General features: G+C 72.9%; 386 protein-coding genes and 4 pseudogenes (1 of these 390 running past the window's edge). 192 read left to right on the plus strand and 198 right to left on the minus strand.

The features are described from left to right. The 4 genes and pseudogenes from ACF07V_RS17140 to ACF07V_RS17155 form a co-directional block, all read left to right on the plus strand. On the plus strand, window positions 1-5,565 hold a 5,565-nt coding region (locus ACF07V_RS17140), incomplete at its 5' end, for an RHS repeat-associated core domain-containing protein (RefSeq protein ID WP_392154937.1). A gap of 194 nt (window positions 5,566-5,759) precedes the next feature. After that, window positions 5,760-6,248 (plus strand): DUF1877 family protein, encoded by a 489-nt coding sequence (locus tag ACF07V_RS17145; protein WP_392154939.1) that lies wholly within the window; start codon window positions 5,760-5,762, stop codon window positions 6,246-6,248. A gap of 91 nt (window positions 6,249-6,339) precedes the next feature. Next, window positions 6,340-6,521 (plus strand): annotated as a pseudogene (locus ACF07V_RS17150) (transposase family protein); the annotation flags it as partial. A 280-nt stretch (window positions 6,522-6,801) separates the two neighbouring features. Continuing rightward, the gene (locus tag ACF07V_RS17155) at window positions 6,802-8,334 is read left to right on the plus strand and encodes a hypothetical protein (protein WP_392154940.1); all 1,533 of its coding nucleotides are present in this window, start codon (window positions 6,802-6,804) and stop codon (window positions 8,332-8,334) included. Between the two features lie 81 nt (window positions 8,335-8,415). On the opposite strand, the gene ACF07V_RS17160 is transcribed toward ACF07V_RS17155, so the two are convergent. Beyond that, on the minus strand, window positions 8,416-8,595 hold the full coding sequence (locus ACF07V_RS17160; RefSeq protein ID WP_392154942.1) for a hypothetical protein: 180 nt from the start codon (window positions 8,593-8,595) through the stop codon (window positions 8,416-8,418). A gap of 245 nt (window positions 8,596-8,840) precedes the next feature. Between ACF07V_RS17160 and ACF07V_RS17165 the strand changes: the two genes are divergently transcribed. Together ACF07V_RS17165 and ACF07V_RS17170 are read left to right on the plus strand one after the other, a co-directional pair. Continuing rightward, window positions 8,841-9,602 carry a peptidoglycan-binding protein gene (locus ACF07V_RS17165; protein WP_392154943.1) on the plus strand — a complete coding sequence of 254 codons (762 nt, stop codon included), beginning with the start codon at window positions 8,841-8,843 and terminating at the stop codon, window positions 9,600-9,602. Between the two features lie 16 nt (window positions 9,603-9,618). Continuing rightward, window positions 9,619-10,377 (plus strand): D-Ala-D-Ala carboxypeptidase family metallohydrolase, encoded by a 759-nt coding sequence (locus tag ACF07V_RS17170; protein WP_392154944.1) that lies wholly within the window; start codon window positions 9,619-9,621, stop codon window positions 10,375-10,377. A 316-nt stretch (window positions 10,378-10,693) separates the two neighbouring features. Here the strand turns inward: ACF07V_RS17170 and ACF07V_RS17175 are convergent, their stop codons facing one another. Both ACF07V_RS17175 and ACF07V_RS17180 read right to left on the minus strand, forming a co-directional pair. Further along, window positions 10,694-11,095: a hypothetical protein gene (locus tag ACF07V_RS17175; RefSeq protein ID WP_392154946.1), complete on the minus strand. Its 402-nt coding sequence runs from the start codon at window positions 11,093-11,095 to the stop codon at window positions 10,694-10,696. A 136-nt stretch (window positions 11,096-11,231) separates the two neighbouring features. Further along, window positions 11,232-12,017 (minus strand): SDR family oxidoreductase, encoded by a 786-nt coding sequence (locus ACF07V_RS17180; protein ID WP_392154947.1) that lies wholly within the window; start codon window positions 12,015-12,017, stop codon window positions 11,232-11,234. A gap of 202 nt (window positions 12,018-12,219) precedes the next feature. Here ACF07V_RS17180 and ACF07V_RS17185 point away from each other — a divergent pair, with 202 nt between their 5' ends. Beyond that, window positions 12,220-13,080, plus strand: coding sequence for a helix-turn-helix domain-containing protein (locus ACF07V_RS17185; protein WP_392154949.1), 861 nt, complete (start codon window positions 12,220-12,222; stop codon window positions 13,078-13,080). Here ACF07V_RS17185 and ACF07V_RS17190 read toward each other — a convergent pair. The 3 genes from ACF07V_RS17190 to ACF07V_RS17200 form a co-directional block, all read right to left on the minus strand. After that, the gene (locus ACF07V_RS17190) at window positions 13,039-14,979 is read right to left on the minus strand and encodes a helix-turn-helix domain-containing protein (protein WP_392154951.1); all 1,941 of its coding nucleotides are present in this window, start codon (window positions 14,977-14,979) and stop codon (window positions 13,039-13,041) included. The genes ACF07V_RS17185 and ACF07V_RS17190 overlap by 42 nt on opposite strands. 228 nt (window positions 14,980-15,207) lie before the next feature. After that, window positions 15,208-16,572: an MFS transporter gene (locus ACF07V_RS17195; RefSeq protein WP_392154952.1), complete on the minus strand. Its 1,365-nt coding sequence runs from the start codon at window positions 16,570-16,572 to the stop codon at window positions 15,208-15,210. Between the two features lie 79 nt (window positions 16,573-16,651). Continuing rightward, entirely contained in the window at window positions 16,652-17,446 is a 795-nt protein-coding gene (locus ACF07V_RS17200) for a 3-hydroxybutyrate dehydrogenase (protein WP_392154953.1), read from the minus strand. A gap of 318 nt (window positions 17,447-17,764) precedes the next feature. Here ACF07V_RS17200 and ACF07V_RS17205 point away from each other — a divergent pair, with 318 nt between their 5' ends. The 8 genes from ACF07V_RS17205 (at window position 17,765) to ACF07V_RS17240 (ending at window position 27,323) form a co-directional block, all read left to right on the plus strand. After that, on the plus strand, window positions 17,765-19,261 hold the full coding sequence (locus tag ACF07V_RS17205; protein WP_392154955.1) for a PHB depolymerase family esterase: 1,497 nt from the start codon (window positions 17,765-17,767) through the stop codon (window positions 19,259-19,261). Window positions 19,262-19,432: 171 nt separating this feature from the next. Further along, entirely contained in the window at window positions 19,433-20,209 is a 777-nt protein-coding gene (locus ACF07V_RS17210) for a CoA transferase subunit A (RefSeq protein ID WP_392154956.1), read from the plus strand. Beyond that, window positions 20,209-20,868, plus strand: coding sequence for a CoA transferase subunit B (locus ACF07V_RS17215; protein ID WP_392154957.1), 660 nt, complete (start codon window positions 20,209-20,211; stop codon window positions 20,866-20,868). The genes ACF07V_RS17210 and ACF07V_RS17215 overlap by 1 nt, the downstream gene beginning before the upstream one ends. A gap of 172 nt (window positions 20,869-21,040) precedes the next feature. Next, window positions 21,041-23,740 carry a class IV lanthionine synthetase LanL gene (lanL, locus tag ACF07V_RS17220; RefSeq protein WP_392154959.1) on the plus strand — a complete coding sequence of 900 codons (2,700 nt, stop codon included), beginning with the start codon at window positions 21,041-21,043 and terminating at the stop codon, window positions 23,738-23,740. Between the two features lie 197 nt (window positions 23,741-23,937). Beyond that, window positions 23,938-24,093 (plus strand): VenA family class IV lanthipeptide, encoded by a 156-nt coding sequence (locus ACF07V_RS17225; RefSeq protein WP_167352188.1) that lies wholly within the window; start codon window positions 23,938-23,940, stop codon window positions 24,091-24,093. Between the two features lie 123 nt (window positions 24,094-24,216). Next, entirely contained in the window at window positions 24,217-25,326 is a 1,110-nt protein-coding gene (locus tag ACF07V_RS17230) for an ATP-binding cassette domain-containing protein (protein ID WP_392154961.1), read from the plus strand. After that, window positions 25,323-26,180 (plus strand): ABC transporter permease, encoded by an 858-nt coding sequence (locus ACF07V_RS17235; protein ID WP_392154963.1) that lies wholly within the window; start codon window positions 25,323-25,325, stop codon window positions 26,178-26,180. The genes ACF07V_RS17230 and ACF07V_RS17235 overlap by 4 nt, the downstream gene beginning before the upstream one ends. 102 nt (window positions 26,181-26,282) lie before the next feature. Continuing rightward, window positions 26,283-27,323 carry a vWA domain-containing protein gene (locus ACF07V_RS17240; RefSeq protein ID WP_392155619.1) on the plus strand — a complete coding sequence of 347 codons (1,041 nt, stop codon included), beginning with the start codon at window positions 26,283-26,285 and terminating at the stop codon, window positions 27,321-27,323. A gap of 25 nt (window positions 27,324-27,348) precedes the next feature. Here ACF07V_RS17240 and ACF07V_RS17245 read toward each other — a convergent pair whose 3' ends face one another. Continuing rightward, entirely contained in the window at window positions 27,349-27,993 is a 645-nt protein-coding gene (locus tag ACF07V_RS17245; RefSeq protein ID WP_392154965.1) for an HAD family hydrolase, read from the minus strand. Between the two features lie 106 nt (window positions 27,994-28,099). Here ACF07V_RS17245 and ACF07V_RS17250 point away from each other — a divergent pair, with 106 nt between their 5' ends. Together ACF07V_RS17250 and ACF07V_RS17255 are read left to right on the plus strand one after the other, a co-directional pair. Then, on the plus strand, window positions 28,100-29,002 hold the full coding sequence (locus ACF07V_RS17250) for an NAD-dependent protein deacetylase (protein ID WP_392154966.1): 903 nt from the start codon (window positions 28,100-28,102) through the stop codon (window positions 29,000-29,002). 250 nt (window positions 29,003-29,252) lie between these two features. Next, window positions 29,253-29,801: a GNAT family N-acetyltransferase gene (locus ACF07V_RS17255; protein WP_392154967.1), complete on the plus strand. Its 549-nt coding sequence runs from the start codon at window positions 29,253-29,255 to the stop codon at window positions 29,799-29,801. Window positions 29,802-29,847: 46 nt separating this feature from the next. Here the strand turns inward: ACF07V_RS17255 and ACF07V_RS17260 are convergent, their stop codons facing one another. After that, on the minus strand, window positions 29,848-30,657 hold the full coding sequence (locus ACF07V_RS17260) for an alpha/beta fold hydrolase (protein WP_392154968.1): 810 nt from the start codon (window positions 30,655-30,657) through the stop codon (window positions 29,848-29,850). An 80-nt stretch (window positions 30,658-30,737) separates the two neighbouring features. Beyond that, a complete protein-coding gene (locus ACF07V_RS17265) occupies window positions 30,738-31,631 on the minus strand; it encodes an RNA polymerase sigma-70 factor (protein ID WP_392154969.1) in 894 nt (297 codons plus the stop codon). A 181-nt stretch (window positions 31,632-31,812) separates the two neighbouring features. Here ACF07V_RS17265 and ACF07V_RS17270 point away from each other — a divergent pair, with 181 nt between their 5' ends. Beyond that, on the plus strand, window positions 31,813-32,292 hold the full coding sequence (locus ACF07V_RS17270; RefSeq protein ID WP_392154971.1) for a carboxymuconolactone decarboxylase family protein: 480 nt from the start codon (window positions 31,813-31,815) through the stop codon (window positions 32,290-32,292). Between the two features lie 64 nt (window positions 32,293-32,356). Here ACF07V_RS17270 and ACF07V_RS17275 read toward each other — a convergent pair whose 3' ends face one another. Genes ACF07V_RS17275 through ACF07V_RS17295 form a run of 5 tightly spaced genes read right to left on the minus strand, consistent with a single transcriptional unit; the run spans window position 32,357 to window position 37,048 of the window. Continuing rightward, window positions 32,357-33,040: an HAD family hydrolase gene (locus ACF07V_RS17275; RefSeq protein WP_392154972.1), complete on the minus strand. Its 684-nt coding sequence runs from the start codon at window positions 33,038-33,040 to the stop codon at window positions 32,357-32,359. Further along, the gene (locus ACF07V_RS17280; RefSeq protein ID WP_392154973.1) at window positions 33,037-34,122 is read right to left on the minus strand and encodes an ABC transporter ATP-binding protein; all 1,086 of its coding nucleotides are present in this window, start codon (window positions 34,120-34,122) and stop codon (window positions 33,037-33,039) included. Before ACF07V_RS17280 ends, ACF07V_RS17275 begins: the two co-directional genes overlap by 4 nt. Before the next feature lie 3 nt (window positions 34,123-34,125). Continuing rightward, the gene (locus ACF07V_RS17285) at window positions 34,126-35,049 is read right to left on the minus strand and encodes an ABC transporter permease (protein WP_392154974.1); all 924 of its coding nucleotides are present in this window, start codon (window positions 35,047-35,049) and stop codon (window positions 34,126-34,128) included. Beyond that, entirely contained in the window at window positions 35,037-35,930 is an 894-nt protein-coding gene (locus ACF07V_RS17290) for an ABC transporter permease (RefSeq protein WP_392154976.1), read from the minus strand. The genes ACF07V_RS17285 and ACF07V_RS17290 overlap by 13 nt, the downstream gene beginning before the upstream one ends. Beyond that, window positions 35,930-37,048 carry an ABC transporter substrate-binding protein gene (locus ACF07V_RS17295; RefSeq protein WP_392155621.1) on the minus strand — a complete coding sequence of 373 codons (1,119 nt, stop codon included), beginning with the start codon at window positions 37,046-37,048 and terminating at the stop codon, window positions 35,930-35,932. The genes ACF07V_RS17290 and ACF07V_RS17295 overlap by 1 nt, the downstream gene beginning before the upstream one ends. 295 nt (window positions 37,049-37,343) lie before the next feature. Between ACF07V_RS17295 and ACF07V_RS17300 the strand changes: the two genes are divergently transcribed. From ACF07V_RS17300 to ACF07V_RS17320, 5 genes are all read left to right on the plus strand, one after another. Further along, entirely contained in the window at window positions 37,344-38,093 is a 750-nt protein-coding gene (locus tag ACF07V_RS17300) for a GntR family transcriptional regulator (RefSeq protein ID WP_392154977.1), read from the plus strand. Window positions 38,094-38,232: 139 nt separating this feature from the next. Next, the gene (locus ACF07V_RS17305; protein WP_392154979.1) at window positions 38,233-38,616 is read left to right on the plus strand and encodes a VOC family protein; all 384 of its coding nucleotides are present in this window, start codon (window positions 38,233-38,235) and stop codon (window positions 38,614-38,616) included. 111 nt (window positions 38,617-38,727) lie between these two features. Continuing rightward, the gene (locus ACF07V_RS17310; RefSeq protein WP_392155623.1) at window positions 38,728-39,255 is read left to right on the plus strand and encodes an NUDIX hydrolase family protein; all 528 of its coding nucleotides are present in this window, start codon (window positions 38,728-38,730) and stop codon (window positions 39,253-39,255) included. 88 nt (window positions 39,256-39,343) lie between these two features. Next, on the plus strand, window positions 39,344-40,012 hold the full coding sequence (locus ACF07V_RS17315) for a HEAT repeat domain-containing protein (RefSeq protein WP_392154980.1): 669 nt from the start codon (window positions 39,344-39,346) through the stop codon (window positions 40,010-40,012). A gap of 6 nt (window positions 40,013-40,018) precedes the next feature. Then, entirely contained in the window at window positions 40,019-41,023 is a 1,005-nt protein-coding gene (locus ACF07V_RS17320; protein ID WP_392154982.1) for a HEAT repeat domain-containing protein, read from the plus strand. 59 nt (window positions 41,024-41,082) lie between these two features. Here ACF07V_RS17320 and ACF07V_RS17325 read toward each other — a convergent pair whose 3' ends face one another. The 3 genes from ACF07V_RS17325 to ACF07V_RS17335 all read right to left on the minus strand — a co-directional run bounded on the left by ACF07V_RS17325 (window position 41,083) and on the right by ACF07V_RS17335 (window position 43,486). Then, window positions 41,083-41,589 (minus strand): dihydrofolate reductase, encoded by a 507-nt coding sequence (locus ACF07V_RS17325; RefSeq protein WP_392155625.1) that lies wholly within the window; start codon window positions 41,587-41,589, stop codon window positions 41,083-41,085. A gap of 89 nt (window positions 41,590-41,678) precedes the next feature. Beyond that, window positions 41,679-42,476 (minus strand): thymidylate synthase, encoded by a 798-nt coding sequence (locus ACF07V_RS17330; RefSeq protein ID WP_392154984.1) that lies wholly within the window; start codon window positions 42,474-42,476, stop codon window positions 41,679-41,681. Window positions 42,477-42,538: 62 nt separating this feature from the next. Beyond that, the gene (locus ACF07V_RS17335) at window positions 42,539-43,486 is read right to left on the minus strand and encodes a nitrilase-related carbon-nitrogen hydrolase (RefSeq protein WP_392154986.1); all 948 of its coding nucleotides are present in this window, start codon (window positions 43,484-43,486) and stop codon (window positions 42,539-42,541) included. Window positions 43,487-43,624: 138 nt separating this feature from the next. Here ACF07V_RS17335 and ACF07V_RS17340 point away from each other — a divergent pair, with 138 nt between their 5' ends. Next, window positions 43,625-45,175: a serine hydrolase gene (locus tag ACF07V_RS17340; protein ID WP_392154987.1), complete on the plus strand. Its 1,551-nt coding sequence runs from the start codon at window positions 43,625-43,627 to the stop codon at window positions 45,173-45,175. Window positions 45,176-45,204: 29 nt separating this feature from the next. On the opposite strand, the gene ACF07V_RS17345 is transcribed toward ACF07V_RS17340, so the two are convergent. Then, window positions 45,205-46,815, minus strand: coding sequence for a TROVE domain-containing protein (locus ACF07V_RS17345; RefSeq protein WP_392154989.1), 1,611 nt, complete (start codon window positions 46,813-46,815; stop codon window positions 45,205-45,207). Between the two features lie 267 nt (window positions 46,816-47,082). Continuing rightward, complete coding sequence (locus ACF07V_RS17350; protein WP_392154991.1) at window positions 47,083-48,624, minus strand: hypothetical protein; 1,542 nt, start codon at window positions 48,622-48,624, stop codon at window positions 47,083-47,085. Window positions 48,625-48,782: 158 nt separating this feature from the next. Here ACF07V_RS17350 and ACF07V_RS17355 point away from each other — a divergent pair, with 158 nt between their 5' ends. Continuing rightward, the gene (locus ACF07V_RS17355) at window positions 48,783-49,928 is read left to right on the plus strand and encodes a sensor histidine kinase (RefSeq protein ID WP_392154992.1); all 1,146 of its coding nucleotides are present in this window, start codon (window positions 48,783-48,785) and stop codon (window positions 49,926-49,928) included. Next, window positions 49,925-50,599 (plus strand): response regulator transcription factor, encoded by a 675-nt coding sequence (locus ACF07V_RS17360; protein WP_392154994.1) that lies wholly within the window; start codon window positions 49,925-49,927, stop codon window positions 50,597-50,599. The genes ACF07V_RS17355 and ACF07V_RS17360 overlap by 4 nt, the downstream gene beginning before the upstream one ends. Window positions 50,600-50,601: 2 nt before the next feature. Here the strand turns inward: ACF07V_RS17360 and ACF07V_RS17365 are convergent, their stop codons facing one another. Then, window positions 50,602-51,102 carry a MarR family winged helix-turn-helix transcriptional regulator gene (locus ACF07V_RS17365; RefSeq protein WP_392154996.1) on the minus strand — a complete coding sequence of 167 codons (501 nt, stop codon included), beginning with the start codon at window positions 51,100-51,102 and terminating at the stop codon, window positions 50,602-50,604. Window positions 51,103-51,141: 39 nt separating this feature from the next. Between ACF07V_RS17365 and ACF07V_RS17370 the strand changes: the two genes are divergently transcribed. From ACF07V_RS17370 to ACF07V_RS17380, 3 genes are read left to right on the plus strand one after another with little or no spacing between them, the layout of a single operon-like run. Then, window positions 51,142-52,410 (plus strand): MFS transporter, encoded by a 1,269-nt coding sequence (locus ACF07V_RS17370; protein WP_392154997.1) that lies wholly within the window; start codon window positions 51,142-51,144, stop codon window positions 52,408-52,410. Between the two features lie 54 nt (window positions 52,411-52,464). Further along, window positions 52,465-53,328, plus strand: coding sequence for a hypothetical protein (locus ACF07V_RS17375; RefSeq protein WP_392154999.1), 864 nt, complete (start codon window positions 52,465-52,467; stop codon window positions 53,326-53,328). Beyond that, window positions 53,325-54,062, plus strand: coding sequence for a Type 1 glutamine amidotransferase-like domain-containing protein (locus ACF07V_RS17380; RefSeq protein WP_392155001.1), 738 nt, complete (start codon window positions 53,325-53,327; stop codon window positions 54,060-54,062). The genes ACF07V_RS17375 and ACF07V_RS17380 overlap by 4 nt, the downstream gene beginning before the upstream one ends. Here ACF07V_RS17380 and ACF07V_RS17385 read toward each other — a convergent pair. The 7 genes from ACF07V_RS17385 to ACF07V_RS17415 all read right to left on the minus strand — a co-directional run bounded on the left by ACF07V_RS17385 (window position 54,043) and on the right by ACF07V_RS17415 (window position 61,595). Beyond that, window positions 54,043-54,648: a hypothetical protein gene (locus tag ACF07V_RS17385; RefSeq protein ID WP_392155003.1), complete on the minus strand. Its 606-nt coding sequence runs from the start codon at window positions 54,646-54,648 to the stop codon at window positions 54,043-54,045. The two genes, ACF07V_RS17380 and ACF07V_RS17385, sit on opposite strands and share 20 nt — an antisense overlap. Then, complete coding sequence (locus tag ACF07V_RS17390; RefSeq protein ID WP_392155004.1) at window positions 54,645-56,276, minus strand: protein kinase; 1,632 nt, start codon at window positions 56,274-56,276, stop codon at window positions 54,645-54,647. The genes ACF07V_RS17385 and ACF07V_RS17390 overlap by 4 nt, the downstream gene beginning before the upstream one ends. A gap of 273 nt (window positions 56,277-56,549) precedes the next feature. Then, the gene (locus ACF07V_RS17395) at window positions 56,550-57,749 is read right to left on the minus strand and encodes a S8 family serine peptidase (RefSeq protein ID WP_392155006.1); all 1,200 of its coding nucleotides are present in this window, start codon (window positions 57,747-57,749) and stop codon (window positions 56,550-56,552) included. A 222-nt stretch (window positions 57,750-57,971) separates the two neighbouring features. Beyond that, window positions 57,972-59,117, minus strand: a complete 1,146-nt coding sequence (locus ACF07V_RS17400) for an RNA polymerase sigma factor (protein ID WP_392155627.1) — start codon at window positions 59,115-59,117, stop codon at window positions 57,972-57,974. A gap of 8 nt (window positions 59,118-59,125) precedes the next feature. Beyond that, a complete protein-coding gene (locus tag ACF07V_RS17405) occupies window positions 59,126-59,533 on the minus strand; it encodes a YciI family protein (protein WP_392155629.1) in 408 nt (135 codons plus the stop codon). 41 nt (window positions 59,534-59,574) lie between these two features. Then, a complete protein-coding gene (locus ACF07V_RS17410) occupies window positions 59,575-60,249 on the minus strand; it encodes a GNAT family N-acetyltransferase (RefSeq protein ID WP_392155008.1) in 675 nt (224 codons plus the stop codon). After that, a complete protein-coding gene (locus ACF07V_RS17415) occupies window positions 60,246-61,595 on the minus strand; it encodes an MFS transporter (RefSeq protein ID WP_392155009.1) in 1,350 nt (449 codons plus the stop codon). Before ACF07V_RS17415 ends, ACF07V_RS17410 begins: the two co-directional genes overlap by 4 nt. Window positions 61,596-61,686: 91 nt before the next feature. Here ACF07V_RS17415 and ACF07V_RS17420 point away from each other — a divergent pair, with 91 nt between their 5' ends. Both ACF07V_RS17420 and ACF07V_RS17425 read left to right on the plus strand, forming a co-directional pair. Further along, window positions 61,687-62,655 carry a DUF5937 family protein gene (locus ACF07V_RS17420; RefSeq protein WP_392155010.1) on the plus strand — a complete coding sequence of 323 codons (969 nt, stop codon included), beginning with the start codon at window positions 61,687-61,689 and terminating at the stop codon, window positions 62,653-62,655. Between the two features lie 102 nt (window positions 62,656-62,757). Next, window positions 62,758-63,525, plus strand: coding sequence for a MerR family transcriptional regulator (locus tag ACF07V_RS17425; RefSeq protein ID WP_392155011.1), 768 nt, complete (start codon window positions 62,758-62,760; stop codon window positions 63,523-63,525). Window positions 63,526-63,728: 203 nt separating this feature from the next. Here the strand turns inward: ACF07V_RS17425 and ACF07V_RS17430 are convergent, their stop codons facing one another. Next, window positions 63,729-66,143: an AAA family ATPase gene (locus ACF07V_RS17430; protein ID WP_392155630.1), complete on the minus strand. Its 2,415-nt coding sequence runs from the start codon at window positions 66,141-66,143 to the stop codon at window positions 63,729-63,731. 434 nt (window positions 66,144-66,577) lie between these two features. On the opposite strand from ACF07V_RS17430, the gene ACF07V_RS17435 reads away from it, so the two are divergent. Continuing rightward, window positions 66,578-67,468, plus strand: a complete 891-nt coding sequence (locus ACF07V_RS17435; RefSeq protein ID WP_392155012.1) for a terpene cyclase — start codon at window positions 66,578-66,580, stop codon at window positions 67,466-67,468. A gap of 30 nt (window positions 67,469-67,498) precedes the next feature. Here the strand turns inward: ACF07V_RS17435 and ACF07V_RS17440 are convergent, their stop codons facing one another. Then, window positions 67,499-68,422 (minus strand): zinc-binding alcohol dehydrogenase family protein, encoded by a 924-nt coding sequence (locus ACF07V_RS17440; RefSeq protein ID WP_392155632.1) that lies wholly within the window; start codon window positions 68,420-68,422, stop codon window positions 67,499-67,501. Between the two features lie 109 nt (window positions 68,423-68,531). On the opposite strand from ACF07V_RS17440, the gene ACF07V_RS17445 reads away from it, so the two are divergent. Continuing rightward, window positions 68,532-68,975: a MarR family winged helix-turn-helix transcriptional regulator gene (locus tag ACF07V_RS17445; RefSeq protein WP_392155014.1), complete on the plus strand. Its 444-nt coding sequence runs from the start codon at window positions 68,532-68,534 to the stop codon at window positions 68,973-68,975. Between the two features lie 66 nt (window positions 68,976-69,041). Then, complete coding sequence (locus ACF07V_RS17450; RefSeq protein WP_392155015.1) at window positions 69,042-69,563, plus strand: GNAT family N-acetyltransferase; 522 nt, start codon at window positions 69,042-69,044, stop codon at window positions 69,561-69,563. Between the two features lie 21 nt (window positions 69,564-69,584). Here ACF07V_RS17450 and ACF07V_RS17455 read toward each other — a convergent pair whose 3' ends face one another. The 3 genes from ACF07V_RS17455 to ACF07V_RS17465 all read right to left on the minus strand — a co-directional run bounded on the left by ACF07V_RS17455 (window position 69,585) and on the right by ACF07V_RS17465 (window position 71,436). Further along, window positions 69,585-70,121, minus strand: coding sequence for a GNAT family N-acetyltransferase (locus ACF07V_RS17455; protein ID WP_392155017.1), 537 nt, complete (start codon window positions 70,119-70,121; stop codon window positions 69,585-69,587). A gap of 59 nt (window positions 70,122-70,180) precedes the next feature. Continuing rightward, window positions 70,181-70,768, minus strand: a complete 588-nt coding sequence (locus ACF07V_RS17460) for a histidine phosphatase family protein (protein ID WP_392155018.1) — start codon at window positions 70,766-70,768, stop codon at window positions 70,181-70,183. A 95-nt stretch (window positions 70,769-70,863) separates the two neighbouring features. Continuing rightward, complete coding sequence (locus ACF07V_RS17465) at window positions 70,864-71,436, minus strand: TetR/AcrR family transcriptional regulator (protein WP_392155020.1); 573 nt, start codon at window positions 71,434-71,436, stop codon at window positions 70,864-70,866. A 92-nt stretch (window positions 71,437-71,528) separates the two neighbouring features. Here ACF07V_RS17465 and ACF07V_RS17470 point away from each other — a divergent pair, with 92 nt between their 5' ends. Next, window positions 71,529-71,924, plus strand: coding sequence for a nuclear transport factor 2 family protein (locus ACF07V_RS17470; RefSeq protein ID WP_392155022.1), 396 nt, complete (start codon window positions 71,529-71,531; stop codon window positions 71,922-71,924). 56 nt (window positions 71,925-71,980) lie between these two features. Beyond that, window positions 71,981-72,991: an NAD(P)-dependent alcohol dehydrogenase gene (locus ACF07V_RS17475; protein WP_392155023.1), complete on the plus strand. Its 1,011-nt coding sequence runs from the start codon at window positions 71,981-71,983 to the stop codon at window positions 72,989-72,991. Window positions 72,992-72,995: 4 nt separating this feature from the next. Here the strand turns inward: ACF07V_RS17475 and ACF07V_RS17480 are convergent, their stop codons facing one another. Further along, window positions 72,996-73,787, minus strand: coding sequence for a hypothetical protein (locus ACF07V_RS17480; RefSeq protein ID WP_392155024.1), 792 nt, complete (start codon window positions 73,785-73,787; stop codon window positions 72,996-72,998). Window positions 73,788-74,105: 318 nt separating this feature from the next. Here ACF07V_RS17480 and ACF07V_RS17485 point away from each other — a divergent pair, with 318 nt between their 5' ends. Further along, on the plus strand, window positions 74,106-75,680 hold the full coding sequence (locus ACF07V_RS17485; RefSeq protein WP_392155026.1) for a carbohydrate-binding protein: 1,575 nt from the start codon (window positions 74,106-74,108) through the stop codon (window positions 75,678-75,680). A 73-nt stretch (window positions 75,681-75,753) separates the two neighbouring features. Here ACF07V_RS17485 and ACF07V_RS17490 read toward each other — a convergent pair whose 3' ends face one another. The 9 genes from ACF07V_RS17490 to ACF07V_RS17530 form a co-directional block, all read right to left on the minus strand. Next, window positions 75,754-76,497 carry a 4'-phosphopantetheinyl transferase family protein gene (locus ACF07V_RS17490; protein WP_392155027.1) on the minus strand — a complete coding sequence of 248 codons (744 nt, stop codon included), beginning with the start codon at window positions 76,495-76,497 and terminating at the stop codon, window positions 75,754-75,756. Window positions 76,498-76,504: 7 nt separating this feature from the next. Continuing rightward, window positions 76,505-77,797: an MFS transporter gene (locus ACF07V_RS17495; RefSeq protein WP_392155029.1), complete on the minus strand. Its 1,293-nt coding sequence runs from the start codon at window positions 77,795-77,797 to the stop codon at window positions 76,505-76,507. 197 nt (window positions 77,798-77,994) lie between these two features. Beyond that, on the minus strand, window positions 77,995-78,348 hold the full coding sequence (locus ACF07V_RS17500; RefSeq protein ID WP_392155031.1) for a hypothetical protein: 354 nt from the start codon (window positions 78,346-78,348) through the stop codon (window positions 77,995-77,997). Continuing rightward, window positions 78,345-79,640, minus strand: coding sequence for a glutamate synthase-related protein (locus ACF07V_RS17505; protein WP_392155032.1), 1,296 nt, complete (start codon window positions 79,638-79,640; stop codon window positions 78,345-78,347). The genes ACF07V_RS17500 and ACF07V_RS17505 overlap by 4 nt, the downstream gene beginning before the upstream one ends. Continuing rightward, window positions 79,637-80,641: an asparagine synthetase A gene (locus ACF07V_RS17510; protein WP_392155034.1), complete on the minus strand. Its 1,005-nt coding sequence runs from the start codon at window positions 80,639-80,641 to the stop codon at window positions 79,637-79,639. Before ACF07V_RS17510 ends, ACF07V_RS17505 begins: the two co-directional genes overlap by 4 nt. A 154-nt stretch (window positions 80,642-80,795) precedes the next feature. Then, window positions 80,796-82,127, minus strand: a complete 1,332-nt coding sequence (locus tag ACF07V_RS17515) for a methylaspartate mutase (protein WP_392155035.1) — start codon at window positions 82,125-82,127, stop codon at window positions 80,796-80,798. Continuing rightward, window positions 82,124-82,534, minus strand: coding sequence for a cobalamin B12-binding domain-containing protein (locus ACF07V_RS17520; protein WP_392155036.1), 411 nt, complete (start codon window positions 82,532-82,534; stop codon window positions 82,124-82,126). The genes ACF07V_RS17515 and ACF07V_RS17520 overlap by 4 nt, the downstream gene beginning before the upstream one ends. 164 nt (window positions 82,535-82,698) lie before the next feature. Next, a complete protein-coding gene (locus tag ACF07V_RS17525) occupies window positions 82,699-82,914 on the minus strand; it encodes an MbtH family protein (protein ID WP_225801301.1) in 216 nt (71 codons plus the stop codon). Then, complete coding sequence (locus tag ACF07V_RS17530) at window positions 82,911-90,326, minus strand: condensation domain-containing protein (protein ID WP_392155039.1); 7,416 nt, start codon at window positions 90,324-90,326, stop codon at window positions 82,911-82,913. Before ACF07V_RS17530 ends, ACF07V_RS17525 begins: the two co-directional genes overlap by 4 nt. Window positions 90,327-90,600: 274 nt before the next feature. On the opposite strand from ACF07V_RS17530, the gene ACF07V_RS17535 reads away from it, so the two are divergent. Beyond that, window positions 90,601-90,831 carry a hypothetical protein gene (locus ACF07V_RS17535; RefSeq protein ID WP_392155041.1) on the plus strand — a complete coding sequence of 77 codons (231 nt, stop codon included), beginning with the start codon at window positions 90,601-90,603 and terminating at the stop codon, window positions 90,829-90,831. 220 nt (window positions 90,832-91,051) lie between these two features. Here the strand turns inward: ACF07V_RS17535 and ACF07V_RS17540 are convergent, their stop codons facing one another. The 6 genes from ACF07V_RS17540 to ACF07V_RS17565 form a co-directional block, all read right to left on the minus strand. Beyond that, window positions 91,052-96,520 carry a condensation domain-containing protein gene (locus ACF07V_RS17540; RefSeq protein WP_392155042.1) on the minus strand — a complete coding sequence of 1,823 codons (5,469 nt, stop codon included), beginning with the start codon at window positions 96,518-96,520 and terminating at the stop codon, window positions 91,052-91,054. A 95-nt stretch (window positions 96,521-96,615) separates the two neighbouring features. Next, on the minus strand, window positions 96,616-98,541 hold the full coding sequence (locus tag ACF07V_RS17545) for an amino acid adenylation domain-containing protein (RefSeq protein ID WP_392155044.1): 1,926 nt from the start codon (window positions 98,539-98,541) through the stop codon (window positions 96,616-96,618). 8 nt (window positions 98,542-98,549) lie between these two features. After that, window positions 98,550-99,584: a TauD/TfdA family dioxygenase gene (locus ACF07V_RS17550; RefSeq protein WP_392155045.1), complete on the minus strand. Its 1,035-nt coding sequence runs from the start codon at window positions 99,582-99,584 to the stop codon at window positions 98,550-98,552. A 33-nt stretch (window positions 99,585-99,617) separates the two neighbouring features. Continuing rightward, window positions 99,618-100,403: a thioesterase II family protein gene (locus ACF07V_RS17555; protein ID WP_392155047.1), complete on the minus strand. Its 786-nt coding sequence runs from the start codon at window positions 100,401-100,403 to the stop codon at window positions 99,618-99,620. After that, on the minus strand, window positions 100,400-109,897 hold the full coding sequence (locus tag ACF07V_RS17560) for an amino acid adenylation domain-containing protein (protein ID WP_392155049.1): 9,498 nt from the start codon (window positions 109,895-109,897) through the stop codon (window positions 100,400-100,402). The genes ACF07V_RS17555 and ACF07V_RS17560 overlap by 4 nt, the downstream gene beginning before the upstream one ends. A 208-nt stretch (window positions 109,898-110,105) precedes the next feature. Further along, a complete protein-coding gene (locus ACF07V_RS17565; protein WP_392155051.1) occupies window positions 110,106-111,458 on the minus strand; it encodes a helix-turn-helix domain-containing protein in 1,353 nt (450 codons plus the stop codon). A gap of 305 nt (window positions 111,459-111,763) precedes the next feature. Between ACF07V_RS17565 and ACF07V_RS17570 the strand changes: the two genes are divergently transcribed. Continuing rightward, complete coding sequence (locus ACF07V_RS17570) at window positions 111,764-112,033, plus strand: hypothetical protein (protein ID WP_392155052.1); 270 nt, start codon at window positions 111,764-111,766, stop codon at window positions 112,031-112,033. Between the two features lie 17 nt (window positions 112,034-112,050). Here the strand turns inward: ACF07V_RS17570 and ACF07V_RS17575 are convergent, their stop codons facing one another. Then, entirely contained in the window at window positions 112,051-115,068 is a 3,018-nt protein-coding gene (locus ACF07V_RS17575; RefSeq protein ID WP_392155634.1) for a BTAD domain-containing putative transcriptional regulator, read from the minus strand. A 215-nt stretch (window positions 115,069-115,283) separates the two neighbouring features. Here ACF07V_RS17575 and ACF07V_RS17580 point away from each other — a divergent pair, with 215 nt between their 5' ends. Further along, window positions 115,284-115,682, plus strand: a complete 399-nt coding sequence (locus tag ACF07V_RS17580; RefSeq protein WP_392155054.1) for a nuclear transport factor 2 family protein — start codon at window positions 115,284-115,286, stop codon at window positions 115,680-115,682. A 79-nt stretch (window positions 115,683-115,761) separates the two neighbouring features. Here ACF07V_RS17580 and ACF07V_RS17585 read toward each other — a convergent pair whose 3' ends face one another. From ACF07V_RS17585 to ACF07V_RS17595, 3 genes are all read right to left on the minus strand, one after another. Continuing rightward, window positions 115,762-117,270, minus strand: coding sequence for a right-handed parallel beta-helix repeat-containing protein (locus ACF07V_RS17585; protein WP_392155056.1), 1,509 nt, complete (start codon window positions 117,268-117,270; stop codon window positions 115,762-115,764). Window positions 117,271-117,530: 260 nt separating this feature from the next. Next, window positions 117,531-117,938 carry a hypothetical protein gene (locus ACF07V_RS17590; RefSeq protein WP_392155058.1) on the minus strand — a complete coding sequence of 136 codons (408 nt, stop codon included), beginning with the start codon at window positions 117,936-117,938 and terminating at the stop codon, window positions 117,531-117,533. Between the two features lie 170 nt (window positions 117,939-118,108). Next, window positions 118,109-119,506 carry an APC family permease gene (locus ACF07V_RS17595; protein WP_392155059.1) on the minus strand — a complete coding sequence of 466 codons (1,398 nt, stop codon included), beginning with the start codon at window positions 119,504-119,506 and terminating at the stop codon, window positions 118,109-118,111. Between the two features lie 386 nt (window positions 119,507-119,892). Between ACF07V_RS17595 and ACF07V_RS17600 the strand changes: the two genes are divergently transcribed. From ACF07V_RS17600 to ACF07V_RS17625, 6 genes are all read left to right on the plus strand, one after another. Further along, window positions 119,893-120,327, plus strand: coding sequence for an ester cyclase (locus tag ACF07V_RS17600; protein ID WP_392155060.1), 435 nt, complete (start codon window positions 119,893-119,895; stop codon window positions 120,325-120,327). A gap of 122 nt (window positions 120,328-120,449) precedes the next feature. Then, window positions 120,450-121,124, plus strand: a complete 675-nt coding sequence (locus ACF07V_RS17605) for a hypothetical protein (protein WP_392155062.1) — start codon at window positions 120,450-120,452, stop codon at window positions 121,122-121,124. 121 nt (window positions 121,125-121,245) lie between these two features. After that, the gene (locus ACF07V_RS17610) at window positions 121,246-121,728 is read left to right on the plus strand and encodes a MarR family winged helix-turn-helix transcriptional regulator (RefSeq protein WP_392155064.1); all 483 of its coding nucleotides are present in this window, start codon (window positions 121,246-121,248) and stop codon (window positions 121,726-121,728) included. After that, a complete protein-coding gene (locus ACF07V_RS17615) occupies window positions 121,725-122,174 on the plus strand; it encodes a MarR family transcriptional regulator (RefSeq protein WP_392155066.1) in 450 nt (149 codons plus the stop codon). The genes ACF07V_RS17610 and ACF07V_RS17615 overlap by 4 nt, the downstream gene beginning before the upstream one ends. A gap of 90 nt (window positions 122,175-122,264) precedes the next feature. Then, window positions 122,265-122,654, plus strand: a complete 390-nt coding sequence (locus tag ACF07V_RS17620) for an SSI family serine proteinase inhibitor (protein WP_392155067.1) — start codon at window positions 122,265-122,267, stop codon at window positions 122,652-122,654. A 261-nt stretch (window positions 122,655-122,915) separates the two neighbouring features. Continuing rightward, complete coding sequence (locus ACF07V_RS17625) at window positions 122,916-124,919, plus strand: ATP-binding cassette domain-containing protein (protein ID WP_392155069.1); 2,004 nt, start codon at window positions 122,916-122,918, stop codon at window positions 124,917-124,919. Between the two features lie 107 nt (window positions 124,920-125,026). Here ACF07V_RS17625 and ACF07V_RS17630 read toward each other — a convergent pair whose 3' ends face one another. The 4 genes from ACF07V_RS17630 to ACF07V_RS17645 all read right to left on the minus strand — a co-directional run bounded on the left by ACF07V_RS17630 (window position 125,027) and on the right by ACF07V_RS17645 (window position 129,062). After that, complete coding sequence (locus ACF07V_RS17630; protein WP_392155070.1) at window positions 125,027-126,232, minus strand: HTTM domain-containing protein; 1,206 nt, start codon at window positions 126,230-126,232, stop codon at window positions 125,027-125,029. A 1-nt stretch (window position 126,233) separates the two neighbouring features. Further along, the gene (locus ACF07V_RS17635; RefSeq protein WP_392155072.1) at window positions 126,234-126,971 is read right to left on the minus strand and encodes a DUF5819 family protein; all 738 of its coding nucleotides are present in this window, start codon (window positions 126,969-126,971) and stop codon (window positions 126,234-126,236) included. 137 nt (window positions 126,972-127,108) lie between these two features. After that, entirely contained in the window at window positions 127,109-127,879 is a 771-nt protein-coding gene (locus ACF07V_RS17640; protein ID WP_392155074.1) for a hypothetical protein, read from the minus strand. Window positions 127,880-128,162: 283 nt separating this feature from the next. After that, entirely contained in the window at window positions 128,163-129,062 is a 900-nt protein-coding gene (locus ACF07V_RS17645) for a hypothetical protein (protein WP_392155076.1), read from the minus strand. Between the two features lie 125 nt (window positions 129,063-129,187). On the opposite strand from ACF07V_RS17645, the gene ACF07V_RS17650 reads away from it, so the two are divergent. The 5 genes from ACF07V_RS17650 to ACF07V_RS17670 all read left to right on the plus strand — a co-directional run bounded on the left by ACF07V_RS17650 (window position 129,188) and on the right by ACF07V_RS17670 (window position 135,931). Next, entirely contained in the window at window positions 129,188-130,354 is a 1,167-nt protein-coding gene (locus ACF07V_RS17650; protein WP_392155636.1) for a CapA family protein, read from the plus strand. 169 nt (window positions 130,355-130,523) lie between these two features. Then, window positions 130,524-132,767, plus strand: a complete 2,244-nt coding sequence (locus ACF07V_RS17655) for a HAMP domain-containing protein (RefSeq protein WP_392155638.1) — start codon at window positions 130,524-130,526, stop codon at window positions 132,765-132,767. Between the two features lie 7 nt (window positions 132,768-132,774). Further along, the gene (gene pgsB / locus ACF07V_RS17660; RefSeq protein ID WP_392155078.1) at window positions 132,775-134,289 is read left to right on the plus strand and encodes a poly-gamma-glutamate synthase PgsB; all 1,515 of its coding nucleotides are present in this window, start codon (window positions 132,775-132,777) and stop codon (window positions 134,287-134,289) included. A gap of 60 nt (window positions 134,290-134,349) precedes the next feature. Beyond that, on the plus strand, window positions 134,350-134,835 hold the full coding sequence (locus tag ACF07V_RS17665; protein WP_351182053.1) for a poly-gamma-glutamate biosynthesis protein PgsC/CapC: 486 nt from the start codon (window positions 134,350-134,352) through the stop codon (window positions 134,833-134,835). A 16-nt stretch (window positions 134,836-134,851) separates the two neighbouring features. Further along, window positions 134,852-135,931 carry a C40 family peptidase gene (locus ACF07V_RS17670; protein WP_392155080.1) on the plus strand — a complete coding sequence of 360 codons (1,080 nt, stop codon included), beginning with the start codon at window positions 134,852-134,854 and terminating at the stop codon, window positions 135,929-135,931. Window positions 135,932-135,944: 13 nt separating this feature from the next. On the opposite strand, the gene ACF07V_RS17675 is transcribed toward ACF07V_RS17670, so the two are convergent. The 10 genes from ACF07V_RS17675 to ACF07V_RS17720 form a co-directional block, all read right to left on the minus strand. After that, window positions 135,945-137,192 (minus strand): serine hydrolase domain-containing protein, encoded by a 1,248-nt coding sequence (locus ACF07V_RS17675; RefSeq protein WP_392155082.1) that lies wholly within the window; start codon window positions 137,190-137,192, stop codon window positions 135,945-135,947. Between the two features lie 250 nt (window positions 137,193-137,442). Beyond that, complete coding sequence (locus ACF07V_RS17680) at window positions 137,443-138,180, minus strand: hypothetical protein (protein ID WP_392155084.1); 738 nt, start codon at window positions 138,178-138,180, stop codon at window positions 137,443-137,445. After that, window positions 138,177-138,866 (minus strand): HAD family hydrolase, encoded by a 690-nt coding sequence (locus tag ACF07V_RS17685; RefSeq protein ID WP_392155085.1) that lies wholly within the window; start codon window positions 138,864-138,866, stop codon window positions 138,177-138,179. Before ACF07V_RS17685 ends, ACF07V_RS17680 begins: the two co-directional genes overlap by 4 nt. A gap of 87 nt (window positions 138,867-138,953) precedes the next feature. Beyond that, complete coding sequence (locus tag ACF07V_RS17690) at window positions 138,954-139,982, minus strand: PucR family transcriptional regulator (RefSeq protein ID WP_392155087.1); 1,029 nt, start codon at window positions 139,980-139,982, stop codon at window positions 138,954-138,956. Window positions 139,983-140,141: 159 nt separating this feature from the next. Then, window positions 140,142-141,407 (minus strand): alpha/beta fold hydrolase, encoded by a 1,266-nt coding sequence (locus ACF07V_RS17695; RefSeq protein WP_392155089.1) that lies wholly within the window; start codon window positions 141,405-141,407, stop codon window positions 140,142-140,144. 84 nt (window positions 141,408-141,491) lie between these two features. Continuing rightward, entirely contained in the window at window positions 141,492-142,877 is a 1,386-nt protein-coding gene (locus ACF07V_RS17700) for an aldehyde dehydrogenase family protein (protein WP_392155091.1), read from the minus strand. 191 nt (window positions 142,878-143,068) lie between these two features. Then, entirely contained in the window at window positions 143,069-143,977 is a 909-nt protein-coding gene (locus ACF07V_RS17705; RefSeq protein ID WP_392155093.1) for a dihydrodipicolinate synthase family protein, read from the minus strand. Between the two features lie 85 nt (window positions 143,978-144,062). Then, window positions 144,063-145,565: an FAD-dependent oxidoreductase gene (locus ACF07V_RS17710; RefSeq protein ID WP_392155094.1), complete on the minus strand. Its 1,503-nt coding sequence runs from the start codon at window positions 145,563-145,565 to the stop codon at window positions 144,063-144,065. After that, window positions 145,546-145,860 (minus strand): (2Fe-2S)-binding protein, encoded by a 315-nt coding sequence (locus ACF07V_RS17715; RefSeq protein WP_184930662.1) that lies wholly within the window; start codon window positions 145,858-145,860, stop codon window positions 145,546-145,548. The genes ACF07V_RS17710 and ACF07V_RS17715 overlap by 20 nt, the downstream gene beginning before the upstream one ends. Window positions 145,861-146,030: 170 nt before the next feature. Continuing rightward, the gene (locus tag ACF07V_RS17720) at window positions 146,031-147,188 is read right to left on the minus strand and encodes an NAD(P)/FAD-dependent oxidoreductase (protein ID WP_392155095.1); all 1,158 of its coding nucleotides are present in this window, start codon (window positions 147,186-147,188) and stop codon (window positions 146,031-146,033) included. A 217-nt stretch (window positions 147,189-147,405) separates the two neighbouring features. Between ACF07V_RS17720 and ACF07V_RS17725 the strand changes: the two genes are divergently transcribed. From ACF07V_RS17725 to ACF07V_RS17750, 6 genes are all read left to right on the plus strand, one after another. Then, window positions 147,406-149,148, plus strand: coding sequence for an ABC transporter substrate-binding protein (locus ACF07V_RS17725; protein ID WP_392155097.1), 1,743 nt, complete (start codon window positions 147,406-147,408; stop codon window positions 149,146-149,148). An 8-nt stretch (window positions 149,149-149,156) separates the two neighbouring features. After that, window positions 149,157-150,089, plus strand: a complete 933-nt coding sequence (locus tag ACF07V_RS17730) for an ABC transporter permease (protein ID WP_392155099.1) — start codon at window positions 149,157-149,159, stop codon at window positions 150,087-150,089. Next, entirely contained in the window at window positions 150,086-151,072 is a 987-nt protein-coding gene (locus tag ACF07V_RS17735) for an ABC transporter permease (protein ID WP_392155100.1), read from the plus strand. Before ACF07V_RS17730 ends, ACF07V_RS17735 begins: the two co-directional genes overlap by 4 nt. Further along, entirely contained in the window at window positions 151,072-152,076 is a 1,005-nt protein-coding gene (locus tag ACF07V_RS17740) for an ABC transporter ATP-binding protein (RefSeq protein ID WP_392155101.1), read from the plus strand. Before ACF07V_RS17735 ends, ACF07V_RS17740 begins: the two co-directional genes overlap by 1 nt. After that, complete coding sequence (locus ACF07V_RS17745; RefSeq protein WP_392155103.1) at window positions 152,073-153,062, plus strand: ABC transporter ATP-binding protein; 990 nt, start codon at window positions 152,073-152,075, stop codon at window positions 153,060-153,062. Before ACF07V_RS17740 ends, ACF07V_RS17745 begins: the two co-directional genes overlap by 4 nt. Window positions 153,063-153,152: 90 nt before the next feature. After that, a complete protein-coding gene (locus ACF07V_RS17750; RefSeq protein ID WP_392155105.1) occupies window positions 153,153-154,397 on the plus strand; it encodes an NAD(P)/FAD-dependent oxidoreductase in 1,245 nt (414 codons plus the stop codon). Window positions 154,398-154,464: 67 nt separating this feature from the next. On the opposite strand, the gene ACF07V_RS17755 is transcribed toward ACF07V_RS17750, so the two are convergent. From ACF07V_RS17755 to ACF07V_RS17765, 3 genes are all read right to left on the minus strand, one after another. Then, window positions 154,465-155,364 carry an ornithine cyclodeaminase family protein gene (locus ACF07V_RS17755; protein WP_392155640.1) on the minus strand — a complete coding sequence of 300 codons (900 nt, stop codon included), beginning with the start codon at window positions 155,362-155,364 and terminating at the stop codon, window positions 154,465-154,467. Between the two features lie 65 nt (window positions 155,365-155,429). Further along, on the minus strand, window positions 155,430-156,389 hold the full coding sequence (locus tag ACF07V_RS17760) for a proline racemase family protein (protein WP_392155106.1): 960 nt from the start codon (window positions 156,387-156,389) through the stop codon (window positions 155,430-155,432). A gap of 86 nt (window positions 156,390-156,475) precedes the next feature. Beyond that, on the minus strand, window positions 156,476-158,830 hold the full coding sequence (locus ACF07V_RS17765; protein WP_392155108.1) for a collagenase: 2,355 nt from the start codon (window positions 158,828-158,830) through the stop codon (window positions 156,476-156,478). Between the two features lie 332 nt (window positions 158,831-159,162). On the opposite strand from ACF07V_RS17765, the gene ACF07V_RS17770 reads away from it, so the two are divergent. Both ACF07V_RS17770 and ACF07V_RS17775 read left to right on the plus strand, forming a co-directional pair. Then, a complete protein-coding gene (locus ACF07V_RS17770) occupies window positions 159,163-159,867 on the plus strand; it encodes an esterase/lipase family protein (protein ID WP_392155110.1) in 705 nt (234 codons plus the stop codon). 77 nt (window positions 159,868-159,944) lie between these two features. Beyond that, a complete protein-coding gene (locus ACF07V_RS17775) occupies window positions 159,945-160,256 on the plus strand; it encodes a hypothetical protein (protein ID WP_392155112.1) in 312 nt (103 codons plus the stop codon). 72 nt (window positions 160,257-160,328) lie between these two features. Here the strand turns inward: ACF07V_RS17775 and ACF07V_RS17780 are convergent, their stop codons facing one another. Next, the gene (locus tag ACF07V_RS17780; protein WP_392155113.1) at window positions 160,329-161,393 is read right to left on the minus strand and encodes a C45 family autoproteolytic acyltransferase/hydolase; all 1,065 of its coding nucleotides are present in this window, start codon (window positions 161,391-161,393) and stop codon (window positions 160,329-160,331) included. A gap of 129 nt (window positions 161,394-161,522) precedes the next feature. Here ACF07V_RS17780 and ACF07V_RS17785 point away from each other — a divergent pair, with 129 nt between their 5' ends. After that, window positions 161,523-162,536 carry a LacI family DNA-binding transcriptional regulator gene (locus ACF07V_RS17785; protein ID WP_392155114.1) on the plus strand — a complete coding sequence of 338 codons (1,014 nt, stop codon included), beginning with the start codon at window positions 161,523-161,525 and terminating at the stop codon, window positions 162,534-162,536. Here the strand turns inward: ACF07V_RS17785 and ACF07V_RS17790 are convergent. The 3 genes from ACF07V_RS17790 to ACF07V_RS17800 are packed head-to-tail and all read right to left on the minus strand — an operon-like array spanning window position 162,493 to window position 166,676. Further along, window positions 162,493-164,205, minus strand: coding sequence for an FAD-dependent oxidoreductase (locus ACF07V_RS17790; RefSeq protein ID WP_392155116.1), 1,713 nt, complete (start codon window positions 164,203-164,205; stop codon window positions 162,493-162,495). The genes ACF07V_RS17785 and ACF07V_RS17790 overlap by 44 nt on opposite strands. Window positions 164,206-164,235: 30 nt before the next feature. Beyond that, window positions 164,236-165,195, minus strand: coding sequence for a diiron oxygenase (locus ACF07V_RS17795; protein ID WP_392155118.1), 960 nt, complete (start codon window positions 165,193-165,195; stop codon window positions 164,236-164,238). After that, window positions 165,192-166,676, minus strand: coding sequence for a flavin-containing monooxygenase (locus ACF07V_RS17800; protein ID WP_392155119.1), 1,485 nt, complete (start codon window positions 166,674-166,676; stop codon window positions 165,192-165,194). Before ACF07V_RS17800 ends, ACF07V_RS17795 begins: the two co-directional genes overlap by 4 nt. Window positions 166,677-166,826: 150 nt before the next feature. Between ACF07V_RS17800 and ACF07V_RS17805 the strand changes: the two genes are divergently transcribed. Together ACF07V_RS17805 and ACF07V_RS17810 are read left to right on the plus strand one after the other, a co-directional pair. After that, window positions 166,827-167,510 (plus strand): TetR/AcrR family transcriptional regulator, encoded by a 684-nt coding sequence (locus ACF07V_RS17805; RefSeq protein ID WP_392155120.1) that lies wholly within the window; start codon window positions 166,827-166,829, stop codon window positions 167,508-167,510. 96 nt (window positions 167,511-167,606) lie between these two features. Beyond that, window positions 167,607-167,795: pseudogene (locus ACF07V_RS17810) on the plus strand (hypothetical protein); the annotation flags it as partial. A gap of 4 nt (window positions 167,796-167,799) precedes the next feature. On the opposite strand, the gene ACF07V_RS17815 reads toward ACF07V_RS17810, so the two are convergent. The 6 genes from ACF07V_RS17815 to ACF07V_RS17840 form a co-directional block, all read right to left on the minus strand. After that, window positions 167,800-169,404, minus strand: a complete 1,605-nt coding sequence (locus ACF07V_RS17815) for an FAD-dependent oxidoreductase (protein WP_392155122.1) — start codon at window positions 169,402-169,404, stop codon at window positions 167,800-167,802. Between the two features lie 105 nt (window positions 169,405-169,509). After that, the gene (locus ACF07V_RS17820) at window positions 169,510-170,922 is read right to left on the minus strand and encodes an amidase (protein ID WP_392155124.1); all 1,413 of its coding nucleotides are present in this window, start codon (window positions 170,920-170,922) and stop codon (window positions 169,510-169,512) included. 53 nt (window positions 170,923-170,975) lie between these two features. Continuing rightward, window positions 170,976-171,659 carry an ABC transporter ATP-binding protein gene (locus ACF07V_RS17825; protein WP_392155126.1) on the minus strand — a complete coding sequence of 228 codons (684 nt, stop codon included), beginning with the start codon at window positions 171,657-171,659 and terminating at the stop codon, window positions 170,976-170,978. Continuing rightward, window positions 171,659-173,398, minus strand: coding sequence for an ATP-binding cassette domain-containing protein (locus ACF07V_RS17830; RefSeq protein WP_392155127.1), 1,740 nt, complete (start codon window positions 173,396-173,398; stop codon window positions 171,659-171,661). The genes ACF07V_RS17825 and ACF07V_RS17830 overlap by 1 nt, the downstream gene beginning before the upstream one ends. Continuing rightward, window positions 173,395-174,633 (minus strand): ABC transporter substrate-binding protein, encoded by a 1,239-nt coding sequence (locus tag ACF07V_RS17835; protein ID WP_392155129.1) that lies wholly within the window; start codon window positions 174,631-174,633, stop codon window positions 173,395-173,397. Before ACF07V_RS17835 ends, ACF07V_RS17830 begins: the two co-directional genes overlap by 4 nt. After that, window positions 174,594-175,469, minus strand: a complete 876-nt coding sequence (locus tag ACF07V_RS17840) for a branched-chain amino acid ABC transporter permease (RefSeq protein WP_392155131.1) — start codon at window positions 175,467-175,469, stop codon at window positions 174,594-174,596. Before ACF07V_RS17840 ends, ACF07V_RS17835 begins: the two co-directional genes overlap by 40 nt. Window positions 175,470-175,633: 164 nt before the next feature. On the opposite strand from ACF07V_RS17840, the gene ACF07V_RS17845 reads away from it, so the two are divergent. Continuing rightward, window positions 175,634-176,593, plus strand: coding sequence for a helix-turn-helix domain-containing protein (locus tag ACF07V_RS17845; protein ID WP_392155132.1), 960 nt, complete (start codon window positions 175,634-175,636; stop codon window positions 176,591-176,593). Window positions 176,594-176,711: 118 nt separating this feature from the next. Here the strand turns inward: ACF07V_RS17845 and ACF07V_RS17850 are convergent, their stop codons facing one another. Continuing rightward, complete coding sequence (locus ACF07V_RS17850; RefSeq protein WP_392155134.1) at window positions 176,712-178,745, minus strand: calcium-binding protein; 2,034 nt, start codon at window positions 178,743-178,745, stop codon at window positions 176,712-176,714. Between the two features lie 236 nt (window positions 178,746-178,981). Between ACF07V_RS17850 and thpR the strand changes: the two genes are divergently transcribed. Further along, window positions 178,982-179,599, plus strand: a complete 618-nt coding sequence (thpR, locus tag ACF07V_RS17855) for an RNA 2',3'-cyclic phosphodiesterase (protein WP_392155135.1) — start codon at window positions 178,982-178,984, stop codon at window positions 179,597-179,599. Here the strand turns inward: thpR and ACF07V_RS17860 are convergent. Beyond that, window positions 179,560-180,480 (minus strand): GNAT family N-acetyltransferase, encoded by a 921-nt coding sequence (locus ACF07V_RS17860; protein ID WP_392155136.1) that lies wholly within the window; start codon window positions 180,478-180,480, stop codon window positions 179,560-179,562. The two genes, thpR and ACF07V_RS17860, sit on opposite strands and share 40 nt — an antisense overlap. Window positions 180,481-180,551: 71 nt before the next feature. Beyond that, a complete protein-coding gene (locus ACF07V_RS17865; RefSeq protein ID WP_392155138.1) occupies window positions 180,552-181,139 on the minus strand; it encodes a hypothetical protein in 588 nt (195 codons plus the stop codon). Window positions 181,140-181,285: 146 nt separating this feature from the next. Here ACF07V_RS17865 and ACF07V_RS17870 point away from each other — a divergent pair, with 146 nt between their 5' ends. Both ACF07V_RS17870 and ACF07V_RS17875 read left to right on the plus strand, forming a co-directional pair. Further along, entirely contained in the window at window positions 181,286-181,465 is a 180-nt protein-coding gene (locus tag ACF07V_RS17870) for a hypothetical protein (RefSeq protein ID WP_392155139.1), read from the plus strand. Window positions 181,466-181,576: 111 nt separating this feature from the next. Further along, entirely contained in the window at window positions 181,577-182,131 is a 555-nt protein-coding gene (locus ACF07V_RS17875; RefSeq protein WP_392155141.1) for a DinB family protein, read from the plus strand. A 15-nt stretch (window positions 182,132-182,146) separates the two neighbouring features. Here ACF07V_RS17875 and ACF07V_RS17880 read toward each other — a convergent pair whose 3' ends face one another. The 6 genes from ACF07V_RS17880 to ACF07V_RS17905 form a co-directional block, all read right to left on the minus strand. Continuing rightward, window positions 182,147-184,927: a hypothetical protein gene (locus tag ACF07V_RS17880; protein WP_392155143.1), complete on the minus strand. Its 2,781-nt coding sequence runs from the start codon at window positions 184,925-184,927 to the stop codon at window positions 182,147-182,149. After that, window positions 184,924-186,045, minus strand: coding sequence for an AAA family ATPase (locus ACF07V_RS17885; protein ID WP_392155145.1), 1,122 nt, complete (start codon window positions 186,043-186,045; stop codon window positions 184,924-184,926). Before ACF07V_RS17885 ends, ACF07V_RS17880 begins: the two co-directional genes overlap by 4 nt. A gap of 18 nt (window positions 186,046-186,063) precedes the next feature. Then, the gene (locus ACF07V_RS17890; protein ID WP_392155147.1) at window positions 186,064-187,728 is read right to left on the minus strand and encodes a VWA domain-containing protein; all 1,665 of its coding nucleotides are present in this window, start codon (window positions 187,726-187,728) and stop codon (window positions 186,064-186,066) included. Continuing rightward, on the minus strand, window positions 187,725-189,149 hold the full coding sequence (locus ACF07V_RS17895; protein WP_392155148.1) for a hypothetical protein: 1,425 nt from the start codon (window positions 189,147-189,149) through the stop codon (window positions 187,725-187,727). The genes ACF07V_RS17890 and ACF07V_RS17895 overlap by 4 nt, the downstream gene beginning before the upstream one ends. Continuing rightward, on the minus strand, window positions 189,119-189,622 hold the full coding sequence (locus ACF07V_RS17900) for a hypothetical protein (RefSeq protein ID WP_392155149.1): 504 nt from the start codon (window positions 189,620-189,622) through the stop codon (window positions 189,119-189,121). The genes ACF07V_RS17895 and ACF07V_RS17900 overlap by 31 nt, the downstream gene beginning before the upstream one ends. 155 nt (window positions 189,623-189,777) lie before the next feature. Then, window positions 189,778-190,911, minus strand: coding sequence for an FAD-dependent monooxygenase (locus ACF07V_RS17905; protein WP_392155150.1), 1,134 nt, complete (start codon window positions 190,909-190,911; stop codon window positions 189,778-189,780). A 555-nt stretch (window positions 190,912-191,466) separates the two neighbouring features. On the opposite strand from ACF07V_RS17905, the gene ACF07V_RS17910 reads away from it, so the two are divergent. The 21 genes from ACF07V_RS17910 to ACF07V_RS18010 all read left to right on the plus strand — a co-directional run bounded on the left by ACF07V_RS17910 (window position 191,467) and on the right by ACF07V_RS18010 (window position 219,293). After that, window positions 191,467-192,945 carry a sugar transferase gene (locus ACF07V_RS17910; RefSeq protein WP_392155152.1) on the plus strand — a complete coding sequence of 493 codons (1,479 nt, stop codon included), beginning with the start codon at window positions 191,467-191,469 and terminating at the stop codon, window positions 192,943-192,945. Between the two features lie 73 nt (window positions 192,946-193,018). Then, window positions 193,019-194,335, plus strand: a complete 1,317-nt coding sequence (locus tag ACF07V_RS17915; protein ID WP_392155153.1) for a nucleotide sugar dehydrogenase — start codon at window positions 193,019-193,021, stop codon at window positions 194,333-194,335. Beyond that, a complete protein-coding gene (locus tag ACF07V_RS17920; protein ID WP_392155154.1) occupies window positions 194,325-195,590 on the plus strand; it encodes a glycosyltransferase family 4 protein in 1,266 nt (421 codons plus the stop codon). Before ACF07V_RS17915 ends, ACF07V_RS17920 begins: the two co-directional genes overlap by 11 nt. Next, window positions 195,587-196,954 (plus strand): polysaccharide biosynthesis protein, encoded by a 1,368-nt coding sequence (locus ACF07V_RS17925; protein ID WP_392155155.1) that lies wholly within the window; start codon window positions 195,587-195,589, stop codon window positions 196,952-196,954. Before ACF07V_RS17920 ends, ACF07V_RS17925 begins: the two co-directional genes overlap by 4 nt. After that, entirely contained in the window at window positions 196,951-198,471 is a 1,521-nt protein-coding gene (locus ACF07V_RS17930) for a Wzz/FepE/Etk N-terminal domain-containing protein (RefSeq protein WP_392155157.1), read from the plus strand. Before ACF07V_RS17925 ends, ACF07V_RS17930 begins: the two co-directional genes overlap by 4 nt. Before the next feature lie 3 nt (window positions 198,472-198,474). After that, window positions 198,475-200,409: an asparagine synthase (glutamine-hydrolyzing) gene (asnB, locus tag ACF07V_RS17935; RefSeq protein ID WP_392155159.1), complete on the plus strand. Its 1,935-nt coding sequence runs from the start codon at window positions 198,475-198,477 to the stop codon at window positions 200,407-200,409. A gap of 17 nt (window positions 200,410-200,426) precedes the next feature. Beyond that, window positions 200,427-202,613, plus strand: a complete 2,187-nt coding sequence (locus ACF07V_RS17940; RefSeq protein ID WP_392155160.1) for a bi-domain-containing oxidoreductase — start codon at window positions 200,427-200,429, stop codon at window positions 202,611-202,613. Next, window positions 202,610-204,568, plus strand: coding sequence for an alginate lyase family protein (locus ACF07V_RS17945; RefSeq protein ID WP_392155161.1), 1,959 nt, complete (start codon window positions 202,610-202,612; stop codon window positions 204,566-204,568). Before ACF07V_RS17940 ends, ACF07V_RS17945 begins: the two co-directional genes overlap by 4 nt. Window positions 204,569-204,831: 263 nt before the next feature. Next, window positions 204,832-206,388, plus strand: coding sequence for a right-handed parallel beta-helix repeat-containing protein (locus tag ACF07V_RS17950; protein WP_392155163.1), 1,557 nt, complete (start codon window positions 204,832-204,834; stop codon window positions 206,386-206,388). A 1-nt stretch (window position 206,389) separates the two neighbouring features. Then, window positions 206,390-207,676, plus strand: a complete 1,287-nt coding sequence (locus ACF07V_RS17955; RefSeq protein ID WP_392155165.1) for an O-antigen ligase domain-containing protein — start codon at window positions 206,390-206,392, stop codon at window positions 207,674-207,676. Window positions 207,677-207,683: 7 nt separating this feature from the next. Then, window positions 207,684-208,958 (plus strand): glycosyltransferase family 4 protein, encoded by a 1,275-nt coding sequence (locus tag ACF07V_RS17960; RefSeq protein ID WP_392155167.1) that lies wholly within the window; start codon window positions 207,684-207,686, stop codon window positions 208,956-208,958. Beyond that, window positions 208,959-210,194: a class I SAM-dependent methyltransferase gene (locus ACF07V_RS17965; RefSeq protein WP_392155168.1), complete on the plus strand. Its 1,236-nt coding sequence runs from the start codon at window positions 208,959-208,961 to the stop codon at window positions 210,192-210,194. Then, a complete protein-coding gene (locus tag ACF07V_RS17970; protein ID WP_392155170.1) occupies window positions 210,191-210,985 on the plus strand; it encodes a glucose-1-phosphate cytidylyltransferase in 795 nt (264 codons plus the stop codon). Before ACF07V_RS17965 ends, ACF07V_RS17970 begins: the two co-directional genes overlap by 4 nt. Then, window positions 210,982-211,644 carry a PIG-L deacetylase family protein gene (locus ACF07V_RS17975; protein ID WP_392155171.1) on the plus strand — a complete coding sequence of 221 codons (663 nt, stop codon included), beginning with the start codon at window positions 210,982-210,984 and terminating at the stop codon, window positions 211,642-211,644. The genes ACF07V_RS17970 and ACF07V_RS17975 overlap by 4 nt, the downstream gene beginning before the upstream one ends. Window positions 211,645-211,647: 3 nt before the next feature. Next, window positions 211,648-212,673: an NAD-dependent epimerase/dehydratase family protein gene (locus ACF07V_RS17980; protein ID WP_392155173.1), complete on the plus strand. Its 1,026-nt coding sequence runs from the start codon at window positions 211,648-211,650 to the stop codon at window positions 212,671-212,673. Further along, on the plus strand, window positions 212,670-213,962 hold the full coding sequence (locus ACF07V_RS17985) for a DUF4910 domain-containing protein (RefSeq protein WP_392155174.1): 1,293 nt from the start codon (window positions 212,670-212,672) through the stop codon (window positions 213,960-213,962). The genes ACF07V_RS17980 and ACF07V_RS17985 overlap by 4 nt, the downstream gene beginning before the upstream one ends. Window positions 213,963-213,967: 5 nt before the next feature. Further along, on the plus strand, window positions 213,968-215,257 hold the full coding sequence (locus tag ACF07V_RS17990) for a hypothetical protein (protein WP_392155642.1): 1,290 nt from the start codon (window positions 213,968-213,970) through the stop codon (window positions 215,255-215,257). Beyond that, a complete protein-coding gene (locus ACF07V_RS17995) occupies window positions 215,254-216,201 on the plus strand; it encodes a glycosyltransferase family 2 protein (protein WP_392155175.1) in 948 nt (315 codons plus the stop codon). The genes ACF07V_RS17990 and ACF07V_RS17995 overlap by 4 nt, the downstream gene beginning before the upstream one ends. Further along, window positions 216,198-217,412, plus strand: coding sequence for a polysaccharide pyruvyl transferase family protein (locus ACF07V_RS18000; RefSeq protein ID WP_392155176.1), 1,215 nt, complete (start codon window positions 216,198-216,200; stop codon window positions 217,410-217,412). The genes ACF07V_RS17995 and ACF07V_RS18000 overlap by 4 nt, the downstream gene beginning before the upstream one ends. Continuing rightward, window positions 217,409-217,960 (plus strand): dTDP-4-dehydrorhamnose 3,5-epimerase, encoded by a 552-nt coding sequence (gene rfbC, locus ACF07V_RS18005; RefSeq protein WP_392155177.1) that lies wholly within the window; start codon window positions 217,409-217,411, stop codon window positions 217,958-217,960. Before ACF07V_RS18000 ends, rfbC begins: the two co-directional genes overlap by 4 nt. A 7-nt stretch (window positions 217,961-217,967) precedes the next feature. Then, complete coding sequence (locus ACF07V_RS18010) at window positions 217,968-219,293, plus strand: glutamate-1-semialdehyde 2,1-aminomutase (RefSeq protein WP_392155179.1); 1,326 nt, start codon at window positions 217,968-217,970, stop codon at window positions 219,291-219,293. 33 nt (window positions 219,294-219,326) lie between these two features. On the opposite strand, the gene ACF07V_RS18015 is transcribed toward ACF07V_RS18010, so the two are convergent. Next, window positions 219,327-219,950, minus strand: coding sequence for a phosphatase PAP2 family protein (locus tag ACF07V_RS18015; protein ID WP_392155181.1), 624 nt, complete (start codon window positions 219,948-219,950; stop codon window positions 219,327-219,329). 541 nt (window positions 219,951-220,491) lie between these two features. Here ACF07V_RS18015 and ACF07V_RS18020 point away from each other — a divergent pair. From ACF07V_RS18020 to ACF07V_RS18050, 7 genes are all read left to right on the plus strand, one after another. After that, a complete protein-coding gene (locus tag ACF07V_RS18020; RefSeq protein WP_392155182.1) occupies window positions 220,492-224,163 on the plus strand; it encodes an efflux RND transporter permease subunit in 3,672 nt (1,223 codons plus the stop codon). Beyond that, on the plus strand, window positions 224,160-227,327 hold the full coding sequence (locus ACF07V_RS18025; RefSeq protein ID WP_392155183.1) for an efflux RND transporter permease subunit: 3,168 nt from the start codon (window positions 224,160-224,162) through the stop codon (window positions 227,325-227,327). The genes ACF07V_RS18020 and ACF07V_RS18025 overlap by 4 nt, the downstream gene beginning before the upstream one ends. A gap of 71 nt (window positions 227,328-227,398) precedes the next feature. Continuing rightward, complete coding sequence (locus ACF07V_RS18030; protein WP_392155185.1) at window positions 227,399-228,328, plus strand: hypothetical protein; 930 nt, start codon at window positions 227,399-227,401, stop codon at window positions 228,326-228,328. 92 nt (window positions 228,329-228,420) lie between these two features. After that, window positions 228,421-229,098, plus strand: a complete 678-nt coding sequence (locus ACF07V_RS18035) for a response regulator transcription factor (protein WP_351182238.1) — start codon at window positions 228,421-228,423, stop codon at window positions 229,096-229,098. Between the two features lie 6 nt (window positions 229,099-229,104). Next, window positions 229,105-230,502 (plus strand): sensor histidine kinase, encoded by a 1,398-nt coding sequence (locus ACF07V_RS18040; RefSeq protein WP_392155186.1) that lies wholly within the window; start codon window positions 229,105-229,107, stop codon window positions 230,500-230,502. Window positions 230,503-230,576: 74 nt separating this feature from the next. Beyond that, on the plus strand, window positions 230,577-231,938 hold the full coding sequence (locus ACF07V_RS18045; RefSeq protein WP_392155188.1) for a hypothetical protein: 1,362 nt from the start codon (window positions 230,577-230,579) through the stop codon (window positions 231,936-231,938). Between the two features lie 226 nt (window positions 231,939-232,164). Next, window positions 232,165-233,361 (plus strand): aromatic acid exporter family protein, encoded by a 1,197-nt coding sequence (locus ACF07V_RS18050; RefSeq protein WP_392155643.1) that lies wholly within the window; start codon window positions 232,165-232,167, stop codon window positions 233,359-233,361. Here the strand turns inward: ACF07V_RS18050 and ACF07V_RS18055 are convergent. The 3 genes from ACF07V_RS18055 to ACF07V_RS18065 all read right to left on the minus strand — a co-directional run bounded on the left by ACF07V_RS18055 (window position 233,324) and on the right by ACF07V_RS18065 (window position 236,192). Further along, a complete protein-coding gene (locus ACF07V_RS18055; protein ID WP_392155190.1) occupies window positions 233,324-234,523 on the minus strand; it encodes a lactate 2-monooxygenase in 1,200 nt (399 codons plus the stop codon). The genes ACF07V_RS18050 and ACF07V_RS18055 overlap by 38 nt on opposite strands. A gap of 104 nt (window positions 234,524-234,627) precedes the next feature. After that, window positions 234,628-235,338: an NPP1 family protein gene (locus tag ACF07V_RS18060; RefSeq protein WP_392155645.1), complete on the minus strand. Its 711-nt coding sequence runs from the start codon at window positions 235,336-235,338 to the stop codon at window positions 234,628-234,630. A 287-nt stretch (window positions 235,339-235,625) separates the two neighbouring features. Then, window positions 235,626-236,192 carry a TetR/AcrR family transcriptional regulator gene (locus ACF07V_RS18065; RefSeq protein WP_392155192.1) on the minus strand — a complete coding sequence of 189 codons (567 nt, stop codon included), beginning with the start codon at window positions 236,190-236,192 and terminating at the stop codon, window positions 235,626-235,628. Between the two features lie 79 nt (window positions 236,193-236,271). Between ACF07V_RS18065 and ACF07V_RS18070 the strand changes: the two genes are divergently transcribed. The 3 genes from ACF07V_RS18070 to ACF07V_RS18080 are packed head-to-tail and all read left to right on the plus strand — an operon-like array spanning window position 236,272 to window position 239,117. Beyond that, window positions 236,272-237,444: an FAD-dependent monooxygenase gene (locus tag ACF07V_RS18070; protein ID WP_392155194.1), complete on the plus strand. Its 1,173-nt coding sequence runs from the start codon at window positions 236,272-236,274 to the stop codon at window positions 237,442-237,444. Between the two features lie 33 nt (window positions 237,445-237,477). After that, on the plus strand, window positions 237,478-238,668 hold the full coding sequence (mgt, locus tag ACF07V_RS18075; RefSeq protein ID WP_392155196.1) for a macrolide-inactivating glycosyltransferase: 1,191 nt from the start codon (window positions 237,478-237,480) through the stop codon (window positions 238,666-238,668). 50 nt (window positions 238,669-238,718) lie between these two features. Then, on the plus strand, window positions 238,719-239,117 hold the full coding sequence (locus tag ACF07V_RS18080; protein ID WP_392155197.1) for a DUF4440 domain-containing protein: 399 nt from the start codon (window positions 238,719-238,721) through the stop codon (window positions 239,115-239,117). 54 nt (window positions 239,118-239,171) lie between these two features. Here ACF07V_RS18080 and secD read toward each other — a convergent pair whose 3' ends face one another. Then, the gene (gene secD / locus ACF07V_RS18085) at window positions 239,172-241,454 is read right to left on the minus strand and encodes a protein translocase subunit SecD (protein ID WP_392155198.1); all 2,283 of its coding nucleotides are present in this window, start codon (window positions 241,452-241,454) and stop codon (window positions 239,172-239,174) included. 143 nt (window positions 241,455-241,597) lie between these two features. Continuing rightward, window positions 241,598-242,014 carry a hypothetical protein gene (locus tag ACF07V_RS18090; protein ID WP_392155199.1) on the minus strand — a complete coding sequence of 139 codons (417 nt, stop codon included), beginning with the start codon at window positions 242,012-242,014 and terminating at the stop codon, window positions 241,598-241,600. Window positions 242,015-242,187: 173 nt separating this feature from the next. On the opposite strand from ACF07V_RS18090, the gene ACF07V_RS18095 reads away from it, so the two are divergent. Then, on the plus strand, window positions 242,188-242,868 hold the full coding sequence (locus ACF07V_RS18095) for a lysophospholipid acyltransferase family protein (RefSeq protein WP_392155201.1): 681 nt from the start codon (window positions 242,188-242,190) through the stop codon (window positions 242,866-242,868). A gap of 14 nt (window positions 242,869-242,882) precedes the next feature. Here the strand turns inward: ACF07V_RS18095 and ACF07V_RS18100 are convergent, their stop codons facing one another. Continuing rightward, window positions 242,883-243,275: a DUF4345 domain-containing protein gene (locus ACF07V_RS18100; RefSeq protein ID WP_392155202.1), complete on the minus strand. Its 393-nt coding sequence runs from the start codon at window positions 243,273-243,275 to the stop codon at window positions 242,883-242,885. Between the two features lie 94 nt (window positions 243,276-243,369). Here ACF07V_RS18100 and ACF07V_RS18105 point away from each other — a divergent pair, with 94 nt between their 5' ends. Then, complete coding sequence (locus tag ACF07V_RS18105) at window positions 243,370-243,978, plus strand: TetR/AcrR family transcriptional regulator (protein ID WP_392155203.1); 609 nt, start codon at window positions 243,370-243,372, stop codon at window positions 243,976-243,978. Window positions 243,979-244,011: 33 nt separating this feature from the next. Here the strand turns inward: ACF07V_RS18105 and ACF07V_RS18110 are convergent, their stop codons facing one another. The 6 genes from ACF07V_RS18110 to ACF07V_RS18135 all read right to left on the minus strand — a co-directional run bounded on the left by ACF07V_RS18110 (window position 244,012) and on the right by ACF07V_RS18135 (window position 250,448). Next, window positions 244,012-244,935 carry a glutaminase gene (locus ACF07V_RS18110; RefSeq protein WP_392155205.1) on the minus strand — a complete coding sequence of 308 codons (924 nt, stop codon included), beginning with the start codon at window positions 244,933-244,935 and terminating at the stop codon, window positions 244,012-244,014. After that, window positions 244,932-246,011: an enoyl-CoA hydratase/isomerase family protein gene (locus tag ACF07V_RS18115; protein ID WP_392155207.1), complete on the minus strand. Its 1,080-nt coding sequence runs from the start codon at window positions 246,009-246,011 to the stop codon at window positions 244,932-244,934. The genes ACF07V_RS18110 and ACF07V_RS18115 overlap by 4 nt, the downstream gene beginning before the upstream one ends. Before the next feature lie 534 nt (window positions 246,012-246,545). Beyond that, the gene (locus ACF07V_RS18120) at window positions 246,546-247,229 is read right to left on the minus strand and encodes a GNAT family N-acetyltransferase (protein ID WP_392155209.1); all 684 of its coding nucleotides are present in this window, start codon (window positions 247,227-247,229) and stop codon (window positions 246,546-246,548) included. A 287-nt stretch (window positions 247,230-247,516) separates the two neighbouring features. Then, window positions 247,517-248,218, minus strand: coding sequence for a ribonuclease H (locus ACF07V_RS18125; RefSeq protein WP_392155210.1), 702 nt, complete (start codon window positions 248,216-248,218; stop codon window positions 247,517-247,519). 99 nt (window positions 248,219-248,317) lie between these two features. Further along, the gene (locus ACF07V_RS18130) at window positions 248,318-249,235 is read right to left on the minus strand and encodes an AAA family ATPase (protein ID WP_392155212.1); all 918 of its coding nucleotides are present in this window, start codon (window positions 249,233-249,235) and stop codon (window positions 248,318-248,320) included. 4 nt (window positions 249,236-249,239) lie between these two features. Next, window positions 249,240-250,448, minus strand: coding sequence for an RNA ligase (locus ACF07V_RS18135; RefSeq protein ID WP_392155214.1), 1,209 nt, complete (start codon window positions 250,446-250,448; stop codon window positions 249,240-249,242). A gap of 188 nt (window positions 250,449-250,636) precedes the next feature. Between ACF07V_RS18135 and ACF07V_RS18140 the strand changes: the two genes are divergently transcribed. From ACF07V_RS18140 to ACF07V_RS18150, 3 genes are all read left to right on the plus strand, one after another. Then, window positions 250,637-250,933 (plus strand): hypothetical protein, encoded by a 297-nt coding sequence (locus ACF07V_RS18140; protein ID WP_392155216.1) that lies wholly within the window; start codon window positions 250,637-250,639, stop codon window positions 250,931-250,933. Between the two features lie 90 nt (window positions 250,934-251,023). Then, window positions 251,024-251,605 (plus strand): dienelactone hydrolase family protein, encoded by a 582-nt coding sequence (locus ACF07V_RS18145; RefSeq protein WP_392155217.1) that lies wholly within the window; start codon window positions 251,024-251,026, stop codon window positions 251,603-251,605. Window positions 251,606-251,774: 169 nt separating this feature from the next. Then, window positions 251,775-252,953, plus strand: coding sequence for a hypothetical protein (locus tag ACF07V_RS18150; RefSeq protein WP_392155219.1), 1,179 nt, complete (start codon window positions 251,775-251,777; stop codon window positions 252,951-252,953). Between the two features lie 11 nt (window positions 252,954-252,964). Here the strand turns inward: ACF07V_RS18150 and ACF07V_RS18155 are convergent, their stop codons facing one another. Continuing rightward, window positions 252,965-253,537 (minus strand): NADPH-dependent FMN reductase, encoded by a 573-nt coding sequence (locus tag ACF07V_RS18155; protein ID WP_392155221.1) that lies wholly within the window; start codon window positions 253,535-253,537, stop codon window positions 252,965-252,967. Between the two features lie 123 nt (window positions 253,538-253,660). On the opposite strand from ACF07V_RS18155, the gene ACF07V_RS18160 reads away from it, so the two are divergent. After that, the gene (locus tag ACF07V_RS18160) at window positions 253,661-255,043 is read left to right on the plus strand and encodes an NAD(P)/FAD-dependent oxidoreductase (protein WP_392155223.1); all 1,383 of its coding nucleotides are present in this window, start codon (window positions 253,661-253,663) and stop codon (window positions 255,041-255,043) included. A 51-nt stretch (window positions 255,044-255,094) separates the two neighbouring features. Here ACF07V_RS18160 and ACF07V_RS18165 read toward each other — a convergent pair whose 3' ends face one another. Next, the gene (locus tag ACF07V_RS18165; protein WP_392155224.1) at window positions 255,095-255,892 is read right to left on the minus strand and encodes a hypothetical protein; all 798 of its coding nucleotides are present in this window, start codon (window positions 255,890-255,892) and stop codon (window positions 255,095-255,097) included. 151 nt (window positions 255,893-256,043) lie between these two features. Between ACF07V_RS18165 and ACF07V_RS18170 the strand changes: the two genes are divergently transcribed. The 3 genes from ACF07V_RS18170 to ACF07V_RS18180 all read left to right on the plus strand — a co-directional run bounded on the left by ACF07V_RS18170 (window position 256,044) and on the right by ACF07V_RS18180 (window position 258,130). Then, window positions 256,044-256,484, plus strand: coding sequence for a GNAT family N-acetyltransferase (locus ACF07V_RS18170; RefSeq protein ID WP_392155226.1), 441 nt, complete (start codon window positions 256,044-256,046; stop codon window positions 256,482-256,484). A gap of 81 nt (window positions 256,485-256,565) precedes the next feature. Continuing rightward, the gene (locus ACF07V_RS18175) at window positions 256,566-257,645 is read left to right on the plus strand and encodes a dihydrodipicolinate reductase (RefSeq protein WP_392155228.1); all 1,080 of its coding nucleotides are present in this window, start codon (window positions 256,566-256,568) and stop codon (window positions 257,643-257,645) included. Next, window positions 257,642-258,130 carry a carboxymuconolactone decarboxylase family protein gene (locus tag ACF07V_RS18180; RefSeq protein ID WP_351182333.1) on the plus strand — a complete coding sequence of 163 codons (489 nt, stop codon included), beginning with the start codon at window positions 257,642-257,644 and terminating at the stop codon, window positions 258,128-258,130. The genes ACF07V_RS18175 and ACF07V_RS18180 overlap by 4 nt, the downstream gene beginning before the upstream one ends. 54 nt (window positions 258,131-258,184) lie before the next feature. Here the strand turns inward: ACF07V_RS18180 and ACF07V_RS18185 are convergent, their stop codons facing one another. The 4 genes from ACF07V_RS18185 to ACF07V_RS18200 all read right to left on the minus strand — a co-directional run bounded on the left by ACF07V_RS18185 (window position 258,185) and on the right by ACF07V_RS18200 (window position 263,220). Then, entirely contained in the window at window positions 258,185-259,834 is a 1,650-nt protein-coding gene (locus ACF07V_RS18185; protein ID WP_392155230.1) for a GMC oxidoreductase, read from the minus strand. Between the two features lie 81 nt (window positions 259,835-259,915). Beyond that, window positions 259,916-260,203 carry a nucleotidyltransferase domain-containing protein gene (locus tag ACF07V_RS18190; protein ID WP_392155232.1) on the minus strand — a complete coding sequence of 96 codons (288 nt, stop codon included), beginning with the start codon at window positions 260,201-260,203 and terminating at the stop codon, window positions 259,916-259,918. Between the two features lie 69 nt (window positions 260,204-260,272). Beyond that, on the minus strand, window positions 260,273-261,706 hold the full coding sequence (gene aspA / locus ACF07V_RS18195; RefSeq protein ID WP_392155234.1) for an aspartate ammonia-lyase: 1,434 nt from the start codon (window positions 261,704-261,706) through the stop codon (window positions 260,273-260,275). A gap of 392 nt (window positions 261,707-262,098) precedes the next feature. Next, complete coding sequence (locus ACF07V_RS18200; RefSeq protein WP_392155236.1) at window positions 262,099-263,220, minus strand: asparaginase; 1,122 nt, start codon at window positions 263,218-263,220, stop codon at window positions 262,099-262,101. Between the two features lie 118 nt (window positions 263,221-263,338). Here ACF07V_RS18200 and ACF07V_RS18205 point away from each other — a divergent pair, with 118 nt between their 5' ends. The 10 genes from ACF07V_RS18205 (at window position 263,339) to ehuA (ending at window position 271,735) form a co-directional block, all read left to right on the plus strand. Continuing rightward, the gene (locus ACF07V_RS18205; protein WP_390490843.1) at window positions 263,339-263,803 is read left to right on the plus strand and encodes an Lrp/AsnC family transcriptional regulator; all 465 of its coding nucleotides are present in this window, start codon (window positions 263,339-263,341) and stop codon (window positions 263,801-263,803) included. Between the two features lie 196 nt (window positions 263,804-263,999). After that, window positions 264,000-264,803, plus strand: coding sequence for an endonuclease I family protein (locus ACF07V_RS18210; RefSeq protein WP_392155238.1), 804 nt, complete (start codon window positions 264,000-264,002; stop codon window positions 264,801-264,803). A 331-nt stretch (window positions 264,804-265,134) separates the two neighbouring features. Next, the gene (gene ectA, locus ACF07V_RS18215) at window positions 265,135-265,728 is read left to right on the plus strand and encodes a diaminobutyrate acetyltransferase (RefSeq protein ID WP_392155240.1); all 594 of its coding nucleotides are present in this window, start codon (window positions 265,135-265,137) and stop codon (window positions 265,726-265,728) included. A 163-nt stretch (window positions 265,729-265,891) separates the two neighbouring features. Then, window positions 265,892-267,157, plus strand: a complete 1,266-nt coding sequence (gene ectB, locus ACF07V_RS18220) for a diaminobutyrate--2-oxoglutarate transaminase (protein ID WP_392155646.1) — start codon at window positions 265,892-265,894, stop codon at window positions 267,155-267,157. A 37-nt stretch (window positions 267,158-267,194) separates the two neighbouring features. Next, complete coding sequence (locus tag ACF07V_RS18225; RefSeq protein WP_369142378.1) at window positions 267,195-267,611, plus strand: ectoine synthase; 417 nt, start codon at window positions 267,195-267,197, stop codon at window positions 267,609-267,611. A 141-nt stretch (window positions 267,612-267,752) separates the two neighbouring features. Beyond that, on the plus strand, window positions 267,753-268,649 hold the full coding sequence (thpD, locus tag ACF07V_RS18230) for an ectoine hydroxylase (protein ID WP_392155241.1): 897 nt from the start codon (window positions 267,753-267,755) through the stop codon (window positions 268,647-268,649). Beyond that, entirely contained in the window at window positions 268,646-269,563 is a 918-nt protein-coding gene (ehuB, locus tag ACF07V_RS18235; RefSeq protein WP_392155243.1) for an ectoine/hydroxyectoine ABC transporter substrate-binding protein EhuB, read from the plus strand. Before thpD ends, ehuB begins: the two co-directional genes overlap by 4 nt. 66 nt (window positions 269,564-269,629) lie before the next feature. Beyond that, window positions 269,630-270,313 carry an ectoine/hydroxyectoine ABC transporter permease subunit EhuC gene (gene ehuC, locus ACF07V_RS18240; protein ID WP_392155648.1) on the plus strand — a complete coding sequence of 228 codons (684 nt, stop codon included), beginning with the start codon at window positions 269,630-269,632 and terminating at the stop codon, window positions 270,311-270,313. Continuing rightward, on the plus strand, window positions 270,313-270,948 hold the full coding sequence (gene ehuD, locus ACF07V_RS18245) for an ectoine/hydroxyectoine ABC transporter permease subunit EhuD (protein ID WP_392155244.1): 636 nt from the start codon (window positions 270,313-270,315) through the stop codon (window positions 270,946-270,948). The genes ehuC and ehuD overlap by 1 nt, the downstream gene beginning before the upstream one ends. Next, a complete protein-coding gene (gene ehuA, locus ACF07V_RS18250; RefSeq protein WP_392155246.1) occupies window positions 270,938-271,735 on the plus strand; it encodes an ectoine/hydroxyectoine ABC transporter ATP-binding protein EhuA in 798 nt (265 codons plus the stop codon). The genes ehuD and ehuA overlap by 11 nt, the downstream gene beginning before the upstream one ends. A 67-nt stretch (window positions 271,736-271,802) precedes the next feature. Here the strand turns inward: ehuA and ACF07V_RS18255 are convergent, their stop codons facing one another. Then, a complete protein-coding gene (locus tag ACF07V_RS18255) occupies window positions 271,803-272,669 on the minus strand; it encodes a SigB/SigF/SigG family RNA polymerase sigma factor (RefSeq protein WP_392155248.1) in 867 nt (288 codons plus the stop codon). 177 nt (window positions 272,670-272,846) lie between these two features. Between ACF07V_RS18255 and ACF07V_RS18260 the strand changes: the two genes are divergently transcribed. Continuing rightward, window positions 272,847-273,275 (plus strand): ATP-binding protein, encoded by a 429-nt coding sequence (locus ACF07V_RS18260; RefSeq protein WP_392155249.1) that lies wholly within the window; start codon window positions 272,847-272,849, stop codon window positions 273,273-273,275. A gap of 7 nt (window positions 273,276-273,282) precedes the next feature. On the opposite strand, the gene ACF07V_RS18265 is transcribed toward ACF07V_RS18260, so the two are convergent. Both ACF07V_RS18265 and ACF07V_RS18270 read right to left on the minus strand, forming a co-directional pair. Then, complete coding sequence (locus ACF07V_RS18265) at window positions 273,283-274,776, minus strand: SulP family inorganic anion transporter (protein WP_392155251.1); 1,494 nt, start codon at window positions 274,774-274,776, stop codon at window positions 273,283-273,285. 230 nt (window positions 274,777-275,006) lie between these two features. Beyond that, on the minus strand, window positions 275,007-275,567 hold the full coding sequence (locus ACF07V_RS18270) for an HPP family protein (protein WP_392155253.1): 561 nt from the start codon (window positions 275,565-275,567) through the stop codon (window positions 275,007-275,009). Between the two features lie 171 nt (window positions 275,568-275,738). On the opposite strand from ACF07V_RS18270, the gene ACF07V_RS18275 reads away from it, so the two are divergent. The 6 genes from ACF07V_RS18275 (at window position 275,739) to ACF07V_RS18300 (ending at window position 280,912) form a co-directional block, all read left to right on the plus strand. After that, on the plus strand, window positions 275,739-276,548 hold the full coding sequence (locus tag ACF07V_RS18275; protein ID WP_392155254.1) for an N-formylglutamate amidohydrolase: 810 nt from the start codon (window positions 275,739-275,741) through the stop codon (window positions 276,546-276,548). A gap of 297 nt (window positions 276,549-276,845) precedes the next feature. After that, complete coding sequence (locus ACF07V_RS18280; protein WP_392155256.1) at window positions 276,846-277,094, plus strand: DUF6296 family protein; 249 nt, start codon at window positions 276,846-276,848, stop codon at window positions 277,092-277,094. A gap of 225 nt (window positions 277,095-277,319) precedes the next feature. Further along, on the plus strand, window positions 277,320-278,051 hold the full coding sequence (locus tag ACF07V_RS18285; protein ID WP_392155258.1) for a flavodoxin family protein: 732 nt from the start codon (window positions 277,320-277,322) through the stop codon (window positions 278,049-278,051). A 185-nt stretch (window positions 278,052-278,236) separates the two neighbouring features. Further along, entirely contained in the window at window positions 278,237-278,773 is a 537-nt protein-coding gene (locus ACF07V_RS18290; protein WP_392155260.1) for a hypothetical protein, read from the plus strand. A gap of 37 nt (window positions 278,774-278,810) precedes the next feature. Further along, window positions 278,811-280,085, plus strand: a complete 1,275-nt coding sequence (locus tag ACF07V_RS18295) for a VWA domain-containing protein (protein ID WP_392155261.1) — start codon at window positions 278,811-278,813, stop codon at window positions 280,083-280,085. Continuing rightward, window positions 280,085-280,912 (plus strand): hypothetical protein, encoded by an 828-nt coding sequence (locus ACF07V_RS18300; protein ID WP_392155263.1) that lies wholly within the window; start codon window positions 280,085-280,087, stop codon window positions 280,910-280,912. The genes ACF07V_RS18295 and ACF07V_RS18300 overlap by 1 nt, the downstream gene beginning before the upstream one ends. Before the next feature lie 75 nt (window positions 280,913-280,987). Here the strand turns inward: ACF07V_RS18300 and ACF07V_RS18305 are convergent, their stop codons facing one another. Beyond that, window positions 280,988-282,220, minus strand: a complete 1,233-nt coding sequence (locus ACF07V_RS18305) for an MFS transporter (RefSeq protein WP_392155265.1) — start codon at window positions 282,218-282,220, stop codon at window positions 280,988-280,990. A 63-nt stretch (window positions 282,221-282,283) separates the two neighbouring features. Between ACF07V_RS18305 and ACF07V_RS18310 the strand changes: the two genes are divergently transcribed. Continuing rightward, window positions 282,284-282,664, plus strand: coding sequence for a MerR family transcriptional regulator (locus ACF07V_RS18310; protein WP_392155267.1), 381 nt, complete (start codon window positions 282,284-282,286; stop codon window positions 282,662-282,664). Between the two features lie 138 nt (window positions 282,665-282,802). Here ACF07V_RS18310 and leuA read toward each other — a convergent pair whose 3' ends face one another. Further along, the gene (gene leuA / locus ACF07V_RS18315) at window positions 282,803-284,542 is read right to left on the minus strand and encodes a 2-isopropylmalate synthase (RefSeq protein WP_392155269.1); all 1,740 of its coding nucleotides are present in this window, start codon (window positions 284,540-284,542) and stop codon (window positions 282,803-282,805) included. 173 nt (window positions 284,543-284,715) lie between these two features. Here leuA and ACF07V_RS18320 point away from each other — a divergent pair, with 173 nt between their 5' ends. Beyond that, window positions 284,716-285,408 (plus strand): FadR/GntR family transcriptional regulator, encoded by a 693-nt coding sequence (locus ACF07V_RS18320; RefSeq protein WP_392155271.1) that lies wholly within the window; start codon window positions 284,716-284,718, stop codon window positions 285,406-285,408. A 120-nt stretch (window positions 285,409-285,528) separates the two neighbouring features. On the opposite strand, the gene ACF07V_RS18325 is transcribed toward ACF07V_RS18320, so the two are convergent. From ACF07V_RS18325 to ACF07V_RS18335, 3 genes are read right to left on the minus strand one after another with little or no spacing between them, the layout of a single operon-like run. Further along, window positions 285,529-285,960, minus strand: coding sequence for a MarR family winged helix-turn-helix transcriptional regulator (locus ACF07V_RS18325; protein WP_392155650.1), 432 nt, complete (start codon window positions 285,958-285,960; stop codon window positions 285,529-285,531). Window positions 285,961-286,018: 58 nt separating this feature from the next. Next, window positions 286,019-286,498: a (2Fe-2S)-binding protein gene (locus tag ACF07V_RS18330; protein ID WP_030689026.1), complete on the minus strand. Its 480-nt coding sequence runs from the start codon at window positions 286,496-286,498 to the stop codon at window positions 286,019-286,021. Between the two features lie 16 nt (window positions 286,499-286,514). Then, entirely contained in the window at window positions 286,515-288,890 is a 2,376-nt protein-coding gene (locus ACF07V_RS18335) for a molybdopterin cofactor-binding domain-containing protein (protein WP_392155272.1), read from the minus strand. 165 nt (window positions 288,891-289,055) lie between these two features. Between ACF07V_RS18335 and ACF07V_RS18340 the strand changes: the two genes are divergently transcribed. After that, complete coding sequence (locus ACF07V_RS18340; protein ID WP_392155273.1) at window positions 289,056-289,709, plus strand: class I SAM-dependent methyltransferase; 654 nt, start codon at window positions 289,056-289,058, stop codon at window positions 289,707-289,709. Window positions 289,710-290,304: 595 nt separating this feature from the next. Next, a complete protein-coding gene (locus tag ACF07V_RS18345; protein WP_369142413.1) occupies window positions 290,305-290,742 on the plus strand; it encodes an OsmC family protein in 438 nt (145 codons plus the stop codon). Window positions 290,743-290,757: 15 nt separating this feature from the next. On the opposite strand, the gene ACF07V_RS18350 is transcribed toward ACF07V_RS18345, so the two are convergent. Then, window positions 290,758-291,450 (minus strand): RraA family protein, encoded by a 693-nt coding sequence (locus ACF07V_RS18350; RefSeq protein ID WP_392155274.1) that lies wholly within the window; start codon window positions 291,448-291,450, stop codon window positions 290,758-290,760. A gap of 236 nt (window positions 291,451-291,686) precedes the next feature. On the opposite strand from ACF07V_RS18350, the gene ACF07V_RS18355 reads away from it, so the two are divergent. After that, complete coding sequence (locus tag ACF07V_RS18355) at window positions 291,687-292,193, plus strand: DinB family protein (RefSeq protein WP_392155276.1); 507 nt, start codon at window positions 291,687-291,689, stop codon at window positions 292,191-292,193. Between the two features lie 30 nt (window positions 292,194-292,223). On the opposite strand, the gene ACF07V_RS18360 is transcribed toward ACF07V_RS18355, so the two are convergent. Further along, a complete protein-coding gene (locus ACF07V_RS18360) occupies window positions 292,224-293,666 on the minus strand; it encodes a carboxylesterase/lipase family protein (protein ID WP_392155278.1) in 1,443 nt (480 codons plus the stop codon). A gap of 176 nt (window positions 293,667-293,842) precedes the next feature. Continuing rightward, window positions 293,843-294,214 carry a cupin domain-containing protein gene (locus ACF07V_RS18365; protein ID WP_392155280.1) on the minus strand — a complete coding sequence of 124 codons (372 nt, stop codon included), beginning with the start codon at window positions 294,212-294,214 and terminating at the stop codon, window positions 293,843-293,845. Window positions 294,215-294,608: 394 nt separating this feature from the next. On the opposite strand from ACF07V_RS18365, the gene ACF07V_RS18370 reads away from it, so the two are divergent. The 3 genes from ACF07V_RS18370 to ACF07V_RS18380 all read left to right on the plus strand — a co-directional run bounded on the left by ACF07V_RS18370 (window position 294,609) and on the right by ACF07V_RS18380 (window position 297,042). Further along, window positions 294,609-294,968, plus strand: a complete 360-nt coding sequence (locus ACF07V_RS18370) for an SPW repeat protein (protein ID WP_392155282.1) — start codon at window positions 294,609-294,611, stop codon at window positions 294,966-294,968. A gap of 234 nt (window positions 294,969-295,202) precedes the next feature. After that, window positions 295,203-295,559, plus strand: a complete 357-nt coding sequence (locus ACF07V_RS18375) for a DUF805 domain-containing protein (RefSeq protein WP_392155284.1) — start codon at window positions 295,203-295,205, stop codon at window positions 295,557-295,559. A gap of 193 nt (window positions 295,560-295,752) precedes the next feature. Beyond that, window positions 295,753-297,042 (plus strand): ATP-binding protein, encoded by a 1,290-nt coding sequence (locus tag ACF07V_RS18380; protein WP_392155286.1) that lies wholly within the window; start codon window positions 295,753-295,755, stop codon window positions 297,040-297,042. Here the strand turns inward: ACF07V_RS18380 and ACF07V_RS18385 are convergent. The 9 genes from ACF07V_RS18385 to ACF07V_RS18425 form a co-directional block, all read right to left on the minus strand. Beyond that, complete coding sequence (locus tag ACF07V_RS18385) at window positions 297,020-297,943, minus strand: carbohydrate kinase (protein ID WP_392155287.1); 924 nt, start codon at window positions 297,941-297,943, stop codon at window positions 297,020-297,022. The two genes, ACF07V_RS18380 and ACF07V_RS18385, sit on opposite strands and share 23 nt — an antisense overlap. 3 nt (window positions 297,944-297,946) lie before the next feature. After that, window positions 297,947-301,540 carry a glycoside hydrolase family 32 protein gene (locus ACF07V_RS18390; protein ID WP_392155288.1) on the minus strand — a complete coding sequence of 1,198 codons (3,594 nt, stop codon included), beginning with the start codon at window positions 301,538-301,540 and terminating at the stop codon, window positions 297,947-297,949. A gap of 82 nt (window positions 301,541-301,622) precedes the next feature. Then, entirely contained in the window at window positions 301,623-303,119 is a 1,497-nt protein-coding gene (locus ACF07V_RS18395) for a glycoside hydrolase family 32 protein (RefSeq protein WP_392155290.1), read from the minus strand. Next, on the minus strand, window positions 303,116-304,132 hold the full coding sequence (locus ACF07V_RS18400) for an ABC transporter ATP-binding protein (protein WP_392155291.1): 1,017 nt from the start codon (window positions 304,130-304,132) through the stop codon (window positions 303,116-303,118). Before ACF07V_RS18400 ends, ACF07V_RS18395 begins: the two co-directional genes overlap by 4 nt. After that, window positions 304,129-305,085 carry an ABC transporter ATP-binding protein gene (locus ACF07V_RS18405; RefSeq protein ID WP_392155292.1) on the minus strand — a complete coding sequence of 319 codons (957 nt, stop codon included), beginning with the start codon at window positions 305,083-305,085 and terminating at the stop codon, window positions 304,129-304,131. Before ACF07V_RS18405 ends, ACF07V_RS18400 begins: the two co-directional genes overlap by 4 nt. Next, window positions 305,082-306,017: an ABC transporter permease gene (locus ACF07V_RS18410; protein ID WP_392155294.1), complete on the minus strand. Its 936-nt coding sequence runs from the start codon at window positions 306,015-306,017 to the stop codon at window positions 305,082-305,084. Before ACF07V_RS18410 ends, ACF07V_RS18405 begins: the two co-directional genes overlap by 4 nt. Window positions 306,018-306,032: 15 nt before the next feature. Next, window positions 306,033-307,010 carry an ABC transporter permease gene (locus tag ACF07V_RS18415; protein ID WP_392155295.1) on the minus strand — a complete coding sequence of 326 codons (978 nt, stop codon included), beginning with the start codon at window positions 307,008-307,010 and terminating at the stop codon, window positions 306,033-306,035. Window positions 307,011-307,076: 66 nt separating this feature from the next. Then, window positions 307,077-308,765 (minus strand): ABC transporter substrate-binding protein, encoded by a 1,689-nt coding sequence (locus ACF07V_RS18420; RefSeq protein WP_392155296.1) that lies wholly within the window; start codon window positions 308,763-308,765, stop codon window positions 307,077-307,079. A 74-nt stretch (window positions 308,766-308,839) separates the two neighbouring features. Next, the gene (locus ACF07V_RS18425) at window positions 308,840-309,826 is read right to left on the minus strand and encodes a LacI family DNA-binding transcriptional regulator (protein ID WP_392155297.1); all 987 of its coding nucleotides are present in this window, start codon (window positions 309,824-309,826) and stop codon (window positions 308,840-308,842) included. A 204-nt stretch (window positions 309,827-310,030) separates the two neighbouring features. Between ACF07V_RS18425 and ACF07V_RS18430 the strand changes: the two genes are divergently transcribed. Further along, window positions 310,031-310,582 (plus strand): YdeI family protein, encoded by a 552-nt coding sequence (locus ACF07V_RS18430; RefSeq protein ID WP_392155651.1) that lies wholly within the window; start codon window positions 310,031-310,033, stop codon window positions 310,580-310,582. A 385-nt stretch (window positions 310,583-310,967) separates the two neighbouring features. Here the strand turns inward: ACF07V_RS18430 and ACF07V_RS18435 are convergent, their stop codons facing one another. The 4 genes from ACF07V_RS18435 to ACF07V_RS18450 all read right to left on the minus strand — a co-directional run bounded on the left by ACF07V_RS18435 (window position 310,968) and on the right by ACF07V_RS18450 (window position 315,895). After that, on the minus strand, window positions 310,968-311,489 hold the full coding sequence (locus ACF07V_RS18435; RefSeq protein ID WP_392155298.1) for a GNAT family N-acetyltransferase: 522 nt from the start codon (window positions 311,487-311,489) through the stop codon (window positions 310,968-310,970). A 13-nt stretch (window positions 311,490-311,502) separates the two neighbouring features. After that, complete coding sequence (locus ACF07V_RS18440; RefSeq protein WP_392155300.1) at window positions 311,503-312,114, minus strand: hypothetical protein; 612 nt, start codon at window positions 312,112-312,114, stop codon at window positions 311,503-311,505. A 150-nt stretch (window positions 312,115-312,264) separates the two neighbouring features. Continuing rightward, complete coding sequence (locus ACF07V_RS18445) at window positions 312,265-313,476, minus strand: pyridoxal-phosphate dependent enzyme (RefSeq protein ID WP_392155301.1); 1,212 nt, start codon at window positions 313,474-313,476, stop codon at window positions 312,265-312,267. 46 nt (window positions 313,477-313,522) lie between these two features. After that, window positions 313,523-315,895 (minus strand): hypothetical protein, encoded by a 2,373-nt coding sequence (locus tag ACF07V_RS18450; RefSeq protein ID WP_392155302.1) that lies wholly within the window; start codon window positions 315,893-315,895, stop codon window positions 313,523-313,525. A gap of 176 nt (window positions 315,896-316,071) precedes the next feature. Here ACF07V_RS18450 and ACF07V_RS18455 point away from each other — a divergent pair, with 176 nt between their 5' ends. Next, entirely contained in the window at window positions 316,072-317,550 is a 1,479-nt protein-coding gene (locus tag ACF07V_RS18455; protein WP_392155304.1) for a PP2C family protein-serine/threonine phosphatase, read from the plus strand. Between the two features lie 239 nt (window positions 317,551-317,789). On the opposite strand, the gene ACF07V_RS18460 is transcribed toward ACF07V_RS18455, so the two are convergent. Then, window positions 317,790-319,280 carry a hypothetical protein gene (locus tag ACF07V_RS18460; protein WP_392155306.1) on the minus strand — a complete coding sequence of 497 codons (1,491 nt, stop codon included), beginning with the start codon at window positions 319,278-319,280 and terminating at the stop codon, window positions 317,790-317,792. 234 nt (window positions 319,281-319,514) lie between these two features. Between ACF07V_RS18460 and ACF07V_RS18465 the strand changes: the two genes are divergently transcribed. From ACF07V_RS18465 to ACF07V_RS18475, 3 genes are all read left to right on the plus strand, one after another. After that, window positions 319,515-320,642 carry an aminoglycoside phosphotransferase family protein gene (locus tag ACF07V_RS18465; protein ID WP_392155308.1) on the plus strand — a complete coding sequence of 376 codons (1,128 nt, stop codon included), beginning with the start codon at window positions 319,515-319,517 and terminating at the stop codon, window positions 320,640-320,642. Window positions 320,643-321,015: 373 nt separating this feature from the next. After that, entirely contained in the window at window positions 321,016-322,935 is a 1,920-nt protein-coding gene (locus tag ACF07V_RS18470) for an N-acetylmuramoyl-L-alanine amidase (protein ID WP_392155309.1), read from the plus strand. A gap of 160 nt (window positions 322,936-323,095) precedes the next feature. After that, complete coding sequence (locus tag ACF07V_RS18475; RefSeq protein ID WP_392155311.1) at window positions 323,096-325,294, plus strand: germacradienol/geosmin synthase; 2,199 nt, start codon at window positions 323,096-323,098, stop codon at window positions 325,292-325,294. A 54-nt stretch (window positions 325,295-325,348) separates the two neighbouring features. On the opposite strand, the gene ACF07V_RS18480 is transcribed toward ACF07V_RS18475, so the two are convergent. The 7 genes from ACF07V_RS18480 to ACF07V_RS18510 form a co-directional block, all read right to left on the minus strand. Next, window positions 325,349-325,714 carry an RNA-binding S4 domain-containing protein gene (locus tag ACF07V_RS18480; protein WP_392155312.1) on the minus strand — a complete coding sequence of 122 codons (366 nt, stop codon included), beginning with the start codon at window positions 325,712-325,714 and terminating at the stop codon, window positions 325,349-325,351. 17 nt (window positions 325,715-325,731) lie between these two features. Continuing rightward, on the minus strand, window positions 325,732-326,232 hold the full coding sequence (locus ACF07V_RS18485) for a hypothetical protein (protein ID WP_024757478.1): 501 nt from the start codon (window positions 326,230-326,232) through the stop codon (window positions 325,732-325,734). A gap of 354 nt (window positions 326,233-326,586) precedes the next feature. Continuing rightward, the gene (locus ACF07V_RS18490) at window positions 326,587-326,997 is read right to left on the minus strand and encodes an ACT domain-containing protein (protein WP_392155314.1); all 411 of its coding nucleotides are present in this window, start codon (window positions 326,995-326,997) and stop codon (window positions 326,587-326,589) included. 33 nt (window positions 326,998-327,030) lie between these two features. Next, entirely contained in the window at window positions 327,031-328,212 is a 1,182-nt protein-coding gene (locus ACF07V_RS18495) for a thiolase domain-containing protein (protein ID WP_392155316.1), read from the minus strand. Next, window positions 328,205-329,263 carry a thiolase domain-containing protein gene (locus tag ACF07V_RS18500; protein ID WP_392155318.1) on the minus strand — a complete coding sequence of 353 codons (1,059 nt, stop codon included), beginning with the start codon at window positions 329,261-329,263 and terminating at the stop codon, window positions 328,205-328,207. Before ACF07V_RS18500 ends, ACF07V_RS18495 begins: the two co-directional genes overlap by 8 nt. Continuing rightward, window positions 329,260-330,219: a Zn-ribbon domain-containing OB-fold protein gene (locus ACF07V_RS18505; RefSeq protein ID WP_392155320.1), complete on the minus strand. Its 960-nt coding sequence runs from the start codon at window positions 330,217-330,219 to the stop codon at window positions 329,260-329,262. Before ACF07V_RS18505 ends, ACF07V_RS18500 begins: the two co-directional genes overlap by 4 nt. A gap of 256 nt (window positions 330,220-330,475) precedes the next feature. Further along, window positions 330,476-331,276, minus strand: coding sequence for a crotonase/enoyl-CoA hydratase family protein (locus ACF07V_RS18510; protein WP_392155322.1), 801 nt, complete (start codon window positions 331,274-331,276; stop codon window positions 330,476-330,478). A gap of 174 nt (window positions 331,277-331,450) precedes the next feature. Between ACF07V_RS18510 and ACF07V_RS18515 the strand changes: the two genes are divergently transcribed. Then, a complete protein-coding gene (locus ACF07V_RS18515; protein ID WP_392155323.1) occupies window positions 331,451-333,130 on the plus strand; it encodes an acyl-CoA synthetase in 1,680 nt (559 codons plus the stop codon). Between the two features lie 21 nt (window positions 333,131-333,151). Here the strand turns inward: ACF07V_RS18515 and ACF07V_RS18520 are convergent, their stop codons facing one another. After that, window positions 333,152-334,672 carry an alpha/beta fold hydrolase gene (locus ACF07V_RS18520; protein ID WP_392155324.1) on the minus strand — a complete coding sequence of 507 codons (1,521 nt, stop codon included), beginning with the start codon at window positions 334,670-334,672 and terminating at the stop codon, window positions 333,152-333,154. A gap of 129 nt (window positions 334,673-334,801) precedes the next feature. Here ACF07V_RS18520 and ACF07V_RS18525 point away from each other — a divergent pair, with 129 nt between their 5' ends. After that, complete coding sequence (locus tag ACF07V_RS18525; protein ID WP_392155326.1) at window positions 334,802-335,617, plus strand: pentapeptide repeat-containing protein; 816 nt, start codon at window positions 334,802-334,804, stop codon at window positions 335,615-335,617. A gap of 15 nt (window positions 335,618-335,632) precedes the next feature. On the opposite strand, the gene ACF07V_RS18530 is transcribed toward ACF07V_RS18525, so the two are convergent. After that, complete coding sequence (locus ACF07V_RS18530; protein WP_392155327.1) at window positions 335,633-336,637, minus strand: zinc-dependent alcohol dehydrogenase family protein; 1,005 nt, start codon at window positions 336,635-336,637, stop codon at window positions 335,633-335,635. A 149-nt stretch (window positions 336,638-336,786) separates the two neighbouring features. Between ACF07V_RS18530 and ACF07V_RS18535 the strand changes: the two genes are divergently transcribed. Further along, window positions 336,787-337,137: an ArsR/SmtB family transcription factor gene (locus tag ACF07V_RS18535; protein WP_392155329.1), complete on the plus strand. Its 351-nt coding sequence runs from the start codon at window positions 336,787-336,789 to the stop codon at window positions 337,135-337,137. A gap of 31 nt (window positions 337,138-337,168) precedes the next feature. Here ACF07V_RS18535 and ACF07V_RS18540 read toward each other — a convergent pair whose 3' ends face one another. After that, window positions 337,169-337,945 carry a GNAT family N-acetyltransferase gene (locus tag ACF07V_RS18540; RefSeq protein ID WP_392155330.1) on the minus strand — a complete coding sequence of 259 codons (777 nt, stop codon included), beginning with the start codon at window positions 337,943-337,945 and terminating at the stop codon, window positions 337,169-337,171. A gap of 58 nt (window positions 337,946-338,003) precedes the next feature. Continuing rightward, on the minus strand, window positions 338,004-339,431 hold the full coding sequence (locus ACF07V_RS18545) for a family 2B encapsulin nanocompartment shell protein (RefSeq protein WP_392155332.1): 1,428 nt from the start codon (window positions 339,429-339,431) through the stop codon (window positions 338,004-338,006). Between the two features lie 295 nt (window positions 339,432-339,726). On the opposite strand from ACF07V_RS18545, the gene paaK reads away from it, so the two are divergent. Beyond that, a complete protein-coding gene (gene paaK, locus ACF07V_RS18550; RefSeq protein ID WP_392155333.1) occupies window positions 339,727-341,013 on the plus strand; it encodes a phenylacetate--CoA ligase PaaK in 1,287 nt (428 codons plus the stop codon). A 23-nt stretch (window positions 341,014-341,036) separates the two neighbouring features. After that, entirely contained in the window at window positions 341,037-341,420 is a 384-nt protein-coding gene (locus ACF07V_RS18555) for a VOC family protein (RefSeq protein ID WP_392155335.1), read from the plus strand. Here ACF07V_RS18555 and ACF07V_RS18560 read toward each other — a convergent pair. Then, complete coding sequence (locus ACF07V_RS18560) at window positions 341,411-342,922, minus strand: fatty acyl-CoA synthetase (protein WP_392155337.1); 1,512 nt, start codon at window positions 342,920-342,922, stop codon at window positions 341,411-341,413. The two genes, ACF07V_RS18555 and ACF07V_RS18560, sit on opposite strands and share 10 nt — an antisense overlap. A 114-nt stretch (window positions 342,923-343,036) precedes the next feature. Between ACF07V_RS18560 and ACF07V_RS18565 the strand changes: the two are divergent. Continuing rightward, window positions 343,037-345,485 (plus strand): annotated as a pseudogene (locus ACF07V_RS18565) (penicillin acylase family protein). Here the strand turns inward: ACF07V_RS18565 and ACF07V_RS18570 are convergent. Further along, the gene (locus ACF07V_RS18570) at window positions 345,475-346,581 is read right to left on the minus strand and encodes a calcium:proton antiporter (RefSeq protein ID WP_392155338.1); all 1,107 of its coding nucleotides are present in this window, start codon (window positions 346,579-346,581) and stop codon (window positions 345,475-345,477) included. The pseudogene ACF07V_RS18565 and the gene ACF07V_RS18570 overlap by 11 nt on opposite strands. A gap of 42 nt (window positions 346,582-346,623) precedes the next feature. Beyond that, window positions 346,624-347,028: a MarR family winged helix-turn-helix transcriptional regulator gene (locus ACF07V_RS18575; protein ID WP_392155653.1), complete on the minus strand. Its 405-nt coding sequence runs from the start codon at window positions 347,026-347,028 to the stop codon at window positions 346,624-346,626. 153 nt (window positions 347,029-347,181) lie between these two features. On the opposite strand from ACF07V_RS18575, the gene ACF07V_RS18580 reads away from it, so the two are divergent. Next, on the plus strand, window positions 347,182-348,015 hold the full coding sequence (locus ACF07V_RS18580; RefSeq protein ID WP_392155340.1) for a nitroreductase/quinone reductase family protein: 834 nt from the start codon (window positions 347,182-347,184) through the stop codon (window positions 348,013-348,015). 6 nt (window positions 348,016-348,021) lie between these two features. Here the strand turns inward: ACF07V_RS18580 and ACF07V_RS18585 are convergent, their stop codons facing one another. Then, entirely contained in the window at window positions 348,022-348,678 is a 657-nt protein-coding gene (locus ACF07V_RS18585; protein WP_392155341.1) for a hypothetical protein, read from the minus strand. 128 nt (window positions 348,679-348,806) lie between these two features. Here ACF07V_RS18585 and ACF07V_RS18590 point away from each other — a divergent pair, with 128 nt between their 5' ends. Beyond that, window positions 348,807-349,454, plus strand: coding sequence for a DNA alkylation repair protein (locus ACF07V_RS18590; protein ID WP_392155655.1), 648 nt, complete (start codon window positions 348,807-348,809; stop codon window positions 349,452-349,454). Window positions 349,455-349,460: 6 nt separating this feature from the next. On the opposite strand, the gene ACF07V_RS18595 is transcribed toward ACF07V_RS18590, so the two are convergent. Continuing rightward, window positions 349,461-351,119, minus strand: a complete 1,659-nt coding sequence (locus tag ACF07V_RS18595; RefSeq protein WP_392155343.1) for an acyl-CoA synthetase — start codon at window positions 351,117-351,119, stop codon at window positions 349,461-349,463. Next, the gene (locus tag ACF07V_RS18600) at window positions 351,116-352,228 is read right to left on the minus strand and encodes an NAD(P)H-dependent flavin oxidoreductase (RefSeq protein ID WP_392155344.1); all 1,113 of its coding nucleotides are present in this window, start codon (window positions 352,226-352,228) and stop codon (window positions 351,116-351,118) included. The genes ACF07V_RS18595 and ACF07V_RS18600 overlap by 4 nt, the downstream gene beginning before the upstream one ends. 198 nt (window positions 352,229-352,426) lie before the next feature. Between ACF07V_RS18600 and ACF07V_RS18605 the strand changes: the two genes are divergently transcribed. Further along, complete coding sequence (locus tag ACF07V_RS18605; protein WP_392155346.1) at window positions 352,427-354,142, plus strand: serine hydrolase domain-containing protein; 1,716 nt, start codon at window positions 352,427-352,429, stop codon at window positions 354,140-354,142. Window positions 354,143-354,180: 38 nt separating this feature from the next. Here ACF07V_RS18605 and ACF07V_RS18610 read toward each other — a convergent pair whose 3' ends face one another. The 10 genes from ACF07V_RS18610 to ACF07V_RS18655 form a co-directional block, all read right to left on the minus strand. Beyond that, window positions 354,181-355,083, minus strand: a complete 903-nt coding sequence (locus tag ACF07V_RS18610; protein ID WP_392155347.1) for a proline iminopeptidase-family hydrolase — start codon at window positions 355,081-355,083, stop codon at window positions 354,181-354,183. Window positions 355,084-355,156: 73 nt separating this feature from the next. Continuing rightward, a complete protein-coding gene (locus tag ACF07V_RS18615) occupies window positions 355,157-356,065 on the minus strand; it encodes a LysR family transcriptional regulator (RefSeq protein WP_392155349.1) in 909 nt (302 codons plus the stop codon). A gap of 56 nt (window positions 356,066-356,121) precedes the next feature. Beyond that, window positions 356,122-357,321: a glycine C-acetyltransferase gene (locus ACF07V_RS18620; RefSeq protein ID WP_392155351.1), complete on the minus strand. Its 1,200-nt coding sequence runs from the start codon at window positions 357,319-357,321 to the stop codon at window positions 356,122-356,124. Between the two features lie 3 nt (window positions 357,322-357,324). Then, entirely contained in the window at window positions 357,325-358,359 is a 1,035-nt protein-coding gene (gene tdh / locus ACF07V_RS18625) for an L-threonine 3-dehydrogenase (RefSeq protein WP_392155353.1), read from the minus strand. A 199-nt stretch (window positions 358,360-358,558) separates the two neighbouring features. Next, window positions 358,559-360,127, minus strand: a complete 1,569-nt coding sequence (locus tag ACF07V_RS18630) for a phytoene desaturase family protein (RefSeq protein ID WP_392155354.1) — start codon at window positions 360,125-360,127, stop codon at window positions 358,559-358,561. Between the two features lie 85 nt (window positions 360,128-360,212). Continuing rightward, window positions 360,213-360,488, minus strand: a complete 276-nt coding sequence (locus ACF07V_RS18635; RefSeq protein WP_392155356.1) for a hypothetical protein — start codon at window positions 360,486-360,488, stop codon at window positions 360,213-360,215. 34 nt (window positions 360,489-360,522) lie between these two features. Further along, window positions 360,523-360,849 carry a peptidoglycan-binding protein gene (locus tag ACF07V_RS18640; RefSeq protein ID WP_392155358.1) on the minus strand — a complete coding sequence of 109 codons (327 nt, stop codon included), beginning with the start codon at window positions 360,847-360,849 and terminating at the stop codon, window positions 360,523-360,525. A 189-nt stretch (window positions 360,850-361,038) separates the two neighbouring features. Continuing rightward, window positions 361,039-363,261, minus strand: coding sequence for a tetratricopeptide repeat protein (locus ACF07V_RS18645; protein WP_392155359.1), 2,223 nt, complete (start codon window positions 363,259-363,261; stop codon window positions 361,039-361,041). After that, window positions 363,243-364,157: an oxygenase MpaB family protein gene (locus ACF07V_RS18650; protein WP_392155361.1), complete on the minus strand. Its 915-nt coding sequence runs from the start codon at window positions 364,155-364,157 to the stop codon at window positions 363,243-363,245. Before ACF07V_RS18650 ends, ACF07V_RS18645 begins: the two co-directional genes overlap by 19 nt. A 90-nt stretch (window positions 364,158-364,247) precedes the next feature. Continuing rightward, the gene (locus ACF07V_RS18655; RefSeq protein ID WP_392155362.1) at window positions 364,248-364,664 is read right to left on the minus strand and encodes an arsenate reductase ArsC; all 417 of its coding nucleotides are present in this window, start codon (window positions 364,662-364,664) and stop codon (window positions 364,248-364,250) included. Between the two features lie 83 nt (window positions 364,665-364,747). Here ACF07V_RS18655 and ACF07V_RS18660 point away from each other — a divergent pair, with 83 nt between their 5' ends. From ACF07V_RS18660 to ACF07V_RS18680, 5 genes are all read left to right on the plus strand, one after another. Beyond that, the gene (locus ACF07V_RS18660) at window positions 364,748-365,056 is read left to right on the plus strand and encodes an ArsR/SmtB family transcription factor (protein WP_392155363.1); all 309 of its coding nucleotides are present in this window, start codon (window positions 364,748-364,750) and stop codon (window positions 365,054-365,056) included. Further along, on the plus strand, window positions 365,053-365,811 hold the full coding sequence (locus tag ACF07V_RS18665; RefSeq protein ID WP_392155364.1) for an aquaporin: 759 nt from the start codon (window positions 365,053-365,055) through the stop codon (window positions 365,809-365,811). The genes ACF07V_RS18660 and ACF07V_RS18665 overlap by 4 nt, the downstream gene beginning before the upstream one ends. A 101-nt stretch (window positions 365,812-365,912) precedes the next feature. Then, the gene (locus ACF07V_RS18670) at window positions 365,913-366,821 is read left to right on the plus strand and encodes a potassium channel family protein (RefSeq protein WP_392155365.1); all 909 of its coding nucleotides are present in this window, start codon (window positions 365,913-365,915) and stop codon (window positions 366,819-366,821) included. Between the two features lie 26 nt (window positions 366,822-366,847). Beyond that, window positions 366,848-367,417, plus strand: a complete 570-nt coding sequence (locus ACF07V_RS18675; protein ID WP_392155366.1) for a YciI family protein — start codon at window positions 366,848-366,850, stop codon at window positions 367,415-367,417. Between the two features lie 135 nt (window positions 367,418-367,552). Next, window positions 367,553-367,834, plus strand: coding sequence for a pyrimidine/purine nucleoside phosphorylase (locus tag ACF07V_RS18680; RefSeq protein WP_392155368.1), 282 nt, complete (start codon window positions 367,553-367,555; stop codon window positions 367,832-367,834). Between the two features lie 60 nt (window positions 367,835-367,894). On the opposite strand, the gene ACF07V_RS18685 is transcribed toward ACF07V_RS18680, so the two are convergent. After that, window positions 367,895-369,073 (minus strand): acyl-CoA dehydrogenase family protein, encoded by a 1,179-nt coding sequence (locus tag ACF07V_RS18685; RefSeq protein ID WP_392155370.1) that lies wholly within the window; start codon window positions 369,071-369,073, stop codon window positions 367,895-367,897. 175 nt (window positions 369,074-369,248) lie between these two features. Beyond that, window positions 369,249-369,449, minus strand: a complete 201-nt coding sequence (locus tag ACF07V_RS18690; RefSeq protein WP_392155371.1) for a hypothetical protein — start codon at window positions 369,447-369,449, stop codon at window positions 369,249-369,251. A gap of 158 nt (window positions 369,450-369,607) precedes the next feature. Here ACF07V_RS18690 and ACF07V_RS18695 point away from each other — a divergent pair, with 158 nt between their 5' ends. Continuing rightward, window positions 369,608-370,471, plus strand: coding sequence for a siderophore-interacting protein (locus ACF07V_RS18695; RefSeq protein WP_392155373.1), 864 nt, complete (start codon window positions 369,608-369,610; stop codon window positions 370,469-370,471). Here the strand turns inward: ACF07V_RS18695 and ACF07V_RS18700 are convergent. After that, window positions 370,468-373,893, minus strand: a complete 3,426-nt coding sequence (locus ACF07V_RS18700; protein ID WP_392155375.1) for a BTAD domain-containing putative transcriptional regulator — start codon at window positions 373,891-373,893, stop codon at window positions 370,468-370,470. The genes ACF07V_RS18695 and ACF07V_RS18700 overlap by 4 nt on opposite strands. A gap of 735 nt (window positions 373,894-374,628) precedes the next feature. Here ACF07V_RS18700 and ACF07V_RS18705 point away from each other — a divergent pair. Both ACF07V_RS18705 and ACF07V_RS18710 read left to right on the plus strand, forming a co-directional pair. After that, window positions 374,629-376,713 (plus strand): SpoIIE family protein phosphatase, encoded by a 2,085-nt coding sequence (locus tag ACF07V_RS18705; RefSeq protein WP_392155376.1) that lies wholly within the window; start codon window positions 374,629-374,631, stop codon window positions 376,711-376,713. A 10-nt stretch (window positions 376,714-376,723) separates the two neighbouring features. Next, on the plus strand, window positions 376,724-377,752 hold the full coding sequence (locus ACF07V_RS18710) for a PHP domain-containing protein (RefSeq protein WP_392155377.1): 1,029 nt from the start codon (window positions 376,724-376,726) through the stop codon (window positions 377,750-377,752). A gap of 125 nt (window positions 377,753-377,877) precedes the next feature. Here the strand turns inward: ACF07V_RS18710 and ACF07V_RS18715 are convergent, their stop codons facing one another. Next, window positions 377,878-379,275 carry an NADP-dependent succinic semialdehyde dehydrogenase gene (locus tag ACF07V_RS18715; RefSeq protein WP_392155378.1) on the minus strand — a complete coding sequence of 466 codons (1,398 nt, stop codon included), beginning with the start codon at window positions 379,273-379,275 and terminating at the stop codon, window positions 377,878-377,880. A 114-nt stretch (window positions 379,276-379,389) separates the two neighbouring features. Beyond that, complete coding sequence (locus ACF07V_RS18720) at window positions 379,390-380,049, minus strand: ThuA domain-containing protein (RefSeq protein WP_392155379.1); 660 nt, start codon at window positions 380,047-380,049, stop codon at window positions 379,390-379,392. Window positions 380,050-380,222: 173 nt separating this feature from the next. On the opposite strand from ACF07V_RS18720, the gene ACF07V_RS18725 reads away from it, so the two are divergent. Continuing rightward, complete coding sequence (locus ACF07V_RS18725) at window positions 380,223-381,038, plus strand: DUF3626 domain-containing protein (RefSeq protein ID WP_392155381.1); 816 nt, start codon at window positions 380,223-380,225, stop codon at window positions 381,036-381,038. A gap of 99 nt (window positions 381,039-381,137) precedes the next feature. On the opposite strand, the gene ACF07V_RS18730 is transcribed toward ACF07V_RS18725, so the two are convergent. Together ACF07V_RS18730 and ACF07V_RS18735 are read right to left on the minus strand one after the other, a co-directional pair. After that, window positions 381,138-381,491 carry a winged helix-turn-helix domain-containing protein gene (locus ACF07V_RS18730; protein WP_392155382.1) on the minus strand — a complete coding sequence of 118 codons (354 nt, stop codon included), beginning with the start codon at window positions 381,489-381,491 and terminating at the stop codon, window positions 381,138-381,140. After that, entirely contained in the window at window positions 381,488-382,234 is a 747-nt protein-coding gene (locus ACF07V_RS18735) for a hypothetical protein (RefSeq protein ID WP_392155384.1), read from the minus strand. The genes ACF07V_RS18730 and ACF07V_RS18735 overlap by 4 nt, the downstream gene beginning before the upstream one ends. A gap of 162 nt (window positions 382,235-382,396) precedes the next feature. Between ACF07V_RS18735 and ACF07V_RS18740 the strand changes: the two genes are divergently transcribed. Then, window positions 382,397-383,203, plus strand: coding sequence for a class II aldolase/adducin family protein (locus ACF07V_RS18740; RefSeq protein ID WP_392155385.1), 807 nt, complete (start codon window positions 382,397-382,399; stop codon window positions 383,201-383,203). Between the two features lie 8 nt (window positions 383,204-383,211). Here ACF07V_RS18740 and ACF07V_RS18745 read toward each other — a convergent pair whose 3' ends face one another. After that, window positions 383,212-383,892, minus strand: coding sequence for a TetR/AcrR family transcriptional regulator (locus ACF07V_RS18745; RefSeq protein ID WP_392155386.1), 681 nt, complete (start codon window positions 383,890-383,892; stop codon window positions 383,212-383,214). Between the two features lie 56 nt (window positions 383,893-383,948). Between ACF07V_RS18745 and ACF07V_RS18750 the strand changes: the two genes are divergently transcribed. The 6 genes from ACF07V_RS18750 to ACF07V_RS18775 all read left to right on the plus strand — a co-directional run bounded on the left by ACF07V_RS18750 (window position 383,949) and on the right by ACF07V_RS18775 (window position 391,868). Beyond that, window positions 383,949-386,624 (plus strand): FHA domain-containing protein, encoded by a 2,676-nt coding sequence (locus ACF07V_RS18750; protein WP_392155388.1) that lies wholly within the window; start codon window positions 383,949-383,951, stop codon window positions 386,622-386,624. A 34-nt stretch (window positions 386,625-386,658) separates the two neighbouring features. Further along, window positions 386,659-386,793, plus strand: a complete 135-nt coding sequence (locus ACF07V_RS18755; protein WP_392155390.1) for a hypothetical protein — start codon at window positions 386,659-386,661, stop codon at window positions 386,791-386,793. After that, window positions 386,790-387,446, plus strand: a complete 657-nt coding sequence (locus ACF07V_RS18760) for a hypothetical protein (RefSeq protein WP_392155392.1) — start codon at window positions 386,790-386,792, stop codon at window positions 387,444-387,446. The genes ACF07V_RS18755 and ACF07V_RS18760 overlap by 4 nt, the downstream gene beginning before the upstream one ends. After that, the gene (locus ACF07V_RS18765; protein ID WP_392155393.1) at window positions 387,443-388,435 is read left to right on the plus strand and encodes a serine/threonine-protein kinase; all 993 of its coding nucleotides are present in this window, start codon (window positions 387,443-387,445) and stop codon (window positions 388,433-388,435) included. Before ACF07V_RS18760 ends, ACF07V_RS18765 begins: the two co-directional genes overlap by 4 nt. 96 nt (window positions 388,436-388,531) lie before the next feature. Further along, entirely contained in the window at window positions 388,532-390,604 is a 2,073-nt protein-coding gene (locus ACF07V_RS18770; protein ID WP_392155394.1) for a hypothetical protein, read from the plus strand. 154 nt (window positions 390,605-390,758) lie between these two features. After that, on the plus strand, window positions 390,759-391,868 hold the full coding sequence (locus tag ACF07V_RS18775; RefSeq protein ID WP_392155396.1) for a hypothetical protein: 1,110 nt from the start codon (window positions 390,759-390,761) through the stop codon (window positions 391,866-391,868). 89 nt (window positions 391,869-391,957) lie between these two features. On the opposite strand, the gene ACF07V_RS18780 is transcribed toward ACF07V_RS18775, so the two are convergent. Then, the gene (locus ACF07V_RS18780) at window positions 391,958-393,271 is read right to left on the minus strand and encodes a streptophobe family protein (protein ID WP_392155397.1); all 1,314 of its coding nucleotides are present in this window, start codon (window positions 393,269-393,271) and stop codon (window positions 391,958-391,960) included. Window positions 393,272-393,334: 63 nt separating this feature from the next. Here ACF07V_RS18780 and ACF07V_RS18785 point away from each other — a divergent pair. Then, window positions 393,335-394,672, plus strand: a pseudogene (locus tag ACF07V_RS18785) (DUF6777 domain-containing protein); the annotation flags it as partial. Window positions 394,673-394,879: 207 nt separating this feature from the next. Here ACF07V_RS18785 and ACF07V_RS18790 read toward each other — a convergent pair. Next, a complete protein-coding gene (locus ACF07V_RS18790; protein ID WP_392155399.1) occupies window positions 394,880-395,467 on the minus strand; it encodes a universal stress protein in 588 nt (195 codons plus the stop codon). Then, window positions 395,464-395,646, minus strand: a complete 183-nt coding sequence (locus ACF07V_RS18795) for a hypothetical protein (protein WP_392155401.1) — start codon at window positions 395,644-395,646, stop codon at window positions 395,464-395,466. The genes ACF07V_RS18790 and ACF07V_RS18795 overlap by 4 nt, the downstream gene beginning before the upstream one ends. A gap of 110 nt (window positions 395,647-395,756) precedes the next feature. Here ACF07V_RS18795 and ACF07V_RS18800 point away from each other — a divergent pair, with 110 nt between their 5' ends. Both ACF07V_RS18800 and ACF07V_RS18805 read left to right on the plus strand, forming a co-directional pair. Next, window positions 395,757-397,226, plus strand: coding sequence for a PLP-dependent aminotransferase family protein (locus ACF07V_RS18800; RefSeq protein WP_392155402.1), 1,470 nt, complete (start codon window positions 395,757-395,759; stop codon window positions 397,224-397,226). Window positions 397,227-397,271: 45 nt separating this feature from the next. Continuing rightward, window positions 397,272-397,811, plus strand: a complete 540-nt coding sequence (locus ACF07V_RS18805; RefSeq protein ID WP_392155404.1) for an FBP domain-containing protein — start codon at window positions 397,272-397,274, stop codon at window positions 397,809-397,811. Window positions 397,812-397,833: 22 nt separating this feature from the next. On the opposite strand, the gene ACF07V_RS18810 is transcribed toward ACF07V_RS18805, so the two are convergent. After that, complete coding sequence (locus tag ACF07V_RS18810; RefSeq protein WP_392155406.1) at window positions 397,834-399,015, minus strand: acyl-CoA dehydrogenase family protein; 1,182 nt, start codon at window positions 399,013-399,015, stop codon at window positions 397,834-397,836. A gap of 304 nt (window positions 399,016-399,319) precedes the next feature. Between ACF07V_RS18810 and ACF07V_RS18815 the strand changes: the two genes are divergently transcribed. Together ACF07V_RS18815 and ACF07V_RS18820 are read left to right on the plus strand one after the other, a co-directional pair. Next, window positions 399,320-400,528, plus strand: coding sequence for a CaiB/BaiF CoA transferase family protein (locus ACF07V_RS18815; protein WP_392155408.1), 1,209 nt, complete (start codon window positions 399,320-399,322; stop codon window positions 400,526-400,528). A gap of 66 nt (window positions 400,529-400,594) precedes the next feature. Next, window positions 400,595-401,275 carry a GntR family transcriptional regulator gene (locus tag ACF07V_RS18820; protein WP_392155410.1) on the plus strand — a complete coding sequence of 227 codons (681 nt, stop codon included), beginning with the start codon at window positions 400,595-400,597 and terminating at the stop codon, window positions 401,273-401,275. Between the two features lie 86 nt (window positions 401,276-401,361). Here the strand turns inward: ACF07V_RS18820 and ACF07V_RS18825 are convergent, their stop codons facing one another. Then, window positions 401,362-402,828 (minus strand): hypothetical protein, encoded by a 1,467-nt coding sequence (locus ACF07V_RS18825; protein WP_392155412.1) that lies wholly within the window; start codon window positions 402,826-402,828, stop codon window positions 401,362-401,364. A 238-nt stretch (window positions 402,829-403,066) separates the two neighbouring features. Here ACF07V_RS18825 and ACF07V_RS18830 point away from each other — a divergent pair, with 238 nt between their 5' ends. The 3 genes from ACF07V_RS18830 (at window position 403,067) to ACF07V_RS18840 (ending at window position 406,632) form a co-directional block, all read left to right on the plus strand. Continuing rightward, a complete protein-coding gene (locus tag ACF07V_RS18830; RefSeq protein ID WP_392155413.1) occupies window positions 403,067-403,753 on the plus strand; it encodes a hypothetical protein in 687 nt (228 codons plus the stop codon). A 93-nt stretch (window positions 403,754-403,846) separates the two neighbouring features. Next, window positions 403,847-404,440, plus strand: a complete 594-nt coding sequence (locus tag ACF07V_RS18835) for a TetR/AcrR family transcriptional regulator (RefSeq protein WP_392155415.1) — start codon at window positions 403,847-403,849, stop codon at window positions 404,438-404,440. Window positions 404,441-404,562: 122 nt separating this feature from the next. Beyond that, window positions 404,563-406,632, plus strand: coding sequence for a discoidin domain-containing protein (locus tag ACF07V_RS18840; RefSeq protein WP_392155417.1), 2,070 nt, complete (start codon window positions 404,563-404,565; stop codon window positions 406,630-406,632). Window positions 406,633-406,704: 72 nt separating this feature from the next. Here ACF07V_RS18840 and ACF07V_RS18845 read toward each other — a convergent pair whose 3' ends face one another. After that, entirely contained in the window at window positions 406,705-407,955 is a 1,251-nt protein-coding gene (locus ACF07V_RS18845; RefSeq protein WP_392155418.1) for a YncE family protein, read from the minus strand. Window positions 407,956-408,108: 153 nt separating this feature from the next. Here ACF07V_RS18845 and ACF07V_RS18850 point away from each other — a divergent pair, with 153 nt between their 5' ends. Beyond that, window positions 408,109-408,726, plus strand: coding sequence for a CBS domain-containing protein (locus ACF07V_RS18850; protein WP_392155420.1), 618 nt, complete (start codon window positions 408,109-408,111; stop codon window positions 408,724-408,726). A gap of 133 nt (window positions 408,727-408,859) precedes the next feature. On the opposite strand, the gene ACF07V_RS18855 is transcribed toward ACF07V_RS18850, so the two are convergent. From ACF07V_RS18855 to ACF07V_RS18865, 3 genes are all read right to left on the minus strand, one after another. After that, window positions 408,860-409,159, minus strand: a complete 300-nt coding sequence (locus tag ACF07V_RS18855) for a DUF1876 domain-containing protein (protein WP_392155421.1) — start codon at window positions 409,157-409,159, stop codon at window positions 408,860-408,862. A gap of 101 nt (window positions 409,160-409,260) precedes the next feature. Further along, window positions 409,261-410,088, minus strand: coding sequence for a maleylpyruvate isomerase family mycothiol-dependent enzyme (locus tag ACF07V_RS18860; protein ID WP_392155423.1), 828 nt, complete (start codon window positions 410,086-410,088; stop codon window positions 409,261-409,263). A 51-nt stretch (window positions 410,089-410,139) separates the two neighbouring features. Then, window positions 410,140-410,574, minus strand: a complete 435-nt coding sequence (locus ACF07V_RS18865; RefSeq protein WP_392155425.1) for a MerR family transcriptional regulator — start codon at window positions 410,572-410,574, stop codon at window positions 410,140-410,142. A 64-nt stretch (window positions 410,575-410,638) separates the two neighbouring features. Here ACF07V_RS18865 and ACF07V_RS18870 point away from each other — a divergent pair, with 64 nt between their 5' ends. Next, a complete protein-coding gene (locus tag ACF07V_RS18870) occupies window positions 410,639-411,412 on the plus strand; it encodes a methyltransferase domain-containing protein (RefSeq protein WP_392155427.1) in 774 nt (257 codons plus the stop codon). Window positions 411,413-411,471: 59 nt separating this feature from the next. Here the strand turns inward: ACF07V_RS18870 and ACF07V_RS18875 are convergent, their stop codons facing one another. Next, window positions 411,472-412,434, minus strand: coding sequence for an NADP-dependent oxidoreductase (locus ACF07V_RS18875; protein ID WP_392155657.1), 963 nt, complete (start codon window positions 412,432-412,434; stop codon window positions 411,472-411,474). An 89-nt stretch (window positions 412,435-412,523) separates the two neighbouring features. Between ACF07V_RS18875 and ACF07V_RS18880 the strand changes: the two genes are divergently transcribed. From ACF07V_RS18880 to ACF07V_RS18890, 3 genes are read left to right on the plus strand one after another with little or no spacing between them, the layout of a single operon-like run. Beyond that, window positions 412,524-413,495, plus strand: coding sequence for a GlxA family transcriptional regulator (locus tag ACF07V_RS18880; protein WP_392155429.1), 972 nt, complete (start codon window positions 412,524-412,526; stop codon window positions 413,493-413,495). A gap of 47 nt (window positions 413,496-413,542) precedes the next feature. Continuing rightward, window positions 413,543-414,484: a LysR family transcriptional regulator gene (locus tag ACF07V_RS18885; protein WP_392155430.1), complete on the plus strand. Its 942-nt coding sequence runs from the start codon at window positions 413,543-413,545 to the stop codon at window positions 414,482-414,484. Between the two features lie 39 nt (window positions 414,485-414,523). Further along, complete coding sequence (locus tag ACF07V_RS18890; protein ID WP_392155432.1) at window positions 414,524-414,886, plus strand: DUF952 domain-containing protein; 363 nt, start codon at window positions 414,524-414,526, stop codon at window positions 414,884-414,886. Window positions 414,887-414,893: 7 nt separating this feature from the next. Here the strand turns inward: ACF07V_RS18890 and ACF07V_RS18895 are convergent, their stop codons facing one another. Together ACF07V_RS18895 and ACF07V_RS18900 are read right to left on the minus strand one after the other, a co-directional pair. Continuing rightward, window positions 414,894-415,541 carry a response regulator gene (locus tag ACF07V_RS18895; protein ID WP_392155433.1) on the minus strand — a complete coding sequence of 216 codons (648 nt, stop codon included), beginning with the start codon at window positions 415,539-415,541 and terminating at the stop codon, window positions 414,894-414,896. After that, the gene (locus ACF07V_RS18900; protein ID WP_392155435.1) at window positions 415,526-416,803 is read right to left on the minus strand and encodes a sensor histidine kinase; all 1,278 of its coding nucleotides are present in this window, start codon (window positions 416,801-416,803) and stop codon (window positions 415,526-415,528) included. Before ACF07V_RS18900 ends, ACF07V_RS18895 begins: the two co-directional genes overlap by 16 nt. Window positions 416,804-416,953: 150 nt before the next feature. Here ACF07V_RS18900 and ACF07V_RS18905 point away from each other — a divergent pair, with 150 nt between their 5' ends. The 4 genes from ACF07V_RS18905 to ACF07V_RS18920 all read left to right on the plus strand — a co-directional run bounded on the left by ACF07V_RS18905 (window position 416,954) and on the right by ACF07V_RS18920 (window position 421,482). Further along, window positions 416,954-417,388 carry a hypothetical protein gene (locus ACF07V_RS18905; protein ID WP_392155437.1) on the plus strand — a complete coding sequence of 145 codons (435 nt, stop codon included), beginning with the start codon at window positions 416,954-416,956 and terminating at the stop codon, window positions 417,386-417,388. A gap of 227 nt (window positions 417,389-417,615) precedes the next feature. Continuing rightward, window positions 417,616-419,085 carry a multicopper oxidase family protein gene (locus ACF07V_RS18910; protein WP_392155439.1) on the plus strand — a complete coding sequence of 490 codons (1,470 nt, stop codon included), beginning with the start codon at window positions 417,616-417,618 and terminating at the stop codon, window positions 419,083-419,085. A gap of 79 nt (window positions 419,086-419,164) precedes the next feature. Then, complete coding sequence (locus ACF07V_RS18915; protein WP_392155440.1) at window positions 419,165-420,553, plus strand: FAD-binding oxidoreductase; 1,389 nt, start codon at window positions 419,165-419,167, stop codon at window positions 420,551-420,553. A gap of 89 nt (window positions 420,554-420,642) precedes the next feature. Beyond that, complete coding sequence (locus ACF07V_RS18920; protein WP_392155442.1) at window positions 420,643-421,482, plus strand: slipin family protein; 840 nt, start codon at window positions 420,643-420,645, stop codon at window positions 421,480-421,482. Between the two features lie 78 nt (window positions 421,483-421,560). Here the strand turns inward: ACF07V_RS18920 and ACF07V_RS18925 are convergent, their stop codons facing one another. Continuing rightward, window positions 421,561-422,031 (minus strand): VOC family protein, encoded by a 471-nt coding sequence (locus tag ACF07V_RS18925; protein ID WP_392155444.1) that lies wholly within the window; start codon window positions 422,029-422,031, stop codon window positions 421,561-421,563. A 336-nt stretch (window positions 422,032-422,367) separates the two neighbouring features. Between ACF07V_RS18925 and ACF07V_RS18930 the strand changes: the two genes are divergently transcribed. The 3 genes from ACF07V_RS18930 (at window position 422,368) to ACF07V_RS18940 (ending at window position 424,700) form a co-directional block, all read left to right on the plus strand. Then, window positions 422,368-422,886: a GtrA family protein gene (locus ACF07V_RS18930; protein WP_392155446.1), complete on the plus strand. Its 519-nt coding sequence runs from the start codon at window positions 422,368-422,370 to the stop codon at window positions 422,884-422,886. A gap of 62 nt (window positions 422,887-422,948) precedes the next feature. Further along, window positions 422,949-423,521, plus strand: a complete 573-nt coding sequence (locus ACF07V_RS18935) for an antibiotic biosynthesis monooxygenase (RefSeq protein WP_392155447.1) — start codon at window positions 422,949-422,951, stop codon at window positions 423,519-423,521. A 48-nt stretch (window positions 423,522-423,569) separates the two neighbouring features. After that, window positions 423,570-424,700 (plus strand): PP2C family protein-serine/threonine phosphatase, encoded by a 1,131-nt coding sequence (locus tag ACF07V_RS18940; RefSeq protein WP_392155449.1) that lies wholly within the window; start codon window positions 423,570-423,572, stop codon window positions 424,698-424,700. 70 nt (window positions 424,701-424,770) lie between these two features. Here ACF07V_RS18940 and ACF07V_RS18945 read toward each other — a convergent pair whose 3' ends face one another. Further along, complete coding sequence (locus ACF07V_RS18945; RefSeq protein ID WP_392155451.1) at window positions 424,771-426,168, minus strand: FAD-dependent oxidoreductase; 1,398 nt, start codon at window positions 426,166-426,168, stop codon at window positions 424,771-424,773. Window positions 426,169-426,229: 61 nt separating this feature from the next. Continuing rightward, window positions 426,230-426,964, minus strand: a complete 735-nt coding sequence (locus ACF07V_RS18950) for an SOS response-associated peptidase (RefSeq protein WP_392155453.1) — start codon at window positions 426,962-426,964, stop codon at window positions 426,230-426,232. Window positions 426,965-427,197: 233 nt separating this feature from the next. Here ACF07V_RS18950 and ACF07V_RS18955 point away from each other — a divergent pair, with 233 nt between their 5' ends. After that, a complete protein-coding gene (locus tag ACF07V_RS18955; RefSeq protein ID WP_392155454.1) occupies window positions 427,198-427,776 on the plus strand; it encodes an SRPBCC family protein in 579 nt (192 codons plus the stop codon). A gap of 97 nt (window positions 427,777-427,873) precedes the next feature. Here ACF07V_RS18955 and ACF07V_RS18960 read toward each other — a convergent pair whose 3' ends face one another. From ACF07V_RS18960 to ACF07V_RS18970, 3 genes are all read right to left on the minus strand, one after another. Further along, entirely contained in the window at window positions 427,874-430,300 is a 2,427-nt protein-coding gene (locus tag ACF07V_RS18960; protein WP_392155456.1) for a SpoIIE family protein phosphatase, read from the minus strand. Between the two features lie 120 nt (window positions 430,301-430,420). After that, entirely contained in the window at window positions 430,421-430,603 is a 183-nt protein-coding gene (locus ACF07V_RS18965; RefSeq protein WP_392155458.1) for a CsbD family protein, read from the minus strand. 58 nt (window positions 430,604-430,661) lie between these two features. Beyond that, on the minus strand, window positions 430,662-431,744 hold the full coding sequence (locus tag ACF07V_RS18970; RefSeq protein ID WP_392155460.1) for a magnesium and cobalt transport protein CorA: 1,083 nt from the start codon (window positions 431,742-431,744) through the stop codon (window positions 430,662-430,664). A gap of 356 nt (window positions 431,745-432,100) precedes the next feature. Between ACF07V_RS18970 and ACF07V_RS18975 the strand changes: the two genes are divergently transcribed. Further along, window positions 432,101-433,057 (plus strand): DUF4436 family protein, encoded by a 957-nt coding sequence (locus ACF07V_RS18975; RefSeq protein ID WP_392155461.1) that lies wholly within the window; start codon window positions 432,101-432,103, stop codon window positions 433,055-433,057. A gap of 5 nt (window positions 433,058-433,062) precedes the next feature. Here the strand turns inward: ACF07V_RS18975 and ACF07V_RS18980 are convergent, their stop codons facing one another. Continuing rightward, window positions 433,063-433,572, minus strand: coding sequence for an ArsI/CadI family heavy metal resistance metalloenzyme (locus ACF07V_RS18980; RefSeq protein ID WP_392155463.1), 510 nt, complete (start codon window positions 433,570-433,572; stop codon window positions 433,063-433,065). Window positions 433,573-433,609: 37 nt separating this feature from the next. After that, window positions 433,610-434,992, minus strand: a complete 1,383-nt coding sequence (locus ACF07V_RS18985) for an NAD(P)-binding domain-containing protein (protein ID WP_392155464.1) — start codon at window positions 434,990-434,992, stop codon at window positions 433,610-433,612. Window positions 434,993-435,181: 189 nt separating this feature from the next. Here ACF07V_RS18985 and ACF07V_RS18990 point away from each other — a divergent pair, with 189 nt between their 5' ends. Beyond that, entirely contained in the window at window positions 435,182-435,544 is a 363-nt protein-coding gene (locus ACF07V_RS18990; protein WP_392155466.1) for an ArsR/SmtB family transcription factor, read from the plus strand. Continuing rightward, window positions 435,541-436,032 carry a GNAT family N-acetyltransferase gene (locus ACF07V_RS18995; protein ID WP_392155468.1) on the plus strand — a complete coding sequence of 164 codons (492 nt, stop codon included), beginning with the start codon at window positions 435,541-435,543 and terminating at the stop codon, window positions 436,030-436,032. The genes ACF07V_RS18990 and ACF07V_RS18995 overlap by 4 nt, the downstream gene beginning before the upstream one ends. A gap of 6 nt (window positions 436,033-436,038) precedes the next feature. Here the strand turns inward: ACF07V_RS18995 and ACF07V_RS19000 are convergent, their stop codons facing one another. Together ACF07V_RS19000 and ACF07V_RS19005 are read right to left on the minus strand one after the other, a co-directional pair. After that, window positions 436,039-436,560: a DinB family protein gene (locus ACF07V_RS19000; protein ID WP_392155470.1), complete on the minus strand. Its 522-nt coding sequence runs from the start codon at window positions 436,558-436,560 to the stop codon at window positions 436,039-436,041. Between the two features lie 36 nt (window positions 436,561-436,596). Further along, on the minus strand, window positions 436,597-437,028 hold the full coding sequence (locus ACF07V_RS19005; RefSeq protein ID WP_392155472.1) for a heavy metal-responsive transcriptional regulator: 432 nt from the start codon (window positions 437,026-437,028) through the stop codon (window positions 436,597-436,599). An 83-nt stretch (window positions 437,029-437,111) separates the two neighbouring features. Between ACF07V_RS19005 and merB the strand changes: the two genes are divergently transcribed. Beyond that, window positions 437,112-438,086, plus strand: a complete 975-nt coding sequence (gene merB, locus ACF07V_RS19010; protein ID WP_392155474.1) for an organomercurial lyase — start codon at window positions 437,112-437,114, stop codon at window positions 438,084-438,086. A gap of 21 nt (window positions 438,087-438,107) precedes the next feature. Here the strand turns inward: merB and ACF07V_RS19015 are convergent, their stop codons facing one another. Next, a complete protein-coding gene (locus ACF07V_RS19015; RefSeq protein ID WP_392155476.1) occupies window positions 438,108-438,572 on the minus strand; it encodes a DUF5990 family protein in 465 nt (154 codons plus the stop codon). 50 nt (window positions 438,573-438,622) lie between these two features. Beyond that, window positions 438,623-439,174, minus strand: coding sequence for a DJ-1/PfpI family protein (locus tag ACF07V_RS19020; RefSeq protein ID WP_392155478.1), 552 nt, complete (start codon window positions 439,172-439,174; stop codon window positions 438,623-438,625). Between the two features lie 135 nt (window positions 439,175-439,309). Here ACF07V_RS19020 and ACF07V_RS19025 point away from each other — a divergent pair, with 135 nt between their 5' ends. From ACF07V_RS19025 to ACF07V_RS19035, 3 genes are read left to right on the plus strand one after another with little or no spacing between them, the layout of a single operon-like run. After that, the gene (locus ACF07V_RS19025) at window positions 439,310-439,945 is read left to right on the plus strand and encodes an ATP-binding cassette domain-containing protein (protein WP_392155480.1); all 636 of its coding nucleotides are present in this window, start codon (window positions 439,310-439,312) and stop codon (window positions 439,943-439,945) included. Continuing rightward, entirely contained in the window at window positions 439,942-440,829 is an 888-nt protein-coding gene (locus ACF07V_RS19030) for a metal ABC transporter permease (RefSeq protein ID WP_392155482.1), read from the plus strand. Before ACF07V_RS19025 ends, ACF07V_RS19030 begins: the two co-directional genes overlap by 4 nt. Further along, entirely contained in the window at window positions 440,769-441,593 is an 825-nt protein-coding gene (locus ACF07V_RS19035; protein WP_392155483.1) for a metal ABC transporter solute-binding protein, Zn/Mn family, read from the plus strand. Before ACF07V_RS19030 ends, ACF07V_RS19035 begins: the two co-directional genes overlap by 61 nt. 82 nt (window positions 441,594-441,675) lie before the next feature. On the opposite strand, the gene ACF07V_RS19040 is transcribed toward ACF07V_RS19035, so the two are convergent. Both ACF07V_RS19040 and ACF07V_RS19045 read right to left on the minus strand, forming a co-directional pair. Continuing rightward, window positions 441,676-443,334: a class I adenylate-forming enzyme family protein gene (locus ACF07V_RS19040; RefSeq protein ID WP_392155485.1), complete on the minus strand. Its 1,659-nt coding sequence runs from the start codon at window positions 443,332-443,334 to the stop codon at window positions 441,676-441,678. Further along, a complete protein-coding gene (locus ACF07V_RS19045; RefSeq protein WP_392155487.1) occupies window positions 443,331-445,163 on the minus strand; it encodes a CoA transferase in 1,833 nt (610 codons plus the stop codon). The genes ACF07V_RS19040 and ACF07V_RS19045 overlap by 4 nt, the downstream gene beginning before the upstream one ends. A gap of 143 nt (window positions 445,164-445,306) precedes the next feature. Between ACF07V_RS19045 and ACF07V_RS19050 the strand changes: the two genes are divergently transcribed. Further along, window positions 445,307-446,485, plus strand: coding sequence for an acyl-CoA dehydrogenase family protein (locus tag ACF07V_RS19050; RefSeq protein WP_392155489.1), 1,179 nt, complete (start codon window positions 445,307-445,309; stop codon window positions 446,483-446,485). On the opposite strand, the gene ACF07V_RS19055 is transcribed toward ACF07V_RS19050, so the two are convergent. Both ACF07V_RS19055 and ACF07V_RS19060 read right to left on the minus strand, forming a co-directional pair. Further along, a complete protein-coding gene (locus tag ACF07V_RS19055) occupies window positions 446,472-447,572 on the minus strand; it encodes a sugar ABC transporter permease (RefSeq protein ID WP_392155490.1) in 1,101 nt (366 codons plus the stop codon). The genes ACF07V_RS19050 and ACF07V_RS19055 overlap by 14 nt on opposite strands. Next, window positions 447,569-448,786, minus strand: a complete 1,218-nt coding sequence (locus tag ACF07V_RS19060) for an MFS transporter (RefSeq protein WP_392155492.1) — start codon at window positions 448,784-448,786, stop codon at window positions 447,569-447,571. The genes ACF07V_RS19055 and ACF07V_RS19060 overlap by 4 nt, the downstream gene beginning before the upstream one ends. A 228-nt stretch (window positions 448,787-449,014) precedes the next feature. Here ACF07V_RS19060 and ACF07V_RS19065 point away from each other — a divergent pair, with 228 nt between their 5' ends. Further along, a complete protein-coding gene (locus ACF07V_RS19065) occupies window positions 449,015-449,797 on the plus strand; it encodes a hypothetical protein (protein WP_392155494.1) in 783 nt (260 codons plus the stop codon). A gap of 137 nt (window positions 449,798-449,934) precedes the next feature. After that, on the plus strand, window positions 449,935-450,624 hold the full coding sequence (locus tag ACF07V_RS19070; RefSeq protein ID WP_392155496.1) for a sigma-70 family RNA polymerase sigma factor: 690 nt from the start codon (window positions 449,935-449,937) through the stop codon (window positions 450,622-450,624). A 120-nt stretch (window positions 450,625-450,744) separates the two neighbouring features. Here the strand turns inward: ACF07V_RS19070 and ACF07V_RS19075 are convergent, their stop codons facing one another. From ACF07V_RS19075 to ACF07V_RS19085, 3 genes are all read right to left on the minus strand, one after another. Next, a complete protein-coding gene (locus ACF07V_RS19075; protein WP_392155497.1) occupies window positions 450,745-452,235 on the minus strand; it encodes a CocE/NonD family hydrolase in 1,491 nt (496 codons plus the stop codon). Between the two features lie 621 nt (window positions 452,236-452,856). Beyond that, on the minus strand, window positions 452,857-453,513 hold the full coding sequence (locus tag ACF07V_RS19080; RefSeq protein WP_392155499.1) for a response regulator: 657 nt from the start codon (window positions 453,511-453,513) through the stop codon (window positions 452,857-452,859). Beyond that, on the minus strand, window positions 453,510-454,508 hold the 3' portion of the coding sequence (locus tag ACF07V_RS19085) for a sensor histidine kinase (RefSeq protein WP_392155501.1). 144 nt of this gene lie beyond the right edge of the window; the window shows 999 of its 1,143 coding nt (coding positions 145-1,143); its start codon lies beyond the right edge, outside the window — the gene reads right to left on this strand; it ends in the stop codon at window positions 453,510-453,512. Before ACF07V_RS19085 ends, ACF07V_RS19080 begins: the two co-directional genes overlap by 4 nt.

The following is a 454,508-nucleotide window of genomic DNA, read 5'->3' on the forward strand; positions in this document are numbered from 1 at the left end:
CAGGTCAAGACCCCGATCAACTCGGACAACGGCAACAAGCGCACCGACTACGTCCTGACCTGGGACGTCTACAACAAGACCACCGGCACCTGGATTTCCGGCACCTCCGGCATCCCGGGTCTCGCGCAGAACGTGGCGGTGGAGGACCCGACCTCCAACCAGCTCGGCATGGAGAAGTTCTACTCCTACACGGGCAAGAACACCGGCGCCGGCTCCACGGTCATGAACAACCTGGCCTCGGGCAACAGCGTCTGGTCGTACAACGCGTTCACCAACCCGGGCCGCGGTCTTACCACGTTCACCCGGTTTGCCTACAACAGCCTGGACACCTCCGACACCGTCTCCGGCTACGGCTGGTCCATGCAGGCCGCCGGTCCGGTCCGGCTCGGTGCGCCGCTGGAGTTCCAGCCCAAGCCCAACCCGACCGAGATCCGTCTCCCCGACGGTGACGGCACCACGCACGTCTTCCGCTGGGACTCGGCGACGAGCTCGTGGAAGGCGCCGGCCGGTGTGCACTACAAGCTGGCCGCCAAGGCGGGCCTGGACTGCACCCCGCTGAAGGACCCGATCCCGGACGCCTGGACGATGACCCGTCCCGACGGCACGCGGTTCGTGTTCGGCTGCGACGGCTACATGACGTCGACGGTGGACAAGAACGGCAACACGCAGACGTACACCTACGAGGAACGGAAGTCGAACAACAAGCCGACCAAGTTCCTCAAGTACATCACCGACCCGGCGGGTCGCCAGTCGCTCACGGTCGAGTACTTCAAGAAGGGTGACAACTCCTACGAGTACATCAACGACTCGGGCGCCAAGGTCACCGGCTCGAACCTGAACAACTCCAAGATCTACGACCACGTGAAGTCCATGACGGACGTCTCGGGCCGCAAGATCGCCTTCTACTACACCGACAAGGGTCTGCTCGGCCAGTTCACCGACGGCGCGGGGTCCTCCCAGCCGAAGGACTTCAAGTTCACCTACGACGCCACGCAGGGGAACAAGAACGTCAAGCTGGTCAAGGCCACCGACCCGCGCGGCAATGCCACCACCATGGCGTACTACGCCCCGCAGACGGGCGACGACCCGAAGTACCACTGGTGGACCAAGACGATCACCGACCGTCTCGGCGGTGGGACCGGCTTCGCGTACAAGGCTGACACGGCGAACACCAAGTTCACCGACGCCACCGTGACGGACGCCGAGAACCATGCCACGCAGTACGTGACCGACGACTTCGGCCGCCCGCTGCAGACGACCAACGCCAAGTCCCAGACCAGCAAGATGAGCTGGGACGCGGACAACAACGTCACGTACCTGGAAGAGGCCAACGGCGCCAAGACCACGTACTGCTACGACGCCAGGACCGGCTACCCGCTCTGGCAGCGCGACGCGGAGAACAACAAGGCGGGCGTTCCGCCCTCCAGCGACTGCGCACCGGGCGTCTACCCGGCCAATGCGCAGAAGTACGAGTACCAGACCCGTCTGGACGGCTACTCCGCCGACCTGTACCGCAAGACGTCACCGGAGGGCCGCACCTGGCAGTTCGGCTATGACGCCTTCGGCAACCTGAAGACGGTCACCGACCCCAAGGGCGTCGCCACCACCACGGCCGGTGACTACACGACGTCGTACGAGTACGACGCCTACGGCCAGCTGACCAAAGCCACCGACGCCAACGGCAACCCGACCACCAACAGCGACTTCGGTCCGACCGGCTATCCGGCCACGATCAACGACGCACTGGGCAAGTCGACCCGGTTCGTCTACGACGAGCGCGGTCAGGTCACCGAGGTCACCGACGCGTTGGGCAAGAAGACCACGCAGACGTACGACACGTTCGGCCGTCCGCTGGTCAAGACGGTGCCGAAGAACCAGGCCGCAGGCGACCTGATCACCGCACCCGCCCCGGTCTACGACGCCAACAACAACATCACCACCGTCACCGCTCCCAACGGCGCCGTGTCCACGGCGGTGTACGACGCCACCGACCAGATCACCTCGGCGACCGCTCCGAAGGACACCCCTACGGGACCGGATCGCACGTCCACCTTCACCTACGACAAGGTCGGCAACGTCAGGACGACGACGGAGCCGAAGGGCACCGCGAGCACCGCGGACCCGAACGACTACGTCACCACCAACACCTACGACGAGATCTACGAGCTCACTTCGGCGGTCAACGCCGCCGGTGACAAGGTCTCCTACGAGTACGACAACGTCGGCAACCCGGTCACGGTCATCGACCCGAAGAAGAACGCGACCGCCGACACCACCGACTACAGCACCAAGACCGCCTACGACCTGAACCACCGGGTCACCCAGGTCACCGACGCCGCGGGCAAGACCACCAAGAAGTCCTACGACAAGGACTCGCTGGTCGTCTCCGCCACGGACGCCGAGAACAACACCACCGAGGTCACCTACGACGAGCGGGGCAAGCAGACCCAGGTCAAGGCGCCCTACTCCGGGACGACGTTCCGTACCACCAAGTACGAGTACGACCAGGTCGGCAACACCACCAAGGTGATCACCCCGCGCGGTGTGGACACGGCCACGGCGGACGACTTCACCGCCCGTACCGAGTACGACGCGCTGAACCGCCCGGTCAAGAAGTTCCAGCCCTACAACCCGGCGGACACCCGTTACAACAAGGCCGACGTCTACACCCAGACCTCGTACGACGACGTGGGCCGGGTCTCCAAGACCTCGGCGCCGCCGTCGGAGGGCCAGACGGTCCGCAACGACACCACCTACGGCTACTTCGACAACGGCTGGGCCAAGTCGTCCACCGACCCGTGGGACATCGTCACCACGTACGACTACGACGAGCTCGGCAAGCAGACCGCCCGTACGATCTCCTCGGCCGGCGGTTCCTCGAACCGCACCATGAGCTGGTCGTACTTCCCGGACGGCAAGCTGAAGTCGAAGTCGGACGACGGCGTGCCGGTCGGCAGCGCGGTGACGCTGGTCGACAACTCCGACGTCCAGAACATCTCTTCCACGGGGACCTGGACCAAGGGCAGCGTCTCCGGTCAGCAGGGCTACGACAACCAGGTCCACGCCGCCGGCGCCGGAACCGACGCGTTCACCTGGACCCTGAACATCCCCAAGGACGGCACCTACACCGCCTACGTCAAGTACCCGCAGGTCACCGGAGCCGCCACAGCCGCGAAGTACACGGTCACGCACTCCACCGGCACCACTGACGTCACCAAGGACCAGAACGCCGGCACCGGCACCTGGGTCAGCCTCGGATCGTTCTCCTTCAAGCAGGGGAACACGGCCAAGCTGCAGCTGTTCCAGAACAGCGCGGGCGCGGTCGTCGCCGACGGCGTCAAGCTCGTCCGCAACAACTCGGGCGACACCGACACCGAGAAGCGCACCTTCTCCTACGGCTACGACGTCAACGGCAACCTGACGTCGATCGGCGACACCTCCTCCGGTGCCGGGGTCGATGCCTACACGATCGCCTACACCGGCCTCAACCAGGTCCAGAAGGTCACCGAGGCGCTCGCCGGGCAGGAGAAGAAGTCCACCTCCTACACCTACGACGCCAACGGCCAGCCGGTCACGGTCACGCACCCCGACCAGTTCTCCACGTACACGTACGACCTGCGGGGACTGGTCCAGACGGTCTCGGTGGGCAAGTCCGCCACCGACGCGTCGCCGAAGGTGACCTCGTACACCTACACCGACCGCGGCCAGAGGCTGAAGGAGACCAAGGCCAACGGCAACACGGTCGACTACGTCTACTACCTGAACGCGGCGCTCAAGACCCAGAGCGAGAAGAAGCCCAACGGCACCCTGGTGTCGTCGCACACCTACGCCTATGACGCCAACGGCAACAAGGCGCAGGACGTGGCGAAGAAGATGAACGCCGACAACAACGCGGCGTACCTCGACTCCACCACCGACTACACCTACGACCCGGTCAACCGGCTCACCAAGTCGGTCAAGACCGGCAACGGTGCGGGCACCGAGACCTACGTCCACGACGACAACGCCAACGTCGTCAGCCAGACGGTGGACAACACCACCACCACGTTCAACTACGACCGCAACCGGCTGCTGACGGCGACGACCTCCGGCGGCACGGCGAGCTACAACTACGACCCGTTCGGCCGTCAGGAGTCCGTCACCGCGGGCGGCCAGGTCATCGAGCGCAGCGTGTACGACGGCTTCGACCACGTCGTCGAGTCCCAGAAGATGGACTCGACGGGTGCGATGAAGTCCACGGCGTACACCTTCGACCCGCTCGACCGCACCGTGTCGAAGACGGCGGACGGCAAGAAGACGGACTTCGAGTACCTGGGCCTGTCCAAGGAGGTCCTGGACGAGAAGGTCGCCGGCACGCTGTCCAAGTCGTACCAGTACAGCCCGTGGGGCGAGCGCCTGTCCCAGGTCAAGCACAACACGGACGGCACGGTCGAGGACGGCTACTACGGCTACAACAGCCACACCGACGTCGAGACCCTCACCGACAAGAACGGCGACACGAAGTCGACGTACGGCTACACCGCCTACGGCAAGGACGACAAGTCCGAGTTCACCGGCATCGACAAGCCGGACCCGGCCGATCCGACCAAGGAGGCGTACAACCCGTACCGCTACAACGGCAAGCGCTGGGACGCCCAGTCCGGTACGTACGACATGGGCTTCCGCGACTACAGCCCGGGCCTGAACCGCTTCACCACCCGGGACATGTACAACGGGGCGCTCGCGGACATGAGCCTCGGCGCGGACCCGTTCACCGGGAACCGGTACGCGTTCACCGGCGGAAACCCCACGACGAATGTCGAACTCGACGGCCACCGTATCGACGACGGCTGCGGGGGTTGCGGGAGGACCGAGACCAACCTCTTCGCTCCGAACGATCTCTGCGGTTCGTGCCACTTCGACCAGTACAACTCGGCACACGACTCGGCCATTCTGTTCGTCGCAATGTACCTGACGGAATTCCAGCCGATGGGTGGAGGCGAGGTGAGCATGGACCTGTCCGCTTCCGCCGGCAACACCTTCAGGGACAGCAAGACCAAGATCAAGGGCGGATCTGCCGCAAACCCGGGCCTTGAGGACGGCTATGCGGACCTCCTCTACTGGACCGACGACGCCGTCTACGTCTGGGATGCCAAGCATGCGGGCGGCTCGGCCGAGCGCGATGGCAAGAAGGACGTCGAAAACAAGGTGAAGTATCTCCAGGAGCAGCTCAAAGCCGCCGGTGACAACCGTGTGGTGCAAGCCGGCTTCGCCTTCCCGCCAGGCGTCGTTCCCAACTACGCGAAGCCGAACGAGATGGTCAAGGTCTGGCCTTCGACCATATCGCCGGGCGTGATCGCCTACCAGACGCAGGAACCGGAGCGTAAGGCCGCCCAGAGCAAGGGCGATGGCCATTCCTTCTTGGACATCGCCACGGGAGTGGGACTGGGACTCGCGGGGGTGGGCCTCGCCATCGGAACGGTCGTCGAGGACGTGGGCACCGGAGGTGTCGGCATCCTGGACGACCCGGTCAGCTTCGCGGCGTCGGGCGCACTGATACGGGAGGCGTTCGCGCTGGCAGCATGAACCATGCATAGGTCGGGCCCATCGATATTCGCAAGTCGGGTTTGACCGGCAAGAAAAACGCAGGGGCCGCATCGCAGAATGTCATGAGATTTCGCGATGCGGCCCCTGCCGTTCTGTGTGCCAGGTCTGGGTTGGTATAAGCTGTCGCCGATAGCATTCGAACCGGACGACAACGATCACGTAATGGAGTACTGATGGGAAATTCGATGCGAATGCGCCGGGTCCCGGCCGATGAACTGCAGCGCGGAGTCCCCCTCCTGGAAGAGGGTTTTTCCGCGACCCGGAACAATGAGGTTTTCGCAAGTGAAATTCAGTCCGGGACCCTGTGCAGCCTCGGAGAGGAATGGCGCACGGTGAACCTCCTGCTCACGGGCGAGGAGTTCCCGGCGACCGGCCCCGCATCTCTTCCGGTTCTCGGCGGCGTCCACGTGGGGAGTTTTGCAACTCCTGTCGACGTGATGGTCTGGTTGGATGCCGACGGCGTCCACGTCGCCCACGAGTACCTGGCGAGCATCGAATTTGATGCACTGTTCGACCTTCACCGGAAGAAACTGGGCGCAGTCGGTGACGATGCGGCGGAGATCGAACAGGACCTGCGCCGCCGGCTCCAGGATCTGCAACGTTTCTATGGACTCGCAGACGCCGGTCACGAGGCTGTGGTGAAGCGCGTGTATTCCCGCTGAGCCCTGATCCACCGGCTTGATTCCCGGGCCGAACAGGATCGCCCCGTCGATCGCGTGATCGACGGGGCGAAGTCGTCTGCGGATCAGGGCCGGGACCTTCGCCGAGCGCGACCGCGTCGGCGACAGCCGGGCGGACTACTCGGCCAAGCACCGCCGGCACGGCGTGAACGTCCAGGTCCTCACCGATCCGGCCGGCGAGCTGCTGTGGATCCTGCCCACCTGCCGGGCCACACGCATGACCTCACGGCAGCCCGCACCCGCCGGATCCTCCGGCGAGGGCACCGGTCGAACCCGGCATGGCACGGCTGAACCAGACCGTCTTCCACGGCCCGTAACTCCGAGGCCGATGCCCGTACTGGGCGTGTGTCGTCGAGTGCGAGCGGATGGAGCGATCCGGCCGCGAGAATGGCGTCCACCGGCAGGGTACGTGGACGCCGTTCCGTGGGACCATCGGCGGGCGCGACACCGTGTCGCCGATCCTCCGGTCACCGCCCACCGACGCACCGCCCACGTCGTTCAGAACCGCGCCCTTCGCACCGCAGCGAGGTCCGAGATGGCACGAGTCGCCCCCACCTTCTTCGCCCTGCCGTACGAGGTCACCGACCACTCGATCACGCTCGGCTGGCGGATCGATGGTGACACCCCGATGAAGTGCATCGTGGCGGCACGCCCCGACACCGTGTCCCCCACCGTCGACGTACAGCTGCCGCAGACCGTCCACACCTGGTCGGACCTGCCCTCGGGTACGCTCCTGCGCTTCTCGGCCGCCTGCGTCTACCCCGACGGTGACATCCGCTGGTCCTCGGCCGACCACAGCACGACCGGCGTGCCGCCCGCGTCGGGCGGCGCGCCGTCGAGCCCGGTCACCGGACTGCGGGTCACCGCGAACGACGCGAACGGCGGCCGGCCCCGCGTCCGGCTGGAGTGGGACCGGATCGACTCCCGGGCCGACGGGCTGATCCTCCAGCGCTTCGGCCTCGCCGACGGGAACTTCGTGAACGTCTTCGACGTGACCGGAGAAGCGGCACGGTCCATGACCGCGTACGAGGACACCTCGGGCCTTCAGCTCGTGACGCCGTACCGATACGGCCTTCGCACCTATCGCGGTACTCCCGGCGATGCCCGATTGTCCGCGTACGCCACCGCGGTGGTGACCACCGCGGCTCCACCTCCCGCGCCGATGGTCTCCCGCTGGCAACAGCCCGAACGGATCGCCCTGCTCGGCCAGTTCGGAGCCCACCCCGTCTCCGCTGTCGTCGCCCGCGGGACGCAGCGCGTGGACGCCTTTGTCATGGACGGCGACGCCCGTCACACGATCCAGCACTTCTTCGAAAGCGGCGGCTGGCGGACGGCGGACCTGGGCGCGTTCGAGGCCCGTTCCCGCCTCGCCGCCGCCTCCTGGGGCCTGGACCGGGTCGACCTCTTCTACCGGGGCGCGGACGACCGGCTGAAGCAGCGTCTGGAGGCCCCCTGGGCGGGCGGCTGGACCGGGGAGGTCGACCTGGGCGGGCGGATGACCAGCGCCGCCGCGGCCGTGTCATGGGGTCCGAACCGGCTCGACGTCTTCTACCGGGGCCAGGACGGCCACCTGATCCAGCGTTACGAGCGCCCTGGCGTCGGCTGGAGCGGCGAAGTGGACCTCGGCGGGCGCATCGCAGCGGACGGCGACAGCGGCCAGGGCTCCGCCCCGGCCGTCGCCAGCCGGGGCCCCGACCTGCTCGATGTCTTCTACCGGAGCCCCGAACAGCACCTGATCCACCGCTTCTTCATCGGCGCGTCCGGCTGGAGCGGCGAGGTGGACCTCGGGACGATGAACGTGGCTCGCCCCACGTTCGTCACCGACCTCACCGCCACGGCAGCCGGTCGGGACCGCCTCGACGTGTTCTACCTCGGCAACGACGCCCAGTACCGCCTCCTCCAGCACTCCTGGCACGCACAGGGGAACACGTGGACCCCCGCGACCACGCACGACGGCACCCACGGCACTCCCATGGTCGCCTCACGCGGCCCTGGCACGCTCGACCTCCTCTACGGCTCGGGGGTGGCGCCCAACTTCCTCATGCGGCGCAGGTACGCCCCTCAATGACAGCCGCGGTCAGTTCATGCGAAACAGTTCCCGCATCGCCGCCACCACGGGCCAATCGGCCAGGCGGCCACCCTGTGCCGATCAAGACTGGGTGGGCGGCCGTGCGGTGGGCGGCCGTGCGGTGGGCGGCCGTGCGGTGCCCGATGGCCACAGGCTGCGGATGGTTCCGTAGTTGATGCGGCCGTGCGCGTAGGTGCGGACGGCGGGGCAGAACCACTTCCCGGGGGCGAGTTCGGACGTCCCGGCAAAGTTCACCAGCACCTTCCCGCACCCTGCCGGGCAGGACTTCGTCTCACCCGCACACCGGCGATACGGGACGGGCTCGGGACGTGCGGGACGCTCGGTGCGTGGGACGGGAAAGTGTGGGACGGACACCCGCAACAGTCGTCGCCTGTGGGGCGGCACCATCGACTCCGTCACCAAGTCGCCTGTACACATGCGACTTGGCCATCTCGGCGTGCATGCGCCGAGACATCGGCATCGACCCGCGAAGACAAGGACTCGGAGTGATACCCATCGGTACGGCCCTTCCGGCCCACCAGGTGCCGGCCCCCCGGCTGCCCGTCGCCCGCGCCGCACTCGTGCTGTTCGTCACCCTGCTCGCCATGCTGGTGCCCTCCGCCCCCGCACACGCCCTGGACTCCACCACCTGGCTCCAGCGCAATCTCGCGGGGATCGGATACCTGCCGTACAGCGGCATCGACGGCGTCTACGGCTCGCAGACCAGCACCGCGGTCCGTTCCTTCCAGCACGACAACGGGCTGGCCGAGGACGGCGACTACGGCAGTCGCACCGAACTCGCCCTGCACAACAAGGTGATGGAGGTACAGCGCAAGGTAGGCACCACCGCCGATGGCGCCTACGGCGACGGCACCAAGTCCAAGGTGACGGCCTGGCAGCAGGCGAACGGCCTGTCCGCCGACGGCGTCACAGGCCCCGCGACCATGAACGCGATGCGCATCGCCCGCACCGTGAAGATCACCGCTCAGTGGAAGACCACCGAGCACGGCTGGTCCGTGAGCAGCCAGTTCGACTGCCTGGACAACATCTGGATCCGCGAGAGCAGCTGGAAGGTGTACGCGACGAACCCCTCGTCCGGTGCGTACGGCATCCCGCAGGCCCTGCCCGGCGACAAGATGTCCGTAGCGGGCGCGGACTGGCAGACCAACCCCGCCACCCAGATCGAGTGGGGCCTCGACTACATCAAGTCGCGGTACGGCAGCCCTTGCGCGGCGTGGTCCTTCTGGCAGTCCCACAACTGGTACTAGAAAAGAGGACTCGACCATGACATCCGACCTCTCGCGACGCTCGCTGCTGCGCTACGGCGCCGGCGCGGTGGCCGCCACCGGTCTGGCCGTCGGCACCGGCCTGGTCCTCGCCGGCCCGGCCGCCGCCTACAGCTGGCCCTCACAGCTCTCCCAGGGCTCCAGCGGTGCGGCCGTCACGGAGCTCCAGATCCGGATCGCCGGCTGGGCCGCCGGCTCGGCCCAGCAGACCTACGTCTCCGTGGACGGCGACTTCGGTCCCGGCACCGAGGCGGCGCTCCGTCGGTTCCAGGCCGCGTACGGACTCACCGTGGACGGTGTGGCGGGGTCACAGACGTTCAGCCGGCTCAACGCTCTGGAGAGCTCGGACGGATCGACCGCGCACTTCGACTTCTCCGAGTTCGAGAGCAAGGACGGCTCGGGCTTCTCGGGTGGCAAGGTGAGCGCCACGACCGTCAAGGAGAACGTGCGCCGCAACATGTACAAGCTGGAGGCGCTTCGCAAGAAGTGCGGCGACCTGGCCGTCACGGTCAACTCCGGCTTCCGCAGCATCTCCCACAACGCGTCGGTGGGTGGTGCCGCCAACTCGATGCACCTGTACGGAATCGCCGCGGATGTCGCCATCTCCGGCCTGTCCACGAAGACCATTTACCAGAAGGCCGAGACCTGCGGCTACTCGGGTCTGGAGACGTACACGGTCTCGTGGCAGCACGTCGACTCCCGGGTCGAGTACCCCTACGGGTCGCAGTCCTGGTGGTGGCAGGACGGCGTGGCCTGACCCTCCCGCTCCGTACCTGTTCTCTGCACGGCATCGCGGAACTCGGCCGGGGCCCCCGTGGGGCCGACCGGGTCGTCCCGCCGCCACCGGTCACGCACGTTCTCGCCGAGAGCTCAGCACAGGCGGAGCGGCTTCAGGTGGCAGGGGCGATCCGGTCGCGCCAGGTACTCCACGGGTACCAGTGTCGGCGATGGCCGCGCGAAATCGCCCTCGGTATCGGTGAGTTCATGACGTCGCATCACTCGATGACGATCACGATCCACCAACCGAGATTGCACGGGCGACAGAACCTGGCAACTCGCCTCGGCGCCGCTGTTCACGTACGAGTCGATGCTGACGGAGTAGCCGGCCCCGGTGGTGAGGTCGGGGCGGCTTCGGGGACCGGAGTCCATCCGTCCCGTACGACCGCCGTCCGATAAGGCGCGGTCACTTCGGCCCGTGTGCCGGGGAAGGCGTACGTCCGGCCGGCGTACACCACGACATCGCCGCTGTCCGCCCAGCAGCCGGCGTCCACCTCCTCGAACCCCCGGGCGATGGTGGCCCCGTCGGGCCGGGAGTCGAGGATGTCGAGCGCCGCCATCTCCTTCACCCGGTCGTCGGTCCCCTCGCAGCCTCCGGCCAGTTCCAGCAGCGCGCAGCCTGTGAGCGTTGTGGCCGCGAGCGCGGTCGACAGAAGCAGGGATATCGGGCCGGTGGCACAACCTGTCCGCAGGGGCAAGGAGGGCTCCAGTGTGAAGGTCGGGGCGGAGGGAGGAAGGGCCGCCGGCCAAGTGTGCCGGAGCGTCATGGGAGCGGCGTCCGCAGGGTCCGGGGGCAGGCTGGGCCCCCGGACCCCCTCCTTTTCTCCGTGCGCGTCAGCTGGGCTGGGCCGTCGGCATGAGGGTGACCTGCTGAAGGTTGGCCCGCGCCGGGAGGCTCACGACGAAGCCGACGGTCAGTGCGACGTCCTCGGGCGTGAGCCACTCCATGGCCTTCTTGGAGCCCTCCAGCCACGCGAGGGCGCCCTCGTCGGTGACGTGGCTCTGCAGCTCGGTGCCGACGATGCCCGGCTCGATCGCCGAGACCCGGACGTTCTTCGCGCCCAGCTCGGCCCTCAGGTGCCGGGAGAGGTGGGTGACGTACGCCTTCGTCGCGGAGTAGACGGCGAAGTTGGGGAAGATGTTCTGCGCCGCGATCGACGAGGTGTTGACGAGATCCGCGACGCCGCGCTCTCCGGCCGCCTCGACCAGTTGCGGGGTGAACGCTCCGATCACGTTCATCAGGCCGGTGATGTTGAGGTCGATCTGTCGCTGCCACTGCTCGGTGGCCAGCTCCTCGACGGGGGCCGGCAGCATCACGCCCGCGTTGTTGAACAGCAGGTCGGCGCCGCCGCATTCGGAGGCCACCCGCTCCGCGGCGGCCCGCACGGCCGCCGCGTCGGTCACATCGGCGGGCAGAGCCAGCGCTCGGCCGCCGTTCTTCTCGATCCGGGCGACCAGCTCCTCCAGGCGGTCCGCTCGGCGTGCCAGGACGACGACCCGGGCTCCGAGCGCGGCGAGGTGTTCGGCCGTCGCCTCACCGATGCCGCTGGAGGCACCGGTGACCACGGCGACGCGGCCGGAGAGGGGACGGACGGACGTGTGCGGGGTGCGCGTGGTCATGGGACACACCTTTCGGGGTGGGTGGGGTGAAGGGGTTCGGGACCGCGGCCTCGCGCCGTCGGCCCCCGAACAAGAACACCACCCCGAGGGGTCCCCCGGGACGCCGGAAAGTGCCCTGACCAGGCAGGTACCGCCGAGGCAGGTACCGGCAGTACTACCCGCGACCGGGGTGTGACCCGCGCGCGCCCGGCACACTGGGGGCATGGATGACCGTGGTCGCGAACTCGCCGATTTCCTCCGCACGCGCCGTTCCCGGGTGACACCCGACCGGGCGGGACTGCCCGAGGACGGCCGGGTGCGCCGCGTGCCCGGCCTGCGCCGCGACGAGGTGGCCCGGCTCGCCGGAGTCAGTACGGAGTACTACACACGCCTCGAACAGGGCAGGGCCCAGAACCCCTCCCCCGAGGTCGTCGAAGCCCTTGCCGGTGCCCTGCGCCTCGACCCGTCCGAGCGGGAGCACCTCGCCGACCTCCTGGCCCGGCCCGCATCCGCTCGCCGTGCCCCGGCCGGCCCCCAGCGGGTGCGCCCCGGCCTGTATCTGATGCTGCAGACCCTGGACCATGTGCCGGCGTTCATCCTGGGCCGGCGCACCGATGTCCTGGCCTCCAACCGGCTCGCCCGTGACGTCCTCACCGACTTCGACGCCCTGCCCGCGCCCCACCGCAACCTCGCCCGCTACTACCTCCTCGACCCCGAGGCCCGCGAGCGTGTCGGCGACTGGGAGCGGATCGCCGCGGAGACCGTCGCCATCCTCCGGCTCGAAGCCGGACGCAACTCCCACGACCGTCGACTCGCCGACCTCATCGGTGAACTCACCGTGAAGTCACCGGAGTTCACCAGGTGGTGGAACGACCACCGGGTGCTGCGCCGCACCCACGGCGCCAAGCACTACCTCCACCCGCACGCCGGTGAGCTGCACTTCTCCTACGAGTCCTTCCAGGTCCCCGGTGACACCGAACAGACCCTGTGCGTCTACAACGTCGAGCCGGGCTCCGCCACCGCCCGGGCATTGAGGGGGCTCTCAGGTCTCGCCGCCGGTGCGGGTGAGCTGGTGGAGACGTAGGGCCAGGTGGGTCTCCAGGGCGCGGGACGGGGTGTTCCAGTCGGGGCCGAGGAGCTGGGCGACGCGGTCGAGGCGCTGGACGACCGTGTTGACGTGGACGTGGAGGGCGTCCTTGGCGCGGGAGAGGCTGGCCCCCTGGTCGTAGTAGGCGCGGAGGGTGCGCAGCAGGTCGGTGCCGCGTTCGGTGTCGTACGCGAGGACGGGGCCGAGGACGCGCTCGACGTAGGCGCCGACGTCGGCGCGGTCGCCCAGCAGGACGCCGATGAAGCCCAGTTCGGCGATGTCGGCGCCTTCTCCGGAGCGGTCGAGGGCGTGGAGCGCCGTGACGCAGCGCAGGGCTTCGGCGTGGAGGGCCGCGAGGCGCTCGGGTCCGTGCCCGGGGCCCGCGGCGCCGGCGGTGACGGGTGCGCCGAGGACCCGGGTGAGGTCTGCCGAGAGGCTGCGGGCGAGTGTCCCCGGTCGGTCGGTCGGGGCCAGCAGGACCACGTGGCCGTGCCGGGTGCCGGCCAGGCCGCCGAGCGCGCGGGCCTTGCGGGCGGCCTCGGCGGCCAGCCGCGGGCGCAGGGCCGGTTCGCTGTCGAGGACGGCGACGGCGTGGGGCCGGGCCAGGTCGACGCCGAGCCGGCGGGCCCGCAGGGTGAGGCTTCCGCCGTCCCAGCGTGCCGAGGCGGCGGGGTCGGCGAGCAGGTCGTCGAGGAGCTCGCCCCGTACCCGGTCCTCGGTCTCGGCGACGGACCGGCGCATGAGGAGCAGCATCGCGGTGACCAGTGCGGCGCGTTCGTAGAGGCGCCGGTCCGCCTCGGGGAGGTCGGCCCGTCCCGTCAGCACGACGCTCCCGAGCGATTCTGTGCCGGCCAGGACGGCGCAGGTCCAGACGCCGTCGGCGTGGATCGCGCGGCCGTCGGTACGCGAGGACGCCAGGGTGTCGGCGGAGGGCGTGACCGGTCCGGTGCCGGAGCGGGCCAGTTCGCTGCCGTCGGTGTCGTGGACGGCCACTCCCCCGCCGAGCAACGCCGCGATCTCGGCCGCCACGTCGTCGATGCCGGCGCCGCGCAGGACCAGTCGGGTGAGGCGGTCGTGGGCGTCGGACGCCTGGTGCAGTGCCTCGCCGTGGGCGCGGGCGGTGGCGTTGGCGGCTTCGAGCCGGGCGAGGGCGCTGCGCGTCTCCTCCAGGAGGCGGGCGCTGTCGATGGCGACGGCCGCGTGGTCGGCGAGCGAGCCGAGGAGGGCGATGGCGTCGGGGGTGAACTCGCGCGGGGTGCGGTCCGCGGCGAAGAGGACGCCGATGATCTCCTCCCCGAGGCGCAGGGGGACTCCGAGGATCCCGCGCAGACCTTCCTCGGCGACGCCGTCGTCGATGGTTCCGGTGTGGCGGTAGCGTCGGTCGGTGCGGTAGTCCGTGCTGGCGTAGGGGCGGGCGGTCTGGGCGACGAGGCCGCCCAGACCTTCTCCCATGCCCAGGCGGAGTTGCTGGAAGGCGGCGGAGACCGAGCCGTCGGTGACGCGCATGAACGTGTCGTGGGCGAGCGGGTCGTTGAGGGTGAGGTAGGCGACGTCGGAGCCGAGCAGGGTTCTGGCACGCCGGACGATGGCGCGGAGCACGGAGTCGAGGTCCCGCAGGGCTGCCAGGTCGCCGGCGGTGTCGAACAGTGCCACGAGCTCCGTCTCCCGGCGGCGGTACTGGTCGAGTACGCGCCGCACGGCCAGGGCGGTCTCGGTGGTCTCCTCGATCCGCGCGATGTCCGGCGCGGCGGCACCGGCCGCGCGTGAGCGGGCGGGCTGGGCGGCGAGTTCCTCGGCGGGGGCGTCGGCGGCGAGGAGGTCGAGGAGGCGCCGGGCAGCCGTCTCCGCGGTGGCGGTTCCCTCCGCGTGTGCGGGCGTCCGGCTGTCGGCGGTCATGGGGCCTCCTCGCGGCCGGGTGCTGTCTTCGGGTGGGGTGGGGTCGGGTGGGGTGGGGTCGGGTGGGGTGGCTGGGGCCCGTCCGGCGGATCAGGGCTGGACACGACCTGGGCACGTGCCGGGCGCCGTGGGTGCCGTGCGGGGTTCTCCGGGCACCGCCCGGAGCCCGGTCCGCCGCGTTCGCCGTCCTGGCGGCGGACCGGGCTGCTCATGGGCGGCGCGGCGGTGCTACGCGCGGTCGCCGGCGGGGACCGCGGCGGCGGTGGCCGGCTCCTCCTCCCGCGAGCTGCCCAGGTCGCGGCCCCGGGTCTCCCGGGTGACCGCCACGGTGATCGTGGTGATCACGGCGGCCAGGCAGAGGTAGAGGCTGACGGGGGTGGAGGAGCCGTAGTCCTTGAGGAGTTCCACGGCGATGATCGGGGCGAGCGCCCCGGCGACGATCGACGCGAGCTGGGAGCCCATGGAGGCGCCGGAGTAGCGGACCTTGGTGTCGAACATCTCGGAGATGAACGCCGCCTGCGGCCCGTACATGGCGCCGTGCAGGAGCAGTCCGGCGGTGACGGCCAGGGCGATCACGGGGAAGGACTCGGTGTCGAGGAGGCCGAAGAAGACGAACGCCCACACGGCCATGCCCACGGACCCGATCAGCGTGACCGGCCGGCGCCCGACGCGGTCGGACAGCGCGCCCCACAGGGGGATCGTGACGAAGTGGACGGCGGAGCCGATGAGGACGGCGTTCAGGGCGGTGCTCTTGGGCAGCTCCAGGTGGACGGTGACGTACACGAGGAGGAAGGAGGTCAGGATGTAGTACGAGATGTTCTCGCCGAACCGGGTGCCGATGGCGGACAGCACCTCGCGCCAGCTGCGGCGGAACACCTCGACGACGGGGGCCTTCTCCTTCACGCCCTGCGCGGCGGCGGCCTCCGCCTTGGCCTGGGCGGCGAGGAAGACCGGGGACTCGGAGACCGAGACGCGGATCCACAGGCCGATCACCACGAGGACGCCGGAGAGCAGGAAGGGGACGCGCCAGCCCCAGGACTGGAAGGCCTCCTCCGACTGGAACGCGGCGAGGAGGGCGAGGACGCCGGTGGCGAGGAGGTTGCCGCCGGGGGCGCCGGCCTGCGGCCAGGAGGCCCAGAAGCCGCGGTGCTTGTCGCCGCCGTGCTCGGAGACGATCAGGACGGCCCCGCCCCATTCGCCGCCCAGCGCGAAGCCCTGGACGAGGCGCAGCACGGTCAGCAGGACCGGTGCTCCCGCGCCGAGGGTCTCGTACGTGGGCAGCAGGCCCATCGCGAAGGTCGCGCCGCCCATCATGAGGAGGCTGACCACCAGGAGCTTCTTGCGGCCGATCTTGTCGCCGAAGTGGCCGAAGACGATGCCGCCGAGCGGTCGGGCGGCGAAGCCGATGGCGTACGTGATGAACGCGATCAGGGTGCCCACGAGCGGGTCGGCGCTGGGGAAGAAGAGCATGTTGAAGACCAGGGCGGCGGCCGACCCGTACAGGAAGAAGTCGTACCACTCGATGGTCGTGCCGATCAGACTCGCGGCAACGATGCGGCCGATGCCGCCTCTCGGCGGGGTGGTGTCAGACATGGGTTCACCGGGTTTTCGCAAGGGGGGACGGGACGGGGTGGTGCGGGTGGCCCGTGAAGGGGCCGTTCAGGGCGGTGGTTCAGCCGGCGGTCCAGCCGCCGTCGAGCGGCAGGGAGGTTCCGGTGAGGTAGCCGGAGTGGGGGCCGCAGAGCCACAGGACGGCGGCGGCCACCTCCTCCGACTCCAGGAGCCGTTTGACGGGCGAGCGGGCCAGCATGACGTTCGAGAGGACATCGCCCTCGCTGATGCCGTGGGCGGCGGCCTGGTCCCGCACCTGGCCCTCGACCAGGGGAGTACGGACGTAGCCGGGGTTGACGCAGTTGCTGGTGACTCCGTGCGGGGCGCCTTCGATCGCGGCGACCTTGCTCAGCCCCTCCAGGGCGTGCTTGGCGGCGACGTAGGCGGATTTGTAGGCGCTGGCGCGCAGTCCGTGGACGCTGGAGATGTTGACGATCCGACCCCAGCCCTGCCCGTACATGTGCGGCAGCGTCCTGCGCATGAGCAGGAACGGGGCGGTGACCATCACCTTCTGGATGAGTTCGAAGCGCTCCGGGGGGAAGTCCGTGAGCGGGGCGACGTGCTGGAGGCCGGCGTTGTTGACGAGGATGTCGACCTCGGCCGGCAGGAGGTCGACGGCGGCGGCGTCCGCGAGGTCGGCCACGTGGGCCTGACCGCCGGCGATCTCCGCGCTCGCCTTGGCGGCCTCGGCGTCCCGGTCGACGACGTGGACGGTGGCCCCCGCCTGTGCCAGGGCGAGCACACAGGCCCGGCCGATGCCGCTGCCGCCGCCGGTCACGAGGGCCGTGCGACCGCTCAGGTCGAGCGCCGCGGCGGGCGGCGGCAGCGGAACCGGAGGGGGAAATGTGTTCGTCATGGCCGGAAACAGTAGGGAGGGCCTGGGGCCCGTCCCATGTCATCGGCCCCTACAAACCACTGGCCATGAGTGGTGGCTTCCGCCATAGCGAGAAGCGGAACCACAGCCGGACGACAGCGGGACCGAGACGACCGGTACCCGGGTCGCCGCACGGACGGCCATGGATCGCGATCACACAGGGCCCTGTCCAAGGCTGGGTGTCCCGCCCATGTCTGCGCCGGCGCGGCCGCGCCCATGATGCACGCCACACCGACCGCCCGGCCTCACACCGGCATCGGCCGGTGCTCCCCACGTTCACCACCACAGGAGGCAGTCGTCATGGGACAGCCGCACCCTCCGTTCCGCTTCGCGAGGAGCCGCCGCCTCGTCGGAGGCATCCGCCGCTGGGCCACCGCCGCCGCGGGGGCCCTGGCCCTGACCGGTGGCCTGGTCGCCGTGGGCCCGCAGGCCTCGGCCGCGGGCCTGACCCAGGTCACCGGTTTCGGCTCCAACCCGGGCAATCTGTCCATGTACGCCTACGCCCCCGACGCGCTGCCGGCCGGCGCGCCGCTCGTGGTCGCCCTGCACGGCTGCACGCAGAGCGCGAGCGACTACTACGCCAACTCCGGCTGGCCGAAGTTCGCCGACCAGTACAAGTTCGCCCTCGTCCTCCCCCAGACGACCAGCGCGAACAACCAGAACTCCTGTTTCAACTGGTTCGACTCGGGCGACAGCACGCGCGGTCAGGGCGAGGCCCTGTCGATCAAGCAGATGGTCGACAAGGCCGTCTCCCAGTACGGCAGCGACAGCCGACGGGTGTACATCACCGGTCTGTCGGCGGGCGCCGGCATGACGGCGAACATGCTCGCCGCCTACCCCGACGTCTTCGCGGGCGGCTCCATCGACTCCGGACTGCCCGCCTCCTGCGCGACCAGCGTGTCCGCCGCGTACACCTGCATGTACAGCCCGCCGAACAGGACGCCCGCGCAGTGGGGCGACCTGGTGCGCTCCGCCGCACCCGCCGGCACCACCACCTGGCCCCGGGTGGCCATCTGGCAGGGGACCGCCGACACCACCGTCGTACCGGCCAACGCCACCGAGCTGCGCGACCAGTGGACGAACGTGTGGGGCATCGGCCAGACGCCCACCCGCACCGAGAGCCTCTCCGGCGGGACCACTCTCAGCGAGTACGACGACGTCTCCGGCAAGCCCGCCGTGCGGGTCTACTCGATCTCCGGCATGAAGCACGGCCTCGCGGTCGACCCGGGCGCCGGCCCGGAGCAGTGCGGCACCACCGGCACGTACTACCTCGACACCATCTGCTCCAGCTACCACACCGCCCGTTTCTGGGGTCTCGACGGCGACGCCGGGCAGGAACCCGGCCCCGGATCCCTGCCCGCCCCCACCGGACTCGCGGTCACCTCGGCCACCGACACCACCGTGTCCCTGAGCTGGACCGCGGTGGCCGGAGCGACCTCGTACGAGGTCTACCGTGCCGGCACGAAGGTGGGCACCGCCTCCTCGACGGCCTACACCGACACCGGTCTCGCCACCGGCACCTCGTACGGGTACACCGTCGCGGCCGTCGACGCCTCGGGGGCGACGGGCGCGGTCTCGGCGGCCGTGACCGCGACCACCACCGGCTTCACGCCCACCTGCCACACGGCCGGCAACTACGACCACGTGGCCGCCGGGCGCGCCACACAGAGCGGCGGCTACACCTACGCCACGGGCTCGGGTCAGGCCATGGGGCTGTGGAACACCTTCACCACACACACCCTCAAGCAGACCGCGCCCGGCTACTACGTCGTGGCGGATTCCGGCTGCTCGGCCTGAGCCTGGCCCGCCCCGGGGGAGGTGGTCACCACCACCTCCCCCGGGGTCGATGTGTGGACGACAGCCATGGTCCCGCCTCTGCGGCCTGCCTAGGCTCGCTGCCCGTCGGTTGTACTGGCACCCGCTCTGACCAGCAAGGTCGGCCCGGCTGCCCGAGGGAAAGGGACCTGTATGGGTCTGGACAAGACAGTCGCGAGTGCCGCGGAGGCGGTGGCCGACCTCTCCGACGGCAGCTCGCTCGCGGTGGGCGGCTTCGGGCTGTGCGGCATACCCGGCACACTCATCGACGCCCTGTGGCAGCGCCAGGTGCGCGACCTCAGGATCGTGTCGAACAACTGCGGCGTCGACGACTGGGGCCTCGGCCTCCTGCTCGCCGCCGGACAGATCTCCCGCATGACGAGCTCCTACGTCGGCGAGAACAAGGAGTTCGCCCGCCAGTACCTCAGCGGAGAGCTGGAGGTGGAACTCGTCCCCCAGGGCACGCTCGCGGAGCGGCTGCGGGCCGGCGGCGCCGGCATTCCCGCCTTCTACACCCCCGCCGGCACCGGCACCCAGGTCGGCGAGGGCGGACTGCCCTGGCGATACGCCTCCGACGGCACGGTCGCGGTGGCCTCACCGGCCAAGGAGACGAGGGACTTCGACGGCCGCCCGCACCTGCTGGAGCACGGCATCACCACCGACTTCGCGCTGGTCCGCGCCACCATCGGCGACCGCCACGGCAACCTCGTCTTCCGCTCCTCGGCCCGCAACTTCAACCCGCTGGCCGCCATGGCCGGACGGATCACCGTCGCCGAGGTCGACCACCTCGTCGAGCCGGGCGAACTCGACCCCGACGAGGTCCACCTCCCCGGCGTCTTCGTCCAGCGCGTCGTCCGGGTCACCCCCGGCGACCCCGCCGCCGAACGGCGCATCGAGCGCCGCACCGTCCGACAGGAAGGCGACGCCTGATGGCCCTCACCCGCGAGCAGATGGCGGCCCGCGCCGCCCGGGAACTGACCGACGGCTCCTACGTCAACCTCGGCATCGGACTCCCCACCCTCGTCCCCAACCACCTGCCGCCCGGCATCGAGGTCGTGCTCCAGTCCGAGAACGGCATCCTCGGGGTGGGCCCCTACCCGACCGAGGACGAACTCGACGCCGACCTCATCAACGCGGGCAAGGAGACCGTCACCACCCTGCCCGGCGCCTCGTTCTTCGACTCCGCCCTGTCCTTCGGGATGATCCGCGGCGGCCACATCGACGCCGCGATCCTCGGCGCCATGCAGGTCTCCTCCGCCGGCGACCTCGCCAACTGGATGATCCCCGGGAAGATGGTCAAGGGCATGGGCGGGGCCATGGACCTCGTCCACGGCGCCGGACGCGTCATCGTCCTCATGGAACACACCGCCAAGGACGGCACCCCCAAGCTCGTCGACACCTGCACCCTGCCGCTCACCGGCCGGGCCGTCGTCCAGCGCGTCATCACCGACCTCGCCGTCCTCGACATCACCCCCGACGGCTTCGCCCTCGTCGAACTCGCGCCCGGCGTCACGGTCGAGGAGGTCCGGGCCGCGACGGACGCGGGCCTGAAGGTGCCCGCCGGCCTCGGAGCCGTACGGGCGTCGTGAAGCCGGTGGGATTCGCATGCGTGCGCCGCTCGCTGCGCCGGGCGCGCCTCTTGGCGGCGCTACCACGTCGCGCGCTCGCTGAATGAAGTGAATCCGGGTGTCCGCGTGTTGGTCTGTTTATGTCATCGGGCACCTTCCCGTCAGCGGTTCTCACCGTTGAGAGGGACACGCAATGACGAGCCACGCTACCGAAGTCGAGCTGGAAGACCTCCTCCGCCGAGCGCTGCACGCCACGGGTACGGGTGCGCGCTGGGCGGTCGAGGCGGACGAGATGTGGTGCAGGGTCGCGCCCGTGGCCGGGACGCGGCGTGCGCAGGGATGGAAGCTGCACGTCTCGGCCACGACCGCCTCCGCTCCGGCGGTCCTCACCCGGGCCCTGGGCGTGCTGCTGCGGGAGAGGTCGGGGTTCAAGTTCGTCCGCTCCCTGGAGCAGGTCGGTGCTCTCAACTCCCGTGCGACGCCGCGGGGGAGCTCGGGCAAGTTCATCACCGTCTACCCGCGTTCGGACGCGGAGGCGGCCGCGCTCGCCCAGGAGCTGCACGGCGCCACGGCGGGCCTCGCCGGCCCCCGGATCCTGTCCGACCAGCCGTACGCCGTGCGCAGCCTGGTGCACTACCGCTACGGGTCGTTCGTCGGCCGGCGGCGGCTTTCGGACTACGGGCTGCTGGTGTGGTTCATCGAGGACCCGGACGGCAACCCCGTGGAGGACAGGCGCACCGGCCAGTACTCCCCGCCGCCCTGGGCCGAGTGTCCGTTCCCCGCCGTGGTGCCGGTGGCGCCGCGCGGCGGGGACGCGACGAACCGTCCGGTGGTGCTCGGTGGCCGCTTCGCGGTGCGGGAGGCGATCCGGCAGACGAACAAGGGCGGTGTGTACCGGGGCAGCGATGCCCGTACGGGCGCCGGCGTGGTGATCAAGGAGGCACGGCCGCACGTGGAGGGCGATGCCTCCGGCGCCGACGTACGGGACTGGCTGCGTGCCGAGGCGAGGACGCTGGAGAAGCTGAGGGGCACGGGGCTCGCCCCGGAGGCCGTGGCGCTGTTCGAGCACGGCGGGCATCTGTTCCTGGCCCAGGACGAGGTGCCGGGCGTGACGCTGCGCACCTGGGTGGCCGAGCACTTCCGCGACGCGGGAGGCGAGCGCTACCGCGCCGACGCCCTCGCGCAGGTCGCTCGCCTGGTGGACCTGGTGGCGGAGGCACACGCCCGCGGCCTGGTCCTGCGGGACTTCACACCGGGCAATGTCATGGTCCGTCCGGACGGTGAACTGCGCCTCATCGACCTGGAGCTCGCCGTCCTGGAGGACGAGACCGCGCTGCCGACCCGCGTGGGAACGCCCGGGTTCAGCGCGCCCGAGCGCCTGGCCGACGCGCCCGTCTCCCCGACGGCCGACTACTACAGTCTCGGTGCCACCATCTGCTTCGTCCTGGCGGGGAAGGTGCCGAACCTCCTGCCCGAGGAGCCCGGCGGCCGGCCTGCCGAGGAGCGGCTCGCCGCCTGGCTGAAGGCCTGCACCGGCCCGCTCCGACTCCGGTACGGCTTGGTGGAGATGATCCTCGGGCTGATGCGCGACGATCCCGCCGAGCGATGGGATCCGGCCGCGGCCCGCGCGGTCCTGCGGACGGCGGGTCCGACGGGCCCGGTGGCACGAGGCATGGCCGTGCGGTCGGCGCACGACGGCGTGGTGCACGACGACGTGGTGCACGACGAGGTGGTGCACGACGAGGTGGTGGCCGGGCTCGTGAACCACCTCGTCGACTCGATGACTCCCGCCGACGACCGGCGGCTGTGGCCCGTGTCGACCCAGGCCGGGGAGAGCGACCCCTGCACCGTGCAGCAGGGCGCCGCCGGTGTCCTGGCCGTACTGACGCGCGCCTTCGAACTCACCGGCGACCCGCGCCTGCCCGGCCTGCTCTCCACCGCGGGTCACTGGATCGCGGACCGCACCGACCTCCGCTCCCCGCGCCCCGGCCTGCACTTCGGCGGCCGTGGCACGGCCTGGGCGCTGTACGACGCCGGACGCGCCGTCGACGACCGCCGGCTCGTCGACCACGCGGTGGCCCTGGCCCTGGCCCCACAACAGGTGACACCCCATCACGACATCACCCACGGCACCGCGGGCAGCGGCCTCGCCGCCCTCCACCTGTGGCAGCGCACCGGGGACACGCGCTTCGCCGAACTGGCCGTCGACGCGGCCGACCGACTGACCGCCGCCGTCACGCGTGAGCCCGCGGGAGTGGGCTGGGCCGTGCCCGGGGAGGCCGACGCCCCGGAGGGCGGCAAACGCTACCTCGGCTTCGCGCACGGAACGGCCGGCATCGGGTGCTTCCTGCTCGCTGCCGCGGACCTCTCCCGACATCCCGAACACCGGGAACTGGCACTGGAGATCGGCGAGGACCTCCTGGCCGCCGCCGTACGCACCGGGGATGCGGCCCAGTGGCCCGCCCAGGCCGGTGACGTGCCCACGGCCCCCTACTGGTGCCACGGCTCGGCAGGCATCGGGACCTTCCTCGTCCGGCTGTGGCGGGCCACCGGCGACGACAGGTTCGGCGAGCTCGCCCGCCGCAGCGCCCACGCCGTCACGGAACGCGCCTCCCGCGCCGCACTCACCCAGTGCCACGGGCTCGCGGGCAACGGCGACTTCCTCCTCGACATGGCGGACGCCACGCGAGAGCGCGTCCACGAGGACATGGCCGAGGATCTGGCCGGCCTCCTCCTGGCCGAAAGAGCCCGCCGCCGGGAGCAGGTGGTGTTCCCCAACGAGTACGGGGACGTCTCGACCAGCTGGAGCGACGGATCCGCCGGGATCCTCGCCTTCCTCCTGCGGGTCCGTCGCAGGAGCCCCCGGCACTGGATCGTCGAGCAGTCGGATTGAGCGCCCGGGAGAGCCTGCCGCATCGGTCACAGGTCTCCCGCCCGGGAGAGCCTGCCGCATCGGTCACAGGTCTCTCCGCGCCTCTCCGTGCCTCGCCCCCGTCTCACCTCCCCACAGACTCCCGGCGTCGGCTCGACCGGACGCCGGGTCGAGCGGCAGAGCAGTGCTGCCGCCATCACAGAAAGAAGGAAGATCCCATGGAGAACCAGGACCTCGAACTGCTGGCCCGTCTGCACGCCCTTCCGGAGACCGACCCCGTCGGCGTCGACGGAGCGCCGTTCGCCGCGACGTGTGAGTGCGTCGGCCTGCTGACCCTCCTCAACACGGTCTGCATCGGCGTCAGCTGCGCGTAGGACGGCCGGCACCATCCGGCCGGCGGCTGTCCCGGGCAGCCGCCGGCCGGAGCACCGAGAGGAAGAGCGGCACGCACCAGTGGCCGCGGACGCGGCGAACGCGGAGACGAGGACCCAGACCCCATGCAGCGACACGCCGGTGATGACGAGCTCGCCCCGGCGGCCCTCAGGACGGCCGCGCCCGCGAGCCCGCACGCCCCACACCCCCCGTCCGGCCCCGCGTACGCCATCCGCACGCGCGGTCTGGTCAAGAGCTACCCGGGACCGGACGGCACGACCACCCACGCCGTACGCGGCCTGGACCTGGATGTGACACAGGGCGAGACGTTCGCCTTCCTCGGTCCGAACGGCGCGGGGAAGTCCACCACCATCGCCATGCTGTGCGCCCTCGCCCGCCCCACCTCCGGTCACGCCACCGTGGCCGGTGCCGACGTCCTCACCCAGCCCCACGAGGTACGGCGCCGGGTCGGCATGCTGTTCCAGCACAGCGCCGTGGACCCGGACCTGACGGCCGAACAGAACCTCCACATCCACGCCCGCCTCTACGGTCTGTCCCGCCGCGAAGCCCGCGGACGCACCGCCGACGTACTCGAGACCGCGGGTCTCGCCGACCGGCGCCGCTCCCCCGTACGCACCCTGTCCGGCGGCATGCGCCGCCGCCTGGAGATCGCCCGCCAGCTGCTGCACGCCCCCGGTGTGCTGTTCCTGGACGAGCCGACCACCGGGCTCGACCCGCACGCCCGGGCCCAGGTCTGGGAGCACCTGCGCGCCCTGCGGGAGAGGCACGGCAGCACCCTGTTCGTCACCACCCACTACCTGGAGGAGGCGGAGAACTGCGATCGCCTCGCCATCATCGACCGCGGCCGGCTGGTGGCACAGGGCGCTCCTCTCGCGCTCAAGTCCGCGATCGGGGACGACCGGGTCGTTCTGCGCACCGGCGACGACCCGGTGGCCGAGCACGTCGTGCGCAGGATCGTGCCGCCCGACCGTGCCGTCACCGTGGACGCGGACGGCATCTGCCTGCGGGTTCCGGGCGGCAGCGGCTGGATCCCCCGGCTGTGCGCGGCCCTGGAGGCCGGCGGCATCGCGGTGCACGCGGCTTCGGCGACCCCGCCCACGCTCGACGACGTCTTCTTCCACCACACCGGGCGCAGCCTGGACGCCGCACGCCCCGTTCGGCGGGCCGCCACCCCCGTGGCCGGGGCCGCGGCGGAGACCGGCGGCGGCCGATGACCACCCTGGTACGGAAGGCGTCGGAGACCCCCGCCGCGGAGCAGGCCACCCCTCGTCTGCGGCACGAACTGCGCGCGGTCCACGCCCTGGTCCACCGCGATCTGCTGCGTCTGGCCGGCCAGCGCACCCACACGGCGCTGATGCTGCTCCACCCCGTGCTCTACCTCTTCATCCTGGGAGGCGGACTGGCCGCCCTCATCCCCCAGTCCTCCCTGGGGGTCGGCTACCAGACGTACCTCTTCCCCGGCATGCTGATGATGACGGTGCAGACGCCCGCCATCATGGTCGGGATCCGGCTGATCACCGACCGGGAGAGCGGCTATCTGCGCGAGCTCCTCATGGCACCGGTGCGCCGCTCCACCCTGCTCCTGGGAAGCTGCGCCGGCGGTACTCTGACCGCCACCGTGCAGGGGGCCGTCCTGCTCGGCCTGGCGGGCGTGGCGGGCCTGCCGTACGACCCTCTCCTCCTGGTGCTGCTGCTGTCCGGCATGGTCCTGGCGTCCTTCACCATCACCGCCCTGGCGCTGGCACTGGCCGTGGGGCTGCGCAGGGCCGAGACGTTCCACACGCTGCTCGGTCTGGTGATGATGCCGCTGCTGTTCCTCTCGGGCGGCTTCTTCCCCCTCACGGCTCTGCCCGGCTGGGTCCGCGCGCTGTCCGACGTCAACCCCCTCGCGTACGCGGTCGACCTCCTCCGCCGCACGATCGCCCTCCGGGTACCGGACCGGGCGGCCGCCGCCGGCATCGAGTGGGCCGGCGGGCCACCACCCCTTCTCCTCGAAGCGGTTCTCCTCCTGGCCGGCGGCGTCCTCGCCCTGCTGTGGGCCGCGCACCGCTTCAACCGTCCCGAATGACCGTCGGCGCCATGGGTTTTCCCCCGCCTCGGCGCCCGAGGTCGATTGTCAGTGGTGGATGAGAGGGTGGAACCACCACGACGGAATGAGGGGGAACCTGTCTTGTCCGGAAAGCAGAATTACATCAACCACGTCGCCCTTGTGCTGGACGCCAGTTCGTCCATGTCGCATCTGAGCCGGAAGGTCGTGGAAGTCGCCGATCAGCAGATCGCCTATCTTGCCCGCCGGTCGAGGGAACTCGACCAGGAAACGCGAGTCACGGTGTACGTCTTCGCGGACAAGGTGGAGTGCGTCATCTACGACAAGGACGTGCTGCGCATGCCGTCGCTGAAGGAGATGTACCGGACCGGCGGAATGACGGCCCTTCTGGCGGCCGCGCTGAAATCGCAGCGGGAGCTGGCGCAGACGGCTCAGCTGTACGGCGACCACAGCTTCCTGACCTTCGTCCTGACGGACGGCCAGGAGAACGCCAGTCACCGCTGCCCCGGCACCCCGAGCCGCAATGCGCGTCAACTGGTGGATGCCGTGGCCGAGATGATCCAGGGCCAGGAGGACAACTGGACCCTCGCCGTGCTCGTACCGGACCAGATGGGCAAGCGCGAGGCGATGAACTGCGGTTTCCCCAAGGAGAACATCGCCATCTGGGACGCCACGAGCACCCAGGGCCTGGAGGAGGCCGGGCAGGTCATCCAGGAGGCCACCGAGAAGTTCATGGTGGGACGCACCAAGGGAATCCGTGGATCGCGGGCGGTGTTCTCCACGGGCGCGGACGCGGTCAACAAGGACACCATCGAGGCGGCCGGTCTCACCCCGGCGGATCCGTCGGCGTACCAGCTGATTCCGGTGGCCCGTGACGCGGCGATCCGGGAATGGGTCGTCGAATCCGGGCACACCTATCGCACGGGCTGTGCGTACTACCAGCTGAGCAAGCCGGAGAAGATTCAGGCGCGAAAGCAGATCGCGGTACTGGAGAAGAAGACGGACCGGGTGTACACGGGCCCCCAGGCCCGTTCCCTGCTCGGTCTTCCGAATGTGGAGACGCGCGTCAAGCCGGACCACAATGACGACTTCACCATCTTCGTGCAGAGCACCAGCGTGAATCGGAAGCTGGTCGCCCAGACACGACTTCTCCTCATGGTCTGACGCATCGCCATTCGGCGGAGACGCGTCATTCGGCGAGGGCTCGTGATGCGCGGTCGCGTCGCCCTTCGCCGTCGAGATGCGCTGCGATGCGGGAGATGGTCCGGGCGTTGTCCTCGAACAGATGGGCTTGCATGCCCACCGCCCGGGCCGCTTCCACGTTGACCGCGACATCATCGATGAAGAGGCAGTTCTCCGGCCGCACGTCCAAGCCGGCGCAGGCCGCCTCGAAGGCGAGCGGGTCGGGCTTCTCGACACCGATCTCGTGCGAGTAGACGATCCGCTCGACCAGTTCGTCGAAGCGATACAGCGCCGTCTCCCGCTCACGGGCGCCGACGAAGCTGTTGCTGAGGATGCCGAGCCTGCACCGGCCGCGCAGTCCTCGGACGTGCTCGATGAGCTCGTTGTTCGGGGTCCCCAGATACTCCGCCCAGAGATCGGCCATGAAGGCCTCGGCGTGCGGGCCGTCGAGACCCAGACGTGACGCCACCGCCGCGTGCACATCGTGCTCACCGATGGTCCCGACGCTGCCGGCCACCCACACGTCCCGCATCCGCTCGTTCACCGTCCCGAACGGCAGTTCCAGCCGCTCCTCCCACCGTTTGATCCATCCCGTTTCCGGCGTGAACTCCAGCACGCCGCCGATATCGAAGATCACACAGGTCTCGGACATCCGAACACTCTGGCCTTCCGCTCCCGGTGGCGGTCAAGCGATCTCCGCAGCCTGTGACACCCCTGTCGCAATCGCGGACCAGGTGGCGGTTCCGTACCCTGGCGGCATGCGCATGCGCCCCACTCTGAGCTGGATCCCCGACGAGGACCTGCCACCGGGTACGACGGACCTGGGGCCGGTCGCGGAGGCGCTGGGGGCCGGCGGTGTGCTGGTGCTCAGCGGCGCGGGGATCTCCACGGAGTCCGGCATCCCCGACTACCGGGGCGAGGGCGGAAGCCTCAGCCGGCACACCCCGATGACCTACCAGGACTTCACCGGCAGCGCACAGGCCCGGCGCCGGTACTGGGCGCGCAGCCACCTCGGCTGGCGCACCTTCGGGCGCGCGCGGCCCAATGCGGGGCACCGGGCCGTCGCCGCCTTCGCACGCGGCGGCCTGCTCTCCGGCGTGATCACCCAGAACGTCGACGGACTGCACCAGGCCGCCGGCAGCGGAGAGGTCGTGGAGCTGCACGGCAGCCTGGCCCGGGTCGTCTGTCTGTCCTGCGGCACGTACAGTCCGCGCCGCGAGCTCGCCCGGCGGCTGGAAGAGGCGAACGCGGGCTTCGAGCCGGTGGCGGCCGGACTCAATCCGGACGGTGACGCCGACCTCACCGACGCACAGGTCGCGGACTTCCGCGTGCTGCCCTGCGCGCACTGCGGCGGCATCCTCAAGCCCGACGTGGTGTTCTTCGGCGAGGCCGTCCCGCCCCAGCGGGTCGAGCACTGCCGCAGGCTGGTCGGCGAGGCCGCGTCGCTGCTGGTCCTCGGATCCTCACTCACGGTGATGTCCGGTCTGCGGTTCGTCCGCCAGGCGGCGCAGGCCGGGACCCCGGTGCTGATCATCAACCGGGACCCGACCCGCGGCGACCGGCACGCCCTCACCCGGATCGCGCTCCCCCTCGGGGCGGCCCTCACCACCCTCGCCGAGCGGCTGGGCGCGCCCGTCGGCGAGCAGGCCGGGCTCGACTGAGGCCCCGGTCGCGGCGGGGCGGCGCTGTCGGCCACCTCGTCGCGTGTCGCGACCCACGTTGCCCGGCGGAGTGGCGGAACGGCGGAACGGGGGCCTGCGGTGTTGCCACTGTGGCAACACCCGTGCCAGGAAGCGTCCTTGGCGCACGGCGTGTACCGCGGGCATGCCGGAAGGTCTTCTCCCGCACCTTCTGGAGGAATGGCCCCACCGCGAGGAGCGACCGGATGCGCGCGAGCCCTAACGTTGGCCCATGCTCACTCCGACGCCACGGGTCGAACTCCACCCGCTCACCCTCTCCGACCAGGACGAGTTCTGCGCGCTCGTGCGGGCCAGCGCCGAGCTGCACCATCCGTGGATGCAGCTGCCCGCGACCGCGGAGGACTTCCGGGCGTGGATGCGCCGCTTCGACGACGGGAGCAACCTGGGCTTCCTGATCCGTGTCCGGGAGACCGGCGAGGTGGCCGGTACGGTCAACATCAACTCGATCATCCGGGGCCGCTACCAGGGCGCGTCCATCGGCTACGCGGCCTTCGCCCCGTCCGCGGGGTCCGGCTACATGACCGAAGGAATCGCCCTCGCCCTGCGGTACGCCTTCACCGACCTCCGGCTCCACCGGGTGGAGGCCTGCATCCAGCCCGCGAACAAGGCGTCCTTGGCCCTGGTGCAGCGGCTGGGCTTCCGTTTCGAAGGGGTGTCGCCGGCCTACCTCTTCATCGACGGGGACTGGCGGGACCACGAACGCTGGGCCGCCACCGCCCCCGCCCCGTGGACCCCCGACCCGTCCCTGCCCGAGGTCTGACGGGACGTCCGGTCGATCCCGGCCCGCGCGGACCGGTGGCCCTTCCTCAGGTCCGGTCGGCCACGAAGGCCGTCAGGTCGCGGAGTACGCGTTCCGGGTCCTCCCAGTACGCGATGTGGCCCACGCCTTCGTAGACGAGGAGCCGGGAGTCGGGGATCGCGTCGAGGATCGTCTGCTGGTCCTCGCGGGTCAGGATGGGGTCCTGGTCGCCCCAGACGAGCAGGGTGGGGACGAGGATGCCCGACAAGGTGGCCCGGAGGTCGGTCTCCAGGAGGCCGCGCAGGGTCTCGCGCCAGACGTGGGCCGGGGCCTTGAGGGTTTCGTCGACGACGGTCTGCATGAAGCCGCGTCCCATGGGGGTTGCTGTCAGGCCGTCCAGGAGGCTCTCCGCGACCGCCGGGTCCACGGGATCCTTCACCCCCCTCACGGCTTCCCAGAATTCGGCCGCCTTCGGCTTGTCCGCGAGGGTGGCCGGGACGCCGAGCAGGACGAGGCCCGCCACGCGGTCCGGCCGGCGGCCCGCGACGATCCGGGCGGCCACCCCACCGCTCGATCCGCCGGCCAGGACCGCACGCTCCAGGCCCACGCAGTCCATGAACGCGATCAGGTCCTCGGCGAAGTCCTCCGGCAGGTAGCCCTCGGGCGGTTTGTCGGCGTCGCCGTGGCCGCGCTGGGTGGGAGCGTACGCGTGCAGGCCGGCGGGCATGCGGCGCAGCAGCGGTTCGAACGTCCACCAGGAGTCCAGGTAGCCGTGCACCAGGACGAGCGGTACGCGCCCAGGACGGCCTGCCTCCGCGTACGGAAGCGTCGGGCGCCCCTCCCCCAGGTCGGCGCTGTGCACGGCGACGGCGGCCATCGCGGCCCTCCTCACCTCTCCTTCCTCCAGCATAGGAAGGAGAGGTACGGGGGGACAGTCGGGGCGGGCCGGGGCGGGGCTCAGCGGGTGAGCGTGGTCTCCCGCTCCAGGTACGACAGCTTCTCCGGGTTGCGTACGGCGTACAGACCGGTGACCAGGCCCTCGTCGATCCGCAGCGCCATGACCGTGTCGATCTCGCCGCCGATTCGGACGATCAGCGCCGGGTCGCCGTTGACCCGCGCCGGCTGGAGCGCCGTCGTGGCCGCGATCCGGCTCAGGACGCCCGCCACCCGCTCGGCCCCCACGACGGGCTCCAGCGCGGCCCGTACGACTCCGCCGCCGTCGGTCAACAGGACGACGTCCGGCGCCAGGACGTCGAGGAGCCGCTGCAGGTCGCCCGTCTCGACCGCCCGGCGGAACGCGTCGACCGTGCGGCGGGTCTCCGCGGCGGAGGCGACCCCGCGCGGCCGGCGCGCGGCGACGTGGGCCCGCGCCCGGTGGGCGATCTGGCGGACCGCCGCCGGGGTCCTGTCGACGGCCTCGGCGATCTCCTCGTACGCCAGCTCGAAGACCTCGCGCAGGACGAACACGGCCCGCTCGGCCGGGCCGAGGGTCTCCAGGACGAGCAGCATCGCCATCGAGACGCTGTCGGCCAGCTCGGCGTCCTCCGCCACGTCCGGCGCGGTGAGCAGCGGCTCGGGCAGCCAGGGGCCGAGGTAGGACTCCTTGCGGCGGCCGAGGGTGCGCAGATGGGTCAGCGCCTGGCGCGTGGTGATCCGGACCAGGTAGGCGCGCCGGTCCCGTACGGTGCCGGGATCGACGCGCGCCCACCGCAGCCAGGTCTCCTGGAGGACGTCCTCGGCGTCGGCGGCCGAGCCGAGCAGCTCGTAGGCGACGGTGAAGAGCAGATTGCGGTGGGCGACGAACGCCCCGGTGCCCTCGCGCATCGCGTCGTTCTCGGTCGGGTCGTTCATCTCCGGCTCCTGCCCGTTCGCTGTCCCGTGCGTCGTGCACGAGACGCCGGCCGCCGCCGTTCTGTGACACCCGGGGCCGGTGACCCAGGCCACAGCACGGGGTCGTCACAGGGGCCGGGGCGCCGGCGTCTCGTGTTCGCCCGAGGGGGCGGCAATCGACACCACGAGTGAGGACGACGTCATGGAACCCCGTTTCAACCTCTTCGACAGCCCGACCGCCGCGAAGGTCGCCAAACGCTTCTCCACCACCTCGCTGGCCCTGGAGGAGTCGACTCTGCCGAGGTCCCTGCGGGAGCTGGTGCAGATGCGGGTGAGCCAGATCAATGGCTGCGGATTCTGCCTGGACGCCCACGCCAAGGAGGCCGCGGCCGAGGGCGAGTCCGCGGTCCGGCTCAGCCTGGTCGCCACCTGGCGGCACAGCACCGTGTTCACCGGGGCGGAGCGGGCCGCGCTGGCGCTCGCCGAGGAAGGAACCCGGCTCGGTGACCACGGCGTGTCCGACGAGACCTGGGCCGCGGTGCGCAAGCACTACGACGACGACCAGATCGGCGCCCTGGTCTGCCTGGTCTCGCTGATCAACGCGGCCACCCGGATGAACGTGATCGTGCACAACCCGGGCGGCTCGTACGAGCCCGGGATGTTCGCCCGTACGTCCGCCTGACCGGCGGGAAGGAGCGCGGGCCCGTCCCTTCCGGAGACGGGCCCGGGCTGTACGGAGGAGCGGTTCAGGCCCGGGCCGCAGCCCGGTCCCGGACGTGGCGGCGCAGGCCGTCGAGGGACACGTCCTCCAGGCTGTCCGCGAAGATCCGGCCGGGGCCCGGGGGCACCGGCAGCATGGAGGGGACCACCAGGACGGTGCAGCCGGCGGCATCGGCCGAGGCCGCTCCGTCCGGAGAGTCCTCGACGGCCACACACGCCTCCGTCGGGACGCCGAGCCGCTGGGCGGCCGCGCGGTACGGGTCGGGGTGCGGCTTGGTGCGGGCGGTGTCGTCGGCGGAGAGCGTGAGGGCGAAGGGGACGTGCGCGAGCGCGCCGCCGACGACCGAGTCGACCACCGAGCGGGGTGACGCGCTGACCAGCGCGAACGGCATCCCCGCCTGCTCCAGCGCGGCGAGGAGCCGGTCCGCTCCGGGGCGCATCGGCGCGCCCTCGTCGACGCGCTTCTGGAAGGCGGTGGTCAGGGCCGTCACGACGCCGTGCGGATCGGGCGCGGCGGTGGCTCGTACGAGGTGGGCGGCGGTGTCCTCGACGGCGCGTCCGACGACCTCGGGCGCGTCGGCGTCCGTGAGCCGGTGTCCGAGCCGCGCGGCGACCTCCTCCGTCGCCTGCCACCAGAGGACCTCGGTGTCGACGAGCGTGCCGTCCATGTCGAAGAGGACGGCGGCGAGGTCGGTGGAGCCTCCGCTCACCGCTCCGCCCTCGGGACGACGAGGACGGGGTGCGGGGCGAGACCGACGGTGGCGCGGGTTCCCGGGGTCAGTTCGCCGGCGTCGCGTGACGGGAGGTCCGCCTTGACGGTCGTACCGCGATGGTCGAGGTGGACCCGGGTGACGGAGCCGAAGAAGGAGGTGGAGACGATGACGGCCTCGCCGTCGGTGTCGGCGGTCACGGTGACGTTCTCGGGGCGGACGAGCACCTCGACGTCGCGGCTGTCGGGGACGTCCCCGTCGACGGGGAGCCGGCTGCCCGCGGCCTCGACGAGGCCGGAGTCCGTGAGGTGGCCGGGCAGGCGGTTCATGGTGCCGACGAACTCGGCGACGAAGGCGGTCGCCGGTCGGCGGTACAGCTCGGCCGGGGCGGCGCACTGCTCCAGCTTCCCGGCGTTGAGGACGGCGACGCGGTCCGCCATGGACAGCGCCTCCTCCTGGTCGTGGGTGACGAACACGGTGGTGATGCCGAGGGAGAGCTGGAGCCGGCGGATCTCCTCGCGCAGGCTGAGCCGGACCTTGGCGTCGAGGGCCGAGAGGGGTTCGTCCAGGAGCAGGACGCGGGGGCGCAGGGCGAGGGCCCGTGCGAGGGCCACGCGCTGCTGCTGGCCGCCGGACATCTGGTGCGGGTAGCGGTCGCCGTGCTCGGGCAGGCCGACGAGGTCGAGGAGTTCGGCGGCGCGGGCGTGGCGCTCGGCCGCCTTGGTCTTGCGGACGCGGAGGCCGAAGGCGACGTTGTCGCGGGCGGTGAGGTTGGGGAAGAGGCTGTACGACTGGAAGACCATGCCGGCGTCGCGGCGGTTGGCCGGGACGTGGGTGATGTCCTGCCCGTCCACGAGGACCTCGCCGGAGTCGGGGCGTTCGAAGCCGGCGAGGACGCGCAGGGCGGTGGTCTTGCCGCAGCCCGACGGGCCGAGGAGCGCGAGGAGTTCGCCGGGCTCGACGGTGAGGTCGAGGCCGTCGAGGGCGACGGTGGTGCCGAAGGCGCGGCGCAGGCCGCGGAATTCGACGCGGGCCCCGGTGGCGGCGGTGGACTCCGTCCGTTCCGCTGTGGCAGAGGTCATGGGTCAGGACTCCTTGCGGGAGGTGCGGGGGGCTCCGGGCGTGCCGGTCGGGGCGGTTCCGGCCCGGGACAGGACGAGGAGCAGTGCCCAGGTGATGAGGAGGCTCAGGAGGGAGACGGCCACCGACATGCGGGCCTGGGCGCCGGAGATGGAGACGATCCAGACGGCGAAGGGCCGGAAGCCGAGGATCGAGGCGGTGGTGAACTCGCCGAGGACCAGGGCCAGGGTGAGGAAGGCGGCGCCGGCGAGCGAGGAGCGCAGGTTGGGCAGGATCACCCGGAGCATGACGTACGGCCAGGAGGCCCCGCAGTTGCGGGCGGCCTCGACGAGGGTCGGGACGTCGACGGCGCGCAGTCCCGCGTCGAGGGAGCGGTACACGAACGGCAGGGCCATGACGGTGTACGCGAGGACCAGGACGAAGGGGAAGTCCTCGTTCTGGACGGCGAGGAACGTCTGGTAGAGCGGGGTCCGCGACAGGTGGTCCGGGCCCCAGCGCAGTACGGTGCTGATGCCGGTGACGAGTGCGATCGGCGGCACGACGAGCGGCAGCATGCACATCACCTCGACGACCGGGCGCAGGCGCGGCGCGCCGAGCCGGACGGCCACCAGGGCGGGCACGGCGAGCAGCAGGGCGAGTGCGATGGTGGCGGCGGCGAGCCCGAGGGAGAGCAGCAGGCTCTCGGTGAATCCGTCGGCGGAGAGCAGCGCGGTGTAGGCCTCGAAGGAGACGCCCTGGCCGGGGGTGTGCACGGTGAAGACGAACGAGGCGATCAGCGGGACGAGGAAGTACGCGCCGCCGAGGCCGAGGACGAGGCCGCGCCACAGGCGGGGGCGGCGCCTCGTCCGTACGGGCGTGGTGGGCCGGGCCGCCGCGCGCGCCCCGGACTCCGGGGTGACGTCCGGGGCGGTGGGGGTCATCGCAGCCATCGGGCGCTCCTGCGCTGGAGGGGGAGGTAGACCGCCATGACCAGGCCGGCGATCAGGATCATGTCGAGACCGAGGGCGAGGGCCACGTTCTCCTGGCCGACGAGGACGTTGCCGGAGAGGGCGTCCGCGATCTTCAGGGTGACCAGCGGCACGGAGCCGCCGACGAGGGCCGCGGCGGTGGCGTGGGCGGCGAAGGCGCTGCCGAAGAGCAGCACGAACCCGCCGAGCAGCGAGGGCGCGAGGACGGGGATGCCGACGTGGCGCCAGTACTGCCATCCGCCGGCGCCCGCGTTCTGCGCGGCCTCCCGCCACTGGGGGCGCAGGCCGTCGAGGGCGGGCAGGATCACGAGGACCATGAGGGGGATGAGGAAGTACAGGTAGACGACGGCGAGGCCGCCGAAGGAGTACAGGTTCCAGCCGAGGCTGGTCAGGTCGGCGAGCTGGGTGACCACGCCGGAGATGCCGACGGTCGCGATGAACGCGAACGCGAGGGGGACGCCGCCGAAGTTGGCGAGGACCCCCGAGGCGGTGAGGACGGCGCCGCGCAGGGCCTGGGACCGGGAGGTGACGACGGCCTGGGCGATGAGGACACCGAGGACCGAGCCGATCAGGGCGGTGAGCGCGGAGAGCTGCAGGCTGCCGAGGAGGGAGCCCAGGTAGGGGCCCTGGAGCGAGCGGCTCAGGTGCTCGCCGGTGAGGGCGGTCGCGCCGGTCGCCGGATCGGTGCGGGTGACGGCGCCGAACAGGAGGGCGCCGAGGGGCAGTCCGAAGGCGAGGGCCGTGAAGGCGATCAGGGGGAGGGCGGCGAGCCAGGTGCGCGGGCCGCGCCGCCGGCGGCGGGTGCCGCCGGCGGTTCCCGTGGTGGGGGTGGCTGAGGACATCAGGAGAGGGCCTTGTCCCACTTCTCGGCGAGGGTGGCCTTGGCCTTGTCGAGCTCGGCGGAGGCCGGGAAGGCGGGGGCGCCCTGGACCGCGGGGAGCTTGGCGACGAAGGTCTTGTCGGCGGTGCCGTCGGCGGTCATGGCCGGAAGGAGGACGGGGCGGGCGTACCCCTTGAGCCAGAGGTTCTGGCCCTCGGTGCTGTAGAGGAACTCCATCCACAGACGGGCGGCGGCGGGGTGCGGGGCGTCCTTGCTGACCGCCTGGGAGTAGAACTGCGCGTACACGCCGTCGGTGGGGACGGCGACCTGCCAGTCGACGCCCTTGCCCTTGAACTGGTCGGCGTAGCCGGCGTTGAGGTAGTCCCAGTCGATGCTGATGGGCGTCTCGCCCTTCTCGACCGTGGCCGGGGTGGACTCGACGGGGATGAAGTTGCCGCTCTTCTTCAGCGTGCCGAAGAAGTCGATGCCGGGCTGGATGTCGGCGAAGGATCCCTTGTTGGCGAGGGCGGCCGCGTACACGCCGCCGAAGGCGGAGCCGGACTTGGTCGGGTTGCCGTTGAGGGCGACCTTGCCCTTGTACTCGGGCTTGAGGAGGTCGGCGAAGGTCTTCGGGCAGTTCGGGATCCGCTTGGCGTCGCAGCCGATGGAGACGTAGCCGCCGTAGTCGTTGTACCAGCGGCCGTCCGCGTCCTTCTGGGCGCCGGGGATCTTGTCCCAGGCCTCGACCTTGTACGGGGCGAACAGGCCCTCCTCGGCGCCGCTGCGGGCGAAGGCGATGCCCAGGTCGAGGACGTCGGGGGCGCGCTTCTGGCCCTTGCGGGACTTGACGGCGGCGATCTCGTCGGCGCTGGAGGCGTCCGGGTTCTCGCTCTCGACCTTGATGCCGTACTTCGTCTCGAACGCCTTGATCAGCTCGCCGTAGTTGGCCCAGTCCGGCGGCAGCGCGATGACGTGCAGCGCGCCCTCCTGCTTCGCCGCCTTGACGAGGGCGTCCATGCCTCCGAAGTCCTTGGCCGACGCCGCCTTGGCCGACTTCGCGCCCTCGCCGGCGGCGCCGGCGGCGCCCTCGGGAGCGGCACCACAGGCGGTGACGGTGGTCAGGACGACGGCGCCGAGCAGGACTGCGGCGCCGCTGAGGGGGGTTCTGCGCACGGGTTCTCCCAGAAGCGAGTGACGGAACTTGTCTGAACAAGCCGCCCCTAGTTCGCCCGCGCCTCCTGTCTGGAAAGTGAACGGGACATGGCGAAATCCAGACGCCTCCCGGAAGAGCCGGTTGTGGCGAACCACAGGTGAACCAGGTGGACTTGAGAGGAAGCAACAGGACCTCCGGACGTCGGCTCGCCGGGTTAGGGTGACCACCGGGACAGCACACCCCGTGACCGGGTGCGCACAGTCGAGGACGAGTGGGGGCAATGTGACGGCGCTGTACGTGGAGATCGCGGAGGAACTCCGCCGCTCGATCCTCAACGGCGAGTACGCCGTCGGCGCCCGACTGCCGTCCGAGAGCGACCTCGCCGACCGCTGGTCCGCGTCACGCGGCACCGTGCGCCAGGCCGTCGCCCTGCTCACCTCGGAAGGCATCATCGGCTCCCGCCAGGGCGCCCGCCGCATCGTGCTCCGCAGGGAGCGCCGGCACAGCTTCGCCGAGCTCCACAGCTTCGCCCAGTGGGCACGGACGATGGGCTATCGGTCGGCGAGCCGCTTCCTGCACCGCGAGCGGCGCCGGGCCACCCCGGAGGAGGCGCGCCGGCTGGCCCTCCCGGACGGGGCCGGGGTCCTCGACGTCCTTCGCCTGCGCTGCCTGGACGACGAACCGGTGATGGTGGAACGCACGGCGTACGCGGAGTGGGTCGCGCCCACCGTCGAGTCCCTGCCCGTCGACTGCGACTCGATCATGGACAGCATGGCCGAGGACGCGGGGATCGTCGCCCACTACGGCGAGCACCTCATCGACGCGGTCCCCGCCGGGAGCGACGACGCCCGTCTGCTCCGCGTCCGCCGGGGCAGTCCGCTCCTGCGCCAGCGGCACCTCACGAGCAACCAGGACGGCCGCCCCATCGAGTGGACCGAGGACCGCTACCGCGCGGGGAGCGTCACGTTCAACGTGAGCAACTCGGTGGGCACGGCCCCGCTGGTCCGTGACCCCGGCTCCCTGCTGATGTGAGGATCGACGCGGTCGAACGGCCGTTCCTCCGGCGGACACCTGACAGGTGCGCCGCGAGGAGCCTCCCGACAGTCAACCGGCATCCGGGTGTGGCCATATGACGGTGCGTCACAGCGGGTCGGCACGTACACTCGCCGGCATGGCATCCCGCATCACTGAGCTGGTCCTCGACTGCGCCGACCCCGAGCGGCTCGCCGTCTTCTGGAGCGAGGTCCTCGACTACGTCGAGGTCGGCCGCGAGGACGACGGAAGCATCGAGATCGGGCCGGCCGGCATCGGGTTCGGCGGCGCGCAGCCCACGCTCATCCTCAGCCCCAGCAGCGAACCGCGGACCGGGAAGCTCCGTCTGCACATCGACGTCAACGCCACCGACCGCGACCAGGACGCCGAGCTGGAACGGCTGCTCGCACTCGGCGCCAAGCCCGTCGACGTCGGCCAGAGCGGCGCCGAGAACTGGCACGTCCTGGCCGATCCGGAAGGCAACGAATTCTGTCTCCTGCACCAGCGGCTCAAGCCGCTCTGACCGCCCCACGGCAGCGACCGACAGCACTCCCGCCCGAACTCCCACCCGGCCGGCGGACACGCGGCCTGGGCCGAAGCTCCGCCCGGAAAGTATGATCAAGCGATGTCCGACATGACTGAGACCACGCCCGGCTGGCTGACCACGGACGAACTGGACACCGCCAGGTCCCGGATGCCGATCCTGTACGTCGAGGCCGTCCCCGTACGCGTGGACGACAGCGGCGAAGTCACCAGCATCGGGCTGCTCCTGCGGATCGGTGCCGAGGGAACGATCAGCCGCACCCTGGTGTCCGGCCGCGTCATGCACCACGAGCGGGTCCGTGACGCACTGCTGCGCCACCTGGAGAAGGACCTCGGACCCGTGGCCCTGCCGCGCGTCCCCGCCTCCCTGCAGCCCTTCACGGTCGCCGAGTACTTCCCCACGGCCGGCATCACGCCCTTCCACGACCCGCGCCAGCACGCCGTGTCCCTCGCGTACATCGTCCCGGTCGCCGGCGACTGCCGCCCGCGGCAGGACGCCCTCGACCTGGTGTGGTTCAGCCCTCAGGAAGCGGCCTCCCCGGCCGTGCAGAACGAGATGCCCGGCGGCCAGGGACACCTCCTCAAGCAGGCCCTCGCCCACGTCGGACACACCTACTGAACCCCGCTCCCCCGCAGGGCCGCCCGCACGGCTCCGGTTGACCTTGACACGGTGACAAGGTCTTCACTGTGGCCCAGGAGGTGGTCCCATGACCATGGCGAACGAGGCCACGAACGTGATGAGGGCCCTGCGGGGGCTCGGGAGCGACAGCTCGTCGGTGCGGCTGCGGGCCGCCCTCGCGGTGGGCACGGCACCGGACCCGCGGTGCGTCGACGAGCTCGTCGGGCGCTGCGCGATCGAGCCGGACTTCCAGGTGCGCGAAATGCTCACGTGGGCGCTGACCCGCCACGCGTCGGCGCAGACACTCCCCCGGCTCCTCGGCGAGCTCCGCTCGGAGCTGGCCCAGGCGCGGAGCCAGGCCCTCCACACCCTGTCCAAGATCGGGGACCGGAGCGCCTGGCCGGCGATCACACGGGAGCTCATGACCGACCCGGACGACGAGGTGGCGCGGAGCGCCTGGCGGGCGGCGGTCGTGCTCGTGCCCGAGGGCGCGGAGTCCGAGCCGGCCGGAGTGCTCGCGACCCAGCTCGGGCGGGGTAGGCGCGAGACGCAGCTGAGCCTCAGCCGGGCGCTGATCGCGCTCGGCGAGGCGATGACGCCGGTCCTGCGCGCCGCGGCGTCGGATCCCCGCCCCCATGTACGTCGGCACGCGATCGCCACGGAGAAGCTGTCGCGCGACCCGGATGCCGGGTTCGACTTCGCCGTCGAGGAGGCGAAGCGGATCGTGCTGCTCGGCCCGTCCGGCCAGGAGGAGTGACCGTCGGTGTTGATCGGTGATGTGGCGAAGCACTCCGGGGTCAGTGCCCGCATGCTCCGGCATTACGAGGCGCTGGGCCTGGTGCGGCCGACCGGCCGTACGAGCGGCGGCTACCGGGAGTACTCCGAAGCGGACATCCGGCGCATCTTCCACATCGAGAGCCTGCGGTCCCTGGGGCTTTCGCTGCGCGAGGTCGGGCGCGCGCTCGACGATCCCGGCTTCGCGCCCACGGAGCTCGTCGACGACCTGATCCGCCGGACGCGCGAGCGGATCGCGGCCGAGACGGAGCTGCTCACGCGGCTGCGCCGGATCGGTTCCGCGGAGCCCGCCGGCTGGCAGGACGTCCTCCAGGTCGTCGCCCTCCTCCATGCGCTGGGCTCGAAGAGCCCGGAGACGCGCCAGCGCGCCGCCCTGTCCTCGACGGAGGAGGCCCCCGTGCCGGTGGAAGCGCTGGTCGAGGCGGCGCTGGGCGAGGCGGACCCGGTCGTCGCGGGAGCCCTCCGCTGGGCCCTCGCCCGCTCCGGCGGGGGCGGGCTGCCGCTCCTCGCGCGCGGCCTCCGCTCGCCGGCGGCCGAGGTCCGGAGGCGCGCCGTCCAGTCCGTCGCCGAGATCCCGGGCGACGAGGCGACCGCCCTGCTGCGGGAGGCCCTCGCGGACCCCGACGTCGCGGTGCGGAGGCACGCCGCCCTGGAGCTGGGGGCACGCGGTGTGGCCGACGCGGTCCCCACGCTCGTCGACATGATCGCCGAGGAGGTGAACGACGTCGACGCGGCCGACGCGCTGAGCGGGCTCGCGAGCCGTCCCGCGCTCGCGGACCGGATCACCGGCCTGCTCGTCGAGCGCCTCGCCCACGGCACCACGCAGGCGTCCGAGCGCCGGCGCCTCGCGCAGGCCCTCGCGGACATCCCTGGAGACGCGGCGTCACGGGCGCTGACCGAGCTGTCCCGGGACGAGGACCGCGCGGTCGCGCTGACCGCGACGTACGTCCTGGGGGTGCGCGAGGCGCGCTGACGGACGCGACCGGCCGGTTACGGGCTACGGGCTACGGGCTACGGGCTACGGGCTACGGGCTACGGGCGGGTGTACCGGCGGATGCGGTAGCGCAGGCCGGTCGTGGAGTCCTGCCAGCCGGAGTCGTCCGCTACCTCCCAGTCGGCTTCGACGGCCGGGGCGTAGGTGTCGCCGTCGATCGCCGTGTCCACTTCGGTCACCGAGAGTGTCCGGGCGTGGGGCAGGGCGGCGCGGTAGATCTCACCACCGCCCATGACCCAGGCGACGGCCTCGTCGGCCGGCTCCGCCGACCCCGCTGCCAGGGCGAGGGCGGCTTCGATGGATCCGGCGCGCTCCGCGCCCTCGGCCGCCCACTGGGCGTCCCGGGTCACCACGATGTTCCGGCGGCCCACCAGGGGGCGGAAGCGGGCGGGCAGCGAGTCCCAGGTCTTGCGTCCCATGATCACGGGATGACCCAGGGTGGTCGCCTTGAAGTGCGCCATGTCCTCGGGAAGCCGCCACGGGATCGTGTTGCCGGCGCCGATCACGCCGTCGGGGGTCTGCGCCCAGATGAGACCGATGTGCACAGCCGTACTCGTCCTGCTCGTGCCGCTCGTGCCGCTCGTGCCGCTCGTGCCGCTCGTGCCGCTCGTGCCGCTCGTGCCGCTCATCGTGCTCATACGGCGACCGGAGCCTTGATCGCCGGGTGGTGCTGATAGCCCACGATCTCGACGTCGGAGTACGCGTAGTCGAACAGCGAGTCGGCCTTGTGCAGCTTCAGCTCGGGGAACGCGTACGGTGTACGGCTGAGCTGCTCCGTCACCTGCTCCACGTGGTTGTCGTAGATGTGGCAGTCGCCGCCGGTCCAGATGAAGTCGCCCGGCTCCAGGCCCGTCTGCTGCGCCACCATGTGGGTGAGCAGGGCGTAGCTGGCGATGTTGAACGGCACGCCGAGGAACAGGTCCGCGCTGCGCTGGTACAGCTGGCAGGAGAGCTTGCCGTCGGCGACGTAGAACTGGAAGAAGGCGTGGCAGGGGGCCAGCGCCATCCGGTCGAGTTCGGCGACGTTCCACGCGGAGACGATCATCCGGCGGGAGTCCGGGTCCTGCCTGAGCGTGTCGAGAACCTGGCTGATCTGATCGATGTGGCTCCCGTCGGGCGTGGGCCAGGAGCGCCACTGCACGCCGTAGACGGGCCCGAGCTCGCCCTTGTCGTCGGCCCACTCGTCCCAGATGGAGACGCCGTTCTCCTGGAGCCAGCCGACGTTCGAGTCGCCGCGGAGGAACCACAGCAGCTCGTACACGATCGACTTGAGGTGCACCTTCTTGGTGGTGACCAGCGGGAATCCCTGCGAGAGGTCGTAGCGGAGCTGGTGCCCGAAGATGCTCCGGGTGCCTGTGCCCGTCCGGTCGGCCTTGGCCGTTCCCGAGGTGAGCACCGTCTTCAACAAGTCTTCGTACTGGGTATCCGCCACGGTCCCGGATTCTACCGCCGGCCACGGGCCGACCTCGACGGCGGTCGGGCGCGCCGCGCCCCCTACCCGCTGGTCACGGTGGTGCGGGCGGTCTCGTCGACGTGGAGGGTGAAGACGTCGGGGCGGGCGTAGTGGCCGGTGGTGTCGAGGTCGAAACGGGCGCGCGCGAGCTCGTCGAGGTCGAGGTCGGCGGTCAGGATGCCCTCGCCGTCGCGCAGCGGCCCGGCGAGGACCTCGCCCAGCGGGGAGACGATGACGGAGCCGCCGCCGATCAGTACGGTGCCGGGCTCGTCGCCCTGGACGGGGTGGAGGTCGTCCGGCAGGCCGTCGCGGCGCAGGTACTGGCAGGCGGCGAGGACGAAGCAGCGGCCCTCCAGGGCGATGTGCCGCATGGTGGCCTGCCAGGCGTCGCGGTCGTCGACGGTCGGCGCGCACCACAGGTCGACGCCCTTGGCGTACATCGCGGTGCGCAGGAGCGGCATGTAGTTCTCCCAGCAGATGGCCGCACCGAGGCGGGCGGCGCCGGTGTCGACGACGGGCAGGGTGGAACCGTCTCCCTGGCCCCACAGGAAGCGTTCGGCGGCGGTGGGCATGAGCTTGCGGTGAAGGCCGAGGTAGCCGTCGGGGCCGAAGAAGAGCGCGACGCAGTACAGGGTGCCGCCCTGGCGTTCGACCGCGCCGATCACGGCGTGGCAGCCGAGTTCCCTGGTGACGGCGGCGAGCGTCTCGGTCTCCGGGCCGGGGATCTCGACGGCGGCGGCATGGTAGCGGCGGAAGAGGTCACGGCCCGCGGGGCTGCGGCTGCCGACCGTGATGCCGAAGTCGAGGCCCTTGGGGTAGCCGCCGATGAACGCCTCGGGGAGGACGACGACTTCGGCGCCCCGGGCGGCGGCCTCGCGGACGAGTTCCTCGGCCCGGGCCACCGCGGCCGGAGTGTCGAAGAGCGGGGCCGCGGCCTGGGCGACGGCGACGGTCACGGTGCGGCGGGGCTCGGCAGAGGTCGGAGTCATGCTCCGACGCTAGGAACACCGCCGCTGATCGGCAAGCACGCCACGACGGGGCTCGGGCCTGCTGACGCGCACGGCCGGACAGGACCTGGGGGTTCGGCAGCGCGCGACAGACGCCGGAGGAGGACCTTGAATGGAGTGATGAGCACCGTTCGATGGCTTGCCGCGGCAGGACTGGCGGCGGCGCTTATAGGCGCCGCAGCACCCAGCCCCACGCCGCCTCCCCCGCAACCCCCGCCCCAGCTCGACGACGCAGATGTGCAGCGCGCCGTCGACCAGCTCGACGGAGTCGTCAAGGACGCCATGAAACGCACCGGCGTGCCGGGCGTGGCCGTCGGCGTCGTCCACGACGGCAAGGTGATCCACCTGAAGGGGTACGGCGTACGGAAGGTCGGCGAGAGTGCCGCCGTCGATGCCGACACCGTGTTCCAGCTGGCCTCCGTGTCGAAGCCGGTCGCCTCCACCGTGATGGCCGGCGCCATCGGCGTCGACGGCTGGGCCGAGCCGGTCTCCCCGAACCTGCCGGGCTTCGCGCTCAAAGACCCGTGGGTCACCTCCCATGTGACGGCCGCCGACCTGTTCGCGCACCGCAGCGGCCTCCCCGACCACGCGGGTGACCTGCTCGAAGACCTCGGCTACGACCGCGCGTACATCCTGTCCCATCTGCGGTACGAGCCGCTCACCCCCTTCCGTGCCAGCTACGCGTACACCAACTTCGGCCTCACGGCCGCCGCTCAGGCGGTCGCCAACGAGAAGGGCGTGTCCTGGGAGAAGCTCTCCGACGACACGCTCTACAAGCCGGCCGGCATGAACTCCACCAGTTCTCGCTTCGACGACTTCGCGAAGGCCACGGACCGGGCCTGGGGCCATGCCAAGGTGGACGGCGTCTGGAAGGCGGAGTACGTGCGGGATCCGGACGCCCAGTCGCCCGCCGGCGGAGTCAGCTCCACCGCCCGTGACATGTCGACGTGGCTGAAGCTTCAGCTCGCCAACGGCAAGCTGGACGGCAGGCAGATCATCGACGCCGACGCCCTGGAGCGCACCCACTGGCCCGAGTCGGTCTCGAACCCGCCGCACGCCCCGGCCGGCCGGACCGGCTTCTACGGCCTGGGCTGGAACGTGAGTTACGACGACGAGGGCCGGCTCAGGCTCTCGCACACCGGAGGGTTCGAGCTGGGAGCGCACACCAACGTGACGATGCTGCCCGGCGAGCAGCTCGGCATCGTCGTCCTGACCAATGCCTCACCGGTCGGCGTCGCCGACGCCGTCGCGCTCGCCTTCTTCGACATCGCGCAGACCGGCAAGGTCAGCCGTGACTGGATCCCGCTCGTGGACTCGGTGTACCAGCAGCAGACGGACGCCCTCCGGTCGAGGACCGACTACGCCCACCCGCCGTCCGGCGCCGCGCCCGCACAGGCCGCCGACACGTACGCGGGCACGTTCGGGAACGCCTACTACGGGAGTGCGAAGGTCGTGGCGGGCACGGACGGCACCCTGATGCTCCAACTGGGCCCGAAGCCCCAGACGTACCGGCTCACGCACTACGACGGCGACACGTTCAGCTTCCCGACGGCCGGCGAGAACGCCGTGGGCCTCACGGGCGTCACCTTCGCCCCGGACGGAAAGTCGTTCACCGTCGAGTACTTGAACCACGAGGGCCTGGGCACGTTCACCCGTACCGGCGGCTCGTAGGGCCTGTCGGGCCCTGATCCGCCGGGGCCCTAGGTGACCTCGGGCGGTGTCCACGGCCAGGATGCGCCGCGGCCCGCCTCGATGAGGCCGACCATGCGGAACGCGGCGTCCGTGAGGCCGCCGAAGGTGTGTCGGTGGGGGCCCGTGGGGCCGTGGGCCGGCTGGTATCCCGCCAGGTTCCAGGTGTAGACGGGGATGTCGGCCGGGACCGTTTCGGCCGGCACGGCGGGCTCGTACGGGGCGGTCTGTTCGTCGGTGACGATCAGGACCCGGTCGTGGCCCCGGTAGTGCTTCCGTACCGCCTTCGCGGTGTAGGTGCCCCCCATACCGCGGAAGCGTTTCAGCACCTCGAGGACCGGCTCGCCCTTCGCGTACGGCACTGCCGCGCTCCCCCAGCCGAACTCCACCAGGTCCGCCTGCTCGGCCCGCATGGCCAGCGCGGTGCCGAACACGGCGGCCGCGTCGGCACGGGTCAGCTTGGACCGCTCGGAGACGGTGTCCCAGAACATGGAGTCGGACCGGTCCACGAGGATCAGGGTCCGGCCGGGCAGGGTCGGCACGTTGGCCAGGGAGTGGCCGAGCGCCGATTCCAGCGGGGCCGCCCAGCGCGGCGACGGCGCGTGCTGATGGGCGGCCAGGTAGCGGAAGGGGAACTGGCGGGACCGGGCGACCTCCACGGGGTCCGAGAGGCGTCCGGCGACCTGGGCCGCGACCTCGTCCGAGACCCCGGCCTCGTCGAAGTTCCGGAGGTTCCGCAGGAGTGCCATCGGCCCCATCGTGGGGATCAGGGCCTCCCAGACGGCGGCGTCCATCGGCCCGTGGAGCCAGCCCGCCACGGCCTCCCACGTCATGCCGGCCGCGGCGAGCCGTTCGGAGCCGCCCGGCGCGGTCACCAGCGGCCGCCGTTCGTCCGCCGCCGTTCCGAGGAGCGCCCGGTGGGCGGTCAGCAGCGGGTCGGAGGCCGGCGGAACCGCCCGCTCGGGGTGGTGGCGGCGATCCAGTGCGTGCCGGAAGAGCGCGCCCTGCCAGGGCTTGTCCGGGTCGGGGGTGGCATGCACGAGGTTGAGGACGTCGCCGAAGCGGAAGGCCCTGGACGCCGTGTCGTACTTGAGCAGGGACCGGGACGTGTACAGCCGGCGTACGCCGTCGGCGAGGCCCCGCTTCACGGGCTGCGGCACCTTCCGCCCGTACGCCGAGATCCAGTGGGCGAGCAGCTCGCCGGGCTCGTCGGCGCGCTGGAGCACGGAGTCGATCACGGACCGGTTGGACGGGCCTTCGGTCGCTCCGGCCTCGAGCCGGGCCCGTACGTACGCGGCGGCGCCCACCAGGGACGCCGTGCGCATGTTGCCCTCGCCCCGCAGCCAGCGCAGCAGGCCGGCCGTCCACGCGGGGTCCTCGACGGCGAGTTCGCCGACGAGCCGGACGTACCGCGCGTCCCGGTCCTCGCCGCTCTCGTAGAACGTGCCCTGGGAGACGAAGTTGCCGACGGCGAGGAGGAACAGCTCGTCGCGGGGCTCCCGGACGAAGGCCGGACCGCCGGGGTAGGTCCGGAACCCAGGCCCGAGGGGCGGGTGGTGGATCCGTGGTGGTGACGCGGGCATGGCGCGGGCGGCCGCCAGGACGTGTGGGGCGACGAGCATGTCGGACCACATCTTGGAGACACGTGGGGTGTGACGAGGCAGTGAATCCCCCCGGATTCAAAGGATCGGACGGCCCCGGGCACGACGTCCGGCGGGGCGGGCCCCCGGGGCACCTTGCCCTACGGGGGCGAACACGCCCGCGCCTGCCGAGATCAGAAGAGGCGGCGGCGTCACTTTGGTTTCGGAAGGAAGTAGCCGCAGCCGGGCGCATCGGGAGGCGCGGTCGCGAAGCCAACGTACAAGCCCCAGCGGCCCGCGCGCCAACGATTAACGCGGGTCCGGGCTCCGCTCGCCGCTCCCGGGCAGTCGCCTCAGGGCGAGGCCCAGCAGAATCACCGTGTACACGCCCAGGACACCTACTCCGGCCCACCAGGGAAGGGGGAAGTAGCCGGTGGAGGGCGCGTAGTGGGCGACCACCTGCGGGTGGGCGACGAGGGACTGCTGGACGGCGAACCCGGCGGCCGGGGTGAGGCGCAGGAGCCACTGTGACAGGCCGTCGGCGAGCAGCGGGAACGAGGTCACCACGTACGGGACCGCGATCGCCAGGACGGCGACGGGAATCGCCACCCGGGCGCGGCGCAGCAGGGCGCCGACCGCGAGGGCGAGCACGGCGGCGAGGGCGAGGGCGGCGGCCGTGCCGAGGACGACCCGCACTCCGGTGAGCACGGACACGCCGAGGACGGGGATGCCGTTGCCCTTCAGGATCGTCACGCCGACGGGCATCACGATGCCGATGGCGAGGAGTCCGGTCACGAGGGTGACTCCGGCGACGACGATCGCCTTCGCCCCCAGTTCCGCGCGGGTGACCGGAGCGCCGCCCGCGGCTTCGCGGCGGTACGCGGACGTGGCGAACCGCACCGCGACCACGAGCACGATCAGCAGGGCGAGGGCCAGGCCCACGAGGGTGCGCTCGACGGGCCGTGCGCCGTCCTCGGCGCCCGAAGGACCGATGTCGCCGGATCCGGTGACGGTGATCGTCCCGTTCTTCTCCACCGCGCCGGAGGCCGTGAAGTACTTCTCCCAGTCGGTCCGGTTGGCCTCGCCGACGGTGTCGCTGTTCCAGCGGGCGGCCGCGGCCGTGCCCTTGAGGCCGACGTGGTCGAAGACGCCGCCGGCCTGGGTCCAGCGCACCTGTTCCGTGGCGGCGCCGAGGCCGGCGCGCACCAGGGTCAGGTCGCCGGGAGAGGTGGCGAACAGGCCGACCTGCATGGTGTCGGGGAGCCCCGGCAGCCGTACCGTCCCGACCTCCTCCCACCGTTCGCCGTCGGCGGACTCGTGGCCGGTGACGGTGTCGCCCGACCGGGTCAGCCGCAGCCAGCGCGGTGCCTGGGCGGAGACCCCGCCGCCGCTGACGGCGCTGCCCGCGATGTCGTGGCGGTAGTCGTACTGCATGCGCACGCCGTGGCTGCCGGTGACCATCAGCGCGGCGTACGAGGCTCCCTGGCGGACACCGTCCTTGATGATGATCCCGGCCTTCGCCCACGGCACGAGGCCGGGGACGAGCTTGTCGTGGTGCGGCGGCGGGTAGGTGATCGTGCCGGTCATGGACGTCATCCGGACGGTGATGCTGCCGTTCTCGCCCAGGTCCTGGTGCATGAAGGAGAACTGGTCGTTGACGAGGGAGCCGTCCGGCCCGGTCGGGTCGGCGGGGCACGGACCGTCGCAGGACGCGTGGTTGCCGAAGGCGTAGAGCAGGCCGAGGACGATGACGGCCAGCGCGGCGGTCGCCATGGCGATCAGCCGGGCGGGACGCCGGAAGCCGGTCCACTCGCGGCGGACCGCGTGGAGTGTCGCGTGGGTCGAAGACATGACAACAGTTCTACGGAGGTCGCCCTGACGTGGTCCGAACCGCGTCTGTCACCTCGCTGTTAGGTGCGGCGGGGCATGCTGAGGTCCGGCCGGACACACGCGGGAAGAGGAGCACGGGCATGCTGCGGGGCGGGACTGTCGGACGACGCTTCACGATCTTGTACGCCGCGGGGTTCCTCGGCTCCGGGATCGTGCTGCTCGTCCTGATCTACGTGATGTCCGGCGTCCGGCAGTCCAAGCCCGCGCCGGGAAACGTCCCCGAGCCCCCTCCGAGCGGCTCCTCCGACCTCGCCGCCGCACAGGAGCAGATCCGGGGGCTGCAGCGGCAGCTCGCGGAGGTGCACGCCCAGCAGGAACACCGGCTGCTCGTCGCCTCGCTCCTCGCGCTGGCGGTGACGGCGGGCCTCTCCCTGCTGCTCGGCCGCCTCCTGGCCCGGCGGGTGCTGCGCCCGCTGCGGCTCATCACGGCGGCGACCCGGCGGATCTCCGCGGAGAACCTGCACGAGCGGCTCGCCGTGACCGGTCCCGACGACGAGGTCAAGGAGCTCGCCGACACCGTCGACGGTCTCCTCGAACGGCTGGAGGCCTCGTTCGTCGCGCAGCGCCGCTTCGTCGGCAACGCCTCGCACGAGCTGCGGACCCCGCTGGCGACGATCCGGGCGTCGCTGGACGTGGCCGTCGCCAAACCGGAGCCCGCGGCCCAGACCCTCGCGCTCGCCGGACGGGTGCGCACCGAGCTGGACCGCGTGGACCATCTGCTGGACGGCTTCCTCCTTCTCGCCCGCGCCCAGCACGGCGGCTTCACCGACCGCACCCTCGTCTCGCTGGGCGGGCTGGCGCGGGAGGCGCTGGAGGCCCGCGGCCCCGACGTCGCCGCGAAGGCGCTGGCGGTCGACGCCGACGTACGGCCGGCTGCCTGGACGCGGGGCAGCGCGGCGTTGCTGTCCCGGATGGTGCAGAACCTCGTCGACAACGCGATCGCGCACAACGAGGAGAGCGGCTGGATCCGGGTCACCGCCGGCGGCGACGGCTCCGGGACGCGGCTGGTCGTCGAGACCGGCGGACGCGTCCTTGACCAGGCCGAAGTCGACCTGTTGGGTAAGCCGTTCGAACGGCTCGGCGCCACCCGTACCGGATCGGAGGCGAGTACGGGCCTCGGCCTGTCGATCGTGGCCGCGATCGTCGCCGCGCACGGCGGAAGCCTGGTACTCCTGGCCCGTCCGGAGGGTGGTCTGCGCGTCGCGGTGACGCTGCCGGCGGCCGCCCCGGAGAATGAGGCGGTGCGAACGGGGGTGCGGGCATGAGGGTTCTGGTCGTGGAGGACGCGCGGTCGCTGGCCGAGGTCGTCGCCGAGGGGCTGCGGGATCAGGGGATGGCCGTCGACCTCGCGCACGACGGCCTCGCGGCCGCCGCCAAGCTCGATGTGAACGCGTACGAGGTCGTGGTCCTCGACCGGGATCTGCCCGGCATCCACGGTGATGCGCTCTGCCAGATGATCACCGGGCGGGACGACCGTCCGATGGTGCTGATGCTGACCGCGGCCGGGGCGCCGGGCGACCGGGTCAGCGGGCTCACGCTCGGCGCCGACGACTACCTCGCCAAGCCGTTCCACTTCCCCGAACTGGTCCTGCGCGTCCGGGCCCTGGCCCGCCGCAGGCCGGCCGCCCGCGCCCGGACACTGCGCGCCGCCGGTCTCGAACTCGACCCGGTACGCCGCACCGCCGTCCGGGACGGCCGCCCGCTCGCCCTCTCGGTCAAGGAGTTCGCCGTCCTGGAGGCGCTCCTGCACGCCAGTCCGGGGTTCCTGAGCGCGGAGGACCTGCTGGAGCAGGTGTGGGACGAGAACGCCGATCCGTTCACCAACACGGTGACGGTCACCGTCGGCCGCCTGCGCCGGAAGCTGGGCAGCCCGCCGGTCATCACGACGACGACCGGGGTGGGCTACCGCATCGCCGACGACGCTCCGGACGGCTGAGCTCACTCCTCGCTGGTCGGCTGTGTGACGGTGAGCCGCGCCAGCAGATCCGCGAGTTGCTCCCGCTCGTCCCCGTCGAGCCCGGCGAGGAGCCGACGCTGGTTGTCCAGGTGGACGGCGATGAGTTCGTCGGTGAGAGCGACGCCCTCGGGGGTGAGGGTGATGAGGCGCCCGCGCGAATCGGCCTCGTCGACGGTCCTGGCGACCAGACCGCGGGCTTCGAGCCGGTCGACGCGCTTGGTGATGGCGCCGGTGGTGACGAGGACGGTGCGGCTCAGCTCGCCCGCGGACAGGGCGTAGGGCGCGCCGGTCCGCCGGAGCGCGGCGAGCAGGTCGAAGTCCCCGCTGCCCAGGCCCGCGTCGGCGAAGGGCGGGCGCAGCTGCTGATCGAGCATCTGCGTGAGCCGGAAGAGGCGGCCGATGACGAGCATCGGGGAGGCATCCAGATCGGGGCGCTCTCGTTTCCACTGGTCGACGATGGCTGCGATGGCGTCGGGCTGCATCTCTTCACCTTATCTTCCACGGATGATAAATTATCTTCCGTGGAAGATACTCGCGTGCCCGAGGCCGCCGCACCCCCCGTCCACCCCTCCGTCAGCTCCTCCCCCGCGCGCCGCCGACTCATCGCCTCAAGCCTGGCCACCTCCATGGGCGACGGCATGTACGTGCCGCTGACCATGCTGTTCATCCACGGACTCACCGGCCTGTCCCTCACCTCGATCGGGACGGGGCTCACGATCGCCGGGCTCAGCGCACTGGCCTTCATGCCCGCCGCGGGCATCCTCATCGACCGCTTCGGCGGCCGGCGCGTGCTCATCGCCGTGCTCGCTCTGCGGGCGATCGGCTTCGCCGCCTACCCGTTCGCCGACTCCTACCCCGCCTTCCTGACGATCGCCCTGGTGGTGGCGGTCGGGATGTGGGCGTCCTCACCGAGCCAGCAGTCGCTCATCGGCGACCTCGCGCAGGGCGCCGAGCGCGACCGGCTCCTGGCCTGGGACCGCAGCCTGCGCAACGCCGGAATGGGCTGCGGCAGCCTGGCGGCGGCCGGCATGCTCGCGTGGAACGGCACCACCGGCTTCATCGTCGCCGCCGAGGTCCTGGCCGCGGTCTTCGCCGTCGCCGCCGTCCTGGTCGCCCGGATCCCCCAGGTCCGCGGCACCACCAAGCACCGGGAAGAGCGGGGCGGTTACCGCCAGGTGCTCGCCGACCGCCCCTACCTCCTCCTCACGACGGCCAACTTCCTCATCGCCTTCGGCTACACCACCCAGGCCATGGCACTGCCCGTCTTCCTCACCCGCGACGTCGCCATGCCGGACGCCATGGCCGGGGCGGTGTTCGCGGTCAACACCGTTCTGGTCGCCGCACTCGGCGTGCCCGCCGCCCGCCTGACCTCGCGCGGCCGACGCACCCGCACGGCCGCCCTCGGCGCGGTCACCTTCGCGCTCTCGTTCGCCGCCTTCGCCGCCCTCCCCGGGCTGGTCCACGGCGCGGACGCCCTGATCGCCGTCCTGGCGGTCGCCGCGCTCTACACCGCCGGCGAACTCATCCACTCCGCCCCCGCACAGAGCCTCTCCGTCCAGGCCGCCCCCGACCACCTCCGAGGCCGCTACCTGTCGGTCCACCAACTGTCCTGGTCGGTCTGCCGCACCGTCGCGCCGATGCTCCTGGGATTCCTGCTCGACACGGGACCGTGGCACCTGTGGACGGTGCTGGCCCTCCTCGTCCTCACCGGCGCGGCGATCCTGCTGTGCGCGGAGCGCTCGCTCCCGGCCCACACGAACATCACCGGGGCTCGCACGTCCCCGATATGAGGTGGACTCAGGGGGCTCACCTCCTGTTCCATCGGCTCCGACGAGGGGATCGTGTTGAGAGACGCACTGCTGCAGGGGCCGGCCGAGAACCCGGCGCTGCCCGCCGACCTGTTCGCCCGGCCGGCGGCGCTCGGCGACGAGGACGTCCTGTACGCACTGGCCGCGCGCGAGCAGCTGACCCGTGCCCAGACCGGAACCCTGCTCGCCGCCGGCGACCCGACGGTCACCACGTATCTGGTACGGACCGGGCGGATGCCGTGGTCCGACATTCCCGAAGCCCATCCCGGACGGGCACTGGACGCGGTGGTCGGCGGGGTGGCTCCGCCCGCGGTCTGGTGGGAAGCCGCCACGGATCCCGATGCCGGGGTACGGCAGGAGGTCGCCCACGAGTTCGACGCGCCGAGCGAGGTCGTCGCCGCCCTCGCCCAGGACGCGGACCCGAGGGTCGTGGCGGGCGCCGCCGGAAACCCCCGCCTCCCGCCGGAACTGCTCCCCGGTCTCGCCCGCCACTCCAGCACGGTCGTACGCGTGGCCGTCGCCGACAACGAGAACGCGCCCGCTGCCGTGCTCGCCGCCCTTCTCGCCGACGGTGGCCACCCGGCCCCGACCCGCTGCGGCGCGTGCCACCGACGCGCAACGGCCTGCCCCGACCACGCGCCCGGCGTCCGACGCGTCCGACTCGCGGCCGCCGCTCATCCGGCCGCGCCACCGGCGGGACTCGCCGCGTTCCTGGACGCGCCCGAGGTCTTCCCGGTCACGACGTCCGCGGCCCGCACCGACCTCCCGACCGGCTTCCTCGACCGGCTCGCCGAGCACCCCGCCGCAGACGTCCACGGCCCGGACGAGACGCTCGCCCGGGCCGCAGCGGAGAACCCGGCGCTGCCCGAGACACTGATGAAACGGATCGCCACCTCATGAACCAGCACTCAGGCGGCCGGCGTCGGCTGGCTCTTCTCGGGGGTGGCTTCTCCACCGACGGTGACGGGCTTCTCGACGACTGGGTACTCGGTCAGGCGCGCGTCGCCCGGCCGAAGGTCTGCTTCGTTCCCACGGCCAGTGGTGACGCCCCCGGCTACGTCGAGCAGTTTCGGGCGGCGTACCGGTCACGCAGCTGTGAACCCAGCGTCCTCCCCCTGTTCCGGCGCGAACTCGATGACGACGCCCTGCGGACCTTCCTGCTCGCTCAGGACGTCGTGTACGTGGGCGGGGGCAATACCGCGAACCTGCTCGCGGTGTGGCGGGTGCACGGCGTGGACCGCCTGCTGCGCGAGGCCTACGACGGGGGGACCCTGCTGTGCGGGATCAGCGCCGGCGCCAACTGCTGGGCCGACGGCTCGCACACCGACTCCTTCGGGCCGCTGACTCATCTCTCCGACGGGCTCGGCCTGCTGCGCGGCTCGGTGTGCCCCCACTACGACACCGAGCCCGGCCGACGCGCGTCCTATCGGGCGGCCGTGGCGAGCGGTGCGCTTGCCGCCGGGTGGGCCGTGGAGGACGGTGTCGGCGCGCTCTTCACGGATGGCCTGCTGACCGATGCCGTGCGCCGAGTCCCGCATGCGCGGTTGTACCGCGTGGAGCCGGACGGGAACGGCGGAGCCAGGGAGCAGGCCCCGTCCTGTCGCCCGCTGGGAGTCATGCGCAGCGGTACGTGAAGGTGCTCTCCGCCCTGTGGGGGGTGGGGGACGTGATCACCAGGCGTGCCACGGCCCGGTGGGTGCCCCGGCCCTCGAAGGTCCACAGGAGGTGGAGCCGGGCTTCCTTCTGGCCTCGGGGCACGGTTTCGCGCAGGGGTGCGGAGCGGGTGCCGTCGCTGCGTTCCCAGTGGTACGTGAGGGTGCCCGGGCGGCCGTCCGTGCGTACGACGGCCAGGACGTTCGCCGTGCCGTCGCAGCCGAGCGTCCCCGCGGGGGCGGTGACCGTGACGTCCCGTACCGAGACCCGGGGGCCGTACTCGCGCCACGCGAGCAGTGCCAGAACGGCGAGGAGGATCACGGCCGCCGGCGCGTACCGGAGGGGCCACCGGGAGCGGGGGCGGCGGGGTGGTGGAGTGCCGGGCAGGGTGCCGTGCCAGATCTGGGCCGCCGTGGGGGTGTTCTGGACGCGCCGGGCCGCGGCCGCGGTCACCCCGGGGCCGAAGCGGAGGACTTCGCCCTCCACGCGGTCGGGCGTCGGGTCCGGAGTCGGGCCCTGGAACCAGTGGCTGCCCAGTTCGGTGGCGCTGTAGTCGTCGTCGTTCACGTGATCACACACCGCCTGATGAAGATCTGCTGGAGGGAGCCGCCGTTCGCGGCGGCCGGGTCCGTCGTCGCACGCACGCCCCAGTAGCAGCCGCCGCCCTGGACCACGTGCGGGAGCGTCAGGGTGTAGTGGTCCGCGCCTTCTCGCCGGATGGTCTCGGTGCCGTCCGGCGTGCCCGGCACGTCCTTCTCGTCGCTGGTGAACCACTCGGCGAGGAGTGTCACCGGGCCCGTTCCGTCCGTCGTGATCTCGACGGTGGCCTCGGCCGTCGTCGGCCCGGTCTGGCGCAGGCTCGTGACGGAGACGGACGTGACCGTGACCGGCGGCTGCGTCGGGGGTGTCGTCGGTGGGGTGGTGGGCGGAGTCGTGGGTGGGGTGGTGGGGGGCGTCGTGGGTGGGGTGGTGGGCGGGGGTGTCGGTTCCGTGGTGGTGGGTGTGGGTGGTGCTGTCGAGGTCGGCGGTGGTGATGTCGTGGGGGTTTCCGGCGCGGCCGTGGGCTCCTCGGTCGTCGGCGACGTACTCGGGGTCGCTGGACTCGTGCTCGGGCTCGGTGACGTGCTCGTCGTGGCGAAGGCCTGCGCGGCCTGGTCGCCGTCCGGCTCCTCTCCCCCGGCCCGCGCGGCGAGCGCGAGCAGCAGCGCCAGGACCAGGGCGGCCGCGCCCGCGGGCAGCCCGTGCGGGAGCCACCGGCGCAGGCGCCGCACGGGAGGCGTCGGCAGGGTCGTCGTGGCGAGCGCCGTCGTGCCCTGGGCCGTACCGCCGGAGGAGGGGAAGAGCAGCGGCAGGAGTGCCGCGAGGGCCGCCAGGCGGCCCCGGCCCCGTTCCTCCCAGTCCGGTCCGTACGCGGCCGTGGCCACCGACTCCAGTTCGCTCACGAACGCCTCGGCGTTCTCCGGCCGTTCGTGCGGGGCCTTGGCGAGACCCCGGCGGATGAGCGGGCGCAGCGGTTCCGGCGCCTGTCCGTCGGGGACGGGTGCCTCCAGGTGCTGGAGGGCGAGTTCGGCGAAGTTGTCGCCCGCGAAGGGCTTGCGTCCGGTCAGGCACTCGAAGAAGGTCGCGGTCGCCGCGTAGACGTCCGCCGCGGGCGAGGCGGGTGCGCCGTTCCACTGTTCGGGTGCCATGTAGGCGGGCGTCCCGGCGACGCCGGGGCTGCTGTCCCGTCCGGCCGCGATCCCGAAGTCGACGAGCTTGGAGGACCCGTCGGCGGCGACGAGGACGTTCTCGGGTTTGTAGTCGCGATGGACGACGCCCGCCCGGTGGGCGGCGGCGAGGCCGAGGAGCGAGCCCTTGAGGACCGCGAGCGCGGCCTCGGGGCCGGTCGCGCCCTCCCGGGCGAGGAGGGCGCGCAGCGCGACGCCGTCGACCAGCTCCATGACGATGGCCGCGCCCCGCGGCGACTCGACGTACTCGTAGAACCCCACGACGTACGGCGTGTCGAGGGTGCCGAGGAGCCGGGCCTCGGAACGGAATCCACGGACGAACGACTCGTCGGAACGCAGCCGTTCGCCGAGGTACTTCACGGCCACCGGCAGGCCGGTCGCCTCATGGACGGCCAGCACCACCCGTCCGCTGCCGCCCGCGCCCAGCTCCCGGGACTCGGCGTAGCCCGGGACCACCCATGCGCTCATTCCCGTACCCCCTCGGCGCCGTGGCGGGACCTTGGTGCGGCCGCCCAGCCTTCCTCCACAGGGACAGATTCTCGCCACGGCCGGTTCCCGGCGAAAGTGCGCCGCCGTGGTTGCCGACCGCGGCTGCCCGGGCCGGGGTCGCGGTCGGCCGCCGGGGGCGCGGTCGGCGGGCGGCGGGCGGCGGGCGGCGGGCGGCGGGCGGCGGGCGCGCAACGGGGGACGGCCCCCCACCGTGGTGGAGGGCCGTCCGATGTGCCGCGTGGTGCGGTGTGGTTACGGAGCCACCTTCAGGAGCTTGTTCGCCGTGCCGGCCGAGGGGTTCTTGATGGCGTCCGGTGTCGCCGCCCCGGTCAGCGCGGCGGCCGTGTCCGCGGGTGTCGCCGACGGGTGGGCGGCCAGGTAGAGGGCCGCGGCACCCGTCACATGCGGCGTGGCCATGGAGGTCCCGGAGATCGTCTTGACGCCGGTGTCGCTGTCGTTCCAGTCCGAGGTGATCTCCGAGCCGGGGGCGTAGAGGTCCACCACCGCACCGAAGTTCGAGAAGTCCGACTGCTCGTCGTCCTTGGTGCTGGACGCGACGGTGAGGGCCTCGGGCACCCGGGCCGGGGAGCCCTGGCCCGCGTCCGAGGACTCGTTGCCGGCCGCGACCGCGAAGGTCACGCCGGAGGCGATGGCCCGCTGGACCGCGGCGTCGAGCGCCTCGTCGGCGCCACCGCCGAGGCTCATGTTCGCGACGGAGGGGCCGGAGTGGTTCTTCGTCACCCAGTCGATGCCCGCCACGACCTGCTCGGTGGTGCCGGAGCCGTTGTCGTCGAGCACCCGCACGGCGACGATCTTCGCCTTCTTGGCCACGCCGTGGGAGGTACCGGCGATGGTGCCCGCGACGTGGGTGCCGTGGCCGTTGCCGTCGTCGGCCGTGTCGTCGTTGTCCACCGCGTCGAAGCCGTGGGTGGCCCGGCCGCCGAAGTCCTGGTGGGTGATCCGTACGCCGGTGTCGATGACGTACGCGGTGACGCCCTCGCCCCCGCCGTCCGGGTAGGTGTACTTGTCGTCGCCTGCCGTCTCGGCCTGGTCGATCCGGTCCAGGCCCCAGGACGGGGGCTTCTCCTGCGTCTCCTTGATGCTGAAGCGCTTGTTCTGCACGACCGTCTCGACGGCGGGGTCGGCGGCGAGCCGCTTGGCCTCGTCGACGGTCAGGCCCGATGCCGAGAAGCCGTTGACCTCGGAGCCGTAGGAGCGCTGGAGGGTGCCGCCGTACTTCTTCGCGAGCTCCGCCTTGTTCGCGGATGCGTCGAGGATGACGACGAAGCTGCCGGCGACGGCGCCCGGGGCGCCGAGTCCGTGCACGGTGCCCTCGGCCGGGGTGGCCGCACCGGCGAAGTTGCCCGCGAGCAGCGCCGCGGTGGCGGCGCCTGCTACTCCTGCGGCTATGGCCGCGTTGCGAAGTCCGCGGGATCGCTTGTGAGTTGCCATGAAAAAGGGTCTCTCCTCGTGTTGACGTGTGGGGCGTCAAACGTTCGAGAGAAACCCTGTGCGGGTTGGCAGGAGCAAATCAAGTGCGAACCAGGGGTAAGGGGTTATTCAACAAGCTTTCTTAATAAGCCCTCCGCACCGCCTCCACGTCGCACACGTCCTGTCGCGAACTCCTCCGTGAAATGGGCACGTTCGAGGCGGGGCTCCGCGACGGACGGGCAGTCAGTGACCCAAGTGGGTGTTGATGCGGGCGGCCCGGCGCGTCAGATGGTCGCGTTCCAGGACGTCGGTCGCCTTCTTCGCCGCCTCCGCGTACAGCCGCGCCGCCGTCGTGAGATCGCCGGCGCGTTCGTGGAGGTACGCCGCCACGGCCACGTACCGGGGCAGGGAGACGTCGAGCTCCCCCAGCGCCGCGAGGCCGGCGCGCGGTCCGTCGGCCTCGCCGACGGCGACCGCGCGGTTGAGCCGGACGACCGGACTGTCGGTCAGACGGGTGAGCTCGTCGTACCACTCGACGATCTGCACCCAGTCGGTCTCCTCCGCCGTGGGCGCGTCGGCGTGGAGCGCCGCGATGGCGGCCTGCGCCTGGAACTCGCCGAGGCGGTCGCGGGCGAGCGCCGTCTGCAGGATCTCGACGCCCTCGGCGATCGCCGCGGTGTCCCATCGGCCGCGGTCCTGCTCGGCGAGCGGCACGAGGCTGCCGTCGGGCGCGGTCCGGGCGGCGCGGCGGGCGTGGTGGAGGAGCATGAGGGCGAGGAGCCCCGCCACCTCGGGGTGGTCGATCGCGGCCGCGAGCTGCCGGGTGAGCCGGATGGCCTCGGCGGCGAGGTCGACATCACCGGAGTAGCCCTCGTTGAAGACCAGGTAGAGGACGCGCAGCACGGTGGCGACGTCGCCGGGGCGGTCGAGCGGGACGCCGGAGACCGTGCGCTTGGCCCGGCTGATGCGCTGGGCCATGGTCGCCTCGGGCACCAGGTAGGCGCGGGCGATCTGGCGGGTGGTCAGCCCTCCCACGGCGCGCAGCGTGAGCGCGACCGCGGACGAGGGCGTCAGGGAGGGGTGGGCGCACAGGAAGTAGAGCTGGAGCGTGTCGTCCACCGCGGGCGCGGGTCCGGGCGCGGGCTCCTCGTCGACGCGGTCCTCGCGACGGCGGCGGGCGGTGTCCGCGCGGGTCGCGTCCAGGAACTTGCGCCAGGCGACGGTGACGAGCCAGCCCTTGGCGTCGCGGGGAGGGTCGTCCGGCCAGACGCGGACCGCCTCGACGAGGGCGTCCTGGACGGCGTCCTCGGCCGCCGCGAAGTCGGCTCCGCGGCGGACGAGGACGGCGAGGACGGCGGGTGTGAGGTTCCGGAGCAGGGCCTCGTCCATGAAGGAGGTCACTCCGTGATGGTGGGCGGCTCGGTCAGGAACGGGCGCAGCTCCAGCCACTCGTGGATCGGCTTCCCGCCGGCCCCGGGGGCGGCCGAGAGCTCCCCGGCGAGCTCGACGGCGCGCTCGTGGCTGTCGACGTCGACCACCATCCAGCCGGCGATGAGGTCCTTGGTCTCGGCGAACGGGCCGTCGGTGACCGGCGGGCGGCCCTCTCCGTCGTACCGGACGAACGTGCCCTCGGGCGAGAGCGCCTGCCCGTCGACGTACTCGCCGGTCTTCTCCAGCCGGGCCGCGAAGTCCTGCATGTACCGCACGTGGGCCGAGATCTCCTCCGGCGTCCAGTGCTCCATGGGGACGTCGTTGACCGGTGCGGGGGCGCCGCGGTAGTGCTTCAGGAGCAGGTACTTGGCCATGGTGTTCTCCTCGGTGCGGATGCGGCCCATTCTGGTCGCTCTCACACCGGGGACGGAGCGGCCCACGGGTTCTCGACATCGTCGCCGGAACTTTCTTCCGGCTTCGTCGACCTGCCCAGGTACCAGACCGGGCCGGGGTCGTCCACACGCAGCAGCCGGAAGCCGAGACGGTCGTAGAACGCCCGGGCCGGGCTGTTCGTCCGGGCCATGCAGAGGTGTACGGCGGGGACGCCGTGGCGGTGCAGGGCTTCCAGGAGGGTCGACATCAGGGCGCGGCCGTACCCCCGGCCCTGCCATGCGGGCAGCAGGTCGATGTGGAGGTGGGCGGGGAAGCCGGTGAGTTCCTCGCGGACCATCCGTTCCGGCGTGTGCAGCAGTCCGGTCATCTCCTCGGCCGGAGTGCGGGCCGTTCCCGTGACAGGCGGGTACAGGCCCGTCATCCCCGGCAGCCACTCGGCGCGGAACCGTCGGGCGAACGCGACCGTGTCCGGAACGCCCAGGACGTAGCCGACGGCGCTGCCGGAACCGTCGTCCAGGACGAAGGCGAAGTCGGGTTCGAGGTCCGCGTACGGGTAGGCGAAGATCGACGGCAGCAGTTCGGGGTCGGGGTACAGGAGCGAAGCGTCCCCGCCGTCGTGCGCCGTCCTGACGCAGATGTCGCCGAGCGCGGCGCGGTCCGAGGGCCGGTACGGGCGGATGTGCGGTTCGGTCGTCACCCGGTGCACCCTGCCACCTTGGGAGCGCTCCCGCAGGGCTTTTCGTCGACCGGGAGGGCACGGCGCCCGCGCAGCGGAGAGAGGAGCGTCGGAAGGAAGCTCAGACAGAGGAAGGCTCCTCCCACCCAGAGGGCCGCGCGCGGCGAGGCGTGCGCGCCGATGGCACCGGCGAGCGCGGCGGCGAGGGCCATCGCGCCGGTGAGAAGGAACCGGAAGGTGGCGTTCATGCGGCCGAGCAGCCCGGCCGGGGTCAGACGCTGACGGAGGCTCACGCCGAGGACGTTGGCCGTCCCCGTCCGCACGGAGCAAGCGAACCATCCGGCGCCCGCGACCCACAGCCACCCGCCCCGGTCCAGCAGGGGCACCAGGAGGCCCGCCGGGGCCAGGCACAGGTGGGTCAGGACCAGCCCCCGACCGTGTCCGAACCGGTCGGCGACCGGGCGGGCGCAGCGGGCACCGAAGAACATCCCGGCGCCTCCGACCGCCCAGAACAGACCGAGCGCGCCCGCCGACAGACCCAGCTCACGGGCGAACACCAGGGGGAGCATCGTGTTCACCATGACCGATCCGAGGTTCCCCACCGCGCCGGTGAGCGCCAGGGCGCGGAGTTCCGCATGGCGCAGGACATGGCGCAGGCCCTCGGCGATCTGGGCGCGCAGGTTCGGCCCCGGGCCGGCGACCCGTGCGACGGGGGTGACGGGCGCGGCCTCGCGTGCCATCCACATCAGCTGGATCCCCGACCCGAGGTGGCCCACCGCCGCGCACACCACGGCGAGCGGTGCGCCCAGGAGCTGCACCAGCGCGCCGCCCGCTCCGCGCCCGGCCACGTTGCCGGCGGCCGCCAGCGTCACCAGGGCCGAGTTCGCCGGGATGAGGGCCGCGGGCTCGACGAGCCGGGGCAGCGCGCTCTGTCCGGCGACGTCGAAGAGGACCGTGGCCACCCCGCTCAGGAACACCACCGCGCACAGACCTCCGAAGGTCAGGAGGTCGCCCCACCACGCCAGCGGGATCCAGGCGAGGAGCGCCGCGCGCACCAGGTCCGCCGCGATCAGGACCGTGCGATGCCGCATCCGGTCGACCCACGCGCCCGCGGGAAGACCGATGAGCAGGAACGCCGCCGTACTCAGGAAGCCGAGCAGGCCGACCTGGCCGGGCCCGGAGTCGAGTGCGAGGACGGCGATCAGCGGGAGGGCTACGTCCGAGACGTTCGTCCCGAGCGCGCACAGGACGGAGGCGGAGAACAGGACGCGGAAGTCCCCCGTACGCCACGGGGACCGGGCGTCGAGAGGGCGCTGCGAGCGCAGGGGAGACCGCATGCGCCGCGAGGCGGGGAGGAAGGTGGGCATGCCCTGTACGGTGGCCCGTTGTCACAGCCAGGGGCCAATGTTTTAGCCTCACGTAAATCCAAGGAACGCCGGACCGTCAGGAGGGGCACCCGTGCTGGAGATCGAGTTCTCGGCCGAGGACGTCGCGCGCACCCGCTTCGCCATCTCGCCGCTCTGGGAGGTCGTGGCCGGCGCACGGGTGCTCCTGGGAGCCGACGAGCAGGCCCTGCACCGCCGCTGGGCCGCGCAGGTACGCGCCCGGATCGCGGCCGCGCGGCTCGATCTGACGCCGCTGACCTCGCTGGTGCCGGTGCCCACGCCCTCCATCCCCGGTTTCCTCTGTCCGCCGCCCAGCACGTCCGGCCCGTCGCTCGCCGTGGAGCTGGCCGCGCTGCTGGCCACCCCGCCCGAGCGGATCCGGGCCTCCGCGCCCGAGGCACAGCCCGGCGTCGACGCGCTGCGGGCCGATCCGGAGCGCGGGCTCGGGCGGCTCGCCGATCTCATCGCCGCGTTCTGGGAGCTCGCGATGGCTCCGTACTGGCCGCGAATCCAGACGCACCTGGAGGCCGACATCCAGTACCGGGCCCGCCGCTTCGCCGAGGGCGGGACGCGGACCCTCTTCGAGGACCTCGAACCCCGACTGGCCTGGAACTCGGGCACCTTGAGCGTCCAGCACCGCTTCGCCCACGGCGTGCGCAGGCTGGACGGGCGCGGGCTGCTCCTCGTTCCGTCGGCGTTCGTCTGGCCCCGCGTCTTCTCGACGACGGACCCCCTGTACCAGCCGGCCCTGCGCTACCCCCCGCGCGGCATCGGCACCCTGTGGGAAGCCCCGCCCGAATCGGCCTCCCAGGCCCTCTCCGGGGTCCTAGGCCGGTCGCGCGCGCACCTGCTCGCGGAGCTCACCGCACCGGCGTCGACGACGGAACTCGCCGGGCGCACGGGCCTCACTCCCGGTGGGGTGTCCCAGCACCTGGGCGCCCTGCGCGCGGCCGGTCTCGTCTCGGCCCACCGGGCCGGGCGGGCCGTGCTGTACGCACGCACGCGCGTGGCGGAGGAACTCGTCGCGGGGGCGGGCCGGTGACGGCCCGGACCGAAGGGTTGAAGTTACCGTTGCGGCAGCTTCTACCGTCCTGACCAGGGCCGGAAAGACCGGCCCCGTGACGCACTCGTGCGGGAGGCGGCAATGGACTGGCCGATCGCGGAGGTCGCCCGGATGTCGGGCGTGACCGCCCGGACCCTGCGGCACTACGACGAGATCGGCCTGCTGCCACCGGCCCGGATCGGCGCCAGTGGCCACCGCCACTACGGGGAGCAGCAGCTCTTGCGGTTGCAGCAGATCCTCGTCCTGCGGGCGCTGGGAGTGGGGCTGCCCGAGATCGGCCGGATCCTCGCCGAGCAGGTCGACGAGGTGGAGGCCCTGCGCGGCCACCACCGGCGGCTGCTCGCGGAGCGGGACCGGCTCGACGCGCTGGCCGCCACCGTCTCCCGCACGATCGGCGAACTGGAACTGTCCAGGAAGGACGGCACATCCATGACCGCGATCAACCGGCCCGAGAACCTCTTCGAGGGCGTCCGGCCTGCTCAGTACGAGGAGAGTCTGCGCGACTTCCCCGAGCACTCCGAGGCGGTCGCCCGCCGGGTCACCGAAATGACTCCGCAGGACATCGAGGCCGGGCAGCGCGAGCGCACGGCGCAGATGGTGCGGCTCGCCGAGCTGATGGCCGCCGGCCTGCCGGCCGCCGCCGAGCCCGTACAGGCCGAGACGGAGGCCCAGTACCGGGCCCTGACGGAACTGCGGGGCGGCTCCGTCTCGGTCGAGGAGTTCCGCGCCCTCGGGCGCTCCTGCGTGGAGAACGAGCAGTGGCGCGCGGCGTACGAGGCGATCGCTCCGGGCCTCGCCGCGTACCAGCGGGACGCCATCGAGGCGTACGCGACCTCCGGGCTGGGCTGAACCGGAGGGTGCGTTCTGGATGATGGCGCGCTGTCATGCAGAACGCACCCTGGTTGACGGCGTGCTGTCACCCAGAACGCACCCTGGATGATGGCGCGCTGTCACCCAGACCTCACCCTGGATGATGGCGCGCTGTCACCCAGCACGCACCCTGGATGATGGCGCGCTGTCACCCAGAACGCACCCTGGTTGACGGCGTGCTGTCACCGCGGGGCCAGGCCGGCCGTCGCCGGCGGGCTCTCCGCCCCGTCCCGGGGCCCGGGGAGGTGCGGGCGCGGATGCGGCGTCGGCGCGCCGGTCGCCGTCGCGGCCAGGTTCAGGGCGGCGAGGAGAAGAAGCAGGGCGCGGCGGGCCTGCGGGGCGTCCAGCTGGGCTTCGAGGGCCACGAGCGCGCGCCGGGCACGGTACCGCGCGCGCCCCGTGCGCCCGGCACGGTGGTCGGCGAAGGCGCGGGCGTAGTGGGCGAGCGCCGTGGCCCAGGCGTCGTTCGCGCAGCTCGGCTGCGCGAGGGCCCGGCAGGCGGTGCGGGCCGCCGCCGTGGGGGTGCGGTGGGCCTCGATCACGGCCAGGGCGGCCAGACTCACGCTGGGTGGCGGGCCTCCCGGGGCGCCGCTCGGCGTGGTGTCCGCCGCCTGCCGGTAGTACTCGGCAGCCGCCTCCGGGTCCTGCCGCTGCCACGCCAGCGTCCCGTGCACATGGGCGATCCGGCCGAGGAGGGCCTCGTCGCCGGCGAGCACGGCCGCCGGCCAGGCGAGGGACAGCAGGTGGTGCGCCGTGCGCGGGTCCCACGCGGCGCTGAGCCAGGCCAAGAGCCATCGGCCCCGCGCCACGAGCGGGCCGGCGGCGGGCAGCCGGGGCAGCAGGACGTGCAGGTGGTCGCTGCCTTCCCGGGCGTGGCCGTGGACCGCCCACCAGAACCACAGGTGCAGCACGGTCTCCAGGGCCGTCTCGGCGGGACCGGTCCCGTCCCCTCCGCGGTGCACGAGGGCCATCAGGTCGTCGTGTTCGTCGCGGACGGTCTGGAGCGCCTGGCGCTGAAGGCCGGTGTTCCACAGGGACTCGGCGACAGCCGCCACCCCACGGAAGTGGACGGCGTGCCGGTCCCGTGTGACCGGCCTTTCCCCCGACGCCGCGAGCCTCTCCGTACCGAACTCCCGGGCGGCCCGCGCCATGCGGTAGCGGGGCGGGCACACCGCGCCCGCGTCCCCCAGCGCCTGGAGCACGCCCATGGCGCTCAGCATCGCCAGGGCGGGGGGCACTTCGTGCGGCGCGAGGTCGGAGCCCAAGCACACGAACACCGCCGCCGCCTCCGTGAAGGGGCCTGCGAACACGCTCAGCCGACGCCAGACACTGCGCTGTGCCGGTTCGCACAGGGCGTGGACGGCCCCGATGGAGGTGCGCAGCGTGCGGTGCCGCAGCAGGAGCGGGGCCGGGTCGGCCAGCCGGCACTGGCCGCCTTCGAGGTGCGCGGCCAGCTCCTCCAACGTCCACTCCCCCAGTCGTCCCGCGGCCAGTTCGAGGGCCAGGGGAACGCCCTCGAGCAGGCCACAGACCCGGGCGACGGCCGCCGGATCGGCCTCCTCGCTCCAGCCGCGCTCCCGGGCGAGGGAGACCAGGAGCTCCGCGGCGGGCGACGGACCCGCCCGGCCCGGTGCCGCCTCCACCGGCAGCGGCGCCAGTCTGATCACCTTCTCGTCGCCGAGCCCGAGCGGCCGCCGCGCGGTCACCAGGACCCGTACGGCGGGCTGGTCCATGAGCAACGCCTGGACCAGGCCGACGCATTCGGTGTGGACGGGATCGACATCGTCCAGGAGGAGCAGCACACCACCGGGCGGCGGCACGAGGTCCGGGGCCGTGAGGTCCGAGCGTGTGAGGTCCGAGACCGCGGGGTCCGGCACAGCGCGCCCCGGCACCGCGGGCCCCGACGCTGCGGAGTCCTGCACGGCGAGGCCCGGCACCGCAGGATCCGACACCCCGAGCTCCGCCACGGCGGGGCCCGGCACCGCGTCGTCCAGCCCACCAGGATCCGGCACCCCGAGGTCCGCCACGGCGAGGCCCGGCACCGCGGGGCCCGGCACCGCGTCGTCCGGCCCGCCAGGATCCGACACCGCGAGGTCCGCCACGGCGGGGCCCGGCACCGCGTCGTCCAGCCCACCAGGATCCGACACCCCGAGGTCCGCCACGGCGAGGCCCGGCACCGCGGGCCCCGGCACCGCGGGGCCCGGCACCGCGGGGCCCGGCACCGCGGGGCCCGGCACCGCGTCGTCCGGCCCGCCAGGATCCGGCACCGCGAGGTCCGTTCGCGCCGGATCCCAGGCCGGGCCCGCGTCCCTGAGAGCCCGGGCGACCCGCGCCGTCAACGCCCGGCGTCCCACGGGGATCCCGTCGTGCCATCGCACCCGCACCACGGTCCGCCAGGGTCCGTCGAGGGGTGGCGTTACGGCGGCCAGCGCCAGTCTGCTCTTCCCCGTCCCGGCCGCGCCGGTCACGGTGACCATCCGGTGCCCGGACAGGGCGGCCCGGAGCGCGGCGAGCTCCTCGTCGCGTCCGACCAGGGCGGGACCGTCCCGGAGGCAGTCCACGAACCGGGCATCGCGTCCCTCGTCCCGCGTCCACATCTCCGGCACCGCGCACCCTCCAGATCTTCGCTCTCGCCGTCGACCCACCAAGATCGGCAGTCGAGACAGAACCCGCAGGTCCCGGTTGCAGAACCGTCACTGCACCGGCATCACGGCAACACCAACGCGCTCCCCCGGCCACGAGTGGCGCGTACGGGGGACGAACCACCCGCCGCAACGAACGGTGGAACGCGTGACCGACACGGACGCCCACGTGTCTCGACGCCCTCACCGGCCCATCCGGACCCGGCACTTCCGTTGGCTTGAAAGCGATCTGCTTGACGTTCCTGGCAGTTGATGATCAATTCAAGTACTCTTCGAACGCGCCGGGGGCGTCTTGGGATCACCCGGGATCAGAACCTGGGGGGCCAGTGTCCAACGCCACCACGCTCGACCTGCCGTTTCCGCCTCGCGCCAATCCGCACCAGGCATCCGTGGCGCCACGCCACCGGGACTGGCTCCTCCATCACGAGGGCCTCACCGCCTCCACGGCCCTGCCGTCGTACGAGAAGTGGGACGTGCCCCGCCTCGCCGCGTTCACCAGCCCGGATTCCGCCCCCGACGACCTCGTCCTCGCCGCGGACCTGCTCGGCTTCTACTTCCTCTTCGACGACGGCTTCGACTCGGACCTCGGTCGGGCACCGGCGCAAGTGGCCGAGATATGCACCCGCCTGACGGCCCTTCTGTACGGGAAGGGTCCCGCCCCCGAGGTCCGCACCCCCGTCGAGAAGGCCTTCGCGGACCTCTGGGAGCGCAGCGCACGCGGTATGTCCGACCGGTGGCGGGCGCGGTCCGCGTACAACTGGGAGTGGTACTTCGCCTGTCACCCCGCAGAGGCCGCCGGCCGGCTCTCCGGGCGGCTCCCGGACCGGGAGAGCTATCTGGCGCTGCGCCGGGGAACGGCGGCCATGGAGACCCTCTTCGACATGGTCGAGCGGCTCAACGGCTTCGAACTGCCGCAGGAGATGCTGCACCACCCGACCCTCCGCCGGATGCGTCAACTGGCCGCGGACATACCGTCGTTCACCAATGATGTGCATTCGTACACCCAGGAGCTCGCCCGTGGGGACGTCGCCAACATGGTGATGATCGTCCGCGACGAACGCGGCGGCACCCCTGCCGAGGCGGCGCTGCAGGTGATGCGCGAGGCCCAGGCGATGGTCGACCGCTTCGTGGAGCTGTCCTCCGAAGTCCCGGAGATCTGCGCGCTCTTCGGCCTCACGCCGGACGCGCGCGAGGCTGCCCGCCGTTACGTCGACGGTCTCGCCGCCTGGATCGCCGGCTATCACCGCTGGGAGATCGACACCGGCCGCTACGACCACTGAGCCCGCGCGCCCGGTCACCCCTTCCGGGCCTCAGGGAATGAGGACGACCTTGCCGAGGTTGCGCCGGGACGCGACGAGTTCATGGGCGCGCGCCGCTTCGGCGAGCGGGATCTCGGCGGCGACCCGGGGGCGGAGCACCTTGTCGCGGTGGAGCTCCCACAGCTCGTCGCGCCAGCGCGCGTACACCTCCGGCTTGCCCCGGGCGATGGCCGCCATCTGGAAGCCGATCACCGACGCGCCCCGGACCAGCAGCTCGTACGCGTCGATCGTGCCGCCGCCCGAGCTGAAGGCGACCAGCCGGCCACCGGGGGCGAGCACTCGCACGGCGGGTCCGAGGAGTTCCCCGCCCACCCCGTCGATGACGAGGTCGACCGGATCGCCCCAGGACTCGTCCCCGTAGAGCACGACCTCGTCGGCGCCGAGGGCGCGCACGAACTCCGCCTTGTCCGCGCTGCCGACGGCCGCGACGACGCGGGAGGCGCCGCCTGCCCTGGCGTACTGGAGGGCGAGGGTGCCGACCGCACTGGCCGCAGCGGTGACCATGACGGCGTCGCCGGGGCGGGGGTGGCCGGCCTCGTAGGCACCGCGCGCCACCAGGCCGCTGCGGACCAGGGCCACGGCGTCGACGGCGGTCGCCCGGTCGGGGATGCGGGAGGCCATCGCCTCGTGGACGACGGCCAGTTCGGCGTAGGCATGGGAGAAGCAGAGACCGGTGACGCGGTCGCCCACCGCGAACCCGGTGACGCCTTCGCCGACAGCGGCCACGGTGCCCGCCACCTCACCTCCGAGCGGGCCGGGCTCGGGCCCCTCACGCACCTTCCGCACGGCGGGCAGGGTGACCCCGACCGCTTCGGATCGGACGAGCAGCTCACCCGGACCGGGCTCCGGCACCGGGACTTCCTCCACGAAGAGGACTTCGGGACCGCCGGTCACCTCGTGGCGCACACGACGCATGGACACCTCCAGATGCAGAACGTTCACGGAATCATGGGGATCCCCAATGAATTCCACCGTAGAGGCATACCGTTGGGAAGTCCAATGAATTCGGGATAGTCTGCTGCCCATGACTCCCGCGGAAGGCCCGAACGCCCTGGCGCACATCCAGTCCTTGCCGAGCTGGCTGGTCGGCCGCGTGGCTGCGCGCGGGCGGAGTCTGGTCGCCGAGGCGATCGCCGAGGAAGGGCTGAAGCTCCCGCAGCACGCCGTGCTCGCGGCGGTCTCCGAGTACGGTCCCGTTGCCCAGGCCGATCTGGTGCGCCGACTGGGCTTCGACGCCAAGGACGTGGTCCTCCTGCTCAACCACCTGGAGGACGCCGGGCTCGCGCGACGGCAGCCCGATCCGCGCGACCGGCGCAAGAACGCGGTGACGGTGACACCGGCGGGGGCGCGGCTCCTGGAACGGTGTGCGGAGCTGGCCGAGCGGGCCAACGCCGCGCTCCTGGCGCCGCTCAGCGAGACGGAGGCCCGCCGGTTGATGGAACTGCTGACCCGCGTGCACGAGGGATAGCACCGGGCCCACGCGAGGCGGTCGCCGGTCGGAAGAAAGCCGTTGCCGTGCCGTCCCTCCGCTCGCATGCTTCAACGCGTGAACAACGAAGACGACTCCACTCGGACCGCCGTCACCTTGCCTCTCCGCGTGCGCGATCTCCTGCCCCGGGATCTGCCGGCGTGCACCTGGTCGGGCTCGGGCGCCCATCTGCGCCAGGTGGAAAGGGAATTGGCGCGCGCCGCCCTGGGTGAGGTGGACTACCTGGCCGTCTGCACTCCCGTCGATCTGCCGGTGGCGATCGGCGGCATCGACTACCGGGTCTCCGCGGGAGCCGGGACCCTGTGGCAGCTCTCCGTGCTGCCGGCGCTGCAGTCCTGCGGCCTGGGAACGCTGCTCGTCCGCGCGGCCGAGCAGCGGATCCGGGACCGCGGGCTGCGCACGGCCGCACTCGCCGTGGAGGAGGACAATCCCCGGGCGCGCGCCCTGTACGAGCGCCTGGGGTACGTCGCGTACGGCCGCGAGCCGGACGCCTGGGACGAGGAAGGGCCCGACGGGTCCATCCGTCGCCACGAGGCGATGTGTGTCCTCATGCGGAAGAGCCTCTGAAGCCGCCGGGGCGGCGCTCCCTCAACAGGCGTGGTCAGGAGGATTTTCGCGCAGGTCCCCTACGTACCGGTCGAGGCGTGCGGCGTCGCCGTGCGCTCGCCTGCCGGGGGTGAATCCCGCGCGAAGCGCGACCGCGGCGGACGCGGGATTCTCGGGATCGACCTGGATGACCGCCTCCCGCGCGCCCTCGGCAGCCGCGTACCGGGATGCCAGGAGGACCGCGCGGGTGGCCAGGCCATGGCCCCTCCAGGAGGGATAGAGGCCGTAGGCGACGTTCACCTGGCCGGGGGCCAGGCCCTCTCCCGTGAACCGCAGGTCGACCGTCCCCGCCAGCACCTTGTCGTCGCCCGCCCGGATGCCGAAGGCGCGGAGCGGCCCCGCGGTGGCCCATTGCTCCCGGCAGTGCCGGAAGTACGCCTCGACACCCTCGCGCGTACCGGGGCCTCCGTTGAGCCAGCGGACCAGGAGCTCGTCCTCCCCCTTGAGATGTGCGTCCACGTCCTCCAGGCGCAGCGGTGACAGCGTGATGATCCCGTCGGACAGCTCTGTCTCATGCATCCGCCCATTCTTGACGGCGACGCGGCCCCGCGTCCTCGGAAGCTCGGCGTTGTGCCGCCCTACGGGACGTTCCAGGCGGAGACGACGGGTTGCCCGTCCTCGATGGCCAGGAAGCCGAGCGTGCCCGGATGCGGGTGGCCGAGCAGTCGGCTCGCGGAGGCGTCGAGGCCGAGCCAGCGCACGGTGAGCACGCGCGCCAGGTGGCCGTGCGCGACCACGGCGACATCACCCTCCCGGAGCAGCGGACGGATGCGGTCGAGCACCGCGTCCGTGCGTGCGGCCACCTGCGCGAGCTCCTCGCCGGGGTGGTCGGCGTCACCGGGAACGACGCCGTCGCGCCACAGGTCCCAGCCCGGCCGCGTCGCGCGGATCTGCTCGGCGGTCAGGCCCTCGTAGCCGCCGTAGTCCCACTCCAACAGGTCGGGATCGGGCTTGGCGCCGGTCAGTCCTGCGAGCTCGGCCGTCCGCATGGCCCGGCTCAGCGGGCTACTGAACACGGCAACCGGTCGGCGGAGCGCCAGCCTTGGAGCCAGGACACTGGCCGCGGCCTCGCCCGCCGCGGTCAGCGCGACGTCGGTCCGTCCGGCGTGCCGGCCCGACAGGCTCCATTCGGTCTGGCCATGCCTGATCACTATCAGCTCACCCATAGCCGCGCACGCTATCCGATCCCCCGGCCCTGCGCGGTGGGATCACCCCATGAGATGAGCTCCCGGGCATGGCGGGCGCGGGCCAAGGCGCCCCCTTACGGGCGACCCGCGTCGATGAGGTACTCGGCGAGGTCGCGGGCCGCCGCCGCGGGCTCGCTGCCGGGGCGGGTCGCACCGGCGGCGAGGAGGCCGTCGACGAGGAGGAGGAGCTGGTCGGCGGCGAAGTCGGGACGGGCGTGCCCGAGGGCGACGAACTCGTCCGCGAACAGGCCGTGGAGGGTGCGCCGGTAGGCCCTGGTGACCTCGTGGCCGGGGTGTTCCGGGTCCGTGAGCGTGAGGTCGGCGGCGAGGTAGCGGCACCCGCGGAAGTCCGGGTCGGCGGCGATGCGGCCGAGCCGGTCGACGACCGCGAGGAGCCGGGCGCGGGGGTCGTCCCCCGCCTCGTCCATGGTGGAGCGGTACCGCTCGACGTCCTCGGCGGTGCTGCGGCGCAGTACCTGGGCGATGAGACCGTCCTTGCCGCCGAAGTGCTCGTAGAGGGAACGGCGGGCGACGCCGGCGCCCTTGAGCAGGGCGTCCACTCCGACGCCGACACCCTGGGTGTACGTCAACTCCTGGGCGGTGAGCAGGAGTCGCTCACGGGGGCCGGGCTTCACGGAAGTGCTCATGACTCGATTCTGCAGTACTTGACACGGTAGATCAATCGGTCTATCTATTTCTCTCGTAGACCGAACGGTCTATCTCTTCCGAGGAGGCGTCCATGCCCGTACGCACCACCGCCGAAGTCATCGACCGTTTCAACCGCGCGTTCACCGACCGCGAGGCCGGCCTGCTGGCCGACCTGATCGCGGAGGACTGCGTCATGGAGAGCGTCCAGCCCGCGCCGCGCGGGGAGCGGGTCTCCGGGCGCGAGGCCTGTACGCAGTGGTGGACGGCCCTGGTCGACGACCTCGGCGCGCAGTTCACCCCGCAGGAGGTGATCGTGGCGGGGGACCGCGCGACGATCGTGTGGACCTACCGCTTCGGCGACGGCCCCGACCAGTGGGTGCAGGGCGTCAACGTCATGCGGGTGACGGACGGCCGGATCGTCGAGGCGCTCGGCTTCAGCAAGACCGCCGGCGAGGTCCCGCTGGCCGCCGAGTCCGAGGGCGAGTGACACCCGAAGCGGGACACCCCACAGCCACCATCCCTCTCACACGAAGGGCACGACCGATGCGGAGCTACCACCTGTCGCACAGCGGGGCCGGGCTGCACGGCCTCTCCGTCCGTGAGCACGACGTCCCGACGCCCGGCCCCGGTCAGGCCCTGGTGGCGGTGCGGGCGACGTCCCTGAGCTTCCGTGAACTCATGGTGCTCGACGGGACCTACGTCCTGCCGGTCAAGCCGGACCTCGTCCCCGTCTCGGACGGGGCCGGTGAGGTGGTCGCGGTCGGTCCCGGAGCCGACTCCGTGCGCGTCGGTGACCGCGTCGCCGCCACACTGTTCCCCTCGTGGCAGGACGGGCCCTTCGCCGTCGAGCACGCCGCGCAGCGCGGCGGCTCGCTGGACGGCATGCTCACCGAGTTCGCCCTGGTCGACGCCGACGCGCTCGTGACCGTACCCGCGCACCTGACGTACGCGGAGGCCGCCACCCTTCCCTGCGTGGCGGTCACCGCGTGGAACGCGCTGACCGGCGACGGCGGCGGGGTCCGCCCCGGCGACACCGTGGTCGTGCAGGGCTCCGGCGGCGTCTCCCTCTTCGCGCTCCAGTTCGCGAAGGCACTCGGCGCCCGCGTGATCGCGACGACCAGCAGTTCCGCCAAGGCCACGCGCCTGCGCGAACTCGGCGCCGACGAGGTCGTCGACTACACGGCCACCCCCGACTGGGCCGCCGAGGTCCGCGCCCTCACCGGCGGCCGGGGCGCCGACCGCGTCGTCGACGTCGCGGGACTCCTCCACGAGTCCGTCCGCGCCATCACCCTGGCCGGCACCATCGTGTGCGTCGGGTTCACCGGCAGGACCGCGCCGCCGCTCGACCCGTACGCCCTCTTCACCTCCGGTGCCACCGTCCGCAGCGTGGCGGTCGGCAGCCGCGCCCAGTTCACCGCCATGAACGCCTTCATCGAGAAGCACGGACTGCGGCCGGTCGTCGACCGCGTCTTCCCCTTCGACGAGGCCGTCGACGCCTACCGCCACTACGCCGGCGGAGCCCCCTTCGGCAAGGTCGTCATCGACCACGCCTGAGCGCTCACCGAACCCAGTACTGGGCGAGTGCTCCCTCCCGGTACGGAGCGGGGCTCACGCTCAGTTCGCCGGCGAAGGGACGGTCGAGGACGAAGACGAGGAGCAGGCTGAAGCCGATGAGGCCGGCGACCGAGGCGACGAAGAGGAGCTGGATCCGGAGCTTGCGCATGCCGTAGAGGAAGGTCAGCGGGACGAGGACGATCGCGCCGCCGAAGGCCAGGACCTGGAGCAGGGGCGGCAGTTCCTGCTGGGCCATGGTCAGGCGGGCGCGGCGCTGGGCGGCGACGTCGTTGAGGTGGTTGACGGCCTCCTCGTAGAAGACCTCCTCGCGCGGGGACTTCGGGTCGTACGCCTGCAGGACGTCGAAGGCGGACCGGAGGTGCACCTCGGTGGCACCGTAGCTCGGCTGTCCGGCGCGCATACGGGGCCACTGGTCCTCGACGACCGCGTGGACGTAGCCGCTGAGGGCGGTGTCGAGGTCGGCACGGACGGCGGGCGGGAAGGCGGCGGCGTCGCGGGCGATGAGCGCGGCGTCGGTGGCCTCGCTGGCGACGATGGTCTGCGTGCTGTCCAGCTGGGTCCAGAGGGTGACGATGACGAAGGCGAGGATGATCCCGTAGATCGCGCCGAACATCCCCAGGGTCACCCCGACCATGTCGTTGTGCTCTCCCCGGGCCAGCGACGGATACCTGCGGCGGAGCAGCACACTGCCGGCGACGGCGAGCACGACCGTCCCACCGACGGTGACCACGGCCAGAGTGAAGGTGCTGAAGTGATTGAGGAGCCAGAGCGACATGTGCGGGGAGTCTAGGTGCGGCGCGGGACCCTTCCCGGCCCACGGCGGCGATCACGATGAATCATCACCCACCCGTGTCGGCGATGGAACACGCTGCCGCCCCGAGGCACCCGTGACCTTGCCGCGGTAGCGGCACGACAGGCGCATCGCGACGCGATCGCCGTCCCTCGGGTCCCTCAACCCCCGTAAATGTTCAGCCATATGAACGCCAGTCACATACACAACCATTGACGCGTCCACGACGACACCTCTAGCTTCCGGAGAAAGCGCTTTCCCGTCCAGTCCCGGAACGCTGTCCATTCCCTCCTGGAGCCCCCCATGCATCTGCGATCCGTCACGGCCCGCGTCAGCCTCGTCGCGGGCACGCTCGTCGCCCTGTCCGTGAACACCGCGCACGCCGCGTCCACCCTGTACGAGGCCGAGTCCTCCCCCGCCGTGTGCAGCGGCACCGTGGACTCCGACTGGGCCGGCTACACCGGCGGAGGCTTCTGCAACGGCACCAACGCCGTCGGCGCCTACGCCCAGTTCACCGTGAACGCCCCCTCCGCCGGAACGGCGACGCTCGCCGTACGGTTCGCCAACGGGACCACCACGGCGCGGCCCGCCGGCCTCCTCGTCAACGGGTCCACCGTGCAGACACCGTCGTTCGAGTCCACCGGCACCTGGACCGCCTGGACCACCAAGACCCTGACCGTCTCGCTGAACGCCGGCAGCAACACCATCCGGCTCAACCCCACCACCGCCGCCGGCCTGCCCAACATCGACTCCCTGAACGTCACCTCCGCCGACACCCCGCCGCCGACGAGCGGCGCACTGTACGTCGCCCCGAACGGCACGGACGGCGCCTCGGGAACACAGTCCGACCCCACGACACTCACCTCGGCCATCGGGCGCGTCTCCGCCGGCGGGACCGTCTACCTCCGCGGCGGCACCTACCGTCACTCCACGACGATCACCATCCCGCCGGGAAACAACGGCACGTCCGCCGCCCTCAAGACCCTGTCCGCCTACCCCGGCGAGACCCCGGTGCTGAACTTCTCCGCCATGACCGAGGACCCGGCCAACCGCGGCCTCGCCGTCAACGGCTCGTACTGGCACGTCAACGGCGTCGTCGTCGAGCGCGCCGGCGACAACGGCATCTACGTCGGCGGCAGCCACAACGTCATCGAGCGCACGGTCACCCGCTTCAACCGCGACACCGGCCTCCAGCTCGGCCGCATCGCCTCCACCACGCCCCGCGAGCAGTGGCCGTCCGACAACCTGATCCTGAGCGCGGAGTCGCACGACAACGCCGACTCCGACGGCGAGGACGCCGACGGGTTCGCCGCGAAGCTCACCGTCGGCACGGGCAACGTGTTCCGGTACGCCGTGTCCCACCACAACATCGACGACGGCTGGGACCTCTACACCAAGACCGACACCGGACCCATCGGGCCCGTCACCATCGAGGACTCCCTCGCGTACGACAACGGCACCCTCAGCGACGGCTCCCAGGCCGGCGCCGGCGACCGCAACGGCTTCAAGCTCGGCGGTGAGGACATCGCCGTCGACCACGTGGTGCGGCGCACGATCGCCTTCCACAACGGCAAGCACGGGTTCACGTACAACAGCAACCCGGGCTCGATCACGGTCTCGAACAACGTCTCCGTCGACAACGCCCAGCGGAACTTCTCCTTCGACGCGGGCACTTCGGTCTTCCGGAACAACACCTCGTGCCGCAGCACGAGCAGCGGCACGAACGACCGGACCATCGGTGACGCCGACGGCTCCAACCAGTTCTGGTCCGGCTCGAACGGCTCCCGCTGCTCCTCCTACAGCGGGGCGCTGACCTGGTCGTACGCCACGGACGGCCGTCTCGTCGTGGCCTTCGGCGGCCGTACGGTGGCCTGGTAGGCCTCACACGGCGCAGGCATGGTCGTCGGCCTCGGGGTGCGCCCCGGGGCCGACGACCGCGTTCCGGCGCTCCTCACTGCCGGAGTGCCACGGCGGCGTGGTGTCCGTCCGGGACGGTGACGTCGGCGAGGAGCCAGCCGGTCGGCGCGGCGGGCACGGCCCCAGAGCCGACGTAGTCCGCCGACGGATCCGCGCCCAGGCCGACGCCGAGTCCCTTCAGATAGGCCTCCTTTCTCGTCCACACCCGTGCGAACGCGGCGGGGCGGAGTGCGGGCGTGAGGGCGGCGAGTTCCGCCGCCTCGGCCGGGTGGAGGACCTCCGAGGCCTCCGCGACGGTGTGCGGCGCCGGCACCCGCTCGATGTCCACGCCGACGGGGCTGGTCGCGACGGCGATCAGGCTCAGTCCCTCGCAGTGGGAGAGCGAGAAGTGCAGTCGTCCGTCGGGCAGTACGGGGCGTCCGTGCGGCTCGCCGCAGCAGGGGCACGGCGCCCGCGCCACGGACACGGCGCGGGGCGCGATGTCCAGGTGGGCGCCGAGCAGGCGGCGCAGCCCGACGTGCGCGCAGAGGTAGGTGGCGCGGTCGCCGGAGCGGCGGAACTCCTCGGCGCGGGCCAGTTCCTCGGTGGCCAGGACGAGGGGGGCGTATCGGCTGACGGTGTCCTGATGGGCTTCGGTGGCCACCAGCCACAACTGCGGCCGTACGGGGCGGAGCCCGGGCAGCCGTGGCAGGGCCGTGGTCAGGGGCGGGAGCGTGGTCGGGACGAGCGGGCCGGCCGGCGGAGCCGCCGGCGGTGGCGGGGGAACCAGCGAGATCATGTCTGCCTCACACGGACGTGGCGGTGGGCTCCGGTGCGGTACGGGTACGGGCGTCGGCGCGCGGTGTGGCGATGGCCGTCCCGCCGCGCAGGGCGACGGCCGCGGCGACCGGGGACAGCAGGGCGAGGCCCGCGCACAGCAGCCAGGTCCCGGTCACCCCGAGGTAGAGCGAGACGGGGCTGAACACGGCGAGGGACAGCGGTGCCGCGCCGATGCCGGAGAGCGCGAACGTGGACATCGCGGCACCCATCCGGCCCTCGGGAACGGCCTGCTGATAGGCCGTCACCAGGGCGGGCCCGTTGAGGCCGGAGAGCAGGCCGACGGCGCCGGCCGTGGCGGCCAGGACGACGGGTGAGGGGACGAGCGCCATGGCGGCCATGCCGGCGGCGAGACCGACACCGGTCACCACCAGTTTGGTGTGCGCGGGGATGCGGTGGGCGAGGGCCGCGCCCAGGGCCGCCGACGCGAGCGCGCCGGCGCCGAAGACGGCGAGGACCATGGCCACGGCACCTACGCCCCAGCCCTCGTCGGCGGCCCGCAGGGGCAGCGCGACCTCGGCCGGCCAGAGGAACGCCAGGTCCATGCAGAAGCAGGCGACGAACATCCATCGCAGGCGCGGGTGCGCGGCGAGGAGCCGGAAGCCGTCTCCGGAGCGGCGCAGCAGGGAGGGCCCTTGCGGGGCGCGCTCGGGCCGTGTCATGCCCTGGGTGACGTGGGTGGCGCAGGCCAGCCAGACGGCGCAGCCGACGGCGGCGGCGGTCATGGCCACGGGCAGTCCGCCGACGACGACCAGCCAGGCGCCGAGGGGCGATCCGGCGATGGGGGCGAGGCGCAGCACCATGGAGAAGAGGGAGTTGGCGCGGCCGAGCTGGTCCTGGGGGGCGAGGCGGGGCAGCAGGACCCCGGAGGCGGGCCCGGTGAGACCGAGCAGGACGCCGTCGACGAGGGCGACGGCGATCAGCGGCCACAGCGTCTCGGTCGTGGCGGTCACGACGACGCCGGCCCCGAGGACGAGGACGCGGACGCCGGTCGCGCGGAGCAGGACGGCGCGGGGGCCGAGCGCGTCGGCGAGCGCTCCGCCGAAGAGCAGCAGCAGGGCCCGGGGCAGGGTGGCGGAGAGGGTGACGTACGTGACGGCTTCCCGGCCGCCGAGCTGGACGGCCGTCCAGCTCATGGCGATCAGGAGGGCGAAGCTGCCCGCCTGCACGGCGGCCTGACCGATGACGAGACTGCTGACGCGGCGCCAGTCGACGGCGGGCGCTGCGCCCGCCGGTGCGCCGGTTTCGGGGGTCGTTCCCATGGGGTCGGCTTTCTGTGGTCGAGGGGCGAGGTGAGGGAGGGCGGCGCCGTTCGAGCGGGCGGCCCGGTTCGAGGGGACGGTGCCGTTCAAGGGGCGGCGGTCGGGTGGAGGGGACGGTGGCGTTCGAGCGGGCGGCCCGGTTCAAGCGGGCGGCCGGGTTCGTGCGGTGGCTCCCGGTTCAGGCGGTGGCTCCGCGTTCAGAGGGGCGGGCGGATATGGACCCGTACCCCGGCGGCTTCGCCGCGGAGCGTGGCGGCGACCGCCTGGGCGACGGCGCGGTCGGCGGCCCTGCGGACGGCGCGTCGGCGGCGCGGGGCATGGGCACTGGGCCGGGACGTGACCCGGTCGGGCGGACGGGGGGTACGGAGTTCGACGCGGCCGCCGAGGTAGCCGCGGCCCGCCTCGGCGAGGGCGCGCTGCGCCGTGTGCCGGGCCGCGGTGACGAGGCCGGCGCCGTCGTGGGAGACGGCCACGGTGATGCCGGGGGCCTCCCGGACGGAGAAGCAGGCGTGGACGGCGGGGGCCGTGCCGCGTCGCCGGTGGGCGGTCATGGCGTCACGCCCAGGGGCGGCAGTGCGTCGGCGGCGCGATCGGGGTGGGACGGCCGGCCGTCGGGCCACCACAGGTCCTCGGGGCCCAGGGCGGTGACGGTGTACTTGCCCAGCGCGCTGATGAGCAGCCTCAGTTCGAGGGCGATGCCGTCGACGAGGCGCTCCAGGCCGTGTTCCGGATCCTCGTCGACGGCCACGAGGGCCGCCCGGCCGAGGCCGACGGCGGTGGCGCCGAGGGCGAGGGCGCGTACGACGCGGCCGCCCTCCCACATGCCGCCGGCGGCGAGGAGGCAGCCGTCGGGGCGGCCGATGCGGCGCAGGGATTCGACGAGGGGCAGGCCGACGTGGTCGAGGAAGACGCGCGGGGCCCAGCCGGTGCCGCCTTCGGCGCCGTCGACGGTGACGGCGTCCGCTCCGGCGGTCCAGGCCGTGCGGGCGGCGTGGGCGATGTCGCGGCCCGGGTGGAACTTCACCCAGGTGCGGGCCTTCGGGAAGTTGTTCCGCATGAAGCGCAGCTGCTGGCGGAGGATCTCGTCGGTGAAGGTTCCGGGGGTGGCGCAGCGCAGCCGGTGCTCGCCGGCGGGGTCGAGGACCTGGAGGACGGTGAAGCGGCGGGCGAGCTGCTCGCCCTCGGCGCGGTCGACGACGGTCATGCCGCCGAGGCCGGGCTTGGCGCCCTGACCGGTCTTCAGCTCGAAGGCGAGCCGGCCGGTCTCCAGGAGGGGCCGGAAGGCGGGGTCGCTGTAGAGGAGGTTCCAGACCTCGGAGTCGGCGTCCTCGGTGGACTGCTGGACGACGATGCCGCCGGTGCCTTCGGGGGCGGCGTCGAGGTAGGCCTCGACGCGGGCGAGGAGGGCCGAGCGGGTGGCGTCGCCGGCGCGGCGATAGCCGTGCACGGGGATCACGTTCTCGCCGATGACCATGGGGATGCCCAGGCGGGCGGCCTGCCGGCTCGCGTGGACGGCCAGGTCGCCGCTGCCGGCGCGGGTGGAGCCGAAGGCGGACAGGTAGAGGGGCAGCCGTGCGGTGAAGCCGCCGACGCGGGAGCTGAGGTCGACGTCGCCGAACTCCGGTTCCCGGGCGAGGTCGATGAGCTTCTCCAGCCGCTGGGGCATGAAGACGGGCGGGACGATGCGGGCCCGGTCGAGCTCGTCGGCGAGGCCGCTCCCCGTGCCCGGTCCGTACAGCTGTGTGCCGTACGAGGTGGGGTCGGGGAAGACCTCGGCGGTGCCGTTGCGGGCGCGGGCGCGGACGGCCCGCTCGGGGAAGCCGGGGGCGCCGAGGGCGGTCACGGGGCCACCACCCCGGGGAGCTTGGGGTAGGCGCTGACCTGCCAGAGGGCGTCGAGGCCGGTGAGGAAGCGGACGAGGCGCTGGAGGCCCATGCCGAATCCGGCGCTGGCGGGCATGCCGTCGCGGGCCTCCTGCAGGTACCAGGCGTACTTGGCGGGGTTCTCCCCGCTCTCCCGCATGCGGGTGACGATGGTGGCGTAGTCGGCCTCGCGCTCGCTCCCGGAGACGAGTTCGCCGTATCCGTGGGGGGCGATGAGGTCGAAGTTCCGCAGGACACCGGGGCGTTCGGGGTCCTCCCGGTCGTAGAAGCCGCGGGAGCCCTTGGGGTAGTCGTTGACGAAGAAGGGGCGGTCGCTCTCCAGGGAGAGGAGCCGCTCGCCGGCCCAGTCGATCTCGCCGTCGGGGTTCTGCGGGTGGCCGGCGGCGAGGAGGCGGGACACGGCGTCGTCGTGGGTGCAGACGTCGTACTTGCCGGCGCGGATGTCCGCGAAGTCGCCCTCGACCCGGCCGAGTTCGCCCAGGATCTCGGGGACGGCGGTCCACACGTGCTCGGTGACGTGGGTGAGCAGGCCGGCGGCGATCTCCTGGGCGTCCTCGCGGGTGCCGTCGGCGATCTCCACGTCGATCTGGTGGAACTCGACGAGGTGACGGCCGGTGCCGGCGGTCTCCTCGGGCTCGACGCGCACGTTGGGGGCGATGTAGAAGAGCCGGGGGAAGCCGCGGAGGGAGGCCTGCTTGTAGAGGATGGCGCTGGTCATCAGCTTGTACGGGTGGCCGTAGTAGTCGACGTCGAGGGCCTTGGCGCCTCGGCCGCCGGGGTCGGTGACGGGGCCGACGAGCGGGGGCAGCAGCTCGGTGAAGCCCTCGCCGCGCAGGAAGGCGCGGGCGGCGTGGAGGGCCTCCTGCTGGACGAGCATGGCGGCGCGCAGCCGGGGCGAGCGGAGGTGTTCGCCGAGCGGGGGCGGGGTGGCCGGTACGCCGGCGGGGTGGGGCTTGTCCATGGCGGGGCTCCTGTTCGGTGGCGTGGGTGGTCGGGGCTCTGTCGAGTGGTCGGCGGGTGGTTGAGACGGTGAGCGGGGTGTCGGCGCGTGGTTCAGACGGTGAGCGGGGTGTCGGCGCGTGGTTCAGACGGTGAGCGGGGTGTCGGCGGGTGGTTCAGACGGTGAGCGGGGTGGCCTGCGGTCGGTCGTGGCCGTCGCCGCCGTCGCGGTGCCGGGGGCTGTCGTACCGGTCGGCGACGTGGTGGAGGGCGGCGAGGAGGCCGGCCGAGGTGAGGGGGGCCGCGTCGGCCGCCGTGTCGGGCCGGATCGGCATGGCGCCGGTCCGGGCCCAGCGGAGCCGGCCCTCGGGGTCGACGAACCCCAGGGAGCGGCCGGCGTTGTCGGGGTGGAGGCAGAAGGGCACGTCCAGGAGCCCTCGTTCGAAGGCGGCCGGAAGGGCCCGGGACAGGTCGGGGTGGAGGCCGAGGACGGTCTCGACGAGGGTGCGGGCCTCCTCGTACACCTCGCCGTCCGCGTCGGCCGTGGCGCCGGGCTCCGGGGGGCCGGCGAGCGCGGCGGCCGCGGCGGCGGTCTCCAGGGCGCGGACGTTCTCCTCGACGGTCGGGATGCGATGGGCTTCCGCGGTGGTCTTGACGATGAGGCGGCCGGCGCCGGAGCGTACGGCGAGCCGGGCGGAGGCCTCCAGGAGGCGGGTGGCGCCCTGCTCGGTGCGGGGGTAGACGCCCATGTAGGTGTAGAGGACGACGTGGTGGTCGATGCCCTCGGGCAGGAACTCGGCGGCGAGCCGGTGCAGGGCGCGCAGGGCCTCCTCGTCCTGGGACGGGTCGGTCTGCTGGGCGTAGCTCAGCGAGACGCTGCGCAGCCCGAACTGCGCGAAGAACAGGCACTCCAGGACGCTCGTGGCCACCAGGAGGCCGGGCGGGCAGAGCTGGCCGAGGAGGCAGCCGCCGAAGCTCTCCAGATGGGGTGTGGTGCCGGGGCGGGCCCCGGTGGCGAGCAGGTCGCAGGCACGGGCCCAGGCGGTGACGGACTCCCGCAGGGGGGTGCGGCCGTAGGGCAGGCAGTAGGAGACGGGGCCGCCTTCCGTGGCGTCGAGTCCGGCGGCGGTGAGCGCCCGGACGATGGCCAGGGGGCGGGCGGAGCCGTGCCGGACCTGAACGGGGAAGGCGGCGTCGTGGAGGCCGTCGAGGACGGCGCGGGTGGTGGCCGGGGAGTGCGCGGCGATCGGGTAGCCGTTGAGGCGGCTGCCCTCGGTCACGGCGGCGCGGGCGGCGGCGAGGTCACCGACGCGGGTGTAGCTGTCGACGGTCAGGGTGCCGGCGGTCTGCGCCGTGGCGGCCCTGGTGCGGGCGAGCCCGGCCCGCATGCGGCCGGGGTCGCCGAAGCCCATGCGGGGCTGGACGACGAGCCGGCCGGCTGCCGCGGACGCCGCGACGAAGCCGCCGAAGTCGGAGAGAGGGGCCGGTGCGGGGGCCGGGGCGGTCAAGCCGGCACCTCCCTGCGGGCGCGGGCGGCGAGGAACTCCCGCAGGGCGTCGAGGTCTTCGCCGAGGACGGCGTCGCAGCCGGCCTCGGTGAGGCGGGCGACGTCCTCCTCCTGGCGGTGTCCGGCGACGCCGAGCTTGCCCCCGAGCACCACGGGGAGGCCGGCCAGGGCGGGTTCCGCGCGCAGCCGGCGCACGGCGGCGAGTCCGTCGCGGTATCCGTGCCCGTTGACACTGCTGAGCACCACCGCGTCGGGCGCGTGCCGCAGACAGCCGGCGACCAGCAGCTCGGCAGGGGCGCAGGGACCGAGCCCGACGACCTCGTGGCCCTGTTCCTCGAGGAAGAGACGGAGATACACGAGATTCCAGGTGTGGGAATCCGATGCGGTTCCGCTCAGGAGTATCTTCATGTGTCGAGGATAGATTTCCGGGGATTCCGGAAGGGGAAGTACGACCGGCAGCAAGGACCGGCACTTTCGCTCCGGAATTCCCCTTCCACGCCTGGCCGGCGGGAATACGGAAAGCGCCGTGCCCCGCATCGGCTGCGGGGCACGGCGCTTCGGTCGCGCGGGGGTCAGGCGTACTGGGCGACGAGGCTGCGCGGGCGGATGTCGGTCCAGTTGGCGGTGATGTACTCCAGGGCCTCGGCGCGGTCACCGGCGCCCCAGACGCTCGTCCAGCCCGCCGGGACGTCCGCGAAGGCGGGCCACAGGGAGTGCTGGCCCTCGTCGTTCACGACGACGTGGAAGGTGCCCTCGGCGTTGTCGAACGGGTTGACGGACTCGCTCATGACTGACTCCTCGTTTCTTCCTTCTGAAGCGCGGAGAGTTTCTCCGCGACTATTCTTCCGATCGTTTCGAGAGGTTCCGGTTCGGCCATCTGAAGATGGCCGCATTCGACGGTGTGGTTGTCGACGACGCCTTCGGTGAAGGGAATCCAGGTGGCGGCGAGAGCGCCTTCCCGCTCCCCCGGCCGGCGGGCGGTGAAGAACACCGTGTCCGCGTCCGCGACGCCCGGCACGTGCCGGGCCATGAGTGCGGCATGGGTGTCGGAGGCGCGGAGCACCGCCCGGAGTTCGGCGTCGGAGAATCCGGCGAGGACGGGGTCCTCACGGCGGATCTCCGCCATGGCCGCGGCGAGGTCCAAGGCGGCAGCCGGCCCGGGTGCCGCGGTCCGCTCCTCGGGCGGGAGTACGGAGACGCTGCCGGGTCCGGTCTGGTGGACGTCCATCAGCGCGAGCAGGTCGACCCGTTCGCCGGCCTCGCGGAGCCGTACCGCCATCGCGTGGGCGACGAGACCGCCGTACGACCAGCCGAGCAGCCGGTACGGGCCCCAGGGCTGGACCTGCCGGATCTGCTCCAGGTAGTCCTCGGCCATCGCCTCGACGCTGCGCGGCCGGTGCCCGGGCTCGCTCAGCGCGCGGGCCTGGAGCGCGTACAGCGGCTGGTCGTCGCCCAGGTGGCGGGCGAGGCCGGCGTAGGCCCAGCCGACGCCCGTACCGGGATGGACGCAGAACAGCGGGCGGCGGGTGCCGCGGGTGCTGAGCGGCAGCAGGACGCCCAGGGCGGCGGCCGTGCCGTCGTCCTCGGGCGAGCCGAGCAGCCCGGCCGGGGTGGGCAGGCGGAACAGGTCGCGGACGGTGCGCTCGATGCCGAGGACGCCGCGGACGCGGTTGACCAGGCGGACGCCGAGCAGCGAGTGGCCGCCCAGGGCGAAGAAGTTGTCGTCGATGCCGACGCGGGGCACGTCGAGGATCTCGGCGAACAGGGCGCAGAGCACCTCCTCGCGGGCGTTGCGCGGCTGCCGTCCGCCCTCGGCGGCGGCGGGACGGTGCGGCGCGGGGAGCGCCGTGCGGTCGGGTTTGCCGTTGACGGTGAGCGGCAGGGCGTCGAGGACGACGACGGCGGAGGGCACGAGGTGTTCGGGGAGCGTGGCTCGCGCCTCGGCGGACAGCTCGGCGATCAGTTCGGCCTCGGTGACCGCCGTGTCCGCGCGGGGGACGACGTAGCCGACGAGGGTCTTGTCGCCGGGCCGGTCCTCGCGGACCACGACGAGCACCTGGCCGACCGAGGGATGCGCGGCCAGGACCCGTTCGACCTCGCCGGGTTCGATCCGTACGCCGCGCAGTTTGATCTGGCCGTCCGCCCGTCCGAGGAAGCGGAGTTCGCCGGCGGGGGTCCACAGCACACGGTCGCCCGTGCGGTACATGCGGCTGCCGTCGCGCTCGAACGGGTCGGGGACGAACCGCTCGGCGGTCAGCCCGGCCCGGCCGACGTATCCGCGTGCCACGTGCGCGCCGGCGATGTACAGCTCGCCGGGGACGCCCGGCGGGACGGGGCGCAGCGCCGCGTCGAGGACGTGGCTGCGGGTGTTGTCCATCGGCCGGCCGAGGTGGAGGCCGGTGCCGCGCAGGGCGCGCTCGCGGGTGCCGAACCACTGGTTGTGGGAGGCGAAGGTGGTCTCCGTGGGGCCGTAGGAGTGGACGAGGACGGTGTCCGGGCAGTGGGCGAGGACCCGTTGGACGGCGGCCGGGCCGGCGACGTCGCCGCCGGTCCACACCTCGCGCAGGAGGCGCAGGGTGTCCAGGCCCTCGTCGGCCATGACGTGGAAGAGACCGACGGTGAAGTAGGCGGTGGTGACGCCGTGTTCGCGGACGGCGCGGGCGGTCTCGGCGAGGTCCGTGCCGTCGCCGCGGGTGAGGACGAGGCTGCCGCCGTTCAGGAGCGGCACCCAGATCTCGAAGACGGAGGCGTCGAAACCGGTCGCCGAGTGGACCAGCATCCGGTGCGGGCCGCCGGAGCGGACGTCGCGGTCGGCGGCGAGTTCCACCACGTTGCGGTGGGTGACGCCGACGCCCTTCGGCCGGCCCGTCGAGCCGGACGTGAACATCACGTACACCAGGTCGTCACCGGTGGCGCGGACGTCCTCGGTGAGGGGCTCCCCGGCATCGGGCACGTCCACGAGCAGGACCGTGGGGGCGACGGCGTCGGAAGCACGCTCCTCGCCGTCCGCCCCCGGCCGGAACCGGGCGTGGTCCTCGTCGGTCGCGGCAGGCGCGAACGCCGCGTGGTCCTCGTCGGTCGCCACGGGCCTGAACCCGGCATCGTCCTCGTCGGTCGCCCCCGGCGCGAACGCCGCATGGTCCTCGTCGGTCGTCACGGGCCTGAAGCCGGCATCGTCCTCGTGGGTCGCCCCCGGCGCGAACGCGGCATGGTCCTCGTCGGTCGCCACGGGCCTGAACCCGGCATCGTCCTCGTCGGTCGCCCCCGGCGCGAACGCCGCATGGTCCTCGTCGGTCGCCACCAGGCGCACCCCGGCGTCCGCCAGCATCAGGCGGAGGCGGGCTTCCGGCAGTCGCGGGTCCAGGGGCAGGTAGGCGGCACCGCACTTGAGGACCGCGAGGGCCGTCACCACCAGGGACACGCCGCGTTCGAGGAGGACTCCGACGGTGTCGCCGCGGCGCACCCCGGCGGTCCGGAGGCGGGCGGCCAGCGCGCCGGCCCGGGCGTCGAGCCCTCCGTAGCCGACGGTCTCCTCGTCCGTGATCAGCGCGGGCGCGTCGGGCGTCCGCGCGGCCCGGCGGGCGATCAGCTCGTGGATCGTCTCCGGTGCTCCGGGATCCACCACGGTGGCGGTGTCGTTGTACTCGTCGACGAGCCGGAACCGGTCGGCCGCGGTGAACAGGTCCACGTCCCCGATCCGTACGCCGGGGTCGGCCGCCGCGGCCCGCAGGGTCGCCTCCAGATGGGCGGCGAGCAGCGCGGCGGTGGGGGCGTCGAACAGGTCCGTGGCGTACTCGAGGCCGCCGGCCAGGCCGGCCGGCAGCCCTTCGGCGTCCCGCCGCTCGCCGAGGGCGAAGGTCAGGTCGAACTTGGTGGAGACGGTGTCGAGGAGCGCCGGTCCGCCTTCCTCGAAGAGGCGCTTCGCGGCGGTCGCTCCGGGGGCGTCGCTCGTGTAGTCGTGGTGGAGCTGGACGACGATCTGGGCGAGCGGGTGGTGGGCGGTGGTGCGGGGCGGGTTGAGGTGCTCGACGACCCGGTCGAAGGGGAGTTCCTGGTGCCCGTAGGCGGCGAGGTCGGTCTGCCGGACCCGTTCGAGGAGTTCGGCGAAGGTGGGGTCTCCGGAGGTGTCGGTGCGCAGGACCAGGGTGTTGACGAAGAAGCCGATCAGGCCGCCGAGGGCCTCGTCGTCGCGTCCGGCGGTCATGGTGGCGAGCGGCAGGTCGGTGCCCGCGCCGTGCCGGGTGAGGACGGCGGCGAGGGCGGCCTGGAGGACCATGAACAGGGTGGCGCCGCTGCGCCGGGCCATGGCTTCGAGGGCCTGGTGGGTGGTGGCGTCGACGGTGACGGGGGCGCGTCCGCCGCGGTGGGTCGCTTCGGCGGGGCGGGGGCGGGCGGAGGGGAGTTCGAGTACGGCGGGGGCTCCGGCGAGGGTCTTCTCCCAGAACTCCGCGTGGGCGTCGGCGGCGGGACCGTCGATCAGGTCGCGCTGCCAGAGGGTGTAGTCGGCGTACTGGACGGGCAGCGGCGTCCTGTCGGGTTCCCGGCCTTCGACCCGGGCCCGGTAGGCGGTGGCGAGGTCGGCGAGGAGGGGGCCGGTGGACCAGCCGTCGGCGGCGATGTGGTGGACGAGCAGGACCAGGACCTGTCGCCCGGCGTCGTCGGGGGTGACGAGGGTGGCGCGCAGGGGCGTCTCCTCGGCCAGGTCGAAGACGTGTCCGGCGGCTTCGGCGACGGCGTCCTGTAGCCGCTCGGCGGGCACGGACCGCAGGTCGAGCGGGGGCCGGACGGTGGGCAGGATCTCCTGGTGGGGTTCGCCGTCGACGGTCCGGTAGCGGGTGCGCAGCACCTCGTGCCGGTCGGAGAGGTCGGTGAGGGCCTCGGCGAGCGCGCCGGCGTCGAGGGGTTCTACCGGCCTGAGGACGAGGGGGATGTTGTAGGAGGCGCTGGGGCCTTCGAGGGTGTCGATGAACCACAGCCTGCGCTGGGCGTACGACAGCGGGATCCGGGCGGGCCGGTCGGCGCGCGGGACGGGGCGGGGACGCGAGGGGACGGCCGCCGCCTCGGTGGGGGCGCGGTCGGCGATGCGGCGGGCGAGGGCGTCGGGGGTGGGCGCGAGGAGCAGGTCGCGGACCTGGACGTCGGCGCCGAGCCTGGCGCGGATCCGGTTGGCGAGGCGTACGCCGCTCATGGAGTGGCCGCCGATGGTGAAGAAGCCTTCGTGGGGGCCGACCCGGTCGAGGCCGAGGACCTCGGCGAAGAGTTCCCGCAGGGTGTCGGTGTGTGCGGCGGGCGGCTCCGTGCTGGGACGCACGGTCGCCTCGGCGGCGGGCGCGGCGCTGCGGGCGCGTCGGGCGTCGAGGGCGTGCCGGGTCGCGGGGTCGACGAGGCCGGTGTCCGGGACGGGGGTGCCGGGGTGCTCGGCGGCGGCACGCAGGGCGCGCTCCAGGGCGGTGAGCAGGATACGGGCGGTCTCCTCGTCGAGGACGTCGCGCGCGTACTCCAGGCCGAGCCGCAGTCCGGCGGGAGCGCCGTCGGCGTCCCGGAGCTCCTCGAAGGCGGCGGTGAGGTCGAACTTGGTGGTGGCCGGTCCTTCGCCGGCGAAGCGGCCCTCGATGGTGCCGAGGGGGAAGGGCCCGCCGTCGGGGCCTGTGGTCCGCAGGGTCAGCATCACCTGGAAGAGCGGGTGGACGCCGGGGGTGCGGGGCGGGTTGAGGTGCTCGACGAGGAGGTCGAAGGGGAGCCGCTGGTGGGCGAAGGCGGCGAGGTCGGTGTCGCGGACCCGGTGCAGGAGGTCGGTGAAGGCGGGGTCGCCGGAGGTGTCGGTGGGCAGGACGAGGGTGTTGACGAAGAAGCCGACCAGTTCGTCGAGGGCCTCGTCGTCGCGTCCGGCGACCGGGGTGCCGAGGACGGTGCGCTCTCCGGCGCCGGCCGCGCGCAGGGTGAGGGCGAGTGCGGCCTGCGCCACCATGAGGAGGGTGGCGTCGTGCTCCTCGGCGAGGCGGACGAGCCGTGCGTGGACGGCGGGTTCGACGGTGGCGGTCACCAGACCGCCGTCGTGGTCGCGGACTGCGGGCCGGGGCCGGTCGAGGGGCAGGTCGGTCGTGGCGGGCAGGCCGTCCAGGGCCGTACGCCAGTGGGCGAGGCCCCCGGCCACGACGGAGTCGGGGTCGTCGGCGTCGCCGAGGAGGTCGTTCTGCCAGAGCGTGTAGTCGGCGTACTGGACGGGCAGCGGCTCGCGGTCGGGTGCGCGGCCCTCGGCGCGGGCGGCGTAGGCGTGGGCGAGGTCGGTCATCAGCGGTTCGAGTGACCAGCCGTCGCCGGCGACGTGGTGGAGCAGCACGGCCAGGGTGGCGCCGGAGCCGTCGTCCGGCAGGAACAGGGCGACCCGCAGGGGGAGTTCGCGGGACAGGTCGAAGGTCTCGGCGGTGAACCGGGCGAGCCGCTCGGCGCGTTCCCCGGCCGGGTACTCGACGGTGCGCAGCCGGACGGCCGTGGGGGCGAGGACGTGCTGGTACGGCTCGTCCTCTGGGGCGAGGAAGACGGTGCGCAGCACCTCGTGCCGTTCGGCGACGTCGGTCACGGCGGCGGCGAGCGCGGCCGTGTCGGGGGTGGTCTCCAGGTCGAGGACGATCGGCATGTTGTAGGCGGCGGACGGTCCGTCGAGCTGGCCGACCAGCCACAGCCTGCGCTGGGCGTGGGAGAGCGGGACCCGGTCCTCGGCGGGCAGGGGTTCCTCGTCGACGACGGGCAGGCGCGGGTCGGCGGTGCGCAGCGCCTTGCGGTTGATCTTGCCGGAGCTGGTACGGGGCAGGGCGACGACGACGGAGACGGCGGGGACCGCGGCGGCGGGCATGCGTGCGCGGACCCAGTCGCGCAGCTCCTCCGCGCCGGTGCCGCCCCCGGTCACCACGAAGGCGACGAGCCGCTTGACGCCGTCGCCGTCCTGCTGGGCGACGACGGCGGCTTCCCGGACCCCGGGGTGGCCGGCGAGGACGGAGTCGACGGCGGCGGGGTCGATGCGCTGGCCGCCGATCTTCACCTCGTCGTCGAGGCGGCCGTGGTACAGGATCTGCCGGTCCTCGCCGATGGTGACGAGGTCGCCGGTGCGGTAGGCGCGTTCGCCGTCGAGCTCGGTGAAGCGGCGGGCGTTCAGTTCGTGCCGGTGGAGGTAGCCGCGGGTCAGGCCGCCGCCGAGCAGCCAGAGTTCGCCGCCGACGACGGCGGCGCGGACGCCGGGCAGCGGCCGGCCGATGGGGATGGGCCCGGAGTCGTGCCGGCTGAGGTCGGCCACGGTGGCCACGACGGTGGTCTCGGTGGGGCCGTAGCCGTTGAGGAGCCGGATCCGGTCGCCGACCAGGCCGCGCCACTGGGCGACGCGCTCGGGCAGGGCGGCCTCGCCGTAGATCATCACGGTGCGCAGGCCGTCGGGGAGGCGGACGGAGCCGGTGGTGAGGACGTACACGAGCTCGTGCCAGTAGGCGGCGGGCAGGTCGAGGTAGGTGACGCCGTGCCGGGCGCAGCCCGCGAGGAGTTCGGCCACGTCGAGCATGTCGTCGGTGCGCAGGAGGAGCGTGCCGCCGGCGCCGAGGGTCGCGAAGATCTCCTGGATGCTGGCGTCGAAGTGCAGCGGGCTGAACTGGAGGACGACGTCGTCGGAGCCGATGCCGTACGCGGGGATCGCGCCCGCGATGAAGTGCGCGAGCGAGTCGTGGGCGACGACGACGCCGTTGGGGGTGCCGGTGGAGCCGGAGGTGTAGATGACGTACGCCGCGCCCTCGCCGGCGCCGGGGCCTTCGAGGACGAGTTCGCCGTGCCGGGCGACGTCCGCGGGTGCAGGTGCCCGGTCGCCGCAGGCGTCCTTGAGGATGGCCTCGTTGCGGGCGTCGGGGGCCTGGACGTCGAGGGGCAGATAGGCGGCGCCGGTGGTGAGGACGGCGAGGAGGCCCACGATCGCGTCGATGCCGCGGGGCCGGTGGAGGGCGACGAGCCGCCCGGGCCCCGCGCCCCGCGCGGCGAGCTCCCGGGCCCGGTGCCGTACGGCGGCGTCGAGCTCGGCGTAGGTGAGACGGGCGTCGGCGTGGACCAGGGCGGGGGCGTCGGGGCGGGTACGCGTCTGATGGGCGATCAGGTCGAGCACGGGCGGGGCGGGGGCGGGAGAGGGTCCGCCGTCGAGCAGGTCTTCCGTTCTGCTGGGGGGCATGCTGAGTTCCTCCGGTAAAGGGCCGAGAGACCGGGGCGAACGGTTCCTCTCGCCTCCGTGCCCTTCACGCTAGGCGCGTGGCGCCCTTCCCCTGGGCAGTCGGCCCGGCAGCTCGCATCGGCAGAAGCCGCGCGCCGGGAGCTGCCGGTGCCGGGCCGGCGCACGCCCGCGAGCTACCGGTCTCCGGCACCATCCTCACCGGACTCACGCCGGCGGGCCCGGTGGTGGCGCTACCGGCAACCCTGTCCGTCCTGCGGCCGCACCTCGGCAACGCGTGCTCAGCGGCGCCGACGAGAGCGGGCACGCCGAGGCGCGCCTCAGCATCATCGGGGAACAGGCGTGCTCATGGGCGTTCGCCAACGCGGTGCGGAACGGGGCTCTGGACGCGATCGTGCGCGTGATCGACTTGATCGAGAGTGACGGGGTGACCGTGAACCTCGCGGCCATGGCACGCATGACCGGCGTCTCGCGTCGGACCCTGCATGCGCGACTGCGGGCCGAGTGAATCGCGTCTTTCGCCGTTGTTCCGGTCGCGACGGTCGGCCAAGAGCCGCCCCTGAGCTGCCGAACTCGTCGGGGAGGTCGCGCAACCGCCTGACGACTGAGGAGCACGCCCGGTGAGCCTGTGCGGGTGAACACCCCCGCCGAGCCCCCTGACGACCGGCTCCCCGACCAGCGCGGGTGGCCGCGGGCCGCGGTGCCCGCGCCGGTCGGTCCCCCGACGCTCAGTGGGGGCGGCGGGAGCCCGCTGCTGTGCGGCGGCGGAGGGTCGGGGCTGTGGTCGGCGCACCTGCCCCGCCTGCGGCGGACTCCGCCAGGCGGCGGGCCAGGGTCGCCGCCGTCGGGTTGCGGAAGACGTCCCGCAGCGTGAGGTCCTGGCCGAACTCGGCGCGGATCCGGTTGAGCAGCCGCACCGCGAGCAGCGAATGCCCGCCCGACTTGAAGAAGTTGTCGTCGCGGCCGGTCTCGCGGCCGCCGAGGACGTCCCTGAAGAGCCGCAGGAGACGCTCCTCACGGCCACCGTCCGGGGCGCCCGCCGTCACCGCCTCCGTCGGCGCGTCCGCGTGCTCGCCGGGTGCCGGCAGCCGCGGCACCGGGACGACGCGCGCGGGGATCAGGTACTCGGGCAGTCGTGCGGCGGCCCAGCCGCTGAGCGTCGCCTCGTCGGCTCCCCCGGTGACGTACGCGTACAGCCGGTCCTCGCGGACCGCGACGACCGCTCCGGTCACGTCGGGGTGCCGGCCGAGCACCTCCTCGACCCGTCCCGGCTCGACCGGGTAGCCGCCCACGGTGAGCGTGGCCACGGGTCGCAGTGCCCCGTCGGCCCCGGCGTAGGCCCTGCGGCCGGTGGCGCGCAGGCCGCCGCCGGGGGTCCGCTCGTGGACCTCGCCGGGGACTCGTGCGGGCACGGGCAACCCCCGCTCGTCGAGGACGACTTCACGGCCGCCGGGGACCGCAGGCCCGTACGGCGTCGCGGAGATCGCGGTGCCCGGGTCGGCGGCGAGCGCGTCGAGGGTCTCGGTCAGGCGCCGGGCCAGGAGGGCGGCGGTGTCCGCGTCGTACAGCGCGGTCGCGTATTCCAGGGCGCCCCGCAGACCGGCCGGTCCCCCGTCCGCGTCGACCAGCTCGGTCAGCGCGAACGTGAGGTCGGACTTGGCGCCCACCGCGCTGAACGCGACGGGTTCGCCGTCGAGGACGGACGGGTTCGCGGTCCCGGCCGCCGCCGCGTGCACCTGGAGCATCACCTGGACGAGGGGCGCGTGGGCGGCGGAGCGGTTGGGGCTGAGGTGTTCGACGAGGCGGTCGAAGGGGAGGTCCTGGTGGCTGTACGCGGCGAGTCCGGCCTCGCGGACCCGGCGGACCAGCTCGGTGAAGTCGGGGTCGCCGGAGGTGTCGGTGCGCAGGACCAGCGTGTTGACGAAGAAGCCGACGAGCGGGTGCAGGGCGTCGTCGGCGCGCCCCGCGACGGTGGTCCCGATCGCGAGGTCGCTACCCGCTCCGTGCCGGGTGAGGAGGGCCGCGAGGGCGGCCTGCACGACCATGAAGAGGGTCGCGCCGTTGCCGCGCGCGACGCGCAGCAGGGCCTGGTGGGTGGCGGCGCTCACCTCGAAGGCGGTGAGCGCGCCGGCGCCGTCGCTCTCGGCGGGGCGCGGCCGGTCGGTGGGCAGGGCGAGGAGCGGCGGCAGCCCCTCCAGGACATCGCGCCAGTGGGCCAGTTGTTCCCCGGCGACACCGTGTTCGCCGTCGAGGAGCTCGTGCTGCCAGAGCGTGTAGTCGGTGTACTGGACGGGCAGCGGCTCCCAGTCGGGAGTACGGCCCTCGGCGCGGGCGCGGTAGGCGGCGTCCAGGTCGGCGAGCAGGCAGCTCGTCGACCAGCCGTCGCCGGCGATGTGGTGGACGAGGAGCACCATGGTCTGCCCGCCGTCCTCGTCCGTCACCAGCCGGGCCCGGAAGGGGATCTCGGCGGCGAGGTCGAAGACGTGCCCGGCGGCGGCGTCGACGGCCGCGCGGACCGCGTCGGGACCGTCGGCCGCGACCTCCTGGAGTACGGGCTTCGCACCGGTCACCACCTGCTGGTACGGCTCGCCGTCGGCGGTCCGGTAGACGGTGCGGAGCACCTCGTGCCGGTCGGCGACGTCCGCCAGTGCGGCGGCCAGGACGCCCGGCTCCACGGGGCGGTGCAGCCGGGTCACCACGGGAATGTTGTACGTGGCGCTGGGACCTTCGAGGCGGTTGAGGAACCAGAGCCGGAGCTGCGCGGCGGACAGGGGGGCGCGTGCGGGCCGCAGCGCGTCGGGGACGGGCCGCAGCGGGGGGCGGGCGGGCCCGTCGCCCCGCTCGTCGAGACGGCGGAGCAGCTGCCGGGGTGTGGGGGCGAGGAACACGTCGCGGATCGCGGCCTGGAGACCGAGGGCTCCGCGGATGCGGTTGGTGAGCTTGCCGGCGAGCAGGGAGTGCCCGCCGAGCTTGAAGAAGTTGTCCCCGGAGCGTACGTCGGCGCGGTCCAGGACCTCCGCGAACAGGCCGCGGAGGATCTCCTCCCGGGGATCCGCCACGGAACGCACTCCCGCCCCCCTCCCGTCGTGGGACGCGGTGCGCTTCTCCCGGGCCGCGGCGAGCGCGTCGTGCCGGCGGTCGAGCCCCCGGCGCTCTTCGTCCGTGAGCAGCTCGACGCCGCTCAACGGCGTGTCGTCGGTCCGCTCGGCGAAGACGGTCAGGGCGCGCCGGAACAGCGACAGCAGGAGCCGGGCGGTGTCCTCGTCGTACAGATCCGTCGCGTACTGCAGCCCGAGCAGTACTCCCCCGGGTTCACCGTCCGGGTCGTGCTTCTCGACGCAGTGGAAGGCGAGGTCGAACTTGGCTCCGGCGAGGTCGGCGCCGTCCGTCACGCCGGAGATGCCGCCGAGGCGGACGGTCGTGTCCTGCGCGGTCTGCGCGCTGAGCATCACCTGGAAGAAGGGGTGGCGCCCGAGGGACCGTTCGGGGTTGAGGTCCTCGACCAGGAGGTCGAACGGCAGGTCGTCGTGGGCGAAGGCCGCCAGGTCCCCGTCCCGCACGCGCCGCACGAGGTCGGCGAGGGTGGGGTCTCCGGACAGATCGGTGCGCAGGGCCAGGGTGTTCACGAAGAAGCCGACGAGCTCGTGCAGGTCCTCCTCGGGCCGGCCCGCCACGGCCGTGCCCACGACCACGTCGTCGCCCGCACCCGCCGCCCGCAGGGCGAGGGCGAGGGCGGCCCGCACGACCATGAAGAACGTGACGCGGCGGCTGCGGGCGACCCCGGCGAGCGCCCTGTGGACGTGGGCGTCCAGCTCGGCCGTCACCACCGCGCCCCGGTGGCTCGGTTCCGTGAGCCGGGGCCGGTCGGCGGGCAGTCGCGTCTCCGCCGGGATCCCGTCGAGGTCCTTCCGCCAGTACGCCAACTGGGCCTCGCGGATGCCGTGTTCGCCGTCGAGGAGTTCGCGCTGCCAGAGGGCGTAGTCGGTGTACTGGACGGGCAGCGGCTGCCAGTCGGGAGCCCGGCCCTCGGCGCGGGCACGGTAGGCGGTGTCCAGGTCGGCGAGCAGGGAGCCCACCGACCAGCCGTCGGTCGCGATGTGATGGACCGAAAGGACGAGCACGGCCGTCCCGTCCGCGACGGTGAACAGCCGCACCCCGAGGGGTAGTTCACGCGTCACGTCCAGCGGGACCCTGGCGAAGCCGGTCGCCCGTGCCCGTGCGTCCTCACGTGTGGCGCACTCCTCGACCTCGACCCGTATCCCGGGAGCGTCGAGGACACGCTGGTAGGGCTCCCCGTCCCGTACCGGACAGATCGTCCGCAGCACCTCGTGACGGCGCGTCACATCCCGTACGGCCGCCTCCAGGACGGTCGCGTCGGGCTGCGCCTCCAGGTGGAGCACCATGGGCGCGTTGTATGCCGGGGAGGAGCCTTCGAGCCGGTTGAGGAACCACAGCCGGCGCTGGGCGTACGAGAGGGGGAGCGGGTCGGGGCGGCCTGCGTCCGGCACCGGCCGCAGGGCCGGACGGCGGGGGCCGTCGCCCCGTGCGCCGAGGCGGCGGAGCAGCTGCCGGGGCGTGGGGGCGAGGAAGACGTCACGGATCGCGGCCTGGAGGCCCAGGGCTCCGCGGATGCGGTTGGTGAGCTTGCCGGCGAGCAGGGAGTGCCCGCCGAGCTTGAAGAAGTTGTCCCCGGAGCGTACGTCGGCGCGGTCCAGGATCTCCGCGAACAGGCCGTTCAGGATCTCCTCGCGGGGGTCCGTCACGGAGCGGGACCCGGACTCCTCCTGCCGGTTCGTGGTGCGGTTCCGTACCGACTCGGCGAGGGCGTGATGGCGGCGGTCGAGGGCCTCGCGCTCGTCGTCCGTGAGGAGCCGGATCCGGCCGAGGGGCGTGGTGTCCCGCTCTTCGGCGAGGGCGGTCAGCGCGCGGCGGAACAGTGCGAGCAGGAGCCGGGCGGTGTCCTCGTCGTACAGATCCGTCGCGTACTGCAGCCCCAGGAGCAGTCCGCCGGGCTCGCCCCCGGTGTCGAGCGTCTCCTGGCAGTGGAAGCTCAGGTCGAACTTGGCGGTGGCCAGGTCGGCGTCGTCGAGGACGGCGGGGAGCGGGCCGAGACGGACGGTCTCGCCCTCCTGGCGGGTCTGCGCGCTCAGCATGACCTGGAAGAACGGGTGCCGGCCGAGGGAGCGTTCGGGGTTGAGGTCCTCGACCAGGAGGTCGAACGGCAGGTCCTCGTGCGCGAAGGCGACCAGGTCCGTGTCGCGGACGCGGTCCACGAGCGCGCCGAGGCCGGGATCCCCGGAGAGGTCCGTGCGCAGGGCCAGGGTGTTCACGAAGAAGCCGACGAGCTCGTGCAGGTCCTCCTCGGGCCGGCCCGCGACCGGCGTCCCGACGACCACGTCGTCCCCCGCCCCCGCCGCCCGGAGGGCGAGCGACAGGGCGGCGCGGGCCACCATGAAGAACGTGCCCCGCCGGGCGCGCGCGACGGCGGTGAGCGCCCGGTGGATCCCGGCGCCGAGGTCCGCCGAGACCACCGCGCCCCGGTGGCTCGGCTCCGTGGGCCGGGGCCGGTCGGCCGGAAGCCGCGTCTCGGCCGGGATGCCGTCCAGGGCCTTGCGCCAGTGGGCGAGCTGCTCGTGCGCGGTGCTGTCGGGGTCCTCGGGGTCTCCGAGCATGTCCCGCTGCCACAGCGCGTAGTCCGCGTACTGGACGGGCAGCGGCTCCCAGCCGGGGGCGCGGCCCTCGGCGCGGGCCCGGTAGGCGGTGTCCAGGTCGCCGAGGAGGCAGCCCACCGACCAGCCGTCCGTGGCGATGTGGTGCACGAGGAGCACGAGGACGGCCGTCCCGTCCGCGACCTCGAACAGCCGGACCTGGAGGGGGAGTTCGTGCGTGACGTCCACGGGGAGCCGGGCGAACTCCGTCACCCGGGCCGCCACGTCCCCGCCCGCCGCGCACTCCACCACCTCGAAGCGCACGTCGGCGTCGTCGAGGATCTTCTGGTACGGCTCCTCGTCCCGGGCCGGGTACACGGTCCGGAGCACCTCATGACGCTCCACCACGTCCCGTACCGCCGCCTCCAGGGCCGCCGGGTCGGGCAGGGATCCCAGCCGGAGCACCACGGGCGCGTTGTAGGCCGGGGAGGCACCCTCCAGCCGGTTCAGGAACCACAGACGGCGCTGGGCGTAGGACAGGGGGATCACGGTTGCTGCTCCTCGTGAGTGGCGGGGGCGGGCGGGTCGGGCGTCGGCGGGGACCGCGGTTCCGGCGGTGGCCGGGGGGCGCGCAGGGATCGCGGTCAGGCATCCCGTGCGGCCAGCAGCTCCTCGATGTGGGCGGCGAGGTCACGCAGCCGCGGGTGGGCGTACACGGCCTTGACCGGGAGTGCCACGGACAGCTCGGCGCGCACGCGGGAGACGAGCTTGATGGCGAGGAGGGAATGGCCGCCGAGCTTGAAGAAGTTGTCGTCCGGGCCGATCGACGCGGCGCCGAGGACCTGGGTCCACACGCGGGCTATCAGCTCCTCCGCACGGCCGTTCAGGCCGCCGTGGGCGACCTCCTGGGACTCCGCACCCGCGGCCGGGGACTCCGGGCGCGTGGGCAGCGCGGACCGGTCGAGCTTGCCGCTGGGCGTCGTGGCGAACCGGTCCACCGCGACGTACGCGCTCGGCACCATGTAGGCGGGCAGGCTGTCCGAGAGCGCGGCGCGCAGGGCGGTGGCGTCGCCGCCGCGGTGGTAGGCGATCAGGGTGGCGGTGCCGCCGGCGTCCTCGCCGAGGATCACGGCCGCCTCGGCGACGCCGTCCACGCGGGTGAGGGCGGCCTCGATCTCCGGGAGTTCGATGCGGTGCCCGCGCAGCTTGACCTGGCCGTCGGCGCGGCCGAGGTAGCCGAGCCGGCCGTCGGGCAGCAGCCGGCAGCGGTCGCCGGTGCGGTACATGCGCCCGCCGGGGACGTCACCGTCGATGTCGGCGACGAATCGTTCCGCCGTGAGTCCGGGGCGGCGGCGGTAGCCGCGGCCCACCCGCGGGCCCGCGAGGTACAGCTCGCCGGACTCCCCCGGACCGACCGGAGCGAGCTTCTCGTCGAGCAGGCGCATCCGGAGCCCGGGCAGGACGGCGCCGATGTGCGGCTCCCCGGGCCCGTCGATCCAGCCGGCGGTCGCGTCGACGGTGCACTCGGTCGGCCCGTACACGTTGAGCGCGCGCAGCAGGCCGGACCGGTGGGCGGCGGCGAGCCGGTCCCACAGCGCCGGGCTGATCGCCTCGCCGCCGACGAGGAGGGTCAGCGGGCGCGGTCCGCCGTCCTCGGTGAGCAGGTCGAGGAGCGGGTCGGCGTGGGAGGGGGTGATGTCCAGGTCGGTGAGGGACCGCTCGTCGACGAAGGCGGCGAGCAGCGCCGGGTCGCGGCGGGTCTCCTCGTCGATCATCACGAGGGTGTCGCCGCGGCAGAGCCGCGTCCACTGCTGCACGGAAGCGTCGAAGGACGGGGAGGCGTTCCAGCCGACCCGGCGGCCCTCACCGGTGGCGGCGCCCGCCTCCTCCAGTTCCTTCAGGAGCAGGGAGGCGGCGCCGCGGCCGATCTCCACGCCCTTGGGGCGGCCGGTGGAGCCGGAGGTGTAGATGACGTAGGCGAGCGTGTCCCCGGTGACGGGAACGGGCGTGTACGGGGCCGGGACCGGGGCGCCGCTCGGGGTGGCCGTCAGCTCGGCGACCGTCACGGAGCGGGCGCCGGGAACCGGGGAGCCGTCCGTGCCGCCCGTACGATCCGTACGGTCCGTGCCGTCCGTGCCGTCCGTGCGGTCCGTACCGTCCACGACGACCAGGTCGGCGCCGGAGTCCTCGACGAGGTAGCGGCGGCGGTCGGCGGGGAGCGCCGGGTCGACCGGCAGGTAGGCGGCGCCGGCGGTGAGCGTGCCGATGATCGCGGTGACCAGAGCCGCGCTCCGGGGCAGGCAGAGCGCCACGACGCTCTCCGGACCGACGCCGAGGGCGCCGAGCCGGGCGGCGAACACCGCGGCCTCGGCGCGCAGTTCGTCGAAGGTGAGACGGTCGTCTCCGGCGACGACGGCGGTGCGGTCGCCGGGGGCGGTGGAGAGCCGGGCGAGGAGGTCGGTCGCTCCGGTACCGGCGGCGGCGCAGGCGACGCAGGCGCAGGCGTCCGTGACGAACGGGGCCTGAGCGGAGGCGGCTGCGGCGGAGCGCTCGGGGAGGACGGCGGTCATGGCGGGGCTCACCTTCCGTACAGGGTGGTGGAGGGGGCGGAGGTCGGGGAGCAGTCGGACAGCCGTACCGGCTCGCCCATGGCGACGACGATCTTCCGGTCTCCGGTGTACGACTCCCGACCGTGCGCGCAGAGGATGTTGTCGACGAGCATCAGGTCGCCGGCCTGCCAGCTCTCCCGTACGGTGACCGCCCGGTACACGTCGTTGATCGCGTCCACCTCGGCGTCGGTGAGGGCCGTGCCGTCGCCCAGGCGGGTGTCGAAGGGCAGACCGTCCGCCCCGAAGGTGTCGGTGAGGACCTCACGGACGTCCTCGTCGAGGCTGCGGGCGTTCCAGAAGGCGAAGTGGTTGAACCAGGACCGCTCGCCGGTCACCGGGTGGGTGATGATCGCGGAGCGGCGCTGGCGGGTGCGCAGGGTCTCCTCGTCGAGCCACTCGTAACCGATCGCGTGGGCGTCGCAGTACTCCTCTGCACCCGCGGGTTCCTCCGACGAGAAGGCCTTGCGCCAGGGCATCCCCGCCAGGTCGGAGTAGTTGCGCACAAGGAGCCAGCCGGCCTCGGCGAACCGCGCGACCAGGTCCTGTGGCAGCATCGCGAGGGCCTTGCGCATGTCGCCGACGGTGGTCGCGCCGCCGGTCTCGGGGGCGGTGACGCAGCCGAAGAGCAGCACGCCCGGGAAGTCCAGGGTGTAGCTGTTCTCGTTGTGCAGCCGGATCGCCTGCGCGGCCGGCAGGTCGGTCGAGGAGAACACCCCTTCGCCGAAGTCGCTGCGGGGGGTGGCCTTCTCCTTGTAGCCGGCGCGCTGGGCGATCAGCGCGTCCCGGGCCTCGGCGAAGGTCTCCGTGTCCGTGACCGGAAGCCCGCGCAGCATGACCGCGCCGGAGCGGTGCAGTTCGGCCTGGATGGCGGGGAGCTGGGCGGACAGCCAGGCGGTTGCCTCCGCCATGGTGTCGAAGGCGGGGGTGTGGACGAGGGCCGGCTTGCCGGGCTCCCGGACGACGGTGATCCCGGTGGAGGCCGGGCTCTGGGCGTACGTGGTCATGGTGGGTGGTCTCCTCGTATAGGTGACGGGGGCTCAGGCGTTGCTGGGAGCGGAGGCGTGCAGGGTCTCCAGGACGGGGTTCAGGCGGGCGAAGAAGCCGGGCAGGTCCTGCTGGAAGTAGAAGTGGTCACCGGTCAGCACCTCGGGCACGACCTCGTGCCCGGCCACGAGGGACCAGCCGCCGAGCATGTCGACCGGGACGATCGGGTCGACGTCCCCGCCGAACACCGCGACCGGGCAGTCGAGTCGCACGGCCGGGGCGGTGCAGCGGTAGGCGTCGTCGATGGCGAAGTCGGCGCGGATGGAGGGCAGGACGATCTCGCGCAGCTCCTCGTCGTCGAGGATGCCGTCGTCCGTACCGCCGCGCTCCTTGATGGCCGCGACCAGCTCGTCGTCGTCGAGCCGCTCCGGGTGCACCGGGCACTGGTTGGGCAGCACCGGCGCCCGGCAGGCGGAGGCGATCAGGCCCTGCGGGGTGCGGCCGACGGCCTGCAGGGCGCGGGTCACCTCGAAGGCGACCAGGGAGCCCATGCTGTGCCCGAGCACCACCAGGGCGCCGGTGTCCGCGGGGAGGGCGTCCACCACGGGAAGCGCCAGGTCGTCGACGGACTCGGGCAGGTCCTCGCTGAAGCGGGCGCCGCGGCCCGGGTACTGGCCGATCAGCAGCCGCACATCGGCCGGGAGGTGCTCACGCCACGCGCTGTAGGCGTGCGCGTTGCCTCCGGCGTGCGGCAGCACGAGCAGCGACAGGCGGTGCGGCAGGTCGCCGGGCAGGTCCCAGACGACGTCCTCGGGGGCGGGGGTCGGGAAGGTGTTCATGAGCTGATCCGTTCTGTCGCGGTGACGGGCTCGGAGACCGTCTCGGTCGTGGTGCGGCGGCGGAGGGCGGGACGGGCCTTCCTCGCCGGCGCGGCCTTCAGGGATGCGATGTGCTCGGCGAGCCGGGCGGGGGTGGGGTGCTGGAAGACGTCGCGGATGGTGAGCCGGACGTCGAGGGCACCGGCGATGTGGTTGGTGAGGCGGGCTCCCAGGAGGGAGTGGCCGCCGAGGTGGAAGAAGTCGTCGTCGATGGTGAGGTCGGCGCTGGTGTCGAGGGTGCGGGCGAAGAGCGCGAGGAGCGTCTCTTCCAGCGGGGTGCGCGGGGCGCGGCCGGCGGAGGTGACGGCGACGGGCTCGGGCAGGGCGCGCTTGTCCACCTTGCCGTTGGGGGTCAGGGGCAGCCGTTCCAGAACCACCAGGTGCGTGGGGACGAGGTGGTCGGGAAGCCGGTCGGCGACGTGCCGCCGGATCTCGTGGGGATCCCCGTCGGTCACGACGTAGGCGGCGAGCTGCTCCTGGTGGACGGTGACGACGGCCTGGGTCACGGCGGGGTGGGTCAGAAGCGCGGCCTCGGTCTCACCGGGCTCGACACGGAAGCCCCGGATCTTGATCTGATCGTCGGCCCGTCCGTCGTAGTGCAGTTGACCGTTCCGGTCGAAGTGGGCCAGGTCCCCCGTCCGATAGAGACGCATGCCCTCGGAGCCGAAGGGGTTCGGTACGAAGCGGGTGGCCGTGAGATCGGATCGGCCCAGGTATCCGTGGGCGAGACCCTCGCCGGCCAGGTACAGCTCACCGATCACCCCCGGCGCACACAGGTTCAGCTGGCCGTCGAGGACGTACGCGGCCTTGTTCACCAGGGGCGCGCCGATCGGGATCAGCGTGTCACTGGGCTCGACCGTGTAGGTCGTCGTGAAGCCCATGGACTCGGCCGGGCCGTAGCCGTTGACGACCCTGATGTCCGGCTTGAGCTGCTGAAGCTTGCGCACATGCGCCGGAGAGGCCGCCTCACCGCCCGTGAAGGCGACGGTGACCGTGGCGAAGGCCTCAGGATGCTCGTCGACCAGGAAGTTGAACAGACTCGCCGACAGCTGAAGCATCGTCACCCCGTGCTTACGGGACAACTCGTCGATCAGCACCGGCTCCGGCCGCTGCCCCGGCTGCAGAACGGTCGCCCCGCCGTGCAGCAGCGCACCCCAGAACTCCAGACTGAACGCGTCCCACGACACCGGCGAGCACTGCAGGAACACCTCACCCGGACCGAACAGCCCATACGACTGCCCCGACACCGTCGACACCAGATTCCGGTGCGACGACAGAATCGCCTTCGGCCGCCCCGTCGAACCCGACGTGAACATCAAGCACGCCACGTCATCGGGGCTGAGCGGCAGGCCGAGATTGCCGGGGTTGCGCGAGAGGAGTTCGCCCGGGGCCTCGGTGTGGGTCTGCCAAGGTCCGTCGACGCGTTCCGCGAGGGCCGGCGCGGTGACGAGGTGGCTGATGCCGGCGTCGGTCGCCGCCGAGCGCAGCCGCTCGTCGGGGAAGTCCGGGTCGAGGAGCGTGTACCCCGCCCCCGTCTTGACCACGGCGATCACCGCCGCCGCGAACTCCACGCCACGTTCCACCAGGACGCCCGCCATGTCGCCGCGGCCCAGACCGTGGGCGCGCAGGTGGTGGGCCCAGCGGTTGGCCATCGCGTTCAGCTCCGCGTACGACACCGCGCGGTCACCGTCGACGAGGGCCGTCGCCTCCGGACGGCGGAGCACCTGCTCCTCGAACCGCTCCACGAGCGAGGCGTCGCCCCCCTCTGCGACGGTTCCCGCCCACGGTCCGGTGAGGAGCTGCCGCTCCGCGCCCGACAGCACCTCCAGAGACGAGAGCGGCAGTCCGGGATCGTCGAGCACCTGGGCCAGCACCTGGCCCAGCACCGCCCCCATCCGCCGTACCGAGTCCTCGTCGAACAGCTCGGACGCGAAGAGGATCGCGCCGTGCAGGCGCTGGCTGTCGTCGGAGCGCAGCAGGAACTCGAGGTCGAACTTCGCCGCCCCGTTCCCGAGGCCGGAGATCTCGGCGGTACGGACTCCGGGCAGGTCCAGCTCCGGAACGGCGCCCACTTCGAGGCCGAGGCAGATCTGGAAGAGAGGGTGGCGCGAAAGGCTCCGCATGGGGTTGACGGCTTCGAGGACCAGGTCGAAGGGGGCTTCCTGGTGGGCGTAGGCGTCGAGGTCCGCCGTACGCACCCGGCGCAGAAGATCCCGGAAGCTCGGGTCGCCGGCGCTGCTGGTCCGCAGCACCAGCGTGTTCACGAAGAACCCGACCAGGTCGTCCAACGACCGCTCACCACGTCCGGCGACCGGCGTACCGATCGCCAGATCGGGCCCCGCGCCGAGCCGCGTGAGCACCGCGACCAGAGCCGCGTGCACCACCATGAACGGTGTGCAGCCCTCCGCGCGGGCAAGCAGCGCGACCCGCTCGAACAGGTCGGCGCCCAGGTCGAGTTCGACCTGCCCGCCGCGGTGGGAGGCTTTGGCCGGCCTGGGGCGGTCCAGGTTGAGCCCGTGCTCCTCCGGAAGCCCCTCCAACGCCCCGCGCCAGAATCCGAGCTCGCGGCCGAGCGCGCTCTCCGGATCGTCCGCGGATCCCAGGACGCGGCGCTGCCAGGCCGCATAGTCCGTGTACTGCACGGTCAGCGGCTCCAGGACACGACCCTCGACCCCGGCGACCCGGGCCTCGTAGGCCCGCTGGAGATCGGCGAAGAACACGCCGTTCGACAGACCGTCCGTCGCGATGTGATGCAGCACGAGCGACAGGACGACCGAACCGTCACCCAGCTCCAAGGCCACCGCCCGCAGCGGAAGGTCCACGGTCAGGTCGAAGACGCGCCCGGACAGGCGCGCCAGCTCCGCCGCGACATCGGAGGCGGCGACGCGCCGACGTTCCACCGACACGCGCGCCCGCTCCGGCGGAAGGACCCGCTGATACGGCTCCCCCTCCACCGACTCGAACACCGTCCGCAGCGGAGCATGCCGCTCCACCACATCACTCAGCGCCGACTCCAACGCCCCCAGGTCGAGCCCGCCCACGCACCGCACCGCCATCGGCACGTTGTACGCCGCACTCTCCCCCTCCAACTCCGACAACAACCACAACCGCCGCTGAGCGAACGACGCCGCAACCAGCTCACCCGCCCCCTCCCCCGAGACCAGCGGCGGGAGAGCTCCACCCTCTTCCTGGCCGGCGACCAGCTCCGCGAGCCCCGCCACCGTCGGACGCCCGAAGACGTCCCGGATCGTCAGGCGTGCGCCCAGTGCCTCGGCGATGTGGTTCGTCAGCCGAGCCGCGAGGAGGGAGTGGCCGCCGAGGTGGAAGAAGTCGTCGTCGATGGTGAGGTCGGCGCTGGTGTCGAGGGTGCGGGCGAAGAGCGCGCGGAGCGTCTCTTCCAGCGGGGTGCGCGGGGCGCGGCCGGCGGAGGTGACGGCGACGGGCTCGGGCAAGGCGCGCTTGTCCACCTTGCCGTTGGGGGTCAGGGGCAGCCGTTCCAGAACCACCAGGTGCGTGGGGACGAGGTGGTCGGGAAGCCGGTCGGCGACGTGTCGCCGGATCTCGTGAGGATCCCCGTCGGTCACGACGTAGGCGGCGAGCTGCTCCTGGTGGACGGTGACGACGGCCTGGGTCACGGCGGGGTGGGTCAGAAGCGCGGCCTCGGTCTCACCGGGCTCGACACGGAAGCCCCGGATCTTGATCTGATCGTCGGCCCGTCCGTCGTAGTGCAGTTGACCGTTCCGGTCGAAGTGGGCCAGGTCCCCCGTCCGGTACAGCCGATCACCGGTCGCCGCGAAGGGATGCGCTACGAAGCGGGTCGCGGTCAGATCCGAGCGGCCCAGGTATCCGTGGGCGAGACCCTCGCCGGCCAGGTACAGCTCACCGATCACCCCCGGCGCACACAGGTTCAGATGGGCGTCGAGGACGTACGCGGCCTTGTTCACCAGGGGCGCGCCGATCGGGATCAGCGTGTCGCCGGGCTCGACCGTGTAGGTCGTCGTGAAGCCCATGGACTCGGCCGGGCCGTAGCCGTTGACCACCTTGATACCCGGCTTGAGCTGCTGAAGCTTGCGCACATGCGCCGGAGAGGCCGCCTCACCGCCCGTGAAGGCGACGGTGACCGTGGCGAAGGCCTCAGGATGCTCATCGACCAGGAAATTGAACAGACTCGCCGACAACTGAAGCATCGTCACCCCGTGCCTGCGGGACAACTCGTCGATCAACACCGGCTCCGGCCGCTGCCCCGGCTGCAGGACCGTCGACCCGCCGTGCAGCAGCGCACCCCAGAACTCCAGACTGAACGCGTCCCACGACACCGGCGAACACTGCAGGAACACCTCACCCGGACCGAACAGCCCATACGACTGCCCCGACACCGTCGACACCAGATTCCGGTGCGACGACAGAATCGCCTTCGGCCGCCCCGTCGAACCCGACGTGAACATCAAGCACGCCACGTCATCGGCGCTCAGATCCGTGCCGAGGTTGTCGCCGCTGAGCTCCGCGAGTTGCTGCGAGGTGCAAGTGGCCGTGTCCCAGGGCCCGTTCAGTCGCGTGGCGAGACGGGGATCGCTGACCAGGACGCTGATGCCGGCGTCGGTCGCCGCCGAGCGCAGCCGCTCGTCGGGGAAGTCCGGGTCGAGGAGCGTGTACCCCGCCCCAGTCTTCACGACCCCGATCACCGCCGCCGCGAACTCCACGCCACGCTCCAGCAGCACGCCCGCCATGTCGCCGCGCCCCAGGCCGCGGGACGCCAGGTGACGCGCCCAGCGGTTGGCGGCGGCGTTGAGCTCGGCGTACGAGACCTCGCGGTCACCGTCGACGAGGGCCGTCGCCTCCGGACGGCGGAGCACCTGCTCCTCGAACCACTCCACGAGGGAGGTCTCCACCGCGTCCGCCACCGGCCCGGCCCACCGGCCCGTGAGCAGCTCGCGCTCCGGCTCCGACAGGACGTCCAGGCCCGACAGCCGCAGCCCCGGCTCGTCGAGGACCTGGAGCAGCACCTCCCCGAGGACGGTCGTCATCCGCCGTACCGTGACCTCGTCGAACAGCTCCGCCGCGAAGAGCACGGTCGCCCGCAGCTCCTTCTCGTCGTCAGAGCGCAGGAAGAACTCCAGGTCGAACTTGGCGGAGCCGTTGGAGTGCGTTTCCACCGGGCCGGTCGGGACCCCGCTCGGACCGAAGGCGGGGCGGCCGTCGGTCTCCAGTCCGAGGCTGATCTGGAAGAGGGGGTGGCGAGAGAGGTTCCGCTTCGGGTTGACCGCTTCGAGCACGAGGTCGAAGGGGGACTCCTGGTGCGCGAAGGCGTCCAGGTCCGCGCTGCGCACCCGCCCCAGCAGCTCACGGAAGCTCGGGTCCCCGGTGCTGCTGGTCCGCAGGACCAGTGTGTTCACGAAGAACCCGACGAGATCCTGCAGCGACTGCTCACCGCGCCCGGCCACCGGCGTACCGATCGCGAGATCGGGACCCGCGCCGAGCCGCGTGAGCGCCACGACCAGAGCCGCGTGCACCACCATGAACGGCGTGCATCCCTCCGCGCGGGCGAGCAGCGCGACCCGCTCGAAGACGTCCGCACCGAACCCGAGCTCGATCTGTCCGCCCCGGTGCGAAGCCCTCGCCGGCCTCGGACGGTCCAGGTTGAGCCCGTGCTCCTCCGGAAGCCCCTCCAACGCCCCGCGCCAGAATCCGAGCTCGCGGCCCAGCACGCTCTCCGGATCGTCCGCCGCGCCCAGCACCCGCCTCTGCCATGCCGCGTAATCCGCGTACTGCACGGTCAGCGGCTCCAGGACACGACCCTCGACCCCGGCGACCCGGGCCTCGTAGGCCCGCTGGAGATCGGCGAAGAACACACCGTTCGACAGACCGTCCGTCGCGATGTGATGCATCACGAGCGACAGGACGACCGAACCGTCACCCAGCTCGAAGGCCACCGCCCGCAGCGGAAGGTCCACGGCCAGGTCGAAGACGCGGCCCGCCTCCGCTGCCAACTCCCCTTCCAGGACACCGGAGTCGACCCTTCGCCGGTCCACCGACACGCGCGCCCGCTCCGGCGGAAGGACCCGCTGATACGGCTCGCCCTCCACCGACTCGAACACCGTCCGCAGCGGAGCATGCCGCTCCACCACGTCACTCAGCGCCGACTCCAACGCCCCCAGGTCCAGCCCGCCCACGCACCGCACCGCCATCGGCACGTTGTACGCCGCACTCTCCCCCTCCAACTCCGACAACAACCACAACCGCCGCTGAGCGAACGACGCCGCAACCAGCTCACCCGCCCCCTCCCCCGCGACCAGCGGCGGGACGGCCCGTACGGCGCCCTGCTCGCCGAGCAGCTCCGCGAGCCCCGCCACCGTCGGGTGTCCGAAGACGTCCCGGATGGTCAGGCGCACGCCGAACGCGTCGGCGATGTGGTTCGTGAGCCGGGCCGCGAGCAGCGAGTGGCCGCCGAGGGCGAAGAAGCTGTCGTCGATGCCGACCGGACCGGTCAGCTCCAAGGTCCGGCCGAACAGGTCGGCGAGGATCCTCTCGGTCTCGTCGCGCGGCGTGCGGTCCGTGCCCAGGACCGTCGTCGGTGTCGGCAGCGCCCGCTTGTCGATCTTCCCGTTGGGGGTGAGGGGCAGGCGGTCGAGGGCGGTCACGTACGTGGGGACGAGGTGCTCGGGAAGCCGCCGGGCGACGTGCCGGCGGATGTCCTCGGCCTGCGTCTCCCCGTCCGTGACGACGACGTAGGCGGCCAGTCGCTTCTCGTGGACGGTGACGACGGCCTGGGTGACCTGGGGATGGGTCAGGAGCGCGGCCTCGGTCTCGCCGGGTTCGATGCGGAAGCCGAGGATCTTGATCTGGTCGTCCGCCCGGCCCTCGTACAGGAGGCGTCCGTCCCGGTCGAAGCGCGCCAGGTCGCCGGTCCGGTACAGCCGGCCGCCGTCCGTGGCAAAGGGATTCGGTACGAAGCGGGCGGCGGTCAGGTCCGGCCTGCCCAGGTATCCGTGGGCGAGGCCCTCACCCGCCACGTAGAGCTCGCCCGTCACACCCGGCGGGCACAGGTTCAGCCGGGCGTCGAGGACGTAGGCGGGCTTGTTGACCAGCGGGGTGCCGATCGGGATCACGGCGTGCGGCTGTTCGCCGGCCTCGATGGTGTGGGTGGTCGCGTAGATCATGACCTCGGCGGGTCCGTAGCCGTTGAGGACGGAGATGCCGGGGCGGAGCTGCTGGAGCTTGTGGACGTGTGCCGGGGAGGCGGCCTCGCCCACGGTGAAGGCGGTGGTGACGGTCTCGAAGGCCTCGGGGTGTTCGTCGGTGAGGTAGTTGAAGAGCGTGGCGGACAGCAGGAGCGTCGTGACGCGGTGCCGGCGCGCCAGCTCGGTCACGAGGGCCGGTTCGGGCTTCTGGCCGGGCTGGAGGACCGCCGTGCCGCCGTGCAGGAGCGCGCCCCAGAACTCCAGGCTGAACGCGTCCCAGGACACCGGTGAGCACTGGAGGTAGACCTGGTCCGGGCCCGCGGGGAGGTAGGGCTGGCCGATCAGGGTCGACACCAGGTTGCGGTGGGAGGACAGGATGGCCTTGGGCCGGCCCGTCGATCCGGAGGTGAACATCAGGCAGGCCGGGTCGTCGGGGCCGAGCGGCAGGCCGGGATTTCCGGGGTGGTACGAGAGGAGTTCGCCGGGGGCCTCCGTGTGCGTGACCCAGGGGCCTTCGACGCGGTCGGCTAGCACGGGGCAGGTGACGAGGTGGCTGATGCCGGCGTCGGCGGCCGCCGAGAGCAGCCGGTCGTCGGGGAAGTCCGGGTCCAGGAGTACGTGGGCGGCGCCGGTCTTCAGGACGGCGAGGAGGGCGGTGGCGAAGCGGGATCCGCGTTCGAGCAGGACGCCGGCCATGTCGCCGCGCCCGAGGCCGCGGGAGCGCAGGTGGCGGGCCCAGCGGTTGGCGGCGGCGTTCAGTTCGGCGTACGTGACCTCTCCCGCCTCGTCGATGAGGGCGACGTGGTCGGGGAACCGCGCGGCCTGCTCCTCGAACCGCTCCACGAGCGTCGTGTCCACCGCGTCCGTCAGCGGTCCGGCCCAGCGGCCCGTCAGCAGCGCGCGCTCCGTCTCCGACAGGACGTCCAGGTCGGCGACCCGGCGTTCGGCCGGTCCCTCGGTAGCGAGGACGGAGGTGAGGAAGGCGGCGAAGCGGTCCTGGTGGGCGGCGACGGCCGGCACGTCGACGCCCTCGACGGGGGTGTCGAAGTCGATGCGCAGACCGTTCGCGGCACCCAGGTCGAGCACGGCGACGCTGAGGTCGTCGACGGGGCCGTTGCTGACGTTGTGGTTGACCGTCGGATGCCCGCAGACGGTGAGCTCCGCGTGGAAGCCCATGATGTTGAGGACGGGCGCGGCCAGCCTGCGGGCGCCGTCGATGACGCCGGCGTCGCGGCACAGGTCCTCGTACCGGGTCATCTGGTGGCGCAGACCGTGCTTGACCTTGGCTCCCACCGAGCGGACCAGGGCGCCGAGCGAGTCCTCGGGGCGGACGTGGAGCCTGAGGGGGACCACGTTCGACGACATGCCCGGGGTGCTGCGCGCGAGCCGGGACGTCCGGCCGGTCACGGGCAGGGCGATCACCAGCTCCGTCCGTCCGGTGACGCGGTGCAGGTAGACCGTGAACAGCGCCACGAGGAGGACGGACCAGGAGGCGCGCTCGCCGCGTGCGACCGAGCGGAGCCGGTCGGCGTCGGCCGGGGACACCCGTACGCTCCGCCGTGCGAAGGGCAGCCCGCCGTGCGCGGCCGTCGCCCGTCCCGTGCCCCGGACGAGCCCTGCGGGCGCGTCCGGCGCTCCGGCGAGGTGCTCCCGCCAGCCGGCGCGCTCGGTGGCGGCCTCCTCGGACTGCCGGTACTCCGCGTCCTCGGCGAGCAGTTCGGCGAGGCTGCCGAACGGGGAGGGGCCCCAGGGCTCGCCCGCGACGGCCTGCTCGTACAGCTCGATCAGCCGCGTGAGGGCCATGGACACGCCCACGCCGTCGACGACCAGGTGGTGGAATCCGTAGAAGTAGAAGTACCTCTCCTCCCCCAGCTTGATCAGCGCGCAGCGGATCGGCGGCTGGTCGGTGAGGTCGAAGGGGGCGCAGATCAGCGCGTCGATCAGGCGCCAGGCCTCGCCTTCCGGGTCGTCCATGGCGCTGACGTCGGTGAACGGCAGGGTGCGCGAGCCGGCGTCGGCGTCGAGCAGCTGCCACACCTGCTCGCCGTCGTCCTCGAAGCGGCCGATGCGGAGGAAGTCCGCCTCCTCGACGAGCCTGCGCCAGGCGTCCGCCATCAGCCGCGGGTCCACGGGGCCGTTGATCTCGCGGCACTCGGCGACGTTGTACTTGATGCCGGTGGGGTCGAGGGCGTGTGCCGTCCAGATGTCACGCTGGGCCACCGAGAGCGGCAACCGGACGGCAGCCGGAGCGGGTGCGGCGGGCGTGTCGAACGGCATGAGGGGCTCCTGTGGAAGTCACGGCGCGGAGGAGAGGGAGGAGAGCGCGGAGGGGGCGCGTGCTGGGCAGTCGCCATACAACCCGTGGGCCGGGGCGGGCAGCGGCAGTTGCTGCGGCGGTACGCCAGCGGTTCGGCGGCGGATCGGCAGTCGGGCGGCAGCGGTTCCGGCAGTCGTGCCGACTCCGCCGGCCGTACGGGGATGTCGCTCAGCGGGCCGGTGTCCGCACGCCGGTCGACGTGGCGGTGGAGCCGGCGGCGACGGCGCGGACCACGCGGAGCACGCGGAACGCGGAGCGGTCGCCGCCCGTGCCGGCGCGGATCACGCCGCTGACCAGGAGGTCGCGGACGGTGCGGCCGCAGTGCGGCAGGGGCATGCCGGTGAGCCGGACGACGTCCTCCAGGACGAACTCGTCCTCGCCCGCGGCGCACAGGGTGCCGATCAGCTGCCGGTGGGCTTCGGGCAGCGCGGACAGGGTGCGGGCGACGCGCTCGCGGAGCCGGGAGCCGGACGGGCCGTCGGCCAGGTGGTCGAGCAGCGGCGCCGGGTCGGACTCGACGATGTCGCGCAGGGTGGCCAGGTCGCAGACGGTCAGCCAGGAGGCCGCGGCGGAGAGGGCGAGGGGATGGCCGTCGAGGCGGTGGCCGACCCAGGCGATGTCCGCGAGGACGCGGTCGTCGGGAACGATGTCGGGGCGGACGTGGCGGAGTCGGCTGAGGAGGAAGCGGGCGGCGGGCGCGTCGGGACGGATGCCGTCGGACGGGTCCGGTGCCTCCAGCGGTGAGAGCAGGAAGAGGCGTTCGCCCGGGACGTTCCAGGGGTCGTCGGCGGTGACGAGCAGGCGCAGTGCGGGCAGTTCGCGCAGGAGCCGGGTCAGGCGGTGGAAGTCGAGGAGGGCGGTGTCGACGCCGTCGAGGACGAGGAGTACGGCCCGGTCGCCGAGCGCTCCGGACAGTTCGGGAGCGAGGTCGGACCGGCCGTCGCCGTGCAGGTAGGCGGCGCAGTCCGCCGCCAGGGCGGCGAACCGGTCGTCGCAGGGCGGCAGGCAGTCGGCGACCGCCCCGGGAGCGGTGTGCCACAGCACCGGGAAGCCGGCGTCGTGCAGCCGGGCTGCGGCCTCCAGGGCCAGTCGCGTCTTGCCGACGCCGCTCAGGCCGACGACGGTGATCAGCCGTTCGGCTCCGGAGCGCAGCTCCTCCGTGAGGACGGTGGCCTCGGCGTCCCTCTCGATCAGCGGGTGCAGCGGTACGGGCGGGGCCGGCCGTTCGGCGGTGAAGGGCCGGGGCCCGACGCCGCCCCGGTGGCCGCGCCGCACCGCGTCCTCCAGGGCGGTGCGGGCGCGGGGGCCCAGGCGCAGGCCGTCGGCGATCAGCCGGATCGTGTCGGCTCTCGGCCGCTGCGCCTTCCCCTTCTCCAGGTCGCGGATGGCCCGGACGCTGATGGTGGAGAGGTCCGCCAGCTCCTGCTGGGTCAGGCCGATACGGAGCCGGTGGCCACGGATGAGGGTGCCGAGCGCGGCGGTGGCCGTCACGGTGCCCTCCGGGGAGAGACTGGTCGTCATGAGAAGCTCCCGCTCGTCGAGTTGGGGCGGGCCCCCGGTGAACGGCCCGGTCGGGCCGCCGCCGGGGGCTGCGCCTCGCCGTCTGCTGGGCTCCATGCTCCGGACGCGCCTATTCAGGGGGCATCCCGGCACTAACGGGTGAGGATGCCGGGTGATAGGCGGCATCCGGGCCCGTGATAGCGGGGCGGGTGGTGGGCCGTCACGTGATAGCGGGGTGATAAGGCAGCGAGCGGTGCGGTGAATCCGCTTGTTCCTAGGTTGGTGGTCAGAAGGAAACGCCGCACACGACCGAGAGGCAGAATCCGATGACGAACACCACCGCCGCCGCCCGCAAGGCCCTCCGCGCCGCCGTCACCGCCGCGCTGATCGTCATCGTGACCGGCGCCGGCGTCCAGGCGAGCTGGGCCGACGGGACGACCGGCACCACCACGGAGCCGGCGCCGGTCTGCACCACGACGGGGACGACGACCACCGACGGCACCACGGGGACGACGACCACCGGCAGCACGACGGGGACGACGACCACCGGCAGCACCACCACCCCGTGCAGCACCGACAACAACCCCTGGGACTGACCGGTCCTCGTACGCGGTCAGCAGCCGGTCGCGAGCAGCCGCTCCGCTTCCGCCAGTTCCCGCCCCATCCGCCGCTCGCGGAACACCTCGACCGCCGGAACGAGCAGTTCCCGGGAGCGCCCCGGTTCCGCGTCGACGAGACGGGCGAGGTCGAGGCGCGCCAGCGCGCCCCCGCTAAAATCCATGACGCCCTCCCGCGCGGTCACCGCACGGTCGTAGAAGTCCCTGGCCCGGTCGGGACGGCCCATGATGACGAAGGCGTGTCCCAGATCGCGGAGCAGATGACCCTCTCCGATCACGTCGCCGGAGTCCCGGCAGAGTTCCAGTACTTCCGTGAAGGTCAGGACCGCCAGGTCGCTCCGGCCCTGTTCCAGCAGCAGCTGCCCCACGCGCCGCAGCGTCCTCGCCCGGCCGCCGGTGTAGCCGACCCCTTCGTAGATGTCGAGCGCCTCGTCCAACTGGCGCTGTGCCGCGGCGATCTCGCCCTGCCGCATCCGGATGTGCGCGCTCTGGGTGAGGACGATCGCGCGGCCCACCACGTCGCCCGCGCGGTCGAAGTCGGCCAGGGACCTCCGGTACAGCTCCAGGGCCGAGGTGTCGTCGCCGCTGCTGCGTGCGATGAGCGCCATGTCGCGCCGGCACAGCGCCTCGCCCATCGGCTCGTCGAGCGCCTGGAAGACGTCGAGTGCCGAGTTCAGTGCCTGTCGGGCCGTGTCGAACTGGTTGCGGCTCATGTAGAGCGAGCCGAGCGACGCCCGTACCGCGGCGGTGCCCCGCAGGTTCCCCGCCTTGCGGACGGCGGCCAGGGCGCTCAGGTGGGTCTGTTCCCACAGGTCGTAGTGACCGCGCACTTCGAACAGCGTGACGAGCGAGGTCGCGAGGTCCCAGCTGAGGTCGTGGAGGCCCGCGTCGGCGGTGTGCTCGACCATGCCGCACAGGGAGGCCTGTTCCGCGTCGAGCCAGGCCAGCGGGTCGGCGAGCACCTCGTCCGTGTAGGAGGCCGGGGGCTCCCAGCGGGGCGCGTCGCCGTGCAGGACGGTGAAGTCCCCTCCGTACACCTTGCGGTGGGCCTGCTGGGCCAGGTGCATCCAGCCGCCCGCCATCCGGGCGAGGGCCTCCTGCCGCACCTCGGGCGTGTGGTGGGCCGCGAGCTGTTCCCGCGCGTACACCCGGATGATCTCGTGGAAGCGGTACCGGAAGCCGCCGGTGCGCTCCACTCCGGCGACGTCCAGCATCTGCACGTCGACCAGCGGTTCCATCAGGTCCGAGGGAAAGGGCCGGCGGTCGTCGAGCAGCGCGCCCGCCAGCCAGCTCGGCAGGGTGGGCGCCTGCGCCATGCTCAGGAGCCGCAGCAGCCGGCGGTCCTCGGGCGCCAGGCCCTCGTAGGTCAGCGACAGGCTGGCGCGCATCGTCATCTCGCCGTGGGTCAGTTCGTCTAGCCGGTGCCGTTCGTTGGCGAGCCGCTGCACCATGGACGCCAGGGTCCAGTGGGGGCGTGCGGCGAGCCGGGCGGCGACGATCCGCAGGGCCAGGGGGAGCCGTCCGACCGTGCGGACCAGGGCCTCGGCGGCGGCGGCCTCGCCGGCGACGCGTTCCCGTCCGATGATCCGGGAGAGGAGTTCGAGCGCCCGGTCCTCGGCGAGCACGTCGAGTTCCACGCGGTGGGCGCCGGGCAGGGCGGTGAGGCGGGCGCGGCCGGTGACGAGGACGGCGCAGCCGCGGCTGCCGGGCAGCAGCGGCAGCACCTGGCCCTCGCCTGCGGCGTCGTCGAGGACGACCAGGACGCGGCGGGAGGCGAGTCGGGTGCGGTACATCTCGGCGCGCTCGTCGAGGGATTCCGGGATGAGCTGGCCGGGGATGCCGAGGGCGCGCAGGAATCGTCCCAGGACCTCCTCGGGGGTGGCCGGGGTGCCGGTCGTGCCGCGCAGGTCGCAGTAGAGCTGGCCGTCGGGGAAGCCGGTCTCGGAGAGCATGTGGGCGACGTGCACGGCGAGGGTGGACTTGCCGGTGCCGGGTTTTCCGGTGATGGCGGCGAGCCCGACGGTGGTGCGGCCGGGGCGTCCGGTCAGTGCCTCTTCCAGTGCGGCGAGCTGGCCGGTGTCGGAGACGAAGTCGGCGACGGCGGCGGGGAGCTGGTGGGGCACGGCGTCCTGCCGAACCGATTCTGCGGACGGCGGGGCGGTCGTCTCGGTGTCCTCCCCCGACTCCACGGCCGTGGGATGCGCCGGCTCCTCGTGGGAGGCCTTCTCCCCCGGTACGCGGACGGGTGCGGCTCCGGTGGGGGCGGGGAGCCGGCCGGCGAGGATCGCCGATTCGAGTTCCCTGAGCTCGCGGCTGGGTTCCAGACCGAGCTCCTCGGCGAGGAAGCGCCGCGCGGTGCGGAAGGCCTCCAGGGCCTCGGCCTGCCGTCCCGACCAGTAGAGGGCCTGGATCAGCTGGCCGCGCAGCTTCTCCCGGAGGGGGTGTTCATGGGTGAGCCGCTGCAGTTCGCCCACGAGGCCGTCGTACCGCCCGAGTTCGAGTTCGAGCTGGATGCGGAGTTCGACGGCGGTCAGGCGTTCCTCGTTGAGCTGGCGTGCCTTGTTCGCGAGCGGGCCGCTGTCGAGGCCGGACAGGCAGTCGCCCTGCCACAGCGTGACCGCGTTCCTCAAGAGTCGTACGGCTCCGTCGAGTTCACCCTGCTCGCGCAGGCGGCGCGCCCGTAAGACGAGGTCGGTGAATTGCGCGGCGTCCACGTTTCCCGCGTCGGTGTGCAGCACGTACCCCGGGGGGCGGGTGGTGATCGAGACCTGGCCGTCCGCCCCGGCGAGGAGCTTCCGCAGCCTCGACACGCAGATCTGCACCTGGGTGCGGGCGGTCTCCGGCGGGTTGTCCTCCCAGATCAGGTCCACCAGATGGTTGGTGCTGACCACCCGGTTCACTTCCAGGAGCAGCGCCGCGAGGATGACCTCCTGGCGCCCGGGCGGGAGCCGCAGCGGCCCGCCGGGGCCGTGGACCTGCAGCGGCCCCAGGACCCGGAAGGCGAGGGGCGACATGTCCGGGAGTTCCTGGGATCTGTCCCCGATGTCGTCCGTCACCGATTCCCCCACCAAAGAAACGAGTTGACACGTCAGGTCCGAGTGAGGACAGTCTCCACAACCACCCCCGCCCTGTCCATGCCGTGAAGATCCCGGTCGGAGATAGAGGGGGGATAACGCGGAGTTGGCGGCTCCCCCCAGAATCCTGGCCGAGAGTGAAAGGGGCTCAGCCGTTGAACCGCCAAGATGACACGAGCACCGGGTTGCCGGGACCGGCCGACCTGGTCACCGCCGCGGGAATCGACCATGTCCGCCTGGTCTACGACTACCTCGACGCCGGTGACCTGGACTCGTGCGCCTCCCTGCTGCACGACGGCGTGGTCCTCGAACTGCCGGGTCTGCCTCCGTTCCGCGGCCGTCCCGCGGTCCTGCACACCCACTTCGGCCGCACCCTGCCGAGGGCCCGCTACGAGATCGACCGGGTCGTGGGTCAGGACCGCAGCGTGATCGCCACGGGGCGGCGCGTGGTCCCGGGCACCGACGGACAGGACCTGCGCTTCGTCGACGTCTTCACGATCGCCGACGACGGAATGGTCCTCGCCTGGACGCGGTACTACCACGTGGCGCCGTGAGCGAGGACCGAGGACGGCCCCGGCCCGTCCTCGGTCCTCGGTCCTCGGTCCTCTGCCGGACGAAGGGGTCGGACAGGCCCTACAGGCCCGGTCCGTTGTACGCGCCGCGGTGCGGCTTCGTGGTCGCGCTCACCGGGTTGCCCCAGTAGTCGCGGCCTCCGTTGCCGCTGATGACGGAGCCGTTGTTCAGGCCGGGGGACGTGGCGCGCAGCTTGTAGCCGTCGACCGAGTGGATGGTGTCGCCGCCGGTGCCCGGGTTCACGAACTGCGGGTCGCCGGCGATGCCGTTGGCGGTCGGCCGGGGCACGCCCTGGAAGACGTTCCACAGCCAGGAGATCCCGGCGCCCGTGGGCAGTCGGGAGTCGGTGGTCCCCACCCAGACGTTGTTCTCGACGACGCTCTCGTCGGGGAGCGTGATGCTGAACTTCTTGTCGGTGCAGTAGACGACGTTGTTGTACATGTGCAGCGCGGACCGTCCGGCGCTGACGCTGCTCATCCGGCAGTCGTTCTCGGAGATGTTGTAGCGGATGATCTGCTGGGCGCCCCCGATGGTGCCGCAGCCGTCGCAGTCGAGGAAGAAGCCGCCGATGTTGTCGCGGCTGAAGTTGTACTGGATCGTGCAGGTGCCGGTGTTGCCCCAGTCGCAGTCGAAGGCCTGGCTGTCGGCGACGGACATCCGTGTGATGCCGTACACGGCGTTCTTCTGGATGGTCGGGTTGTGGTCGCCGAGCACCCAGATGCCGGCGAAGTTGCCGCCGGAGAAGGGATAGACGCCGTTGCCGACACCGGAGGCGTTGTTGTACTGGATCATGGGCGATTCGGCGTAGCTCGCGATGATGCCGTCGCCGCCGACGTCCTTGACGGTGTTGTTCTCGATCAGGACCCCGGTGCCCTTGACTGCCATGGCGCCGACGCGGATCTTGAGGCCGCCGCCGCCCGTGTTGCTGATCTGGTTGTCGTGGACGTGGACGTCGTTGAGGGTCGAGTTGGTGCCGCTCGCGCCGGTGACGATCGCGGCGGACTGGACGAAGTCCTCGGTGGTCGGGCTGTTCTTGTTCGTCTGGCCGGCCACCCGGTCGATGACGAGGTTGCCTATGTCGAAGCCGCGGTGCGCCGTGCCGTCGGTGGCGGAGATCCGCAGTCCGGTGCGGCGGGCGAGCGTGGAGGCGGGGTTGGTGAGCTTGAGGTTGCTGATCCGCCAGTGGTCCTGGTTGGTCAGGGAGACCGCGTTGGGGGCGCCGCCGCCGTCGATCACGGGCAGGGTGCCGGTGCCGTAGCCGGTGAGGACGACGGGGGCGGCGGCGGTGCCGCTGCCCTGCGGGGCGAGGGAACCCGTGCACGTGGTGCCGGCTGCGAAGGCGAGTGTGTCCCCGGGTCCGTACGTCTTCCCGTTGGCCTGTCCGATGCTGTTGAACGGCGCCGCTTGACTGCCGTCCCCGGCGGCCGCCCGCGAGCAGTCCACATAGGTGACACCGCCCGCGGCCGCGGCGGGCGTGCCGGTGAGGGCGGTGGTTCCGCCGAGTGCGAGGGCGGCGGCGATGAGCCCGCGGCCCAGCAACTGCCGTACGGGCAAAGCTCTGTCGGTCATGACGCAACAACCTTTCTGGCGGTCGGGTGCGGCCAGAAGTTAGGTGCGGCTCGTGATCGAGTCAATGCAATCCTGTCGATTGATCGAATTTCGATCAGCCTGTGGGCGATTGCTCGATCCCCTGCGCTTGCGTGAATCGCCCCGCCGGGCGAGGGCTCCGGTCCGACCACCCGCCCCTCCGGTCCGACCACCCGCTCCGCCGGGCCGGCCACCGCGCACCTCCGGGCCGGCCGGACCGCCCAACGACGAGGCCCCGCCCGTCAGAACCCCGCCACGGCCGGCAGGAGGCGCAGACGGCAGGCGTCCAGGGCGCTGTCGACATGAGCGTCGAGGCGCGGGTCGGGGGCCAGTACGGAAAGACGGTGCATGGTCAGCATCGCGTCCCAGGCCGAGGTTCCGGCCAGCGGCGACGGGCTCCAGACGACGTCTTCGAGGTGGGTCCAGAGGTGGCCCCCGAAGCCAAGGTGAATCGTTCCTGCCCGGGATTCCTCCTCGTCGAGGGCGCGACGCGCCGCCGTCAGGAAGGTCACGGCGTGCTCGGGCCCGAGCGCCGAGACGACGGCCCGGAGGTGGGAGGCGATCAGGGACGTGACCTCGGCCCAGCCGGCCATGTCACCGAAACGCTCGCACAGACGTACGTTCAACAGGTGTTCCATGTCAGTGGTCATGCATGCACAGATACGTTTCCGCTGCCCATGGCGTCCGTCACGACACGCGGGTGGTGGGGTCCACCCCCCGTACGGAGTGATCGTCGTACCCGCCGGCGCCGACCGGGGCACGCCGGAGGGCCGGGGCGCAAGACGCGCCCCGGCCCTCGGGTGGGATGGTGCCGGCGGGGTCAGACCTGCTCGTCCTCCGGGATGCTGACCAGCCAGCGGGTGTCCTTGCGGGGCCGCAGGTACAGCACCCAGTAGAGGGTGGCCACCGCCGTGATGCCGCCGGTCCACAGCAGGTACTGGGCGTCCTGCATGTAGAGGACGTAGGCGAGGACACCGATGAGGACCACCGGGATGGCCGGCCACAGCGGCATGCGCCACGCCGCGACCTCGCGGTGCGCGCCCCGGCGGCTGAACAGGGCGGCCACGGCGACCAGCAGGTACATGCCGGTGACGGAGACGCCGGTGACGCCGTAGAGGGTGTCGAGGTTGACGAAGCACAGGGCCGCGCCGGGGATGCCCACGACCAGGGTCGCCACCCACGGGGAGCCGAAGCGGCCGAGGCGGGACAGGGCGTTGTTGACGGGCTCGGGCCAGGCCTTGTCACGGGCCGACGCGAACAGCACGCGGGAGTTCTGGATGACCATCACGATGCCGGCGTTGATGATCGCGAGGGCGACGCAGAGGCTGATGAAGGTGCCGACGGCCGAGTTGGACCAGGCCGCGATCATGCCGCTGATGTCACCGCCGGTGAGGGTCTCCAGGTCGCCGGCGCCGAGGGTGATGGCGACGACGGGCACCAGGATGACGGCGGTCGAGATGGCGAGGGTGGCGAGCACGGTGCGGGCCACGGACTTGCGCGGGTTCTCCAGCTCCTCGGAGAGGTAGACGGCCGTCGAGAAGCCCTGGGTGATGAAGAGGGCGATGGCGAGGCCGGAGACGACCATGGCGCCGGTGACGAGCGAGTGCGTGCCGCCCTCGGCGGCGACCTGGCCGTGGACGAGGGAGCCGACGCCCCGCTCCGAGTGGGCGAAGCCGAGGACCGCGACGACGCCCGCGGCGATCACTTCGAGGACGAGGAAGATGCCGGTGATCCAGGCGTTGGCGCGCAGGTCGAGGAGGCCCGCGAGGGTCGCGAGGAGCATGACGCCGGCACCGGCGATCGGGGCGGGGATGTGCACCAGGGGCGCGAGGTAGTCGGCGGTCCCCATGGCGATCACCGGTGGCACGATCATCACCACCAGCAGGGACAGGACGAACACCAGCCAGCCGGCGAGACGGCCCGAGAGGGTCGAGACGATGGCGTACTCGCCGCCCGCGCTGGGGATGAGGGTGCCCAGCTCGGAGTAACAGAACGCCACGCCGATACAGAGCAGCGAGCCGATGGCGATGGTGAGGGCGGCGTACGTGCCGACTCCGTCGAACAGGTCGGGTACCACCACGAAGAGGGTGGAGGCGGGCGTCACGCACGACAGCGTGAGCAGTGTTCCGCCCACGACACCGATGGATCGCTTGAGCTTCTGCGGCACGGGGCCGGTCTGGGGGGCCAACGCGTGCGGCGCGCTGAGGGTGTCGGTCATCAGGCGGTTCCGATCGATGCGAGCGGTGGTTCTGAGCGGGAGCGGTATCGCCTCCGAGGCGGCTGGTGATCAGGTGGTTCCGTGAGCTCCCGGGCTGAATGGAAGCCTGAGCAGAACCGCAGGTCAATGGCCCCTTGGCTGCGGAATCCGTAGTTCCGACACGCCCGGGGCGACTGCCAGGGCGCTAAGAACGCGCCAAGACGGCGGAATCGCTCCGTGCGGGAACCGCAGCCCTCCGGCCAGGACTTTTCCCGCGCTTTACCGCCGCTCCACATTCCGGAACGCCGGACGACCCCGCCGGCGCCCCGACACGCCGTGTCACATCCCCGGCCGCCGTCTCGTCCTTCTTGCGAAACGCCCTACCCGAGAGCAGGAGGAGGCTTCCCGTGCAGGCAGCCGAGGCACAGAGCAACATCGCGGTGATCGAGCGCTTCCACGCGGCCACGAACAGTGGCGACCCGGCCCTCGTCGCGAGGGCCGTCGACGAGCTCACCGCACCGGACCTGGCCTTCCACGCCCCGGTGCCGACGGGCGCGACGGGTGCGGAGGCACTGAAGCAGGTCTGGGAGGTACTGCTCCGCGCGTTCCCCGACATCCACGTCACCGTCGAGGAGACGATCACGGAGGGCGACCGGGTGGTCTCCCGGAACACGGTGACCGGGACCCACCTGGGCGAGTACCGGGGCCTGCCGCCCACCGGGAAGTCCGTCGCCTACGGCGAGATCTTCGTCTTCCGCTTCGTGGCCGGACGGATCGCCGAGGTCCGGGGCGTCGTGGACGTCCTCACCCAGCTGCGGCAGCTCGGCGCGTTCCCGTCCTGACGGAGCCCGAGGGTCTTCACCGAGCTCAGAAGTGGCTCAAGTCCCTTGTTCCGGCGGACTCCTCGAAGGCAAGGTCAACTTCGCCATCGACCAATGGCACGCAATTCCAGGGGGACACGAGCATGAAGATCATGAAGACCGGCCTGTCCGCGTGCGCCGTCGCCGCGCTGCTCACCGGCACGGTCGCCTGCACGTCCGAGAGCGGCGGTACGGCCCCACGGCCCACGCACGCGGCCGCGACGGCGACGCCGACCGCGACGGCGTGCGCGGGCGGCACGTACACGTGGTTCAACGTCGACACACGGGAGGTCCTGACCGGCCTCGCCGAGAAGCAGAAGCTCGGCAAGGGTGGCGGCAGGCTGACGCACACGGTGTCGCCGCTCCACACGCCGCTCACCGCCGTCACCTTCGAGAAGGGTCCGCGGGTCGACCCGAAAGCCACACTCCACTCCCTGGGTGCCCGCATCGGGGACCCGGACGCCGTCGACGCCGAGGGCTACGGGTTCGCCGACGTCCACAGGGCGGCACCGAAGCTCGACTCCAAAACCGCCACCGTCCTGGGCGCCGGAACCTTCGTGGAGTACGCCTACGTACGCCAGGTCACCGGCGACTTCCTGTACACCTGCGCCGACGGAACGCGGGCGGCGGGCCGCGCGATCGGCTGGACCACGGACGGCTCGGGCCTCCTGGAGTGCTCCACGCCGATCGAGGACATGAAGGCCGACGAAGCGCCCAGGGAAGCGGCCCTCCTGTCCTGCGGCCCCGGGAGCGCTGCGGCCAGGACCAAGCAGGGCTGAGAAGGGCCGAGAAGGACGGAAAGGGGGCCGGGGGGCGGTTCACGGCCCCCGGCCCCTCGGTCACGGGATCCGAACGCCCGCATAGTAGCCATGTACATAGTAGCCATGTACTGTATCTCTCGTGAGTTCAGCAACCGAGAGCGCCACGGCAGGCTTCCTGGTCTGGCGCCTGTCGATGAAGTGGCGCGTGGCCGTCGACCGGGCGGTCGCACCGCTGGGCCTGACCCATGCCCAGTACGCCTTGATGGGGTCCCTGCACGGCATGGCGCGCGCCGGGCTCGAACCGAGCCAGCGGCAGCTCGCCGACCACACCGGACTCGAGCCGCTGTACGTCTCCAAGCTCGCCCGTGCGCTGGAGGCGGCCGGGCTCGTGGCCCGCGTCCGGGACCCCCACGACCCGCGCGCCATGCGGCTGTCGCTCACCGAGCAGGGCAGCGACGTCACCCGCCGCGCCATCACGGTGGTCCAGGGCCTCCTGGACCAGATGCTGGCGCCCCTCGGGGGACAGGACAGCCCGCGGGCGCAGCAGTTCGCCCGCGAGCTGGCGACGCTGCTCGACGCACCTCTTGATCCGCACACCGAGAACGACGAGGAGCCCTCATGACCACCACCGCACCCACCACCAACGGCCGCGTCATCGCCCTGGCGCACTACGCCTCGCGAGCCCTCCTGGAGGGCGTGCTGACCCGCCACGGCGCCACGTTCGAACAGAGCGTGACGCTCCGGGCCGTCGTCGTCGCCGGCGACTCCGTCGACCGGGACGCGCTCGTCTCCGACGTCATCGGCTCGCTGAAGGCCGACGAGACGCTCGTACGCGGCGTGATCGACGGGATGACGGACACGAAGCTGCTGGAACAGGATCCGGCACAGGCCTCCCGGCTGAGGCTCACGCAGGCCGGACGGGAGCTGTACGAGTCCACCACCTCCGAGACCGCCGAGATCTCCGCCCGGCTGTACGCCGACATCCCGGCCGAGGACCTCGCGGTCGCGGGCCGCCTTCTGACCCTCATCACGCACCGCGCGAACGCCGAGCTGGCAGCCCGCGCCTGAGTCCGCCCGGGCCGGCCGCGGGCCGGGGAGGCGCAGCCGTGACCCCATCGGACCAGGTGACCGCACCTCCCCGACCGCGTTGAACCTGCCATGAAGAAGATCATCGTCGCGCTGGCCGCGACCCTCCTGTCCGCCGGGCCGGTCGCCGCCGCAACCGCCGCCCCCACCGCCCTCGACGCCCACATCCGGCTCACCGCCACCCGCGCGCAGGGCGAGACCGTCCTCTTCGGTTCCGTGTGGCTCGACTGCCCAGGGGGCGAGCGGAACCACCCCCACGCACGCGCGGCGTGCGCCGACCTCCAGAGGGCCGGCGGCGACTTCGACCGGCTCCCGGGCGGGATCGGCATCTGCTCGAACGATGCGACCCCGGTCACCGTGACGGCCGACGGCACCTACCGGGGGCGGGAGGTCCACTGGGAGCGCACGTTCGTCGACGAGTGCGCCCTCGGTGTCGCGACCGGCCGGGTCTTCGACTTCTGACCCGGAAGACCCTCCGTCGGCGTTTCGGCCACTCTCCCCCGAGGTCTCGACCCACGCGCCGCAAGGGTCGATGCACCGGGCACGAACGCGCATTCGCTCTGCCACGGGGTTCGGGTGCCGTCCGAAACACATGTGTTCGACCGGCCCGGCCTTGTCGTTGAGCTCTCCGACCGCCCAGCCCCGGCTTCCGGAGAACGCCATGCACCCTCTTCCCCACCGTGTCGACGCCCCTCTCCTCGTACCCGATGCGAGGTGGACGGCATGACGACCACCACGGACGACGCATCGTCCACGGCCCCGGCCGAGACCGTCTCGGCCTCCGAGCGGCTGCTGTTCGGCGGTGAACTCGCCTACGACCAGGGCTGGAGCCAGCACCGCGGGACCTGGGTGAAGCTGGGCATGTGGCGCATGGCCGTGACCTTCCCCCGCCAGGTCGCGGTCGCCGTGCGGCTCGCCCGCCGGGCCGACCGGCGCGCCCTGTACACGGTGGCGGTCGGCGAGATCGGCCGCGGTGTCGCGCAGGCCTTCTCCCTGGTGGCGGTGAACGCGCTGCTGACCGAGCTGCTGGCGTCGGGAATCCTCGTCGACCGGCTCCGGGCGGCCCTGCCGTCCCTGGTGTTCGTCTCGGTGATGGCGGTCGTCTCCTCGCTGCTCAAGTCGGCGTCGACCGCCTCGACGGGGATCCTGGAGCCGAAGGTCCAGCGGGTCGCCACCGAGCGGTACCTGGGACTCGTCGCCCGGGTGGAGATGGACGCGATCGAGGACGACGCCTTCCACAAGCTGATGGACTCGGCGCAGTGGGGCGCCGACGGGGCCCGGCGGATGGTGGGCTACTGCACGGCCGTGGTCGCCTCGGCGATCTCCCTGATCGCGGCCGCGAGCGTGCTGACGGTCCTGCACCTGGCGCTGCTTCCGCTCCTCGTGGCGATGGCGCTGCCGAGTGCGTGGGGATCCCTGACGATGGCCCGGGCGCGGTACGAGAGCTGGCACCGGTTCGTCCAGCACGCGCGCGCCGCGCAGCTGCTCAGCCGGCTCCTGATCGACCAGCAGGCGGCCGGTGAGGTCCGGGTCCACGACGTGGGGCCCTTCCTCCTCGAGCACTTCCGGGGCATGGCGGAGACGAGCGAGCGGGAGCAGACCCGGCTCGCCTGGGTGGGGGCCCGCACGGGGCTGCTCGCCGACGGTGCCCGTGGTGTGGCCACGGTCGCCGCGTACGCCGTGCTCGGTCTCCTTCTCTGGAACGGGCAGATGGCGCTCGCCGTCGGCGGTACGGCGGTGCTCGCGATCCGGGCCGGGTCTGCGAGCATCACCGACCTGGTGCTGCGCGTCGCCGACCTCCAGGAGGAGTCCCTCTTCGTCGCCGACCTGGAACGGCTCTGCACCGAGGCCGAGCGGCGGGCGATCCCCGAGGTGGGCGTGGACCTGCCGGAGGACTTCGACGCGATCCGTTTCGAGAAGGTCACCTTCTCCTACCAGGGGGCCGAGGAGCCCTCGCTGCGGGAGGTGGACCTGGTCATCCCCCGCGGCAGGACCGTGGCCCTCGTCGGGGCGAACGGGTCGGGGAAGACCACGGTGTCCAAGCTGCTGTGCGGTCTGCACATGCCAGCGACCGGGCGGGTGATGTGGGGCGAGGTGGACGCGGCGGAGGCCTGCCGCGCCCGGCTCTTCTCCCGGGTCGCGATGGTCGCCCAGAACTTCCAGCGGTGGCCGTTCACCGCCCGGGTGAACATCGGGATCGGCCGGCCCGCCGGTGCGATCGACGACCGTGACATCGACGCCGCGGCCGCCTACGCGGGCGCCGACGACGTCGTGGCGAAGCTGCCCCGCGGCCTGGACACGCTGCTCGCCCGCGGCTATCAGGGCGGTCAGGAGATCTCCGGCGGACAGTGGCAGAAGATCGGACTCGCCCGGGCGCGGTACCGGAACGGACAGGTCCTGGTCGTCGACGAGCCGACCAGCGCCCTGGACCCGGTCGCCGAGCAGCGGGTCTTCGACCAGATCCACCGGCTCGCCGGTACGGGCCAGACCACCGTCCTGATCACCCACCGGCTCCACAGCGTCCGCCACGCGGACCTGATCTACGTCCTGGAGCGGGGCCGGGTCGTCGAGCACGGCACGTTCGAACAGCTCATGGACCCGGCCGGCGGCACCGGAGCCTTCCGGGAGGCGTACAACCTGCAGGCCCGCCAGTTCCTGGCGCCCGCCGTGCCCGGGCAGGCCGGGCGCTCCGACGGACATCCCGCGCCGGAGGAGACGACCGCCTGACGCCTCCCGGCCCGGGATTCCCGGCCCTGTCCGGACCGCCCGGGGGCGGGGGCGTCGACCGGCGCCCCCGCCCCCGGGCGGGAAGGAGTACGGGGCTGGGGAAGGGCTCAGGCGACCGGCGCTTTCCCGGACCTCGGCAGGAGCGGCCTCGGCAGGAGCTTCCTCGGCAGGCGCGCGCAGCGGGTGCCGAGGGCCATCAGGAACGCGGTGGGCAGGAAGACCGCGTCGCAGGTGACCATGGCCAGGGAGAAGAACGGGATGCCGAGGAGCACCGCGATTCCCATGTGTTCGAGCATCATGACGCCGAGCAGCACGTTCTTGACCTTGCGGTTGGCCAGCGTGAACGGGAAGGCCACCTGCAGCGCGACCGTCCCGTAGCTCATCACCAGGACCATCAGGGTGTTGGCCGCGAGCAGCCCGGAGAGCCAGGGCCAGGGCTCGAAGTACTCCAGGCTCAGCGCGTAGTGCAGGGCGCTGCCCTCCTGCCAGCGGGAGCCCTGGATCTTGTACCAGCCGGAGGTGGAGTAGATGAGGCAGACCTGGACGGCCACCGTCAGCATCGCCGTGTTGTGCAGCATCGCGGAGGCCGCGTCGAGCACGGCGCGGACCTCGGAGTCGGGGAGCCGGCGGCCGACGGCGTACCACAGACCCTGGACGCCCCAGAGGGTCCACAGGACCAGCGGCCAGCCCGTGTCCAGGCCGAACGCCACCAGCAGGAACAGTCCGGTGGCCGACCAGAGGGCGACTCCCGTGCGGTCGGCGCCCGAGGAGCCCTCGCTGTTCCGGCGGCGCGCGTCGAGGGACCAGACCTGGGCGCAGCGCGTGAAGACGAGGTAGATCACCATGATCTTCAGGACGTTGTCGCCGCCGTCGCCCACCAGGGTGTTGCGGTTCTCCAGCGACAGCACGCCGACCATGAGCAGCACGGACATGGTCCTGGTGCGCCAGCCGACCATGACCGCGACCGCCGCGGCGACGGTCAGGGTGTAGACGATCTCGAACCAGAGCCGGCCGTCGGACCAGTACAGAAGGCTGAAGCTGCCGTCCGTGCGGCTCAGTTCGAGGGCCATCTCGTACGACAGCGGGCTGCGGTCGCCGTACAGCACCCGCCGTTGGGGCCATTCCCGGAGGAGGAAGGCGGCGATGGTCAGGGCCAGTCCGATCCGGAGGACGGCGGCCTGGTACGGGGCCCGGGTGGTGCAGACGGCGTGTCCGAGTCGCGCGAGGGCCCGACGGGCGCGGGCCGGGCGGGCCTGCTCCGGCGGACGGGTCCACGTCGTCGGGCGGTCGGCGACGGGTGTTTCGGTGCTCACGTCACAGTCCCCTGTAGTCCTGGTCGGTCACCGGCCACCAAGGGAGCATCCGGTAGGTGGTGGTGTCGGGTGCGTCCTCGGAGCTCCACGATGGCGGCTGCACCATCGTGTAGCGGCCCGCGAGCTGCATTCCCGTGATCCGCTCGCCCTGCCAGTCGCGCCCGACCCGCTGGAGCGCGATGCGCCTGAGGTAGTCCACGGCGACCTTGCCGCGGATGCCCCTGGGGCGGTTGCCGGCGTCGAGCCAGGCCTCGGAGTTGTCCCAGGCGATGCGGAGCATGTTCTGGTGCACATGGCTGGGCGCCGGATTGCCCTGGATCTCCGCCACGTCCTGCGCGGTGAGGTTGATCCAGTCCGACGTGCGGACGGCTCTGTCCGTGCCCCCGGTCCTCAAGCGGACGCCGATGGCGTCGTTGCGCTGTTTCGGGTTGGGGGCGAACAGCTTCCAGTCCTGCGCGAACTCGGGCTGGACGTAGGAGTCGATCGCCTTGCCGTGGGTGGCTCTGAGGGCGTTGGCCGGCGCCAGGGTCAGGAAGATCATGGCAAGGTGCGTCACCAGGGCGCCGGCCAGCAGGACGGCGGTCGCGGTCAGCGCGACGGCCGCTGCGGGGGACCACCGGGGGCCGGTGTCCGGTGCCGTTGCCGGTGCGCCGTCGCTCGACCGCGGAGGGGGCAGGTGCCGCGTCGGCGCCACCGTAGTGGTGAGGGATTCGGCGGCGCATTCGCTGGAAGGTTCCATCACGTTCCTTCTTGTGGGCGGCCCGTGTGGTGGTGAACGACCACCACACGGGCCGCACGCCCGAGACGTCGCCGGTGAATTCAGCGTCGCCCGGTTGTTTCAGCGGCCGCTCGGCATGCCGGCGACCGTTCTTCGGTTCAGTTGAGGGGGCACGTCGCGGTGTTCTTGTCGGTCCAGGTCAGACCGGCGGCGGAGCTGAGCACGTCCGCGATGTCGTTCAGGACCTCGCCGCGGGGGCGAACGTACCAAGCGGCGAAATTGTTCGCGTTCTGCGGGTTCCAGATGTAGGTGAGCAGCGGATTCGCGGGCGCATTTGCCGCGACACCGGCGTTCGTGCGCGCGAGGGTGTCGGTGTAGGGAGGCGTGGGCAGGTCGCTCCAGGTCGACGTGGCCGGGTCGTAGGGCGCCGGCCAGTTGTCGAGCCCCCGGTTGAACCAGTAACCGGGCGAGCACCACTGGTTCGGCGGCGGGGGCGTGGTGGTGGCGGTCGTCGCCGTGGTGGACGTGGTGGCGGTGGTGGCGGTGGTGGATGTCGTCTGGGTCGTGCTCGTGGTGCTGGTGGTGCTGGTGGTCGTGGCCGTCTGGCCGTTCTGGCCCGTGGTGCCGGTCAGGCCGATGAGCCCGGTCGTGAGCCCGAGGTCTCCGATGATCGTCGGGGCGAAGACCGCGTTCTGCGTGCAGTAGCCGAACGTGCCGCCCTTGCAGCTGTGGTCCAGGTCGTACGTGCCGCCCTTCCCCTTGTGGTGCTCCTTGTCCTTGTCCCCGTCGCTGTGTGCCGGGGAGAGCGTGCTGCTCTGGTTGTGCGCCGTCCAGGGGTGTTCCCAGCCCAGTGCCTGGGAGACGGTGGGGGTGCCCATTCCGAGGGCGAGTACCGAAGCTCCCACCAGCAAGGCTCGTGTGGCCCGCATGACGATCCTTTCCCTGATTTCCGCACGGGATGAGAGATCCCGCTTGTTCAAGCGAGAATTAGAGCAACGCCGGTCCATGAAAACAAATAATCCGGCCGTGATTCGTCCGTGTGATGACGGGAATACATCGCAGGGGCTAGATCTCATCGCATTTACCGACCACCCGCAGGCAAATGCAAACAAATATCCGCCGAACTCACAGGGGAATTCGGCGGACCTGGCGAAGGGAAACGGACGCCCCTGGCGGGGCGTCCGTCGAGATCTTTCGTCGGGAGGGGCCGACTCAGGGGCGCCCCGTGGCCGACCACGCTTCGAGGAGGCCGGAGAGGGCCGTCCGCGTCCGGGCGGCCTTCGTCGTGTCGCCGTCCCTCGCCGCCGGGGCGAGTTCGGCGTGGATGAAGGCCGTGCGGTGGCGTTCCGCCGCCTTCCCCTGGACGTTCATGGCCCCTTCCAGGGGGCATCGGTCGGACCACCCCCTGCAGACGCGAAGTCCGCGGGCCTCCATGCGCGCCGCCAGGGTCGCGACCTCCTCGGGTGCGGTCCGCGCGGCGCCGGTGGAGAGGATGGCGTCGTAGGGGCGGTCCGACGCCTCGGCGAAGCCGTGCAGCTGAAGGCCGGGAATGCCACGCTTCTGCAGTTCCATGACGATCGCGTGGAAGACGCTGTCGGTGCGATGGGCGACGTCCGCCGCGTCTCCCCGACCGGAGGTGCGGTGGGCGCCGGCGAGGACGAGAGAGCCGCCCGGCGCGTTCTCCAGGAGTTCGGCGCCGAGGGCCTCGGTGCCGCGGTCGGCCACCGGGTGGGGCACCTGCACGCTCCAGCGGACGGCGGCGTCGGCGTTGACGTAGAGCCGCCCCCATCGCGCCTCGGCCCCGGTCCCGAGGGCGGCGACCTCGTCGTAACGCCGGCCGGAGGCGGAGTCGGTGAGCCTGGTCAGGCGGAAGCCGACGGCGGCGAGGCCCTTCTCGGCCTCTTCGAGCTCGCCGTCCAGGAGGTGACCGACACCGCGGGCGAGAGCCTCGCGCCGGGCGTCGCCCGGGGGCATGTAGGGCGCTCGGGCGCCGGCCTGCTTTCCGTACGCGACGATCCGGTCGTCGAGGTTCACGAGCTCACGGGCATGCGGACGCTCCGCTTCCGTGTCGCCACTCGCCGTTGATGCGCAGCCGAGAAGGGAGAGTGTCATTCCGACAGCGAACAGCAGGTGAAGAAAAAGTGATGATCTCGTGACGCCCTGAGCATAGTCGATCTTGAAGCCCGTGTGAAGATCGGCCGGTGACATTCTGCGATTCTCTCCCCATAGGTCGTGCACTGACAGTGACGGCGGCCCTCGCCGCTCTCACCGTCGGCTGTGCGTCCGCTCCCACGGAGCCGCAGAGCAAGCCCGGCGGGCGTTCGTTCACCGTGGCCGCCGCGGGAGATGTTCTCATCCACCCGGAGCTGGTCGAGCAGGCCGCCCGGGACGCGAAGAAGACGGGCAAGGGAGAGGCCGGACTGGACTTCGGCCCGCTGATGGCCGGTGTGAAGCCGGTGATCAGCAAGGCCGACCTGGCCATCTGTCACATGGAGACGCCGGTCGGCTCCCCCCGGGGACCCTGGCAGGGGTATCCGGAGTTCCTGGTGCCGCCGCAGATCCTCACGACCCTGAAGGACGTGGGATACGACACCTGCTCGACGGCCTCGAACCACACCAACGACCACGGCCTCAAGGCCATCCGCACCACACTGAACGCGATGGACCGGGTGGGGCTCGGTCACACCGGGTCGGCCCGCACGCCCGAGGAAGCCCAGAAGATCAACATCCGCGACGTCAAGGGCGTCAAGGTGGCACACCTGGCCTACTCGTGGGAGTCCTTCCTCAACCCGACGTCCGACAAGGAACGCTGGTCGTTCAACCGGATCGGCACGGACGAGATCAAGAAGGCCGAGAAGCGAGCCCGGGCGCAGGGCGCCGAAGTGGTGATCCTCTCGCTCCACTGGGGCCTGGAGCACTACAACGAGCCGAGCGTCCCCCAGCTTGAGCTGGCCGAGCGGATCACCCAGGAGACCGGGATCAATCTGGTGATCGGTCACCACGCGCACGTGGTGCAGCCGATCCAGAAGCTGAACGGCAAGTGGGTCGCCTACAGCCTGGGCAACCAGGTCGCCCGGCACTCCACGCCCACGGGGCTGACCGAGGAGGGGGCGATCGGCTGGTTCGAGTTCCGGGAGACCGCCTCCGGCTGGGACGTGTCGGCCCGCTACCGCACCACCCTGGTGGACGTCCCGCCCGACGCCGAGCCCGGTGAGAAGCTCCCCGAAGGCGCCGTCCAGGAGCACCGGCTCGTCGACGTCCGGCACATGCTCGACCACCCGGACGACCTGACCTCGGACCGCCTCTCCCGCTACCGCCTCGCCGCCGAACGGACGCGTGGCTTCCTCTTCAACCGAGGAGCTCCGGGGGGCGACGGCCTGGCCGAGCTCTCCCTGGAGTACTGAGCCCTCGCACCGTCCGTTCCGTGCGTTCATCACCGCGGCCGCCCGGGCCCACGTCAGTGGCGGCCCGTGTGTGCGGCGGCAGTCGGAATCAGAAAGAGCAGCAGTGACATCGACCAATGCCGCGTACCGCGTGCGAGGAGGGCGGCGCCGGAGCCGCAGGCGCGCCGACATGCCGCTGCTCGGCGGCATCCGCCCGCCGATCGCGGTCCTGTGCGTGCTGATCCTCGGCCTGGCCGGCCTGACGGCCAAGGTGCTCGGTCCCGGCAAGGACACGGTGGTACCGCCGGCGGTGCTGTCCTCTCAGCAGTACTTCGCCGAGGACGGCGCCATCGCGCTGCGCGCCTCGATCGACGAGCGGGTCACCGACCTGGAGCGGACCGCCGCCGCGCTGAGCGCGGGGCGCCCGGTGAAGCCCGAACGGATCCTCACGGACCTGGGCCGGACCTACCAGAAGTGGACCGGCACCACGGTCGTCGACCTGGAGAGCGGGGACGTCCTCGCCGCCCGAGGGGAAACGATTCCCCTCTCCTGGCTGGACAAGGACGTCCTCCTCGGCAAGCAGGCCCTGACACCCCGCATGGTGCGGCTGGAGGCCGGCGACGTCCGCCTGATGACGATGGCCGTACTGGACTGGCCCGACCGGCCGCAGCAGCTGCTGCTCGCGTCCAGCAGCCTGTCCGTGCCGGCCATCAACCTCGGTCCCTTCCGCAGCATGGCCGTGGTGGCCGAGAACGGCGAGATCCTCGGCACGGCCGGCTTCGAGCAGGCCGAAGCGCTCAACTCCGACCAGGAGCGCCAGGAGCTCTCCTTCCTCCACCAGCAGATGAGCCGCCTCGCCGACCAGGCCGCGGTGCGCACCGAACAGCACCCTGTCAGCGCGAAGGAGCCCGGCTCGCGGGGCTACCCCGGTGTCAGTGGCACCCTCCTGGGCGGCGAGTACAACGGCCGCGTCGCCACGGCCGGCTACGCCTCGCTCGCCGCCGCCAACCCGGAGGAGAAGCAGAGCCAGGCCGCCGGTCTCGGGCTCACGGTGGTGGCGCTGCTGCCCTCGGTCAAGCAGTCGACCTCCGACCAGGGCCTCGAGCTGTACGGCCTGGCGGCCGCGGGCGTCCTCGTGCTGCTCGGGCTCCTCGCGGTGACCGTCCTCTGGGCGACCGTGCAGCGGCCGCTGCTGCGCCTGTTCCTGGAGTCCCGCCGGCTCGCCCGCGGCGATCTGACCCGTCCGGTCTCCGTGCCCCGCTGGGGAGAGGCCGCCCGCATCGGTACCGCTCTCGAACGCCTGCGCCGGCAGCTCGCCGGTGACGGCGCGGACTCCGGTGCCGCCCCGCGCCGGCGGACCCTGGTCGGCGGGCGCGGTCCGCTGGTGGTGACGGCGGCGCTGCTGCTCCTGTGGTGCGTCCCCGTCGGCCTGCTCCTGAACCGCACGGACGACTCGGTCAGCGTGCCGGCCCCCATGGTGAACGACCAGCGCGACCGTACGGACCTGATCGCCGACCGGCTGCGCAGGGCGCTCAACGAGGCGCAGGCCGACATCGTCTCCACGGCCCGTCTGATCGGGGAGGAGAACCCCGAGGACACCGGCCGGCTCCTTGAGGAGGCGCTCCTCAAGCACCCCCGCTACCGGTCCCTGTACGTCGTCGGCGCCGACGGCGAGATCACCGCGCGGGCGGGCTCCGAGCCCCACGACTGGAGCCGTGGCAAGGACCTGCCGCCGGTCCGGGTGTCCGGGCAGGGCGGCAAGGAACCGATCGTCCAGGCCGGCGCCCCGCTGCCGGAGCGGGAGGGCGGCACCCTGGTCGGCGAGATCCGGGTGGAGTTCCTCAACTCGCTCCTCGCCCGGCCGGGCCTCGGGGACGTGCGTGTGGTGGACGCCGCCGGGCAGACCGTCGCCGCCGGCAACGGCTTCCTGGCGTTCGAGGAACTCCCCGACGGCCCCCTGACCGACCTCGTCCGGGCCGCCGGCATGCGCGTCGGAGCCGGTCCCGTCGAGAACGGCCTGCTCATCCGGGAGGGCAACGGCGTCACCGTCGCCGCTGCCGCCCCGTTCTCCGGCGGCGGCGTCACGGCCGACATCGGCTGGACCGTCGTCAGCCACCAGGACGCCTCGCGCTTCCAGATCGCCCCGTACGAACGCGAGGACCGCAGCGTGCTCGCCGGAATGCTCGGGCTCGCCGCGATCATCTTCTGCCTCGGCTGGGTCCACCTGGTGGTCGTACGGCCGCTGCGCGCCCTCGCCGTCAGTGCCGAGAAGCTCGTGGACGGCGACCTCAAGACCGTGCTGTACCCCCGGTACCAGGACGAGGTGGGCGCCGTCGTCCGCAGCCTCGAACTGCTGCGCCAGCAGGCGCAGGCCCACAGACACAACCAGGCGCGCCGGTCCGCGGAGACCCGGCCCGGCGTCGGCGGAAGGTGACAAGGCCGTGCTCTACCTCTACTTCGTCCTGCTGATCAGCGGGGTGCTCCTGCTGATCGCGGGCATCGTGGAACAGCGCCGGCACTACGCGGCCCTCCACACCATCCCGACCCGGGTGCTCGTCAACGGCATCCGGGGCAAGTCGTCCATCACCCGGCTGTGCGCGGGAGCACTGCGCGGCGGCGGCCTCGTGACCGTCGCCAAGACGACGGGCACGGCGGCGCGCTTCATCCACCCCGACGCGACCGAGGAGCCGGTCTACCGGAAGTTCGGCATCGCCAACGTGGTGGAGCAGATCGGCATCGTGCGCCGGGCCGCCACCTACCGGCCGCACGCCCTCGTCATCGAGTGCATGGCCGTCATGCCGGCGCTCCAGGAGGTCAACCAGAGCAAGCTGATCCGCTCCACGATCGGCGTCCTGTGCAACGTCCGCGAGGACCATCTCGCCGAGATGGGCCCCACCCTGGACGACGTGGCCCGCTCCCTGTGCCGCTCGATGCCGGAGAACGGCATCTGCGTGACGGCGGAGAAGGAGCGCTTCCACATCCTTCAGGAGGAGGCGAACGCCCGGAACTGCCGGCTCGTGTACGCCGACCCCGAGACGGTCAGCGACGCCGAACTGCGCGGCTTCAGCTGGTTCACGTTCAAGGAGAACGTCGCGATCGCCCTGGCGGTCGCGGAGCTCCTCGGCATCGACCGGGAGGTCGCGCTGCAGGGCATGTACGACGCCCCGCCGGACCCCGGTGTCCTCTCGGTGGAGCGCTACGTCACGCCCGCCAACCGGCGCCTCGCCTTCGCGAACGTCTTCGCCGCGAACGACCCCGAGTCGACCCTGATGAACGTCAACCAGCTGCTCGACCTCGGGGCCGTCGGCCGCCCCCTGAACGTCGTCATCAACTGCCGTCCCGACCGCGTCGAACGCAACGGGCAGATGGGCGAGATCATCCCCGACCTGCGGCCGGACAACGTCTTCGTCATCGGTCACCCCGCGAAGAGCGCCATCGACGCCATTCCCGCCGCCTGGCGGGACCGGGCGGTCGACCTCGGCGGCGACCGGCGACCGGCCGAGGAGTTCATGCCGGCCCTGCTGGGGCGGATGCCCGACGGCTCCTCGCTCGTCGCCATCGGCAACATCCACGGCCAGGGCGAGGAGCTGCTCGAATACCTCGCCGAGCTGCCGGCCGACGACAGCACCGACGACGGCGCCGACCAGTACGCCGAGTACGGCACGGACGGCACCTGGCCGCAGCAGGCGCCGGCGGGCCACGCCCAGCCGCCGCGCCTGGACCCGTACGCCTCCTACCCCCTGGCCCAGGAGGAGCGGTACCAGGCCGCCCAGACCCAGGAGATCCCGCTGGTGCGAATCCCGCTCCAGCCCACCGGCGTCCACCCCGGGCCGGTGGTGCTCACCGCCCATCGGGACCCCGACGACGGGTGGAGCGTGCCCGGACCCGAGGAGTCCTTCGGCTGGTTCCACCAGCCGCCCCACCAGGGCGACGACCGCACCCCTCCGCACTCCTGACCCGCCGGTCCCCCACCGACCGCCCGCCTCACCACCCGTAACCGCGCCCGGAGCCCCCCGTTGACCACCGCCGCACTGACCCCCGAGATGGCCGCCCTGGGCATCGCCATCGGTCTGCTGTTCTCCCTGCTGTGCTACCTCACGACCAACCTCTCCCCCGGCGGGATGATCACCCCGGGCTGGCTCGCCCTCACCCTCATCGAGGACCTCCAGCGCGCGGCCATGGTCGTGGGCGTCACCGCACTGACCTACGCGGGCACCAAGGTCATGCAGCGCCTTGTGATCCTCTACGGCAAGCGGCTGTTCGCCGCGGTGGTCCTCCTCGGGGTGCTGCTCCAGGCCACGGTGATGATCGTCCTCTCGCTCGAGTTCCCCCTGCTGTACGGCAACCAGACCCTCGGGTTCATCGTGCCCGGCCTCATCGCCTACCAGCTGGTCCGCCAGCCCAAGGGACCCACGCTCCTGGCGACGGCCTCCGTCTCGCTCCTGGCCTACATCGTCGTCGCCGCCGGCCTGCTGCTCGGCGTCATGCCCGCCGCCGCCTGAGAACCAAGGAAGAACCATGGCAGGGAAGAAGAAGTCACGACCGCTCCTCTCGGGCCTCGCGGTGCTCGGGCTCGTCGCGACCTCGGGGTACCTCACCCTGGAGCTGCGCAAGCAGGAGGACCGGGGCGTCACCGAGGTACGCAACGTCGGCGTGCTCAACGGGACCGGGAACCAGGCGGGCGCGGCCGACCCCACGGGCGGGGAACGGTGGTCCCGCCTGGAGAGCCCCGCGCGCAGCGTGCTCCGCGGCGCCGACGGCCAGGTCGAGGCGGTCCTCACCGACGGCGCGCGCACCGCGAAGCTCACGGGCCCGGCGCGCACCTTCGCCGAACCGACCTCGACGGCGTCCAAGGTCTCCACGACCGACTGGATCCGGCTCATGCCGAAGCCCTGGGCCAAGGGCGCGGAGAACGAGAAGTGGTTCAAGGACTGGTACGACGAGAACAAGGAAAGCAAGGAGGACGACATCTTCGCGTTCGCCTTCCAGTACGTGGCCGGCGCGCCGCAGCGCAAGGACGAGCAGGGGCGCGTCTTCGCGGGCGACGCGAACTTCGGACCGCTGAACAGCACCGGAGCCGAGGGCGGGGACCTCCGCCTGGAGCAGTCCGACTTCTACGACTACCTCGGCCTCCCGTACCCCTTCCGGGACGGCGCCGTCGGTACACCGGAGGCCCTTCGGGCCCGCTCGCTCGACTGCTCCGGCTTCATGCGCATGGTCCTCGGGTACCGCGCGCGCTACCCGCTGATGTCTTCGGACAAGTCCGGCGACGGCCTGCCGCGCACCGCGAACGGCATGGCCCGTTCCGACCAGGGCGTCGACGTCCTGCCGCTGACCGGCATCGCCGCCAAGGACCGCCCCACCGCCATCGACCAGCTGCAGCCGGGCGACCTCGTCTTCTTCAAGCTCGACACGCGCACGGGGCAGCGGCTCGACCACGTCGGCATGGTCCTCGGTCACGACACCGAGGGGCACCTGATCTTCGTCTCCAGCCGCGAGGAGGTCAACGGCCCCACGATCGGCGACATCGGCGGTGTCTCCCGCCTCGACGGCAACGGCTACTACGCCAAGACCCTGCGCAGCGCGAAGCGCCTCTGAGGACCGGCGGCGGTCAGCGCGCGCCGTTCGGCCCGTCCACCCCGGTCGCCCCAGTCGCTCCGGTCACTCCGGTGAACGCGGCGCCGGCGACGGCCTGTATGTAGTCGCCGTACTGGCGCCCTGTCCCTGTGCCGTTGGGGTTGAAGGAGTAGACCAGGCGGCGTTCGAGATCACGGGTGGCGAACATGCCGTTCTCCCAGCCGGGGCGGGATCCCGTCTTGCCCCAGACCGTGACGCCGTTGTTCAGGGTGAGCCGCATCAGCCCGACGGGGCCGAAACACGCGGTGCCGGCTTTGAGGCAGTTCTTGTTCGCCAAGGCGTTGGGCACCTCGGGGACCGAGAAGGCCACCTCCTGCTCGGCCGGCGGGAGCAGGCGGCCACGGAAGAGGGCCGTCATGAAGCGGTCCAGGTCGGCGGCGGTGGAGATCATCCCGCCCTCCGCCCACGGGTAGGGGTTCTGCTCGGTGACCTCGTCGCCGTCGACGTACACACGGGTGTGCGGGCCGGGGAGGGTGAGGTCGCCGGCGGCGGGCAGGCTGGTGTCCCGCAGCTGGAGGGGGCGGAGGATCCGCCGGTCGAGCTCGTGCCGGAAGGTGTGGCCGGTGACCTTCTCCACGAGCAGGCCGACGATCACCGTGTTGATCCCGTTGTACTGCTGGACCGTGCCGGGGGCGGGACGGTGTGCGTTCCACTCGTGGTCCTGCGCGGCGAGCGCGAAGGTGTCGCGCACGCCGTCCGAGGGAGTCACGCCCTTCAGCCACCACCCGGGGTCGCTGCCGGGGACCGACGGCGGGCCGGGGGTGGGGGCGGGCTTCGGCAGCCCGCTGGTGTGGTCGAGCAACTGCCGCACCGTGACCGTGCCGTAGTCCGCGGGAATCAGATCCGGGAGGTGGCGCCTCACCGGGTCGTCGAGACCGATGCGGTGCTCGGCGACCAGCTGCAGGGCCACCGTGTGGGTGAAGACCTTCGTGACGCTGCCGATGCGGAAGTGGTCGTCCGCGGTGACGGGACCGGCGGTACCCGTCCACAGGGGGCCGCGGCCCGGTCCGTCGACTCTGACGAGGACACCGGCCTGGTAGCTCGGCAGGGGCGTGACCAGTTTCCGCAGGGGCTCGGGATCGAAGGCGGCCGCCGTGCTCGCCGTGGGCGGCTGCCCCGGGGCGAGGGCCGTGGCGGCGGGGACGCCGGCTCCGACGGTGAGGACCGAGGCGGCGAGGCCGGCCACGGCGAGGCGGCGGAGAGTGGACGGACGGACACGCACGGGCTGCTCCGTTCTGCTGAGGCGGTGGGGCTCGCTGCGCCCCCCTGACACCATCAACTCTCGCGTCCCCGCTGCCCGGTGACCATCCGTGATCACCCGGAGCCGACCCCGAGTCCCCCGGACCGGGACCCTGAGGGCCGCCCCCGAGAAAGGCCCGTACGCCCAGGGGGCGTCCGGAAAGTCCCGTGCGATGCCCCGTCCGGAAACTCCCGCGCGGTGCCCCGTCCGGAAAGTCCCGTGCGTTACCCCCTTACCGCCCGCGCATCAGTTCCAGGTCCTCGCCCCATGCGTCGAGCACCTCTCCGTGTCCGTGGCGTCGGGCCTCCGCCTCCACCAGGGCGAAGAGCCGGCGTTGAGCGGAGACGTCACCCGATCCAGAGATGCGGTCCACGGCGTCGAGCAGGGCGTCGGTGTCCCAGCCGGGCAGCGGGTGCCGGACGAGCTCCCACTCCAGGTACTTGTTGTAGGGACGCGGGCGGCGGTCGAGCGCGAAGAGCAGTTCCAGCAGGTGGCCGATGCTGTCGGTGGCGTCGAGCCGGGCCGCGAGGCCGTGGCCGTCCCTGTCGTTCTTGAGCGAGCGGTAGAGGGAGTTGGCGTAGGCGTCGAGCCACATCGCGGCGGCGCGGGACGCCTCATCGGCGGTGAGGCGCGCCTTGGCGGCCAGGATCCGGCCGATGCCTCCGTCGAGCCGGTCGAGCACGACCCGGGCGCGGGCGAGGGCGTACCGCTCGAATCCCGGCATCCCCAGGGACCGGAAGGCGTCGAGGGTGAGCAGGACGAGGTCGAGCTCCGGGGTGCGGTGTCCCGCGTACCGGGTGAGCGGGGTCGGGACGCCTTCGGCGAGGACGACGTACAGGTCGTGGTCGGAGTGCTCGGTGGTCATGCCCTCGTGCGCCCTGGACCCCTTGAGGACGAGGCCGAGGACGGCCGGGTCGGCGGCGGCGAGGTCGACGAACTCCACGTAGGTGAGGGGTGGTTGAGGTGTCATCGGGCGATCCCGCAGGCCCCGAGTACCAGGTGCAGCCGTTCCTCGGCGGTCCGGGTCAGGGGCGGCAGCAGGAGGGTGGCGAGACCGGCTTCGACGCCTCCGCCGTCGCGGGTGGAGCGGTCGCCGACCATGAGGGCCTCGTCGGGGCGCACTCCTAGCTGGTCCAGGGCGACGCCGAAGAAGGCGGGGTCGGGCTTGCACAGGCCGTGTTCGAAGGAGAGGGCGTAGCTGTCGACGTATGCGTCCAGGCCGGCCTTCTCGAAGGCGGGCCGGATGTCGAAGTGGATGTCGCTGATGACGGCCACCTTCAGGCCGGCGGCCTTGAGCGCCGCCAGGGCGGGTGCGACATCCGTCGCGAACGGATTGCCGGCGGGGTCGGAGAGGGTCGTGTAGAGGGCGTCGGCCAGGGCCGGGTCGATCGCCGCGGCCCGCACCCAGGTGTCGTAGCCCTCGCGGTGCGCGGCGGCGGACACGTCGGACCAGCCGCCGGCCACCTCCGGCCGTCCCCCCGCCTCGCTCAGGGCCTCGCTGATCCGCCGTGTCTCCGCCTCCGAAGCGTCACGGCCGAGCCGGAGCAGGGTCCGCTCGATCCACGCGGCCCCCTTCGGCCGCCCGGGTACCGGACCCCACTTGGGCACGACGAGCGTTCCGACCCAGTCGAACAACACTGCTGCGAAGAAGGGCATGTCTCCCCCGAGACCTGGCGTTTCTTGATCGCAGGCAGGCTCTCAGGCGCGAACGGAGCCGTCAATGTCCTTTCTCGTGGCGGTTGTTCAGTCGTCGAGCAGGCGCCATGCGGTGAGGGCAAGTCGGGCCCGGGTCAGGCCCGTGGGGGCGGTGAGGTCCAGGGTGAGGGTCTTGCCGATGTGATCGAGGCGGCGCGCGATGCTGCTGTGGTGGAGGTGGAGGAGGTCGGCCGCGCGACGGACGGAAGCGGTGGCGCAGTACGCGTCCAGGGTCTCCAGGTCCTCCGGTGACAGGCCGGCGATCGCGGTCACGTCGGGGTTGTCCCGTACGGCGTCCTCGGGGATGTCGGCCAGGAGGCCGAGAGCGCCCAGGTCGCTGTGGTGGACGACGGGTTCGCGCGGGGAGGTGAAGCGGAGCGCCGTGCGGGCCTGGCGCCAGGAGCGGTCCGGGCTCTCGGTGGTCCCGATGCCCGCCCGTACCCCTGCGGGGAAGCCCGTACGGTCCAGGGTGGTGGCCAGGATGACGCCCACGTCGGCGAGGGGGGCCGCCTTCACCGGGCGGCCCGGGCAGACCAGGGTGCCGATGCGGTCGAGCGGCAGGCAGGTGCGTACGGCGACGACGTGGACGGGGAGGTCGGGGGCGAAGCCCAGGAGGCGGAGCGCGCGGGCCCGGGCGGCGTCGTCGCTGTCGGAGCTGATGACCAGTTCGACGAGGGCGGGGTCGGCCATGGTGGTGCGGGCGGGGCCGTAGCGTTCGGCGGCGGCAGCGGCGGCGATGGCGAAGCGGTCGAGGAGGACCTCGTCGAGCGGGTTGGGCGGGCCGGGGCGCTCCAGCCAGACCGTGCCGATCTCCTCCTCGTCGAGGGTGATCGGCGCCTCGGTGGAGGCGGGCGCCGGCGGGGTGGACGCCGGTGTGCCGTGGGGAGAGACGCGGGTCGTGCGGCCGGTGCCGTGGAGCCGGATCCCGGCGACGCACTCGGCCAGGCCCGCCGAGGCGCGGGCGAGGGCCGCGAGGTCGACGCGACGGCGCATCAGGGTGTCGTAGAACGCGACGATGCGCATCGCGCCGTCGACGTACGGATCGAGTCCCGACAGCCGTACGGCCAGTGCCTCCATGACAGAAGGATCGCAGAGGGACGAACGGCCGGGGCGCGCCGATCGGCGCGTGATCGGGGCGGGATGCGCGACGGACGGCGGGTGATCTCGCGGACGCCGGGCCCGGAGGGCGGCCGTCATGGATCCCGAACCCGGGGCGTTCATCCCACCGGTCGTCGGTCAGGCCCGGCCCGCCGCCATCTCCATGAGCCGGGCGAGGACGCCGTCGCCCGAGGCCGAGAGGCCGTCGTGCTCCCACTCGTTGGTGACCCAGACCCGCGTGGCGCCGACCTCACGGGCCGTGCGCAGGGAGAGCCCCGCGTCGACGTACATGTCGTCGTGGTAGACGACGGCGGCGAGCGGCACCTCGTTCGCCGCGAGGCGGCGCGGGTCGTACAGCGGCGGCCAGTCGGTGCGCGCGGCAAGGAGGTCGGCGGCGTCGGCGAAGGGGCGCAGGCCGCTGATCTCGCGGAACATCCAGGGGTACATCATCTCCCCGGTGAGCAGGAGCGGGTCGGCGTCCTCGGCGAACTGGGGAAGGTCCGCGAGGGCGCGGGCGGCCGCCCAGTCGGTCGGGCCGTCGCCCTGGCCGTACAGGGTCTCCTGGAGGACGGCGAAGAGCGGGTTGTCGGCGAAGCCGGTCAGGGACATCACCTGGTGCAGGAAGGTGCCGGTCAACTCGCCTTCGCCGTCGAGGGCTTCGTCGAGCAGCCAGTGGAGGCGCTCGAAGCCGTCGCCCATGCCGAGGACGAGTCCCAGCGTGCGCAGCCTGCGCGGGGTGAACCGGTCGCCGTCCGGCAGGCGGACGTCCTCGGCCGCGAGGAGGTCGGCGATCTTCCGCAGCCGGGGAGCGTCCTGCGGGTAGCGGGCGTAGAAGTCGAGGACCCGGTCGCGGACCCGGGGGTAGGTGCGGGCGTACACGTCGTCGGCGGTGGCGGTGAGACCGGGCAGACCGCCCGTGACGTAGCACGCACGCAGGCCCTGGGGCGCGTGGGAGAGGTAGGTGAGGGTGAGGAAGCCGCCGTAGCTCTGCCCGAGGGTCTCCCACGGGGTGTCGCCGCAGAGTTCGCGGCGTATCAGCTCGGCGTCGGCGACGATCGCGTCGGCACGGAAGTGCGCGAGGTGGTCGGCGAGTCGGCCGGGCGAGTCGAAGCGGGCGACGGAGCGCGCGGTCACCGGGCTGGAGCGGCCGGTGCCGCGCTGGTCGAGGAGGAGCACCCGGTGGGTCTTCAGGGCGTGGCGCAGCCAGCCGGGCGAACCGGCGGACGGCCGGGGCGACTTGCCGCCGGGTCCGCCCTGGAGGTAGAGCAGCCAGGGCAGTTCCTCGTCGGCGCGGGCCGGGTCGGCGACCTCCCGCGCGAAGACCTGGAGGGTGGGGCCGTCGGGGGTCCGGTGGTCCAGGGGGACGGTGAAGGTGTGGTCGGCGGTCGCGTACGCGGGATTCATGGGTTCTCTCGCTGGGGTGTGGGGGCCGGGCACGTCGGTGCGTACGGTGGTGATCCTTCGGGCCGGGCTCACCACCGTACGAGCTCACGCCGCGGGGCCCGCCGGCGCCAGGGTGTACGTCCGGCCGGACGTGTAGAACTCCAGGCCTGCGCTGCCCTGTTCGCGCGGCCCGTGGCTGGAGGCCTTGGAGCCGCCGAACGGCAGGTGGAAGTCGACGCCGGTGGAGGGGGCGTTGATCCGGATCATGCCGGTGTCGAGCAGGTCGAGACCCTGCAGGGCCGTGTTCAGGTCGGCGGTGTGGACCGAGGTCACCAGGCCGTACGGCACGGAGTTGGTGATCCGTATCGCGTGGGCGAGGTCGTCGGCGGGGAGCAGGGTCGCGACGGGGCCGAAGACCTCCTCGCGCAGCAGCCGGTGCCCGGGTGCCACCTTCTCGACGAGGGTGGGGGCCGCGTACCAGCCGGGCCTGTCGAGCGCGCTGCCGCCGGCGAGCGTGGTCAGCCCGCGGCAGGCGTCGACCATCCGGTCGCGGGCGCCCTCCTGGATGAGCGGCCCGCACACGGTGGCCGGGTCGGCGGGGTCGCCGACGGGAAGGGCCTTCAGTGCTTCGGAGAGGGCCTCGCGCAGCGGGTCGAGTGCGGCGCCGACCGCGATGACGCGGCTGGTGGCGGTGCACTTCTGGCCCGCGTACCCGGCGATGGACGCGGCGATGTGGCCGGCCGCCTGCTCGATGTCCGCGTCGGGCAGCACGAGCGCCGCGTTCAGGCCGCCCATCTCGGCCTGCGCCGGGATGCCCCGGGCGGTCGTGGCCCGGGCGACGGCCTGGCCGACGGGGGTGGAGCCGGTGAAGGAGACGACGTCGGCGGCCGAGACGAGCGCGTTGCCCTCGGTCGCGCCACCGGGAAGGACGGTGAACACCGCTTCCGGCACGGCCTTCTGGACGATCTCCGCGAGGCGCTGGGCGCACGCGGTGGCCTCGGGGGCGGGCTTGAGGACGACCGTGTTCCCGGCCGCGAGCGCGGGGGCGGCCTTCCAGGTGGGGATGGCGAAGGGGAAGTTCCAGGGCGTGATGAGCCCGGCCACACCGTGCGGGCGGCGCCGGGTCAGGAGGAGTCCGGCCCCTGCCGCGGTCTCGTGGACGGCGCCGGTGGGCTGGTAGGGGGCCTGCGCGTAGTAGCGCCAGATCGCGGCGGTCCTGGCCACCTCGGCCCGGGCCTCGGAGAGCGGCTTGCCGACCTCGCGCACGGCGAGTTCGGCGAGTTCTCCGGCCGCGGCCTCGACGGCGGTGGCGATCGCCCCCAGAGCGGCCGAGCGCGCGGCGGCACCGGCGAGCAGCCAGCCGGGCTGCGCGGCACGGGCCCGCTCTACGGTGTCGACGGCCGCGAAGGCGCCGGGGGCGGCCATCTCCAGGAGCACGTCGCCCGGGTCGGCCGGGTTGCGGGACAGGAGGGTGGGAAGTGCGTCGGTCACGGGAGGAGGCCTCCGGGAAGGGGGTACGGATCGGAGCACGGAGCGGGGGTACGGATCGGCGTACGGAGCCGGGGTACGGAGCGCGGGTACGGATCGGCGCACGGAGCCGGGGTACGGAGCGGCGTGCGGAGCGGGAGGGCGGAGCGGCGCCGACGGCGGCGGGGGTCAGCCACAGCCGTCGGCGGCGGTCGTCAGTGGTGGCCCTCCGCGACGGCCTTCCCCGTGGCCGTCCGCACGGCGGCCTCGGTCGTGCCGGTGAGCGGGTGGCGCGGCGGCCGGGTGGGACCGCCGGGACGGCCCGCGATGTCCATGGAGAGCTTGATGGACTGGACGAACTCCGTCTTCGAGTCCCAGCGCAGCAAGGAGTGCAGGGACTTGTACAGCGGCAGCGCGGTCGTCAGGTCGCCCGCGACGGCGGCGTGGTACAGCGTGGCGCAGCTGGCGGGGAAGGCGTTGGGGTAGCCGGCGATCCAGCCGACGGCGCCGGCCACCGCCAGCTCCAGGAGGACGTCGTCCGCGCCGATCAGCAGATCCAGCTCCGGGGCGAGTTCGGCGATCTCGTACGCCCGCCGGACGTCGCCGCTGAACTCCTTCACCGCGACGATGCTGCCGTCGCCGTGCAGCCGCGCGAGCAGGTCGGGGGTGAGGTCGACCTTCGTGTCGAAGGGGTTGTTGTAGGCGACGACAGGGATCCCGACGCCGGCCACCTCGGAGTAGTGGGCGCGGACGGCCGCCGGGTCGGCGCGGTAGGTGTTGGGCGGCAGGAGGAGGACCGAGCCGCAGCCGGCCTCGGCGGCCTGCTCGGCCCAGCGGCGGGACTCCGCGCTGCCGTAGGCGGCGACTCCGGGCATGACCCGAGCGCCGTCCCCGGCCGCTTCGACGGCGGTACGGACGACCTGGGCGCGCTCGGCGTCTGTGAGGGTCTGGTACTCGCCGAGGGAGCCGTTCGGGACGACGCCGTCGCAGCCGTTGGCGATCAGCCAGGCGACGTGCTCGGCGTAGGCGTCGTGGTCGACGGAGAGGTCCTCGCGGAAGGGGAGGGTGGTGGCGACCATGATGCCGCGCCAGGGGCGGTCGGCGTTCCAGGTGGTGGTGGTCATGGCGATGACCTTTCTATAGTGTGTGACATTTTACAGAGGGGGAAAGGAGAGAGGCCCGCACGGGCCTCTCTTTCAGGCTCAGGCTCTAGGAAGCGTCGGGATCCAGGTCCAGGGTCGGATTCGGGGTCGGATCCGGGGTCGGGTCCGGGTCCGGGTTCGGGTCCTCGTCGAGGGCGGCCAGCGCCGAGAGTCGCACCGGGACGGCGAACGGGCGGCGCTCCGCGGGCGGTTCGGCGGTTCCGTCGCCCGCGGCGAGGCAGGCGACGGCCGTCCCGCACATCCGCCCCTGACACCAGCCCATCCCTGCCCGGGTGAGGAGTTTGACGGTGCGCGCGTCCCGTGCGCCGAGCTCGGTGACGGCCTCGCGGACGCGGCCGGCGCTGACCTCCTCGCAGCGGCACACGTCCGTGTCGTCGGTGAGCCAGCGCTGCCAACCCGGGCCGGGGGCGTGGGCCGCCGCCATCACGGCGGCGAAGGCGCGCATCCGGTCCCGGCGGCGGCACAGTTCGGCGATCCGGCCCGCTCCGGTGTGGCGGCCGAGAAGCCGCGCGACGATGGCCCGAGCGGCCAACTCGCCTTCCGTGCGGGCGAGTTCCGCACCTCCCACACCTCCGGTCTCGCCCGCCGCCCACAGGCCGCGCTCCGAGGTCTCCTGGAGCTCGTCCAGGGCGAGGCCGAGGGTGCCGTCGGGGAGGGGCCGGGTGGCGCAGCCCACGGTCGTGGCCAGCTCGATCTGCGGGACCAGACCGTGGCCGACGGCCAGGGCGTCGCAGGCGATCCGGCGGCCCGTTCCCGGTACGGGGCGCCAGTCGGCGTCCAGGCGGGTGACGGTGACGCCTTCGACCCGGTCGGTGCCGTGGACTTCGGTGACGGCGCTGCGCAGCCGGACGGGGACCCGGTGCCGGAGCAGTCCGGCTCCGTGCAGCAGGGCCTCGGCGGCCTTCCCCGGGTTGGCCAGGAGAGCCCGGGGGCTGCGGGCGTAGCGGAGGTAGCCGGCGGCCTCGACCACGGCCGGCACCTCTGCGCCGGCGGCGGCGAGGGAGGAGGCGACGGCGAGCAGCAGGGGGCCGCTGCCGGCGACGACGATGCGGCGGCCGGGCAGCACGAGGCCGGACTTGAGCATGGCCTGGGCTCCTCCGGCGCCGACGACACCGGGCAGGGTCCAGCCGGGGAAGGGGAGTTGGCGTTCGTACGCGCCGGTGGCGAGCAGCAGGGCCCGGGCCCTGATGCGTACGGGCCGCTCGCCTCCGCCGTCGGCTCCGGTGACCGCGTGGACCGTCCAGGTCCCGTCGTCCTCCCGCACGGTGGACCACACGTGGTGTCCGGCGAGGTGGGCGGCGCCGCTGCCGGTGAGGCGCCGGCGGAGGTCGGTGAAGGCGGACCAGTCGTGGTGCAGCGCCTCGGGCCGTACGGCGCCGAGCGCGGGCGCGGGATGCCGGTAGAACTGCCCGCCGGTCTGCGAGGAGGTGTCGAGGAGGGCGACGGAGAGGCCGAGTTCGGAGGCCGTGACGGCACCGGAGAGCCCCGCGGAACCGGCTCCCACGACCGCCAGGTCGTACGTGTCCGGCTCAGACGGTGAGGCGGTCATGGCCGTGTCCCTCCTGGGTGGTGATCGCGTCGCCGGGGCGGGCCGGGACCAGGCAGGCGCGCCGGTTGGGTTCGCCGTTGACGGTGGCGAGGCAGTCGTAGCACTGGCCGATGCCGCAGAAGGCGCCGCGCGGGCGGCCGCCGTCCCGGGTGGTGCGCCAGGCCAGGATGCCGGCGCCCCAGAGGGCTGCGGCGACGGTCTGGCCCGGCAGGGCGGTGACGCGACGGCCGTCGAAGGTGATCTCGAACGGCGGATCGGGCTGTGCGCCGACGAGGTCGGCGGGGGTGCGGGCCACGGGCCCTCCTCTCGTGACGGTGGGTGCGCGCACCTCGGGGTGCGGGTTCGGCGGACCGGTCCGGCACCTCGGGGTGCAGTGTCGGCGAACCGGTCCGGCATCTCAGGGTGCGGTGTCGGCGAACCGGTCCGGCATCTCAGGGTGCGGTGTCGGCGAACCGGTCCGGCATCTCAGGGTGCGGTGTCGGCGAACCGGTCGGGCCGGAACGGGTGGATGTCGAGGGGCGGTGCGGCGCCGGTCAGGCAGGCGGCGACGATCCGCCCCGTCACGGGGGCGAGTCCGATGCCCGCTCCTTCGTGGCCGCAGGCGTGGAGCAGGCCGGGGACGCGGGGGTCGGGGCCGATCGCGGGCAGGTGGTCGGGCAGGTACGGGCGGAAGCCGAGGTAGGTGCGGATGGCCCGTACGGTCCCGAGGACCGGGAACAGCGCGGTGGCTCCGGCGGCGAGCCGGCGCAGGACCTCGGTGGAGAGCGTCCGGTCGAAGCCGACCCGTTCCCGGCTGGCGCCGATCAGGACGGGGCCCGCCGGGGTGCCCTCGACGACGGCCGAGGTCTGGAGCGCGGCGGAGCCGCTGGCGACGTCCGCGACGTAGTCGGCGGCGTACACCTTGTGGCGCACGACGCGCGGGAGGGGTTCGGTGACGAGGACGAAGCCCCTGCGGGGCAGTACGGGGAGGTGCACGCCCGCGAGTTCGGCGAGGGCGCCGCCCCAGGTTCCGGCGGCGTTGACCACGTACGGGGCGTGGAGCTCGCCGGCCGTGGTCCGTACGCCGCGGATCTCTCCGGCCGAGCCGGTGAGCAGGGCGGTGACCTCCTCCCCGAGGCGCAGCCGGATCCGGTCGCCTTCCGTGCGCAGCAGCCGGGCCGCGGCCTGGGCGGGCATCACCTGGGCGTCCTGGGGATAGAGGAAGCCGCCCGCCAGGGTGGGTGCGAGGTGGGGCTCCAGGTCGTGGAGCCGGTCCGCGGGGACCTCCTGGCTGGTGACGCCCGCCTTCTTCTGGCGGGCGACGAAGTCGCGCAGGGCGCGCATCCCGGACTCGTCCGAGGCGACGACGAGGCCGCCTTTGGCCTCGTACTCGACCTGCGGCGGGAGCAGTTCGGCCAGCTCCTGCCAGAACGCGGTGGCGAGCAGGGCGAGTTCGAGTTCGGGCCCTGGTTCCTTGTCGGAGACCAGGAGGTTTCCCTCGCCCGCCCCGGTCGTTCCGCCGGCGACGGAACCGCGGTCGACGACGGTGACGGTGAGGCCGGTTCGGGCGGCGTAGTGGGCGCAGGCCGCGCCGACGACGCCGGCGCCGACGACGATGACATCCGAGGTGTTTCTCGTGGGCACGGCAGTAATATTTCACATGGCACTGGAGTTGCCAAGACCCGCGGGGAGCTTCTCAGTTGCGGCGCCGCCGCCGCTCGCGCCACCCGGACACGGATGAGTAACGGAGCTTCCGACACCTTGTCAGTGCAATTTCACATTACTATGTTACCGGTCACATTCCAGCCGCTCGCTCATCGACGCCGGCTGTCCGACTGCTGCTCTCCCGGAGTGACCACCCATGAACCAGCGCACCCGCACCATGGCCACGGCCCTGGTGACGACCCTCGCCCTCGGCATGACCGGCTGTTCCGGCGGCGGGAAGTCCGGCGGCTCCCCGGACCGCAAGAACCCCGCCACCTCCACCAACGGTTCGATCGTCGGCGGGACCCCGCAGAAGGGCGGCACGCTCACCGTCCTGTCCAACCAGGACTTCACCCACCTCGACCCGGCCCGCAACTGGGTGATGGGCGACATGGACTTCGGCACCCGCCTGCTCTACCGCACCCTCCTGGCCTACCGGGCGGAGCCCGGCGCGAAGGGCGGGCAGCTGACGCCCGACCTCGCCGAGGACCTCGGCGTCTCCTCGAACGGCGCCAAGACCTGGACCTTCCGGCTCAAGCCGGGCCTGAAGTACGAGGACGGGTCGCCGATCACCGCCCAGGACGTCAAGTACAACGTGGAGCGGTCCTTCTCCCCCGACCTGCCCGGCGGCCCCGACTACGCGGCCCGCTACCTCGTCGGCGCCGAGGGCTACCAGGGCCCCGCCAAGGGCAAGCACCTGGACTCCGTGAAGACGCCCGACGCCCGCACCATCGTCTTCGAACTCCGCAAGCCCTTCGCCGAGTTCCCCTACGCGACGGTCCTGCCCACCTTCGCGCCCGTTCCCGCGTCGCAGGACAAGGGGCCCCAGTACGACAACCGCCCCTTCTCCTCCGGCCCGTACAAGATCGACTCGTACGCCCGGGACAAGCAGCTCGTCCTCGTCCGCAACACCCACTGGGACCCGAAGACCGACGCGGTCCGCAAGGCGTACCCGGACCGGATCGTCGTCACCATGGGCCTCAAGGCCAACCAGATCGACGACCGGCTCATCGCCGCCGCCGGCACCGACGCCTCCGCGGTCGCGTGGGACAAGCTCCGCCCCGAGTCCACCCCCAAGGTCCTCACCAAGCCCGAGGTCAGGGCGCGGCTCCTCGCCGAGTCGAGCAGCTGCACCGAGATGGTCCAGATGCACACCGGCCGGGCGCCCTTCGACGACGTCAAGGTCCGGCAGGCGGTGCAGTACGCCCTGGACCGCGAGGCCATCCTCACCGCCTCCGGCGGCCCCGCGCTCAACGACCCGGCCACCGCGCTCATGCCCGCGTCCCTCTTCGGCGGCAAGCAGCCCGACACCCTGAAGATCCCGCTCACCGGCGACGTCGAGAAGGCGAAGCAGCTGCTCAAGGAGGCGGGGAAGGCCGACGGCTTCTCGACGAGCATCACCGTCTCCAACGGCGACAAGTCGGTCGGCGAGGCCATCCAGCAGTCCCTGGGCCGCGCCGGGATCAAGGTCACCATCGAGACCGTCGACCCCTCCGCGTTCTACGACACGATCGGCGACACCAAGAACCGCACGGACCTCGTCTACACCGGCTGGTGCCCCGACTTCCCCTCCGGGTCGACCTTCCTGCCCTTCGTCTTCGACGGCCGCTACATCAAGGAGAAGGGCAACTCCGGCAACCACTCCCTCTTCCGTGACGACGCCACCATGAAGCGGATGGACGCCATCGCCGCCATGACCGACGCCGCCCGGGCCAACGAGGCGTGGCAGGAGCTCGACGGCGAGATCCTCGCCAAGGCCCCGACCGCACCCGTCGTCATCGAGCGCAGGCCCCTGCTGCTCGGCACGAACATCGCCGGCGCCTTCGGCCACACCTCCTTCGGCGGACAGATCGACTTCGCGACCGTCGGCCTCAAGGACCCGTCGAAGAGCGCGAGCTGAAGGCGGCCATGACCACCACCTCGACCTCCCCGCCCGTGACGGCGGGCGGCGGGCCCTGGCAGCTCGCCCGGGCGGAGCTGCGCCGCCGGACCTCCGTGAAGCTCTCGCTCGCCGTCGTCGTCTTCTTCGCGCTCCTGACCGTGGCCGCCCCGCTGATCGGCTCGCTGGGCGGCTGGGGCCCGGAGGAGTTCGACAAGAGCGCCGTCGATCCGTACCTGGGCGGCCAGCCCCTCGGACCGCTCGGCGGCGTCTCGGCGGAGCACTGGCTCGGCGTCGAACCCGTCACCGGCCGCGACCTCTTCGCCCGGGTCGTGCACGGCGCCCAGGTCTCCCTGCTCATCGCCTTCTCGGCGACGGCGATCGTCGTCGTCGCCGGGACGGCGGCCGGCATCGCCGCCGGCTACTTCGGCGGCCGCACCGACACCGTGCTCTCCCGGCTGATGGACCTCACCATGTCCTTCCCCTCGCTCATCTTCATGATCGCGATGATGTCGGTGGCGCGGGACGTCAACCGGATCGTGCTCATGACCGCCGTCATCGGCCTCTTCGGCTGGCCCGGCATCGCCCGGGTCGTCCGCGGCCAGACCCTGTCCCTCAAGCACCGCGAGTACGTCGACGCCGCACGCGTCGGCGGCTCGGGCCCCTGGCGGATCCTCGCCCGCGACATCCTGCCGGGCGTCGCCGGGCCCGTCATCGCGTACACCACCCTGATCGTCCCGGGGATGATCGCCACCGAGGCGGCCCTCAGCTATCTCGGCGTCGGCGTCCGCCCGCCCACCCCGTCCTGGGGACAGATGATCGCCGAGAGCGTCGCCTACTACGACACGGATCCCATGTACTTCGTCGTCCCGAGCCTCTGCCTCTTCCTCACCGTGCTCGCCTTCACCCTCCTCGGCGACGCGCTGCGCGACGTCCTCGACCCGCGAGGGAGCGGCACGTGATCCTCTACCTCGGCCGCCGGCTCCTCGGCGTGCTCGGCGTCCTCGTCGCCATCGCCGCCGTCACCTTCACCATCTTCTACGTCCTGCCGTCCGACCCGGCCGCCGCCGCCTGCGGCAAGTCGTGCAGCGCCGAACGCCTGGAGGCGATCCGCGCCCACATGGGCCTGGACGCCCCGCTGTGGCGGCAGTTCACCGACTTCGTCACCGGCATCTTCACGGGCCGCACGATGGGCAGCGGCCAGTACGCCCTGCACTGCGACTTCCCCTGCCTCGGCTACTCGTACGAGAACAGCCAGGGCGTGTGGGACCTGCTCGTGGACCGGCTGCCGGTCTCCGCCTCCCTCGCCCTGGGCGCCGCCGCGATCTGGCTGCTGCTCGGACTCTCCGCGGGCGTCACCGCCGCCCTGCACAAGGACGCGCTCACCGACCGGGCCCTGATGGTCGGCGCGGTCGCCGCCGCCTCACTGCCCGTCTACTTCACCTCGGTCCTGCTGATCTACGGCCTCATCCGGGTGACCGGGCTCCTCCCCTACCCGCAGTACGTGCCCTTCGGTTCCGACCCGCTCTCCTGGGCCACCAACCTGCTGCTCCCCTGGCTGGCGCTCGCGATCCTGTACGCCGCGATGTACGCCCGCCAGAGCCGCAGCTCGATGATCGAGTCCATGGCGGAGCCGTACATCCGCACCGCGCGCGCCAAGGGTCTGCCGCGCCGCACGGTGGTCGTCAAGCACGGGCTGCGCGCGGGCATGACGCCGATCCTGACCATCTTCGGCATGGACCTGGGCGGTCTGCTCGCCGGCGCGGTGATCACCGAGTCCATCTTCGGACTGCCCGGCATCGGGCGCCTCTTCTACGGGGCCCTGTCCACCGGCGACCAGCCCGTCATCCTCGGGGTGACCCTGCTCGCCGCCACCTTCATCGTCGTCGCCAACCTGGCCGTCGACCTGCTGTACGCCGTCGTCGACCCGCGAGTGAGGTACTGATGGGCGACTCCGCACCCCTGCTTTCGGTACGGGACCTCACGGTCACCTTCCGGACGAAGCGCGGCCCCGTCCGGGCGGTCGACTCCCTCTCCTTCGACGTCCCGCCCGGGCGCACCCTCGGCATCGTCGGCGAGTCGGGCTCCGGCAAGTCCGTCACCTCGCTCGCCGTGATGGGCCTGCACACCGGCGCCGAGGTCGCCGGCTCCGTCGCCCTGGCCGGCCGGGAACTGATCGGCCTGCCGGAGCGCGAGCTCAACCGGCTGCGCGGCCGGAGGATGGCGATGATCTTCCAGGACCCGCTGTCGAGCCTGCACCCGTACTACACGGTCGGGGAGCAGATCGCCGAGCACCACCGGGTCCACTTCGGGTCCCGGCGCGCGGCCGCCCGCGCGCGGGCCGTCGAGGCGCTCGGCGAGGTCGGCATCCCCGAACCCCGCCGCCGGGCCGGCGAGTACCCGCACCAGTTCTCGGGCGGCATGCGACAGCGCGTGATGATCGCGATGGCGCTCGCCTGCGAGCCGGAGCTGCTGATCGCCGACGAGCCGACGACGGCGCTCGACGTCACCGTCCAGGCCCAGATCCTGGAACTGATCGCCCGCCTCCAGCAGGACCGGGGCCTCTCCGTCGTCATGATCACGCACGATCTGGGGGTGGTGGCCCGGGTCGCGCACGACGTCCTGGTGATGTACGGCGGCCGGGCCGCCGAACACGCCCCGGTGGACGCCCTGTTCGCGGCCCCGGCCCATCCGTACACCCGGGGTCTGCTCGACTCGCTGCCCCGGCTCGACGACCCCGACGACGCGCCGCTGCGGGCGATCCCCGGCAGCCCGCCCTCCCTGCTCGACCCGGCACCGGGCTGCGGGTTCGCGCCCCGCTGTCCCCGCGCGGCCGCCGGCTCCGAGGAGGAGCGGGCCCGCTGCACGGGCGAACGCCCGCTGCTCGGCGGCCCGGACGGACACCCGGCCGCCTGCCACTTCCCCGCATACGAAGGCGTCCCCTCATGACCACCACAGCTCCCTCCCTGTTGAGCGTCCGGGACCTGACCATGACGTTCCCCGGGCGGCGGGCCCGCTCGGCGCCCGTGCGGGCCGTCGACGGCGTCTCCTTCGACGTCGCGGCCGGCGAGACCCTCGGGCTCGTCGGCGAGTCCGGCTGCGGCAAGTCGACCACCGGCCGCATGATCGTGCGGCTCCTGGAGCCGACCGCCGGCTCCGTCTCGTACGACGGCCGCGACATCAGCCATCTGTCGCAGCGGGAGCTGAAACCGCTGCGCCGCGACCTCCAGATGGTCTTCCAGGACCCGCACTCCTCCCTCAACCCCCGGCAGACCGTCGCCCGCGTCATCTCCGACCCCCTTCTCGTGCAGGGGAGTTCGGCCTCCGAGGCGCGCAGACGGGCCGTGGAGCTGATGGAGCTCGTCGGACTGATCCCGGAGCACATCGACCGCTACCCGCACGAGTTCTCCGGCGGGCAGGCCCAGCGCATCGGCATCGCCCGCGCACTGGCCACCGGCCCCCGCCTCGTCGTCGCCGACGAGCCGGTCTCCGCCCTCGACGTCTCCGTCCAGGCGCAGATCGTCAATCTCATGGAACGGCTCCAGCGCGAGCTCGGCCTCGCCTATCTCTTCATCGCGCACGACCTCTCGGTCGTGAAGCGGGTCTGCGACCGGGTCGCCGTGATGTACCTCGGCCGGATCGTGGAGATCGGCCCCAAGGAGCGGGTGTACGCGGCGCCCGCCCACCCCTACACCCGGGCGCTGCTCTCCGCCGTACCCCTGCCCGACCCGGCGGCCGAGCGGGCCCGGGAGCGGATCACGCTGCTCGGCGACCCGCCGAGCCCCGCCGCTCCCCCGCCTGGCTGCACCTTCCACCCGCGCTGCCCCAAGGCCCGGGAGATCTGCCGCACCGAGGCGCCGCTGCTGCGGATCGGCTCCCCGGGCGAGGCCCGGCAGGTGGCCTGCCACTTCCCCGAGGGCCCGGCGGAGAAGTGAGGGCGCGCCCGCGCTCTTGACAACTGCTCATGTTCCTCGTCCTCATGTTCCTGACAGAACTGTCACCACATCACGGGGGACGATCAGAGCATGACCAAGCCCGAGAGCGCGGGACCGGACTACGACGTCGTCATCAGCGGGGCCAGTCTCGCCGGCTGCACCGCGGCGATCCTGCTCGCCCGGCGGGGGGCCCGCGTCGCCCTGCTCGAACGCCGCTCGCGCCCGGGGGCGTACAAGGCGCTGTGCACCCATTCCATCACCGCCAACGCCACCCCGGTGCTGGCGGAACTCGGCCTCGTGCCCGCTCTCGAGAAGGCGGGGGCCGTGCGCAACGAGGCCCGCTGGTACACGCGTTGGGGGTGGATCGAGCCGAGTGCCGCACCCGGTCCCGAGCTGCCGTACGGCTACAACGTCCGGCGCAGCACCCTCGACCCGCTGATCAGGTCCCGTGCGGCCGAGACCCTCGGCGTCGACGTCCTCCTCGGCCACAAGGTGACCGGGCTGATCCGGGAAGCCGGGCGCACCGTGGGGGTGCGTGCGTCGACGCCCGAGGGCGAGCGCGAGATCCGGGCCCGTCTGGTGGTCGGCGCCGACGGCAAGGACTCGGCCGTGGCCGGGTTCGCCGGGTTGCCCACCCGGCGGCACGAGAACGCGCGCTTCGGCTATCTCGCGCACTTCCGGAACCTGCCGCTGCGCGACGGGATCAGTCACGCCTGGTTCCTGGTGCCCGACATGGCGTACGCGTTCCCGAACGACGACGGGGTGACGGTCGTCGCGGTGCTCCCGGAGAAGAAGCGGCTTCCGGCCTTCCGGGAGGATCTGGAGGGCAGCTTCCTGGAGTTCGTCCGCTCCCTGCCCGACGCTCCGGCCATCGACGCAGCCGAGCGCGTCACGAAGATCACCGGCACGGTCGACTACCCCCTCCACAGCCGCAAAGCGAGCGCTCCGGGCCTCGCGCTCATCGGCGACGCGGCGCTGACCGGCGATCCGCTGTGGGGCGTGGGATGCGGATGGGCGCTGACGTCCGCGCAGTGGCTGGCCGAGGCGGTCGCCCCGGCCCTGAGCGGTTCGGGCGACCTCGACCGGGCGCTCGCGACGTACGCGCGCAGGCACCGGCGCCGGCTCGGCGGGCACCAGTTCCTGGCGGCCGACTTCGCCAAGGGCCGGCCGTTCAATCCCATGGAGCGGCTGATGTTCTCGGCGGCGGCGCGCGACGGCTCCCTGGCGCGGCACATGCACCTGTTCGCGTCCCGGCTGATCGGTCCGGCGCGCTTCCTGAACCCGGTCGTGGTGGCGAGGGCGGCGGTCGTGAACCTCCGGCATCGCGGGGCGTGACCGGTCTCCCGCCCGGGCAGGCCGACGCCGGCACCGCGTCACACGAGCGGTGCCGGCGTCGGTGTGTTCAGGCGGCCTCTCGGGCCGCGCGGTACAGGGCGCCGGCGACGGCGAGGTCCTCCCAGGCCATGCCCACGCTCTTGAAGAGCCGCGGACGCCCGGAGGGGATCCGTCCGTGCACCAGGTCGGCGAGGGTGCCCGCGACGTGGTCCGCGCCGATCGCCCCCTCGGCCATCGGGACGAGCAGGTCGCCGGCCTCGCGGAGCGCCGCCGAGCGCGCCTCGACGTACACCTCGGCGCGGGCCACGAGTGCGGTGTCGGTCTCCCGGGCCGCCGGCTCGTGCGAGCCGACCGCGACGACGGTGGCGCCGGGGGCGACCAGGGTGCCGTCGAAGAGGGGTTCGCGGGCCGTGGTGCAGCAGACGACGAGGTCGGCCCCGGCGACGTCGTCGGGTGTGCCGGCGCGGGCGGGCACGTCGAGCGTCCGCGCGTATCCGGCGAGGGCCCGCGCGCCGACCGCGTTGCGCCCGACGACGACGGCCTCGGCGACCTCGCGGACGGCGAGGACGGCCTCCAGGTGACCGTACGCCTGGGGCCCGGTGCCGAAGAGCACGAGGCGCAGGGGCCGGTCGTCCGGTGTCAGGCGGCGGACGGCGAGCGCCGAGACGGCCGGGGTGCGCAGTTCGGTGAGGGCCGCGCCGTCGAGCAGGGCGAGCGGCCGGAGGTCGGCTCCGTCGAGGAGCAGGTAGGAGCCGGTGATGCGGGGCAGCCCGAGGGCCGGGTTGCCGGGGGCCACGCCCGCGATCTTCACGCCGGCGTACGTGTGGTCGGCGGCGGGCATGAGGAGGAGTTCGCCGGCCGGGACGGGGACGGCGGTGCGGGGCGGGGCGGTCTCCGGGTCGAATCCGGCGCGCAGGACCGCGGCGAGGACGTCGGCGGTCGCCTCCGGGGTCAGGAGGCGGGTCATGGTCGGGGCGTCGATGTGGAGCAGGCCGGTCTTGGCCGTCGTGGTGGTCGTGGTCGTCGTGGTCGTCACAGGAGGAATCCTGTCCCCAGGTCGTCGTGGGGGTCGAGGACGAAGGTGTGGGTGCCGGTGCGGTAGGTGGCTCCGGTGACCTCGGTGATGCCGCCGGGAAGGAGTCGGCCGGTGAACACGGTGTCGGCCACGGACTCGTGCGTGAGGGTGTCCCCGGGGGCGAGGCGCCCGTCCTCGCCGAGCAGGGCGAGCCGTGCGGAGGTGCCGGAGCCGCAGGGTGAGCGGTCGATCTGTCCGTCGGCGAAGACGGTGACGTTGCGCTGGTGCGGCCCGCCGGGGGTGTCGGGCAACTCGTCGTACAGGATGACGCCGTACACGTCGTGTTCAGGGAGGGCGGCGCGGATCTCCCGTCCGGCCCGGACGAGCGCGGGCAGGGAGGCGCGGGTGGTGTCGAGGCCGAGGGCGCGCGCGGGGACGGAGGCGTAGCAGGCTCCGGAGTCGGCGAGGTCGACCTCGACGGTGCCGGACGCGGTGGTGACCGGGACCTTGCGCGCGAGGACGCGCGTCGGGACGTTGCGGAAGGTGACGCCGGTGGTGCGGCCGCCCGCGCGGTGCACGGTCGCGGTGACGCGCCCGGAGGGCACGTCGATGCGGACGGGGACGTCGCCGTCATCGGGTGCGGGGACTCGTCCGGTGTCGACGGCCCAGGCACCGAGCGCCATCGTGCCGTGGCCGCAGGCGGTGGAGTAGCCGTCCTTGTGCCAGAAGAGCACGCCGAAGTGGGCACCGTCGTCGTCGGGCGGGACGATGAACCCGCCGTACATGCCGGAGTGTCCGCGCGGTTCCCGGACCAGGAGGCGGCGCAGCTCGTCGAGGGGTCCGAGCCGGAGCGCGAGGGCGCGGCGCTCGGCGACGGTGTCGCCGGGGACGGGCGGCAGGTCCTGGTCGACGATCCTGAAGGGTTCGCCTGCGGTGTGGTAGTCGGTGGTGCGGACCGAGTGCGGGGTGGTGCTCACGAAGTACGGCCTCCGGAAGAAGAGTTGCGGTGCCGGGCCGGCCCCTCCCCCCGTGGAAGGACCGGCCCGGACGGTGTGCGGTGCGGTCAGCTGCGGAGGGGGCCCTCGCAGCTGTAGCTCGACGTGCCCGCGACCTTGCTGGACCAGATCTCGACGGGTCCGAAGCTGCAGTTCATGTCGGCCAGGTTGTTCGACGCGGCGCCGGCGCGGTCGAGGATGAAGTAGTCGACGGTCTCGGACATGTCCTTGAAGACCTGGTCGGCGCTGCCGGAGTTGGACAGGTTTGCGGTGATCCGCCCGGTGCAGAGGAAGCGGCGCTTGCCGGGTTCGCCGTTCTCCACGCAGTCGGGGGTGTTGTACGTGGCGGTGGCGAAGGACGACTTGACCGAGGCGAGGTCCGCGTCGCGCAGCTGGGCGTTGGGCGTGTAGGTGGTGTTCGGGACGTACAGCTGGTCGACCTTGGCGATCTGTGCGTCGAGGAAGCGGTCGTAGGCGATCTGGAGGTTGGCGTCGGAGCCCATCCGGTTGCGCCAGGCGTCGTACGCCGCGACGTCGTTGGCCCGCAGGTGGGTGTACATCTCGCGGAGCAGGGAGGGGTACTCGGTCCAGAGGAACTCGAAGAACGTGCCCGCGTAGTTGTAGAAGCGGAAGCCGTCGCCGTCGTAGGTGGCGTGGAGGAGCTGCTGGACGCTCATCCGGGGGCCGCCGCCGGCGGTGTCGTTGATGATGCCGCGGACGAGGGACTTGCGGACGGCGATGCCGTTGTCGCGGGTCGCTCCGTCGAAGAACTCGGCGGTGCCCTCGTCCATGGCGGTGGTGCGGTCGCCCTGGTACCAGGGGCCCTCGCCGAAGAAGCCGGGGACGGCCCAGCGGCCGTTGAGGTAGTGGGTGTACTCGTGGCGGAAGAGCTCCTCCAGCGTCAGCGAGGAGTCCTGGGGGACGCGCCGCTGGTACGTGTAGAAGGTGGCGCCGCGCTCGATGTAGATGCCGCCGTTGTTGGTGCCCATGCCGGTGAGGATGGGGTGGTAGTTCTCGTAGTCCGCGCGGGAGGCGTAGAGCACGATGTTCAGGGTGGTGTTGTTGTCGCCCGCGAGCGGCTGCTCGGTGCCGAGCACACGGTGGTACTGCGCCTTGACCTGCTTGCTCGCGTAGTAGAGCTGGTCGACGGTGGCCCGGTCGAGGGCGGTGCGGACCTTGATGGCGCCGTTGTCGTAGGTGTACGTGTACGGGAAGAGCTGCTTCTCGATGTCCTCCTTGCACACGCCGTACGGCTTGCACGCCTCGTAGAAGTTGAGCCACGAGACCACCTTGGCCCACTGCTCGCTGCCGCGTCCGAAGGTGTCGACGACCGTGTTGAGCATGATGCCGAGGTCGGCGACGACGCCGTCCTTGAGTCCGGCGACCTGGCCGAAGCGTCCGTACTCGCTGAGGGCGTCGCGGGCGACCCAGGCGTTGGCGGTGCCCTTCAGGTGGCCGTAGCCCGCGAAGGCCTTGAAGGTCGCGCGGTAGGCCGGGTCCGCGGCGACGGCCGCGTGGAAGGCGCTGTCCTGGTTGCCCGGGTAGATGCCGAGGTAGTTGACGGAGAGGCCGGCGAGTGCGGCACCGGCCCAGGCCGGGTCGAGGTTCGTGGCGGTGTGCGAGGGGTCCATGGTCGCGAGGACCCGCTTGATCAGGGCGAGCTGGTACTGGCGCAGGCCGGGCGCGCTGGCCGCGTAGAGGGCTTCGCGCAGGGTGTTCGCGTTGCTCTTCGTGACGTCGAAGGTGCGGGCGGCGGCGCCGAAGTCGGCGACGGCCTGCCGGATCGCGTTCACGGTGGGCGCGTCGGTGGTGTCGATCTCGTCGCGCGAGTAGTCGTGGTACACGACGGCGTGCAGGTACGTGAACATCTCCTCCAGGTGGGAGGAGTTCCGTCCGTCGTGGGCGGCGGACAGGCTCGATATGCGGCGGGCGACGGCCTGGACGTGGGCGTCGGACATCACGGGGGCGAGCCGGGCGTCCCAGGTCCATATGAGGCCGCGCAGACAGCCGTCGGCGGTGACCGCGGGGTCGGCGAGGAAGTCGGCGAACTGCTCCGGGGCGAGGCCGGTGATCCCGTCGAGGGTGCAGGGGACGCCGGTGGTCGTGGTGGTGGCCGCCGCGAACGACCGTGCGGTCGTGGTGGCCGGGGCGCGACCGGGAACGCGGCCGGTGGCGTGGCCGCCGGGGGCGGGGGCCGGTCCGAAGGTGGTGCGCGGGGCGGAGGCCCGGTGCTCGACCTCGTCGAAGGGGTTGGCTCCCGGCTGCGCCTGCGGGGCCGGAGCGCCGAGCAGGGGGGCCGGGGCGGGGGCGGGCAGGTCGTCCGGACTCGCCGCGGAGGCACCGGCCTGCCCGACGGAGGCGAGGAGGGTGACCGCGATGGCGGAGGCGAGCAGGGACGAGCGCACACGTCTGTGGAGGGACAACAGAACTCCTGCTGGTGAGGGGGGTTGGTGCGGGGATGGGTTCGCGCACTGGTCAGGTGCGCGAACTGGTCGCTTTCGCACGGCGTATGACGGACGTTCATCAGACCGTGTGCGCTGTAACATAGTAATGTGAAATTGCACTGACAAGCCCTGGGACGACATCAGTTCCCCGGCGGGGCCGGCGGGCTCCCCCGAAGTGGGTCAATCCCCCGCACAAGCCTCAGGATTCGGCGACCTTCCGGCGCCACGCCCGCGCGGAGGGCTGGTCATCCGCCCCCTCAGCCCCCACCATGCTCGTGACTACTCGTGCGTAACTCATTCCAGGGGAAAGCATGTTGAGACTCCGGGGCCGAACGGCGATTCCCCTTCTCACGGTCGTCGCGTCGCTGCTGCTGCCGGCTGCGCCCGGCCATGCCGAGGCGTCCGCTCACATCGCGTCCGCCCGAACCCCCGTCGTGTTCGTCCACGGCTACAACGCCGACCCCGGCGTCTGGGGCGGGCTGCGCGCGGACTTCGAGGCCGACGGGTACACCGACGCGGAGCTGTTCTCCTTCGGCTACGACACGCACCGGTCCGTCAACGAGGTCCTGTCCGGCGAACTCGCCGCGTACGTCGAAGGCGTCAAGCGGCGGACCGGGTCGAGCCGGGTCGATCTCGTCGCCCACTCCTTCGGCAGCCTCGTCACCCGCTGGTACGTGAAGTTCGACGCCGCCGGCCAGTCCTCCGTCGCCCACTGGGCCTCCCTCGCCGGGCCCAACCACGGCACGAGCACGGCATGGGCGTGCGCGCTCTGGGACCAGGCCTGCCGTGACATGACCCCGGGCTCCTACGTCCAGAAGAAGCTCGCGGAGGGCGACGAGACGCCCGGCGCCGTGCGCTACGCGACCTGGTGGTCGAACTGCGACGAGGTCATCAACCCCGACAGCAGCGTGCCGCTGGCCGGCGCCGTCAACAACGGCGCCGGCTGTCTCGACCACAACGCACTCCTCGGCGACGACGCCGTCTCCCGAGGGGTCCGCGCCTTCCTGCACTCCTGAAGCGCGCGGACTGGCGTGCGCTCGGGAGGCGGAGCAGCCTGGAAACAGGGGACCCTCCGACACCCGAGGAGACACCCGTGACCGCCGCCGGCTACGACACCAGGACAGACACCGCCTTCTTCGCCGACATCGCGGAAGTGTTCAGGAACCACCCCGAAGCAGCAGAGAGGTACGCCCTGGCAAGTCTCGCGCTCCAGCGCGAGCTGGGCGTCGACTTCGCCCGGCAGCACGGCCTCTCCCGGATCGAGGACGAGCGGATCATCACCGAGTTCCGTGAGCGGATGCCGGAGCCGACGGAACCGGCGGTGCTCAGGGCCCGCATCTGCGTGCTCTACCGGCTGGTGGGGCAGGACCTGGAGTGTGTGGACTGGGTGGACGCCAAGGAGTGAGCGAGGCGGCACGCGCAGGCCGACGGAACCCAAGAAGGGAGCGAGGCGGCCCCCCGCGGGGCCGATCGTGCGTCAGAAGCGCGCGAGGCCCGTCGCCGGGGCCTCGTGCGGCGGGCCGGCCAGGTAGTCGATCGCGCAGCCGGTGACGTCGAGGCCGATGGTGAGCAGGGTGCCCCACTGCTCGTGCCGCGGCTTGTTCTCGTCGGGCCGCATGCAGACGACGGCGTCGGCCCCGGCGTCGCCGCAGAAGGCCCGCGCCCGCTCGGCGGGTGGGAGGCCGGGCATCGCGGCGCGCACCCCGCGCAGATGGGCGAGCCGCTCGGCCGTCATCGAGTCGGCCGCTCCGGTGTCCGCGGCCGCGAGTCCGGCGTCGAGGAAGTGGTTGGTGTGGAGCAGCCAGCCGTCCTCGGCCGCCGGGACGACCGCGAGGCCGGCGGGGGAAAGCTCCAGGCTCGCGGTGGCGGAGGCGGTGACCACGGTCAGCGAGGTGGACGCGCTGACGCGTGCCGTCGAGGCGATCTCGACGGCGCGGTCGAGGGTGTCCGCCTCGTCGAGGATGCGGCGGGCGACCGCGTGCACGGGCACGCCACCGCTCGCGGAATCGGACGCGTGGAACAGGATGTTGAAGTGCACGCCGAGCCCGGCGCTGTTCACGCCGATCTTGCCGGGGGCGCCGAACTCCGTGAAGAGCTTCACCGTGCGGCCCTCGCTCGGCGTCAGCTCGTGCAGCAGCGCGTCCGGGACGAGCAGGTCGTGCCAGTCCCAGGTCTGTACGGTCTGGGGCGCGGACCCGGCGGGTGCGAACACGGCGGTCGAGCACTCGCCCCGACCGGGCTGCGGGCAGCCGGCGAGGATCTCGGTGCGGGCGCCGACGGCGGCCACCTCCCAACGCTCGACGCCGGCCGCGTCGGCGCAGGCGTCGGACTCCTCGGCCAGGTCCGGCGCCCAGGCCCGCAGCGCCTCGTGGCTACGGGTGGCGATGTCGCGGACCCGGTCGGCGGGCATGCCGAGGGCGGCGAAGTGCTCCCGGTAGAGCTCCGCGACGCGCCGGACCCGGGCGCCGAAGCGGGTGCCGAGCAGGGTCCCGCGCTCGCGGGGGTCGGTCGTCCGGGTGGTGGTGAGGGTGTGCAGTTCCACGCGCGTTCCTTCGAGGCCGGTGCGGTCGCATGCCGACGGGGGGGCGGGCTTCAAGCTAGGAACGTAAAACGTTTTATGCAATGCTTCGGGGCAGCATTCGGGAGTATTCGTTTCGGGACGGGCAGCGCGGTGGCACGGACACGGGGCATCACGATCAAGGACGTGGCGCGCAGGGCGGGGGTCTCCGTCACCGCCGTCTCGCACGCGCTCAACGACAAGGGCACCCTCAGCGCGGCCACCCGCGCGCACATCAGGACCGTCGCCGACGAGATGGGGTACGAGGCGGACGCCCTGGCCCGCGGCCTGCGCCGCTCCCCCATGGGGGCCGTCGGTCTCGTCCTGCGCTCGCTCGACGCCCTGGGCGACTACGCGCCGGCGGGCGTGGACGTCTTCGAGCGGTTCGTGGGCGCGGCCGCCTCACAGGCCCTGGCCCGCGGCCTCAGCCTCATGCTGGTGCCGGACCTGACCCGGGCGCCGGTCCCGCCGCTGGCCTTCTCCCTGGACGGCTACATCGTCACCAACCCGCACGTGGACGACCCGGTCGTGGCCCGCCTGGAGGAGCGCGGCATCCCGTACGTGACCTACGGCCGTCCGCCGGGACGCCCGGACTTCACGCACTGGGCCTCGGAGGACGACGAGGTCGCGGCCCGGCTGATCCTGGACCATCTGACGGCGGCCGGAGCCCGCTCCGTCGCCCTCGTACGGGGCACCGACCCGAACGCGTGGAACCTCGAACACCAGGACCTCTACCTCGGCTGGTGCGAGGAGCGCGGCAGCACGCCACGGCTCTACGAGCTTCCCGAGCGCGCGGGCGTCGAGGGCGGTGCGGCCCTCGCCGACCGGCTCGTCGGCGACGGGGTGCCGGACGCCGTCTTCTGCCTCACCGGGCGGCACGCGGCCGGCGTGCAGCGGGGGCTCATCGCGCGGGGCGTACGGGTGCCGGCCGACACGATGGTGGTCGCCGGATCCGATTCCGAGCACGCGCGCAACAGCCGCCCCGCCATCTCGGCCCTGGAACTGAACCCGGTCGGCAGCTCGGCGGCCCTCCTGGACATCCTCCAGTCCCTGATCGCCGGCCGCCCCGCCGACTCCCCCCGCCTCACCCAGGCCCGCTTCCGCCCGAGGGCGTCGACCCGGCGGTAGGCCGGCGGGAGAACAGCCGGCCGGAGCGGCGCGGAGGGCGACCGGAGCGGGCCGCGGCGAGCAGGGCCTCCCGGTCGAGGATCTTGACGCGGGGGCGGCCCTGGAGACGGCCGGCGGCGCGCTCCTCCTCGTCGATCGCCCGCCAGCCGTCGAGGCCGACGGCGTCCGGGTGCGCGCCGGACGCCGGCGCATCGCCGACGGGTGGGGTGAGCAGCCCGGCTTCGAGGTCGTCGAGCAGCGCGGAGACGGTCTCCTGGGCACAGGACTTGTTGGTGCCGATGAATCCGCTGGGGCCGCGTTTGATCCAGCCGGCCACGTACACGCCCGGCCGGACCCTGCCCCGGTCGTGGGGCACCGCGCCGGTGGTCTCGTCGAACGGGAGGCCGGGGACGGGCCGGGCGCGGTAGCCGATGGCGCGCAGGACGAGCGAGGCCTCGATGGTGTCGGTCGCCTCGACGGTCCGGGTGCCGAGGGCGGTCCGGGTGTCGAGTGCGGTCCGGGTGTCGAGTGCGGTCCGGGTGTCGACTGCGGTCCGTTCGACGGTCAGGCCCGTCACCCGGTCGTCGCCGACGATCCGCACCGGTCTCGTCAGGAAGCGCAGGACGATGCGGCGCCGCCCCGGTACGGGAGTTCGGGCGGCGAGCTCCGCGAGGACCTCGGTCCCGGGCGTGGCGTCCGCGGGCAGGTCCGCCGGCCAGTTCTCCACGAGGACGTCGATGTCGTCGAGGGCGGCGAGGGCGAGCAGTTCGGGCAGGGTGAAGGCGGCCTCGGCGGGTCCGCGGCGGCCGAGGACGACGACCTCCCGGATGCGGCTCGTGCGCAGCGCGGCGAGCGCCCGGTCGGAGATGTCGGTACGGGACAGGGTGTCGGGGTCCGCGGCGAGGATCCGGGCCACGTCGAGGGCCACGTTGCCGTTGCCGATGACGACGGCCCGTTCGCCGTCCAGGGGGTAGCTGCCGGCGCTGTGGTCGGGATGGCCGTTGTACCAGGCGACGAAGTCGGTGGCGGAGGCGCTGCCGTGCAGTTCCTCGCCGTCGATGCCGAGCCGCCGGTCCGTGGCCGCGCCGACGGCGTAGATCACGGCGTGGTGGTCGCGGAGCAGGTCCTCGTGGTGCAGGTCGCGGCCGATCTCCGTGTTGAGCCGGTACGAGAAGCCGGGCTGGTTCTCGACGGCCCGGAAGAGCCGGGCGACCCGCTTGGTGTCCTGGTGGTCGGGCGCGACTCCCGCGCGGGCGAGCCCGTAGGGCGTGGGCAGCCGGTCGTGGACGGTCACGGTGACACCCGGATGCCGCAGGAGCTCGTCGGCCGCGAACAGGCCGGCCGGTCCGGCGCCGACGACGGCGACCCGCAACTCGGCCGCGGAGGTGCGGCGTTGTGGGGGTACGACGGCCATCGGTGTGCGGTCCTCGTGCGGATGGTCGTCGTAGTAGGCGCGGTTGAGCGCGAGGAACGGGAGCTCCGCTTCGGTGAGCCGGGTGTGCGGCTTGAGGGCGTCCACCGGGCAGGCGGTCGTGCAGGCGCCGCAGTCGACGCAGGTGCGGGGGTCGACGTACAGCATCTCGGTCCGCCCGAAGCCCGGTTCGCCGGGGGCGGGGTGGATGCAGTTGACCGGGCAGGCGAGGACGCAGGAGGCGTCGGCGCAGCACGACCGGGTGACGACGTAGGTCATGGTTCTCCGTTCCGGGACCTGCGGGCTGCGTCAGGCGGCGTACGGGGCGGGTTCGCCGCGGTGGCGGGAGGGGCGGCCGTCGATGCGGAGCGCCTTCCACACCCGCCGCGAGGCCCTGTTCATCAGTCCTATGTCCTCGGCGAGCATCCGTACGTCGGAGAAGAGGTCGCGGAGCATCTTCTCGCCGTCGGGCGACTTCCAGAAGATGTCCTTGATCACCCAGTGGGGCACGCCGATCGTCTCGGCGGTCTTCCGGTCCGGGACCATGATGACGTCCCCGAGCACCCGCATGATCACCGGGAAGGCGACCGACAGGGCGCCCCTGCGCGCCCTGCCGTAGCCGGGGACCTTGACGCGCAGGAACTCGTGGGCGAAGGAGATGTGCCGGGCCTCCTCGGCGACGTGGATCTGCATGAGACGGCGCATCAGGGGGTGCATGTCCTCGCCGCCGCGCAGGATCGCCTTCTGGAGGTGGTCGATGGGCTCCTCCCCGGCGAGGACGCCGGTGAAGAAGGACTCGGGGATCAGGGAGCCGGCGAGCGGCAGGAAGCGGCTGAGGACGCGGAAGGAGCGTCGCCCGCCGGGAACGTCGGCGCCCGCGCGGTTCACGAACTCCTGGAACATCTGGGTGTGGTGGCACTCCTCCGTGACCTCGTGGGTGAGGTAGCGGAACTCCGGGTCCTGGTTGCGCAGTGAGAAGACGTAGTCCATCACGCCGCGGATGAGGACGTTCTCGAACTGCATGCCCACCTTGACGATGTTGGCGTACCGCCACAGTCCGATGCGCGTCCGGACCTCCAGCGGCTGCTCCCGGTACCACGGGTGGCCGCCCAGCGGGTCGGCCGCGGGGAGGACCCAGCGGGGGTCCGCCGGGTCGATGGCGAAGTCGGGGTGGTCCCAGTCGATGTCGGTGAACGCGTCGAAGTGGATGTGCACCGAGGCCTCGGACAGGGTCCGGAGCCGCTCGTGATAGCTCTGCACGCCGGTCATCTTCGTCCTCCTTCGGTGAGCGCGCGGTCGAAGCGGAGCGCGGGGTCCTCGATCGGGGACCGTCGCAGGGCACGGCGGTCGCGGTAGTAGTTGTTCCGGATCCGCCAGGGGTCACGGGTGCCCTGGCGGGGCATGATCGCGTCGCCGCGGGCGATGTAGCCGGAGGTCAGCGACTCGCCCATGACGGAGACGGAGGAGCGGTCGGTCTCGTCGGCCACGGGCGTGACGGTGCTGAGCCCGTGCCGGTCCATGTGGGCGACGAGCCGGCTGACGTAGTCGGCGGCGAGGTCGGCCTTGAGCGTCCAGGAGGCGTTGGTGTAGCCGATGATCATCGCCAGGTTGGGGACGCCGTCCAGCATCACGCCCTTGTAGAGCAGGTGGTCGCGGGTGACGACGGGCTTGCCGTCGACGGCGAGTTCCATGCCTCCGGCGAGCTGCATGCGCAGGCCGGTGGCCGTGACGACGATGTCGGCGGGGATCTCCTCGCCGGACCTGACCCTGACGCCGGTCTCGGTGAACGTCTCGATGTGGTCGGTGACGACCGAGGCCCTGCCGCTCTTCAGCGTCGTGAAGAGGTCGCCACCGGGGACGACGCAGAGCCGCTGGTCCCAGGGTTTGTACGCCGGCGTGAAGTGGCGCATGTCGACGCCCTTGCCGAGCCGGGCCCGTACCGCCCCGAGGAGCACCTTGCGCATGAGGCGGGGGGCCTTGCGGCACAGGGCGTACAGGCCGCGCTGCATCGCGATGTTGCGGGTCCGCCCGACCCGGTGGACGAGCGCGGCCGGGACGCGCAGCCGGCGCAGGAGGACGGAGAGGGGGTCGTCCGCGGGGAGCGCCACGATGTACGTGGGCGAGCGCTGGACCATGGTGACGTGCGCGGCCTCGGGGGCCATCGCGGGGACGAGGGTGATGGCGGTGGCGCCGCTGCCGATGACGACGACGCGCTTGCCGGTGTGGTCGAGGTCCCGGGGCCAGTGCTGCGGGTGCACGAGGGTGCCCCGGAAGCGGTCCTCGCCGGGGAACTCCGGGCGGTGGCCGGCGTCGTAGTCGTAGTAGCCGGTGGCGCCGACGAGGAAGCGGGCGGTGAGGACCTGGGTCTCGCCGGTGGCCTCGTCGAGGGTCTCGACGGTCCAGCGGGCTTCCTCGCTCGACCAGTCGGCCCGGACGGCCCTGCGGCCGAAGCGGATGTGGTCGGTGACGCCGTGCTCCTCGGCGGTGGCCCGGATGTAGCGGCGGATGTCCGTGCCCCCGGCGAGGACCTTGGTGCCGTGCCAGGCGCGGAAGCCGTAGCCGAAGGTGTACATGTCCGAGTCCGAGCGGATGCCGGGGTAGCGGAACAGGTCCCAGGTGCCGCCGATCGCGGAGCGCCGCTCGATGACGGCGTACGTGGTTCCGGGGTTCCCGGCGAGCAGGTGGCAGGCGGCACTGATGCCGGAAAGCCCCGCGCCGATGATCAGCACGTCGACGTGCCGGTTCTCCATGTCGTCCCCTCTGCGGCCGGTGGTGGCGGTGCATTCTCCCCCGGGCACGGGAATGTACCTGCGTCACCACGTCCAAGGTACCGGCGGTAACGTGACGTGCGCCACCCCGCGGGCGCCGCTCTTTCTTGATCGCCAGGTACCATCCACGCCGTGGCCGAGGACAGACACACACGCAACGACGGGCGCCCCGACGGCCGCGACACACGCTGGACCGGCCACCGCGCCGAGCGCCGGGACCAGGTCCTCACCGCGGCCCTCACCGTGATCGGGCGCGAAGGAACGACGGTCAGCGTGGCGGCGATCGGCGCCGAGGCCGGCATGCCGCGCTCCGTGGTGTACCGGATCTTCCGCAGCCGCGAGGACCTCGACGAGCAGATCCGGGCGCGGATCACCGACGAGCTGATGGCCGCCCTCTCCCCCGCGCTCGATCCCAGGGGCACCATCCGGGAGGCGATCGAGCACGCCGCCGCGACGTACGTGGGCTGGGTGGCGCTGCATCCGCACCTCCACCGGTTCCTCGGCACCGGCTCGCCCGCCGTCACCGGCACCCGAACCGCCGTCGCCCTCCACCTCGCGCGGCTCCTGGACTCGTACGCCGACCGGTTCCTCCCGGACGGGGAACGGGCGCCCACCGGCTTCCAGCTCAACCTGGCGTTCGCCATGGTGGGCCTGGTGGACGGCGTGGTGAACCAGTGGGCCGCGCATCCCGAGTCGGGCAGCTCCCTCGACGACCTGACGCTCTTCCTGAGCGACGCCCTCTGGGGCGTCCTCGCGAGCGCCACGGCGCGCCTGGGCATCAAGCTCGACCCCGATCAGCCCGTCGGGCCGACCTGACCCGCGGCGACGGCCTCGTGTCCACCGACCGGTGGACACGAGGTTCAACCGGCCGAGCCTGTCGGCGCGACGGCCCCGCCGACGGGTCCGGGACGCATGACGAACCCGACCGTAGGCATGGCCCGGCTCAGCGCGCGTCATCCCTGGCGCGCACTGACCGGCTGGCTCCTCTTCGTGGCCCTCTGCCTGGGCACGGGCATCGCCCTCGGCGCCCGTCCCGCGACCCCGGAGGACTTCCGCATCGGCGAGGCCGGCCGGGCCGAGGCCCTCGCGGGGTCGAGCGGGCGGCCTACAGGACGCCGAGGTCCGTGAGGAGCTCGTCGGCCGCGCGCCCGCCGGACTCGGCGCCGCCCTCCATGTAGCCCTGGGCCACCGCGGAGGTGTGCTCGCCGGCGAAGTGGGTGTTGCCCTGGCGGACGCCCTCGTAGCCGCCGTACTGGTGGGCGTAGCCGGTGGGCATGCCGGCGTACGAGCCGTACGCGTTCGGGTTGAGCGGCCAGGCGGCGAGCGTGGCCTTGCCCGTCCAGTGGGCGCTCAGGCCGGGGAAGACCGGTTCGAGCTGGGCGAGGGCCGTCTGGGCGTAGCCGGCGATCTGGGGGTCGGCGGCCGTGCGGAACGGCGTGGACGGGGTGAAGTCCGCCGCGTGGCTGCCGCCCGCATAGACCGTGAGGATGCCCATCGCGCCGGGCTGGGCCCTGCTGGAGTCCCAGGAGGTCTGGTAGCCGGTGTCGCTCATCGTGCTGCCGCCGGCGAGCCCCCACGGGCCCGGGGTGTTCCAGTGGCGGGTGTCGAACTGCAGGGAGAGCTTGCAGTTCTGACCCATCGTCATCGCGGCGATGCCGGCGCGCTTGCGGCTGTCGAATCCGGAGGCGGAGAGGTCGAGCCGCTGGAGCACGCCGACGGGGAGGGCCAGGATCGTGTGGTCGGCGAGCACCGTCTGCGTACAGCCGGAGGCGGTGAAGGTGAGCAGCTGGCGGCCGCCCGCCGCGGCCGCCACGGACTTCAGCCGCCAGCCGTGGCGTACCGTGCCCGGCGGCAGTGCGGCGGCGATGGCCTGCGGGAGGCGCTGGTTGCCGCCGCGGACGCGGTAGCGGGTGTCGCTCTCCCCGAACAGGGCGAAGCCGGTGGGGGTCGGCTGGTAGCCGAGCATGCCGATGATGCCGAGGGCGGAGGAGGACGTGGTGTCCGTGCCGAACTCGGTGGTGTAGGCGACGTCGAGGAGCTGTCCGAACGACGAGGCGTGCCCGCCCGGGACGCGGGTGGCGATCCAGTCGTGGATCGACATGTTCGACAGGGTCACCGCGCCGGGGCTGTTGGCGGCGTCCCAGGCGACGGGCCAGTTGAAGGTGGCGAGGTCCTGCTGGATGACCGGCTTCAGCTTCTTGAAGTCGGCGCTCGCCTGGGCGTAGGTGTAGTAGGCGCCGTCGAAGCGGTAGACCTCGGTGGCTCCGGCGGGCTCGGCGGCGCGCAGGTCGTCGAGGGGCAGGCCGAAGCGGGCGGCGAGGCTCCGCATGCGGGTGTGACCGGTGTCGATCAGCTCGCCGCCCCACTCGGAGCTCTGTCCGTCGCCCCAGTAGGAACCGGCCGGGTTGGAGTGGATCCGGCCGCCGACGCGGGTGTCGGCCTCGTACACCGCGGAGGCGATGCCGTGATCGGCCAGTCGGAGGGCCGCGGTGAGTCCCGCGATGCCGGCGCCCACGATCGCGACGACGGGCTGGGGTGCGGTGTCGGCGTGGGCGGGGCGGGCTGCGCCGACGGCGGTGGTGGCGGCGAGGCCCACTCCGGCGGCGAGTCCGCCGAGGAGGGTACGGCGGGAGGGCCCGCCGACGGCCGTTTCGGTGGAGTGTTCGGCGACGATCCGGCGCAGCATGCGGGCCGGTGCGGTGCGTGCCATGTGCGGCTCCTTCCAAGGGGGGCCGGTTCCCTGGGGAGGGGGAACCGGGAGCGGCGGTGGCGCGGTGCCACCGCCGACGAAGGGGGTTGCCTCGCGTAGGGGGTGTCAGGCGGCGTAGCGCGCGGGGCGGCGGCCCGGCCAGCCGTCCACGGCCTCCAGTTCGGCGGCGACGCGGATCAGGGCGGCCTCGTCCCAGGGACCGGCGATGAGCTGGCTGCCGACGGGCAGGCCCTCGGCCGAGGTGAAGGTGGGCAGGCTGACGGCGGGCTGGCCGGTGATGTTGCAGATCGAGGTGAAGGAGATCATCCGGGTCTCGGTGGTGCGGGGGCCGCCGGGGTCCGCGTTGGCCTCCTTGAGCAGGGCGTCCACCGGCGGCGGCAGGCAGGCCATGGTGGGGGTGAGGAGCAGGTCGAACTCGTGGCCCCACTGGGCGCGGACGGCGCGGGCCTCCTCGGCGAGCAGGGCCGCGGCCCGGGTGTACTCGCCCGAGTGCTTCCCGGCGGCCCGGTCCATCCGGAACCTCAGGTGCGGTTCGGCGAGTTCCGGCTGCTGGTACGGGGCGGCCCAGAGCGCCGCGTCGAGGACGGTCTGCGCGTATCCGGTGATCGCCTCCTCGCTGAAGAAGCGGGGCGAGGCGGGGGCGACGTGGTGGCCGAGGGTTTCGAGCAGCCGGGCGGTGTGCTCGGCGGCGGCGACGCACTGCGGGTCGACGGGCAGGCCGGTGGGCGCCTGGGTGAGCAGTCCGATCCGGAGGCGTCCGGCGTCGCGGCCGACCTCGTGGAGGTAGGGGCGGTCGGGTGCGGGGGCCTGGTACATGGCGAGCCGGTCGGGTACGGACATCGCGTCGAGCAGCGCGGCGGCGTCGCGGGTGGTGCGGGTGATGGCGCCCTCGACGGTGGCGTGTTCCCAGCCGGGGACCTGCTGGGGGACGCGGCCCCGGCTGGGTTTGAGGCCGAGGAGTCCGCAGGCGGAGGACGGCATGCGGATGGAGCCGCCTCCGTCGTTGGCGTGGGCGACGGGTGCGAGGCCGGCGGCGACGGCCGCTGCGGCGCCGCCGCTGGAGCCGCCGGAGGAGTGCTCGAGGCTCCAGGGGTTGCGGGTGCTGCCGAAGCGGCTGTTGTCGGTGGTCGAAAGGAGGCCCATTTCGGGCGAGTTGGTGCGGCCCATGAGGAGGAACCCGGCGTCCAGGAGTCGGCGCACCACGGGTTCGGTGAGGGTACGGGGGCGGTCGTCGACACCGTACGAGCCGTAGGTGGCGGGCTGGCCCTCGACCTGGGTGAGTTCCTTGACGGGGACGGGCACGCCGTGGAAGGGCGGGAGGGGTCCTCCCTCGGTGACGGCCTGTTCGGCGCGGCGCGCGGCGGCGCGGACGGCGTCCTCGTCGATCCAGGTGAACGCGGCGAGTTCTCCGTCGTGTGCGGCGATCCTGCGGAGGTAGGTGTCGGCGATCTCGACGGGACTGAGGTCGCGCCGGCGTACGGCCGCCGCGAGGTCGGTGGCTGAGGCGAAGGGGTCCATGGGCTGGCTCCAGGTGGGAAGGGTCGGACGGGCCCCGGGCCTGTCCGGGGCGGTCAGCTGACCGCGAGGATGTCGTCGAGGCGGGCGCGCAGACCGGGTCCGTTCGGCGCGTCGAGCACGATCCGTCCGGCCTCCATCGCCACGACGTGCCGGCTGTGGTCGAGGAGTGCGCCGGCGTGCTGGTCGACGAGGAGGACGGCCGTTCCGGCGGCGGCGATCGCGCCGAGGGCTTCCAGGACGTCGGCGACCACGGAGGGCTGGAGTCCCTGGGTGAGTTCGTCCACCGCGATGAGGCTCCGGCCCGCGAGCATCGCCCGGGCGATGCCCAGTTGCTGCTTCTGCCCGCCGGAGAGCGTGCCGGCCTGCTGCCCTGCGCGGTCGGTGAGGAGCGGGAAGACGGTGTACGGGTCGACGGCCGGGACGGTGTCGCGGCGGCGGGCGAGGCGGAGGTTCTCGGCGACGGTGAGCGCGGGGAACACGCCCCGGTCCTCGGGCATCAGGGTGGCGCCGGCCCGGGCGAGGAGTTCGGGGCGGCCCGGGGGCACGTCGTGTCCGTCGAGGGTCACGCGGCCGCCGTGCCGGTCGGCGAGACCGAAGACGGTCCGCAGGAGGGTCGTCTTCCCGGCGCCGTTGCGGCCGATCAGGGCGGTGATCTCGCCTCCCCGCACGGTCAGGTCGGCCGGCCGGACGACGGCGGCCTGCCCGTATCCGCCGGCGAGGCCGGTCAGTTCGAGCATCAGCGCGCTCCCAGGTAGGCGGTGCGGACGGCGGGGTCGGCGGCGACCGTGTCGAGCGGGCCGCGGGCGAGGACCTGCCCTTCGGCGAGGACGACGACCTCGTCGGCGAGCTCGCGCACGATGTCCATGTCGTGCTCGACCACGAGGAGGGCGCAGCCGGTGCGCCGGTTGACCTCGCGGAGTTCGCGGGTGAGGCGGCGTGCGTCGTCGGGCCCGAGTCCGGCGGCGGGTTCGTCGAGGAGCAGCAGCCGGGGCGCGGCGGCGAGCACCATGGCGAGCTCCAGGCGGCGGCGGTCGGCGAGCGGGAGGGTGCCCGCCGGCCGGAGTTCGTCCTCGACGAGGTCACGGAACTCCGCGGGGGGTTCGACGGGTTCGGGTGCCTCGATGCGGGCGAGGCGGAGGTTGTCGGCCGGGGAGAGTTCGGCGACGACGCTGGGGATCTGGAACATCCGGCCGACGCCCAGTCCGACCCGGCGGTGGACGGGCAGCCCGGCGGCGTCGGTGCCGAAGAGCGTCAAGGTCCCGGCGTCGGGGGCGAGTTGTCCGGCGACGACGTTCAGGAAGGTGCTCTTGCCGGCGCCGTTCGGGCCGATCAGGCAGACGCAGCGGCCGGCTTCGACGGTCAGGTCCACGCCGGAGAGCACCTGGACGGGGCCGAAGGACTTCCGGATGCCGGTGACGGCGAGCGGGGTGGACTCCTCGTGCGCGGGTGCCGGGGTCGTACGGCTCCGGGGGCGGCGGGCCGCGGCCGGCAGGCGTACGTCCGGTCCCGGGCCGGCCAGCCATCGGCGCGGGGCGGCGGTGAGTCCCGCGGGCGCCACCTGGACGACGAGCAGGAACAGGGCGGCGAGGGCGAGGAGGTACCAGCCCTGCCAGGTGGAGCCGAGGTACTGCTGGCCGACGGTGACGGCGAGGGCGCCGGCGAACGGCCCCACCGTGGACTCGCGGCCGCCGAGGGCCAGCCAGATCAGTACGGAGGTCGACAGGCCGAGGCCGAAGACCTGCGGAGACACCAGACCGGCCACGGGTGCGTACAGCGCTCCGGCCAGGGCGGCGACGGCCGCGCTCGCGGCGAAGGCGGTGGCGCGCACGCGGGTGCCGTCGACACCGCTCTGCGCGGCCCGCTCGGGGTTGCGGGCGGCCGCCGTGAGGCGGGCGCCGAACCGGCCCCGTACGAGCAGGAGGCCGCAGACGGCGACCACGGCCGCGACGGCGCCGAGGGTGACGTAGTAGGAGGTCACGACGTCGGGTCCGGAGACGGACAGTCCGTTGGTCCCGCCGGTGACCGGGGCGAGGGTGGTGGCGGCGCGCTGGAGCAGGAGTCCCACGCCGATCGTCAGGAGGATCAGCGGGGTGTCGGGGACCGGGGCGGCGAGGCCGATGCGGACGACGGGCAGGGCGATCACCACGGCGGCGACGACGGCCGCGGCGACCGTCAGGCTCTGCGGGAGGTGGTGCTCCTGGCCGAGGGCGACGGCGTACGCGCCGAGTCCGAAGAAGGCGGCGTGTCCGACGCTGAGGAGTCCCGCCCGGCCCCAGCTCAGGTCGAGGCCGTAGGCGAACAGGCCGTGGCACAGGCCGAGGGTGAGGGTGGCGACGGCGAAGGCGTCGAGGCCGAACGGGGCGGCGAGCAGGGCCACGGCGGCGAGGCCGGGAAGGGCGAGGCGCAGTGCGCGCCGTACGCCCTCTGCGGGGGCGACGCGGGCGGCGGGCGCGCCCGGCGCGGCGGGGACGGTCACGCGCAGCCCTTCTTCGGGGTCCTGTCGGCGACCATGGGGTGGGTCCGGGTGACGGTGTAGGCGCCGTCGCGGCCGATGGTGACCTCCCGCATGTCGGCCTGGAGCACGTGGTTGGAGGCGTCGAAGCGGGTGCCCTTGCCGAGGGGGCTGTCGAAGGAGAGTCCGCCGATCGCCTTGTTGACGGCCCCGGGGTCGTTCGAGCCGGCCTTCTCCGCGGCGGCCAGGAGGAACTTGACGCCGAAGTAGGCGTTTCCGGCGACCTCGGGGATGGGTGCCTTCCACTGGTGGGCGGCCCGGTAGTCCTTCACGAAGGCGAGGCTCTCCGCGTCGTCGAGGCGGTCGCTCCAGCGCACCGTGTGGGTGCGGCCGGCCACGAGCTCGCCGAGCGCGGGCTGGAAGTCGGCGTCCAGGGAGGCGCCCTCGAAGCCGAGCTCCGGGGTGAGCAGGCCGAACTGCTGGCCCTGCTTGCCGAAGGTGACCGCGTCCGCGCCGACGACCATGGAGAGCACGGTGTCGGGCTTCGCGGACTTGAGCCGGCCGATGACCGGCTGCCAGTCGGTCTGCCCCAGGGGGCTGTACTCCTCGGCGACGACGGTGCCGCCGGCCTTCTTCACCAGCTCCCCGGCGACACCGGCGTAGAAGTGCGGGTAGTTGTAGTCGGAGCCGACGAGGGCGACCTTGGTGCCGTACTTCCGGATCAGTCCGGGGACGGTGGGGGTGAGCATCTGCCGGGTGGACTCGCCGAAGCCCCACTGGTAGCCGAAGCAGTGTTCGGTGTCGCCGAGTATGGCGGTGCCGAAGGGCACGTGCGCCTCGTCGGCGACCCTGCCGACCGCTTCGGCGGTGTCGCCCGTGATGGTGCCGAACAGCATCGTGACCTTGTCCTGGCGGACGAGGCGGCGGGCGAGCTGGGTGGAGTTGGCGGGGTCGCCGGCGTCGTCCACCACGACGTACTCCACGGGGCGGCCGTGCACGCCGCCGTCGGCGTTGACCTTCTTGACGGCCAGTTCGAGTCCGTTGCGCAGGGCGGTTCCGACCTGGGAGACCGGTCCGGTGAGCGGGACGATCACGCCGATCTTCACCGGTCCGCCGGTGGCCGGGGCGTCGTCGCCGGACAGGGCCGCGCCCTGGCAGCCGGTGAGCACGAGGGCGAGGGTGCCCGCCATCGCGAGTGCGGTGGTCCGGGGCGCGGGCGTCATGCGGCGCTCGCGGGGGCGGGGGTGCGACGGAACCATGGGGAGAACCTTCCGATCCAGGGGCGCGAGCGCAGGGCGGCGATCGCGACGACGACGGCGTAGAAGAGGGCTTCGGCGAGGGTGTCGGAGAGCCAGGTGCGCAGCAGGACCGACAGCGCGGAGATCAGCAGGGCGGCGCCGGCGGCGGTGGCCAGGGCTCCGGGGCGGCTGAGCAGCAGGCCGAAGAAGACGGGGACGAGCAGGCCGAATCCCATGCTGGGGTTCACGGCGAGCACGGGGCTGTAGAGGGCTCCGGCGAGGACCGCGAGCAGGCCGCCGACGGCGAAGGCCGTGGCGCGCATGCGGCGCGGGTCGGTGCCGAGTAGCGCCGCCATGGCCGGGTTGTCGGCCACGGCCCGCAGCCGCAGTCCCCAGTCGGTGCGGTGGGCCGCGAGCAGGACGAGCGCGATGACGGCGATCGCGGTCACGGCGCACACGAGCCGGTACGTCGGGTAAGGGGTGCCGAGGACGTCGAGGGTGCCGTCCACGGGTACGGCGACGGTGCGCGAGGTCCCGGTGAAGAGGAGTTCGGCGCCCTGCCGCAGGGCCATGCCCAGGCCCCAGGTGACCAGCATGGCGGCCAGGCCGTCGGAGCCGGGGCGGCGCAGCAGCAGCCGCTCGACGATCAGGAGCAGGGGTGCTCCGGCGGCGAGGGCGAGCAGGGTGCGCAGCCCGAAGGGCGCGGCGGTCGCGGTCGCGGCGACGTAGGCGCCGGCCATGGCCAGGTCTCCCTGGGCGAGGTTGACCACGCGGGTCGCCGCGAAGATCACCGCGATGCCGACCGTGAGCAGGCCGTAGAGGCCGAACTGGCCAAGGATGGCCAGAAGTACATCCATCTGTTACCGCCTCTGTGCTTCCGGGTGCAGCGGGGACTCTGCGAGCATCTGGCAATCCCGCGGCGGGCACTGGTACGGCAGCGCAGAGTTCTGTGCCCGCAGTGCGCGGACCGGACGGCGCGAAGGGTGCGTGCGGTGCGGGCAGGGGGCGGGAGGAGCACGGCATGCGGGTGGAGCGGCGGGACGACGGCAATCTGGTCTTCGGCTACCTCGACACCGCTTCCGCGGACCTGTCGGGCGCCTCGGACACGGTGCTCGTCCGGGCCAGGGCGGGCGACGAGGGGTACGCCGCCGACATGCGGCCGAGTCGTTTCGGTGCCCTGAGCGGCTGCGACATCAGCGGGGAGCAGGAGATCCGGGTGATGCCCCGGCCCTCCCCCGCGGCGCCCCGGCCGGGGCATCTCCTCGGGCTGCTCGTGTCGGGGCGCGGTGAGCTGGAGCAGGACGGGCGCCGGGCGGCGCTCGCGCCGGGCGACTTCGTGCTCTACACGGGCGCGCGGCCGTTCCGCCTCGAGCTCGGCTCCTCGCACCGGTACTTCGTGCTGTCCCTGGACGCCGGTACGGCGGGGCAGCTGGCGCGGGCGGACGGCGCGGTGACGGCCAACGCGGAGCTGCCGCGCTCACCGAGCGGGCGGGTGCTCTCGGCGGTGCTCGGCGAACTGGCGGAGCGGGCCGGTGGGTTCGGGCCGCTGGCCCGCCGGGACATGGGCGAGCACGTGTCGGCGATCCTGCGGACGCTGCTGCGCGAGACGGGCGGCGCGGGTCCGGCTTCCGGCACGGGGTCGGTGGGGGCCCTGGAGCGGATCCTGGCCTACGTGGACGAGCGGCTCGCGGAGGACCTGTCGCCGGGGACGATCGCGGCGGCGCACCACATCTCCGTACGTCATCTGCACGCGCTCTTCCGGGAGTCGGGCGTGACGGTCGGCGATCACGTACGCCGGCGGCGCCTGGAGCGGATCCGCCGGGACCTCCTCGACCCGTCGCTCGCCCACCTGCCCGCGTACGTCCTGGCGGCGCGCCGGGGTCTGGGCGAGGCGAGTCACTTCAGCCGGGTGTTCCGGGCGGAGTTCGGCCTGTCGCCGCGCGCGGTACGGGAGCAGGCGAGGGCACGGCCGGAGCCGTGACCGCGGTCCGCGGTGCCGGAGCCTCCCGTACGTCACCGTGCCGTGAGGACCGCCGCGTCGCCGCGGCCTCCGGGTGCCGTCGCCGTGTCGCGGCGACGGCACCCGGAGGAGGGTGGGGTCAGGGGCAGCTGATGCGGGAGTCGCCCGGGTCGGTGGTGCAGGTGTCGGTGCCGGAGCCGCCGTTGGCGATGTCGTTGCCGGAGACGCCGTCGGTGGTGGTCAGGCGGTCGTTGCCGTAGTAGCCGGTCAGGGTGTCGTTGCCGGGACCGCCGTCGAGGGTGTCGTCGCCGAAGCCGCCGTCGATGTTGTCGTTGCCGTAGCCGCCGTGGACGGTGTCGTTGCCGTAGCTCGCGCGGATGGTGTCGTTGCCGCCGAGGCCGCAGACGACGTCGTTGGAGTAGCCGCCGTTCAGGGTGTCGGCGCCGCTGGTGCCGATGATGGTGCAGCCGCGGGAGTTGTTGACCGAGGTGCTGGCGCCGGCCGTGTTGCCGGGGGTCACCGGGTCCGGCTGGGTGGCGCTGACGCCCGCCGTGTTCGTGAGCGTGCCGGTGGCCCGGGGTTCGGCCGTCACCGTGACGATGGCACCGGCGCCGGGGAGGAGGGAGCCGAGGGCACAGGTGGCGCCCGTCGCGGTGGTCGTGCAGGTGCCCTGCGACGGGACCGCGGAGACGAGGGTCGCGCCGGCGCCGGAGAGCGTGTCCGTCAGCGTGACGCCGGTCGCGGTGGCGGTGGAGGACGCCGCGTTGGTGACCGTCACCGTGTAGGTGGCGCGGTCGCCGATGCTCACCGTGCCCGTACCGGACTTCGTCACCGACAGGTCGGCGTACGGCGGGAGCGTACCGTCGCCTCCCTGGTAGCGGGCGAGGGCGAAGGCGAAGCCCGCCCCGTACCCGGCCGCGACGATCTTGCCGTCGGGCTGGACGAGCACGCCGCGGGCCTCGTCGAAGTCGTTGAAGCCGGTGACCACGAAGCCGTCCCCGCCGAAGCCGGTGTCGACGGTGCCGTTCGGGTTGAAGCGGGCCAGGCCGAAGTCGTTGGCCTCGGAGCTGTTCGGGTCGTCGGCCCGGCCGGCGAGCACGATCTTGCCGTTCTGCTGGAGCGCCATGGCGTACGCGAAGCCGCCGTCGCCCGGGGAGTTGACCGAGGTGCGCCCGCCCGTGCCGAAGCCCGTGTCGGGAGTGCCGTTGCTGTTGTAGCGGAGCAGGGCGTAGCCGGCGCCGCCGGAGCCCGCGGCGAGGATCTTGCCGTCGGGCTGTACGGCCACGGCGTTGCCGAACTCGGTGCCGCCGAAGTCGGCGGTGACCATGCCGTCCCCGCTGAAGGTGGTGTCGAGGGTGCCGTTGCTGTTGTAGCGGGCCACGCCGATGTCGAAGGCGGTGTTGCCCACGTAGCCGACGGAGACGATCTTGCCGTCCGGCTGGAGGGCCGTGCTCCGGGCGATGCCGCCGCCGTCCTGGGGCGAGGTCGGCGTGAAGCCCGCGACCACGGCCCCGTCACCGCCCAGGGTGGGGTCGAGGTTCCCGCTGGTGTCGAGGCGTACGAGCGCGAAGCCGCCGCCCGCACCCTTGCCCGCGGCGATGATCCTGCCGTCCGGCTGCACGGCGATGTCGGAGCCGTCGGCGGAGCCGCCGAACTCGTCGACGCGGACGAGGCCGCCGTTGCCGAAGCCCGCGTCCAGGGTGCCGTCGGTGTTGTAGCGGGCCACGGAGAAGAAGCAGCAGCCTCCGCCCTCCTCGGCGATCACCTCGGTGGTGCCCGCCACGACGATCTTGCCGTCCGAGGGCTGGATCGCGACGGCGTTGGCCGAGTGGAAGCCGCCGCCGAAGTCGCTGGTCGTCGTGCCGTCGCCGCTGAAGGTGGTGTCGAGGCCGCCGTCGGTGTTGTAGCGGGCGAGCGCGAAGCCCGCCTCGCTCGTCCCCACCACGACCAGCTTTCCGTCGGCCTGCCGCACGATGTCGTGGCCCTCCGCGTACCCGGTGACGGGCGTCGTCACCCGGCCGCCGGTCCCGAAGGCCGGGTCGAGGTCCCCCGGGGCGGCGAGGGCGGTACCGGGCAGGGCGAGAACGAGCGCGAGCCCGAGCGCGGCCGGCGCCCCGGCCCTCCCGCCGGGTCTGCGGCGCCGTGCCGCCGCGCGGAGAAGTGCGTGGGTCATGGGTGGACGAACCTCCGTCTTCGAAGGTGGACAGGGGGCAGCGCACAGCTTCGGCCCGGAGCGCTCCCCGGCCGGGCGGGCCGTGCCGCGCTGCGCCCCACTGGCCCTCGGGGAACCACCCCCGCGGGGGAGCGTGTGGAGGGGGCGCGGGGCGTCCCCGCCGCAGGTGGCGGCCGGCGCACCGCGTACCCTCGCCTGCGAAGGCTGCGGGACGCACGGTGGGTAGGGAACAAAAGATGGCTGAGGTGCCCGGGCGGGGTACGGAGTCCGGCGACGAGGACGGGGCGCGGACCTCGACCGTGCGGGTCTTCGTCGCGCTCGCCCCGCCGGACGACGCGAAGGACGAGCTGGCGCGCGAGCTGGGCCCGGCGTACGAGGCGTACCCGCGGATGCGGTGGAACCGGATCGAGGACTGGCACATCACGCTGGCGTTCCTCGGGGAGCTCCCCGTGGCGACCGTCCCTCTGCTGCGGCCGCCGCTGGCGGCGATCGCGGCAGCGCACCGGCCGGTGGAGCTGGCGCTGCGCGGCGGAGGGCACTTCGACGACCGGGTGCTGTGGAGCGGGATCGACGGGGACCTCGACGGACTGCACCGGATCGCCACCGAGGTGCGGACGGTCGTCAAGGAGTGCGGCATCCCCTTCGAGGACCGGCCGCTGCGGCCCCACCTGACGCTCGCCCGGGCCCGCCGCGACGATCCGGCGTCCGTCCTGGAGGTGGCCGCCGGGCTCGCCGGGTTCACCGGCCGCCGCTGGCCCGCCGCGCGCCTCCACCTCGTCGGCAGCGACTACGGCCGGGGCCCGGGCCCGATCCGCTATCGCGACATCGAGTCCTGGGCCTTCGCCCGGCGGTAACCGTGGGTACGGCACTCGCGGGTGAAGCCCAGCGAGCCGTACAGCTTCGCTGCCGGGAGGTTCTCGGCGTCGTGGTTGACCGTCACCCGACGGAGGCCGAGCTCCGCCATGCGCCGCATGGACTCGGCCATCACCGCCCGGGCCAGTCCGAGGCGACGGAAGGCCCGGTGGGTGCCGACGGGCTCGAAGTGCCCCAGCCCGTTGCGTTCGTCGACCCAGAGGACGGTGTACGCGCCGATGCGTCCGTCCGGGGCCTCGGCCACGATCTCGCGGGCCGGGTCGTAGCCGGGCCGCGTCATCATTCCGTCCCGGTAGGCCGCGCCCGTCCAGTCGGAGCCGAACGAGGCGTTGCGCGCCTCGGCGAGGGCTTCGGCGTCGTCGAGGGTCGCCGGACGGACGGTGAATCCCTCGGGCACCACCACGGCGGGGAGATCGGTCAGGCCGCGGGTGTTCACGTCGTCCCAGGTCCGGAAACGGGTGAAGCCCACTTCGTTCAGCAGACGTCCGCGGATCGTGTCGGTCTCGAAGAGGTCGGTGAGGACGTACTCCTCGTCGTCCGCCATGTGCCGTGCGGTGGTGTCGGCGGCGAACCTCAGCATCGCGCGCTCGGTGTCGGTACCGCGCAGTTCCGGCGCGCAGAACGCGTCGAACGCGGCGCCGAACCGAAGGCAGAGGGTGACACCGCCGACCCGGCCGTCGTCCTCGTGCTCCCAGACGTGCACCAGGTCTCCGACGGGCAGACCGCGCAGGTTGTCGTAGACGCGGTGCGGGAGCTCGCCCACGTGGTCGTAGGCGTCGCGGCCGGCGGTGGCGATCCACTCCGCCACGGTCTCCTGGAGGCGGGGCATGTCGGAGTCGAGGAAGGGCCGTGGTGTGAACATGATCGTCTTATAGCCGGGCCGCTCGGGACGGTACAACCGGGTTTCCACCCGGCCGGGACGAGAAGCCGAGGTCAGCGGCCGTACAGGTCGCGGCAGAGGCCGGCCGCGCCCATCGGGGCCTGGATGGACTCGGCCTGGTGGCAGAGGCGCCGCATCTCGGGCGGTCGGGCATCCGTCTGCCGGTGCGGGCGAGCGGCGCCGGGCCGGTGGTTCTGCGGAGGGCGCGGCACGGTCCTCGTGGCGGGCTTCCTGTTCGCGAGTTTTCCGTTCGAGGACTTCCGGTGCGTGGGCTTCCGGTGCGTGGGCTTCCGGTGCGTGGGCTTCGCAGACTTGTTCGGGGTGGTGTGGGGGCGGTTCGGGGCCGCCCGGTGAGCGGGTGGGCGGTGGGCGGTGCGCGCCCCGGCGGACGCGTCGGCCGCCTTCCGGCCGGGCGCCTCGGCCGTCCGGGAAGCCGGCCGGGGGTCCGTGGTGCCGAGGGCCTCGCGAGCGGCGGGCTCGGTGAGGACGGGGGCGGGGAGAGGGGCGGGGGGACGGTCGGCGGCCGGGGCGAGTCCGCCGGGGCGGGGCGGCGGAGCCGGAGCAGGACCGTGCGGGACGGCCACGCATCCGGTGGCGAGGAGCGCGATGAGCAGGAGGGACGCGGTGCGGCGGGCGTGCATGGGAGCCACGGTGCCCGAGCCTCGACGGGCAGGGGCGGCGGCTCGGCCCGAGTCCACCGTCACGAGTGAACCACCACGGTGCGTGGACGGACGGGTGCCGCCGTGTGCGACCCGGCGGCGCGCCCCCGTACGGCCCCACGCTCGCGGTGACGGACTCCGTCCGGATCGTGGTCGGTTCGGCGGGTGACGCGGGTGACGACGGGCCGTTCGACTCGGCGGTGAGCGACGCGGGCCGGGTGACCGTGCGGGCGCCGGGCCGGGTGCGGCTCACGCCGGCGGCCTCGCCGACCGTGCTCCGGAGGACCCTGTCGTTCTGCACGACCTGACCCGGGGCACGGCCGTGCGGCCGCCCGGGGCGGGATGGCCGCACGATGGGGCCCCGCCGGGGCGGAACAATTCCATGGCGGGCCCGCGGCCTCGCCCGCGAGGATGGGCGCATGAATGATCATCCCGAGCGATGGAGCCGGGCGACGGTCTACCCCGACATGTGGGCGGACCCTGCCGACGACCCCCGTGACAACGGCGAGGCCCCGGAGGGCGAGCTCGCGACGCTCCAGGACTTCCTCTCCGGATACCGTCTGACCCTGCGGATGAAGTGCGAGGGCCTCGATCCGGAACAGCTGGCCCGCCGTTCCGTTCCGCCGTCGACGATGTCGCTGCTCGGTCTGATCCGGCACCTCGCCGAGGTGGAACGGGACTGGATCACCTGGATCACCGGTGAACCGCTGCCGAAGGTGTACGGCGGGCGGGACGCGGACTTCCACGAGGCGGTCGCCGACCAGGCGGTGGTCGACGCCTCGTACGCCGATCTGGAGCGCGAGCAGGCCGCGGCCGACGCCGCCCTCGCCGAGCACCCCGACCTGGGCGAGCGCCTCCCGAAGGACGGGATCGCGGTGCGGGAACTGATGGTGCACCGGATCGAGGAGTACGCCCGCCACTGCGGGCACGCCGACCTGTTGCGCGAGTGCGTCGACGGACGGGTCGGCCAGTAGCTGACCGGGGTCGGGTCATCGGGCCATGAGGACCGCCAGTGCGTCGGCCGTGGCCGGGTGCGCGGCGAGGAGGGCCGCGCCCGTCTCCGCCGGGGCGTTCGTCGTGGTCCATCCCTCCGCCGAGCCGAGGAGCTCCGCGAGGGCGTCGCAGGTCGCCGGGTGGGCGGGAAGGAGTGCCGCTCCCCGGGCGGCGGTGCCCGCGGGGAGGGCGGGCGGCGCGGCCGGTGGGGTGTGCCAGGGCGGGACCCAGGCGTCCAGGGCCGCGAGCCGGGCCGGGAAGATCCGTCCCGCCTCGCGGATGAGCAGCGGAGCCAGTTCCGACGCGTTCGAGCGGAGGGTCGTGATGAGGACCGGGAGCCACGGCAGCAGTACGGGGTCGGGCAGGCGGCCGAAGGCGTTCGACACGGCTTCCACCACCACGTCCGCGAGGCCCGGCACCGGCTCCAGGGCGTGCACGAAGCCGCTGAGGTAGCGGGGATAGGACGGCACGACGAGGGGGTTGGCGAGGAGCTCGTCGCAGCGTGCCCGCAGCTCGCCCCGGGAGAGCGTGCCCAGCTGCACCTGCGCCGCCCACAGCAGCGCCGTCTTCGCCGGGTCCTCGGGATGCGCCTGGGCGACGGCCAGCTCCAGCTGGGTCCGGTCGCAGCCCAGGGAGAGCACGAGGCTCTCCATGCTGAACAGGAAGCCGAGCATCGCCGCGACCTGTCCCACCGTCGCGTCCTCGTCGCGGAACGCCGTCGGCAGCAGCGTGCAGTAGTGCGCGTAGCCGGTTCTGACGAAGGACTCGATCCACGACGGCAGCACCGGCTCGCTGGTGCGGTAGTGGGCGAGGAGTCCGCGCACCCGGCGCAGGACCTCCGGTGCACCGTCGACCGTACGCTCGCCCGCCAGGACGTCGAGGGCTCGGGTGCCGAGCTCCGCGGCGAGACGCCGGCCGCCCAGATGGAGCGTGGCGTCCTCGACGGCGGCGAGGACCTCGGCGGTCGTCGCCTGCGGCCCGTACGCGGTGCGGCGCAGGCGCTGCTCCAGGACCTGTTCGAGGCTCACGCCCTCGTAACCGAGCTCGATGAGGGCCCGTTGGTGGGTGCCGAGGGCGAGGTCCCAGGACTCCTGGATCGACCGCTCGCCGAGCCGCAGCTCCCCCATGACGGGCCGTGCGGCGCCGCCCGGCATCAGGCGGCGCAGCATCCACAGGACGTCCGAGCAGGCCCGCAGTTCGGGCCGGGAGGTCATGTCGAGGAGGGCCCGGCGGACCCCGCGCTGCTGGAGGTTGAGCTCCAGGGGGGCGAGCCGGTCGTGGACGTCGCGGGCGAGCGGCGGCAGGGCCTCGTAGCCGACCTGGCCGATCCGGTCGCCGCCCATCATGATCTCGACGAGGCGGCGCACGTCCCGGCGCCCGGGCACGCTGTCCTTCTCGATGCAGGTGACCGCAGCGTCCTGGAAGTCGTACGGGGTGGGCTTGGCCCGGTCGCGCATCCCGGCGAGCAGGATCGAGGTCTCGAAGACGGCGATCGCGTCGGCGGTGGAGGCCAGGTAGCCGTTGCGGCGGGCGGCGCGGACGATGTCCACGGACCAGCCGAGCAGTTCGGTCTCGTCCAGGGCGTCGAGGACCGGCGGCCGCTGGAGGAAGCCGGAGAGCCGGTCCTCGGCCGGCGCGGCGGTCCCGGGGAGGGCGGCCGGCCCGGTGGTCTTCGCCGCCGTCCTCTTCGTGCCGGCCTGTCCGTCGAGGCGGTACGGCTTCACCCGCGTGCGCTTGAGGTTCTTCGTCCACTGCGTCGCGGCGATGGAGACGGAGCCGGAGGCGAGGCCGAACTGGTCCTCGATCGCCGCGTTGCTGGAGGGGATCAGACCGTACTGCCAGGTCGTGGCCGTGCGCGGGGAGATCTCGAAGCCGTCGCTGCCGTGCACACCGAACTCGTCGACACGGCTGGCCGCGTGGAAGGCGCCGCAGACGTAGAGGCAGTCCGCGGGGTCGGTGCCGGTGGCGGCGAGGTGCTCCCGCATCCGGGTCCACATGTGGCGCTCGCGGTCCTCGTCGACGCGGACGCGGTCCCCGTCCCCCGGGGCGAGCCGCCGGAAGAGGCTGCCGATGAGGAACATGACCTGGCGGTAGGTGTCGTGGTCGCTGTCGCCGAGCGGCACCTCGACGTACTGGTGCCACCACTCCGACCAGTGCCGCACCTTGCCGTGGCGCAGCAGGTGCTCCTCCAGTTCGGCGAAGCGCGGTCGCAGGTCGCCGATCTCGACGCCGACGGCCTCGCCGTGGAGTGCTGCCTCGTCGCCGCCCTCCGCTCGGGCGTCCGGCTCGTCGGTGCGATCGTGCCGGGGGTCCCACTGGAAGACGTGGTCGGAGGAGCGGTCGACGAGGACCAGTTCCACGCCGGGGGTGTCGAGGGCGTAGGCGATGGCCTGGTACTCGGCGGAGGCCTCCGTGACGGGGGCGACGACGGACAGCGGCGCCCAGTCGGGCGGGAAGCCGTCGATGTCGCTCGCGAACGCCTGCACGGCGACCGGCAGCCGGCAGTTGCGCAGCTCGGTGAGGAGCGGCGCCATGTCCTCGCACAGCTCCAGGTAGACGACCCTGGGCTGCTTCTCGCGCAGCCGGCGGGCCATCGCGAGGGCCGAGGCGGGCGAGTGGTGACAGACGGGGAAGATCTCCAGGGGTTCCGCCACGGCGCGGTCGACGTCGTCGACGAGGCCGAGGAGAATGCCCTCCAGGGCGTCCGCGCCTCCGGCGAACTCGGCCGCCGCTTCGTGGAGTTGACCGCGCAGGGCGGTGAACTGGGTTCCGGTCACGACAGCTTCGCGATCGCTTCGCGGCCGCCCTCGAGGAACTCGGGCCAGGAGCCGCCCTCCTCCTTGCCGCGCGGCTCGACGACGCCGTGCAGGTACTTGTTGAGGATGGCCAGGTCCTCCGGTTCGCGTCGGGCGAGTGTGCCGACCAGGGAGGCGGCGAGGGCGCGGGCGGTCAGGGTGCGCTCGCCGAAGAAGTTGCTGTGCAGGATGGAGTCCTCGAGGACGCCGATCTGCTCGGCGGTCGAGAGGGCGGACTCCAGCTTCTCGTCGTCGCTGCCGGCCGCGGCGGCGGAGGCCCGCAGGTCGGCGAAGCTCTGGAGGAGGACGTCGAGGAGGGTCGGCGGCACGTCCAGTTCGATGGCGTGCCGGCGCAGCAGCTCCTCGGTGCGGAAGCGCACGATCTCGGCCTCGCTCTTCTTGTTCGTCACGACCGGGATGCGGACGAAGTTGAAGCGGCGCTTGAGTGCGGAGGAGAGGTCGTTGACGCCCCGGTCCCGGCTGTTGGCGGTGGCGATGACGGAGAAGCCGGGCTTGGCGAAGACGATGTTCCCGCCGTCGGCGCCGTCGAGTTCGGGGACCGAGATGTACTTCTCGGAGAGGATCGAGATGAGCGCGTCCTGGACGTCGCTGGTGGAGCGGGTGAGCTCCTCGAAGCGGCCGATGGTGCCGGTCTCCATCGCGGTCATGATCGGCGAGGGGATCATCGACTCCCGGGACTGGCCCTTGGCGATGACCATGGACACGTTCCAGGAGTACTTGATGTGGTCCTCGGTCGTGCCGGCCGTGCCCTGGACCACCTGCGTGGAGTTGCGGCTGATCGCGGCGGCGAGCAGTTCGGCGAGCCAGCTCTTGCCGGTGCCGGGGTCGCCGATGAGGAGCAGGCCGCGGTCGGAGGCGAGGGTGACGATGGAGCGCTCGACGAAGCTGCGGTCGCCGAACCACTTCTGCGCCACCTCCCGGTCGAGGCCGTCGGCGCGCTCGGAGCCGAGGACGAAGAGGCGGACCATCTTCGGGGAGAGCCGCCAGGAGAAGGGCTTGGGGTTGTCGTCGATCGACTCCAGCCAGTCGAGTTCCTCGGCGTACTTGATCTCGGCGGGAGCGCGGAGCAGGTCGGACATGCGAAGGGCCTTTCGGTCTCAGGTGAGGAAGGTCTTGAGTTCGTGCACGAGCTTGTTGATGTGGCCGGAGATCACCGGGGTGCCGAGGGCCTTGAACCGCTCCCGGAACCAGGGGTTGACCTCCTGCCGTCCGGAGCTGGTCACCGAGCCCACGGGGATGAAGCGCACCCCGGAGCGGTGGACCTCCTCGATGCCCTCGAACAGGGGCTGTGAGCGGCCGAACTCGTAGAAGTCGGAGATCCAGACCATGACGGTGTTCTTCGGCTCGGCGATCTTCGGCCGGGCCATGGCCATCGCCACGGGCCCGTCGTTGCCGCCGCCGAGGTTGGTGCGCAGGAGGACGTCGAACGGGTCGTGGACCCAGGGCGTGAGGTCGATCGCGCGGGTGTCGTACGCGATGAGGTGGACGTCCACCTTGGGCAGCCCGGCGAAGATCGAGGCGAGGATGGTGCAGTTGACCATCGAGTCGACCATGGAACCCGACTGGTCCACGACGACGATCAGCCGCTGGGGCGTGGTCCTGCGGACGGTCTGCCGGTAGTAGAGGCGGTCGACGTAGAGCCGCTCCTCCTCGGGGCTCCAGTTGGTGAGGTTCTTCCAGATGGTGCGGTCGAGATCGAGGTTCCGGAAGACCCGCTTGGGCGGGACCGAGCGGTCGAGCTCGCCGACGGTGGCCTTCTCGACCTGGGTGCGGAGCACCTGGGCGACCTCGTCGACGTACCGCCTGATCAGCGTTTTGGCGTTGGCCAGTGCCACGCCGGAGAGGTTGCCCTTGTCGCGCAGCAGCTGCTCGATCAGGGACATGCTGGGGGTGAGCTGTGCGGCGAGGGCGGGGTCCGCGAGGACTTCGCGCAGGTGCATGCGGTGGACGAGGTCGGCCTCGATGGCGCCGAGCTCGGGTCCGAGGCCTCGGCCGCCGGTGAGGGCCAGGCCCGACGCCTTTCCGCCGCGCAGCCCGCCGGGCGGGGAGCCGAGCGCGCGCTCCAGCCATCCGGCGTCCGACTGCCAGCGGGCGAGCTGCCCGGCGGAGACGGTGCCGGAGCCGGTGGCGAAGACGTTGAGCAGCAGTTTCGACGCGAGTGCGGCGCGGCGTACCTCGGCGGCCCGGTCGCGTGCGTCGTCCGGCTCGGGCTCCGGGGTCATGAGGCCGTCGAGCTCGTCGGCGAGCTCCGGGTGGCGCTGGACGACGGAGTCCACGGAGGCGCCGTGGTCGAGCAGCGCGGACGGCAGGCCGATGTCCTCGACGACGGCGAGGCTCGCCGCTTCCAGGGCGGCCTGCTCCTCGGGGTCGAAGAGCCGGGCGAGCAGCCGCCAGTAGAGGACCTGCCGCCGGTTGTCGTGGGGGTCGGGCGCGGGCGGCGCCGGGGACGGAGTGCCGCTCGGAGCCGTGGAGCCGGCCGCGGCCTCGGGCGGGGCGGTCCGGTCGGTCGGGCAGACGGGCTCGGGCGGGGCGGTCCGCTCCGTGGGGAGGTTTGCCTCGGGCGAAGCGGTCCGCCCGGTGGGGAGGTTTACCTCGGACGAAACGGTCCGCCCGGTGGGGCAGGCGGGCTCGGGCGAGGGGGTCCGCTCGGCGGGGACGGTGGGCTCGGGCGGGGCAGTCCGCTCGGTGGGGACGGTGGCCTCGGGCGAGGGGGTCCGCTCGGTGGGGACGGTGGGCTCGGGCGGGGCGTTCTCGTCGGTCATGAGCGCAGCAGCTTTCCCGCTCGTTCGCGCAGGACGGCGACCGCGTCCGTGGCCGCCTTCTCGGCGCGGACCCCGGTCTTGTCGGTGGTGCCTCCGGCCCACGCGCCCGCGTGGACGGCGACGGTCTTCTTCCGGACGGTCGTCTCGACGGCGAGCGGCTGGACGAGGAACTCCCCGGCGTCCCAGCGGAGGAGACCCAGGCACGCGCCGGACGCGGCGACCGCCTCCGGGGTGAGGGGGCCGGCGGCCGGTCCGCGGTCGGTGTCCACGGCCAGCCGGTGGCCGGCGACCGTGAACGTCAGCGGCCCGTCGTCCTCGCGCTCCGCCGCGTACCCCTCCAGGAGGACGGGCACGGCGATCCGTACCGGGTGGCGGTCCAGGGGGGCCGTGACCGGGTCGGTCGCGGTGGCGAGGACGACCCTGGCCGTGGCGAAGGGGTCGGCGGGCGCCCCCGCGCGGGCGTGCTCGTCGTCCCAGACGAGGTCGCCCTCGGCGGTGACGGGCATGGCGTCGAGTTCCATGGTGAGGCCCTCGCTCACGGCGGCCAGGAGCGACATGCGCGGCCGGAGCAGCTGCCAGAGCCCGGCGCCGACGACGGTGTCGGGTTTCGGCGCGGACGCCGCCGCCCGGACCAGGCGCGGAGCCGAGCCGTCGGCGGGTTCGAACACGGCGTGGACCTGGGCCTGTACGGCGGTCGCGTGCTCCTGCACGTCGACGCCGAGGGGCAGCAGCCGACCGGTCGCGGTGGACCCGCCGGGTGTGCGGGCGGCGCCGGGCAGGGTGAGGAGCAGGGCGCGCGACCACAGGTCGGCCCAACGGCGCACCGGGACACGGTCCAGGGTGGCCCCGGGGCACGAGGCGGCGAGCTCGGCCGCGAAGCCGTCGAGCAGCGTGGCCTGCCGGCGGAGCGCGGGGTCGGGCAGCATCGCGGAGACCACGGGCGCGGCGCCGCCGACGAGTTCGTGGTCGATGCCCTGCCAGCCCGAGCGGGCGAGGTCGCACAGCCACGCGCGGGCGGCGGCGAGCACGTTCGCGACGGGCTCCTCCCCGCCGGCGGGCCGCGGGGGCTCCTCGGCCCTCGGGCGGCCGGTGACGTCCGCGAGGCGGGTCGTCACGGCGTCGTGGACGGAGCCCATGAGCGCGGTGCGGGCGGCGGCGAGCGCGAGGAAGTGGTCCTCCGCTGCGGAGCCGGCCATGGCCTTGTCGGCGGCCTCGGCGACGACGGAGGCGAGCGGGGTGCCGGCGAGGGCGTCCGCGAGCGCGGCGAGCCCCGCGGTCTGGGCGGGCTGCGGCCGGAGCAGGCCGGCGACGAGTGCGTCGTCGAAGGCGTCCACGGCGGCCAGGGCCTCGTCGAGTCCGTCGATCGGGTCGGCGAGCAGGTCCGTACGCATCAGGCGACCGCCCTCGTCGGCGGGAACCACTGCATCTCGGGCAGCGGCGCGGTGACCGGCTCCAGTTCGAGGTAGGCGAGGTGCCGCAGGAAGCGGCTGAACACGGGGGCGGCGGCCGAAGTGTCGCCCTGCGCGGGCCGCGTGGCGGTCATCGTGTCGACGAGGGCCTGGGCGTCGGGCTCCCGGTCGGGCGTCTCGGCCCTGAGGTAGCGGGCGACGCGCCGCGCGCCGTACTGGAGGACGGCCTCGGTGACGAGTGCGCGGATGTGGTTGCAGTAGGAGCCGCGCGCGCCGCCGCAGGGGCGGTTGTTGTTGGTGCTGCACGCGAACGCGTACGTTCCGGCAGCGATGGAGGACACGTACACGCGCCCTGTGTCGGAGCCGCTGGACACGACGCCCTGCAAGCGTCCGTCGGCCAGTTCGACGAACGGCACCTTCGCGAGTTTCCGCGGCCGCGCGGGCGGTACCACCCGTGCCGCGCTCGACCTCTCCCAGACCGGCAACGCACTTCTCCCATGCACGTCAAAGGGGATGTTCACGCCGGAGCGGCGGAACATCGACAACGTATCCCCGCCCACTGACAACGCGTTCGGACGCCGTGGGACGCAGGGGTGGGAGCGCGGGGCCGGGCCCCGGGAAAGCCCGGCCCGCGCGTGTCCTAGTAGGGCTTCACGAGCACGTGGGCGGCTCCGGGGATGCCGATCTCCAGGAGGGCGTCCTCCTCGGGGGTCGTGGGCGCGCCCATCTCCTGCCTGAGGACGGCCCGGGACATGGCCTGCACCCACAGGGCGCGGGGCCGGCGCCGGGCCTCCCAGGCCTCCAGGGCCTCGGGGACCGAGGCGGCGGTGTCGAGGGACTCGGCGAGGACGAGGGCGTCCTCGACGGCCATCGCCGCTCCCTGGGCGAGGTGCGGGGTGGAGGCGTGGGCGGCGTCGCCGGCCAGCACCACCCGGCCGACGTGCCACTGCTCCTCGACCGTCACCTGGGAGATGCGGGAGTACACGACGGCCGCCGGATCGGTGACCGCGGCGAGGGCCTCGGCGACGGGGCCGGAGAACATCGCGAGCCGCTCGGCGAGTTCCTCGTGGGCGCGGGACGGATCCGGCCGGAAGCCCTCCGCTTCGGCGAACACGGCGCCCAGATACATGAGTTCGTCCGTGAGGGGGGTGAGCAGCGCCTTCGCCTCGCGGCCGGCGGTGGCCATGACCACGCCCCGTACGTCGGGGTGGCGGGGCACGGTGACGCGCCAGTTGGCGAATCCGGTGTACGCGGGCGCGTACCGGTCGCCGTAGAGACGGGTGCGCAGCGGGGAGCCGATGCCGTCGAAGCCGACGACCAGGTCCCAGCGGTCGGTGGATCCGTCGGAGAGCGTCACGGTGACGCCCGTACCGTCGTCGTCGAGCGCGGTGACGGTCGTGGCGAAGCGGATCTTGGCGCCCGCGGCGACGGCGGCGTCGCCGAGCACCCGGGCGAGGGCGGGCCGGGGAATTCCGTTGGCGGCCGGGGCGTCTCCCATGCGCGGCTGGGGTATGCGCGCCAGCGGGTTCCCCGCGGGGTCGGCGACGGTCAGGACCTCCCAGGCGAACCCGGCCGCGAGGCAGGCGTCGAGCACCCCCAACTCCCGCATGACATGGAGGGCGTTGGAGGGCTGGATGATGCCCACGCCGAGGGCGTCGAGCTCCTCGCGGAGCTCGGCCACCTCGACCGTGTGGCCGTGCCGCGCGAGCGCGGTGGCGAGCGCGAGGCCGCCGATGCCTCCGCCGTGGATCAGGACGCGCAGGGATGTCGCCATCTCGGATGTCTCCAGAAGGTGTCGAAACAGGGTCGAGGAGTGTAACCCCCGGGTACGGAGCCCGGGTTGTCCCTCCGACCGCCCGCGACCAGGTTAAAAAACAAGCCAAGCTCGCCCCGGCCGTTCGAGCCGCGACACCCCCGGATCGCCGTCGCCTACAGCCCGGTGAACGCCCGTCACCACAGGTCACAAGGCACGCCTTCGCCGTGAAGGCTTCCGTGGGTGATGGTCCGGCGGAGGATCAACCTTCAAAGGTTCAGCACAAGTTGCCCACATCCCTCTTCTGGAGGGCTTTGATGCTCTAGATTGACCTTGCTTCACAAGCCCGGACACCAGGCGACAAATGATGATCTATCGCCTGGATGGGGTGTTCGAGTAGCGCTGCGGTACCGGTACGTCATTCGCGGGGTGGGCGAGTGACCGGGAAGAGGAACAGCGCGGGGCGGGAGGCGGGGGCCTCCCGAGGGGAGGAACAGCGCGGGAGGCGGGGGTCTCCCGGGGGGAGGAACCGTGTGGAGCCAACACGTCGAGCCCACTGGCACCCTGGGGGGGTCCGTGCAGCAGGGGGAATTGGTCAGCCCGTTTCCGTCGGCGCGCCATCGGCTGGACAGCGGGGCGATCGGCCGGACCGCGAGCGACTGGGAGCAGCGCTACCGCCGTGCCGTGATCGCCGGCGACACCGTGGCGACCGCCTTCGTCGTGGCGGCGATCGGTGGCTTCTTCGGGGCCCGGGACGCCGCCTACTGGCATGAGAGGTGGGGCACGCTCGCCCTCGGCACCGAACTCCTCGTCCTGGCCGCGCTCGCGGTGAACCGGTCGTGGGCTCCGGCGGTCCTCGGCCAGGGCGCCGAGGAGTTTCGCCGGCTCGGGCGCTCCCTGTTCACGGCGACCATCGTGATGGCGCTCGCCGGCATCGCCCTGACCTCGCACAACATCAAACTGTGGATCTTCGTCGCGATCCCCGCGATCGCGCTCACCACCATGACGACGCGGTATCTGCTGCGTCTCTGGCTGCACAATCACCGCAAGGAAGGCCGGTGCCTGCGGCCGGTGCTCGCCGCCGGGAGCCCGGCCACCGTGAGCGACCTGATCTCCCGGACCCGCAAGTTCCCGCACCTCGGCTGGCGGGTGGACGCGGTGTGCACGACGGACGGTCGCGGGGTCGACGGTGACCTGCTGGACGGAGTGCCGGTCGTCGGAGAGCTGTCGGACGTCGCCAAGCACGTCCGCCACGACGGCTACCGGGTCGTCGCGGTCACCCCGGACCCGCACTGGTCACCGGACCGGCTGCAGCGGCTGGCGTGGAACCTCGAGGGCAGCGACGCCGAGATGGTCGTGGCGCCCGTGCTGATGGAGGTGGCCGGTCCGCGGCTGCACATCGACGCGGTGCTCGGGATCCCGCTGCTGCGGGTCAGCATGCCGACCTTCACCGGCGGCCGCCGGGCGATCAAGGGGGTCGTCGACCGCGTGGGCGCGGCGATCCTGCTGATGCTGCTCGCGCCGCTGATGCTGCTCGTCGGGCTACTCGTCCTGGTGGACAGCCGGGGCGGGGCGCTCTACAGCCAGCGCAGGGTCGGCAAGGACGGCCGCGAGTTCACCATTCTCAAGTTCCGCACGATGGTCGTCGGGGCCGACCGGGCCCGTGCCGCGCTGGCCGACCGCAACGAGGGCGCCGGTCTGCTGTTCAAGCTCCGCCGGGATCCGCGGGTGACCCGGGTGGGAGCGGTGCTGCGCCGGTACTCGCTCGACGAGCTCCCGCAGCTGTTCAACGTGCTCACCGGATCGATGTCGCTCGTCGGGCCGCGGCCTCCGCTGCCGGAGGAGTGCGCGGCCTACGCCCCGGACGTCAGGCGGCGGCTGCTCGTCAAGCCCGGCCTCACCGGCCTGTGGCAGATCAGCGGACGCAGCGACCTGTCGTGGGACGAGGCGGTGCGCCTCGACCTGCGGTACGTGGAGGACTGGTCGCTCGCCCTGGACACGGTGATCCTGTGGAAGACGCTGCGTGCGGTGCTCTACGGGCAGGGGGCCTACTGATGCGCGGGGATCGTCGAGGGGCCGGCACGGGGACCGCAGGCCGGGAGGGCCTGCCTGGGGGGAGGAACGCGTCATGAGAGTCAGCGTTTTCGGGCTGGGCTACGTGGGCTGCGTGTCGGCCGCGTGCCTGGCCAGCATGGGCCACGAGGTCATCGGGGTGGACGTCAGCCAGGTGAAGGTCGACCTGGTCAACGACGGCAAGGCCCCGGTGGTGGAGGAGCGGATCGGTGAGCTCATCGCCGAGGTCGTGCGGACCGGAGCGCTGCGCGCCACCGCCGACGTCCGCGAGGCGATCGAGGGCAGCGAGGTCTCGCTGGTCTGCGTGGGCACGCCGTCGGAGCCCAACGGCAGCCTGTGCACCACCTATCTGGAGCGGGTCACCGAGGAGATCGGCGCCGCGGTGGCCGAGCGGGGCGGACGGCACACCGTCGTCTTCCGCAGCACCATGCTCCCGGGCACGTGCCTGAACCTGCTCGTGCCGATCCTGGAGAAGTACGTCGGCGGCACGGCCGGGGTGGACGTGGGGGTAGCGGTCAACCCGGAGTTCCTCCGCGAGGGCACGAGCGTGCGGGACTTCTTCGACCCGCCCAAGACCGTCATCGGCGAGCTCGACCGGGCGAGCGGCGACATGGTGGCGGCGCTGTACGAGGGACTGCCCGGCGAGGTGTTCCGGGTGCCGGTCCCGACGGCCGAGGCGATCAAGTACGCCGACAACGCGTTCCACGGCCTCAAGATCGGCTTCGCGAACGAGCTGGGCGCGGTGTGCCAGGCGCTCGGGGTGGACTCGCACCAGGTGATCGACGTCTTCCTCGCCGACCGCAAGCTGAACATCAGCCCCGCCTATCTGCGGCCCGGCTTCGCCTTCGGCGGCTCCTGCCTGCCCAAGGACCTGCGCAGCCTGGTCCACGCGGCACAGCGGGCCGACGTCTCGGTGCCGATCCTCTCCCACGTACTGCCCTCCAACGCCGACCATCTGCAGCGCGCGGTGGAACTGGTCGAGCGCACCGGGAAGCGGCGGGTGGGCCTGTTCGGGCTCTCCTTCAAGCCCGGCACCGACGACCTCCGCGAGAGCCCGCTCGTCGAGCTGGCGGAGCGGCTCTTCGGCAAGGGGTACGACCTGCGGATCTACGACCCCAACGTGAACCTCTCCCGGCTGCTCGGCGCGAACCGCGAGTACATCGAGACCCGGCTGCCGCACCTCGCGCAGCTGCTCGCCCAGTCCGTCGACGAGGTCCTCGACCATGCCGAGGTGTGCCTCGTCGGGACCAGGGATCCGGCCGTCCTCGCGGCGCTGCCGCACGGCGAGAGCCCGGTGATCGTCGACCTCATCCACCTTCCCGACGCCGAGACGCGCCGGGCCGAACCGGGGTACGTGGGCCTTGCTTGGTGAGAAGACCAGTGGCGCCGGGCCCGCCCGGCGTGCGCTGATCCTGGTGGAGAACCTGTCGGTGCCGTTCGACCGGCGTGTGTGGCAGGAGTGCACGACGCTGCGCGACGCGGGCTGGGAGGTGCACGTCATCTGCCCCCGGGGGGAGAAGCGGGACACCGAGCCGGAGGCGGTGATCGACGGGGTGCGGATCCACCGCTACCCGCTGCGCGCCGCCACCGGAGGGCCGGCCGGCTATCTGCGGGAGTACGGAACGGCGTTGTGGCACACGCTGCGGCTGGCCCGCAGGGTCGGCCCGGTCGACGTGGTGCACGCCTGCAATCCGCCGGACCTGCTGTTCCTGCCCGCCCTGTGGCTGAAGCGGCAGGGGGCCCGGTTCGTCTTCGACCAGCACGACCTGGTGCCCGAGCTGTACCTCTCCCGGTTCGACCGCGGCAAGGACCTGCTCTACCGCGGCGTGTGCGCGCTGGAACGGGCGACCTACCGGGCCGCGGACGTCGTGCTCGCCACGAACGAGAGCTACCGGGACGTCGCGGTGCACCGCGGCGGCCGGCGGCCGGAGGACGTGTTCGTGGTGCGCAGCGCACCCGACATCGACCGGTTCCATCCCGTACCGGCCGAGCCGGAGCTGAAGCGCGGCAAGCCTCATCTGCTGTGCTACCTGGGCGTCATGGGCCCGCAGGACGGCGTCGACTACGCCTTGCGGGCGCTCGCGAAGCTGCGGGACGAGCTCGGGCGGACCGACTGGCACGCGGTGTTCGTCGGCGCCGGCGACGCCTTCGACGCGATGGTCGAGCTGTCCCGGCGGCTGGGGCTCTCGGAGCAGGTGCAGTTCACCGGGCGCATACCGGACGCCGATCTGGCGCGCTATCTGTCCACCGCGGACGTGTGCCTCTCCCCCGACCCGCGCAATCCGCTCAACGACGTGTCGACCATGAACAAGGTCCTGGAATACATGGTGATGGGCCGGCCGATCGTCTCGTTCGACCTCCGGGAGGCGCGCGTCTCCGCCGGTGACGCCGCCGTGTACGCGCCCGCCAACGACGAGGCCGAGTTCGCCAGGCTCGTCGCGCTGCTCCTCGACGATCCGGAGGAGCGGGCACGGATGGGCAAGATCGGCCAGGAGCGGATCGGCGGACCGCTGGCCTGGCGGAACTCCCAGCAATCGCTGCTCGACGCCTACGCGGCTGCCTGCCGTGACCGCGCTCCGCTGCCGGCGGGGAGCCCGAACCGGGGACGGAAGAGGCCGCGTCGTTGAGCGATGACACGATACGTCTGGTCACGGTCGGGCGGATTCTCCGCCGGCGTGGGCGGTTCCTCACCATCCTGGCCATGGTGGGCGCCCTCGTCGGCTACAGCACGTCCCTGCTGCTCCCGCCGCGCTACACGACCTCGGCGTCGGTGCTGCTGCCCGGGTCGTGGGAGGAGCGTGAGCTGCTGACCCAGACGCAGGTCGCGACCAGTTCGGTGGTGGTCGACCGCGTGGCCGCCGCGCTCGGCTGGTCCGGGGTCGACGGCAAGGAACTGAAGGAACGGGTGACCGCCGAGGCCGCCGACGGGAACATCATCAAGATCTCGGGCACGGCCGAGACCCCGGAGCGCGCACAGCAGCTCTCCGACCAGGTGGCCCGGCAGTTCGTCGCCTTCGCCGCGAACATCGTGGGCGACAGCAGCGACCCCGAGACCGCGGCACGGATCGATGCCCTGCGGAAGACGGTGAACCAGACCAACCGCCGCATCACCGAGCTGGCCGACGAGGCGGGCCCGGGGCGGTCCGTGGAGAGCGTGCAGACCCGCACCGAGCTCGCGAAGCTGCGCACCTCGCTGCAGGAGGCCATCGACAAGCTGGACCAGGCCGGTCCGGCGACCAGCAAGGCCAGCATGGTCGTCATGGGATCGGCGGCCCGGCCGACCGGTGAGGCACCGCCGACGCGGACGCAGCTCGTCGTCGCCGGGGCGGCGCTGTTCTTCCTCGTCGCGTTCATCGGTCATCTGGCCGCCGCGCGGATGAGCCGCCGGCTGCGCACGGAACCGGAGATCGCCGCGGCGCTGGGCTCGGCGCTCCTCGGCACCGTCGACGTGCCCGGTGAACGGTTCTCGCACCGGCCGGAGGCCCGCGGCCCGCGGACCTGGATCCGCCGGCTCCTCGGCGTCGACGTCCGGTGGGACATACCGGCCCCGCGGACGTCCGGCGACGAGGCCAGCCGGCAGATCCGCTACCGGCGGGTGTACGCCCGCCTCCAGGACCGGATTCCGGCGCCCGGGCGGCTCCTCGTCGTCGTCCCGGACGGTGACGGGATCGCCCTCCGGGCAGCCGAGCAGCTCGTCGCCGAGGCCGAGGGCGACCTGGTGCTGCGGGTGGTGGGCGTTTCGGTGTCCCGGCCGATGGTGCCGGACCGGGACAAGGAGTCCGGAGCCCTGGTCGTGCTCAGCACGGGCAGCTGGACCGCGGGCGAGCTCGCGGGCGTCGCCGAGGCGTGTGCCGACGCCCGGCACGAGCTCGTCGGCGCCGTCCTCGCCGGCCCGGTCCGGGTCCCTTCGACACGGTCGGCCGGCCGTACCCGGCACGCCGGCACGCCGGCCTTCGTGATGGCCAACGACACGACGGAAGGTTCAGGGTGACGACGAGTACGACTTCGGAGTCGTCGGCCGCCGCTCCACTGCTCGATCTGCACGTGCTGGTGGTGGCGGTCCGCAGACGGCGCCGTCTCTGGGGCTCCCTGGCGCTGATCGGACTGCTCCTCGGGGCCGCGCTGGCGATCCTGCTGCCGCCGCCGCCGACCGCGGTGGTCAAGCTGCTGGTCGCGCACCGGGAGGACCAGCCGAACGACCCCGGCACGCTCATCCGTACCGACGTCGAGCTGCTGCGCACCACGCGGATCGCCGGCCAGGCCTTGCGGTCCCTCAAGTCCCCGGTGAAGCCCGAGGACTTCATGAAGGACTACGAGGGGGCCGGCCTGACCAACAACGTGCTGCAGATCAGTGCGACCGGTGACGACGACGCCGAGGCGGTGGCCCGCGCCGGGGCGCTGGCCGACGCGTTCATCGCGGACCATCTGAACCGGATCCAGGGGGCCGCGGACGCCGAGGCCAAGGCCCTGCTCGACCAGCGTGACCGCATGCGCGAAGAACTCGCGCAGGTCAACAAGTCGATCGCGGACGGATCGTCGGAGAGCGGACCCAAGACCTCGGCGGACTCGGAGTCGCTCTACGCCCGCAGGGCCGAGCTCACCTCGCGGATCGCCGACTTCGACCAGCGCGCCGCGGAGGCACGGATCGGCACGCCCCACCTCATCGCCGGTACGCAGATCGTGGACGCCCCGCGCGCGGTGCGGCACTCCCTGCTGAAGACCGCCGCCGTGAACGCCGCGATCGGGCTGGCCCTCGGGCTCGCGCTCGGGCTCGCGGTGGCCGCGGTCGGCTCGGTGGTGGCCGACCGGCCCGTGCTGCGCCGCGACATCGCGGCGAACCTCGGCGCCTCGGTCGTCGCGGAGCTGCCCCGCCGGCCCTCGCGGCTGTGGGGGCGCCGCCGGATCCTGGCGGCACGGGAGAGGCTCACCACCTCGCTGGCCCGCACCCTGCGCGGTTCGGCCGAACCGATGTCGCTGCTCGAACTGGGCTGCGCGCGGAGTACGAGCGACATCGCCCTCGATCTCGGCCGCGCGCTGACGGCGGACGGGCCCATGGTCCTCGTCGACGGCCTGCCCGGCACGGAGCTCGCCGGCCACCGGCCGGAGCCGGGAGACCCCGTCGTCGTCAGCAGCGGGCGCGCCGCGGCCGGTTCGCACCAGGAGCGCAGGCTCGGCGTCGGCTCGGTGGCGCCCGGCACGGCGTGGACCGACCTCCGGCACCTCGGCACCCGGACGGTGCTCGTCGTGCGCGCCGGGCACGGCAGCGCCGCCTGGCTGCACACCGTGGCCCGGCAGCTCGCGGAGCAGCGGATCGCGGTCATCGGTGTGGTGCTGATCGATCCCGACGCGCGTGACCGGACCGACGGCACGCTGTGGGACGGGCCGCAGACCGCGCTGCGCGGACAGGGCGAGCCGCAGGCCCGGCCGAGCGGAGCGGGCCGGTGGCGGACGGAGCGGGTGCCGATGTGGGCCGCACGGGTCCCGGACAACGACCAGGAGGTGCGGTAGCTCATGTGTGGCATCGCAGGCAGTTACCGATGGCCGGACGGCAAGGCCGTGACCGACCGGCTCACCGACACCCTGGCCCACCGCGGCCCGGACGGCGCGGGCCGGTACAGCCACTCCGTCGGCGACGGCGAAGTGCACCTCGGGCACCGGCGGTTGGCGATCGTCGACCTGTCCGAGACCGGCGCCCAGCCGATGGTGTCGGGCGGCCTCGTCCTCACGTACAACGGCGAGCTGTACAACGCGCCCGAGCTGCGTGCCGAACTGGCCGCCGCCGGGGTGCGGTTCCGCGGTACGTCGGACACCGAGGTGCTCCTGGAGGCCTGGCGGCGCTGGGGCACGGACTGCCTGCCCCGGCTGCGCGGCATGTTCGCGTTCGGGGTGTTCGACGAGCGGACCGGTGAGCTGGTGCTCGCCCGCGACCAGCTCGGCATCAAGCCGCTGTTCCTGCTGCGGCGCGGCGAGGGCCTGGTGTTCGCCTCCGAGCTGAAGGCGCTCGCCGCCGCCACCGGCGGATCGCTCGAGGTCGACCACGCGGCCCTGGTGGCCTCGCTCCTCTACTACTGGGTGCCGGACTCGCGGTGCGCGTTCCGCGAGGCGGAGAAGCTGCCGCCGGGGAGCTGGCTCCGATTGCGGCCCGACGGCCGGGTGGACCGCGGCCGGTTCTGGAACCTGAAGGACGTCGCCGCGGAGGGCCAGGAGCGGGCCCGGGCCGGCGAGCTGCCGGATGTCGCCGCCGCCGTCGAGGAGTCGACCCGGCGCCATCTGCTCTCCGACGTCCCGGTGGCGACCTTCCTCTCCGGCGGTCTCGACTCCAGCTATCTGACCGCGCTGGCCGCCCGCGACCAACCGGGCATCTCCGCCTACACGATCGGGTTCCGCGCCGAGGACGCCCGGTTCGAGGCGATGCCGGACGACCTGCGCTATGCCCGTCAGGTGGCGGAGCGGTTCGGCGTCGACCTGCACGAGATCGAGATCGCTCCGAACGTGCTCGACCTGCTGCCGCAGATGACGTACCACCTGGACGAGCCGATCGGCGACCCCGCGGCGATCAACACGTTCCTGATCTGCTCGGCCGCCCGGGAGGCCGGGGTCAAGGTGATGCTCTCGGGAATGGGCGCCGACGAGCTCTTCGCCGGCTACCGCAAGCACCTGGCCAACCTGATCGCGCTGCGCTACCAGCGCGTCCCGCGGCAGCTGCGGCGCGGCCTGACCGGCGCCGTGGACCGGCTGCCGGTCGCCACGGCCCGCCGGGGCTACCGGTCGGTGCGCTTCGCGAAGCGGTTCCTCTCCTTCGCCGACCTGCCGGAGGAGACCGCGTTCCGGCGCAGCTACACGATGTACGACCAGGAGGAGCTGCTCTCCCTGGTCGATCCGGACCTGGCCGGGACGGTCGACGACGTGCTGACCGAGCACGCGGACGTCTACGAGGACAACGACCTCGACGACTTCGTCAACCGCATGTGCCTGGGCGACGCCCGGATGTTCCTGCCGGGCCTGAACCTCGCCTACACGGACCGGTCGAGCATGGCCGCGTCGACCGAGGTGCGGGTGCCGTACGTGGACGTCGAGGTGGTGAAGGCGGCGTTCGCCGTGCCCGGGGACCGCAAGATCGTCGGCCGGCAGGGCAAGGCCGTCCTCAAGGAGGCCGCCACCTCGATCCTGCCCCGGGAGATCGTGTACCGGCCGAAGGGCCTGTTCAGCGCCCCCCTGCGGGCCTGGATGAGCCGGGACCTGGCGCCGCTGGTGCGCGAGGTGGTGAACGACGGCGTGCTCGTGAACTCCGGCTTCCTGCGCCGGGACGCGCTGGCGCGCATGGTCGCCGAGGACGCCGCCGGACAGCGGGACTTCTCCAAGCATCTGTGGCATGTGCTGACCCTCGAGTACTGGTATCGCGGCATGGCCTCCGGGGCCGGCACGGACGCTCGCCGGACGGCGTAGAAACAAGGGGACTTCTGGTGAAACAGGTTGTGCAGAACTACAAGAGCGGCGAGCTGGCGGTTCTCGACGTGCCGGTGCCGGGGTGCAAGCCGGGCGGTGTGCTGGTCCGCACCGCCTACTCGCTGATATCCACCGGGACCGAGCTCATGAAGGTCTCCGAGGCCGGGATGTCGATGCTGGGCAAGGCCCGCTCGCGTCCGGACCAGGTGGCCAAGGTCATGCAGAGCGTCGCCACCAACGGGGTGCCCGCCACCTACCGCAAGGTGATGGGCAAGCTCGACTCGTACACGCCCCTCGGCTACTCGCTCTGCGGGGTGGTCGAGCAGGTCGGCGCCGGGGTCGACGACGTGAAGGTCGGCGACCTGGTGGCCTGCGCCGGCAACGAGCACGCGCTGCACGCCGAGCTGAACTGGGTGCCGAAGAACCTCTACACCCCGCTGCCGGACGGCCTCGCGCCCCGGCACGCGGCCTTCGGCACCGTCGGCTCGATCGCGCTGCAGGGCGTCCGCCAGGGCGAGCCGCAGCTCGGCGAGGTGGCCCTCGTCATCGGCCTCGGTCTCATCGGGCAGCTGGTGGTGCAGCTCCTCACCGCTTCCGGCGTCCGCGTCGTCGGGGCCGACCCCGACCCGGCGCGCTGTGAGCTCGCCGAGCGTCTGGGCGCCGCGGCCTGCGGCGATCCCGCGTCGCCGGCCGTGGCGGCCGCCGTCGTCGAGCTCACCGGCGGTCACGGCGTGGACCAGGTCTATCTGGCGGCCGGCGGGGGCAGCAACCAGCCAGTGGAACTGGCCGCCCATCTGAGCCGGGACCGCGGCCGGGTCGTCGACATCGGCAAGTGCCGTCTCGACCTGCCGTGGAACGCGTACTACGAGAAGGAACTCGACGTCCGGTTCTCCCGCTCGTACGGTCCCGGCCGCTACGACCCGGAGTACGAGCTGGAGGGGCGGGACTACCCGATCGGCTACGTGCGCTGGACCGAGCGCCGCAACCTGGCGTGCTTCCTCGACCTCCTCGCCCGCGGCAGCGTCGACGTGGAGCCCCTGATCTCCCACATCGCCGACTTCGACGACGCCGTCAAGACGTACCAGAGCCTGAAGGACGGCGAACTGAAGGCCGTCGCCGTGCTGTTCCGGTACCCCGATCACGAGGTGGCCGGGGAAGCGGAGGCCCCGTCGGTGGCCGTGCCCGAGGTGCGGCGCGGCGACGCGGCGCCCGCCCGGGCCCGGTACGCCAAGTCGCCGGTGCGCCTCGCGTTCGTCGGGGCGGGCAACTACGCGACGTCGATGCTGCTTCCGCACCTGGTGGGGCGCGACGGCGTCGAGCTGTCCACGGTCGTCACGACGACGGCGCTGTCCGCGGCCAACGCGCAGCGGAAGTTCGGCTTCGCCGCGGCGACCACCGATCTCGACACCGTGCTCGGCGACCCGTCGATCGACGCGGTGTTCGTGGTCACCCGGCACAGCTCGCACGCCGCGCTGACGAAGAAGGCGCTGTTCGCCGGCAAGGCGGTGTTCGTGGAGAAGCCGCTGGCGCTGGGCGAGGAGGAGCTGGCCGGGGTGCTCGCCGCGGTGGAGGAGTCCGGCAACGACCGGCTGCAGGTGGGCTTCAACCGCCGGTTCGCGCCGCTGCTGCAGGAGGCCAGGAAGCGGTTCGGCGTCCGGACGGGTCCGGCGAGCCTCCGCTACCTGGTCAACGCGGGCCGGCTCCAGCACGGCAGCTGGTACCTCCAGCAGGGCACCGAGGGCTCGCGGTTCGCCGGCGAGGGCGGGCACTTCATCGACACGGCGAGCTGGCTCCTCGGGGCCGATCCGGTCTCGGTGTACGCGACCGCCGCACCCGGCAACGAGGACCTGCAGGTCGTCCTGCGCTACCCGGACGGGTCCACCGCCACCATCAGCTACGTCACCAACGGCGCGCCCGGCTTCCCCAAGGAGACGCTGGACCTCGTCGCGGACGGCAAGGTGCTGCGGCTCGACGACTTCGTCCGGGCCTCGGTGCACGGGCCTGAGAAGTGGGTCAGTTCGCGGCTGCCGAAGGCCCGGGACAAGGGCCAGAACGCCGAACTGGCGGCGTTCGTCCGGGCCGTGCGGACCGGCGGGCCGATGCCGGTGCCCCTGGAGTCGCTGGTCGCCACCACGGCGGCCACCCTCGCCGTACAGGCCGGCCTGGCCGCCGGTGCGCCGGTGACGCTGGCGGGGGCGCGATGACAGTGAACTCGGGGAGTCCGAGCTGGTACCTGCGGCGGCTCTCCCGGATGGGACCGCGGGAGGTCGGCGGCCGGGTGGGCGACACGCTGCGCAGGCGCCGCTGGCGGTCGGCACGCCCGCAGTCCCCGGCCGTGACCGGCGCCCGGTTCACCGCGGTGCTGCCCCGGGGGACGCTCGAAGCGGTGGCGCCGGACGCGGCGAAGCGTCTCGTCGCCGAGGCGGACCGGCTGATGGCCGGGCACGCCGAGTACTTCGGGGTCGCGCGCGACGACATGGTCGATCCGGACTGGTTCCTCGACCCGAAGACCGGGCGCAGGGCGCCGTCGGGGTACGCCTTCGACGTGCCGTACCGGGACGAGGACGCGGCCGGGGACATCAAACAGATCTGGGAGCCGTCCCGGCACCAGTACCTCACCGTGCTCGCCGCCGCCTACGCGGTCACCGGGGACGAGCGGTACGCCGAGCGGGTGGCAGCGCACCTGCGGTCGTGGTGGGCGGCCAACCCGCCGCTGCGCGGCGTGCACTGGATCAGCGGCATCGAGCTGGGGATCCGGCTGCTGTCCTGGGTGTGGATCCGGCGGCTGCTGGACGGCTGGCCGGGCGCGGCCGGTCTCTTCGAGGGCAACCCGGTGGCGGTGAGCCAGATCTGGCACCACCAGCGCTGGCTCGCCGCGTTCCCCAGCCGGGGTTCCTCGGCGAACAACCACGTCGTCGCCGAGGCCGCCGGGCAGTTCGCCGCGGCCTGCGCGTTCGGGTGGTTCCCCTCCTCCGCGGGCTGGCGGGCCGACGCGCTGCGGTCGCTCGAACGGCACCTGCGCAGCAACACCTTCCTCTCCGGTCTCAACCGTGAGCTGGCCACCGAGTACCACGGCCTGGTCCTGGAGCTCGGTCTTGCCGCGGTGGCGGAGGCGGATGCCGCCGGTGTGCCGGTCCCCGCGACGGTCCGGCTGGTGCTGCTACGGATGACCGACGCGCTCGCCGCCGTCGTGGACAACCGCCTGCGGCCGCCGCGCCAGGGGGACGCGGACGACGGGCACGGTCTGATCGTGGACGGCCCGGACACCGGCCGCTGGGCCTCGCTGCTCGCCACCGGGGACGCCGTGTTCGGCCGGCTCGACTGGTGGCCGGAGGTGACCGGCACCGATGTGCGCACCCCGCTCCTGGCCGCGCTCGTCCGGCCGTACGCGAAGAACGGAACCGTGACCCGTCCGCGGCGCAGGCCGGCCCACTTCGCCGACGCGGGCATGACCGTCCTGCGCGGTCCCGGTGAGATCTGGGTCCGTTGCGACGGGGGTCCGCACGGGTTCCTGTCCATCGCCGCGCACGCCCACGCGGACGCGCTGTCCGTGGAGGTCCGGCACGACGGGGTCGATGTGCTCGCCGACCCGGGGACGTTCTGCTACCACGGGCAGCCCGAGTGGCGGGAGTACTTCCGGTCGACCCTCGGCCACAACACCCTCCAATGGAATTGCGCCGACCAGTCCGTCTCCGGCGGCCCGTTCCTGTGGACCCGGCATGCCCGCACCCGTGTCCTGGTCGCGGACACGGCCGGCGCGGGGGTTTCACGCTGGTCGGCCGAGCACGACGGCTACGGGCCCGCCGTGCACCGCCGCCGGGTGGAGCTGACGGCCGCGAGCCGGGAGCTGCGCGTGCTCGACGAGGTCCGCGGCGGGAGCGGGCCCGTGCGTCTGGCGTTCCACCTCGGCCCGGCGATCGTCGCGGACCTGGTGGGCAACCGGGCGGTGCTCACCTGGACCGTGGAGGGCGAGGACCGCTCCGCGGTGCTCGACCTGCCCGCGCAGCTGTCCTGGCGGGCGCATCGCGGCGAGACCGAACCGCCGCTGGGCTGGTACTCCCCCGGCTTCGGCCGCAAGGAACCCGCCACGACGCTCGTCGGCACGGGTTTCGCCGAGGGCATGCAGGAGTTCACGTCCGTGCTCGGGTTCAGCGGATAGGGGGTGTGGTGAAAGTCCTGTGCGGTGCCCGCGGTGTCCGGTGCGCGTCCTCGGCGTGCCGGACGAAGGCCCTCGATGGGGGTCCCCCCGCTCGAGCGAAGCCGAGAGTGGGGGAGGAGCTGCTTGGGTCTTTGACCGGTGCGGCGAGGGCGCGTGCCGGGCGCCGTGCGTGCCGTGCGTGCCGTGCGTGCCGTGCGTGCCGTGCGTGCCGTGCGTGCCGTGCGTGCCGTGCGGGACTCTCACAACACCCCCTGGGGGGAGGCTTGGTGTTCGAGAGGCGGCGCTGGGCGTTGCCGGTGGCGGCGCTCGCGCTGGTCCTGTCGGCGGTGACCGGCTGCACGAGTGCGCCGGACGCCCCGGCGAAGCCGGGGGGTGCGGGGTCCGCGTCCGGTACGCCCTCCGGGTCCGGAGCGCCCGCCGCGTCCTTGGCCCGGGTCTGCGACCGGCCCGCGGCCGGGCCGGCGCAGGCGCCGCCGGGTGCGGTGACGGTCGATCCCTCGGTCGTCGGCGACCTGGACGCGAAGACCGACGACAACCCCCCGAACACCACGTTCTGGCTTCTGCCGGGAACGCACAGGTTCACCTCGGACCCCTACGCCCAGGTCATGGCCAAGCAGGGGAACCGCTACCTCGGCGCGCCCGGCGCGGTGCTGGACGGCCGGAAGACCAACCACTACGCCTTCGGCGGTACCGCCCGGGACGTCACCATCAGCCATCTGACCGTGCAGGGGTTCGTCGCGCCGCAGGACGAGGGCGTGGTGAACCACGACATGGCCGACGGGTGGGTGATCGAGTACGCGACGATCCAGCACAACTCCGGCGCCGGGCTGATGGCCGGTGCCCGCCAGCAGCTCCGTGCCAGTTGCGTGCGCGGCAACGGCCAGTACGGCATGAACGGCTACAAGACCGGTGACACCATCCGCGGCCTGGTGGTCGAGGGCAACGAGATCGTGGGCAACAACACCGACGACTGGGAGCGGCGGCAGCCCGGTTGCGGCTGCAGCGGGGGCATCAAGTTCTGGGCGATCGACGGCGCCGACGTCCGCGGGAACTGGGTGCACGACAACCGCGGGGCCGGCCTGTGGGCGGACACGAACAACAACGACTTCCTCTTCGAGGGCAATGTCCTCGAAGACAACGACGGTGCCGCGCTGATGTACGAGACCAGCTACAACGCGGTCATCCGGAACAACACGATCCGGCGGAACAACTGGGTCGAGGGCCGCAAGGAGGCCGAGGGCGGCGACGACTTCCCGTACGCGACCGTCTACATCTCCGAGGCCGGCGGCGAACCACGGGTCCGGGCCCGCACGGACAGGATCGAGATCTACGGGAACGTGCTGGAGAACAACTGGAACGGCATCACCCTGTGGGAGAACGCCGACCGGTTCTGCAACAGCCCGGCCAACACCTCGACCGATTACTGCACGTTGCTTGTGAAGGAGACGGCCCGCTGCGCACCGCCGGGGATCGCCGGCGCGCCGCTGTACGACGACTGCCGCTGGAAGACGCAGCGGGTGGAGATCCACGACAACCGCTTCGTGCTCGACCCGTCCGTCGTCCGGTGCACGGAGGAGTGCGGCCGCATGGCGGTGCTCGCCAACTACGGCACCTCGCCGGACTGGTCGCCGTTCCTGGGCGAGTCGGTCGCCGAGGCGATCACGCTCCGGCAGCACAACCGCTGGTACGACAACGCCTACCGGGGACCGTGGAGCTTCGTCGTCCACGACACGAGCCGGAAGCTCGGCTCCGGGCAGTGGCGGGGCGCGCCGTACGGGCAGGACGCGGGCAGCACCTTCGACGCGCAGGCCGGTGGTTGACATGGCCGAAGCACTGAAGCCGGTCGGACCGGCCACGGCGGGCACGCGGGCCGGTGCCGCTCCGCGCCCCGCCGGCACGCCGAGGACCGTCGGGATCATCTGGGCGTTGCTCGCCCTCAACACGCTCGGCTCCGCCGGCGCGAAGACGGTGTTCACGATCCCGCGCTCCCTCATCCAGATGGCCACCATGGGCGCGCTGGTGGCCGCGTTCGTGCTGGCGCTCGCGCTCAATCTCCGGCTGCGTGTCCGGCCCAGCGCCTTCGTGTTCCTGCTCACCCTGCTGCTCGTGCCGAGCGTGATCTCCAGCGTGCAGCTGGCGGTGGGGTTCGGCGCGCTGTTCCGCTGCGCCCGGCTGGCTCTCTTCGTCGGCACGCTCTGGCTGCTCAGCCGCTGGTGGGACGGCAGTCTGACGTTCGTCCGGTACCACATCCGGATGTACTTCGCGGTGCTCGTGCTCGTGGCCGCGGGCCTGGCCGTCTCACCGGCCACGGCCCTGCCCGAGTACTACGGCGGACGGCTCGTCGGGGCGCTGTGGCCGCTCACCCCGCCGCAGATCGGACAGTACTCCGCGGTGATCATCGGGCTCACGGTGCTGCTCCTGCTCGGCCGGCGGACCACCGCGGCGGGCGCGGCGGTGGTCATCGTGCCGTCGCTCGTCCTGCTCGCGATGACCCACACCCGCACGGCCACGCTCGGTCTGCTCATCGGTCTGGGACTCGCGATCGGCTCGCTCGTCCTGACGAGCGCCGCCGCCCGCCGGTTCTTCGCCTGGGCGGTCCTGTGCGCCGCGGTGGCCGCGGTGGTGTTCAGCTCCGCGCTGCGGGCGTGGTTCCTGCGCGGACAGAGCCAGGAGAACTTCGCCAACCTCACCGGCCGGGCCAAGGTCTGGGATTCCCTGCTCGCGGCGCCCCGGACGACCGGGGAGACGGTGTTCGGGACGGGCCTGGGCGACAAGTCGTTCGACGGGCTGCCGATCGACAACAGCTGGCTGGCCGTCTACAACGAGCAGGGACTCATCGGCGTCACCATCGTGGCGGCGATGATCACCGTCCTGGGCGGCGTCGCGCTGCTGCGGCCGCCGTCGCTCCCGAGGGCCTGCGCGATCTTCCTGATCAGCTACTGCGCGCTCTCCTCGTACACCGAGGTCGGTCTCGGCGACGCCTCGGCGTATCTGCTGCATCTGACGCTGGCCGCCTCGCTGCTCGCGGCACCGGCCACGGCCGCCGCCGCGCCCCTGCCGGCCGTCGAGATCCCTCGGCGGCGTATCCCGCGATGGGCCCGGAGGTGACCTGAGCATGCATGTCCTTGTGGTGCACAACCGCTACTCCTCGGCGCAGCCGAGCGGGGAGAACCGCGTCGTCGACGAGGAGGTCGGGCTGCTGCGCGCGGCCGGCCACCGGGTCGACGTGTTCGAGCGGCGCAGCGACGACATCGCCGCGCGGTCCCTGCTCGGCAAGGCCGCGGTGCCGCTGCTCGTGCCGTGGAACCCGGCGGTGCGCACGGAGCTCGCCGCCCGGCTCCGCGCCGAGCGCCCGGACGTGGTGCACGTCCACAACGTCTTCCCGCTCCTGTCCCCCGCGGTCCTCGCCGCCTGCGCCGACGCCGGCGTGCCCGTCGTCGCCACGCTGCACAACTACGCCCAGGTGTGCCCGCCCGGCACGCTGCACCGGGACGGCCGGCCGTGCACCGAGTGCGTCGGGTCGACGGCGTCGCTGCCCGGGATCCGGCACGGCTGCTACCGGAACTCCCGCCTCGCGACGGTTCCGCTGGCGGTCAGCCTGTCGGTCAACCGGCGGCGGTGGTGGTCGGGTGTGGAGCGGTTCTTCTGCATCTCCGCGACGCAGCGCGACCTCCTGGTGCGCTCCGGCATGCCGGCCGAGCGGCTGACGGTGAAGCCCAACTTCGTGCCCGACCCGGGCACGGTCCGGGCGGGCGCCGGCGAGCACCTGCTCTTCCTCGGCCGGCTCTCGGAGGCCAAGGGCGTACGGGTGCTGATGACCGCGTGGGACGAGATCGCCACGGACGGCGGGGTGGGCGTGCCGCTCGTGCTCGCGGGCTCGGGGCCCATGGAGGGGGAGGTGGCCGCGTGGGCGGCGGGCCGGGACGACGTCCGGTTCGCCGGGCTCCTGGACCCGGCGGAGTGCCGGCGGGCCACCGCGCGCTCGGTCGCCGTGGTGGCCCCCTCGCTGGCCAGGGAGACCTTCGGCCTGGTGGTCGGGGAGGCGATGGCGGCGGGGGTCCCGGCCGTCGCCGCCGGTCACGGCGGTTATGTCGACCTCGTCGAGGAGGGCGTGACCGGGCTGCTGCACCGCCCGGGCGAGCCCGCCTCGCTCGCGTCCCGAATACGCCGGATCACGGCCGACCCGGCGCGCAACCAGGAGATGGGCCGGGCGGCCCGGCGCCGGTACGAGCAGGGGTTCAGCCCTGCCGTCGGCCTCGCACGCCTGGTGGAGGAGTACCGCACCGCGATCGCGGGGCGGTCGGGCGGCGCGCACGGCGCACCGCCGGTGGGGAACGACAACGCCGACTCGCGACGGGTCTCCCGCGCGGGCGGAGATGGGGGGCAGTAGATGACACGATGCCGACTCTGCGGTGCGGCTGCGCTGGCGAGCGTCGTCGATCTGGGGGCGACCCCGCCGTGCGAGAGCTTTCTCGCCGCGGACCGACTCGACCTGCCGGAGCCCGCGTACCCGCTGCATCTGCGGGTCTGCACCGACTGCTGGCTGGCACAGATCCCGCCGCTGATCACGCCCGAGGAGACGTTCAAGGAGTACGCGTACTTCTCCTCGTTCTCGACCTCCTGGGTGGAGCACGCGCGGGTGTTCGTCGCCGACGCCGTGCGGCGGGCGGAGCTCGGCCCCGACGCCTTCGTGGTCGAGGTCGCGAGCAACGACGGCTATCTGCTGAAGCACGTGGTGGACCGAGGGATCCGCTGCCTCGGCATCGAGCCGTCGGTGAACGTCGGTGCCGCCGCGCGGGACGCGGGTGTGCCCACGCTCACGGAGTTCCTGTCGCCGGAGACCGGTGCGTCCGTCCGCGCCGAGCACGGCCCGGCGGACCTGGTCGTGGCCAACAACGTGTACGCGCACATCCCCGACGTCGTCGGGTTCACCCAGGGGCTGCGTGCCCTGGTCGCCGACGACGGCTGGGTCTCCATCGAGGTGCAGCACCTGCTGACCCTGATCGAGGAGAACCAGTACGACACGATCTACCACGAGCACTTCCAGTACTACACGGTCGCGTCCGCGATCCGGGCGCTCGCGAGCGGCGGGCTCACCCTGGTGGACGTCGAGCTGCTGCCCACGCACGGCGGCTCCATCCGGCTGTGGGCGCGGCCATCCGAGGCGGCCGGGGAGCCGAGTCGGAGGGTCGCCGAGGTACTGGACCGCGAGAAGGCCGCCGGGCTCCAGGACCTCTCCGGATACGCGGAGTTCTCCGACCGGGTGGCCAAGGTGCGCCGGGACCTGCTGCGGTTCCTCATCGACGCGGCGGAGCGGGGCGAGACGGTCGTCGGCTACGGGGCGCCGGGCAAGGGCAACACCCTGCTCAACCACTGCGGCATCCGGCCCGACCTGCTCGCGTACACCGTCGACCGCAACCCGTACAAGCACGGCAGGTTCACCCCGGGCACCCGCATCCCGATCCTCCCGCCCGAGCGGATCGCCGCCGACCGGCCGGACTACGTCCTGATCCTCCCGTGGAACCTGCGGGCCGAGCTGGTCGAGCAGCTGTCCTTCGTGCACGAGTGGGGCGGCCGCCTTGTCTTCCCCATCCCGGAACTCAGCATTGTCGAGGTCGAGCGATGAAGGTCGTACTGTTCTGCGGCGGTTACGGGATGCGGATGCGCAACGGCACCTCCGACGACGTGCCCAAGCCGATGGCGATGGTCGGTCCGCGGCCGCTGATCTGGCACGTCATGCGCTACTACGCGCACTACGGGCACACGGAGTTCATCCTGTGCCTCGGGTACGGCGCGCACCACATCAAGGACTTCTTCCTCAACTACGAGGAGACGACGTCCAACGACTTCGTGCTGCGCGGCGGCCGGACCGAGCTGCTGTCCACCGACATAGCCGACTGGACGATCACCTTCGCGCAGACCGGCATCGAGTCGCCGATCGGGGAGCGGCTGCGCCGGGTGCGGCACCACCTGGACGGCGACGAGATGTTCCTCGCCAACTACGCCGACGTGCTCACCGACGCCCCGCTGCCGGAGATGATCGACCGCTTCTCCCGGCGTGACGCGGGCGCGTCGATGACGGTGGTGCCGCCGCAGTCCTCGTTCCACTGCGTGGACCTGGCCGAGGACGGTCTGGTGGGGGGCATCACCGCGGTGAGCGACATGCCGCTGTGGGAGAACGGCGGCTACTTCGTGCTCCGCCAGGAGGTCTTCGACCACATACCCGAGGGCGGGGACCTGGTCGCCGACGGATGCGCCGGCCTGGCCAAGGAGGGCCGGCTCGTGGCGTACCAGCACCGCGGTTTCTGGAAGCCGACCGACACCGTCAAGGAGCGGGCCGCGCTCGACGAGGCGTACGCCCGCGGCGAGCGTCCGTGGGCCGTGTGGGAACGGGACACCGCGGGGGTGCGGGCGTGATCCGACTTGGATCCCGGCGCCTGGACCGGATCGTCGCGGTGGGGGCGCACTGCGACGACATCGCCATCGGCGCCGGCGGCACTCTCCTGACGCTGTGCCTCGCGCGGCCCGGCATCCGGGTCGACGCGCTCGTGCTGTCCGGCGGTGGCGGCGAGCGCGAGGAGGAGGAACGGGCCGCGCTGGCCGCCTTCTGTCCGGGGGCCGACCTGCGGCTCACCGTGCTCAAGCTGCCGGACGGGCGGCTGCCCGCGCACTGGGAGGAGGCCAAGGCCGCCGTCGAGGAGCTGCGCGAGCGGACCGACCCGGACCTCATCCTGGCCCCGCGCACCGATGACGCGCACCAGGACCACCGTGGCCTGGCGCAGCTGCTGCCCACCGCGTTCCGCGACCATCTCGTGCTCGGCTACGAGATCGTCAAGTGGGACGGCGATCTCGGCCGCCCGGCGGCGTACCAGCCGCTGACGCCGGAGGTCGCCGAGGAGAAGGTCCGGCTGCTGCAGGAGCACTACCCCTCGCAGCGGCACCGGCCCTGGTACGACCGGGAGGCCTTCCTCGGCCTCGCGCGCATCCGCGGCATCGAATGCCACGCGCGCTACGCCGAGGCGTTCGCCGTCACCAAACTCACGCTCGATCTCGGCACTTTCACTCTGGGGGAATGAACCTTGCGCGTACTGCTGACCGGACACCAGGGCTACCTGGGCACCGTGATGGCCCCGGTCCTCGCGGCCGCCGGACACGAGGTCGTCGGTCTCGACTCCGGCCTGTTCGCCGACTCCGTCCTCGGCCCGCGGCCGGCGGACCCGTCCGGCCACCGGGTGGACCTGCGCGACGTCACGGCCGAGCACGTGGCCGGGGTGGACGCCGTGATCCACCTGGCCGCGCTCTCCAACGACCCGCTGGGATCGCTGGCACCGGAGCTGACCTACGACATCAACCACCACGCGTCCGTGCGCCTGGCGCGGCTGGCCCGCGACGCCGGGGCGCGGCGCTTCCTGTACGCGTCGACCTGCTCGGTCTACGGGGCCGCCGGCGGGGACGAGCTGGTGAGCGAGGAAGCCCCGCTGCGCCCGGTGACGCCGTACGCGGAGTCCAAGGTGCGGGTGGAGGACGACCTGCACGCGCTGGCCGACGGCGACTTCACCCCGGTGTACATGCGCAACGCCACCGCCTTCGGCTACTCCCCCAGGCTGCGCGCCGACATCGTGCTGAACAACCTGGTGGGCCACGCCCTCCTGTCCGGCGAGGTCCTCGTCCTCTCCGACGGCACCCCCTGGCGCCCGCTGGTGCACGCCGTCGACATCGCGCGGGCCTTCACGGCCGCGCTCGACGCGCCCCGGGAGGCGGTGCACGACCGCGCGTTCAACATCGGCAGCGAGGTCAACAACGTCACGGTCGCCGAGATCGCCGAACAGGTCGCGGAGGCGGTCGAGGGTGCCAAGGTGCGGATCACCGGCGAGAACGGCGCCGACCCCCGCTCGTACCGGGTGGACTTCTCCCGGTTCCGCGCCGCGATCCCCGGCTTCGACTGCGAGTGGACGGTGAAGCAGGGCGCGCTCGAACTCGCCGACGCCTACCGGAAGCACGCGCTGACCAAGGAGGCCTTCGAGCAGCGCTTCACCCGCCTCGCCGTGCTCCGCGCGGCGTCCGAGAACGGCACGGTCGACGACACCCTGCGGTGGCGCCGATGACCGAGGCACAGCCGGTCACCGCGACCGGTGAGGACCTGTACAAGCTGGTGGAGCGGCTGTACCCGCTCTGCCGGTCCATCACCGGCGACGGCGTGCGCGCCACCCTGGACATCGTCGGCGAGTACATCCCGCTCCAGGTGCACGAGGTGCCGACCGGGACGCAGGTGCTCGACTGGACGGTGCCGCAGGAGTGGAACATCCGGGACGCGTACGTCGCCGACGCCACCGGCAGGAGGGTCGTCGACTTCGCCGCGTCCAGCCTGCACGTGCTCGGCTACAGCGTGCCGGTGTCGGCGACGATGCCGCTGTCCGAGCTGCGCTCCCATCTGCACACCCTGCCGGAGCACCCGTCCTGGGTGCCGTACCGCACCAGCTACTACAAGCCGGAGTGGGGGTTCTGCCTGGCCCAGGAGACCCTGGACGCGCTGCCGGAGGGCGACTACGAGGTGCGCGTGGACTCCACGCTCGCCGACGGCCACCTCACCTACGCCGAGCACGTGGTCCCCGGGCAGGTCGAGGACGAGGTGATCGTGTCCTGCCACGTCTGCCACCCGTCGCTTGCCAACGACAACATGGCCGGCGTCGCGGTGGCGACGTTCCTGGCCAGGGAGCTGGCGGAGCGGACGCCGTACTACACGTACCGCTTCCTGTTCGCGCCCGGCACGATCGGGGCGATCACCTGGCTGGCCCGCAACAAGGAGCGGGTCGACCGGGTGAAGCACGGGCTCGTCCTGGCGTGCGCGGGCGACCCCGGCTCGCTGACGTACAAGCGGAGCCGGCGCGGCGACGCGGAGATCGACCGGGTGCTGCGGCACGTCCTGGAGGCCTCCGAACGCCCGCACCGGATCAACGAGTTCACGCCGTACGGCTACGACGAGCGGCAGTTCTGCTCGCCCGGGTTCGATCTCGGCGTGGGCTCGCTCACCCGGACCCCGTACGCCGGCTATCCCGAGTACCACACCTCGGCGGACGACCTGGACTTCGTCTCCCCGGAGGCGATGGCGGACACGCTCGCCGTCTGCCGCGAGGCGTTCGCCCTCCTCGACCGCAACCGGCGGTACGTCAACCTCAGTCCGTACGGCGAGCCGCAGCTCGGCCGGCGCGGACTGTACGACGCGCTCGGCGGGCGCAGCGACACCCAGCAGGCCCAGATGGCCATGCTGTGGGTGCTCAGCCTCTCCGACGGCGAGCACGGTCTGCTGGACGTCGCCGAGCGGTCCGGGCTGCCGTTCGACACCGTCGCCGCCGCGGCCGACGCCCTGCGGGGCGCCGGACTGATCGAGGCATGACGCCGATGACCACCGAGGAGGAGAAGACGACGGCACCGGCCGGGTCCGCCCGGCGGGCCGTCGTCGGCCGCCTGTCCTGGGGACTCGCCGATCAGGCGGCCTCCAGCATGAGCAACTTCGCGGTGGGAATCTACGTGGCGCGTTCGCTCGGACCGACCGCGTTCGGCGTCTTCAGCCTGGCCTGGGTGACGTACGGCGTCGTGCTCGGCGCCTCCCGGGGCCTGGCCACCGACCCGCTGGTGGTGCGGTTCAGCGCCGTGCCCGAGGCGTCCTGGCGCGCGGCGGTGGCCCGCTCCTCGGGCGCCGCGCTCGGCCTCGGTACGGCCGTGGGCGCGGTCTGTCTGCTGGTCGGGCTCGCCCTCGGCGGCAGCGTCGGGCCGGCCTTCGCCTGCCTGGGCGTCGTCCTGCCGGGGCTGCTGCTGCAGGACGCCTGGCGGTTCGCCTTCTTCGCGGCCGGCGCCGGGAAGAAGGCCTTCACCAACGACCTCGTGTGGGGCGTCGCGCTCGTCCCCGCCATGGTCGTGGCGGCGCACGTGGGCAGCGTGGCCGCCTTCATGCTCGCCTGGGGCGGGTCCGCCGCCGTGGCCGCGGGGTACGGCTCCCTCCAGTCCGGCATCCGGCCCCGCCCGGGGCAGGCCCGCGGGTGGCTCCGCGAGCAGCGCGACCTCGGCTACCGGTACCTCGTCGAGAACAGCAGCCTCAGCGGCGCGGGCCAGCTGCGGGCGTACGGTCTCGGCGCGATCGCCGGTGTCGGCGCGGTGGGTGCGGTCCGGGGCGCGGAACTCCTGCAAGGCCCGTTCCTCGCCCTGCTGATGGGCCTGTCCCTGGTCACCGTCGCCGAGGCGGCCCGGGTGCTGCGGCGGGCCCCGGACCGGCTCGGCAGGTTCTGTCTGCTGCTCGGCGGCGGGCAGGCCGCCGCCGCACTGCTCTGGGGCGCGGCGCTGCTCCTCGTACCGGACCGGCTCGGCGAGTTCGTGCTCGGCGGCGTCTGGCACTCCGCCTCGGAGCTCATCGTGCCCGCCACGCTCAGTGTCGCGGGCGCCGGCCTCGGCACCGGCGCGGCGGCCGGACTGCGCGCGCTCGGCGCGGCCCGGCGCAGTCTGCGCGCCCAGCTCTTCGCCTCCGCCTGCTACGCCGGAGGCGGGCTCGGCGGGGCGGCCGTGGCCGGCACGGTCGGCTCGGCCTGGGGCGTCGCCGCCGCGACCGTCGGCAGCTCGGCCGTGTGGTGGCTGCACCTGCGCGCCGGCCGGCGCGAGCACCACGAGACATCGATCCCCGAAGTGAGGACCTCATGACCGCCCGACCCAGGCTGACCGTCGGCCTGCCCGTGTACAACGGCGAGGAGTACCTCGCCGAATCGCTCGACGCCCTCCTCGGCCAGACCTACGGGGACTTCGAGCTGGTCATCTCCGACAACGCCTCGACCGACGGGACCCAGGACATCGGCCGCGCGTACGCGGAGAAGGACTCGCGCGTCCGGTACATCCGGCTGCCGAGGAACGTCGGCGCCACCCCGAACCACAACCGTGTGTTCGCCGAGTGCCGCACCGAACTGTTCAAGTGGGCCTCGCACGACGACCTGTACGCCCGGGACCTGCTGAAGCGCTGTGTGGAGGCGCTCGACGAGCGGCCGGACGTGATCCTCGCCCATGCCGACCAGGCGGTCGTCGACGAGGACGGCCAGGTGAAGGTCCCGTACGAGTACAAGCTCGCCACCGGCTCAACGCGCGCGCCGGTGCGTTTCCGCAGCATGCTGTTCGAGCCCGGCGGCGACGACTTCTACGGGGTGATCCGGGCCGATGTGCTGCGCCGGGTGAAGCCGCTCGACAGCTACCACCACGCGGACCGCACGTTCGTCTGCGAGATCGGCCTGCACGGGCGCTTCCACCAGGTGCCGGAACTGCTGTACTTCCGCCGCGACCACCCCACCCGCGCCGAGCGGGCCAACCCGTCCAAGCGCTCCCGGTGCGTCAATCTCGACCCGCGGCGGGCCGGCCGGCTGCACCCGACGGCCCGGCTGCTCGCCGAGTACGTCTGGGGTTTCGTCGACGCGATCCGGCGGGCGCCGCTGTCCGCCGCCGACCGGCGCGCGTGCTACCGCCATCTGACGGAGTGGGCGGCCAGCCGGTCCCGGCCGGGCGCCGGCGAGCGGGTCGAGGACCGCGCCCCGGTCGACCCGGCGCTGCTCGCCGTCTCGGTCGACGCGCTGGTGGCGGGGCGTGAAGGACGGCGGACATGAGGTCCGTACGGGTCGGGGTCTTCGGGCTGCTCGGCTCCGGGAACCTCGGCAACGACGGATCGCTCGAAGCCGTCCTCGGACACCTCCGCGCGGAGCACCCGGAGGCGGTCGTCGACGCCCTGTGCGGCGGACCCGAGGCCGTCACGGCCCGGTTCGGGATCCCCGCGACCCGACTGCACTGGTACCGCGGGGAGTACCGGACCGCGTCGCGTGCGGGCGCGGTCGTGGGCAAGGGTCTGGGCAAGCTCGTCGACGTCTTCCGCACCGCCGCCTGGGTGCGCCGGCACGACGTGGTGATCGTGCCGGGCATGGGCGTCCTGGAGGCCACGCTGCCGCTGCGGCCGTGGGGCTTCCCGTACGCGCTGTTCCTGCTCTGCGCCTCCGGCCGGCTGCTCGGCACCCCGGTCGCGCTGGTCGGTGTCGGCGCCGGGGCGATCCGCGACCGGCCGACCCGGGCCCTGGTGCGCTGGTCGGCACGACTGGCGGCGTACCGCTCGTACCGGGACACCCAGTCCCGCGACGCCATGCGGGCGATGGGCGTGGACACCGCGCGCGACGAGGTCCACCCGGACCTCGCGTTCGCCCTGCCGACGCCGGCGTCTCCCCCGGCGGACCCGCCGGGTCCGGTCTGCGTCGGCGTCATGGCCTTCCACGGGGGCAACGACGACCGGGCCCGCGCCGAGGAGATCCACCGGCGCTATCTCGACGGCACGATCCGCTTCGTCCGCACACTGGTCGAGGACGGCAGGCGGGTGCGGCTGCTCACCGGGGACGAGGTCGACGCGCCGGTGGTCGCCGCCATCCTGGACGCGGTGGACTCTCCGCTGGTCACCGCTGCCGAGACCTCCTCGCTGGCCGACCTGATGAAGGAGACGGCCGCCGCGGACAGCGTGGTGGCGATCCGCTACCACAACCTGATCTGCGCGCTGAAGACCGGAACTCCGGTGCTCGCGGTCACCTACGCGGCGAAGAGCGACGCGCTCATGGCCGGGATGGGCCTCGGCACGTACTGCCACCCGGCGCGCGCACTCGACGCGGACCGGCTGCTCGAACAGTTCCGGGACCTGGAGAAGCGCTCGGCCGAACTCCGGCAGACCCTCACCGAGCGGAACCAGGACGCGGCACGGCGACTGGCCCGTCATCTCACCGCCCTGACCACGGCCCTCCTCCCGAGGACCACTCACGCCCCTGCGTACCGGAAGGCCTCATGAAAGCGACCCAAGTCCCGGCGATCGCCGGAGCGTTCCTGTTCGAACCGACGCCGTATGCCGACGAGCGCGGCTTCTTCTGCCGCACCTTCGACGCCGACGTGGTCCGCTCGGTGGGCCTCGACCCGAACGCCTTCCTCCAGGACAGCGTGTCCCGCTCGGCCCGGGGCGTGCTGCGCGGTCTGCACCTGCGCTCGGGTGCGGGCGAGGCCAAGCTCGTGCGGTGCTCGTACGGGAGGATCTTCGACGTCGTCGTCGACCTGCGGGCGGACTCGCCGACCTACCGCAACGTGGCCTCCTTCGAGCTGTCCGGCGAGACGCAGGCGACCCTGTACATCCCGGCGGGGTGCGCGCACGGCTTCCAGGCCCTGACCGAGACCGCCGACACCTCGTACCGGATCGACCGTCCGCACGATCCGGCCGAGGACGTGACGATCGCCTTCGACGACCCGGAGCTCGCCATCCCCTGGCCGCTGCCGGTCACCTCGATGTCCCCGCGGGACCGGGAGGCGCCGCGCCTCGCCGAGGCCCTGAAGCAAGCGGAGAAGTGAGAACAGCATGGACACCGAAGACCTCCGCCTGCCGCGGTCGCGGACGGCGAACGAGCGGCTGCACGCCCTGATCCCCGGGGGCGCGCACACCTACGCCAAGGGCGACGACCAGTACCCCGAAGACCTGGCCCCGGTCATCAGTCACGGCCGCGGTGCCCATGTGTGGGACGTCGACGGCAACCGCTACATCGAGTACGGCTCCGGCCTGCGGTCGGTCAGCCTCGGCCACGCCCACCCGCGCGTCCTGGAGGCGGTGCGGCGGGAGATCGACCGCGGCAGCAACTTCGTCCGGCCGTCCATCCTGGAGGTCGAGGCCGCGGAACGGTTCCTGGCCACGGTGCCGACCGCCGAGATGGTGAAGTTCGCGAAGAACGGCTCCGACGTCACCACCGCCGCGGTGCGGCTCGCCCGGGCCGTCACCGGGCGCCCGCGGGTGGCCATCTGCGGCGACCACCCGTTCTTCTCCGTCGACGACTGGTTCATCGGCACCACGCCGATGTCCGCCGGCATACCGGCGGCGACGAACGAGCTCACCGTCGCGTTCCCGTACGGGGATCTGGCGGCCACGGAGGAACTGCTGACCCGCCATCAGGGCGAGGTCGCCTGTCTGATCCTCGAACCCGCCGGCCACACCGAGCCTCCGCCGGGATACCTCGCGGGCCTGCGCGAGCTGGCCGACCGGCACGGCTGCGTCCTGGTCTTCGACGAGATGATCACCGGACTGCGCTGGTCAGAGGCGGGCGCCCAGGGCCTGTACGGCGTCGTCCCCGACCTCTCCACGTTCGGAAAGGCGCTGGGCAACGGGTTCGCCGTCTCCGCGCTCGCGGGGCGCCGCGAGCTGATGGAGCGGGGCGGGCTGCGGCACTCCGGCGACCGGGTGTTCCTGCTGTCCACCACGCACGGCGCCGAGACCCACTCGCTCGCCGCCGCGATGGCCGTGCTCGAGACCTATGTCGAGGAGGGCATCACCGCACGGCTGCACGCCCTCGGCGAGCGCCTGGCCGCCGGTGTCCGCGAGGTGGCGGCCGGCATGGGCGTCGGCGACCACATCGTCGTACGGGGCCGGGCCAGCAACCTGGTCTTCGGCACCCTCGACGAGAAGGGGCAGCCGTCCCAGGAGTACCGCACCCTCTTCCTGCGCCGGCTCCTCGCGGGCGGGGTGCTCGCTCCGTCGTTCGTGGTGAGCGGCGCGCTCGACGAGGCCGACATCGACCGCACGGTCGAGGTGGTGGGCGAGGCGTGTGCCGTGTACCGCAAGGCGCTGGACGCCGGGGATCCCACGCCCTGGCTGGCCGGGCGGCCGGTGAAGCCCGTGTTCCGCCGCCTGGCATGACGTGACGTCAGCGGGGGCGCCGGTGACGTGACGTCAGCGGCGCCGCCATGGGGCGTCGTCGGCGATCCGGTCGATCAGCCACGCCGTCGCCGGTACCACCACGAGCGCGGTGCACCAGCCGCCGACGGTGTCGGTCGGGTAGTGCGCGCCCGTGACCACCTGCGCCCAGCCCATGGCGGCGCCGGCGACCGAGGCCGCGGCGAGCACGAGCACGCCGCCGGCCGTTCTGCCGAGGCGGAGGCGGTCGGTGGCGAGGAGCGCCAGCACGAGGGCGAGCGCGGTGAGGTAGGCGGTGTGCCCGCTCGGGAAGGACAGGTTGTCCCCGTTGATGGTGCGTCCCACCAGGGACTTGAGCAGCTTCGTCGTCGCCACGGTCAGGCCGGAGCCGGCGACGACGAGCACCGCCGCGCGCGGCCGCCGGAGCAGCAGACAGACCGTCACGAGGGCCACGATCGACAGCACCGCTCCGGTGGGTTCGCCCAGGAAGTCGATGGCCTCGGCGGCGTATCCCCAGGGCGGCCGGACGTCCACCAGCACCGGCTGGATCCATACGTCCACCCGTGCGGGCCGGGTGTGGCCCGCGTACCGGACGCCGAGCACGAGGAGTGCCAGGGCGGCGAGGGACGCGATCGCCCCGAGCGCCGACCTGCCGGCCACCGGCCCTTCGCGCCCGGTCGACTTGTGATGGTGACGCTTCCCGCCAGGCGATCCCACGCGAGCCCCCCGTCGTGTCCGACCTCTCCTCGCCACCCTAACCAAGCGGCACGACAAGCTCGGCACAGGCGCACGGGAGGGTTGAAATCCGGCCATCGCGGAGCTAATCCTAATTGGGGGGAAATTGACAGTTTCTTCACCTACGGGGTACATTTACGCCGTACGTATGCGCTATAGACATGGCTGGTGGCTCGGCCGGTTTATGGCTCTTGCCGGACATGAGTACGAGGTCGGCCGTCTCGGCCGGGAACCCTCACCACCGCCGGCCGACGCCGGCGACTGATGCCGCAGCAGGACGGACGTCCCCCGCAGGTGCGCCCGGTAGGCCGTCCGCCCGGCGCGCGGTCCGCCGCTCTCGTGAGGCCCTGGGGAAGGGCCCGGGGGCAGGGTCGGTGGAGCGCGCAGTCGCTCTGGAAGGCAGGACCCTGCCGTGGTCCACAAAATCCTTTCTCTCAGTCTTACGTTCCGGAACCTGATCCTCGGTGTGGCAGCGGCCGTCATGGCCCTCGGGTTCATCCAGCTCCCACGGGCGGCGTCGGCAGACGTGTACCCGGAGTTCGGACCGACGCAGGTGCAGATCCAGACCGAGGCGCCCGGCCTGTCTGCGGCCGAGGTCGAGCAGCTGATCACCGTCCCGATGGAACAGGACCTGCTGAACGGCGTGGCATGGCTCGACGAGATCACCTCCGAGTCGGCCCCCGGCCTGTCCTCCGTCGACCTGGTCTTCGAGTCCGGGACGAACGAACAGAAGGCCCGGCAGGCCGTCCAGGAACGCCTGATCCAGGTGGCCGGTCTTCCCCAGGTGGGCAAGCAGCCGGTCATGATCCAGCCGCTCTCGTCGACGAGCCGGGTCATGATGATCGGACTCTCCTCGAAGGACGTCTCCCGCATCGACATGTCCGTCCTCGCGCGCTGGAACATCAAGCCGCGCCTGATGGGCATCCCCGGCGTCGCGAACGTGGTCATCTGGGGTGAGCAGGACCGGCAGCTGCAGGTCCAGATCGACCCGCAGCAGCTGCGCGGCCAGGGCGTCTCCCTCGACCAGGTCGTCCGCACGACGGGCAACGCGCTGTGGGTGTCGCCGCTGACCTTCGTGGAGGCCTCGACGCCGGGCACCGGCGGGTTCATCGACACTCCGAGCCAGCGCCTCGCGATCCAGCACGTGCTGCCCATCACCAAGGCGCAGGACCTGGCGTCCGTGGCCCTGGAGGACACCACGGCCAAGCGGCTGCGCATCGGTGACGTCGCCACCGTGGTGGAGGACCACCAGCCGCTCATCGGCGACGTCATGCTGGGCGACGGCCCCGGGATCATGCTGGTGATCGAGAAGTTCCCCGGCGCCGACACCCGTGAGGTCACCCACGCCGTCGAAGAGGCGATGACCTCGCTCCAGCCCGGACTGTCCGGCATCACCGTCGACACCCATGTGTACCGGCCGGCGTCCTTCGTCGACACGGCGCTCGACAACGTGGGTGTGTGGGCGCTCATCGCCGTGCCCGCCGTCTCGGCGCTGCTCGGCCTGTACTTCCTGTCCTGGCGCGTCGCCCTGATCGGCCTCGTCTCGATCACGATGGCGGAGATGGCCGCGCTGTGGGTGCTCTACCTGCGTGGCTCGCCCTTCAACATGATGGTCCTGGCCGGTCTCGCCATCGCTCTCGGCGCCGTCATCGACGACATCGTCATCGGATTCGACCGCATACAGAGCCAGTTCCAGCGCGAAGGCCGCAGATCCGGCGAACGCCGGTCGGTGTCCGAGGTCGTGGTCGACGCCACGGCGGCGGTGCGCAGGCCCGCCTTCTTCGCCACGCTGATCCTGCTGCTCGCCGTGGTGCCCGTCGTCTTCCTGAGCGGGGTGGGCGGAGCGTTCGCCCGGCCACTGGCCCTGTCCTACGTGCTCGCGGTGATCGCTTCCACCGTCGTCGCCCTGACCCTCACACCCGTGCTGGCCGCCCTGCTGCTGGCGCGCACCAGGCTGGGACACCGCCGCAACCCGGTGCTCGGGTGGCTCCACCGCGGCTTCGACCGGATCGGCCCGAAGACCCTGCTCCGGCCGGGCCGGGCACTGGTCGCGGCCGCCGTGCTGGCCGGCGCGGCCTTCGCGGTGTGGCCGCAGCTCGACGGCGCGTCGCCCATTCCGGCCCTGCACCAGCGTGCGCTGCTGATCCGTGTGGACGCGCCCCCCGGCACCTCGCTGCCGGAGATGGACCGTCTCGGCCGGGCGGCCGCCGACGACCTGCGTGCCGTTCCGGGCGTCGCGAGCGTCGGCGCCCATGTGGGCCGCGCCCGGGAGTCCGACCAGGTCGTCAACGTCAACTCCGGTGAGTTCTGGGTCAACCTGAAGAGCTCGGCCGACTACGGCAAGACCGTCGCCGCGGTCCACCGCGCCATGGACGACCAGACCGGCCTCGACAGTGACGTGATGACGTATCCGCAGGCACGGCTGAACGAGGTCCGGGCCGAGGACGGCGACGGCGCACCGGTCGTCGTGCGCGTCTACGGCAACGACCTGGGTGTGCTGCGACAGCAGGCCGAGCAGGTGAGCAAGGCCATCGCGCAGGTGCCCGGAGTCGTCCGGCCGCAGGTCCCGGACGTGGTCGAGGAGCCGACCCTGGAGGTCAAGGTCGACCTCGCGGCGGCCCGGAGCCACGGGATCAAGCCCGGTGACGTCCGCCGCACGGCCGCCACCTACTTCTCCGGCCTGCCGGTGGGCAGCCTCTACGAGGAGCAGAAGGTCTTCGACGTCGTGGTGTGGGGTTCGCCCGCGACACGGTCCGCCCCGCAGAACGTCCAGGACCTTCTGATCGACACACCGAACGGCGGTCACGTGCGCCTCGGCGACGTCGCCGCCGTCCGCGTCACGCCGTACCCGACGGTCATCCAGCACGAAGCCACCTCGCGCAGCCTCGCCGTCGTCGCCGACGTCAGCGGGCGTGATCTGAACTCCGTGCTCGACGACGTCAGGAACCGCGTCCAGGCGATGCCGATGCCGTACGAGTACCACGCCGAGGTGCAGAGCGACGTCGCGCACCAGCAGAGCCAGGATCTGCGGATCGCGGGGCTCGCGGCCGCCGCGCTGCTGGGCACCTTCCTCCTCCTGCAGGCGGTCTTCGGCAGCTGGCGTGCGGCGACGCTCGTCCTGCTCGCACTGCCGCTGGCCGCCGTGGGCGGTGTGCTGACCGCGTTCGCCGTCGACGGCATCATGTCGATCGGAGCGCTCGGCGGCCTCCTGCTCGTGGTGGGCATCGCCGTGCGCAACCTGGTGCTGCTCATCCGCGGCTACCAGGACGTCGAGCCGCGCGCGGACGGCACCGTCGACCCGCAGCGCATCGTCGACGCCACCCGCGACCGGGTCGGCCCGGTCCTGCTGACCGCGCTGGCCACGGCCGTCGCGGTGCTGCCCGCCGTCTTCCTCGGCACCGTCGAGGGCATGGAGGTGCTGCACCCGCTGGCCGTCGTCGTGCTCGGCGGACTGGTCACCTCGACCCTCGTCACGCTGTTCATCGTGCCCGCCCTGTACATCCGCTTCTTCCCCTCGCCCGGAGGCGTCGGACGGCGTCCCACCGGCCCCGAGCCGGCTCCGGCGACTGCCGGTCAGGCCCCGGACGCGGCGGCCGCGGACGACGGCAGGACGGAACGCAGTGCCACACCCTCCAGCGGGTCCCGCCGGCGTCGCACCGGGCGCCGGTGGGCCATGGGCCTGTCGGCGGCGGGGCTGCTGATCGCCGGCGGGGCGGGCCTGACGGCCTGCAGCAACCAGGACTCCAGCTCGGCCTCGGCCGCCGAACACTCGGAGGCGCCACCCGCCGAGATCGAACAGGTCGAGGAGGGAAAGATCCCCCACCTGACCCTGGCCGAGGACACGGTCAAGCGGATCCACATCCAGACGGAGCCGCTGCGGCAGGCGCCGCTGGACGGCACCGGACCGGCGCGGACGCTCATCCCCCTGAAGGCGGTGGTCTACGACCCTGAGGGCAAGACCTTCGCCTTCACCAACCCGGAGCCCTTCGTGTACCTCCGGTCCCCCGTCCAACTGGGGCAGTTCGGTGAGCACGACGCGGTCGTGACCTCCGGCCTCGCCAAGGGCACCCACGTGGTGACCGTCGGGGCCGCGGAACTGCTGGGCATCGAGTACGAGACGGACGGCGAGCACGAATGAGTGAGGAACGCCGCACCCTGATGCGCTGGATCGTCGGTTTCAGCCTGCGCTTCCGCTACCTCGTGGTCGCCGCGGCCGCGGTGATGATGGTCGTCGGCATCACCTCGCTGCCCCAGCAGCGGGTGGACGTCTTCCCCGAGTTCGCACCGCCGCGGGTCGAGATCCAGACGACCTGTCTCGGCCTGTCCACGGCCGACGTGGAGTCCCTGGTCACCGTTCCGCTGGAGCAGTCCCTCAACGGGCTCGACGCACTGGACGACCTGCGCTCCGAGTCCGTCGCGCAGCTCTCCTCGATCCAGCTGATCTTCCACGAGGGAACCGACATCTTCAAGGCACGGCAGGAGGTCCAGGAACGGGTGGCGCAGGTGTCGCACTCCCTGCCGACCTGGGCGGCCCCTCCGGTCATCATGCCGCCCGTCGCGGCGACCAGCCGTGTCATGAAGATCGGGATGTCCTCCCAGGACCACTCCGACAAGGCCCTGATGTCCATGTCGATGACGGCGTACTGGGAGGTCAGGGCCCGCCTGCTCCGGGTGCCCGGTGTCGCCAACGTGAGCATCTTCGGCGAGCGGCTGCAGATGATGACCGTGCAGGTGGACCCGCTCAAGATGCAGTCCCACAAGGTCAGTCTCGACGACGTCATGGAGGCCACGGGCGACTCGGTGGACTCCGGTCTGCTCAAGTTCACCACCGGTTCCGTCATCGGCACCGGCGGCTGGATCGAGACCCCCACGCAGCGCCTCGGCATCCGGCACGTGCTGCCGGTCGTGACGCCCAACGACCTCTCCCAGGTGCCGGTGCGCGCCGAGAGCAACAGCACCGTGCGGCTCGGGGACGTCGCCCTCGTGAAGGAGGCCCCCCAGCCGCTCGTCGGCGACGCCGTCATCGGCGGCGACCCGGGTCTGCTGCTGATCGTCGAGAAGCTGCCCTGGGGCGACACCCCGGAGATCACCAGGAACGTCGAGAAGGCCATCGAGTCCCTCGAACCCGGCCTGCCCGGCATCAATTTCGACACGACGGTCTTCCAGCAGGAGGACTTCATCCACACCGCGATCGACAATCTGACCCAGGCCCTCGTGCTCGGCTTCCTGATGGTCGTCGTGGTCCTCGCGGCCTTCCTCTACGAATGGCGCGTCGCGCTGATCAGCCTGCTGACGATCCCGCTGTCCCTCATGGCGGCCGTGCTGGTGCTCCACTGGCGCGGGGACACCATCAACACGATGGCCCTCGCCGGACTCGTGATCGCCCTGGGCGCCGTCGTGGACGACGCGATCATCGACGTCGAGAACATCCTCAGACGCCTGCGCGAGCACCGGAAGGCCGGCGGTGACACGTCGGTGGCGAAGGTCATCCTGAACGCCTCGCTGGAGGTACGGAGCCCGATCGTCTACGCGACGATGATCATCGTCGTGGCCATCGTGCCGGTGTTCCTGCTCCAGGGAGTGGCGGGTTCGTTCTTCCGGACGCTCGCCGTCTCCTACACGTTCGCCATCCTCGCCTCCATGGTCGTGGCCCTGACGGTGACCCCCGCCCTGTGCCTGATCATGCTGCGCAAGGCCAAGGTGGAACGCCGGCAGTCCCCGCTGCTGCGCTGGCTGCAGACCGGCTACACGGCCGGGCTCCGGCGCATCATCAAGCGGCCGGTGCACGCCTATCTGGTCTCCGGCGTGCTCGTGCTCGTCGCGGCGCTCCTGGTGCCACAGCTCAGCCAGTCCCTGATGCCCGCCTTCAAGGAGCGGGACTTCCTGATGCACTTCATCTCCACGCCCGGCACGTCCGTGCAGGAGGAGCAGCGCATGGTCACCCAGGTGAGCCGTGAGGTGCGGGCCATCCCCGGAGTGCGCAACGTCTTCGGGGCCCACATCGGACAGGCGTTCCTGGGCGACGAGATCGCCGGCGTCAACTTCGGGGAGGGCTGGATCAGCATCGACCCCAAGGCCGACTACGACAAGACGCTCAACCAGATCAAGGAGACCGTGGGGCGCTACGCCGGCATGGAACAGAACGTCCAGACGTACCTCAACGAGCGCGTCGACGAGGTGCTCACCGGCTCCAAGTATCCGATCGTCGTCCGTCTCTACGGGCAGGACCAGAAGGTCCTGCGCGAGAAGGCCCTGGAACTCCAGGAGAAGATCGGCAAGATCGCCGGCACCGCCGACGTCCACGCCGACCTCCAGGTCGACATCCCCCAGATCCAGGTGACGGTCGATGTCGACAAGGCGGCCACGTACGAGCTCAAGCCCGGTGACGTGCGCCGCGCCGCCTCCACCCTGGTGGCCGGCGAGGAGGTCGGGGACATCTTCCGCGGCGGCAGGGCCTACGACACGATGGTGTGGAGCACTCCCGAGACCCGCAGCAGCGTGGCGGCCATCAACCGGCTCCCGATCGACACGCCCTCCGGCACCACGGTGCCGCTCGGTGACGTCGCCCAGGTGACCATCAAGCCGCAGCCGAACCTGATCGCGCGTGAGAACGGCTCGCGGCACCTCGACGTGAACGCCAGCGCCTCCGGACGCGACCTCAGCGCCGTCGTCTCGGACGTCGAGCGGGCGATCGACTCCACCGACTTCCCCCGCGGTTACCACACGGAGCTGCTCGGGGAGCACGAGGAGCGGCAGGCCGCCCAGCGGGTCCTGTTCTACAGCGCGATCTTCGCGGCTCTGGCGATCTTCGTGCTGCTGCAGGCCTCCTTCCGCAGCTGGCGGCTCGCGCTGCTGTCCTTCCTCACCCTGCCCATGGCCCTGGTCGGCGGTGTCTTCGCGGTCTGGATCGCCGGCGGGAACATCTCGCTGGGTTCCCTGGTCGGCTTCTTCACCGTGCTCGGCATCGCCGCGCGCAACGGCATCCTGCTGATCAACCACTGCCAGCACCTGGAGGAGCACGAGGGCATGGCCTTCGGGCCCGCCCTGGTGCTGCGCGGTGCGCGCGAACGGCTGTCCCCCATCCTGATGACCTCGCTGGCGACCGGACTCGCGGTGCTGCCCCTGGTCTTCCTCGGCAACCGGCCGGGCCACGAGATCGAGTACCCGCTCGCCGTGGTCATCGTGGGCGGTCTGGTTACGTCCACCTTGCTGAATTTGCTCGTCGTGCCTTCCCTGTACCTGCGTTTCGGCAAGGGCTTCAGACGCCAGAGGCCGCAGCATGAGGCGGCCGCCACGCACTGAGGCAGGCGGCGGACGGGGCCGCCGCCTCTCGGTGGAGCCCCACCCCGGCTCCACCGAGAGGATCAAGCCGAATGCCCCGTCGCATCCGCGCGGCCGCTGCCCTGCTGAGCCCGATCGTCGCCGCACTGCTGCTGGCCCCCGGCGCGGAGGCCACCAGTACCCCCCAGGCGCCTTCTCCCGCCCCGGCGAAACCCGGCGCGCGGGCGCAGGGTGACTGCGCAGGGCCCCCCGCCCTCCGCCCGTACACGTTCCCCGCTCTCCCGAGGGTGACCAACAGGTTCCTTCCGCTGAGGCCCGGTACCCGCCTGGTCCTCACCGGCGACGTCGCCGGTGAGGACCACACCGTGGTGACGACGGTGACCGACCTGACCAAGGTCATCGACGGCGTGCGCACCGTGGTGGTGTACGACCAGGACCTCAGCGGCAAGAAGGTCCAGGAGTCGGAGCTGGCGTTCTTCGCCCAGGACTGGCGCGGAGCGGTCTGGCGCCTCGGGGAGTACCCGGAGCTCTACGAGAACGGCCGGCTCGTCGGCGCACCCGACACCTGGATCTCCGGCGTGCAGGACGCCCAGGCAGGCATCGCCATGCTCGCCAGGCCGCGGGTGGGCAGCCCCACCTACACCGAGGGCCTGGCGCCCGAGATCGGCTTCTGGGACTGTGCCACGGTGTTCCAGACCGGCCAGAGCGTCTGCGTCGAGGTCGGCTGCTTCGACAACGTGCTCGTGACGGACGAGTTCGCGCCGCTCGACCCCGAGGGCGGCCACCAGCGGAAGTCCTACGCGCCGCAGGTGGGCAACATCAAGGTGGTGCCCGTGGGCGAGGAGAACCCGGAGACCCTGTCCCTGACCGAGTTCACCCAGCTCAGCGCCAAGGAACTCGCGGCCGTCGACAAGGAGGTCCTGAAGCAGGACAAGCGCGGCTACCGGATCAGCCCGGACGTCTACGGCACCACCCCGCCGGCGGAACCCGCCGGTGTGACGGGGCTGCTCGCCCTTTCGTAGCACGGGTGGGGCCGCGCGGTGCCGCTCGCCGAGGCGGGCGGCACCGCGCGCCCTTCAGCCCGCGTTCAGGTGACGCGGGTCACAATCGGGACATGCGGGTTCTGATCGTGGACGACGAGGAGCGCTTCGCGGAGGGTCTCCGCAACGGCCTGGAGGCGGAGGGCTTCGCCGTGGACGTCGCCCTGGACGGCACGGACGGCCTGTGGCGGGCCCGCGAGCACGCGTACGACGCGATCGTCCTGGACATCATGCTCCCCGGCCTGAACGGCTACCGCGTCTGCGCCACCCTGCGCGCCGAGGGGAACTGGACCCCGATCCTGATGCTCACCGCCAAGGAGGGCGAGTGGGACGAGGTGGAGGGGCTCGACGCGGGCGCCGACGACTACCTGACGAAGCCCTTCTCGTACGCGGTGCTGCTGGCCCGGCTCCGTGCGCTGCTGCGCCGCGAACCGCGCGAGCGGCCCGCCGCCCTCACCGCCGGCGACCTGCGGCTCGACCCGGCGGCCAAGGAGGTGTCGCGGGGTGGGGTACGGGTCGAGCTGACCGCCCGCGAGCTGGCTCTGCTCGAGTTCCTGCTGCGCCGGCGCGGCGAGACCGTGTCGAAGCGCGAGATCCTCGCGCACGTCTGGGACGACGCCTTCGAGGGCGACCCGAACATCGTCGAGGTCTACGTCCGGCACCTCCGGAACAAGCTGGACCGGCCCTTCGGCCGGGCGTCCATCGAGACCGTACGGGGCTGCGGCTACCGCCTGGCCCCCGACGGGGGGTAGGCGGCCATGGGCGTACGGTTCCGGTCGACCCTGGCGGCCGTCCTCGTCGTGGCGGTGGGCGTGGTCGCGGGGGCGGTGGCCCTGGTCGCGCTCATGCGGGCCGAGCTCACCGACGACGTACGGCAGGCCGCGCGGGGCCGGGCCGAGCAGGTGGCGGCCGTCATCGAGGCGGGGCGCGGGGTGCCCTCGCTGGCCGTGAGCGAGCCGGACGAGGAGTTCGTCCAGGTCCTGGACGCGCGGGGAGAGGTGGTCGCGGGCAGCCCGAACGTCAAGAACCTGCCGCCCCTGGCCGACCCGCGCGAGGGCTCCGAGTCCACCGTCTCCACTCCCCTCGACGAGGACCGGTTCCTGGTGGTGGCGGTGCCCGCCGAGGGGCCGAGCGGGCACCGGACCGTGCTGGTGGGGCGGACGGTGATCGCGGTGGCCGAGTCGACCCGGATCGTCACCCGGCTGCTGCTCGTGGGGCTGCCGCTGCTGATGCTCGTGGTGGCCGGCACGACCTGGATGGCGGTCGGGCGGTCGCTGGCGCCCGTGGCGGCCATCAGGAGGGAGGTGGAGGCGATCTCGGCGGCGGAGCTGCACCGCAGGGTGCCGCTGCCGCCGGGCCGCGACGAGATCGAGCGCCTGGCCGCCACGATGAACCGCATGCTGGACCGGCTCGAACGGGCGCAGAGCGCCCAGCGCCGGTTCATCTCCGACGCCTCGCACGAGCTGCGCTCCCCGGTGGCGTCCATCCGCCAGCACGTCGAGGTCGCGCTCGCCCACCCCGACCGGCTGACGGACCGGGCGGCGAGCGAACGGCTGGCCAGGACGGTGCTCGCCGAGGATCTGCGGATCCAGCGGCTCGTCGACGACCTGCTGCTGCTCGCCCGTGCCGACGAGGACGCGCTGCGGCCCCGGCTGCGGCCGGTGGACCTCGACGATCTGGTCCTGGACGAGGCCCGCCGGCTGCGTGCGGCGGCGCCCGGGCTGCGGATCGGTACGGCCGGGGTCTCGGCGGCCCGGCGGCGCGCGGACCCGCTGGGCCTGGGCAGGGTGGTGCGCAACCTGGGCGAGAACGCGGCCGGGCACGCGCGCTCCGAGGTCGCCTTCGACCTCGCCGAGCTGCCGGACGGCCGGGTGGTGCTCGGCGTGGAGGACGACGGTCCCGGGGTGCCGCCGGCGGACCGCGAGCGGGTCTTCGAACGGTTCGTACGTCTCGACGAGGCGCGGTCCCGCTCGTCGGCCGGCGGCGGGGGTACGGACGACGGGGGCGACCCCGCCGGCAGTGGTCTCGGGCTCGCCATCGTCGCCGAACTGGTCGCGGCGCACGGCGGCACGGCGACGGTGACCGACGGGCGCCTCGGCGGCGCCCGCTTCGAGGTGGTCCTGCCGGCGGATCCCGGGCCCGCAGACCCCTCCTGAAGGCCGGTTCAGTTCCGTTCAGGCTCCCTTCAGGACCCGGGTGGCAGCCTCGTGTCAGGGCAGAGGAGGCAGCCATGAGGAACAGACATCCGGCGGCCGTGGTGAGCGCGGCCGTGGTCGCGGCCCTCGCGACCGGCTCCTGCACCGCCGGTGCCGTCGGCGGCCGGGCCGCGAGCGGTATCCCCTCGTCGAGCGGCGACTGCATACGGGCCGTGGACACCGAATCCGGCAAGAAGCCCGCCGGGTGCCTGCCGCTCGCCCCGGAGGGGGCCCGGGTCGACCTGGTCACGCCGGTCTTCAGCCGGCCGACCGAGATCACCAACCCGCTCCACGCCAGCTCGACGCTCCAGCAGGTGATCTACGGCGGTCAGGTCGACGAGCAGCCGTTCCGCACCGAGCTCACACTGCTGCCCGACATCAAGACCATCACCGTGAACGGCGAGCAGGTCAGGGCGCGCACCCTCCAGTACCTGTCGTTCTCGGACGGGCGGATCAAGGAGGTCGCGTTCGACTGGTTCGCGCAGGCCGACGACGGATCGGTCTGGTACCTCGGCGAGGACGTCTTCAACTACGAGGACGGGGTGGTCGCGGACACCGGCGGCACCTGGCGGTCCGGGAAGTCGGGGCCGGCCGCGATGATCATGCCCGCGCATCCGCAGCGCGGTGACGTGTACCGGCCGGAGAACAGCCCGGGAGTGGTCTTCGAGGAGGTCACGGTCAAGGCCGTCGGGGAGACGGTCGCCGGGCCGTACGGACCCGTCAAGGGCGCGATGACCACGACCGAGATCCACATGGACGGCACGCACGAGGAGAAGGTCGTGGCCCCCGGGTACGGCGAGTTCACCATCGACGAACCCGGCTCCGACCTGGAGGCGGTCGAGCTGGCCGTACCGACGGACGTCACCCGGGGGCCCGTGCCGGCCGAGCTCGCGGCCCTGTCGGCGGCGGTCCGCGCGGCGCACACCGGGGCGACCGAGGCGAACGTGGCGAAGGTGCGCGCCGCCTGGGACTCGTACCGTGCCGCCGACCGGGTGCCACCGCTGCTCGTCCGGCAGATGGACCGGGACCTCGACTCGCTCACCACGGCCGTCAAGGCGCGCGACGCCGACCTCGTCCGCGGTGCGGTGCTCCGGGTCGCCCAGAACGACCTCGACCTGCACCTGCGCTACGAGCCGCTCGCGACGGTCGAGGCCGCCCGGATGGGCCTGTGGGCACGTCAGTCGGCGCTGGACGCCGCAGCCCGCGACGCGGGCGCGATCGCCGGTGACGCGACCAGCCTCGAACTCACCTGGGACCGCGTCAAGCACGACACGGACCCCGCCCGGGCGGACCGGATCGCCGCCTCGCTGCGGGCCTTGCGCGACGCGGCCGACCGCACGGACACATCCGTCGCCCAGCAGGCGGTGGACCGGCTCACCTCGGCCCTGTCCGGCTGACCGGCGGCCCCGGCCGACCCCGGCATCAGGCCGGGGTCTCCGGCGCGTCGGCGCGCGCGTGCCCGCGGCAGCGCGGAGCGTCGCGGTTTGATGGCCTGGCGGCGGGCGGTCACCCGCGGCTCCCCGACCGCCGGAGGAGGATCCCTTGGCGCACCGCACCGTCCCACGCGTCCTTCCCCGCCCGTGGCGCCGCTGGAAGTGGTGGCGGCGGTGGGCCCGGGACCCGGTGGTGGTGCAGACCGTGCGGTCCACGGCGGCGGCGACGCTCTCGTACGTCGTCGCTCTCCGGCTCAGTGCCGAACCGGCGCCGCTGACCGCCCCGCTCACCGCGCTGCTCGTCGTCCAGGTGACGCTGTACTCGACGCTCACGACGAGCCTGCGGCGGGTGAACTCGGTGGTCGTGGGCGTGCTCATCGCCATCGCGTTCAGCGCGCTCGTCGGGCTCAGCTGGTGGAGCCTCGGCCTGATCATCCTGGCGTCCCTCGTCGTGGGCCGGTTCGTGCGGGTGGAGGAGTTCGTGCCCGAGGTGGCCATCAGCGCGATGCTGGTCCTCGGTGTCACCCAGGTCGCCGACACCGCCTGGGACCGCGTCCTGGAGACACTGATCGGCGCCGTGGTGGGCCTGCTCTTCAACGTCGTGCTCGTCCCGCCGGTCTGGGTGGACACCGCCGGGGACTCGATCGTGGACCTGGCCCGTCGGATGCGGCGACTGCTCCTGGACGTCGGCGAGGAGCTCGCCGACCCGGACGCCCGGCCCGAACCGGCCAAGGAGCCGGAGGCGGCCCCGCCACCGGCTCCGGTGGAGCGGGCGGCGGCACGGCTGCACGAGGCGCGGCGGCTCGACAACGACGTCGCCGACGTCGACGCGGCCCTGCGGCAGGCGGAGGACAGCCTCCGGCTCAACCCGCGGGTCAAGGAGGGGCTGCTGCACCGGATCGTGCTGCGCACGGGCCTCGACACCCTGGAGATCTGCGCCGTCGTGCTCCGTGTCCTCACCCGGTCCCTGACGGACCTCGCGAAGGAACGGCGTGGGGCCGCCCTCGTGCGCCGGGAGACGGGTGTCGCGCTGCGGGAGACCCTGCGGCATCTCGCGGACACCCTCATGAGCTTCGCCCGCCTCGTCACCTCGCCCTCGAGCGCGGAGGCCGAGACGGCGGAGGGCCGCCTCGGCGAGGAGCTCGGGGCGGCCCGTGCCGCCCGTGACCAGGCCGCCCGGCTGCTGCGGGAGGAGGCGGCGCACGATCCGGAGCGCTGGCAGTTGTACGGCGCGCTGCTCGCCGAGATCGACCGCGTCCTCGACGAGCTCGAACCGGATCACCGCGGTCGCCGCCTCATGGAGGAGCTGGACCGGCACACGCGCGCGCGTGAGGCACGGCGCCGCCGCGTCACCTCCCTCGCGGCCCGGGCGCGCCGTACGTCATGACGGGTCGCAGGGCACCTTCCGAGCGGAGGTCGTCCAGGGTCGGGTAGCCGTCGACGGCCAGGATCAGGTCGGTCTCGGCGAGGAGGGAGCGGAGGACGTGGACGATGCCGTCCTCCCCGCCGAGGGCGAGACCGTAGGCGTACGGGCGGCCGATGCCGACCGCCGTGGCGCCGAGGGCCAGGGCCTTCACGATGTCGGCGCCGGTCCGGACGCCGGAGTCGAAGAGCACGGGCAGGCCGTCGGCGGCGGCGACCACGCCGGGGAGGGCGTCGAGGGCGGGCAGGCCGCCGTTCGCCTGGCGTCCGCCGTGGTTGGAGCAGTAGATGCCGTCGACGCCGCCGTCCCTGGCGCGGCGCACGTCCTCCGGGTGGCAGATGCCCTTGAGGAGGATCGGCAGGTCGGTGAGGGAGCGCAGCCAGGCGAGGTCGTCCCAGACGAGCGGCTTGCCGAAGATCCCCGCCCACTCCGCGACGACGGCGCCCGGGTCCTCCTCGGGGGCCTTGGCGAGGCGCGCCCGGAAGACCGGGTCGCTGGTGTAGTTGGCCAGGCAGTGTCCGCGCAGCTGCGGGAAGTTGCTGGTGGCGAGGTCCCGGGGGCGCCATCCGGTGACCCAGGTGTCGAGGGTGACGACGATGCCCCGGAAGCCGGCGGCCTCGGCCCGGTGCACCAGGCTCTCCGCGAGGGCGCGGTCGGTGGGGGTGTAGAGCTGGAAGAAGCCGGGGGTGTCCCCGTACGCGGCGGCGACCTGTTCCATGGGGTCGACGCCGAGTGTCGAGGCGATCATGGGGACACCGGTACGGGCGGCGGCCCGCGCCGCCGCGAGGTCGCCGTGTCCGTCCTGGGCGCAGAGCCCGATCACTCCGACGGGGGCCATGAACAGCGGGGAGGGCAGCGTGAGGCCGAAGAGGTCGACGGACAGGTCGCGTTCGGCGGCGCCGACCATCATGCGCGGGACGAGCCCCCACCGCTGGAAGGCGGCGACGTTGGCCTCCTGGGTGTACTCGTCGCCCGCGCCGCCGGCCACGTACGACCAGAGCGAGGGCGGCAGGGCCGCGCGGGCCTTCGCCTCCAGGTCGGCGAAGGTCATCGGCAGGGTGGGCGTGACGCCGAAGAGCCCGTTGAGGTAGATCTCGTTCTGGTAGTCGCCGTACTGCTGGGGCATGGGGGGCGTCGTCCCTTCCGGTGGCCGGGTGCTGTCCCGGCCACCCTGCCCTCCACGCGCGCGCGTGACCAGGGTCCGTCGGCCCGCGGCGGTTCCGGTCGTGCTCAGGCGTACGGGTCGAAGGGGATGCCGGCGGGCTTGGCCTTGGCCAGGTGGGAGGCGAGGTTCCCGTCCTTGAGGCCGAAGACCGCGCTGCCGAAGTCCGCCTGGGTGAGCTTCTCGCGGATGCCCGCGGGGTAGCCGTTCCATCCGACCAGGGCGGGGAACTGCCAGGTGTGCTGGTGGTTCTCGGGCGGTTCGTCGTTGGAGTTCGCCGGGCGGAAGCAGTGGGTGCCGATGCCGTCCTTGTGGTAGACGATCTTCGGGTGGGTGCCGTCCCAGCGGATCCGGTCGCGGCCGTAGATGTCGAAGTCGCCGTGGGCGGAGGTGGAGACGTACTGGGCCTGGTCGTTCTGCACCCAGACCACGACGTGCTCCCAGTCGTGACGGTGTCCGCCGAGGCTGCTGCCGGCCACGGCCTGGTCCTTCTCGAAGTAGAGACCGTAGATGACGGCGCACCAGCCGTTGTTGCACTTCGCGCGCGCGTACCCGTTGGTGTTGGTGAGGTCCCAGGCGTCACGGCACTGGCCGTTGAGGGCGCCGGAGGGGTTGAGGCCGCCGTTGAGCGTCCCGTCGGGGCCGATCGCGGGAGTGGGGTAGCAGCCGTCCGTGTCGTAGTCGTAGGCGGGCTGGAAGGTCTGCTCCAGTCCGTCGGCGTTGGCGGGCAGGGCGGTGGGCGGTGCCGCGAGCGCGCTGCTCGGCAGGGCGATGATCAGCGCGAGGGCGCCGGCGAGGGCGAGGGCGCCCCGGGTGACGTACGCGGGTGTCTTCACTTGGTCCCCCTGGGTCGGTGGGCGTGAGCCGACCCAGATCTTGGCATGCACATCACACGTACGCGAGGGTGTCCGCACTCCCGGTCGAGCCTTCACCCCACCGCCACCTCCGGTTGGCCGGCGCCGTGCGCACCCGTGGCCCGGCGCGGCCTCGTTCGGCGCGGCCCTGCCCCGGTACGGCCCCGCCTGAGCGCGGTCCCACCTGAGCGCGGTCCCACCTCGGCGCAGCCCTATCTCAGCGCGGCCTCCACCAGGCGGCGGACCTCTTCCGCCGGGACGGTTCCGCCGTTGACCAGGCGGTCGAAGACCAGGCCGTCCACACAGGTGAGCAGGGTGACCGTGCGGGCGCGGGCGTCCGTGAGGCCGCGGGCGGCGAGGAAGTCCTCGACGGACTGCCGGGCCGCGTTGTCGCGCGGCACGAGGATCTCCCGCAACTCGGGGTGGTGCACGCCCTCCAGGGCGCACGCGTAGCGCGCGAGGGAGCGGCGGCGGCCTTCCCCGGTGAGCCGGAGCCCGGCGAACGCGGTGAGCCCGGCGACGAGTTCCTCGGCGTCGCGCGGGGCGCCGGCCCGCCGCCCGGCCTCCTGGATCTCGGCCTGGTCGCGCTCGACGAGTCGGCGGACGAGCGCGGTCAGGAGCGACTGGCGGGTGCGGTGGTAGGCGGACGTGGTGCCGGGAGGCAGACCCGCGGCCCGGTCCACCGCGCGATGGGTGAGCCCGCGCATGCCGTGCTCGGCGAGCACCTCGATGGCGGTGTCGGCGAGGAGGGTGCGTCGGGCGGAGGCGTCGGCGGGCATCCCCCCTTTCTACACCTGTAGAGGCGAGGAGTACGGTTCTTCTACAGCTGTAGAAGAACCGTGGGAAGGGGTGCCTGGCATGGACGGCGGGAACGCGGTGGTGGTCGGGGGCGGGATCGGCGGCCTTGCGGCGGCGATCGGACTGCGGCGGGCCGGCTGGGAGGTGACCGTCCTCGAACGCGCCGCAGCCCTCGGTGACGCCGGCGCGGGGATCTCCCTCCACGCCAACGGCATGCGCGCCCTGGACGCGCTGGGGGTCGGCGCCGAGGTACGGGAGGCCGCCCGGCCCCAGTACACCGGCGGCACCCGGGTCCCGGGCGGCGGCTGGCTGGCCCGGATGGACGGGGCCGCCCTGGAGCGGGCGCTCGGCACCCCGATCGTCGGGATCCCGCGCGCGGCGCTGCACCGGCTGCTGCGCGCGGCGCTGCCCGACGGTTGCCCGACCGTCGGGGCGGAGGTGACCTCGCTGGACCTGACCGCTCCGGGCCGGGTGGGAGTGGTCACCGGGGACGGCGTACGGGAAGCGGATCTGGTGGTGGCCGCCGACGGCGTGAACAGCTGCCTCCGCGGGCTGCTCCTCCCCGGCCACCCGGGCCCCGCGTACAGCGGATCGACGGTCCTGCGCGCCCTCACCGACTCCCCCGTGCCACTGGCGTCCGACTTCGAGCTGACCTGGGGCCGGGGCGCCGAGTTCGGGCACATCGCCCTCGCCGACGGACGCGCCGAGTGGCACGCCGTGCTCAACTCCCCGCCGGGAGTGCGCCATCCGGACCCCCTGGAGGTGCTGCGCGGGCGCTTCCGGGGCTGGCACGAGCCGATCCCGGCCCTGCTCGCGTCCACCCGCCCCGAGGCCGTGCTGCACCACGACATCCACGAACTGGCCACTCCCCTGCCGTCCTTCGCCGTGGGCCGGGTCGCCCTGCTCGGCGACGCGGCCCACGCCATGACCCCGAATCTCGGCCAGGGCGCCTGCCAGGCCCTTGAGGACGCGGTGTCGCTGGCCGCCGCGCTCGCCGCCGCGCCCGATCTCGACACGGCGCTGTCCCGGTACGACGCCGAGCGGCGCCCGCGCAGCCAGTCCGTCGCCCGCGCCGCCCGCCGGGCCGGCCGGATGGGCCAGCAGCTCGCTCATCCGGTCGCCGTCGCCGTACGCAACACGGCCCTGCGGGCGGCTCCGGACGGCGTGACCCTGCGCGCCGTCCTGCGGCACGCCGACTGGACACCGCCGGGCCCGCACCCGCGAAAGAAGTAGACGATACGTTTCGTCTCGCCTAGGGTGGTCGTCATGACCGCTTCCCCCGCGCACATCGCCATGTTCTCCATCGCCGCCCACGGCCACGTGAACCCGAGCCTGGAGGTCATCCGCGAGCTCGTCGCCCGGGGCCACCGCGTCAGCTACGCCGTCCCCGCGTCCTTCGCCGAGAAGGTCGCGGAGACCGGGGCCACCCCCGTCGTCTACACCTCGACCCTGCCGACCGACGACGACCCTGACGCCTGGGGCACCGAGCTGATCGACCACCTCGAACCCTTCCTCGCCGACGCGATGCAGGCGCTGCCGCAGCTCGCCGAGGCCTTCGACGGGGACCGGCCCGACCTGGTCCTCCACGACATCACCGCCTATCCGGCCCCGGTCCTCGCCCACGCCTGGGGCGTGCCCGCCGTCTCGCTGTGGCCGAACCTGGTGCCGTGGGAGGGGTACGAGGAAGAGGTCGCCGAGCCGATGTTCGCGGAGCTCAAGGCCTCACCGCGCGGCCGGGCCCACTACGCGCGCTTCGAGGAGTGGCTCGGCGGACACGGGATCGACACCCACCCGGACAGGTTCGTCGCCCGCCCGCGCCGCGCGGTCGTCCTCATCCCCCGGGCCCTCCAGCCGCAGGCCGACCGGGTCGACGAGTCCGTCTACACCTTCGTCGGGGCCTGCCAGGGCTCCCGCGCCGAACAGGGCGAGTGGCAGCGGCCGGCGGGGGCGGAGAAGGTGGCCCTGGTCTCGCTCGGTTCCGCCTTCACCAAGCAGCCCGGTTTCTACCGTGACTGCGTGGAGGCCTTCGCCGGTCTCCCGGGCTGGCATCTCGTCCTGCAGATCGGCAGGTTCGTCGACCCCGCCGAGCTCGGAGCGTTGCCGTCGAACATCGAAGTGCACTCCTGGGTACCCCAGTTGGCGATCCTCCGCCAGGCAGACGCGTTCATCACCCACGCGGGAGCCGGCGGCAGCCAGGAGGGGCTCGCCACCGCCACGCCCATGGTCGCCGTGCCGCTGGCCACCGACCAGTTCGGGAACGCCGACATGCTCCGGTCCCTGGGCGTGGCACGGCATCTGCCGATGGAGGAGGTCACCCCCGAACGGTTGCGGGAGGCCGTGCTCGCGCTCGTCGACGACCCCGAAGTGGCGCGCCGCGCCCGGGAGATCCAGGCGTCGATGGCCCGCGAGGGCGGCACGCCCCGCGCCGCCGACCTGATCGAGGCGGAGCTCGGCTGAGCCACCCGGAGCCGGCGGGCCCTGCACGACGGGCGGCGTAGGGTCGTGTCATGTCCAAGACCGAGATTGACCAGGTGACCGCCGAGTTCTACGGCGCGTTCGACAACCGGGGCGGCAAGGCACCCGACGTGGACCGGATCCGGCGGCTCGTGCTGCCCCAGGGGGTCATCGTCTGCACCGCGCCCGCCTTCACCGCGTACTCCGTGGAGGAGTTCGTCGTGCCGCGCGAGCGGCTGCTCTCCGACGGGCGACTCGTCGAGTTCTCCGAGTGGGAGACCTCCGAGGAGACGCGGATCGAGGGCGACATCGCCTCGCGGTTCGGCACCTATCGCAAGTCCGGCGTCCTCGACGGCAAGCCCTACGAGGGCGAGGGCACCAAGACGATCCAGTTCGTCCGGACGCCGGACGGCTGGCGGATCGCGGCCCTCTCCTGGTTCGACAACCCCTGACCGGGACGTCGGCCCGTCGCCCCCCGTACGAGGAGGGCGACGGGCCCGGCCCCGTCAGACCACGGCGCCCGCCCGCCGGCGCGGCGCGGTCGCGGCCGGCGCCGGGTGACGGGTCTCCAGGGTGACGGCCAGCGGCATCGCCGTGAACACCGTGGACGCCATGCCGAGGACGACGCCCGCGAGCAGCGCGACGGAGAAGTCCGCGAGCGAGTCCCCGCCCAGGGCCGCGAGCGCCACCAGGACGAAGAGCGCCCCCATGCCGGTGTTGACCGTACGGGGCAGGGTCTGGGCGACGGCCCGGTCGGCGAGGTCCGCGAGCGGCACGCCCCCGCCCTTGCGGCGCAGCTCCCGCAGCCGGTCCAGGACGACCACGGAGTCGTTGACCGAATAACCGACGACGGTGAGCAGCGCGGCGAGGAAGACGCTGTCCACGGGCTTGCCCAGCCACGCGAACAGGCCGACCACCAGCAGGACGTCCTGCGTCATCGCCGCCACGGCCGCCGTGGCGTACGTCCAGCGGAACCTCACCGTCAGGTACAGGAGTTGGGCCGCCACCGCCAGGCCGAGAGCCAGGAGGGCGTGGGTGCGCAGCTCTCCGCCGAGGCTGGGGCCGATCAGGTCGTCCCGCTCGACCTCCACGGGGCCCGCGACCCGGGTGAGCGCCTCCCCGATCGCCCGCTGTTCGCCGTCCCCGGTCTCCCGGACGCGCACCGAGACGTCACCGTCGCCCGTCGTCTGCACGACGGCGGTGGGGAAGCCGGCGGCCGCGACGGCCGTACGGGCCGTGTCGGCGTCCACCGGGCGTTCGGCCGCGTACTGGACGACCCGGCCGCCGGTGAACTCGACGCCGAACTCCACTCCGCGCACGCCGATTCCGGCGAGGGCCACGAGCAGCAGCCCGGCGCAGGTGGTCAGCCAGCGGCGCCGGTGCGCCATCAGACGCGGGACGCGGCGGCCCAGCCGGGTCCGCAGCCGGCCGAGCGCCGCCATGCCGGTCACCGCGGGGCGCCTGCGGACGGCGGGCAGGCCCAGCGTCAGGTCGGCGAGGAGCCGGGTGACCACCATGGCGGTGATCAGCGAGGTGAGGACGCCGATCGCGAGCGTCACGCCGAAGCCCTTGACGGGGCCCGTGGCGAAGACGAAGAGCAGGCCGGCCGCGAGGAGGGTGGTGATGTGGGAGTCCGCGACGGCGCTCCACACCTTGCCGAACGCCGTCGCGACCGGCCGCCGCAGGTCACGCCCGGCGGACCGGCCGAGCAACGCGTACTCCTCCCTGGCCCGTTCGAAGACCAGGACGTTCGCGTCGACGGCGATGCCGATGGCCAGGACGAAGCCGGCGAGGCCGGGCAGGGTGAGGGTGGCGCCCACGGCGACGACCGCGGCGTACGAGATCAGTCCGTACAGCAGGAGCGCGATCGTCGCGAGGACGCCGAGGAGCCGGTAGACGACCATCACGAAGAGCCCCGTGCAGGCCAGGCCGATGACGGCGGCCAGGGCACTGGCCCGGATCGCCTCGGCGCCGAGCGTCGGGCCCACCGTGCTCTGCTCGACGGTCGTCACCGGCACGGGCAGCGCGCCGCCCTGCACGAGCGCCGCGAGGTCGCGTGCCTCCTGCCCGGAGAACCCGCCGGTGATCTGCGCGGAACCGCCGCCGATGCCCGACCCGCAGGGAACACCCGCCTGCATGCCCGGTGCGGAGACGATCCGGTCGTCGAGGACGATCGCGACCCGGCGCGCCGGGTCCGCCGGGGCGGCGCAGGCGGCGGCGCCGGTCAGCCGCGCCCAGGCGTCCGCGGCGCCGTCGCGGAAGACGAGGTCGACGGTCCAGCCGCGGCCGGTCGCCGTGTCGAGGACGGCCTCGGCGCTCTTCACGCCGTCGCCGGTGAGGCCGGGCGCGGCGAGCGCCAGACGCCGGCCGGGAGTGTCGGGGTCGGCCAGGACGCGCGTCCCGTCGGCGGCGGCCGGTCCGGCCGGTCCCTGGGCCGTGCCGGTGACGGCGTGGAAGGTGAGCTGCGCCGTCCGGCCGATGGTCTCGGCGGCCTCGCGCGGGTCGCGCAGACCGGGCAGTTCGACGACGATGCGGCGCTCTCCGGAGCGGGCGAGGGAGGGCTCCGCGACGCCGAGGCCGTCCACCCGCTTGCGGAGCACCTCCAGGGCGCGGTCGGTGGCGGCGGCGTCGGCGCGGGTGGTGGGTCCGTCCTCGGTCTGCAGGACGATGCGGGTGCCGCCGCGGAGGTCGAGTCCGAGGCGGGGCGGGGTGGTCAGGGTGATCCAGAGGGAGAGGGCGACGACGGCGAGCGCGAGGAGCGCGCGCCGGAGCGTGGCACGAGAGGACATGGGTTCTCCACGGGCGGGCGCACGGCTCGGCGGGCGCGGCCTCGATGGGGCCGCGCCCGCTGTCCGTGCGGGGCGTGCGGTCGGATGCGCGTCGGGACCGGTCCGTGGACGTGCCGAGGACCCGGACGGCGACGCGGGAGACGTCAGCTGTGCCGGGTGGAGGGTGGCCCGCGCGACTCGCGCGGGCCGTGGGGGCCGCCGGGCGGCGCGCGCTCGCGGCGCGGGTCGCCTGCGAGGAGGCCGCGCGCCGGTACGGAGAGGTCGACGGACGCGGCGGGCGGAGCGGCGGGCGCCGCCGGGAACCGTACGGGGATCTCGACAGCGGCCGGAAGCCCCACGACGGCCGCGGGCGCGAGGCGCGGCTCGGACGGGCCGGCGTGCGGGCCGGCGGGCGAGGGGGCCCGGGGGATGGGGCTCGACGCCGGGAGGCCCGGCGCCGCGGTGCTCGATGCCGGGGCACCCTGGGTCGGTGTCGCGGATGCCGGGACCAGGAGGAAGGACCAGAGGACACAGAGGATCGCGGGTACGAGGCGTGCGAGGCGCCGTGCGCGACTGGCCACCCTGCCCTCCCCCACCTCTGGTTGCCGCCCTGTCAGGTCTCAGCGTAGACGGGGCTCATGATGAAGGAGTGCCCGGTGCGTACGACAGTTGAGTACGGATGCTCATGTCCGGTCGTCGGGGTCCCCGGACGATGGTTCCGTCACCGTTCCGCCTCGGCTCCAGGGGGCCACTCGTGCTCAGCCGTCTCGCCGCCCACGTCGTCCCGTTCTTCGGACGGCTGACCGTCACCTCGGACCCCGGGGCCCGTGTCGAGCCGGGCAGCATCCTCGTCGTGAACCACACGTCGCTCGCCGACCCCGCGCTGGTGCTCGCCGCGCTCCGCAGGCGCCTGGCCGTCGAGCCCGTGCTCCTCGCCACCTCGGGGCTCTGGCGGGTGCCGCTGCTCGGCCGGGCGCTGACGCGCGAGGGTCATGTGCCCGTGCACCGCAACTCGGCGCGGGCCGCGGCGGCCCTGGACCACGCGGCGGTCGCGCTCGCCTCGGGGCGGCACGTGATGCTGTACGCGGAGGGGCGCATCCCCCCGCGCCGGGACGCCGCCGAGAACCCGCCGGAGATGTTCCGTACCGGACTCGCGCGGCTCGCGCGGGCGACGGGCGCGCCGGTCGTGCCGATCGGCCAGGCGGGGGCACGGCGGATCACCTCGGGCGGGCGGACGAAGCAGCTCGCCGGAGTGCTCACCGCGCCCGTCCGCCGGCCGGGCCTGCACGTCCACATCGGTAGGCGGCTGTACCTGCCCGACGACGTGGCCGCCGCGACGGAGCTGGCGCACGGCGCCGTGACCGAGGCCTGGCGGACGGCGGCCGGGGCCCTGGGGGAACCGGCGGCCCTCGGCGGCGGGGCGACGGCCGGCTGATTCCGGGGCCTGCGTCAGTCGGCCCGCGCTTCCGCGTCCGCGTCCGCCAGCCAGAACAGCAGCGGGAACAGGGCCAGTTCGAGGGCGGCCAGCGCCAGCTGGAACCAGTGCGGCCGCCCTTCGACGGCGAGCGAGAGGAGACGCCCGAGCGCTCCGAGCAGGAACACGGCGGTGAGCCCGCGCACGGCCGCGGCGGGGATCGGCGACTGTCGCGCCGCCCAGAGCCAGGCGAGCCCGTAGCCGGCGAAGATCGCGCCGAAGAACCGGCCGAGGCTGTCGACGGTCGCACCGGCCGACACGGCACCCGGGATCGCGGCGTTGCCGACCAGGACGTGGAGGAGTCCGATGGCCACGCAGGCGTACCCCATGGCCAGGGCCAGTCCCCGAAGCGCCTTGGCTCTGCTCATCTCCGCGACCCCCATCGAGTAGACACGCATCTAGTAGTGGTGCGTGCGTCAGCGTACGGCCCCTTACTGGACACATGTCAAGTAAGCTGGCGGAGTGCCTCCCCGCAAACGCCTCAGCCCCTCCCAACGCCGCGCCCAGCTCCTGGACGTCGCCGCCCGGCTCTTCGCGGCGCTGCCGTACGACGAGGTGCTGATGGAGGACGTCGCCGAGCGGGCCGGGGTCTCCCGCGCCCTGCTCTACCAGCACTTCCCCAACAAGCGCGATCTCTTCGCCGCGCTCTACCGGGAGGTCTCCGAGCAGCTGCTCGCGAACACGCGGCTCGACCCCGCAGACACCCTGGTCGAACAGCTGGTGCAGGGTCTCGACACCCACATCGAGTACTTCGCGGAGAACCGCAACACCGTTCTCGCGGCGAACCGCGTCCTGGCCGGCGACCGCCTCGTCCAGACGATCGTCAACGGCGAACTCGACGCCCTGCGCGAGCGGTTGCTCGGCGCGCTGTCGCTCACCGACGACGCGACGCGGGCGGCCGTGTCGGGCGTCCTGAAGAGCTGGCTGGTCTTCGTGCAGGTGCTGTGCGTGGACTGGCTGACCCACGAGACCTGTACGCGCACCGAGCTGCGCGATGTGTGCGTCGGAGCGGTCGTGGGCGCCCTCCGGCCCCTCCTCGACGAGGACCCGGCGCCGGACTGGCCCCGCTGACGACCGCCCGGGCGGCTCGCCCTCGGGGCCGGGTCAGAACACCGACAGGCCCGTGATGGTCGTGAAGCGGTCGAGGGCGGTCACGCCCGCCACCGAGTTGCCCCGGCTGTCCAGGCCCGGACTCCAGACGCACAGGGTGCAGCGCCCCGGGACGACGGCGACGATCGCTCCGCCGACGCCGCTCTTGCCGGGAAGCCCGACGCGGTAGGCGAACTCACCGGCCGCGTCGTAGGTGCCGCAGGTGAGCATGACGGCGTTGATCTGCTTGGCCTGACTGCGGGTCAGCAACCGGCTGCCGTCGGCGCGGAGCCCGTGCCGGGCCAGGAACCCGGTGGCGAGGGCCAGGTCGGCGCAGGAGGCCTCCAGGGAGCACTGGCGGAAGTACTCGCGCAGCAGGTCGGGAACGGGTCCCGTGATGTTGCCGTAGGAGGCCATGAAGTGGGCGAGGGCCGCGTTCCGGTCGCCGTGGGCCGCTTCGGAGGCGGCGACGCCGGCGTCGAAGGCGAGGTCCGGGTTGCCGCTCTCGGCGCGCAGGAAGGCGAGCAGGCTTCCGGAGGCGTCGCCGGTGAGGCGGTGCAGCCGGTCGGTGACGACGAGGGCGCCCGCGTTGATGAAGGGGTTGCGCGGAATGCCGTGTTCGTACTCCAGCTGGACGAGGGAGTTGAACGGGTCGCCGGAGGGTTCCCGGCCGACATGGGCCCAGAGCGCGTCGCCCTCTCCGGCGAGGGCGAGCGCGAGGGTGAAGACCTTGGTGACGGACTGGGTGGAGAAGGGGCGCTGCCAGTCCCCGACCCCGTAGACCGTGCCGTCGAGTTCCGCCACGGCCATGCCGAAGTCGCGCGGATCGCCCGCCTCGAGGGCCGGGATGTAGTCGGCCGGGGTGCCCCGGTCGGTGAGCTCCGCGAGTTCCTCGGCGATGCGGTCGAGGACGGGCTGGAAGGTCGCTGCCGTGGTCACGCGCTGCCGCCCCTGGAGCCGAGGGCGGCGGCCAGACCGAGGTCGCCCCCGTCCGGCACGGCGAAGTAGCGGGCGACGTCGGCCTCCGTGACCTCGGCGAGGGTCGCCGGGAGCCAGTGGGGGTCGCGGTCCTTGTCGACGACCTGGGCGCGGATGCCCTCGACGAGGTCGGGGGTGGTGAGGGCCGCGCAGGAGACGCGGTACTCCAGGTCGAGGACCTCCTCCAGGCCGGGGAGGGCGCGGGAGCGGCGGAGGGTGGCCAGGGTCGCCTTGAGGGCGGCCGGGGACCTCGCGAGAAGGGTCTCGGCGGTCTCCTTGGCGGCGGGCACGCCGGTGCCGAAGAGGCGCTCGACGATCTCCTCGACGGTCGGGGCGGTGTAGCAGGCGTCGATCCACTCCCGGTACTCGGCGAGGACGCCCTCCGGCGGCGCCACGGCGTGGCGGGCGAGCGCCTCGTCGGCCGGCAGGCCCGTCAGATCACGGGCCAGGGCGGGGAGTTCGGCCGAGGGTACGCAGGCGTCGGCGAGGCCCGTCAGGATCGCGTCGGCGGCGCCGACGTGGCCGCCGGTGAGGGCGAGGTGGGTGCCGAGCTCGCCGGGGGCGCGGCCGAGGAGATACGTTCCGCCGACGTCGGGGACGAAGCCGATGCCGGTCTCGGGCATGGCGACCCGGGAGCGTTCGGTGACGACGCGGACGGAGCCGTGCGCGGAGACGCCGACGCCGCCGCCCATCACGATGCCGTCCATGAGGGCGACGTAGGGCTTCGGGTAGCGGGAGATACGGGCGTTGAGCCGGTACTCGTCCCTCCAGAAGGCCGCGGAGGCCGAGCCTCCGGCGCGGGCGTCGTCGTGGATGGCGCGGATGTCGCCGCCGGCGCAGAGGCCGCGCTCCCCGGCGCCTTCGACGACGACGGTGGTGACGGCCGGGTCGTGCTCCCACGCGGTGAGCGCGGCGTCGACGGCGAGGACCATGGCGTGGGTGAGCGCGTTGATGGCGCGGGGCCGGTTCAGGGTGATGAACCCGGCCCGGCCCTCCGTCCGGAGGAGCACGTCGGGAGTTCCGGTCGGCACGATCACTCGGTCCCTTCGGGTGGCACGACTTCGTTGTCCGGGCCACCGTACCGGGGTGTGCCGCACCCCCTGGGACGGGGTGGAGGGCGGGAAGGACTCATCCGCTTCTCGCGGATCCTGATTGCACGGTGCGCGGTCCTGTGACGGCCGCTACTCCGCGTCCTCACACCGAGTCCTTCCCGTCACCTCCATGGAACCACCGGTGGGACGGGGGCGCGAGCGCCCGGTCAGCCGCAGGTGAGGCGGAAGCGGTGGTGCTCCGTGGTGGTCTCGCCGGGGTCGGGTTCGCCGTTGCCGTTGCTGTCGGTGAAGAACGAGGACGGCGCCGGTGTCGACGTCACGGGGCGCGGCGGCGGCCGGCGTGGCCGTGAGGAGGGCCGTCAGGAGGGTGAGGGCGGTGGCGCCGGTCCTGTGGCGGACGGTGGGGTTCGTGCGCATCGCGCGCACCTCGCTTCACAGGGTGTGTTCACGAGGCAACCGCGAGTCGCGGGTGGGCGCGGCCCCGCTCCGGTCGACGGAGCGGGGCCGGCCGCGGGTCGGTCAGGCGGGCAGCAGGTCCTGCGGGATGCGCACCTGCCGGGGGGTGGAGAGGCGCAGCTCGATGATGTCCCGGACGGTGGGCCATTCCTCGTCGAGGATCGAGTAGAAGGCCGTGTCCCGGACGGCGCCGTCGAGGCCGCGGGAGTGGGCGCGCCGAATGCCCTCGCAGGTCGCTCCGAGGCGCTCGATGGCGATTCTGGAGCGGGTGTTGCGGGCGTCGGCGCGCATGGTGATGCGGCGGACGCCCCAGACCTCGAAGGCATGCCGGAGCATGAGGTACTTGGCCTCGGTGTTGATGCCGGTGCCACGGGCGTCGCCCGCGATCCAGGTGTTCCCGATCTCGGCGGCGTCCGGGACGGCGGTCAGCGGATCGCCGTGGGGCATGCCGGGGACGGGCGGCCAGATCAGTGGGCCCCGCCAGTAGTCGAGTTCGAGGAATCGGGTCGAGCCGATCACTCGTTCGTCGGCCGTACTGACCAGGGCGAAGGGCAGGCAACGGCCTGCCGCCTGATCGGTGAGGGCGCGGGCGATGTAGTCGAGGGCCGATTCGAGGCCGTCGGGTACGGGGGTGAAGGCGTAGGCCGATCGGTCCGCCCCGCCGGCCCGGGCGAGGGCTTCGGCGTGCCGCATCGCCAGCGGCTCCAGGCGCACGGAGCGCCCGGTCAGGAGAACAGGTACTGGCACGGAACCTCGGGTCTTTCACGGGCAGGGACGACTCCCGCCGCGGGGTGGCCGCGGCGGCAGCAGGAGGGGGTTCTCGCCCGGTGCCGGAGGTGTCGTGAGAACGACAAATGAGCAGGTAAAACGGTTCGCCACCGGGTGCGAGGAGGATCAGTATGCAGCCACAACCGCTCCGAGAACAGAACCCCGGGAGAACCTGCGTCCACGCGAGGGTGAAGCCTGCCGCGCGCCCGGACCGGACGGTCTCACGGGCCGGACGGGGCCGCCCGCCAGTCGGACGGCCCCACGGTTCAGACGCAGGTGGGATGGCCCCAGCCGTCGGAGTTCTTCGCGATGGTCTCGCCCTTGTCATAGGCGCGACCGCAGCGGCAGCGGCCGGGGAATTTCGCGTTGAGGGTGCCGCCGGACGGGCGACTCCTGCGGGCGGATCCCGCTCCCGCGCCCGTGGAGCCCGAACGGGGCGCAGAGGAGCGCGCCCGGGGCGTGGAGGCGCGCGACGCGGGCTCGGCCGGGGGCAGTTCGGCCCCGCCTTCGGAGGCCAGGGGCTCCTGCGTACGGGCGGAGTGGCTGGCCGCGCGGTCGGCGGCGTCGTTGAGGGGGTCGCCGTCGACCTGGTGCGCGGGGACGTAGACGAAGTCGACGTCCCGGCCGGTGAGCAGCGCGTCGATCCGCACGACCAGGTCCTTGTTGGCGACCGGGGTGCCGGCGGCCGTCTTCCAGCCCTTGCGGCGCCAGCCGGGCAGCCAGGTCGTGACGGCCTTCATGGCGTACTGCGAATCCATGCGGACCTCGGCGGGCACGGCGGGGTCGAGGACCTCCAGGAGGCGCTCCAGGGCCGTGAGTTCGGCCACGTTGTTGGTCGCCCGGCCGAGGGGGCCCGCCTCCCAGCGGTCGATCGCTCCGTCGGCGCGGCCGATGACCCATGCCCAGGCCGCGGGCCCGGGGTTTCCCTTCGACGCGCCGTCGCACGCCGCGATGATCTTCTCCACCATCCCACGATCCTGACACGGCGCCGGGGGTGGGCGGTCCCACCCCCGGCGCCTTGCGGCCGGGACGCCCGCGCCGCCGGGCCCGTACGGCCCGGGAGCGGGTCAGAAGGCGCCGTAGTTGACCTGCCAGGTGGGCAGGCCCATCCGGCGCCAGAGGGCGACGACCCGGTCACGGTCGTCCAGGGAGACCCGGACCGCGTACCGGTGGCGCACATGGGCGTCGAAGAGCTCCGCCTTCACGAGGTCGTCGCCGCGGCCGTCACCCGAGGGGCGCATCCACAGCTCGTCGTAGGGCACCTCGTGGCGGGCGAGCCAGCTCTCGGTGAGGGCGCGGTGGTCCTCGCTGCGCCCGGAGAGCAGCACGATCCGGTCCCGCTCGCTGTGCCGGAAGGCCCGCAGGGCGTCGCGCACGGAGGGGTTGATCAGGTCGCGGTCGCAGCGGCTGAAGTCGTACGGTCCCCGGTCCACGCGCAGCGCGAGGGTGCCGTCGATGTCGCACATGACGGCGGTCGGGAGCGCCGGGTCGGGGACGTAGGGCTCTCCGACGGTGGGGCGGTCGTTGAGCCATTCCGCGGTGAGGCGCCAGCCGCCGCGGGTGGCCTTGGCGTGCTTCTCGGCGAGGATGCGGATGATCTCCTCGCCGACGGGCCGCTCGCGGGCGGCGTCGCGGCGGACGCACTCGTCGACGGGCACGCCGGTGAAGTCGTGGACGACGAAGGTCGCCAGTCCGGCGACGGCCGCCTTGAGCCGCTTGGGGATGTGCGGGGTCAGATGCGTGTTGTCGACGACGACGTCGAAGCCGTCGTCGACGGCGGCGCGGACCGCGGCGTCCTGGATCCCGAGCACCGTCTGCTCGTGCGTGTGGGAGCGGCCGCGCTCCGGCGCGGGGAGGTCGAGCATGGCGCGGAGGTCGTCGAGGTTGACGCGGCGCACCCGCCCCTCGGCGGCGGCCTGGAGGGCTCGGGCGGCCGTCGTCTTCCCGGAGGCCGGGAGGCCGGTCATGAGGTGGACGACAGGCACGGTTTCAGTTCTCCTCGTCGTGGGCGAAGGGGTCGGTGGCCTCGGGGCGCAGCCGGCGCCAGACGAGGAGGTCGGTGGCGCGCCCGTCGAGGCGCAGGAAGAGCAGGGCGCGCAGGGCCCGGTCGCCGAGGCCCGAGGCGGCACGGGCGAAGGCCGCCCGGTCGTCCGCGAGGTGGGCGAGGCGGGCGTAGGCCTCGTCGAGGGCCCGCTCGCGGTCCGCCGCGGTCGTTTCGAGCCGGTCGATCACCTCGCGGACCCAGGCGTCGAACTCGTCCGGGACCTGGTCGAGGAGGGCGTCGAGGGGCTTGCCGCCGGCGGCCTCGACGTCGGTGACGGAGCAGCCGAGGCCCTTGGCCAGGGCGCCGGCCGGGAGGCCGGCGAAGCGCTGGATGCCGTGGCTGCGCCAGATGTCCCGCTCGGTGACGCCGGTGAGCACCTTGTGCAGGCGCACGTACTCGCTGAGCTTGGCCTTGGCGCGCAGACCGGAGGCGAAGCGCAGGACGAAGCCCTCGGCGTCGGTGCCGGTGGCGCGGTGGCCGCCGGGGAGGGTGTTGGACTCGGTGAGGGCGACGAGCTCCTCGACGCCCATGGCGGGCCAGGTGCGGACGACGGAGCCGAGGGGCTGCCATCCCTCGGCGGCCTCGGCGAGGGGGAGTTCGGTGCCGTCCGCGCCGAAGGCGGCGAGCAGCACGAGGTCGCGGCGCTCGCCGTAGTTCACGACGATCCGGTTGCCGGGGTAGAGCATCTCGGCGAGGTAGGTGACGCCGGGGGTCAGGCCGGTCGTGTCGGCGGCGTCGAGGCGGCGCTGGGCCCAGGTGGCCTGGGAGCTGGTGAAGGAGCCCTTGGAGGCGACGTGCCAGCGGCCGGCGTAGTGGAAGACGACGGCGAGGCTGCCGTCGACCTTGTCGTAGACCTCGAAGGGTTCGTCGGGCAGCGGGGGCGCGTAGGGGCGTCCGCCGGCGTGCTCGGAGAGGTTGAAGAACTTCGGGAGGGGGAGCGCGACGATCCGCCCGGTGGTGTCGTCGGCGACGAGCCCGCGGCACCGGGTGGTGGCCCGGTTCCAGTGCTGACCGTACTGGCACGCGCGCGTGTACGTGTAGATCGACAGCGGCAGCTCGGGGTGCTGCTTGCGTGTGACGTGCCCGTCGGCGAGTGCGGTGGCGAGCTCGTCGGACGGCATCAGGTCATGGAGAGTCAGGGTCGCCTGGCTCATGGGGTCCCTCCCGTGTGTTCGATGATCCATGATCGGGCGCGCATCCCGTGAAGGAACACCGAATTTCCTGACGGGGGCGGGCCGGGCTGCCGACCGGGCTCCCGATCCCGGGCGTGTCGGTGGGGCCCCGTAGACTCGCCGTCTGCCCGTCGGTGACGGATCCGGCGCAGTCACAGGAAGCGAGTCCCATGAACCACGCGGACGGCACGGCACCGATCTATGCCGAGCTCATACGGGAGCGGGGGGACGTTCCCGGTGACGTCCGTCAGGTCGCCGAGGAGGTCCTGCGGGATCTGAGCCGTGTGATCCAGATGCCTCCGCAGGGGATCCCCGCGGCGCAGCAGGGCGCCGTCGCGCACGCCGGTGCGGGCGCTCCGATGGGCGTCACCGGACCGATGGGCGCCGTCGGTCCCATGGGTGTCGGCGGACCCGCGGGCATGGTGGGTCAGGCGGGCGCCGTCGTCCCGCACCGGCCGATGCTCTGACCTCACCGGACCCGTTTCCCGGGCCGTTGTCAGTGGTGTACGTCATGCTGCCCTGCGAAGTGACCGTGCGGTGACACAGGGGATGACGACATGGCCGAGGTACTGCTCTTCCACCACGCGCTCGGGCTGACCGAGGGGGTCGGCGCGTTCGCCGACGGGCTGCGCCGGGCCGGGCACACGGTGCACGTGCCGGATCTGTACGAGGGCCGGACGTTCGGCAACCTGGAGGCCGGCGTCGGGTACGCCCAGGAGGTCGGCTTCGACACGATCGCGGCGCGGGGCGTGAAGGCGGCCGAGGGGCTCCCCGAGCGGATCGTGTACGCCGGTTTCTCGCTCGGTGTGGTGCCCGCGCAGAAGCTGGCGCAGACACGGCCCGGCGCCGCGGGCGCCCTGCTGTTGAGCGCCTGCGTGCCGGCGACCGCGTTCGGCCCGGCCTGGCCCGGGGGCGTGCCGGTGCAGGTGCACGGCATGGACGCCGATCCGTTCTTCGTCGACGAGGGGGACCTCGCGGCGGCGCGCGAGCTGGTCGCGGGCGCCGGGGACCGGGAGCTGTTCCTGTACCCGGGGACGGCCCATCTGTTCGCCGAGCGGGGCACGCAGGAGTACGCGCCGGAGGCGGCCGCGCTGTGCGCCGAGCGGGTGCTGTGTTTCCTGGACGCCGTCAAGGGGTGAGCCTCGCGAGGCCGGGGTCGACCGATCGGTGGACCCCGGTGTCGTCCGGTCCGCCGCCCGGGAGGGGCCGGGCGGCGGACCGGCCGGGGGCGGCGGCGGGCGGAGGATCGGGACAGGGCGCGGATCCCGGCGGGGCCGTCCGCGCGGTCGCCGTACCGAGGAGTCCGTCATGCCGAAGTTCCGCCGTCCGTCCCGTGCCGCCCGGGTGCTCGTGCCCGGCGCCGTGGCCGTGGTGCTGCTCGCGGGCTGTGCCCAGGGCTCCGGGGGTGCGGCCTCCGCGACCGGGACGGGGGCGCCCGCCGGGTCCTCCCCGACGTCGGGATCTCCGACGCCCGGCTCCCCCGTGACCGTGACGCCCGGCCCGGACGGCACGGTCGCCCCGGGCACCCTGCTCGTCACGGACTTCGGCTCCGACACGGTCACCTTCGTCGACCCCGCGCGGGGCGCCACCGGTTCCGTGAAGGTCGGCACCGCCCCGTACGGTCTGGTCGTCGGCGCGGACGGCCGGGCCTGGGTGGCGACCGCCGAGGGCGTGGCGGTCGTGGACACGGCGAGCCGGGAGCGCCTCGCGCTGATTCCGTACCGCACGGACACCGGGCCGGTGACCACGGGCGAGTACCGGGGCGGCGGCATGGGCATCGCGCTCGCGCCCGACGGGCGCCGGGTCTACGTGGGGGTCAACGTGCCCGGGGGGAGCGGCACTCTGGAGGTCGTCGACACGGCGTCGCTGAAGGTCACGGACGTCGTCCCGGTCGGCCGGCGCCCCTTCGACGTGGACGTGTCGAAGGACGGCGCCGAGGTGTACGCGACGAACCACGACTCCTTCGACGTCACCGTCGTCGCGGCGGGGACGCTGGAGCCGCGCCGGATCGAGGTCGCCCCGTACGGCACGGAGGGCGGGCTCGGTTCCTGGCTCAAGCCGCACTACACGGCCGTGCGGCCCTCGGACGGGAAGCTGCTGCTGCCCTTCGAGGGCGAGCGGCTCGCGGTGGTCGACCCCCGGACGGGCCGGACGACGATCGAGCCGATGACCGCGAACACGCATCAGCACGGCACCACCGTGACCGCCGACGGGACGCTCCTGACGGTGGGCACCGGGCCCATCGACCCGGACGTGGACGAGGGGCCGTCCCTGACGGTGCGCACGCCCGGCGGGGCCGAGCGGGTCTACCCGCTGGAGGGCCCGCACGAGAGCGTGGCCGTGTCCCGGGACGGCCGCACGGCCTATGTGACGGGCGGCTTCACCCGGGACGGTTACTGGGACGGCCTGACCGTCGTCGACCTCGGCACGGGCGACTCCCACCGGCTTCCGGCCGGCTCGCGGCCGCTGGGGATCGCGGTCCTCTGACGCCCGAGGTGTCAGCGCTGGGGTGGCAGGACGGTGAGGACGCGCTCCACGAAGGCCTTGAAGTCGGCCATGAAGTCGCTCAGGAACTGCTGGGTCGTCGGATCGGTGACCTCGCCGTCCTCGCCGAACAGCCCCGGGGTGAACTGGATGTACGCCTCCGGGGCGTTCATCTGCGGGGAGTTGCAGAAGGAGAGCACCGACCGGAGGCTCTGCTGGGCGACGGCCGTGCCGATCTTGCCGGGCGAGGCGCCGATGACGGCGGACGGCTTGTGGGTGAAGGAGTTCGTGCCCCAGGGGCGGCTGGCCCAGTCGATGGCGTTCTTGAGGGCGCCGGGGATGGACCGGTTGTACTCCGGTGTCACGAAGAGGACCGCGTCGACGGCCGCGATGGCCTCCTTGAGCGCCCTGCCCTCGGGCGGGTAGTCGGCGTCGAAGTCGTGGTTGTAGAGCGGGAGGTCCTTGATGGGGATCTCCTGGAACTCCAGGCCCGGCGGTGCCACGCGGAGGAGTGCGCGGGACAGGATCCGGTTGATGGACTTCTCCGAGAGGCTGCCGATGAGGTAGCCGACCTTGTACGTCGTCATGCGCGCTGTTCCGCCTTCCGTGGGGGTCCCTGAGATCTCCTTCGGCAACGTAACCCGAGGAGCGATACGTCACCAACCACGATAAAAAGGGTGAAACGACGCTCATACGGAAGGGCGGACAGCGTGACGCGACCGAGGATTCTCGTGGTGGGCGCCGGTTTCGCCGGTGTGGGCTGCGTGCGGCGGCTCGAACGGCGCCTCGCGGAACGGGAGGCGGTGATCACGCTCCTCTCGCCGTTCTCGTACCAGCTGTACCTGCCGCTGCTCCCCCAGGTGGCCGCGGGCGTGCTGACCCCCCAGTCGGTCGCGCTCTCCCTGCGGCGCAGCCAGCGGCACCGGACCCGGATCGTCCCCGGCGGCGTGGTCGGCATCGACACGGCCGCGAAGGTCTGCGTGGCGCGGACGATCTCCGGCGAGTACGTGACGGAGCCCTACGACCATCTCGTCCTCGCCCCCGGCAGCGTGACCCGCAGCTTCGACATCCCGGGGCTCGCCGAGCACGCGCGCGGCATGAAGACGCTCGCGGAGGCCGTGTACATCCGGGACCACGTGATCGCCCAGCTCGACCTGGCGGACGCCAGCAACGACGACGAGGAGCGGGCCGCGCGGCTGCGGTTCGTGGTGGTCGGCGGCGGTTACGCCGGTACGGAGACGGCCGCCTGCCTCCAGCTGCTGACGGCGAACGCGGTCAAGCGGTATCCCCGGCTCGACCCCGACCTCATCAAGTGGCACCTCGTCGACATCGCTCCGAAGCTGATGCCCGAGCTGGGCGACAAGCTGGGCGCCGCCGCCATGGACATCCTGACGAAGCGCGGCATCGAGGTGTCGCTCGGTGTGTCGGTGGCCTCGGTGGACGAGGAGAGGGTGACGCTCACCGACGGGCGGGTGCTGCCGAGCCGGACGCTGATCTGGACGGCCGGCGTGGCCGCGAGTCCGCTGATCGGCACGCTCGGCGCGGAGACCGTCCGCGGCCGGCTCGTCGTCTCGGCCGAGATGGACGTGCCGGGGCTCGACGGGGTGTGGGCGCTCGGCGACGCGGCGGCTGTCCCCGATCTCGCCAAGGGCGGGGAGGGGGCGATCTGCCCGCCGACCGCGCAGCACGCGATGCGGCAGGGCAAGGCCGTCGCCGACAACCTGGTGGCGACGCTGCGGCACGAACGCACCTACCCGTACACGCACAAGGACCTGGGTCTCGTGGTGGACCTGGGCGGGATGGACGGGGTGTCGAAGCCGCTCGGCGTGGAGCTGCACGGCGCACCGGCCCAGGCCGTGGCGCGCGGCTACCACTGGGCGGCGCTGCGGACGAATGTGGCCAAGACCCGGGTGATGACGAACTGGCTGCTCAACGCGGTCGCCGGCGACGACTACGTACGGACCGGGTTCCTGGCCTCGAAGGCGGGGACGCTGCGGGACTTCGAGTACACGGACGCGTATCTGACGCCGGAGCAGGTCCGCGAGCACACGGCCTCGTTCCGCGGGGCGGTCGGCTCGGGCGGCGGGAGCTGACCTCGTACGGCGCCGGGAATCGGGGGTGGACCACCGGCGCCGCGCGGGCCGTCAGCGGGCGAGCACCGGCGCCGGGCCCATGACCACGACGGGTTCCGCGGCCGGATCGAGGGCGCGCAGGAGTTCACGCAGCGCCTCCCGGTCCAGGGCGATGCAGGCCTGGGTCGGTCCGCCGTGGTCGACGTGGATCCAGACGCCGCCGCCCTTCTCCTCGCCGAGGGGGCGTTCCTTGTCGAGCGGGGTGCGGCCGGGCACCCGGTTGTAGTCGATGGCGATCACATGGTCGAAGGAGCCTTCCAGGGGTTCACCGGAGAGGCCGGTGCCGCTGATGTCGAACTCCTCGTCCTGGTCGTACGGGAGCCGGGAGCCGGGGTCGGGCAGCAGACCGCCCGCGTCGCCGATCCGGAAGACCCCGATGGGGCTGCGCAGGTCGCCGGCGGTGTGGTCGTCGGTCCACCCCTGGAGGGCGTTGTGGGCGGGCCACGGCCCGGCGATACCGGTCCACCGGCCGGCCCGGTCGCGCGCGTAGAGGGTGACGGTCGCCGTGTTGGAGTCGGCGGTGGCGCCGGTGGCGACGAGGACCTGGGTGGTGCCGTCGGGCACGAGGGCGTGGGTGGCGGGGCCGATGCCGGGGATCCGGGGTGCGGGGACCGGGGCGGAGGCGAGGTCGTTGGCCGCTCTGCCGGGCGCGCCCGGGGCGGGGCGGCTGTCACCCGCGGCCGGTGCGGCGGACGACGGGACGGGTGCGGCGGGTGCGGGCGGTGCGGGGCTCGCGCAGCCGCTGAGCAACAGGGCCGCGCACAGTGTGCCGGCGCTCAGCAGCGCGGGGGCGCCCTTGCGGACGGGCATGGGACGGCATCCTCCTTGCCGGGGGCAGTGCAGCGATCCGTACCCGCTCGACGGGCGGCGCTGCCGCCGCGACCGTGCCCTCACCCGGACGGACGCGCTTCGGTCGCGGAAAGAGGTTGACCCCTCGCTCCGGGCGCGCTTTTCTGCGTGGATGAGTGATCTTCGTATCGAACGGGCGCGGACCGAGGAGCAGCTCGCCGACTGGCGGGCCGTGCACAACACGATCATCCCGACGGCGGTGCTCTCCGCCGAGGACGTGCGGGAGCGCGCGGGTCGGAACCGGCTGGACGTCGCCTACCTCGGGGACGTGGCGGTGGGGTGTTCGACGGTGCGTCCGCCGGACGAGGAGACCCCGGCGGCGACCGTGATCGCGCGGACGCTGCCCGGGTACCGGGGGCGGGGGTTCGGGACCGCACTGTACGAGCGGGGGCTCGCGCACGCGCGGACGCTGAGCGACGAGGGCGTGGAGACGGTGGTCCTCGCCTCGAACGAGGAGGGGCTGCGGTTCGCGCTCGCGCGCGGCTTCGTGGAGGTGGAGCGGTACGTCCTGCCGGGTGACACGATTCCGTTCGTGGCGCTGCGTCTGGCCTGACGGGCGACCATTCCTGACGATCCGTCAGAACATTGTGTCGCGGGTCTGGGAACCTTCGGGGCCCGGCGCTACCCTCCGCGCATGATTCGGACGGTGGTGTGGGGTACCGGAAATGTCGGGCGCGCGGCCATTCGCGCCGTGGACGCCCATCCGGGGCTCGAGCTCGCGGCCGTGCTCGTGTCCGATCCGGCGAAGGTGGGCCGGGACGCGGGCCGGCTCGCGGGGCTCGGCCGCGATCTCGGGGTGCCGGCCGGCGACGACGTCGGCGCGGTGCTCGACGGACGGCCGGGGGCGGTGGTGTACGCGGCCTCCGGCGACACCCGGCCCGACGGGGCGCTCGCCGATGTGGCGCGGGCGGTGGCGGCGGGCGCGGTGGTGGTGACGCCCGCCCTGTATCCGCTGTACGACCAGCGCAACGCGCCGCCGGAGTTCCGGGACCCGGTGCTCGCGGCGGTCGCGGAGGGGGGTGGTTCGCTCTTCGTGTCGGGCGTCGACCCGGGCTGGGGCAACGACGTGCTGCCGCTCCTGGTGAGCGGTCTCGCCGCCACGGTGGACGTGATCCGCTGTCAGGAGATCTTCGACTACTCGACGTACGAGCAGGAGGAGTCGGTCCGGGAGCTGGTGGGCATGGGCAAGCCCCTGGACTACGACCCCCCGATGCTGTGGCCGTCGGTGCCGACGATGGTCTGGGGCGGGCAGATACGCCTGATGGCCCGGGCGCTCGGTGCGGAGCTCGACGAGATCCGCGAGACGCTGGAGCGGCGCCCGCTGGAGTCCACGGTCAAGACGCGGACGATGGGCGTGTTCGAGGCGGGGACGCAGGGTGCGGTCCGCTTCGAGGTGCAGGGGATCGTCGGCGGGGAGCCCCGCATCGTGATCGAGCACGTCACCCGCATCCACCCCTCCTGCGCGCCGGACTGGCCGGTGCCGCCGGACGGGGCGGGCGCGCACCGGGTGATCGTCGAGGGGAGCCCCCGGATCGAGGTGACGGTGGCGGCGACCGACGAGGGCGAGAACCGCTCGGCGGGCGGGAACGCCACGGCGGTGGGCCGGCTCGTCGGGGCGATCGAGTGGCTGGTGGCGGCGGAGCCGGGACTGTACGACGCGCTGGACGTGCCGCTGCGGCCGGCGGTCGGGAAGCTGGGAAGGAGACCACGGTGATCATCGACATTCCCGAGGGCCAGGAGCCGATCGGGTACGTGTGGGGCGACATGGTCCCGGAGATCGGGACGGCGGCGGCGAACTTCTCGCTGTCCGTGTACGCCCATACGACCCTGGGGCTGCGCGAGTTCGAGGCGGCGCGGCTGCGGATCGCGCAGATCAACGGCTGCGGCTTCTGTCTGGACTGGCGTACCGACCGGGACGGGGAGAAGGTCGAGGAGGGCTTCGACGAGCTCGTCGCGGCGTGGCGCGAGACGGAGGTCTCGGAGGCCTTCGACGAGCGGACGCGACTCGCGGCCGAGTACGCGGAGCGGTACGCGCTCGACCACCACGGCCTCGACGAGGAGTTCTGGGCGCGGATGACGGCACGGTACAGCCAGGCCGAGATCGTGGAGCTGACGATGAGCCTGGGGTCGTGGCTGGCGTTCGGGCGGCTCAACCGGGTGCTCGGGCTCGACACGGTGTGCGTGCTGCCGACGCACTGAGGAGGGCGTACGGAAGGGCCGGCCGGGATCCCCGGCCGGCCCTTCCGCCTCTCGTCAGAAGTCCTCGGCGATGATCCGTTCGATGTTGCGTTCGGCGAGGGCCGTGATGGTGACGAACGGGTTGACGCTGGTGTTGCCGGGGATCAGGGACCCGTCGATGGCGTAGAGGCCGGTGTAGCCGCGGAGGCGGCCGTAGTTGTCGGTGGCCTGCCCCAGGACCGCGCCGCCGAGCGGGTGGTACGTGAGGTGGTCGCCCCAGATCTTGTACGCGCCGAAGAGGTCGGTGCGGTAGATCGTGCCCTCCTTGGCGTTGATCTTGTCGAAGATGGACTTGGCCATGTCGATGGACGTCTGCTTCCAGGCCCGGTCCCAGCTCAGGTCGACCTTGCCGGTGGTCGGGTTCCAGCTGAACTCGGCGCGGCGCGGGGTGCGGGTGATGGAGAGGTAGAACGAGGCGTAGGTCTCGATGCCGGTGGGCAGCGGGGCGACCTCGGCGAAGGCTCCGCCGGCGTCCCAGTTGTCGATGCCCGCGGTGGGCATCGAGGACTGGAGCGTTCCGGTGGGGTCCCACATGTGGTTGGCGCGCCCGCACATGACGTTGCCGTTGTCGCCCCAGCCCTTGCCGATCTGGTCGTTGAGGGCCGGCAGGGCGCCGGTGGCCTTGAGGCGGGTGAGGAGCTTGCTGGTGCCGACGCTGCCCGCGGCGAAGAAGACCCGGTCCGCGCGGACGGTCTTGGTGACGAGGGTGGCGCCGGTGGTGTCGATCTGGTCGATGACGACGGTGTAGCCGCCCGCGGCCGCGGGGCTGACCGAGGTCACCCGGTGGAGCGGGGAGACGCTCACGCGGCCGGTGGCGGCGGCCTGGGCGAGGTACGTCTTCTGGAGGCTCTTCTTGCCGGCGTTGTTGCCGTAGATGACCTCGCCCTCCAGGGCGGACTTCTGCACCGTCCCGGCGGCCTCCTGCTTCATGTAGTCCCAGTCGTAGACGTTGGGCACGAAGACGAAGGGGAAGCCGGACCGCTCGGCGTGCTTGCGGCCCACGCGCGCGTACTGGTAACAGGCCTGGCTCTCCCACCAGTTCACGTCCACCGAGGTGACGCCCAGGCCCGCGTTGGCGCGCGGGTAGTAGGTGGAGTACATCTCGGCCGGGTCGACGGTCGGGAGGATCGCCGGGAAGCGCTCGCGGAGCGGGGTGACGGCCATGCCGCCGTTGACGAGGGAGCCTCCGCCGACACCACGCCCCTGGTAGACGGTGATGCCGGCGAAGTCCTCCGCGTCGAGGATGCCGGTGTGCACCGGCACGTCCTTGTCGAGCGGGAAGCCGAGGAACTGGCTCAGCGGCTGCTTGGTGCGGGTCCGCAGCCAGAAGGAGCGGTAGTCGGGCTTGGTGGTGTTGGCGAAGATCTTGCCGTCGGGACCGGGGGTGTCCCAGGCCATGCCCATCTCGATCATGTGGACGTCGACGCCGGCGCGGGCGAGCCGCAGGGCGGCGACGGAGCCGCCGTATCCGGTGCCGATGACCAGGGCGCGCACCTGGGAGCCGTCGGCGATGGGGGTGCAGTTCAGGCCGGGGACCTCGGCGCGGGCGGGGGTCGCGATCGTGCCGGCGAGGGCGGCGGCGCCGAGAACAGAACCTGTTCCCGCGAGAAAGCGGCGGCGGCTGACTCTGTGATTTCCCTGGGCGGACAGGGGGTGTTCACTCATGTGATCTTCCTCACTCGCGAGTGAATGGGAACACGTTCTACGACTGCCCGCTGAGGAAGTCACGAGAAACTGCCGGGTAACTTATGGCCGGACATGCCCTTTTGATCGCCTCCACCACGTGCGCGGCATGGGCCCGCGCCGCGGGCAGCAGCTCCGCCCATTTGCGCCGGAGACGGCGAGCAGGGACTCGACGAGGGCCCGCCGTTCGGCCTCGGTCGTACGGCGGCGCACGGTCACCAGGACGTCGACGTCACTGCTCGGCCGGAGACCGCCGAGCACGGCCGAGCCGTGCAGACAGGCGGCGAGCACGTCGTCTCCCAGCACTTCGCGGACGAGGTGGACGACGTGCCCGGCCTCGTTCGAGGTCATCCGGCCTGCTCCTCCGGGTGAGACGGGCGTGGCGCCGTCACCGTACCGGAGGAGCCGCGGGCCGGACGGTCAGGCCGGGGACGGGCCCGGGGCGCCCGTCAGGCGCTCGGGGGTGAGGAGTTCCGCGAGGCGGTGGGCGGGCAGCAGCCCCTTCTCCAGGGTGAGTTCGACGACTCCCCGGCCGGTGGCGAGCGCCTCCTTCGCGATGGCGGTGGCGGCCGTGTAGCCCAGGTGCGGGTTGAGCGCGGTGGCGAGGCCGATGGAGTTCTCCACGGCCTCCCGGAGCGCCTCGGTGTTGGCGGTGATGCCCTCGACGCAGCGCTCGGCCAGGGTGAGGCAGGCCGCGCGCAGCGAGAGCAGGCTCTTGGAGAGGGCGTGGAAGATGACCGGCTCGAAGGCGTTGAGCTGGAGCTGTCCCGCCTCGGCCGCCATGGTGATGGTGATGTCGTTGCCGATCACCTCGAAGGCGACCTGGTTGACGACCTCGGGGATCACCGGGTTGACCTTGCCGGGCATGATGCTGGAACCGGCCTGCACCGGCGGCAGGTTGATCTCGCCGAGGCCCGCGCGGGGGCCGGAGGAGAGCAGGCGCAGGTCGTTGCAGGTCTTGGAGAGCTTGACCGCGATCCGCTTGAGGACTCCGGAGAGCTGTACGAAGGCGCCGCAGTCCTGGGTGGCCTCGATGAGGTTGGCGGAGGTCACGAGCGGCAGGCCGGTGAGCTCGGCGAGCTTGCGGCGGGCGGTCTCGGCGTAGCCGGGGGCGGCGTTGAGGCCGGTGCCGATGGCGGTGGCCCCGAGGTTGATCTCGTGGATGAGCTCGATCGCCTCGGCGAGCCGGCCGCGGTCCTCCTCCAGCATCACGGCGTACGTGGAGAACTCCTGGCCCAGCGTCATGGGCACCGCGTCCTGGAGCTGGGTGCGCCCCATCTTCACGACCTCGCGGAACTCCAGGGCCTTGGCGGCGAAGGCGTCCTGGAGGACGGCCATGGCCTTCAGGAGCTCGCGGGCGGCGCCGATCGCCGCGATGCGGATCGCGGTCGGGTAGACGTCGTTGGTGGACTGGCCGAGGTTGACGTCCTCGTTGGGGTGGAGGTGGGTGTACTCGCCCTTGGCGTGGCCGAGGAGCTCCAGGGCCCGGTTGGCGACGACCTCGTTGGCGTTCATGTTGGTGGAGGTGCCGGCGCCGCCCTGGACGACGTCCACGACGAACTGGTCGTGGAGCTGTCCCGTACGGATCTCCCGGCAGGCGCCGGCGATGGCGGCGGCCTTGTCGGAGGGGAGCAGGCCGAGCTCCTCGTTGGCGCGGGCGGCGGCCTCCTTGACCGCGGCGAGCGCGTCGATCAGCAGCGGGTAGACCGAGATGGGCGTACCGGTGATGGCGAAGTTCTCGGTGGCGCGCAGCGTGTGGACGCCCCAGTAGGCGTCGGCGGGGACGTCCCGGTCGCCGAGCAGATCGTGCTCGCGACGGACGGGGAGGTCGTGCGGGGCCGGTGCGGGAACCATGAAGGGCCGTCCTTGGGGAGAGCGGGGAGGGTGGGGAGGGGTGGGGTGGGTGCAGAGGGGGCCGGACGGACTCGTCCGGTGTCCACGCGTGCGCGTGGGGGATCCCGGCCGCAGGTACGCGTGCGCGTGCCTGCCTCGGGGGCTGCACGCGTGCGCGTATCTGTCTCGGCGGGCTGCACGCGTGCGCCTGCCTGTCTCGGCGGGCTGCACGCGTGCGCCTGCCTGTCTCGGCGACTGTCCGCGTGCGCGTACGGCGTCGGCGGCCGGTGCCGGGCACGGCGAAGCCGCCGGGCGGGCCCGGCGGGCGTGGGGCGCCGGTGGAGGAGGTTGATTCCGGCTCGCGGGCGGGCGGGGGGATGCGCCGTCCGCGAGCCGGGGTTCCGGGGGCGCCGTCAGGCGCGGGCGGCGACCGCCGAGGCGGACCGGGAGTGGCCGGTGGCGAGGGCCGGCTCGGCGCGGACCGGTCCTTCGAGGAGGCGGCGCAGGAGGGCGGAGCTGCGGGCGGGGTCGCCCGCAGCTCCGGTGCCGTCGGCGAGGAGCGTGGCGAGGAGGGCGATCCGGGCCTGGCCGGCCCGGAGGGTGCCGGTGAGCAGGGCTCCGGAGGCGACGAGGTCGACCGCGCCGCCGCCGGTGTATATCTCGGCCAGCGGTCCCGCGGGGACCCGGGTGGTGACGGCGACGAGGACGCCCTGGGCGACCGCGTCCGCGACGGCGGCGGCGATCTCGGGGGTGGCGTTGCCCGCGCCGGTGGCGACGAGGACGATGCCGCGGGCGCCGGCGGAGACGGCGGCGTTCAGGAGGAACGGGTCGCCGTCGGAGTGGTGCGTGACGATGTCGACCCGGGGCAGCGGGGTGACGTCGGGGCCGGTGGCCTCGGGGTGCGCGGTCCGCGCGGCGGCCGGCAGGGGCAGCGGGGCGGGGCGCTCCGGCTGCCGCTCGATGTCGACGCGGGAGAACCCGACGCGGCCGAGGCGCTCGGCGGAGGGGTCGGAGAAGGCGTCCGCGGCGAGGGTCTGGGTCTTCACCGTGCCGCGCGCCGCGTGGACGCGTCCGTCGAAGACCACGAGGACGCCGAGGTCGCGGACGCTCGCGGCGACCTGGAGCGCGTCGTAGAGGTTGCCGGGGCCGTCGCCGTCGCCGGTGCCGAAGGGGCGCTGGGCGCCGGTGAGGACGACCGGGCGGGAGTCGGCGTGGTGCAGGTCCAGGAGGAAGGCCGTCTCCTCCAGGGTGTCGGTGCCGTGGGTGACGACGATGCCGTCGACGCCGGGGTCGGCGAAGGTCTCGTGGACGGTGCGCAGCAGGGCGAGCTGGTGGGCCGCGGTCATGCGGGAGCTGTTCACGTTGAACAGGTCGACGACCTCGACGGTGACGCCCTCGGGGAGCGGAGCGGTGGCCAGGACGTCGTTGCCGGAGGCGTCCGCCGCGTAGCCGGTGCCCTGCCAGCGGCTGGCGATCGTGCCACCGGTGCTGATGACGACGATCCGGCGTGCTCCCCCGTCGTGCGTCCGCTTCATGCCTGCCGTCCTTACTCCGTACCCATTTCTCCTGCGTCCGCAACGATAGGACAGGAGGCGCGCAAGGCGATTGCGAAATCAGCCCCTGTTCCGTTGCAGCGTGGTAGACAATTGCGCCATGGACCGGATTGATCTCCACATCTTGCGTGAGCTCCAGAACGACGGCCGGCTGAGCAACCAGGAGCTGGCCCAGCGGGTCGGCCTCAGCCCCTCCCCCTGTCTGCGCCGGGTGCGCCAGCTGGAGCAGGACGGGGTGATCCAGGGCTACCGGGCGATCATCGACCCGGAGGCGGTGGGGCGCGGCTTCGAGGTCCTCGTCTCGGTGGAGGTGCGGCGGGACCGGGAGACGGTGGAGGCCTTCGAGGAGGCTCTCCAGGACGTGCCGGACGTGATCGAGGCGTACCGGCTGTTCGGGAGTCCCGGCTGTCTGCTGCGGATCGCGGTGGCGGACCTGGCGGCGTACGAGCGGCTGTGGATCGAGCGGCTGACGACCCTCGCCGGGGTCACCGAGGTCAATTCGCAGATCATCATGAAGCGGATCAAGGAGCCCAAGGGGATGCCGGTGGACGTCCGGGGCGTCTGAGGCGCCGGCGACACCCAGGGGGCGTGCCCGGTTGCGCCATATGCGAGAACGTCACGCAACAGCCTCCTCCCCGTTACATGACAGGTACCTGACCTGTGCCACCCTCCCGGTGACACGTAGTCAACACGCGTAGACAGCGGTGGCGTTGAGCCGCGCCCGCAGTCCCGCGCGTGCCGTCCCCGGGAAAGGGCCCCCCATGTCCGTTGTGCGGATCGGCAGATGGAAGGTGTGGGCGGCGGCCGCCGCCACCGCTCTCGTCGGCATCACGCTCCCCGCGGTCACCGCGACTCCCGCGAGCGCCACGACCACCGCGTACGACTCCACGTACTACAAGGACGCGATCGGCAAGACCGGCACGAGCCTCAAGTCCTCGCTGCACACCATCATCAGCAGCCAGAGCAAGATCTCGTACGACGCGGTCTGGAACGCGCTGAAGGTCACCGACCAGGACCCGAACAACACCAACAACGTGATCCTGCTCTACAGCGGCGTCTCGCGCAGCAAGTCCCTCAACGGGGGCTCCGTGGGCGACTGGAACCGCGAGCACACCTGGGCCCAGTCCCACGGCAACTTCGGCACCTCGGCCGGCCCCGGCACCGACCTGCACCACCTGCGCGCCTGTGACGTGCAGGTCAACAGCACCCGCGGAAACAAGGACTGGGACAACGGCGGCAGCGCGGTCAGCGGCGCGCCGGGCAGCTACACGGACAGCGACTCCTTCGAGCCGCGCGACGCCGACAAGGGCGACGTGGCGCGCATGATCCTCTACATGGCCGTCCGTTACGAGGGTGACGACGGCTGGCCGAACCTGGAGCCCAACGAGTCCTCCACGAACGGCAGCGTCCCGTTCCACGGCCGCCTCTCGGTCCTGAAGCAGTGGAACGAGCAGGACCCGCCGAGCGCCTTCGAGGAGCGCCGCAACGACGTCATCTACAACACCTACCAGCACAACCGGAACCCGTTCATCGACCACCCGGAGTGGATCGAGGCGATCTGGTAGTCCGAGCACCACGGAAGTGACGGGAGCCGGGACGGACGCGACGCGCCCTCCCGGCTCCCGCCATGTCGGCCCCTACGCCTGACCGCTTCCGGCGCCTTCAAACGCGAAATCCCGGATCGTCTCACGTTTTTGAAAGACCGGCTCCGACAACCCGAAGGCGTTATCCATCCGTTATAAACGGTGACTTTGACCCGCTTTGTTTTGGTTTGCCGCCCGCTCGGGCGTGGATTCCCGCCACAGAGACCGTCGGCGCACCTATCACGCCCTCACCGAGCCGAACAAGACCTCCGGCCCAGGAAGTTCCGCTGCCCGCTCGGTAGCTTCGGCGCCCATGACCACTGCCCCCCAGAAATCCCCGGTCGGCGGCCTCTCCGTCGGCCCGGCCGAGATCGCGGACGGCGCCGAGCTCTGGCGGATCGCCCGCGGCTCGGGAGAACTCGACCTCAACTCCCCGTACAGCTACCTGCTGTGGTGCCGCGACTTCGCCGACACGACCGCCGTCGCCCGTGACGCCTCCGGACGACCCGTCGGCTTCGTCACCGGGTACCTCCGGCCCGACGCGCCCGGGACGCTCTTCGTCTGGCAGGTCGCCGTGGAGGGTTCGCACCGCGGAAGCGGGGTGGCCGGGACCCTGCTCGACGCTCTGTCGGCCCGTGTGGCGGCCGCGCACGGACTCGACCGGGTGGAGGCCACCGTCACCCCGGGAAACCTGGCGTCGGACCGGCTCTTCCGGTCCTACGCGCGCCGGCACGGCGCCGACCTGACACGCGAGGTCCTCTTCCCGTCCGCCTCCTTCCCCGTTTCGGGACACGAGGCCGAGGTGCTCTACCGCATCGGCCCCCTCGCACCCGGCGACCGAGCCGACCCCGGCGACCCGAGCCGACCCCGGCGAGCCGAGCCGACCGCGGCGACCGCGGCGACCTGAGCCTCCCCCGGTGTCCCGAGCCACGCCACCGTCGCGCGGCCCGCACCGACCCGGTGTCCCGACCCACCCCCGCCGTCGCGCGGCGGCCTGAACCGACCCCGGTGTCCCGGGCCGACTCCGCGCCCCTCCCCGCACCACACCCTGGAGAAGAGACTTCGTGACCCTGACCGACATCGCCGCCCCCTCCGTCTTCGAGACCGTCGAATCCGAGGTCCGCAGCTACTGCCGTGCCTGGCCCGTCGTCTTCGAACGCGCCAGCGGGAGCCGGCTGTACGACGAGGACGGCCGTCCGTACCTGGACTTCTTCGCCGGGGCGGGCTCGCTCAACTACGGCCACAACAACCCGGTGCTCAAGCGCGCCCTCCTCGACTACCTCGCCGACGACGGCATCACCCACGGCCTCGACATGTCGACGACCGCCAAACGCGCCTTCCTGGAGACCTTCCGCACGACGGTCCTCGAACCCCGCGCCCTGCCCTACAAGGTGATGTTCCCCGGCCCCACCGGCACCAACGCCGTGGAGGCCGCCCTCAAACTCGCCCGCAAGGTCACCGGACGCCAGACGGTCGTCTCCTTCACCAACGCCTTCCACGGCATGTCGCTCGGCTCGCTGGCCGTGACCGGCAACGCCGCCAAGCGCGCCGGAGCGGGCGTCCCGCTGCACCACGCCGCCCGGATGCCCTTCGACGACTACCTCGACGGGCAGGTCACGGACTTCCTCTGGTTCGAGCGGCTCCTGGACGACTCCGGCTCCGGCCTCGACCACCCGGCGGCCGTGATCGTCGAGACCGTCCAGGGCGAGGGCGGCATCAACGTCGCACGCGCCGAGTGGCTGCGCGCGCTGGCGGAGCTCTGCCGCCGGCACGAGATGCTCCTCATCGTCGACGACATCCAGATGGGCTGCGGACGCACAGGCGACTTCTTCTCCTTCGAGGAGGCGGGCATCACGCCCGACATCGTCACCCTGTCCAAGTCCATCAGCGGCTACGGCCTGCCCATGTCCCTCTGCCTCTTCCGGCCGGAGCTCGACCTGTGGGAGCCCGGCGAGCACAACGGCACCTTCCGCGGCAACAACCCCGCCTTCGTCACCGCCACGGCCGCCCTCGACGCCTACTGGCGCGACGGCACCCTGCGCGAACGCACCCTGAGCCGGGCCGACCGGGTCGAGCGCGCCCTGCTCGACCTGTGCGGCGACGACGACCGCTCCGGCCTGGCCGTGCGCGGACGCGGCCTCGTCTGGGGCCTGGAGTTCGCCGACGGCGAGCGCGCCGCGGCCGTGTGCCGGCGGGCCTTCGAGATCGGTCTGCTCCTGGAGACGTCCGGGCCGCGCGGCGAGGTGGTCAAGCTGCTGCCTCCGCTGACCGTGACGGACGACGAACTCGACGAGGGGCTCGGCATGCTGGCCCGCTCCGTACGCCACTCCGCCTGAGACCGCACCGCCAGATCCACCCGAAAGGCCATCAGCCATGATCGTCCGCACCTTCGACGAGCTGGAGAACACCGAGCGGCACGTCCGGGCCGCGTCCGGCACCTGGGAGAGCAAGCGCATCGTCCTCGCCCGCGAGCGGGTCGGCTTCTCCCTCCACGAGACGGTGCTGTACGCCGGCACCGAGACCTCCATGTGGTACGCCCACCACGTCGAGGCCGTCGTCTGCACCGCCGGCGAGGCCGAGCTCACCGACCACGAGACCGGACGCACGTACACGATCCTCCCCGGAACGATGTACCTGCTCGACGGGCACGAGCGCCACACCCTCAAGGTCAAGCGGGACTTCCGCTGCCTGTGCGTCTTCAACCCGCCCGTCACCGGGCGCGAGGACCACGACGAGAACGGCGTCTACCCGCTCCTCTCCGAGCCCGAATCCGAACCCGGCCAGGCCTGAGGTCCGCCCGGAACCACGACGGGCCCCACCCGGCGCCGGGTCCGGGACCGGCCCGAACCCCGACAGGCCCCACCCGGCCGGGCCCGAGCGCGGCCCGCGCCCCCCCACCACTCCGTACGCGAAAGGAAGGCAGCCCGCCCCATGGCCTCCGCACCCACCCGTCCCGTCGACCTCTACCCCACCCGCGGCTCCCGGGAGGAGCTCATCGGCCGCAAGGACCCCGTCGTCTGGTCCGAGCCCGGCACGCCGGGGCCCTTCTGGGCCCGGGAGCTGGAGGAGTACGACCGCGACGGCTTCGTCACGGTGGACGAGCTCGTCACCCCGGCCGAGGTCGACGAGCTCCGCGCCGAGCTGGACCGGCTGGTCGCCGACCCCGCCGTACGGGCGGACGAGCGGGCCGTCGTCGAGCCCCGCTCCCAGGAGATCCGCTCCGTCTTCGAGGTGCACCGGATCAGCGGGGTCTTCCGCCGGCTGGCCGAGGACCCGCGGATCGTCGGGCGGGCCCGGCAGATCCTCGGCTCCGACGTCTACGTCCACCAGTCACGGGTCAACGTCAAGCCCGGCTTCGGCGCCAGCGGCTTCTACTGGCACTCCGACTTCGAGACCTGGCACGCCGAGGACGGACTGCCCCGGATGCGGACCGTGTCGGTGTCGATCGCCCTCACCCCGAACCACACCACCAACGGCAGCCTGATGATCATGCCGGGCTCGCACCGCACCTTCCTGGGCTGCGCGGGAGAGACGCCCAAGGACAACTACAAGCAGTCGCTGCGGATGCAGGACGCCGGGACCCCGTCCCACGAGGCGCTCACCACCTTCGCCGACGCCTGCGGCATCCGGCACTTCACGGGCCCGGCGGGATCGGCCACCTGGTTCGACTGCAACGCCCTGCACGGCTCGGGCGACAACATCACCCCGTACCCCCGGAGCAATGTGTTCCTCGTCTTCAACAGCGTCGAGAACGCCCCCGAGGCCCCCTTCGCCGCCCCGGTCCGCCGCCCCTCCTTCGTCGCCGCCCGCCCGGAGGACCTGGCATGAGCGGCTCCGCGCCACTCGACCGCCGCCGCTTCCTCGGCAGAGCGTCGGTCCTCGCCGGTCTCGCCCTGGCGGCCGGGCCGCTGACCGCCTGCACCCGCACCCAGGCGGGGACGGGAGCGCCCGCGGACGACGGGAAACTCCTCGCGAACCTGCGGGAACAGGGCTACGTGCGGGTCGGCTTCGCCGGTGAGGCGCCGTACGGCTTCCAGGACGGCGGCGAGCTCGCCGGCGAGGCCCCGACCCTCCACCGGGAGATATTCACCGCGCTCGGCGTGCGCGAACTGCGCCCGACACTCACGGAGTTCGGCGCGCTGATCCCCGGACTGCTCGCCGGTCGCTTCGACGTGGTGAGCGCGGGCATGTCGATCACGCCCGAGCGCTGCGCCAAAGTGATCTTCTCCGAGCCGGAGTTCGTCTCCCCCACCGCCCTCATGGTCCGCAAGGGCAACCCGAAGGGGGTGAGCGACCTGGAGTCCTGTGCGGCGAAGGGCGCCACCGTCGGGGTGCTGACGGCGGCCGTGGAGGCCTCCTACGCCAAGGCGGCGGGCGTCCCGGACGGCTCGGTGAAGACGCTCGCCAAGCAGCAGGACGGGCTCGACGCCCTCCTGGCCGGCCGGATCGACGCCTTCGCGCTGACCGCGATCTCGCTGCGCTGGCTCGCCCGGACGAACGCGGGCGCGCCGGTGGAGGTGGGCGAGGCGTTCGTCCCGGAGGTCGGCGGGGTGCGGCAGCTCGGCGCGGGCGGAGCGGTGTTCCGGCCCGGGGCGAGCGCGCTCCGGGACGCCTTCGACCGGGAACTCCTGAAGATCACCGGCTCGCCCGCCCGATTCGTGGGGCTCGTCGGGAAGTACGGATTCACAGCCCGTGAGGTGCCGCCCCGTTCGCTGCGGACCGCCGACCTGTGTGCCGGGTGAGGGGTGGCCGGCGTGGCTGACGTCCTGTCCGTCGCGGCCGGCCTCCAGTCCGCCGGATCCGGCTCCCTGCCCGTCGCGGCCGGCTTTCTGCCCGAGCTGCGGCGCGCGCTGCCCCGGCTCGCCGAGGGGCTCCTCGTCACGGTCGAGGCCACGGTGCTCGGCGCCGCGCTCGCCCTGCTCCTCGCGTACGTCCTCGGGCTCCTTTCCCGGTCGGCGCGGCTGCCGGTGCGGGGCGGGGCGCGCCTCGTCGTGGAGTTCTTCCGGGGGACCTCGCTGTACGTGCAGCTGTTCTGGCTGTTCTTCGCGCTGCCCATGGTCGGCTTCCGGCTCGAACCGCTCGCCTGCGCGGTGCTCGCCCTCGGCCTCAACTACGGGGCGTACGGCGCCGAGGTGGTGCGGGGCGCGGTGGCGGCGGTCCCCCGCGCCCAGACCGAGGCGGGGATCGCGCTCGGCATGGGGGCGGGGCTGCGGCTGCGGCGGGTCGTCCTGCCACAGGCGCACGCCCTGATGGTCGCGCCGTTCAAGAACCTGCTCGTGCAGCTCCTGAAGGCGACACCGCTGCTCTCCCTGGTCACGGTCCCCGATCTCACCTTCCAGATCGACCAGTTGCGCTCGGCGACGGGCGCGACGGCCGCCTCGTACCTGCTGCTCCTCGGGCTCTACTTCGGCCTGGCCGTCGTGCTGAGCCTCCTCATGAACGCCCTGGAGCGGGCGGCGAAGGCCCGGCTCGGGCAGGAAGGCGGTGCCTGATGTGGGACGGGGAGGCGGCCCGGGCCGCGCTGCCCGCCGTACTGGAGGGCTTCGGCGTCACGGTCCTGGCGACCGTCCCGGCGTTCGCCGTCGCGATGGTCCTCGGGCTCGTACTCGCCCTCGTCCAGCGGGCGGGTCCCCGGTGGGCGGCGCTTCCGGTGCGCGGGGCGGCCGCGTTCGTCCGCTCGACTCCGCTCCTGGTGCAGCTGTTCGCGGCCTGGGTGCTGGTGCCCTCGCTCGACGCGCCGGTGCTCGGCGTCCTGGTGCTCGGCACGCACTACGCCACGTACCTCTCGGAGGTGTACCGGACGGGCATCGACGCCGTGCCGCGCGGCCAGTGGGAGGCCTGCACGGCCCTGTCGCTGCCGCGCCGGCGGGTGTGGCGGGCGGTGGTGCTGCCCCAGGCCGTACGGAACGTGCTGCCGCCGCTGGGGAACTACGCGGTGTCCATGTTCAAGGAGACGCCGCTGCTCTCGGTGATCACCGTGCACGAGATGGTCCACGAGGCGAACACCTTCGGCAGTACGCACTTCGCCTATCTGGAGAGCTTCACCCTGGCCGCCGCGGTGTTCCTGCTCGCGAGCTGGCCCACGTCCGTGCTCGTACGACGACTGGAGGCACGCCTTGCCCACTGAGAACCCCGAGGGCTCGGCCGCTCCCGCGGTCCGCTTCGACCGGGTCACCAAGCGGTACGGGGACCACACGGTGCTCGACGGCCTCGATCTGGAGGTCGGGCACGGGGAGCGGGTGACGCTGATCGGCCCGAGCGGCTCCGGGAAGACCACGATCCTCCGGCTGCTCATGACGCTCGAGCGGGTCACCGACGGCGTCATCCACGTGGACGGGGAGCCCTTCTCGCACATGCCGCGAGGCGCGGGCGGGAAGCTGGTGCCGGCGAGCGAACGGCATCTGGCGGTGCGCCGGCGGCGGATCGGCATGGTCTTCCAGCAGTTCAACCTCTTCCCGCACATGAGCGTCCTGGAGAACATCGTCGAGGCGCCCGTCCACGTGCTCGGCGAGAGCCGGGAGGAGGCGGACCGCCGGGCGCGGGACCTGCTGGAACTGGTCGGGCTCGGCGACCGGGCCGACGCGCGGCCGACCCGGCTCTCCGGCGGTCAGCAACAGCGCGTGGCCATCGCCCGCGCCCTCGCGATGCGGCCCGGGATCCTGCTCCTCGACGAGGTGACGTCCGCGCTCGATCCGGAGCTGGTGGCGGAGGTGCTCGACGTGCTGCGGGACATCGCCCGCTCCACCGACATCACCCTGCTGTGCGTGACCCACGAGATGGGCTTCGCGCGGGACGTCTCCGACCGGATCCTGATGTTCGACCGGGGCCGGATCGTGGAGTCGGGCCCGGCGGAGGAGCTCCTGGAGTCGCCCGCGCACGCACGCACGCGCGCGTTCCTCGGCTCGGTCCGGTGAGCACGGTCCCGGTCGGGTGAGACGGGGGTACGCCCGGGGGGGACCCGGACGTACCCCCGTCTCGGGCTCAGGCGCCCGTCCCGACCATGCCTTCCCGCAGCCTGTTCAGGCTCCGGGCCAGGAGCCGCGAGACGTGCATCTGGGAGACGCCGAGGCGCTCGCCGATCTGCGTCTGGGTCAGCTCCTCGACGAACCGCAGGTGCAGCAGCAGCCGGTCGCGGTCGTCGAGGGCCGCCACGAGGGGGGCGAGGGTGTGGAAGTCCTCGAAGAGCGCGAGCGCCGTGTCCTCCTCGCCGATGAGGTCGGCCAGGGCCGCGTCGTCCGTGTCGTCGTCACCGCCGCCGATCGCGGCGTCCAGGGACGTGGAGTGGTAGCCGTTCGCGGCCAGCTGGGCCTCGACGACCTGGTCCTCGGACAGGTCCATGAGCGGCGCCAGTTCCGCGACGCGGGGCGCGCGGCCGAGCCGCGAGCTCAGTTCGTCGGTCGCCTTGGCCAGCTCCACCCGTGCCTCCTGGAGCCGGCGGGGGACGTGGACCGCCCAGGAGGTGTCGCGGAAGAACCGCTTGATCTCGCCCACGATGTACGGCACGGCGAAGGTGGTGAACTCCACCTCGCGGGCCAGGTCGAAGCGGTCGATCGCCTTGATCAGGCCGATCATGCCGACCTGGACGATGTCCTCCATCTCCTCGGCGCGCCCGCGGAACCGGCCCGCCGCGTACCGCACGAGCGTCATGTTCATCTCGATCAGGGTGTTCCGGACGTACTGGTGCTGCGCCGTTCCCTCCTCCCGCGCCGCGAGTTCGCGGAGGAACACTCTCGACAGGGCGCGGGCGTCCCGGGGCGCGACCTCGTGAGGGGCCTCGATGTCGGGCAGGCCCTCCCCCGCACCGCTCGTCACGTACGTCTCCGTCGACTTGGCCACTTCGGTCCGCACGGGGACGACCTCCTCCTGCTCTGTCCGTTCGGCGGTCCCGGTTCGCGTACCCGCTCCGCGCGGAGGCACTCCTCACCGGGACGCGCCGTCTCCGGCCCGGGCGGGAGGCATCATTCCGGCGTGACCGGGCAGGCGTCACCCGTCAGCCCTCCACGTACCGGGAAGAAGGGGACCGCGATGAACAGCCGGAGTGACACCAGGTCCCGCGCGCACACCGCGGGTCCTCCGGCCGCCGACGGGAGGACCGGGACGTCACCGCTCCTCACTCCGGCGCAGGCCCGGCAGCTGGTCCGCCGCACGGTCACGGCCCTCGGCCCGCTGCGGGCCTCCCAGGTCGACGACTTGCTGCTCGTCACCTCGGAACTGGTCACGAACGCCCATCGCCACGGCGGCGGGGTCACCTCGTTCGGGATCGCCGTCGGCCGCGACCGGGTCACCGTCTCCGTGGCCGACGCGAGCGAGGAGCCGCCGCGCCACGAGCTCCGCGAGGAGCTGCGGCCCGGCGGCTTCGGCTGGCCGATCGTGCTGCGCCTGTGCCGGGAGGTGACGGTGGACACCCGGCCGGACGGCAAGACGGTCCACGCGGCGGTGACGGTCGACCGCTGAGCCTGTCTCAGGCGTCGGCGGGGCGTGCGGGGTGCCGCTCCGGCGGCCCGTGGAGGTGTACGGAGGCGGGGCCGCCGCCCGTGCGGTGGCGCTCGGCCCAGGACTCGAGCGCGGCCCGGCAGGCGTGGTCCAGGTGATGGAGTCCGGAGAGGTCCAGGACGACCGGGCGGTCGCGCGGCAGGGCTTCGAGGGTGTCCAGGATCGTCGGCAGCCGCAGGAAGGTCACGGTGCCCGACAGGCCGACGCGCACGGGCCCTTCGCCCTCGTCGGTGTGGTCGACGCGGAGGTGGGAGGCGTCCCAGGCCGCTTTGGCGACGGAGAGGACGAGTCCGATCAGGACGCCTTCGAGCATGTTCACGGTGACGATCGCCAGGGCCGTCACCAGGAGGACGAGTGCCTCGCCGCGGTGGCCGCGCCAGAGGGTGACGAGGCCCCGGAAGGGGATGAGCTTCCAGCCCGCGTGGACGAGGATCCCGGCGAGTGCCGCGAGCGGTACGTACTCCAGGGTGCCGGGCAGCAGGGCGGCGAAGACCAGCAGCCACAGCCCGTGGAGCACGCGGGAGGCCCTGGTCCTTGCGCCTGCCTGGACGTTGGCCGAGCTGCGGACGATCACGGCGGTCATGGGCAGCGCCCCGAGCAGGCCGCAGAGCGTGTTGCCGAACCCCTGGGCGAGCAGTTCCTTGTCGTAGTCGGTGGGCGGGCCGTCGTGCAGCCGGTCCACGGCCGCCGCGCTGAACAGGGACTCGGCGGAGGCGATCAGCGCGAAGGCGAGGACGGTGCCGAGCAGGGCGATGTCGGTGAGGGCGGAGAGTCCGTCCGCTCCGGGCAGCCCGACCGCGTCCAGTACCCCGTTCACCCGTACCGTCGCGACCGGCAGGTCGAACAGGGCGGTGGCGAGCGCCGCGAGGAGGACGGCGACGAGCGCGCCGGGGACGGCCCGAGCCCGGCGGGGCAGGTGCCGCCAGCCGGTGATCACCAGGACCGTGGCGGCCGCGACGGCGAGCGGGACGAGGGTGGCGGTGCTCGTCACGGCGCCTCCGAGGGCGGCCGGCAGTCCGGCGAGCCGGGCCGGGCCGGAGGAGGGAGCGCTGAGTCCGGCCGCGGCGTAGAGCTGGCCGGCGACGATGACGAGGCCGATCCCGGCGAGCATGCCCTCGACGACGGAGAGGGAGATGGCCCGGAACCAGCGGCCCCAGCGCAGCAGGCCCATGGCGACCTGGAGCAGCCCGGCCAGGAGCACGACGACGCCGAGCGCGGCCGGGCCGAGCGTCCGGACGGCGTCGAGCACGAGGACGGTGAGGCCGGCGGCGGGGCCGGAGACCTGGATGCTGCTGCCCCGCATGAGGCCGGTGACGGTGCCGCCGACGATGCCGGTGACGAGACCGAGTTCGGCGGGGACGCCGGAGGCGACGGCCACGCCGATGCAGAGGGGCAGCGCGACGAGGAAGACGACGAGGGAGGCGGCGAAGTCCTGCCGGAGGTACGGAAAGGAGGAGGCCATACAAGGGTGATACGCCCTCGTCGGAGCCGGTTCGGGACGGATCGGAGCCGACCGGTGGTTTCCGTCTGGAACCGGCCGGAAGGTGACGCGATCACCCCCGGGGAAGGCGCTCGGAGGTGCGGATCACCGGGGCGCACCGGGCCGCAGGCGCCCGCACACGCGGTCAGGCGGAGGGCGTACGGTCGCCACGGCGGGGCGCAGGGGCCCGGAGCCTCAGGAGGCCGGGGTGCTCACCACCAGTAGGCGGGGTACTTCGGTGCCGCGCGGCGGATGCGGGAGGCGGCGAACGCCGTCAGGACGAGCAGCGCCGTGGCCCCGAACAGCAGGGGGACGAAGCGGCCGGGCGCGGGGGCCTGGAGCACGATGACGACAGCGGTCGCGCACGCCGGGGAGTGCGGGGTGCGGGCCAGGGTGTTCAGGGCGAGCGTGACTCCGGCGGCGACGGCGGCGGCCCAGGCGCTGCCGTGCGCGCCCACCGCCGCGACGGCGTATCCGGCGGCGGCGCCGATGAGGTGGCCGACGACGACGCTCCGCGGCTGGGCCAGGGGCAGCGCGGGGGCGCAGTGCACGAGAGCGGCGCTGGCGGCCAGCGGGGGTATCAGCACCGGTTCGTGGATGAGGGCGCCGATGGCGACGAGCCCGAGGAGGGCGGCGGTCGCGGCGCTGACGCTGTGGAAGGCCGCGCCGGGCGCGGGCCGGGCCGGGGCGCGGCCGGCGATCCACGGCAGGCGCGGCTCCCGGCCGGCGGGGATGTCGGGGGCGGCGGGGCGCGGTGCGGTGTCGGTGCTCATGGGAGGCGCGATTTCCGGGACAGGGACGGGCAGGGCGGGTGGTCGTGCGGGTCCCTGTGGTCGACAGTCGGCCCGGTCTCACGCCTGTGCCTGGTGCGGCGGCGCGACCTCGCACCACTGTAACCAGCGGTTTCGCCACGGCGTGGGCGGGGTCGCGGGCAAGATCGCCTCATGACCGACACCACGCCCTCGTTCCGGCTCCTTCCCGGAGCTCCGGACTCCCCCGTCCTTCTCCATGTGCCGCACTCCTCGCGCGAGGTGCCCGCGGAGGTGCGGGAGGGGATCGTGCTGGGCGACGAGGCGCTGGCCCGGGAGCTGGACCACATCACGGACGCCCACACGGCGGAGATCGCCGGCGTGGCAGCGGCTTCGGCGGGCGTGGCGCCCTGGCGGTTCGTCAACCGGCTGTCGCGGCTCGTCGTCGACCCGGAGCGCTTCCCGGACGAGCGCGAGGAGATGCTGTCCGTGGGGATGGGGGCGGTGTACACCCGCACCACCCACCGCGCGGCGCTGCGGGCGGACGGTTTCGCCCCGGCGCCGCTGCTCGACCGGTACTTCGCCCCGTACGCCCGGGCGATGACGGAGGCCGTGGCCGAGCGCCTGGCCGTGGCGGGCCGGGTGGTGATCGTCGACGTCCACTCGTACCCGACCGAGCGGCTGCCGTACGAGCTGCACGGCGAAGGGCCGCGCCCGCCGGTCTGCCTCGGCACGGACGCCTTCCACACGCCGCCCGCGCTGCTCGACGCGGCGCGGGAGGCGTTCGGCGGGTTCGGTGGCGTCGGCACGGACAGCCCCTTCGCGGGGACGTACGTGCCGCTGGCGCACTACGGCCGGGATCCGCGGGTGGGCGCCCTGATGGTGGAGATCCGCCGCGATCTCTACATGACCGAGCCGGGTGGTCCGGCGGGACCGGGCGCCGAGGCACTGGGCCTTGCCCTGGCCGGACTGGTCGACGCGGTGACCCGGGGGCTGCCCGGCTGAGCCGCGGGTCCGTCCGGGGGGGCTGCCCGGCTGAGCCGCGGGTCCGTCCGGGGGGCCGGCTGAGCCGCAGGTCACGGCGGGGGGGTGCCCGGCCGAGCCGCGGATCCCGGGGGCTGCCCGGCCGAGCCGCGGATCCCGGGGGCTGCCCGGCCGAGCCGCGGATCCCGGGGGCTGCCCGGCCGAGCCGCGGATCCCGGCGGGTGACCTGCTGCGATCGGCGGGTTCCCCGGCGGGTGGCCTCCTCCGGCCGGCGGGTCCCAGCGGGTGGCCTCGCCCGATCGGCGTAAAATCGGGGAGATGAACCCACTCCGCTACGAGCTGGTGTTCTCCGACGGCACGGGCTCTGACCTGGACGTCGTGGTCGTGGAGCGCACACAGCTCAAGGGGGCCGGTGGCCATCCGGTCTACACCGACGCCACCGGCATCATCCGGGCCGAGATCAGCGACCGGGACGAGGTGCGCATCCTCGCTTCGGGCGGCCATCAGGAACCCGCCCAGACCGTTCGGGCCCGCCCGCTCCCCGACCCCGACGGTGCGCCGGCCTGATGTCGCGGCCCGCCGGGCCACGACATCACCATGATCTTCCTGCTTGCCGATGCTCCCGCGGTCGGACGCTTCGCACTCCGGACGTCCGGCCGGAGGGCCGGAGGGCCGGAGGGCCGGAGGGCCGGCTGTCAGGCAACCGGCCCAATTCCGCGAGCGCCCGCCGCGAAGGCCTGGTGAGCTGTACCGGCGACCTCCGGTGCCTTCACATCCGCACTCCCGGAGCGTATGGAGGAGGATTCCGTGCCGGACTCAACGACGTCGTACGCCGACCTGCGCGCCCTGGTGATCAACTGCACCCTGAAACGTTCCCCGGAGCGCAGCCACACGCAAGGGCTGATCGACATCAGCACCGGGATCATGGAGCGCCAGGGCGTGCAGGTCGAGGTGCTCAGGGCGGTGGACATCGACATCGCCACCGGTGTCTGGCCGGACATGACGGAGCACGGGTGGGAGACGGACGAGTGGCCGGTGATCTACTCGCAGGTGATGGCCGCCGACATCCTGACCCTGGCGGGGCCCGTGTGGCTGGGAGACAACTCCTCGGTCATGAAGACGGTGATCGAGCGTCTCTACGCCTGCTCGTCGATCCTCAACGAGCGTGGCCAGTACGCCTACTACGGCCGTGTGGGCGGCTGCCTGATCACCGGCAACGAGGACGGCGCCAAGCACTGCGCGATGAACGTCCTCTACAGCCTCCAGCACCTCGGATACGTCATCCCGCCGCAGGCGGACGCGGGCTGGGTCGGCGAGGCAGGCCCGGGCCCGTCGTACCTCGACCCCGGCTCCGGCGGGCCGGAGAACGACTTCACGAACCGCAACGCCACCTTCATGACCTGGAACCAGCTCCACCTGGCGAGGATGCTCAAGGACGCCGGCGGCATCCCCGCCTACGGAAACCAGCGCTCCGAGTGGGACGCCGGCTGCCGGTTCGACTTCGAGAACCCCGAGCACCGTTGAGTGCGGGCCGAAACGGTCGGAGGTGTTCGGACGCGTCCACTCCCTGATCGTGTGCTGCCTGAGCACCGCTGACCAGCAGTTTCGAGGGCTGGGACGTGCACCACACCGGCTTGACGTGCCCACCGGCGAGAACTTAGCTTCGCCTTACCTAATTTACGTCGTTCATACGTCCGGAAGATACACGCATGTCCAGAACCGCGCAGGAGCTCACCCCTTCCTGGCTCCTCACCACCCTCGGGCTCGTCGCCACCGCGGGTATCGCGGCAGCCTGCTGGACCGCCGGACACGTCCACGCGGACGCCTCCCTGCTGACGGTGGCCCGCTTCTTCCACGTCGCCTTCCTCGTCGTCGGGCTCGGTTCGGTGCTCGCCGTCGACTGGTTCGCCGTGCTCTGGCTGACCGGGAAGCGACCGCTGGCCGGTGTCCTCGACACGGCCGTCGCGCTGCAGACGCCGATCTGGGTCGGGCTCGGCGGGCTCGTCGTCTCCGGTCTCTTCCTCCGCCCCGACCTCCACTCCCCGTTGACCCTGGTCAAGCTGGGGCTCGTCGTCGCCGTCACCCTCAACGGCCTCTGGGCGCACCGGCTCGGCCAGCTCCTGGAGGCCCATCGCGGCAGCCCCGTCCCACGCCGGCTGCTCGCCCGTTCCGGCCTGGCCGCGACCGTCAGCCAGACCGGCTGGTGGGGTGCCTGCCTCATCGGATTCCTCAACAGCCAGACCTGATTTGGGTTTGTCGCACGATCATCAATACGATCCGGCGATGATCACGAGAAAACGGCTGGCGACCGGGGCCTGCGCGCTGCTCGCCGCCCTGAGCGTCGCGCTCCTGCCGACGGGTGCGGCCGCCGACGAGCCGGCGGCGAAGGAATCCCCCAAGGTCGAGCTGGTCCTCGACGTCAGCGGCTCCATGCGGGCCAAGGACATCGACGGCAAGTCCCGCATGGCCGCCGCCAAGCAGGCCTTCAACGAGGTCCTCGACGCGGTGCCCGAGGAGGTACGGCTCGGCATCCGCACGCTCGGCGCCGACTACCCGGGGCAGGACCGCAAGCGGGGCTGCAAGGACACCCGGCAGCTCTACCCGGTGGGCCCGCTCGACCGCACCGAGGCCAAGACCGCGGTGGCCACCCTGGCCCCGACGGGCTGGACCCCGATCGGTCCGGCGCTGCTCGGCGCGGCCGACGACCTCGGCGAGGACGGGGCGACCAAGCGCATCGTGCTCATCACCGACGGCGAGGACACCTGCGCCCCGCTCGACCCGTGCCAGGTGGCCCGCGAGATCGCGGCGAAGGGCATCCACCTCGTCATCGACACCCTGGGCCTGGTGCCGGACGCCAAGACCCGGCAGCAGCTCACCTGCATCGCGGAGGCCACCGGAGGCACGTACACCTCGGTCCACCGCACCGAGGACCTCTCCCGCCGAGTGAAGCAGTTGGTCGACCGCGCGGCCGACCCGGTCGTCACCCCCGTGGCCACGCAGGGCACGGCGCGGTGCGACAAGGCGCCGCAGCTCAAGCCCGGCCTCTACACGGACCGCGAGTCCTTCGGCGAGCACCGCTGGTACCGGGTGGACCTGCTGCCCGGCCAGGAACTGCGCGCCTCCGTCAGCGTGTCGGCCGACCGGGCCGTCAACAACGACTACGGGGTGCTGCTGCGCGCCGTCACGCTCCACGGCCGGGAGATCGTCCGCGGCTCCGAGGCGGGCGACGGACGCACCGACGTGATCTCCACCGGTCTGCGCTACCCGAAGCCGGAGGCCGACGACGGCCCCGGGGACGCGAAGCCGGCCGCCGAGACGGTCTGCCTCCAGGTCAGCAACTCCTTCTCCGCTCCCCCGTCGGTCAAGACGACCCCGGGCATGCCGGTCGAGCTGACGGTGGACGTCGTCGACGGCCCCTCCACCGCGTCGGACGTCGCCTCCTTCGGTCTCGGCCGCGGCTGGTGGCTGCTCGGCGTGCTGGTGCTCGCCGGCTTCCTCGCCGGTCTGCTCTGGGGCTGGCTGTCCCGCTGGCGCGTCGCTGTCTGGAGGACCAACTGATGCGTACCGTACGCATGCTCGCCACGGCCGCGCTCGCGGGCGCCGCCCTGCTCGGCCTCGCGGCCCCGGCCGCCCTGGCCGACACGCCCAGCGCCTCGGCCTCCCCCTCCGAGGAGGCCGGGCCCACGGAGGCCGGCACCACCTTCCGTACCGCCGCCCGGTTCCTGCCGGGGCAGCAGGCCACGGCGCAGGCCGCCGCGGGTGACTACCTGTACTGGGTCTTCCCGGCGGACACCGGCGAGCGGCCGACCGTGAAGGCGACGGTCACGCTCCCCGAAGCGGCCCTGCGGCACGGGCCCGCCACCTGGCGGATCGACGTGTACGACGGGCTGCGGCGGCGCCAGCCTTGCATGTACGGGATGCAGTCCCGTACGGCGGCGAAGGAGGCCGCGACCGTGGAGCTGGCCTGTGTGCTGCGCCCGGTCCGGGCCTCGGCCGACGCCTGGGCGAACGACCCGCTGCCCGGCAGCTACTACGTCCGGCTGACCGTCTCCGATCTGCCGGACGAGGACCTCGGCCAGCCGTTCACCGTGCGGATCGGGGCCGACGTCCTCGACAAGGGCGGCGCCTACGCCACGGACGGCTCGCTCGCCGCGCCGCTCGTGCCGGGGGCGACCACCGCCGACCAGGCCAAGGCGGACGAGGACGCCGGCCGGAAGACCGCCGTCGAGGCGGCGGCCCCGGAGGACGGCTGGTCCTCCGGCTGGTGGTCGGACCGCTGGATCTGGACCGTGGTGGGCGGCGTCCTGGCCGCGCTCGCGGGCATCGGCGGCTACGCCCTGACGCGCGGGGCGGGCCGCCCGTCCCGGGTGCCGCCGGCCGTCTGACCCGGATCGCGGCAGTACGGAGGCCCCCACCGCGTGCGGTGGGGGCCTCGGTGCGTCCGGTGGGACAGTCGGGCGTCACCCGCGGGCCGGGAAGCCGCGGGCGGGGAAGCCGTGGGCGCGTGCGCCCGTCACGACGGCGACGACCGGGACGAGCAGGACCAGGACGCTCCACGGCAGGGCGCCCGCGCCGAGCCCGTCGAGGAGGAGGCCGCCGGCGACGCCGCCCGCGGCCATGGCCGCGTTCCAGAGGCTGACCAGCATCGTCTGCGCGGTGTCCGCGTCGTCCCCGCCCGCCTCGGCGACGGCCGTCTGCAGGAGGGTGGGTGCGCCGCCCCAGCCGAAGCCCCAGAGCGCGGCGGCCACGAGGACCGGGGCGGCGCTCGCCGCCGGGACGGCGAAGACGGCCGCGGCGGCCGCGAAGAGAATCGTTCCGGCGAGGGTCAGGGCCCGGAGCCTGCGGTCGATGTGACGGCCCGTGAACCAGATCCCGGCGAGCGAGGCGGCGCCGAAGACCAGCAGGACGAGACCGGTGGAACCGCCGAGACCGAGGTGGTCCAGGTAGGCGGCGACGTAGGTGTAGAGGACGGTGTGCGCGAGGACCAGGGTGAAGGTGACGGCGAGGACGGGAAGGACGCCCGGGACCTTGAGCGTGCGGGCGACCGGGGCGCGTCCGCCGCGCGGTTCGCCCGGCAGGTCGGGGACGGCGAGGGCGATCCAGCCGAGGAGTACGACGGCGATCACGGTCATGGCCGTGAAGGCGGCCCGCCAGCCCACGGCCTCACCGAGGAAGGTGCCGGCCGGCACGCCCAGGGAGAGCGCGAGCGGGATGCCGGTCATCGCGACGGCCACGGCACGGCCCTGGAGGTGCGCCGGGGCGAGGCGTCGGGCATAGCCGGCGAGCAGGGCCCAGGCGACACCCGCGGCGACCCCGGCGAGGAAACGGGCGCCCATGGTGAGCGCGTACGAGGAGGAGACCGCCGTGACGGTGTTGGCGGCGGCGAATCCGGCCATCGAGGTGAGCAGGAGCCGCTTGCGGCGCCGGCCGGCGGTGCGGGCGGCCAGGGGGACGGCGGTGAGGGCCGTTCCGAGGGCGTAGCCGGTGACCGACTGGCCCATGGCGGCCTCGCCGACGCCGAGGTCGGCGCTCATGCCGGGCAGGACGCCTGCGGGGAGGGTCTCGGTGAGGCTGGTGACGAAGACGGCGGTGGCGAGGGCGAGGAGCGCCGGGAGGGGCAACCGGTCGGAGTCGGGGCGGGGTTCGGGGGTGGGGGTGGCGGGACCTGCCGCCACCGTCGTGTCGTGGGTCATGTCCGTATGCTCGAACCCTCACATTGATGTGAAGGTCAAGCGATTCCCTGGAGGGGGCCTCCCATGCGGATCGGCGAGCTGTCCGAGCGCACCGGAACACCGCGCAGGCTGCTGCGCTACTACGAGGAGCAGGGTCTCATCGTCGCCGACCGGCTGCCGAACGGCTACCGCGTCTACGACGAGTCGAACGTGGACCGGGTCATGCAGATCCGGGGCCTGCTGGACGCCGGTCTGCCGACCCGGATCATCAAGCAGATCCTGCCGTGCCTGAACAAGCCGCGGATGATCCACTTCCCCGACGCGACCCCGGAGATGCTGGCGACGCTGGAGGACGAGCGGGACCGGATGACCGACCGGATCCGCTGCCTGACCCGGAACCGGGACGCGGTGGCGGAGTATCTGGACGCGGTACGGGAGAAGTTGGCGGCGGGGTCGTCGGCGTAGCCCGCACGGCCCCCGGCCGGATGCGCGGGTCCGGCCGGGTCCAGGGGACGGCGGGGTGTGCGGGTCCGGCCGGGTCCAGGGGGCGACCGGATGTGCGGGTCCGGCCGGATACAGGGGCGGCCGGGTGTGCGGGGTGGCTCAGGCCGCGTACGTCCGGTTCACGGCGGAGAGGACGGCCTGGACGGAGGCGGTGAGGACGGAGGTGTCCAGGCCCGCACCCCAGGCGCTGCGGTCCCCCACACGGCACTCGGCGTAGGCGGCGGCCTCGCCCGCACTGCCGGTGCTGACGGCGTGCTCGGAGAAGTCGAGTACGTCGACGGGGCCGGTGACTTCGGCCCGGGTGAGGGCGTCGGCGAGGGCGGAGAGCGGTCCGTTGCCCTTGCCCTCGGCAGGTGCGGTGCGGTCCCCGACGCGCAGGACGCAGGTGAAGCGGTGCTCGCCCGCCGCGTCGCGGTCGGTGCTCCAGGACTCCAGGGCGACGGGGCCGCTCCCCCGGCCCGGTTCCAGGTACGCGGCGCGGAAGATCGCGTGGAGGTCGTCGGGGGTGGCCTCGCCGCCGCTGTCGTCGGTCACCGCCTGGACGGCCCGGGAGACCTCGGGGCGCATCCGCTCCGGCAGGTCGAGGCCGTGGTGGGTGCGGAGCAGATGGGCGACTCCACCCTTGCCCGACTGGGAGTTGACGCGGATGACGGCTTCGTAGCCGCGGCCGAGGTCGGCGGGGTCGAGGGGCAGGTACGGCACGTTCCAGGGGGCGAGGTCCGGCGGGATCCCGGCCTCGGCGGCGTCCTTGGCGTGCCGGGCGAGGCCCTTGCTGATGGCGTCCTGGTGGGTGCCGGAGAAGGCGGTGTGGACGAGGTCGCCCACGTACGGGTGGCGGGGGTGGACGGGGATCCGGTTGCAGTACTCGACGACGTCACGGACGGCGTCGATGTCGGAGAGGTCGAGCATGGGATCGACGCCCTGGGCGTAGAGGTTGAGGGCGAGGGTCACCAGGTCGACGTTGCCGGTGCGTTCGCCGTTGCCGAAGAGGCAGCCCTCGACGCGCTGGGCGCCGGCGAGGACGGCGAGTTCGGCGCAGGCCACGCCGGTGCCGCGGTCGTTGTGCGGGTGGACGGAGAGGATGACGGAGTCGCGGCGGGCGAGGTGGCGGTGCATGTACTCGATCTGGTCGGCGTACACGTTGGGGGTGGAGATCTCGACGGTCGCGGGCAGGTTGTGGGTGACCGGCCGGTCGGGGCTCGCGTCCCACAGTTCGGTGAGACCGTCGCAGAGCTCCAGGACGAAGTCCGGCTCGGTGAGGTTGAAGGTCTCCGGGGAGAACTGGAAGCGGATGTCGGCGCCGGGGCGGGCCTCGGCGAGCCGCGCCATCAGGGTGGCGGCCTCCTGGACGGTGCGGCGGACCTCGGCCCGGTCGCGGCCGAGGACGGTCTCGCGCCAGACCGGTGAGGTCGCGATGTAGAGGTGGACGACGGTGCGCGGCAGGCCGTCGAGGGACTCGAAGGTGCGCTCGATGAGGTCGGGGCGGGCCGGGGTGAAGACGACCGGGGTGACGTCCTCGGGGACGGCGCCGGAGGCGACCCGGTCGGCGAGGTGGCGGACGAAGTCGAAGTCGGCGCGGCTGGCGGAGGGGTAGCCGACCTCGATCTCCTTGAAGCCGGTGCGGACGAGCAGCTCGAAGAAGCGCTGCTTGCGGTCGGTGTCCATGGGCTCGGCGAGGGCCTGGTTGCCGTCGCGGAGGTCGACGGGGACCCAGAGCGGGGCCCGCTCCAGCCGGGCGCCGGGCCAGCGGCGGTCGAACTCGGGGACGTGAACACGGTCCTGGAACGGGCGGTAGCGGTGGTACGGCATGGGGCCGGGGCGCTGCGGATTGCGGATCATGGCGCGTACCGTAACCACTCCTCAGCTCCTCAGACAAGTACTCCTCAGACAAGTTCGGGTAGATTCCTCGGGAGCGGCCCCGTGATCCGGGGAACGCACCCTCGATCCGGACCTCCGTCAGGACCCCGGACCGTCGGAGAACCACCGGACCCGCAGAGAATCAGGTGACCCCCATGTCGCTCGGCGCCCTACGCCCCAGCCCCTTGGTCGAACAGGCCGCCGAGCGGCTGCGCGAGCAGATCGTCCGCGGCCACTGGCCGGTCGGTACGAAACTCCCCGGGGAGACGACGCTCGCCAAGGAACTGGGCGTGGGGCGCTCCACCGTCCGCGAGGCGCTGCGTGCCCTGACGGGCGCGGGACTGGTCCAGCCCCGGCAGGGCGCGGGTGTCTTCGTGATCGCGACCCGCCCGACGGAGGACTGGCCGGCCCGCCTGCGCCGGGCGGCGGTGACGGACGTGTACGAGGTGCGGATGCTGGTCGAGGTGGAGGCGGCGCGCCTGGCGGCGCTGCGCAGGACCGAGGAGGACATGACGGCGATGCGGGAGGCGCTGGCCGGCCGGGTGGCGGCCGCCGCGGGCGACGACGCGGCCTTCGTCGACGCCGACATCGCCCTGCACGCGGCGATCGTGGCCTCGGCCCGCAACCCCGTCCTGACCGATCTGTTCGGGGAGTTCGCGCCGGTGCTCCGCGAGGGCCTGATCGAGCTGCTCGACCTGCTCGGACTGCGGGGCATCGACCTCCGGCACGGCGAGGACGCCCATGCCGACGTGGTCCGCGCCGTGGAGGAGGGTGACCCGGAGGAGGCCGCCCGGCTGACCCGCCGGGAGCTGGAGTCCACGCTGGCCCTGCTGCAGTCGACGCCCTGACCCCGCGGGGCGACACGGGACGGGCCCCGCGGCGTACGGCTCAGGCGGGGCCGCACGGCCCAGGCCTGGCCGTACGGTTCAGGCTGGGCCGTACAGCTCAGGCGGGCCGGGACCTACGGCTCAGGCCGGGTCGACGAAGACCACCGGGACCTCGTTGTCCTGGACGACCCGGCCGAGCAGGCCCGCGAGCTGTTCGCGTTCGGGGGCTTCGAGGCCGGAGGGCAGTTCCTCGATGCGGCGGCAGGTCTCGGTGTAGAAGTCCTCGGCGACGCGCGCGCCGTCCTCGGTGAGCGCGACCCGCACGGCCCGCCCGTCCTCCGGGTCGGGTTCGCGGCGGACGAAGCCGAGGCGGGAGGTGCGGTCGACGAGCCCGGTCAGGCTGGACTTGGCGAGCCCCAGCTTGGTGCCGAGCTCGCCCATTCCGGACGGGCCCGGCATCAGGACGCAGAGCAGCTGGCCCTGCTGCGGCGTCAGCCCGTACGCCCTGCCCGCGTCCGCGTAGACCGCGTTCACGAGGAAGGCGCCCCGCACCAGCGCGGTGACCACGCTCATCTTCCCGCCGTCGTCTTTCGCCATACGGCACAGAATACCTTCGCGATACGAACCATTCTCACTCCATCCGGCGGGCGCCTTCCAGGACGGCCTGGCGGATGCGGTGGTAGGTGCCGCACCGGCAGATGTTGCGGATGGTGTCGAGGTCGGCCTCGGTGACCTCGCGCCCGGCCTCGCGCGCCCGGCGGACGGTGGCGACCGCGGCCATGATCTGGCCCGGCTGGCAGAAGCCGCACTGGGCGACGTCGAGGTCGAGCCAGGCCTCCTGCATCGGGTGGAGTTCGGCGCCGACGGTGTCGGGGAGGCCCTCGATGGTGGTGACCTCGTCGGTCGGGGCCACGTCGTCGACGCGGACGGCGCAGGGCGTGAACGCCTTGCCGTTGAGGTGGCTCGTACAGGCCCGGCAGACGCCGACCCCGCAGCCGTACTTGGGGCCGGTGACGCCGAGGACGTCCCGGAGGACCCAGAGGAGCCGGACGTCGCCCTCGACGTCGGCGGTGACGGCCTTGCCGTTCAGGATGAAGGTGTGCTGCGGCACGGAGGGGCTCCAGGTCTCAGATGGTGCGGTCGCGGCCGTCGGTGGGTGAGGCCGGGACGGGCGGGACGGTCGGCAGGGGCGTGAAGGCGAGCGGCTCGGCGTGGTTGACGGGGAAGACCGTCGGCATCGTGCCGGTGGCCCGGCCGTAGGCACAGGCGACGGCGGCCATGGCGCCGGCGACGGCGAGTTCGCCCGCGCCGCCCGGCTTGTCGCCGCTCGGCGGCATCACGATGATCTCGAGCTCGGGCGGGGTGTTCCACTGCCGGGTGTAGAAGTACTGGTCCCAGCTGCCTTCGAGGAAGTGCCCGTCGCTCAGGTGCAGTCCGGAGGTCAGGGTGATGGCGATGCCGTCGGCGATGCCGCCCATCATCTGGGCCTCCAGGCCGCGCGGGTTGACCGCGAGGCCGACGTCCACGGCGCAGACGATCTTCGTCACGCGCGGTCCGGTGTACGCGTTGGGGATCTTCCGTCCGGTGGTCTCCGGCCGGCAGTCGATCTCGGCGAGGATCGCGACGGCCGAGTGGTACTCGGTGTGCACGGCGATGCCCTGGCCCGTGCCGGCCGGCATGCTCCGGCCCCACTTCCCCACCTCGGCGACCTTGTCGAGGACGGCACGGGCCCGCGCGTCCTTGACGAGCCGGCGCCGCATCGCGTACCGGTCCTGGCCCATCTGCCTGGCCAGTTCGTCCATGACGAGTTCCTGGGCGCAGCGGACGTTGGGCGAGTAGATGTTCCGCATGGAGCCGGTGTTGAAGCCCTTGTCGGTCTCGGCGAGGAGCTGGGTGGTGACGCCGAGGTGGTAGGGGCTGATCTGGGTGAGCTGGAACATCGTCTCGGAGAAGGTGGCGTCGGCGACGGGCAGCCGTGCCACCTCCGCCGTGAGGACCTCGCCGACGCCGTGCCCGAAGTCGGTGGCCACGGAGGTGTGGCGCTGCTCGTACGTGAGGACCTCGCCGAGCGAGTACGTGGCCCGCACCCGGGAGGTGGACATCGGGTGCGTACGTCCCTGCCGGAAGTCGTCGGTGCGGTGCCACATCAGCTTCACGGGCTTGCCGAGGGCCTTCGAGATCTCAGCGGCCTCGTGCGCGGCGTCGGAGAACAGCTTGCGGCCGAAGGAGCCGCCGCCCTCGGTGACGTGGACGCGGACGGCGGTGGGCGGCAGGCCGAGCTTGAGGGCGATCTGCTCCTGGGCGACGATCGGCGCCTTGAGCGAGGCCCAGATCTCCGCGGAGTCCTCCCGCACGTCGGCGATCGCGCAGTTGGTCTCCAGGGCGGCGTTGCTGGCGAAGTGGAAGGTGAAGCGGGCGTCGACGGCCTTGGTGAGGAGCGGCAGCGCCGGGACGACGAGCGGGAGTTCGGCCCGGCGGAGCTTCTCCAGGATCGTGGCGTCGGAGGCGCCCTCGGCGGTGCCGGGCCCCCAGTCGACCCGGAGGGCGCGGACGGCGTCGACGCACTGGCCGAAGGTGCGGCCGCGGACGGCGACGCCGGTGGAGACGGTGACGACGCCGGTGATGCCGGGCATGGCCCGGACCTCGGCGAGGTTGGCCACGGAGCGGACCGTGCCGTTGATGGTGGGCGGACGGCAGACCATGGTGGGCAGTGCGTCGGGGACCTGGAGGTCCATGGCGAACTTCTTGCGCCCGGTGACCGCTTCGAGGGCGTCGACGCGGCGCTGGGCGGTGCCGATGACGCGGAAGCCGTCCGGGTCCTTGAGCGTGACCTCCACCGCCGCGTCGGTGACGGCGGCGGCCTTCACGGCCAGTTCGCCGTAGCCGAGCAGCGCGCCGGCCGGGGAGAGGACGGTGCCGGCCTTCGTGGTGAGGGTCTCGACGGCCTCGCCGAGGACGAGGGAGGCGGCGTGCAGCAGCCGGGCCCGGGCGAGGGCGGCGGCGACCCGGATCGGGGTGTAGGTGGAGTAGGTGGTGTTGGAGCCCCCGGTGAGCTGGTTGAAGAGCAGCTCGGGGCGGGCGTCGGCGAGGGTGACCCTCACCTTGTCCAGGGGCAGGTCGAGCTCCTCCGCGACGATCATGGCGCTGGAGGTGGTGACGCCCTGGCCGACCTCGGCGCGGGGCAGGGCGAAGTGGGCCGTGCCGTCGGCGTCGACGCGGATGGTGATGAGGTTGCTGGTGGGCAGGGCGGCGAGCGTGAGCAGCTCGTTGAGGTCGAGGAGTTCGGCCGGTCCCGGCAGCGAGGGGATGAGCGCAGGCACCGCGGCGGCGGCCTGCCGCGGGGCGAGGGCCTCGGCCCCGAGCTGGGCGGCGACGGTGAGGGTGGGCGCGGCCAGGACGTAGCCGAGGAACCGGCGCCGCCCGATGCCGGGCTCGCTCACGGGACTCCCGTCCCCGGTGCCGCTCGTGTGGTGCTCGTCCCGCGCGGGGTGCCGCCTCGCCATTCGGTCTGCCCTTTCGCCGTGAACCCGGCTTGCTACCGCCGAGTATTCTCAGAGGCGACGATCATCGCGCATGTGGGGGACCTCCGGGAGCCGTTCGGACGTGGACGTCTTGTGCGGAGGTCCTGCGGGGACACCGTGCGGGAGGCGCCGTCGTAGGGTCGCGCCATGACCGAAGCCGCGCACGTCACCGCCACCCGCCGTTCGTACGACACCGTCGCCGTCGACTACGAGCGGCTGCTCGCCGGTCAATTGGCGACGACGCCGCTGGACCGGGCGATGCTCTCCGGCTTCGTGGAGAAGGTGGCGGCGGCGGAGGGGCCACGCCTGATCGGCGACCTGGGGTGCGGGACGGGCCGGGTGACCTCCCACCTCCGCGAGCTCGGCGCCGACGTCTTCGGCGTGGACCTGTCGCCCGGGATGATCACGGTCGCCGCGGACACCTACCCGGGGCTGCGCTTCGAGGTGGGGTCCATGACGGCGCTCGACCTGCCCGGCGCCTCGCTCGGCGGGGTCCTCTCCTGGTACTCGACGGTCCACATGCCCGAGGACGAACTCGTGGCCTCCTTCGGCGAGTTCCACCGGGTCCTCGCGCCGGGCGGGTACGCGCTGGTCGCCTTCAAAGTGGGCGACGAGCGGGTCCGGCTGGAGCGTGCCTACGGGCACGAGGTCGCGCTCGACGTGTACCGCTGGTCACCCGACCGTCTGGCGGCCCTGCTGGCGGCGGCGGGCCTGGCGGAGTCGGCCCGCCTGGTACGGGAGCCGGACCTCGGGGAGAAGACGCCGCAGGCCTTCCTCCTGACGCGCAAGCCGCGCGCCTGAGCCGGGTCGCTCGACGGACGCGCGGCCCCGCAGGCGCGCACCACCGCCCCGGAGCCGGGCGACGGGCCGGAGCCGGGCAGCGGGGCGGAGCCGGACGCCGGGGCGGAGCCGGGCTCCCGTCCTGAGCTGGGCTCGGGAGAGGCGGGCGCGCTGGCCGCCGCCGGCGATGAGGGCGTTGACGGAGGCCATCGGGTCCCCGCCGACCGACTTGGCGAGCAGCGCCCCGAGGACCAGCGGGCCGAGGGCCACCGCGAGCGCCGAGCCGGTGGCGGTGACGTGCTGGAGGCGGCGGGTGCGCCGGGCGTCGAAGGTCATGAACCCAGTCCATCAGCGGGCGCCGGCCGCCGGATCGGTCGACGTACTCAGCTGCCCGTACCCGGCTACTCAGATGTGCTCACGCGCGGATCCCGGGGGCTCGCGCACCGGCCCCTCCGATCCCGGAGGACGCCGGTCCCCGTCCGGTCGGCGGAACTCCGCGCCGCCCGGGGCGCGGTGTCCGGGGCCCGCGGCGCCGTCGTCCGCGCCCGCGCCGCCGCGCGCGTACCCGGCGCGTACCGTACGGGGACACGCACGTGAACGAAGGAGCTTCGCCGCCATGGCCGACTACCGGATCGAGACCGTCCGCACCGGGTACCGGAACTGGACCGCCCGCAACGACCGGGGTGCGGAGGTCCGGATGGCCGCCGCCGACGACGCGGACGCACAGCCCTCGTTCACCCCGGTCGAGTTGTTGCTCGCGGCGATGGGCGGCTGCGGCGGCCTCGTCATCGACCGGACGGCGCGGGCCGTGGACCACGACGACCTGCGGATCGTGGTGGAGTCGGTGTCGGGACCCGAGGACGACGGCCGGCTGGGCCGGATCCGGGTGAGCTACGAGTTCGACCTGCCGGACAACAACCCCAAGGCGGCCGAGGTGTTCGCCCGGGGAGTGCGCCTGACGCACGAGAAGTTCTGCACGGTCAGCCGGACCGTGGAGCACGGCGCGCGCGTGGAGGCGATCCTGCCGGACGGTACGGTCGGCTTCGAGGGCTGACGGGCAGGAGGGGCGTCACTCCTCGATCGCGCCGCCGATCCGGCGCAGATGGCGGCGGAAGGTGTACGCGGGGTCCTCGGCGCGGCCCGCGAGGTAGTCGTCGAACCGGGTCTGCTCGCGCAGGGTCTCCCCCGCCCTGATCCGGCGGGCCTGCTCCCGCTCGGTGCGGAAGAGGGCCCGGGCGGCCTCCAGGACGGCGTCGGCGCGGTCGGCCGCGACGAAGACCACGCCGTCGTCGTCGCCGAACACCACGTCGGCGGCGGTCACCTCGTGGTCGCCGAACCGCGCGGTGGTCAGCGCGTCCGGGTCCCGGTCGTCGAGGCGCACGGGGCCGGGCGCGTGGCGTCCGTACGAGAAGACGGGCAGTCCGATCTCCAACAGGTCGGGGGTGTCCCGGTGCAGCCCCCAGACGACGACCCCGGCGACGCGCGCCGCCTCGGCCTCCAGGACGGCGAGGTCGCCGATGCAGGCCTCGTCGCGGCGGCCCGCGTTGTCGATGACGAGGACGTCGCCGGGTGCGGCCGCCGTGAAGGCCTCCAGGAAGACGTCGACGCTTCCGTAGTGGCGGGCGGGCAGCACCCGGCCGGCGACGCGCTGCCCGGCGACGACGGGCAGGATCCCGGCGGGCGCGGCCCGCAGCGGCTCCCCGAGCCGTACACAGGCGTCGGCGATCAGCGGCGTGGAGAGGTCGGCGAAGTCCTTGAGCATCTGGCGTTCCGATCCGTCCGTCGGCGGGCGCGGTGGGCTGAGCCCGATGCTAGGGGGTGTCCGGAGGGTCCCGCACAGCACTCACGGCGTCCGGCGGGTGTCCGGGGAGTGGGGGTGCCCGGGGAGTCCCGCACAGCACCCACGGCGCCCGGCCCCCCTCGGCCCCGCGGTGCGGGAACGGCACCCGTCGCAAATTGCCTCGACACCGGGCACGGTGATCGGGGACGCTTCGCGCGATGACAAGAATCGACGACACACCGCCCGCGTGGGACGAGCGCACCCAGCTCACCACGTTCCTCGACTACGCCCGTGACACCGCCCGCGCCAAGTGCGAGGGCGTCTCCGCGGAGAACGCCCGCAAGGCGCTCCTGCCGGCTTCCCCGCTGATGACCTTGAGCGGGCTGATCAACCATCTCCGCTGGGTCGAGTACTACTGGTTCCAGGTGGTCTTCCTCGGCGAGGAGGACCGGGGTCCCTGGACCGATGAGGATCCCGACCGCGAGATGCGGATCGCCGTCGACTTCCCGCTCCCGCAGCTGCTCGACGAGTACGCGGAACAGAGCGCCCGCTACCGCGAACTGGTCGCGGGGAACGGCCTGGACGCCAAGGCCGCCCGCCCGGTGCGCAACGGCCTCCACGTCGACCTGCGCTGGATCCTCCTCCACCTCACCGAGGAGACGGCCCGCCACAACGGCCATCTGGACATCCTGCGCGAGCTGCTCGACGGCACGACGGGCGACTAGGAGCCGTCCGGGCGGGGCCGGCCTCCCCGCTCAGTCGAGCCAGAGGTCGCGGACCCGCCGCACGGGGTCCGCGGCCGTCCGGGGCTCCGCGTCCCAGATCTTCGCGGTGCGCTCCGCGGACGTGTAGCGCGGCCAGTCGGCGCCCGGGTCCTGGTCGGTGACGAAGGCGACCCAGGCCCGGTGCATCGCGTCGGCGAGCGCGCGCGGCGGCGCGTCCCCGGCGACGGCGGCGACGCCCTCGGCGTCGAGGAGGTCGAAGGCGAAGGGCAGGTCCAGGCAGTGGAAGGCGAGGCCGAGGGCCGGGGACTGCCAGCGGAACTCGTAGAGCCAGGTGGGCCGTTCACGCGCGGCGCGGGCGTCGGCGACGGCGACGTTCGGGGCGCGGAAGACGGTGTCCGTCAGCGCCTGGCCGAAGTACCGCTCCTCGCCGCCCGCCGCGTACGCCTCGGCGAAGTCGTCGGCCCTGGCGGGGTTCAGGCCGAGCCCGCCGAGGAGGACGGGCAGCGGCGGGCCCTCGGGGCCCGGCGCCGGGATCATCGTGAACTCGTCCTCGGTGAAGCCGAGCATCAGCGGCACGTCGGCGCCCGCCTCGCCCGTCGTCAGGGCGTCCAGGACGGGTACGGGGATCAGCTCGCCGTCGGCGAAGGGGGCGAGGGCCAGCATCGGCGGCAGGCCCTCGCGGTCCGGTCCGGGCTCGCCCAGGCGGTCCTGGAGGTCGAGGAGTTCGTCGTCGGTCAGGTCGCGCAGGGCGGCGGCGGTGGCCGGGACGCCGGTGCGGGAGGTGAACAGCCGGGCCGCGGCGCGGGCGACCTCGGGCCCGTCGGGTCGCATGACGGCGCCGGAGACGGAGAGCGCGCCCCGGAAGAGGCCCTGTGCCGACGGGACGGCGAGCAGGGTCTGCACGGCGCCGCCGCCGGCCGACTGACCGGCGATGGTGACCTTGGCGGGGTCGCCGCCGAAGGCGGCGATGTTGTCCCGCACCCACTCCAGGGCCGCGATCCAGTCGCGTACGCCCCGGTTGTCGGGCGCGCCCTCCAGGTGCAGGAACCCCTCGATGCCCAGCCGGTAGCCGACCGACACCAGGACGACCCCGTCCCGGTTGAACGCGGACCCGTCGTACCAGGGGCTCGCCGCCGAACCCGCCACGTATCCCCCGCCGTGGATCCACACCAGGACCGGCAGTCCCGCCTCCGGGTCCGCCTCCGGCGTGAACACGTTCAGGTTCAGCACCCCGGCACCCGGGATCGACGGCTCCGGAATCGTCGTGACGTCCGCGAACGGACGGCGCTGGGCGGTCGGCCCGTACGCCGTCGCGTCCAGCGGCTCCGACCAGGCCTCCGGCGGCACCGGTGCGGCGAACCGCAGATCACCCACCGGCGGCTGCGCGTAGGGGATGCCCAGGAAACGCAGACTGCCGTCCGCACGGCGTTCGCCGCGCACGGGTCCTCGGGCGGTGGTGACGATGGTGCTCATGGGGTGCTGCTCCTTCTGCGCGGGCACACGGGGCCGAGGAAAGGAGCCTGTCACCCCTCACTTACACGTGTCAATACCACGGGAAGGCAGCCCCCGGCACGGCACCGGAGAGGCCGGGAGAGCGGGAGCCCGCGGTCGAGGCCGGCGCCCGCGCCCGGGCACTGCGAGGGGGAGCGTCAGGAGGTCGGCGGCAGGGCGTAGTTCGTGAAGCCGAGCCAGTCGAGGGTCACGCAGGGGTCGTCGCCGAGCACCCAGGCGTCGTGACCCGGCTTGACCTCCATGTAGTCGCCCGCGCCGAACTCGGCCGTCTCGCCGTCGTTCATGACGACCTTCATGCGGCCGCTGATCACGTAGCCGACGTGCGAGGCCTGACAGCTGTCGGTGCCGGCGATGGGCTTGACGTGCTTGGACCACTGCCAGCCCGGTTCGAAGACGGCGCGGCCGACCGAGCCGCCGTCGCCGATGAGCAGGTCCAGCCTGCCCTTGCCGTCCTCGAAGGGACGCGTCTCGTCCGCTGAGTCGAAGGTCTTCCGTACGATCCCGGCCATCGCGTACTCCCGGCGGTGGAAAGGGTCCGATCCCCGAGTCCGCTTCCAGGCTACGCCGGGGCGGCACCCACCACCGCGCGCACGACCCCGAGCGCGGTCGTGCACATCGATACCGAGTATCGTCCGGCCTTGCATTGAATTTTTGTTGAACGGAAATCGCCTTTTGGTGGATCCCTGCACATTCACGGCTCTTTTTCTGTGCGCATCCCTTATCGGACAGACCTACACATAAAGGCCAGATAAGCGCACAATGAAGCAGCGGCGCGATTGCCGCGATGCGGCCTGACGTGCATGACGCCAGAAGGAGGCGAGTCACATGGCCGACGTCTCTCACCGTCATGGTGATATCGCGGGACACCCCGATGCGTCGGAAATGCGGGACCGTTACGCCCGTATGCTCCAGACCCGAGGTGTCGCGGCTGTCGAGGAGCTCGTGATCCTCGCCGGCGTATGGGCCGCGATCTCCGCCTACACGGTCCACTTCTCCGCCGCCCGGCCGGAACTCGCCATCAGCAACCTGATCGTCGGCATCTCGCTTGCCGTCCTCGGCCTCTGCATGTCGATGGCCCCCGAGCGGTCGCAGGACCTCAACTTCGTGGTCCTGCTCATGGGCGCGTGGCTGATCGTCTCGCCGTGGGTGGTCTCGCGGAACCCCGACACCGGCACGATCCTCAGCAATGTGATCACCGGTGCGTGCGTCTGTCTGTTCTCCCTGACGGCCGGCGGACTGCTCATGAGCAAGAGAAGGACCTGATCAAGAGAAGGGCGTGACGTTCTGACACTCCCTCTCCCCGACCACCGTTGATCCTCTCCCGGAACGGCGGCATCTCCCCTCACCGGAGGTGCCGCCGTTCACCGCGTTCTGTACGTGAACTGCAACCACCCGGTAACGAATTGACCCACATGGTTTCAGCCACATAAGTTCTGCGTAAAGCTTGCTCCACAGGGACAGGCTCCCGCTCGCATACCCAGTCCTTGGGGGGACAAAGTGAACTGGTACCTCGACGTTCTCAAGAAGTACGCGGTGTTCAACGGCCGTGCGCGTCGGCAGGAATTCTGGATGTTCTTCCTGTTCAACGTCATCGCGGCGGTCATCCTCATGATCGTCGACTCGCTGCTCGGCACGTACCCGCTGCTGTACGGCATCTACGGCCTGGCCGTCCTGATCCCGGGCCTGGCCGTGACCGTCCGCCGCCTGCACGACACCGGCCGCTCCGGCTGGTGGATCCTGATCGACCTCGTTCCGCTGGTCGGCGCCATCATCCTGATCGTCTTCCTCGCCACCGAGGGCGAGCAGCACCAGAACGCGCACGGCCCGAACCCGAAGCTGGCCCCGGCCTACTGACGGTCCCCGCCCTGCTGAAGGACCCGCTCACACGCGCGGCCCCCGGAGTTCTCTCCGGGGGCCGCACCCGTTTCCTGCCCAGTGACGGTTCGGCGCGTTTCCCCGCGCCGCCTTGTGCAGGATGGCGCACGACCGGCCCCCGCGGGCCCGCCTAGCCTCGCCGCAACAGCACGAACGAGGGGCGGTACCACCGGTGAACTGGCACATCCACGACTACCGCGAGAGCGATCTCGCCGCCGTCGTCCATCTGATCGACACCACCGCCGAGCTCGGGCAGGAGTCCGTCTTCTCGCTCGCCGAGTGCATCGGCGCCCTCACCACCCGTCAGCCGGCCGTCGTCGCCGTGCACCAGGGCGCCCCCATCGGGGCGGCGCTCGCCTGTGTCTCCGGCGAGCGGGCCTGGGTCATGCGGATCGCGATCTCCTCGGCGTGGCGGGGCCGCGGCCTCGCCAGCGCCCTGCTCGTGGAGCTGGAGCGGCGGCTCGTCGCGGCCCGCGTCGGACGCATCGCGTACGTCCTGCCGGAGGAGGAACTCCTCGGCGAGGGCCTGCTGAACGCCGGGTACACGCGCCAGCCGGCCGTCGCGTACTTCGAGAAGGTGGAGCCGCTGCACGGCCCCGCCGCCGGCCTCCTCGACGACCTGGGCGGCCGGCTGCTCCCCGGCGACCTGTGGGCGAAGGTCGCCGGCATGGAGCGGGAGAAGGACCTCATCGAACGCCGGGTGGTACTGCCCCTGGCCGAGCCGGAGCGCGCCACCCGGCACGGCGTGCGACCGCCGCGCGCGGTCTGCCTGTTCGGCCCGCCCGGCACCGGCAAGACCACCTTCGCGCGCGGCATCGCCTCCCGGCTCGGCTGGCCCTTCGTGGAGATCCTGCCGTCCCGCCTCGCCGACGAGGGGAACCTCGCGGCCGCCCTGCGGTCGGCGTTCGCGCGGATCGCCGAGCTGGAGCGGGTCCTGGTCTTCATCGACGAGGTCGAGGAGATCGCCCCGGTCCGCTCGGAGCCCGCCCAGCCCGGCGGCATGCACGGGGTGACGAACGAACTCCTGAAGCTGATACCGGGCTTCCGTGAGCGGGACGAGCGGCTGCTCGTCTGCGCGACCAACTCGATCCGCTCCCTCGACCCGGCGTTCCTGCGCCCCGGCCGCTTCGACTACCTCATCCCGATCGGTACGCCGGACAAGGCGGCACGGGCCGCCATCTGGGCCCGGTACACCGAGGGGCGGCCGGACGTCGACATCGACGAACTCGTGCTCGCCAGCGAGCTGTTCACTCCCGCCGACATCGAGCACGCGGCCCGGATCGCCGCCCAGGCCTCCTTCGAGCGTGACCTCGTCGCGGTCGGCGGGCGCGGCGGGGACGACCCGGTGCCCGGGGCGAGCACGGCGGACTACCTGGAGGCCATCGCGGAGTGCCGGCCGACGGTCACGCCGGAGATGGTCGAGCAGTTCGCCGCGGACATCACCTCACACGCCCGCACCTGATGGTGAACCGGTCCCCGGCCGCGTCCAGTTCGGCCCGGTCGGGCGGCTGGGCGCCGGGCCGGGAGACGGTGACGGCCGCGGCGGCGCTCGCCCTGCGCAGCAGCCTCGCGAGGTACTCGGCGCCGAGCCCGTCGAAGGTCTTCCGCCCGGCGAGGACGTCGAGGACGGCGGACATGAAGGAGTCGCCCGCGCCGACCGTGTCGACGACGGTGACCTGCGGCGTCTCCGAGGTGACCGTCTCCCGGCCGGTGAAGGCGAGCGATCCCGCCGCGCCCCGGGTGACCAGGACGACGGCCGGGCCGAGCGCCAGCCAGCGGGCGGCGACCGCCTCCGGCTCCTCGCCGGGGTACAGCCAGGCCAGGTCCTCGTCGCTCGCCTTCACGAGGTCGCTCAGCGCGACGCAGCGCTCGACGCGGGCGACGGCCTCGGCGTGCTCCCCCATCAGTTCGGGCCGCACGTTGGGGTCGTAGCTGACCGTGGCCCGGACGCGGAGCCGCTCGACCCGGGCGAGGACGGTGGCCGCGCCGGGGGCGGTGACGGCGGCGATCGAGCCGATGTGCACATGGACGGGCCGGTCCACGAGGAGCTCCCCGGTCTCCAGGGTCCAGGCGATGTCGAAGGTGTACGAGGCCCCGCCGTGCGCGTCGAGCGCGACGACCGCCGACGGGGTGCGTACGGGAGCGCCGCCGACCTCCACCCGTACCCCCGCGCCCTTCAGATGGTCCGCGATCAGCCGGCCGGTGGGGTCGTCGGCGAGCTGGGTGAGCAGGGTGACGTCCCGGCCGAGGCGGGCGAGGCCGTAGGCGACGTTGGCGGGGCTGCCGCCCGGGTGGATCCGTTCGGTCCCGTCGGCTCCGCGCACGATGTCGGCGACGCACTCGCCGATCACCAGGATGGACATGGGTCAGAGCTCCTTGGCGTAGGTGTCCTGGTAGCCGGCCCGGCCGCCGAAGACGTTGAGGCCGACGTGACCGTCGGTATAGGTGCCCGCGGGGTCGGTGAGGTCGATGATCCGGTTCCCGTCGAGGAAGACCTGGATGCGGGTGCCCTGGTGGACGATCCGCAGATCGTACGTGGCGCCGTGCCGGACGAGCGCGGGGACCCGGGCGAGGGCGGCCGCGTCGTCGAAGGAGCCGCCGCGCCGGACGACGAGGCGGACGGCCCGGAGGTCGGGGTCGACGTTGAGGACGTATCCGTCGGCGCCGTCGGCGGAGGCCCGCCAGATCAGGGAGGCGGCTCCCCTCGTGCCGTCGGGGCCGCCGAGCCGGAGCAGGGTGGTGAGTTCGAGGTCGGCGAAGCGGCGGGTGGACATCGCGTCGCTGTCGCGGTCGAAGACCCCGGTGTGTCCGGCGCCGGTGGCCTCCCAGCGGCCTGCGGGGACGGTGGTGAGGGTGCCGAGGTCCGTGCGGAACTCCCCCGGCGGCGGGGGCTCGGGCAGGGCGGGGAGCGTCCCGCCGAGGCGGCAGGTGGAGGCGAGGCGGTGGACGGCGAGTTCGGCGATCCGGACCGTGCCGCCCTCGGCGGTGAAGGCGATCCCGTCGGCGTCGGGGTCGGGCAGGACGAGGCTGGTGACGACGGCCTCGCCGTCGCCGCCGAAGGCCTCCACGGAGGAGGAGTCGACGAGGATCCGCAGCCGGACCGTCCGGCTGCCGTCGGCGGCCGGGACGGCCGCGAGCGGGGCCTCGGTGCGGCCCGCGAAGTACCGGGTGAAGTCGGTGCGTCCGGAGGTGGTGCGGTCGACGAAGAGGCGTTCGCGGACGCCGTCGTAGCCGACGAGGGTGGCCTGTCCGTCCTTCGTCCGCAGGTGGAAGGCGAAGCCGGTCGCGGCGCCGGCCGGAGGCAGGACGAGTGCGGCCTCCAGGTCGTACGTGGTGCCCGTCAGACCGGCGCAGGGGTCGGGTGCGCCGGGCCCGGCCGTGAGGTCCCTCCGTACGGTCGTGTCCGTGCGCAGCGAGGTCAGTTCGGCGACGGGCCACTGGCGCAGGACGGGGCCGTCCGCGCCGTCGGCGAGGGTGAGTTCACGGGGAAGGGAGTGCTGGCCGTTCCACGGGTGGGTGGGGGCGCTGAACGGGTAGTCCCAGTTGGTGGTCCAGCCGAGCCAGACCCGGCGCGCGTCGGGCAGGTCCGCGAAGGTGATGGCCGCGTAGAAGTCGCGGCCGTGGTCGCTGCGCGGGGCCGGGCCCGGGGCCTGGTGGGCGGTGAAGGAGGTGCCGTTCCAGTCGCCGGTGAGGTGGCGGGCGGTGGAGCCGTCGGTGGAGCGGGCGGCTCCGGTGCTGAAGGTGAGGACCCAGACCGTACGGGCGGGGTCGCCGCCGACCGGGAGCGGGAAGAGGTCGGGGCACTCCCAGACCCCGCCGCCGGTCACCCAGTCCCCGTAGCCGAAGGAGCTGGTGTGGCTCCAGTGGAGGAGGTCCCGGGAGGTGAGGAAGCGCACGTGGTCGCCGCCGGACACGACCATGACCCACTGGTCGCGGGCCTCGTCCCGGACCACCTTCGGGTCGCGGAAGTCCCAGCCGCCGTCCGGGCCTCCGGGGTTGCCGACGAGCGGTTCGGGGCCTCCGTACGGCTGCCAGGAGCGGCCCCGGTCGGTGCTGTAGGCGGCGCGGACCGCCTGGTTTCCGCCGATCTTGTCGGGGTGGTAGCTCGTGTAGTGGGCGATGAGGCCGGAGCCGCCGCCGAACAGGCCGGAGGCGTCGCCGTGATCGGCGACGGCGCAGCCGGACCAGCGGTGGCCGTACTCGTTCCAGTCGAGGGCGATCGGCAGCGCGCGCCAGTGGAGGAGGTCGGTGGAGACGGCGTGCGCCCAGCGGCCCTCGGCCTGGTGGAAGAGGTGGTACTCGCCGTCGAGGTACACCAGCCCGTTGGGGTCGCTGCCCGGTCCGGAGCGCGGCGAGTGGTGGACGGCGGGCCGGTACGGCTCGGTGTAGTGGTCGCGCGCGTCGGCGGCGTACACGTCCTGGAAGTACGCGGTGCCGCCGGCCGCGACGAGGCCGACGGTGTCGCCGGTGGCGGTGGCGGGAGCGCGCAGGGCGTCCACCCCGTCCACGGAGGCGGTGAACTCGCCGCCGACGAGGTGGATTTCGACGCGGTACGGGGTTCCCGCGCCGATCGGACGTACGGACGGCTGCCCGGTGGCGAGGACGGCACGGCTCCCGTGGTCGAGGAGCCGTATCGAGCCGGTCGCGGTGTCCAGGAGGAGTTCGTGGCCGCGGACGAGGAGCCCGGCGGCGTCCGCTCCGGCGAGCCGCACGTCGGCGGAGACGACGAGGTCGGCGCCGGCCGGGGCGGGGGCGGTGCGCAGCCCGTCGTTTCCGCGCAGGCCCTTGAGGTCGCGGGTCCAGGTGCCGGAGAGGGTGGTGGCGCCCGGGAGTTCGGCGGGCGGCCCGGCGGCGGTGATGTTCTCGAAGGAGACCCGTCCGTTGTAGGCGAGGAGCCCGGGGCGGCCGGAGAGGTGCGGGGCGGGCGCGGGGTCCTCGGTGTCGATGACGGGGGCGTAGCCGTCGGGACGGAGGAAGTCGCTCTGCCAGTGGACGCGGAGGCGTCGGCCCTCGGACTCGACGCGCAGGCGGTGGACGGTGCCGGGGGTGATCGTGGTGGCGTGGGTGGCGAGGGTGGTGTCGCCGTCCACGCGGTAGAGGCGGAGGCGGCCGAGGTTGGGGTCGGCCTCGACGGCGTAGCCCCGGGTGCCGGTGGCGTCGGCGCGGACGAGGAGGGCGGCGACGGCGTACGGGTCGTGGAGGACGACGTCCGCCTGGACGGAGGTGTCGTGGGCCTCGTCCGCGGCGATCGTGCGGATGTTGACGCCGTCGGGTGCGGCGCCGGTGAGCCCCAGCGGGGTCGGGGTCCAGGTGCCGCTGCCGGTCCAGCCGCTGAGGTCGGTGGTGACGGACCAGGTCCGGGGAGGTCCGAAGGTGACCGTGCCGCCGTCGGCGAGCAGGCCGACGTGGCCGGCGACGTGGCGGTGGTCGACGGTGGTGAGGACCTGCTCGCCGTCGACGTGGACGGTGAGGGCGGGCCCGTCGACGGTGACGTCGAGGGTCGCGCCGGGTCCGTTGCCGCCGGAGGCGAGGGTGGTGCCGCTCGCGAGGTCGACGAGTTCGACCTGGCCGTTCGCGGGTTCCAGGAGGACGGCGTAGCCGGTGGTGCCGTCGGCCGCGGCCCGCAGGACGAGCCCGCCCCGGGCGTGCGGGGTGGCCGGATCGGCCGCGATCCGGACGGAGCACCCGGCGCGGGCGCCGATCCGGTGCTCGGTCACGGCGAGCGCGGTGCCGGGGGCGGCGGACGCGCGCTGTCCGCCGTCCGGGGTGCGCTGCCAACTCCCCCGGTACGGAAGGGGGTCGGGGAGCGGCGAGGTGACGGGCTCGGGGGGCGTCGCGGTCCGGCGGCGGCGCGCGGGGGCGGCCTCGGCGGTGCGGGGTGCGGCGAGGGCGGGCAGGAGGGCGAGTCCGCCGGCCTGGAGCAGGGTGCGGCGGTGGAGGGGGAGCTCGGGGATACGCATGGGGGCCTCCTCGGCGGTGGGGTGGCGCCTGTACGGAAGAGGGGGGCCGGTGCCGGGCACGGGCCCGGCACCGGGAGGGCCGTCAGGGCCAGAGCGGCCGCGGGGCCGTCTCGATCGGGGCCATGTGCCAGGCGTCGAGGCGGGTGACGGTCGCCCGGCCGGTGGCGGTGAGCGAGACGCCGGTCGCCTGGTCGGGGCGGGTCGGGTAGACGCGGGCGGCGAGGGCGCGGCCGTTGGCGAAGATCTCCAGGGCGGAGTGGTCGACGAGGACGCGGAGTTCGACCGTGCCGTCCGGGCCGAGGGGCAGGGCGCCGTGGCGGGGTGCGGTGTCGACGTCCGGGTCCAGGCTGCTCGCCTCGCGGTGGAGGCGCAGGGTGCCCGAGGTGCCGGAGGCGTCACGTGCGAGCTCGACGACGGTCCGCTCGGCGCCGTCCGGGGTCTCCCGTACTCCGAGCCGTACCGTGGCACCGGGGGCGAGGCGCAGGGTGGCCTCCAGGTCGAGCTGGTCCCCGCGGACGGCGTCCAGATCGGCGTCCCCCTCGAAGGGGCCGAGGTGCACGTGGTCGCGGCGAAGGCGTGACAGTTCGGGCACGGGGGCCTGGGCGAGGGCGCCGTCGGGGCCGAGGGTGACGAGGCGCGGCAGGGACATCACCCCGGACCAGCCGGCGTGGGCGGTGGCCTCCTCGCCACGGCCCTCCTGGAGCCAGCCGAACATGATGCGGCGGCCGTGCGCGTCGCGCGTCGACTGGGGCGCGTAGAAGTAGTTCTGCCCGTAGTCGAGGCGGTGCAGGGCGGTCGGCTCGAAGCGGTCGCCCTCGTAGCGGCCGGTCCAGTAGAGCGGGTGGTGGGTGGCTCCCTGGTCCCAGGCGGAGAAGGCGAGCACGTCGGTGCCGCCCACCCGGAAGAGGTCGACGCACTCCCACATGGTGCCGGTCCAGTCGGGGTCGGCGGCGGTGCCCCGGCTCGCGTCGCCGGTCAGGAGCGGGCCGACGTACCGCCAGTGGCGCAGGTCGTGGGACTCGTACAGGAAGGCCGTGCCGCCCTCGCCGCGGATGCCGGAGCCGACGAGCTGGCGCCAGACGTCGCCCTCCTTCCACACGCAGTGGTCGCGGTACGCGGTGATGTCGACGCCCGCCGGGGGTGCGGCGATCACCGGGTTGCCGGGGTCCTTCGTCCAGTGCCGCAGGTCGGGGCTGCCGGTGGCGACGCAGGGCAGTTCGCGCTCGCCGTGCCGGCCGGAGTAGACGAGCGTGGGCACTCCCCCGTCGTCGACGAGGACGCCGGACCAGCAGCCGTCGCGGTCGGGTCCTGTGCTGCCGGGGACGAGGGCGACGGGTTCGTCGGTCCACGTGACGAGGTCGGCGGAGGTGGCATGGCCCCAGTGGATGCGGTGGTGGGCGGGGGCGAGCGGGTTGTACTGGTAGAAGAGGTGGTAGACGCCGTTCCAGTGGCTGAGCCCGTTGGGGTCGTTGAGCCAGCCGCCGGGGGACGTGAAGTGGAAGCGGGGCCGGTGCGGGTCGCGGAAGGCCCGCTCGGCGAGGCCCTCTTCGACGGCGGGGGCGATCAGGTCCTGTGTCATGCGGCGGTGTTCTCGGCTTCCGTGGGGGCTGCGTCGTCGGCGGTCTTGAGCACGCGGTGGGCGATCTCGTGGGCGGGCGCGTAGAGGTGGCAGCGCACCCAGTGGGGCTGCCCTCCGTCCTCGCCGACGGTGTGGCGTACGGGGGTGGTGGCGCTGCAGGTGCCGTCGTCGTACGGGCAGGACGCGGGGTCCAGGACGGCGGCCCGCAGCCTGGCGCGCTCGGCCTTGTCGTAGCCGGTGCGCCGGGCCGGGTCGGGCACGGCGGAGAGCAGCAGCCGGGTGTAGGGGTGGGCGGGGGCGTCCATGACGGCGAGCGCGTCCCCGCCCTCGACGAGTTCGCCGGCGAACATGACGGCGGTGGTGTCGGCGAGGTAGCGGGCCGAGCCCAGGTCGTGGGTGATGTACAGCATGGACAGGCCGCGTTCGTCGCGCAGCCGGCGCATCAGGTTGAGGACGCCGACCCGGACGGACACGTCGAGCATGGAGGTCGGTTCGTCGGCGAGGAGGACGCTCGGTCCGACGGCGAGGGCGCGGGCGATCGCGACGCGCTGGCGCTGTCCGCCGGACAGCTCGTGCGGGTAGGAGTCGAGCATGTCGGGTGCCAGACCGACCTCCTCCATGAGCGCCGCGAGCCGTTCCCGGCCGGCGGGCCGGCCGTGGAGGACGAGGGCGCGGGTGAGGAAGTGCTCGACGCGGTGGACGGGGTTGAGGGAGCCGAACGGGTCCTGGAACACCATCTGGACCTTCCCCCGGTACGCACGGGAGGCGCGGCGGCGTTCGGTGCGCAGCACGTCCTCGCCGTCGAGGAGGATCCGGCCCGAGGTGGGCCGTTCGAGGCGGGCGAGACAGCGGGCGATGGTGGACTTGCCGCTGCCGGACTCGCCGACGAGGGCGGTGACGCGGCCGGGGGCGAGGTCGAGGTCGACGCCGTTCACGGCGCGGACGCGGCGGCGGGAGAAGACGGTGCCGACCGGGAAGTCCTTGGTGAGCCCGCGGATCTGGAGAAGGGTCATGCGGCGGTGCCTCCGGTGAGGGCTGCCCAGCGGCCGGGGGCCACCTGGCGCAGGTCCGGGATGTTCGTGGAGCAGTCGGCGCGGTCGTCGGGGCAGCGGACGTGGAAGCCGCAGCTGTCGGCGGTGCGCGGGGCGTCGAAGAGGCCGCTGAGTTCCCGGCGCGGCCCGGTGAGCGGCGGGAAGGCGTTCATCAGGGCTTCGGTGTACGGGTGGAGGGGCCGCGCGAACAGCTCCTCGGCGTCGGCGAGTTCGACGAGCCGGCCGCCGTACATGACGCCCATGCGGTCCGACAGCTCGACCATCAGGGACATGTCGTGGGTGATGAAGAGGACGGAGAAGCCGAGCGTCTGCTGGAGTTCGCGGATCTGCGCCATGATCTCCTGCTGGACGACGACGTCGAGCGCGGTGGTCGGCTCGTCCATGATGAGCAGGGACGGGTTGAGGGCGACGGCCATGGCGATGACGACGCGCTGGCGCATGCCGCCGGAGAGCTGGTGCGGGTAGGCCTTCAGCCGGTCGGGGGCGATGCCGACGAGGTCGAGGAGTGCGGCGGAGCGGTCGCGGGCGGCCCGCTTCCTCAGCTTCTCGTGGGTGGTGAAGATGTCGCCGATCTGCTCGCCGATGGTGAGGACGGGGTTGAGGGAGTTCATCGCGGACTGGAAGACCATGGCGATCTCCCGCCAGCGGAAGGCGCGCAGTTCGCGGGCGTCCATGGCGAGGACGTCGCGGCCCCGGAAGGTGACCGAGCCAGCGGTGATCTCGGCGGGTGGTCCGAGGAGCCGCATGACGGCGTTGGCGACGGTGGACTTGCCGCAGCCGGACTCGCCGGCGAGTCCGAAGATCTCTCCCGCTCCGATGGTGAACGACACGTCGTCCGCGCCGACGACGCTGCGGCCGTCGCCCTGGTACTCGACGCGCAGACCCCGTACGTCGAGGAGGGGGTCGGTGCTCATCGCTTCCTCCTTCGCCGGGACCGAAGCCGCGGGTTGGTGATCTCGTCGACCGCGTAGTTGACGAGGGCGAGCGCGAAGGCGACGAGCGCGATGCACAGGCCGGAGGGGACGAACGCCCACCAGGCCCCGGTCATCAGGGCGCCGTCGTTCCCCGCCCAGTAGAGGTTGGTGCCCCAGCTGACGACGGAGGCGTCGCCGAGGCCGAGGAACTCCAGGCCCGCCTGGGCGCCGATGCCGAAGATGACGCAGCCGAGCAGGGTGGTCATGACCACGGACGCCATGTTGGGGAGGATCTCCCGGAACATGATCCGCAGCGGTCGCTCGCCGGTGACGACGGCGGCGGCCACGAAGTCCTTGCCCCGGATGGAGTTGGCCTGGGCGCGCAGCACGCGGGCCGAGCCGGCCCAGCCGGTGACGGTGAGGACGAGGACGACGGTGGTCGTGCCGGGCGGCAGGAACGCGGCGAGGATGACGAGCAGCGGCAGGCCCGGCAGCAGCAGGAAGACGTTGGTGACGAGGGTCAGCAGGTCGTCGACGAGCTTGCCGAGGTAGGCGGAGGCCAGCCCGACGAGCAGCGCGACCAGGGTGGCGGCGACGCCGACGGTGAAGCCGACGAGCATCGAGCTGCGGGTGCCCCACAGGGTGAGGACGAGGACGTCCTGGCCCTTGGAGGTGGTGCCGAGCCAGTGGCCGGCGGAGGGCGGGGTGGCGCCGAGGTCGGTGATGAGGGACGGGTCGCCGGGCGCGAGGACCGGGGCGAGCGCGCCGAGCAGGGCGAAGAAGGTGAGCAGGAGGAGTCCGGCGCGGGCCTTGCGGTCGGCGAGGAGCCGGCGCCCGAGCCCCTGGCGGGCGGTGCGCGGGGTGCCCGGCGGGCGGGGCGGCGGGGCGTGGGACACGGCCGTGGCGGTGTCCGGGGTGTCGAGGACGGACATGGCGGGGTTCCCTCCTCAGCGGACGCGGACGCGCGGGTCGAGGCGGACGTGGATGAGGTCGACGACGAAGTTGGCGAGCAGGACGGCGGCCGTGATGGTGAGGAAGATGCCCTGCATCAGCGGGTAGTCGAGGGCCTGGACGGAGGCGAGGAGCTGGTAGCCGATGCCGGGGTAGGCGAAGACGACCTCGGTGAGCAGGGCGCCGCCCACCATGAAGCCGAGGGCCATGCCGAAGTTGGTGACGGACGGCAGCAGAGCATTGCGGGCGGCGTACCGGAACATGATCCGGGCGGGGCTGAGGCCCTTCGCCTCGGCCATGGTGATGTAGTCCTCGGCGGCGGTGGCGATCATGGTGTTGCGCATGCCGAGCATCCAGCCGCCGATCGAGACGAGCACGATGGTGAGGGCCGGAAGCACCAGATGGGTGGCGACGTTGCCGAGGAACGCCGCGTCGAGGCCGGGTTCGAGTCCGACGTCGTACGCGTGCCGGAGCGGGAACCAGCCGAGGGTGACGCCGAAGAGGTAGAGGGCGCCCATCGCCAGCCAGAAGTACGGGAACGAGCCGACGAAGATCAGCAGCGGCGGGAGCGCGGAGTCGAGGATCCCGCCCCGGCGCCAGGCGGCGAGGACGCCGAGCAGGTTGCCGACGAGGGCGGCGACGAGCAGGGCGGTGAGGCCGAGGAGCAGCGTCCAGCCGATCTGGGAGCCGATGACCTCGGAGACCGGGGTCGGGAAGCGTGAGATGGAGATGCCGAGGTCGCCGGTGGCGACGCTGTGGAGGTAGCCGACGTACTGGCGCCACAGCGGGCGGTCGTCGAGACCGAAGAGTTTCTGCAACTGGGCGATCTGATCGGGCTGCATCGTCCCCTGGGCCTGGGCGAACATCCGGGAGACGGGGTCTCCGGGCATGAAGCGCGGCAGCAGGAAATTGAGGGTGACGGAGGCCCAGAAGGCGATCAGATAGAACCCCAGGTTGCGCAGGACGAGACGCACGGTCTGCTCCCTGTCGTTTCTAGGGGTGGGGACGGCCCCGTCGGGGGCCGTCCCCCCTGGGGTGGGTCAGCCCTTGACGGGCCGGAGGGAGGTGAGCACGAGGACGGTGGTCACGGACCGGTTGGACAGGGTCGCGTACGGGTCGTCCTTCGTCGGCCAGCCGGTGAAGCGGGCGTCGGTGTACGCGCCCCACTCGGGTCCGGGGAAGAGCGGCAGGACGGGGGCGTCGGCGGCGAACAGCTTCTGCAGCTCGCTCGCCCTGGCCTGCTGGGTCTTCGGGTCGGTGGTGGCGGCGAAGGCGTCGATGAGCTTGTCGGCCCCGGGGTCGCCGAAGCGGTGGTAGTTCTCGGTGGCCTTCTCGCCGACCGGCTCGACCTGGGTGGTGGCCATGGCGCCGCGGTAGAACTCGTACGGTGTGGCGCCGTTGTTGCTCCACACGATGCCGCTGTCGAAGGTGCCCGTCTCGTACGAGGAGACGACGGCGGACCAGTCCGGGGACTTCACGGTGGCGGTGACGCCGACCTCGGCGAGGTTCTGCTTGATGATGTTGGCGACAGAGATCCAGTCGGAGGAGGCGGAGCCGACGGAGATGTCCAGGGTGAGCGGCTTGCCGTTCTTCTGGGTGCGCTTGCCGCCGGCGCCGAGCTTGTAGCCGGCGGCGTCGAGGGCCTCGGCGGCGGCCTTGGTGTCGTACGTGGTCCAGTCGCAGGCGGCGGCGACGGTCCGGTCCCGCCAGGTGTCGTAGGCGTTCGACAGGCCGGTGCAGTCGGCGGGGGTGCTGTAGCCGTTCATGGCGACCTTGGCGATCTTGGCGCGGTCGACGGCCCGGCTAAGCGCCTTGCGCAGGGCGGGGTCGTCGAAGGGCGCCTTGGCCGTGTTCAGCTGCCAGTTGATCATCGCGCCGGTGGTGGGGAACCAGTAGTGGTTCGTCTTCGGGTTCTTCGCGACGAAGGACTTCTGGATGTCCGGGATGAACGCCTGGGTCCAGTCGACCTCGCCGTTGGTGAAGGCGAGGTTGGCGCTGTCGTTGCCGGAGAAGGCGAGCAGGCGTATGCCGGCGATCCGCTGCTTCTCGGGCTGCCAGTACGAGGGGTTCTTCCGCAGCTCGTAGGACTGGCTCCGGAAGTGGTCGACCCGGGTGTACGGGCCGGTGCCGACGGGGGTGGCGTTGGTGTCCTTGGCCGGGTCGGCGATCTTCGACCAGATGTGCTTCGGGACGATGTAGTGCCCGCCGATCTCGTACAGGGAGGGCGAGAACGGCTTGGTGAAGTGGAAGGTGACCTTCTGCGGGGTGTCGGCGGTGACCTTGTCCAGGTACTCGAATCCGCCGAGCAGCTTCTTCTGGAGCTCGAAGGTGTAGACGACGTCCTCGGCGGTGAAGGGCTTGCCGTCGGACCACTTCACCCCCTCGCGGAGGGTGAAGGCGACGGACTTCCCGTCGGGCGCCTGGGTCCACGCGGTGGCGAGCCAGGGGGTGTCCTTGCCGTCGGCCGGGTTGTGGACCATGAGCGGTTCGTACACCGCCTCCTTGGTCATGGGCGCGGCCTTCGGCGAGAAGGGGTTGAAGTTCCGCGTGAAGGTGCCCATGTCCTCGCGGGGGACGGTGAGGAGCTGGTTGCCGGAGGTGTCTCCGGCTCCGGCCGCTCCCGCGCCGCCGGAGCAGCCGGTCAGGAGCAGGGCGGTCGCCGCGGCGCCCGCCAGGAGGGCGGGGCGGAGCCCCCGCGGCGCTCGGCCACGGGCAGGGGAGGGTGTCATAATGGTGGCTCTTTCCTCTCTTCAACACACCGGACGAAGACGGGACGGAAGATCTCGACGGGCCTGATTCGCGGTCAGACCGACGAGCGTTCGAGCAGCGGGCAGTCGACCGTCACCCTGCGGGTGTCGAGCGGCTGCCCCGCTGCGAGAGCGGCGAGCATGTCCACGCCCTTGGCGCCCATGGCCTCGAACGGCAGGGCGAGCGTGGTCAGTTTGGGCCGCAGGTAGGCGGCGATGAGTTCCTGGTTGTCGTAGCCCACCACGGCCACGTCGTCCGGGATCCGCAGCCCACGTTCCTTGATGGCGTCGTACGCGCCCATGGCCATCCGGTCGTTGCCGCAGAAGAGCGCGGTCGGCCGGTCGGCGCGGTCGAGCAATGCGCACGCGGCGGTGTAGCCGCCGTCGGCGGTCGCGTGGCCGGAGACGACCAGCGACGGGTCCAGGGGCAGCCCCGCCTCGCGCAGCGCCCGCTCGTAGCCCTCGCGGCGGCCGAGGGCGGCGGGGATGTCCGGGTCGAGGTTGATGAACCCGATGCGCTCGTGGCCGGCCTCGACGAGCCGACGGGCGGCGCGGTGGCCGCCGGCGATCTCGTCGGGGACGACGGAGGGCAGTTCGCCCTCGGCGTCGTAGCAGTTGACGAGGACCGTGGGGACCTCGCGGGCGGCCTTGGGGAGGGTGACCGCGCGGTGCCAGGTCGTGGCGTAGAGCAGTCCCTCCACCCGCTGTTCGAGGAGCTTGTCGAGGGCGGCGGCCTCCTGGGCGCGGTCGCCCTCGCTCGCGGCGATCAGCAGGAACTTGCGGTCCAGCCAGGCGCGGTCCTGGGCGCCCTTGATCACGTCGACGGCGAAGGGCGCGGTGACGATCTCGGTGATCAGTCCGTACCACTCGCTGCGCTGGGCGGCGAGGGCGCGGGCGCCCGCGTTGGGGCGGTACCCGAGCTCGTCGATCGCGGCCAGAATCCGCCGCCTGGTCTCGTCCGGGATGGCCGCGCCGGGGCGGTCGTTCAGGACGAAGGAGACCGCCGTGCGCGAGACCCCCGCCCGCCGGGCGACATCACTCATGGTGACGCTGCGAGGACTGCCGGCCGCCATGTCGTTTCCCCCTCGGTGCCGCTGCTCTTGGTTACGCGCTTTAGTAACGCGCGTTAGTACGACGTTGCAGGCAAGTTACGGCCGTCTTCCGGCCACTGTCAATATCTTGGGCATCAGGGATGTCCGACGGTGGGGAAGAGGTGTCCGGTGGAGACGGTCGAGGGGCTCGCGGTCATGGCGTTCGGCGGCGGGGCGGAGCTGGAGGCATGGCTGGAAAGCCACCACGGGGACACCCAGGGCGTCTGGCTGCTGCTCGGCAGGAAGGGCTCGGGCGTGCCCTCGCCGAACGCGGAGGAGATCCTGGACAGCACGCTCGCCTACGGCTGGATCACCGGCAAGCGCATGGCGCGGGACGAGCGGTGCTACCTCCAGAAGATCACCCCGCGCCGGCCCCGCAGCCTCTGGTCGCAGGTGAACGTGCGCCAGGTCGAGGTGCTGACCGCCGCCGGACGGATGCGGGAGCCGGGGCTCGCCGAGGTGCGGGCGGCCCGGGCGGACGGCCGGTGGGAAGCGGCGTACCCCTCGCAGAAGGACGCGACCGTGCCGGACGACCTGGCGGTGGCCCTGGCGGCGGAGCCGGGCGCCGCGGAGGCCTTCGAGGCGCTCGGCAGAACCGACCGCTACCTGGTGATCCTCAGCCTCTGGCAGGCCCGCACGCCGAAGACGCGGGCGGCGCGACTGGAACGGGCGGTGGCGGCGCTGGCGGCGGGAGGAACGCCGAAGTAGGACGGGGGTGGCCGCGCCGGGAGCACGACCGGAGCAGGACGGGGGTGGCGGCGCCGGGAGCACGACCGGAGCAGGACGGGGGTGGCGGCGCCGGCGGCGGGAGGACGACCGAAGCAGGAACGGGGGCGGCAGCGCCCCGGCCGGAGGACGACCGAAGCAGGAACGGGGGCGGCAGCGCCGACCGCGGGAGGACGACCGAAGCAGGACCGGGGGCGGCAGCGCCCCGGCCGGAGGACGACCGAAGCAGGACCGGGGGCGGCAGCGCCCGGCCGGAGGACGACCGAAGCAGGAACGGGGGCGGCAGCGCCGACCGCGGGAACACGATCGACGCAGGTCCGGGGCGGTAGCGCCGGCGGCGGGAGCTGGATCGAGGTGGGGCGGGCCGTCAGCGGTGACGGCGGTACAGCACCTGGTGGGCGTCCCACTCCACGAAGGACTCGGCGTGCTCCAGGCCCACGGCGTCCAGCAGCCGACGGGACCGGTGGTTCGCCTCCTGGGTGACCGCGACCACGCTCGGCGCGGACTCCAGCGCCCGCGCCACGGCCGCGCCGACGGCTTCGCGCGCGTACCCCCGCCCCCAGTGCTCGGGCAGGAACTGGTACGAGACCTCCGTCTCCCCGCCGTGCCCTTCGGCCTCCACCGTGACGAGCCCGAGCAGGACCCCGTCCTCGGCCCGGACCACCGCGTGGAAACCGGCCGCCCCGACGATACGCCGCTGGCGGATCCGGATGACCGAGTCGATCACGGGACCGCCCAGGTGACGCCGTACCTCCGGGTCGGTCCACAGCCGCGTCACGGCCGGCAGGTCCCCGCTCCGGACGGGCCGCAGCACCAGCCGCTCGGTCACGAGCGGGCCGGCGGGGGGCGCGGGCACCGGGGTCGGGGCGGGGTGCGGGGAGAGGGTCACGCCTACGATCATCTCAGGGCCCGGCCCCTCTCCGGGAGCAGGACGGTTCAGCGGCGCTCGGGGCCGCCGCCGCGGAGGACGGGGACGAGGCTGCGCAGGGCGGGTCCCGCGGCGAACCAGGGCGGGGACGGGCGGCTGAACCCCGGCGGGCGGCGCACACCGGCGGCTGTCCCGCCGTCTGAGGAACGGGGGCCGACGCGGAGGCCGGGCGTCGGCGCCGCGCCTCGATGAACATGCCCCACATCGCCAAGGCCGGAGGGAGCAGGGCGGCTCCACCCGACAGTAGGGCCAGCAGGGCCGCCCCGCCGCCGTGGACGTCGTCCTCGGCGGCCACCACCTGGGGAGCGTCCGCCCGGTAGCGGACGGTCAGCGGGGTACCGGCCTCGGACCTGCCGGCCCCGCTGCCCACGGGCAGGTCCGCCACCACGGTCCGCCCGCCGGCCTCGAACGCGACCCGGCAGGACCCCAGGAAGCACGTGCCCGGCGTGCGCAGCGTCGCCTCGGCCCGGACGCCGTCCCGGAGGGAGCGGAGGTGCTGTGCCGCCGGCAGCATCACGAGCAGCGACAGCCCGCCGAGGAGCGGCGCGAGCACCACCGCCACGATGAGCCCCTGACGTGCCGTCAACACACCTTTGCGATCCACGTCTTCCGCCCCTGTTCTCGCTCATGCGCAGGGGGAGACAGTAGTTCCCGCCACGGGACGGCATCATGTGCCGATCCAGGCACACAAGATCCCGCCGAGCCTGCCCGTCATCGGCAAGCTCAGCCGGGACGGTCAGCGCGGTCCGGCCTCCCGAGCCGTCAGCGCCGCCTTGATCGGCTCCCAGTCCGGGGCCGTCGGCTCGAAGGTCTCCTTCGCCGTGGCGATGTCCTTGTAGCCGCTGGAGGTGACCACGCAGACGACCGGGCCGTCGTTCTGCCGTGGCCCGCGGGCGCGCAGGCCCGCGAGCCCGGCGGCGGAGGAGGTCTCGCACCAGATGCCCTGGGCGGCCAGCTCCGCCCGTGCGGCCGCCATCTGATCATCGGTCACCGTGGCCGCCGCTCCTCCGGTTTCCCGGACCGCGAGGACGCCGCGGTAGCTGTTGACCTCGCAGTCGATGGCGTACGCGGCGGTCGGTCCGACCGGGACGCGGGCGACGGGCCGGCCGGTGCGCAGGGCCTCGGTGAGGGCGCCGGCCGCGGCGGGCTCGGCCGCGTACACGCGGGGGACGGAGTCCGTGACCCCGAGCCGCGCGAGCTCCTGGAAGCCCTTGGCCACGCCGAAGAGCAACTCGCCGTACCCCGTGGGGAGGTGCACCTCGGCCGGTGCGCGTCCGAGGTCGAGCGCGAGCTCGTACGCGAGGGTCTTGTACCCCTCGGGCCCGAAGGGGTGCCCCGTGTGGGCCGTGTCCGTGACGCTGCTGACGCTCTGGAAGCCGAGCTCGTCGACGATGCGGCGCATCAACGGGCGTACCGACTCGTACGGGACGGTCAGCACCGTCGCTCCGTAGGCGCGGAGGTGCGAGGCCACGGCGGGCGGGGCGTACGGGGAGGTGAACACGGCGCACGGCAGTCCGGCACGGGCCGCGTACGCGGCGGCCGCCGCACCGTGGTTCCCGGACGAGGAGACGACGATCCCCCGCGCCCCCGACGCGACGGCGGCGCTCACCGCGACCCGGTTGAGGCGGTCCTTGTGGCTCCAGGTGGGGTTGCGCGACTCGTCCTTGATCCAGACGCCGTCGGCCAGTTCGACCAGGGGCGTGTTGCCCTCTCCGAGGCCGGGCGCGGCGAGGGGCGGGAGCAGCGGGGCCCACCGCTCCAGGCCGTGGGCGGCCGGGCGCTTGAACAGGTCGGCGGGGACCCGGTCGTAGGCGTAGTCGATGTCGAGGGGGTACGCGACGTCCTCGGTGGAGGTGACGGGGCAGCCCCGGGTGAGCGGCGGCCACAACGGGTGGCGTACGGACGGATCGGCGAGCGAGCGCTGGGCGACGGCGAGCGAGGCTGTCACGTGTCGGACCTTTCGGGGACGGGGAACTCCGGACTGGGCGGGCCCTTCAGCCCATGCGGCGGGTGAGGGCCGCCAGCGCGCCGGGCCGACGGCCCGGAACCCGACGCCGGGTCGCGATCAGCAGGGGGCCGAGGGCCCGGGCCCGGTCGCGGTCCCCGATCTGTTCCCACTGGTGGTGGGCCCGGTCGACGGCCCCCTCGAGGTCGGGGTCGTCCGGGCGCTGGCCCAGACCGAGCCGGGCTTCGGCGGCGGCGAGCCAGAGTTCGCAGCTGCGGGCCGGCTCCCCGGCGAGGCGGGCGAGGTCGGCCCGGACCTCCGTCCAGTGCACGGCCTCGATGGACCGGGGTCCGTGGCGGCGCAGGGCGTCGTGCTCCCAGGCCGCCGCGACCGCAGCCGCCTCTCCGTGCCGCCCGGCCCTGGCGGCGGCGAGGATCGCGGGATGCGGGTCCTCCACGACCATCGGCGCGCCCAGCCCGGCGGGCGCGGGCGCGGGAGGAGTCACGGGCACGAACCCGGGAGGAACAGGGGGCAGGGAAGCGGGGGCGGGACGGGCGGCGGGTGCGGAGGGCGGCGCGGGACGGGCGGCGGGCAGGGGTACAGGTACGGGTGCGGGTGTGGAGGGGCGCACCGAGGCGGGCTCGGGGCGGGGCACGGGTGCGGGGTCGGTCGCGCGCTGAGCCGCCCCAGCGGGCGCGGGGCCGGTTGTCGACGCGGCAGCCGCGACAGGGTCTGGTGCGACAACCGGCGCGGACAGGGCCGTCGAAGCGGGCGCGGGCGTGCCCCAGGTCTCGGACACCGGCCCAACTCCCGAACCCGGCACGGACGCCGAGACGGACGCAGGCGCAGGGCCCGCCGGCGCACCCGGCACAGGCCCGGATCCCGGCGCGGCCGCCGCACCCGGCACAGGCCCGGCCCCCAGCGCCGCTGCCGCACCCGCCATGGGCCCGGACCTCGGCACGGACGCCGAGACGGACGCAGGCGCAGGGCCCGCAGGCGCACCCGGCACAGGCACGGCCGCCGGCACGGACGCCGAACCCGCCACAGGCCCGGCCCCCAGCGCCGCTGCCGCACCCGCCATGGGCCCGGACCTCGGCACGGACGCCGAAACGGACGCAGGCGCAGGGCCCGCCGCCGCACCCGCCACAGGCCCGGACCCCGGCACGGCCGCCGAACCCGCCACAGGCCCGTCCCCCAGCGCCGCTGCCGCACCCGCCATGGGCCCGGACCTCGGCACGGACGCCGAGACGGACGCAGGCGCAGGGCCCGCCGGCGCACCCGGCACGGGCCCGGATCCCGGCGCGGCCGCCGAACCCGCCACAGGCCCGTACCCCGGCGCGGCCGACGCACCCGCGACGGGCCCGTACCCCGGCGCCGCTGCCGCACCCGGCACGGGCCCCGCCACCGCCACCGACCCCGGCACCGGCACCCGCCCGACCACCGACTCCGCCACCGGCCCGACCGCCGCCCCCGGCGCAACCGCCGCGTCCGGCAGTGGCGCCACTGCCGGTACCGGCCCGGGTGTGAGGAACACCGGTTCCGGCGTCGGCGCCACCGTCATCGCCCGCGCCGCGGCCTCCGCGTGCGCCGCGGACGGCGCCAACCGGGCTCCGGAGCGCCAGAGTTCGGCCCAGGCGCGCAGGTACTCGGGGGTCGTGGGCTCGCCCCTGCGCGGGGCGGGGACCACGCGCGCGTAGAGCAGGGGGCCCGGCCCCAGGTGCAGCAGTCCGGGCGTCGCGGTGAGGCGCTGCCAGACCTCCGGGTCGGCCGCGAGGTCCGCGACGACGGTCGTCGACCCGGGCTGCCGTACGCCGAGTTCGCCGGCGAGCCAGTGCCAGGGCAGCGCCGTGTAGCGGAGGGTCGCCGGGGTGGTGCGGGCGAGCGCGAGATGCGGCAGCTGCTGGCGGCGGTCGAGGTGGAGCTGGCCCGCGAGGCAGACGACGAGGGGGCCGGGGCTCGCGGCCGCCGCGCGGACCCGGGTCAGGACGGTCTGCGGGTCGAGCGGGTCGGCGAGTTCGACGACCGTGGCGGCCGTGGTGCCGGTGAGGACCCCGGGCGGGACGGCCGCGAGCGCCGGCAGAACGGAGGCGGCGTCCATCGCGCGGCCCCGGCCGGCGGGGGCGGCCGCGAGGAGCACCGCGGCACCCACCGCGCTCGCGGCCGGCGAGCCCGCGCCGGCGACCACCACACCCCGAGCCGCGTTCTCCGCGCCGGCGACCACCACACCCCGAGCCGCGTTCTCCGCGCCGGCGACCACCGCACCCCGACCCGCGTTCTCCGCGCCCGGCATCGGAGCACCCGGCATCGGAGCACCCGGCACCATCGCATCCGCCCCCGTACGCATGTCCGACTCGCCTGCCACCACCCCGCCCGTGGCCGTCGCCGCCGCCCCCACCGTGCCGTTTCCGTCGTCGTTCACCACCCCAGCACCGTAACGGGTCGCACCCTGTCCGATAATCGCCGGGCCTTTGACATATGCCAGAAGCACCACCGGATCGAGTGTTGCCAAATCCCTTACGGGCTGTCCCGGGCTGTGCAACAGTCGTCTACGGGCCACCTTCCACACTTGGCCGCGCCGCGCCTGTATCGGAGTACGACATGCCGTCCCATCTGTTCGCGGACCGCCCCGCCCAGCCGCCGGAGCCGGGCGCGGTGGACGCGCTGATCTCACAGACCCGCCGCCTGCGCGGCGAGGTGGACGCCGTCCGCCGGGACGCCGTGGCGGACGAGGACGATCCCCAGCAGCGCTGGCAGCGCGCCCTCTGCGACCTGGCGGTCCATCAACTCGACGATCTGGGTGCCCAGTTGGGCCAGCTCCGGGCCGGTGTCCCGGCGAGCGCCGCCCCCGAGGACCAGCCCGACGAGATCGACGGGGTGGTCGACACCTCCCTCGCGACCGCCCCCGGCACGGCGTACGGCGTGGCGGCCCCGCCCCGGACCGGCTCGCTGCTCTCCCGGGTCGGCTCCGCCGAGTGGAACCTGCTCACCGACGAAGTCAGCTGGTCCGAGGAGCTGTTCCAGATCTTCGGGCGCTCCCGCGAGAGCGGCCCGATGTCCCTCGACGAGATGCCCACGATGGTCTTCGCCGAGGACCAGCCCGTCCTGCAGTCGATGGTGACGGACTGTCTGATCGACGGGAAGCCGATCGACGGCGAGTTCCGGATCGTGCGGACGGACGGCCGGGTGCGCACGGTGCACATGACCGGCGAACCCGTGCTCGACACCGACGGCTGCACCGCCTCCATGTGGGCCGTCCTGCGGGACGTCAGCAAGCTGCGCCGCAGCGAGCGGGCGGTCCGCGAGAGCCGGGACAGCCTGGAGCGAAGCCGCCACATCGAGCTCACCGAGCGGCGGGTCGCCGTCGAGCTGCAGGAGGCGGTCCTCCCGCCCTGGCGCGGCTCGCTCCGCTTCGCCCACGACGGCCCCGCCCCCCTCGACGTGGCCGCCCACTACCTCCCCGCCTCCAGCACCGGTCTGATCGGCGGCGACTGGTACGACGCGCTCGCGCTGCCCGACGGGGACGCGCTGCTGACCGTCGGCGATCTGACGGGCCACGGGGTCGCCGCGACCTCCTCCATGGCCATGCTCCTCGGGGCGCTGCGCGGCATGGCCGTCGCAGGCATCCGCCCCGCCGCGCTGATGGGCCACCTCAACCAGCTCCTGGACGCCTCCGTACAGCCCGCGCTCGGCAGCGCGATGTGCTGCAGGTACGACCCGGTGGCCCAGACCCTGACCTGGGCGCAGGCCGGCCACCCCGCCCCGTTGCTCTTCCGCGACGGGACGGGGCACGCACTCCGGCGGCCCGAGGGCGTCCTGCTCGGGGCGACGACCGGTGGCGCCTACGGCGAGGTCGAGACCCGGCTGAACCCGGGTGACCTGCTGGTCCTGCACACCGACGGACTGACCCGCGGCAGTGGCACGGACGACGACACGGGCGCGCGACGGCTGCTCGCCCTCGGCCCCCGGCTCGCGGAGGCGCGGGACGCCCAGGACGGCGTGCGCGCCGTGGTGGAGGAGTTCGGCGAGGAGTCACGCGCGGACGACGCCTGCGTGATGGTGGTGCGGGTCACCGACTGAGCCGGACGGAAGCCGACTCGGGTCACCGACCGAGCCGACCCGAAGCCGACCACGTCACCCGACACGCCGACCCGAAGCCGACCACGTCACCCGACACTTCGGCCCGCCCGAAGCCGGTCCGCATCACCCACTGAACTGGCCTCACCCGCTGAACCGGCCGCACCCGCTGAAACGCCGGCGTCGGCCCGCCCCCGTGACGAGACCCTCCCGATCCTCCCCGTCCCGCAGGACCGGGAGGCTCAGGCCTGTCCGGTCCTGGGGCGGTTGACGGGGGACCTCGGGAGGGCCAGCTCGATCTCCTCGCGCAGGTTCTCGATCCTCGAGTAGCCCGCGTACTGGCCGGTGAGCCGGTACATCTCCCGCAGCCGGTCCCAGGTCCGGTGGGACGAGGTGTCCCCCATGGACATCAGGGCGAGCCGGGCGTACCGGTCGGCCTGCTCCGGGTCGTCGGCGATGAAGCAGGCCGAGGCCATCGAGATGTGGTCGAAGAGCTTCGAGCGGTCGTGCCCGCCGCGCCGCAGTTCGAGCGCCAGCTTGGCGTGCCGCTGCGCGGGGACCGCCGCTGCCGGGTCGTGCTCGGCGAGCGTGCGGTAGGCCAGGGCCTGCATGCCGTGCATGTCGGCCTCGTCGAAGTTCTGCATCCAGCTCGGCTTCTCGTCCTGCCGGTCGGACACGAACAGTTCCTCGGCCTCGCCGAGGGTGCGGCGCATCGCCTGGCCCCGGCCCATCGACGCCTGCGCCCAGGCCTCGATGGTGTGGAACATGGCCTGCGTACGGGGCAGCACCCGCTCGCCCGAGCCCGACTTGGCGAGCTTCATGAGGTCGAGGGCGTCGTCGGGGCGGCCCAGGTGCACCATCTGGCGGGCCGCCCGGGAGAGCGCCTCGCCGGCCCGGGGCCGGTCGCCGCCCTCGCGCGCCGCGTGGGCGGCGATGACGAAGTACTTCTGCGCCGTCGGTTCCAGGCCGACGTCGTGGGACATCCAGCCCGCGAGGACCGCCAGGTTGGCGGCGACGCCCCACAGGCGCCGCTGGAGGTGGTCGGCGTGACGGTAGGCGAGCATGCCGCCCACCTCGTTGAGCTGGCCCACGACCGCCTTGCGCTGGAGGCCGCCGCCCCGGGAGGCGTCCCAGGCGCGGAACACCTCCACCGAGTGCTCCAGGGCCTCGATCTCCTCCGACCCGATGGGGGCGGCCTCGTAGCGGTCGAACCCAGCGGGGTCGGCGTGGAGGGGATCGGTGGCCCGCGGGGCGGCGCCCTGGCGTGCGGGGTCGGTCTGGAGCCAGTCGTGCATGGCGTTGCTGAGTACGGAGCCGGCGGCAAGCGCGGCACCCGCGCCCACCAGGCCGCGTCGGTTGAGCATGAGGTCCATTCCCGTGAATTCGGTGAGGACCGCCGCCGTACGATCGGGTGCCCAGGGCAGCCCGTCAGGGTTCTCCGTCTTCCTGACGTCCTGCTTCTTTCCGGCGCGCCCGTGTCGTACGAACCCGAGGTCCTCGATGGTCACGACACGGCCGAGTCGCTCGGTGAACAGTGCTGCCAGCACCCGGGGGACGGGATCGCGCGGCGTCTCGCCCCGATCGATCCACCGCCGCACCCGCGAGGTGTCGGTCGCCAGCTGGGGGTGGCCCATGGCCGCCGCCTGCCGGTTGACGAGTCTCGCGAGTTCGCCCTTGGACCAGCCGGCCAGGCCGAACAGGTCTGCCAGGCGGGTGTTGGTTTGTCCGGTCACGTCTAAGCCCCCAGGTTCTCGGCTGAGTTGACAGTAGCCCCCTGTCATAGGCCTGGCGACAATTCGCCAGGCTTCGCCAGGGTGCGCGAGATGTTCCGCCACCCGCGCCCGGGTGTCAGGTAGGAACGCGCCACCCCGCCCCGCCGACCGGCCCTCATTCCCCAGGGTGCGGACCCGGGGGCGGGCGGGGCGACGCACGCAACTCGTCGGCGCACGAAGGGATCTGTCACCTCCATGTACACAGCATCGTCCTCCGTGTCCGCCCCGCCCCGGCCGCAGCACCGCATCATCCCGGCCGGCGCCGGACCGTACCTGGCCCCCGCTCCCCAGGCCGTCAGGCCGAGGCGCTGGGCGGGCGGCACCGGTACCCAGCCGGTCAGCGGAAGAATCGACCTGTCCGGCCCCCAGGGGGCGCAGTTGAAGATGGCGATCGCGTCGGTCCACCGGATCTGCCCGGAGTTCAACCCCGTGCAGGTGCTGCGGCGCAGTGGCCGTTCCGTACTGATCGTCGGGACGACCGGGCGGACCACGGCGGTCGCGAAGTGTTTACTGGACCACTCCCCCGCGTGGGTCGAGCGGTTCCGGCACGAAATAGCGTCCTACCGCTCCTTCGTCCGCCACCGTCCGCCGGTGCGGGCGCCGCGGCTGATCGCCGCGGATCCGGAGAACTGCACCCTGGTGATCGAGCGAATGCCGGGGCGGGCGGCGGCGCTGTCGCGCCACCCCGTCGAGGCCCCGCCGCGGGCGGACGTGCGGGCCGCGCTCGGTGCGATCGCCCGGCTCAACGCCTGGCGGCCGCCGGCCGGGACCTTCGACGCCCCGCTGGACTACGGCGCCCGGATCGCCCGCTACCACGAGCTGGGGCTGTTCACGGACCGGGACCGGGACGATCTGCAGAAGCTCCTGCACGGTCTGGCGCACGCCGGCGGCCGTCAGGGCATGGGCCAGTTCTGTCACGGTGACGCCCTGCTCTCCAACATCCTGCTCTCCCCGGCGGGACCGGTCCTCGTCGACTGGGAGCACGCGGGCTGGTACCTCCCCGGGTACGACCTGGCGACCCTGTGGGCGGTGCTCGGTGACGCGCCGCTGGCCCGGCGCCAGATCAGTGGGCTCGCCCAGCAGGCGGGCACGGCCTCGCGGGACGCCTTCCTGGTGAACCTGATGATCGTGCTGACGCGGGAGATCCGTACGTACGAGACGGCGGTGCAGCGCACCATGAAGGAGGCTCCGCCTGCCGGCTCCGTGCCGGTGCCCTCGGGGGCGCTCGCGCCCGGCGAGGAACAGCGGCTGCTGCTGAGGCGGCTGCACGACGACTGCGCCATGGCACGGCGGGCCGTGCGCGCGGCGGTCGGGACGCGCTGAAGGGGCGGGTCCGGCCGACCACACGGGGGCGGTGCGCCGTGAGCCCGGTGCCGACACACCGGGACGCGGCGCACCGGCTTGTCCACCTCCCGGAATCTCCGGGAGCCGTACCCGAGACCCCTTCAATGGTCCACTCCAGTGACGCGTCCCAGGCCCGGGACCCGTCGCCGCGAAACTCCGCCGTTTGGCCTCCATTCCCGCCCTGACGTGGGAACTTCCGTTTGCGCAGACGTGATTGACGGAACGTCCGGGAGCCGATACCCCTGTACGGGTTCGGCCCCGCACGCCCCCGTGTCACCCCCTGCCTCTGGAGGCTGCCTTGCTCCGTTCCGTATCGCGCAGACATCCGTCACCGATCCGTGTGCCGGGGGCGGTGGGCGCTCTGGCGTCCGCCGCCCTGCTGCTTCCGCTGCTGTCCGCCGCCCCGCCCGCGGGCGCCGAGGTTCCCGACGCGGGTGTCCTGCAGGGGCAGTTCGCGCGGGCGGCCGAGCGTCAGGGCGTGCCCGAGAGCGTGCTGCTCGCCGTCTCGTACCTGCAGTCGCGCTGGGACGCCCACGGCGGTGCGCCGAGCGTGACCGGCGGCTACGGCCCGATGCACCTGACGGACGCGGTGACGGCGCTGGCCCGGACCGCCCCGCAACACTCGGCGGGCGAGGAGGACGCCCGGGGCGACGACTCCCGCCAGGCGCGCACCGGCGCGGACGTCCCGGTGCCCGCGCCCGAGGAGCTGCCCGAGCGGCTGCGGACCCTGGAGCGGGCGTCCGCGGTGTCCGGGATCCCGGCCGAGGAGCTGCGCACCGTACCGGCCGCGAACATCGAGGGCGGGGCGGCGCTGCTCGCGGCGGCCCAGCGCGAGGCCGGGCTTCCGGCGAGCGCGGACCCGGCCGACTGGTACGGGGCGGTGGCGCGGTACTCCGGTGCGGACGACTGGGCGACGGCGGCGACGTACGCGAACGACGTCTTCGACGTGATCAGGACCGGGGAGACGCGGACGACGGACAGCGGGCAGGTGGTGACCCTCCCGGCCGCACCGGCCGTCGCGCCCGCCACGGGTCAGGTGGCGGCCCTGGGGCTGCGCCGGCCGGCCGCCGGGCCCGTGGAGTGCCCGGCCTCGGTGGCCTGCGAGTGGATCCCCGCGCCGTACGAGGAGTTCGGGGACGGCGACTACGGCAACCACGACAAGGCGAACCGGCCCGCCTCGCAGTCGATCGACTACATCGTGATCCACGACACCGAGGCCGACTGGAAGACCACCCTGAAGCTGGTGCAGGACCCGACGTACGTGTCCTGGCAGTACTCGCTGCGCTCCTCCGACGGGCACATCGCGCAGCACGTGCCGCTGAAGGACGTGGCCTGGCACGCGGGGAACTGGTTCGTGAACGCCAAGTCGGTGGGCCTGGAGCACGAGGGCTTCCTCACCTCGCCGGACTCCTGGTACACGGAGGCGATGTACCGGTCGTCGGCGCGCCTGGTGCGGTACCTCGCCGCGCGGTACGACATCCCGGTGGACCGGCAGCACATCCTGGGCCACGACAACGTGCCGGGCACGGTGACGTCGTCGATCAGGAACATGCACACGGACCCGGGGCCGTACTGGGACTGGGCGCACTACTTCCAGCTGCTCGGCCGTCCGATCACCCCGAGCGCCGGTCCGCAGGCGGGCGTGGTGACGATCCGGCCCGACTACAGCACCCACCGGCCGGTCTACACGGGCTGCGCGACGGCGGGCCAGGCGTGCGTGCCGCACGGCAGCGGGGCGGTGCGGCTGCACACCGCGCCGAGCGCCGACGCGCCCCTGGTGAAGGACGTCGGTCTGCGGCCGGGCGGGCAGGACTCCACGACCGGGGTCAACGACACCGGGGCGCGGGCCTCGACCGGGCAGAGCTTCGCGGTGGCGGAGCGCCGGGGGGACTGGACGGCGGTCTGGTACCTCGGGCAGAAGGCGTGGTTCAGCAACCCGGTGGCGGAGCCGACGGCGGTGAACGTCCGGGGGCAGGTCCTGACGCCCCGGGAGGGTCTGGCGGAGGTTCCGGTGTACGGGCGGGCCTATCCGGAGGCCTCGGCGTATCCGGTGGGTGTGCCGGTGCAGTCGGTGTCGCCGCTGCCGTACAAGCTGCTCGCGGGTCAGCGGTACGTGGTGGGGGGCCGCACCCCCGGCGAGTACTACTTCGCGCCGGTGTTCGACCCCACCGGGCACACGGTCGTCCGAGGCCAGGAGGAGTACTACCAGATCCAGTTCGGCCATCGGGTGGCCTTTGTGAAGGCCGCTGACGTGCGGGTTTCCCAGGGCTGACGGAGGGCTGGCCGAAAGGTGCGGGGTGGTGCCGGACGCGGTGTCCGACACCACCCCGTCGGCGTTCATACGACTATTCGGGAGAACGCGTGCGCCACTTGGGCGACGGGTAAGGCTGGGGCCGATCATCACCCCAGCTCACCGGAAGGCCCCCCAGGAAATGGCTCAGCCCTTCGTCATGCCGGATTTCTATGTTCCGTATCCGGCCCGGCTCAATCCCCACCTGGAGGCCGCCCGCACGCACACGTGCGACTGGGCGCGGGAGATGGGGATGCTGGAGGGCTCGGGGGTCTGGGAGGAGCAGGACCTCCAGTCCCACGACTACGCGCTGCTCTGCTCGTACACGCACCCCGACTGCGAGGAGGAGGCGCTGAACCTCGTCACCGACTGGTACACCTGGGTCTTCTTCTTCGACGACCACTTCCTGGAGGTCTTCAAGCGCACCCAGGACCGGGCGGGCAGCAAGGCCTATCTGGACCGGCTCCCCCTGTTCATGCCGGCGGACCCGGCCACCGGCATGCCCGAGCCGACCAACCCGGTCGAGGCGGGCCTGGCGGACCTCTGGCGGCGGACGGTCCCCGCGATGTCCGAGGGGTGGCGGGTGCGGTTCGCTGAGGCGACCGAGCATCTGCTCCACGAGTCCCTGTGGGAGCTCGACAACATCAACGACGGGCGGATCGCCAATCCCCTGGAGTACATCGAGATGCGCCGCAAGGTGGGCGGCGCGCCCTGGTCGGCCGGTCTCGTCGAGTACGCGGCGGGGGCCGAGGTCCCGGCCCAGGTGGCGTACTCCCGGCCGCTGCGGGTGCTCAGGGACGCCTTCTCGGACGCCGTGCACCTGCGCAACGACCTCTTCTCGTACCAGCGCGAGGTGGAGGAGGAGGGCGAGAACAGCAACGGCGTCCTCGTCCTGGAGCGGTTCCTGGGCTGCACGACCCAGGAGGCGGCGAACGCCGTCAACGACCTGCTGACCTCGCGGGTCCAGCAGTTCGAGAACACCGCGCTCACCGAGGTGCCGCTGCTCGCCGCCGAGAAGGGGCTGAGCCCGGCGGAGTGCGCGGCCGTCGCGGCGTACGCGAAGGGGCTCCAGGACTGGCAGTCCGGCGGTCACGAGTGGCACATGCGCTCCAGCCGGTACATGAACGAGGGCATGGTCGGCGGTCCCTCGCACCTGGACGGGATCATCGGCACCTCCGCGCTCGACATCCGCACCCTCTTCGGCCGGCCGGCGGCGGCGCGGCACCGGGCGTTCACGCACGCCCCGCACCAGCACGTGGGGCCCTCCCTGCTGCCCGAGTTCGACCTGCCGTACCCGCTCACGATCAACCCCCACCACGCGGCGGCGCGGCAGCACACCGTGGACTGGGCGGAGCGGACGGGGCTCCTGGACGACCTCTGGGACCGGCCGATGGCGGAGGGGTTCGACCTCGCGCTGTGCGCGGCGGGTCTCGATCCGGACGCGCCCCTGGAGGAGCTGGAGCTCAGCGCCGACTGGCTGACCTGGGGCACCTACGCGGACGACTACTATCCGGCGGTCTTCGGACGGACGGGCAGTCTGGCCGGCGCGAAGGAGCAGAGCGACCGGCTCAAGGCCTGCATGCCGCTCGACGAGCCGGCGGCCGGCGCGGCGCTCGCGGTGAATCCGCTGGAACGGGCGCTCGCGGACATCTGGGAGCGGACGGCCACGCCGATGACGAGCGCGGCACGGGCGCAGCTGCGGGCCTCGCTGGACGTGATGCTGGACAGCTGGATGTGGGAGATGCACAACGTGCTGCAACACCGGGTGCCCGATCCGGTCGACTACATCGAGATGCGGCGCAGCACCTTCGGCTCGGAGCTGACCATGCTGCTGTGCCGGCTGCGGCAGGACGCGACGCTGCCGCCGGAGCTGTTCCGCTCGGGGACGGTGCGCAGCCTGGAGAACGCGGTCATGGACTACGGGGCGCTGGTCAACGACCTCTTCTCGTACCAGAAGGAGATCGAGGTCGAGGGCGAGGTGCACAACGGTGTTCTGGTGCTCCAGAAGTTCTTCGACTGCGACTACCCGACCGCGGTGTCGATGGTCGACGACCTGATGCGGGGCAGGCTGCGCCAGTACGAGACGCTGAAGGAGCGCGAGATCCCTTTGCTGTACGAGGACTTCGGTCTCGACGCGGCGGGCCGTGAGGCCTTCGAGGCGTATCTGCGCGAGCTGGAGGACTGGCTCGCGGGCGTCCTCAACTGGCACCGGAAGGTGCGGCGTTACGGTGCGGAGGACGTCCGCGCGGGCAGTGGCAGCCCGCTGCTGCTGCGGGGCCCGAGGGGGCTCGGCACCTCGGCGGCGCGGATCTCGGAGCTGCTCGGCGCGGGACCCCGCTGACGTGACGTACGCCGAAGGCCTCCGGAAACCGCCCGGAGGCCTTCGGTCCTGCTGTCAGGGGCGACGGCCGCGCAGTTCGTCGAGTTCGCGGCGCTCGCGCTTGGTGGGGCGCCCCGCGCCCCGGTCGCGCACCGCGGCGACGGGGACGTGCTCGCGCGGCGGCGGGGGCGGGCTGTTGTCCACGTACGCCTCGGCGGCGACCGGCGGGCCGACCCGCTTGACGTGGAGCTCCTTGACCTCGACGATCCGCTCCCGGCCGCCGTGGAAGATCCTGACCTCGTCGCCGGGCTTCACGGCCTGGGCAGGCTTGACCCGCTCACCGTTGACCTTGACGTGTCCGGCCCGGCAGGCGGCCGCGGCCTGCGAGCGGGTCTTGGTGAGACGGACCGCCCAGATCCAGGCGTCGACGCGCGCGCTCATCGGCCCCCGCTCCCCCGTCAGCCCTGCTGGAACAGCTCGGCGGGCAGCGGCTTGAGCAGCGCGTACAGATCGTCGGTGATCGGCCGGTCCCAACTGGCGATCGTCACGAGGACGTTGTCGCTGCGGTCGAACTGGACGCAGGAGATGCGGCTCTCGGAGAGCTTGAGGCGGCGCACGATGAGGAGGTTGTCACCCTGCATGACGGGGACGTCCTCGGTGTCGAGGACCTCGACCGGCTCGTCGTTCTCCAGGGCGGCGAGGAGCTGCGCGACCTCGAAGGGGATCTGGCCGTCGGCGAGCTCGCGCGCCGGGGAACCCTCGGGGAGGTTGCCGATGATCATCGCGGGTCCGCGGCCGCCGAACAGGTCGTAGCGGAGGAACACGCCCTGGCAGGAACCGTCGGGGGCGGGCAGCAGACCGGCGCCGAGATTGCCGGGCCAGTCCCCCGGATCCATGGCCAGGACATCGAAGTCCGGACCCGCGGGTGTGGCGGCGCTGCGGCGGCGGAGGAAGGACATACGGCCATGGTACGTGCCCGGGCGCGCGACGCGACGCGCCGGGCGGCCGCCTCGGGCCGGCCCCGCCCGCCGGGGCCGCCGAACGTCCGCGAGGCCCATCGGGGGCGCGGCCCGGGCCTCGTCGCCGAGGCCGCCGGGCGCCCCGGCCCCCGGCCGGGACCGGTCTCCGCACCGCCGGTGAGACGGCCGCCCGCGTCCGGCGGACGGCGCACCCTCAGCGATCGACCGGGCGCTCCGGGTGACCGGCGAGGCTGCGAGCGCGTATGCCCGGGAGGCCGGGGCCTCGGTCGTCCGGCAGGCCCGGCGCCTGGCCCCGCGATGGCCCCGGCAGGGCCGCGGGGCCGGTCGAGACCGTCAGCCGGTCACGTCGGCCGACCGCTCCGAGAGCGCGCCCAGCAGGGCCAACGCCTCGCCCGCGCGGTCGTGTTCGACGAAGAGGTGGTCGTGATGGAATCCGGCCACCACGTTGCAGCTCATGCCCGCCGCGGCGAGCTCGGTCGCGACCGCCGCCGTGAGCCCGACGGCGTCGAGCGCGGAGTGCACCCGGAGCGTGATCCGGCCGGCCACGTAGTCGTACGCGAGCCCGGCGGCGTCCGCCTCCTCCTGCCGTACGACGAGGGTGAGGCCCTCGGTCTCGGTGACGGTGACGACGGGGGCGACCCCGGCCGGGGCGGGGCCGTCCACCGTGGTGAAGACGTAACGGCCGGGGTCGAGTTCCGGGCGCATCCCGGCGAGCAGCTTGGTCAGGTCACGTTCCGCGTTCATGGAGGTCAGGGTAGGTGCCCTCCGGCGGCGGCCTCAGCCGGTGGGCGGGGTGTCTCCCACGAGCCACATGGCGAAGAACTGGGCGCCGCCTCCGTAGGCGTGGCCCAGCGCCCGGCGGGCGCCCTCGACCTGGTGCTCGCCGGCGTCCCCCCGTACCTGCAGGGCGGCCTCGGCGAAGCGGATCATCCCGGAGGCTCCGATGGGGTTGGTGGAGAGCACCCCGCCCGAGGGGTTCACGGGCAGGTCGCCGTCGAGTTCGGTGACCCCGGCCTCGGTGAGCTTCCAGCCCTCGCCCTCCTCGGCGAAACCGAGGTTCTCCAGCCACATCGGTTCGTACCAGGAGAACGGCACGTACATCTCGACGGCGTCGATCTCCCGCCGGGGGTCGGTGATGCCGGCCTGCCGGTAGACGTCGGCCGCGCAGTCCCGGCCGGCCTGCGGGGAGACGAAGTCCTTGCCCGCGAAGAGGGTGGGTTCGCTGCGCATCGCCCCGCCGTGCACCCAGGCGGGCGGGCGGGGCGCGCGGTCGGCGCCGGCGCGGTCGGTGAGGATCATGGCGCAGGCGCCGTCCGAGGAGGGGCAGGTCTCGGAGTAGCGGATCGGATCCCAGAGCATCGGGGAGGCCTGGACCTTCTCCAGGGTGAGGTCGTGCTCGTGGAGGTGGGCGTACGGGTTCTTCAGGGCGTTGCGCCGGTCCTTGTACGCGACGAGGGAGCCGATCGCGTCGGGGGCGCCGGTGCGGCGCATGTACGCGCGCACGTGCGGGGCGAAGAAGCCGCCGGCGCCGGCGAGCAGCGGTTGCTGGAAGGGGACGGGCAGGGAGAGTCCCCACATGGCGTTGGACTCGGACTGCTTCTCGAAGGCGAGGGTGAGGACGGTCCGGTGCACGCGCGCGGAGACCAGGTTCGCGGCGACGAGCGCGGTGGATCCGCCGACCGAGCCCGCCGTGTGGACCCGCAGCATGGGCTTGCCGACCGCGCCGAGCGCGTCGGCCAGGTACAGCTCCGGCATCATGACGCCCTCGAAGAAGTCGGGCGCCTTGCCGATGACGACGGCGTCGATGTCCGCCCAGGTCAGTTCGGCGTCCGCCAGGGCGCGGAGGGCGGCCTCGCGGACGAGTCCGGCGATCGAGACGTCCCTGCGGGCGGCGACGTGCTTGGTCTGGCCGATGCCGACGACGGCCACGGGCTCTTTCGATGTCACAGCCTCAGGCACGGTTCTCTCCTTCCAGGACGGCGACCAGGTTCTGCTGGAGGCAGGGTCCCGAGGTCGCGTGGGCGAGGGCGCGGTCGGACTCCCCGCGGTGGATGCGGGCGGCGGCCTCACCGAGCCGGATGAGGCCCGCGGCCATGACAGGGTTGGCGGCGAGGGCGCCGCCGGAGGGGTTGATCGTCACGCTGTCGTCGAGCCCGAGGGCCTTCCTCAGGACGACCTCCTGGGAGGTGAAGGGCGCGTGGAGTTCGGCGGTGTCGACGGGCCGTTCGAAGGCTCCGGCGCGTTCGGCGGCGAGGCGGGTGGAGGGCGAGTCGGTGAGGTCGCGGACGCCGAGGGAGTGGGCCTCGATCCGGTGGTCCATGCCCCGGATCCAGGCGGGGCGCTCACACAGCTCGCGGGCCCGGTCGCCGACGGCGAGGATCACGGCGGCGGCGCCGTCGCCGATGGGCGGGCAGTCGCCGGTACGGAGGGGCTGGACGGCGTATGCGCCCTGGGGGCGGGCGCCCGGCAGCTGGGCGTGGGGGTTCGTCCTGGCGTCCTCGCGGCTGCGGGCGGCGATCGCGGCGAGGGCCGGCTCGTCGGTGTCGCCGGCGTCGACGAGGGCCTGGGCCTGGAGGGCGGCGAGGGCGACGGAGTCGGGCCAGAGCGGGGCGAGGTAGTACGGGTCGAGCTGGCGGGTGAGGACGTCGCGGACGGAGCCCGGCGAGGACTTTCCGTAGGAGTAGACGAGGGCCGTGTCGGCCTCGCCGGTGAGGAGCTTCACCCATGCCTCGTAGAGCGCCCAGGCGCCGTCCGCCTCGACGTGGGACTCGGAGATCGGGGGCCAGGCGCCGACGCCGTCGAGAGCCATGGTGAAGGAGAAGGCGCGCCCGGCGAGGTAGTCGGAGGAGCCGGAGCAGGTGAATCCGATGTCGGAGGCCTTCAGGCCGGTCTGCCGCTGCACCTCGTGCAGCACGGGCATCACCATCTCGACCTCGGAGAGGTCGTCGGTGCGCCGCCGGTGGTCGCTCTGGGCGAACGCGACGATCGCCACCTCTCGTTCCGCTGTCACAGCAGCTCCTTGTAGGTGTCGTAGTCGGCGTCGGGCTCGCCGGTGGGCCGGTAGTGGTCGGGGTAGCGGCCGTCCTCGCTCCACACGGGTTCGACGCGCAGGCCCATGCGGACCTCGTCGTAGGGGATGCCGCCGATGCGGCCGTGGAGGGCGAGCCCGGCGCCGTCGAGGGCGATGTGGGCGTAGACGTACGGGACCTCGATGTCGAGGTTCTTCGCCTTGATGTTGACGATGCAGAAGGTGGTGACGGTGCCGCGGGGGCCGACCTCGACCTGGTCGGTGGTGGCGACCCCGCAGGTGGGGCAGGCGCCGCGGGGCGGCACGTACACCTTGGCGCAGGAGGGGCAGCGCTCGCCGACCGTGCGGCGCTCGGCGAGCCCGTGCAGATAGCGGGTCTGGGCGCGGCCGGGGCTGTACGTGTAGTCGAGGCGGGCGGGGGCGACGATGCCGGTCACCGGGTCCTCGAACCGGCCGTCGTGGGCGGTGGGTTCGTACGGTGCGGTGCTCTCGTACGGCTCGAAGCAGGCGATGTCCGTGATGGCGCCGGCCCGTTCGGCGGCCCAGCGGATCCGCACCCGCATGCCCGTGCGGACGGCCTCGGGGCCGGGGGCGTCGAGGGCGTGGAGGAGGGCGGTGTCGGCGCCGTCGAGGCGGACGAGGACCCAGGCGAAGGGGGTCGCGAGGGGCTGCCCCGGGCGGGGCTCGGGGTTCCAGGCCCAGGTGGTGACGGTGCCGGTGGCGGCGACCTCGACGAGCTCGCGGAGTTCGGCGGCGGTGGCGGGGTCGTACTCGACGGGCGGGACGAGCACCGCACCCGCCTCGGTGCGCACACCGAGGACGGTGCGCTCGCGCAGCCCGGTGAGGAAGGCGGACTGCACGGGGCCGAGGGAACGGGTGAAGGGGAACTCGACGACGAGGGGCGCTCGGAGGGCCTCCGGCGGTTGGGTCATGGTCATGTGCGGGCTCCTTGGTCGGGCCGGTCGGTACGGGCGTCGGTACGGGGCCGCTGCGCGGGGCCCTCTCCCCACCCCGCCCCTTCCCGTAACCGGGGGGCTCCGCCCCCGGACCCCGGCGCCTCAAACGCCGGCGAGGCTGAGGCTTCCGCCCGGCGGGCGGAGATTCAGCCCGTCCGGCGATCGAGGACACGGCCGAAGGCCGTACGGGGATCTGGGGGCTTGCCCCCGGTTCGGGAAGGGGCGGGGTGGGGAAAGGTCACTCCCGCCGGTACACCGCCGGCCTCTTCTCCGCGAACGCCCTCGCCCCCTCCTTCGCGTCCGCCGTGTCGAAGATCGGCCACCCCCTCTTCAGCTCGGCGGCGAGCCCCTCCGTCTCGGTCAGCTCGGCCGTCTCGTACACGGACGCCTTGACCGCCTCGACGGCCAGCGGCCCGCAGGCGTTGATGCGTTCGGCGATGTCGAGGGCGGCGTCCAGCGCGGTGCCGTCGGGGACGACGCGGCCGACGAGGCCGATGGCGGCGGCCTCCTCGGCGCTGTACGGGCGTCCGGTGAGGAGCATTTCGAGGGCGTGGGTGCGGGCGATCTGGCGGGGCAGACGGACGGTGGAGCCGCCGATGGGGAAGAGGCCGCGCCGGACCTCGAAGAGGCCGAAGGTGGCGGAGGCGGCCGCGACCCGGATGTCGGTGCCCTGGAGGATCTCGGTGCCGCCGGCGACGCAGTACCCCTCGACGGCCGCGATGACGGGCTTGCGGGGGCGGTGGTGGCGGAGCATCGCCTTCCAGTGCAGGTCGGGGTCGGCCTTGAGCCGGTCCCGGTACTGCTCGCCCTCCATGCCTCTCCCCGCGAGGGCCTTGAGGTCCATGCCCGCGCAGAAGGAACCGCCCGAGCCGGTGAGGACGATCGAGCGGACGCCGTCGTCGGCGTCGGCCTCCAGCCAGCCGTCGTACAGGCCGACGAGCATCGGCAGTGAGAGGGCGTTCTTGGCCTCGGGCCGGTTCAAGGTGAGGACGAGCGTGGCGCCTTCGCGCCGGACGCTGAGGTGTTCGGTGCCGCCCATGGGGGTCTCCCGTCTCCAGTTCTGGAACAGGTTGCAGGAGCCGGGGGTCCAGTTCAATAGTTTTCTGACACTCAGTCAGATTCTTCTGCGCACCCCCTTCCGTCGGTGACGTGTCGGCGCTCTAATGACCGCCACGTCCATGTGAACCAGTGCGAGCCGGGGTCAGGAGGAACGGTGGAGTACAACCTTGCCGACCTGTTCGAATCGGTCGTCGACGTGGTCCCCGACCGCGAGGCGCTGGTGTACGTCGACCATCCCGGCACGGGCGCGGAGCGGCGGCTCACCTACGCCGAGCTCGACGCCGCCGCCAACCGGATCGCGCACCACCTGACCGACGCGGGCATCCGGCCCGGCGAGCACCTCGGCCTCCACCTGTACAACGGCGTCGAGTACCTCCAGACCGTCCTCGCCTGCCTCAAGGCCCGGATCGTGCCGGTCAACGTGAACTACCGGTACGTGGAGGAGGAGCTCGTCTACCTGTACCGGGACGCGGACCTGGCGGCGCTCGTCTTCGACGCCGAGTTCACCGGCCGGGTCGCCGCGGCGCTGCCGCAGACGGAGAAGCTGCGGCACCTCGTGCGGGTGGGGACCCCGCCCTCCCGTCGCCCGACCGCCGCCCCTCAAGGAGCTGCTGCGCAGCGCAGCGTCGAGGACGCCCCGGCGCTCGACTGCGTGCCGTTCGCCGAGGCGGAGGCCTCCGGCTCCTCCGAGCGCGGCTTCGGTCCCCGCTCTCCCGACGACCTGTTCATCATCTACACCGGCGGCACGACCGGCATGCCCAAGGGGGTCCTGTGGCGTCAGGAGGACCTCTTCTTCGCGGGGCTCTTCGGCGGTGACCCGTCGGGCGAGCCCGTGAAGCGGCCCGAGGAGCTGGCGGAGCGGGTCGCGGCCGGGGGCGCCGGCATCACCTTCTTCCCCGCGCCGCCGCTCATGCACGGCACCTCCACACTGACCGCGTTCATCGCGCTCAACTACGGGCAGCGGGTCGTCCTGCACCGCAAGTACGTGCCCGAGGAGGTGCTGCGCACCCTGGAGAAGGAGAAGGTCTCCAGCATCTCCCTGGTCGGGGACGCGATGCTGCGCCCGCTCGTGGACGCGCTGCGCGGACCGCTCAGGGGCACGGACCTCTCCGCGCTCTTCAGCCTCTCCTCGTCCGGGGCGATCATGTCCGAGACGGTACGGACCCAGCTCCAGGAGCTCATGCCGAACGTCCTGCTGCTCAACAACTTCGGCTCCACCGAGTCGGGTTCCAACGGGCGCGCCACCGACGACTCGGGTCCGGCCAAGGGCTTCCGGCTGCACGTCAACGAACGCACCCAGGTCGTCGACCCGGCGACCCGGGTCCCCGTCGCGGCGGGCGAGACCGGCCGCCTCGCCCAGCGCGGCCACGTCCCGCTCGGCTACTACAACGACCCGGCCAAGACCGCCGAGACCTTCTTCGAGCGGGACGGGGTGCGGTGGGTGCTCCTCGGTGACATGGCGACCGTGGACGAGCAGGGCGTCGTGACCGTCCTGGGCCGCGGCTCCCAGTGCATCAACACGGGCGGCGAGAAGGTGTACCCCGAGGAGGTCGAGCAGGCGCTCAAGTCCCACCCCGACGTGTACGACGCGCTGGTCGCCGGTGTCCCCGACGCCCGCTGGGGCAACCATGTCGCCGCCGTGGTCCAGCTCCGGGCCGGGGCGGAGCCACTGGACCTGGAGGCCCTCCAGACCCACTGCCGGCAGCAGCTGGCGGGCTACAAGGTCCCCCGCCAGCTGGTCCTCACCGACCGCATCCAGCGCTCCCCCAGCGGCAAGGCGGACTACCGCTGGGCCCGCGCGGTGGCGGTGGAGGCCGACGCGGACTCCTCCTGAGGCGGCGCGTACCGGATCCCGTTAGAGCCCGAACTCCCTGATCGCCGCCAGGAATTCGGCCGGTCGGGCGTTGTGGATGAGATGGCCGGTCTCGATCGTGACGAGGCGGGCGCCGGGGATGGTGTCGGCGAGGGCGGAGAGCTGCTCCTGGGGCACGTGGCTGGTCGGGCCGCCCGCGAGGACGAGGGTGGGAGCGGTGATCGCGGGGAGTTCCTCGCGCCAGGCCGGGTCGGGGGCGTTCAGCTGGGCGTCGGTGGTGCGGACGATCTCCCAGTCGAAGGCGAGGGGGCCTTCGGGACGCTCGGCGACGGGGCGCGGCGGGTCGAGGGGGACGAAGGCGGGCGCCTCCTCCAGCACGAGGCGGCCGATGAGGCCCGGTTCGCGCTGGGCGAGGAGGTACGCGGCGGCGGCGCCCATCGAGTGGGAGACGACGGTGGCGCCGGTGAGGCCGAGGGCCTTGAGGAAGCCGCCGAGTTCGTCGCGGAAGTCCTCGAAGCCGTAGGCGCCGGGCCGGTCGCTGAGTCCGTGGCCGCGCAGGTCCACCGCGTACACCCGGTGGTCGGCCGCGAGGTCCGCGGTGATCTCCGTCCAGGTCGTGCTGTCGTTGCCGCGACCGTGGACGAGGACGACGGGGCGGGCGTCCTCGGGCCCCGCGACCCGGTAGGCGAGCCGTACGCCGTCCACGGTCACCGTGCGGACGGCGGGGTCGAGGAAGGCGGCGACCGGGCGGACGAAGGCCTCGGCGTCGTCGACCCAGGGGAAGTGTCCGGCGCCCGGCTGGACGACGAGCTCCGCGTGCGGGAAGAGCGCCGCGGCCTCGGCCGCCTTGGCGGGCGTCGGGCCCGCGTCGTACTCGCCCGCCAGGATCAGGACCGGCGCGGTGAGCGCGCCGATCGCGCGGCGGGTCGTCTCCGGGTCGTAGGCACCCTCGCCGTGGTAGACGGGGGCGGCCTCCCAGTTCGTCTCATGGTCGGTGGCCGCCGCGTGCTCCTGGGCGGCGGCGTCCCAGCGGCCGTAGGCGAAGGGGGCGGTGATCTCGTAGACACGGCGCAGCGGGGTGTCCGGGCCGATCGTGTCCAGCGCGGCCCTGGCCTCCGGATACCACTCCTGGTCGCCGAAGACCTCGACGGACTTGTCCCACTCCTCGTCGGTGGCCGTGACGCCGAGGGCGCGTCCGAGGGAGGTGACGAGGACGAGGGAGCGGATCCGCTCGGGGTGGGCTGCGGCGTACAGGACGGCGAGGTTGCCGGCCGCCGAGTGACCGAGGAGGTCGATCCGCTCCAGGCCGAGGTGGGCGCGGAGGGCCTCGACGTCGCCGACCTGACGGTCGCAGCGGTACGTGCCGGGGTCGGCGGGCTCCGCGCTCGCGCCGGTGCCGCGGGCGTCGAGCAGGACGAGGGCGCGGTGGGCGGCGAGACCGCCGAGGTCCCCGAGGTACGCGGCGTGACGCATCGGCCCGCCCGCCAGGCAGACGAGCGGCTCACCCTCCCCCTGTACGCGGTAGGAGAGTTCGGTTCCGTCAAAGCTGGTGAACGTCGGCATGCCGCCGATCCTCACCGACCCCGGTGATCACGGCAATCGGTTTCGCCGTGAGCGCCAAGCCGGGAGCAGCAGGTCGGCGGCGCGATACGGTGGAGGACCGTCCACGAACCGCGAAGGAACCGTTCCACCGTGCCCGAGACCCGGGAATCCGCCCTGCGCGGCGACTGCGCCAACTGCTTCGGCCTGTGCTGCGTGGCGCTGCCCTTCGCCAAGTCGGCCGACTTCGCCGTGAACAAGTCGTCGGGCGAGCCCTGCCGGAACCTCCAGGAGGACTTCCGCTGCGGGATCCACACCCGGCTGCGGCCGAGCGGTTTCCAGGGCTGCACGGTGTACGACTGCTTCGGCGCCGGCCAGCAGGTCTCCCAGGTGACCTTCGCCGGCGTGTCCTGGCGCGAGGCTCCGGAGACGGCCCGGCAGATGTACGAGGTGTTCCCGGTGGTGCGCCAGCTGCACGAGCTGCTGCGCTACCTCACGGAGGCCCTGGCGCTGCGGACGGCCCGCCCCGTCCACGCCGAGCTGCGGGCCGCGCTGGCCCGGGTCGAGGAGCTCACCGCCGGCCCGCCGGACGCGCTGGAGAAGCTGGACGTGGCCGCGGTGCGCGCCGAGGTCAACCTGCTGCTCCTGCGGACGAGCGAACTGGTCCGCGCCACGGCCGGCGGCCGCCCGAAGAGCCGGCGCGGGGCGGACCTGATCGGCAAGCGGCTGCGCGGGGCGAAGCTGCGGGGCACGGACCTGCGCGGGGCGCTGCTCATCGCCGCCGACCTGACGGGGGCCGATCTGTCGCTCGCGGACCTGATCGGCGCGGACCTGCGGGACGCCGACCTGTCGGGCGCGGACCTCACGGGCGCCCTCTTCCTGACGCAGCCCCAGCTGAACTCGGCTCGGGGGAACGCGGCGACCCGCCTCCCCGAGGGCTTCGACCGCCCGGCGCACTGGGCGGCCTGACACACCCCCGGGAGCTCAGTGGGGCACGGTCACGACGATCTTGCCCACCTGGTGGCCTGCCTCCATGGCCCGGTGCGCGGCCACGATCTCGTCGAGCGTGAAGGTCCGGTCGACGGCCGCTTCGAAGTACCCGCCGCGCAGCCCGGACTCGACGAAGGCGCGGGCCCTGCGCAGCCGCTCGGGGTCCCTGGTCGTCTCGGGCATCGTGTACGTCCGGAGGGAGACGGCGGGCATGCCGAGGTCGAAGCCGGGGTACGGGGTCGGCAGCCCGCTCACGGCGCCGTAGAGCAGCACGGTGCCGCCGGGGGCGAGGGCCCTGACGAGGTCCGTGACGCCGGGTCCCGCGACGCCGTCGAAGGCGAGGTCGGCGCCGCGCCCGCCGGTGAGGTCGCGCACCCGCTCGGCCACGTCCTCCTCGTCGGTGACGATCACCTCGGCCGCGCCCGCCTTGAGCAGGGCGTCCCTCTTGGCCCGGGTGCGGGTGGTGGCGAGGGGTGCGGCGCCGATCCGGTGCGCGGTCCTGAGGGCGGCCAGTCCGACGCTGCTGGAGGCGCCGGTCACGACGACGGTGTCTCCCGCGCGCATCCCGCCGACCTCGACGAGGCCGCCGTACGCCGTGACGTACGGCATCCACACGGCGGCGCCCTCGACGGGGCCGAGGCCCTCGGGGCGGGGGACGAGGGAGGAGGCCGGGACGACGGCGCGCTCGGCGTAGACGCCGTGGTCGTTCATGGAGAAGGAGGGCACGACGCTGACCTCCTGCCCGGCCGCGAACCCGGCCACCCCCTCTCCGACGGCCTCGACGACCCCGGCGGCCTCCAGTCCGATCCGGGCGGGGAACCGCCGGGCGGGCTCGATGTAGCGGCCCGACCGGAAGAGCGCCTCGGCACGGTTGAGACCGATGGCCTCCACCCGGAGCAGCACCTCACCGGGCCCCGGCTCGCCCACCTCGACGTCCTCGATCCGGAGCACCTCCGGACCGCCGTACTCGTGGAACAGCACCGTCCTGGCCTTGCTCATCGGGTTTCCCCTCCCCGCTCGGTGACGGCGGCGGGCGGACCGCTCCGCCGCCGCACCCAGCCAAGCGCAAGGTTCGACCACTGTCAAACTTTGATGTTCATGAAACTTTGACGCCTGTCGTACGATGCTTCCCGGAGGTCGACGAGACGATGAGAGCAGTGGCAGGCACCGGCCGACGGGAGCGCGTCCCGCCCCACCCCGACCTGCGCGAGATCAGCCTCCAGCAGGTCCTGGACGCGCTGGTCGACCCGGTCAGACGACGGATCGTCGCCGAGCTGTACGCGGCGGGCGAGGACCTCGCCTGCGGCACCATCGAGCTGCCGGTCAGCAAGTCCACGGCGACGCACCACTTCCACGTCCTGCGCGAAGCGGGCCTCATCCGCCAGCACTACGCGGGCACCTCGCGCATGAACACCCTGCGCCACGAGGAGTTCGAGGAGCGCTTCCCGGGCCTCCTGCGGGCCGTCGTGACCGCACACGAGGGCGACACCTCCGGCTGACCCGCGATCGCCGGAGGAGGCAGGACACCCCCTAGACCTCGTACGCGTACGGCGTCGTGGTCGACAGGGTCAGGAAGCCGAGGCGGTGGAGGATCGGGCGGCTGGTGGGCGCCGCGTCGACCTGGACGTAGCGGTGGCCTCGGGCGGCGGCGATGCGGGCGCGGTGGGCGACCAGGGCGCGGTAGAGGCCGCGGCCGCGCCAGCCCTCGACGGTGCCGCCGCCCCAGAGGCCCGCGAAGTCCGTGCCGGGGTACAGCTCCATGCGGGCCGCGCTGACGGGTTCGCCGGCGGCGAGGGCGACGACGGCGGTGACCGTGCCCGGGTCGGCCGCGAGCCGGTCCAGGAGCTGGCGGCCGATCTTCGAACTGTCGGTGCCGAAGGCGCGCTCGTGGACCTCGACCACCTGGCGGACCCCGGCCTCGTCGGTGACCGCGCGGAGCTCGACACCGTCGGGGAGCGGGACCTCCCCGGGCAGGGCGGCGGCCTCGGCCGCCATCAGGGTCTCGGGCTCCTCGGGGGTGAAGCCCGCCGCGCGGAGCCGGTCACCGAGGTCGGCGGGGGTGTCGTGCCCGTACAGCTTCCACTCGAAGGACAGTCCGGCGGCGCGGTAGTGCTCGATCTGTCCGGCGATGGCGCGGTCGGCCCCGGCCGCGTCGAAGCCGGACCAGAGGACGCCGTTCCACGCGTGCGCGGGGCCCGTCTGGCGGACGACCGCGCCGACGCGCTCGACGCGGCAGCCGGGCCCGTCGGGGCGGGCTCCGCGCCGGAGCTGGAGGTCGTACAGGTCACGAAGGTGCTGGGGTTCCATGCGGGCCACTCCAGCACCGGTGTCCGGCGGCGGGCAACGGGATTTACCGGGCCGGGGGTCAGGCGCGCGGACGCACCTCGACGTTCTCGAGGATGCCGACCGCGTCGGGCACGAGGATCGCGGCCGCGTAGTAGGCGGAGACCAGGTAGGAGATGATCGCCTTCTCGTCGATGCCCATGAAGCGGCAGTTGAGACCGGGCTCGACCTCGTCGGGCAGGCCGGTCTGGTGGAGACCGATGACGCCCTCGTTGTCCTCGCCGGCGCGCACGGCGATGATCGAGGAGCTCTGCCGGTCGGTGACCGGGATCTTCCCGCAGGGCAGGAGGGGCACCCCGCGCCAGGCCGGCATGTGGCGTCCCTCGACGTCGACGGTGCCGAGCACGAGACCGCGCTTGTTGCACTCCTTGCCGAAGGCGGCGACGGCCCGGGGGTGGGCGAAGAGGTAGTCGGTGTCGCGGCGCATGCTGAGCAGGTCGTCGAGGTCGTCCGGGGTCGGCGGGCCCGAGTGGGTCTGGATGCGCTGGTCGAAGTCGGTGTTGTGGAGCAGCCCGAACTCGGGGTTGTTGACGAGCTCGTGCTCCTGGCGCTCGCGGAGCTCCTGGATCGTCAGACGGAGCTGCTGCTCGGTCTGGTTCATCGGCTGGTTGTAGAGGTCGGCGACGCGGGTGTGCACCTTCAGGACGGTCTGGGCGACGCTGAGTTCGTACTCGCGCGGCTTGAGTTCGTAGTCGGCGTACGCGCCGGGCAGGGCGGCCTCCCCGACGTGGCCGGCGCTGAGCTCGATGGCGGCCTCGCCGGACGGGTTGACGGGGCGGGGCCGGCCGTTGGACCCGGCGTTCACCACGTGGTCGCGGAGGTTCCCGTACTGCTCGGCGACGGCCAGGTAGGAGGTGCGCGGCAGCGCGAGGAGGGTGACGGCGGTGACGGCCTTGGCGGTGAAGTCCCATGTGCCGTCCCCGGCGAGCACCTGGCCGCCGAAGGTGTCGCCGTCGCCGAGCCGTCCGAGGAGGGTCTCGTCGCCGTACTGTCCGGTGCCGAGCTTCTCGATCTTGCCGTGGGCGATGAGGTAGACGTGGTCGGCCGGCCGGCCGGCGTGCACGACGACCTGGCCGGGCTCGAACTCCCGCTGGACGAAGCGGTCGGCGAGGGCGCCGAGCGCGGTGGGATCGTCGAAGCCGCGCAGCAGCGGGAGTTCGGCCAGTTCGGCGGGGATGACCTCGACCCTGGAGCCGCTCTTGACGAAGGTGACGCGGCCGTCGCCGACCACGTACGAGAGGCGTCGGTTGACCCGGTAGACGCCACCGGGGGTGTGGATCCAGGGGAGCTTGCGGAGCAGCCAGCGGGAGCTGATGCCCTGCATCTGGGGTTCGGACTTGGTGGTGGTGGCGAGGTTGCGGGCGGCGGCGGTGCTGAGGCTGAGCTGGACCTGGCGGATCTCGACGGCGGGCGGGGTGGGGCCTGCCGCCGGGGCGGTGTCGACCGACATGGTGGACTCGCTTTCTGGGCGCTCGTGGACTTGCGCGGGGGTCGTACGTCACTTTCCGCGTCCAGATGTAACGCACGGTGGTGTACGTCATCCGGGTGCGGCGCGGGCGGGCGGGAGCGCCGCACGGCGGCAGCCGCCCCGCGAGCGCCCGCACGCTCCGCCGTCCGGGCAGCCGCGCGGGCGGGAAAGTTCGTCCACCCCCTTGCCAAGCCCCGGGTGCCTCCGGTTTTACTGACCCGGAACGGATCAACCGAATGATCGGTAGTCCGTTTTACGACAGCGGAGGAGTGGGCGCATGACGGAACTGCTGGACAGCGGCGAACGGCTCGGACGCGAGGAGCTGGCGGCGCTCCAGCTGGAGCGGCTGCGCGCGACCCTGCGTCACGCGTACGAGAACGTGGACTTCTACCGGCGCTCCTTCGACGCGGCCGGACTGACCCCGGACGACTGCCGCACGCTCGCCGACCTGGCCCGTTTCCCCTTCACCGCCAAGTCGGACCTGCGCGACCACTACCCCTTCGGCATGTTCGCCGTCGACCAGTCCCGGATCCGGCGCATCCACGCCTCCAGCGGCACCACCGGCCGGCCGACCGTCGTCGGCTACACCGAGGCCGACCTGGACATGTGGGCCGACGTGGTGGCCCGCTCCCTGCGCGCCGCCGGAGCGCGCCCCGGGCACAAGGTCCATGTGGCGTACGGATACGGCCTGTTCACCGGCGGGCTGGGCGCCCACTACGGCGCGGAGCGCCTCGGATGCACGGTGATCCCGGCCTCCGGCGGCATGACGGCCCGCCAGGTGCAGCTCATCCAGGACTTCCGGCCCGAGATCATCATGGTGACCCCCTCGTACATGCTGACGCTGCTCGACGAGTTCGAGCGGCAGGGCGTGGACCCCCGGTCGACCTCGCTGAAGGTCGGGGTCTTCGGCGCGGAGCCGTGGACGGAGGAGATGCGCAAGGAGATCGAGGAGCGGTTCGCGATCGACGCGGTCGACATCTACGGCCTGTCGGAGGTCATCGGCCCCGGTGTGGCGCAGGAGTGCGTGGAGACCAAGGACGGCCTGCACATCTGGGAGGACCACTTCTACCCGGAGATCGTGGACCCGTTCACCGGCGAGGTGCTGCCCGACGGGGAGGAGGGCGAGCTGGTCTTCACCTCGCTCACCAAGGAGGCCATGCCGGTGATCCGCTACCGGACCCGGGACCTCACCCGGCTGCTGCCGGGGACGGCCCGGGTGTTCCGCCGGATGGAGAAGGTCACCGGGCGCAGCGACGACATGATCATCCTGCGCGGGGTGAACCTCTTCCCCACCCAGATCGAGGAGATCGTGCTGCGCACCCCGGGCGTGGCCCCGCACTTCCAGCTGCGGCTGACCCGGGAGGGCCGGCTCGACGCCCTGACGGTGTGGGCCGAGGCCCGTCCGGACGCGACGCCGGAGGAGCGCGCGGAGGCGGCCCGGGCGGTCGCGGCCGCGGTGAAGGACGGGATCGGGGTGTCCGTGGGCGTGGAGGTGGTGGATCCGGAGACGCTGGAGCGCTCGGTGGGCAAGATCAAGCGGATCGTGGACCTCCGGGGCGCGTAGCCTGGGAGGAGGAGGTGGTTGCGATGCTGTCGGACTCCCCCATAGCCGCGATCATTCCGGTCAGTGACATGAACCGGGCCAAGCAGTTCTACTCGGAGACCCTCGGTCTACCCCTCACGAAGGAGTCGCCCGAGGACACCAGGTTCGAGTGCGGCGGCACGGTGATCGGCCTCTACGAGACGCCCTACGGCGGCAAGGCCGAGCACACCCTGGCGAGCTGGAAGGTCGACGACCTGGACACGGAGATGTCGACCCTGCGGTCGAAAGGCGTCACCTTCGAGGACTACGACCTGCCGGGCATCAAGACGGTCGAGGGTGTGGTCGAGTCGGACACGATGCGGGGCGCCTGGTTCAAGGACAGCGAGGGCAATGTCCTCTGTGTGATGGAGGAGAAGGATCAGGGCTGACCTGCGAAACGGTCCCTCAGGTCGCGCTTGAGGATCTTTCCGCTGGCGTTGCGGGGAAGCGCGTCCACGAGGAGGACGCGCTTCGGCGCCTTGAAGTGGGCGAGCTTCTCGCGCGCGTGGTCGAGGAGTTCGGCCTCGGTGACCTCGCCACGAGGGACGACGACGGCCGTGACCGCCTCGATCCAGCGCTCGTCGGGGAGGCCGATGACGGCCACCTCGGCGACGCCGGGGTGGGTGTAGAGCGCGTCCTCGACCTGGCGTGAGGCGACGAGCACACCACCGGAGTTGATGACGTCCTTCACCCGGTCGACGATCGTGAGATAACCCTCGGCGTCGCGGACGGCGAGGTCCCCGGAGTGGAACCAGCCGCCCCGGAAGGCTTCCTTGGTCTCGTCGGGCTTGCGCCAGTAGCCCTCGCAGAGCTGCGGGGAGCGGTAGACGATCTCCCCCGGGGTGCCGTCGGGGACGTCCTCGCCGTCCTCGCCGACGACGCGGGCCTCGACGTGACGGACGGGGCGGCCGCAGGAGTCCATCCGGCCCTCGTGCTCGTCGGGGCCGAGGACGGTCGCGAGCGGGCCGATCTCCGACTGGCCGAAGCAGTTGTAGAAGGCGAGTGCGGGCAGCCGGGCGCGCAGCCGCTCCAGGACGGGTACGGGCATGATCGAGGCCCCGTAGTAGGCCTTGCGCAGGGCGGAGAGGTCGCGGTCGGCGAACTCGGGGTGGTTGGCGAGGGCGATCCAGACGGTCGGCGGGGCGAAGAGGCTGTCGGCGCGGCCGGCCTCGATCAGGTCGAACAGGACGGCCGGGTCGGGGCCGTCGACGATCGTGTTCTCGGCGCCCACGGCGAGGTAGGGCAGCAGGAAGACGTGCATCTGCGCCGAGTGGTAGAGCGGCAGCGCGTGCACCGGACGGTCGTCCTCGCTGAGGTCGAGGGCCTCGATCGCGCTGGCGTACTCGTGGGCGAGGGCGAGGTGGGTCATCACGGCACCCTTGGGGAGTGCGGTGGTGCCCGAGGTGTAGAGCAGCTGGGCGACGTCGCGGGCGTCGCGGTCGGTGAGGTACTGCTCCGGTTCGGCGAGGCTGTCGAGCAGTGAACCGGGCGCGTCCCGCAGCGCCTTGACCGTGAAGCCCTCGGGGATCCGGTCGGCGAGGGCGGGATCGGCGAGGACGAGGGAGCTGTCCGACTGCTCCAGGACGTACGCGAGGTCCTCGCCGGTCAGATGGTGGTTCACCGGTACGTGGATCAGGCCGGCCCGCGCGCAGGCGAGGAACGCGACGAGGTAGGCGTCCGAGTTGTGGCCGTACGTGGCGACCCGGGCGTACTCCGGCAGGGCGAGACCGTGCCGACGCTCCCGAAGGACGGCCGCGGCGGTGGAGACGGCCGCGTCCAGCTCCGCGTACGTCCAGGTCCGGTCGGCGTACCGGAGGGCGATCCGGTCGGGCACGCGCCGGGCGCTCGCGCGCAGGACACCGTCGACGGTGCGGCTGAGGAGTCGATCCATGCGGTGATCCTCGGCGGCCACCCGGCGGGAGGTCAAGTACCGTGCCGCGCGCCGCGCATGTCCGGACCTCGGATACCGAACGGGATGTTGACACGGGGCCGCGCACCTGCGTGCATGGTCCAACCCGCAGTGCTCATCGGCCCGTTGGGAGGCATCTTGCACCTCCGTACCCGACTGAAACACCTGGCGCTCACCGGCGCGGCCCTCGCCGTCGTCACGGCCACGCTGCCCGGCGCGGCGGCCGCCGACTCCGGGGACCGGGGCCGTCGTCCGTCCGACGGGGGTCTGTCGGCCGTCATCCGCTACACCGAGTACGGCATCCCGCACATCGTGGCGAAGGACTACGCGAACCTGGGGTTCGGCACGGGCTGGGCCCAGGCCGCCGACCAGGTCTGTGTGCTCGCCGACGGCTTCCTGACCGTGAACGGTGAACGCTCCCGGTACTTCGGCCCGGGCGCCGCCCCGGACGGCTCGCTCTCCTCCGCCACGACGAACCTCTCCAGCGATCTGTACTTCCGCGGCGTGAAGGACGCGGGCACGGTCGAGGAGCTGCTCGGGACCCCGGCGCCGGCCGGGCCCAGCCGGGAACTCAAGGAGATGATGCGGGGCTGGGCGGCCGGCTACAACGCCTGGCTGCGGAAGAACCGGATCACCGACCCGGCCTGCGCCGACGCCGCCTGGGTCCGGCCGGTGACCGCGCTCGACGTGGCCCGGCGCGGCTTCGCCGTCTCCGTGCTCGGCGGGCAGGGCAGGGCCGTGGACGGCATCACGGCGGCCGCGCCGCCGGCCGCCGCTCCCCCGTCGGCCGCCCGCTCGGGCACCCCCGACCCGGAGGTCCCCGACCCGGCCCGTACGGCCGAGGCGGCGCGCGCGCTGTTCGCTCCCGAGAACGCCACCATGGGCTCCAACGCCGTCGCGTTCTCCGGGGCCACGACGGCGAACGGACGCGGGCTGCTCCTGGGGAACCCGCACTACCCGTGGCAGGGCGGCCGCCGGTTCTGGCAGTCGCAGCAGACGATCCCCGGCGAGCTGAACGTCTCCGGCGCCTCGCTCCTCGGCACGACCGTCGTCAACATCGGCTTCAACGACAAGGTCGCCTGGAGCCACACCGTCGCGACCGGGGTGCCGCTCAACCTGCACCAATTGACGCTCGCCCCCGGCGACCCGACCTCCTACCTCGTGGACGGCCGGCCGGAGCGGATGACCGCGCGCGAGGTGACCGTCGCGGTCAAGGACGGCGCCCCCGTCACCCGCACCCAGTGGTGGACCCGGTACGGCCCCGTCGTCGGCGGCCTCGGCGCGCAGCTGCCGCTGCCGTGGACCGCGACCACGGCGTACGCGCTGAACGACCCCAACGCCGCCAACCTGCGCGGGTCCGACACCGCGCTCGGCTTCGGGAAGGCCCGGTCCGCGCAGGACGTCGCCGACACCCTGACCCGCACCCAGGGGCTGCCCTGGGTCAACACGATCGCGGCGGACTCCGCGGGACACTCGCTCTTCGCCCAGTCCCAGGTGCTCCCCCGGATCACCGACGAGCTCGCCGCGCGCTGCTCCACCCCGCTCGGCCGGGCCACCTACCCGGCCTCGGGGGTCGCCGCTCGACGGCTCGCGGTCGGACTGCGCGCTCGGCTCCGACCCGGACGCGGTGCAGCCCGGTGTCTTCGGGCCCGCGCGGATGCCGGTCCTGCGGGACACCCCGTACGTGGAGAACTCCAACGACAGCGCCTGGCTGGCCAATGCCGACCGGCCGCTGACCGGTTACGAGCGGATCTTCGGCACGGTCGCCACCCCGCGTTCGCTGCGCACCCGGGGCGGGATCGAGGACGTGTCGGCGCTGGCGGACCGGGGCGGGCTCACGGTGGCCGACCTCCAGCGCCAGCAGTTCGCGAACCGGGCGCCCGCCGGTGACCTGGCGGCGGCCGACGCGGCGAAGGCCTGCGCGTCGGTGCTGCCGGAGGACCCGGAGGTCTGCCGGGTGATCGGGGACTGGGACCGGACGGTGAACACCGACAGCCGTGGCGCGCTGCTCTTCGACCGGTTCTGGCGGAAGTTCACCGGCACGGTCAAGCCGGCCGACCAGTGGAAGGTGCCGTTCTCGGCGGCCGACCCGGTCCGCACCCCGCACACCCTCAACACGGAGGGGCCCGGCTTCGCGCAGGCCCTCAGGGACGCGGCGGCGGAACTGCGGGCCGCGGGCATCGCGCTGGACGCGCCCCTCGGGGCCCACCAGTTCGTCGTACGGAACGGGGAGCGGATCCCGGTGAGCGGCGGGACCGAGTCCCTGGGCATCTGGAACAAGACCGAGCCCGTGTGGAACGCGGCGGGCGGCGGCTATGTGGAGGTCGTCCACGGAACGAGCCATGTGCAGGCGGTCGGCTGGGACGGGAGCCGGTGCCCGGTGGCCCGCACCCTGCTCTCGTACTCCCAGTCGTCGAACCCGGCTTCGCCGCACTTCAGCGACCAGACCCGGCTGTTCGCGGGCGAGCGCTGGGTGACCTCCCGGTTCTGCGAGAAGGACATCCTGCGCTCGCCCGGCCTGAAGGTGGTCGTGGTCAGGGACTGAACGACAGGAACACGAAGGCGGCGAAGATCGAGAGGTGGACGCTGCCCTGGAGGAGGGTGGCCCGTCCCGGCACCACCGTCAGGGCGCCCACCACGGCCGTGAGCACGAGCAGCACCATGTGGAGGGGCCCCAGGCCGAGGATCAGGGGCCCGTCCAGCCAGATCGAGGCGAGCGCGATCGCGGGGATCGTCAGGCCGATGCTGGCGATGGCCGAGCCGTAGGCCAGGTTCATGCTGGTCTGCATGCGGTCCCGGCTCGCCGCGCGCACGGCGGCGAGCGTCTCGGGAAGCAGCACCATCAGGGCGATGACGACACCGACGACCGCCTTGGGCAGACCCGCGGAGGCGACGGCGTCCTCGATGGTGGGCGAGACGAGCTTGGCGTTGCCGACGACGGCGACGAGCGCGACCACGAGCAGGCCGAGGCTGAACCAGGCGTCGCGAGCGGTGGGCGGCGCGGCGTGCTCGTCCTGCGACTCCGGGATCCCCCGGTCCGGCCGCGGCACGGGCAGGAAGTAGTCGCGGTGCCGGACCGTCTGCACGGCGACGAACACCCCGTAGAGGATGAGCGAGGAGACCGCGGCGAAGGCGAGCTGCGCGGCGGAGAACTCGGGGCCGGGGTGGCTCGTCGTGAAGGTCGGCAGGACGAGCGTCATGGTCGCGAGGGTGCAGACGACGGCGAGCTCGCCTCCGGAACCCTCCGCGTTGAAGACGGCGACCCGGTTGCGCAGGGCGCCGACGAGCAGGGAGAGGCCGACGATGCCGTTGCAGGTGATCATGACGGCGGCGAAGACGGTGTCGCGGGCGTAGCTCGTCGCCTTGTCCCCGCCTCCGATCATCAGCATGACGATCAGTCCGACCTCGATGACGGTCACGGCCACGGCGAGGACGAGGGAGCCGAAGGGTTCGCCGATGCGGTGGGCGATGACCTCGGCGTGATGGACGGCCGAGAGCACCCCGGCGAACAGGCAGACGACGACGATCGCCACCGCGAAGCCCGGGAGCTCACGCCCCCAGGCGAGGGCGAGCACAAGGGCCGCCACCACCGGCCCCCAGGTGGTCCACTGCCGTGCCCTTGCCGTCACCGTCGAACTCATGATCCGCATATTGCCACAAGAGGGCCTTTACGCCCGATTCGCTCAGCCCTCAGGACCGGCAAGGCCGTTCTCGTACGCGGCGAGGGTCTCGACGAACATCCGGCGTTCAGCCGGGCCGAGGGGTGCGAGGGCCGCGCGCCAGGCGCCGGCGCTGCGGCCCAGCCAGCCGTCGATGGCGGGGCGGTGCTCCTCGGCGATGGAGACGATCTTCCGCCGCCGGTCGGCGGGGTCCTCGGTCCGCTCCAGGACGCCCTTCTTGGCGAGGTCGCCGACCATCAGGCTCACGGTGGTCGGGGCGACCTCCAGACGGGCGGCGAGCTCGTTGACGCCGAGCGGCCCGTCGAAGAGGAGGTAGGCGAGGAGGGAGAGGTGACGGGGCGCCAGGGTGAGGGACTGCAGCTCGTCGGGGATCCTGATGCGCTTGACCCGTCCGACCATCCGGGGCATGAGCAGCAGCAGCGTACGGACGGCGTCGTCGACGTCCGGCCCGTCGGCACTCCGGTCGCCGTGGTCCGCGATTGACACCCTGCACCCTCCGATTTAGCTTTGCTTTCAAAGCAAATAGATCTGCCGTGATCGATGCTACCGAAGGGCACCGTCATGTCCGCACTCAATCAGCGGGTCATCGAGGAGTTCCGCGCCAACGGCGGCCGCGTGGGCGGGATGTTCGAAGGCGCCGCCTTACTCCTCCTCACCACGACCGGCGCCCGCAGCGGTCGGCCCCGCACCAACCCCGCCGTGTACGTACGCGACGGGGCCCGGCTCCTGGTCTTCGCGTCGAACGCCGGCGGACCGACGCACCCGGCCTGGTTCCACAACCTCCGCGCCGACGCGCACGTCACCGTCGAACTCGGCACACCCGACGGGACCGTCGAGCGCTTCGCGGCGAGGGCGGTGGTGACGGAGGGTGCGGAACGGGACCGGCTGTACGCGGAGCAGGCCGCGCGCGATCCCGCGTTCGCCACCTACCAGGCCGGCACGGACCGGGTCATCCCCGTCGTCGCCCTGCACCGCGTCGACCTCACCGACCCCGCGCGGCACCGGGCGATCGCCGCCCACCTCGTGAAGGTCCACGACGAACTCCGCGCCGAACTCGCCGCGCTCCGCGAGGGCCTGGGATCCCCGGCGCCCACGCTCGGGCGACAGCTCGCCCGGCACTGCCTCGGCTTCTGCGGCGCACTCCACGCCCACCACCACAACGAGGACGGCGTCTTCGACCTCCTGGAACGCCAGTTCCCGGACCTCGCCGACTCCCTGGCCCGGATGCGCCGGGAGCACCGGGTGGTCGCCCGCACGGTCGACGAGCTGGAGGCCCTGCTGGCCTCCGGCGCCGACCCGGCGACCCTGCGCACCGAGGTCGACCGCCTGGCGACGAGCCTGGAGGAGCACTTCGCCTACGAGGAGTCCCAGCTGCTTCCGGCCCTGGCGCCGTAGCGCCGGTCAGACGCGCCAGTCCTCGCAGTACTGGAGGTGCAGGGCGCCCGGCACGTTCCGGCGGGTCCGGGGCCGGGTCCAGGGGCCGGAGCCGAACTCCACGCAGAAGTGTCCGGCGCCCGGATGGCGGTACCGGTGGGACGGGGCCTCGTCGAGGAGCCCGCGCAGCGCGGTCCCGTGCTCGCGGAACGCGGTGGCGCTGCCCACGACGAAGAGCGTGTGCGCCGCGATGTCGAAACCGAGGTGGTCCCGGTACGTGGCGTGGTACCGGCGCTCGTGGTCGATGGCGCTCTCGTCCGGGAAGTCACGCTCCGGGGTGGTGGCGGTGTGCGGCCGGCCGGCTCCCAGCCGGGCCCGGACCCGCTTCCACGCGGCGGTGGGGAACTGCAGACTGTGGTGGACCAGGACCAGGTCGAGCGCCACCGGCTCGCCCTCCCCCACGACCCCGTCGGGGGCCGGGTTGGCCCGGAGGGGGAGGTGGACCAGGGAGCGCGCGGAGCGCGCGGCCAGCGCCCACAGCGCGGTGAGCCGCTCGGCGCCGTCCCGGTCCGCGTACATCGACAGCCAGTGGCCGTCGTCGCGCAGGGCGAGCCGCGCAGGGGCGGGATCCGGTCTGACGACCCTGACCTCGTCGCCGCCCAGCCGCACCTTGTGCACCCGCACCCGCTGTTCCACACGCCCCCCGCATCGTCGATCCGCCGCACCCTAACCCGGCGCGTGTGCGGCATAGGCTGAGCCTCACACGCGACGGACAGGAGGACGAGGTGGCGGAGACGGCGTTGGCCGAGGTGATGGCCGAGCTGGCGGAGCTCGACGACCCGAAGGCACGCGAGGTCAACGAGCGTCACGGCGACGACCACGGCGTGAACCTCGGCAAGCTGCGCGCGCTCGCGAAGCGGCTGAAGACACAGCAGGAGCTCGCGGTCCGGCTCTGGGAGACGGACGACACCGCCGCCCGGCTCCTCTCCCTCCTGGTCTGCCGCCCGAAGGCGTTCGCGCGGGACGATCTCGACCGCATGGTGCGCGAGGCCCGCTCCCCCAAGGTGCACGACTGGCTCGTGAACTACGTGGTGAAGAAGAGCCCGCACGCCGAGGAACTGCGCCTCGCCTGGCTCGCCGATCCCGATCCGGTGGTCGCGAGCGCCGGCTGGGCACTGACCACCGCGCGCGTGGCGAAGCAGCCCGAGGGCCTCGACCTCTCCGGGCTGCTCGACGTCGTCGAGGCGGAGATGAAGGACGCGCCCGACCGCCTGCAGTGGGCGATGAACCACTGCCTGGCCCAGATCGGGATCGAGCACCCCGAGTACCGCGCCCGCGCCGTGGACATCGGTGAGCGGCTCCAGGTGCTCAAGGACTACCCCACCTCCCCGGGCTGCACCTCTCCGTACGCCCCCGTCTGGATCGGCGAGATGGTGCGCCGCAACGAGAAGGGGAAGTAGGGGGAACTAGAGCGGGCGCTCCCTCCCCTCCCAGTACGGGTCGCGCAGGCGGCGCTTGTACAGCTTGCCGTTCGGGTCGCGGGGCATGGCCGCGACGAAGTCGACCGACTTCGGGCGCTTGAAGCCGGCGAGGCGGTCGCCGCAGTGGGCCAGGATCTCGGCGGCGAGCGCGGGCCCCGGCTCGTACCCCTCGGCCGCCTCGACGACCGCCTTCACCTCCTCGCCCCAGTCGGCGTGCGGGATCCCGAAGGCGGCGGCGTCCGCGACGGCGGGGTGGGCGAGCAGCGCCGCCTCGATCTCGGCGGGGTAGATGTTGACCCCGCCGGAGATGATCATGTCGATCTTGCGGTCGCGGAGGAAGAGGTAGCCGTCCTCGTCGAGGACGCCGAGGTCGCCGACGGTGAAGAAGTCGCCGATGCGGTTCTTCGCGGTCTTCGCCTCGTCCTTGTGGTACTGGAAGCCGCCGGTGTTCATCTTGAGGTAGACGGTGCCGAGTTCGCCGGGCGGCAGCCGCTTCCCGTCGTCGTCGAAGACGGCGAGTTCGCTGATGGGCCAGGCCCGGCCGACCGTCCCCGGCCGCTTGAGCCACTCCTCGGCGGTGGCGAAGGCGCCGCCGCCCTCGCTGGCCGCGTAGTACTCCTCGACGCACCGCCCCCACCAGTCGATCATCGCCCGCTTGACGTGCTCGGGGCAGGGCGCGGCGCCGTGGATGGCGTGGCGCATGGAGGAGACGTCGTACCGCTCCCGCACCTCGGCGGGGAGGGCGAGCAGGCGGTGGAACTGGGTGGGGACCATGTGCGTGTGGGTGCAGGCGTACCGGTCGACGAGCCGGAGCATCTCCTCCGGCGTCCACCGGTCCATGAGGACCAGCGGATGTCCGATGTGGAGGGCCGCGGCCGCGAACTGGAGCACGGCGGTGTGGTAGAGCGGCGAGCAGACGAGATGGACGTTCCCGTCCGCCGGCCGGATGCCGAAGATGCCGAGGAAACCCCCGAGATGGGTCTCCTCCGGGAGCTTGCCGGGGAGCGGGCGGCGGATGCCCCGGGGCCTGCCGGTGGTGCCGGAGGTGTAGTTCATGACCCAGCCGAGGGTGCGGTCCGCGGGCGCGGATCCGTCCTGTCCGTCGAGGAGTTCGGCGTACGGGCGGAAGCCGGGGATGGTGCCGACGGCGTAGCGGTGGGTGGGGGCGAGTCCGGCCTCGTCGGCGGCGAGGGTCACGGCCTCGGCGAACCGTTCGTGGGCGACGAGGACCTTGGCCCCGGAGTCGGCGACGATCCAGGCGATCTCGGGGCCGACGAAGTGGTGGTTGACGGGGACGAGGTAGAACCCGGCCTGGGTGGCGGCGAGATGGGCGGTGAAGAACTCGGGGCCGTTGGGCAGGACGACGGCGAACGCGTCGCCGCGTTCGAGGCCGGCGGCGCGCAGCCCGTGGACGAGCCGGTTGGCCTCGGCGTGCAGACGGCCCGCGGACCACTCCTCGCCGTCGGGTGCGACGAGGACGGTGCGGCCGGGGTCGGCGGCGGCCTGGGCCCAGAACCCGGTGGGGGCCTGGTTTCCGGTGGGGGTTCGGCTTCCGGTCGGGGCCTGGCTTCCGGTCGGGGCCTGGCTTCCGGTGGCGTCCTGGCTTCCCGTGGCGTCCTGGCTCTCGGTGGGACCGTTGCTCACTGGGCGCTCCGTCCGGCGATGCGGTTGATGCGGTCGACGGCCTTCTCGAAGCCGCGGGTGAGCTCGTCGACGACCTGCTGGACGCTGCGCTCGGAGTTCATCCGGCCGACGATCTGTCCGACGGGGGTGCCGAGGAGCGGCTCGACCTCGTACTTCTGGATGCGGGACACGGCCTCGGCGACCAGGAGCCCCTGGAGCGGCATGGGCAGCGGACCGGGTCCGGCCGGGTCGTCCCAGGCGTCGGTCCACTCGGTACGGAGCTGGCGGGCGGGCTTGCCGGTCAGGGCGCGGGAGCGGACCGTGTCGCCGGAGCCCGCGGCGAGGAGCTTGGCGGTGAGGGCGCGGGAGTGCAGCTCGGCCTCGGTGGTGGTGAGCCAGATCGAGCCGAGCCAGACGCCCTGGGCGCCGAGGGCGAGTCCGGCGGCGATCTGCTCGCCGCTGCCGATGCCGCCGGCGGCGAGCACGGGCAGCGGGGAGACGGCGTCGACGACCTCGGGGGTGAGGACCATGGAGGCGATCTCGCCGGTGTGGCCGCCCGCCTCGTACCCCTGGGCGACGACGATGTCGATGCCGGCGTCGGCGTGGTGCCGGGCGTGGCGGGCGCTGCCCGCGAGAGCGGCGACGAGGACGCCGTGGTCGTGGGCGCGGGCGACGACGTCGGGCGGTGGTGAGCCGAGGGCGTTGGCGAGGAGTTTGATCGGGTAGTCGAAGGCCACGTCGAGCTGGCTCCGTGCGACCTGCTCCATCCAGCCGGTGATCCGCCAGCCGGAGGCCTCGCCCTCGGCCAGCTCGGGGACCCCGTGCTTGGCGAGGGTGGCACGGACGAACGCCCGGTGCTCCTCGGGGATCATCGCCTCGATCTCGGCCTCGCCGACCCCTTCGACCGCCTTCTTGGCGGGCATCACGACGTCGAGGCCGTAGGGCAGGCCGTCGGTGTGCTCCTGCATCCAGTCGAGGTCGCGGGCGAGGTCGTCGGGCGCGGTGTAGCGGACCGCGCCGAGGACGCCGAAGCCGCCGGCTCTGGTGAGTGCGGCGGCCACCGCGGGGAAGGGCGTGAAGCCGAAGATGGCGTGCTCGATCCCCAGTGTGCGACTCAGCTCCGTCTCCATGGGCGGCAGGATGCCGCAGCGGCGCGGCGGAGGGAAGAGGTTTTCTGACGCAACGTCAGATTCTTTGGGGCCGGTGCGTCAGCGTTTCGCCGCCGCGCCCGGTGGGAGAGGGTGGGCATGACGCAGGAAGCGAAACGAGACGGAAGGCCGAGCCGCCGCGCGTTGGGCGGCGCAGTACTGGCCCTCGGAGGGGCGCTGATGATCGGTGCGGTGCCGGGTGCGGCAGCCGCGGACGGGCCGCGGCCCGGGTCGGGATCGGCCGCGCGGCGGACCACGCTGCGGCGCGGCTCGGCCGGGCGCGCCGGGCTGCTCGCGCCGCACCTGGACGGGCTCGTCACGGAGGCCGAACGTTTCCTCGGCCCCTCCCCCACACACCCCTGGTACGCGGGCGCCGTGCTGCTCGCCGGGCGGGGCGGGACCGTCGCCCTGCACCGGGCGATCGGCTCGGCCGTGCGGTACGCGGCGTACGACGAGAAGACCGACACGGGGGTCGAGCTGCCGCCGGAGCGGCAGGTCCCGATGACCGAGGAGACCGTCTTCGACCTGGCGTCGGTCTCCAAGCTGTTCACCTCGATCCTGGCGGTGCAGCAGATCGAGCGCGGAGCCCTTGAGTTGGAGGCGAAGGTCACCGCGTACCTGCCGGAGTTCGGCGGGGGCGGCAAGCAGGACGTCACCGTGCGGCAGCTGCTCACCCACACCTCCGGGTTCCGGTCGTGGATCCCGCTCTACCGGGAGCCGACGCGGGAGGGGAAGCTGCGGCTGCTGTGGGCGGAGACCCCGGCGAACCCGCCGGGGACCGCGTACCTCTACTCCGACCTGAACCTGATCTCGCTCCAGCTGATCCTGGAGGAGATCACCGGTCTCGGTCTGGACACCCTGCTCCACGACGAGATCACCGCTCCGCTCGGGATGCACCGCACGCGTTTCAATCCACCGCTCTCCTGGCGGCCGGAGATCGCCGCCACCGAGGACGCGCGGCCGCCCTGGTCCGGCCTCGACCGGGGCATGGTCCGGGGCGAGGTCCACGACGAGAACGCCTACAGCCTCGGTGGCGTCGCCGGCCACGCCGGGGTCTTCTCCCGCGCCTGGGACCTCGCGATCCTCGCCCGCACCCTGCTGAACGGCGGCGCGTACGGCCGGGCCCGGATCCTCTCCCCCGCCTCGGTGGAGCTGATGTTCACCGACTTCAACACCGCCTTCCCCGGCGACGAGCACGGGCTCGGCTTCGAGCTCTACCAGCACTGGTACATGGGCGCGATGGCCACGCCGCGCACGGCCGGGCACACCGGCTTCACCGGCACCAGCCTCGTCCTCGACCCGACGACCGACGCGTTCCTGATCGTGCTCGGCAACTCCGTGCACCCGGTGCGGTCCTGGCGTTCCGGCTCCGCGCCCCGCGTCGCCGTCGCGGACCGCCTCGCGAGAGCCGTGCCGGTGCGGCCGGCCCGGGGCCGCGCGGCCTGGTTCGCGGGGATGGCGAGCGGCACCACCGCGACCCTCACCCTGCCGGAGGTCCCCGGGGCGGCCCGCCTCGCCTGCTCCCTGTGGTGGGACACCGAACCGGGGCCGGACGTCGTGACCCTGGAGGCCTCCCGGGACGGCGCGGCGAGCTGGGAGCCGGTGCCGTTCGTCACCGTACGCCCGGGAGAGGAGCCGGAACCGCACCCGACCGGGGCCGTGAGCGGCTGGTCCGGACGGGTCTGGCACGGGCTCACGGCGGAGGTGCCGGAGCCGGGCGCCCTGCCCGTACGGCTGCGCTGGCGGTACACGACGGACAAGCGGTACGTCGGGCGCGGGGTGTACGTGGACGGGCTGCGGCTCCTGGACGGCGACGGGCGGCCGGTGTTCGACGAGGCGCGTCCGGCGGACGGCTCCCGCGTCGAGTCGGTGGGCTGGACGCGCTCGGCGGACTAGGGAGTGTCCGGGTCGGGGGACTGAGACAGAGGACCGGGTCAGGCCGCGTGGGCCACGGCCGGGCGCTCGGCTGCGGCGAGGAACTCGGCGAGCACCGCGCGGTACCGTTCCGGCTCCTCGACCGTCGGGAGGTGGGCGCTCCACTCGAACACGACCCACTCGGCGCCCCGGATGCCGTCCACGAGCGGACGGACCAGCGCCGGGGTGGCCACGTCGTGGCGGCCCGTCGTGACGAGGACCGGCAGGTCGATCTCGCCGAGCCGGGCGGTGACGTCCCAGTCCCTGAGGTTGCCGGTGAGGTTCCACTCCGTACGGCCCCACAGCGTCTCGTACACGTCCGGGCGGATGCTGGTGAAGGAGCGCACCACGTGTGCGGGCCAGGGGTCCAGGCGGCACATCCACCGCTGGTAGAAGGCCATGGCCGCGGCCTGGTACGCGTCGCTGTCGGTGGTCCCGGCCGCCTCGTGCCGGTCGAGCGTCTCCCGTACGTCCTCGGGCAGGGAGTCCTTCAGACGGCGCGTCTCGGCCTGGTAGGCGGGGGCGTCGGCGATCGGGCCCGCGAGGACAAGCCCGACCAGGCCCGTGGGGCGGGTGAGGACGTACTCCAGGGCGATCTGACTCCCCCAGGAGTGGCCGAGGAGGTGACAGCGGTCGAGGCCGAGGGCCGCGCGCACGGCGGCGACCTCGTCGACGAAGGTGGGCATGACCCACAGGGACGGGTCGTCGGGGTGGTCGGACCTGCCGCAGCCGATCTGGTCGTAGAAGACGACCTGGCGGCTGGTCTCCTCGTACAGCGCGGAGAGGTCGCTCAGATAGTCGTGCGGACAGCCGGGGCCGCCGCCCACGACGAGCAGCGGCAGCAGCCCGCTCCGCCCGGTGCCGACGGTCCGGTACCAGGTGCGGTGTCCGTGGAACGGCACGGTGCCTTCGGTGACGGGCATGATCCGCCTCCTCCTGGGAGCAGCGCCCCTTCCATCATCGGCCCCGCCCGTCCCCCGGGCTCGACGGCCGGGCTCACTCCCCCGGTGCCGCCGCGCCCCGCAGGGCGTCGAGGACCGGGCTGATCAGGGGGTGCTCCTCGGCTCCTCTTCGTACCGCCGCGAAGACCCGGCGGGTGGGGGCGACCCCGTCCACCGGGCGGACCTCGACGCCCGAGAGGTCCATTCCGCGCAAGGCCGAGCGGGGGACGAGGGCCACCCCGGCGGCCGCCGAGGCGAGGGCGGCGACGGCCCGGAAGTCGTCGGAGACATGCGCGAAACGCGGGGCGAACCCGGCGTACTCGCAGGCCAGGACGGTCACGTCGTGGCAGGGGTTGCCGGTGGACTGACCGATCCAGGTGTCCTTGGCGAGGTCGGCGAGCGCGACCCGTTCGTCGCCCGCCAGGGGGTGGCCGGGCGGCAGGACCGCGTCGAACGGCTCGGCGTACAGCGGGACGCGGGTGAGCCGGGCGTCGTCCTCGCCCGGGGCGCCCCGGTACTCGACCGCGACGGCCACGTCCACCTGCCGGTCCAGGACCATGAGCAGGCTCTCGTCGCCCTCCGCGTCGCGGACCCGGACCCGGATGCCGGGCGCGGTGCGGGCGAGGGCGGTGATGGCGGGGGCCACGACGAGCCCGATGCCGGTGGCGAACGCGGCGACCGTGACGGTACCGGCGTCGCCGGAGCCGTAGGCGGCGAGTTCGGCCTCGGCGCGCTCCAGCTGGGCGAGCACGGCGTTGGCGTGGCTGAGCAGGATCTCGCCGGCCGGGGTGAGGCGCGCGCCGCGCGCGCTGCGGTCCACCAGGCGGTGGCCGGTCTCCTGCTCCAGGGCGGCGAGCTGCTGGGAGACGGCGGAGGGGGTGAGATAGAGCGCGGCGGCCGCCGCCGTGACCGTGCGGTGGTCGGCCACCGCACGGAGGATGTGCAACCGCCGCGCTTCGATCATGTCCCCAGTGTCTCAGCCTTCGGACACCGGCCCTGTCCGGGCCGGGTCGGAGGGCCTCAGCCGCGCAGGGCGGCGCGGGCGTCGACGAAGGCGTCCACGGCCCGGTTCACGTCCTCCGTCGAGTGGGCGGCGGAGAGCTGGACGCGGATGCGGGCCTGGCCCTGGGGCACGACCGGGTAGGAGAAGCCGATCACGTACACCCCGCGCTCCAGGAGCAGCTCGGCCATCCGGCCGGCCTCGGCGGCGTCGCCGATCATGACGGGAGCGATGGCGTGGTCGCCGGGGAGGATGTCGAAGCCCTCCTCGGTCATCCGGGAGCGGAACAGCGCCGTGTTGGCGTTGAGGCGCTCACGCAGGTCGCCGGCGGACTCCAGCAGGTCGAGGACCTTGAGGGAGGCGGCGGCGATGACCGGGGCGAGGGTGTTCGAGAAGAGGTACGGGCGGGAGCGCTGGCGCAGCAGGGCGACGATCTCGGCGCGGGCCGCGACATAGCCGCCGGAGGCGCCGCCGAGGGCCTTGCCGAGGGTGCCGGTGATGATGTCGACGCGGTCCATCACGCCGTGCAGCTCGGGGGTGCCGCGGCCGCCGGGGCCGACGAAGCCGACCGCGTGCGAGTCGTCGACCATGACCATGGCGTCGTGGCGCTCGGCCAGGTCGCAGATCTCCTGGAGCGGGGCGACGTAGCCGTCCATGGAGAAGACGCCGTCGGTGACGATCAGCTTGCGCCGGGCGCCGCCCTCCGTGGCCTCCTTGAGCTGCTGCTCCAGGTCGGCCATGTCGCGGTTGGCGTAGCGGAAGCGGCGGGCCTTGGAGAGGCGGATGCCGTCGATGATCGAGGCGTGGTTGAGGGCGTCGGAGATGACGGCGTCCTCGGGGCCGAGGATCGTCTCGAAGACGCCGCCGTTGGCGTCGAAGCAGGAGGAGTAGAGGATCGTGTCCTCCTGGCCGAGGAAGGCCGAGATGCGGGCCTCGAGCTCCTTGTGCACCTCCTGCGTGCCGCAGATGAAGCGGACGGAGGCCATGCCGTAGCCCCAGCGGTCGAGCGCCTCGTGGGCGGCGGCGATCACCTCGGGGTGGTCGGCGAGGCCCAGGTAGTTGTTGGCGCAGAAGTTGAGCACCTCGCCGGGGCGGCCGCCCGCGGTGACCTCGACGGTCGCGGACTGGGGGGTGCCGATGACCCGCTCGGGCTTGTGCAGTCCGGCCTGCTCGATCTCTTCGAGGGTGGCACGGACGGAGTCGCGTACGGAATCGAACATGGGTCAGGCTCCCGTGGTCCAGTCGAGGATGATCTTGCCGCTCTTGCCGGAGGCCGCGTCGTCGAAGGCGGCGTCGAAGTCGCGGTAGTCGTAGCGGCCGGTGATGACCGGGCTGAGGTCGAGGCCGCCCTCCAGGAGCACCGACATCGCGTACCAGGTCTCGAACATCTCGCGGCCGTAGATGCCCTTGATCGTGATCATCGAGGTGACGATCTTCGCCCAGTCGACGGCGAAGTCCTCGGCGGGCAGGCCGAGCATGGCGATCCTGCCGCCGTTGGTCATGTTGGCGACCATGTCGCGCATCGCGTGCGGGTTGCCGGACATCTCCAGGCCGACGTCGAAGCCCTCCTTGAGCCCGAGGGTGCGCTGGCCGTCGGCGATGGTCTGCTCGGCGACGTTGAGGGCGAGCGAGACGCCCGTCTTGCGCGCCAGGGCGAGGCGCTCCTCGCTGACGTCGGTGATGACGACGTTGCGGGCACCGGCGTGCTTGGCGACGGCGGCGGCCATGATGCCGATCGGGCCCGCGCCGGTGACGAGGACGTCCTCGCCGACGAGCGGGAAGGACAGGGCGGTGTGCACGGCGTTGCCGAAGGGGTCGAAGATCGCGGCGACGTCGAGGTCGACGGGCACGCGGTGGACCCACACGTTGGAGGCGGGCAGCGCGACGTACTCGGCGAAGGCGCCGTCGCGGCCGACGCCGAGGCCGACGGTGGCGCGGCAGAGGTGGCGGCGGCCGGCCAGGCAGTTGCGGCACTTGCCGCAGACGAGGTGGCCCTCGCCGCTGACCAGGTCGCCGACGTTGATGTCGGCGACGTCACGGCCGACGGAGACGACCTCGCCGACGAACTCGTGGCCGATCGTCAGCGGGGTGGCGATCGTCTTCTGCGCCCAGCCGTCCCAGGAGCGGATGTGCAGGTCGGTCCCGCAGATACCGGTCCGCTTGACCTTGATGAGGACGTCTCCGGGACCCGTCTCCGGCTCGGGCACGTCCGTGAGCCAGAGTCCCGGCTCCGCGTTCAGCTTGACCAGCGCCTTCAATGCAACGGCTCCCGACGTGCGTGTCCTGTGATGTGGGGGTGCGGGCACGACTGTGTGCCCAAGATCCCTGGAAGAGAATCTTCCGTACGCGAGGCTTTCGGTCCATCGAGGATTTCTTAAGCGCGCTCGCAGATCAGCTTCACACCCCAGGCGGGAAGGCGGCGACGTCAACGGGGCCGAACGGAGAACCCCCTCACCGTCACCGGCCCAGGGCGGCCATCGCCGCGTTGTGTCCGGGGATGCCGCTCACTCCGCCGCCGCGGATCGCGCCCGCTCCGCACAGCAGGACATTGGCGTGCGGGGTCTCGACGCCCCAGCGGCCCCCGTCCTCCTCCGCGTACGGGAAGGAGAGGTCCCGGTGGAAGATGTGGCCGCCGGGCAGCCGGAGTTCGCGTTCGAGGTCGAGCGGGGTCTTCGCCTCGATGCAGGGGCGGCCCTCCGCGTCGAGGGCGAGGCAGTCGGCGATCGGCTCGTCCAGGTGGGCGTCGAGCTGGGCGAGGGTCGCCGCGAGGAGCTTCGCGCGCGTGCCCTCGTTGTCGGCGGCGAACAGCCGGGCGGGGGTGTGCAGGCCGAAGAGCGTGAGGGTCTGGTGGCCCGTCGAAGCCAGTTCCGGACCGAGGATCGTCGGATCGGTCAGGGAGTGGCAGTAGATCTCGGACGGTGGGGCGGACGGCAGCTGCCCGGCCGCCGCCTCGGCGTGGGCGGTGGCCAGCTGTCCGTACCCCTCGGCGATGTGGAAGGTGCCGGCGAAGGCCTCGCGCGGGTCGACGGAGCGGTCGCGGAGCCTCGGCAGCCGGGTCAGCAGCATGTTGACCTTGAGCTGGGCGCCCTCCGGGGCGGGCGGGGGCGCCTCGCCGAGCAGGACGGCGAGCTCCTGCGGGGAGGCGTTGACGAGGACCTGCCCGGCCTCGACGGTGCCTTCGCCGTCGGCGGTCCGGTAGGTGATCGCCGCGCGCTGCCCGTCGGTCTCGATCCGGGTGGCCTCGTGGCCGGTGACGATGTGTGCCCCGGCGGCGCGGGCGGCCTCGGCGAGGGCGTCCGTGAGCGCGCCCATGCCGCCGACGGGCACGTCCCAGTCGCCCGTGCCGCCGCCGATGACGTGGTAGAGGAAGCAGCGGTTCTGCAGGAGCGTCGGGTCGTGGGCGTCGGCGAACGTCCCGATGAGGGCGTCGGTGAGGACCACGCCCCGGACCAGGTCGTCGGCGAAGGTCTTCTCGACCGTGACGCCGAGGGGTTCCTCGAAGAGCATCCGCCAGGTGTCCGCGTCGTCGACGCGGGCGCGCAGTGCGGCCCGGGTCGGCAGGGGTTCGGTGAGGGTGGGGAAGATGCGGCGGGCGGCTTCGCCGGTGCGCCCGTAGAAGGCCTGCCAGGCGTCGTACGCCCGGTCGTCGCCGGTGAGCGCGGCGAAGGAGGCACGGGTGCGCTCGGCTCCGCCGCCGACGAGGAGGCCGCCGTCGCCCTTCGGGGTGTACGAGGAGACGGACCGTTTCCGCACCGCGAACCGCAGCCCGAGCTCCCGCACGATCTTCTCCGGGAGGAGCGAGACCAGGTACGAGTACCGGGAGAGCCGGGCGTCGACCCCGGCGAACGGCCGCGTCGACACGGCCGCCCCGCCGGTGGAGCCGAGGCGCTCGAGGACGAGGACACTGCGGCCGGCACGGGCCAGATAGGCGGCGGTGACGAGCCCGTTGTGCCCTCCTCCGACGACGACGGCGTCGTACGAGCGGGCGGCGGCCTGGGCGTCGGGAAGTCGATCACGGTCGGTCATGGCTCATGCTCACACGTGAGCGGCGACCGGGGAAGACCAGGACCACGCGAATGCCGTCGACATCCTGCGAACCGACGGGGCCGAGTCAATGAGGAACGGCCTGCTTCATTCTTTCCATCTCTTCTTTCAGCCTGTCGATCTCCTGCCTCAGCGTGGCGGCGTCCTGATGCCGACCGGCTTCGTCAAGACATTTCGCGAGGGAAGCGAGCGCCACCACCAGGGCAGCCCACGAGGCCCACATCTTGAGTGCCAGCAATGGTTCGAGAGGGGGAGCCACAGTTCCGAACGCGGCCCCGGGCGTCGAGGCCACAGCATTCACCAAGGCAATACCGGCCGCTATCTTCTGGATCTCGCATGCCATGATGGCGCTCCGGGGGTCGGATTCACATCCCACATCAAGCAGATATTCCGAGTTCGGTCAGGTATCCGTCCGCGTCTTCGTTGACCCCGAAGCGGAACACCAGCGCGAGAGAAGGGAAGTCGGACACGTCGAAGGTGACCTCCACACTCGGAACAGGCCCTTCGAGCACACCCCACGTAGCCGGTCCGACGATCCCGTCGACGACCAGGTCGTGGTCGGATTGAAACTGCCTCACCGCAGCGTCCGTCTTCTTGCCGAAGATTCCGTCCACTTGCCCGACGGGGTAGCCATGGATGATCAGGTCCGATTGCAGGCGGGAAACAGAGGAACCGGTGTCGCCTTTTCTGAGCAGTGGAGGCATCTCGAATCTCCTCGTCGCTTGGTGCACCGTCCGGAAATTCGTCGTCCGATTCCCCCGTCATTGAACGGCACTCAAGTCGAACGTACACCCCGGGGTCCGAAGTCTGCAGTCCAGAATGCCTTTTGCCGTTTCCGGAACGTTTCCAGGGGTGACCGTCACCTGTTTCCGGCTCGTTGACGGGCCGGAGCCTCAGGGCGACAGGGTGGCCGCTCTGAGCAGGAGCGCGGCCGCTTCCGCGTGGCGGCCGAGGCGCTCCAGGCTGTGGGCCTCGTCGTCGAGCGCGGCGAGGGTGTCCGGGTGCGCGGGACCCAGGAGGCGTGTGCGGGCGGCGGCGATCTCCCGGTGGCACTCCAGCGCCTCCTCCCAGCGGTCGAGCCTGCCGAGGGCGACGGCGGTCTCCCACCGGCTGAAGAGCGTGTCCGGATGGTCGGCGCCAAGCACGCGCCGGCGGTCGGCGTGCACGCCCTCGGACTCGGCGAGCGCCTCCGTCCAGCGGCCGAGCCGGCCGAGGTTGACGGCGAGGGCCTGGCGGGCGCGCAGCGTCTCCGGTCCGTCGGGGCCCTGGGCGCGGCTGCGGGCGGCGACGAGGTCGCGGCAGAGGGCGAGGGCGTCCGCGGCCTGGCCGAGCCGGCCGAGACAGACCCCGGTCTCGTAGCGGGCCGCGAGGGTGTCCGGGTGGTCGGGGCCGAGGGCGGCGGCGCGCGCGTCGGCGACCGCGCGGTACTGGACGAGCGCCTCCTCCCCTCGTCCGAGCCGGGTGAGGGTGAACGCCACTTCGTTGCGGGTCACGAGGGTGTCGGGGTGGGCCTCGCCGAGCAGCCGGGACCGGGCCTCCGCGACCTCGAACGCCGTGGTGTACGACTCCTCCAGGCGGCCGAGGCGGCCCAGGGTGTACGCCAGGTTGTGACGGCAGCGCAGGGTGTCGGGGTGGTCCGGGCCCACGGTGCGCTCGCGGGCGGCGAGCACCTCGGCGTACACCTCGTACGCCTCGGCGTGCTGTCCGAGGCGGCCCAGGGCGTAGGCCCGTTCCTGACGGGCCGCCAGGGTGTCGGGATGCTCGTCGCCGAGGACGCGGGCGCGGGCCTCCGCGACCTCGCCGAACACGTGCAGGGCGTCGGCGGGGCGGTCGAGCCGGGCGAGGGCGAAGCCGACCTCGTAACGGCTGGTGAGCGTGTCGGGGTGGTCCTCGCCGAGGGCCCGCGCACGGTCCTGGGCGACGGACCGGTGGACGGACTCTGCCTCTTCCCAGCGGCCGAGCCGGCCGAGGCCCATCCCGGCCCGGAACCGGCCGGCGAGCACCGCGACCAGCTCCGCCGGGGGCGCGGGCGGGGGCGGCGGCGGACCGTCGGGGGCCGCGGTGGTCCACTCGGTGGTGAGGACGGCCGCGGCGGGGTCGTGGGCGGCCGGGCGCGGCCCGGTGAGGGCCGCGGGACGGTGCCCGCCGGTCATCCCCCGGACCCACGCGGGCGCGGGGGCGGTCCCGTCGGCCGCGGATTCCGGCGGGGGAACCGGCATGGGCACCGTCAACGGCAGCGCGGGCGGCGGGAACGAGGGCGCGCCGAAGCGTCCCGAGACGATCCGGCGGCGCAGGTCGCCCGCGTCCTCCGGCCGCTCCTCGGGAACCTTCGCGAGGAGGTCGACGACGATCCGGTCGAAGTAGTCGGGCAGCTCGGCACGGATCGCGCGCGGTGGGGTCGGCACCGTGTCCCGGTGGCCGATGAGGATGGCCCACGAGTCGCCGAGGTCGAAGGGGGGCGCGCCGGTGGCCAGTTCGTACAGCACGCAGCCCAGTGAGTAGAGGTCGCTGCGGTGGTCGATCTCGCCGCCGCCCCCGATCTGCTCGGGGGACATGTAGTGGGGCGTCCCCATGGCGATGCCGGTCCCGGTGAGCTTGGAGGTGAAGCCCATGTCGGCGCCGAGTCGCGCTATCCCGAAGTCGCAGATCTTCACCGTGCCGTCCCGCAGCCGCATGATGTTCGCGGGCTTGAGGTCGCGGTGCACGATCCCCATCCGGTGCGTGTACGCGAGGGCGTCGGCGACCTGGTCGGCGATCTCGACGACGTCCTCGACGGGCAGCGGCTGCTGGTCGTTGGAGACGAGGAGCTGGCTGAGGTTGCGCCCCTCCAGGAGCTCCATGACGAGGAAGAGCACGCCCTCGTCCTCGCCGAAGTCGTGCACGACGGTGATGCCCCGGTGCTGGAGCGCCGCCGCCACCCGGGCCTCGCGGCGGAAGCGCTCGCGCACCACGGTGAGGACCTGCGGGTCCTGCTGCGGTCCGAGCGGTTTGAGGCACTTCACGGCGACACCGCGCCCGAGCGCCTCGTCGGTGGCGCGCCACACCTCGCCCATGCCTCCGCGACCGATGACCTCGTGCAGGCGGTACCGGCCCTGGATCAGTCTGGAGTCCCCCATCGTGTGCTGCCGCCCCCGTCGATTCCGTACTGCCTCCTCGGCTCCTCCAGTATGGCCGCCGGGTCGGACAGTGAATACGGGGCGGGGTACGCGTACGGGTCGGGCCGGGTCTCCGGGCCGAGCCGGTCCATGGCGCGCAGGATGTGCCGGGGCGGCAGGCGCCAGCGCAGGCGGGCGGGGACGCAGCGCAGCAGGTTGGCGGTCGCGACGAGCCGGCGGGTGACGGTCTCCGGTGGCGGGGCGGGGCGGCCGTAGAGCGCCTGGGCGTAGAGGGGCAGAGTGTCGTAGGCGAGTGCGCTGACGCGCCGCCAGATCACCTCGCGCGCCGGGACGAGGACGGGTTTCACCGGCGGGCGGCGCAGGAAGTCGGCGACGGCCCGGGCGTCCGGTCCCGCGGCGAGGCCGGGGCGCACCGCGTCGAAGTAGGCGGCGAGCTCGGCGGTGGAGGCCGGGACGGTGTCCGGGTCGAGGCCGACGAGCCGGGCGGAGGTGCGGTGCTCGTCGACGTACCGGTCGGCCTGGGCGTCGGTGAGCGGGATCCCGGAGCGGCGTGCGACCGAGAGGTACGAGTCGGTCTCGGCGCAGTGGACCCAGAGCAGCAGTTCGGGGTCGTCCACGGCGAGCAGCCGGTGGATCCGCCGCACGCGCGCGCCGGCCGCCTCGGCCGCCTCGCTCGCCCCGTAGCTGAGGGTCCCGACGAAGTCGGCGGTCCGCATCAGCCGGCCCCAGGGGTCCTCCCGGAAACCGCTGTTGATCATGACGCCGCGGACGGCGACGGGGTGCAGCGCCTGGAGCCAGAGGGCACGGACACCGGCGATCCACATCACCGGGTCGCTGTGCAGCTGCCAGGTGACGGAGCGGGGACCGAAGAGCCCGGGGTCGGCATCCTGCCTCATGGCGCTCAGGCTACGCCGGTAGCGGCCCCGGGGAACCGGTCGGAACACGACATCCTCTGCCGAGGGCCGCCCGGCCGGTCGGGCGTCCGGTCAGGCCTCTCGCCGCGCGTCGATCTCCGCGATCAGGGCCTCGACGCGGGTCCTGATCGCGTCCCGGATGGGGCGGACGGCCTCGACGCCCTTGCCGGCCGGGTCCTCCAGGGCCCAGTCGAGGTACTCCTTGCCCGGGAAGACCGGGCAGGCGTCGCCGCAGCCCATGGTGATGACGTAGTCGGAGGCCCGGACGGCCTCGGTGGTGAGGATCTTCGGCGTGGCGGCGGAGATGTCGACGCCGGCCTCCCGCATCGCCTCGACCGCGGCCGGGTTGACCCGGTCACCCGGGATCGAGCCCGCGGAGCGGACCTCGACGCGGTCCCCGGCGAGGTGGTGCAGGAACCCGGCGGCCATCTGGGAGCGGCCGGCGTTGTGCACGCAGACGAAGAGCACGGAGGCGAGCGGAGCGGTCATCGGTTCTTCCTCGGGGGCAGCACGGTCAGGGAGGCATCGACACGGGCGCACACCGGCCTCGGCCGGTGTGAAAGTATCAGCCCATGATGACATCAGTCGACACTGATCTGATGCGGGCGCTCGGAGACCCCCTGCGCCTCCGGATCGTGACCCTGCTCGCCCGCGAGACGCTGTGCACCACCCATCTCGTCGAGGAGACGGGTGCCCGGCAGACCAACCTCTCCAACCATCTGAGGGTCCTGCGCGAGGCCGGGGTCGTCGAGACCGAGCCCTGCGGCCGGTTCACGTACTACCGGCTCAGGCCGGACGTCATCGAAGCCCTCGCCGGGCAGTTCGCCGCCCTGGCGGAGACCGCCCGCAACCACGCCGACACCAGGAGAGCCTGCCCGTGACCGTCACCGAGTCCGCCGTCGGAGGCGTCGCCGTCGCCTCCGCGTCGCCCCGGCCCGCAGCCCATGCCGCCCCGCTCGCCTCCCGCGCCGCCGCCGAGCTGGTCGGCACCGCCGCCCTGGTCGCGATCGTCGTCGGCTCCGGCATCCAGGCCACCGAGCTCACCGACGACGTCGCGCTGCAGCTGCTCGCCAACTCCACCGCCACCGTCTTCGGCCTCGGCGTCCTGATCACCCTGCTCGGACCTGTCTCCGGGGCCCACTTCAACCCGGCCGTCACCCTGGCCGAGTGGTGGACCGCCCGTCGCGGCGGCACCGGCGTGAGCGCCCGCGAGCTCGCCGTCTACGTCCCCTCCCAGATCGTCGGCGCGATCGCGGGTGCCGTGCTCGCGGACGCCATGTTCGGCGAACCGCTGGTGAAGTGGTCCACGCACGACCGCTCGGCGGGCCATCTGCTCCTCGGCGAGGTGGTCGCGACGGCCGGACTCGTCCTGCTGATCTTCGGCCTGGCCCGCACCGACCGTCTCCGTTTCGCGCCCCTCGCGGTCGCCTCTTACATCGGGGCGGCCTACTGGTTCACCTCGTCGACGTCCTTCGCGAACCCCGCCGTGACCATCGGCCGTACCGTCACCGACACCTTCGCGGGCATCGCCCCCGCCTCGGCCCCCGCGTTCATCGGGATGCAGCTGATCGGCGCGGTCGTGGGCCTGGCCCTCGTCGCGGTGGTCTTCGCGCGCGGCAGGGGCACCACCGCGTAACGCCGGGCGGCGCCCCGCACGGGGACGGTGCATGCTCGAATCATGTCCTGCAAGCGTGACGACCGGCCCGCCCGCACGGGCGCCGGGCGAATGGTGCCGGAATGACGTGGCTGCCCGTCCTCGCCGGAGCGGCTCTGATCCTGTTCATCCTGCGGGACGTCTTCCACACCATCTGGCACCCCACCCGGCACGGCGGGCTGAGCAGGCTGGTGATGCGCGGCGTGTGGCGCCTCTCGGCCCATCGCGGGGCGCGGTGGCGGCCCGTCGGTCTGGCCGGGCCGGTGGGCATGATGACGGTCGTCACCATCTGGGCGTTCGTCATCGCCGCCGGCTGGGCGCTCATCTACTGGCCGCACATGCCGGACGACTTCTCGTACGCCACGGGGCTCACGCCCTCCGAGCACGCGGGCCCGGTCGACGCGCTGTACGTCTCCCTCGTCACCCTGGCCACCCTCGGTCTCGGCGACATCGCGCCGGCCTCGGGATGGCTGCGCATGCTCGCCCCGATCGAGGCCCTGGTGGGCTTCGCCCTCCTGTCGGCGACCGTCGCCTGGATCCTCGGCATCTACCCGGCCCTCGCCCGCCGCAGGGCGCTCGCCCTGCGCCTGTCCCACCTGGGCCGCAGCGACGGCACGACCGGGGCCCTCGACTCCGCCGGGGGCGCCGCGATCCTGGACGGTCTCGCCTCGGCGTTCTCGACCGTCACCGTCGACTTCCTGCAGTACGCCGAGTCGTACTACTTCTACGACGGGGACGAGAACATCTCCCTGGCCGGCCGGCTCGACCTCGCCGTCGACCTGACGGAGCGGGCGAAGCACGCCCACCACCCGGACGTCCGGCTCTCCGCCTCGGTCCTGCGCACGGCACTCGACGACCTGGCGACCGTCCTCGACGAGCGCTTCCTGCGCACGGGCGGGCCTCCGGCGAAGGTGTTCAGGGCGTACGCGGCGGACCACCGGCGGCCCTGGGACGGCGCGGACGGTGACGGGGACGACATCCCCTCGACATGATCACTCCGGCGGCACATCCTGACCCCATGGAATTCCTCTGTTACCACCGTGACCGGTCCGGCTCCATGCCCCTGAGGCATGCCCTCATCGAAGCGCACTGGACGTACATGGACGGCTTCGCGAAGGAGCTGATCGCGCGCGGACCGACCTTCGACGCGGCGGGAGAGACGTGCACGGGGAGCGTGCACATCGTGGACCTGCCCGACACCGCCGCGGCCCGGGCGTTCGCCTTCGACGAGCCCAACTACCAGGCCGGGGTGTACCGGGACGTGCTGCTGCGGCGGTGGCGCAACACGCTGGGCCGGACGATGTGGGAGTTCCCCGGCGGCCGCGAGGACGGGAACCGGTACCTGGTGATCGGCCTCGGGGAGGGCGAGCCCGTCGACCTCACCCCGCCGACCGCCCCGGACGGCCAGGACGACCTGATCGCCTACGGCCCCCTGCTCGCGGACGACGGCACGACCTGGGTGGGCACGGCGGCCCTCGTCCGCGCCCCGGACGCGGCGACCGCGGCGGCCGTCCTGCGGACCCCCGACCGGTACGCCGACATCGAGGTCCACAACTGGCCCTTCGGCGGCCGCCCGACCGCGATCTGACCAGCGCCGACCCGCTCCGTCCAGCACGTGAGACCGGCCGAGGAGGACGCCCCCGCCGCGGCTAGGGTGCCCCTGTCCGTGGCCGGTACGCGATGACCGGGCCACCTCTTCCGCCCGATTCCCGCGAGGACGCCCATGTTTACGGTCAACGAGTACTTCGACGGCACGGTCAAGTCGATCGCGTTCACCCAGGAGGAAGGCCCGGCGACCATCGGCGTCATGGCTCCGGGCGAGTACGAGTTCGGCACGGCCGCTCCGGAGACCATGCACGTGGTCAGCGGCGCCCTCACGGTCAAGCTGCCGGGCGCCGCGGAGTGGGAGACCTTCGCCGCCGGGGACCACTTCGAGGTACCCGGCGACAGCAGGTTCCAGCTGAAGGTCACGGTGGAGACCGCCTACCTCTGCGAATACCGCTAGCAGGCCCGGCGGCTTCGGCGGCCCGGAAGCGCCACTGCCGCCGGATTCCCCGGACGGGGCCTAACGGCGGACGCGGGGCATGCCCAGGCCGATCCAGGAGATGATCTCGCGCTGGATCTCGTTGTTGCCGCCGCCGAAGGTGAAGATGACGGCCGAGCGGTAGCCGCGTTCCAGTTCGCCGTGGAGGACCGCGCCCGCCGAGCCCTCCTTGAGGGCGCCCGCCGAACCGACGACCTCCATGAGGGCGGCGTAGGCGTCCCGGCGGGCCTCGGAGCCGTACACCTTGACGGCCGAGGCGTCCTGCGGGGTGAGGGTGCCGTTCTGGACGGCGTTCACCATCTGCCAGTTGAGGAGCTTCATCGCGTCGAGGCGGGCGTGGGTGCGGGCCAGGGTGCGGCGGACCCACGGGAGGTCGATGACGCGGCGGCCGTCGGAGAGCGGGGTGCCGGCGGCCCAGCGCTGGACGTCGTGGAGGGCGCGGATCGCCATCGTGCCGTGGGCGGCCAGGGTGACCCGCTCGTGGTTGAGCTGGTTGGTGATGAGCCGCCAGCCCTTGTTCTCCTCGCCGACGCGGCGGGAGACGGGGACGCGGACGCCGTCGTAGTAGCTCGCGGTGGTGTCGTGCGAGGCGAGCGTGTTGATGATCGTGCAGGAGTAGCCGGGGTCGCTCGTCGGCACGAGGAGCATGGTGATGCCCTTGTGCGGCGGGGCGTCGGGGTCCGTGCGGACGGCGAGCCAGACCCAGTCGGCTGTGTCGCCGTTCGTCGTCCAGATCTTCTGGCCGTTGACGACGTACGCGTCGCCCTCCCGCACGGCGCGGGTCTTCAGGGCGGCCAGGTCGGTGCCCGCGTCGGGCTCGCTGTAGCCGATGGCGAAGTCGATCTCGCCGGAGAGGATCCGGGGCAGGAAGTACGCCTTCTGCTCCTCCGTGCCGTACCGCATGATCGTCGGTCCGACGGTGTTCAGCGCCATCAGCGGCAGCGGGACGCCGGCCTGCGCGGCCTCGTCGAAGAAGATGAACTGCTCCATGGGGGTCAGCCCGCGGCCGCCGTACTCGGTGGGCCAGCCCACCCCGAGCCAGCCGTCGGCGCCGAGGCGCCGCACGGTCTCGCGGTAGAAGCGCTTCTGGGCGGCCGGGTCCTCGTAGCGGGTGTGGACGTCGTCCGGGACCAGCTCGGCGAAGTACGCCCGCAGCTCGGCGCGCAGGCTGTTCTGTGCGGGCGTGTACTCGAGGTGCATGGCGTCCTCCCGTGGCGGCGTCCTGCGGCGTCCGCGACGTTCTCGTTCGCGACGCGCGACGGCGGACACGGTAGAACGTGTTCCATAAATGCGGAAGGCTCGGGACTCCGCGGGTACACCCGCGACCCCGGTTCGGAGCGACCGATCCGGGGCCCGCGGGAGGGTGCTGTGCGCCCTACGGCAGAAGCTCGTCCATGGAGGCGCGACCCTTCTCCGCCATGCGGCGTTCCGCCCAGGCGAGGTTCTTCGGATTCACGTCACGGCCGGAGGCGAGGACCAGGTCCTCCGGCGAGAAGTCGCCCTCCGACCCTGTGTGCAGCAGCCGGTCGGGCGTCGGGATGTCCCCCCGGGACGTCTTGTCGGGCTCAGCGTTCATGCCGCCTCCTACCTGTTCGTCCGGCACTCGCCATTCTCGTGTCCGGGCCCCGTGCGCGCATCCGGGGCCGCGGTCGTCCCGTGTCGACGCGCTGTCGGTGGCGTGTCGACCGGCGCGGGGAGGGTGGGGGCCGAGCCGCCGTCCCCGAGGAGTACGCGATGCCCGAGCCCTTGCAACTGCCCCTGCCCCTGCCCCTGCGCCGCCTGCACGTGACCGCCGTCCGCCCGGTGACCCCGCGCATGCGCCGGGTCACCCTCGGCGGTCCGGGCCTGGACGGCTTCGTCCTGGCGGGCCCCGACCAGCAGGTGAAGCTGTTCTTCCCCCGGCCGGGCCAGGCCGAGCCGGTGCTGCCGGTGCCCGAGCCCGACGGTGACGTGATGCGCTGGTACGGGGCCTACGCGGCGCTCCCCGAGGCGGAACGCCCGTGGATGCGGAGCTACACCCTCCGGGCGCACGACCCCGCCGCCGGAACCGTCGACATCGACTTCTTCCTCCACGGGGACGGCGAGGACGCGGGTCCCGCGACCCGCTGGGCGCGGTCGGCGCGGCCCGGGGACGTCCTCGGCATGTTCGGTCCCTCGGCGGCGTTCGCGGTCCCCGTCGATCCGGGCGCGGGCGACTGGACGCTGCTGTACGCCGACGCCTGCGCGCTGCCCGCGCTCGCCACGGTCGTCGCCGCCCTGCCGCCGGGGCGGCGGGCCCTCGCGTACGTCCAGGTGCCCGACGCGGCCGAGGAGCAGCCGCTGCCGACGGCCGGGGACCTGACCGTGCGCCACCTCCGTGACGGGGATTCACCGGCCGAGGCCGTACGGGCCGGCACGCTGCCCACCGGCCGTCCGTACGTCTGGCTGGCCGGCGAGGCCTCGGCCGTGCGCGGGCTGCGGCGGCACCTCGTGGAGGAGCGGGGTGTCGACCGGCGCTCGGTGCACTTCACCGGGTACTGGCGCCGCCGCCTCACCCAGGACGACGCACCGACCCCGGAGGACCTGGCCGAGGCACGCGAGCGCCCGTCGCTCGGCTAGGGGGTGTTCCGGACGAGGTCGGCGGCCGTCCTGAGGGGGAGGCCTCCGCCCTCCGCGTACGCACGGGTGTACGCCTCCGCCGGCAGGGCCGCGCGGAGCGCCTCCTCGGCGCGGGCCCGGATCGCGGCCTCGGTCTGCGGCGTGAAGGGACGGAAACCGCCGCCCGTGTCGGAGCCGGCATGGGCGTCGTACGCGCCGAGGAGCCTGGCCCCCGTCTCGGCGTCGCCCGGTCCGCCGCGTCCGCCACGGGCCCAGGCGGCGGTCGCGAACTGGGCGACGACCAGGTGCGGGGCGACGAGGTGGGCGAGGGTCTCCACGTCCACGACGGCGCGGGCGAGGCGTTCCAGGGCCCGGTCGTAGGCGCGGTCGAGGCAGTCGAGCCATGCCCAGGTGCCTCCCACGAGGCCCCAGAAGAGCGCGGGGGTGACCTGCCCGAACTCCCCTTCGAGGAGGGCGAGCTGGGCGCGGGCGAGGCCGGTGCGCCCGGTGTGGCCGTAGTGCTGGGCGAGCAGCAGCCGGCCGGTGCCGGCGGCCTCGGCGCCCCACTTCCCGGCCTCGTCGGCGGCCTCGGCCAGGAGGCGTTCGGCCTCGGGGTCCCCCGCCGGGCGGAGCCGGAGTCGTACGGCCGCGAGCCGGGCCGTGAAGACGGGCACCTGGGAGCGCGCGCCGACGCGGGCGGCGGCGTCGGTGGCCCGCTCGAAGTCGGCGGCGGCCTCCGCGAGCCGGCCCTCGCGCTCGTAGGCCTCGCCGCGGGCGGCGAGGGACTCCGCGATCCCCCAGGAGTCCCCGGCGGCCTCGAAGAGGGCGAGCGCCTCGGCGGCGTCGGGGCCGTGCCCGACGAGCTTGGCCCGCATGAGGAGCGCGAAGCCCAGGTCCCAGCCGGGGCCGTGGGCGCGGCAGTCGTCGACGATCAGGGTCAGGGTCTCGTCGAGACCGGTGAGCTCCCCGGTCATCAGCCGGGCGAAGTACCACATCGTGCCCGGCTGACGGCAGGTCTGCGGCAGGCCGGGGCGGTACGCGGCGACGAGGGCGGTGAGCCGGGCGCGGGTCTCGGGCCGTTCGAGGGCGGTGGCGCCCTCGCCGCCCTCGGTCGCGAGGGCGTACAGCCGGCCGCCGCGCCGGGCCTCCCACAGCCGCTCGCCGGTCCACGGCGGCGGCACGTCCACGCACCGTCCTTCGAGCGGCCCGGCGGGGCGGACGGGCTCCTGGAAGGGGTCGGGACCGATGCGGCCCGCTTCGGCGGCCCAGGTGCGCGCGTCGACCTGGTGGTTGCGGAGCTGCCAGAACCAGCTGAGCACGTGGACGAGGCAGAGCAGCTCCTGCTCGTCGCCGAGCGTCACGGCCGTCCGGAGGGCGCCGCGCAGGTTGCCGTGCTCCCGCTCGAACCGGGCGATGGCGGCGATCTGGCCGGAACCGCGCAGCTCCGGGTCGGTCCGGCGGGCGAGCTCCCGGTAGTACGTGAGGTGCCGCCGCGCGACGGCTGTCCGCTCCCCGGCCTCGTCCAGCCGCTCCCCGGCGTACTCGGCGACGGTCTCCAGGAGCCGGAAACGCATCCCGCCGTCGTCCGGGGCGGCCACGACGAGCGACTTGTCGACCAGGGCGCCGAGGATGTCGAGGACGTCAGGGCCGTCAAGGACGCCACGGAGGTCGGTATGCGGGAGGGCGGCCGTGCCATCGGGCACGTCCGGCGCATCGGGGCCAGGTGTGTCCGGGGCATCCGCGCCCGGGGCCTGCGGCGCGCCCCGCACGCCCGACACCGCAGTGTCCGCGCGCACCGCATCGTCCCCGCGCGCCCCACCGCCCCCGCACACCGTCTCCGCCGCCGTCAGGTCGCAGCCGCCCGTGAAGACCGCCAGCCTCCGCAGTACCGCCCGTTCGGCCGCGTCGAGGAGGTCCCACGACCAGTCGACCACCGCCCGCAGGGTCTGCTGGCGCGGCAGCATCGTCCGCGCGCCGGTGGTCAGCAGGCGGAAGCGGTCGTCGAGGCGGTCCGCGATCTGCCGGACCGACAGCATCCGCAGCCGCGCGGCCGCCAGTTCGATCGCCAGGGGCAGGCCGTCGAGGCGGCGGCAGATCTCCTCCGCCGCCTCCGGGTCCTCCGCGACGTCGAAGCCCGGCCGTGCGGCCGCGCCGCGCTCCCCGAGAAGCCGGAGCGCCATGTCCACCGGCAGCGGGCCCAGGGGCCGCACCTCCTCCCCCGGTACCCCGAGCGGCTCGCGGCTGGTCGCGAGGACGGTCACGCCCGGGCAGCGGGTGAGGAGCGCCTGCGCGAGCTCCGCCGCCTCGGCGACGACGTGCTCGCAGTTGTCGAGGACCAGGAGCATCCGGCGCCCGGCGCAGTGCTCGACGAGGCCCGCGAACCGGTCCTTGGGTCCGGCCGGGGCGACGGTCGGGGTGTGCCAGAGCTGGGTCTCGCGGCCCCCGAGCGCGGTGAGGACGGCGGCGGCCACCGTGGACTCCTCGCGTACCGAGGCGAGTTCGGCGAGGTGGACGGGGCCGTCGTACGTCCCGGCCGCCTCCAGGGCGAGCCGGGTCTTCCCCACGCCGCCCGGCCCGGTGAGCGTGACGAGCCGTCTCTCCGCCCGGGCGACAGCGAGCGCGTCCAGTTCCTCGGCCCGGCCGATGAACGAGGTCAGGCGGGCGGGAAGGGTGCGCGGCGGGGCGGGTACGGGCCCGTCCTCCGCGAGGAGTTCGGCATGCAGGGAACGCAGTTCGGGCCCCGGGTCGGTGCCGAGCCGCTCGGCGAGGGCTTGGCGCACCTCCTCGTACGCCGCGAGGGCCTCTGCGGGTCGCCCCGCCGCGCGGAGGGCACGGATCCGCAGGGCCTGGAGGGGTTCGTCGAGGGGCTGCCCTGCGGCGAGCGCGGCGAGGGGCGCGAGGACGTCGGCGGCCCGCCCGAGGGCCAGGTCGGCGGCGAGCCGGTCGCGCCGCGCCTGGGCGTGCCGCTGTTCGACGCGTATGACCACGGGGTCGGTGTCCCGGCCGGGCAGGTCCGCGAGCGCGGGCCCGCGCCAGAGCCCCAGGGCCTCGTCGAGGAGCGTGGCCGCCCGCTCGGCGTGGCCGTCGGCGAGGGCGGCGGCGCCTTCGGCGGCGAGCCGTTCGAAGAGGTGCAGGTCCACGGCGTCCGGGCCGGCGGCGAGCCGGTAGCCGCCGCCGGGCGTCGAGACGACGGTCTCGCGGCCGAGGGCGCGGCGCAGGCGGCCGACCAGGGCCTGGAGCGCGGCCGTACGGTCCTGGTCGTCGGCCGGGTCGCCGTCGGCCCAGACCTGCTCGATCAGCGGGCCGGGGCCCACCGTGCGCCCGCCGGCGGCGGCGAGCGCGGTGAGGAGCGCCCGGAGCCTGGCGCCGCTCAGGGCGGCCTCCGTCCCGTCGTCGGTACGGAAGGCCCGGCACGGGCCGAGAACACGGTAGGGCGGCTGCACCGGCCCATTCTGCCCCGGCACGACCGGGGGCGTGCGCCACCTTGCCCCGGGGACCGCGGCCTGCCCACCCGGCCGGCCCGTGGCTGCCTCGGCCTGGGCCGGGCCGGTTCGGTCAGGCCTCGGCCTGGGCTCGGGGTTAGGCCCCGGCCTGGGCCGGGCCGGTCAGGCCGCGGCCTGGGCCGCGGACGCCCGGTCCACACCTGACCGGTCCACGTCGGCCCGGGCCTCATACGGCCGGTCCACACCAGGCCGATCCACGTCGGCCCGGGCCTCGTAGCGCCGGTCCACACCAAGCCGATCCACGTCGGCCTGGGCCTCGTAGCGCCGGTTCGCTTAGAGCTGGCCCGCACGACACCGGGCCGCGCCGCGCGGGCCGGTTCACCTAGAGCTGGCCCGCACAACACCGGTCCGGCCGCACGCGCCGGTTCGCGTAGAGCAGGCCCGCACGACACCGGGCCGCGCCGCGCGGGCCGGTTCACCTAGAGCTGGCCCGCACAACACCGGTCCGGCCGCACGCGCCGGTTCGCGTAGGGCTGGCCCGCGCAACGCCGGGCCGGGCCCGCGCCCACCAGACCGGGGTCGTCCTGGCCGTGTCGGCCCGCGCTCCGTGGCCGAGTCGCGTCCGCCCGGCCGGCCCAGGCCCTCGCCCGGCCGGCCCAGGCCCTCGCGGCGAACTCGCGCCACGCCGTGTCACCGCCATGGCGTCCGCGGGGTGCGGGTTCGACAATGGGGAGGATGACCGATGACGACCGGCGTACGCGCAGTGGCGAGATCGGGCCCGCCGAGTGGCTCGCCATGAACCGGACCGGCAGCTTCGACTGGGATCTCGACAGCGGCAGCATCGATGTCGACGAGTCGGGCCTGCTGATCTTCGGCGTGGCCCCGGACGCCTTCGACGGGCGACCGGGGTCGATCGTGACGCGTCTGGCCCCCGACGAGCGGGAGAAGCTGGAGGACGTCGTACGGAGGGCGGTCAAGGGTGGCGCGGCCTCGTACACGGCGCACTTCCCCATCCCGCAGGCCGACGGCTCACCCCACTGGACGCATGTGCAGGCGCGGATCCTGCGCTCGCCGGACGGCCGGGCCCGGCGGATCGTCGGCGTCGTGCGGGACACGACCGCCGAGGTCGCCCACTTCGCCTTCGTGCAGGAACTGGAGAAGCGGCGCGAGGTCCAGACGAACATCGTCGAGCGGACGACGAACGCCCTGTCCCGAGCGGTGACCGTGGACGACGTGACGGCCGCCCTGACCGGTCCCGGCGGTCTCGCCCGGCTCGGCGCGGACGGCCTCGCGCTCGGTCTCGTCGAGAACGGCTCGCTCAACATCATCGCGCTCAGCGGCGAGTCCCTCGACGTGCTCAACGACTTCCGCAGCCGTCGTCTCGACCGGAAACTCCCGCTGGCCGACGCGGTACTGAGCGGCCGGCCCCGGTTCGTCTCCTCCTTCCCCTCCCTGGGGCGGGACTTCCCCGAGCTCGCCCCCTACCTGTCGCGCCTGGAGTTCCGGGCCGCCTGCTATCTCCCGCTGGTGGCGCAGGCGCGTTCGCTGGGCGGCATGGCCCTGTTCTACCGGGGCCGCACCTCCTTCAACGCCGACGAGCGCAACCTCGCCCTCGGACTGGCGGCGATCGTCGCCCAGTCGCTCCAGCGGGCGATCCTCTTCGACGAGGAGCGGGAGTTGGCCACCGGACTCCAGGCGACGATGCTGCCGCGCCGGATCCCGCAGTTCGCCGGCGGCGAGATCGCCGTCCGCTACCACGCGGCGTGGAGCGGACGGCAGGTCGGCGGCGACTGGTACGACGTGATCCCGCTGCCCCGCGGCAGGGTCGGGATCGTCGTCGGCGACGTCCAGGGCCACGACACGCACGCCGCCGCCATCATGGGGCAGCTGCGGATCGCCCTGCGCGCGTACGCCGGCGAGGGCCACGCCCCCTCGACCGTCCTCGCCCGGGCCTCCCGGTTCCTCGCCGAACTGGACACCAACCGCTTCGCGACCTGCACGTACGCGCAGGTGGACCTGGCGGGCGGCACCCTGCGCGCCGTACGGGCCGGGCATCTCGGTCCGCTGATCCGGCACACCGACGGCCGGGTCGGGCAGCCCAAGCTGCGGGGCGGGCTCCCGCTGGGTCTGGCGACCGTGTTCGGGGACGAGGAGTTCCCGGAGACACGGCTCGACCTGGTACCCGGCGAGACGCTGGTGCTCTGCACGGACGGACTCGTCGAGCAGCCCGGCTCCGACATCGAGTCCGGACTCGCCGCGCTGTCGGGCGCCATCGGCAGCGGCCCGCCGCAGGCGGAGGCGCTCGCCGACCACCTCTCCGAGCGGCTCTGGGAGCGGTGGGGCTCCGGCGACGACGTCGCGCTCCTCGTGCTGCGCCGCAGCCCCGACCCCGGCACGCCCCGGGCGCCGCGCATCCACCAGTACATCCACCAGGCCGACCCGCAGGGCCTCTCGGACGCGCGCGCGGCCGTCGGGCAGGCGCTGCGCGACTGGGGCATGCCGGAACTCGTCGACGACGCCGAGCTGTTGACGGGCGAGCTCCTCGTGAACGTGCTGCTGCACACCGAAGGCGGAGCGGTGCTGACCCTGGAGGTGCTGCCGGAGCCGGTGCGGCGGGTACGGCTCTCGGTGCAGGACCGGTCGAGTGCCTGGCCCCGGCGCCGTACCCCCGGCGAGGCCGCCACCTCGGGGCGCGGGCTCCTCCTGATCGACGCGCTGGCGTCCCGGTGGGGCGTGGAGCCGCGGGGCGAGGGCAAGGCGGTGTGGTGCGAGATCGGGCCGTCGCCGGTCGCCGCCGAATCCGCCCCCGGCGGTGGGTGAGGAGGTCGCCGTGGACCCGGTCGCCGCGCTGAACCGCATCGCGTTCCTCCTCGAACGCGCCCAGGCCCCCGGCTACCGGGCGCGTGCCTTCCGTACGGCCGCTTCCACCGTCGCCGCGCTGCCGGAGGGCGAGGCGGACCGGCGCGCGGCGGACGGCACCCTGGAGTCCCTGAAGGGTGTCGGTCCGAAGACGGCGGCGGTGGTGCGCGAGGCCCTGGAGGGCCGGGTGCCGGAGTATCTGGCCCGTCTGGAGCAGGAGTTGCAGGACTCGCTGGGCCCGGCGGAGGCGGACGGGCACGGCGGTGAGGCGCTGCGGGCGGCCCTGCGCGGCGACTGCCATCTGCACTCGGACTGGTCGGACGGCGGCGCCACGATCGAGGCCATGGGGCTCGCCGCGGCGGCGCTCGGGCACGAGTGGGCGGTGCTCACCGACCATTCGCCGCGGCTCACGGTGGCGCGGGGCCTGTCCCCCGAGCGGCTGCGGGAGCAACTGGACGTGGTGGCACGGCTCAACGAGGAGTGGGCGCCGTTCCGGCTGCTCACCGGGATCGAGTGCGACATCCTGGAGGACGGCTCGCTCGACCAGGAACCGGAGCTGCTCGACCGCCTGGACCTGGTGGTCGGTTCGGTCCACTCGAAGCTGCGGATGGACGACCGGTCGATGACCCGCCGGCTCGAACGGGCCGTGCGCGACCCGCTGATGGACGTGCTCGGGCACTGCACGGGACGTCTGGTGGCGGGCGGGCGGCTGCGTCCGGAGTCCGCGTTCGACGCGGAGCGCGTCTTCGCCGCCTGCGCCGATTCGGGTACGGCGGTGGAGATCAACAGCCGCCCGGAGCGCCTCGACCCGCCGCGCCGGCTGCTGCGTCAGGCCGTCGCGGCGGGCACGTACTTCGCCGTCGACACGGACGCCCATGCGCCCGGTCAGCTGGAGTGGCAGATCCTGGGCTGCGCGCGGGCCGAGGAGTGCGGGGTCCCTCCGGACCGGGTGATCAACACCTGGCCGGCGGAACGCCTGTTGGAGTGGACGACCGGCTGAGCCGGCGGGGTCGTCGCCTCCCGGTCAGGCCATGAGCCTGCGGGCCGACGACTCCCGGCCCGGCCTGCAGACGGCGCGGTCGCCTCCCGGCCCGGCCCGGAGCCGGCGGGGTCGTCGCCTCCCGGTCAGGACCGCTGCCAGACCGTCGTCGCGTTGCAGAACTCGCGGATGCCGTGGCCGGAGAGCTCACGCCCGTACCCCGAGCGTTTGATCCCGCCGAAGGGCAGCGCCGGGTGCGAGGCCGTCATGCCGTTGACGAAGACACCGCCCGCCTCCAGGTCGCGGACGAAGAACTCGACGTCCTCCGCGGAGCGCGTCCACACGTTGGAACTGAGGCCGAACGGGGAGTCGTTGGCGACGGCGACGGCCTCCTCGATGTCGCTGACCGGGTACACCGTGGCGACCGGGCCGAAGGCCTCCTCCTGGTGGATCCGCATCTCCGGGGTGATGCCGGTGAGGACCGTGGGCCGGTAGTACCAGCCGTTCCCGAGCTCCGGCTCCTCGGGACGGTGTCCGCCGCACAGGACGGTGGCACCCCGCCCCACGGCGTCGTCGACGAGCACCTCCAGGTCGGCCCGGCCCTGCTCGGTGGCGAGGGGACCGACGTCGGTGGCCTCGTCGAGGGGGTCGCCGACGGTGAGGGCGTTCATGGCGGCGGTGAAGCGCTCCGAGAAGTCGTCGTACACGTCCTGGTGGACGATGAACCGCTTGGCGGCGATGCAGGACTGCCCGTTGTTCTGCACGCGCGCGGTGACGGCGGTCTTCACGGCCCCGACGATGTCGGCGGACGGCATGACGATGTACGGGTCGCTGCCGCCGAGCTCCAGGACGGTCTTCTTCACCTCGTCGCCGGCGACGGCGGCGACGGACCGGCCGGCCGGCTCGCTGCCCGTGAGGGTGGCGGCCACCACCCGGGGGTCCCGGAGCACCCCCTCGACCTCGCGGGATCCGATGAGGAGGGTCTGGAAGCAGCCGTCGGGATATCCGGCGCGGCGGAACAGGTCGCCCAGGTAGAGCGCGGTCCTCGGCACGTTGGAGGCGTGTTTGAGGAGGCCGGTGTTGCCCGCCATGAGCGCGGGCGCGGCGAAGCGGATCACCTGCCAGAGCGGGAAGTTCCACGGCATCACGGCGAGGATCGGGCCGAGGGGCCGGTAGTGGACCCGGGCCACGTCGGCCCCGGAGTCCTGGACGTCACTCTCGGCCGGGTGCTCGTCGGCGAGCAGTTCCTCGGCGTGCTTGGCGTACCAGCGCATGGCCTTGGCGCACTTGCCGGCCTCCGCGCGGGACGCGGCGATCGGCTTGCCCATCTCGGTGGTCATGGTGCGGGCGATGTCCTCGGTGTCCTCGTCGAGGAGGGTCGCGGCGGCGCGCATGAGCCGGGAGCGTTCGGCGAAGGAGGTCGTGCGGTACTGGCGGTACGCCTCGTGGGCGGCGGCGATGCGCCGCTCGACCTCCTCGGGCCCGTGGGCCTCGTACGTACGCAGCGTCTCGCCGGTCGCGGGGTTCACGGTGGCGATGCCCATGACGTGCCTCCTCCTGTCATCGGCCCCCGTCTGCAACCTTCCGCTCCCTGGGCGTCGGCGCAACAGGGGCGGGGCGCTGGGGTGAGCGCCCCGCCGGCCGGCCGGGGTGCGGGCTCAGGCGGTGAGCCAGGTCAGGGCACCGGAGAGGTGGGCCCGGAAGGCCGGGTCACGGTACGTCTCCGGGGCGTGCCCGAGCGCGGTGAAGAAGAAGCGCCCCCAGTCGACCTCCCGGCACCAGACGAGCGGATGGTCGTCGCCGTGCGTGCCGCCCCGGTAGGTGGACTCGTCGGCGCGGGCCAGGACCCGGACGCCGGCGGTCCGCGGATCGGAGGTGAAGTTGTACCACTCGTCGGTGCGGGGCCAGCGGTCCGGGAGGGGGGCGGTGGCCGGGTGGTCGTGGGCGTCGACGAGGACGAGACCCGGCTGGATCTCGGGGTGGCCGTCGAACCGGGTGCCGAGCAGTTCGCCGTAGAAGGGCCAGTCGGGTTCGGCGTTGGCGGCGGCATGGACGGCGAGGAGTGAGCCGCCGCCCCTGAGATAGGCCTCGAAGGCGGTGCGTCCCTCGGGTGTCAGGACGTTCCCGGTGGTGGACAGCAGGACGACGGCCGCGCACCGGTCGAGCCGCTCCGGGGTGAAGACGGCCGGATCCTCGCTGATCTCGGCCGTCTTTCCGAGGTCGCGCGCGAGCTCGGCGAGGGCGGTGGCGCCGGCAGGGATGGAGTCGTGGCGGTATCCCGCCGTACGGGTGTAGACGAGGACATCGGCGGTGGGCACGCGGTGGGCTCCAGGGGTACGGGTCGGGGCCGGGCGGCGGACAAGGGCCGGGGAAAGCGAGGACGAGCGGAGAGAAGCGGAGACAAGCGAGGGAAAGCGCTTTCTCCAGCAGGTCGACCGTAGCCACCGAAAACCCCGGGCCGCAAGCCCCGCCGCTCCGGCACACTGCCCCGATGACGCCCCTCCATGATCACGCCCGGCAGGCCCTCGCCCATGTGACCGGCCGCTCCACCGGGGAGCCCCTCGACCCGGGCCTTCGGGTCACCCTGAACTTCCACCCGGATTTCCTGCACCGGCTCGCGGACGAGGGCGTCTACCGCTCCCAGTTCGCCACCGGCACCAGCAACGGCGGCCTGACCGCACACCCCGGCGGGGACCGCTGGTGCTGGGAGAGCCGCATCTTCGGCGGGGCGTACGACGCGGCCCCGGCGGAGACGCGCCCCGTGTACGGCGCCCTCGACTTCCGCCGCCGCCCCTTCGGGGCCGCTCCCCGCTTCGGCTCCGCCCATCTGCGGCTCACGGCGGCCGCCCTGCGCCGGGCGACCTTCTGCTATCCGGACAGCTTCCTGGAGCCGGAGGACTTCGGCGTCGCGTCCCGGATGCGCCTGATCGCCCTCGCCGATGCGGACGAAAAGGATCCGCTCGACGACTACATCGAGGCACAGGTCCACGGCCCCGTGGTGATCGGGCGGGACGTGGAGGCGCTGGTCCTGGACCCGAGCCACCGGGGCACGGAGGTGGAGGAGGCGGCGCGGCGGCTGCCGTGCCCCGTGGAGTGGCACGGGGGTTTCCGCGTCTCCGTCGACGAACTGCGGCGGCATCCCGCGTTCCGCGGGCCGGAGTTCGTGGAGCTCGCGGCCCGGATCGCGGTCGACGGCCGGCTGGACGCCCGGATCGTGCAGGAGGCGGCCGGCTCGGGGCGGTACGACCGGCAGGACGTGAAGAAGGTCTGGCACTACCTGGCCCGCTTCGGAGCGCCCACCGCCTGATCCCCCCGACCGGCCCGACCGACCCAACCGACCCGACCGGCCCGACCGACCGACCCAACCGACCCGACGACCCGACCGGCCCGACCGGCCCGACCGGTCCTACTCCGGGGGTGAGCCCCCGTGCTCGATCTGGTGGATGAGCCGCTTGAGCTGGGTGACCTCGTCCTGGAGTGCGCGGCCGCCGGCGGGCGTGAGGGAGAGCCAGGTGCGGGGCCGTTTGCCCTCATACCCCTTCTCGATCTCGACCAGTCCGGCCTTCTCCAGGACCGAGAGGTGCTGACTGAGGTTTCCGGCAGTGAGGCCGAGGACCGTGCGCAGGAAGCCGAACTCGACCCGGCGGGCCTGGTGGGCGACGGTCAGGATGCCGAGGCGAACGCGCTGGTGGACGACGTCGTCCAGGCCGATGACGGGGTGCGGGTCGGCCGGTTCGCCGGGTTCGTTCGTTTCGCTCATGAGCGGGTGCGCCTTTCGGCCCGCTCCGCCAGGCCGAAGCCGAGGGCGCCGAGCAGGAGCAGTGCCCCGGGCACGCCGAGAGCGGGCAGCGCGGACCAGGGGGAGGTGACGGGGATCCCCGACCAGCCGGTGGTGAGCGGCACCAGTTCGATGGCCAGGTACGCCAGGGCCAGCAGCATCAGCGCGCGGCTGCGTTCCACCCAGGACAGCACGAGCAGCGGCAGTCCCACGGCGCCGGCCGGGCCGACCAGCCGTTCGAGGAGAACGGTCACCTCGGAGTGGGGGTCGAGGCGCAGACCCCAGAGGTCGATCGGCTCGCCGGGCTGCGGCATCCCCTGGCGGAGGGTCCAGAGCGTGGTGGCGGCCACCAGGCCGACCAGGGCGATTCCGGTGAGGACGTACGGCCGGACCCGGGTGCCGACGCCGCGCCTGCGGGAGCGGCGGACGGCGAAGAAGGCCGTCGCGGCGTAGGCGAGGGCGAGACCGAGCGTCCAGTAGGCGGGTGACCCCTGCCTGATCAGGGTGCATCCGGTGCTCCCTGCGGGGTGGCCCGGCAGGCAGGGAACCGTCTCGGTCTCGAAGGTGAGGCGGTTGACCAGGATGCCGCCGGTCGTGAGCGCGCCGAACAGCAGGAGCGGGATCCAGGCGCCGCGCTGGGCGGCGCGGACCCGGCGGGTGAGTTCGCCGAGACCGGCGAGGACTTCTTGGGGGGTGCCCGGCGGGGGCACCGATGCGTCTGCCATGGACATCAGCTTTGCATCACAAACCAGTTGGGACAAGGGACCTCGCAAGCGAGTTCTGATCCGTTGTCGTATCGGATACATCTCTGTATCTTTTGGCGCGCCGTACGCCCCTTGCCCGTACACCCCGTACACCCCGTACACCCCGTTCTCCGAGGAGCCGTCATGAGTACCGTGCCGCCCGCCATCGCCGCCGCCGTCGGGCCGCTGCCCGAAGGCGCGATCGTGCCGCTGCCGCCGACCTTCGAGTCCGTCGAGGAGGAGCGCCGCTACCGCAAGGAGCAGCTCGCCGCCGGGTTCCGGATCTTCGGGAGGTTCGGCTTCTCGGAGGGGGTCGCCGGGCACATCACCGTGCGCGATCCCGGCGACCCGAACGCCTTCTGGGTCAACCCGTTCGGCATGAGCTTCACCCAGATCAAGGCCTCGGACCTGATCCTGGTGGACCACGAGGGGAACGTCCTCGAAGGGCGGCGGCCGGTGAACCGGGCCGCGTTCGTCATCCACTCCCGGGTGCACGCGGCCCGCCCCGACGCGGTCGCCGCCGCGCACTCGCACTCCCTGCACGGCAAGGCCTTCTCCAGCCTCGGCATCCCGCTCGACCCGATCACCCAGGACGCCTGCGCGTTCTTCGAGGACCACGGGATGTACGACGACTACCGGGGCGTCGTGAACGAGACCGAGGAGGGCGAGCGGGTCGCCAAGGCCCTCGGCGACTTCAAGGCGGTCATCCTCAAGAACCACGGGCTGCTCACGGTCGGCCACTCCGTCGCCGAGGCCGTGTGGTGGTTCGTCACCATGGAGCGCTCCTGCCAGGCGCAGCTCCTGGCGATGGCGGCGGGCACCCCGCAGCTCATCGACCGTGAGACGGCCCTGCTCACCCGGGGGCAGATCGGCGGGCACCTGGCCGGCTGGTTCCAGGCGCGCCCGCTGTGGGATCAGATCACCGCGTCCGACCCCGACCTCTTCGACTGACCCGCGGGTCAGCCGGAGCGGCCGGGGAGCTCGCGCGTCGTCGCCTCCAGGAGCGGGGCGAGGAACTGCCGTTCCAGGGTGCCGGGCGGGAGCGCGGCCGGCTCCACGTAGCTCTGCGCGAGGCCGCCCTCGCGCAGGGCGATGAGGAGGCGGGCGAACCGGTCGGGCTCCACGGTCAGTTCGCGCCCGGCCCGGCGCAGCACCAGGGTGAGGCCGCGGGCGATCTCGGCCCGCAACCGCTCGTCGTGGCGCGCGAGCACCCAGGCGGCCTGGGGGTCGCGGATCGCGTGCAGGGTGAACTCGGTGGTGACGAGGTACCACTCCCGCTCGTCCGGTTCCACGCGGGCGGCGAGCTCCGCGAGCCGGTTCAGGGTGTACTCCTCGGGGGTCAGCGCGTCGATGGACTCGGCGAGGCGCCGTACCGTCCGCTCGCTGTGCTCGTCGAAGAGGGCGAGGAAGAGCTCTTCCTTGCTCGCGAAGTTCGAGTAGTACGCGCCCCGCGTGTAGCCGGCGCGCTCGCAGATCTGCTCGATCGTCGTCGCGTGGAAGCCGTGCTCGGCGAAGGTCTCCATGGCTGCCTTCAGGAGGGCCGCGCGCGTGCGGGGCCGTCGCCTGGTGACACCTTTCGGCACGGCTGCTTCCTCCTCGTCGGACACGCCCTCGGGGCCGCTCGCGCGGCGGACGCCCACCTTACCGGCGTCCTCATCCCGGGCGGCGATCAGCACCGGCGGATAAAATTCAACGCATGGCAGAGCGGCCCGTCGTGCCCGCGGCGCCCGATCTGGTCCTCGAGATCGACGGGGACGCGACGCTCATGAACGCGAGCCGCGTCTATCGCATCGGGCGCGACCCCACCAGCGACATCGTGCTCGCGGACGCCCGGGCGTCCTGGCACCATGCGGTGCTCAGCGCCGCCGGCGGCCACTGGACCCTGGCGGACGAGGGCAGTACGAACGGCACCTTCGCGGACGGCCTGCGAGTGGCCCGGCCGCGGGAGGTCGGTCCCGGGACGGTCGTACGGTTCGGGCATCCGGACGACGGGCCGCGAGCGGTCCTCCTGACCGGCGCCCCGGACCGGGCGGCGGACCGGCCGGCGGAACCGCCGGCGGAACCCCGTGCCGTACCCGAGCCCCCTCCCGCGTTCCCGGCGGAGCCCGTGCCGGAACCCTGGCCCGTACCGGAGCCGGAGGCCCCGCCCCTGCTGCCGCCCCCACCGCCGCCGGAGGCCGTACGGGACCTCCCGCCGGAGGCCGTACAGGACCTCCCGCCGGAGGCCGTACGGGACCTGCCGCCGGAAGCCGCGCCCGCGCCCCTGCGGGAGCCCGCCCCCGAGGCCCCGCCGCTGCCCCTGCCGGAGCCCCCCGAGGTGCGCCCCGGCCGGCCCGTGACACCGCGGCCCCCCTCCGTCCGGCATCCGGCCGCGACCGGCACCTTCCGGCAGCCGACGTCCGTGCGGCCGCTGCCCACCCACAGCATCCGGATCGGGCGCGCCCCCGACAACGACGTGGTCGTCGCCGACCTGGTGGTCTCCCGGCGGCACGCCGAGCTCCGCGCCCATCCCGACGGCACGTACTGGATCCACGACCTCGGCAGCCACAACGGCACCTTCCTGAACGGCGCTCCCGTCGTGGACGCCCGTGTGACGGCGGAGGACATCGTCGGCATCGGCCGGGCCGCGTTCTGTCTGATCGGCGGGCAGCTCGTCGAGTTCACCGACACCGGCGAGGTCTCGCTCGACGTCCGCTCGCTCGCGGTGACCGTGGACCACGGGCGCAAGACCCTCCTCGACGAGGTGTCGTTCCCGGTGGGCCAGAAGTGCCTGCTCGCGGTCGTCGGCCCGTCCGGCGCCGGGAAGTCGACGCTCCTGGGCGCGCTCACCGGTCAGCGCCCGGCCGACCGGGGCACGGTGCTCTACGACGGCCGCGACCTGTACCGGGACTACGCCGAGCTGCGCCAGCGCATCGGGCTCGTCCCGCAGGACGACATCCTGCACCTCCAGCTCACCGTCCGCCGGGCCCTCGGGTACGCCGCCGAACTCCGCTTCCCCGAGGACACCGCGGCGGCCGAACGGCGAGCCCGGGTCGACGAGGTGATCCGCGAGCTCGGGCTCGTGGAGCGCGCCGAGCAGCCGATCCACAGCCTCTCGGGCGGCCAGCGCAAGCGGGTGAGCGTCGCCCTCGAACTGCTCACGAAGCCCTCCCTGCTCTTCCTCGACGAACCGACCTCCGGGCTCGACCCGGGCATGGACCGCTCCGTGATGCACATGCTGCGGGGGCTCGCGGACGACGGCCGCACGGTCGTCGTCGTCACCCACAGCGTGCTCAGCCTCGACGTGTGCGACCGGCTGCTCGTGCTCGCGCCGGGCGGCCGGGTCGCGTACTACGGCCCGCCCGCCGACACCCTCGGTTTCTTCGGCTTCGAGCAGTGGCCGGAGGCCTTCGAGGCCTTCGAGAACGACCGGGACCGCGACTGGGCCCAGCAGTACCGGTCCTCCCGCTTCCACCGCCGGTACATCGCGGACCCGATGGCCCACCCCGACGTCGCCCCGCCCGCCCCCGGGCCCGCGGACGGCCGGGCGGCCGCGGAGCCCGGTCCACCGCCGAAGGCGCAGAGCTGGGGCTCCCAGCTGCGGACGCTCGTACGCCGGTACGCTGCGGCGCTCTCCGCCGACCGGACCTTCCTCGCCATCATGATCGCCCTGCCGTTCGTGATGGGCGCGATGGCCCGGGCCCTGTCCGAGGGGAGTCTCAACCCCGAGTCGACGCTGAACGTGCTGCTCATCCTCTGCGTGGGCGGCGTCCTCACGGGCGCGGCGAACGCCGTGCGCGAACTGGTCAAGGAGCGCACGATCTACCGGCGCGAGAGAGCCGTCGGCCTGTCCCGCTCCGCCTACCTCGCCTCCAAGGTGGTGGTGCTCGGTCTGATCACGGTCGTGCAGGCGGTCGTCCTGACCCTGGTGGCCCTGATCGGCGTGCCGCTGAACGTGCCCGGCGGCAAGGGCGTCCTGATGCCGCCGCTCGTGGAGATCACCCTCGCGGTGGCGCTGCTCGCCTTCACGGCGATGATGCTCGGTCTGCTGGTCTCGGCGCTGGTCCGCAAGGAGGAGGTGACGATGCCGCTGCTCGTCCTCCTCGCGATCGTCCAGGTGGTGTTCTGCGGGGCGCTCCTCAAGGTGCGCGGCACGCCCGTCCTGGAGCAGCTGGCCTGGCTCGTGCCCTCGCGGTGGGCGTTCGCGGCGATGGGTGCCACGATCGACATCGGGAAGATCGCGCCGAGCGAGAAGACCGCCGATCCGCTGATGCGCCACACGGCGGAGGCCTGGTTGTTCGACATGGGCATGATGGTGGTGCTCTGTCTCGTCCTCGGTCTCGCCGTGGCGCGGCTGCTGCGCCGCCACGAGCCGGTCGTCATGCGGAGGTAGGCCGGTGAGCGTCCTTCTTGAAGGCGGTGAGGCCGTGAGCGGCGTCTTTCTCGGCGGCGGTGAGGCCGCGAGCGGCGTCCTCCCTGGCGGCGGTGAGGCCGTGAACAGCATCCGTCTCGGCGGCGGTGAGGCCGCGAGCGGCGTGCTTCCGGTGGAGGTGAGGCCGTGAGCGTCCCCGTGCCCGAGTACGTACCGGACTTCCGGCCCACCCATGTGGTGCCGCGCTCCGGGCTGCCCGCCTGGGAGGAGCCCGATCCGGGGCTGCCCACGGCGCCGCTCGACGCCTTCCTGCCGGTACGGCTCGTGGACCGGACCGGCGACTGGGGACGGGTGCTGTGCTCCAACGGCTGGACGGCGTGGGTCGACGCGCGCCTCCTGGTGAGCGTGCCGGACGATCCTCCGGCGACGGGCCGCCCCCTCACCAGGACCGCGGATCCCCGGCCGCTCATCGCCCGCGCCGAGGACGCGCTGGGCCGCTACCGGCGGGCGGCGGAGGAGCTGGGCGCGGGCCGGCTCGACGGCGAGGGCTTCCGGCTGCGGACCCGCGGCCTGCGGGTCGGCATGGTCGTCGACGGCGAGTCGGTGTGGCTGTACGACGCGGAGCACGAGCGCTGGGTGTACTGCGACGGGCTCGGGCTCAGTACGTACGCGGAGTCGGCGGCGCCCTCCGCCGAAGCCGCCCGGCCGGCCGAGGAGCCCGAGGCGACGCCCGCCGGCTACGAGCCGACGCAGGTCGTGCCCCAGGTGGATCCGGCGAAGGCGGCCGGTCCCCCGCCGACACAGGTCGTGGGCCCGGCGGGACCGGCGGGTGACGAGCGATGACCGTCGGCGGGGCGCACGGGGACCCGGAGATCCCGGCGGGCCGGGCCTCGGGGCTGATCGGCAAGGAGATCGCGGGTTACCGCGTGGAGGGCGAGATCGGGCGCGGCGGCATGGCCGTCGTGTACCGGGCGCGGGACCTGCGCCTCGACCGGACGGTGGCGCTGAAGCTGCTGGCACCCGAACTGGCCCGCAACGACACCTTCCGCAAGCGCTTCGCGCACGAGTCGCGGGTCGCCGCCTCGATCGACCACCCGCACATCGTGCCGGTCTTCGAGGCGGGCGAGACGGAGGGCGTGCTGTACATCGCCATGCGGTACGTGGCGGGCCAGGACCTGGTGGCCCTGCTCGACCGCGAGGGGCCGCTGCCGCCGGTGAAGGCGGGCCGGATCGCGGTGCAGGTGGCCTCGGCCCTGGACGCGGCGCACGCGCACGACCTGGTGCACCGGGACGTGAAGCCCGGGAACATCCTGGTCGCGGAGGGCACCGACGGCGACCACCCGGAGCATGTGTACCTGACCGACTTCGGGCTGACGAAGAAGTCGCTGTCCCTGACGGGTTTCACGACGGTGGGCGAGTTCGTCGGGACGCTCGACTACGTGGCGCCCGAGCAGATCTCCGGCAAGCCGGTGGACGGGCGGTGCGACGTCTACAGCCTGGCGTGCGTGGTCTTCGAGACCCTGACGGGGGCGCCGCCGTTCCGCCGCGAGACGGACTGGGCGGTGCTGTGGGCGCAGCAGTACGATCCGCCGCCCCCGCTCTCCGAAGTGCGGCCGGGACTGCCGTCGGGGGCGGACGCGGTGTTCGCCAGGGCGCTGGCGAAGACGCCGGACGAGCGGTACGGGACGTGCCTGGAGTTCGTCGCCGCGCTGCGCGCCGCCCTGGCCGACGCGGGCGGCGGCGGTCCGGTGGTGCCCAGGGGGCCGCGGCGGCTCGGCGCGCCGCCCGCCCCGCCGGCCTGGGCGCGGCCGGTCTTCCGGGAGCTCGAATAGCGCCCTTCGCGGGGGTGTCGGTGGCGTGTGCGAGGGTGATCGGTGAAGGCGTCGTTCCGGGCGCCCGCAGGCCTGCACGTCCAGGGGGAGCACCACATGGCCAGTCGTCGCGCGCGTTCGGACCTGGACGGGGTCAGGGCATGGTGGCGGACGCTCGGCGGTGACGGCTTCGTGGTCCTTCCGCCGCCGACGCGGGGGCGGTACACCCAGAGCGACGGGCACGAGGACGCCGTCGAGCTGATCGGGGCCCGGGGTCTCGGCGACGGGACGTCGTTCGCGTACTGGCACTGGCAGGCCCACCAGGCCTTCGACCGGTCGGGGGCCCTCACGCGGGAGCTGATGCTGTACTGGGGCGGCGACCACGCCGCCGTCGCCGCCGGGCTCGGCGCGGGTCCGGCCGGGTTCCGCGTGGTGGACGGCGGGCCGCAGGGGGCCTTCCGGCTCGACCGGGTGTCGGGCCGGGACGAGGCGGGGCTGCCCGACCCGGCGGATCCCGTCGGGGTACGGCAGTTCCTCGACGGGCTCGACGAGCCGCTGGACCGCACCGTGCACCCCTTCCGTCACCGCCCGCTGACGGCGGCCGAGGCCGGATGGCTGCACGAGCGGCTGCGGGACCCCGTGGAACTGCCGGGCGCGGCCCGGTTCGTGACCTCCCTGGAGCGCCGGGACGGGCTCTCGTACGAGGAGACGGTGCGGCTCTCGCTCGCCTGGCGCGCGGCGTACGGGGGGCGGCTCGCCGAGTGGGACGGCTGGCGGGAGCTGCTCCACGCGCTGCTGCGCCACGACCGCGCCGAGGCCTGGGACGCGGTCGCCGAACTCGGGACCCGGGCGGCCGAGGTGGTGCGTGGGGTTCCGTCCGGGCGGGGGCTCGCCGTGGTGCGGGAGTTCGCGCTCGCCGGCGACCGCGCGGCGGTCGGCGCCTGGCTCGCGGTCCACCGGGCGGTCCGTGAACCCGACCCGGTCCTGGCGGCGGCCGCGCTCGCCGCGGACCTGGACGCGCACGAGGCGACCGAGGCGTCGCTGCGGGGTCTGTACGCGGCGCTGTCCGCGGCCGTCACGGCCGACCGGCGGCGGGAGTCGGGGGTCGACCACCGGGCGGGCCGGTCCTTCGCCGCACTGTCGGCGGTACGTTTCTCCACCGACGAGCGCCTGCCGCGCGCCCTGCGCGTGCTCGCCGCCGACGAGGCACGCGGCCAGGTCGCCCACGTACGGGAGGAGGCCGTCCGGCTCGGCCCCGCCTACGCCGACGTCACCGGCGTCGACGCGGCGGACGCGCTGGCCGCCGCCGACCGCTACGAGGCCGTCCGCGACGAACTGCTCGCCGGCACGGGCCCCGACCTGACCGCCTACGAGGGCTCGCTGTGCGACGTCTACGACCGGTACCGGACGCTCACCGAGGCCGACGTCCACTGGCTGCGGGCGCGGGTGGCCGACCCCGGCACCGGCATGCAGGGCCTGGGCTTCTGCCTGGAGCTGCTGTACGCCCACGGCTCGGCCGGCGTGGCGGAGGTCGAGGCGCTGCTGCCCCGCTGGAAGAAGGAGCTCACCAGGCGGTACCGGACCACGTACACGGAATGGCGCCACCCGCTCGTCACCCTCACCTGCCTGGCCCTCGACCTGGGACACCCGGTCGCCGGGGACCTGCTGGCCTGGTGGGCCAGGCCCCGGCCGCTGTGGAAGGACGAACTCCGGCTGCTCACCCACCTGGGCGCCCCGGACGAGGCCAAGGCCGCCGAGCTGTGGGACTTCGTCACCTCCGGCGCCCACGACGTAGGACAGGTCCTCACCTGGGTCCTGGTCCGCGCCCGGCTCGACGGCGAGTCCCCGCTCGTCGTGGCCGATCGGCTGCTGCGCACCCGGGCCTTCCCTGCGCATGTCGCGCGACGACTGCTCCTCGCGGCGGTGGACCCCGCGCAGCCGCTGTGGCACTACTCCTTCGACTCGATGCGCCGCAGCTGGTGGCAGCGGGCCGTGGAGGTGGCGGACCATCCGGGACTCTCCCCCGAGGCCCGCGCGATCGGCCTGCGGGCGGCCCGGGAGCACGATCTGATCCGCCGTCCGGAGCAGGTGCGCCCCGCGCCGACCGAGGCGGAAAGGGCGGCGGCCCGCACATGGCTCGAGGGGCACACGGATACCGCCGGGCCCCGACCGCTCCGGTCCAGGCGGTGACCGAGTGTCCCGATCGCTCCGGTCCAGGCCGTGACCGGGGGTACCGATCGCTCCGGTCCAGCCGGTGACCGACGGCTCCCGACCGCTCTGACCTCGCCTTATCGTTGGCCTGGACTATTGCGGAGAGTGATCGATTCGGGAAGGATTCGCCGCCGTGACTCTCTCCCTCGTCGTCCTGCTCGGCGTGCTGCTCCCCGTGCTCTATCGCGTCCTCATCACCCCCGGCCGGGCCGCCGACTGGGCCGGACGGCATTTCGTGGCGTCCGCCTACGGCCTGCCGCCGCGCGAGGTCCTCGACTCGCGCCGCCCCGGCCCTCCCCCGCCGGGGCACCGGACCGAGGAGCGGCAGTCCGTGGCCGAGGCCGCGCGGGAAGGCGACTGGCGGTCCGCCGAGCGGTACGTCGCGGCGGCCGGCGAGGACTGGGACGAGCGCTGGGCGCGGTTGGAGCTCCTGCAGCAGGTCGCCCAGGAGGACGATGCCTGGCTCGACGCGTGGCGCACCGCCGAGCCGGGGAACTGCGACGCGGCCACCCTCCACGCGAGCCTCATGGTCCACCGGGCCTGGGAGATCCGGGGCGGCGGGTACGCCCACGAGGTCTGGCCCGCAGACATGAGACACTTCCGCGCCATGCTGCCGGCCGCGATCAAGCAGGCGCGGCAGGCGGCGCTGCTCGACCCCGCGAACCCAGGTCCCTGGGTCGTCATGATCACGGCAGCACGCGGAGCCCAGTACAGCCACGACGAGTTCGAGCCGCTCTGGGAAGAACTCGTCGCCCGGGCGCCCCACCACTACGAGGGGCACTGGCAGGCCCTCCAGTACTGGTGCGCCAAGTGGTTCGGCAGCGACCGGGAGATGCTGCGGTTCGCCCGCCAGGCGGTCCACAAGGCCCCACCCGGCAGCCCGCTCGCCGGAATCTACCTGCACGCGCTGAACGAACTGTCCGACGGGCCCTCCTTCGTGCTGTCCGTCACGCCGATGACGAGGAGCATGCTGAAGCGGGTCGCCGCCTCGTTCGACGGGGTCGCGCCCGACGACGAGCGCCTGCCGGTCCTGCGCCATCTGCTGGCGCACTACATGCTCAGGGCGATGCTGTACGGGCCGGCCCTGGAGCAGTTCCGCCTGATCGGACCGTGGTGCGGCGCCCAGCCCTGGCGCAGGAACGGAAACCCGGTCCTGGCCTTCGAAGCGGCCCGCGGCACGGCCGCGAAGCTCTCCCGCGCCCGCCCCACCACGACGCCACCGGTCTACGGCATGGGCCGCTAGCCGGACCGGTCCGGTACGCCGGCGAGGGCCCGTCCGACGGGACCCCGTCGGACGGGCCCTCGCCGGCGATTCCCGTCGTACGGGCCTGGCTAGTCGACGACCTCGCCCTTGCGGTGGACCCGGGTGGCGAGGAGGCCGCCGAGGAATCCGAGGACCAGGCCCCAGAGCAGCGCGAGGCCCGTCGTCTTCCAGACGTGCGGGCGCAGCAGCACCTCGCCGCCGAGCGAGGCGAGGTCCCCGATGCCGAGGACCGAGAGGCCGAAGCGGGCCTCGACCAGGGTGAGCGGTGCGGCGACCAGCATGGTGAGCGCGAAGGCGATGCCCAGGTGCAGGGAGTGCTGCCAGAGCGAGATCCGGGCCGGGGAGCGGACGGCCGCCAGGAAGGCCGCCGCGAGCACCAGGACGGCGGCGACCGGCAGCAGCCACCACGCGCGCGCGTCCTGGGCGGCCAGCGAGGACAGGTCGACGGTGGAGAGGTCCGGGCTGTCGCCCTTGCTCCGCAGGACGGCGTCGAGGATCTGCGGCATGGGCAGGCCGAAGGGTCCTTCCGCCTTGCCCTCCCAGGAGCCGCCGATGCCCACGCCGAGCGCGAGCCAGGTGATGTTGGGGAGGCCGAGCAGGAGCACCGCGAAGGTGTCCGCCGTGTGCCCCTTGGTCGCCGCGACGACGATCCCGATGACCAGTCCCACGACGACGTACGCGAGGAGCAGCAGGAGCATCGCGAAGGCCGCGGGCCGCACGGGTTCCTGGTAGCGGACGAGCCGGGGCGGCAGGGGGGTCCTGCGGGAGACGAGGAGGGCGATGGTGAGCACGCCGAGGATCCACAGGAGCCCGTAGAAGAGCGTGGGACCGAGGTCGGTGCGGAAGCCGACGGTCGGGTTCGTGGCGTCCAGGAGCTCGCCGAAGATGTCCATGAGGGACCCTTCGGAGGTGCCGCCGCCGAGGGTGAGCGGGAAGTCGTGGCGGGCGAGGGCCGAGAGGCCGGCGAGCGCGACCAGCCAGAGCACGACGACGCTCGCCGCGCGGAGCAGGAGCGAGCGGCCGCTGGTCACCGCGTGGTGCCGCAGGGGGCGGAGGAAGCAGTAGCCGGTGACCAGTGCGCCCACCAGGGTGACGGTGAGCGGCATGGCGGTCAGTTCGGCCTGGGTGCCGGCGAGGGCGCCCGCGTCGCCGGAGAGCTCGATCTTGCCGCCCGAGGCCATGACGACGACCGCGGCGAGGACGGCGGTGAAGCCGCCGGGCAGGTCGGCGGCACCGGCGGCCCAGAGCCCGAGCCCGGCGACGACGCCCATCGCGATGAACCCTGCGACCACGGCGGCCAGGGCCTGGAGGACGACGCGGGCGTAGGGCCCGGTCGCGTTCGCGGATGACCGCGCGGAGGTGGGGAGCCGACTGCTCGTCACCCGGCCCACGCTAGTACCGGGGACGGTGCTCCGCTTGCGGACGGGCACCGTTCGGCGCACACAATGGGCGCGGAACGGAAGAAAGGGAAAACAGTGACTTCCCACCCGCCGTCCGGCCCCCCGTCGGTTCCCCCCGCAGGTCCCCCCTCGGGCCCCCTCTCGGGTCCGAGCACACGCCCGGGAAGCGCCGGTCCCCCACCACCGCCCGGACCGCCTCACGGCGGTTCGGGGGGCGGCGGTTCGTCCGGCGGCGGCTCCGGACCCGGTGGACCCGGCGGTGGCTCCGGGCCGGGTGGCGAGTCGCCGAGCGGTGGCGGGAAGGGCGGCGGCGGTCCCTGGTGGCGCTCCGTCCCGAAGGTCGCCTCGGTCACCGCCGCCCTCGTCGCGGCCGCCGCGCTGGCCGTCGTCCTCACCAACCGCCCCGACGGCAAGAGCGACACCACGGGTTCCAGCGGCGGCGAGGTCTTCCTGCAGAACGCCGCCGCGACCGGCCCCGACCCCTTCACCCGGTCGACGGCGAGCGCCGGCGGCGGCTCCGCCCCGCCGGCCTCGCTGCCGCCCCGTACCGCCTCGGCCGTCCCCGAGGTGTCCGGGTCGACGCCCGGTCTGTACGGCGGGACGAAGTCGGTGTCGAGCTGCGACGTCGAGCAGCAGGTCCGCTACCTCTCCGGCGAGCCCGCGAAGAACGCGGCCTTCGCCGGCGTCGCCGGGGTCGCGCCGAACGACGTGCCCGGCTATCTCCGCTCCCTGACCCCGCTCCAGCTGCGGGTCGACACCCGGGTGACGAACCACGGCTTCCGCAACGGCGCGGCCACCACCTACCAGGCGGTCCTCCAGGCCGGGACGGCCGTCATGGTGGACGGCCACGGGGTGCCCCGGGTGCGCTGCGCCTGCGGCAATCCGCTCTCCGTCCCGGTGGCGCAGAAGGCGCCGCGCACGACCGGCACGCCGTGGCAGGGGTACAGCTCCCAGCAGGTCGTCGTGGTGGCGCCGTCCGTGACGGTCGTGAACATCTTCGTGGTGTACGACCCCGAGGACGACGGCTGGTTCGCGCGGAAGCACGGGGACACCGGCGAGCACGACAGGCCGACCCCGCCGCCCACCGCCTCCCCGTCCACCCTCGTGCCGCCCTCGCCGTCCACGTCCAGCTCGTCCCCGTCGGTCTCCCCGTCGTCGCCGGTGCCGTGCGTGACGGTGACGGGCACGGAGACCCCGACGCCGAGCAACGGGATCACTCCCTCGCCGTGCCCCTCGACGCTCTCGCCGTCGACGCTCTCCCCCTCGGCGTCGACGTCCTCGCCGGAGTCCCCGTCCGGCTCTTCCGGCCCCACGGACTCCTCGCCGTCGACGGAGTCGTCAGGCCCTGAGTCGGGGCCCGCGTCGGACGGTTCGGCCGGTGTCGCGAGCCCACAGACGAACCAGCAGGCCGACCGGCAGAACCAGTCGGCGGCGGCCGCCTCGCTCTCCCCGTCGGGATCGAAGGTGCCGTCGGGTGCGACGTCGGCCTCGGCCTCGGCGTCGCGTTCCCACTCGGGTTCGGGTTCCGCTTTGGCCCCCGCCCCCGGACCCGGATCCGGATCCGCTCCCGTCGTGTGAGGCCTCGGACCGTCAGTCGCCGGTCTTCCGACCGGGACGCGCGGACGGCGCCCGCCCCCGTACCTCCGTACCGGCCCGTTTCTCCGGTACGGAGGTACGGGCGTTCCGCCGCAGGACGCGGGCCTCGCCCGGGAACAGGACCGGGCCCGGCACGGTCAGGACCGGCCCGGCCGCGCGGCGCAGGACCGCACGCAGCACCGGCCGCCGACGGAACCGGGCGAACCTGCCCCGGCCCGGGGCCGAGCCGAGGACCAGCAGATCCCCCGGGCGGTCGGCCACCCCGCACAGCGCCGAGGCGGGGGCGCCCCGGACCGCGAGACCCTCGAAGGCGAGGCCCGCGGGGACGCCGCCGATCCCGTCGACGAGCGCCTCCTCCAGGCGCCGCCGGGCGTCGTCGCCCCACAGCCGCGCCCAGGCCCGGTCGGGCATCCGGGCGAACATCGCCTCCCCCTCCGGGGGCTCCCAGGCCAGCACCGCGAGGAGCGGCCTGTCCTCGCGGCGGGCGAGGCCGGTCGCGTACCGCAGGGCGGCGAGCGAGGCGAGCGAGCCGGTCACCCCGACGACGACCCGGCCGCCGCCCTGCGGGATCGGGCCGCTCATGCCGGTTCGCAGGCGTGGGCGCGGGGCGTCGGCGTCGCGGCCTCGTGCTCCACGCGGGTGCGTGCCGCCCGGCGGCGCAGGGCCCGGAACCAGGCTCCGATCGGCAGGGGGCGGGCCGCCCGCTCCTCGGCTCGCAGCTGCCACATCCGCTCGTCACGGTCGGTGAAGTGCCCGGACATCGGTCGTCTCCTTCCCTGAAGAACATCTGAGGAACATGGCCACCAGGCCACTGGGAAGGAGTCTGTAACCTTATTGGCCCGGACAGCAGAGCCAATAAGGAGTGATTGGCATGGCAGTGGCACGCGTGGTCCACACAGCGGACCGGACCCTGACGGGCCGCCAGCTCGCGTCGCTCCTCACCCCGCCTCCGGAGGGCCGGTTCGGCTACCGGGAGCTCGCGCGGGCCGTGCGGGAGGCGCTGCTCGACGGCCGGGTGGCGCTGCGCCTGCGGCTGCCGGCCGAGCGGGAGCTCGCCGCGGTCCTCATGGTGAGCCGGACCACCGTGACCGGGGCGTACGACCTGCTCCGGGAGAGCGGGTACGCGCACAGCCGGCGCGGCGCCGGCACGTGGACCGCGCTGCCGGACGGACAGGCGCCCACCGTGCTCGGCGCCTTCCACGACGACGCGGGCGCGACGATCGACCTCGCCCTCGCCGCGCCGCACGCGCCGGAGGACGAGCTGTCCGCGGCCCTCGCCGCGGCCGCCGCCGAGCTGCCCCGCTACGCCGGAGCGCAGGGCTACCACCCGTACGGGCTCCCCGCGCTGCGCGCCGCGATCGCCGAGCGCTACACGGCCCGCGGCCTGCCGACCCTCCCGGACCAGATCCTCGTCACCACGGGCGCGCAGCAGGCCGTCTCACTGGTGCTCACGCTGCTCGGCCGGGCCGGCGACCGGGTGCTCGCCGAGAACCCCTCGTACCCCAACGCCCTCGACGCGATGCGCGGGCGCATGCTCCGCGTCACGCCGGTGCCGGTGACCGAGACCGGCTGGGACAGCGGGCTGGTCGACGCCGCGCTCCGGCAGACCGCGCCGCGTCTGGCCTATCTGATCCCGGACTTCCACAACCCGACCGGTCGGCTCATGCCGGCCGAGCAGCGCCGGGAGCTCGCCCGGTCCGCGCGTGCCACCGGGACCTGGCTGGTGGTCGACGAGACGCTGACGGACATGGCCCTGGACGTGCCCGCGCCGCCGCCGTTCGCGGCGGCGGCCGGCGGGGGCGACGGCGAACAGATCGTCTCCGTCGGCTCACTGAGCAAGAGCTGCTGGGGCGGACTGCGGGTCGGCTGGGTGCGCGCCGCGTCCCGTGTCGTGACCGAGCTGGCCCGGGTCCGGATCACCGCCGACCTGTCCGGCTCCGTACTCGACCAGCTGGTGGCCGTCGCCCTGCTCGACCGCCTGGGCGTCATCCTGCCCCGGCGGCTCGACGAGCTGCGGCAGCGCCGCACCGCGCTGACCGACGCCCTCGCCCGCCATCTGCCGGACTGGCGGTGGACGATGCCGCCGGGCGGGATGTGCCTCTGGATCGACCTGGGCAGGCCGGTCGCGTCCTCCCTCGCCGCCCGGGCCCTGCGGCACGGGGTACGGGTGGAGGGCGGCGCCCGGTTCGGCGTGGACCCGGGCACGCACGAGCACCGGCTGCGGATCCCGTTCACGCTGCCCGTGGACGTGTACGAGCCGGCGGCGGAGCGCCTCGCGGCGGCCCTGGACGGCGCCCCGGGGCACTTCGCCGACCCGGCCCAGCCGGACTGGGTGGCCTGACAAGAGCATCGAGAACGAGTGGGGGCCGGTGGGGCTCATATTCGGATGCCCGCCGCAGGAGGTCCGTGTACGGTCCACCGAGTGGAATCACTGACCGACAAACAGATCCGCTCGTCCTTCGTGAACTGCACCAAGGGCGAGGCGGCGCGACTCAAGCTGCCCCTCGACTTCGCCGAACTCCCCTGGGACGACCTGGACTTCCTCGGCTGGGTCGACCCGGGCGCGCCCCTGCGGGCGCACCTGGTCGTGCCGCGCGAGGAGGGGCCGCTCGGTGTGACCCTGCGGGTCCCGGCCACGGGCCGGACCAGCGCCGTGAAGTCGAGCATGTGCCAGGTCTGTCTGACCGCGCACGCGTCCTCGGGAGTCACCCTCCTGGTGGCGCCGCTGGCCGGCAGCCGCGGCCGCGAGGGGAACACGGTCGGGATCTACCTCTGCGCCGACCTCGCCTGCTCCCTCTACGTCCGGGGCCGCCGGCAGCCGAAGCTGCGCCACCGGCGCCACGAGGAGTCCCTCACCCTCGACGAGCAGGTCGCCCGTCTGACGGGCAACCTGGACGCGTTCGTCGACCGCGTGACGGCGGGCTGAGGACCCGGGACGGCGTCCCGGCTCAGCGGAAGGCCTGCTCGCCGGTGAGCGCCTTGCCGATGACCAGGGAGTGGACCTCGCTGGTGCCCTCGTAGGTGAGCACCGACTCCAGGTTGTTGGCGTGGCGCAGCACCGGGTACTCCAGGGTGATGCCGTTGGCGCCCAGGATCGTCCGGCACTCGCGGGCGATCGCGATCGCCTCGCGGACGTTGTTCAGCTTGCCCACGCTGACCTGCTCGGGGGTGAGCGCGCCCGCGTCCTTGAGCCGGCCGAGGTGGAGGGCGAGGAGCATGCCCTTGCCGAGCTCGACGGACATGTCGGCGAGCTTCTGCTGGGTCAGCTGGTAGGAGGCGAGGGAACGGGCGAAGACGACCCGGTCCTTCGCGTAGGAGATCGCCGTCTCCAGGCAGTCGCGGGCGGCGCCGAGCGCGCCGAACACGATGCCGAAGCGGGCCTCGTTGAGGCAGCCGAGCGGGCCGGAGAGGCCGCGGGCCTCGGGCAGCATCGCGTCGGCCGGGAGGCGGACGTCCTCGAAGACGAGCTCGCTGGTGACGCTCGCCCGCAGCGAGAGCTTCATCTTGATCTCGGGGGCGCTGAAGCCGGGGGTGCCGGCCGGGACGAGGAAACCGCGGACGCCGTCCTCGGTCCGCGCCCAGACGACGGCGACGTCGGCCACCGAACCGTTGGTGATCCACATCTTGGTGCCGTTGAGCACCCAGTCGGACCCGTCCCGCTTGGCGTTGGTCCGCATGGCGCCCGGGTCCGACCCGGCGTCCGGCTCGGTGAGACCGAAGCAGCCGATGTACTCGCCGGCCGCCATCTTCGGCAGCCAGCGCTGCTTCTGCTCCTCGGAGCCGTACTTCCAGATCGCGTACATGGCGAGCGAGCCCTGGACGGAGACGAGGGAACGCAGTCCCGAGTCGACGGCCTCCAGCTCCAGACAGGCGAGGCCGTACGCGACGGAGTTGGTGCCCGCGCAGCCGTAGCCCTCCAGGTGCATGCCGAGCACACCGATCCCGCCGAGGGTGCGGGCGAGCTCGCGGGCGGGGATCTCGCCCTTCTCGAACCAGCCGGCGACGTGCGGCCGCAGCTCGCGGTCGGCGACGGCGCGCACGGTGTTCCGGATCTCCCGCTCCTCGTCGGTCAGGAGTCCGTCGACGGCGAGCAGGTCGAAGGGGTGGACGGGGGTGGACGACGACTTCACGGACGGCCTCCTGGGCGACTGTGGCAACTCGGCGAGCCGAAGCGTAGCCCCAGATCGGATATTGGATCCAGTATTGAAAATCCGAGATCCGGGCCGTACGGTCCGATTGGATCCAATCTCCAAGCCCCTGGATCCACACTCCAGTCGCCTGGATCCGATCCCCAGTCGCCTGGATCCGATCTCCAGTCGCCTGGATCCGATCTCCAGTCGCCTGGATCCGATCTCCAGTCGCCTGGATCCGATCTCCAATATTTGAATCCAACCTCCAGTCTTCGGTATCTCCAGCGGGAGCGAGGGAAGCTGAATGCGCGCAGACCAGCCGGACACCCCAGGAACGCCACCCACGGGCGGCGCCCTGTCCGGGATCGTCGTCGCCGACTTCGGCCGGGTGCTCGCCGGGCCGTACATGACGATGCTCCTCGCCGACCTGGGCGCGGACGTGATCAAGATCGAGCGGCCGGGCTCCGGGGACGACACGCGCGCGTGGGGCCCGCCGTTCGCCGGCGGCGAGGCGACGTACTTCCTCGGCGTGAACCGGAACAAGCGCTCCGTGTCGCTCGACCTCACGGACCCCGAGGACCTGGCCACGGCGCGGGCGATCGTGGACCGCGCGGACGTCCTCGTCGAGAACTTCCGCCCCGGCACGATGGAGAAGCTCGGCCTCGGATACGAGGACGTGCGGGCGGGCAACCCGGGGCTCGTCTACTGCTCGGTGACCGGTTTCGGCACCGCCGAGGGCGCCCGGCTGCCGGGCTACGACCTGCTCGTCCAGGCCATGGGCGGACTCATGAGCGTGACGGGCGAACCGGACGGGCAGGGCACGAAGGCCGGGGTCGCCCTGGTCGACGTCATCACCGGACTCCACGCGGGACTCGGCGTCCTCGCCGCCCTGCGGCACCGGGAGCGCACCGGCGAGGGCCAGCGGGTCGAGGTCTCCCTGCTCACCTCCCTCCTCTCGGCGCTCACCAACCAGGCCGCCGCCCACCTCGGGGCCGGGGTCGTGCCGCGCGCGATGGGCAACAGACACCCGAGCATCGCCCCGTACGAGGTGTTCGAGGCGCAGGACCGGCCGCTGGTCCTCGCCGTGGGCAACGACCGGCAGTTCGGGGCCCTGTGCGCGCGGCTCGGACGGCCGGAGCTCGCCGGGGACCCCCGCTTCGCGACGAACACGGCCCGGGTCGCGCACCGGGAGGAGCTGGTCGAGGCCCTCGCCGGCCCGCTCGGCACCCGTACCGCCGACGGCTGGTTCGAAGAGCTCACCGCGGCCGGCGTGCCCTGCGGGCCGATCAACGACCTGGAGGCCGCCTTCGGCCTCGCCGACCGGCTGGGGCTCGCCCCTCGCGTCCCGGAGTCCGCGGCCGGTCCCGGGCAGGTCGCCAACCCGATCCGGCTCGACGCCACCCCGGCCTCGTACCGCACCGCTCCCCCGCGCCTCGGCGCGCACACGGACGGCGTCCGGTCGGAGCTGGGAGAAGTTGTCCACAGGGGGTCGGCGGCGAACGGCCACGCGTAGGAAGATGGTCGCCACCGGTGGAGGAATCCGCCGGTGGCGACACGAGGGAACGGAAGGTCACAGGCGATGAGCAGCGCGGTGCAGAAGCGGCGGCCGCAGACCGCCCAGCAGTTCGTCCTGGAGGAACTGCGGCGCGCCATCACCAGTGGGGAGCTCAGGCCCGGCGGGCCGATCCGCCAGGAGGCCCTGGCGGCCCGGTTCGAGGTGAGCCGGGTGCCGCTCAGGGAGGCGCTGAAGGCCCTGGAGGCCGAGGGCCTGGTGGTCCATCACGTGCACCGGGGCTACTTCGTCGCGGAGCTCTCCCTCGACGACCTGGAGGAGATCTACCGGATCCGGGAGCTCCTGGAGACGGAGGCGGTCCGCATGGCCGTCCGGTGGATGCCGGACGGCACGGTCGGCACGCTCGAAGGGATCCAGCGCGAGGTGGAACGGGCCGCCGGCGAGGGGGACGTGGCCGCGATGGCGACGGCGAACCGGCTCTTCCACTTCACCCTCATCGAGGCGTCGGGGATGCCGCGCCTGGTCCGCCTCATCACGACCCTGTGGGACGCCACCGACGCGTACCGCTCGCTGTACTACACCGAGCCCACGCACCGGAAGCAGGCCGTGCGGGAGCACCGCGCCGTGATCTCCTCGCTCCGCCACGGCGACGAGGAGGCCACGGTCCGCTGGCTCGACGAACACCGGGCCCACGCGGTCGCCGCACTCCGCGAGGTCCTGGGCCGGGACCTCCCGGAACGGGCCTGACCTCACGAAGACACCGGGGCGGGACCGACCTCACCAAGCCACCGGGGCGGGACCGACCTCACCAAGACGCCGGCAAGGGACCGGCCTCAGCCGGACACGCCCGCTCCCGCGCCGGTGCCCTCACCGGTGCCCGCTCCAGCTCCCGCACCGGTGCCCGCTCCCGGTCCCCCGCTCGGTCCCCGGCCTCCGCCCGCGCGCCGGACCGCGCCCGTCACCACCAGGAGCACGGACACGACCGCCAGGGCCCAGGGGGCGCTGTCGGCCGCCTGGAGCGGATCCACGAACATGCTCGCGGCCACGAGTCCCAGGAACACGCCCGACGCGAGGAACCCGGTGCCGGCGGGCATGGCGTCCGCCGTCCGCCAGTCCCTGCGCGGGATCCACAGACGCAGCAGCTCCGCGGTCATCACCAGCGCCACCAGGCGGCCCGAGAGGACGAACCAGAGGGGCGTCGCGTCCGTCACACCCGCACCGAACAGCGCGGTCACGGCGAAGAAGGCGACCGGCACGAGCCAGCCGAGGCTCGCCCGGACGCCGGGCACGGGCAGGGCCTCGGCCACGGAACCCGACGGGGCCCCGGCCGGCTCCTCCTCCGGCGCGCGGGGGGCCGGGATCGCCGGCGGCGCGGCCGGGACCGGGCGCAGGGCACGGGAGCGCGCCCGGCGTTCGCGGAACCCGAGATCGCCGTACCGGTCGACGTGGGCGGCCAGTTCGGCCCGGAGCGCGAGCAGCCGCTCCGCCGTCTCGTCGAACTCGGCGCGGCGCCGCGCGGCCTCCTCCGCCGCCTCAAGCTCGGCGCCGGTCAGCTCCGCCAGGCGCTCCGCGTGCAGCTGTTCGGCTTCGGCGCGGGCTGCCTCGGCGGTTCTGGGGACCTCCGCGAGGTCCGCCTGGAGGCGTACCCGTTCGTTCTCGATGATCTCCTCGATGCGGTGCCGCTCGTCCGGCGGAAGGTCCTTCGGCGCGCGGGCCTCCGCCCGGGCGAGGGCGGCTCGCCGCCACTCCATCAGGGGCCTGCCGCGGTGCTCGCCGATGCCGTTGATGTGGACCTTGCGGCCCTGGGTGCGGTGGATGTAGAGGACGTCGCCGCCCCGCCCGTTGGGGGCCTTGCCCCAGCTGACCCGCTTGAAGTCGGCGGCCGTCCTGATGCCCTGTGCGGCGAGGTCGCGGACGAGTCCGGTGCCGACTCCGTTGACCTCGCTCGCCGTCAGGCGCGTGCCGCGGAGCGAGCGTTCGATCGATTCGCGGCGCAGTACGGCGAGCGCCTGGCGCTCCCGCCCGGCGCGCTTCCCGTCGAGACCGTTCAGCTTGGCGGTGAGCGACCGCTCGCTCCTGGCGCGCTTCTCGTGGATCCGTTGGAGGGCCTTGCCGTGCCGGGCCTCCGCGCGGGACCGCGCCCCGGCCTCGCGGTTCAGCCGCCGGCGGTCGGCGAGTTCGAACGGGCGCCGCCCTTCGAGGAGCCGGCGATGGGCCCGGACCGATTCGACGAGCCGCCTTCGGTCGGCGCGTGTCTCTGCCCGGTCGGTGGACTGGAGTGCGGTGGTGCTGTCGATCACGGCGGCTCTTCGGGAGGCGGGAGAAGGGGAAGGCCTATTATCTCCGGCCGTGGGGACGAGTACAGGCCATGGAGCCCTTGCCTTCCTCGCTGCCCCGCACCCGCAACCGCGGTGCGGAACAGTGCGTCTTCGGACCTGCCGGACGGCGGACGGACGGCGCGAACGGACACAAGGGGGTCCTGTGGTGGACGGGAAGAGACGCCGGTCGGCACGGGGAACGTGGCTGATCACGGCCCTGATGCTGGCATCGGCCACGGTGGGCTGCCAGGACACGGGAGGCGACGGAGCGGGTGCCGGTCCCACGCCCGGCAAGTCCGCGGGCGCCTCCAAGGCTCCGGGGAAGGGCGAGGGCAAGGAATCGGCCAATCCGTCGCCGACGGCGTCGAAGAAGCCGACGGAGCCGGCGGAACCGACGGAGCCGACGAAGCCGGGCAAGGACACCTCGGCGGGCGCGCTGACGTGTGACCAGCTGCGGAACGCGGCGCTGCAGACACCGTCCTTCCGTTTCCCCGACGCCCCGGCAGGGACGGTCGCCTTCACCGACGGACGGTGGGAGGGCGACGGCGTGGTGATCGAGCTTCAGCCGCAGTGCGGCATCGGGGACATGACGGGCGACCCCGCCGAGGACGCCGTGGCGGCCGTCAAGGTCACCACCGGCGGCACGGGCAAGTTCTACGGAATCGTCACCTGGCGCAACGATTCCGGCACCCCGGTGCCCGTGGCAGCCGCCTCGCTCGGCGACCGCACCCCCGTGGAGTCGATCGACGTCTCCTCACCGGCACCGCGCCAGGCGACCGTCGTCTACCTGACGCGCGGGGACTCCGAGCCCTCGGCCATCGTGACGATCCGCCGCTCCGCCGTGTACCGCGTGACGGAGCCCACCCTGGCCGAACTCCACCACAGCGACACCCCGTACACCCCCTGACGACTCGCTCGGCCGGTCCCGTCGCGCACGGGACCGGCGGGGGAAGGGCGTGGGGGCTGCGGTTACCCTGTGCGCCGGACGCGAGGAGGAACCATGGCGCGGATGCCGTCGGCCGAACGACGCAGGCAGCTGGTCGAGGCGGCGATCAGGGCGATGACCAGGGACGGCGTCGCCCGGACCACCACCCGCTCGATCTGCGCCGAGGCCGGGGTCTCGCTGAGCGTCTTCCACTACTGCTTCGACTCCAAGCAGGCACTCCTCGAAGCCGCGATCGAGACGATCACCGGCAACTACGTCGCGCGCGTGATGTCGGCGGTCGAGCCGGGCGCGACGCTGCGTGACACCGTCCGGGGTGCTCTGCAGACGTACTGGGACCACGTCACGGCCCACCCGGGCGAGCACATGCTGACGTACGACCTCACCCAGTACGCCCTGCGGGAGCCGGGGTTCGAGCATCTTGCGCGCGCCCAGTACGAGCAGTACGTGGCGTCGGCGTCGGCGCTGATCGAGCAGGTCCGCGGGGTGCGGGGCGTCGAGCCCCGGGTGCCGGTGGAGGTGCTCGCACGGTATCTGGCGGCGGCGATCGACGGGCTCACCCTGCAGTACCTCGTCCTCGGCGACGACAAGGTGGCCGCCGGGAACCTGGACCTCACGGCCGATCAACTCGTGTCCCTGATCGAGGGTTGAGAACGAGGCGGCACCTGCGGAACTTCAACAGGTCATTTGACCCGGACTCTTGACTCGTACCCTCGGTAACGCGATCCTCGGGGCGCCCGGTACACCCCCACCGTCCGGAGGCATCGCACAACATGACTCGACGTTTTTCGCGCAGGACCGGCGGCAGATCCGCCCTCCTGGCGCTGTTCCTCGCCCTCGCCGCGGTGCTGTTCGGCTCCGCCCCGGTCCCCGCCGCCGCAGGTGGTACGTGGTGGGAGGCCACGTCACGCCCCACGCCCGACTCACAGATCAACGTCACGGGTGAGCCGTTCAAGGGAACGGACGCGCAGGGCAAGGTGCGCGGGTTCATCGACGCGCACAACCACCTGATGTCCAACGAGGGCTTCGGCGGCCGGATGATCTGCGGCCAGACGTTCTCGACGGCCGGTGTGGCCGACGCCCTCAAGGACTGTCCCGAGCACTACCCGGACGGCTCGGGGGCGCTCTTCGAGCACCTCACGGGCGGTGACAACGGGAAGCACGACCCGGTCGGCTGGCCCACGTTCAAGGACTGGCCCGCGAACAACTCGCTGAGTCACCAGCAGAACTACTACGCCTGGGTCGAGCGCGCCTGGCGCGGCGGGCAGCGGGTGCTCGTCAACGACCTGGTGACCAACGGTCTGATCTGCTCGCTCCTGCCCCGCGACCGCAGCTGCGACGAGATGACCGCGATCCGTCTCGAGGCCCGCAAGACGTACGAGCTGCAGGACTACATCGACGGGATGTACGGCGGCCCGGGCAAGGGCTGGTTCCGGATCGTCACCAGCGCCGACCAGGCCCGCTCGGTGATCAAGGAGGGCAAGCTCGCCGTCGTCCTCGGCGTGGAGACCTCGGAGCCCTTCGGCTGCAAGCAGATCCTCGACATCGCCCAGTGCAGCCAGGCGGACATCGACAAGGGCCTCGACGAGCTGTACGCGCTCGGCGTGCGCAGCATGTTCCTCTGCCACAAGTTCGACAACGCGCTCTGCGGCGTCCGCTTCGACAGCGGGACGACGGGCGTGGCGGTCAACATCGGCCAGTTCCTCTCGACGGGCACCTTCTGGGCCACCGAGAAGTGCGCGGGCCCGCAGCACGACAACCCGATCGGCCTCGCCGCCGCGCCGGCCGCGATGGCCGAGAAGCTGCCGGCCGGGGTGAGCGTCCCCTCGTACGCCTCCGACGCCAAGTGCAACACCCGGGGTCTGACGCGGCTCGGTGAGTACGCCCTGAAGGGCATGATCCAGCGCGGCATGATGCTGGAGCTCGACCACATGAGCGTCAAGGCCGCGGGACGGGCGCTGGACATCCTGGAGGCCCAGGAGTACCCCGGCGTCCTCTCCAGCCACAGCTGGATGGACCTGGACTGGACCGAGCGTCTCTACCGCCTCGGCGGGTTCGCCGCCTCGTACATGCACAGCGCCGAGGGCTTCGTCGGCGAGGCGTCGCAGAAGGCGGAGCTGCGGAAGAAGTACGGGGTCGGGTTCGGCTACGGCACGGACATGAACGGGGTCGGCGGCTGGCCGGGCCCGGTCGGGCCGGACGCGCCGAACGCGGTGAAGTACCCGTTCCGGAGCTTCGACGGAGGCTCGGTCATCGACCGCCAGGTCACCGGCGAGCGCACCTGGGACCTCAACACGGACGGCGCCGCGCACAACGGTCTCGTACCGGACTGGATCGAGCAGATCCGGCTCACCCCCGGCGGCCAGGGCGTCGTGGACGAGCTGTCGCGGGGAGCGGAGTCGTACCTGACCACCTGGAAGCGGACCGAGGACCACGAGCCGGGCGTGAACCTGGCGGCCGGGCAGCCGGCGTCGGCCTCGACCACGCAGTGGTGGAACCCCTTCGTGAACTTCTCGCCGGGGCTCACGGTCGACGGCGACACGGGGACCCGCTGGGCCAGCGAGTGGTCGGACGACCAGTGGCTCCAGGTGGACCTGGGCTCGGTGCGCCGGGTCGGGCGGGTCACGCTCGACTGGGAGCGGGCCTACGCGCGCGCGTACCGGATCGAGCTGTCGGAGGACGGCACGACCTGGCGGGACGTGTGGTCCACGGACGCGGGTGACGGCGGCTACGACACGGCGGAGTTCGACTCGCAGCCGGCCCGGTACGTGCGGATCCACGGGGTGAAGCGGGCCACGGACTGGGGCTACTCGCTCTACGAGGTGGTCGTCAACAGGTCCTGAGCGAACGGGGAAAGGGGCTGTCGGATCCGGATCCGGATCCGACAGCCCCTTTGTCGTGCGGTGTACGGAGCGTCAGCCGGCCGTGGGGCCGGACCAGTCCGCGGGGACGCGGGCGAGCCGCACCCGCTGGGGGTGGTCGCCGACGTCGACGGAGGCGACCCGCCGGCCGGTGGCGAAGTCGATCGCGGTCACCCGGTCGGCGCCGCTCTCGGAGATGACGCAGGACCCGCCGTCACCGCTCACGGTCGCCCAGTAGGGCTTGGAGGCGGGGACGAGCGGGCCCTGCTGGAGGGTGGCGCGGTCGACCACGGTGGCGTAGTCGTCCATCGTCCCGGCGACGCAGAGCTTGTCGCCGTCGGGGCTGATCGAAAGGCCGTGGTGGCGGGAGTCGTTGACCCAGGTGGTGCGGTCGGGGTCGGTCGCCGGGTTGCCGGGGAGGTTCTTGAGGCGGGTGATGCGGTCGGAGTCGACGTCGTACTCCAGGAAGCCGTTGAAGAAGGAGACCTGGAAGTAGATCTTCTTCTCGTCCGGGGTGAAGACGAGCGGGCGGACGGCGTCGGAGAGGTCACCGCGCCCGAAGGCGTCGAGGCGGTCGCGCATGTCGACGACGCGGACGGTCTCGAAGGTGCGGGCGTCGACGACGGTGATCTTCCGGTCGCCCTTGGTCCAGTCGAGCCAGGGGGCGTCGAGCGCGGTGGTGACCTCGCCGATCGACATGTTCCAGAGCAGGCCGTCGGAGGTGAAGACGTTCTCGTGGGGCTTGTCGCCGGTCTTGAAGGAGCCGACCTGGCGTCCGGTGGCGATGTCCAGGACGTGCACGGTGTTCGCGGTGGAGGCGGAGACCGCGACGCGGGTGCCGTCGGGTGAGACGGCCATGTGGTCGGCGCGGTAACCGGCCACGGGGAAGCGCCAGTTGATCCGTCCGGTCCGCAGGTCGAGGGAGACGACGTCGGCGAAGCTGGGGCGGGAGACGACCATGGCGGAACCGTCGGGGGTCGCGTACATGTCGTCGACGAACTGGTCGTGGCCCTCGCCCGGTCCGCTGCGGACACCGAGGAAGAAGGCGAGCCTGACGGGGTTCAGATAGATCTCGCGGAGGCGCTCCTCCTTGTCCGGGATCACGTTCACGCGCCCGAGGCGGTGGAAGTCGCCGCGGGAGGCGATGACGTCGGCGGTGCCGTCCCAGTTGTTGCCGACGAACATCACCTCCTGGAGTCCGGCGGGGGCGGCGGCGCCGGTGCCGCCCGAGGTGGTGACGAGCGCGAGGGCGGCTGCGAGGGCTCCGAGGAAACGGCGGGTCCCGGACGGGCGGGGAGAGGGCATGGGGGGTCCTTCTTCCGTGGCACGACGACGACTTACCGGAGGTAACCATGGTCACGTCAAGCCCACAAGCCCTGGGGACGCACCCCGCCGCACCACCCTTCCCGCCGGGTGCGGGATCATGGATGCAGGCACGCAGAAGGGACGGAACGGACGATGAGGCACCGCAGTGTCGCGGACCTGATGACGCCCACCGCGGTCGCGGTGCAGCGGGGGACCTCGTTCAAGGAGATCGCGCGGCTCCTCGACGAGTACGGCATCACCGCGGTCCCGGTGGTCGACGAGGAGAACCGTCCGGTGGGTGTCGTCTCCGAGGCGGACCTGCTGCGGCGGCACACGGCGAAGGACGGACCGAGCTCGGCGGAAGCCATGATGTCGAGCCCGGCCGTGACGGCCCGGCCCTCCTGGACGGCCGTCGAGGCGGCCCGTCTGATGGAACGGCACCGGGTGAAGCGGCTCCCGGTCGTGGACGCGGACGGTCGGCTGATCGGGGTGCTCAGCCGCAGCGACCTGCTCCAGCTGTTCCTGCGCAGGGACCGTTCCATCCAGGAGGAGATCCGCGAGGACGTGATCGTGCGCATCCTGCACCTCTCCCCCTCGGCCGTGCACATCGAGGTCGACGAGGGCAGGGTGACGCTCAGCGGCACACTCGAACGCCCGGGACTCGGCCCGATCCTGGTGCGCCTGTGCGAGACGGTGGACGGGGTGGTGGAGGTCGTGGACCGGATGGCGTACGGGGAGGGTGACGGCGCTCCCCAGGTCGACGCTCCCTAGGGGTCCCCGGGCGCGCCCGGGCGACGACACCCAGCCGGGCCCTCAGGGGCAGCCGGGGCCCTCAGGGCACGCCCCAGGGGCCCGGCTGGGGGGTCACCCGCCCGTCGGGCTCCCGGGGCGGGAGGCGGTTCCGTCAGGAGACCGCCTCCGGCCAGCCGTATCCGGGGCCGGTGTGCTGGGGTACGGTCCCTGCGCCCACCGCCTCCATCTCCCGGTTGGCCTCCCGCATGAGCTTGCCGGCCAGGTCCTTCATGGCCCGGCTCGCGGCAAGGTCGTCGCCGATCGCCGGCACGTCCACGTCCGCCGGGTTGCACCGCGCGGAGCCGTGGCCCGTGATGGTCGAGGTGCCGGTGTTCAGCCGGGCCTCGGCCTTCGTTCTGCCGCTGTCCTCGGTCAGTTCCACGCCGACCGTCCACTCCAGCGTGCGGCTCATCGTCCGCCTCCTCGCATCGCCGGGTCGCGCGGAACCGAGGCGCGGCCCCTTCCGATACCTCCAGGATCCATCGCCGGGGACGAGAACGCGCGGGGACGGGGTCAGGGCGCGCGGAAGAGCCGGGGGAATCGGGGCGCGAGCCAGGGCTTGCGGCCCCAGCCGAGCGCCTTGCCCCGGGCGATCACCGGCCAGGGGTCGAGCCGCCCGAGGCCGAGGAGGAGGAAGGTGACCGGCTCCGTGAGGATCGTGCAGTCGGGACGGGCCGGCGGCTCGTGGCCGGTCGTGACCGCGCCGTCGGTGACGGTGACGCCGAAGCCCGGGCCGCCCCGGAGCCGTACGGCGAAGCTCGCGGTCAGACCGGCGACGGCGGCCGGGTCCGCGACCCGGGGCATCGCCTCGACCATGAAGGGCAGGGTGAGCGCGACCCGGCGCGCGTCGAGCATGTGAGGGCGGTTCAGGGCGAGGGCGAGGTCGTAGCCGTGGCCGAGCATGTGGGTCAGCAGGTACGAGCCGAGGACGGCCGGGCTCATGCGGCCGAGGGGCGTGGAGAGGAGCTCGGCCGGGTCGCGCTCCTCCACGCGCGCGAGGAACGCGGCGGCCTGGGCCGTGATCATCTCGGCGAGCGGGCCGGGCGCCCGTTCGCCGAACCCGGCGAGGGCGGCCTCGTTGGCCTCCGCCAGGCTGCCGGGGGTGCCGTCGCCGTAGGGGCGCTCGTGGCCGGCGGCCAGGTCGGCCATGAGGGCGTTCGCCTGCGCCAGGTGTGCGGCGGCCTCCCCGACCGTCCAGGTCGAGCGGGGCACGGGCAGGACCTCCGCCGGTCGTCCGCCGGGCGGCTGTGCGCGCAGGACCGCCGTGATGTCCTCGGCCGTCCCGCGTATCGCCTCGGCAAGCCCTTCGGGAAGCACCGCCGTCGTCCGCCGTGTCGTCATCGATCCGCCCCTCACCCGGCTCCGGCGGCTCCCGCGTGGAGCGCCGGCTGGTCAGGGACCGTACCAGTGAGTAGCCCCGCTCGTACCGGTCGCGTCGGGGACCTCTTCGCCCTCGGCCGTGGCGGCGACGACCTCCCGGAACCTGGGGCAGTCGGCGAGATCCTCGTGGGCGCAGCCCAGCGCGCATTCGACCAGGTCGAGACAGGCCTGCGTCTCCGTCATCCGGCGCCGGAGCTCCTCGCGGTGCGCTTCCAGCCGCTGCCGGCGGGCGCCGGGGTCGCCGGTCCGCAGCAGCTCCCGGATGCCGTCGAGGGCGAGGCCCGCCCGCTTGGCCCGCAGGACGACGGCGACGCGGGTGAGGTGGCTGTCGTCGTAGCGGCGGCGGCCGTGGGCGTCACGGGCGGGCGCGAGGAGTCCGGCGGACTCCCAGTGCCGCAGCACGTGGGTGGCGAGACCGAACCGGCCGGCGAGTTCGCCGATGCTCATCGTGAGAACCGTCGGGGGCGTACCGCTTGACTTCATGTCGGCATTAACCACCAGCGTGGTCGCCATGTCCATCACGCCTGCGGCCGGTTCGGGCCGCGACCACCGTCCTTCCCTGCTCGCCGTCCTCGACGCCGTCGACCGCGCCCCGGGTGCGGCCGCGCTGCGCGCCCGCTCGTACGGCCTCCTGGGCGTGGCGGCGGGCACCCGTCTGCTCGACGTGGGCTGCGGCGGGGGTCTCGCCGTCGCGGAGGCCTGCGCGCTCGGGGCGCTCGCCGCCGGTGTCGACCGGGACGAGGAGATGATCGACGCGGCCCGGCGCCGCCACCCGGGGCACGCCTTCGCCGTCGCGGAGGCGGCCGCGCTGCCCTGCGAGGACGGTGCGTGGGACGCGTACCGCGCCGACAAGGTGCTGCACGAGCTGCCCGATCCGGGGGCGGCGGTCGCCGAGGCGCGCCGGGTTCTCGCGCCGGGTGGGCGGGCCGTGCTCACCGGACAGGACTGGGACACCTGCGTCCTCGACGCCGAGGACGGCGCCCTGACCCGGAGGATCGTGCACGCGCGCGCGGACCTGGTCACCGGACCGCGCGTCGCGCGCCGCTTCCGCGGCCTGCTCCTGGACCACGGCTTCCGGGACGTGGCGGTGGAGGTCTCCACCGCCGTCCTCACCGACGCCCGCTGGCTCCCCCTCGCGACGGGGCTCGCGGAGTCGGCGCTGCGGACCGGTGCCGTCACCCCCGGCGAGGCGGCGGCCTGGACGGCGGACCAGGCCGCCCGGGCCGCGGGGGACCGCTTCTTCCTGGCGGTCCCCTTCTTCACGGCGTCCGGCACGCGCGCGTAGGGGGTGTCTTGTCGATCAGGCCGCGAGCCCGGCCTGATCGACAAGGCACCCCCTTGGGATCACGCCCCGGTCTGCGCCCCCGCAGGTCCGCCGTCCACCGTGAGGACGAGCTTGCCCGTCGTGCGGCCGGTCTCGCCGAGGGCGTGGGCCTTGGCGGCTTCGGCGAGGGGGAAGACGGCCTCGATGTGGGGGCGGAGGGCGCCGGAGGCCGCGAGGGCGGCGATGGCGTTCATGCCGGCGTGGTCGGCCTCGACGAGGAGGGTCTCCACGCGGACGCCCCGCGCCGCCGCCCTGGCCGGCTCGTCCGGGTCGGTGGGCGGGAGCAGGGAGACGAGCGTGCCGCCGGGGCGGAGGACGTCGAGGGAGCGGGTGCGGGTGTCGCCGGACAGCGGGTCGAGGACCATGTCGACGTCCTGGACGGCCTCGGCGAAGTCGGTGGTGCGGTAGTCGAGGACCTCGTCGGCGCCGAGGGAGCGGACGAACGCGTGCTTCGGGGCGCTCGCGGTGCCGATCACGTACGCGCCCCGGGCCTTGGCGATCTGGACGGCGAGGTGGCCGACGCCGCCGGCGGCCGCGTGGATCAGGACCCGCCGACCGGGGCCGACCTGGGCGGTGTCGACGATCGCCTGGTACGCGGTGAGGGCGGCGAGCGGCAGGGCGCCGGCCTGCACGTGGTCGAGCTCGGCCGGCTTGTGGGCGAAGGCGCGGGCGGGGGCGGTCACGTACTCGGCGTGGGAGCCGACGCCGAACGGGTAGGGCAGCATCCCGAAGACCTCGTCGCCGGGCTTGAACACGGTCACGCCGAAGCCGACGGACTCCACGACGCCGGAGACGTCCCAGCCGAGGACGAGGGGGAAGCCGTCGAGGAAGAGGGGACCGGAGCGGTGCTTCCAGTCGGTCGGGTTCACACCGGCCGCGCGGACGGCGACGAGGATCTGGCCGGGGCCGGGCACGGGCCGCGGGACCACGACCTCCCGGAGGACGTCGGGGGTGCCGTGGGTGTCCTGGCTGATGGCGCGCATGGTGGGCTGGTTCGTCATGCCGTCCAGACTCGCCGCCGGCCCCCACCCCGTACCATGGCACGATCGCCAGCTTTCGAAGGGATCCTGCCATGAGTCCTGCCACGGGTGACCGGCATCGCGTCGTCGTCCTCGCCCTGGACGGCGTCTACCCCTTCGAGCTGGGCATCCCGAGCCGGGTGTTCGGTGCGGTGGCCGAGCACTACGAGGTCCTGACCTGCTCGGTGGACGGCCGGCCGGTCCGGACCAACTCCGACTTCTCGGTGACCGTCGAGCACGGGCCCGAGGTGCTCGCCACGGCCGACACCGTGATCCTTCCGCCCTTCGACATGGCCCGGCTCTCCCGTGAGCTCCCCGCCGCCGTCGCCGGGGCGCTGGCCCCGGTGCGCGCCGGGGCGCGGATCGTGTCCATCTGCACGGGCGCTTTCGTCCTCGCCGCCGCCGGGCTCCTGGACGGCCGGCCCGCCACCACGCACTGGGCGCTCGCAGCCGTCTTCCGCGACTGGTTCCCTCAGGTGGCGCTCGACCCCGGCGTGCTGTTCGTCGACGACGGCGACGTGCTGACCTCGGCGGGCGCCGCGTCCGGCGTGGACGTCTGCCTGCACCTCGTACGGAAGGACCACGGCACCGCCGTCGCGAACTTCGTGGCCCGGGTGTGCGTCGTGCCGCCCTGGCGGGACGGCGGCCAGGCCCAGTACATCGAGCAGCCCGTGCCCGAGACCACCGCCAACGACACCTCGGCGACCCGGCAGTGGGCGCTGGAGAACCTGCACGAGCCGCTGGCGCTCAGCACGCTCGCCGACCACGCCCGGATGAGCCTGCGGACCTTCGCCCGCCGGTTCAACGACGAGGTCGGCATGAGCCCCGGCCGCTGGCTGATCCAGCAGCGGGTGGCCCGCGCCCGGCACCTCCTGGAGTCCACGGACCTCGCCGTCGACGACATCGCGGGCCAGGTCGGCTTCGCCACCGGCACCTCGCTGCGCCAGCACCTCCACGCGGCGATCGGCGTCTCCCCGCTGGCCTACCGGCGCACCTTCCGGGGCGGGGCCGCCGCCCAGCCGTAGGTCGGCGGGGCCGCCGCCCACTCATTGGTCCTGGTTAGGCTTGGCCCGTGAGACATAGGGATTCCGATGGCGTGGCGGGCGGCGCGGCGCAGCCGCCGGCCGACCTGAACCTGCTGCGGACCTTCCTGGCGGTCTACCGCTCGGGCTCGTTCACCGCCGGTGCCGGGCTGCTCGGTCTGTCGCAGCCGACGGTCACCACCCAGATCCGCGCCCTGGAGCGGCAGACCGGCCGTGAGCTGTTCGAGCGGCTGCCGCGCGGCGTCGCCCCGACCACCGTCGCCCACGAGCTCGCGGCCCGGGTCGCCGGGCCGCTCGACGCGCTCGCCGCCGCGACCGGGCACGAGGCCGCGCCCCACGAGCGGGCCGCCCCCGTCCATCTCGCGGGCCCCGCCGAGCTGCTGTGCACGCGCGTCCTGCCGGTCCTCGCCCCGCTGACGGTCGAGGGCGTACGGCTGAGGGTGAGCCCGGGTCTGACCGAGCCGCTCCTCGACGAGCTGCGCTCCGGCCGGCACGACCTGGTGATCGCCACGTTCCGGCCGCGCGGGCGGGCACTGACCGCCGTACCGCTCACCGACGAGGAGTTCGTCCTGGTGGCGGCCCCGGTCTGGGCTGACCGCGTCAGGGAACGCCTCGCCCTGGAGGGACCCGCCGCACTGCGTCCCGTCCCCCTGGTCACGTACGCCGAGGATCTGCCCATCGCGCGCCGCTACTGGCGGCATGTGTTCGGGGCGCGGCTGTCCCGCCCCGCCGCCGTGACCGTCCCCGATCTGCGCGGGGTGCTCGCCGCGGTCGTCGCCGGAGCGGGGTTCAGCGTCCTGCCGCGGTACCTCTGCCAGACCGAGCTGGCCACCGGCGCCCTCGTGCCGCTGCACGAACCGGAGGACCCGCCCATCAACACCGGCTACCTCGTCCAGCGCCCGGGCCGCCCCGGCAATCCCGACGTCACCCGTGTGCGCGACGCGCTGATCGCAGCCGGACGCACCTGGTGACTCCGGGGGCTCACCAGGGGCTCCTGCTATAACCGGCACATGATCTACCACGTCGTGACGTCCGCCGAATGGTCCGCCCGGCCCGAGGAGCCGTACGCCCCCGCCTCCCTCGCGGAGGAGGGTTTCGTGCACTGCTCCCCCGACGAAGCGACCACGCTCGCCGTCGTCAACGCCTTCTACCGCGGCGCCTCCCGGCCGCTCCTGGTCCTCCTCCTCGACGAGAGCCGGCTCACGGCCAGGACGGAGTGGGAGGCCGCCGCGCCGACGCCGCCGCCCGGCGTCTCCGGGGAGACGCTCTTCCCGCACGTGTTCGGACCGCTCGACCGTGCCGCCGTCGACGGGATCCTGGAGATCACCTGGGACGCGGACGGCCGGGCGTCGGGGCTGGCGGAGACCGGCTGATCCGTCGTCAGTCCTTGTTCAGGTAGGTCAGGACGGCGAGGACTCGGCGGTTGTTGGTGCCGTCGTCGACGATGCCGAGCTTGCCGAACAGGGAGGTCGTGTACTTCCCGATGGCGCTCTCGCTGAGGAAGAGGCGCTGGGCGATGACCTGGTTGGACAGTCCTTCGGCCATGAGGCCGAGCACGGAGTGCTCGCGTTCGGTGAGCTTCTCCAGGCGCCGGTTCGACGGCCCGCCGGACAGCAGCTTGGCGATGACGGCCGGGTCCATCGCGGTCCCGCCGGCCGCCACGCGTTCCAGGGCGTCGATGAACTGGTCGGCGTCGAACACGCTGTCCTTGAGGAAGTAGCCGATGCCGCCGGAGCCGTCGGCGAGCAACTCCCGGGCATAGAGCTGCTCGACGTACTGGGAGAGGATCAGGACCGGCAGTCCGGGCAGTTCGGCGCGGGCGGCGATGGCGGCGCGCAGGCCCTCGTCCGTGTGGCTCGGCGGCATCCGGACGTCGACGACGGCGACATCGGGCCGCCAGGTGCGCAGGGCCTGCAGCGTCTCCGGTCCGGTGGCCGCCGTCGCCACCACCTCGTGGCCGTAGGCCTCGATGAGCCGGACCATCCCGGCGCGCAACAGGTACAGGTCTTCGGCTACGACGATGCGCACGGCACCTCCAGGGTCACGCGGGTCGGGCCGCCCGCCGGGCTGATGATCTCCAGGGTGCCGTCGAAGACGGCGAGCCGGCGGCCCAGTCCGGCGAGCCCGCCGCCGTCCCGCACGAACGCCCCGCCCCGCCCGTCGTCCTCGACGTCGACGACGACGCCGGTGCCGGTCCCCTCCGCCTCGGCCCTGAGGGAGATCCGGACCCGGGTCGCCCCGGCGTGCTTGACGGCGTTGCTGAGCAGTTCGGCGACGGCGAAGTACAGGGCCGATTCGACGGGCGGGTCCTGCCGGTGGCGCAGGTCCGCGTCGACGGTGACGTCGAGCGGGCTGTCCAGGGCGAGCGCGCGGACGGCGTCGACGAGCCCCCGGTCGCTCAGGACGGGCGGGTTGATGCCCCTGACCAGTTCCCGGAGCTCGGTCAGGGAGGCGGTGGCGCCCGCCCGTGCCTCCTTCATCAGGGCCTTCGCCCGCTCGGGATCGCTTTCCATCAGTTTCTCCGCCGTCGCCAGGGAGAGCCCGAGACCCACCAGGCGGGCCTGTGCCCCGTCGTGCAGGTCCCGCTCGATCCGGCGGATCTCGGCGGCCTGAATGTTCGTCACATCGGCGCGCTGGGCGGTCAGTTCCTCCACGCGTTCCGCGAGGGCCATCGCGGGCGAGGGGCGCAGGAAGCGCACGGCGACCGGCTCGATCGTCCGCCAGGCGTACGGGGCGAGGGCGACGGCCGTCAGCAGGCCGAGCGCGCCGGCCAGGCGGCCGGGGGTTCCCCGGGCGTCGAGCCCGAGTCCCAGGACGGCCGCGGCCACGCCGGCGGGAGGGAGGCAGGCGACGAGGCCCGCGGTGAGCGGCAGGATCGCGGTGAACCGCAGGTCGCGCAGGTTGGCGGGGTCCTTCCACCGGATGCGCCACTTCTGGTCCATGAGGGCGTCGCGGCGGGTGCGTTCGTAGCCGAAGCCGTTCCACCAGTACCCGGTGGACATCCGTGTGACCGGCGGGGCCTCCCGGTAGCCGGCGGGGACGACCGTGCCCGTCCACCGGGCGACGAGGTGGCGGACGGCCCGGCAGACCGGCCGGGACAGGGCGAGCGTGCCCGCCCCGACGAGCACGAACGGGGCGAGCCACGACCAGGGGTTGCCCGGTCCCCAGCGGATGCCCAGCGCGATCGCGGCGGCCCACACGGCGGGGATCAGCATGCTGACGGCCGCCACGGCGCACGCTCTTGAGAACCCCACGCCGACCCGTACCGACCACGTCACCAGCTGTCCCATGCCTCCGCCTCCGTCTTCCGTCCGGTGCGTCCACTGTGCACCGGACGCGGCCCCGCGCCGCCCCGGTCGGCCGAGGAGTGTGGCCGGCCCCACCCCCTCGTGCGCCCAGACGGATACCGGCCCCACCGGCCTCCCGGCAGGGTCATGGGTATGGAATCCAACCTGAACACCCCGTCCACGGCCGCCCCCGTCGACAGCGACCTCACCCGGCGAGCCTTCGGCACGGCGACGACGAGCGTCAAGATCTTCGGCGCACTCGCCGCCCTCTCCCTCCTCACGGTCGCCGTGGTGGCGGGCAACGGTCACCAGGTCAACACGTTCATGTGGGTACGGGCCGTCCTGCTGCCCCTGGTCGCCCTCCTCGTCCACCGGCTGACCGTGTCCGCCTCCCGGGGATCCCGGCGGTCCTTCGAGCGGGTGCGGGGCCTCGCCGTCGTCCTGCCGGTCGCGATCATCGGCGTCGACCTGATCCCGGGCGTCTGCCCGCCCTGGTACGCCGTGATGCAGACCCTCTGCATGCTGCCCGTGATCCGCCTCGCCCTCCTGACCCGCGGCCCGGCCCTGCGCACCGCCTTCCCGCGGTGAGGCTTCCCCGCACGGAGTACGGGGTCAGTCGCCGGCCCGAACCGGCCGCGCGCCAGGCACCGCGCCGGACGGGCCGACCCGCGACGACCTGCGGCGGGCCACGGAAGCACCGTCGCCGTGTGCGGTTCGCCCCGCTCTCGGTTAGACCTGGATCACAGGGTGACGGCCGGCCCGCCGGAAGCCACCAGTCCGGCGTCATGTGCCGCCCACCACCCGGGAGGAAGCCGATGATCACCCGTCGCAGTGTGCTCGGCGGCGCCGTCGCCGCCGCCGGCCTGCCGCTCCTCGCCCCCGGCACCTTCGCCGGGGGCGAGGCGCACGCGGCGCAGGCCCTGCCGCCGGCCGGTCCGCACCGCGCGCCCGACCCCGTACCGCCCGCCTTCTCCACGGCCATGCCGGTCCCGACCGTGCTGCGTCCCCTGGCCACGACGGGCGGTGTGGACGTCTACGAGCTGACCGTCCGCCAGGCCCAGGCCCGGATCCTCCCGGGCGTCGCCACCGATGTCCTGACCTACGACGGGCACTTCCCCGGCCCCGTCATCCACGCCCGCTCCGGGCGCCGGGTCCTCGTCCGCCACCGCAACGGCCTCGACATGCCCGTCTCCGTGCACCTGCACGGCGCGAGCGTCCCGCCCTCCTCCGACGGCAACCCGATGGACGTCTTCGAGCCCGGCACCTCGCGGACGTACGTCTACACCAACCGGCAGCCCCACGCCTCGCTCTGGTTCCACGACCACGCCCACCACATGGAGGCCGAGCACGTCTACCGCGGTCTCGCCGGCAGCTATCTGCTCACCGACGACCTCGAACAGAGCCTTCCGCTGCCCAAGGGCCGGTACGACGTGCCCATCACGATCCGCGACGCCCGCTTCGACGAGAACGGGCAGCTGGCGTACACGATGTCCGACCGGAACCGGACCACCATCCTCGCCAACGGCAGCCCCACCCCGTACTTCCAGGTCGCGGCCCGCAAGTACCGCTTCCGTCTGCTCAACGGCTCCAACCTGCGCCTCTTCGCGCTGAGTCTGTCCGACGGGACTCCGCTCACCCAGATAGCCTCGGACGGCGGACTGCTCGAACGCCCCGTCGCCGTGCCCGTCCTCACGCTCTCGCCCGGCGAACGCGCCGACGTGGTCGTCGACTTCTCCCGCCACAGCGTCGGCACCCGGCTGGTGCTCGTCAACAGCGGCCCCGGCAGGCCCGAGCAGACCGGCAAGGTGCTCCGCTTCGACGTCGTGCGCACCGCCGACGACCCCAGCAGCGTTCCCCGGGTCCTGCGCACCCTGCCGCCCGCCGCCGCCCTGCCCAAGGCCGCCGTCACCCGTCACATCGAGCTCAGCATGGACGAGGACGGGCGGCCCGATCCGCGGGGGTTCGTCAACGGGCAGATGTTCGACCCCGATCGCATCGACACCACGGTGGCCTTCGGGTCGTCGGAGATCTGGCACGTCACCAACGCCAACAAGCGCGTCCCGCACAACTTCCATCTGCACCTGGTCCAGTTCCGGGTCCTGGAACGCGGCGGAAAGCCCGCGGGTCCGACCGAGGCCGGACTGAAGGACACGGTCCGGGTGATGCCGGGCGAGACGGTGAAGCTGCACGTGACCTTCGACGGGTTCCGGGGCGACTACGTGTACCACTGCCACATGCTCGACCACTCGGCCATGGGCATGATGGCGACCTTCCGGGTCCGGTGAGCTCGCGGGCGCCTCGTGGCAGGGGGAGACTGAAGGGGTTAGCGCGGCCGGCAGTCAGGGGTGCCCCGGAGGAGTGGCCATGGGCGGCACGGCGGTGGAGACCCTGCGCGAGAGCTTGCGCGGTGAGGTGATCGGCCCGGACGACGCGGGGTACGACGAGGCCCGCCGGATCTACAACGCGATGATCGACCGGCGGCCGGCCGTCATCGCGCGGTGCGTGGACACCACGGACGTGCGGGCCGCGCTGCGGTACGCCCGCGAGAGCGGCATGGACCTGACGGTGCGCGGCGGCGGCCACAGCGGCGGCGGCCTGTGCGTGACCGACGGCTCGCTGATGATCGACCTGTCGGGCCTCCGCTGGGTGCGGGTGGACCCCGCGAAGCGGACCGCCCTGGTGGGCGGCGGCAGCCAGCTCGGGGACCTGGACCACGAGGCGCACGGCTTCGGGCTCGCGACCCCCGCCGGGATCATGTCGACGACGGGGGTCGGCGGACTGACCCTGGGCGGCGGACACGGGCATCTGACCCGCGCCCACGGACTGACCATCGACAACCTCCTCGCGGCGGACGTGGTCCTCGCGGACGGCTCGGTCGTCACCGCTTCGGCGGACGAACATCCCGACCTCTTCTGGGCGTTGCGCGGTGGCGGCGGCAACTTCGGCGTGGTGACCTCCTTCCGGTACGCCCTGCACCCGGTGCACACCGTCGGGCTCGGCGTCACCCTGTGGGAGCCGGAGCACATCGGGGCGGTGCTGCGCTGGTACCGGGAGTTCCTGCCGGCGGCGCCGGAGGACCTGAACGGCTTCTTCGCCACGCTGACGGTCGCGCCCGCACCGCCGTTCCCGGAGGAGATCCACCACAAGAAGATGTGCGGCGTGGTGTGGTGCAGTACGGGCCCGACGGACGAGGAGAGCCTCGCACAGGCGTTCGCTCCCGTCGCCGACCCGGCCCCGCCCGCCTTCCACTTCGCGACGCCGGTCCCGTATCCGGCGATCCAGGCGATGTTCGACGACCTGATCCCGAAGGGCCTCCAGTGGTACTGGCGCGGCGCCTTCTTCGACCGCATCACCGACGACGCGATCGACGTGCACCGCACCTTCCTGGAGAACATCCCCACCGAGCTGTCGACGATGCACCTCTACCCCGTCGACGCCGCGGCCCACCGCGTGGGCCCCATGGACACGGCCTGGGCCTACCGGGACGCGATCTGGTCCGGCGTGATCGGCGGCATCAGCCCCGAACCGTCCGACGCGGAGGCCATCCGCACCTGGGCCGTGGACTACTGGGAGGCCCTGCACCCGCACTCCATGGGCGCCGGATACGTCAACTTCATGGGCGCGGACGAGGGTCAGGACCGCGTCCGGGCCACGTACCGCGGACACCACGACCGGCTGGCGCAGGTGAAGCGGACGTACGACCCGGACAACGTCTTCCACCACAACCAGAACGTCGCCCCGGCGGACTCTTGACGGCCCCTTGACACTCAGCAGGGATCCGGCGGACCCCGGACGGTGTCATCTTCGGTGTTCTACTCACCGTTCGGGGAAGGGTGGCCGCCGTGGAAGGCGCCGTAGCGGGGTTCTTGGTCGTCGTGGTCGGTGTGCTGGTCGTACTGCGCAGCGGCATGCGGATCGTCAATCAGGTGGAGCGGGGGGTGGTCTTCCGGCTCGGCAAGGCGATGCCCGGTCATCGGCAGCCGGGGATCACCTTCCTCGTGCCGTTCGTCGACCGGATGCGCAAGGTGAACGTGCAGGTGGTGACGCTGCCGATCCCGACGCAGGAGGGCATCACCCGGGACAACGTCTCGGTGAAGGTCGACGCGGTGGTCTACTTCCGGGTCGTCGACCCGGTCCGGGCCGCGATCGAGGTCCAGGACTACGTCTTCGCCGTCGGCCAGGTGGCGCAGTCCTCGCTGCGGTCGATCATCGGCAAGAGCGACCTGGACGATCTGCTGTCCGACCGTGAACGGCTGCACGAGGGGCTGGCGTTGATGATCGACAGCCCGGCGGCCGGCTGGGGCGTACACATCGACCGGGTCGAGATCAAGGACGTGCAGCTGCCGGAGTCCCTCAAGAGGTCGATGTCCCGGCAGGCGGAGGCGGAGCGGGAGCGGCGGGCGCGGGTGATCACGGCGGACGGCGAGTTCCAGGCGGCGCAGCAGCTGGCCAACGCGTCGCGGATCATGGCCGACACCCCGGAGGCGATGCAGCTGCGGCTGCTGCAGACGGTCGTCGAGGTCGCCGCTGAGAAGAACTCGACGCTCGTGATGCCGTTCCCGGTGGAGCTGCTGCGCTACTTCGACCGGGCCGCGCGGAACCTCGGCGCCCCGGAGGAGGCGCCGGCTGCCGCGCAGGGCGCGAACCTCCCGGATCCGCGTAGCGAGTCGCCCGCCTCGTAGGCGGCGCGCAGGGACCTCGCAGGCGGTGCGCGCGGAAGGGTGCGGGCGGACCGGGTCCGCCCGCACCACCCGGCGACCTCAGTCGCCCATGGCCCGCATGGCCTCCGCGGCCCGCTTCTCCAACTCCTCCGGAGGGACGTCCTCGACGTGCGTCGAGAGGTTCCAGCGGTGGCCGAAGGGGTCCTCCAGCTGTCCGGTGCGGTCGCCGTAGAACTCGTTCTTCACCGGGGACAGCTCCTTGGCGCCCCGGGAGAGGGCCTCCGCGAAGACCGCGTCGACGTCCTGGACGTACACGTGCAGGGTGACGGGCGTGCCGCCCACCGCCTTCGGGGAGCGGAAGTTCATCTCGGGGAACTCGTCCGCGAGCATGATGAGCGAGTTCCCGAGCTCCAGCTCGGCATGGCCGATCCGGCCCTCGGGCGCCGGCATCCTCATCCGCTCCGTCGCACCGAGCACGGAGACGTAGAAGTCGATCGCCGCCGCGGCTCCGTCGACACAGAGGTACGGCGTGACGCGCGGATATCCCTCGGGAATGGGCTGGACGGTCACGGGGCTCCCGCCTTCCGGACAGTGGCGATCAACGCCGACCGCCGCGTGCGACCACTGATATCCCGAACCCGCGGGCCGCGCTCCGACGCCGCGCGGCGGCCCTGCGCCGAATGCCCTGAAGGGGCGACCGGGCCGCTGCCGCGCGCGGCCCGGCCGGGGCCCCGAAGCCTCCTCGACGCGCATCGGCCGACTCCCCGCGCGCCCGGATCCGGGCCCGTCACGGCACCGGCATCACGGATGACGCCTCAAAGGGGTCGCGATGGCACCATAAATGCGCCATGATGGCACCACGGGCGGCGCACGCTCGGCGGACGACGTCATCGACGGGGGCGGATCATGGACACAGCACGGAACCGGGAGCGGGCGGCGCCCGGCGCCCTCACCGCCTTCGCCCGCTTCGTGCTGTGCGGCGGCGGAGTGGGGCTCGCCGCCGGATTCGCGGTGGCCGCCCTCGCTCAATGGATGCCCTGGGCGCTCGCCAACGCCCTGGTCACCGTGGTCTCCACGCTCCTCGCCACCGAGCTGCACGCCCGCTTCACCTTCGGCGCGGGCGGACGCGCGACCTGGCGCCAGCACGCGCAGTCGGCCGGATCCGCCGCCGCCGGATACGGGGTGACCTGCCTGGCGATGCTCGCGCTGCACCTGCTGGTCGCGGCGCCCGGCACCCTGCTCGAACAGGCCGTCTACCTCTCGGCCTCCGCGCTGACCGGTGTCGCGCGGTTCGCGGTGCTGCGCCTCGTCGTCTTCGCCCGCAACCGCTCGCGGGCCACGACCCGTACCCCCCGCCCCCTGCCCGCGACCGCGGCCCTCACCCCGGCCGCGGCCGACCCGGCAGCACTCTGCCGCGCCGCCTGACCGCCACCGGCAACTCGGCGTCTAGACTGGCCGGCGGCGCGGCATGATCACGAGGAGTATCTGTGACCACGGTCGGCCTTGAGCACGCCACCGTCCCCGCCGACACCGGCGAGGTGACCCTGCTGATAGCCCGCCGGGTGGAGCCCGGCCACGAAGCCTCGTTCGAGCGGTGGGCGAAGGGCATCCTCGACACGGCGGCCGCCTTCCCCGGCCACCTCGGATACGGACTCTTCCGCTCCTCCGGCGGCGACGCCCCGTGGTTCCTCGTCCACCGGTTCCGGGACGCGGAGGCCTGCCGGACCTGGCAGGACTCCCCCGAGCGGGCCGCCTGGTTCGCCGACTGCCAGGGCCACCACCACACCGAGATCGCCCGGCGCGAGCTCACGGGCATGGAGACCTGGTTCGCGAAGCCGGGCTCGACACGGCCCGCGCCGCCCCGCTGGAAGATGGCGATCAGCGCGACGATCGCCATCTACCCCATCTCCGTGCTCGGCGCCCTCTTCCTCACCCCGCACCTCACCGCGCTCCCCGTCCTGCTCAGCAGCGCCGTCCTGGCCTGCGTCTTCAACGTCCTCATGACGTACGTGGCCATGCCCGCCGTGAGCAGGGTCCTGCGCGACTGGCTCACCCCGTGACGATCACCGCGACAGGACATGTCCCGTCACCTGCGGTATGCCTTTTCCATGGATGTCCGCCGGCGAGCCCTCGTCCCCCGCGTCTCGCGGGCCGGCGGACGGCTGCTCCTCGCCGTGCCCTTCGTGCTGATCGCGGCGGTCACGGTGGTGGACGTCCTGTCGCCGCCCGACGTCCACCTGGGGCCGTTCCTGATCGCGGCGCCGGCGGTGACCGCCTCGTTCGCGGGTCCCCGCATGACGGCCTTCGTGGGAGCGGTCGCGGTCCTCGCCCAGTCGGTGGTGGCGGTCGCCCGGACCAGCATCACGGATCTCAACCACACGTACCAGATCATCGCGCTGGTCCTGATCTCCGTCATCGCGACCTTCTTCGCCCACCTGCGCGAACGGGACGAGAACAGGATGACCCGGCTGCGCTCCATCGCCCAGGCCGCGCAGAGCGTCGTACTGCGCCCGCTCCCCCACCGGGCGGGACCCCTGCACATCGCCTCGGTCTACCTGGCGGCCGAGGAGGAGGCGCAGATGGGCGGCGACCTGTACGCGGCGGCGCGCACGGCGTCCGGGACCCGGCTGCTGATCGGTGACGCCCGGGGCAAGGGGCTCGACGCGATCAGCGAGGCCTCGCTCGTCCTGGGCGCCTTCCGGGTCACGGCCCATCGAGAGCAGGGGCTCCCGGAGCTGATCGGTCACCTGGAGGAGGGCGTCGGCACGGCGGACGGGGCCGGGGGTCCGGCCCCGGCGGAAGCCGGCACCGACGACACGGACGAGGCCTTCGTGACCGCGCTGGTCCTCGACATCCCGGACCACGAGCCGGTGGTACGGCTCGTGAACTGCGGACACCCGCCCCCGCTGCTCCTGCGGCAGGGGCGCGTCGTCCCCCTCGACGCCACCGACGCCAGCCCGCCGCTGGGCCTGTCGGACGTCCTCTCCCCGGACGTCACGGTGGAGACCTTCCCCTTCGAGGTCGGCGACGTGCTCCTGCTGTACACGGACGGGGTCGTCGAGGCCCGCGACCAGGCGCGCGCCTTCTACCCCCTGACCGAGCGGCTCACGGCCTGGGCCGGGGACGACCCGGAGACCCTCCTCGACCGTCTGCGGGCCGACCTCCAGGCGTACGCGGGCGGCCACCTGGGCGACGACGCGGCCCTCGTCGCGGTCGAACGGCTCTCCCCGAAGCCGTAGCCGAAGCCATAGCCATAGCCGTTGCCGCTGCCGTTGCCGGGCAAGCCGGCTTCTTCCGTACCGGGCGGGGTCAGTCCTCCAGGGGGCGGGTGGCCGGGCCCTGGAGGACCCTGCCGTCGGCGGCGAAACGCGAGCCGTGGCAGGGGCATTCCCAGGTCTGCTCGGCCTCGTCGAAGCCCAGCTCACAGCCCATGTGGGTGCAGCGCCTGCCGGTCCGCAGGCCGGTGACGTAGTGCCGGGCCACGGTCGTCTGCCGTCGAAGGACGTCGGGGAACTCGCGGGCGGGGAGCAGGCGGCGCGGATCGAAGAGTTCCGTCCAGGCCGGGCGCGGGGCGCCGGTCAGGTGCGCGGTGAGCAGGCGGCCCGCCGCGACGCCGTTGGTGAGCCCCCATCCGCCGAAACCGGTGGCGAGGTACACGTGCTGGGTGTCGGGATGCTCGTGCCCGACGCAGGGCAGCCCGTCGGCGGTGTGGACGTCCTGCGCCGACCACCGGTGGACCGTCGGCGCGTCGGCGAAGCCCGGCAGCCGGTCGCGCGCCCAGGCCTCCAGGCGCGCGTACCGCTCGCGCCCTCCCCCGCTGCCGGGGTCGTACGCCTCCCCCGCGACGATCAGCAGCCGCCGGCCCTCGCCGAGCGGGGCGGTGCGCACGGAACGGGTGCCCCGTTCGAGCGTCAGGTACATGCCGTACGGGGCGTGGCGCTCCTCCACGGGCGCGGCGACCACCGCCTCACGGCGCACGGAGAGCCGCACGAGGAGGGTGGAGTGGCAGCGGAGCGGGAAGTGGGTCGCGAGCACGACGTCCCGGGCGTGGACCGTACCGCCGCCCTCGAGGACGAGGCGGCACTCCGCGCCCTCGTGGAGGCCGGTGACCCGCGTGCCCTCGTGGATGCGGCCGCCGAGCGCGATCAGGTCGGCCGCCGTGGCGAGCAGGAAGCGACGCGGGTGGAACTGCGCCTGGTCCTCGACCCGGACGGCCGCCGCGACCGGGTACGGGAGGTCGGTGGCGGTCACCGCGGTGGCCCGCAGACCGGCCGAGGCGGCGGCCGCCGCCTCGGCCCGGATCGCCCCCGCGCCCGCCTCGTCGAGGGTGTACGTGTACGCGGGCCGGCGCTCGATCTCCGCGTCGACGCCCCGTTCCCCGCAGAAGCGCAGCACCTGCCGCAGGGCGTCCTCCTGCGCCTCGGCGTACAGGGCGGCGGCCTCCGCCCCGTGGCGGCTGCGCAGGCGCTCGTAACAGAGCCCGTGCAGGGAGGTCAGCTTGCCGGTGGTGTGCCCGGACACCCCGGCGGCGATCCGGCCCGCTTCGAGGACGACGACCCCGCGCCCGGCCCGGGCCAGCTCACGGGCGGTCCACAGTCCGGCGACACCGGCTCCCACGACGACCACGTCGACGGAGAGATCGCCCTCCAGGGGCGGCAGGACGTCGGCGGGCGGCGCCGATTCCATCCAGTGCGAGCTTCCGCGCATGATCGCTCCTCCCGGCGGCCGGCCGGCCTGTCGGGCGACTACCCGGAGCCGCGGTGCGCAGTCACGGGGTGGCCGCGTCGAGGAGGTGGGCCCCGTTGTTGCGGACGTTGTTGACGGCGGTGGAGACGGGCCGGGTGGTGAGCCGGCCGTCCGCGGGCCGGGTGAGCAGCGCGCGGAGGTCGTCGGTGTCGTGGTGGTGGGGGTCGAGCCAGGCGTCGTAGTGGTCCCTGCTGAGGGCGAGTGGCATCCGGGTGTGGACGCGGCCGGCCTCGTCGGTGGCCTCGGTGGTGATGATCGTGCAGGTCGTCAGCCAGGCCTCGGGGTCGTCGTCGCCCTTGACGTCGGGGTTGCGCCAGTACGCGTACAGGCCGGCCATGGCCATGACCTGGTCGTCGGAAGGGTGGATGAAGTAGGGCTGCTTCCGGGTCCTGCCCGTCGCCTCGTCCTTCACCTGCTCCCATTCGTAGAAGCCGTCGGCGGGCAGGAGGCAGCGGTGCTTGGCGAAGGCGCGCCGGTACGCGGGCTTCTCGTGGACGGTCTCGACCCGGGCGTTGATCATCCGGGAGCCGACCTTGGGGTCCTTCGCCCAGGACGGCACCAGACCCCACCGCAGTGCCCGCAGCTCACGGCGCACCTCGTCGTCGTCCCGCCCGGCGCGTTCGAGCACCACGTAGACCTCGTCGGTCGGTGCCACGTTCCAGCTGGGCGCGAGCGTCTCGGCGGGGAGCCAGTCGGTGACCTGGAAGAGACGGGTCAGGTCCTCGGGACTGCGAGTCGAGGTGTAACGGCCGCACATGGCACCACTGTGCCACGGTGTCGTGCACCGTGTCCTCGGGCCACGAGCACCATCGGTGGGCGGGCGCGCCGAACTCCGCGTGCCGGGTCCTGGGGGCGAAGTGTCGTTGTGGCGGCCCTGCGACTGCCCGCTCCGGCGGCGCTCGGTCCTCCCCGTGCGTGAGTCCGGCGATACGGGGTAGCCGCAGACGTCGAGCGATCCCACCCGGACGAGCGCAGTACGAGGAGGCCACCATGAGCATGGTGCAGGAGACGATCAGTGTGGACGCCCCGCTGCGGATGGTCTACGACCAGTGGACGCAGTTCGAGGAGTTCCCGCGCTTCATGGACGGCGTGGAGACGGTGGAGCAGCTCGACGACCGCATCTGTCACTGGCGTGCCCGGGTCGCGGGCGTCTCCCGGGAGTTCGACACGGAGATCGTCGACCAGCTGCCCGACGAGCGGATCTCCTGGCGCACGGTCGCCGGAAGCGATGTCAGGCAGAGGGGCGTCGTCACCTTCCAGCGCCTCGACGCCTCGCACACCCGTGTGAACCTGGCGCTGGACGTGGAACCCCGCGGCGTGGTCGAGAGGACGGGCGACGCCCTCGGCTTCCTGGAGAGCCGCGTTCAGGGCGATCTGCAGCGGTTCAAGGACTTCATCGAGGACCGCGACAGCGCGACGGGCGGCTGGCGCGGCCGGCTCCGTCCCGCCGACAGCGCGAGCAGGGCGGGCATGGAGGGCACGGGCGACGCTCCCCGGCGTGAGCCGGAGCGGCCGGGGCCCTATCCCGGCCCGATGCCGAGCGACCCCGGTGAGGAGCCGACCGTCTGAACGGGCGCGGGCGTCGCGTCGCGCCGGTCGGGACAGGCGTCGCGTCCCGCCGGCCGGCGCGGGCGTCCACGTCGTGCCGGCCTGCCGACGCGGGCGGTCAGGAATCGTCGGGGACGTGGATCTCCAGGACGCAGATGTCGTCGCGGTTTCCCGTCCGCTGCGCGGCCAGGGTGCGGGCCGACATCTTGTTGCCGCCGTCCCGCAGGAGCCGGACGGCGTCCTCGGCGAGCCGCCCGAGGCCCGCCTCGATGTCCTCGCCCGGCTCCTCCACGAGGCCGTCCGTGTAGAACAGCAGGTGGTCCCCGGGGAGCAGATCGAGGATCTCCTGGCCGTACGCGGAGTGGAACGCGGCACCGAGCAGACAGCCCTCGGGCTGTGGCAGGAAGCGCGCCGCGCCACCACGGACGAGCAGCGGCGGCAGATGCCCGGCGCGTACCCAGGTCAGGCGTCGGTCCCCGGGCCGGTAGCGGGCCATGACCATGGTGGCGGTGGCGCCCTCGCGCTCCGTCGCCGTGTGCAGCAGGAGCGTGTTGAGCCGCCCGAGGACGGCGGGGAGGGCCGAGCCGGTGACGGCCATGCCCTTGGTGTAGAACCGCAGCTGGGCCATGGTGCCGACGGCGGTCAGCCCGTGTCCTGCCACGTCTCCGACGACGAACAGAGCGCTCTTGTCCGGGAGTTCGATGGCGGAGTACCAGTCGCCGCCGACGTTCACGCCGGTGTCGGCAGGGACGTACGCGACGTCGACGCACAGCCCCGCGAGTTCGAGCGACTGCTCCGGGACGACGGGAAGCAGCGTGTCCTTGAGCCGGGCGCCCAGGGCGCGTTCGGCCTTGAGCATGCCGCGCTGGACGAGGTTGGCGCGTTCGCTCTCGATCAGGGCACGTTGGGCGTCGCGCAGGGCGGTGAGGTCCTGGAAGAAGCCGTGCACCTCGAGCGGCGCGCCGTCCGCGTCGGTCCGCGCCTCCGCGACGAACCGCAGATGGCGTACCCCCGTCCCCGTGGTGACGCGGAACGGCTCGTCGACGGCCCGCCCCTCGTCGACGAGCCGCTGGAGGGCGGAACCCAGCCTGGGCAGGTCGTCGGCCACCAGATGCCGGGGCAGGTCCTCCATCCGTATCGGACCCAGCGCCGGGTCGCGGTCGAAGACGGCGTAGACCTGGTCGGACCAGGTGATCGTGTCCGTGACCAGGTTCCAGCCCACCCAGCCGAGGTTGCCCAGGCGCTGCAGTTCCACGAGCCTGCGATTCTGGCGTTCGCTGGTGTCGTGGCGGATCCACGACACGACGAGCCGGTCTCCCAGCCGTGACACCCGCACCGAGTACACCGACCGCTGCGGGACTCCCGCGGTCACTTCCTCGTAGGTGAAGGGTTCGCTCTCGTACACCGTCCCGGTGGTCAGCGTCTTCCGGTATCCCTCCCACAGGGGGGTGCCCGCCACGGTGGGGTACGTCTCCAGGATCCGCCGTCCGACCAGTTCCCTGCCGCGACGGCCGGCCACGTCGGCGGAGTCGGGGGCCGCCGCGTCGATGCGGTAGTCCTCCACCTCGCCGTCCTTCGACCACAGGGGGCTGAGCAGGACCATCGGCCCGGGTACGGTGTCGAAGATCGTCTGGACGGCCTCGGCCTGCTCGTGGAGCGCACCGGGTTCCCGACGCTCCCGGTCTTCCCTGAGGACGACGCCGCAGAGCCGGACGACCCGCCGCAGCAGGGTGCGGGTGCGCGCGTCGAACGCACCCGCCCGGGAACGGAAGAACCCCACGACCGCTGCCACCGGCGGGCTCCCGAGGACGGGGAGCCACGCACGGGAGGGCCACCGCTCGGGCGGATCTCCGATCAGCAGGTACTCGGCGGCGTCCGCCTCCAGGTCTTCGAGCCAGACCCCTTCGCGGGTGGTGGTCGCCTCGATCGCCGCCACACCGCTGAGCGGCGGGATGTGGCTCCACTGCGCGGCGAGCGCCGCGTCGACGCCGGCGCGCCCCGCCAGCTCCAGACTGCCGGTGGCGTCGGGCCGGTAGATCATGACGGCGTCCACGTCCTCCGGGTCGCCGAGGACCGCGAGAAGGAGTACCGCCACGTCGTCCGCCGTACGCGCGTCGGCGAGGCCCTCGGCCAGCCGCGCCAGAAGCACCCCGGACCCGCCCGACCGGTGGTCACCGAGGACGTCACGGCCCGTACGGAACGACGAGGGGGCCGACGGCCGCCGCACGTCCGGCTCGGCCGCCTCGCCCCGCGGTGCCGGCGGCGGAGGGCGCGCGCCGATCCGGCCCAGGACGATCCAGCACTCCTCCAGGAGGGTCCCCCGGCGCCGCTCGGCCCGGTCGAGCAGCAGCCGGTACGCGGCGTCCGCCGTCACGCCCGCCTGGGCCATCAGCACGCCCTTGGCCCGCTCGACGACGGCCGCCGTCGAGGTCACGGCCTCCAGGTCGGCGACCTCGGTACGAAGCCTGGTCACGACCTTGGCCAGCGCCAGGACCTCTGGTGCCGTGCCTGCGCCGGTGTCGGGAAGCGCGGAATCGCCCTCCATACGAATGAGCATCCCACGCCGGGGGCGCACCCGGCCCGTCCACCGGCTCGCGCACAGGCCCTGGTTCCGGCCCGCGGCAGCGGGCGCGGCGCGCATGCCGTGCCCGCTGCCGTGTGCCGGTCACCTCTTCTTCTCGCCCATCCTCCGCATCCGTGCGGCGGCGTCCGCCGCGGACTCCTCGACCCGCCCCTTGACCTTCTGTTCCTTCCCCTTCATTTCCATGCTCTTGTCGTCGGTCATCGAGCCGATTTCTTCCTTCGTCCTGCCCTTGACCTGTTCGGCCTTGCCCTTGAGCTTGCCCATGGAGAGCGCCTCCCGGATGACGGGTACCGACCGGTGCGGGGTACCGGATGCCTGGCGGTTACCCCCCGAGGGGGACGTCATGCTCCGGGCGCCGGATCGGCTCCTCGGGCGGGAGCGCGCGGACGGTCGTCGCCGGCACGGGCGGTGGCGGGTGGCCGCGACGGCGGCGGAGCCAGAGGTACAGCATCAGGCACGGCAGCAGCATTCCGCAGAGGGTGAGGACGAGGAACGTCGAGAAGCCGGTGATGTGGCTGACCAGCCACTCGAAGTTCTGTCCGAAGAAGCCGACCACGAAGGACAGCGGGAGAAACACGCTCGCGAGGATGGTGAGCCGCTCCATCGTGGCGCTCTGCCGGAGATTGATCTTGTTCTGCTCGACGGAGATCACCGCGATGTTCGCTTCCAGGACGGTGGTCAGGAGGTCGCGCTGTGCGGCGACCTCCTCGTTGACCAGCAGCAGATGGTCGTGCACGTCGCGGATGTACGGCTGGAGCGCGGCCGGCGACTTGCCGGACTGCAGGCGGCGGCCGAGCACGGCGAGGAGGGGGTGCACGGCACGGTAGAAGTCCGTCGCCTCACGGCGCAGGAAGTAGATCCTCTCGGTCGGGGCGACCGCCCCGGAGAACACGGTGGCCTCGATCTGCTCGATGTCGCGTTCGAGCTCCTCGACGACCGGCGCGTAGCTGTCGACCACCTGGTCGAGGATGGCCCACAGCGTGGAGGCGCTGCCGGCCTTCAGCAGTTCGGGGCGGCTTTCGAGCCGGCTCCGCGCTTCGTGCAGCTCGCTCGCGATGCCCTGGCGCACGGTGATCACGAAGTGTTCGGCGAGGAAGATGCTGATCTCGCCGGTGTCGATCTCCTCGCGCTCGTCGTCGTAGCGTGCCGTGCGCAGGATGATCAGTTCCGTGCCGTCCTCGTACTGCTCGGCCTTCGGCCGCAGGTGGAACGTCCGGGCGTCCTCGACGGCCAGCTCGTGCAGGCCGAAGACCTCACGGACCCGGCGCAATTCCTCGGGGCCCGGTTCGAAGACGCCCAGCCACACGAAACCGCCCTGCCGGCAGTGCTCGGCCGCCTGCTCCAGTGGCATCGCGCCCTCGTGCTGGCGACGCCCGTCCCGGTAATGAGCACAGTCGACGATCATGGCGACCTCCTCGCGGCCGGCCGACGTGCGCCGTCTCCTGCCCACCGGCGGCGTAGCGCGCCGTACCGGCCTCACAGCAATAGATGCTCCTCCGAGTCGAGGGAAATGTCCTCATGGTCGGTTCCGATGGCCCCGCACCCGCATCCGTGGTCCGGTCGGCTCCGACACACCCGCCGGGATGCCCCGCTTCACCGGCCCGGTCGACGAGGATCGCACTGCGGCCATCGCCCCGCGCCCCGGCCGGGACGGGTGCCCGCGACGGGCGTGCCGGCTCCGGCCGACCGCGCCACGCGGGCGCGGGGTCCCGCTCGCGGCGTCGGCCCGGACAAGCCGTTCCCCCAGCTGCCGGAGTCACCATGGCCCCACCGTCGCACCCGTCTCGCCCACGCCGTTCGGGAGCGTCGATCCTCCTCCCGATCCTGGTCCCCATCGCGGTCCTGATCATGGTGGCGGTGGGCGTGGGGTCACGGCTGCAGTTCACCGAGCGGCAGGCCATCGACACGATCCACACGGTCGGCTCCGAAGCCGCCGACCGTGTGGACGTGGAGGCCACGGTCCAACGCGTCGACGCGGCGGGGAGAGAGCTGGTGCTGAGGGTCCGGGTCACCCCGCGCGGGGCCTTCGGCGAGAAGGAGGGGACCGCCCCGGTGGCCGATCTCGAACTCCAGACCTCCGCCGCGACCCTCGGCGACCTGGCGTTCAAGGCGCACGAACGGCTCGCGACCAGGGACGTACAGGTGGCCATCACGGGTGGCTCGATCAGCGACTACCCGTTCGACGCGTACGAGACCGACGTCGAGTTCTGGGCGGTGCTGGGTGGTCAGGACGTGCCGGTACGGGTGAGGTTCTCCAACAACGACACGCTCTTCTCGATCACCGCGGCACCCACGGCCTCCCCGCAGGAGGCGGTCGTGGGGCTGGATGTGACCCGATCGGGCAGCCTGCTGGTCTTCGCGGTCTTCATGATGGTGGTGATGTGGGCGCTGGCTGCGTCCGTACTCATCGGAGCCTGGTACCTGAGCACCCACGGCGAGGGCCTGGTCTGGCCCGCCCTCGCCTGGATGGCCGCCACCCTCTTCGCCCTCGCGGCCTTCCGCAACACCGCCCCCGGCACCCCTCCGATCGGCTGCGTGCTGGACTGGTTCGCCTTCCTGTGGGCCGAGACGGTCATCGCCCTCTGCCTGATCGCCGTGGTGATCACCGGCGTCCGCAGCGCCCTCGGACCGGACGGCACCCGCCACCCCTGGCGACCCTGGCGACGTACGCCCCACGGCTCGGCGCGGTCGGCGGGACGCCGCCCAGGCGGGTCATGAGGCGGTCAGCAGCAGCCACCGGCGGGGGTGGTCGTGGCGGTGGCCGGTTCGTCCGCCCGGGCGTCGGCGGTGGCCGGGCCGTCCGCCGGGCCGTCGGCGGCCGCCGGGCCGGAACAGCACGTGCCGGCCTGCTGCCCGGCCAGGGTGTCGGCGTCGGCCTTGACGACGTACACCTCCCACGGCTCGCGGCCGGGGCCGTGCACCCACACCTTGTCCTGGAGGGCGTAACAGCAGCTGGTGTCGTTCTCCTCCGTGGTGGCGAGACCCTCCTGGGCCAGCCTGTTCGCGGCGGCATGGACGGCGTCGGTGGTGTCGACCTCCACGCCCAGGTGGTCCAGGCGGGTGTCCTCGCCGTCGGCGCCCTCGATGAGGACGAGCTTGAGCGGCGGGTCGGCGAGGGCGAAGTTGGCGTAGCCGTCGCGGAGCTTGGCCGGCTCGGTGCCGAGGAGCTTGCCGTAGAAGGCGACGGATGCCGCCAGGTCGGGGACGCGCAGGGCGAGCTGTATACGTGACATGAGGGGCCTCCTGCTGTGCGGGGGTGGCGGGGCGCGGTCAGCAGCCACCGGAGGTGGTCGGGGCGCCGGCGCCGAGCTGGATGAGGGCCGGGGCGGGCGCGCAGCAGCCGCCGCCGTCGGGCTGCTGGTCGTCGGCGGCCGACTGGTCGAAGAGGCCGGCGCCGCCGCAGACCCCGGTCTCGGGAAGCACGAGTTCGACGCGTTCGGCGGCCTCCTGGTCGCCGGCGACGGCCGCGACGACGGAGCGGACCTGCTCGTATCCGGTGAGCGCGAGGAAGGTGGGCGCACGGCCGTACGACTTCATGCCGACCAGGTACACCCCTTCCTCCGGGTGGGCGAGTTCCTTCGCTCCGTGCGGGTAGACGGTGCCGCAGGAATGCTGGTTCGGGTCGATCAGCGGGGCCAGACCGACCGGCGCCTGGAGGCGTTCGTCCAGGCCCAGGCGGAGCTCGTCGAGAAAGGTCAGATCGGGGCGGAAGCCCGTGAGCACGATGAGCTCGTCGACCGGGTCGAGGCGGCGGCCGTCCTCCGCGACCAGGACCAGCCGATCGCCGTCCCGCTCGATCGCGTCCGTACGGAAGCCCGTGACGGCATCCGCGTGTCCCTCGTCGACGGCTGCCTTGGCGGCGAGGCCGAGGGCACCGCGGGCGGGCAGCTGGTCGGCGGTGCCGCCGCCGAAGGTCGAGCCGGAGATCCCCCGGCGCAGGATCCACACCGCCGTGGTCCCCTCCTCCTCCCGGGCCAGGTCCGCGAGCGCCGCGAGCGCGGTGAAGGCGGAGGCGCCGGAGCCGATCACGGCCGTCCGCCTCCCCGCGTAACGGGCCCTGACCGCCGGGTCCTGGAGGTCCGGTACGCGGTAGGAGATCCGGTCGGACGCCGCGCGCTCGCCGAGCGCCGGGAGCCCGTCGCCGCCGGCCGGGCCCGGGACGGACCACGTACCGGAGGCGTCGACGACGGCGCGGGCGAGGATGCGCTCCTCCCGGCCGTCCGCGGAGGTGACGTGGACGGTGAAGGGCCGGGTCCCGCGGTCGGCGTCGACGATCCGGTCGCGACCGGAGCGGGAGACACCGGTGACGCGGGCGCCGAGCCGCACCTTCCCGCCGAGGACGTCGGCGAGCGGCTGCAGGTATCGCTCGGCCCAGTCCCCGCCGGTCGGGTACGTCGCCGCGTCGGGCTTCACCCAGCCGGTCGGCGCGAGGAGCTTCTCCGCCGCCTGGTCGACGACCTCGCCCCACGTGGAGAAGAGCCGCACGTGCGACCACCCGCGCACCGCCGCACCCGCCTGCGCACCGGCCTCCAGGACCAGCGGTTCCAGGCCGCGGTCGACGAGGTGGGCGGCAGCGGCCAGGCCTGTCGGGCCGGCCCCGATGACCACGACGGGCAGCTGCTCGGTGTCAGTGGCGGTGGCGGTGGCGTCCATGACGACTATTTCTCCTCTTACTTCGACATCCGTCGATCTCTTGTGCCCTCAGCGTGGCACTTGTATCGACAGACGTCAACATAGACATTGATCGAAGTGGAAGAGGTACCCATGGGCCCGGCCGGCGCCCCCATCGAGTGGCCGCCCAGCGGCCTGGGCCCCTGGTTAGACGTGTGTCAACATAGATGCATGTCGAACATGGAGACGCTGCCGCTCCTCGAGCCCGTCGTCGAGCCCTGCTGCCCGCCACTGGCCGAGCGCCCGCTGACGGCCGAGGAGGCCGAGCGGACCGCGGTCATGTTCAAGGCGCTGGGCGATCCGGTCCGTCTGCGCCTGTTCTCCGCGGTCGCCTCGCACGAGGGCGGCGAGGCGTGCGTCTGCGACATCTCCGACGTCGGCGTCTCCCAGCCCACGGTCTCCCACCACCTGAAGAAGCTGAGGGAGGCCGGGCTGCTCTCCTCCGAGCGGCGCGGCACCTGGGTCTACTACCGCGTCGAGCCGGCCGTCCTCGCCGCCATGGGAGCTGTCCTCACCAAGGCCGCCGCCGCATGACCGCCGTCGTGCCGCTCACGGCCGAGCACGCCGCCCAGGTCGTGGCGATCTACCAGGCCGGCATCGACGAGGGAAACGCCACCTTCGAGACCACCGCCCCCACCTGGGAGCAGTTCGACGCCGCCAAGCTCCCCGAGCACCGGTTCGCCGCCCTCGACGAGACCGGGCGCGTACTCGGCTGGGTCGCCGCCACCAAGGTCTCCGACCGTTGCGCGTACGCCGGGGTCGTCGAGCACTCGGTGTACGTGCACCCCGACGCCCGCGGCCGGGGTGTCGCCTCCGCCTTGCTGCACGCACTCGTCGGTTCCACCGAGGCCGCCGGAATCTGGACGATCCAGTCCGGCATCTTCCCGGAGAACGCCGCCAGCCTCGCCGTGCACCGGCGGGCCGGCTTCCGGATCATCGGTACGCGCGAGCGCATCGGCCGTCACCACGGCGTCTGGCGCGACACCGTTCTCGTCGAGCGCCGCAGTCCCCTCATCGGCTGACGAGCGTCAGCCGCGCTCTCCGAGGGTGAGCTGGCGACGGTGGAAGTCGAAGTGCCGGGTGGGGTACCGGTAGAGATCCGCGAGGGTCATGAAGTCCTTGAAGAACGGGTCCCACCGCACGGGAAAGTGCATGCCCCGCGCCAGGTCGCGCTCGGACTCCAGCGCGAGGCGCCGCTCCAGCGAACCGGTGATCCGGTCGAACGCGGCACCCGTCCCCCGGAGCCCGCACACCTTCACCGCCCCGCACGGCCCGAGGTAGTTGACCACGTCGAACGGCCGTGTCCCGGCGTCGAGCACCCGGGCGAAGGCCTTGCCGGCACTCCGGGGCAGCCGGCTGACGACACGTACGACGAGCAGCAGGACACGGGTGACGAAGTAGCCGAAGAGCATGTGCCACAGCAGCTGACCGTTGTTCCAGCGGGTGCCGTGGGTCGGGCGGTCGAGATCGGCCGCGGTGGCGTCGCTCAGCAGGTCGTGGAAGGTCCGGCGCGCCCTCGCGTAATCGTCGAACACAGCCTGCCGGTCCATGACGCCTCCTTCCGCCGGAGTCCTTCGCGCGCCGACTCAGCGCGTGACGGAGCCCCCGGTCCCGTTCGCTGACGACGCGCTGAAGATGTTGCAGATGCCGGCTTCCGCGCAGGTGACCGGGTCCGTCTCGGCCGCACGCTGGGCGAGATCGCGCAGCGAGGCGCGCGTCTTCCGCAACTCGGCCATCCGCCGGTCGATCTCCGCGAGGTGCTGGTCGATGAGGCCGGCGACATGGCCGCAAGGTGCTTCGCCGCTGTCGCGGAGGGTGAGAATGCCACGGATCTCGGCGAGGGTGAGTCCGGCGTGCTGAGCGTCGCGGATGAACGCGAGGCGGGTCGCGGCGGCGGGCCGGTAGTCGCGGTAGCCGCCCGCGGTTCGTGGTGGCGGGGGCATCAGGCCGGCCTGCTCGTAGTAGCGGATGGTCTTGGTCGTGAGTCCGCTGACGGTGGCGAGGTCCCCGATGCGCATGCCTCCACCGTAACTCTTGACCTTCCAGTGCGCTGGAAGGTCTAGCGTCGACCGCAGACGCGTTGAACCGAGGGGACGAGACGATGCGGATCACGGTGCTGACGGTTCCGGAGTGCCCCAACGGGCCCGTCGTACGCGAGCGGATCGCGGCCGCCCTGGAGGGACTGCAGGCCGAGGTCGAACTCGTGGAGGTGTCCGACCACGCAGGTGCCGAGCGAACGGGAATGACCGGGTCGCCGACCGTCCTCATCGACGGTGCCGACCCGTTCTCGCAAGCCGGCGCAGCGCCCAGTGTGTCCTGCCGCATCTACCGGGACGCCGAGGGCAAGGCGGACGGGGCACCGAGCGTGGACGAGCTGCGGAGGGCTTTCACCGAAGCGGCCGTGGCAGGGGCCGCGGCCGACGACTGCTGCCCCGTGGATGCTCTGGACCTGGTCGGCCGGGGAGGCCGGGGCCGCCTCGCGCCGGTGGAAGGCGGACTGCGGGCCGTCCATCAGGCCGTCCTCCGGCACTTCGCCGCCACCGGACGCGCACCCGATCCGAACGTTCTCGAACCGGCCGCCGCGAGGGCCGGCCGGAGTGCGAGCGACGTGCTGGCCGAACTGGACCGAGAGGACTTCCTGACCCTCGACGAGGGCGGACGAATTCGGGCGGCGTACCCGTTCTCCGCGGTCCCGACCCCACACCGGGTGACGATCGACGGCGGGACACAGGTGTGGTCGATGTGCGCGATCGACGCCCTCGGCATCCCGGCGATGCTCGGTCGGGACGTCGTCATCGCCTCGACCGATCCGGTCACCGGCGAGAGCGTGACGATCAGCAGCGACGGCGGGCGGACGACGTGGGCACCGCCGTCGGCGGTGGTGTTCGTCGCCCGAGGGGCCTTGTCCGGGCCGGCAGCCTCGACCTGCTGCGGCACGCTGAACTTCTTCGCGAGCCGCGACTCCGCCGAGGCGTGGGCCGGGCAGCACCCGGACGTGCCGGGCCGGATCGCCGGCCGGGCCGAGGCGGAGGAGGCCGGCCGGCACATCTTCGGTCCCCTCCTGACCGACGCCTAGCCACCGCCTCGGCGGGCGCCGTCAGTCTCCGGCCTCCGCGGTCCAGGTGATGCGCGGGGGCACGACCCGGGCGCACAGGGGTTCGCCGCAGGCGTCTGTGAGGCCCAGGCGGCCGACCAGCAGCCCGCTCCGAAGAGCAGCGTCGACAACCTGTGCGGGGACGCCGTCGAGCATCAGCTTGGCCCGCCGGAACATCGTGAAGACGCCCGCGTCGTCGACCGTGCCCCACGACAGATAGACGAACCGGCCACCCGGCGGGCCCTGCACGTAGGGTCCTTTCACGTCCGCACCGGTCGGCGAGGCGGCGGCGGTGCACTCCAACGTCCATGTCACGCGCGCCGCGTCCCCGGGCCGCGGGTCGAGGAGCTCATCCGGGCGACCACGGCGCTGGACGGCCACATGGACGTTCCGACAGGTCGCGCCGGACGGATCCCGGGGCCGACAGGTGAGGCCGGGCAGGTCGACGCCGACGATCCTTATGCGCATCCCGCCATTGTTCCGCCTCCGGAGAGACCGGCGCGGTTCCCACTACGCGGTCAGCCGATCCGACTCGACGTCCAGACGGTCCCCCGTGCCTCGTACTCCAGCATGGTCTGCAGGCCGTTCGCCGCGTCCGGCCCGAGTTCGCGGCGGACGAGCCACAGCGCGAGGTCGAGGCCGGAGGTGACGCCGCCGGCGGTGACGAGGTCGCCGTCGTCGACCACGCGGGCGTTCTTGAGGAGGCCGCCCTGCTGTTCGAGGTCAGGCCTCGCCTTGTGGTGGGTGGTGCAGGGGCGGCCCCGGGTGAGGCCGGCGGCCGAGAGGAGCATGACTCCGGTGCAGAGGGCGCTGACGGTGAGGCCGGGGCGTACGGAGGCGGCGAGGGCGTCGGGGAGGGTGCCGCGGTCGATCTCCGCCCAGGCGCCGGGGCTGTCGCGCCGGGCGTAGCCGCCGCCCGGGACGAGGAGCAGGTCCGCTTCGTCGGGCGACCAGGGGCGGATGCCGCGGACGGTCGTGCCGTAGGCGGCGGTGACGGTGCGGGCGCCGGTCGTCGACACGTAGCGGACCTCCACCGGACGCGGGGTGAAGAACCCGGCAGCGGAGAACACCTCGTACGGGGCTGGGACGACGTGAAGGGGGTCGGGCGGCGATGTCCTGCGGTTCCCGGCCATCTCGCGGGAACCCGGCGCCCCTGTCGTCCGACTTCCTCACCGCACCTGCACGGCAGCGGCGAAGGGCAGAGGATGGGCGGACTGGACATACGCATGCGCGGAGTCGCCTGCCGGCACGGCCGCAACGAGGCCGTCGTCGGCGTGGACCTGGAGATCGCCGCCGGTGAACGCCTCGCGCTGACCGGCACGAACGGGTCCGGGAAGACGACACTGCTGCGCGCCGTCCTCGGGCTGCACCGGCACACGAGCGGCACCATCGAGGTCGGCGGTCGCGAGGCGCGCTCGGCCGCCGCATGGGCGTGGCGGCGGCGCTCGTGTGCGTGGATCCCGCAGAAGCCGGCCGCCGGCCGGTTCCCGCTGCGCGGGGACGAGCTCCTCGACAGCAGCGGCGCACCGGCCGAAGCGGCCGAGGCCGCGGGGCGGCTGGGCGTCGGCGCGCTGACCGCGCGGCCCGTGGACACGCTCTCCGGCGGGCAGTTGCAGCGCGTGTACCTGGCCCGGGCCATCGGCTGCGTGGCCGCCGGGGCGCAGGTGCTCCTCGCCGACGAGCCCACCGCCGCCCTCGACTTCGCCGGCCAGGAGGAGGCCGCCGACGTGCTCACCGCGCTGCCGGTCACGCTCGTCGTCGTCACCCACGACCGGGCGCTCGCCGAACGCTGCGACCGGGTCCTGGAGATGGCCGCCGGCCGGCTGCGGGAGGTGCGGTGAGCACGGTCGCGGCCGCTGATCTCGGCGCCATGCTCCAGCTCGTGCCCGTCCAGCGGGCGGGGTTCGCCCTGCTCCTGGCGGCCGTGGGACTGCCGGTGATCGGTGTCGTCATCGTCGGCCTCGACATCATGCCGGTGCGGTTCGCGATGATGCACGTGGCGCTCCTCGGCATCGCCGTCGGCCTCCTGACCGGTCTCGACCCTATGCTCTGCGCGCTCGTGGCCTGTGCCCTGTCGGGGGCCGGGGTCGCTCCGCTGGCCCGTACGCCGGACGGCCTCTCGGGCGCGATGGGCCTGCTGATGAGCCTGGCGGTCGCCGCCGCCCTCCTCGTCCTGGCCGTCTCCGGCGTCAACGCCTCGGGCGCGTTCGCCCTGCTCTGGGGGTCGATCCTCTCGGTCGGCACGGCCGACCTCGTCGTGCTCGGCGCGCTCGCCGTGGCCGTACCGGCCCTGTTCCTGTGGCGGCGCCGGGAGGTCGCGCTGCTGCTGTACGACCGGGAGCTCGCCCAGTGTTCGGGCGTACCGGTCCGCTTCCTGACCACCGCGCTGCTCGTCCTGGTCGCGGTGGCGGTCGCCGGAGCCATCAAGCTCACCGGCGCCCTGCTCGTCGATGCCCTCACTCTGCTGCCGGCGCTCGCCGCACGGCGTCTGGGCCGCTCGCTGTGGTCGATCACCCTGTGGGCGGTCGGCATCGGCGTCGCGGTCAACCTCACCGGCTTTCTGCTGGCCCTGTGGCTGGACCGGCCGCCCGGGCCGGTCCTGGTCCTGACGGCGGGGGCCGTGGTCCTCGCCGCACATCTCATCCCCGAACGGAGAAACAGCTCATGGCGCGCACCCGCGTCCGCACCCCCCGCATCGCCCGTATCGCTTCCCTCGTCGCACTGAGCGCGGCCCTGCCGCTGCTCACCGGGTGCGGGAGCGGGGACACCTCCTCCTCGGGAACGGGGAACCCCAAGGCCGCCGGGCGCAGGCCGGTGGTGGTCGCCACGACGACCTGGGAGGGTGCGTTCGCCAAGGCGGCCGGAGCCGAGGACGTCACGGTGATCGTGCCGCAGTCGGTCCACCACGCGCCCGACTACGACCCCAAGCCGTCGGACCTCGCCGCCGTCGCGCAGGCGGACTTCGTGCTGTACGCGCCGTTCGAGCCGTACGCCGCGAAGATCAAGGAGGCGGCGGGATCCAGGGCGAAGCTGGTGGAGGTGAACCTCGACAACGACCCGGCCAGGGCCGGGGTCGAAGTCACGCGCCTGGGTGACCTGTTCGGGACGAAGGGCGCCGCCGGTCAGTGGAAGACCCGCCTCGACGGCGAGGTGAAGAAGCTGAACGGCGAGCTGAAGACGGCCTGGCCCGGCGGGAAGAGCCCGTCCGTGGTCACCCAGGTCTTCACCGCCTGGGCGGCCGGCCTCGCGGGCGCCACAGCGGTCGGCACGTACGGCCCCGAGGCCGTCACCCCCTCCCGACTGGCCACCCTCTCGGCGAAGAAGCCCGCCTTCGTCCTCGACAACGCCCATATGTCGACGGGCACGGTGCTGCCCGACTCGGGGGCGAAGCAGGTCGACATCGTGAACTACCCGGGCGAGGACCTGGACCTGCTCGCGGTGTACCGCAACGCGGCAGCCGAGTTGAAGAAGGCCATGGCCGGATCCTGACCCGGTGGTCGAACGGAGGGGGAGGGCCACTCACCGGTGGCCCTCCCCCTCCGTCGTCCCCTGTCCCCTGTCCCCTGTCCCCTCACGCCGGGACGAACCCGGCGCTTTGCTCTTCCGCGATCCGGCGCCGCAGAACCGCTCGATCGGGTTTGCCGGCGGCGGTGAGCGGCAGTTCGGGCAGCAGGAGCAGCCGCTCGGGGTGCTTGTACCGGTCGAGACCCCGCCCGGTCAGGTACGTGCCGAGTTCGGCGAGGCTCGGCAGGTGTCGGCCCTTGGCCACCAGGCAGGCGGCAAGCCGCTCGCCCATCAGCGGGTCCGGGACCCCCACGCACACCGCGTCCCGCACCTGCGGATGGGAGACGAGTTCGCGCTCGACCTCGGCCGGGCTGATGTTCGCGCCGCCGCGTATCACCACGTCCTTGAGGCGGCCGACGACGTGCAGGACGCCTTCGTCGTCGAGGAACCCGAGGTCGCCGGTGCGTACCCAGCCCTCGGGGGTGCGGGAGCGGGCGTCGAGGTCCGGGGAGGCCACGTACCGGAGCGGGGTCATGGGGCCGAGCGAGACGATCTCGCCGATCGCCCCGGCGGGCAGCGGTTCGTGCGTGTCGGGGTCGGCGATGCGGATCTCTGCCACCCGGGGGTCGGGCGTGCCCGCGACGACGCCCGAGCCGTCGGTGGGCGGCACGGTGTGCTGGAGTCCGGTGTGGCAGTTGACGCCGTCCGCCGACCCGTACAGGTTGACCACGGGGCAGCCGAACGCCTCGGCCGCCGCCTCGGCGGTGGCCTCGTCGAGCGGCGCGCCGCCGAGGACGAGGGCGGTGGGGGCCGGCAGCGGGGCCGCCGTCCTTTCCAGGGCGTCCAGCATCATCCGGATCATGGTGGGGACGCCGAGGATGTGGGTGGGGGCGTGTTCCCGTACGGCGGCGAGCGCGGCCTCGGGGGTGAAGTGGTCGAGCAGGACGAGCGTGCCGCCGTGCCGGGCGAGGGTGACGGCCGTCCCGTTCGAGCCGAAGGCCGAGCCGAGCGGGACGAGAAAGAGGCAGCGGGGCGGGGTGTCGTCGGGCATGAGCGAGGCGAAGAAGTTCCCGCGACCGCCGGCCAGGGCGTTGTGCGAGTACGCGATCATCTTCGGCTCCGCCTCCGAACCTGAGGAGACGAGGATGCGCGCGGCGCTGTCGGGGTCGGGGCGGGCCGGGACGAGGCCGGTGGGGTCGGTGCGCAGCAGCTCCCTGAGCGGAATCGTTCCTTCGGGCGCGGTTCCCGGTCCGGCGGCGATGACGTGCCGGAGGGCGGACAGGGCCGGCGCGATAGCGAGGAGATCGGCCGCGTGCGTACGCGCCCGGTGCTCCGTCGCCACGATCACGGCGACGGCCTCGGCGCGGCGCAGCAGACACTCGGCCTCCACGGCCCCGCGCCCGACGGGGAACGGAAGCGCCACGGCCCCGAGGGCGGCGAGCGCGAGGTCGGCGATCACGGCGTCGCGGTCGTTGGGCAGCTGGACGGCCACGACGTCCCCGGCGCCGATGCCCAGCCCCCGCAGCCCTTCGGCCAGGCATCGGACCTTGCGGTCCAGCGCCGTGTAACAGAGCTTGCCCTTGGCGTCGAGGATCGCCGTGCGATGCGGATCGGCGATCTGCCGTGCTCTGAACAGGCTGTAGAGGTCGAGGTCGGGGCAGGTGCCGTCCGCCGCCCACGAGCGGCGCAGCCGGGCGGGCAGGAGATCGGTCAGGGTGACGGTCACGCGAAGCTCCAGGGGTCGGGAACGGCGGGGGCACCGTGCGCGTCCCGGCTGATCGAGCCGGACAGGCGCGGGTCGTGACGGAGGGCGGACAGGTCGGTGGTGACGGCGGTGGCCGTCAGACCGTGGGACCGCAGCTGATCCAGGGCGTCTTCCGTGCACATGCCCCGTACGTCGTACGCCGTGGCCGCGGCCGCGCTCGCGTCGCTCGGCGCGATCCAGCCGTCGGACGTGCGAAGGGGGTGCCGGAATCCGGCGGCCGGCCGGGGATCGAGCCCCTGGCGGACCCGGTGCAGGGCGGGGGCGAGCAGGGTGTCGGCCGCCCCGAGGAGGGACGAGTCGACGCGTACGCCGCGGCCGGTGCGCTCGCGCAGGAGCAGTCCCGCGAGGATCGCCTCGGTGCCGTGCAGGCCGCCGAGGAGGTCGAGGAGCGTCATCAGGGACGGTACGGGCGGTTCGCCGGCCGGGTGGACGGCCTCGCCGACGCCGGTGCGGGCCTGCACCATGAAGTCCGTGCCCATGGGGGCGTCGGCGATCCGGTCGGCCCAGCCTCCGGTGTAGGCGTAGACGAGTGCGGGGTTGACGGCGGAGAGGTGCTCGGCGTCGAGTTCCAGCTCGCCCGCCTTGCCCGGGGCCCAGTTGTGGAGGAACACGTCCGCCTCGGCGGCGAGTTCGCGCAGTCGGCGCCGGTCGGCCGACGACTTGATGTCGATCTCGACGGCCTCCTTGCCCCGGTTGAGGGCGAGCCAGCGGGCGGAGGTCCCGTCGCAGGCGGGCGGCATGCCGCGCAGCGGGTCGCCGCCCGGGGGCTCGATCCGGATCACCCGCGCTCCGAGCAGCCCCAACAGGTGGGCGGCGAGCGGCGCTTGTATCCGCCGTCCCGCTTCGAGGACGGTCAGACCGGACAGCGGCCTGGCGGAGAGCGGACTGCCGGAGAGCCGACCGCCGGAGAGCGGACTGCGGGAGAGCGGACTGCCGGTCGTCGGCGCCCCAGCACGGGCCGCCACGGCCCCCGGGCCGAGCGCGGTCAGCGTCCACGGGTCCGCGCCGTCGTCCTCGGCGGCCCGCTCTCCGAGCGTGCGCAGGCGGCACACCTCGGCTCCGGACGGCCCGGCGGCCTGCCGGATCCGCTCCCAGCCGTGGAGCCGGGTCACCTCGTGCAGGTCGACGGGGAACGGCGCGCAGGCGGTGGCGTACCGGAACTGGAAGGGCCGCCAGCCCGCCCGTATCGCCCCGGCGGGGGCGTCCAGGGCGCGCCAGAACCCCGCCCATGCCCCCGGGTCGAGCGTCTCCAGCTCGAACAGGACGCCGTCGGCGGAGCTGAACGGCGGTCCACCGGCAGCTAGTTCGACGACCTCGGGTTCGTCCGCCCCGGCGGCGGCCAGGTACTGGGAGACGGTGAGGAGTCCGGTGCGGTCGGCCGACGTGCTCACGCACGTTGACGACGGGCCGCCACGGGCCTGGCCGACGAGTCCGGCGAGCAGGCCCTGGACCGTGAGCACGCCCGTGGCGGTGGCCAGGTAGTCGACTCCGAGCCCGCGCGGAGCCCCGTGACGACGGCCGTGCACGGCCATCACGCCGGTGGCGGCCTGAGCGGTGGCCTCGTCCTCGATGCCCGAGCCGGACACGCCCCAGGCGGTGCGGGCCGTGACGCCGGCGAACCCGCCTCCGCCGAGGGTGATCCCCTCGGAGTCCCCGTCGCCCGGCCGTGCGCCGAGCCGCCGCAGATGGTCGGCGACGACCCGGGTCAGGGCCGGAGGCCCGGCGATGTCGTACCGCAGCGCGTCGAGCGGTCGGCGGACCTCGGTGTGCGTGGTCGCTGGTGACGCCATGCCTCTCCTCTCCTGGCGCGGCGGTGGCCGTCGCACGGGGATTTCCACAGGGGCGGGAACTGGCGGGTCGGTACGCCCGACCACTTCCACGGGCAGGCAGTCGGACGTGTGTTCTGTCGAGTTCCCGAGATGGAGGAGAAACCATGACGGAATATGACGTAACGACGATCGACCTGATACGGAAGCGGGTCTCCGCATTCGTCCGCGACCGCGTGTTCCCGTACGAGTCCCGGCTCGACCTCGGAGGGCACGACGCCAGCGAGCCGCGCGAGCGCCTGCGCGCCGAGGCACGCGAGGCCGGCCTGTGGGCCCTGCCCCTGCCCTCCGAACTCGGCGGCGGCGGGATGCCGTTGGCCGCTTACGCGCCCATCGCCGAGGCCGAGGGCGCCAGCGATCACGGTCCGACCGCTCTCGGCTCGGCGTCCCTCCTCGACGTGACCATGCTGTCCCGCCACGGGAGCGCGCGGATCCGTTCCGCGTACCTCTCCGGTCTCGTCTCCGGTGATCTGCGCACGTGTTACGCGATGACGGAGCCGGACACGCCCGGCACCGAGCCGCTGCTCACCGCCACCCGGGCGGAACGGCGTACCGGCGGAGGCTGGAGGGTCACCGGGCGCAAGTGGTTCGTGTCGAACGCGGGGGACGCGGACCTGGTGACCGTGCTCGCCCGCACCAGCGGAACGGCCGGGGACCGCGACGGCCTGTCGCTGCTCCTCGTCCCGACCAGCTCCCCCGGCTTCCGGGTCGTGCGCGAGCTGCCCGTCCTGGGTGCGACCGGGCAGTACGAGATCGAGTTCGACGGCGTGGAGGTCGACGAGGACCATCTCGTCGGTGAGGCCGGCCGCGCGCTCGCCGTCGCGGGCGAGCGCCTCCAACTGGGCCGCACCCTGCGGGCGTTGCGCTGGCTCGGTCAGGCGCAGCGGGCCTTCGACCTCATGTGTGGGCGCGCCGCGGAACGGCGGGGCGCACGAGGACCGCTCGCGGACCGGCAGCTCGTCCAGCAGCACGTCTTCGAGTCGCTGCTGGCACTGCGGACCACCCGGCCGCTGGTGTACGAGGCGATGGCCCTGGTCGCCGAGGGACGCGACGCCCATGTGGAGTTGGGCCTCGCCAAGACGGCCGCCGCGCGCACGCTGCAGGAGGTCGCCGACCGTGCCGTCCAGGTCTTCGGCGCGGCCGGTCTCGGGCCGGACACCCCGCTCCCCGCGCTGTTGCGCACGGGGCGGACGGCCCGGATCCTCGACGGGCCGGACGAGCAGCACGTCTCCTCCGTCGCCCGGCGCGTGCTGCGGTCCCGGCAGGGGGCGGTCACACCTGCCTGAGGTCGACGCGACCGAGCAGCGCGGAGAGGCCGAGGGCCAGGAAGAAGTCGCCCCAGACCAGTTCGTGCCGGACGGCCGTGCCGCCGCGCACGTCGTAACAGCCGTCGAGGAGCATGCCCGCCGGGCGGGCGCTTCCCGGCCGGGTGAGATGGACGTCCACGAGCCGGTGCAGAACGGCCTCCGCGCGGACCGCGCACGCGGAGGTCCACGCGACCTCGTTAACCCGGGCGAGCTTCAGCAGCGCCACTGCCGCGATGGCGGCGGCGGAGGTGTCCAGGAGACCGCCGGGATGGCCCGCCTCGGCCTGCGGGACGAGCGGGCCGGTGAGGAACTCGCACCGATCGAGGAGCAGTTCGGCCGCGCGCGTCAGCCGGTGGGTGTCCGCTGAGGGGTCGTCCGCGTGCAGGACGGCATCGGCGACAGCCAGCAGGAGCCATGCTTCGCCCCGGCTCCAGCCGGGCGCCGGGTTCCGTTCCGCCACCCAGCCGCCCGCCTCGTCGAGTCGCCAGGCGGGGCAGGGCCGTTGGGCGCCCTCGCCACGGGATGCGCCGAGCAGGCACAGGTCGAGGTGCCGGTGGAGGTGTGCCGTGGCGGCCGCCTGCCCCTCGGGTCCGGCGGCGGCCAGCAGGGGTACGAGGCCGGGGACGCCGTCCGCGCGGGCCCGCAGCCGTTCGCCGCCCAGTGCGGCGCCCCACGGGACCAGGCCGAGCGCCGGGTCCCAGGCGGCGAGCACGGCCCTCGCCGCGCGCTCGCGCAGGGCACCGGCCGCCTCGTCACCGGTGGCCAGGGCCGTGCCGTACCAGAGGATGAGCCCGCGGGTCGCGGTGTCCTCCTCGGCCCACGGGGCGAGCCGGGCGATGGCGGCGGAGGCCTCCGCGCGGTCGGCGTCGCTTCCGGTGTGGCGGGCGCGCAGCCACAGCAGCCCGGCCCAGAAACCGCCGGTCCACGAGCCTCGTCCGGTGGTCGTCCAGCGGCCGTCGGCCGGATCGGCGTACAGCGGGAAGCGCGCGCCCACCTGGCCGAGGGTCTCCGTGACGCGCTGGAGCAGCAGGTCGAGCGCGTCCTGGGCCCGGACACCGACGGTCATGCCGTCACTCCGATTCTCGTACGGCGGTCCCGCAGCGCCCAGGCGTAGGCGACCGCCCCCGCGACGACGAACTCAACCGCCACAAGCAGCCAGCCCTCCCCGTACCGGCCCCGCTCCGCGAGCAGCCCGAACAGGGGCGGGCCCACGGCGAATCCGGCGAAGAAGCCGGCGGCGACCAGCGCCGAGTCCTTCCCGGCGCGTCCGGGCGCCGAGCGCTGCATCACCAGCACCATCGAGACCGCGTTCCCCGACACGGCGAACACGCCCACCCCCGCGGCCGCCACCCACACGAGGGCCTCGACACGGGCGGCCACCGCCAGGAGCACGGCCGCGCCGACGGCGCCGCCCGCCAGCAGGCCGGGAAGCCACGGGGCCCGGCCGGGCGTGGCGGACCGGGACCAGCCGACCCGGCCGGCCATCCCGGCGACACCGAGAACGGCGACCAGCGCGCCGGCCACCGCCGGCCCCATGCCGAGGCGTTGGGCGCCGAACAGCGCGAGGTACGTGTTGACGGAGGCGATGCCCGCCCCGAGGAACAGCGAGAAGCCCGCGAGCCAGGGCACGGGGCTGCCGGGCCCCGCCGGCGCGGGCCGGACGGCGCCGCCCTTCGAGGGCGTGTCGTGCGGCAGCGCCCGCCAGGCCCACAGGGCGGCGAGGAGCGCCGCACCGGCGGCCACCCACACCGCGCCCCGCCAGCCGAGGAGACCCGCCGCCGTCGCGAGGGGCAGCCCGGCCGCGAAGGCCCCGAGCTGGACGCCCGACTGCTTGGCGCCGGTGACCGCCCCCCGCCTCGGCGCCGGGACGGCGGCCAGGATCGCCTTGTTCGTCGCGGGATTGGCCAGTGCCTGCGGGAGGCCGCCGAGCGCGACGGCCCCGAACAGCAGGGCAGGCCCGGGGGCCGCACCGATGAGACCGAGCGCCACCGCCGACACCGCGAGCAGAGCCACGAGCGCACGGCGGGGTCCGACCCGGTCCACGATCCGGCCGCTGGCGGGCGAGAGGACGGCGGCGGTGCCGAAGCCGACCGTCGTGGTCAGACCGAGGACCGTCTCCGACATGCCGAGACCTTCGACGAGCCGCGGGCCGAGCGCTCCGATCAGGAAGAGCTGCATCATCGAGAAGGCCATGGCGGTCGTCAGGAGCGCGGTGAGTCCACGCACCGCGCCCGGGCGTGCCTCGACCGGTGCGGCCGCCTCCGTACCCGCGGTCCTCACGTGGCGCCCCTCCCCTCACGACGACCGGGCCGTCCGACGTCGCCATGGAGGAGTCGTGCCGACCGTGCCGGAAGTTCCCGAGGCGCTCTTGTGGGACGCACCACAGTCGCGTACTCCTGATCCGACGGGTCGAGGGGGCGGCCTCATCACGGCCGCACCCGCCCTCACGCCTCCGGAGAGGGGTGCAAGGATGGGCGCGCCATGACACCAGGCCGATGTTCGCGAGGAGTGCGGGCCGCGATATTCGCGGCCGTCTGCGTGCTGCTCGCGGCCGTCGGCCACGTCCTCATGTCGGGGCAGGCCGTGCCCGGTTGGGTGCTTTCGCTCGCGTTCACGGGCACCGTGGCCGTCGCCTGGTTCCTCGCCGGCCGCGAGCGCGGGCTGTTCGCCGTCACGGCGACGACGGTGGCTGTCCAGAGCGTGCTGCACACGGCGTTCTCCTGGTCCCAGCCGACCGCAGCCATGCCCGCGGACACCGGCCGGACGGCGATGGCCCACACGCACATGGCGCAGGCGGCCCTTCAGCATGCAGGCATGGCCCAAGCGGGCATGTCGCACGCAGGCATGGCACACGCAGGTATGGCACACGCAGGCATGGCCCAAGCGAGCATGCAGCACTCGGGCCTGGGCCATGCGGCCATGCAGCAGCACATGGCCATGGGCCACGAGGCTGTCGCGCGGGTCGGCACGGCGATGACCGAGGCACCCGCCACACACGACATGACGGATTGGGCCTCGTCCTTCGGCATGCTGTCGGCGCACCTCCTCGCCGCGCTCCTGAGCGGGCTGTGGATGGCGTACGGCGAGCGCGCCGTCTTCCGCGTGCTGCGGGCGCTGCCGCTGGGGCTCTTCCGGCCGTTGCGCCTGCTGCTCGCCGCCGTCGTCCCCGTACCGCCGCGGCGGTCCCGGGTCCGGCCTGGTCGCGCCCGTGACGAACGCGCTCCCCGGCGGCTCCTTCTCGCCCATTCCGTCATCTCCCGGGGTCCCCCGCAGGCACTCGCTGTCCTCTGACAGCCGGCTTCCCGGGCCCGACGGCACACGGCCGTCCGCCCGGGCATCGGCCGCGCCGTTCCGGCGGGCCGTACCAGTCACCGGCGCCGCCGATCGCGCGCCGCCGGATTCCCTTTGCCTCGTAAGGACTTGTGGCGATGACTCCTGCCCACGGCACCCTCCACCAGGGACCGACGAGACCGACCCGCACCACTCACACGCCTGACGCCGACGCCGACGCGGCGACGACCCTGCTCGCGCTCGCGGCCCGCGACGGCGACCCGGCGAAGGCCGATCTCTTCGTCCGCGCCCTGCACCGCGACGTCTGGCGGTACGTGGCCTACCTCAGCGCCGACCGTCAGGCGGCCGACGACCTCACCCAGGAGGTCTTCCTGCGCGCGATCGCCGCGCTGCCCCGGTTCCAGGGGCGTTCCTCGGCCCGTACCTGGCTGCTGTCGATAGCGCGCCGGACCGTGGTCGACAGCCTGCGGCATGCCGCCGCCCGCCCACGCCTCTCCGACCGCGACGACTGGCAGCGGGAGGCGGAGCACACGCAGCCGCAGGGGCTTCCCGGCTTCGAGGACGGCGTGGCCCTGGCCGAACTCCTGGCCGCCCTCCCGGCCGAGCGGAAGGACGCCTTCGTCCTCACCCAACTCCTGGGCCTGCCCTACGCCGAGGCCGCCGAGGCCATCGGCTGCCCCGTCGGCACGGTCCGTTCGCGTGTCGCCCGGGCCCGAACGTCACTGATCGCCCTGCTGCGGGGCGACGAGGACCCTCGGCCGTCGCCCGCCGACGCCGTGGGAACGGGGCCACGCAGGAGGTTCACGCGCGCGCCCGCCCTCGCCTGACGCTCCCCGTCCCGGGGTTGGGCGCCCAGGCGCCGGCCGTGTTCGATGGGTGTTGGGGGCGGAGCGTGCGCGCGGCGCGGGGTTGCCCCACCCGGTGGCGGCCGGGTGGGCGCTTCGCCGTCAGGGCAGCGGGGCCAGGGGGAGGTCGACGTACGACTCCGCGCCCTGCGGGGACGTGATCTCCAGGGCGGAGGGGACGGTGCTGTCGTCCGCGAAGAACGGGTCGTAGCTGTCGACGATCAGCTGGAGCCTACGGCCCGCGCGCAGGACGTAGTGCGCGGGCTGGAGGCGGAAGGTCACCGTGGTGGCGTCCTGGCCGGTGAGGGTGACGGGCGCGTGGGTGATGATCGTGGCCGCGCCCGTGGCCGGGTCGCAGTCCAGGAGGTAGGCGATGAAGGTCGCGTCCTGGGTCTGCGGCTTCACGGTGAACCGTGCTTCCAGGTCGCCCCGGACGCGCTGGGGACGGTCCAGCGGCTCGGTCGTCCAGACCGCGGCGACGTCCCGCTTGATGTCGGCGGTCTGGTAGACGTGCGGGAATCCCGCGCGCTCGGCCATGCCGGTCTGGATAAGCTTCGGGGCGACGACGATGCCGGTGTCCGGGCCCGCGGCCTGTACGGAGCGGATCCAGCCGGACTGCGGCAGGTCCTGCTCCATCGGCGCGTCCTGCCGGCCGGCGGGGACGGCGCCGAGGTGGAAGCGCTGCTTCGGCAGGGCGTAGCCCGCCCAGTCGGGGTGGGAGAGGTCGGACAGCAGGTTGTGCATGTACTCCGAGCGGATACCCAACTGCGGCTGCGTGCCGTCGCCCGCGGTGCCGCCGAGGTGGTGGTCCATCCAGCGGTAGGTCATCTCGGTCGGCTTGGCGATCAGGCCGAACAGGCCGGGGAGTTCGCCGTTTCCGTGGTCGCCGATCTGGACGAGCAGCGACTTGGGCCCGGTGAGGCCGGTGAACAGGTCGACGACGGCCGGCACGGAGAAGATCGTCTCGTGCCAGTACGTCGTCATCAGGACCGGGAGCGCGCGGTCGTTGTACGCGGTCAGGTGCTCCTTCGGCGACCGGAGCCGGGCGAACTCCCTGACCTCGTCGTCGATGGCATTGGCCCGGATCTTGGCGATGATGCCCTTGAACTCGCGCGAGCACCTCTCCTCGTCGAAGAGCTTCACGAGCGCCTCGAACGCCTTGATGTGCCGGGTGCCGTTCTCGTAGAGCGAGGCGAACAGGTCACCCCACGCGCTCGCGCCCGCAACGGCCTTGACCCGGGCGTCCGCCGCCGCGACGAGCAGGCTCGTACCGGCGCCGTAGGAGGCGCCGAAGAAGCCGATCCGGTTCGAGTCGACGCCCTCGACGCCGGACAGCCAGTTGATGATCTCGATGCCGTCGGCCACGTCCTGCGGGCCGGCGACGTCGATCTCGCCCTCGGAGCCGGCGAGGCCGCGCTGGCTGTACATCAGGACGGCGTACGTGCCGAGCGTCCAGCGCGGGATCATGCCGAGGTACGCCAGCCGGCCGAGGTCGTTCAGCGGGGCGGGCATGACGATGACGGGACAGGTCTGCCCGGACGCGAGGTTGCGGGGCACGGCGAGACCGGCGTCGAGACGGGTCCCGTCCGCCATGGGGATCCCGTGCTCCTCGTAGAGGAGGTTCTCCAGCGTCTCCTCGTAGGTGCCGGCCAGGCCCCACTGGTCGAGCCTGCCGATGCTGCGCGGCGCCGGGTTCAGCAGCGCGTCGCGGATCGCCTGGATCTTGGCGACGTCGTCGGCGCTGAACGCGAACGGGTTCTCCGGGGTTCCGTCTCACGTCATGGGGTGTCCGCCTTCCGTGGCATGGCATTCGTTCGGATGAGCCGTCGCATGCATGCTTGCCGGGTGCGGTCGCCCGGGGGCGGCAAACCGCCCCCATCACCTCAACAGGCGATATGGCGCCACCCAAACCCCAGGATCGGAAATTGGCGTGTTCCCCGCCCGATCCTCACCGGCGGGGGTGCTCCGGCGTTCCCGCCCTACCGAGCCGTCCGGTTCAGGAACGGGCCGGTGCCGCCCTCGGCGTCGGAGAGGAGGGCCGACCGGGCCCGGCGGACGGCCCGATCCGACGGCCGGGCCCGGCGGACGGCCGGATCCGACGGCCGGGCCCGGCGGACGGCCGGATCCGACGTCCGCCGGTGCGGAGGCCGCGTCCGGCTTCGGGAGGATGCGGAAGGCACGCTGTGCCGCCGCCGTCAGGGTTCGAGGCTCGGTTCAGGCCCCCGCCCGGCCGGTGTCGTACGCCCACATCGCGATCTCGACCCTGTTTCGGGCGCCGATTTTGGTCAGCAGGCTGGCGACGTGGGTCTTGGCGGTCGTCAAGCCGATGAACAGCTCGGCGGCGATCTCGGCGTTCGTGCGGCCACGGGCGACCAGCGTCAGCACCTCCTCCTCGCGTTCGGTGAGCGGCTCGATCGGTTGGGTCCGTCGGCTCGACGGTTCCCTGCCGGCGAGGGTGGCCAGCAGCCGCCGGGTGATGTTCGGCGCGATCAGGGCATCGCCGACGGCGGCGGCATGGACGGCCTGCACGAGCAGCGCCGGCCCGGCGTCCTTGAGCAGAAAGCCTCGGGCACCGGCCCGGAGCGCGCCGTGGACGTACTCGTCGAGGTCGAATGTCGTGATCACCACGACCGCGATCGGGTCCGGGACGCCCCGCCCTGCGAGGATCTTGGTCACCTCGATGCCGTCGAGCCCGGGCATCTGGATGTCGACCAGGCAGACGTCGGGGCGGAGCCGATGCGCCAGCTCGACGGCGGCATGACCGTCGGCGGCCTGGCCGACGACCTCGATGTCGGGCTGCGCGTCGAGGATCATCGACAGGCCGGTGCGCACCAGATCTTGGTCGTCGGCCACCAGCACGCGTACGGTCATCGGCGTACCTTCGTCGGGATTTCGGCGTCGACCGTCCACCCGCCCTCGGGCGCCGGACCGGCACGCAGCGTGCCGCCGAGCAGCTGCGCGCGCTCGGTCATCCCCAGCAGCCCGAAGCCGTGGTTCACCGACCGTGCGGGGTCGATCTGTCCGTCGTCGGTCACGCGTAGTCGCAGCCTTTCCGCGTCCTCTACGACCCGGATCTCCACACGCGAGGCGTTGCGGGCGTGCCGCAGGGCGTTGGTCAGCGCCTCTTGCGCCAGCCGGTAGACCGCCGCGTCGACCTGGGGCGGAAGTGCGTCCATGTCATCTGGCAACTGTACGTCGACGACCGGGACCGGGGCGCGTCGGGCGAGGGACAGCAGGTCGGCAACGCCGGGCTGGGGGGCGTACTCCGCCGGCGCTCCGTCGCGCAGCACCCGGACCATCGCCCGCATCTCCGCGAGCGTCCGCGACGCTTCCGCCTCGATGACCACCAGTGCCTCGAGCGCCGCTTCGGGTCGCTGCCCGGCCATCGCCCGGCCCGCCTGCGCCTGCACAGCGATCGCCGAGACGTGGTGGGCGACGATGTCGTGCAGCTCGCGCGCGAGGCCGACCCGCTCCTGGCTGCGGCTCTGGTCCAACGCCCGGCGCCAGCTCTCGGCGCGGTAGCGGAACGCCGCTCCGCCCGCCGCCGCCGCCACGAGGACGGCGAATCCGCCGATGACGTTGGCCGGCCCGGTGTAGTCGGCGAACGTACCGATCCCCGCAGCGACCGCCACCACCGCCAGCCCGATCAGGATCTCGCGCCCTGAGCCCCAGCGGACCAGCGCGTAGACGAGCACCAGGAAGTAGACCATCGTGTCGAGGCCCACGCTCGGGGCCCCGCCCAGCAGGCTCGCCAGTCCCAACGTCAGCGCGGTGCCGAAGGCCACCACGACACAGGCCAACGGGTGGGTACGCCGCCACAGCAGGACCGGCGCAAGTCCGACCGCCACGATCGTCGCAAACGGCCG

This window comes from Streptomyces sp. NPDC015661 (assembly GCF_043077765.1).
Classification (GTDB): domain Bacteria; phylum Actinomycetota; class Actinomycetes; order Streptomycetales; family Streptomycetaceae; genus Streptomyces.

What these genes read in the sequence shown, in the direction of transcription:
- ACF07V_RS18975 (WP_392155461.1), top strand. Translation starts at nt 432,101, where the DNA reads ATGGCCCCACCGTCGCACCCGTCTCGCCCACGCCGTTCGGGAGCGTCG.
- ACF07V_RS18385 (WP_392155287.1), bottom strand. Translation starts at nt 297,943, where the DNA reads ATGTCCATCCTGGTGATCGGCGAGTGCGTCGCCGACATCGTGCGCGGA.
- ACF07V_RS17555 (WP_392155047.1), bottom strand. Translation starts at nt 100,403, where the DNA reads ATGAACACCTTCCCGACCCCCGCCCCCGAGGACGTCGTCTGGGACCTG.
- ACF07V_RS17520 (WP_392155036.1), bottom strand. Translation starts at nt 82,534, where the DNA reads ATGAAGATACTCCTGAGCGGAACCGCATCGGATTCCCACACCTGGAAT.
- ACF07V_RS18965 (WP_392155458.1), bottom strand. Translation starts at nt 430,603, where the DNA reads ATGGGCAAGCTCAAGGGCAAGGCCGAACAGGTCAAGGGCAGGACGAAG.
- ACF07V_RS18070 (WP_392155194.1), top strand. Translation starts at nt 236,272, where the DNA reads ATGGACGGCGGGAACGCGGTGGTGGTCGGGGGCGGGATCGGCGGCCTT.
- ACF07V_RS17415 (WP_392155009.1), bottom strand. Translation starts at nt 61,595, where the DNA reads ATGCCCACCTTCCTCCCCGCCTCGCGGCGCATGCGGTCTCCCCTGCGC.
- ACF07V_RS19005 (WP_392155472.1), bottom strand. Translation starts at nt 437,028, where the DNA reads ATGCGCATCGGGGACCTCGCCACCGTCAGCGGACTCACGACCAAGACC.
- ACF07V_RS17345 (WP_392154989.1), bottom strand. Translation starts at nt 46,815, where the DNA reads ATGCTCGTCGCCCCACACGTCCTGGCGGCCGCCCGCGCCATGCCCGCG.
- ACF07V_RS18580 (WP_392155340.1), top strand. Translation starts at nt 347,182, where the DNA reads ATGTCCGCACTCAATCAGCGGGTCATCGAGGAGTTCCGCGCCAACGGC.
- ACF07V_RS18855 (WP_392155421.1), bottom strand. Translation starts at nt 409,159, where the DNA reads ATGAGCCGCACGCTGGAGTGGACGGTCGGCGTGGAACTGACCGAGGAC.
- ACF07V_RS18655 (WP_392155362.1), bottom strand. Translation starts at nt 364,664, where the DNA reads ATGACCGCTCCGCTCGCCTCCGTGCTCTTCGTCTGCGTGCACAACGCC.
- ACF07V_RS18045 (WP_392155188.1), top strand. Translation starts at nt 230,577, where the DNA reads ATGAGGAACAGACATCCGGCGGCCGTGGTGAGCGCGGCCGTGGTCGCG.
- ACF07V_RS18620 (WP_392155351.1), bottom strand. Translation starts at nt 357,321, where the DNA reads ATGTTCGATTCCGTACGCGACTCCGTCCGTGCCACCCTCGAAGAGATC.
- ACF07V_RS18865 (WP_392155425.1), bottom strand. Translation starts at nt 410,574, where the DNA reads ATGAGCATCGGCGAACTCGCCGGCCGGTTCGGTCTCGCCACCCACGTG.
- ACF07V_RS17530 (WP_392155039.1), bottom strand. Translation starts at nt 90,326, where the DNA reads ATGCCCCCCAGCAGAACGGAAGACCTGCTCGACGGCGGACCCTCTCCC.
- ACF07V_RS18630 (WP_392155354.1), bottom strand. Translation starts at nt 360,127, where the DNA reads ATGACCGACCGTGATCGACTTCCCGACGCCCAGGCCGCCGCCCGCTCG.
- ACF07V_RS18455 (WP_392155304.1), top strand. Translation starts at nt 316,072, where the DNA reads ATGCCGTCCCATCTGTTCGCGGACCGCCCCGCCCAGCCGCCGGAGCCG.
- ACF07V_RS18890 (WP_392155432.1), top strand. Translation starts at nt 414,524, where the DNA reads ATGATCTACCACGTCGTGACGTCCGCCGAATGGTCCGCCCGGCCCGAG.
- ehuD (WP_392155244.1), top strand. Translation starts at nt 270,313, where the DNA reads ATGTGGGACGGGGAGGCGGCCCGGGCCGCGCTGCCCGCCGTACTGGAG.
- ACF07V_RS18600 (WP_392155344.1), bottom strand. Translation starts at nt 352,228, where the DNA reads ATGGAGACGGAGCTGAGTCGCACACTGGGGATCGAGCACGCCATCTTC.
- ACF07V_RS18765 (WP_392155393.1), top strand. Translation starts at nt 387,443, where the DNA reads ATGACCGTCGGCGGGGCGCACGGGGACCCGGAGATCCCGGCGGGCCGG.
- ACF07V_RS18210 (WP_392155238.1), top strand. Translation starts at nt 264,000, where the DNA reads ATGTCCGTTGTGCGGATCGGCAGATGGAAGGTGTGGGCGGCGGCCGCC.
- ACF07V_RS18695 (WP_392155373.1), top strand. Translation starts at nt 369,608, where the DNA reads ATGCCCGAGCCCTTGCAACTGCCCCTGCCCCTGCCCCTGCGCCGCCTG.
- ACF07V_RS19035 (WP_392155483.1), top strand. Translation starts at nt 440,769, where the DNA reads ATGGCGCGCACCCGCGTCCGCACCCCCCGCATCGCCCGTATCGCTTCC.
- ACF07V_RS18000 (WP_392155176.1), top strand. Translation starts at nt 216,198, where the DNA reads ATGAGGTCCGTACGGGTCGGGGTCTTCGGGCTGCTCGGCTCCGGGAAC.
- ACF07V_RS17995 (WP_392155175.1), top strand. Translation starts at nt 215,254, where the DNA reads ATGACCGCCCGACCCAGGCTGACCGTCGGCCTGCCCGTGTACAACGGC.
- ACF07V_RS17170 (WP_392154944.1), top strand. Translation starts at nt 9,619, where the DNA reads ATGACATCCGACCTCTCGCGACGCTCGCTGCTGCGCTACGGCGCCGGC.
- ACF07V_RS19075 (WP_392155497.1), bottom strand. Translation starts at nt 452,235, where the DNA reads ATGGCGGACGGGACCCGTCTCGACGCCGGTCTCGCCGTGCCCCGCAAC.
- ACF07V_RS17745 (WP_392155103.1), top strand. Translation starts at nt 152,073, where the DNA reads ATGACCACCACAGCTCCCTCCCTGTTGAGCGTCCGGGACCTGACCATG.
- ACF07V_RS17585 (WP_392155056.1), bottom strand. Translation starts at nt 117,270, where the DNA reads ATGACCGACAGAGCTTTGCCCGTACGGCAGTTGCTGGGCCGCGGGCTC.
- ACF07V_RS17390 (WP_392155004.1), bottom strand. Translation starts at nt 56,276, where the DNA reads ATGAGCGCATGGGTGGTCCCGGGCTACGCCGAGTCCCGGGAGCTGGGC.
- ACF07V_RS18360 (WP_392155278.1), bottom strand. Translation starts at nt 293,666, where the DNA reads ATGAGCACCATCGTCACCACCGCCCGAGGACCCGTGCGCGGCGAACGC.
- ACF07V_RS18270 (WP_392155253.1), bottom strand. Translation starts at nt 275,567, where the DNA reads ATGAGCACCGACACCGCACCGCGCCCCGCCGCCCCCGACATCCCCGCC.
- ACF07V_RS19025 (WP_392155480.1), top strand. Translation starts at nt 439,310, where the DNA reads ATGGGCGGACTGGACATACGCATGCGCGGAGTCGCCTGCCGGCACGGC.
- ACF07V_RS18100 (WP_392155202.1), bottom strand. Translation starts at nt 243,275, where the DNA reads ATGAGCAGAGCCAAGGCGCTTCGGGGACTGGCCCTGGCCATGGGGTAC.
- ACF07V_RS17570 (WP_392155052.1), top strand. Translation starts at nt 111,764, where the DNA reads ATGACGAACACCACCGCCGCCGCCCGCAAGGCCCTCCGCGCCGCCGTC.
- ACF07V_RS18560 (WP_392155337.1), bottom strand. Translation starts at nt 342,922, where the DNA reads ATGGATCGACTCCTCAGCCGCACCGTCGACGGTGTCCTGCGCGCGAGC.
- ACF07V_RS18800 (WP_392155402.1), top strand. Translation starts at nt 395,757, where the DNA reads ATGGCAGTGGCACGCGTGGTCCACACAGCGGACCGGACCCTGACGGGC.
- ACF07V_RS17890 (WP_392155147.1), bottom strand. Translation starts at nt 187,728, where the DNA reads ATGACCGACGAGAACGCCCCGCCCGAGCCCACCGTCCCCACCGAGCGG.
- ACF07V_RS18300 (WP_392155263.1), top strand. Translation starts at nt 280,085, where the DNA reads ATGCGTACCGTACGCATGCTCGCCACGGCCGCGCTCGCGGGCGCCGCC.
- ACF07V_RS18840 (WP_392155417.1), top strand. Translation starts at nt 404,563, where the DNA reads ATGACTCGACGTTTTTCGCGCAGGACCGGCGGCAGATCCGCCCTCCTG.
- ACF07V_RS17210 (WP_392154956.1), top strand. Translation starts at nt 19,433, where the DNA reads ATGGGTCTGGACAAGACAGTCGCGAGTGCCGCGGAGGCGGTGGCCGAC.
- ACF07V_RS17655 (WP_392155638.1), top strand. Translation starts at nt 130,524, where the DNA reads ATGCCGCTGCTCGGCGGCATCCGCCCGCCGATCGCGGTCCTGTGCGTG.
- ACF07V_RS17145 (WP_392154939.1), top strand. Translation starts at nt 5,760, where the DNA reads ATGGGAAATTCGATGCGAATGCGCCGGGTCCCGGCCGATGAACTGCAG.
- ACF07V_RS17990 (WP_392155642.1), top strand. Translation starts at nt 213,968, where the DNA reads ATGACCACCGAGGAGGAGAAGACGACGGCACCGGCCGGGTCCGCCCGG.
- ACF07V_RS18175 (WP_392155228.1), top strand. Translation starts at nt 256,566, where the DNA reads ATGATTCGGACGGTGGTGTGGGGTACCGGAAATGTCGGGCGCGCGGCC.
- ACF07V_RS18880 (WP_392155429.1), top strand. Translation starts at nt 412,524, where the DNA reads ATGAGTCCTGCCACGGGTGACCGGCATCGCGTCGTCGTCCTCGCCCTG.
- ACF07V_RS17825 (WP_392155126.1), bottom strand. Translation starts at nt 171,659, where the DNA reads ATGCTCGAACTGACCGGCCTCGCCGGCGGATACGGGCAGGCCGCCGTC.
- ACF07V_RS18410 (WP_392155294.1), bottom strand. Translation starts at nt 306,017, where the DNA reads ATGTCCGTCCTCGACACCCCGGACACCGCCACGGCCGTGTCCCACGCC.
- ACF07V_RS17875 (WP_392155141.1), top strand. Translation starts at nt 181,577, where the DNA reads ATGAATGATCATCCCGAGCGATGGAGCCGGGCGACGGTCTACCCCGAC.
- ACF07V_RS18910 (WP_392155439.1), top strand. Translation starts at nt 417,616, where the DNA reads ATGATCACCCGTCGCAGTGTGCTCGGCGGCGCCGTCGCCGCCGCCGGC.
- ACF07V_RS18155 (WP_392155221.1), bottom strand. Translation starts at nt 253,537, where the DNA reads ATGACGACGTACAAGGTCGGCTACCTCATCGGCAGCCTCTCGGAGAAG.
- leuA (WP_392155269.1), bottom strand. Translation starts at nt 284,542, where the DNA reads ATGATCCGCAATCCGCAGCGCCCCGGCCCCATGCCGTACCACCGCTAC.
- ACF07V_RS19000 (WP_392155470.1), bottom strand. Translation starts at nt 436,560, where the DNA reads ATGGACCGGCAGGCTGTGTTCGACGATTACGCGAGGGCGCGCCGGACC.
- ACF07V_RS17885 (WP_392155145.1), bottom strand. Translation starts at nt 186,045, where the DNA reads ATGTCCGACCTGCTCCGCGCTCCCGCCGAGATCAAGTACGCCGAGGAA.
- ACF07V_RS17280 (WP_392154973.1), bottom strand. Translation starts at nt 34,122, where the DNA reads ATGACCTCTGCCACAGCGGAACGGACGGAGTCCACCGCCGCCACCGGG.
- ACF07V_RS17985 (WP_392155174.1), top strand. Translation starts at nt 212,670, where the DNA reads ATGACCGAGGCACAGCCGGTCACCGCGACCGGTGAGGACCTGTACAAG.
- ACF07V_RS17545 (WP_392155044.1), bottom strand. Translation starts at nt 98,541, where the DNA reads ATGACCGCCGTCCTCCCCGAGCGCTCCGCCGCAGCCGCCTCCGCTCAG.
- ACF07V_RS17915 (WP_392155153.1), top strand. Translation starts at nt 193,019, where the DNA reads ATGAGAGTCAGCGTTTTCGGGCTGGGCTACGTGGGCTGCGTGTCGGCC.
- ACF07V_RS17405 (WP_392155629.1), bottom strand. Translation starts at nt 59,533, where the DNA reads ATGGCCAAGTACCTGCTCCTGAAGCACTACCGCGGCGCCCCCGCACCG.
- ACF07V_RS18540 (WP_392155330.1), bottom strand. Translation starts at nt 337,945, where the DNA reads ATGGAACCCCAGCACCTTCGTGACCTGTACGACCTCCAGCTCCGGCGC.
- ACF07V_RS18225 (WP_369142378.1), top strand. Translation starts at nt 267,195, where the DNA reads ATGATCGTCCGCACCTTCGACGAGCTGGAGAACACCGAGCGGCACGTC.
- ACF07V_RS18770 (WP_392155394.1), top strand. Translation starts at nt 388,532, where the DNA reads ATGGCCAGTCGTCGCGCGCGTTCGGACCTGGACGGGGTCAGGGCATGG.
- ACF07V_RS18705 (WP_392155376.1), top strand. Translation starts at nt 374,629, where the DNA reads ATGACCGATGACGACCGGCGTACGCGCAGTGGCGAGATCGGGCCCGCC.
- ACF07V_RS17335 (WP_392154986.1), bottom strand. Translation starts at nt 43,486, where the DNA reads ATGACTCCGACCTCTGCCGAGCCCCGCCGCACCGTGACCGTCGCCGTC.
- ACF07V_RS17185 (WP_392154949.1), top strand. Translation starts at nt 12,220, where the DNA reads ATGGATGACCGTGGTCGCGAACTCGCCGATTTCCTCCGCACGCGCCGT.
- ACF07V_RS18650 (WP_392155361.1), bottom strand. Translation starts at nt 364,157, where the DNA reads ATGAGGCAGGATGCCGACCCCGGGCTCTTCGGTCCCCGCTCCGTCACC.
- ACF07V_RS17695 (WP_392155089.1), bottom strand. Translation starts at nt 141,407, where the DNA reads ATGAATCCCGCGTACGCGACCGCCGACCACACCTTCACCGTCCCCCTG.
- ACF07V_RS18675 (WP_392155366.1), top strand. Translation starts at nt 366,848, where the DNA reads ATGGAATTCCTCTGTTACCACCGTGACCGGTCCGGCTCCATGCCCCTG.
- ACF07V_RS17490 (WP_392155027.1), bottom strand. Translation starts at nt 76,497, where the DNA reads ATGATCTCGCTGGTTCCCCCGCCACCGCCGGCGGCTCCGCCGGCCGGC.
- ACF07V_RS17615 (WP_392155066.1), top strand. Translation starts at nt 121,725, where the DNA reads ATGACCACCACCGCACCCACCACCAACGGCCGCGTCATCGCCCTGGCG.
- ACF07V_RS18340 (WP_392155273.1), top strand. Translation starts at nt 289,056, where the DNA reads ATGACCGAAGCCGCGCACGTCACCGCCACCCGCCGTTCGTACGACACC.
- ACF07V_RS17475 (WP_392155023.1), top strand. Translation starts at nt 71,981, where the DNA reads ATGCGGAGCTACCACCTGTCGCACAGCGGGGCCGGGCTGCACGGCCTC.
- ACF07V_RS18850 (WP_392155420.1), top strand. Translation starts at nt 408,109, where the DNA reads ATGAGGCACCGCAGTGTCGCGGACCTGATGACGCCCACCGCGGTCGCG.
- ACF07V_RS18335 (WP_392155272.1), bottom strand. Translation starts at nt 288,890, where the DNA reads ATGGCGAGGCGGCACCCCGCGCGGGACGAGCACCACACGAGCGGCACC.
- ACF07V_RS18190 (WP_392155232.1), bottom strand. Translation starts at nt 260,203, where the DNA reads ATGACCTCGAACGAGGCCGGGCACGTCGTCCACCTCGTCCGCGAAGTG.
- ACF07V_RS17305 (WP_392154979.1), top strand. Translation starts at nt 38,233, where the DNA reads ATGGCATCCCGCATCACTGAGCTGGTCCTCGACTGCGCCGACCCCGAG.
- ACF07V_RS18510 (WP_392155322.1), bottom strand. Translation starts at nt 331,276, where the DNA reads ATGGGCGGCACCGAACACCTCAGCGTCCGGCGCGAAGGCGCCACGCTC.
- ACF07V_RS17710 (WP_392155094.1), bottom strand. Translation starts at nt 145,565, where the DNA reads ATGACCGCCTCACCGTCTGAGCCGGACACGTACGACCTGGCGGTCGTG.
- ACF07V_RS17360 (WP_392154994.1), top strand. Translation starts at nt 49,925, where the DNA reads ATGAGGGTTCTGGTCGTGGAGGACGCGCGGTCGCTGGCCGAGGTCGTC.
- ACF07V_RS17245 (WP_392154965.1), bottom strand. Translation starts at nt 27,993, where the DNA reads ATGTCCGAGACCTGTGTGATCTTCGATATCGGCGGCGTGCTGGAGTTC.
- ACF07V_RS19070 (WP_392155496.1), top strand. Translation starts at nt 449,935, where the DNA reads ATGACTCCTGCCCACGGCACCCTCCACCAGGGACCGACGAGACCGACC.
- ACF07V_RS18605 (WP_392155346.1), top strand. Translation starts at nt 352,427, where the DNA reads ATGATCGGTGCGGTGCCGGGTGCGGCAGCCGCGGACGGGCCGCGGCCC.
- ACF07V_RS17590 (WP_392155058.1), bottom strand. Translation starts at nt 117,938, where the DNA reads ATGACCACTGACATGGAACACCTGTTGAACGTACGTCTGTGCGAGCGT.
- paaK (WP_392155333.1), top strand. Translation starts at nt 339,727, where the DNA reads ATGACGGAACTGCTGGACAGCGGCGAACGGCTCGGACGCGAGGAGCTG.
- ACF07V_RS18875 (WP_392155657.1), bottom strand. Translation starts at nt 412,434, where the DNA reads ATGCGCGCCATCAGCCAGGACACCCACGGCACCCCCGACGTCCTCCGG.
- ACF07V_RS18960 (WP_392155456.1), bottom strand. Translation starts at nt 430,300, where the DNA reads ATGGAGGGCGATTCCGCGCTTCCCGACACCGGCGCAGGCACGGCACCA.
- ACF07V_RS17230 (WP_392154961.1), top strand. Translation starts at nt 24,217, where the DNA reads ATGCAGCGACACGCCGGTGATGACGAGCTCGCCCCGGCGGCCCTCAGG.
- ACF07V_RS18265 (WP_392155251.1), bottom strand. Translation starts at nt 274,776, where the DNA reads ATGGCCTCCTCCTTTCCGTACCTCCGGCAGGACTTCGCCGCCTCCCTC.
- ACF07V_RS18200 (WP_392155236.1), bottom strand. Translation starts at nt 263,220, where the DNA reads ATGAAGCGGACGCACGACGGGGGAGCACGCCGGATCGTCGTCATCAGC.
- ACF07V_RS18940 (WP_392155449.1), top strand. Translation starts at nt 423,570, where the DNA reads ATGGATGTCCGCCGGCGAGCCCTCGTCCCCCGCGTCTCGCGGGCCGGC.
- ACF07V_RS18830 (WP_392155413.1), top strand. Translation starts at nt 403,067, where the DNA reads ATGCTGGCATCGGCCACGGTGGGCTGCCAGGACACGGGAGGCGACGGA.
- ACF07V_RS18055 (WP_392155190.1), bottom strand. Translation starts at nt 234,523, where the DNA reads ATGCCCCAGCAGTACGGCGACTACCAGAACGAGATCTACCTCAACGGG.
- ACF07V_RS17755 (WP_392155640.1), bottom strand. Translation starts at nt 155,364, where the DNA reads ATGACCCGCCTCCTGACCCCGGAGGCGACCGCCGACGTCCTCGCCGCG.
- ACF07V_RS18645 (WP_392155359.1), bottom strand. Translation starts at nt 363,261, where the DNA reads ATGGGGGACTCCAGACTGATCCAGGGCCGGTACCGCCTGCACGAGGTC.
- ACF07V_RS18405 (WP_392155292.1), bottom strand. Translation starts at nt 305,085, where the DNA reads ATGAGCACCGACCCCCTCCTCGACGTACGGGGTCTGCGCGTCGAGTAC.
- ACF07V_RS17250 (WP_392154966.1), top strand. Translation starts at nt 28,100, where the DNA reads ATGCGCATGCGCCCCACTCTGAGCTGGATCCCCGACGAGGACCTGCCA.
- ACF07V_RS18205 (WP_390490843.1), top strand. Translation starts at nt 263,339, where the DNA reads ATGGACCGGATTGATCTCCACATCTTGCGTGAGCTCCAGAACGACGGC.
- ACF07V_RS19015 (WP_392155476.1), bottom strand. Translation starts at nt 438,572, where the DNA reads ATGCGCATAAGGATCGTCGGCGTCGACCTGCCCGGCCTCACCTGTCGG.
- lanL (WP_392154959.1), top strand. Translation starts at nt 21,041, where the DNA reads ATGACGAGCCACGCTACCGAAGTCGAGCTGGAAGACCTCCTCCGCCGA.
- ACF07V_RS18610 (WP_392155347.1), bottom strand. Translation starts at nt 355,083, where the DNA reads ATGCCCGTCACCGAAGGCACCGTGCCGTTCCACGGACACCGCACCTGG.
- ACF07V_RS18040 (WP_392155186.1), top strand. Translation starts at nt 229,105, where the DNA reads ATGGGCGTACGGTTCCGGTCGACCCTGGCGGCCGTCCTCGTCGTGGCG.
- ACF07V_RS17485 (WP_392155026.1), top strand. Translation starts at nt 74,106, where the DNA reads ATGCATCTGCGATCCGTCACGGCCCGCGTCAGCCTCGTCGCGGGCACG.
- ACF07V_RS18490 (WP_392155314.1), bottom strand. Translation starts at nt 326,997, where the DNA reads ATGAACGCGGAACGTGACCTGACCAAGCTGCTCGCCGGGATGCGCCCG.
- ACF07V_RS17815 (WP_392155122.1), bottom strand. Translation starts at nt 169,404, where the DNA reads ATGGCACGCACCGCACCGGCCCGCATGCTGCGCCGGATCGTCGCCGAA.
- ACF07V_RS17180 (WP_392154947.1), bottom strand. Translation starts at nt 12,017, where the DNA reads ATGACCACGCGCACCCCGCACACGTCCGTCCGTCCCCTCTCCGGCCGC.
- ACF07V_RS17195 (WP_392154952.1), bottom strand. Translation starts at nt 16,572, where the DNA reads ATGTCTGACACCACCCCGCCGAGAGGCGGCATCGGCCGCATCGTTGCC.
- ACF07V_RS18725 (WP_392155381.1), top strand. Translation starts at nt 380,223, where the DNA reads ATGACGCCCCTCCATGATCACGCCCGGCAGGCCCTCGCCCATGTGACC.
- ACF07V_RS18860 (WP_392155423.1), bottom strand. Translation starts at nt 410,088, where the DNA reads ATGACGACACGGCGGACGACGGCGGTGCTTCCCGAAGGGCTTGCCGAG.
- ACF07V_RS17670 (WP_392155080.1), top strand. Translation starts at nt 134,852, where the DNA reads ATGGCAGGGAAGAAGAAGTCACGACCGCTCCTCTCGGGCCTCGCGGTG.
- ACF07V_RS17795 (WP_392155118.1), bottom strand. Translation starts at nt 165,195, where the DNA reads ATGACCGGCGTGCAGAGCTATCACGAGCGGCTCCGGACCCTGTCCGAG.
- ACF07V_RS18870 (WP_392155427.1), top strand. Translation starts at nt 410,639, where the DNA reads ATGTCCATCACGCCTGCGGCCGGTTCGGGCCGCGACCACCGTCCTTCC.
- ACF07V_RS18475 (WP_392155311.1), top strand. Translation starts at nt 323,096, where the DNA reads ATGGCTCAGCCCTTCGTCATGCCGGATTTCTATGTTCCGTATCCGGCC.
- ACF07V_RS19045 (WP_392155487.1), bottom strand. Translation starts at nt 445,163, where the DNA reads ATGGCGTCACCAGCGACCACGCACACCGAGGTCCGCCGACCGCTCGAC.
- ACF07V_RS18505 (WP_392155320.1), bottom strand. Translation starts at nt 330,219, where the DNA reads ATGACCATGACCCAACCGCCGGAGGCCCTCCGAGCGCCCCTCGTCGTC.
- ACF07V_RS17640 (WP_392155074.1), bottom strand. Translation starts at nt 127,879, where the DNA reads ATGCGGGCCACACGAGCCTTGCTGGTGGGAGCTTCGGTACTCGCCCTC.
- ACF07V_RS18465 (WP_392155308.1), top strand. Translation starts at nt 319,515, where the DNA reads ATGTACACAGCATCGTCCTCCGTGTCCGCCCCGCCCCGGCCGCAGCAC.
- ACF07V_RS17510 (WP_392155034.1), bottom strand. Translation starts at nt 80,641, where the DNA reads ATGGACAAGCCCCACCCCGCCGGCGTACCGGCCACCCCGCCCCCGCTC.
- ACF07V_RS18185 (WP_392155230.1), bottom strand. Translation starts at nt 259,834, where the DNA reads ATGAGTGAACACCCCCTGTCCGCCCAGGGAAATCACAGAGTCAGCCGC.
- ACF07V_RS17550 (WP_392155045.1), bottom strand. Translation starts at nt 99,584, where the DNA reads ATGACCACGTACGCCCAGAGCCCGGCCTCCACCGGGATCACCGTCGTC.
- ACF07V_RS18125 (WP_392155210.1), bottom strand. Translation starts at nt 248,218, where the DNA reads ATGGTGGAGAAGATCATCGCGGCGTGCGACGGCGCGTCGAAGGGAAAC.
- ACF07V_RS17955 (WP_392155165.1), top strand. Translation starts at nt 206,390, where the DNA reads ATGGCCGAAGCACTGAAGCCGGTCGGACCGGCCACGGCGGGCACGCGG.
- ACF07V_RS18980 (WP_392155463.1), bottom strand. Translation starts at nt 433,572, where the DNA reads ATGTCACGTATACAGCTCGCCCTGCGCGTCCCCGACCTGGCGGCATCC.
- ACF07V_RS17460 (WP_392155018.1), bottom strand. Translation starts at nt 70,768, where the DNA reads ATGGGTGAGCTGATAGTGATCAGGCATGGCCAGACCGAATGGAGCCTG.
- rfbC (WP_392155177.1), top strand. Translation starts at nt 217,409, where the DNA reads ATGAAAGCGACCCAAGTCCCGGCGATCGCCGGAGCGTTCCTGTTCGAA.
- ACF07V_RS17445 (WP_392155014.1), top strand. Translation starts at nt 68,532, where the DNA reads ATGACTCCCGCGGAAGGCCCGAACGCCCTGGCGCACATCCAGTCCTTG.
- ACF07V_RS17645 (WP_392155076.1), bottom strand. Translation starts at nt 129,062, where the DNA reads ATGACACTCTCCCTTCTCGGCTGCGCATCAACGGCGAGTGGCGACACG.
- ACF07V_RS18730 (WP_392155382.1), bottom strand. Translation starts at nt 381,491, where the DNA reads ATGAGCGAAACGAACGAACCCGGCGAACCGGCCGACCCGCACCCCGTC.
- ACF07V_RS17440 (WP_392155632.1), bottom strand. Translation starts at nt 68,422, where the DNA reads ATGCGTCGTGTGCGCCACGAGGTGACCGGCGGTCCCGAAGTCCTCTTC.
- ACF07V_RS17430 (WP_392155630.1), bottom strand. Translation starts at nt 66,143, where the DNA reads ATGTGGACGCGGGACGAGGGACGCGATGCCCGGTTCGTGGACTGCCTC.
- ACF07V_RS18970 (WP_392155460.1), bottom strand. Translation starts at nt 431,744, where the DNA reads ATGATCGTCGACTGTGCTCATTACCGGGACGGGCGTCGCCAGCACGAG.
- ACF07V_RS18080 (WP_392155197.1), top strand. Translation starts at nt 238,719, where the DNA reads ATGTCCAAGACCGAGATTGACCAGGTGACCGCCGAGTTCTACGGCGCG.
- aspA (WP_392155234.1), bottom strand. Translation starts at nt 261,706, where the DNA reads ATGGTTCCCGCACCGGCCCCGCACGACCTCCCCGTCCGTCGCGAGCAC.
- ACF07V_RS17790 (WP_392155116.1), bottom strand. Translation starts at nt 164,205, where the DNA reads ATGACCTACGTCGTCACCCGGTCGTGCTGCGCCGACGCCTCCTGCGTC.
- ACF07V_RS18590 (WP_392155655.1), top strand. Translation starts at nt 348,807, where the DNA reads ATGGCCGAGCTGGCGGAGCTCGACGACCCGAAGGCACGCGAGGTCAAC.
- ACF07V_RS18150 (WP_392155219.1), top strand. Translation starts at nt 251,775, where the DNA reads ATGCCGAAGTTCCGCCGTCCGTCCCGTGCCGCCCGGGTGCTCGTGCCC.
- ACF07V_RS17205 (WP_392154955.1), top strand. Translation starts at nt 17,765, where the DNA reads ATGGGACAGCCGCACCCTCCGTTCCGCTTCGCGAGGAGCCGCCGCCTC.
- ACF07V_RS18010 (WP_392155179.1), top strand. Translation starts at nt 217,968, where the DNA reads ATGGACACCGAAGACCTCCGCCTGCCGCGGTCGCGGACGGCGAACGAG.
- ACF07V_RS18660 (WP_392155363.1), top strand. Translation starts at nt 364,748, where the DNA reads ATGATGACATCAGTCGACACTGATCTGATGCGGGCGCTCGGAGACCCC.
- ACF07V_RS17480 (WP_392155024.1), bottom strand. Translation starts at nt 73,787, where the DNA reads ATGTCGCTCTGGCTCCTCAATCACTTCAGCACCTTCACTCTGGCCGTG.
- ACF07V_RS18950 (WP_392155453.1), bottom strand. Translation starts at nt 426,964, where the DNA reads ATGTGCGGCCGTTACACCTCGACTCGCAGTCCCGAGGACCTGACCCGT.
- ACF07V_RS17820 (WP_392155124.1), bottom strand. Translation starts at nt 170,922, where the DNA reads ATGGACCCCTTCGCCTCAGCCACCGACCTCGCGGCGGCCGTACGCCGG.
- ACF07V_RS18290 (WP_392155260.1), top strand. Translation starts at nt 278,237, where the DNA reads ATGTCCAGAACCGCGCAGGAGCTCACCCCTTCCTGGCTCCTCACCACC.
- ACF07V_RS17865 (WP_392155138.1), bottom strand. Translation starts at nt 181,139, where the DNA reads ATGCACGCCCGCCGCACCGCGTCCCTCCTGCTCATCGCGCTCCTCGCC.
- ACF07V_RS18430 (WP_392155651.1), top strand. Translation starts at nt 310,031, where the DNA reads ATGGCGTTCGGCGGCGGGGCGGAGCTGGAGGCATGGCTGGAAAGCCAC.
- ACF07V_RS17285 (WP_392154974.1), bottom strand. Translation starts at nt 35,049, where the DNA reads ATGGCTGCGATGACCCCCACCGCCCCGGACGTCACCCCGGAGTCCGGG.
- ACF07V_RS17350 (WP_392154991.1), bottom strand. Translation starts at nt 48,624, where the DNA reads ATGTCTTCGACCCACGCGACACTCCACGCGGTCCGCCGCGAGTGGACC.
- ACF07V_RS18530 (WP_392155327.1), bottom strand. Translation starts at nt 336,637, where the DNA reads ATGAGCAAGGCCAGGACGGTGCTGTTCCACGAGTACGGCGGTCCGGAG.
- ACF07V_RS17560 (WP_392155049.1), bottom strand. Translation starts at nt 109,897, where the DNA reads ATGCCGTTCGACACGCCCGCCGCACCCGCTCCGGCTGCCGTCCGGTTG.
- ACF07V_RS18815 (WP_392155408.1), top strand. Translation starts at nt 399,320, where the DNA reads ATGCGCGCAGACCAGCCGGACACCCCAGGAACGCCACCCACGGGCGGC.
- ACF07V_RS17740 (WP_392155101.1), top strand. Translation starts at nt 151,072, where the DNA reads ATGGGCGACTCCGCACCCCTGCTTTCGGTACGGGACCTCACGGTCACC.
- ACF07V_RS18275 (WP_392155254.1), top strand. Translation starts at nt 275,739, where the DNA reads ATGACCGACACCACGCCCTCGTTCCGGCTCCTTCCCGGAGCTCCGGAC.
- ACF07V_RS18945 (WP_392155451.1), bottom strand. Translation starts at nt 426,168, where the DNA reads ATGCGCGGAAGCTCGCACTGGATGGAATCGGCGCCGCCCGCCGACGTC.
- ACF07V_RS18345 (WP_369142413.1), top strand. Translation starts at nt 290,305, where the DNA reads ATGGCCGACTACCGGATCGAGACCGTCCGCACCGGGTACCGGAACTGG.
- ACF07V_RS19050 (WP_392155489.1), top strand. Translation starts at nt 445,307, where the DNA reads ATGACGGAATATGACGTAACGACGATCGACCTGATACGGAAGCGGGTC.
- ACF07V_RS18680 (WP_392155368.1), top strand. Translation starts at nt 367,553, where the DNA reads ATGTTTACGGTCAACGAGTACTTCGACGGCACGGTCAAGTCGATCGCG.
- ACF07V_RS17905 (WP_392155150.1), bottom strand. Translation starts at nt 190,911, where the DNA reads ATGGCGACATCCCTGCGCGTCCTGATCCACGGCGGAGGCATCGGCGGC.
- ACF07V_RS18365 (WP_392155280.1), bottom strand. Translation starts at nt 294,214, where the DNA reads ATGGCCGGGATCGTACGGAAGACCTTCGACTCAGCGGACGAGACGCGT.
- ACF07V_RS17705 (WP_392155093.1), bottom strand. Translation starts at nt 143,977, where the DNA reads ATGACCACCACCACCTGGAACGCCGACCGCCCCTGGCGCGGCATCATG.
- ACF07V_RS17425 (WP_392155011.1), top strand. Translation starts at nt 62,758, where the DNA reads ATGGACTGGCCGATCGCGGAGGTCGCCCGGATGTCGGGCGTGACCGCC.
- ACF07V_RS17500 (WP_392155031.1), bottom strand. Translation starts at nt 78,348, where the DNA reads ATGACCGCCCACCGGCGACGCGGCACGGCCCCCGCCGTCCACGCCTGC.
- ACF07V_RS18295 (WP_392155261.1), top strand. Translation starts at nt 278,811, where the DNA reads ATGATCACGAGAAAACGGCTGGCGACCGGGGCCTGCGCGCTGCTCGCC.
- ACF07V_RS17770 (WP_392155110.1), top strand. Translation starts at nt 159,163, where the DNA reads ATGTTGAGACTCCGGGGCCGAACGGCGATTCCCCTTCTCACGGTCGTC.
- ACF07V_RS18520 (WP_392155324.1), bottom strand. Translation starts at nt 334,672, where the DNA reads ATGCCGACGTTCACCAGCTTTGACGGAACCGAACTCTCCTACCGCGTA.
- ACF07V_RS18690 (WP_392155371.1), bottom strand. Translation starts at nt 369,449, where the DNA reads ATGAACGCTGAGCCCGACAAGACGTCCCGGGGGGACATCCCGACGCCC.
- ACF07V_RS17525 (WP_225801301.1), bottom strand. Translation starts at nt 82,914, where the DNA reads ATGAGCGAGTCCGTCAACCCGTTCGACAACGCCGAGGGCACCTTCCAC.
- ACF07V_RS17800 (WP_392155119.1), bottom strand. Translation starts at nt 166,676, where the DNA reads ATGGAGAACCGGCACGTCGACGTGCTGATCATCGGCGCGGGGCTTTCC.
- ACF07V_RS18140 (WP_392155216.1), top strand. Translation starts at nt 250,637, where the DNA reads ATGAACCACGCGGACGGCACGGCACCGATCTATGCCGAGCTCATACGG.
- ACF07V_RS18280 (WP_392155256.1), top strand. Translation starts at nt 276,846, where the DNA reads ATGAACCCACTCCGCTACGAGCTGGTGTTCTCCGACGGCACGGGCTCT.
- ACF07V_RS18820 (WP_392155410.1), top strand. Translation starts at nt 400,595, where the DNA reads ATGAGCAGCGCGGTGCAGAAGCGGCGGCCGCAGACCGCCCAGCAGTTC.
- ACF07V_RS18260 (WP_392155249.1), top strand. Translation starts at nt 272,847, where the DNA reads ATGAACAGCCGGAGTGACACCAGGTCCCGCGCGCACACCGCGGGTCCT.
- ACF07V_RS18835 (WP_392155415.1), top strand. Translation starts at nt 403,847, where the DNA reads ATGGCGCGGATGCCGTCGGCCGAACGACGCAGGCAGCTGGTCGAGGCG.
- ACF07V_RS18715 (WP_392155378.1), bottom strand. Translation starts at nt 379,275, where the DNA reads ATGGGCATCGCCACCGTGAACCCCGCGACCGGCGAGACGCTGCGTACG.
- ACF07V_RS18575 (WP_392155653.1), bottom strand. Translation starts at nt 347,028, where the DNA reads ATGCCCCGGATGGTCGGACGGGTCAAGCGCATCAGGATCCCCGACGAG.
- ACF07V_RS17575 (WP_392155634.1), bottom strand. Translation starts at nt 115,068, where the DNA reads ATGTCGCCCCTCGCCTTCCGGGTCCTGGGGCCGCTGCAGGTCCACGGC.
- ACF07V_RS18370 (WP_392155282.1), top strand. Translation starts at nt 294,609, where the DNA reads ATGCTCCAGACCCGAGGTGTCGCGGCTGTCGAGGAGCTCGTGATCCTC.
- ACF07V_RS18915 (WP_392155440.1), top strand. Translation starts at nt 419,165, where the DNA reads ATGGGCGGCACGGCGGTGGAGACCCTGCGCGAGAGCTTGCGCGGTGAG.
- ACF07V_RS18165 (WP_392155224.1), bottom strand. Translation starts at nt 255,892, where the DNA reads ATGCCCGTCCGCAAGGGCGCCCCCGCGCTGCTGAGCGCCGGCACACTG.
- ACF07V_RS18615 (WP_392155349.1), bottom strand. Translation starts at nt 356,065, where the DNA reads ATGATCGAAGCGCGGCGGTTGCACATCCTCCGTGCGGTGGCCGACCAC.
- ACF07V_RS17260 (WP_392154968.1), bottom strand. Translation starts at nt 30,657, where the DNA reads ATGGCCGCCGTCGCCGTGCACAGCGCCGACCTGGGGGAGGGGCGCCCG.
- mgt (WP_392155196.1), top strand. Translation starts at nt 237,478, where the DNA reads ATGACCGCTTCCCCCGCGCACATCGCCATGTTCTCCATCGCCGCCCAC.
- thpD (WP_392155241.1), top strand. Translation starts at nt 267,753, where the DNA reads ATGGCCTCCGCACCCACCCGTCCCGTCGACCTCTACCCCACCCGCGGC.
- ehuB (WP_392155243.1), top strand. Translation starts at nt 268,646, where the DNA reads ATGAGCGGCTCCGCGCCACTCGACCGCCGCCGCTTCCTCGGCAGAGCG.
- ACF07V_RS18035 (WP_351182238.1), top strand. Translation starts at nt 228,421, where the DNA reads ATGCGGGTTCTGATCGTGGACGACGAGGAGCGCTTCGCGGAGGGTCTC.
- ACF07V_RS17310 (WP_392155623.1), top strand. Translation starts at nt 38,728, where the DNA reads ATGACTGAGACCACGCCCGGCTGGCTGACCACGGACGAACTGGACACC.
- ACF07V_RS17620 (WP_392155067.1), top strand. Translation starts at nt 122,265, where the DNA reads ATGAAGAAGATCATCGTCGCGCTGGCCGCGACCCTCCTGTCCGCCGGG.
- ACF07V_RS17845 (WP_392155132.1), top strand. Translation starts at nt 175,634, where the DNA reads ATGCGGGTGGAGCGGCGGGACGACGGCAATCTGGTCTTCGGCTACCTC.
- ACF07V_RS18285 (WP_392155258.1), top strand. Translation starts at nt 277,320, where the DNA reads ATGGAGGAGGATTCCGTGCCGGACTCAACGACGTCGTACGCCGACCTG.
- ACF07V_RS18790 (WP_392155399.1), bottom strand. Translation starts at nt 395,467, where the DNA reads ATGAGCGGCCCGATCCCGCAGGGCGGCGGCCGGGTCGTCGTCGGGGTG.
- ACF07V_RS18545 (WP_392155332.1), bottom strand. Translation starts at nt 339,431, where the DNA reads ATGTCGGTCGACACCGCCCCGGCGGCAGGCCCCACCCCGCCCGCCGTC.
- ACF07V_RS18395 (WP_392155290.1), bottom strand. Translation starts at nt 303,119, where the DNA reads ATGACACAGGACCTGATCGCCCCCGCCGTCGAAGAGGGCCTCGCCGAG.
- ACF07V_RS18930 (WP_392155446.1), top strand. Translation starts at nt 422,368, where the DNA reads ATGGACACAGCACGGAACCGGGAGCGGGCGGCGCCCGGCGCCCTCACC.
- ACF07V_RS18145 (WP_392155217.1), top strand. Translation starts at nt 251,024, where the DNA reads ATGGCCGAGGTACTGCTCTTCCACCACGCGCTCGGGCTGACCGAGGGG.
- ACF07V_RS17595 (WP_392155059.1), bottom strand. Translation starts at nt 119,506, where the DNA reads ATGACCGACACCCTCAGCGCGCCGCACGCGTTGGCCCCCCAGACCGGC.
- asnB (WP_392155159.1), top strand. Translation starts at nt 198,475, where the DNA reads ATGTGTGGCATCGCAGGCAGTTACCGATGGCCGGACGGCAAGGCCGTG.
- ACF07V_RS19055 (WP_392155490.1), bottom strand. Translation starts at nt 447,572, where the DNA reads ATGACCGTCGGTGTCCGGGCCCAGGACGCGCTCGACCTGCTGCTCCAG.
- ACF07V_RS18995 (WP_392155468.1), top strand. Translation starts at nt 435,541, where the DNA reads ATGACCGCCGTCGTGCCGCTCACGGCCGAGCACGCCGCCCAGGTCGTG.
- ACF07V_RS17315 (WP_392154980.1), top strand. Translation starts at nt 39,344, where the DNA reads ATGACCATGGCGAACGAGGCCACGAACGTGATGAGGGCCCTGCGGGGG.
- ACF07V_RS18420 (WP_392155296.1), bottom strand. Translation starts at nt 308,765, where the DNA reads ATGACACCCTCCCCTGCCCGTGGCCGAGCGCCGCGGGGGCTCCGCCCC.
- ACF07V_RS17265 (WP_392154969.1), bottom strand. Translation starts at nt 31,631, where the DNA reads ATGAACGACCCGACCGAGAACGACGCGATGCGCGAGGGCACCGGGGCG.
- ACF07V_RS17190 (WP_392154951.1), bottom strand. Translation starts at nt 14,979, where the DNA reads ATGACCGCCGACAGCCGGACGCCCGCACACGCGGAGGGAACCGCCACC.
- ACF07V_RS17625 (WP_392155069.1), top strand. Translation starts at nt 122,916, where the DNA reads ATGACGACCACCACGGACGACGCATCGTCCACGGCCCCGGCCGAGACC.
- ACF07V_RS18325 (WP_392155650.1), bottom strand. Translation starts at nt 285,960, where the DNA reads ATGAGCGTGGTCACCGCGCTGGTGCGGGGCGCCTTCCTCGTGAACGCG.
- ACF07V_RS18635 (WP_392155356.1), bottom strand. Translation starts at nt 360,488, where the DNA reads ATGGCATGCGAGATCCAGAAGATAGCGGCCGGTATTGCCTTGGTGAAT.
- ACF07V_RS18735 (WP_392155384.1), bottom strand. Translation starts at nt 382,234, where the DNA reads ATGGCAGACGCATCGGTGCCCCCGCCGGGCACCCCCCAAGAAGTCCTC.
- ACF07V_RS17945 (WP_392155161.1), top strand. Translation starts at nt 202,610, where the DNA reads ATGACAGTGAACTCGGGGAGTCCGAGCTGGTACCTGCGGCGGCTCTCC.
- ACF07V_RS18985 (WP_392155464.1), bottom strand. Translation starts at nt 434,992, where the DNA reads ATGGACGCCACCGCCACCGCCACTGACACCGAGCAGCTGCCCGTCGTG.
- ACF07V_RS18640 (WP_392155358.1), bottom strand. Translation starts at nt 360,849, where the DNA reads ATGCCTCCACTGCTCAGAAAAGGCGACACCGGTTCCTCTGTTTCCCGC.
- ACF07V_RS17290 (WP_392154976.1), bottom strand. Translation starts at nt 35,930, where the DNA reads ATGTCCTCAGCCACCCCCACCACGGGAACCGCCGGCGGCACCCGCCGC.
- ACF07V_RS17850 (WP_392155134.1), bottom strand. Translation starts at nt 178,745, where the DNA reads ATGACCCACGCACTTCTCCGCGCGGCGGCACGGCGCCGCAGACCCGGC.
- ACF07V_RS17235 (WP_392154963.1), top strand. Translation starts at nt 25,323, where the DNA reads ATGACCACCCTGGTACGGAAGGCGTCGGAGACCCCCGCCGCGGAGCAG.
- ACF07V_RS17960 (WP_392155167.1), top strand. Translation starts at nt 207,684, where the DNA reads ATGCATGTCCTTGTGGTGCACAACCGCTACTCCTCGGCGCAGCCGAGC.
- ACF07V_RS18555 (WP_392155335.1), top strand. Translation starts at nt 341,037, where the DNA reads ATGCTGTCGGACTCCCCCATAGCCGCGATCATTCCGGTCAGTGACATG.
- ACF07V_RS18795 (WP_392155401.1), bottom strand. Translation starts at nt 395,646, where the DNA reads ATGTCCGGGCACTTCACCGACCGTGACGAGCGGATGTGGCAGCTGCGA.
- ACF07V_RS18320 (WP_392155271.1), top strand. Translation starts at nt 284,716, where the DNA reads ATGTCGCTCGGCGCCCTACGCCCCAGCCCCTTGGTCGAACAGGCCGCC.
- ACF07V_RS18065 (WP_392155192.1), bottom strand. Translation starts at nt 236,192, where the DNA reads ATGCCCGCCGACGCCTCCGCCCGACGCACCCTCCTCGCCGACACCGCC.
- ACF07V_RS18350 (WP_392155274.1), bottom strand. Translation starts at nt 291,450, where the DNA reads ATGCTCAAGGACTTCGCCGACCTCTCCACGCCGCTGATCGCCGACGCC.
- ACF07V_RS18030 (WP_392155185.1), top strand. Translation starts at nt 227,399, where the DNA reads ATGCCCCGTCGCATCCGCGCGGCCGCTGCCCTGCTGAGCCCGATCGTC.
- ACF07V_RS18485 (WP_024757478.1), bottom strand. Translation starts at nt 326,232, where the DNA reads ATGTCCTTCCTCCGCCGCCGCAGCGCCGCCACACCCGCGGGTCCGGAC.
- ACF07V_RS17400 (WP_392155627.1), bottom strand. Translation starts at nt 59,117, where the DNA reads ATGGACGAGGCCCTGCTCCGGAACCTCACACCCGCCGTCCTCGCCGTC.
- ACF07V_RS18025 (WP_392155183.1), top strand. Translation starts at nt 224,160, where the DNA reads ATGAGTGAGGAACGCCGCACCCTGATGCGCTGGATCGTCGGTTTCAGC.
- ACF07V_RS17200 (WP_392154953.1), bottom strand. Translation starts at nt 17,446, where the DNA reads ATGACGAACACATTTCCCCCTCCGGTTCCGCTGCCGCCGCCCGCCGCG.
- ACF07V_RS17680 (WP_392155084.1), bottom strand. Translation starts at nt 138,180, where the DNA reads ATGACACCTCAACCACCCCTCACCTACGTGGAGTTCGTCGACCTCGCC.
- ACF07V_RS17395 (WP_392155006.1), bottom strand. Translation starts at nt 57,749, where the DNA reads ATGGCAACTCACAAGCGATCCCGCGGACTTCGCAACGCGGCCATAGCC.
- ACF07V_RS17860 (WP_392155136.1), bottom strand. Translation starts at nt 180,480, where the DNA reads ATGTTCACACCACGGCCCTTCCTCGACTCCGACATGCCCCGCCTCCAG.
- ACF07V_RS18355 (WP_392155276.1), top strand. Translation starts at nt 291,687, where the DNA reads ATGACAAGAATCGACGACACACCGCCCGCGTGGGACGAGCGCACCCAG.
- ACF07V_RS17365 (WP_392154996.1), bottom strand. Translation starts at nt 51,102, where the DNA reads ATGCAGCCCGACGCCATCGCAGCCATCGTCGACCAGTGGAAACGAGAG.
- ACF07V_RS17635 (WP_392155072.1), bottom strand. Translation starts at nt 126,971, where the DNA reads ATGGAACCTTCCAGCGAATGCGCCGCCGAATCCCTCACCACTACGGTG.
- ACF07V_RS18390 (WP_392155288.1), bottom strand. Translation starts at nt 301,540, where the DNA reads ATGCGTATCCCCGAGCTCCCCCTCCACCGCCGCACCCTGCTCCAGGCC.
- ACF07V_RS18480 (WP_392155312.1), bottom strand. Translation starts at nt 325,714, where the DNA reads ATGAGCGCGCGCGTCGACGCCTGGATCTGGGCGGTCCGTCTCACCAAG.
- ACF07V_RS18955 (WP_392155454.1), top strand. Translation starts at nt 427,198, where the DNA reads ATGAGCATGGTGCAGGAGACGATCAGTGTGGACGCCCCGCTGCGGATG.
- ACF07V_RS18670 (WP_392155365.1), top strand. Translation starts at nt 365,913, where the DNA reads ATGACGTGGCTGCCCGTCCTCGCCGGAGCGGCTCTGATCCTGTTCATC.
- ACF07V_RS18535 (WP_392155329.1), top strand. Translation starts at nt 336,787, where the DNA reads ATGAGAGCAGTGGCAGGCACCGGCCGACGGGAGCGCGTCCCGCCCCAC.
- ectA (WP_392155240.1), top strand. Translation starts at nt 265,135, where the DNA reads ATGACCACTGCCCCCCAGAAATCCCCGGTCGGCGGCCTCTCCGTCGGC.
- ACF07V_RS18425 (WP_392155297.1), bottom strand. Translation starts at nt 309,826, where the DNA reads ATGAGTGATGTCGCCCGGCGGGCGGGGGTCTCGCGCACGGCGGTCTCC.
- merB (WP_392155474.1), top strand. Translation starts at nt 437,112, where the DNA reads ATGCGGATCACGGTGCTGACGGTTCCGGAGTGCCCCAACGGGCCCGTC.
- ACF07V_RS17730 (WP_392155099.1), top strand. Translation starts at nt 149,157, where the DNA reads ATGACCACCACCTCGACCTCCCCGCCCGTGACGGCGGGCGGCGGGCCC.
- ACF07V_RS17690 (WP_392155087.1), bottom strand. Translation starts at nt 139,982, where the DNA reads ATGGAGGCACTGGCCGTACGGCTGTCGGGACTCGATCCGTACGTCGAC.
- ACF07V_RS17340 (WP_392154987.1), top strand. Translation starts at nt 43,625, where the DNA reads ATGAGCACCGTTCGATGGCTTGCCGCGGCAGGACTGGCGGCGGCGCTT.
- ACF07V_RS17750 (WP_392155105.1), top strand. Translation starts at nt 153,153, where the DNA reads ATGACCAAGCCCGAGAGCGCGGGACCGGACTACGACGTCGTCATCAGC.
- secD (WP_392155198.1), bottom strand. Translation starts at nt 241,454, where the DNA reads ATGTCCTCTCGTGCCACGCTCCGGCGCGCGCTCCTCGCGCTCGCCGTC.
- ACF07V_RS17685 (WP_392155085.1), bottom strand. Translation starts at nt 138,866, where the DNA reads ATGCCCTTCTTCGCAGCAGTGTTGTTCGACTGGGTCGGAACGCTCGTC.
- ACF07V_RS18845 (WP_392155418.1), bottom strand. Translation starts at nt 407,955, where the DNA reads ATGCCCTCTCCCCGCCCGTCCGGGACCCGCCGTTTCCTCGGAGCCCTC.
- ACF07V_RS17465 (WP_392155020.1), bottom strand. Translation starts at nt 71,436, where the DNA reads ATGAGCACTTCCGTGAAGCCCGGCCCCCGTGAGCGACTCCTGCTCACC.
- ACF07V_RS19080 (WP_392155499.1), bottom strand. Translation starts at nt 453,513, where the DNA reads ATGACCGTACGCGTGCTGGTGGCCGACGACCAAGATCTGGTGCGCACC.
- ACF07V_RS17565 (WP_392155051.1), bottom strand. Translation starts at nt 111,458, where the DNA reads ATGACGACCAGTCTCTCCCCGGAGGGCACCGTGACGGCCACCGCCGCG.
- ACF07V_RS17225 (WP_167352188.1), top strand. Translation starts at nt 23,938, where the DNA reads ATGGAGAACCAGGACCTCGAACTGCTGGCCCGTCTGCACGCCCTTCCG.
- ACF07V_RS17470 (WP_392155022.1), top strand. Translation starts at nt 71,529, where the DNA reads ATGCCCGTACGCACCACCGCCGAAGTCATCGACCGTTTCAACCGCGCG.
- ACF07V_RS17255 (WP_392154967.1), top strand. Translation starts at nt 29,253, where the DNA reads ATGCTCACTCCGACGCCACGGGTCGAACTCCACCCGCTCACCCTCTCC.
- ACF07V_RS17455 (WP_392155017.1), bottom strand. Translation starts at nt 70,121, where the DNA reads ATGCATGAGACAGAGCTGTCCGACGGGATCATCACGCTGTCACCGCTG.
- ACF07V_RS18310 (WP_392155267.1), top strand. Translation starts at nt 282,284, where the DNA reads ATGCGGATCGGCGAGCTGTCCGAGCGCACCGGAACACCGCGCAGGCTG.
- ACF07V_RS17970 (WP_392155170.1), top strand. Translation starts at nt 210,191, where the DNA reads ATGAAGGTCGTACTGTTCTGCGGCGGTTACGGGATGCGGATGCGCAAC.
- ACF07V_RS18305 (WP_392155265.1), bottom strand. Translation starts at nt 282,220, where the DNA reads ATGACCCACGACACGACGGTGGCGGCAGGTCCCGCCACCCCCACCCCC.
- ACF07V_RS18900 (WP_392155435.1), bottom strand. Translation starts at nt 416,803, where the DNA reads ATGGGACAGCTGGTGACGTGGTCGGTACGGGTCGGCGTGGGGTTCTCA.
- ACF07V_RS17840 (WP_392155131.1), bottom strand. Translation starts at nt 175,469, where the DNA reads ATGGATGTACTTCTGGCCATCCTTGGCCAGTTCGGCCTCTACGGCCTG.
- ACF07V_RS18750 (WP_392155388.1), top strand. Translation starts at nt 383,949, where the DNA reads ATGGCAGAGCGGCCCGTCGTGCCCGCGGCGCCCGATCTGGTCCTCGAG.
- ACF07V_RS18805 (WP_392155404.1), top strand. Translation starts at nt 397,272, where the DNA reads ATGCCCGCCGCAGGAGGTCCGTGTACGGTCCACCGAGTGGAATCACTG.
- ACF07V_RS17835 (WP_392155129.1), bottom strand. Translation starts at nt 174,633, where the DNA reads ATGGTTCCGTCGCACCCCCGCCCCCGCGAGCGCCGCATGACGCCCGCG.
- ACF07V_RS18990 (WP_392155466.1), top strand. Translation starts at nt 435,182, where the DNA reads ATGTCGAACATGGAGACGCTGCCGCTCCTCGAGCCCGTCGTCGAGCCC.
- ACF07V_RS18570 (WP_392155338.1), bottom strand. Translation starts at nt 346,581, where the DNA reads ATGAGTTCGACGGTGACGGCAAGGGCACGGCAGTGGACCACCTGGGGG.
- ACF07V_RS17965 (WP_392155168.1), top strand. Translation starts at nt 208,959, where the DNA reads ATGACACGATGCCGACTCTGCGGTGCGGCTGCGCTGGCGAGCGTCGTC.
- ACF07V_RS18400 (WP_392155291.1), bottom strand. Translation starts at nt 304,132, where the DNA reads ATGACCCTTCTCCAGATCCGCGGGCTCACCAAGGACTTCCCGGTCGGC.
- ACF07V_RS17155 (WP_392154940.1), top strand. Translation starts at nt 6,802, where the DNA reads ATGGCACGAGTCGCCCCCACCTTCTTCGCCCTGCCGTACGAGGTCACC.
- ACF07V_RS17450 (WP_392155015.1), top strand. Translation starts at nt 69,042, where the DNA reads ATGCTTCAACGCGTGAACAACGAAGACGACTCCACTCGGACCGCCGTC.
- ACF07V_RS18170 (WP_392155226.1), top strand. Translation starts at nt 256,044, where the DNA reads ATGAGTGATCTTCGTATCGAACGGGCGCGGACCGAGGAGCAGCTCGCC.
- ACF07V_RS17215 (WP_392154957.1), top strand. Translation starts at nt 20,209, where the DNA reads ATGGCCCTCACCCGCGAGCAGATGGCGGCCCGCGCCGCCCGGGAACTG.
- ACF07V_RS17270 (WP_392154971.1), top strand. Translation starts at nt 31,813, where the DNA reads ATGGAACCCCGTTTCAACCTCTTCGACAGCCCGACCGCCGCGAAGGTC.
- ACF07V_RS17605 (WP_392155062.1), top strand. Translation starts at nt 120,450, where the DNA reads ATGAAGATCATGAAGACCGGCCTGTCCGCGTGCGCCGTCGCCGCGCTG.
- ACF07V_RS18740 (WP_392155385.1), top strand. Translation starts at nt 382,397, where the DNA reads ATGAGTACCGTGCCGCCCGCCATCGCCGCCGCCGTCGGGCCGCTGCCC.
- ACF07V_RS18905 (WP_392155437.1), top strand. Translation starts at nt 416,954, where the DNA reads ATGGAATCCAACCTGAACACCCCGTCCACGGCCGCCCCCGTCGACAGC.
- ACF07V_RS18135 (WP_392155214.1), bottom strand. Translation starts at nt 250,448, where the DNA reads ATGAGCCAGGCGACCCTGACTCTCCATGACCTGATGCCGTCCGACGAG.
- ACF07V_RS17725 (WP_392155097.1), top strand. Translation starts at nt 147,406, where the DNA reads ATGAACCAGCGCACCCGCACCATGGCCACGGCCCTGGTGACGACCCTC.
- ACF07V_RS17380 (WP_392155001.1), top strand. Translation starts at nt 53,325, where the DNA reads ATGAACCAGCACTCAGGCGGCCGGCGTCGGCTGGCTCTTCTCGGGGGT.
- ACF07V_RS17495 (WP_392155029.1), bottom strand. Translation starts at nt 77,797, where the DNA reads ATGGGAACGACCCCCGAAACCGGCGCACCGGCGGGCGCAGCGCCCGCC.
- thpR (WP_392155135.1), top strand. Translation starts at nt 178,982, where the DNA reads ATGGCTGAGGTGCCCGGGCGGGGTACGGAGTCCGGCGACGAGGACGGG.
- ACF07V_RS18685 (WP_392155370.1), bottom strand. Translation starts at nt 369,073, where the DNA reads ATGCACCTCGAGTACACGCCCGCACAGAACAGCCTGCGCGCCGAGCTG.